458 protein-coding genes, 2 tRNA genes, 1 other RNA gene, 2 pseudogenes and 2 riboswitches (1 of these 465 running past the window's edge) are annotated in these 442819 nt (G+C 63.7%); of the genes and pseudogenes, 203 read left to right on the top strand and 260 right to left on the bottom strand.

Annotated elements, in window-relative coordinates; all coding sequences use genetic code 11:
• Positions 1-189 precede the first annotated feature (189 nt).
• A complete protein-coding gene (locus IB277_RS08700; RefSeq protein ID WP_051659129.1) occupies positions 190-927 on the top strand; it encodes a Crp/Fnr family transcriptional regulator in 738 nt (245 codons plus the stop codon).
• 232 nt (positions 928-1159) lie between these two features.
• Here the strand turns inward: IB277_RS08700 and IB277_RS08705 are convergent, their stop codons facing one another.
• From IB277_RS08705 to IB277_RS08730, 6 genes are all read right to left on the bottom strand, one after another.
• Positions 1160-1588: a L,D-transpeptidase gene (locus IB277_RS08705; RefSeq protein WP_192370944.1), complete on the bottom strand. Its 429-nt coding sequence runs from the start codon at positions 1586-1588 to the stop codon at positions 1160-1162.
• A gap of 129 nt (positions 1589-1717) precedes the next feature.
• A complete protein-coding gene (gene cbiB / locus IB277_RS08710; RefSeq protein ID WP_090293989.1) occupies positions 1718-2689 on the bottom strand; it encodes an adenosylcobinamide-phosphate synthase CbiB in 972 nt (323 codons plus the stop codon).
• Between the two features lies 1 nt (position 2690).
• The gene (cobD, locus tag IB277_RS08715) at positions 2691-3692 is read right to left on the bottom strand and encodes a threonine-phosphate decarboxylase CobD (protein ID WP_090293991.1); all 1002 of its coding nucleotides are present in this window, start codon (positions 3690-3692) and stop codon (positions 2691-2693) included.
• Positions 3689-4993 (bottom strand): cobyrinate a,c-diamide synthase, encoded by a 1305-nt coding sequence (locus IB277_RS08720; RefSeq protein ID WP_110818608.1) that lies wholly within the window; start codon positions 4991-4993, stop codon positions 3689-3691. The genes cobD and IB277_RS08720 overlap by 4 nt, the downstream gene beginning before the upstream one ends.
• A complete protein-coding gene (gene cobA, locus IB277_RS08725; RefSeq protein ID WP_176960267.1) occupies positions 4990-5829 on the bottom strand; it encodes a uroporphyrinogen-III C-methyltransferase in 840 nt (279 codons plus the stop codon). Before cobA ends, IB277_RS08720 begins: the two co-directional genes overlap by 4 nt.
• A 130-nt stretch (positions 5830-5959) precedes the next feature.
• Positions 5960-6424 carry a cobalamin biosynthesis protein gene (locus tag IB277_RS08730; RefSeq protein ID WP_090293995.1) on the bottom strand — a complete coding sequence of 155 codons (465 nt, stop codon included), beginning with the start codon at positions 6422-6424 and terminating at the stop codon, positions 5960-5962.
• Positions 6425-6878: 454 nt separating this feature from the next.
• On the opposite strand from IB277_RS08730, the gene IB277_RS08735 reads away from it, so the two are divergent.
• The 3 genes from IB277_RS08735 (at position 6879) to IB277_RS08745 (ending at position 8797) form a co-directional block, all read left to right on the top strand.
• Entirely contained in the window at positions 6879-7664 is a 786-nt protein-coding gene (locus IB277_RS08735; RefSeq protein ID WP_110818609.1) for a TSUP family transporter, read from the top strand.
• A gap of 225 nt (positions 7665-7889) precedes the next feature.
• Positions 7890-8114, top strand: coding sequence for a hypothetical protein (locus IB277_RS08740; protein ID WP_110818610.1), 225 nt, complete (start codon positions 7890-7892; stop codon positions 8112-8114).
• A gap of 329 nt (positions 8115-8443) precedes the next feature.
• Entirely contained in the window at positions 8444-8797 is a 354-nt protein-coding gene (locus IB277_RS08745; protein ID WP_090293998.1) for a hypothetical protein, read from the top strand.
• An 800-nt stretch (positions 8798-9597) separates the two neighbouring features.
• Here the strand turns inward: IB277_RS08745 and IB277_RS08750 are convergent.
• The gene (locus IB277_RS08750; RefSeq protein ID WP_090294000.1) at positions 9598-11070 is read right to left on the bottom strand and encodes a hypothetical protein; all 1473 of its coding nucleotides are present in this window, start codon (positions 11068-11070) and stop codon (positions 9598-9600) included.
• A 413-nt stretch (positions 11071-11483) separates the two neighbouring features.
• On the opposite strand from IB277_RS08750, the gene IB277_RS08755 reads away from it, so the two are divergent.
• The gene (locus IB277_RS08755) at positions 11484-12077 is read left to right on the top strand and encodes an isoprenylcysteine carboxylmethyltransferase family protein (protein WP_090294002.1); all 594 of its coding nucleotides are present in this window, start codon (positions 11484-11486) and stop codon (positions 12075-12077) included.
• 198 nt (positions 12078-12275) lie between these two features.
• Here IB277_RS08755 and IB277_RS08760 read toward each other — a convergent pair whose 3' ends face one another.
• From IB277_RS08760 to cobU, 5 genes are all read right to left on the bottom strand, one after another.
• Positions 12276-12701 (bottom strand): EamA family transporter, encoded by a 426-nt coding sequence (locus tag IB277_RS08760; protein ID WP_090294004.1) that lies wholly within the window; start codon positions 12699-12701, stop codon positions 12276-12278.
• Positions 12701-13345 carry a cob(I)yrinic acid a,c-diamide adenosyltransferase gene (cobO, locus tag IB277_RS08765; RefSeq protein WP_043617391.1) on the bottom strand — a complete coding sequence of 215 codons (645 nt, stop codon included), beginning with the start codon at positions 13343-13345 and terminating at the stop codon, positions 12701-12703. Before cobO ends, IB277_RS08760 begins: the two co-directional genes overlap by 1 nt.
• A gap of 146 nt (positions 13346-13491) precedes the next feature.
• Positions 13492-17322 carry a cobaltochelatase subunit CobN gene (gene cobN, locus IB277_RS08770; protein ID WP_090294005.1) on the bottom strand — a complete coding sequence of 1277 codons (3831 nt, stop codon included), beginning with the start codon at positions 17320-17322 and terminating at the stop codon, positions 13492-13494.
• 103 nt (positions 17323-17425) lie between these two features.
• On the bottom strand, positions 17426-18490 hold the full coding sequence (cobW, locus tag IB277_RS08775) for a cobalamin biosynthesis protein CobW (protein WP_192370945.1): 1065 nt from the start codon (positions 18488-18490) through the stop codon (positions 17426-17428).
• A gap of 3 nt (positions 18491-18493) precedes the next feature.
• A complete protein-coding gene (gene cobU, locus IB277_RS08780) occupies positions 18494-19018 on the bottom strand; it encodes a bifunctional adenosylcobinamide kinase/adenosylcobinamide-phosphate guanylyltransferase (RefSeq protein ID WP_034788264.1) in 525 nt (174 codons plus the stop codon).
• A gap of 134 nt (positions 19019-19152) precedes the next feature.
• Positions 19153-19611, bottom strand: a riboswitch (cobalamin riboswitch).
• Between the two features lie 202 nt (positions 19612-19813).
• Here cobU and IB277_RS08785 point away from each other — a divergent pair.
• On the top strand, positions 19814-20395 hold the full coding sequence (locus IB277_RS08785) for a cation transporter (protein WP_090294006.1): 582 nt from the start codon (positions 19814-19816) through the stop codon (positions 20393-20395).
• Positions 20396-20433: 38 nt separating this feature from the next.
• Here the strand turns inward: IB277_RS08785 and IB277_RS08790 are convergent, their stop codons facing one another.
• Positions 20434-21891 carry a cobyric acid synthase gene (locus IB277_RS08790; protein ID WP_090294426.1) on the bottom strand — a complete coding sequence of 486 codons (1458 nt, stop codon included), beginning with the start codon at positions 21889-21891 and terminating at the stop codon, positions 20434-20436.
• A gap of 250 nt (positions 21892-22141) precedes the next feature.
• Between IB277_RS08790 and IB277_RS08795 the strand changes: the two genes are divergently transcribed.
• From IB277_RS08795 to IB277_RS08810, 4 genes are all read left to right on the top strand, one after another.
• Positions 22142-22285 (top strand): hypothetical protein, encoded by a 144-nt coding sequence (locus IB277_RS08795; RefSeq protein WP_089044242.1) that lies wholly within the window; start codon positions 22142-22144, stop codon positions 22283-22285.
• A 783-nt stretch (positions 22286-23068) separates the two neighbouring features.
• Positions 23069-24067, top strand: coding sequence for an ABC transporter substrate-binding protein (locus IB277_RS08800; RefSeq protein WP_034788254.1), 999 nt, complete (start codon positions 23069-23071; stop codon positions 24065-24067).
• A 292-nt stretch (positions 24068-24359) separates the two neighbouring features.
• Positions 24360-25271, top strand: a complete 912-nt coding sequence (locus tag IB277_RS08805) for a proline/glycine betaine ABC transporter permease (RefSeq protein WP_034788251.1) — start codon at positions 24360-24362, stop codon at positions 25269-25271.
• Positions 25264-26310 carry a glycine betaine/L-proline ABC transporter ATP-binding protein gene (locus tag IB277_RS08810; protein ID WP_060520608.1) on the top strand — a complete coding sequence of 349 codons (1047 nt, stop codon included), beginning with the start codon at positions 25264-25266 and terminating at the stop codon, positions 26308-26310. Before IB277_RS08805 ends, IB277_RS08810 begins: the two co-directional genes overlap by 8 nt.
• 292 nt (positions 26311-26602) lie before the next feature.
• On the opposite strand, the gene IB277_RS08815 is transcribed toward IB277_RS08810, so the two are convergent.
• Positions 26603-27469, bottom strand: coding sequence for a D-alanyl-D-alanine carboxypeptidase family protein (locus IB277_RS08815; protein WP_089044198.1), 867 nt, complete (start codon positions 27467-27469; stop codon positions 26603-26605).
• 365 nt (positions 27470-27834) lie between these two features.
• Between IB277_RS08815 and IB277_RS08820 the strand changes: the two genes are divergently transcribed.
• Positions 27835-29193: an O-antigen ligase gene (locus IB277_RS08820; RefSeq protein ID WP_192370946.1), complete on the top strand. Its 1359-nt coding sequence runs from the start codon at positions 27835-27837 to the stop codon at positions 29191-29193.
• 65 nt (positions 29194-29258) lie between these two features.
• Entirely contained in the window at positions 29259-30275 is a 1017-nt protein-coding gene (gene bmt, locus IB277_RS08825; RefSeq protein ID WP_192370947.1) for a betaine--homocysteine S-methyltransferase, read from the top strand.
• An 88-nt stretch (positions 30276-30363) separates the two neighbouring features.
• Here bmt and IB277_RS08830 read toward each other — a convergent pair whose 3' ends face one another.
• The 3 genes from IB277_RS08830 to IB277_RS08840 all read right to left on the bottom strand — a co-directional run bounded on the left by IB277_RS08830 (position 30364) and on the right by IB277_RS08840 (position 34370).
• Positions 30364-32331: an acyltransferase family protein gene (locus IB277_RS08830; RefSeq protein WP_192370948.1), complete on the bottom strand. Its 1968-nt coding sequence runs from the start codon at positions 32329-32331 to the stop codon at positions 30364-30366.
• A gap of 168 nt (positions 32332-32499) precedes the next feature.
• Positions 32500-33630, bottom strand: coding sequence for an aminotransferase class I/II-fold pyridoxal phosphate-dependent enzyme (locus tag IB277_RS08835; RefSeq protein ID WP_090294014.1), 1131 nt, complete (start codon positions 33628-33630; stop codon positions 32500-32502).
• A gap of 104 nt (positions 33631-33734) precedes the next feature.
• Positions 33735-34370 (bottom strand): transcriptional regulator, encoded by a 636-nt coding sequence (locus IB277_RS08840; protein ID WP_090294015.1) that lies wholly within the window; start codon positions 34368-34370, stop codon positions 33735-33737.
• A 205-nt stretch (positions 34371-34575) separates the two neighbouring features.
• Here IB277_RS08840 and IB277_RS08845 point away from each other — a divergent pair, with 205 nt between their 5' ends.
• Positions 34576-34923, top strand: a complete 348-nt coding sequence (locus IB277_RS08845; protein ID WP_110818615.1) for a hypothetical protein — start codon at positions 34576-34578, stop codon at positions 34921-34923.
• A gap of 257 nt (positions 34924-35180) precedes the next feature.
• Here IB277_RS08845 and IB277_RS08850 read toward each other — a convergent pair whose 3' ends face one another.
• From IB277_RS08850 to IB277_RS08875, 6 genes are all read right to left on the bottom strand, one after another.
• Entirely contained in the window at positions 35181-37223 is a 2043-nt protein-coding gene (locus IB277_RS08850) for a VWA domain-containing protein (RefSeq protein WP_210339593.1), read from the bottom strand.
• 2 nt (positions 37224-37225) lie between these two features.
• Positions 37226-37753, bottom strand: coding sequence for an RNA polymerase sigma factor (locus tag IB277_RS08855; RefSeq protein ID WP_192370950.1), 528 nt, complete (start codon positions 37751-37753; stop codon positions 37226-37228).
• A gap of 134 nt (positions 37754-37887) precedes the next feature.
• Entirely contained in the window at positions 37888-38637 is a 750-nt protein-coding gene (locus IB277_RS08860; RefSeq protein ID WP_112976525.1) for a phosphodiester glycosidase family protein, read from the bottom strand.
• Between the two features lie 90 nt (positions 38638-38727).
• Positions 38728-39279: a hypothetical protein gene (locus IB277_RS08865; protein ID WP_134886575.1), complete on the bottom strand. Its 552-nt coding sequence runs from the start codon at positions 39277-39279 to the stop codon at positions 38728-38730.
• 129 nt (positions 39280-39408) lie between these two features.
• A complete protein-coding gene (locus IB277_RS08870; protein ID WP_134886576.1) occupies positions 39409-40113 on the bottom strand; it encodes a 4Fe-4S dicluster domain-containing protein in 705 nt (234 codons plus the stop codon).
• A gap of 107 nt (positions 40114-40220) precedes the next feature.
• A complete protein-coding gene (locus IB277_RS08875) occupies positions 40221-41795 on the bottom strand; it encodes a trimethylamine methyltransferase family protein (RefSeq protein WP_034788211.1) in 1575 nt (524 codons plus the stop codon).
• 334 nt (positions 41796-42129) lie between these two features.
• Here IB277_RS08875 and IB277_RS08880 point away from each other — a divergent pair, with 334 nt between their 5' ends.
• Entirely contained in the window at positions 42130-42825 is a 696-nt protein-coding gene (locus tag IB277_RS08880) for a B12-binding domain-containing protein (protein ID WP_034788208.1), read from the top strand.
• A gap of 96 nt (positions 42826-42921) precedes the next feature.
• On the opposite strand, the gene IB277_RS08885 is transcribed toward IB277_RS08880, so the two are convergent.
• Positions 42922-43080: a hypothetical protein gene (locus IB277_RS08885; RefSeq protein WP_034788206.1), complete on the bottom strand. Its 159-nt coding sequence runs from the start codon at positions 43078-43080 to the stop codon at positions 42922-42924.
• Positions 43081-43119: 39 nt separating this feature from the next.
• Here IB277_RS08885 and IB277_RS08890 point away from each other — a divergent pair, with 39 nt between their 5' ends.
• The 5 genes from IB277_RS08890 (at position 43120) to IB277_RS08910 (ending at position 46155) form a co-directional block, all read left to right on the top strand.
• Positions 43120-43740, top strand: a complete 621-nt coding sequence (locus IB277_RS08890; protein WP_060520597.1) for a DUF1638 domain-containing protein — start codon at positions 43120-43122, stop codon at positions 43738-43740.
• Between the two features lie 99 nt (positions 43741-43839).
• Complete coding sequence (gene dmeF, locus IB277_RS08895; protein ID WP_192370951.1) at positions 43840-44829, top strand: CDF family Co(II)/Ni(II) efflux transporter DmeF; 990 nt, start codon at positions 43840-43842, stop codon at positions 44827-44829.
• A gap of 27 nt (positions 44830-44856) precedes the next feature.
• Positions 44857-45132, top strand: coding sequence for a metal/formaldehyde-sensitive transcriptional repressor (locus IB277_RS08900; RefSeq protein ID WP_034788200.1), 276 nt, complete (start codon positions 44857-44859; stop codon positions 45130-45132).
• A 370-nt stretch (positions 45133-45502) separates the two neighbouring features.
• On the top strand, positions 45503-45736 hold the full coding sequence (locus IB277_RS08905) for a hypothetical protein (RefSeq protein ID WP_060520596.1): 234 nt from the start codon (positions 45503-45505) through the stop codon (positions 45734-45736).
• 116 nt (positions 45737-45852) lie between these two features.
• Positions 45853-46155, top strand: a complete 303-nt coding sequence (locus IB277_RS08910) for a hypothetical protein (protein WP_060520595.1) — start codon at positions 45853-45855, stop codon at positions 46153-46155.
• Between the two features lie 30 nt (positions 46156-46185).
• Here IB277_RS08910 and IB277_RS08915 read toward each other — a convergent pair whose 3' ends face one another.
• From IB277_RS08915 to IB277_RS08925, 3 genes are read right to left on the bottom strand one after another with little or no spacing between them, the layout of a single operon-like run.
• Entirely contained in the window at positions 46186-46401 is a 216-nt protein-coding gene (locus IB277_RS08915) for a hypothetical protein (protein WP_034788194.1), read from the bottom strand.
• On the bottom strand, positions 46401-46559 hold the full coding sequence (locus IB277_RS08920) for a hypothetical protein (RefSeq protein WP_156400735.1): 159 nt from the start codon (positions 46557-46559) through the stop codon (positions 46401-46403). Before IB277_RS08920 ends, IB277_RS08915 begins: the two co-directional genes overlap by 1 nt.
• Positions 46560-46603: 44 nt before the next feature.
• Positions 46604-46777 carry a hypothetical protein gene (locus tag IB277_RS08925; RefSeq protein ID WP_156400734.1) on the bottom strand — a complete coding sequence of 58 codons (174 nt, stop codon included), beginning with the start codon at positions 46775-46777 and terminating at the stop codon, positions 46604-46606.
• Positions 46778-47191: 414 nt separating this feature from the next.
• On the opposite strand from IB277_RS08925, the gene IB277_RS08930 reads away from it, so the two are divergent.
• The 15 genes from IB277_RS08930 (at position 47192) to IB277_RS08995 (ending at position 57500) form a co-directional block, all read left to right on the top strand.
• On the top strand, positions 47192-47497 hold the full coding sequence (locus IB277_RS08930; RefSeq protein ID WP_060520594.1) for a hypothetical protein: 306 nt from the start codon (positions 47192-47194) through the stop codon (positions 47495-47497).
• 42 nt (positions 47498-47539) lie between these two features.
• Positions 47540-47662 (top strand): hypothetical protein, encoded by a 123-nt coding sequence (locus IB277_RS38625; RefSeq protein ID WP_034788190.1) that lies wholly within the window; start codon positions 47540-47542, stop codon positions 47660-47662.
• Between the two features lie 47 nt (positions 47663-47709).
• Entirely contained in the window at positions 47710-47973 is a 264-nt protein-coding gene (locus tag IB277_RS08935; RefSeq protein WP_034788542.1) for a DUF1488 domain-containing protein, read from the top strand.
• Positions 47974-48248: 275 nt separating this feature from the next.
• Complete coding sequence (locus IB277_RS08940; RefSeq protein WP_192370952.1) at positions 48249-49022, top strand: pyrroline-5-carboxylate reductase; 774 nt, start codon at positions 48249-48251, stop codon at positions 49020-49022.
• A gap of 362 nt (positions 49023-49384) precedes the next feature.
• Positions 49385-49564: a hypothetical protein gene (locus IB277_RS08945; protein WP_034788185.1), complete on the top strand. Its 180-nt coding sequence runs from the start codon at positions 49385-49387 to the stop codon at positions 49562-49564.
• Positions 49565-49609: 45 nt separating this feature from the next.
• On the top strand, positions 49610-50413 hold the full coding sequence (locus tag IB277_RS08950) for a formyl transferase (RefSeq protein ID WP_089044214.1): 804 nt from the start codon (positions 49610-49612) through the stop codon (positions 50411-50413).
• A gap of 237 nt (positions 50414-50650) precedes the next feature.
• Positions 50651-50953, top strand: coding sequence for a virulence factor (locus IB277_RS08955; protein WP_060520592.1), 303 nt, complete (start codon positions 50651-50653; stop codon positions 50951-50953).
• Positions 50946-51548 (top strand): methylenetetrahydrofolate reductase C-terminal domain-containing protein, encoded by a 603-nt coding sequence (locus IB277_RS08960; RefSeq protein WP_110818619.1) that lies wholly within the window; start codon positions 50946-50948, stop codon positions 51546-51548. Before IB277_RS08955 ends, IB277_RS08960 begins: the two co-directional genes overlap by 8 nt.
• Positions 51545-52636 (top strand): methylenetetrahydrofolate reductase, encoded by a 1092-nt coding sequence (locus IB277_RS08965; protein WP_034788174.1) that lies wholly within the window; start codon positions 51545-51547, stop codon positions 52634-52636. The genes IB277_RS08960 and IB277_RS08965 overlap by 4 nt, the downstream gene beginning before the upstream one ends.
• 89 nt (positions 52637-52725) lie before the next feature.
• A complete protein-coding gene (locus tag IB277_RS08970) occupies positions 52726-53691 on the top strand; it encodes a methyltetrahydrofolate cobalamin methyltransferase (protein ID WP_034788171.1) in 966 nt (321 codons plus the stop codon).
• A gap of 39 nt (positions 53692-53730) precedes the next feature.
• On the top strand, positions 53731-54033 hold the full coding sequence (locus IB277_RS08975; RefSeq protein WP_034788169.1) for a hypothetical protein: 303 nt from the start codon (positions 53731-53733) through the stop codon (positions 54031-54033).
• 47 nt (positions 54034-54080) lie between these two features.
• Positions 54081-54413, top strand: coding sequence for a hypothetical protein (locus tag IB277_RS08980; protein WP_060520591.1), 333 nt, complete (start codon positions 54081-54083; stop codon positions 54411-54413).
• Between the two features lie 157 nt (positions 54414-54570).
• Positions 54571-56643, top strand: a complete 2073-nt coding sequence (locus IB277_RS08985) for an ASKHA domain-containing protein (protein ID WP_051659127.1) — start codon at positions 54571-54573, stop codon at positions 56641-56643.
• A 136-nt stretch (positions 56644-56779) separates the two neighbouring features.
• The gene (locus tag IB277_RS08990) at positions 56780-56983 is read left to right on the top strand and encodes a hypothetical protein (protein ID WP_060601072.1); all 204 of its coding nucleotides are present in this window, start codon (positions 56780-56782) and stop codon (positions 56981-56983) included.
• A gap of 199 nt (positions 56984-57182) precedes the next feature.
• Positions 57183-57500 carry a hypothetical protein gene (locus IB277_RS08995; protein ID WP_034788160.1) on the top strand — a complete coding sequence of 106 codons (318 nt, stop codon included), beginning with the start codon at positions 57183-57185 and terminating at the stop codon, positions 57498-57500.
• Between the two features lie 74 nt (positions 57501-57574).
• On the opposite strand, the gene IB277_RS38630 is transcribed toward IB277_RS08995, so the two are convergent.
• Both IB277_RS38630 and IB277_RS09000 read right to left on the bottom strand, forming a co-directional pair.
• Positions 57575-57700 carry a hypothetical protein gene (locus tag IB277_RS38630; RefSeq protein ID WP_255380900.1) on the bottom strand — a complete coding sequence of 42 codons (126 nt, stop codon included), beginning with the start codon at positions 57698-57700 and terminating at the stop codon, positions 57575-57577.
• 36 nt (positions 57701-57736) lie between these two features.
• Positions 57737-58183 (bottom strand): MarR family transcriptional regulator, encoded by a 447-nt coding sequence (locus tag IB277_RS09000; RefSeq protein ID WP_210187425.1) that lies wholly within the window; start codon positions 58181-58183, stop codon positions 57737-57739.
• A gap of 127 nt (positions 58184-58310) precedes the next feature.
• On the opposite strand from IB277_RS09000, the gene IB277_RS09005 reads away from it, so the two are divergent.
• Positions 58311-58565 carry an acyl carrier protein gene (locus tag IB277_RS09005; protein ID WP_034788158.1) on the top strand — a complete coding sequence of 85 codons (255 nt, stop codon included), beginning with the start codon at positions 58311-58313 and terminating at the stop codon, positions 58563-58565.
• Between the two features lie 336 nt (positions 58566-58901).
• Here the strand turns inward: IB277_RS09005 and IB277_RS09010 are convergent, their stop codons facing one another.
• The 5 genes from IB277_RS09010 to IB277_RS09030 all read right to left on the bottom strand — a co-directional run bounded on the left by IB277_RS09010 (position 58902) and on the right by IB277_RS09030 (position 63502).
• The gene (locus IB277_RS09010) at positions 58902-59759 is read right to left on the bottom strand and encodes a transporter substrate-binding domain-containing protein (protein WP_034788156.1); all 858 of its coding nucleotides are present in this window, start codon (positions 59757-59759) and stop codon (positions 58902-58904) included.
• Between the two features lie 64 nt (positions 59760-59823).
• Positions 59824-60600 carry an ABC transporter ATP-binding protein gene (locus IB277_RS09015; protein ID WP_090294039.1) on the bottom strand — a complete coding sequence of 259 codons (777 nt, stop codon included), beginning with the start codon at positions 60598-60600 and terminating at the stop codon, positions 59824-59826.
• Positions 60601-60602: 2 nt separating this feature from the next.
• On the bottom strand, positions 60603-61325 hold the full coding sequence (locus IB277_RS09020; RefSeq protein WP_060528781.1) for an ABC transporter permease: 723 nt from the start codon (positions 61323-61325) through the stop codon (positions 60603-60605).
• Positions 61325-62044: an ABC transporter permease gene (locus IB277_RS09025; protein ID WP_089044217.1), complete on the bottom strand. Its 720-nt coding sequence runs from the start codon at positions 62042-62044 to the stop codon at positions 61325-61327. Before IB277_RS09025 ends, IB277_RS09020 begins: the two co-directional genes overlap by 1 nt.
• A gap of 33 nt (positions 62045-62077) precedes the next feature.
• A complete protein-coding gene (locus IB277_RS09030) occupies positions 62078-63502 on the bottom strand; it encodes a M20 family metallopeptidase (RefSeq protein ID WP_060601087.1) in 1425 nt (474 codons plus the stop codon).
• Between the two features lie 293 nt (positions 63503-63795).
• On the opposite strand from IB277_RS09030, the gene IB277_RS09035 reads away from it, so the two are divergent.
• Positions 63796-64452 carry a GntR family transcriptional regulator gene (locus tag IB277_RS09035; RefSeq protein WP_034788143.1) on the top strand — a complete coding sequence of 219 codons (657 nt, stop codon included), beginning with the start codon at positions 63796-63798 and terminating at the stop codon, positions 64450-64452.
• A gap of 28 nt (positions 64453-64480) precedes the next feature.
• Here IB277_RS09035 and IB277_RS09040 read toward each other — a convergent pair whose 3' ends face one another.
• Positions 64481-65125 (bottom strand): VIT1/CCC1 transporter family protein, encoded by a 645-nt coding sequence (locus IB277_RS09040; RefSeq protein WP_060601091.1) that lies wholly within the window; start codon positions 65123-65125, stop codon positions 64481-64483.
• 83 nt (positions 65126-65208) lie between these two features.
• Entirely contained in the window at positions 65209-66099 is an 891-nt protein-coding gene (locus IB277_RS09045) for a LysR substrate-binding domain-containing protein (protein ID WP_110818620.1), read from the bottom strand.
• Positions 66100-66211: 112 nt separating this feature from the next.
• Here IB277_RS09045 and IB277_RS09050 point away from each other — a divergent pair, with 112 nt between their 5' ends.
• The 4 genes from IB277_RS09050 (at position 66212) to IB277_RS09065 (ending at position 69341) form a co-directional block, all read left to right on the top strand.
• The gene (locus IB277_RS09050; protein ID WP_051659126.1) at positions 66212-66490 is read left to right on the top strand and encodes a hypothetical protein; all 279 of its coding nucleotides are present in this window, start codon (positions 66212-66214) and stop codon (positions 66488-66490) included.
• Positions 66491-66589: 99 nt separating this feature from the next.
• Positions 66590-66793 (top strand): DUF1127 domain-containing protein, encoded by a 204-nt coding sequence (locus tag IB277_RS09055; protein WP_034788135.1) that lies wholly within the window; start codon positions 66590-66592, stop codon positions 66791-66793.
• A gap of 793 nt (positions 66794-67586) precedes the next feature.
• Positions 67587-68591: a GlxA family transcriptional regulator gene (locus IB277_RS09060; protein WP_034788530.1), complete on the top strand. Its 1005-nt coding sequence runs from the start codon at positions 67587-67589 to the stop codon at positions 68589-68591.
• Positions 68592-68741: 150 nt separating this feature from the next.
• Positions 68742-69341 carry a YdeI family protein gene (locus tag IB277_RS09065; protein ID WP_090294043.1) on the top strand — a complete coding sequence of 200 codons (600 nt, stop codon included), beginning with the start codon at positions 68742-68744 and terminating at the stop codon, positions 69339-69341.
• A 275-nt stretch (positions 69342-69616) separates the two neighbouring features.
• Here the strand turns inward: IB277_RS09065 and IB277_RS09070 are convergent, their stop codons facing one another.
• The 6 genes and pseudogenes from IB277_RS09070 to IB277_RS09095 all read right to left on the bottom strand — a co-directional run bounded on the left by IB277_RS09070 (position 69617) and on the right by IB277_RS09095 (position 75081).
• Complete coding sequence (locus IB277_RS09070) at positions 69617-70063, bottom strand: DUF805 domain-containing protein (RefSeq protein ID WP_143034191.1); 447 nt, start codon at positions 70061-70063, stop codon at positions 69617-69619.
• A 200-nt stretch (positions 70064-70263) separates the two neighbouring features.
• Positions 70264-70740, bottom strand: coding sequence for a VOC family protein (locus IB277_RS09075; RefSeq protein ID WP_034788525.1), 477 nt, complete (start codon positions 70738-70740; stop codon positions 70264-70266).
• A gap of 123 nt (positions 70741-70863) precedes the next feature.
• Positions 70864-72156, bottom strand: coding sequence for a diguanylate cyclase (locus IB277_RS09080; protein WP_371813577.1), 1293 nt, complete (start codon positions 72154-72156; stop codon positions 70864-70866).
• A 292-nt stretch (positions 72157-72448) separates the two neighbouring features.
• Positions 72449-73282: a response regulator gene (locus IB277_RS09085; protein ID WP_034788121.1), complete on the bottom strand. Its 834-nt coding sequence runs from the start codon at positions 73280-73282 to the stop codon at positions 72449-72451.
• A 185-nt stretch (positions 73283-73467) separates the two neighbouring features.
• Positions 73468-74541, bottom strand: a complete 1074-nt coding sequence (locus IB277_RS09090; protein ID WP_110818622.1) for a cyclic nucleotide-gated ion channel — start codon at positions 74539-74541, stop codon at positions 73468-73470.
• A 130-nt stretch (positions 74542-74671) separates the two neighbouring features.
• Positions 74672-75081: pseudogene (locus tag IB277_RS09095) on the bottom strand (GFA family protein).
• A 181-nt stretch (positions 75082-75262) separates the two neighbouring features.
• Here IB277_RS09095 and IB277_RS09100 point away from each other — a divergent pair.
• Together IB277_RS09100 and IB277_RS09105 are read left to right on the top strand one after the other, a co-directional pair.
• Positions 75263-75679, top strand: coding sequence for a nuclear transport factor 2 family protein (locus IB277_RS09100; RefSeq protein WP_034788108.1), 417 nt, complete (start codon positions 75263-75265; stop codon positions 75677-75679).
• Positions 75680-75799: 120 nt separating this feature from the next.
• Entirely contained in the window at positions 75800-77209 is a 1410-nt protein-coding gene (locus tag IB277_RS09105; RefSeq protein WP_034788105.1) for an adenylate/guanylate cyclase domain-containing protein, read from the top strand.
• Positions 77210-77250: 41 nt separating this feature from the next.
• Here IB277_RS09105 and IB277_RS09110 read toward each other — a convergent pair whose 3' ends face one another.
• The 11 genes from IB277_RS09110 to IB277_RS09160 all read right to left on the bottom strand — a co-directional run bounded on the left by IB277_RS09110 (position 77251) and on the right by IB277_RS09160 (position 90240).
• A complete protein-coding gene (locus tag IB277_RS09110) occupies positions 77251-79008 on the bottom strand; it encodes an adenylate/guanylate cyclase domain-containing protein (RefSeq protein WP_110818624.1) in 1758 nt (585 codons plus the stop codon).
• Positions 79009-79180: 172 nt separating this feature from the next.
• Positions 79181-79942: an MBL fold metallo-hydrolase gene (locus IB277_RS09115; RefSeq protein WP_192370953.1), complete on the bottom strand. Its 762-nt coding sequence runs from the start codon at positions 79940-79942 to the stop codon at positions 79181-79183.
• Positions 79943-80098: 156 nt separating this feature from the next.
• Entirely contained in the window at positions 80099-81655 is a 1557-nt protein-coding gene (locus IB277_RS09120) for a caspase domain-containing protein (protein WP_090294049.1), read from the bottom strand.
• 314 nt (positions 81656-81969) lie between these two features.
• The gene (locus tag IB277_RS09125; RefSeq protein WP_034788099.1) at positions 81970-82248 is read right to left on the bottom strand and encodes a hypothetical protein; all 279 of its coding nucleotides are present in this window, start codon (positions 82246-82248) and stop codon (positions 81970-81972) included.
• 168 nt (positions 82249-82416) lie between these two features.
• Positions 82417-85224 (bottom strand): mechanosensitive ion channel family protein, encoded by a 2808-nt coding sequence (locus tag IB277_RS09130; RefSeq protein ID WP_176960255.1) that lies wholly within the window; start codon positions 85222-85224, stop codon positions 82417-82419.
• Between the two features lie 126 nt (positions 85225-85350).
• The gene (locus IB277_RS09135; protein WP_060601111.1) at positions 85351-85911 is read right to left on the bottom strand and encodes a DUF924 family protein; all 561 of its coding nucleotides are present in this window, start codon (positions 85909-85911) and stop codon (positions 85351-85353) included.
• A gap of 93 nt (positions 85912-86004) precedes the next feature.
• A complete protein-coding gene (locus tag IB277_RS09140; protein ID WP_060520775.1) occupies positions 86005-86988 on the bottom strand; it encodes an iron ABC transporter permease in 984 nt (327 codons plus the stop codon).
• 87 nt (positions 86989-87075) lie between these two features.
• Complete coding sequence (locus IB277_RS09145; RefSeq protein ID WP_034788092.1) at positions 87076-88029, bottom strand: ABC transporter substrate-binding protein; 954 nt, start codon at positions 88027-88029, stop codon at positions 87076-87078.
• Positions 88026-88829, bottom strand: coding sequence for an ABC transporter ATP-binding protein (locus tag IB277_RS09150; RefSeq protein ID WP_110818625.1), 804 nt, complete (start codon positions 88827-88829; stop codon positions 88026-88028). Before IB277_RS09150 ends, IB277_RS09145 begins: the two co-directional genes overlap by 4 nt.
• A gap of 22 nt (positions 88830-88851) precedes the next feature.
• The gene (locus IB277_RS09155; protein ID WP_034788085.1) at positions 88852-89265 is read right to left on the bottom strand and encodes a DUF1636 domain-containing protein; all 414 of its coding nucleotides are present in this window, start codon (positions 89263-89265) and stop codon (positions 88852-88854) included.
• Between the two features lie 104 nt (positions 89266-89369).
• Positions 89370-89586, bottom strand: a riboswitch (cobalamin riboswitch).
• A 177-nt stretch (positions 89587-89763) separates the two neighbouring features.
• Positions 89764-90240: a RidA family protein gene (locus IB277_RS09160; RefSeq protein ID WP_210207566.1), complete on the bottom strand. Its 477-nt coding sequence runs from the start codon at positions 90238-90240 to the stop codon at positions 89764-89766.
• Between the two features lie 481 nt (positions 90241-90721).
• Here IB277_RS09160 and aspT point away from each other — a divergent pair, with 481 nt between their 5' ends.
• The 3 genes from aspT to IB277_RS09175 all read left to right on the top strand — a co-directional run bounded on the left by aspT (position 90722) and on the right by IB277_RS09175 (position 95980).
• On the top strand, positions 90722-92410 hold the full coding sequence (gene aspT / locus IB277_RS09165; RefSeq protein ID WP_226020693.1) for an aspartate-alanine antiporter: 1689 nt from the start codon (positions 90722-90724) through the stop codon (positions 92408-92410).
• A gap of 58 nt (positions 92411-92468) precedes the next feature.
• Complete coding sequence (locus tag IB277_RS09170) at positions 92469-94121, top strand: bifunctional aspartate transaminase/aspartate 4-decarboxylase (protein WP_192370954.1); 1653 nt, start codon at positions 92469-92471, stop codon at positions 94119-94121.
• A 179-nt stretch (positions 94122-94300) separates the two neighbouring features.
• Positions 94301-95980: an aspartate:alanine exchanger family transporter gene (locus IB277_RS09175; RefSeq protein WP_110818626.1), complete on the top strand. Its 1680-nt coding sequence runs from the start codon at positions 94301-94303 to the stop codon at positions 95978-95980.
• A gap of 177 nt (positions 95981-96157) precedes the next feature.
• Here the strand turns inward: IB277_RS09175 and IB277_RS09180 are convergent, their stop codons facing one another.
• The 3 genes from IB277_RS09180 to IB277_RS09190 all read right to left on the bottom strand — a co-directional run bounded on the left by IB277_RS09180 (position 96158) and on the right by IB277_RS09190 (position 98897).
• On the bottom strand, positions 96158-96637 hold the full coding sequence (locus IB277_RS09180) for an SRPBCC family protein (RefSeq protein WP_060584836.1): 480 nt from the start codon (positions 96635-96637) through the stop codon (positions 96158-96160).
• Between the two features lie 120 nt (positions 96638-96757).
• Entirely contained in the window at positions 96758-98533 is a 1776-nt protein-coding gene (locus IB277_RS09185) for an SLC13 family permease (RefSeq protein ID WP_090294054.1), read from the bottom strand.
• Positions 98534-98741: 208 nt separating this feature from the next.
• Positions 98742-98897: a hypothetical protein gene (locus tag IB277_RS09190; protein WP_156400733.1), complete on the bottom strand. Its 156-nt coding sequence runs from the start codon at positions 98895-98897 to the stop codon at positions 98742-98744.
• Positions 98898-99755: 858 nt separating this feature from the next.
• Between IB277_RS09190 and IB277_RS09195 the strand changes: the two genes are divergently transcribed.
• Entirely contained in the window at positions 99756-100055 is a 300-nt protein-coding gene (locus tag IB277_RS09195) for a hypothetical protein (RefSeq protein WP_034788071.1), read from the top strand.
• A gap of 18 nt (positions 100056-100073) precedes the next feature.
• Here IB277_RS09195 and IB277_RS09200 read toward each other — a convergent pair whose 3' ends face one another.
• Positions 100074-100967, bottom strand: a complete 894-nt coding sequence (locus IB277_RS09200; protein WP_034788068.1) for a LysR substrate-binding domain-containing protein — start codon at positions 100965-100967, stop codon at positions 100074-100076.
• A gap of 142 nt (positions 100968-101109) precedes the next feature.
• Here IB277_RS09200 and IB277_RS09205 point away from each other — a divergent pair, with 142 nt between their 5' ends.
• Together IB277_RS09205 and IB277_RS09210 are read left to right on the top strand one after the other, a co-directional pair.
• Positions 101110-101502, top strand: a complete 393-nt coding sequence (locus IB277_RS09205) for a RidA family protein (RefSeq protein ID WP_060584830.1) — start codon at positions 101110-101112, stop codon at positions 101500-101502.
• A 1-nt stretch (position 101503) separates the two neighbouring features.
• Entirely contained in the window at positions 101504-102616 is a 1113-nt protein-coding gene (locus tag IB277_RS09210) for an NADH:flavin oxidoreductase (protein WP_090294058.1), read from the top strand.
• A gap of 72 nt (positions 102617-102688) precedes the next feature.
• Here IB277_RS09210 and IB277_RS09215 read toward each other — a convergent pair whose 3' ends face one another.
• Positions 102689-103654 carry an MBL fold metallo-hydrolase gene (locus tag IB277_RS09215; protein WP_090294060.1) on the bottom strand — a complete coding sequence of 322 codons (966 nt, stop codon included), beginning with the start codon at positions 103652-103654 and terminating at the stop codon, positions 102689-102691.
• A gap of 74 nt (positions 103655-103728) precedes the next feature.
• Positions 103729-104745: an alpha/beta fold hydrolase gene (locus IB277_RS09220; protein ID WP_110818627.1), complete on the bottom strand. Its 1017-nt coding sequence runs from the start codon at positions 104743-104745 to the stop codon at positions 103729-103731.
• A 119-nt stretch (positions 104746-104864) separates the two neighbouring features.
• Between IB277_RS09220 and IB277_RS09225 the strand changes: the two genes are divergently transcribed.
• On the top strand, positions 104865-105893 hold the full coding sequence (locus tag IB277_RS09225; RefSeq protein WP_234824412.1) for a GlxA family transcriptional regulator: 1029 nt from the start codon (positions 104865-104867) through the stop codon (positions 105891-105893).
• Positions 105894-105913: 20 nt separating this feature from the next.
• Here the strand turns inward: IB277_RS09225 and IB277_RS09230 are convergent, their stop codons facing one another.
• The 6 genes from IB277_RS09230 to IB277_RS09250 all read right to left on the bottom strand — a co-directional run bounded on the left by IB277_RS09230 (position 105914) and on the right by IB277_RS09250 (position 109089).
• Positions 105914-106303, bottom strand: a complete 390-nt coding sequence (locus tag IB277_RS09230) for a hypothetical protein (protein ID WP_090294065.1) — start codon at positions 106301-106303, stop codon at positions 105914-105916.
• A complete protein-coding gene (locus IB277_RS09235) occupies positions 106300-106623 on the bottom strand; it encodes a hypothetical protein (protein ID WP_090294067.1) in 324 nt (107 codons plus the stop codon). The genes IB277_RS09230 and IB277_RS09235 overlap by 4 nt, the downstream gene beginning before the upstream one ends.
• A 3-nt stretch (positions 106624-106626) precedes the next feature.
• Entirely contained in the window at positions 106627-106794 is a 168-nt protein-coding gene (locus IB277_RS09240; RefSeq protein ID WP_176960256.1) for a hypothetical protein, read from the bottom strand.
• A gap of 323 nt (positions 106795-107117) precedes the next feature.
• Complete coding sequence (locus IB277_RS09245; protein WP_244546690.1) at positions 107118-107657, bottom strand: hypothetical protein; 540 nt, start codon at positions 107655-107657, stop codon at positions 107118-107120.
• 39 nt (positions 107658-107696) lie between these two features.
• The gene (locus IB277_RS38635) at positions 107697-107822 is read right to left on the bottom strand and encodes a hypothetical protein (protein ID WP_255380904.1); all 126 of its coding nucleotides are present in this window, start codon (positions 107820-107822) and stop codon (positions 107697-107699) included.
• A 643-nt stretch (positions 107823-108465) separates the two neighbouring features.
• Positions 108466-109089, bottom strand: a complete 624-nt coding sequence (locus IB277_RS09250) for a hypothetical protein (RefSeq protein ID WP_192370955.1) — start codon at positions 109087-109089, stop codon at positions 108466-108468.
• Positions 109090-109638: 549 nt separating this feature from the next.
• Between IB277_RS09250 and IB277_RS09255 the strand changes: the two genes are divergently transcribed.
• From IB277_RS09255 to IB277_RS09265, 4 genes are all read left to right on the top strand, one after another.
• Positions 109639-110007, top strand: coding sequence for a tetratricopeptide repeat protein (locus IB277_RS09255; protein WP_051659282.1), 369 nt, complete (start codon positions 109639-109641; stop codon positions 110005-110007).
• 617 nt (positions 110008-110624) lie between these two features.
• Entirely contained in the window at positions 110625-110795 is a 171-nt protein-coding gene (locus IB277_RS09260; RefSeq protein ID WP_156400691.1) for a hypothetical protein, read from the top strand.
• Positions 110796-111028: 233 nt separating this feature from the next.
• The gene (locus IB277_RS38640; RefSeq protein ID WP_255380915.1) at positions 111029-111160 is read left to right on the top strand and encodes a hypothetical protein; all 132 of its coding nucleotides are present in this window, start codon (positions 111029-111031) and stop codon (positions 111158-111160) included.
• A 376-nt stretch (positions 111161-111536) separates the two neighbouring features.
• Complete coding sequence (locus IB277_RS09265; protein WP_090294073.1) at positions 111537-111836, top strand: hypothetical protein; 300 nt, start codon at positions 111537-111539, stop codon at positions 111834-111836.
• A 113-nt stretch (positions 111837-111949) separates the two neighbouring features.
• On the opposite strand, the gene IB277_RS09270 is transcribed toward IB277_RS09265, so the two are convergent.
• The gene (locus IB277_RS09270) at positions 111950-112498 is read right to left on the bottom strand and encodes a BA14K family protein (protein WP_090294075.1); all 549 of its coding nucleotides are present in this window, start codon (positions 112496-112498) and stop codon (positions 111950-111952) included.
• Positions 112499-112689: 191 nt separating this feature from the next.
• Entirely contained in the window at positions 112690-113772 is a 1083-nt protein-coding gene (locus IB277_RS09275) for a D-alanine--D-alanine ligase family protein (RefSeq protein ID WP_034793469.1), read from the bottom strand.
• 186 nt (positions 113773-113958) lie between these two features.
• Here IB277_RS09275 and IB277_RS09280 point away from each other — a divergent pair, with 186 nt between their 5' ends.
• Positions 113959-114540 carry a dienelactone hydrolase family protein gene (locus tag IB277_RS09280; RefSeq protein ID WP_090294077.1) on the top strand — a complete coding sequence of 194 codons (582 nt, stop codon included), beginning with the start codon at positions 113959-113961 and terminating at the stop codon, positions 114538-114540.
• A gap of 71 nt (positions 114541-114611) precedes the next feature.
• On the opposite strand, the gene IB277_RS09285 is transcribed toward IB277_RS09280, so the two are convergent.
• Complete coding sequence (locus IB277_RS09285) at positions 114612-116264, bottom strand: arylsulfatase (RefSeq protein WP_051659281.1); 1653 nt, start codon at positions 116262-116264, stop codon at positions 114612-114614.
• Positions 116265-116776: 512 nt separating this feature from the next.
• Here IB277_RS09285 and IB277_RS09290 point away from each other — a divergent pair.
• Positions 116777-117733 (top strand): hypothetical protein, encoded by a 957-nt coding sequence (locus tag IB277_RS09290; protein WP_090294080.1) that lies wholly within the window; start codon positions 116777-116779, stop codon positions 117731-117733.
• A gap of 34 nt (positions 117734-117767) precedes the next feature.
• Here the strand turns inward: IB277_RS09290 and IB277_RS09295 are convergent, their stop codons facing one another.
• The 8 genes from IB277_RS09295 to IB277_RS09330 form a co-directional block, all read right to left on the bottom strand.
• A complete protein-coding gene (locus IB277_RS09295; RefSeq protein ID WP_034793461.1) occupies positions 117768-117974 on the bottom strand; it encodes a hypothetical protein in 207 nt (68 codons plus the stop codon).
• 499 nt (positions 117975-118473) lie between these two features.
• Positions 118474-118692: a hypothetical protein gene (locus IB277_RS09300; RefSeq protein WP_090294081.1), complete on the bottom strand. Its 219-nt coding sequence runs from the start codon at positions 118690-118692 to the stop codon at positions 118474-118476.
• Between the two features lie 10 nt (positions 118693-118702).
• Positions 118703-118984 carry a hypothetical protein gene (locus IB277_RS09305; RefSeq protein WP_034793452.1) on the bottom strand — a complete coding sequence of 94 codons (282 nt, stop codon included), beginning with the start codon at positions 118982-118984 and terminating at the stop codon, positions 118703-118705.
• Positions 118985-119538: 554 nt separating this feature from the next.
• Entirely contained in the window at positions 119539-119712 is a 174-nt protein-coding gene (locus tag IB277_RS09310; protein WP_156400690.1) for a hypothetical protein, read from the bottom strand.
• Positions 119709-120314: a hypothetical protein gene (locus IB277_RS09315; RefSeq protein ID WP_060583349.1), complete on the bottom strand. Its 606-nt coding sequence runs from the start codon at positions 120312-120314 to the stop codon at positions 119709-119711. The genes IB277_RS09310 and IB277_RS09315 overlap by 4 nt, the downstream gene beginning before the upstream one ends.
• Before the next feature lie 86 nt (positions 120315-120400).
• The gene (locus IB277_RS09320; RefSeq protein ID WP_176960258.1) at positions 120401-120994 is read right to left on the bottom strand and encodes a helix-turn-helix domain-containing protein; all 594 of its coding nucleotides are present in this window, start codon (positions 120992-120994) and stop codon (positions 120401-120403) included.
• Positions 120984-121496 carry a hypothetical protein gene (locus IB277_RS09325; RefSeq protein WP_176960259.1) on the bottom strand — a complete coding sequence of 171 codons (513 nt, stop codon included), beginning with the start codon at positions 121494-121496 and terminating at the stop codon, positions 120984-120986. The genes IB277_RS09320 and IB277_RS09325 overlap by 11 nt, the downstream gene beginning before the upstream one ends.
• Before the next feature lie 44 nt (positions 121497-121540).
• Complete coding sequence (locus IB277_RS09330; protein ID WP_090294083.1) at positions 121541-122275, bottom strand: hypothetical protein; 735 nt, start codon at positions 122273-122275, stop codon at positions 121541-121543.
• A 778-nt stretch (positions 122276-123053) separates the two neighbouring features.
• Here IB277_RS09330 and IB277_RS09335 point away from each other — a divergent pair.
• Positions 123054-123740 carry a S24 family peptidase gene (locus IB277_RS09335; protein WP_244546691.1) on the top strand — a complete coding sequence of 229 codons (687 nt, stop codon included), beginning with the start codon at positions 123054-123056 and terminating at the stop codon, positions 123738-123740.
• 177 nt (positions 123741-123917) lie between these two features.
• Here IB277_RS09335 and IB277_RS09340 read toward each other — a convergent pair whose 3' ends face one another.
• Together IB277_RS09340 and IB277_RS09345 are read right to left on the bottom strand one after the other, a co-directional pair.
• Positions 123918-124295 (bottom strand): hypothetical protein, encoded by a 378-nt coding sequence (locus IB277_RS09340; protein WP_162744913.1) that lies wholly within the window; start codon positions 124293-124295, stop codon positions 123918-123920.
• A gap of 151 nt (positions 124296-124446) precedes the next feature.
• The gene (locus IB277_RS09345) at positions 124447-124695 is read right to left on the bottom strand and encodes a hypothetical protein (protein ID WP_034793442.1); all 249 of its coding nucleotides are present in this window, start codon (positions 124693-124695) and stop codon (positions 124447-124449) included.
• 241 nt (positions 124696-124936) lie between these two features.
• Between IB277_RS09345 and IB277_RS09350 the strand changes: the two genes are divergently transcribed.
• From IB277_RS09350 to IB277_RS09360, 3 genes are all read left to right on the top strand, one after another.
• Entirely contained in the window at positions 124937-125368 is a 432-nt protein-coding gene (locus IB277_RS09350; RefSeq protein WP_060516136.1) for a hypothetical protein, read from the top strand.
• The gene (locus IB277_RS09355; protein WP_060516135.1) at positions 125365-125556 is read left to right on the top strand and encodes a hypothetical protein; all 192 of its coding nucleotides are present in this window, start codon (positions 125365-125367) and stop codon (positions 125554-125556) included. Before IB277_RS09350 ends, IB277_RS09355 begins: the two co-directional genes overlap by 4 nt.
• A 101-nt stretch (positions 125557-125657) precedes the next feature.
• Entirely contained in the window at positions 125658-126062 is a 405-nt protein-coding gene (locus IB277_RS09360; RefSeq protein WP_060601179.1) for a hypothetical protein, read from the top strand.
• Between the two features lie 35 nt (positions 126063-126097).
• On the opposite strand, the gene IB277_RS09365 is transcribed toward IB277_RS09360, so the two are convergent.
• The 3 genes from IB277_RS09365 to IB277_RS09375 all read right to left on the bottom strand — a co-directional run bounded on the left by IB277_RS09365 (position 126098) and on the right by IB277_RS09375 (position 127655).
• Positions 126098-126250, bottom strand: a complete 153-nt coding sequence (locus tag IB277_RS09365; RefSeq protein WP_060601181.1) for a hypothetical protein — start codon at positions 126248-126250, stop codon at positions 126098-126100.
• 323 nt (positions 126251-126573) lie between these two features.
• Positions 126574-126987 (bottom strand): hypothetical protein, encoded by a 414-nt coding sequence (locus IB277_RS09370; RefSeq protein WP_090294087.1) that lies wholly within the window; start codon positions 126985-126987, stop codon positions 126574-126576.
• Between the two features lie 137 nt (positions 126988-127124).
• Positions 127125-127655, bottom strand: coding sequence for a hypothetical protein (locus IB277_RS09375; RefSeq protein ID WP_244546692.1), 531 nt, complete (start codon positions 127653-127655; stop codon positions 127125-127127).
• 203 nt (positions 127656-127858) lie between these two features.
• Between IB277_RS09375 and IB277_RS09380 the strand changes: the two genes are divergently transcribed.
• Both IB277_RS09380 and IB277_RS09385 read left to right on the top strand, forming a co-directional pair.
• Positions 127859-128845: a glycosyltransferase family 2 protein gene (locus IB277_RS09380; protein WP_162731833.1), complete on the top strand. Its 987-nt coding sequence runs from the start codon at positions 127859-127861 to the stop codon at positions 128843-128845.
• A 223-nt stretch (positions 128846-129068) separates the two neighbouring features.
• Positions 129069-129311, top strand: a complete 243-nt coding sequence (locus tag IB277_RS09385) for a hypothetical protein (protein ID WP_090294089.1) — start codon at positions 129069-129071, stop codon at positions 129309-129311.
• Positions 129312-129422: 111 nt separating this feature from the next.
• On the opposite strand, the gene IB277_RS09390 is transcribed toward IB277_RS09385, so the two are convergent.
• The 5 genes from IB277_RS09390 to IB277_RS09410 form a co-directional block, all read right to left on the bottom strand.
• Complete coding sequence (locus IB277_RS09390; RefSeq protein ID WP_162731827.1) at positions 129423-130304, bottom strand: FkbM family methyltransferase; 882 nt, start codon at positions 130302-130304, stop codon at positions 129423-129425.
• Positions 130232-130963, bottom strand: a complete 732-nt coding sequence (locus tag IB277_RS09395) for a class I SAM-dependent methyltransferase (RefSeq protein ID WP_051659275.1) — start codon at positions 130961-130963, stop codon at positions 130232-130234. Before IB277_RS09395 ends, IB277_RS09390 begins: the two co-directional genes overlap by 73 nt.
• A complete protein-coding gene (locus IB277_RS09400) occupies positions 130960-132531 on the bottom strand; it encodes a GMC oxidoreductase (RefSeq protein ID WP_162731828.1) in 1572 nt (523 codons plus the stop codon). Before IB277_RS09400 ends, IB277_RS09395 begins: the two co-directional genes overlap by 4 nt.
• Positions 132532-132705: 174 nt before the next feature.
• Complete coding sequence (locus IB277_RS09405) at positions 132706-133074, bottom strand: Imm8 family immunity protein (protein WP_090294094.1); 369 nt, start codon at positions 133072-133074, stop codon at positions 132706-132708.
• A gap of 6 nt (positions 133075-133080) precedes the next feature.
• A complete protein-coding gene (locus tag IB277_RS09410; RefSeq protein ID WP_143034192.1) occupies positions 133081-133620 on the bottom strand; it encodes a hypothetical protein in 540 nt (179 codons plus the stop codon).
• Positions 133621-133689: 69 nt separating this feature from the next.
• Between IB277_RS09410 and IB277_RS09415 the strand changes: the two genes are divergently transcribed.
• The gene (locus IB277_RS09415) at positions 133690-133890 is read left to right on the top strand and encodes a hypothetical protein (protein ID WP_060516129.1); all 201 of its coding nucleotides are present in this window, start codon (positions 133690-133692) and stop codon (positions 133888-133890) included.
• Positions 133891-133963: 73 nt separating this feature from the next.
• On the opposite strand, the gene IB277_RS09420 is transcribed toward IB277_RS09415, so the two are convergent.
• On the bottom strand, positions 133964-134230 hold the full coding sequence (locus tag IB277_RS09420; protein WP_034793390.1) for a DUF1127 domain-containing protein: 267 nt from the start codon (positions 134228-134230) through the stop codon (positions 133964-133966).
• 614 nt (positions 134231-134844) lie between these two features.
• On the opposite strand from IB277_RS09420, the gene IB277_RS09425 reads away from it, so the two are divergent.
• Positions 134845-135276, top strand: coding sequence for a GFA family protein (locus IB277_RS09425; RefSeq protein WP_060516128.1), 432 nt, complete (start codon positions 134845-134847; stop codon positions 135274-135276).
• A gap of 284 nt (positions 135277-135560) precedes the next feature.
• On the opposite strand, the gene IB277_RS09430 is transcribed toward IB277_RS09425, so the two are convergent.
• Both IB277_RS09430 and IB277_RS37855 read right to left on the bottom strand, forming a co-directional pair.
• A tRNA-Lys gene (locus tag IB277_RS09430) sits at positions 135561-135636 on the bottom strand.
• A gap of 134 nt (positions 135637-135770) precedes the next feature.
• Positions 135771-136340, bottom strand: coding sequence for a hypothetical protein (locus tag IB277_RS37855; protein WP_210187426.1), 570 nt, complete (start codon positions 136338-136340; stop codon positions 135771-135773).
• Between the two features lie 296 nt (positions 136341-136636).
• Here IB277_RS37855 and IB277_RS09440 point away from each other — a divergent pair.
• A tRNA-Lys gene (locus IB277_RS09440) sits at positions 136637-136712 on the top strand.
• 55 nt (positions 136713-136767) lie between these two features.
• Here the strand turns inward: IB277_RS09440 and IB277_RS09445 are convergent.
• The 3 genes from IB277_RS09445 to IB277_RS09455 form a co-directional block, all read right to left on the bottom strand.
• Positions 136768-137685, bottom strand: coding sequence for a PhzF family phenazine biosynthesis protein (locus tag IB277_RS09445; RefSeq protein ID WP_110818631.1), 918 nt, complete (start codon positions 137683-137685; stop codon positions 136768-136770).
• Positions 137686-137936: 251 nt separating this feature from the next.
• Positions 137937-138677 (bottom strand): NUDIX hydrolase, encoded by a 741-nt coding sequence (locus IB277_RS09450; protein ID WP_090294099.1) that lies wholly within the window; start codon positions 138675-138677, stop codon positions 137937-137939.
• A 2-nt stretch (positions 138678-138679) separates the two neighbouring features.
• On the bottom strand, positions 138680-139786 hold the full coding sequence (locus IB277_RS09455; RefSeq protein WP_034793373.1) for an endonuclease/exonuclease/phosphatase family protein: 1107 nt from the start codon (positions 139784-139786) through the stop codon (positions 138680-138682).
• Between IB277_RS09455 and IB277_RS09460 the strand changes: the two genes are divergently transcribed.
• Positions 139758-140153: a hypothetical protein gene (locus IB277_RS09460; RefSeq protein ID WP_176960260.1), complete on the top strand. Its 396-nt coding sequence runs from the start codon at positions 139758-139760 to the stop codon at positions 140151-140153. The two genes, IB277_RS09455 and IB277_RS09460, sit on opposite strands and share 29 nt — an antisense overlap.
• Before the next feature lie 143 nt (positions 140154-140296).
• Positions 140297-141754, top strand: a complete 1458-nt coding sequence (locus IB277_RS09465) for a CYTH and CHAD domain-containing protein (protein ID WP_226020699.1) — start codon at positions 140297-140299, stop codon at positions 141752-141754.
• 48 nt (positions 141755-141802) lie between these two features.
• On the opposite strand, the gene IB277_RS09470 is transcribed toward IB277_RS09465, so the two are convergent.
• The 6 genes from IB277_RS09470 to IB277_RS09495 form a co-directional block, all read right to left on the bottom strand.
• The gene (locus tag IB277_RS09470) at positions 141803-143350 is read right to left on the bottom strand and encodes a DUF1254 domain-containing protein (protein WP_082566244.1); all 1548 of its coding nucleotides are present in this window, start codon (positions 143348-143350) and stop codon (positions 141803-141805) included.
• A 376-nt stretch (positions 143351-143726) separates the two neighbouring features.
• Positions 143727-144644, bottom strand: coding sequence for a 4-hydroxy-tetrahydrodipicolinate synthase (gene dapA, locus IB277_RS09475; protein ID WP_089043591.1), 918 nt, complete (start codon positions 144642-144644; stop codon positions 143727-143729).
• Positions 144645-145107: 463 nt separating this feature from the next.
• Positions 145108-145749 carry an Isoquinoline 1-oxidoreductase subunit gene (locus IB277_RS09480; RefSeq protein ID WP_192370956.1) on the bottom strand — a complete coding sequence of 214 codons (642 nt, stop codon included), beginning with the start codon at positions 145747-145749 and terminating at the stop codon, positions 145108-145110.
• Between the two features lie 2 nt (positions 145750-145751).
• Entirely contained in the window at positions 145752-147905 is a 2154-nt protein-coding gene (locus IB277_RS09485; protein ID WP_060516123.1) for a molybdopterin cofactor-binding domain-containing protein, read from the bottom strand.
• 4 nt (positions 147906-147909) lie between these two features.
• A complete protein-coding gene (locus tag IB277_RS09490; RefSeq protein ID WP_034793355.1) occupies positions 147910-148365 on the bottom strand; it encodes a (2Fe-2S)-binding protein in 456 nt (151 codons plus the stop codon).
• A 240-nt stretch (positions 148366-148605) separates the two neighbouring features.
• A complete protein-coding gene (locus IB277_RS09495; RefSeq protein ID WP_034793353.1) occupies positions 148606-149001 on the bottom strand; it encodes an Ohr family peroxiredoxin in 396 nt (131 codons plus the stop codon).
• 150 nt (positions 149002-149151) lie between these two features.
• Between IB277_RS09495 and IB277_RS09500 the strand changes: the two genes are divergently transcribed.
• Positions 149152-149637 carry a MarR family winged helix-turn-helix transcriptional regulator gene (locus tag IB277_RS09500; protein ID WP_113294333.1) on the top strand — a complete coding sequence of 162 codons (486 nt, stop codon included), beginning with the start codon at positions 149152-149154 and terminating at the stop codon, positions 149635-149637.
• Positions 149638-149764: 127 nt separating this feature from the next.
• Here the strand turns inward: IB277_RS09500 and IB277_RS09505 are convergent, their stop codons facing one another.
• The 3 genes from IB277_RS09505 to IB277_RS09515 all read right to left on the bottom strand — a co-directional run bounded on the left by IB277_RS09505 (position 149765) and on the right by IB277_RS09515 (position 153022).
• Positions 149765-150796 (bottom strand): DUF3095 family protein, encoded by a 1032-nt coding sequence (locus IB277_RS09505; RefSeq protein ID WP_192370957.1) that lies wholly within the window; start codon positions 150794-150796, stop codon positions 149765-149767.
• Positions 150797-150995: 199 nt separating this feature from the next.
• Positions 150996-151478: a transcription elongation factor GreA gene (greA, locus tag IB277_RS09510; protein WP_060583309.1), complete on the bottom strand. Its 483-nt coding sequence runs from the start codon at positions 151476-151478 to the stop codon at positions 150996-150998.
• A gap of 167 nt (positions 151479-151645) precedes the next feature.
• Positions 151646-153022 carry a phenylacetate--CoA ligase family protein gene (locus IB277_RS09515; RefSeq protein ID WP_246812719.1) on the bottom strand — a complete coding sequence of 459 codons (1377 nt, stop codon included), beginning with the start codon at positions 153020-153022 and terminating at the stop codon, positions 151646-151648.
• A 323-nt stretch (positions 153023-153345) separates the two neighbouring features.
• Between IB277_RS09515 and IB277_RS09520 the strand changes: the two genes are divergently transcribed.
• On the top strand, positions 153346-153999 hold the full coding sequence (locus tag IB277_RS09520) for a glutathione S-transferase family protein (protein ID WP_192370958.1): 654 nt from the start codon (positions 153346-153348) through the stop codon (positions 153997-153999).
• 63 nt (positions 154000-154062) lie between these two features.
• Here IB277_RS09520 and IB277_RS09525 read toward each other — a convergent pair whose 3' ends face one another.
• Positions 154063-155220 (bottom strand): M20 aminoacylase family protein, encoded by a 1158-nt coding sequence (locus IB277_RS09525; protein WP_110818633.1) that lies wholly within the window; start codon positions 155218-155220, stop codon positions 154063-154065.
• Positions 155221-155377: 157 nt separating this feature from the next.
• Here IB277_RS09525 and IB277_RS09530 point away from each other — a divergent pair, with 157 nt between their 5' ends.
• Positions 155378-155911: a putative immunity protein gene (locus IB277_RS09530; RefSeq protein ID WP_110818634.1), complete on the top strand. Its 534-nt coding sequence runs from the start codon at positions 155378-155380 to the stop codon at positions 155909-155911.
• A 7-nt stretch (positions 155912-155918) separates the two neighbouring features.
• On the opposite strand, the gene gcvA is transcribed toward IB277_RS09530, so the two are convergent.
• Complete coding sequence (gcvA, locus tag IB277_RS09535) at positions 155919-156863, bottom strand: transcriptional regulator GcvA (protein WP_110818635.1); 945 nt, start codon at positions 156861-156863, stop codon at positions 155919-155921.
• A gap of 124 nt (positions 156864-156987) precedes the next feature.
• Between gcvA and IB277_RS09540 the strand changes: the two genes are divergently transcribed.
• Complete coding sequence (locus tag IB277_RS09540; RefSeq protein WP_034793321.1) at positions 156988-157692, top strand: SDR family oxidoreductase; 705 nt, start codon at positions 156988-156990, stop codon at positions 157690-157692.
• Positions 157693-157762: 70 nt separating this feature from the next.
• On the opposite strand, the gene IB277_RS09545 is transcribed toward IB277_RS09540, so the two are convergent.
• Positions 157763-158965 carry a sensor histidine kinase gene (locus tag IB277_RS09545; RefSeq protein WP_110818636.1) on the bottom strand — a complete coding sequence of 401 codons (1203 nt, stop codon included), beginning with the start codon at positions 158963-158965 and terminating at the stop codon, positions 157763-157765.
• Between the two features lie 249 nt (positions 158966-159214).
• Between IB277_RS09545 and IB277_RS09550 the strand changes: the two genes are divergently transcribed.
• The 3 genes from IB277_RS09550 (at position 159215) to IB277_RS09560 (ending at position 160813) form a co-directional block, all read left to right on the top strand.
• Positions 159215-159358 (top strand): hypothetical protein, encoded by a 144-nt coding sequence (locus IB277_RS09550; RefSeq protein WP_034793319.1) that lies wholly within the window; start codon positions 159215-159217, stop codon positions 159356-159358.
• Between the two features lie 294 nt (positions 159359-159652).
• Positions 159653-160150, top strand: coding sequence for a GNAT family N-acetyltransferase (locus IB277_RS09555; protein WP_192371012.1), 498 nt, complete (start codon positions 159653-159655; stop codon positions 160148-160150).
• A gap of 246 nt (positions 160151-160396) precedes the next feature.
• On the top strand, positions 160397-160813 hold the full coding sequence (locus IB277_RS09560; protein WP_246812720.1) for a hypothetical protein: 417 nt from the start codon (positions 160397-160399) through the stop codon (positions 160811-160813).
• A gap of 38 nt (positions 160814-160851) precedes the next feature.
• On the opposite strand, the gene IB277_RS09565 is transcribed toward IB277_RS09560, so the two are convergent.
• The gene (locus tag IB277_RS09565) at positions 160852-161754 is read right to left on the bottom strand and encodes a LysR family transcriptional regulator (RefSeq protein ID WP_060601308.1); all 903 of its coding nucleotides are present in this window, start codon (positions 161752-161754) and stop codon (positions 160852-160854) included.
• A gap of 298 nt (positions 161755-162052) precedes the next feature.
• Between IB277_RS09565 and IB277_RS09570 the strand changes: the two genes are divergently transcribed.
• From IB277_RS09570 to IB277_RS09580, 5 genes are all read left to right on the top strand, one after another.
• A complete protein-coding gene (locus IB277_RS09570) occupies positions 162053-162826 on the top strand; it encodes an SDR family oxidoreductase (protein WP_034793314.1) in 774 nt (257 codons plus the stop codon).
• A gap of 227 nt (positions 162827-163053) precedes the next feature.
• Entirely contained in the window at positions 163054-165351 is a 2298-nt protein-coding gene (locus tag IB277_RS09575) for a mechanosensitive ion channel family protein (protein WP_143034193.1), read from the top strand.
• 240 nt (positions 165352-165591) lie between these two features.
• The gene (locus IB277_RS38645; protein WP_255380500.1) at positions 165592-165723 is read left to right on the top strand and encodes a hypothetical protein; all 132 of its coding nucleotides are present in this window, start codon (positions 165592-165594) and stop codon (positions 165721-165723) included.
• 416 nt (positions 165724-166139) lie between these two features.
• The gene (locus IB277_RS38650) at positions 166140-166262 is read left to right on the top strand and encodes a hypothetical protein (RefSeq protein WP_255380501.1); all 123 of its coding nucleotides are present in this window, start codon (positions 166140-166142) and stop codon (positions 166260-166262) included.
• 482 nt (positions 166263-166744) lie between these two features.
• Positions 166745-167137 carry a hypothetical protein gene (locus IB277_RS09580; protein WP_192370959.1) on the top strand — a complete coding sequence of 131 codons (393 nt, stop codon included), beginning with the start codon at positions 166745-166747 and terminating at the stop codon, positions 167135-167137.
• Positions 167138-167312: 175 nt separating this feature from the next.
• Here IB277_RS09580 and IB277_RS09585 read toward each other — a convergent pair whose 3' ends face one another.
• The 4 genes from IB277_RS09585 to IB277_RS09600 all read right to left on the bottom strand — a co-directional run bounded on the left by IB277_RS09585 (position 167313) and on the right by IB277_RS09600 (position 171270).
• On the bottom strand, positions 167313-168113 hold the full coding sequence (locus tag IB277_RS09585; protein ID WP_309139225.1) for a nucleotidyltransferase domain-containing protein: 801 nt from the start codon (positions 168111-168113) through the stop codon (positions 167313-167315).
• 82 nt (positions 168114-168195) lie between these two features.
• Positions 168196-169236, bottom strand: a complete 1041-nt coding sequence (ftsZ, locus tag IB277_RS09590; protein WP_034793296.1) for a cell division protein FtsZ — start codon at positions 169234-169236, stop codon at positions 168196-168198.
• Positions 169237-169696: 460 nt separating this feature from the next.
• Positions 169697-170305, bottom strand: a complete 609-nt coding sequence (locus IB277_RS09595; protein ID WP_034793282.1) for a glutathione S-transferase family protein — start codon at positions 170303-170305, stop codon at positions 169697-169699.
• Positions 170306-170472: 167 nt separating this feature from the next.
• Positions 170473-171270, bottom strand: coding sequence for an aminoglycoside phosphotransferase family protein (locus IB277_RS09600; RefSeq protein ID WP_090294127.1), 798 nt, complete (start codon positions 171268-171270; stop codon positions 170473-170475).
• 151 nt (positions 171271-171421) lie between these two features.
• Between IB277_RS09600 and IB277_RS09605 the strand changes: the two genes are divergently transcribed.
• On the top strand, positions 171422-171718 hold the full coding sequence (locus IB277_RS09605; protein ID WP_063891143.1) for a hypothetical protein: 297 nt from the start codon (positions 171422-171424) through the stop codon (positions 171716-171718).
• A gap of 12 nt (positions 171719-171730) precedes the next feature.
• Here IB277_RS09605 and IB277_RS09610 read toward each other — a convergent pair whose 3' ends face one another.
• From IB277_RS09610 to IB277_RS09625, 4 genes are all read right to left on the bottom strand, one after another.
• On the bottom strand, positions 171731-172771 hold the full coding sequence (locus IB277_RS09610) for an ABC transporter ATP-binding protein (protein ID WP_110818637.1): 1041 nt from the start codon (positions 172769-172771) through the stop codon (positions 171731-171733).
• A complete protein-coding gene (locus IB277_RS09615) occupies positions 172759-174465 on the bottom strand; it encodes an iron ABC transporter permease (protein WP_090294441.1) in 1707 nt (568 codons plus the stop codon). Before IB277_RS09615 ends, IB277_RS09610 begins: the two co-directional genes overlap by 13 nt.
• A 74-nt stretch (positions 174466-174539) precedes the next feature.
• Positions 174540-175520, bottom strand: a complete 981-nt coding sequence (locus IB277_RS09620; RefSeq protein WP_110818638.1) for an ABC transporter substrate-binding protein — start codon at positions 175518-175520, stop codon at positions 174540-174542.
• 157 nt (positions 175521-175677) lie between these two features.
• The gene (locus IB277_RS09625; RefSeq protein WP_034793270.1) at positions 175678-176604 is read right to left on the bottom strand and encodes a peptidoglycan-binding domain-containing protein; all 927 of its coding nucleotides are present in this window, start codon (positions 176602-176604) and stop codon (positions 175678-175680) included.
• 233 nt (positions 176605-176837) lie between these two features.
• Between IB277_RS09625 and IB277_RS09630 the strand changes: the two genes are divergently transcribed.
• Positions 176838-177308, top strand: a complete 471-nt coding sequence (locus tag IB277_RS09630; RefSeq protein WP_034793267.1) for a carboxymuconolactone decarboxylase family protein — start codon at positions 176838-176840, stop codon at positions 177306-177308.
• Positions 177308-178165, top strand: a complete 858-nt coding sequence (locus tag IB277_RS09635; protein WP_134887850.1) for a sigma-70 family RNA polymerase sigma factor — start codon at positions 177308-177310, stop codon at positions 178163-178165. Before IB277_RS09630 ends, IB277_RS09635 begins: the two co-directional genes overlap by 1 nt.
• Positions 178166-178192: 27 nt before the next feature.
• On the opposite strand, the gene IB277_RS09640 is transcribed toward IB277_RS09635, so the two are convergent.
• Complete coding sequence (locus IB277_RS09640; protein WP_034793253.1) at positions 178193-178600, bottom strand: RidA family protein; 408 nt, start codon at positions 178598-178600, stop codon at positions 178193-178195.
• 170 nt (positions 178601-178770) lie between these two features.
• Here IB277_RS09640 and IB277_RS09645 point away from each other — a divergent pair, with 170 nt between their 5' ends.
• Positions 178771-179367, top strand: a complete 597-nt coding sequence (locus IB277_RS09645; RefSeq protein WP_034793250.1) for a TetR/AcrR family transcriptional regulator — start codon at positions 178771-178773, stop codon at positions 179365-179367.
• Between the two features lie 35 nt (positions 179368-179402).
• Here IB277_RS09645 and IB277_RS09650 read toward each other — a convergent pair whose 3' ends face one another.
• The 7 genes from IB277_RS09650 to IB277_RS09680 form a co-directional block, all read right to left on the bottom strand.
• Entirely contained in the window at positions 179403-181307 is a 1905-nt protein-coding gene (locus IB277_RS09650) for an adenylate/guanylate cyclase domain-containing protein (RefSeq protein WP_127889128.1), read from the bottom strand.
• A gap of 145 nt (positions 181308-181452) precedes the next feature.
• Entirely contained in the window at positions 181453-182058 is a 606-nt protein-coding gene (locus IB277_RS09655; protein WP_034793244.1) for a deaminase, read from the bottom strand.
• Positions 182059-182303: 245 nt separating this feature from the next.
• Positions 182304-183803: a nucleobase:cation symporter-2 family protein gene (locus IB277_RS09660; protein ID WP_370689558.1), complete on the bottom strand. Its 1500-nt coding sequence runs from the start codon at positions 183801-183803 to the stop codon at positions 182304-182306.
• A 389-nt stretch (positions 183804-184192) separates the two neighbouring features.
• Positions 184193-184531, bottom strand: a complete 339-nt coding sequence (locus IB277_RS09665; RefSeq protein ID WP_113189652.1) for a hypothetical protein — start codon at positions 184529-184531, stop codon at positions 184193-184195.
• A gap of 159 nt (positions 184532-184690) precedes the next feature.
• Positions 184691-185329 (bottom strand): glutathione S-transferase family protein, encoded by a 639-nt coding sequence (locus tag IB277_RS09670; protein WP_192370960.1) that lies wholly within the window; start codon positions 185327-185329, stop codon positions 184691-184693.
• A gap of 85 nt (positions 185330-185414) precedes the next feature.
• Entirely contained in the window at positions 185415-185762 is a 348-nt protein-coding gene (locus tag IB277_RS09675) for a hypothetical protein (protein ID WP_192370961.1), read from the bottom strand.
• Between the two features lie 92 nt (positions 185763-185854).
• On the bottom strand, positions 185855-188290 hold the full coding sequence (locus IB277_RS09680; RefSeq protein WP_192370962.1) for an arylsulfatase: 2436 nt from the start codon (positions 188288-188290) through the stop codon (positions 185855-185857).
• A 309-nt stretch (positions 188291-188599) separates the two neighbouring features.
• Here IB277_RS09680 and IB277_RS09685 point away from each other — a divergent pair, with 309 nt between their 5' ends.
• Positions 188600-189613: an aldo/keto reductase gene (locus IB277_RS09685; RefSeq protein WP_090294139.1), complete on the top strand. Its 1014-nt coding sequence runs from the start codon at positions 188600-188602 to the stop codon at positions 189611-189613.
• A gap of 285 nt (positions 189614-189898) precedes the next feature.
• On the opposite strand, the gene IB277_RS09690 is transcribed toward IB277_RS09685, so the two are convergent.
• The 4 genes from IB277_RS09690 to IB277_RS09705 all read right to left on the bottom strand — a co-directional run bounded on the left by IB277_RS09690 (position 189899) and on the right by IB277_RS09705 (position 193845).
• Complete coding sequence (locus IB277_RS09690) at positions 189899-190840, bottom strand: HlyD family secretion protein (protein WP_089043567.1); 942 nt, start codon at positions 190838-190840, stop codon at positions 189899-189901.
• Complete coding sequence (locus tag IB277_RS09695; RefSeq protein WP_090294142.1) at positions 190837-191124, bottom strand: DUF3302 domain-containing protein; 288 nt, start codon at positions 191122-191124, stop codon at positions 190837-190839. The genes IB277_RS09690 and IB277_RS09695 overlap by 4 nt, the downstream gene beginning before the upstream one ends.
• 138 nt (positions 191125-191262) lie before the next feature.
• Positions 191263-192765: a M81 family metallopeptidase gene (locus IB277_RS09700; RefSeq protein ID WP_034793222.1), complete on the bottom strand. Its 1503-nt coding sequence runs from the start codon at positions 192763-192765 to the stop codon at positions 191263-191265.
• Between the two features lie 291 nt (positions 192766-193056).
• Complete coding sequence (locus tag IB277_RS09705) at positions 193057-193845, bottom strand: transporter substrate-binding domain-containing protein (protein ID WP_244546695.1); 789 nt, start codon at positions 193843-193845, stop codon at positions 193057-193059.
• Between the two features lie 243 nt (positions 193846-194088).
• Between IB277_RS09705 and IB277_RS09710 the strand changes: the two genes are divergently transcribed.
• A complete protein-coding gene (locus IB277_RS09710; protein ID WP_051659269.1) occupies positions 194089-195000 on the top strand; it encodes a LysR substrate-binding domain-containing protein in 912 nt (303 codons plus the stop codon).
• Positions 195001-195085: 85 nt separating this feature from the next.
• Here IB277_RS09710 and IB277_RS09715 read toward each other — a convergent pair whose 3' ends face one another.
• Positions 195086-196069, bottom strand: a complete 984-nt coding sequence (locus IB277_RS09715) for an aldo/keto reductase (protein ID WP_089043644.1) — start codon at positions 196067-196069, stop codon at positions 195086-195088.
• A gap of 71 nt (positions 196070-196140) precedes the next feature.
• Between IB277_RS09715 and IB277_RS09720 the strand changes: the two genes are divergently transcribed.
• Positions 196141-196536: a MerR family transcriptional regulator gene (locus tag IB277_RS09720; protein WP_089043565.1), complete on the top strand. Its 396-nt coding sequence runs from the start codon at positions 196141-196143 to the stop codon at positions 196534-196536.
• Here the strand turns inward: IB277_RS09720 and IB277_RS09725 are convergent.
• The 3 genes from IB277_RS09725 to IB277_RS09735 form a co-directional block, all read right to left on the bottom strand.
• On the bottom strand, positions 196484-197554 hold the full coding sequence (locus IB277_RS09725; protein ID WP_090294145.1) for an NAD(P)-dependent oxidoreductase: 1071 nt from the start codon (positions 197552-197554) through the stop codon (positions 196484-196486). The genes IB277_RS09720 and IB277_RS09725 overlap by 53 nt on opposite strands.
• A 27-nt stretch (positions 197555-197581) precedes the next feature.
• Positions 197582-198160, bottom strand: coding sequence for a TetR/AcrR family transcriptional regulator (locus tag IB277_RS09730; RefSeq protein WP_034793213.1), 579 nt, complete (start codon positions 198158-198160; stop codon positions 197582-197584).
• A gap of 502 nt (positions 198161-198662) precedes the next feature.
• Entirely contained in the window at positions 198663-200621 is a 1959-nt protein-coding gene (locus IB277_RS09735; RefSeq protein WP_192370963.1) for an elongation factor G, read from the bottom strand.
• A gap of 353 nt (positions 200622-200974) precedes the next feature.
• Here IB277_RS09735 and IB277_RS09740 point away from each other — a divergent pair, with 353 nt between their 5' ends.
• Positions 200975-201655 (top strand): glutathione S-transferase family protein, encoded by a 681-nt coding sequence (locus tag IB277_RS09740; RefSeq protein WP_089043562.1) that lies wholly within the window; start codon positions 200975-200977, stop codon positions 201653-201655.
• Between the two features lie 82 nt (positions 201656-201737).
• Here IB277_RS09740 and IB277_RS09745 read toward each other — a convergent pair whose 3' ends face one another.
• Positions 201738-201983 (bottom strand): hypothetical protein, encoded by a 246-nt coding sequence (locus IB277_RS09745; protein ID WP_034793196.1) that lies wholly within the window; start codon positions 201981-201983, stop codon positions 201738-201740.
• Positions 201984-202458: 475 nt separating this feature from the next.
• Positions 202459-203031 (bottom strand): transporter, encoded by a 573-nt coding sequence (locus IB277_RS09750; RefSeq protein ID WP_246812721.1) that lies wholly within the window; start codon positions 203029-203031, stop codon positions 202459-202461.
• 239 nt (positions 203032-203270) lie between these two features.
• On the opposite strand from IB277_RS09750, the gene IB277_RS09755 reads away from it, so the two are divergent.
• The gene (locus IB277_RS09755) at positions 203271-204320 is read left to right on the top strand and encodes an aldo/keto reductase (protein ID WP_192370965.1); all 1050 of its coding nucleotides are present in this window, start codon (positions 203271-203273) and stop codon (positions 204318-204320) included.
• 200 nt (positions 204321-204520) lie between these two features.
• Positions 204521-204817 (top strand): tol-pal system YbgF family protein, encoded by a 297-nt coding sequence (locus tag IB277_RS09760; protein WP_244496818.1) that lies wholly within the window; start codon positions 204521-204523, stop codon positions 204815-204817.
• 54 nt (positions 204818-204871) lie between these two features.
• On the opposite strand, the gene IB277_RS09765 is transcribed toward IB277_RS09760, so the two are convergent.
• On the bottom strand, positions 204872-205495 hold the full coding sequence (locus tag IB277_RS09765) for a hypothetical protein (protein WP_060516083.1): 624 nt from the start codon (positions 205493-205495) through the stop codon (positions 204872-204874).
• A gap of 507 nt (positions 205496-206002) precedes the next feature.
• On the opposite strand from IB277_RS09765, the gene IB277_RS38000 reads away from it, so the two are divergent.
• The 6 genes from IB277_RS38000 (at position 206003) to IB277_RS09795 (ending at position 210012) form a co-directional block, all read left to right on the top strand.
• Positions 206003-206395: an antitoxin Xre-like helix-turn-helix domain-containing protein gene (locus IB277_RS38000; protein WP_034793180.1), complete on the top strand. Its 393-nt coding sequence runs from the start codon at positions 206003-206005 to the stop codon at positions 206393-206395.
• A complete protein-coding gene (locus IB277_RS09775) occupies positions 206392-207087 on the top strand; it encodes an RES family NAD+ phosphorylase (RefSeq protein WP_090294156.1) in 696 nt (231 codons plus the stop codon). Before IB277_RS38000 ends, IB277_RS09775 begins: the two co-directional genes overlap by 4 nt.
• 431 nt (positions 207088-207518) lie before the next feature.
• A complete protein-coding gene (locus tag IB277_RS09780; protein WP_060516081.1) occupies positions 207519-207959 on the top strand; it encodes a GNAT family N-acetyltransferase in 441 nt (146 codons plus the stop codon).
• 112 nt (positions 207960-208071) lie between these two features.
• A complete protein-coding gene (locus IB277_RS09785) occupies positions 208072-208581 on the top strand; it encodes a GrpB family protein (protein ID WP_090294159.1) in 510 nt (169 codons plus the stop codon).
• Positions 208582-208653: 72 nt separating this feature from the next.
• Complete coding sequence (locus IB277_RS09790) at positions 208654-209055, top strand: GFA family protein (RefSeq protein WP_090294160.1); 402 nt, start codon at positions 208654-208656, stop codon at positions 209053-209055.
• 90 nt (positions 209056-209145) lie between these two features.
• Positions 209146-210012: a DUF3883 domain-containing protein gene (locus tag IB277_RS09795; RefSeq protein ID WP_244546697.1), complete on the top strand. Its 867-nt coding sequence runs from the start codon at positions 209146-209148 to the stop codon at positions 210010-210012.
• A gap of 56 nt (positions 210013-210068) precedes the next feature.
• Here the strand turns inward: IB277_RS09795 and IB277_RS09800 are convergent, their stop codons facing one another.
• Together IB277_RS09800 and IB277_RS09805 are read right to left on the bottom strand one after the other, a co-directional pair.
• Positions 210069-210836, bottom strand: a complete 768-nt coding sequence (locus tag IB277_RS09800) for an adenylate/guanylate cyclase domain-containing protein (RefSeq protein ID WP_090294443.1) — start codon at positions 210834-210836, stop codon at positions 210069-210071.
• 116 nt (positions 210837-210952) lie between these two features.
• The gene (locus IB277_RS09805; RefSeq protein WP_060583237.1) at positions 210953-211840 is read right to left on the bottom strand and encodes a LysR family transcriptional regulator; all 888 of its coding nucleotides are present in this window, start codon (positions 211838-211840) and stop codon (positions 210953-210955) included.
• A 125-nt stretch (positions 211841-211965) separates the two neighbouring features.
• Here IB277_RS09805 and IB277_RS09810 point away from each other — a divergent pair, with 125 nt between their 5' ends.
• Complete coding sequence (locus IB277_RS09810) at positions 211966-212310, top strand: antibiotic biosynthesis monooxygenase (protein WP_034793159.1); 345 nt, start codon at positions 211966-211968, stop codon at positions 212308-212310.
• Between the two features lie 63 nt (positions 212311-212373).
• On the opposite strand, the gene IB277_RS09815 is transcribed toward IB277_RS09810, so the two are convergent.
• Positions 212374-213813 carry a DUF1254 domain-containing protein gene (locus IB277_RS09815; protein WP_090294165.1) on the bottom strand — a complete coding sequence of 480 codons (1440 nt, stop codon included), beginning with the start codon at positions 213811-213813 and terminating at the stop codon, positions 212374-212376.
• A 327-nt stretch (positions 213814-214140) separates the two neighbouring features.
• On the opposite strand from IB277_RS09815, the gene IB277_RS09820 reads away from it, so the two are divergent.
• Positions 214141-216078, top strand: coding sequence for a translation factor GTPase family protein (locus IB277_RS09820; protein ID WP_090294166.1), 1938 nt, complete (start codon positions 214141-214143; stop codon positions 216076-216078).
• A gap of 106 nt (positions 216079-216184) precedes the next feature.
• Here the strand turns inward: IB277_RS09820 and IB277_RS09825 are convergent, their stop codons facing one another.
• The 8 genes from IB277_RS09825 to napE all read right to left on the bottom strand — a co-directional run bounded on the left by IB277_RS09825 (position 216185) and on the right by napE (position 223264).
• A complete protein-coding gene (locus tag IB277_RS09825) occupies positions 216185-217033 on the bottom strand; it encodes a hypothetical protein (protein WP_034793150.1) in 849 nt (282 codons plus the stop codon).
• Between the two features lie 530 nt (positions 217034-217563).
• Positions 217564-217986: a YciI family protein gene (locus tag IB277_RS09830; protein WP_060516071.1), complete on the bottom strand. Its 423-nt coding sequence runs from the start codon at positions 217984-217986 to the stop codon at positions 217564-217566.
• A 595-nt stretch (positions 217987-218581) separates the two neighbouring features.
• Entirely contained in the window at positions 218582-219280 is a 699-nt protein-coding gene (locus tag IB277_RS09835) for a NapC/NirT family cytochrome c (protein ID WP_034793141.1), read from the bottom strand.
• Between the two features lie 4 nt (positions 219281-219284).
• Complete coding sequence (locus IB277_RS09840) at positions 219285-219740, bottom strand: nitrate reductase cytochrome c-type subunit (RefSeq protein ID WP_089043553.1); 456 nt, start codon at positions 219738-219740, stop codon at positions 219285-219287.
• 44 nt (positions 219741-219784) lie between these two features.
• Positions 219785-222292, bottom strand: a complete 2508-nt coding sequence (gene napA / locus IB277_RS09845) for a periplasmic nitrate reductase subunit alpha (protein WP_060516070.1) — start codon at positions 222290-222292, stop codon at positions 219785-219787.
• Positions 222289-222573, bottom strand: coding sequence for a chaperone NapD (locus tag IB277_RS09850; protein ID WP_192370966.1), 285 nt, complete (start codon positions 222571-222573; stop codon positions 222289-222291). The genes napA and IB277_RS09850 overlap by 4 nt, the downstream gene beginning before the upstream one ends.
• Positions 222566-223066: a ferredoxin-type protein NapF gene (napF, locus tag IB277_RS09855; RefSeq protein ID WP_034793131.1), complete on the bottom strand. Its 501-nt coding sequence runs from the start codon at positions 223064-223066 to the stop codon at positions 222566-222568. The genes IB277_RS09850 and napF overlap by 8 nt, the downstream gene beginning before the upstream one ends.
• Positions 223067-223075: 9 nt before the next feature.
• Positions 223076-223264 carry a periplasmic nitrate reductase, NapE protein gene (napE, locus tag IB277_RS09860; RefSeq protein ID WP_034793129.1) on the bottom strand — a complete coding sequence of 63 codons (189 nt, stop codon included), beginning with the start codon at positions 223262-223264 and terminating at the stop codon, positions 223076-223078.
• Positions 223265-223653: 389 nt separating this feature from the next.
• Here napE and IB277_RS09865 point away from each other — a divergent pair, with 389 nt between their 5' ends.
• Together IB277_RS09865 and IB277_RS09870 are read left to right on the top strand one after the other, a co-directional pair.
• Positions 223654-224028 carry a DUF4180 domain-containing protein gene (locus IB277_RS09865; protein ID WP_034793127.1) on the top strand — a complete coding sequence of 125 codons (375 nt, stop codon included), beginning with the start codon at positions 223654-223656 and terminating at the stop codon, positions 224026-224028.
• A gap of 50 nt (positions 224029-224078) precedes the next feature.
• Positions 224079-224660 (top strand): GNAT family N-acetyltransferase, encoded by a 582-nt coding sequence (locus IB277_RS09870; protein WP_192370967.1) that lies wholly within the window; start codon positions 224079-224081, stop codon positions 224658-224660.
• A 39-nt stretch (positions 224661-224699) separates the two neighbouring features.
• On the opposite strand, the gene IB277_RS09875 is transcribed toward IB277_RS09870, so the two are convergent.
• Positions 224700-226145, bottom strand: a complete 1446-nt coding sequence (locus IB277_RS09875; RefSeq protein WP_246812722.1) for an MFS transporter — start codon at positions 226143-226145, stop codon at positions 224700-224702.
• Between the two features lie 282 nt (positions 226146-226427).
• Between IB277_RS09875 and IB277_RS09880 the strand changes: the two genes are divergently transcribed.
• Together IB277_RS09880 and IB277_RS09885 are read left to right on the top strand one after the other, a co-directional pair.
• The gene (locus IB277_RS09880) at positions 226428-227318 is read left to right on the top strand and encodes a LysR family transcriptional regulator (RefSeq protein WP_192370969.1); all 891 of its coding nucleotides are present in this window, start codon (positions 226428-226430) and stop codon (positions 227316-227318) included.
• Positions 227319-227474: 156 nt separating this feature from the next.
• Positions 227475-227843 (top strand): VOC family protein, encoded by a 369-nt coding sequence (locus tag IB277_RS09885; protein WP_060583226.1) that lies wholly within the window; start codon positions 227475-227477, stop codon positions 227841-227843.
• Positions 227844-228538: 695 nt separating this feature from the next.
• Here the strand turns inward: IB277_RS09885 and IB277_RS09890 are convergent.
• Entirely contained in the window at positions 228539-230848 is a 2310-nt protein-coding gene (locus tag IB277_RS09890; protein WP_192370970.1) for a rhodanese-like domain-containing protein, read from the bottom strand.
• Positions 230849-230972: 124 nt separating this feature from the next.
• Positions 230973-232709, bottom strand: coding sequence for an adenylate/guanylate cyclase domain-containing protein (locus tag IB277_RS09895; RefSeq protein WP_192370971.1), 1737 nt, complete (start codon positions 232707-232709; stop codon positions 230973-230975).
• A gap of 246 nt (positions 232710-232955) precedes the next feature.
• Between IB277_RS09895 and IB277_RS09900 the strand changes: the two genes are divergently transcribed.
• The 3 genes from IB277_RS09900 (at position 232956) to IB277_RS38865 (ending at position 234485) form a co-directional block, all read left to right on the top strand.
• The gene (locus tag IB277_RS09900) at positions 232956-233879 is read left to right on the top strand and encodes a bifunctional helix-turn-helix transcriptional regulator/GNAT family N-acetyltransferase (RefSeq protein WP_112771008.1); all 924 of its coding nucleotides are present in this window, start codon (positions 232956-232958) and stop codon (positions 233877-233879) included.
• A gap of 249 nt (positions 233880-234128) precedes the next feature.
• Entirely contained in the window at positions 234129-234260 is a 132-nt protein-coding gene (locus IB277_RS38860) for a hypothetical protein (protein ID WP_371813580.1), read from the top strand.
• Between the two features lie 15 nt (positions 234261-234275).
• Positions 234276-234485, top strand: coding sequence for a hypothetical protein (locus tag IB277_RS38865; protein WP_371813581.1), 210 nt, complete (start codon positions 234276-234278; stop codon positions 234483-234485).
• Positions 234486-234604: 119 nt separating this feature from the next.
• Here the strand turns inward: IB277_RS38865 and IB277_RS09910 are convergent, their stop codons facing one another.
• The 3 genes from IB277_RS09910 to IB277_RS09920 form a co-directional block, all read right to left on the bottom strand.
• Positions 234605-235213 (bottom strand): histidine phosphatase family protein, encoded by a 609-nt coding sequence (locus IB277_RS09910; RefSeq protein WP_113189632.1) that lies wholly within the window; start codon positions 235211-235213, stop codon positions 234605-234607.
• Between the two features lie 652 nt (positions 235214-235865).
• Positions 235866-236561 (bottom strand): SOS response-associated peptidase, encoded by a 696-nt coding sequence (locus tag IB277_RS09915; RefSeq protein WP_089043543.1) that lies wholly within the window; start codon positions 236559-236561, stop codon positions 235866-235868.
• A 92-nt stretch (positions 236562-236653) separates the two neighbouring features.
• On the bottom strand, positions 236654-238057 hold the full coding sequence (locus IB277_RS09920) for a DUF1254 domain-containing protein (RefSeq protein ID WP_192370972.1): 1404 nt from the start codon (positions 238055-238057) through the stop codon (positions 236654-236656).
• Positions 238058-238345: 288 nt separating this feature from the next.
• On the opposite strand from IB277_RS09920, the gene IB277_RS09925 reads away from it, so the two are divergent.
• The 11 genes from IB277_RS09925 (at position 238346) to IB277_RS09975 (ending at position 247250) form a co-directional block, all read left to right on the top strand.
• Positions 238346-238921 carry a TetR/AcrR family transcriptional regulator gene (locus tag IB277_RS09925; protein WP_060516055.1) on the top strand — a complete coding sequence of 192 codons (576 nt, stop codon included), beginning with the start codon at positions 238346-238348 and terminating at the stop codon, positions 238919-238921.
• Entirely contained in the window at positions 238918-239883 is a 966-nt protein-coding gene (locus IB277_RS09930) for a DMT family transporter (protein WP_110818652.1), read from the top strand. The genes IB277_RS09925 and IB277_RS09930 overlap by 4 nt, the downstream gene beginning before the upstream one ends.
• Before the next feature lie 16 nt (positions 239884-239899).
• Positions 239900-240841 carry a DMT family transporter gene (locus tag IB277_RS09935; protein ID WP_192370973.1) on the top strand — a complete coding sequence of 314 codons (942 nt, stop codon included), beginning with the start codon at positions 239900-239902 and terminating at the stop codon, positions 240839-240841.
• 78 nt (positions 240842-240919) lie between these two features.
• Positions 240920-241651, top strand: coding sequence for a hypothetical protein (locus tag IB277_RS09940; RefSeq protein WP_146242990.1), 732 nt, complete (start codon positions 240920-240922; stop codon positions 241649-241651).
• Between the two features lie 441 nt (positions 241652-242092).
• Positions 242093-242527, top strand: coding sequence for an Rrf2 family transcriptional regulator (locus tag IB277_RS09945; RefSeq protein ID WP_034793085.1), 435 nt, complete (start codon positions 242093-242095; stop codon positions 242525-242527).
• A gap of 164 nt (positions 242528-242691) precedes the next feature.
• On the top strand, positions 242692-243576 hold the full coding sequence (locus tag IB277_RS09950) for an NAD(P)/FAD-dependent oxidoreductase (protein WP_090294184.1): 885 nt from the start codon (positions 242692-242694) through the stop codon (positions 243574-243576).
• A 138-nt stretch (positions 243577-243714) separates the two neighbouring features.
• Positions 243715-244533: an arginase family protein gene (locus tag IB277_RS09955; RefSeq protein ID WP_090294186.1), complete on the top strand. Its 819-nt coding sequence runs from the start codon at positions 243715-243717 to the stop codon at positions 244531-244533.
• Positions 244534-244670: 137 nt separating this feature from the next.
• Positions 244671-245465, top strand: coding sequence for a DUF1194 domain-containing protein (locus tag IB277_RS09960; protein ID WP_089043536.1), 795 nt, complete (start codon positions 244671-244673; stop codon positions 245463-245465).
• 79 nt (positions 245466-245544) lie between these two features.
• Positions 245545-246069 (top strand): MarR family winged helix-turn-helix transcriptional regulator, encoded by a 525-nt coding sequence (locus IB277_RS09965; RefSeq protein ID WP_090294187.1) that lies wholly within the window; start codon positions 245545-245547, stop codon positions 246067-246069.
• Complete coding sequence (locus IB277_RS09970) at positions 246066-246860, top strand: DNA alkylation repair protein (protein ID WP_110818656.1); 795 nt, start codon at positions 246066-246068, stop codon at positions 246858-246860. Before IB277_RS09965 ends, IB277_RS09970 begins: the two co-directional genes overlap by 4 nt.
• Before the next feature lie 48 nt (positions 246861-246908).
• A complete protein-coding gene (locus tag IB277_RS09975; RefSeq protein ID WP_034793040.1) occupies positions 246909-247250 on the top strand; it encodes a DUF6616 family protein in 342 nt (113 codons plus the stop codon).
• A 26-nt stretch (positions 247251-247276) separates the two neighbouring features.
• Here IB277_RS09975 and IB277_RS09980 read toward each other — a convergent pair whose 3' ends face one another.
• The 3 genes from IB277_RS09980 to IB277_RS09990 all read right to left on the bottom strand — a co-directional run bounded on the left by IB277_RS09980 (position 247277) and on the right by IB277_RS09990 (position 251309).
• Positions 247277-247702, bottom strand: coding sequence for a GNAT family N-acetyltransferase (locus IB277_RS09980; protein ID WP_090294191.1), 426 nt, complete (start codon positions 247700-247702; stop codon positions 247277-247279).
• Positions 247703-247900: 198 nt separating this feature from the next.
• On the bottom strand, positions 247901-249493 hold the full coding sequence (locus IB277_RS09985; RefSeq protein WP_090294193.1) for an arylsulfatase: 1593 nt from the start codon (positions 249491-249493) through the stop codon (positions 247901-247903).
• 151 nt (positions 249494-249644) lie between these two features.
• Positions 249645-251309, bottom strand: coding sequence for an arylsulfatase (locus IB277_RS09990; RefSeq protein ID WP_162727320.1), 1665 nt, complete (start codon positions 251307-251309; stop codon positions 249645-249647).
• A gap of 331 nt (positions 251310-251640) precedes the next feature.
• Here IB277_RS09990 and IB277_RS09995 point away from each other — a divergent pair, with 331 nt between their 5' ends.
• Positions 251641-252111, top strand: coding sequence for a group III truncated hemoglobin (locus IB277_RS09995; RefSeq protein WP_192370974.1), 471 nt, complete (start codon positions 251641-251643; stop codon positions 252109-252111).
• Here IB277_RS09995 and IB277_RS10000 read toward each other — a convergent pair.
• From IB277_RS10000 to IB277_RS10015, 4 genes are all read right to left on the bottom strand, one after another.
• Positions 252069-252332, bottom strand: a complete 264-nt coding sequence (locus tag IB277_RS10000) for an EamA family transporter (RefSeq protein WP_060583206.1) — start codon at positions 252330-252332, stop codon at positions 252069-252071. The two genes, IB277_RS09995 and IB277_RS10000, sit on opposite strands and share 43 nt — an antisense overlap.
• Positions 252333-252359: 27 nt before the next feature.
• The gene (recX, locus tag IB277_RS10005) at positions 252360-252947 is read right to left on the bottom strand and encodes a recombination regulator RecX (protein ID WP_060516044.1); all 588 of its coding nucleotides are present in this window, start codon (positions 252945-252947) and stop codon (positions 252360-252362) included.
• Between the two features lie 260 nt (positions 252948-253207).
• The gene (locus IB277_RS10010; protein WP_192370975.1) at positions 253208-253978 is read right to left on the bottom strand and encodes a siderophore-interacting protein; all 771 of its coding nucleotides are present in this window, start codon (positions 253976-253978) and stop codon (positions 253208-253210) included.
• 271 nt (positions 253979-254249) lie between these two features.
• A complete protein-coding gene (locus IB277_RS10015; protein ID WP_034792987.1) occupies positions 254250-255479 on the bottom strand; it encodes a PLP-dependent aminotransferase family protein in 1230 nt (409 codons plus the stop codon).
• A 497-nt stretch (positions 255480-255976) separates the two neighbouring features.
• Here IB277_RS10015 and IB277_RS10020 point away from each other — a divergent pair, with 497 nt between their 5' ends.
• Positions 255977-256426: a hypothetical protein gene (locus IB277_RS10020; protein WP_060516042.1), complete on the top strand. Its 450-nt coding sequence runs from the start codon at positions 255977-255979 to the stop codon at positions 256424-256426.
• Between the two features lie 122 nt (positions 256427-256548).
• On the opposite strand, the gene IB277_RS10025 is transcribed toward IB277_RS10020, so the two are convergent.
• Positions 256549-257211, bottom strand: a complete 663-nt coding sequence (locus tag IB277_RS10025) for a LysE family translocator (protein WP_090294197.1) — start codon at positions 257209-257211, stop codon at positions 256549-256551.
• A 240-nt stretch (positions 257212-257451) separates the two neighbouring features.
• Here IB277_RS10025 and IB277_RS10030 point away from each other — a divergent pair, with 240 nt between their 5' ends.
• The gene (locus tag IB277_RS10030) at positions 257452-258051 is read left to right on the top strand and encodes a bifunctional 2-polyprenyl-6-hydroxyphenol methylase/3-demethylubiquinol 3-O-methyltransferase UbiG (RefSeq protein WP_090294452.1); all 600 of its coding nucleotides are present in this window, start codon (positions 257452-257454) and stop codon (positions 258049-258051) included.
• A gap of 593 nt (positions 258052-258644) precedes the next feature.
• Positions 258645-260165, top strand: coding sequence for an arylsulfatase (locus IB277_RS10035; protein WP_090294199.1), 1521 nt, complete (start codon positions 258645-258647; stop codon positions 260163-260165).
• Between the two features lie 33 nt (positions 260166-260198).
• Here the strand turns inward: IB277_RS10035 and IB277_RS10040 are convergent, their stop codons facing one another.
• The 12 genes from IB277_RS10040 to IB277_RS10095 form a co-directional block, all read right to left on the bottom strand.
• A complete protein-coding gene (locus IB277_RS10040; protein ID WP_226020593.1) occupies positions 260199-260492 on the bottom strand; it encodes a hypothetical protein in 294 nt (97 codons plus the stop codon).
• Between the two features lie 170 nt (positions 260493-260662).
• Entirely contained in the window at positions 260663-261370 is a 708-nt protein-coding gene (locus tag IB277_RS10045) for a L,D-transpeptidase (RefSeq protein ID WP_051659263.1), read from the bottom strand.
• Complete coding sequence (locus IB277_RS10050; RefSeq protein WP_110818713.1) at positions 261367-262281, bottom strand: glycine betaine ABC transporter substrate-binding protein; 915 nt, start codon at positions 262279-262281, stop codon at positions 261367-261369. Before IB277_RS10050 ends, IB277_RS10045 begins: the two co-directional genes overlap by 4 nt.
• A gap of 544 nt (positions 262282-262825) precedes the next feature.
• A complete protein-coding gene (locus IB277_RS10055; RefSeq protein WP_192370976.1) occupies positions 262826-264559 on the bottom strand; it encodes a PAS domain-containing methyl-accepting chemotaxis protein in 1734 nt (577 codons plus the stop codon).
• Between the two features lie 118 nt (positions 264560-264677).
• The gene (locus IB277_RS10060) at positions 264678-265193 is read right to left on the bottom strand and encodes a metal-dependent hydrolase (RefSeq protein WP_060582795.1); all 516 of its coding nucleotides are present in this window, start codon (positions 265191-265193) and stop codon (positions 264678-264680) included.
• Positions 265194-265322: 129 nt separating this feature from the next.
• The gene (locus IB277_RS10065; RefSeq protein WP_034792977.1) at positions 265323-265538 is read right to left on the bottom strand and encodes a hypothetical protein; all 216 of its coding nucleotides are present in this window, start codon (positions 265536-265538) and stop codon (positions 265323-265325) included.
• 139 nt (positions 265539-265677) lie between these two features.
• On the bottom strand, positions 265678-266592 hold the full coding sequence (gene ubiA / locus IB277_RS10070; RefSeq protein WP_090294206.1) for a 4-hydroxybenzoate octaprenyltransferase: 915 nt from the start codon (positions 266590-266592) through the stop codon (positions 265678-265680).
• A 407-nt stretch (positions 266593-266999) separates the two neighbouring features.
• A complete protein-coding gene (locus IB277_RS10075) occupies positions 267000-267662 on the bottom strand; it encodes a peroxiredoxin (RefSeq protein ID WP_034793680.1) in 663 nt (220 codons plus the stop codon).
• A gap of 360 nt (positions 267663-268022) precedes the next feature.
• Positions 268023-268580 (bottom strand): thioredoxin, encoded by a 558-nt coding sequence (locus IB277_RS10080; RefSeq protein ID WP_192370977.1) that lies wholly within the window; start codon positions 268578-268580, stop codon positions 268023-268025.
• A gap of 115 nt (positions 268581-268695) precedes the next feature.
• Positions 268696-269685 (bottom strand): threo-3-hydroxy-L-aspartate ammonia-lyase, encoded by a 990-nt coding sequence (locus IB277_RS10085; RefSeq protein ID WP_090294208.1) that lies wholly within the window; start codon positions 269683-269685, stop codon positions 268696-268698.
• Positions 269686-269748: 63 nt separating this feature from the next.
• Positions 269749-270336, bottom strand: coding sequence for a hypothetical protein (locus tag IB277_RS10090; protein ID WP_110818659.1), 588 nt, complete (start codon positions 270334-270336; stop codon positions 269749-269751).
• Positions 270337-270464: 128 nt separating this feature from the next.
• Entirely contained in the window at positions 270465-271976 is a 1512-nt protein-coding gene (locus IB277_RS10095) for a PLP-dependent aminotransferase family protein (RefSeq protein ID WP_090294455.1), read from the bottom strand.
• 93 nt (positions 271977-272069) lie between these two features.
• On the opposite strand from IB277_RS10095, the gene IB277_RS10100 reads away from it, so the two are divergent.
• The 12 genes from IB277_RS10100 (at position 272070) to IB277_RS10150 (ending at position 279844) form a co-directional block, all read left to right on the top strand.
• Positions 272070-272693: an FMN-binding negative transcriptional regulator gene (locus tag IB277_RS10100; protein WP_089043521.1), complete on the top strand. Its 624-nt coding sequence runs from the start codon at positions 272070-272072 to the stop codon at positions 272691-272693.
• A gap of 131 nt (positions 272694-272824) precedes the next feature.
• On the top strand, positions 272825-273457 hold the full coding sequence (locus IB277_RS10105; protein WP_060516033.1) for a LysE family translocator: 633 nt from the start codon (positions 272825-272827) through the stop codon (positions 273455-273457).
• Positions 273458-273596: 139 nt separating this feature from the next.
• Entirely contained in the window at positions 273597-275183 is a 1587-nt protein-coding gene (locus tag IB277_RS10110; protein ID WP_192370978.1) for an acetolactate synthase large subunit, read from the top strand.
• Positions 275184-275467: 284 nt separating this feature from the next.
• Positions 275468-275704, top strand: a complete 237-nt coding sequence (locus tag IB277_RS10115) for a helix-turn-helix domain-containing protein (protein WP_034792964.1) — start codon at positions 275468-275470, stop codon at positions 275702-275704.
• A gap of 546 nt (positions 275705-276250) precedes the next feature.
• Positions 276251-276460, top strand: a complete 210-nt coding sequence (locus tag IB277_RS10120) for a cold-shock protein (RefSeq protein ID WP_034792962.1) — start codon at positions 276251-276253, stop codon at positions 276458-276460.
• A gap of 126 nt (positions 276461-276586) precedes the next feature.
• A complete protein-coding gene (locus IB277_RS10125) occupies positions 276587-276862 on the top strand; it encodes a cold-shock protein (RefSeq protein ID WP_192370979.1) in 276 nt (91 codons plus the stop codon).
• Positions 276863-276909: 47 nt separating this feature from the next.
• Positions 276910-277146 (top strand): 30S ribosomal protein S21, encoded by a 237-nt coding sequence (gene rpsU, locus IB277_RS10130; RefSeq protein ID WP_034792958.1) that lies wholly within the window; start codon positions 276910-276912, stop codon positions 277144-277146.
• A 43-nt stretch (positions 277147-277189) separates the two neighbouring features.
• Positions 277190-277411 carry a hypothetical protein gene (locus IB277_RS10135; protein ID WP_060516031.1) on the top strand — a complete coding sequence of 74 codons (222 nt, stop codon included), beginning with the start codon at positions 277190-277192 and terminating at the stop codon, positions 277409-277411.
• A gap of 176 nt (positions 277412-277587) precedes the next feature.
• Positions 277588-277971 carry a hypothetical protein gene (locus IB277_RS10140; protein ID WP_192370980.1) on the top strand — a complete coding sequence of 128 codons (384 nt, stop codon included), beginning with the start codon at positions 277588-277590 and terminating at the stop codon, positions 277969-277971.
• A 304-nt stretch (positions 277972-278275) separates the two neighbouring features.
• Positions 278276-278398: a hypothetical protein gene (locus IB277_RS38655; protein ID WP_255380515.1), complete on the top strand. Its 123-nt coding sequence runs from the start codon at positions 278276-278278 to the stop codon at positions 278396-278398.
• 170 nt (positions 278399-278568) lie between these two features.
• Positions 278569-279483: a pyridoxal-phosphate dependent enzyme gene (locus IB277_RS10145; RefSeq protein WP_192370981.1), complete on the top strand. Its 915-nt coding sequence runs from the start codon at positions 278569-278571 to the stop codon at positions 279481-279483.
• 169 nt (positions 279484-279652) lie between these two features.
• Positions 279653-279844 carry a hypothetical protein gene (locus tag IB277_RS10150; RefSeq protein WP_192370982.1) on the top strand — a complete coding sequence of 64 codons (192 nt, stop codon included), beginning with the start codon at positions 279653-279655 and terminating at the stop codon, positions 279842-279844.
• A 106-nt stretch (positions 279845-279950) separates the two neighbouring features.
• Here the strand turns inward: IB277_RS10150 and ilvC are convergent, their stop codons facing one another.
• The gene (gene ilvC / locus IB277_RS10155; RefSeq protein ID WP_034792899.1) at positions 279951-280970 is read right to left on the bottom strand and encodes a ketol-acid reductoisomerase; all 1020 of its coding nucleotides are present in this window, start codon (positions 280968-280970) and stop codon (positions 279951-279953) included.
• A gap of 126 nt (positions 280971-281096) precedes the next feature.
• Positions 281097-281744: a TetR/AcrR family transcriptional regulator C-terminal domain-containing protein gene (locus IB277_RS10160; RefSeq protein WP_034792897.1), complete on the bottom strand. Its 648-nt coding sequence runs from the start codon at positions 281742-281744 to the stop codon at positions 281097-281099.
• 230 nt (positions 281745-281974) lie between these two features.
• Here IB277_RS10160 and IB277_RS10165 point away from each other — a divergent pair, with 230 nt between their 5' ends.
• Entirely contained in the window at positions 281975-282553 is a 579-nt protein-coding gene (locus IB277_RS10165; protein WP_192370983.1) for an AAA family ATPase, read from the top strand.
• Between the two features lie 24 nt (positions 282554-282577).
• Here the strand turns inward: IB277_RS10165 and argS are convergent, their stop codons facing one another.
• Together argS and IB277_RS10175 are read right to left on the bottom strand one after the other, a co-directional pair.
• Positions 282578-284281 (bottom strand): arginine--tRNA ligase, encoded by a 1704-nt coding sequence (gene argS / locus IB277_RS10170; protein ID WP_192370984.1) that lies wholly within the window; start codon positions 284279-284281, stop codon positions 282578-282580.
• A 386-nt stretch (positions 284282-284667) separates the two neighbouring features.
• Positions 284668-285516, bottom strand: coding sequence for a LysR family transcriptional regulator (locus tag IB277_RS10175; RefSeq protein WP_192370985.1), 849 nt, complete (start codon positions 285514-285516; stop codon positions 284668-284670).
• A gap of 179 nt (positions 285517-285695) precedes the next feature.
• Between IB277_RS10175 and IB277_RS10180 the strand changes: the two genes are divergently transcribed.
• From IB277_RS10180 to IB277_RS10215, 8 genes are all read left to right on the top strand, one after another.
• The gene (locus IB277_RS10180; protein WP_060516024.1) at positions 285696-286304 is read left to right on the top strand and encodes a cysteine hydrolase family protein; all 609 of its coding nucleotides are present in this window, start codon (positions 285696-285698) and stop codon (positions 286302-286304) included.
• Between the two features lie 176 nt (positions 286305-286480).
• Positions 286481-287818, top strand: coding sequence for an efflux RND transporter periplasmic adaptor subunit (locus IB277_RS10185; RefSeq protein WP_192370986.1), 1338 nt, complete (start codon positions 286481-286483; stop codon positions 287816-287818).
• A 19-nt stretch (positions 287819-287837) separates the two neighbouring features.
• The gene (locus IB277_RS10190; protein ID WP_090294223.1) at positions 287838-289781 is read left to right on the top strand and encodes a MacB family efflux pump subunit; all 1944 of its coding nucleotides are present in this window, start codon (positions 287838-287840) and stop codon (positions 289779-289781) included.
• Positions 289782-289872: 91 nt separating this feature from the next.
• The gene (locus IB277_RS10195) at positions 289873-290295 is read left to right on the top strand and encodes a hypothetical protein (RefSeq protein WP_090294225.1); all 423 of its coding nucleotides are present in this window, start codon (positions 289873-289875) and stop codon (positions 290293-290295) included.
• A 105-nt stretch (positions 290296-290400) separates the two neighbouring features.
• A complete protein-coding gene (locus IB277_RS10200; RefSeq protein WP_090294226.1) occupies positions 290401-290826 on the top strand; it encodes a hypothetical protein in 426 nt (141 codons plus the stop codon).
• 166 nt (positions 290827-290992) lie between these two features.
• The gene (locus IB277_RS10205) at positions 290993-291391 is read left to right on the top strand and encodes a hypothetical protein (protein WP_034792862.1); all 399 of its coding nucleotides are present in this window, start codon (positions 290993-290995) and stop codon (positions 291389-291391) included.
• 44 nt (positions 291392-291435) lie between these two features.
• Positions 291436-292134 carry a Type 1 glutamine amidotransferase-like domain-containing protein gene (locus IB277_RS10210; RefSeq protein WP_060582755.1) on the top strand — a complete coding sequence of 233 codons (699 nt, stop codon included), beginning with the start codon at positions 291436-291438 and terminating at the stop codon, positions 292132-292134.
• Positions 292134-292706, top strand: coding sequence for a nucleotidyltransferase family protein (locus tag IB277_RS10215; protein ID WP_060605356.1), 573 nt, complete (start codon positions 292134-292136; stop codon positions 292704-292706). The genes IB277_RS10210 and IB277_RS10215 overlap by 1 nt, the downstream gene beginning before the upstream one ends.
• Before the next feature lie 65 nt (positions 292707-292771).
• Here IB277_RS10215 and IB277_RS10220 read toward each other — a convergent pair whose 3' ends face one another.
• Entirely contained in the window at positions 292772-292996 is a 225-nt protein-coding gene (locus IB277_RS10220) for a DUF1127 domain-containing protein (RefSeq protein WP_060582753.1), read from the bottom strand.
• 113 nt (positions 292997-293109) lie between these two features.
• Between IB277_RS10220 and IB277_RS10225 the strand changes: the two genes are divergently transcribed.
• Entirely contained in the window at positions 293110-294027 is a 918-nt protein-coding gene (locus IB277_RS10225; protein WP_110818664.1) for a LysR family transcriptional regulator, read from the top strand.
• A gap of 126 nt (positions 294028-294153) precedes the next feature.
• On the top strand, positions 294154-294345 hold the full coding sequence (locus IB277_RS10230) for a hypothetical protein (protein ID WP_060582751.1): 192 nt from the start codon (positions 294154-294156) through the stop codon (positions 294343-294345).
• Here the strand turns inward: IB277_RS10230 and IB277_RS10235 are convergent.
• The gene (locus tag IB277_RS10235; protein ID WP_060582750.1) at positions 294342-294617 is read right to left on the bottom strand and encodes a hypothetical protein; all 276 of its coding nucleotides are present in this window, start codon (positions 294615-294617) and stop codon (positions 294342-294344) included. The genes IB277_RS10230 and IB277_RS10235 overlap by 4 nt on opposite strands.
• A 251-nt stretch (positions 294618-294868) precedes the next feature.
• Here IB277_RS10235 and IB277_RS10240 point away from each other — a divergent pair, with 251 nt between their 5' ends.
• Positions 294869-295618: an SDR family oxidoreductase gene (locus IB277_RS10240; RefSeq protein WP_034792821.1), complete on the top strand. Its 750-nt coding sequence runs from the start codon at positions 294869-294871 to the stop codon at positions 295616-295618.
• Positions 295619-295852: 234 nt separating this feature from the next.
• On the top strand, positions 295853-296272 hold the full coding sequence (locus IB277_RS10245) for an NUDIX domain-containing protein (protein ID WP_034792818.1): 420 nt from the start codon (positions 295853-295855) through the stop codon (positions 296270-296272).
• A gap of 73 nt (positions 296273-296345) precedes the next feature.
• Here the strand turns inward: IB277_RS10245 and IB277_RS10250 are convergent, their stop codons facing one another.
• Complete coding sequence (locus IB277_RS10250; protein ID WP_034792802.1) at positions 296346-296798, bottom strand: Lrp/AsnC family transcriptional regulator; 453 nt, start codon at positions 296796-296798, stop codon at positions 296346-296348.
• Positions 296799-296917: 119 nt separating this feature from the next.
• Here IB277_RS10250 and IB277_RS10255 point away from each other — a divergent pair, with 119 nt between their 5' ends.
• Both IB277_RS10255 and IB277_RS10260 read left to right on the top strand, forming a co-directional pair.
• Positions 296918-297913, top strand: a complete 996-nt coding sequence (locus tag IB277_RS10255; RefSeq protein ID WP_090294229.1) for a nucleoside recognition domain-containing protein — start codon at positions 296918-296920, stop codon at positions 297911-297913.
• Positions 297914-298284: 371 nt separating this feature from the next.
• Positions 298285-299907, top strand: coding sequence for an arylsulfatase (locus tag IB277_RS10260; protein ID WP_034792797.1), 1623 nt, complete (start codon positions 298285-298287; stop codon positions 299905-299907).
• A gap of 100 nt (positions 299908-300007) precedes the next feature.
• On the opposite strand, the gene ftrA is transcribed toward IB277_RS10260, so the two are convergent.
• Complete coding sequence (gene ftrA, locus IB277_RS10265) at positions 300008-301045, bottom strand: transcriptional regulator FtrA (RefSeq protein ID WP_113080969.1); 1038 nt, start codon at positions 301043-301045, stop codon at positions 300008-300010.
• A gap of 86 nt (positions 301046-301131) precedes the next feature.
• Between ftrA and IB277_RS10270 the strand changes: the two genes are divergently transcribed.
• Both IB277_RS10270 and IB277_RS10275 read left to right on the top strand, forming a co-directional pair.
• A complete protein-coding gene (locus IB277_RS10270; protein ID WP_060582746.1) occupies positions 301132-301563 on the top strand; it encodes a rhodanese-like domain-containing protein in 432 nt (143 codons plus the stop codon).
• A 188-nt stretch (positions 301564-301751) separates the two neighbouring features.
• Positions 301752-302228, top strand: a complete 477-nt coding sequence (locus IB277_RS10275) for a GNAT family N-acetyltransferase (protein ID WP_110818667.1) — start codon at positions 301752-301754, stop codon at positions 302226-302228.
• Positions 302229-302960: 732 nt separating this feature from the next.
• Here the strand turns inward: IB277_RS10275 and IB277_RS10280 are convergent.
• On the bottom strand, positions 302961-304193 hold the full coding sequence (locus IB277_RS10280; protein WP_034792791.1) for an HlyD family secretion protein: 1233 nt from the start codon (positions 304191-304193) through the stop codon (positions 302961-302963).
• A gap of 3 nt (positions 304194-304196) precedes the next feature.
• Positions 304197-304670 (bottom strand): hypothetical protein, encoded by a 474-nt coding sequence (locus IB277_RS10285; protein WP_051659258.1) that lies wholly within the window; start codon positions 304668-304670, stop codon positions 304197-304199.
• A gap of 287 nt (positions 304671-304957) precedes the next feature.
• On the opposite strand from IB277_RS10285, the gene IB277_RS10290 reads away from it, so the two are divergent.
• Complete coding sequence (locus IB277_RS10290) at positions 304958-305683, top strand: bifunctional 2-polyprenyl-6-hydroxyphenol methylase/3-demethylubiquinol 3-O-methyltransferase UbiG (protein ID WP_110818668.1); 726 nt, start codon at positions 304958-304960, stop codon at positions 305681-305683.
• A 38-nt stretch (positions 305684-305721) separates the two neighbouring features.
• Here the strand turns inward: IB277_RS10290 and IB277_RS10295 are convergent, their stop codons facing one another.
• Both IB277_RS10295 and IB277_RS10300 read right to left on the bottom strand, forming a co-directional pair.
• A complete protein-coding gene (locus IB277_RS10295) occupies positions 305722-306990 on the bottom strand; it encodes an NAD(P)/FAD-dependent oxidoreductase (protein WP_060516011.1) in 1269 nt (422 codons plus the stop codon).
• Positions 306991-307118: 128 nt separating this feature from the next.
• A complete protein-coding gene (locus tag IB277_RS10300; protein ID WP_060516178.1) occupies positions 307119-307433 on the bottom strand; it encodes a DUF1272 domain-containing protein in 315 nt (104 codons plus the stop codon).
• A 70-nt stretch (positions 307434-307503) separates the two neighbouring features.
• On the opposite strand from IB277_RS10300, the gene IB277_RS10305 reads away from it, so the two are divergent.
• Positions 307504-308490 carry a GlxA family transcriptional regulator gene (locus tag IB277_RS10305; RefSeq protein WP_110818669.1) on the top strand — a complete coding sequence of 329 codons (987 nt, stop codon included), beginning with the start codon at positions 307504-307506 and terminating at the stop codon, positions 308488-308490.
• Positions 308491-308509: 19 nt separating this feature from the next.
• On the opposite strand, the gene IB277_RS10310 is transcribed toward IB277_RS10305, so the two are convergent.
• Together IB277_RS10310 and IB277_RS10315 are read right to left on the bottom strand one after the other, a co-directional pair.
• Entirely contained in the window at positions 308510-309103 is a 594-nt protein-coding gene (locus IB277_RS10310) for an isochorismatase family protein (protein WP_090294239.1), read from the bottom strand.
• Positions 309104-309109: 6 nt separating this feature from the next.
• Entirely contained in the window at positions 309110-309574 is a 465-nt protein-coding gene (locus IB277_RS10315; protein WP_043622517.1) for an Lrp/AsnC family transcriptional regulator, read from the bottom strand.
• Between the two features lie 189 nt (positions 309575-309763).
• On the opposite strand from IB277_RS10315, the gene IB277_RS10320 reads away from it, so the two are divergent.
• Positions 309764-310483 (top strand): aspartate/glutamate racemase family protein, encoded by a 720-nt coding sequence (locus tag IB277_RS10320; protein WP_090294241.1) that lies wholly within the window; start codon positions 309764-309766, stop codon positions 310481-310483.
• A 62-nt stretch (positions 310484-310545) separates the two neighbouring features.
• On the opposite strand, the gene IB277_RS38870 is transcribed toward IB277_RS10320, so the two are convergent.
• The 4 genes from IB277_RS38870 to IB277_RS10340 form a co-directional block, all read right to left on the bottom strand.
• Positions 310546-311436 (bottom strand): GrpB family protein, encoded by an 891-nt coding sequence (locus IB277_RS38870; RefSeq protein WP_090294243.1) that lies wholly within the window; start codon positions 311434-311436, stop codon positions 310546-310548.
• On the bottom strand, positions 311437-311829 hold the full coding sequence (locus IB277_RS10330) for a glyoxalase/bleomycin resistance/dioxygenase family protein (RefSeq protein WP_090294244.1): 393 nt from the start codon (positions 311827-311829) through the stop codon (positions 311437-311439).
• A 52-nt stretch (positions 311830-311881) separates the two neighbouring features.
• Positions 311882-313162 carry an NAD(P)/FAD-dependent oxidoreductase gene (locus IB277_RS10335; protein ID WP_090294246.1) on the bottom strand — a complete coding sequence of 427 codons (1281 nt, stop codon included), beginning with the start codon at positions 313160-313162 and terminating at the stop codon, positions 311882-311884.
• A 431-nt stretch (positions 313163-313593) separates the two neighbouring features.
• On the bottom strand, positions 313594-313998 hold the full coding sequence (locus IB277_RS10340; protein ID WP_060605391.1) for a helix-turn-helix domain-containing protein: 405 nt from the start codon (positions 313996-313998) through the stop codon (positions 313594-313596).
• A 200-nt stretch (positions 313999-314198) separates the two neighbouring features.
• On the opposite strand from IB277_RS10340, the gene IB277_RS10345 reads away from it, so the two are divergent.
• Both IB277_RS10345 and IB277_RS10350 read left to right on the top strand, forming a co-directional pair.
• A complete protein-coding gene (locus IB277_RS10345) occupies positions 314199-315083 on the top strand; it encodes an SDR family oxidoreductase (protein ID WP_060516005.1) in 885 nt (294 codons plus the stop codon).
• 207 nt (positions 315084-315290) lie between these two features.
• A complete protein-coding gene (locus IB277_RS10350) occupies positions 315291-315674 on the top strand; it encodes a VOC family protein (RefSeq protein ID WP_034792755.1) in 384 nt (127 codons plus the stop codon).
• A 108-nt stretch (positions 315675-315782) separates the two neighbouring features.
• Here the strand turns inward: IB277_RS10350 and IB277_RS10355 are convergent, their stop codons facing one another.
• The 3 genes from IB277_RS10355 to IB277_RS10365 all read right to left on the bottom strand — a co-directional run bounded on the left by IB277_RS10355 (position 315783) and on the right by IB277_RS10365 (position 318471).
• Positions 315783-316997, bottom strand: coding sequence for a multidrug effflux MFS transporter (locus tag IB277_RS10355; protein WP_090294248.1), 1215 nt, complete (start codon positions 316995-316997; stop codon positions 315783-315785).
• 166 nt (positions 316998-317163) lie between these two features.
• Positions 317164-317706, bottom strand: coding sequence for a histidine phosphatase family protein (locus IB277_RS10360; RefSeq protein ID WP_246812723.1), 543 nt, complete (start codon positions 317704-317706; stop codon positions 317164-317166).
• Between the two features lie 12 nt (positions 317707-317718).
• Positions 317719-318471, bottom strand: a complete 753-nt coding sequence (locus IB277_RS10365) for a pyridoxine 5'-phosphate synthase (RefSeq protein WP_060516002.1) — start codon at positions 318469-318471, stop codon at positions 317719-317721.
• A gap of 473 nt (positions 318472-318944) precedes the next feature.
• Here IB277_RS10365 and IB277_RS10370 point away from each other — a divergent pair, with 473 nt between their 5' ends.
• From IB277_RS10370 to IB277_RS10380, 3 genes are all read left to right on the top strand, one after another.
• A complete protein-coding gene (locus IB277_RS10370; RefSeq protein ID WP_034792748.1) occupies positions 318945-320057 on the top strand; it encodes a hypothetical protein in 1113 nt (370 codons plus the stop codon).
• Positions 320058-320454: 397 nt separating this feature from the next.
• On the top strand, positions 320455-321129 hold the full coding sequence (locus tag IB277_RS10375; protein ID WP_034792747.1) for a MerR family transcriptional regulator: 675 nt from the start codon (positions 320455-320457) through the stop codon (positions 321127-321129).
• A gap of 253 nt (positions 321130-321382) precedes the next feature.
• Positions 321383-322057, top strand: coding sequence for a hypothetical protein (locus tag IB277_RS10380; protein WP_060605403.1), 675 nt, complete (start codon positions 321383-321385; stop codon positions 322055-322057).
• A 20-nt stretch (positions 322058-322077) separates the two neighbouring features.
• Here the strand turns inward: IB277_RS10380 and IB277_RS10385 are convergent, their stop codons facing one another.
• Positions 322078-322437, bottom strand: coding sequence for a VOC family protein (locus tag IB277_RS10385; protein WP_090294251.1), 360 nt, complete (start codon positions 322435-322437; stop codon positions 322078-322080).
• A gap of 38 nt (positions 322438-322475) precedes the next feature.
• Positions 322476-323603: an ATP-dependent RecD-like DNA helicase gene (locus tag IB277_RS10390; RefSeq protein WP_060515998.1), complete on the bottom strand. Its 1128-nt coding sequence runs from the start codon at positions 323601-323603 to the stop codon at positions 322476-322478.
• A 451-nt stretch (positions 323604-324054) separates the two neighbouring features.
• Between IB277_RS10390 and IB277_RS10395 the strand changes: the two genes are divergently transcribed.
• Entirely contained in the window at positions 324055-325095 is a 1041-nt protein-coding gene (locus IB277_RS10395) for an AbrB family transcriptional regulator (RefSeq protein WP_371273166.1), read from the top strand.
• A 46-nt stretch (positions 325096-325141) separates the two neighbouring features.
• Positions 325142-325564, top strand: a complete 423-nt coding sequence (locus tag IB277_RS10400) for a hypothetical protein (protein WP_090294255.1) — start codon at positions 325142-325144, stop codon at positions 325562-325564.
• 38 nt (positions 325565-325602) lie between these two features.
• Here the strand turns inward: IB277_RS10400 and IB277_RS10405 are convergent, their stop codons facing one another.
• Positions 325603-326493: a LysR family transcriptional regulator gene (locus IB277_RS10405; protein WP_090294257.1), complete on the bottom strand. Its 891-nt coding sequence runs from the start codon at positions 326491-326493 to the stop codon at positions 325603-325605.
• 97 nt (positions 326494-326590) lie between these two features.
• Between IB277_RS10405 and IB277_RS10410 the strand changes: the two genes are divergently transcribed.
• The 4 genes from IB277_RS10410 to IB277_RS10425 all read left to right on the top strand — a co-directional run bounded on the left by IB277_RS10410 (position 326591) and on the right by IB277_RS10425 (position 329573).
• Positions 326591-327574, top strand: coding sequence for a quinone oxidoreductase (locus IB277_RS10410; protein WP_090294258.1), 984 nt, complete (start codon positions 326591-326593; stop codon positions 327572-327574).
• 256 nt (positions 327575-327830) lie between these two features.
• Positions 327831-328208, top strand: coding sequence for a lipoprotein (locus IB277_RS10415; protein ID WP_034792736.1), 378 nt, complete (start codon positions 327831-327833; stop codon positions 328206-328208).
• Positions 328192-328743 carry an RNA polymerase sigma factor gene (locus tag IB277_RS10420; protein ID WP_090294260.1) on the top strand — a complete coding sequence of 184 codons (552 nt, stop codon included), beginning with the start codon at positions 328192-328194 and terminating at the stop codon, positions 328741-328743. Before IB277_RS10415 ends, IB277_RS10420 begins: the two co-directional genes overlap by 17 nt.
• The gene (locus IB277_RS10425) at positions 328740-329573 is read left to right on the top strand and encodes an anti-sigma factor (protein ID WP_090294262.1); all 834 of its coding nucleotides are present in this window, start codon (positions 328740-328742) and stop codon (positions 329571-329573) included. Before IB277_RS10420 ends, IB277_RS10425 begins: the two co-directional genes overlap by 4 nt.
• A 145-nt stretch (positions 329574-329718) precedes the next feature.
• Here IB277_RS10425 and IB277_RS10430 read toward each other — a convergent pair whose 3' ends face one another.
• Positions 329719-330354, bottom strand: coding sequence for a TetR family transcriptional regulator (locus tag IB277_RS10430; protein WP_060515992.1), 636 nt, complete (start codon positions 330352-330354; stop codon positions 329719-329721).
• Positions 330355-330444: 90 nt separating this feature from the next.
• Here IB277_RS10430 and IB277_RS10435 point away from each other — a divergent pair, with 90 nt between their 5' ends.
• The 3 genes from IB277_RS10435 to IB277_RS10445 all read left to right on the top strand — a co-directional run bounded on the left by IB277_RS10435 (position 330445) and on the right by IB277_RS10445 (position 333733).
• The gene (locus IB277_RS10435) at positions 330445-331098 is read left to right on the top strand and encodes an O-methyltransferase (protein WP_060515991.1); all 654 of its coding nucleotides are present in this window, start codon (positions 330445-330447) and stop codon (positions 331096-331098) included.
• Positions 331099-331169: 71 nt separating this feature from the next.
• Positions 331170-332063 (top strand): SDR family oxidoreductase, encoded by an 894-nt coding sequence (locus tag IB277_RS10440; RefSeq protein ID WP_090294264.1) that lies wholly within the window; start codon positions 331170-331172, stop codon positions 332061-332063.
• A gap of 200 nt (positions 332064-332263) precedes the next feature.
• Positions 332264-333733, top strand: a complete 1470-nt coding sequence (locus IB277_RS10445; protein ID WP_192370987.1) for a lytic transglycosylase F — start codon at positions 332264-332266, stop codon at positions 333731-333733.
• A 54-nt stretch (positions 333734-333787) separates the two neighbouring features.
• Here IB277_RS10445 and IB277_RS10450 read toward each other — a convergent pair whose 3' ends face one another.
• The 3 genes from IB277_RS10450 to nthA are packed head-to-tail and all read right to left on the bottom strand — an operon-like array spanning position 333788 to position 335440.
• Entirely contained in the window at positions 333788-334177 is a 390-nt protein-coding gene (locus IB277_RS10450; protein ID WP_090294265.1) for a nitrile hydratase accessory protein, read from the bottom strand.
• Positions 334146-334805 (bottom strand): nitrile hydratase subunit beta, encoded by a 660-nt coding sequence (gene nthB / locus IB277_RS10455; RefSeq protein WP_090294267.1) that lies wholly within the window; start codon positions 334803-334805, stop codon positions 334146-334148. Before nthB ends, IB277_RS10450 begins: the two co-directional genes overlap by 32 nt.
• Entirely contained in the window at positions 334802-335440 is a 639-nt protein-coding gene (nthA, locus tag IB277_RS10460; protein ID WP_090294269.1) for a nitrile hydratase subunit alpha, read from the bottom strand. Before nthA ends, nthB begins: the two co-directional genes overlap by 4 nt.
• 236 nt (positions 335441-335676) lie before the next feature.
• On the opposite strand from nthA, the pseudogene IB277_RS10465 reads away from it, so the two are divergent.
• Together IB277_RS10465 and IB277_RS10470 are read left to right on the top strand one after the other, a co-directional pair.
• Positions 335677-335823, top strand: a pseudogene (locus IB277_RS10465) (DoxX-like family protein); the annotation flags it as partial.
• 2 nt (positions 335824-335825) lie between these two features.
• A complete protein-coding gene (locus tag IB277_RS10470; RefSeq protein WP_090294456.1) occupies positions 335826-336302 on the top strand; it encodes a DUF2269 domain-containing protein in 477 nt (158 codons plus the stop codon).
• On the opposite strand, the gene IB277_RS10475 is transcribed toward IB277_RS10470, so the two are convergent.
• Positions 336294-336887 carry a LysE family translocator gene (locus IB277_RS10475; protein ID WP_090294271.1) on the bottom strand — a complete coding sequence of 198 codons (594 nt, stop codon included), beginning with the start codon at positions 336885-336887 and terminating at the stop codon, positions 336294-336296. The genes IB277_RS10470 and IB277_RS10475 overlap by 9 nt on opposite strands.
• Before the next feature lie 545 nt (positions 336888-337432).
• Between IB277_RS10475 and IB277_RS10480 the strand changes: the two genes are divergently transcribed.
• Positions 337433-337672, top strand: coding sequence for a hypothetical protein (locus IB277_RS10480; protein ID WP_127889203.1), 240 nt, complete (start codon positions 337433-337435; stop codon positions 337670-337672).
• A gap of 87 nt (positions 337673-337759) precedes the next feature.
• Here IB277_RS10480 and IB277_RS10485 read toward each other — a convergent pair whose 3' ends face one another.
• Positions 337760-338662, bottom strand: a complete 903-nt coding sequence (locus tag IB277_RS10485) for an MBL fold metallo-hydrolase (protein WP_210187430.1) — start codon at positions 338660-338662, stop codon at positions 337760-337762.
• A 122-nt stretch (positions 338663-338784) separates the two neighbouring features.
• Between IB277_RS10485 and IB277_RS10490 the strand changes: the two genes are divergently transcribed.
• Together IB277_RS10490 and IB277_RS10495 are read left to right on the top strand one after the other, a co-directional pair.
• Positions 338785-339693 (top strand): LysR family transcriptional regulator, encoded by a 909-nt coding sequence (locus IB277_RS10490; RefSeq protein WP_090294273.1) that lies wholly within the window; start codon positions 338785-338787, stop codon positions 339691-339693.
• Positions 339694-339864: 171 nt separating this feature from the next.
• Positions 339865-340710, top strand: a complete 846-nt coding sequence (locus tag IB277_RS10495; RefSeq protein WP_090294459.1) for an aldo/keto reductase — start codon at positions 339865-339867, stop codon at positions 340708-340710.
• Positions 340711-340843: 133 nt separating this feature from the next.
• Here the strand turns inward: IB277_RS10495 and IB277_RS10500 are convergent, their stop codons facing one another.
• The gene (locus tag IB277_RS10500; RefSeq protein ID WP_090294274.1) at positions 340844-341593 is read right to left on the bottom strand and encodes a glucose 1-dehydrogenase; all 750 of its coding nucleotides are present in this window, start codon (positions 341591-341593) and stop codon (positions 340844-340846) included.
• 94 nt (positions 341594-341687) lie between these two features.
• Between IB277_RS10500 and IB277_RS10505 the strand changes: the two genes are divergently transcribed.
• Positions 341688-342584: a LysR family transcriptional regulator gene (locus IB277_RS10505; RefSeq protein WP_090294276.1), complete on the top strand. Its 897-nt coding sequence runs from the start codon at positions 341688-341690 to the stop codon at positions 342582-342584.
• Positions 342585-342743: 159 nt separating this feature from the next.
• On the opposite strand, the gene IB277_RS10510 is transcribed toward IB277_RS10505, so the two are convergent.
• The 3 genes from IB277_RS10510 to IB277_RS10520 form a co-directional block, all read right to left on the bottom strand.
• Positions 342744-343775 carry an NADP-dependent oxidoreductase gene (locus IB277_RS10510; RefSeq protein ID WP_244546699.1) on the bottom strand — a complete coding sequence of 344 codons (1032 nt, stop codon included), beginning with the start codon at positions 343773-343775 and terminating at the stop codon, positions 342744-342746.
• A 449-nt stretch (positions 343776-344224) separates the two neighbouring features.
• Positions 344225-344797 carry an acetolactate synthase small subunit gene (gene ilvN, locus IB277_RS10515; RefSeq protein ID WP_034792687.1) on the bottom strand — a complete coding sequence of 191 codons (573 nt, stop codon included), beginning with the start codon at positions 344795-344797 and terminating at the stop codon, positions 344225-344227.
• 22 nt (positions 344798-344819) lie between these two features.
• Positions 344820-346598, bottom strand: a complete 1779-nt coding sequence (locus tag IB277_RS10520) for an acetolactate synthase 3 large subunit (protein ID WP_034792684.1) — start codon at positions 346596-346598, stop codon at positions 344820-344822.
• A 524-nt stretch (positions 346599-347122) separates the two neighbouring features.
• Here IB277_RS10520 and IB277_RS10525 point away from each other — a divergent pair.
• Positions 347123-348496, top strand: coding sequence for an MATE family efflux transporter (locus tag IB277_RS10525; protein WP_210207567.1), 1374 nt, complete (start codon positions 347123-347125; stop codon positions 348494-348496).
• Positions 348497-348542: 46 nt separating this feature from the next.
• On the opposite strand, the gene IB277_RS10530 is transcribed toward IB277_RS10525, so the two are convergent.
• Both IB277_RS10530 and IB277_RS10535 read right to left on the bottom strand, forming a co-directional pair.
• A complete protein-coding gene (locus tag IB277_RS10530) occupies positions 348543-348911 on the bottom strand; it encodes a hypothetical protein (protein ID WP_090294279.1) in 369 nt (122 codons plus the stop codon).
• A gap of 398 nt (positions 348912-349309) precedes the next feature.
• Positions 349310-349936, bottom strand: coding sequence for a TetR/AcrR family transcriptional regulator (locus IB277_RS10535; protein WP_090294281.1), 627 nt, complete (start codon positions 349934-349936; stop codon positions 349310-349312).
• A gap of 116 nt (positions 349937-350052) precedes the next feature.
• On the opposite strand from IB277_RS10535, the gene IB277_RS10540 reads away from it, so the two are divergent.
• Both IB277_RS10540 and IB277_RS10545 read left to right on the top strand, forming a co-directional pair.
• Complete coding sequence (locus IB277_RS10540) at positions 350053-350664, top strand: class I SAM-dependent methyltransferase (protein WP_090294282.1); 612 nt, start codon at positions 350053-350055, stop codon at positions 350662-350664.
• A 24-nt stretch (positions 350665-350688) separates the two neighbouring features.
• On the top strand, positions 350689-351699 hold the full coding sequence (locus IB277_RS10545) for an NAD-dependent epimerase/dehydratase family protein (protein ID WP_110818672.1): 1011 nt from the start codon (positions 350689-350691) through the stop codon (positions 351697-351699).
• Positions 351700-351717: 18 nt separating this feature from the next.
• On the opposite strand, the gene cax is transcribed toward IB277_RS10545, so the two are convergent.
• Together cax and IB277_RS10555 are read right to left on the bottom strand one after the other, a co-directional pair.
• The gene (gene cax, locus IB277_RS10550; protein ID WP_034792668.1) at positions 351718-352812 is read right to left on the bottom strand and encodes a calcium/proton exchanger; all 1095 of its coding nucleotides are present in this window, start codon (positions 352810-352812) and stop codon (positions 351718-351720) included.
• Positions 352813-352976: 164 nt separating this feature from the next.
• A complete protein-coding gene (locus tag IB277_RS10555) occupies positions 352977-353444 on the bottom strand; it encodes an Lrp/AsnC family transcriptional regulator (RefSeq protein WP_090294285.1) in 468 nt (155 codons plus the stop codon).
• A 107-nt stretch (positions 353445-353551) separates the two neighbouring features.
• On the opposite strand from IB277_RS10555, the gene IB277_RS10560 reads away from it, so the two are divergent.
• The 4 genes from IB277_RS10560 (at position 353552) to IB277_RS10575 (ending at position 357956) form a co-directional block, all read left to right on the top strand.
• A complete protein-coding gene (locus tag IB277_RS10560; RefSeq protein WP_090294286.1) occupies positions 353552-354100 on the top strand; it encodes an alpha/beta hydrolase in 549 nt (182 codons plus the stop codon).
• 126 nt (positions 354101-354226) lie between these two features.
• Positions 354227-354745, top strand: coding sequence for an ABZJ_00895 family protein (locus tag IB277_RS10565; protein WP_034792648.1), 519 nt, complete (start codon positions 354227-354229; stop codon positions 354743-354745).
• A gap of 135 nt (positions 354746-354880) precedes the next feature.
• Positions 354881-356908, top strand: a complete 2028-nt coding sequence (locus IB277_RS10570; protein ID WP_089043633.1) for an ATP-binding protein — start codon at positions 354881-354883, stop codon at positions 356906-356908.
• Positions 356909-357260: 352 nt separating this feature from the next.
• Entirely contained in the window at positions 357261-357956 is a 696-nt protein-coding gene (locus tag IB277_RS10575) for a class I SAM-dependent methyltransferase (protein ID WP_090294288.1), read from the top strand.
• A gap of 45 nt (positions 357957-358001) precedes the next feature.
• Here IB277_RS10575 and IB277_RS10580 read toward each other — a convergent pair whose 3' ends face one another.
• Positions 358002-358415, bottom strand: a complete 414-nt coding sequence (locus IB277_RS10580) for a helix-turn-helix domain-containing protein (RefSeq protein WP_244546700.1) — start codon at positions 358413-358415, stop codon at positions 358002-358004.
• A 157-nt stretch (positions 358416-358572) separates the two neighbouring features.
• Between IB277_RS10580 and IB277_RS10585 the strand changes: the two genes are divergently transcribed.
• Positions 358573-358974 (top strand): MAPEG family protein, encoded by a 402-nt coding sequence (locus tag IB277_RS10585; RefSeq protein ID WP_090294289.1) that lies wholly within the window; start codon positions 358573-358575, stop codon positions 358972-358974.
• Between the two features lie 30 nt (positions 358975-359004).
• Here IB277_RS10585 and IB277_RS10590 read toward each other — a convergent pair whose 3' ends face one another.
• The gene (locus IB277_RS10590; RefSeq protein WP_090294291.1) at positions 359005-359292 is read right to left on the bottom strand and encodes a hypothetical protein; all 288 of its coding nucleotides are present in this window, start codon (positions 359290-359292) and stop codon (positions 359005-359007) included.
• 173 nt (positions 359293-359465) lie between these two features.
• Here IB277_RS10590 and IB277_RS10595 point away from each other — a divergent pair, with 173 nt between their 5' ends.
• Positions 359466-359867 carry a VOC family protein gene (locus IB277_RS10595; protein ID WP_060515969.1) on the top strand — a complete coding sequence of 134 codons (402 nt, stop codon included), beginning with the start codon at positions 359466-359468 and terminating at the stop codon, positions 359865-359867.
• Positions 359868-359886: 19 nt separating this feature from the next.
• Here IB277_RS10595 and miaA read toward each other — a convergent pair whose 3' ends face one another.
• Entirely contained in the window at positions 359887-360798 is a 912-nt protein-coding gene (gene miaA / locus IB277_RS10600) for a tRNA (adenosine(37)-N6)-dimethylallyltransferase MiaA (protein WP_034792634.1), read from the bottom strand.
• On the opposite strand from miaA, the gene serB reads away from it, so the two are divergent.
• Positions 360797-361684, top strand: coding sequence for a phosphoserine phosphatase SerB (serB, locus tag IB277_RS10605; RefSeq protein WP_110818673.1), 888 nt, complete (start codon positions 360797-360799; stop codon positions 361682-361684). The two genes, miaA and serB, sit on opposite strands and share 2 nt — an antisense overlap.
• Positions 361681-362256, top strand: coding sequence for a GNAT family N-acetyltransferase (locus tag IB277_RS10610; RefSeq protein WP_060515966.1), 576 nt, complete (start codon positions 361681-361683; stop codon positions 362254-362256). Before serB ends, IB277_RS10610 begins: the two co-directional genes overlap by 4 nt.
• Before the next feature lie 204 nt (positions 362257-362460).
• Here IB277_RS10610 and IB277_RS10615 read toward each other — a convergent pair whose 3' ends face one another.
• The 10 genes from IB277_RS10615 to IB277_RS10660 all read right to left on the bottom strand — a co-directional run bounded on the left by IB277_RS10615 (position 362461) and on the right by IB277_RS10660 (position 370926).
• The gene (locus tag IB277_RS10615) at positions 362461-363363 is read right to left on the bottom strand and encodes a LysR substrate-binding domain-containing protein (protein ID WP_090294296.1); all 903 of its coding nucleotides are present in this window, start codon (positions 363361-363363) and stop codon (positions 362461-362463) included.
• A gap of 488 nt (positions 363364-363851) precedes the next feature.
• Entirely contained in the window at positions 363852-365372 is a 1521-nt protein-coding gene (locus tag IB277_RS10620) for a DegQ family serine endoprotease (protein ID WP_051659253.1), read from the bottom strand.
• Between the two features lie 271 nt (positions 365373-365643).
• Complete coding sequence (locus IB277_RS10625) at positions 365644-366030, bottom strand: ACT domain-containing protein (protein ID WP_034792627.1); 387 nt, start codon at positions 366028-366030, stop codon at positions 365644-365646.
• Between the two features lie 6 nt (positions 366031-366036).
• Positions 366037-366222, bottom strand: a complete 186-nt coding sequence (locus tag IB277_RS10630; protein WP_034792618.1) for a DUF2065 domain-containing protein — start codon at positions 366220-366222, stop codon at positions 366037-366039.
• 7 nt (positions 366223-366229) lie between these two features.
• Complete coding sequence (gene hflC, locus IB277_RS10635) at positions 366230-367150, bottom strand: protease modulator HflC (RefSeq protein WP_060515963.1); 921 nt, start codon at positions 367148-367150, stop codon at positions 366230-366232.
• Positions 367147-368265, bottom strand: coding sequence for an FtsH protease activity modulator HflK (gene hflK / locus IB277_RS10640; protein ID WP_034792611.1), 1119 nt, complete (start codon positions 368263-368265; stop codon positions 367147-367149). The genes hflC and hflK overlap by 4 nt, the downstream gene beginning before the upstream one ends.
• Before the next feature lie 156 nt (positions 368266-368421).
• The gene (locus IB277_RS10645) at positions 368422-368958 is read right to left on the bottom strand and encodes a dihydrofolate reductase (RefSeq protein ID WP_034792608.1); all 537 of its coding nucleotides are present in this window, start codon (positions 368956-368958) and stop codon (positions 368422-368424) included.
• Entirely contained in the window at positions 368951-369556 is a 606-nt protein-coding gene (locus IB277_RS10650; RefSeq protein WP_060515961.1) for a glutathione S-transferase, read from the bottom strand. Before IB277_RS10650 ends, IB277_RS10645 begins: the two co-directional genes overlap by 8 nt.
• A 167-nt stretch (positions 369557-369723) precedes the next feature.
• Complete coding sequence (locus tag IB277_RS10655; RefSeq protein WP_060515960.1) at positions 369724-370518, bottom strand: thymidylate synthase; 795 nt, start codon at positions 370516-370518, stop codon at positions 369724-369726.
• Between the two features lie 99 nt (positions 370519-370617).
• Entirely contained in the window at positions 370618-370926 is a 309-nt protein-coding gene (locus IB277_RS10660; RefSeq protein WP_192370988.1) for a DUF2853 family protein, read from the bottom strand.
• 146 nt (positions 370927-371072) lie between these two features.
• On the opposite strand from IB277_RS10660, the gene ssrA reads away from it, so the two are divergent.
• From ssrA to IB277_RS10685, 5 genes are all read left to right on the top strand, one after another.
• Positions 371073-371431, top strand: a transfer-messenger RNA (tmRNA) gene (ssrA, locus tag IB277_RS10665).
• Between the two features lie 138 nt (positions 371432-371569).
• Positions 371570-372082, top strand: a complete 513-nt coding sequence (locus IB277_RS10670; RefSeq protein ID WP_090294299.1) for an SspB family protein — start codon at positions 371570-371572, stop codon at positions 372080-372082.
• An 18-nt stretch (positions 372083-372100) separates the two neighbouring features.
• Positions 372101-372307 carry a DUF4169 family protein gene (locus IB277_RS10675; protein ID WP_034792596.1) on the top strand — a complete coding sequence of 69 codons (207 nt, stop codon included), beginning with the start codon at positions 372101-372103 and terminating at the stop codon, positions 372305-372307.
• Between the two features lie 88 nt (positions 372308-372395).
• Entirely contained in the window at positions 372396-372632 is a 237-nt protein-coding gene (locus IB277_RS10680) for a ribbon-helix-helix domain-containing protein (RefSeq protein WP_034792594.1), read from the top strand.
• 375 nt (positions 372633-373007) lie between these two features.
• Positions 373008-373796 carry a hypothetical protein gene (locus tag IB277_RS10685; RefSeq protein WP_034792592.1) on the top strand — a complete coding sequence of 263 codons (789 nt, stop codon included), beginning with the start codon at positions 373008-373010 and terminating at the stop codon, positions 373794-373796.
• 74 nt (positions 373797-373870) lie between these two features.
• On the opposite strand, the gene IB277_RS10690 is transcribed toward IB277_RS10685, so the two are convergent.
• From IB277_RS10690 to IB277_RS10700, 3 genes are all read right to left on the bottom strand, one after another.
• Positions 373871-375205: a TadE/TadG family type IV pilus assembly protein gene (locus IB277_RS10690; protein ID WP_060515958.1), complete on the bottom strand. Its 1335-nt coding sequence runs from the start codon at positions 375203-375205 to the stop codon at positions 373871-373873.
• A 460-nt stretch (positions 375206-375665) separates the two neighbouring features.
• Positions 375666-379382: an AsmA-like C-terminal region-containing protein gene (locus IB277_RS10695; protein ID WP_371813590.1), complete on the bottom strand. Its 3717-nt coding sequence runs from the start codon at positions 379380-379382 to the stop codon at positions 375666-375668.
• A 254-nt stretch (positions 379383-379636) separates the two neighbouring features.
• Positions 379637-381043, bottom strand: coding sequence for an FAD-linked oxidase C-terminal domain-containing protein (locus IB277_RS10700; RefSeq protein WP_192370989.1), 1407 nt, complete (start codon positions 381041-381043; stop codon positions 379637-379639).
• Between the two features lie 315 nt (positions 381044-381358).
• Here IB277_RS10700 and IB277_RS10705 point away from each other — a divergent pair, with 315 nt between their 5' ends.
• Together IB277_RS10705 and IB277_RS10710 are read left to right on the top strand one after the other, a co-directional pair.
• Positions 381359-381619, top strand: coding sequence for a hypothetical protein (locus IB277_RS10705; protein WP_060515956.1), 261 nt, complete (start codon positions 381359-381361; stop codon positions 381617-381619).
• A 186-nt stretch (positions 381620-381805) separates the two neighbouring features.
• Entirely contained in the window at positions 381806-382237 is a 432-nt protein-coding gene (locus IB277_RS10710) for a DUF1772 domain-containing protein (protein WP_034792578.1), read from the top strand.
• Between the two features lie 27 nt (positions 382238-382264).
• On the opposite strand, the gene IB277_RS10715 is transcribed toward IB277_RS10710, so the two are convergent.
• Both IB277_RS10715 and IB277_RS10720 read right to left on the bottom strand, forming a co-directional pair.
• Positions 382265-385375: an efflux RND transporter permease subunit gene (locus tag IB277_RS10715; protein WP_060516170.1), complete on the bottom strand. Its 3111-nt coding sequence runs from the start codon at positions 385373-385375 to the stop codon at positions 382265-382267.
• A gap of 59 nt (positions 385376-385434) precedes the next feature.
• Positions 385435-386616: an efflux RND transporter periplasmic adaptor subunit gene (locus IB277_RS10720; protein ID WP_034792575.1), complete on the bottom strand. Its 1182-nt coding sequence runs from the start codon at positions 386614-386616 to the stop codon at positions 385435-385437.
• A 317-nt stretch (positions 386617-386933) separates the two neighbouring features.
• Between IB277_RS10720 and IB277_RS10725 the strand changes: the two genes are divergently transcribed.
• Positions 386934-387755 (top strand): cyclase family protein, encoded by an 822-nt coding sequence (locus tag IB277_RS10725; RefSeq protein ID WP_034792573.1) that lies wholly within the window; start codon positions 386934-386936, stop codon positions 387753-387755.
• A gap of 151 nt (positions 387756-387906) precedes the next feature.
• On the opposite strand, the gene IB277_RS10730 is transcribed toward IB277_RS10725, so the two are convergent.
• Complete coding sequence (locus IB277_RS10730) at positions 387907-388221, bottom strand: EthD family reductase (RefSeq protein WP_034792570.1); 315 nt, start codon at positions 388219-388221, stop codon at positions 387907-387909.
• Between the two features lie 345 nt (positions 388222-388566).
• Here IB277_RS10730 and IB277_RS10735 point away from each other — a divergent pair, with 345 nt between their 5' ends.
• From IB277_RS10735 to IB277_RS10750, 4 genes are all read left to right on the top strand, one after another.
• Entirely contained in the window at positions 388567-389211 is a 645-nt protein-coding gene (locus IB277_RS10735) for a hypothetical protein (protein ID WP_090294305.1), read from the top strand.
• A 124-nt stretch (positions 389212-389335) separates the two neighbouring features.
• Positions 389336-389743: a carboxymuconolactone decarboxylase family protein gene (locus IB277_RS10740; RefSeq protein ID WP_034792561.1), complete on the top strand. Its 408-nt coding sequence runs from the start codon at positions 389336-389338 to the stop codon at positions 389741-389743.
• Between the two features lie 133 nt (positions 389744-389876).
• Positions 389877-392342 carry an ATP-dependent helicase gene (locus IB277_RS10745; RefSeq protein WP_034792560.1) on the top strand — a complete coding sequence of 822 codons (2466 nt, stop codon included), beginning with the start codon at positions 389877-389879 and terminating at the stop codon, positions 392340-392342.
• A 155-nt stretch (positions 392343-392497) separates the two neighbouring features.
• On the top strand, positions 392498-393748 hold the full coding sequence (locus IB277_RS10750; RefSeq protein ID WP_090294306.1) for an adenylate/guanylate cyclase domain-containing protein: 1251 nt from the start codon (positions 392498-392500) through the stop codon (positions 393746-393748).
• A 19-nt stretch (positions 393749-393767) separates the two neighbouring features.
• On the opposite strand, the gene IB277_RS10755 is transcribed toward IB277_RS10750, so the two are convergent.
• The 3 genes from IB277_RS10755 to IB277_RS10765 all read right to left on the bottom strand — a co-directional run bounded on the left by IB277_RS10755 (position 393768) and on the right by IB277_RS10765 (position 395749).
• Complete coding sequence (locus tag IB277_RS10755) at positions 393768-394229, bottom strand: GNAT family N-acetyltransferase (protein ID WP_192370990.1); 462 nt, start codon at positions 394227-394229, stop codon at positions 393768-393770.
• Positions 394230-394272: 43 nt separating this feature from the next.
• The gene (locus IB277_RS10760; RefSeq protein WP_089043453.1) at positions 394273-394908 is read right to left on the bottom strand and encodes a cysteine hydrolase family protein; all 636 of its coding nucleotides are present in this window, start codon (positions 394906-394908) and stop codon (positions 394273-394275) included.
• Between the two features lie 169 nt (positions 394909-395077).
• Positions 395078-395749, bottom strand: coding sequence for a phosphoribosyltransferase (locus IB277_RS10765; protein WP_090294307.1), 672 nt, complete (start codon positions 395747-395749; stop codon positions 395078-395080).
• Positions 395750-396082: 333 nt separating this feature from the next.
• Here IB277_RS10765 and IB277_RS10770 point away from each other — a divergent pair, with 333 nt between their 5' ends.
• Positions 396083-397327: a diguanylate cyclase gene (locus tag IB277_RS10770; protein ID WP_162731973.1), complete on the top strand. Its 1245-nt coding sequence runs from the start codon at positions 396083-396085 to the stop codon at positions 397325-397327.
• A 153-nt stretch (positions 397328-397480) separates the two neighbouring features.
• On the top strand, positions 397481-397975 hold the full coding sequence (locus tag IB277_RS10775; protein ID WP_034792543.1) for a CreA family protein: 495 nt from the start codon (positions 397481-397483) through the stop codon (positions 397973-397975).
• 243 nt (positions 397976-398218) lie between these two features.
• On the opposite strand, the gene IB277_RS10780 is transcribed toward IB277_RS10775, so the two are convergent.
• The 3 genes from IB277_RS10780 to IB277_RS10790 form a co-directional block, all read right to left on the bottom strand.
• Positions 398219-398527: a hypothetical protein gene (locus IB277_RS10780; protein WP_034792540.1), complete on the bottom strand. Its 309-nt coding sequence runs from the start codon at positions 398525-398527 to the stop codon at positions 398219-398221.
• A gap of 260 nt (positions 398528-398787) precedes the next feature.
• Positions 398788-399252, bottom strand: coding sequence for a chemotaxis protein CheW (locus IB277_RS10785; protein ID WP_034792537.1), 465 nt, complete (start codon positions 399250-399252; stop codon positions 398788-398790).
• A gap of 2 nt (positions 399253-399254) precedes the next feature.
• Entirely contained in the window at positions 399255-401354 is a 2100-nt protein-coding gene (locus IB277_RS10790; protein WP_246812724.1) for a methyl-accepting chemotaxis protein, read from the bottom strand.
• Positions 401355-401724: 370 nt separating this feature from the next.
• Here IB277_RS10790 and IB277_RS10795 point away from each other — a divergent pair, with 370 nt between their 5' ends.
• From IB277_RS10795 to IB277_RS10805, 3 genes are all read left to right on the top strand, one after another.
• Positions 401725-401883, top strand: a complete 159-nt coding sequence (locus tag IB277_RS10795) for a hypothetical protein (RefSeq protein WP_034792531.1) — start codon at positions 401725-401727, stop codon at positions 401881-401883.
• Positions 401884-402221: 338 nt separating this feature from the next.
• On the top strand, positions 402222-402821 hold the full coding sequence (locus IB277_RS10800; protein WP_110818678.1) for an SCO family protein: 600 nt from the start codon (positions 402222-402224) through the stop codon (positions 402819-402821).
• Positions 402822-402982: 161 nt separating this feature from the next.
• A complete protein-coding gene (locus tag IB277_RS10805; RefSeq protein ID WP_034792526.1) occupies positions 402983-403858 on the top strand; it encodes a 50S ribosomal protein L11 methyltransferase in 876 nt (291 codons plus the stop codon).
• 71 nt (positions 403859-403929) lie between these two features.
• Here the strand turns inward: IB277_RS10805 and IB277_RS10810 are convergent, their stop codons facing one another.
• A complete protein-coding gene (locus IB277_RS10810; RefSeq protein WP_110818679.1) occupies positions 403930-405687 on the bottom strand; it encodes an adenylate/guanylate cyclase domain-containing protein in 1758 nt (585 codons plus the stop codon).
• Between the two features lie 620 nt (positions 405688-406307).
• On the opposite strand from IB277_RS10810, the gene IB277_RS10815 reads away from it, so the two are divergent.
• Positions 406308-408143 (top strand): aminopeptidase P family protein, encoded by a 1836-nt coding sequence (locus tag IB277_RS10815; protein WP_110818680.1) that lies wholly within the window; start codon positions 406308-406310, stop codon positions 408141-408143.
• Positions 408144-408263: 120 nt separating this feature from the next.
• Here IB277_RS10815 and IB277_RS10820 read toward each other — a convergent pair whose 3' ends face one another.
• From IB277_RS10820 to panC, 5 genes are all read right to left on the bottom strand, one after another.
• A complete protein-coding gene (locus IB277_RS10820; RefSeq protein ID WP_034792522.1) occupies positions 408264-408503 on the bottom strand; it encodes a hypothetical protein in 240 nt (79 codons plus the stop codon).
• A gap of 182 nt (positions 408504-408685) precedes the next feature.
• Positions 408686-409000, bottom strand: a complete 315-nt coding sequence (locus IB277_RS10825) for an AzlD family protein (RefSeq protein WP_034792520.1) — start codon at positions 408998-409000, stop codon at positions 408686-408688.
• 2 nt (positions 409001-409002) lie between these two features.
• Positions 409003-409719 (bottom strand): AzlC family ABC transporter permease, encoded by a 717-nt coding sequence (locus IB277_RS10830; protein ID WP_034792518.1) that lies wholly within the window; start codon positions 409717-409719, stop codon positions 409003-409005.
• A 210-nt stretch (positions 409720-409929) separates the two neighbouring features.
• Complete coding sequence (gene panB, locus IB277_RS10835) at positions 409930-410751, bottom strand: 3-methyl-2-oxobutanoate hydroxymethyltransferase (protein WP_034792516.1); 822 nt, start codon at positions 410749-410751, stop codon at positions 409930-409932.
• A 1-nt stretch (position 410752) separates the two neighbouring features.
• On the bottom strand, positions 410753-411628 hold the full coding sequence (panC, locus tag IB277_RS10840) for a pantoate--beta-alanine ligase (protein ID WP_089043446.1): 876 nt from the start codon (positions 411626-411628) through the stop codon (positions 410753-410755).
• 249 nt (positions 411629-411877) lie between these two features.
• Between panC and IB277_RS10845 the strand changes: the two genes are divergently transcribed.
• From IB277_RS10845 to IB277_RS10855, 3 genes are all read left to right on the top strand, one after another.
• On the top strand, positions 411878-412177 hold the full coding sequence (locus tag IB277_RS10845) for a hypothetical protein (RefSeq protein ID WP_060515939.1): 300 nt from the start codon (positions 411878-411880) through the stop codon (positions 412175-412177).
• A 320-nt stretch (positions 412178-412497) separates the two neighbouring features.
• Positions 412498-412908: a VOC family protein gene (locus tag IB277_RS10850; protein WP_060515938.1), complete on the top strand. Its 411-nt coding sequence runs from the start codon at positions 412498-412500 to the stop codon at positions 412906-412908.
• A 203-nt stretch (positions 412909-413111) separates the two neighbouring features.
• The gene (locus IB277_RS10855) at positions 413112-413765 is read left to right on the top strand and encodes a CatB-related O-acetyltransferase (RefSeq protein WP_110818681.1); all 654 of its coding nucleotides are present in this window, start codon (positions 413112-413114) and stop codon (positions 413763-413765) included.
• 34 nt (positions 413766-413799) lie between these two features.
• Here IB277_RS10855 and ligA read toward each other — a convergent pair whose 3' ends face one another.
• From ligA to aqpZ, 10 genes are all read right to left on the bottom strand, one after another.
• Entirely contained in the window at positions 413800-415956 is a 2157-nt protein-coding gene (gene ligA, locus IB277_RS10860) for an NAD-dependent DNA ligase LigA (protein ID WP_110818682.1), read from the bottom strand.
• A gap of 75 nt (positions 415957-416031) precedes the next feature.
• Positions 416032-417021: a hypothetical protein gene (locus IB277_RS10865; RefSeq protein WP_146242992.1), complete on the bottom strand. Its 990-nt coding sequence runs from the start codon at positions 417019-417021 to the stop codon at positions 416032-416034.
• A 157-nt stretch (positions 417022-417178) separates the two neighbouring features.
• Entirely contained in the window at positions 417179-418852 is a 1674-nt protein-coding gene (recN, locus tag IB277_RS10870; RefSeq protein WP_060515935.1) for a DNA repair protein RecN, read from the bottom strand.
• Positions 418853-418889: 37 nt separating this feature from the next.
• A complete protein-coding gene (locus tag IB277_RS10875; RefSeq protein WP_034792504.1) occupies positions 418890-419756 on the bottom strand; it encodes an outer membrane protein assembly factor BamD in 867 nt (288 codons plus the stop codon).
• 173 nt (positions 419757-419929) lie between these two features.
• Entirely contained in the window at positions 419930-420883 is a 954-nt protein-coding gene (gene lpxC, locus IB277_RS10880; RefSeq protein WP_034792502.1) for a UDP-3-O-acyl-N-acetylglucosamine deacetylase, read from the bottom strand.
• Between the two features lie 334 nt (positions 420884-421217).
• The gene (ftsZ, locus tag IB277_RS10885; protein ID WP_110818684.1) at positions 421218-423005 is read right to left on the bottom strand and encodes a cell division protein FtsZ; all 1788 of its coding nucleotides are present in this window, start codon (positions 423003-423005) and stop codon (positions 421218-421220) included.
• A 105-nt stretch (positions 423006-423110) separates the two neighbouring features.
• On the bottom strand, positions 423111-424442 hold the full coding sequence (ftsA, locus tag IB277_RS10890; RefSeq protein ID WP_034792498.1) for a cell division protein FtsA: 1332 nt from the start codon (positions 424440-424442) through the stop codon (positions 423111-423113).
• Positions 424439-425389: a cell division protein FtsQ gene (ftsQ, locus tag IB277_RS10895; protein WP_060605507.1), complete on the bottom strand. Its 951-nt coding sequence runs from the start codon at positions 425387-425389 to the stop codon at positions 424439-424441. The genes ftsA and ftsQ overlap by 4 nt, the downstream gene beginning before the upstream one ends.
• Positions 425377-426303: a D-alanine--D-alanine ligase gene (locus IB277_RS10900; protein WP_090294311.1), complete on the bottom strand. Its 927-nt coding sequence runs from the start codon at positions 426301-426303 to the stop codon at positions 425377-425379. Before IB277_RS10900 ends, ftsQ begins: the two co-directional genes overlap by 13 nt.
• 310 nt (positions 426304-426613) lie before the next feature.
• On the bottom strand, positions 426614-427300 hold the full coding sequence (gene aqpZ, locus IB277_RS10905; protein ID WP_034792491.1) for an aquaporin Z: 687 nt from the start codon (positions 427298-427300) through the stop codon (positions 426614-426616).
• A gap of 320 nt (positions 427301-427620) precedes the next feature.
• On the opposite strand from aqpZ, the gene IB277_RS10910 reads away from it, so the two are divergent.
• Complete coding sequence (locus tag IB277_RS10910; RefSeq protein ID WP_060515931.1) at positions 427621-428931, top strand: MFS transporter; 1311 nt, start codon at positions 427621-427623, stop codon at positions 428929-428931.
• Between the two features lie 167 nt (positions 428932-429098).
• On the opposite strand, the gene IB277_RS10915 is transcribed toward IB277_RS10910, so the two are convergent.
• The 12 genes from IB277_RS10915 to rsmH all read right to left on the bottom strand — a co-directional run.
• Positions 429099-429662 carry a hypothetical protein gene (locus IB277_RS10915; protein WP_134887991.1) on the bottom strand — a complete coding sequence of 188 codons (564 nt, stop codon included), beginning with the start codon at positions 429660-429662 and terminating at the stop codon, positions 429099-429101.
• Positions 429663-429811: 149 nt separating this feature from the next.
• Positions 429812-430786: a UDP-N-acetylmuramate dehydrogenase gene (gene murB / locus IB277_RS10920; RefSeq protein ID WP_192370991.1), complete on the bottom strand. Its 975-nt coding sequence runs from the start codon at positions 430784-430786 to the stop codon at positions 429812-429814.
• A 2-nt stretch (positions 430787-430788) separates the two neighbouring features.
• Positions 430789-432198 (bottom strand): UDP-N-acetylmuramate--L-alanine ligase, encoded by a 1410-nt coding sequence (murC, locus tag IB277_RS10925; protein WP_090294314.1) that lies wholly within the window; start codon positions 432196-432198, stop codon positions 430789-430791.
• A complete protein-coding gene (gene murG / locus IB277_RS10930; RefSeq protein ID WP_089043442.1) occupies positions 432195-433319 on the bottom strand; it encodes an undecaprenyldiphospho-muramoylpentapeptide beta-N-acetylglucosaminyltransferase in 1125 nt (374 codons plus the stop codon). The genes murC and murG overlap by 4 nt, the downstream gene beginning before the upstream one ends.
• A gap of 3 nt (positions 433320-433322) precedes the next feature.
• Entirely contained in the window at positions 433323-434477 is a 1155-nt protein-coding gene (gene ftsW, locus IB277_RS10935) for a putative lipid II flippase FtsW (RefSeq protein WP_034792447.1), read from the bottom strand.
• Positions 434478-434573: 96 nt separating this feature from the next.
• Entirely contained in the window at positions 434574-435965 is a 1392-nt protein-coding gene (gene murD, locus IB277_RS10940; protein WP_192370992.1) for a UDP-N-acetylmuramoyl-L-alanine--D-glutamate ligase, read from the bottom strand.
• Between the two features lie 7 nt (positions 435966-435972).
• Positions 435973-437073 carry a phospho-N-acetylmuramoyl-pentapeptide-transferase gene (mraY, locus tag IB277_RS10945; protein ID WP_034792441.1) on the bottom strand — a complete coding sequence of 367 codons (1101 nt, stop codon included), beginning with the start codon at positions 437071-437073 and terminating at the stop codon, positions 435973-435975.
• Between the two features lie 231 nt (positions 437074-437304).
• On the bottom strand, positions 437305-438759 hold the full coding sequence (locus IB277_RS10950; protein ID WP_034792439.1) for a UDP-N-acetylmuramoylalanyl-D-glutamyl-2,6-diaminopimelate--D-alanyl-D-alanine ligase: 1455 nt from the start codon (positions 438757-438759) through the stop codon (positions 437305-437307).
• 1 nt (position 438760) lies between these two features.
• Complete coding sequence (locus tag IB277_RS10955; RefSeq protein ID WP_090294468.1) at positions 438761-440224, bottom strand: UDP-N-acetylmuramoyl-L-alanyl-D-glutamate--2,6-diaminopimelate ligase; 1464 nt, start codon at positions 440222-440224, stop codon at positions 438761-438763.
• 66 nt (positions 440225-440290) lie between these two features.
• The gene (locus IB277_RS10960; protein ID WP_060582686.1) at positions 440291-442039 is read right to left on the bottom strand and encodes a penicillin-binding protein 2; all 1749 of its coding nucleotides are present in this window, start codon (positions 442037-442039) and stop codon (positions 440291-440293) included.
• Positions 442039-442422, bottom strand: coding sequence for a hypothetical protein (locus IB277_RS10965; protein ID WP_034792423.1), 384 nt, complete (start codon positions 442420-442422; stop codon positions 442039-442041). The genes IB277_RS10960 and IB277_RS10965 overlap by 1 nt, the downstream gene beginning before the upstream one ends.
• A gap of 6 nt (positions 442423-442428) precedes the next feature.
• Positions 442429-442819, bottom strand: the 3' end of a protein-coding gene (gene rsmH / locus IB277_RS10970; protein ID WP_060515925.1) for a 16S rRNA (cytosine(1402)-N(4))-methyltransferase RsmH. 635 nt of this gene lie beyond the right edge of the window; 391 of the gene's 1026 nt are visible here — the last part of the coding sequence; its start codon lies off the right edge, out of view — the gene reads right to left on this strand; its stop codon occupies positions 442429-442431.

The raw sequence follows: 442819 nt of genomic DNA on the forward strand, positions 1-442819 counted from the left end.
TTAGGACGGATCGGCAATGAGGCCTTTGATTTTGATCAAGTCGGCGAATTAACACGTTAAAATTGACAATGCGCAAGCCAGCATGAGACATTGTTTCGCGCTTTCGGAATTAGCACCTGTCAACTCTTGATTTAACGACCCGCATCCTCTTTGGTCATCCAGGGAGCAATGGAATGCAGGTAGAAAGAATTGCAGATCGTGAACGAACATCGCCGCAAGGATATCCATAATTCGGACGTTCCAGCCGTCTGCTCCGCCTGCGAGGCGCGCCATGGCGGCGTTTGCGGTACGCTCTCTCCGGATCAGCTTCTCGACCTCAGCCGTCACTCCACCCGCCGCAGCATCGAGCCCGGCCGCGAGGTCATCGGCCAGGGAGAAACCACCGACAGCTACGCAAATATCATCTCCGGCGTCGTCAAGCTCAGCAAGGTGCTGGCCGATGGCCGCCAGCAGATCGTCGGCCTGCAGTTCGCCCCTGATTTCATGGGCCGGCCCTTCACCCGCGAAAGCGCGCTGACGGCGGAAGCGGCGGTCGACACCGACATCTGTTGTTTCCCGCGCAACGTCATCGAGCGGCTGGTCTCCGAGGCTCCCGGGCTGGAACACCGGCTGCACGAGCAGGCGCTGAAGGAACTGGACGAAGCGCGCGACTGGATGCTCACCCTTGGCCGCAAGACCGCGCAGGAGAAGGTCGCAAGCTTCCTCTACATCATCGCGACTCACATCGACCCGGAAAACGGCACCTCGAACGTGTTCGACCTGCCGCTGTCGCGCGCCGACATCGCCGACTATCTCGGCCTCACCATCGAGACCGTCAGCCGCCAGATCACCAAGCTCCGCAAGGAGAACGTCATCCGCATCGAAAACAGCCGCCACGTCACCGTGCCGAGCCTCGACCGGCTGATGCATGTGGCAGGCATCGACTGACGGTCGCCAGCGGCTCTTAGCGGCCTCATCAAGTGCCCGACAGAATTGCCCTCTCCTCGGGTTTACCCCGAGGAAAGCCAAGCAGTCACGTTAAAGATGGGGACGCGCATTCTACCGTTCACTTCTTACGAAACGGTCGAAGATGAAGCGGAAACGGTGCCTCGGATCCCTTCTCCTCTTCAAAACAGAGAGAAGGTCCCGGCAGGGGGATGAGGGGCTGGCTAGGCAGGCGTCACCGCGTAATTACGATCCGCGTGTTCTTCAGCCCATGTTCCCGCGTCAGCCCAAAAAACTCCGCCGCGTTGTTTGGATGCAGCCGCACGCAGCCGTGCGATGCCGGGCGGCCGAGGCGTTTGATGTCATAGGTGGCGTGGATGGCGTAGCCGCCGTTGAAGAACACGGCATATGGCATCGGCGCGTCGTCGTATTTGCGTGAACGGTGATTGCGAGAGAGCCATTTGGCGCTCCAGCTGCCGCGTGGCGTCACATAGCCCTTGCGCGCCGTCGACACCTTCCAGCGATACATGACGACGCCGTATTGTCGCACGGTCATCGTCTGCGACGACAGGCTGATATCGGCAATGAGATTGGCGGCGTTCGCGGGTTGAACGGCAAACTGCAGCAGAGCGGCAATCAGCGCAGTCAGAAAGCTTTTGCGCATGCTTCTCTCTCCGGGAAGACGAACACGTACCGGTGGAACCAAACGTTCCAGGAGAATAACTGATCGAATATGATACGATCTTAATACATATGGAAAGCAGAGTCTTAATGCGAAGGTCAACTTCCGCGATCAAATCATTGCGATTGCAAGAACAAACCCGGCCATGACCGTGCAGGCGCCATAAAATACAGCAATACCGGCGTCGATGTCTTCGCTTGTTGCAACCGCTCGGCCCGGACCGTTGATCATCGGTTCGCTGACCTTGACCCCGCCATAGATCCGCGGACCGGCAAGCTGCAGATCGAGCGCGCCGGCCATGGCCGCTTCCGGCCAGCCGGAGTTCGGCGAGCGGTGCAGGCCATGGTCGCGAAGGGCCACGGTCAGCGCATCCTTGGCGGCGCTTACGCCACGATGGATCAGCGCACCGGCTGAGATCAAAAGGATCGAGAGCCTCGCTGCCGGCAGGTTGGCGAGATCGTCGAGTCGGGCCGAGGCCCAGCCGAAGTGCAGATATTTCGGCGACTTGTGGCCGATCATCGAATCGGCGGTGTTCAGCATCTTGTAGGCAAGAAGCCCCGGCAGGCCGGCAACCGCGTACCAGAAGGCCGGCGCCACGACGCCGTCGGAGAAATTCTCGGCAAGGCTTTCGATCGCGGCACGGCAGACCGCCGGCTCGTCGAGCGTCTTTGGATCGCGACCAACGATCATCGACACGGCGGCACGTCCGCCTTCCAGCCCGTTCTGTCGCAAGCCCCCGGCCACGCGACGCACGTGATCGGCGAGGCTCTTCTGTGCCAGGAAGACCGCGACCACAACCGCCTCGAGCAGAAAGCCGAGCGGTCCGAAGACGGCGAACAGGCGATGCAGCAGATGGCCGAACCAGGCGCTGATGCCAAGCAACAGCAGGATCGCGACGACGCCACGAAACTTGCGGGCACCATCCTCGAGGTCCTCCCGGTTCAGCCGGGCGTCGAAGAAGCCGATGGCCTTGCCGAAAAACACGACCGGATGCGGCATGCGCGCCCAGAGCCAGTCCGGATCGCCGACAACGCGGTCGATCACCAGCGCCAGCGCGAGAATGAGCAGGATCGTCTCCGACACCTCAGAGCTCCATGCGGGCAAGCGCGTCCGCCAGCCGTCGGTCACCGGCCGCGTCAGGCGCAAGACCGATCCTGAGCCAGGTCGGGGCATAGTCGAACTTGCGCGTGAGAATATGGGCCTCGCAGAGCCGTTCCTGCAGCAGAGCCGCCCTGGGATGCTCGACCAGCACAAATAGCCCCGTGCCGCCGATACGGTTGAGCCCTGCCCCATCGAGAGCCGCGTCGAGGCCGGCGCGACGCTCGAGGATGCCCGCCGCGATCGCCTTCGTATCGCCCTGCATCAGCGCTTTCGAGATCGTCAACGCCGGGCCGGAGACAGCCCAGGGACCGAGCCAATCGGCAAAGGACGCAAGCACTGGCTCGGTCGCAACGACGAAGCCGAGGCGCAGGCCCGCAAGGCCGAAGAACTTGCCGAAGGAGCGGAAGACGATGAGGTTGCCCTGCCCTGGCACGTGACCAGCGACACTCAGTTGCGGCTCAAGATCGCCGAAGGCCTCATCGACCAGCAGCAGTCCGCCGCTCGCTTTCTGCCTTGCGGCGATCGCCAGAAGCTCCGCCGGCGCCAAGGCGCGGCCGGTCGGGTTGTTGGGGTTGACGACGATGACAAGCCCATGTTCGGCCGTGAGCGCGTCGGCATCCGCGACGCGATCGACAGCAAAGCCGGCCGCTTCAAGCACGCGGGCATACTCGCCATAGGTCGGCCCGAAGATCGCGACTTGCCTGTTGGCCGGAGCAAGACGTGGCAGGAGCTGGATCACCGACTGGGTGCCCGGCACCGGCAAAGGCAGCACGCCGTTGGTGCGGTAGTAGTCGGCAGCGGCGCTCCGCGCATCATCCACCGTCTGCCGATCCGGCAGCCGGTGCCAGGCGCGCTCAGGGACCGCGGGCAAGGCCACGGGGCATGGATTGATGCCGGTCGACAGATCGAGCCAGTCTTCGAGCCGGCCGCCATAGCGCGTTGCGGCCTCGGTGATGCCGCCACCATGAACGATCGGTGCGCTCATGCAGCACCTGCGACGTCGATCAGATGCATGAAGGAACCGGCGACAGGGCCGCGCCGGAGGCCCGCCTGGCCGAGATCCTCGCCGGCGGCGTCGCTGACCGCAAACAGCCGATCGGCCGCCCCTTCGGCGACGATAGTCGCATAGTGGAATTCGTGCGCCGTCATGGGTCCATCGAAGAAGGCGTTGTCGACAGGCACGACGCGGCGATAGCCGAGGTGCCGCCTGCGCTCGGCAAAACTGGTTACGAGCGGCAGCAGGCCGAGCATGTCGTAGCGTGCGCCATCGGCAGCGACAAGCCCTTCACCGAGCACCATATAGCCGCCGCATTCGCCGAAGATGCGGGCGCCGCGTTCCGCCGCGAAATGCATGCCGGAACGGAATCGGGCGGCGGCGCTCAGCTGCCCCGCATGCAGCTCCGGATAGCCCCCCGGAAGATAGACGGCATCCGCTGCCGCATCCGGCGCCTCGTCGGCGAGCGGCGAGAAGAAGGAAATCTCCGCGCCGCCTTGCCGCCAGCCGTAAAGCAGGTGCTCGTAGCAGAAGGCAAAGGCGATATCGCGCGCGACCGCGATGCGCTGACCGAGCGGCCGCAAACGCTCGGCATCGGCCGCCGCGGGCACCTGCGGGAAAATCGTCGCGATCAGGCGGATGGCGTCGAGATCGCAGGCAGCCTCGACCCGCGCGGCCGCCGCCCCGATGAAGCCCTCAAGCGCTGAGTGTTCGCCCGCCTGCACGAGCCCGAGATGGCGCTCCGGCAGTTGCAATGCGCTGTCCTGCCGGAGCACGCCGAAGACAGGCATGCGCACCTTGCCGAGCGCATCGCGCAACATCATTTCATGCCGGTCGCTGCCGACCTTGTTGAGGATGACGCCGACCACCCGGATATCGTCGCGATGATCCGCATAGCCGCGCACGAGGGCGGCAACCGACTGGGACATGCGGGCGCAATCGACCACCAGAATGACCGCAAGGTTCAGCGTCGCGGCGAGGTCCGCTGGCGTTCCCGAGCCGTCGGCAGCACCGTCATGCAGTCCCATCATCGCCTCGACGATCAATGTGCGCCCGCCGGAGGCGGCATGCGACGCATTGGCAAGCAGCAGTTCCGGGCGCATCGCCCAGGGGTCGTAGTTGAAGCAGGGCTCGCCGGTCGCTGCCGCGTGGAAAGCGGGATCGATATAGTCCGGCCCCGCCTTGCCGGGCGCGATCGCCACGCCGCGCCTCTTCAGGGCGCGCATCAGCCCGAGCGTCACCGTCGTCTTGCCGGAGCCGGACGCGGGTGCGGCAATCAGCAATCCGCTCATGCCGGGTTCCTGAGAATTCGATTGGCGAACGGGTCGGCGGCAAGCTTGCGCCCGTCCAGCGCGCCGATCCAGTCGAGCGCTGCGCGCAGCCTCACCACCTCGCCGACGACGACGATCGCCGGCGGCTCCAGCCCTGCCGCCGCAACATCGGCCTCTGCACGCGCAAGCGTCGTTTCCAGCACCGCCTGCTGCGGCGTCGCGGCGTTGCAGACGAAGGCGACCGGTTCGTCCGGCGAGCGGCCGCCGGCAATGAGGTTGGCGGTGATCGCGCCGATATGTTTCATCGCCATGTACATGACGATGACAGGCGAGCCGCTGGCGATGCCCTGCCAGTTGATGCGATCCGGCACCAGGCCGGAGGAATCATGGCCAGTCAGGAAAGTGACCGCGTGGTTGACCTCGCGATGGGTCACGGGAATGCCGGCATAGGCAAGCCCGCCGATACCGGCGGTGATGCCGGGCACGATTCGGAACGGCACCTGGTGCTCGACCAGCGTCAGCGCCTCCTCGCCACCGCGACCGAAGACGAAGGGATCGCCGCCTTTGAGGCGCAGCACCCGGTTGCCGGCGCGCGCGAGTTCGACGAGGCGAAGCGAGATGTCGCGCTGCTTCGGCGACGGCTTGCCGCCACGCTTGCCCGCAAACTCCAGCACGGCGCCCGGCCGCGCCAGCTTCAGGCAATCCTCGTTGACCAGCGCATCATGCACGATCACATCCGCCTGGCGCAGCGCATTGGCCGCATGCAGCGTCAACAGGCCGGGATCGCCGGGGCCGGCGCCGACCAGCCAGACCGAACCTTTTTCGAGCGCCGGCAATCCGGCAAAGAGGTCGTCGATCATGCGTGCTGTCCCACCTGTATTTCGGCGCCACCCAAAGGCACGCCTGACGCGCTCTCTAAAGAACCGGATTCCACTTGAGAGAAACCCCGGGCAAAAGATTGATTCAATTCAACAACACAAGAACGCATCAGACAGCCTCCGCCGCCTGGATGCGCTTTTCGGCGCGCAAGGTCGCCGGCCCGGCAAGTGCGGCCGTCGCATGGGCGGAGACGATCTTCTGCACAATCAGCACGGCTTCGCGACCGGCACCGACCAGCGCTGCGCCCTCGGCAACGCCATGACAACCCGTGTAGGCAAAGACGACCTCGGAGGGGTTGGCGAGCCGGGAAGCTTCGGCTTCGAGCGTGGCGGCATCGTAGAACGCGGCCGGAACCGAGAAATGCTGAGCGGCCGCCAGGATCGCCGGCTCCTCGGCGCGAGCATCGAGCGAGGCGACCAGCCGCAGATCGCCGGGCGCAGCACCGGCATCGGCAAGCGCACGCTCGGCAAGGGCGATCACCTCTTCGGCCGGCGTGCAACGCTCGCAGCCGAGCCCGAGCACCAGCCCGGCTCCTGCTTTCGTCGTCTGTGCAGAGTGTTGGCCCGATGGCATCGGCGGCCGGCTCCCTTCGTTGTTCTCCTTAACGAAGCGCCGGCTGGGACGATCCGTCCCGGCCGATCTGGACAGCACCGGCTGATGGCCCCCTGGCTGGGTCGGCCGCACCGGACGCTCTTTCAGTCCGCCGAAGCGGACGCCGTCGCATGTCTGTCAATTTTAGCCAAGCGGCGACAACCGGTCAAACCGGATTGCGTCATCCCGATGTCGCGATTGGGGAAGATTGTCGTCACCGCGAACGGTCGAGCAGGACGGCGACGGCGACCGTTTGCGCGAGGCGAGCCTCCCATCCGAAATTCCAGCGAGTCGGCGCAACCGACTGATCTTGCTTACGATTGCGGCCATGGCGCTGGTGGCGGTCGCCACGCCCTTACGGAAGGCTTTGCTTTTCGTCGCGGGCTCTGACACAAGGCGCAGAACTCCCTCAGGTCTCCCTCTCACGAGTCTCGTCTTGCAAGATCTTGCCTTCCACCTGCTCGCCTTTCTGTTCGTTGCCGCCTTCATCGCCGGCTTTATCGATTCGATCGCCGGCGGCGGCGGCATGATCACCATTCCGGCGATGCTGATTGCCGGTATCCCGCCGCTGCAGACGCTTGGCACCAACAAGCTGCAGGGGCTCTTCGGCTCCGGCTCGGCGACGCTTTCCTACGCCCGCAAGGGCCATGTGAACCTGAAAGAGCAATTGCCGATGGCGCTGATGTCGGCGGCCGGCGCCGTGCTCGGCGCGCTGCTCGCGACGATCGTGCCCGGTGACGTGCTGAAAGCGATCCTGCCGTTCCTGCTGATCGCGATCGCGCTCTATTTCGGCCTGAAGCCGAACATGGGCGATGTCGACCAGCACCGCCGTATCACGCCCTTCGTCTTCACACTGACGCTGGTGCCGCTGATCGGTTTTTACGACGGTGTCTTCGGCCCTGGCACCGGCTCCTTCTTCATGCTCGGCTTCGTGACGCTCGCCGGTTTCGGCGTCCTGAAGGCGACGGCGCACACCAAGTTCCTGAACTTCGGCTCCAACATCGGCGCCTTCGGCGTCTTCCTGTTCTTTGGCGCCATCTTGTGGAAGGTCGGCCTGCTGATGGGCGTCGGCCAGTTCCTCGGCGCCCAACTCGGCTCGCGCTACGCCATGGCCAAGGGCGCCAAGATCATCAAGCCACTGCTCGTCGTCGTCTCGATCGCCCTTGCCATCAAGCTCTTGGCGGATCCAACGCATCCGCTCCGGATTTGGCTCGAGCTTTGAAGCAAGGCGCGCCTTTAACCAGGTGATCGCACAGTAGCGACATCGTCCGCGCGGCGAGGAACGATGCCGGCTGGCGCGCCTTCCGGCGAGCGACGTCGGCGTACCCCCTTGCCGCCTATTCCTTTTTGACTGCTGCCGCTACCTCCGAAGAGCTATCGAAACTTGGCCGGGACCGCCCGATGTAGGTTTCAGAACCTCGCCATAGCTCTCTCCAAGCCCGGCCAAATGACCTCAGAAAACACAGCAGCCCACAGGAAATACGCCGTCCGCTATCCGAGCGGCCTGACTGCCGAAGAAGCGATTGCTCTGCTGGCGCAGACATGCGCGGACATTGCACCCCATCTCACGCTCCGCGATAAAGGAGACGGCGCCACGATCGAAGGCGAGCCATGGCACGTCCTGTCGGTCTGCCTCGCCCTCCCGCTCTTCGAGATGAACGAGGTCGGTTAGGGAGATCTGTCGACCTCCGGCTTGCGGCTCGCAGCATTGTCCGTTGCGCGGGTATCGATGACGCTGGCGCAAGCAGCGGCCGGTCGACTTGCCCCTCGATATCAAGCCCCACGGCCGGTTCGCTGTCCGGGCAAACGCACGTCACGTAGATCGAACAACATCCCCGAAGCGTTTTTATGCCGGCCGGGGCGTAGTATCATCGCCCAGGCGAAACACTGCGGTTCCCTGGTCCAGGGCACGGCCCGGTCATCGGGGAGTGACAACTGGTTTCGCCCGTTCGCAAGCAACCTGTCGGCGTTTCTCGAAGGCTGCCTCCAAGGAGGTGCGCAATGACGTTCGCCCTGTCAATCTTGCCCCTGATCACGCTTGCCTCCATCTCGCTCGGCGTGGTGGGGTCTGCCGCGCACCAGGCGACCACCGGCTGGACCTATCCTCCGGCGTGCTGCAAGGCGCGTCACGTCGGTGGAGATTGTGAAGCCATCCCCACTCCGGACGTAACCCGCGGGGGCCAAGGCTTTTCCGTCCGCTTGCGCGCGGGCGATCACCACCTCGCGACAAGACCACACCTGTTCTGGATCCCATATGGAGATGAGATCCCGTCGGGCGACGGGCAATATCATCTCTGCCTCCACCCGACGGAAGATCATGTGAACTGCTTCTTTGCCCCGCCCGACAGCAGTTGAAGCGGCGACGCGCACCCTCGCCCGCGGATGCCGCGAACATCGATGGCAGTCTCAGGGTTGTCGACGTTCAGATTCGGGGCCAGACGCGTTCCTCTGGCACCACAACGCAGTCAGGGTCTCGCAGTCAGGCCAGCATCAGGCGCACCGGACTTCGACCAGCACGAACACGGCTCCCCCACGGGGCCCGCGCCATAGCTGCACTGTGCGTTGCGGGTCTCGCAGATCCGCGGGCGGCGAGCCTCGGCGAGAGCCTTTGCCTTGGCTTCATCCGCCGCCTTCTGCTTCCGACTGGGCTTGGGCTTCGGCTTGGCCTTCGCCGTGGAAACGTGGGCCTTGGACACGGCCGTTTTCGTTGTCTGTGAAAAACCCACGTCACCGGACGCCGCAAACAGCAAAACCGACGCGGCAGCAACCGCAACTCTGAAAGCGATCTTCAAGGCTCACCCGCTATCTCGACCATGATGAAACGTTAAATGGAGGCTTTTACGACGTCCATCAAGGATGTTCGGTCAAGGTTCAAACAAGATTTGCCGAAGAACAAGGCAACGCTGCCGTCTTACCCCGCACGACGCGCCATCACCTCGCCGCTGAACGTCCGGTCACCACGACCTAAGTCGCGCGTTCGGCAGACCACCATCTGGACCGGCACGTGTCGCCCGATCATGTCGCGCGCTGGCGATCCGGCGCGCCGGTTGCAAACTGCAGCACCCGGCGGTCGCGGCCGATCGTTCCTGTCCGCTTGACGCCGGATTCCATCGCCAGTTCCGATTACACCAGATCCGATTTCGCCAGTTCCGATTTTACTGGGCAGCGAATGCGGTGGCAGCCGGGCCGCGCGATGAGCCGCGACGGCTCAGGTAGACGGCGGAAAGCCCGGCAAAAAGCCCCGGCAGGCCAAACTCGATGAAGGACGCGATCGAGATCGGCATCGGTCTCGACATGACGTAGTCGTCGAGACAATGGCCCATGCTGCCGGCAAACAGAAACGCAAACGCGGGAATGACAACGAAAGCAACGGCGCGCCGGACGCCGCTGGACGGCAGGAAATGGTCAAGTGCCAGCGTCTGCAGGGCGACGACCGCCCAGATCCGGTAGGCAATCGCCCACATCTCGGGATCGAAGCTTCGCAATCGGCCAATGAGGGTGTCATCCGCCGACGCCGCGGCTTCTTGCGCGACGGTGACGAAAAGAGCGTAGGCAAGGGCAGCGGTGAGCGGCGCGACGAGCCCGGCAATCGAGAAGGTGCGCACCATCCACCATCCGCTCAGCGTCGAAACGCTGCTGCCGTTTCCAAGGAGCGGTGCCGGCCGAGCTGGAAACCAGATCGCCGCGCATGCGGCTGCAGACAACGCGCCGAGGATGCCGCCAACAGCCAGCAGATCCTGCTGGCTTTCGGCGTGCCCCTCTGCCGGTGCAAACAGCAACAGGAAGATCGCGCCGGCATGAAGGCCGACGCAAAGAGCCACCGGCCATGCCGCCGCCCGGGACCGGCCGGACATCAGCACAAGCATCAAGGCTGCGGCGACGGCGGCCGCGAACGTGCCGCCAGAATAGAGCCTGAGCACGAACCACAGGAATTCAAGAGACCCTCTGCCATTGGAACCCGGAATAAAGGCACTGAGGATCACCGCCACCGTCGCCGCGACGATCACAGGACCGAACACGGTCGTAGACCAGAAGTAGCGCGCGTCGGCATTGGTATCTGCAGCCAGCGCGCTGGCGCCGGCCGGTACGGACGGAGAGGCAGAATGCGATTCTTCGAGGCTCGACGTCTCTCCGGCGCCGTGCTCCTGGTGTTCGCGATAAAGCCAGAGCGCCCCGCTGATGCCGGCCATCAATGCGCCACCTGCCGCAGGCAGCAGCACGTGGGTAGCCGCCTTGTGCAAAAGCGCGATGACGGCCGCACGCTCGTGGAGCGGCCAGGAAAAGGCAGGCTCGTAGGCGCTCGGATTCCAGTGCGCCACCGCCAGGGACAGCGCGTAAAGCATGGCAAACCCGGCGACCGTTACGAAACCACAGGCCGCCGAAAGCGGAAGAAGCTGCCACGCATTGCTGGCAAAGCGCCTGAAAGCGACCGTCAGCCGAGCGCTGATCATCGCTGGCAGGGCGCAGGCGAAAGGAACCAGGACCAGGAGAACCTGCAACGCGCCCGTTTCAGACATGGCAACGCTAAAAACAACGGTGCCTGCCGCGACCAGCGCCATCGAGACCCAGGTCGCAAAGGGAAAAAACGTGCTTTCAAGGCGACCGCGCCATTCGTCTTTTGCCTGCATGTCGCCCTCCGCCCACACACAACCACCTAGTGTATCCTGATTAAGGTTTCATTGAGACGAACATTTCAAGAACGTCAACGGGCAAAATATCGCAAACTCACTTTGGCGCGGCCTTCTGCTTGGGCGTACGCCTGCGGACCGATCGCGCGGCGGCGGCAACGACGCTGCAACCATGAACATCGCACGGGCTCACGGCGGTCACCGGACACAGCGATCGCCGGCACGGGCCCCGAGGCTTTGGGCACCGAGCTCAGGGCTCAGGGCATCGAAAAATATTCGGTCACCCCCTTGCACCTCTAGTAACTAGAGATTTCACATTTGCAGGCGTGCAACCAGAGGGGATTTACAGTCATATCCGCTGCCCCTTTTCGGTCGCTCGTATTCCGCTTTCCCGCTCGTTTCCAGAGGTTTAGATGTCCACCACCCTTCCCGCCATCCTGATGCTCGTCGTGGGATTGTCCACGCTCGCGCTGGCGATCCTCCGCCGTGTGCAATCCGGCCGCTCGCCGGTCGTGCTAACCTATGGCGACGACGCGGAGGGGTTTGCGGGCAGGCTTTTCCGCCTGATCGTCGCAGCGCTGGTGATCCACCTGCTGGCGGTCGCCATGCTCCCGGCCTCCGTCGATGCTGCCCTCGGCCGGATCCCGGCGCTCGACACGCCCATCCTTCACGCCGTCGGCCTGGCGCTGATGACGCTCGGCGGCGGGCTGACGATGCTGTCGCAATGGGCGATGCGTCATTCCTGGAAGATCGGCATCCCTGAAAAGCAGGACGCGCCGCTTGTGACCTCAGGCCTCTATGCCTTCTCGCGCAACCCGATCTATGTCGGCATGGTGACCGCGCTGATCGGCACGGTGCTGGCGGTGCCCAACGTCATCGCGGTGGCGCTGGCGCTCTCCGCCTGGATCTCGATTTCCTACCAGATCCGCATGGAGGAAACCCACCTCGCCAAGGTCTTCGGCGACGCCTACGGTGCCTATTGCAGGCGTGTCCGCCGGTGGGTCTGATGCAGGGCTCCCCCTCAGGCTGCGACGCTTCCAGCGTCTGCCGAACTGCGCGACTTGGCCCGACGGATCAGGAAGGCGCTCGCGCCAATTGCCGTCGACCTGCATGCCGTCCTCCCGCTCGTCACAACCACTGCATGTGTCGGGATTACGGATTGATTGAGGCGAGCATTCAGTGAACAGGCACCAGAGCAGGCGCGCTCAAAACACCGCCAGCAACAGCGCCCCGGCGGCAATGAAGCCGACGCCGAGCCAGTTCATCAGGTTGAGCTTTTCACCGAGGAAGAGCACGCCGAAGATTGCGACCATGATGATCGAAAGCTTGTCGATCGGCGCCACGCGGGCGGCGTCGCCGAGCTTGAGCGCGCGGAAATAGGCAAGCCAGGAGGCGCCGGTGGCAAGACCGGACAGCGCGAGAAACAGCCAGGTGCGTCCGGAGATTTCCGATGGCTTCTGCCACTGCCCTGTCGCCGCCACGATGGCGGCGATCACGCAGAGGATGACGACGGTGCGGATCAGCGTTGCGAAGTCGGAGTTGATCTGCGCAACCCCGACCTTGGCAAACACCGCCGTGAGCGCAGCGAAGGCGGCCGAAAGCAGCGCCCAGAACTGCCAGCTCTGGCTCATCAAAACTCCACGCCCTGCTGCGCCTTGATGCCGGAACGGAACGGATGCTTGATCAGCTCCATCTCAGTGACGAGATCGGCGATTTCGATCAGGTCTTCTTTCGCGTTGCGGCCGGTGAGCACCACATGCGTCATGTGCGGCTTTTCTTCCTTCAGGAAGCGCACCACTTCGGCGACGTCGATGTAGTCGTAGCGCAGAGCAATGTTGATCTCGTCGAGCAGCACCATCGAGTTGCGCTCGTCACGGATCAGTTCCTTCGCCTTCTCCCAGGCCTTTTCAGCCATCGCAACATCGCGGGCGCGATCCTGCGTTTCCCAGGTGAAGCCCTCGCCGAGCGTATAGAACTGGCAGACATCGCCGAAATGCTTCTCGATCAACTCGCGCTCGCCGGTTGCCATCGCACCCTTGATGAACTGCACGACGGCGCAGGGCATGCCGTGGGCGATATGGCGGAAGATCATGCCGAAGCCGGCGGTCGACTTGCCCTTGCCCTTGCCGGTGTTGACGATGATCAGACCCTTCTCGTCGGTCTTCGTCGCCATGATCTTTTCGCGCGCTGCCTTCTTCTTCGCCATCTTCATGGCGTGGCGGGCATCGTCCTTCTCGGCCGGGGCTTCGCCGCCTACTGTCGTCTCGTCGCTCATGATCACTCCCTCAGTTCTCAAGTTCGGGATGGGCAGACGCCCTCGTCCCGCTTCGGTTCCTTTTCGCACTTCACTGAGCAGCGAAACGGAACCAGGTCCTTGTTTGCAAGCAATTCCGGACGGATTACCGCCAGCCCGGAACCGCTCTATTCATTGCCGGCACGAAGCCGGGTTGCTGCCGTGCCGATGCCGGCAAGTTCAAACCGCGCCGAATTCGAGCGCGGCGTCCAGAGATTGCGGTCGATTGCTTCAAGCAGGCGTTCGGCAAGCTCGGCAAAGGCGGCCGGGTTCTTGTCGCGCATGAAGTCAGCCACGCGCTCGTCGACGATGAACGCCTGATAGGCGGCCTCGAAATGATGGTCGCGCACCGCACCCGTGGTCGCGGCAAAGGCGAACATGTAGTCGACCGTGGCAGCGATCTCGAAGGCGCCCTTGTATCCGTGGCGCATGACGCCATCGATCCACTTGGGATTGACGACGCGGGCCCGGACCACGCGGCCGATCTCTTCTTCGAGCGACCGGATCACAGGTTTTTCCGGACGGGAATGGTCGTTGTGGTAGATCGCCGGACGGTGACCGCCGAGCTGTTCGGCGGCAGCGCTCATGCCGCCTTCGAACTGGTAGTAGTCGTCGCTGTCGAGCAGATCGTGCTCGCGGTTGTCCTGGTTCTGCACCACCGCCTCTATCGTGCGCAGGCGCTCCTCGAAAAGATCGCGCTCGGCCTTGCCCTCCTCGCCGGCGCCATAGGCATAGGCGCCCCAGGTAAGATAGGCCTCGGCGAGATCGGCTTTGGTTTCCCAGCCCTTCTCGTCGATCAGCGCCTGCAGGCCGGCGCCATAGGCACCGGGCTTTGCGCCGAAGACGCGGTAGGAGGCGCGACGCGCGGCCTCGGCAGCCTCGACACCTTCCGCTTCCAACCGTCGGCTTTCCGCCCGCATGCGTGCGGCGATCATGTTGTCGGCATCGTCTTCCTCCAGCGCGCCGACGGCGCGGATCGCCTTGTCGAACAGCGCGATCTGGTCCGGGAAGGCATCGCGGAAGAAGCCGGAAATGCGCAAGGTCACGTCGACGCGTGGGCGGCCGAGGACTGCGAGCGGCACGATCTCGTAGCCCATCACCCGGCGAGAGACCATGTCCCAGGTGGGCTTGGCGCCGATCAGCGCCAGGGCCTGGGCGATGTCGTCGCCGCCGGTGCGCATGTTCGCCGTACCCCAGGCGGTCAGGCCAAAGGAGGACGGCCATTCGCCGTGGTCCTGCAGGTAGCGGCGGATCAGAAGCTCGGCCGATTTCTTGCCGAGCTCATAGGCAGCCGGCGTCGGCACCGCGCGGCTATCCACGGAGTAGAAATTGCGCCCCGTCGGCAACACATCCGGCCGGCCGCGCGTCGGCGCGCCCGATGGACCGGGGGCGACGAAGCGGCCGCTGAGACCGGTGAGGAAGCCGGTCATCTCGGCGGCACCCGAGTTTGAAATCGACGGCTTCAGGCGCGTTTCGATTTCGCCGAGCACGGCGCGGGTGTTGGCCCAGTGGTCCGGGCAAGCCAGTTCACCCGACACGAGATTTGCGGCAAGCAACTCGATGCGCTCGACCGTATCGCCGGCGGTGCGCCAGGGGGCGTCCGAGAGGTCAGCGAGGATGGACGGTTTCGGGCCTGTCCAGGTGTCGGACATGACGCAGTCGAGCGGGTCGAAGGGTTGGGCGTCGCGTGCGGGGCTACCCCCCGCGGAGGTGGGAATAGCGAACCCACGCAGCCCCGCATCCGCTGCGATCGCCCGCTGCAGGCTCTGGTCGCCGCCCTCGCCGAGACCGCGGGGCACGCGCGCCAGCGCTACGGTGAGGTCCGTCAACAACCGCCCTTCCGGCGCGACGCCGAAGATGTGCAGGCCGTCGCGGATCTGCATTTCCTTGAGGTCGCAGAGATAGGCGTCGAGCTTTTCCAGCGCCTTGTCGTCGCTGTCGCCCCTGTCGATGCCTGCGTCGCTGTCGAGGCCGATGTCGCGCACGAGATCGAGGATCTGGCGGCTGAGCAGCCTGAGGCGGCGCGGATCACCGCCGGCGGCGTCGTAATATTCGTCGACGAGCGCTTCCAGATCCTTGAGCGGGCCGTAGGATTCGGCGCGCGTCAAGGGCGGGGTCAGGTGGTCGATGATGACGGCGCTGGTGCGGCGCTTGGCCTGCGTACCTTCGCCCGGATCGTTGACGATGAAGGGATAGATGTGCGGCAGCGGCCCGAAGATCGCTTCGGGATAGCAGGTTTCCGACAGCGCCAGGGCCTTGCCCGGCAGCCATTCGAGGTTGCCATGCTTGCCCATGTGCACGATCGCCTGCGCGCCGAACTGCTGGCGCAGGAAGGCGTAGAAGGCGAGATAGCCATGCGGCGGCACGAGGTCCGGCGAATGGTAGCTTTCCTTCGGATCGATGTTGTAGCCGCGCGCCGGTTGGATGCCGACGATCACCTCGCCGAAGCGGGCGAGCGGCAGCGCGAAGGCGCCATCGAGGAAGAAGGGATCGGCCTCCGGCACGCCCCAGCGACCGGCAACTTCATCCTTTATCTGTTTCGGAAGCGAATCGAAGAACGTCTTGTAATCGTTCAGCGAAATACGCTCGCGAATTTCGCGGTCATGGCTCGCCGCATTGGTCGGCCCGGCCATCAGATAGCGGATCAGCGCGTCGCCATCGGCGGGAACCTCACCGACCACATAGCCTTTCCGCGCCATGGCGCTAAGCACCTCGACGGTACCGGCCGGCGTGTCGAGCCCAACACCGTTGCCGAGGCGACCGTCGCGGTTCGGATAGTTGGCCATGACGATGGCAATGCGGCGCTCGGCGGGCTCTGCCCAGCGCAGCTTCGCCCAGTTGACGGCAAGATCAGCGGCAAAGCGCACCCGGTCTTCGAGCGGCTCATGGCCGACGATATTGGCCTCCACCTTGGCGTCATAGATCGACGCCGCCTTGAAGGAGACGGCGCGCGCAAGGATGCGGCCATCGACTTCGGGTAGTGCCACGTTCATGGCGAGGTCGCGCGCCATCAGCCCCTGCGGCGACGTTTCCCATTGCGCCCGCGACGAGCCGGAGAAAATCACCTGCAGCACCGGCGCACCGGTCGATTCCAGCACCGTCGGCTGACGGTCGGCACCGGGCGACGAGACCGCAAAGCCAGTGGCGTTCATCACCACGTCGGGTGCGGCCTCGGAAAAAATCGCCTGCAGCGTGCCGACGGAAACGGCATCCTTGAGGCTTGAGACGAACACCGGCAGTGCCCGCACACCTTCAGCCTCCAGCGCATCGATCAGCGCCTCCACCGGCCGTGTCTCGCCACTCTGCACGAGCGCGCGGTAAAAGCAGATCCCAACCGTCGGGGGTTCGAATCCCTCCCTCGCTACCATCCGTCCCTGAACAAGGGACTGCCATTCGCTGACGCCGATCACGCCAGCACCCGGCCACCAGATGCCGGCCTTCAACAGGGGCTTTGCCGGCTGCGGCTTCTCCGCACCCGTGACCAGTGCGGCCGCATAGTCGAGAAACAGCCCGGCATTGTCCGAGCCGCCTTCGGTGAAGTAAGCCCAAAGGCGCTGGCGGTCGTCGGCTGCGACGGTGGAGAAAGGCTCCAGCCCCGGATCCGGCTTGTCGTCACCCGGCAGAACCGCGATCTCGAAACGATGGGTGACGGCAGCCGCATGCAGGGCTTCCAGCAGATAACGGAAATAGCTGGCGCCACCGAGCGGCCGGACGACGATCAGCTTGGCGTGACGCGCCGTGCGCTCGACGTAAGTGTCGACCGACATCGGGTGCATCAGGCTCATCAGGCTGGCGATGCGCAGGCTCAAGCCTCCGTCGCGTCGGCCGTGAGCCGCGGCGATCGAGGAGAGCTCGGTGTCGGCGGCCGATAGGAAAAGGATATCGGCCGGCGTTTGCCCAAGGTCGATCGCCTCGTTGCCGTCGGCGATCGTTCCTTTCTGGGCGAGAAGCAGATGCATTCGTCTTGTCCGTTGGGGCAATTCCGAACGAAAACGCTAAAAGCGTTCTCCATCCGGAACTGCATCATTTCAATGCGTTAGATCATTTCATTCAAAGAACGATCTACACGAGCGCGGTGATCGCAGCGCGCACCGCCGCCTCGTCCATGTCGTGCAGGCCGATGACGACGAGGCGCGTACCGCGCTTTTCGCCAGCGCCCCAGGCGCGGTCGTAATATTGGTCGATGCGGGCGCCGACCGCCTGGATCAGGAGGCGCATCGGCTTGCCGGGCACGTCTGCAAAACCCTTGAGGCGCAGAACGTCGTGCTCCGCGATTACGCCCTTCAGGCGATCGATGAAGGCGGCCGGATCGGCGATCGAACCGAGCTCGACGACGAAGCTGTCGAACTCGTCGTGATCGTGCTCCTCACCTGCCTCGTGCTCCATCTCGTGATGCGACTTGCGGTTGGCGATATCGCTTTCCGTGCCGACACCGAGGCCAAGCAGGATGGCAGCGGCGACTTCGCCGTTCTTCGCCTCGATCATCGTCGGCTTGCGGCTGGTGCGCGAAGACACCTCGTCGCGCACGGCCTTGAGGCCGGAGGCATCGATCAGATCGGTCTTGTTGAGAACGATGAGATCGGCAGCCGTCAGTTGATCCTCGAACAGCTCCTCGATCGGGCTTTCGTGATCGAGATTGTCGTCCTCGACGCGCAGCGCATCGACCTTGTCGTGGTCGTCGGCAAAGCGGCCAGCGGCAACGGCGGCGCTGTCGACCACGGTGACGACGCCATCGACGGTCACTTCGCTGCGGATATCCGGCCAGTTGAAAGCGGCGATCAGCGGCTGCGGCAGGGCAAGGCCCGAGGTTTCGACGATGATGTGGTCAGGGCGGTTTTCACGCTCGAGCAGCTTCGTCATGGTCGGGATGAAATCGTCAGCCACGGTGCAGCAGATGCAGCCATTGGTAAGCTCGATGATGTCGTCCTCGGTGCAGGCCTCGGCACCGCAGCCCTTCAAGACATCGCCGTCGACGCCGAGATCGCCGAACTCGTTGATGATCAGCGCGATGCGCTTGCCGTCGGCGTTCTGCAGCAGGTTGCGGATCATCGTCGTCTTGCCGGCGCCGAGGAAGCCGGTGATGACGGTCGCCGGGATCTTGCCCTGGTTGGCTCTCGCAGTGGTCATGGATCAACCCTTCATTTTCAGCGGCAAACCGGCCGCGACAAAGTAAACTTCAGCGGATTTCTCCGCAACGATCTGGTGAAGCCGGCCGGCATGGTCGCGAAACTCGCGGGCCATGCGGTTCTCGGGCACGATGCCGAGGCCGACCTCATTGGAAACAAAGACGAGGCGCGCCCGCGCCTCAGGCAGATACGCAACAAGGGCGGCGAACTCCGCCGTCATGTCGCGCTCTTCCAGCATGAGATTGGTTACCCATAGCGTCAGGCAGTCGATCAGGACCACATGGCTGGGATCATCGATGCGTCTGAGGATGCCGACGAGATCGAGCGGCTCCTCATGCGTCGTCCAGCCCTCGCCGCGGCGCGTCCGGTGATGGTCGATGCGCTCGCGCATTTCGTCGTCCCAGGCGCGGCCCGTGGCGACATAATGCATGGTGAAGCCGGACGCTTCGACGAGCCTCTCGGAAAAGCTGGACTTGCCGGAACGGGCGCCGCCAAGGACCAGCACGGGCCCGGCGCTGAGACTGCTCATCGTGGCTGCCTCAACATTCCCAAATCAGCCGTCGGTGGCAAAAGCCATCGGACGCGCCACGGGCGCGTTCTTGAAAACATCTGCGAGCCAAAACAACCTCCGTGATGGCGTTGGAGACAAAAGTCCCCTCGGGCGGAATGCCCATGCCGGATGGCAGGTCTCCTGGCTCACGGCGTCACGGGCCGAACATCGCCTCGCCCTTAAAGGGCAAGGTTCCGATGTCAGGGCCCGAGCGGCCCGCCTCACCTTCCCGGCGTCTTTCCGGTGCCACAGCGAACCTTTGCGCGTCGTCTCCGACGCATGGGTGCTGTGAGGGACATCGTGAAAGGCGGACGATTCGTAGAAGAAGAGGCGTCCAAACCCGGCTGATCACGATGCCACGCCAGTGGCTTTTCCGGCTTGATCCCCGACCTGCCCCGATTGCCCGTGCAACCGGCCGACAGCCCGGCACCAAACCCGATGGCGAACCCTGACCGTTCTACAGTCGCGGGGTCGGCTGCGATAAGGATGCCCGATTTGGGTCCATCCGTCACATTCCCAATTATCCCCCCAGATCGCCACGACAAGGGGGAACCATCCAACACCTGATGATTAGGAAGCGGGCAGCCCAAAGTCAATCGACGCATGCGACGCCTCCCCGGCCGAGTTGCGCCACGCGACGATTTGTCGGGCGTCAGGCACGACGGCGGTGTGAGCGGAACCGATGTCGAAACCTAATGCTATGGATAGCAACCTGCTGCTAACACGTGTGTCAAAGTGCCGGGGGCGAATCTCGCCAGAAAAGGAACTTTTCGAGTGGATACCGACCTGCGCCGCGTCGTCCTCATCGTCTCCCTGTTGAACCTCGGCTATTTCGGGGTCGAACTCCTTGTCGCGCTTTCCATCGGCTCGGCGTCCCTCATGGCCGACAGCGTCGACTTGCTCGAAGACGCCTCCGTCAACATGCTGATTTTCTTTGCTCTGGCCTGGACGACGCGAACCCGCGCGCGAGTCGGCCTGGCGATGGCGTTCATTCTGCTGGTACCGGCGCTGGCCTTCCTTTGGACGGCCTGGGCGAAGTTCATGGATCCGGTCCCGCCAGAGCCCTTTGCCCTGTCCCTGACCGGACTTGGGGCGCTGGTGGTCAACCTCTTCTGCGCCTATCTGCTCGTCGCCTACCGTCACACGAGCGGCAGCCTCACGCTGGCAGCATTTCTCTCGGCCCGCAACGATGCCTTCGCCAATGTGGCCATCATCGCCGCGGGTCTGGCGACAGCCTACCTGTGGCAGTCGGCCTGGCCGGACCTGATTGTCGGCTTGGGGATTGCCCTGATGAACCTGGATGCCGCGCGGGAAGTCTGGGAAGCCGCAAGCGAGGAGCACGATGTCGCAGCGTAGTTCCCCCGGGGACCTGCTGGCTGACCCTTGCCGCGTCCCTAGTGCCTGAGCAACTCGTCCAGCCAGCGACGATCGAGCACAGCCTCCAGCTCGTTCGCGACATCGTCGAGCGCCGCATCGACCGATTGGCGGTAGTTGTTGGCGCCGCCTTCGATGCCGAAACTCTTGAGCAGCGCGCCGCGATAGGCGTCGCTGGTGAAGAGCCCATGCAGGTAGGTGCCCATCACGCGGCCATCGGCCGAAAGGGCGCCGTCGGCGCGATTGTCGATGCGCACCGACGGCCGGCCACAGTCCGCACCTTGCGTCTTGCCAAGATGGATTTCGTAGCCTTCGAGCGCCACATCATGCTCCAGCGACCAGGCGCGGCTGTTGCGCACCGTCTTTTCCGGCGCCATCTCGGTCTCGACCTCGAGCAGCCCGAGACCCTCGACCGCACGTTCGCCGCCCTCGATGCCGAGCGGATCGGTGACGCGCCGGCCGAGCATCTGGTAGCCGCCGCAGATGCCGATGACCCGGCCGCCCCGGCGCACATGACGTTCGAGGTCACGGTCCCACCCTTGCGCACGGAAATCGATGAGGTCGCCGATGGTCGACTTCGACCCGGGAATGACGACGAGGCCAGCGTCTGCCGGAATGGGACTGCCAGGCCGCACGAAGACGAGATCAATCTCCGGTTCGGCGGCGAGCGGATCGAGGTCGTCGAAATTGGCGATGCGCGACAGCACCGGGACGGCAACCTTCAGCGCCCGCCCCTCGCCGCGCGTCAGCTTCTCCAGTACGACGGAATCTTCGGCAGGCAGGCGTGCCGCCGCCTTCAACCACGGCACGACGCCGAAGCAGGGCCAGCCGGTGTAGCCGCCGATGGCGGCAATGCCGTCGTCGAACAGCGTGACGTCGCCGCGGAACTTGTTGATGAGATAGCCGGTCACCATGCGCCGGTCTTCCTCGGGCAGGATCGCATGCGTGCCGACCAGCGAGGCGATCACCCCGCCGCGGTCGATGTCGCCGACCAGCACGACCGGCACGTCGGCCCGTGTCGCAAAGCCCATATTGGCGATGTCGCCGGGCCTGAGGTTGATTTCGGCCGGCGAGCCGGCGCCTTCGACCACCACGAGATCGGCACCGGCCGATATTTGTTCGAAACTCTCCATGACGGCGCCCAGCAGCTTGGGCTTGAGCGCCTGATATTCCCGCCCCCTAGCCTGCCCGGCGACCTTGCCCTGAACGACGATCTGGCTGCCCACGTCCGACTGCGGCTTCAGGAGCACCGGGTTCATGTGCACCGACGACGACACGCGCGCGGCCAGCGCCTGCAGCCATTGCGCGCGGCCGATCTCGCCGCCGTCGTCGGAAACGGCGGCGTTGTTCGACATGTTCTGCGGCTTGAACGGCCGGACCTTCAGGCCCTGATTGGCGGCAAGCCGGCAGAGCCCCGCCACCAATACCGATTTTCCGACATCCGAGCCGGTTCCCTGCAACATGATCCTGCGTGTCATGCGGCCATCGGTAACACTGAAACGGGCAGCGGCAAAGGTCTGTTTCGACACGATTTCGCCGCAATTGACAAAGCCCTTTCACGCATTGTTTCGCGCTTTCGCAAGGCTTGTCGAAAATGTCGCGGCCGATAGCCAGAATGCGACATGGCGTGGCGAGTTTGGCATTCAATTTTTTGCAGCGCACTCCTATATCAGCGGCATAGCAACACGCCCCGGAGGATAGGCCTCCGGCCTCTCAAGGTTCATGTCCATGCTGTATATTTTCAGCAAGCCCAATTTCGTTCAGATCGCCTGGAACTCGAAGGTTCCGTCCAGCCAGTCGCGCGTACGCAACCTCGTCGTCGACGCGCCCTTCGGCCCGCTCGGCGTCATCCGCACGTCGAACGTCGGCTAACGCCAGCGATCGGGGCGGAAGCCCCTTCGAGCTCTCCTCCCAGAGCCTCCTCCACCGCCCCTCCGGGGCGGTTTTTTTATGTCCGGCATTGGCCCTGAAATGCGAAGGCCGCATCAACCTCTTCAAGAGGGATGCGGCCGCCAAAAAACGCCTGGTCACTTCGGAAAAACACACCGAAGGTTCGCTCAAAGTCCGGGACGCACAAACCTGATCCGGACCGGCGGCAGTCCCCCGCCGCGAGAAGAACAATTAGCTGGACATCGTTACCGGATGGTTAGTGAGGATTTAACCAAAGATGAATTCCGGACTTTTTTGTAAATTTTTCGCGACATGCGCGCCATTTGGCGTGACGCAATCACGACAGGAAACGTCAGGATCTCGACAGGGTTCTGAGGTCCGTGGCGCCCAGCGCCATTTTTTGCGGCAAGAATTGTCGCTATTGCTTAAATTCGGGGTCTCTCACGCACAAAATACGCGCTTCGGCGATGTCGCAGACAGAACGCACGAGACCCCGTCCTTCCCGGTCAACCGATTGAAGAGGTTGATTTCTCAGCGAGAAACCTTAGGCTTGGTTTGCGGTATAAGAGGAGATTGGCTGGCGACAGGGTTCCGCGGCCAGGGCTGAATACGAACTCCCGCACCGTCCGCAGCAAGGGTGAACCTTGGCTTGTTTGATGCCGAACCCCCGGCTGCATCGTTGTTTCGGGTGACGGAGGATGTCGCGTCCGCCGTGGATTCCCGTTTGGATCTTGGCTGCAAAATAAGACTGGGAGGTCTTGCAACATGAAGAAACTCCTCGCTTCCACCATTCTCGCCGCTGGCCTCTATGCCATGGCGGGTTCCGCGCAGGCCGCGGAATGCGGTGAAGTCAGCATTGCCGAAATGAACTGGGCTTCTGCCGGCGTCGCCGCCCAGGTGGACAAGTTCATTCTGGAGAACGGCTACGGCTGCACGGTGACGCTGGTCACCGGCGACACCATGCCGACCTTCGCTTCCATGAACGAAAAGGCGCAGCCCGACATGGCGCCGGAACTCTGGGTCAACGCCGTGCGCACGCCGCTCGACGCTGCGATCAAGGAAGGCCGTCTCATCGAAGCCGCCAAGATCCTGAGCGAAGGCGGCGTCGAAGGATGGTGGATCCCGAAATTCCTCGCCGACGCGCACCCGGACATCAAGACGGTGCAGGACGCGCTGAAGCACCCGGAACTCTTCCCGGCACCGGAAGACTCGTCGAAGGCCGCCGTTCACAATTGCCCGTCCGGCTGGAACTGCCAGGTCTCGACCGCCAATCTCTATCGCGCGCTGAACGCGGAGAAGGACGGCTTCCTGCTGGTTGATACCGGCTCGGCTGCCGGCCTCGACGGCTCGATCGCCAACGCGTTCGAAAAGAAGACCGGCTGGCTCGGCTACTACTGGGCACCGACCGCCATCCTCGGCAAATACGAGATGACCCGCCTCTCCTTCGGCGTCGATCACGACAAGGCCGATTGGGACGCCTGCACCGCCGTGCCGGATTGCCCGAGCCCGAAAGTCAATTCCTACCCGGTTTCCGACGTTTACACCGTCGTGACCAAGTCCTTCGCCGACAAGGCGAGCGTCGCCATGGACTACGTCAAGGCGCGCAAGTGGGACAATGGCACCGTCAACAAGGTTCTCGCCTGGATGGACCAGAACCAGGGCACCAACGAGGACGGCGCCAAGCACTTCCTCGCCGAGTTCCCGGATATGTGGACACAGTGGGTGAGCCCGGAAGTGGCCGAAAAGGTCAAGGCAGCGCTCTGACCGAAAATGACGGCAGGCGGACCGTGGAATCGGCCGCCTGCCCGTTCCGGTTTTGATGCCGGGACAGGGAACGATGGGGCGTCCTTGCGGGTTTCGTTTGAACGTTCATCGTCTCAGAGGCGGCGAACCGGGAGCCTTCGCGTCGCTATCAGGTAAGCGGATGACACATTTCGCTGCCACAGTTTAAGTGCCGGGACCCAAAGAGGTCACCCAAGTGTGCGCCGTCATCGAGCCTTTCGATGCCGAGACGCGGCCGGCTTAAAAAAAACTTCCGGCCAAGAAGGGGAAACAAATGGCCTCCATCTGCAGTGTCTTGCCAGCGTTGCTCTGCAAGTTCCCTGCCATTGACGAGAGCACGATCCGGCTCGCCCGCAAGGCTGTCGATGATAGCTTCAAGGGCTTCGTGCGATCCTATGGTAACGCCATCGACACGGTGGTCCAGCCGCTTCAATGGTTCCTGAACTACCTCGAAAGCCTGTTCGTCGGCTCCCCCTGGATTGTGATCCTGGCGGCGATGACCGCGATCGTCTATTTCGGCAGCCGCAACATCAACGTCACCATCGGCACCGCGCTGTCGATGATCGCCATCGGTCTTGTCGGGCTTTGGAATGACACCATGGTCACGCTCGCCATGGTCACCGTCTGCACACTGATCTCCATCCTCATCGGCATTCCGATCGGTATCCTGATGGCGCGCTCGGACCGGGTGCAGTCCTTCGTCAATCCGATCCTCGACGTCATGCAGACGATGCCGAGCTTCGTCTACCTGATCCCGGTCGTCATGATCTTCGGCATCGGCAAGGTGCCGGGGCTGATCGCCGTCGTCATCTACGCGGTGCCGCCGATGATCAGGCTCACCAATCTCGGCATCCGCCTCGTCGACAAGGAAGTGCTGGAAGCGGCCGACGCCTTCGGCTCCTCGACCTGGCAGAAGCTGAAAAACGTGCAGATGCCGCTGGCGTTGCCGACCATCATGGCCGGCATCAACCAGACGATCATGATGTCGCTGGCGATGGTCGTCGTCGCATCGATGATCGGCGTCGGCGGCCTCGGCAAGAACGTGCTGCAGGCGATCGCCAACCAGTTCTTCACCGTCGGCTTCCTCAACGGCTTTGCCCTTGTCGGTATCGCCATCATTTTCGACCGTACCAGCCAGGCCTTCGGCAAGCGGCTGCAAAAGCACTCGGAGGTTATCCATGGCTAGTCACGCGATCGAGGTGAAGAACCTCTACAAGATCTTCGGCCCCCGCGGCGTCGACTTCGTCGATGCCGTCAAGAAAGGCATGGGCAAGGCCGAGCTCAACGAGCAGCACGGCCACGTGCTCGGCCTGCAGGACATCAACATTTCCATGCCCGCCGGCAGCGTCATGGTGGTCATGGGTCTCTCGGGCTCCGGCAAGTCGACGCTGATCCGCCACATCAACCGGCTGATCGACCCGACCGCCGGCGAAGTGCTCTATGACGGCGTCGACGTCTGCAAGATGAACGACAACGATCTGCGCGAATTCCGCCGCCACAAGACGGCGATGGTGTTCCAGAAGTTCGCGCTGCTGCCGCACCGCACCGTGCTCGACAACACGGTCTACGGTCTCGAAATCCAGGGTGTGGAACGCAAGGAGAGCGAGAAGCGCGCCCGCGGCTGGATCGAGCGCGTCGGTCTCAAGGGCTTCGAGAACCATTACCCGAACCAGCTGTCGGGCGGCATGCAGCAGCGCGTCGGTCTCGCCCGCGCGCTGACCAACGATGCCGACATTCTCTTGATGGACGAAGCCTATTCGGCGCTCGACCCGCTGATCCGCGTCGACATGCAGACGGTGCTGCTCGACCTGCAGAAGGAACTGAAGAAGACCGTCGTCTTCATCACCCACGACCTCGACGAGGCGCTGCGCCTCGGCGACAAGATCGCGATCCTGCGCGATGGCCGCGTGGTGCAGCAGGGCACCGGCCAGGAAATCGTGCTGTCGCCGGCCGACGACTACATCACCGCCTTCGTCAAGGAAGTGAACCGCGGCCGGGTGATCAATGTCGAGACGATCATGCGGCCGATCTCCGGCAATGCCGAAGGCGTGCCGCTTGCAACCGGCACGGTACTGGAATCGGCGGCGCGCACGATGACCGCTGCCCGTGTGGGAACCGCCCACGTGGTCGATGAAAACGGCCGCCCGATCGGCGCCCTCGACCTTTCGACGGTCATCGCCGCGATGGTCACGCCGGTCAGCCACGAGGATCGCGCTGCGGCTTGAGACAAGCGATGATTGGGGCAGCGACCGACGCGGCCCCTCATCCGCCAGCCGGCACCTTCTCCCTCCCCGTCATGACGGAGAGAAGGGATTTGCGGCGATGCCGCGCTCCCAATCTCTGACAGGCTGCCCGGCGGTCAGTGCCCGACGACATCCTATCGTTTTCCCGACCTCATCATGGCCGCCTCTGGCGGCGGCCAAGCGACGGACGGCGAACGTCAGCCCTCGTCCCCTCGCCCCGCCTGCGGGGAGAGGGTTAGGGTGAGGGGCAAACCTCAGAAAGTGGTCGGAGAGATCAGTTCGTGGTGGTCGTCGCCGCTGCAGCAGCCGGTTCAGTGACGCTGGCAGCGCTTGCGTCTTCCTTCGGCGGCAGGAACTTGTCGAGCAGCGCGATCATGTCGTCGTCGCGCGACTGCGCCGTCTTGCCGCCCATGACGACGGCGACGAGGCGGGTGTCGCCGCGCTTGGCCGAGGTCACGAGATTGTAGCCGGAGGCGTCGGTGTAGCCGGTCTTGATGCCGTCGACGCCTTCGTAGCGCTTCATCACGCCGTTGTGACCGCGCAGCTTCATGCCACGAAACTCGATCGTCTTGTTGGCGAAGAGCTGGAATTCCTGCGGAAAGTCGCGCATCAGCGCGAGGCCGAGCGTCGCCATGTCGCGCGCCGTCGTCACCTGGGCCGGGTCCGGCAGGCCGTTGGCGTTCTTGAAGACGGTGCTGGTCATGCCGAGCGTCTTGGCCTTGCGGGTCATCATCTGGCCAAAAGCGGTCTCGTTGCCGGCGAGCGTCTCACCGATAACGACGGCTGCGTCATTGGCCGAAAGCACGACCATGCCCATGACCGCTTCGCGCACGGTGATCTGGCGACCGGCGCCGACGGCAAGCTTGAACGGCTCCAGGCTGTTTGCGTGCTCGGAAACCGTCAGCTTCTGGTCCCATTGCAGGGTGCCGCTGCGCAGCGCTTCGAAGGCGAGATAGATCGTCATCATCTTCGTCAGCGACGCCGGGAAGTTCAGCTCGTCGGCATTGTCGGCCTCAAGGATCGAGCCAGTGTCGGCGTTGACGACAAAATGGGCCTGCCCGGCGGCGGCAAAGGATGCGCTGCCAAGCAGCAGGCTTACGGAGACCGCCGCGGACGCGACCATACGGATAAGGGACTGCATATCGTGTTTTCTCGTTTCGACGCTATCGAACGACCTCGGAACGAAAATCGAGATCGAATTATGGAAGACGGACCGCGAAATACGGCAAGGGCCGCGTTTTCCACACGGCCAATATACCCTAGCCTTTTAAGGGCATGGCGACCGGGCGGCAAGCACCTGCGGCAATCGGCGCGCAAATATCGGGACCGGTAATGCCGCGCCTGCCGATCCCGCCCGGGCGGCTCGTCCACCGTTTCACCGAGGTTTAACCTGATTGCGCCAAGGTGCGGATCTCCCAAGGCCGGCCCTGTCCGAACGACAGGACCGCCCGGGGTCATGATCACCGATGCCGAACCGCGTCCCAGTCATTCGTTTTTTAAGCCGCCATGCACCCGAACACAGCCACGGCAGACACCTCCACCGCGCGCCAGCGCGTGCCGGAGGCGTTCGATGCCGGGCTGGCGGAACTCGTCAACGGCCTTGCCGCGCTGCTTTCGGGCCTTGGTCTGTTCCTCATCGTCTTCACGCTGATCCCGTTTCAGGGCGCGGTGACGACGGATCCGAACGCGGCGAACGAAGGCAACATCATCAACCAGGTCGGCTACCTGGTGCTCGGCGCGGTCTATCTCTTCGCCATGCTGCTCACCGTCGACCGCCGGGTGCTCGCCCGCCTCGTCTCTCCGGCCTGGATCGCGATCTTCGCCATCGCCTACCTCTCCTGCCTGCAGTCCTATGACCCGGCCGCCTCCGCCCGCGGCCTGACGCTGAGCCTCGTCGCCATGATCATGGTGGCGGGCGTGCTGGTGCTGCCGAAGAGCGAGCGCGATTTCGTCAACGCCGGCGCCAATGCGATCCTGCTTCTGATCCTGATCGACTACGCCGCTCTCTTCGTGGCACCCGACCGCGCCATCCATTCGGTCTTCGGCGACGAGCCCTGGCATGCCGGTTTCTGGCGCGGCCACCTCCTGCACAAGAACGTCTCGGCGCCGGTCTTTTCCATCCACTGCATGTTCGGCATTTATTGCCTGCGCGCCGGCGCGCCGCTTCGCGGCTGGGCGATCACGCTGCTGGCGGCCAATTTCGTGCTGCACACCGGATCGAAGACGACGATCGGATTCCTGCCGATCGCGATCGGCCTCGTCTTTGCCGGCCGCGCGGTGCGCAGCCCCGGGCTGATGATCCTTGCCCATCTCGCCATGTCAGTGCTGGTCTTCGGCCTGACGCTCGGTACCATCTATTCCGACACGCTGCTTTCGATCACCAAGGGGCTGATCGACGATGCGACCTTCACCGGCCGCGACGACATCTGGAAATTCGCGAGCGCCAGCATCGCCGAGCGCCCCTGGCTCGGCCAGGGTTATGCGAGTTTCTGGCTGTCGCCCGTGATCATGGGCATGGAGGCGAATTTCGAGGCGAGCTGGGACGTGCGCGGCATCGTCACCGGCCACAACAGCTATCTCGACGCGGTGCTGATGTTCGGCCTGCCCGGCGGCATCCTCATGACCACCCTGCTTTTCGTCAAACCGCTCTTCGACTACGCACGGGCCTATCGCCGACCGCAGGGCCGCATCTTCGCCGATTTCTGCGTCATGGTGGTGATCTTCATGACCTACAACGCCATGCTCGAAAGCTTCTTCCTCAATCGCGCCGATCCGATGTGGCTGCTGACGGCACTTGCCGTCTTCGGCCTTGGGCTCGCCGGCCGCATGAGCATGCGCGCCGAACCGGAAGCCTCCCGTCGCTGAACGCTTGCCAAGACATAAAGATATCTTTATATCTTGTTGCAATCTATTCTAGCCGGGAAAAACCGATGACCGCAGCCTCCAATGCCCTCTCCGCTCTCATCGCCGAAAGAGGCGTTCTTCTCGCCGACGGCGCCACCGGCACATCGCTCTTTGCCATGGGCCTCGAAGCAGGCGAAGCGCCGGAACTCTGGAACGAAACGAAGCCGGAGAACATCACCAAGCTGCACCAGGATTTCGTCGACGCCGGCGCCGACATCATCCTCACCAACACCTTTGGCGGCACCCGTCACCGGCTGAAACTGCACCAGGCCGACGACCGCGTGCATGCGCTGAACAAGCGCGCCGCCGAGATCGCCCGTGCGGTTGCCGACAAGGCATCGCGCAAGGTCATCACCGCCGGCTCCGTCGGCCCGACCGGCGAACTCTTGATCCCGCTCGGCGCGCTTTCCTATGAAGATGCGGTTGCCGCCTTCGTCGAGCAGATCGAAGGCCTGAAGGCTGGCGGCGCCGAAGTCGCCTGGATCGAGACCATGTCCTCGCCGGACGAGATCCGTGCGGCCGCCGAAGCGGCCGCCAAGGTCGGCCTTCCCTACGTCTATACCGGCTCGTTCGATACCGCCGGCAAGACGATGATGGGGCTGCATCCGAAGGACATCCATGGCGTTGCCACCGAGTTCGGCGACGGCCCGGTCGCCGTTGGCGCCAATTGCGGCGTCGGTGCTTCCGACATTCTCTCCTCGCTGCTCGACATGACGGAGGCAGCACCCGAGGCGACCGTGATCGTCAAGGGCAATTGCGGCATTCCGGAATTCCGCGGCTCCGAGATCCACTATTCCGGCACGCCGCCGCTGATGGCCGAATATGTGCGCCTTGCGGCCGATGCCGGCGCCAAGATCATCGGCGGCTGCTGCGGCACCACCTGCGGCCACCTCGCCGCCATGCGCGTCGCACTCGACGAACACGTGCGCCGCGAACGCCCGACGCTCGACCTGATCATCGAAAAGATCGGCCCGCTGCGCAACAAGACCGCCAACGAAACGGCGGCCGCGCCTGCCCGCGAGCGCCGCAGCCGCCGCGCCTGATCAAGCCAGGCAAGGCAAATCGACAAGCAAACGCCCCGGCATCGAAAGATCCGGGGCGTTTTGTTTATGCGTCGATGTGGCGGCTGTCTTAAAGCGCGGCGTTGTCGAAGGCCTTGGCGTCCGTTGCCCGCTCAGCCACGGGCCTGCCCTTCGCCGCCTCGATGAAAGCTCGGTAGAAATCGAAGGCGCGTCCCATCTGGCGGGACCCTTCCTTGGAGAAGTGCCCGAAGTCCTCGAAGAGCGCGACGCCCTTGTCCTCGATTTTGCAGCTGTCGTCGTCGCAGAGATAGTCCATGAAGCTGACGACGGGATACTCGTCGGCGATATCCGCAACCACGTTCAGGACATCGCGGTCATATTCGCGAACGGTCTTTAGCACCGGCTCGCAGTGCCGGTCCGACAGGCTGAGCAGACGCGCTCTTGCAACGCAGAGCCCGGTATCGCGGCCGTCATGCGGCGTCGGCGCGACGAAGACGGGTTCGAAGCCGTTCGAGCGCAGCCAGGCAAAGGTTGCCCGCAGGCCGTCGATGAGAAGCTTCGTCTCGGTCGTCACCTCGCTGCGGCCATCGACCAGCACCTTCTCCTCCTTCAGGTACTGGCTGAGCTGCGAGGACAGAACGACGTAGCGGATCGACCGGTTGGCAAGCAGGAAACGGCGGACCTCTTCGTTGTAGCGGGCGCAATCGTCGGACCAGTCGCGACCGAGCCGCGGCATGATCGGCGACAGGTTCAAAAACGGCCCGCAATTATTCTTGGCAAGCTGCACTAGTCGCACGTCCGGCTTCGACGCGATAATGCCGTCGACGAGGTGCCGGGCGAAGGAATCCCCCCAGACCGCGACCTCGGGTTTCGGGTTAGAGGCGCAGCGCAGGTCGGCGACGGCATCGCATTTCTTGCCGAGGCCGACGCTCGGCTCCGAAAGCTGCGCAAGTTCGCGGTTCCGGGCGGCGAGACCGTCCGAACCGTCGAGCGTGAAGCCGAAGGCGATCGCCGCCGATCCGGCCGCAAGCGTGGCGCCAAAAACCGCGCGACGGCTGAAGCGGCCCGGCTTGCGGAAGGGCTGCTCGACGAGACGCCAGCTGAGATAGGCAAGTACGAAGCAGAGCGCGATCAGGAGCGCGTAGCCTTCGGCCGGAATGTCCTCGATCGACCGCAAGCGCGCGAAGGCAAAGACCGGCTGATGCCAGAGATAGAGGCTGTAGCTGATGAGCCCGATCGCGACCAGCGGCTTCAGCGACAGCAGCCGGCCGACGACGGTATCGCTGCGGCCGAAGGCGAGAACCAGCGCGGTCCCCAGCACCACCGGCACGGTCGTCCAGCCGGGATAGAAGGCCGATTCCACCACGAACAAATAACTCGCGACGATCGCCAGCAGACCGAGGGCTGACAGAAGCTCGCGGCTGCCTTTCGAAAGATCGAGCTTTTCGACGCCGACGAGCGCAAGCAGCGCACCGACGCCGAGTTCCCAGAACCGGCTTGGCAGCAGGTAGAAATTCGCAGCCGGGTCCAGGTTCGCAAAGACCTGGGTCGCCGCAAAACTCAGGAGCACGAGTGCCGCCACCACCTTCAACAGCGTTGCCCGCGAGAAGCGGTGAAGCAGCAAAAGCAGAAGCGGGAAGACCAGATAGAACTGTTCTTCGACCGCCAGCGACCAGGTGTGCAGCAGCGGCAGCAGCGCCGTGCTCGGCGCGAAATAGCCGGTCTGGTCCCAGAAGAAGAAATTCGAGGCGAACAGGTTCACCGCATAGAGGCTCTTGCCGAAGCTGTTGAGTTCCTCCGGCAGCATCCACATCAGCGCGAAGGGAATAGAGACGGCGCAGACCAGGAGCAGCGCCGGTGCAAGGCGACGGGCACGCCGCTCGTAGAAGCGCGCGATGCTGAAGTTCCCGTCGCTGATCTCGCGGCGGATGATCGCGGTAATGAGATAGCCGCTGATGACGAAGAAGACATCGACGCCGGCAAAGCCGCCAGAGACAAGGCCGAAATCGGCATGGAACAGGAGGACCGGGACGACGGCAAGCGCGCGCAGTCCATCGATTTCGGGTCTGTATTGCATCAGCAGAGGAAACACTCGGTGGCGGGGGCCGCTCGTTAACACAATCTTGACAATGGAACCATTGTCGCGCGGTCCGTATCCACATGCGTGCGTTCCAAGGCTCCCGGGGCATACGCCCGGGAGCGGGACCTGCGGGTAACTAGCAGGCCGAAGATGGCGACACTGGGGCTATCGCCGAATATGCCGGCGCCAGGCATCGAGCCCGACCTCGATATCCTTGCGGCCGAAACCGACGCGGAAGCGATCGGCGGCGACCGGCAGCAGATCGGATACGAAGAGGCTCGACGGCAAGAGCAGCACGCCAGCCTCCTCCACCAGCCCCCGGCAATGGCTCTCGACGCCATCGGCGCCGAGATAGCGGGCAAAGCCGACGCAGCCCCCGTCAGGTGCCCGCCACTCATAGAGATGCGGGAATTCCGCAAAGAAGGCGCCGAGCCTCTCGAGATTGGCGGCAACGAGCGCCCGGTTGCGATCGAGGATAACGGCACGCCCCTTGAGCGCGATTGTCGCCAGCACTTCCGACGGCCGCGAATTGCAGATCGACAGATAGTGCTTCATCTTCTCCATGCGTTCGAGAAGCGCATGGTCGCGGCAGGCGATCCAGCCGATCCTCAGCCCCGGCAGGCCATAGGCCTTGGACATGACATTCAGCGAGATTCCACGGTCAAAAAGTTCGGCCGCCTGCGGCAGGCGCAGCGAGGCGTCACGCTCCAGCCCGCGATAGACCTCGTCGCTGAAGAGATGAATGCCGCGCTCCGCGCAGAGCTTGGCGAGCGCCGCGAAGGTTTCCTGGTCGGCAATGGCGCCGGTCGGATTGTTGGGGAAATTCACACAGATCAGCTTCGTGTTGGGTTTCAACGCCGCACGCACGTCGGCGATATCGAGCCGCCAATTGTTCTCTGGGCGAAGCGGCACGCCGGTCACCGCGCCGGCGATCGTCACCGGAAGGGTCTCCATCGACTGGTAGTTCGGCACCGTCACGATCGCGTGGTCGGCCGGCCCGAGCAGCGCCAGCATGGCGCAATAAAGCCCCTCCTCCGCGCCGGCAAAGCAGAGGATATCGGCAGCCGTCAGCCCTTCATAGGTCGCAGCGATCGCTGCCCTCAGCGCCGGTGCGCCATAGGTCTCGGTATAGCCGAGCGTGATGTTGTCCCAGGCGGCGCGGTCCTCCGCGTCGGCAAGCGCCAGAAGATCGCTCATGCTGGTCGTCTGGCTGTCGCTCGCGGTCATATGGTGGCGGGCGCTGAACTCCCAGCGGGAGAAATGGGTTTCGAGCCGGAAATCGGGCAAGGTCGTCATGGATATTTCCTCCTCTCGCGGCTGAGGAGCACGCGAACGGTTATGGGTCAGGCAAATCCGAAGAGCCGCGAAGCGGTCTCTGTCCGAAATATTGCGCGCAGCAATCAGGGCGCCTCGCCGCGGGCCGCAGCGAGATAGTTGTAGATCGACGCGCGCGAGGCGCCGATGAGGCTGGCAAGGTGATCGACCGCGTTGCGCGTCTGGAAGAGGCCGCGTTCGTCGAGCGCTGCCACCAGCGCCACGCGATCGCCGCGCTTGAGCGCCGAGAGCGCCAGCCCCCGCTCCTTCAGCCAGCCATGCAGGGTCGCGTTGATCTCCTCGCGCCAGTCGCGCGAAAACAGCGCCTGCGGCTTCGGCTGCTCGGCGCCGGCGAAAGCCGAGAGCAGCTTCACCGCCTGATCGATCATCGACATGTCGAGATTGATGCAAAGCAGGCCGACCGCGTCGCCCGTCCCGTCGCGCAGAACGGCTGAGATCGACTTGAAGCGCCGGCCATCCCCGCCGGTCTTCTCATAGGGACCAAGCACTGCGTCAGTGCTGCCGAGGGCTGAAAATTCCTCTTCGATCAGCGAGTCTTCGCCGACCGCGCGACCGGAGAAACAGTTCCAGATCCCCGCGATCGTACCGGTTCGGAGATCGTGCAGCACAACCTCCCCATGCGGATAAAGAAGCGCGCTGATCGCAGCCGCCGTCGGCGCGTGCGTTGCAAGGATCGAGTTGAAGGCGGGTGCTATGGTCATGGCTCGCATATGCCCACACTTGGACCATTTGTCAATATTAGACTATATGTTCAACACCTGCATATTCGCCACCGCTTGCGCACCCGTGACCGCTGGCCTATCCCCAATGAAAGAGAGATTCGCTGCTTGCAGCGGTTCAACGTGCCACACCGCGCCCTTGCGTCCCGCAGAACGCACCGCGCGGCCGCAGACGGGAGACAGTGACATGAACGCCGGCCCAGCCTCCATTCCCGACCGGGACACCGTCGCCGAAAAGTTCGGGAGTTTCAGCGAAGCCGACCAGTCCTTCCTGCGCCTGCTGATGGAAAACCCCGAGCAGGACGAGCGCCTAATGGACGGCCTCTACCGCCACCTCGACATCGCCTCGGAGGCGAAGTTCCTGAATTCGCTGAAACTCGAAAAGCTCGGCCAGTGGCTCGGCAGCCATGCACCGGCGCGGCTGCAGATGCGCCTGATGGAAGCCGGACGCTCCAGCCAGCATGCGGCCTACCAGGCGTTCAAGGCGGGCCTGTCGAAAGCCGGTGGGCTGGAACGCGCCTTTCCGAAGGCTTGAGGCGACAGGGGATCGACGCTCGCGCGTGACGGGTGCCCCTCACTGTCCTGCCGGACATCTCTCCCCGCAGGCGGGGAGAGAGCCGCTAGGCGCACCCTCCGGTGCCAGGCCTCAACGTCAGCGACAATCTCAGCCTTCACGATGGGCGAAACGGTTGCCACTTGTTCCCCTCTCCCCGTCATAACGGAGAGAAGGTGCCGGCAGGCGGATGAGGGGCAAACCCTGACCACGCGGTTGAGGGCTGCCCCCACCCGACATCACTTGCCGGAACCGCCGAGCCCCTTGGAGAGCCGCACCAGATTGACGAATTCGCTGCGATAGCCGAACGGATCGGCGCCCTTGGCGGCTGCGGCGAGATCGATGACTGCGTCATAGGAATAGTCAGCGAGCGCCGTCACGCCTGCAAGCTTCTGCCCGAAGGCCGCCACTGCCACCGAGAAGCGCACGTCATTGGACGCCTCGGCGAGCGACGGCACCGCATTCGCCTCGGTCACCGGCGTGGTGATCAGCTCGCTCTTGTCGCCGTCCGGCTTCTTGTAGCGGATTTTCAGGAAAGCAAGTTCGCCGCTGTTCGGGCTTACCTCTGCCACCGACTTTTCCGCCTCTGCATAGCGCAGGTCGTCGTTGAGCACCGCTGGGCTGCCCTTCGGCGTCACCTCGTAGATCGCCGTCACGCTGTGACCGGAACCGATGTCGCCGGCGTCCACCTTGTCGTTGTTGAAGTCCTCGCGCTTCAAGGCGCGTGTCTCGTAGCCGATCAGCCGGTATTCGGCGATCGCGGCCGGATTGAACTCCACCTGCAGCTTGACGTCCTTGGCGATCGGGAAGAGCGAGGACCCCGCCTCCTCCACCAGCATCTTCTGCGCCTCGGCCAGCGTATCGATATAGGCGGCCGTGCCGTTGCCGTTCTGGGCGATCGTCTGCATCAGCGCGTCGTTATAATTGCCGCGGCCGAAGCCGAGCACGGAGAGGAAGATGCCGCTTTTGCGCTTCTCCTCGATCAGCCGCTTCAGGTCCTCGTCGCTCGACGGGCCGACATTGAAGTCACCATCCGTCGCCAGCATGATGCGGTTGACCCCGCCCTTGACGAAGGCCTTCTCGGCAAGCCCGTAGGCCGCGTCGATGCCTTCCGCACCGGCGGTCGAGCCGCCGGGCTGCAAGGTATCGATCGCAGCGAGGATCTTTGCCTTGTCCTTGACCGCCGTCGGCTCCAGCACGGTTCCGGCGTTGCCTGCGTAGGTGACGATCGATACCGTATCCTCGGGCTTCAGCTTCTCGACCAGCAGCCGGAAAGCGCCTTTCAAGAGCGGCAGCTTGTCGGGCTCGTCCATCGAGCCCGATACGTCGATCAGGAAGACGAGGTTCGCCTTCGGCGCTTCCGCCGGCACGACGTCGTAACCCTTGATCGCCACATGCATCAGCCGCGTGCCGCCATTCCACGGCGTCGGCGTCAGCGTCACCGTCGCCTTGAAGGGTTCGGCAGCGCTTGCCGGCCTCGGCCAGTCATAGGGAAAGTAGTTGACCATCTCCTCGACCCGCACGGCGTCGCGCTCGGGCATCTGCCCTTCCATCAACGAACGGCGCACGAAAGCATAGGATGCCGTGTCGACGTCGACCGAGAAGGTCGAGACCGGATCGGTCGCAACGCTCTTCACCGGATTGGCGTCGGCCTTGCCGAAGCGCTCGCGGTTTTCCACGGGTGCCGGCTGCATCTCATCCTGAACCGTGGGCGCCGGCAGGTATGTCATCTGCGGCTGGGCACCGCCGACGGCCGAGAGCGGAGCGACGCTGTCGCGCGCAACACTGTTGGCCATCGCATCGGCCTGCGCGGCAGGGGCCGCAACCTCGCTCTCGGCCTCGACGGTCGCGGGCGCCTCCACGGTTTTCGCTTCCTGCTGGCGCGCGCGTTCGTCGGCGGCCGCCTTCCTGGCGGCGACCTGGGGCTCCGGCTTTTGCCGCGCCTCTTCCTTGGTGAGTTCACCCTTCAGCGCGATCTCCTGCGCAGGCTCGCCGAAGGGCGCACCGTCACGCGTGAATTCGAACGTCAGGAAAGCGGCGGCGGGCACGACGAGAAGGGTTGCCAGTGCCGATCCTGCAAGCAGTTTCCGGTTCATGATGGGGCTCCATATCCGGTTGAAGATGGAGCTTTGACGAACCGGGCGAACCGATCCTTGGGTGGCATTCGAATTTTCTTGCGGCTCGTCGAAGGCCTGCATGGCCAAGGCGAGCGCACGGGCGCGCGCTTCCGCAGAAGCCTTCGGCGGGCTCATCCGGCCAAGCTTTTCGAAATCGTCGCTCATGGTCACACTGCCTCCTTGCCGAGCAATGTCTTCAGGCGCTTGCGCGCTTCATGCACATGCCAGGATATGGTTGCCTCCGAACAGCCAAGCACGTCGGCGGCCGCCGCATGGCTCAAGCCTTCGGCATAAACGAGCAGCACCGCATCGCACTGCTTTTCCGGCAGTTCCCGGACCGCGGCCCAGAGCGCCTCGCGCTGCTCTTCGTCGGGATCCTGAGGGGGCGCTGCCGTCGCCTGCTCGCTGGCATAGGCCTGCATGCGGCTGTGATCGCGCACCTGCCGTCGCCTATGGTCGCGCGCGGCGTTCAGCGTCAGCGTATAGAGCCAGGTGCGAAACCGGCTGGTGCCGCGAAAGCCGCGAATGGCGGCACCCAGCCGCAGGCAGACATCCTGGGCGATGTCCTCTGCGTCAGAGACGTTGCCGGACCATCGCCAGGCGACCGCATGGACAAAATCATAGTGTCGCTCGACCAGCTGGCCGAAAGCCTGTCGGTCTCCAGTTACCGCCTTTTCGACGAGTTCAGCGTCCAAATCCGTGCCCGCCCTCACCTCATTTGAACCTTAGACGTTGCAGGCTGCCCGTTCCTTGGGTGGGCGGCACATTTTTTTTCGCGGGAGGAGGAAAAGTGTGCGGTTTTCTGCCCGCATCCCGCGCCCAAGGAAAGTCAGCGTGGAAATTTTCCGACGACAGCGATGATCGGCCCCATCGGAAACAGCCGATCGTGGCGGTTGATATCAGGCGCATAGACGCTCGAAATCGTGCCGTCGAGGAAGAGCGCATTGGGGCAATCCAATGTATCGCGAAACAGCGTCGCGAAATCGTGGAACCGCACCGGGCGCTTCGAGACGACGAAAACCACCTCGCCCTCGGCCGTCACGCCGACGCCGTTGCGGGTCTTGTAGCTGGTGCTGTCGGGCAGAAAGCGCGGATGCAGCTTGCCGTCGATGACCAGCATCGGCCCGGATTGCGTGGCAAATCGCGGCGTGAGCCTGGCGTCGCGATAGGCGTCCGCCGCAATTACCCCCGCTTTGCCGTCGTCGACATAAAACACCCCGTTCGGCAAAAGGTGGAAATTGCCCCAGCCGGAATTGGTGTTGAGCGGCGCCTGCTCGCGCCCCTCCTCGATATGCAGGCCGACCGGCGACAGATCGTCGTGATACATGCCGCCGTTCATGGCGAAGCTCATATATTCTTCGCGATGGCGCAGTTCGAGCGACAGCGCCCGGAAGGAGCGGAAGGGCACGCCCGCCTGATCCTTGTTGTAGAGGCGGATATCGGTTGTCGCCGGATCGAAGCTGCAGGCGACATAGTCCTGGCCAAGGTGGCTGACATCGCGGCAGGCGCCGAGCGCAGGCCCGGCAAGACCGGCCGAAAGAACGGCACCGACGAGAAAGGGTTTTGGAAAAAGCGGCATGGCGAAAGGTCCAATCGAATCAGCCGCCAAGCATGCCTGAGATTGCGGCTTATTCTGGCGCGGGCACAGGCGAAATCATACGCTTGGCGACTAGCCGCCGACGATCGCCGCCATGGTGGTGACGAGACCGGCGATGCCGGCGAGACTTGCAAGGCCGAAGATCGCGCAAAGGCAGGCAAAGCCCCCGACGCCTGCAAGCAGATAGGATTTGGGATCGCGGTTCAGCACATCCTGCGACAGCGACAAAAGCAGCCGCTTTTCTCTGAGCGTCGTTGCCACCTTCACCGCATGGCGCCTCGCTTCTTTCTGGACCTCGCCGTAATTGTTGCCGATCGCCCAGAACGTGAGGAACAGGCCGAGCGCGCTGACGGTAAGCGCAAATTTCCTGAGGATGTCGATGGCATCGGGCAGAAGATCGCCGGTGAGAACCGAGCGGTCCACCAGCGCATCGAAGCCGGCAATGCAGGCGGTGATGACGGCCGCATGGCCGGCGCCGATCGCCAGCAGACGCTTGAAAGCGTCCCCCAAAACCTGGCTGTTGGCCGCGTGAATACTGTCAAGCCGAGATATCTGCGCTTGCACGTCCTCGCGCGACAGGTGCGGAGGATAGTTGCTCACGGATACGACTGGGCTACCTCTCATACGATGGACTCCAACGCCACGCCGTCCAGATCGTTATAAATTCGATAATATTACCTTTCCACGACACCTCCAATTTTAGTCATTTTGGAGATTTGCACCATCTTTGCGCGCCAGAGTGGAGACCGGCGCTCACACTTCAAGCGCAGACATATGGAAGCGCAACTGCTCGGGCGGGTAGCGATATTGGCTCCCGATGGGACAGGCAGCGCGCGACAGACAGCCATTCGCAAGGCAGCCGGCCCTGCCCGCGTCCGTGCGCAGATGGCCACGACAACGCCCGACATCGAAGCGTTCCCCTGCAAGCGCCGACGCCGGACAGCCTGAGATGCACGGCTTTTCGAGACAGTGGTCGCAAGGGTGGCTGGCGCTCGCTTCACCCGTCTCGCCAAGCGGGATACCGAAAGCAAGTGCGCCGCGGTAGCCGTGCCACAGGCCGAAACGCGAATGGATGAGAATGCCCAGCGGAGACGGTTTCAGGCCTTCGGCCCTCATCGCCCACTGCTGGAACGGCTGCCACGGGGGATCCGACGGAAAGAAGGGGGTCGCCCCCTGCTCGCCGGCGACCGGATTGATGACGGCCTTCGACCAATTGTCGAGCGGATCGGCGCCGCCGCCATCCGACCGGGCTTGCCGCCACGCGCTGAACGGTTGCCACAGCGAACCGCCGATATTGCCAATCAGCACCACGCTTGCCGCAAGGCGGCCATCGACGAGCAGCGGTGCGACCTCACCGGAGGCGAAATTCACGGTTCCGCGCAAAAAAAGACCGTGCGGCGCCAGCGCCGCACGGATCGTTTCGATTGTCTTGTCCGCTGTCGCGGAAGGCGCCGTCATTTCGGTTTCGGCCCCTGGTGTTCGTAATGCGGGCGCCAGACCTCCTTCTGGATCATGTCGGCCACCTGCGCCGCGCCGCCTTGCTCCCTGGCTCGCTCGGGACCCTTTCAGGTGAAAGCGTCCGGCATCGAGTCCTTGCGGCTGGCGATGAACGCCTTCAGCTTTTCGTCGATCTCGGGATCGAGGTAAGGCGCCTCGTAATGCTCCAGCCAACTGCGGCAAAGGGCATTGGCGCGTTGCTCGATGCGCTTTTCGCCTTCCACTTCCCACTGTTCGAAGGAATTGTTGTCGGCGAGCGGCGAACGGTAGAACGCCGTCTGGAAGTTGGCCTGGGTATGCGCGCAGCCGAGATAGTGGCTGCCCGGACCGACTTCGCGGATCGCGTCCAGCGCCTGGGCGTTTTCCGAGAGGTCCACGCCTTCGGCCATCTTCTGCATCATGCCGAGCTGGTCCTGGTCGATCATGAACTTCTCGTAGGACGAGATCAGACCGCCTTCGAGCCAGCCGGCAGCGTGCAGCACGAAGTTGGTGCCGGCAAGAAGCGTCATGTTCAGCGTGTTGGCCGATTCGTGCGCTGCCTGCGCGTCCGGAACCTTGGAGCCGCAGAGCGAACCACCGGTACGGAACGGAAGCTTCAGGCGACGCGCGAGCTGGGCTGCGCCATAGGAGACGAGCGACGGCTCCGGCGTGCCGAAGGTCGGCGCGCCCGACTGCATCGAGATCGAGGCGGCAAACGTGCCGAAGAGCACCGGCGCGCCCTTGCGGATGAGCTGGGTGAAGGAGGCGCCAGCGAGAACCTCTGCAAGGATCTGCGTCAGCGTGCCGGCAACCGTCACCGGACTCATGGCGCCCGACAGGATGAACGGCGACAGCACGCAGGCCTGGTTATGGCGGGCGTAAACCTTGAGCGCGCCCACCATGGTCTCGTCGAAGACCATCGGCGAGTTGGCGTTGATAAGGTTCAGCGTAACGCAGTTGTTTTCGACGAAGTCGTCGCCGAAGACGATCTTCGCCATGGCAATCGTGTCTTCCGCCCGCTCCGGCGCCGTCACCGAGCCCATGAAGGGTTTGTCGGAATATTTGATATGGCTGTAGACCATATCGAGGTGGCGCTTGTTGACGGGGATGTCGACCGGCTCGCAGACCGTGCCGCCGGACGAGTGCATCGACGGCGCCATATAGGCGAGCTTCACGAAGTTGCGGAAATCCTCGATCGTCGCATAGCGGCGATTGCCTTCCAGATCGCGCACGAAGGGCGGGCCGTAGACCGGCGCGAAGATCGTCGCCTTGCCGCCGACCTGGGCGCTGCGCTCCGGATTGCGGGCATGCCAGGTGAATTCGGACGGTGCCGTTTTCAGAAGCTCGCGGCAGAGACCCTTGGGGAAATGCACGCGCTGGCCGCGCACGTCGGCGCCGGCCTGCTTCCAGAGTTCGAGCGCCTCGGCGTCGTCACGGAACTCGATGCCGATTTCCTCGAGGATCGTATCGGCATTGCGCTCGATCAGTTGCAGGCCTTCCTCGTCCAGCACCTCATATTCGCGAATCTTGCGCTGGATATAGGGCAAAGACGGCCCCGGGCCGCCGCCGGTGCGCGATGCGCGCCTTGCTGCTGCTCCCCGTCCCTCGCCGCGTGCGCGGCGACCGCCGCCTTCAACCGCGCCCTGATCTGTCACGTCGCTCATTCGCTTTTCCTCTCCCGCGCATCACTTTTTGCGCCTTCAAGCATCATTTGACCTTAATGCTACCAAGCATCGGGGGCCTTGCGGGTCTCAATGCGCCAAGGCGTGGCGCAACTCGAACACTGCCGAGCGGCGACAAGAGGGCGCAAAAACCGCGTGGCGCGAATATATTGTTTTTGTTAAGAATATACAGGCGGCAAAAGAAGCCGCCCTCCCGTCGCTTTTTGTCATATGCGACGTCGCTTTCGAAAACAGATTTTTAGACATCGACCGCTATGGATTGATGGACGCGTCCGAAAATTTCGCGCGACCGTGCCAGGAACCGAGGAACCCCAATATGGCAGACGATGAAATCATTCTCGAGGACCTTTCCGACGAAGAACTCGTGCAGCAGATGCACGACGACCTCTATGACGGCCTGAAGGAGGAAATCGAGGACGGGACCAACATCCTGCTCAAGCGCGGCTGGACGCCTTACGACGTCCTGACCCAGGCGCTGGTCGAAGGCATGCGCATCGTCGGCATCGACTTCCGCGATGGCATCCTGTTCGTGCCGGAAGTGCTGCTCTCGGCCAACGCCATGAAGGCCGGCATGACCATCCTGCGCCCGCTTCTCGCCGAAACCGGCGCGCCGAAGCTCGGCAAGATGGTGATCGGCACCGTCAAGGGCGACATTCACGACATCGGCAAGAACCTCGTCGGCATGATGATGGAAGGTGCGGGCTTCGACGTCGTCGACCTCGGCATCAACAACCCGGTCGAAAACTATCTCGAAGCGATCGAGCGCGAGCAGCCGGATATTCTCGGCATGTCCGCGCTTCTGACCACCACCATGCCCTACATGAAGGTCGTCATCGACACGCTCAAGGAAAAGGGCCTGCGCGACGACTACGTCGTTCTCGTCGGCGGTGCGCCGCTCAACGAGGAATTCGGCAAGGCCGTCGGTGCCGATGCCTATTGCCGCGATGCGGCGATTGCGGTCGAAACCGCCAAGGACTTCATGAAGCGCAAGCACAACCGCCTGGCCGGCTGAGCTTCGGACAATCCGAAATGACAAAGCCGGCCGCGTGGGTGAAATCCGCGGCCGGCTTTCCTATGTCTGGCGAGCGTGCCTGGCAGGTTTGCCGGGTTAGTTGACGGAGTTTGCCACCTTCTTGCCGGCCGACTGTGTCGCGTTGACCGTGTTTGCGGTATCCTGTCCGATGCCGCGGATGGTGTTGCCGCAGGCGGTAAGCGTCGAAAGGGCGACGAGAACGGCGCCGACGGTTGCAAGGGTCTTTACTGTCATGGTCAGGGTCCTTCCCGCTGATAGCCACATGGAATCAAGATGGAAAAAGTATCGCCCGCAATAGAACGTGCACAACCGGAAAAAGTTCACGTGATCGGTTGCGGCGCCATCGCCCGCGAAATCCTGGCGATCTGCGAGGCGAACGGGCTTGGCCATATCGACCTCAACTGTCTGCCCGCCATCTGGCACAACACGCCCGACAAGATCACCCCGGGCATTCGCGACGCCATTGCCAAGGCCCGCGCCGAAGGCTTCGAGCGCATCTTCGTCGCCTATGCCGACTGCGGCACCGGCGGCCAGCTCGACCGACTTCTGGAGGAGGAAAAGGTCGAGCGTATCCCCGGTCCGCACTGTTACTCCTTCTTTGCCGGCAACGATGATTTCGCCCGCCGTTGGGACGACGACCTCACCGCCTTCTTCCTCACCGACTTTCTCGCCCGCCAGTTCGAGGCCTTCGTCATCGAACCGCTCGGCCTCAACCGGCACCCGGAGCTCCGGGACATGTATTTCGGCCACTACCGCAAGCTCGTCTATCTCTCGCAGCAGGAGGATGAAGGCTTGCAGGAGAAGGCGAGGAAGGCCGCCGAGCGGCTCGGGCTCGAATACGAATATCGGTTTACCGGTTACGGCGATCTGACGACGTCGCTGCTGACGGCGTGAATTAGCGACATCATCAAGCTGAAATCGCAGACCCGAAACAGAGACTTTACGTCGAATCCAATATAGGGTACCCCCCTATATAATATTGGAGGCATCGACATGGGCAATCACGACCGCGACCATCATCACCACCACGGACACCACGGGCATTCGCATGACGACGCGCGCGTGCTCGCGGCCAGCCATGATCACGTCTTCCTCGGCGGCAATCACGAGCGTAACGAGCGGCGGACCTGGATTGTCATCGCGGTGACCGCAACGATGATGGTGATCGAGATCGCAGCAGGTCAGATCTTCGGCTCGATGGCGCTGGTTGCCGATGGCTGGCACATGTCGACCCATGCGGCCGCGATGCTGATCGCAGCGCTTGCCTATCTCTATGCACGCAAGCATTCGAACAATCGCCGCTTTACCTTCGGCACGGGAAAGCTCGGGGACCTCGCCGGCTTTTCGAGCGCCATCGTGCTGGCCCTGATCGCGCTTCTGATCGGCTGGGAGAGCCTGCGCCGCCTCAACGCTCCGGTGACGATCGATTTCAGCGAGGCGATCCTCGTCGCTGTTGCCGGCCTCATCGTCAATCTCGTCTGCGCCTGGCTCTTGAAGGACGATCACGACCATCATCACCACGATCATCACGGCCACCACCATGGGCACCATGGTGGGCAGGATCGCAACCTGCGCGCCGCCTATCTGCACGTCCTTGCCGACGCGCTGACCTCGGTGCTCGCCATCGTCGCCCTTGGTCTCGGCGCAATCTATGGCTGGCTGTGGCTCGATCCCGCCATGGGCGTCGTCGGCGCACTTGTCATTGCGCGCTGGTCCTTCGGCCTCATTCGCGATACCGGCGCGACATTGCTCGACTATATCCCCGATGGCGAAGACCTGCCGGACGAGATCGGCGAGATCGTCGCCAGGGAAGACGCCGAGATCGTCGATCTGCACGTCTGGCAACTCGGGCCTGGCCACCACGGTGCAATCGTCTCGCTCGTCGCCGACAACCCGCGGGCACCGTCCTATTATCGCGAAAAGCTTGCCGCCATTCACGATTTGTCGCATGTGACCGTGGAGGTGGAACCACGGGCCGCATAGCGGCGGCGCCCGAAACCGGAGTTTGCGATGACCCATACCATCCGCGAGAAACAGAAGCTCATCAACAGGGTCCGGCGCCTGCGCGGCCAGATGGAGGCGGTCGAGCGGATGCTGGAGGAGGAGAAGGGCTGCGCCGAGGTCATGCAGGTGATCGCCGGCATCCGCGGCGCGGTCAACGGGCTGATGGCGGAAGTGGTCGAAGACCATATCCACATGCATGTCGCCGCAGCCGAGCTGTCGCAGAAGGACCGGGAGGAAGCGGCGGCCGAACTGGTGGATGTGGTGCGCGCCTACCTGAAATAGCGTCGCTGCCGCGCACTTTGCCAAGGTCACCGTTGCCGCCGAGAACCATGCTGTGCTCGGCGATGGCGACCGGTCATGCTTTCTGCCAGCTCACAGACTGACCGCGAAGTCCTGCCGGCCGCAACAGCACGTCGTCCGCCTGATCGCCGGTGATCACGTTCCGTCAGAGGCCGACGATCCGGCTTCCGCCCGGGCCCCCTCATTGCCGGGCCCCTTGCCAGGTCCCCTTCTTCGCCGTCTGAACTCTTAATTTGAAACCATGTTCGCGCCAGCCCGTTTAGCTGGCGTAACTCATCCCTGACGCTTCCTCAGCCGCCTGACAATTGGCCGTCTTTGCGCCAAGCACGGAGCCAGAACGCGGGAGCGTCCCATGACCAAGAATTTCACGAACGACAAAAAGAGACTGCTTCACGGCTGGGATGCGGTCTACGATCTCGAAGAGTTCATTCTGGCCTATCACTTGGCACCGCTGGCAGCGCGTGACATCTTCGCAAAAGTCGGCCCGCGCAGGCTCGATCTGGCGAATGCGATGGATGCGCGCAGCACAGCGACGGGCGACGAAGCGAAACGCGCGCTCGGCCAAAACATACCTCCCGGTGCTTGAGTGAAGTTCGTTGCGCTGGCGCGACAACGCGTGCAGGGTGCTTCATCGACGGCGATTGAAGCGGGCGCCGTCGCCTACGGGCCTTCGTGCCTAGGCCCCAACCAAAGGAGGACGCAATGTCTTCCAGCAATCCAGAACATTATCTTCACTCCGACGACCTCAGCCTTCTGGTCGAGGTACTCGCCGCTGCCGGCTACTACGGAACGACCGCGACGGCAGACCCGGGCGGACGGCTTGCCGCCACGCGCTTCCTGATTGCGGCACTTGAAAGCGGCGTCGACAGCCACGCCACTCCGGAGGCGGCGCTGGCCGAGCCGGGCACTGCCGCGGAGTTTCCGAGGGCCCCTTCCCGTCCGGCGCCTTATGAGCAATTCAGACAGGCTGCAGTTGATCGAAAGACCGGCAGCGTGCCCCGCTGAGCCACCATCGTGGGTTTCCAGCCCACCCATCTAACCCCTATCTTCCGGCGGCCGGGGCGGAAGCTGGATCGTGCCCCTGCGTATGCGGTCTTTGAGATTGAGAATATCGAGAAGATCATCCGCTTCGTCGCGCGGCAAGTTGGACATCAGATAACCGTCAACAACAACCGGTTGCCCGGTGAAGACATCGACAACCGCCCAAACATTGTTGGCTTCGACCTTGAGACCGTACCTTAGTGTTGTCATCAGCCCAGTCCGTAATCGGGGTTTACCGCCTGCCCTTGCTCAGCCACATGCGGCATGGCGGGGCGATCGCTCGCATTGCCCTGAGGTGGCCTGAAGGCCCAGACAAGAAAAACCGACAGGGCGACCAGAAACAGTGAGAAGACCAAACGGGAGGACATCGCGCCTCTCCTTCATCGAATGAGGCCATCGCGGCTGGGGGGTGTCACGCGGCTGGGGAAAGAAAGCGCGCAATAACCTTCTGCAGGGTCTCGGCAGCCACTCGGTTCAGCGCGACCTCGATCTGGCCGTCGTCGCATTCCAGGCAGAGAGTGCCGATCAGCGGCGCCTTGTGCAGGGTGATGATTTCGCTCTGGTAGAGTTTGTTCGGCTCGGACATGACAGTCTCCAGTTCCAAGCGACGAGCTTAACACATCCTCGATCGGCACGTGGCTTTTATCACGCGAGCAGCGAGAAACTCGGGAGAAACACCGGCGTCGCGCCAAAAACACTTTAAATCTGCGCCGGCCGACACACGCGCCTCAATTGAAACTCAATCGACGCGCAATAGTATATCCAAGTAAATTTGGCCGATGTGGCTTTCGCGGTATCAGAATTTCTAACCGCACCTATTCTCCTAAATTTTCGAACGACACGCAAGCTTCGGATCCAGTGCTTGGTCCATGCTTCGCCTCGAAGCACATCGCGCATTGTAACGTCTGTTCGTTCCCCGAACCTTGGTTGATCGGTCGATAACCGGCTCATCGCAGCCGACCGACCGTGCCTGCCCACACCTAAAAGGACTGAGACCACTATGAACGCTTTATCTTTTACGAAACGCATCATCCGCGGCCCCCGCGACCAGTCGCCGGTTCACCGCTTCCAGGTCGGCCAGCTTGTTCGCTCGAAGGGAGCGCTGACCAGAGAGTCGATCATCGGGGACACCTACCGCATAACCGCCACGCTCCCCATCCGCGACAATGCGCTCCAGTACCGCATACGCAGCAGCGACGAATGCCATGAGCGCGTGACCGATGAAGGCAATCTCGAACTGATTCGTCCCGCCGATGAGCGAATGGCCCTGGCCGAACGGGCCTTCAAGTCCAGACACGCCCTTTAGATCCAAACCATCTTCCTAACAGATCAGCTGCAGGAGGCGATCATGAAGTACCACATACCGGCTCAGATCTATCTATTCGACTACCGCGGCCTGCTTGCCTGGATCGCCCTTTCGCTGGCGGTCGCCGTCGTCGTGACCACGATCCTTTTCGGGCGGATCTTGTGACGGCCCGTCTCTGGCCGGCCTGGCTTACCGCCAAAAGGATTACGACCATGCCGCTGACCTTTCCGAACCCATGCCGAAGCTTCGATGAAGCGCGCAAGGCCGTACGTTTCCTTGGCCACGATGGCATGTTCGAAGTGCCCTTCTATGTTGAGGCGGCCGCCCTCTCCCGTGGCGCGCCCACCCGGACGACCGAAGCAGCCTGCTTGCTGGCCTTCGATGCCGCGCGCAACGCAATCCACGAGGCCGCGACGGCAGCCTATGCCAAGGGGCGCCGGACGATCTATGTCCTCACCGCCGATGACTTTCGCTAGGTCCCGGGCCAAAACGCAGCAGCCTTTCGACCAACACCCCTTGGCCTAGCAGGGGTCTCCGCCTTATGCGGCAACGCCCCGCAGCGGCCGAAAGGGCGTGGCAATCTCAACCGCACTGTTGAAATGCGTCCTGCTCTCCTGTGGGCGACGCCATGGCGAGCGCTTGTCGCCGGCGCCTTTGCTATTATTATCCCGCGAATTCCAAACCCGTACCCGTGCATGCCACACCCGGCAGTTTCACGGACCTTCTGAAATCACCAGGCGACAGAACTTTCATGAAACTTGGATTCATCGGCACCGGCGCACTCTCCTCGGCGATCGTCACCGGCCTCAAGACGCTTCCCGGCGAGATCACCACCGTCGTCCTTTCGCCGCGCAACGAAGAGATCGCTGCGGGCCCTGCCGCCCGCTTTCCTGACGTGACTGTCGCTGCCGACAATCAGGCGGTGCTCGACGCCTCAGACACGGTCATGCTCGGCGTCCGGCCGCAAATCGCCCGCGACGTGCTGCCGACCTTGCGCTTTCGCCCGGATCACCATGTCGTCAGCCTGATCGCGACCTTCTCCTGCGCCGAGATCGCCGCCATGGTCGGCCAAGTGAAGCGGGTGACCAAGGCCTTGCCGATGCCGATGATCGCGATCCGCCAGGGCCCGACGATCATCTTCCCGCCGGATCCGGATATGGCGGCGTTTTTCGGCCGGCTCGGCACGGCGATCGAAGTAACAAGCGAGAGCGAATTCGATGCGCTAAGTGTGGCGACCGCCACCTATGCCAGCTACTTCAAGTACCTGGAAACGATCCATAGCTGGCTAAAGGACAACGGCGTCGACGAAGCCAAGGGCCGCGCCTATATCGCCAGCCTGTTTGGCGCGCTCGGCCAGGCGCCGGAAACGACCCCGGACGCGAGCTTCGCGCATCTGGCGCAGGACTACGCGACACGCGGCGGCATCAATGAGCAGGTGCTGCGGGAGTTGACGGAGCACGGCACCTTCGAAAAATTCAGGGAAAGTCTCGGCGGCATCCACCGGCGGATTACCGCAGCGTCGTGAGAAAAGCCCCTCATCCGGCCTGCCGGCCACCTTTCTCCCCGCAAGCGGGGCGGAGGAAATTCGCGGCACCACTCCGCCAACAATAAACACCACGATTTCCGCCTCGCTGCGGCTCCGCTCGGCGAAACTAAGATCGGGCCACGTCCCCTCTCCCCGCCTGCGTGGAGAGGGTTAGGGTGAGGGGCAATCCGGTTTGCAAGGACTCCGGCTAGCCTCGTCCACCGACGCTGACCGAAGCGCAGCGGCTTACGTGAGCGCTCGCTCCTGCAACGAAAAAATAAGCTCTTCCTAATCCCTATATCTGCGCTACCCTGCGTTACATCTCAGTGCGCGACGGCTGCGTCTTGGGACGGGAGGCGCCAGTGAAAATCCTCGACTATCTGCCCTACGCCATCGGCTGCGCCGCCGGGCTGCTGCTGTCGCTGGTCGTCGGCGCGGTCTGCAGCCTCTCGGATGACGTGAAGATGGTCGAATCCGTCGCCCTCGTCGTGCTCGGTGGCGGTGTCGCCGAATGGTACTGGAACCAGTTAAGCCGGCGGTAACGGGCAAGCCTTCATAACTCGGCCCTGTTCATCCGCGGGGCCGCCATGACCGACATCGCCAGCCAAAATCAAGCCGCAGGCGGACGCCCCGGCCGCGTCGTCGTGGTGACCGCGGGCGGCGAGAACCCCTGGATCATGATCAACGCGTTCTCCGCGCATTTCGCCGACGTTGCAGTCGTCGAGGAGCAGCCGGAATCGAAGGGCCTGTTCCTGCGCCGCCGCGCACGCAAGCTCGGCTGGCTGACGGCGCTGGGGCAGCTTGCGACCATGATCGCCTCGCGCTTCGGCAAGCGTTTTACCCGCAAGCGCGCGGACGAGATCTTCGCGACCTACAAAGTCTCGGGAAAACCCGATCCGTCGATCCCGGTAAAGTCCATCGCCTCCATCAACGACACGGACGCCATCGCCCAAGTGCGCGCGCTCAAACCCGATGTCGTCTTCCTCATCAGCTGCCGCATGCTGAAGGCCGAAACGCTGGCCGCCATCCCCTGCCCGGCCCTCAACTTCCACGCCGGCATCAACCCGGCCTATCGCGGCCTGATGGGCGGTTACTGGGCGCGGGCCAACAACGACCTCGAAAACTTCGGAGCGACCGTGCATCTGGTCGATGCGGGCGTCGATACCGGCGGCGTGCTCTACCAGTCGCGCCAGAAGCCTGCCCCTCACGATACGATGCACACCTATCCGCTGCTGCAGACGGCGGCTTCCACGGATATTGCGATTGCCGCCGTCGGCGATGCGCTCGCCGGAAAGCTGCAGGTCATCGATGTCGCAGGCCCGTCACGGCAATGGTATCATCCGCCGATCTGGACCTGGATATGGAACGGCCTGAAGCGCGGCATCTGGTAGGCTGACAAGCCGCCCTTACCTCCTTCCGACATCGGCTAAAAGCCTGAAACTGCGGGTAATCCTTGCCGATGGTTCCTGGCTGCAAGAAGCGCCTCAACTGCGACTTGCGCATCACCGCCAAGACGTCTGATATGGCATCCGCGCCAGCGTCGTTTTTGGACATATCCGACGTCGTGGCGAGATGAGCCCGGACGCCGGTACATGCGCATTGTCGCAGAACGAGGAGAACAACACCCCATGGCAGATCGCATTATCGTCTACTGGCGCGACATTCCGGCCCAGGTCATCATCAAGAAGGGCCGCACGACGGCGAAGCGCGAGCTGTCGCTGCGCTTCACCGAAGCGATCGACATGTGCGCCATGCGCACCGGTGCGGCTGAAACCGACGACTACCTCGCCGAATGGCGCAAGGCCGATCCGGTGCCGGTCTCCGACGATCTGGAAACGGAAGCCGACCAGGCCGCCGCCGAGCTCGAAGCCGCCTATGACCGCGAACGCCTCGTCGCCCTCGTCAAAGCCGGAGGCCGCGACAATGGCTGACGCCAAACCGCCGAGCGAGCCGAAGGTCATGAAGGGCAACGCCGCCCCGGCCGCCAAGGCCGCAACCGGCGCGTTTACGCCGTCTGGCGTTTCGCCGAGCCGCCGCTCGCGCCACAAATATACGGTCCGCCTCTGGGCGGTCCGCAACTCCCGCTTCCTCGAATGGTTCTACCACCGCTTCGCCGATCTGTTCCTGCTGCTTCACCCGCTGTGGAACGCCCTCGGCTATGGCCGGGTGGAGCGGCCCATCACCTTCGTCGAACGCCACGTGAAAGGCTTCCTCTTCGACTGTCGCATGTGCGGCCAGTGCGCGCTGTCCTCGACCGGCATGTCCTGCCCGATGAACTGTCCGAAGCAGCTGCGCAACGGCCCCTGCGGCGGCGTGCGCGCCAACGGCAATTGCGAGGTCGAGCCGGACATGCCCTGCGTCTGGGTGCAGGCCTGGAAGGGCTCGCAGAACATGGAGAAGGGCAACGCCATCATGAACGTGCAGAAGCCGGTCAACCAGTCGCTGCGCGAAACCTCGTCCTGGCTGCGCGTGACGGCGGAAGCCGCAGCGCGCCGTGAAGCGGCATCCAAGGAAGGCCAGGCATGAGCCCCGACATCAATCCCTTCGATCCCGGCGCGCCGCTCGAGCCCCTGCCCGGCCATTCCTCCCGCGGCCGTCTTGAGCGGGTTTTGCGCCGCGGCGAGTTCGCCGTCACCGCCGAACTCAACCCGCCTGACAGTGCAAACCCGCAGGACGTCTACGAGCGCGCCGCGATCTTCGACGGCTGGGTCGACGGCATCAACGCGGTCGATGCCTCCGGCGCCAACTGCCACATGTCCTCGGTCGGCATCTGCGCGCTTTTGACCCGCATGGGCTACGCCCCGATTATGCAGATCGCCTGCCGCGACAAGAACCGCATCGCCATCCAGGGCGACGTGCTCGGCGCCTCTGCCATGGGCGTTCAGAACATCATGTGCCTGACCGGCGACGGCGTGCAGGCCGGCGACCAGCCAGGCGCCAAGCCCGTCTTCGACCTCGACTGCATGTCGCTGCTCGAAACCGTCCGCATCATGCGTGACAACTCGAAGTTCCTTTCCGGCCGCAAGCTGACGACGCCGCCGCAGGTGTTCCTCGGCGCCGCGATCAACCCCTTTGCCCCGCCTTACGATTTCCGCCCCTATCGTCTGGCCAAGAAGATCGAGGCCGGCGCCCAGTTCGTGCAGAGCCAGTACTGCTTCGACGTGCCGATGTTCCGCGAATACATGAAGAAGGTGCGCGACCTCGGTCTGCACGAGAAGTGCTATATCCTTGTCGGCGTCGGGCCGATGGCATCGGCCAAGACCGCCCGCTGGATCCGCTCCAACGTGCCGGGCATCCATATTCCGGACAGCGTGATTACCCGCCTTGAGGGCGCGCAGGACCAGAAGAAGGAAGGCAAGCAGCTCTGCATCGACATCATCAACGAGGTGAAGGAGATCGAAGGCGTCTCCGGCATTCACGTCATGGCCTACCGCCAGGAAGAATATGTCGCAGAAATCGTGCATGAATCGGGCGTCCTGAAGGGCCGCCGCCCCTGGAAGCACGAGACGCTGCCGGAGGATGCGATGGTTGCCGAGCGCCTGGAGCACATTCGCGAGGGCAAGGAAGAAAACCAGCAACAGATGGCCGAAGCCGCGGCCCATCACCCGCACTGACCGCAGACAAAACTGGCGCCGGCCACAAGGCGCCTATCATCGACTTCACGGGCGTGATTACATAGACGCCAAATGACAAAGGACCCTGCATGACCCGGACCATCGTCGCTTCCGCCACCCGCGAGATCATCATCGGCTTCGACCAGCCGTTCTGCGTCATCGGCGAACGCATCAACCCGACCGGCCGCAAGAAGCTGGCCGCCGAAATGATCGAGGGCAACTTCGATACCGTCATCAAGGACGCGCTGGAGCAGGTTGCCGCCGGGGCGACGATGCTCGACGTCAACGCCGGCGTGACCGCCGTCAACCCGAACGAGACCGAGCCGCCGCTCTTGGTCAAGACACTCGAAATCGTCCAGGGCCTCGTCGACGTGCCGCTGTCGATCGACAGTTCGGTGACGGCCGCGATCGAGGCGGCACTGCGCGTCGCCAAGGGCCGCCCGCTGGTCAACTCCGTGACCGGCGAAGAGGAAAAGCTCGAAGCGATCCTGCCGCTCTGCAAGAAGTATGACGTTCCGGTCGTTGCCATCTCCAACGACGAAACCGGCATTTCCGAAGATCCGGATGTGCGTTTTGCCGTCGCCAAGAAGATCGTCGAGCGCGCCGCCGACTTCGGCATCAAGCCGCACGACATCGTCGTCGACCCGCTGGTCATGCCGATCGGCGCCATGGGCACCGCCGGCCAGCAGGTCTTCGCACTTCTGCGGCGTCTGCGCGAAGAGTTGAAGGTCAACACCACCTGCGGCCTGTCCAACATCTCCTTCGGCCTGCCGCACCGCCACGGCATCAATGCCGGCTTCATTCCGATGGTCATCGGCGCCGGCATGACGTCGGCAATCATGAACCCCTGCCGCCCGCAGGAAATGGAAGCCGTGCGTGCGGCAAACGTGCTAAACGGCACCGACCCGAACTGCACCCACTGGATCAAGACCTACCGCGACCACAAGCCGGCCGAAGGTGGCCACGTGGTTGCGGCAGCACCAGTGGCAGCCGCCGGTGGCGGACGTCGCGGTGGCCGCGCGGCCCGCACGGGTGGTGCGGCTGCCAGCGAGTAGTTCCTGGATCGGCGCTGATGCGCTCGAGGGAGAAGGACGATGAGAAGCCAGTTGCGCCTCCTTGCCGTCGTTCTCCCTCTGGTCGTTATCGCCAGGTACACACTGTTTGACGATGCGGCCGAGTTTCAGCGGTTCTACGCCGCGCTCCGCACCTATGGTGCGCCCGTGATCATCGTGACGGCTGCCGTACTTGGAACAATAATGATCGCCACCGTCACCAGGAAGGTCTATCTCGGTCCGCAGGAGCAGGTGATCAAGGCTTGCCTCTGGGGCAGCTCGGCCGTGCTGGCCGCGACTCTTGCCTATACATTCGCAGTCGTAAAACTTGCCGGGGCGCCGTAGCAACGCACGTCGGTTCATCCATCCGCCAACGCAAAGTGGAGATCACCATGACACGCAGCCTACGCCTGGATGCCGCCACCCTCTGGTTCGAGGCCCCCTTCGTCATCGCCGTCCGACTGCAGGAGATGCAACTGGCGGCGCTCACCGGCAAGACCCAGGACGTGACCGAGCTTCATCGCATGGTCTCCGAGAAGATCGCCGCCACGGCCGAGAGCGTCATGGCCGTGAACATGGCCCTTTGGAAGGCCGCTTTCGACAACACCTTGCGCCTGATGACCGGCGGCACGGCGTCTGGCCACGGAACGGCGATTGCGTCCGCAGCCCTCAGGCCCTATGGCAAGCGCGTGCGCAGCAACGCCCGGCGGCTGTCGCGCAAGTAAGCCTGACGCGCCACCGTGCCCCACGCCTAACTGTTTGAAACAGAAGCTTCCATGTCGGGATTGGACAACTATCGGGCGCCGTTCCGGTGCAGTCTGAAACCGTTTACCCGTGCTTCGCCTGACCCATTGAAGCGGACCTGACGAAAGACCACAGAGCATGCGCATTGAAGGTACCTCCGAGATCGAGACCAACATGACCGAAGCCGCGCAAAAGGACCCTCTCGTGCTGTTCATGCCTTCGGGCAAGCGCGGCCGCTTCCCGGTCGGCACGCCGGTTCTCGATGCGGCGCGCAAGCTCGGCGTCTATGTCGAAAGCGTGTGCGGCGGGCGCGCCACCTGCGGACGCTGTCAGATCGTGGTGCAGGAAGGCAACTTCGCCAAGCACAAGATCGTCTCGTCCAACGACCACATTTCTGAAAAGGGCGCCAAGGAAGATCGCTACGAGAAGATCCGCGGCCTGCCCGACGGCCGCCGCCTCTCCTGTTCCGCCCAGATCCTCGGCGATCTCGTCATCGACGTGCCGCAGGATACCGTCATCAACGCCCAGGTCGTGCGCAAGGCCGCAACCGATCGGGTGATCGAGCGCAATGCCGCCGTTCAGCTCTGCTATGTCGAGGTGGACGAGCCCGACATGCACAAGCCGCTCGGCGATCTCGACCGGCTGAAGGTGATGCTGGAGAAGGACTGGGGCTGGAAGGATCTGCTGATTGCACCGCACCTGATCCCGCAGGTTCAAGGCATCCTGCGCAAGGGCAACTGGGCCGTCACCGCCGCCATCCACCGCGACATGGATAGTTCGCGCCCCTTCATCGTCGGCCTGTGGCCGGGCCTCAAGAACGAGGCATATGGCGTTGCCTGCGACATCGGCTCGACGACGATCGCCATGCATCTCGTGTCACTGCTCTCGGGTCGCATCGCCGCCTCGTCCGGCGCCTCCAACCCGCAGATCCGCTTCGGCGAAGACCTGATGAGCCGCGTCTCCTATGTGATGATGAATCCTGATGGCCGCGAGGCGATGACCAAGGCCGTGCGCGAGGCGGTCAATGGTCTCATCGGCAAGGTCTGCGCCGAGGGTGAAGTCGACCGCCACGACATTCTCGACATGGTCTTCGTCGCGAACCCGATCATGCACCACCTCTTCCTCGGCATCGACCCGACGGAACTCGGCCAGGCGCCGTTCGCGCTCGCCGTGTCAGGCGCGCTGCAATATTGGGCGCATGAGATCGATATCGACGTCAATCGCGGCGCGCGCCTCTACATGCTGCCCTGCATCGCCGGCCATGTGGGCGCCGATGCGGCGGGCGCAACCCTCGCCGAAGGGCCCTATCGCCAGGACAAGATGATGCTGCTCGTCGATGTCGGCACCAATGCCGAAATCGTGCTCGGCAACAAGGACCGCGTCGTCGCCGCTTCCTCGCCCACGGGCCCGGCCTTCGAAGGTGCGGAAATTTCGTCGGGCCAGCGCGCCGCCCCCGGCGCGATCGAGCGCGTGCGCATCGATCCCGTAACGCTGGAGCCGCGCTTCCGCGTCATCGGCGTCGAAAAGTGGTCGGACGAGGAAGGCTTTGCCGAGGCGGCCGCATCAGTCGGCGTCACCGGCATCTGCGGCTCGGCGATCATCGAGATCGTCGCCGAGATGTATCTTTCCGGCATCATCTCCGAGGACGGTGTCGTCGATGGTGCCATGGCGGCAAAAAGCCCGCGCATCATCCCGAACGGCCGCACCTTCTCCTACCTCCTGCACGAGGGTGAGCAGCGCATCACCGTGACGCAGAACGACATCCGCGCCATCCAGCTCGCCAAGGCAGCGCTCTATGCCGGCATCAAGCTGCTCATGGAAAAGCAGGGCGTCGACCACGTCGACACCATCCGCTTTGCCGGCGCCTTCGGCTCCTTCATCGATCCCAAATATGCGATGGTGCTGGGCCTCATCCCGGACTGCGATCTCGACGACGTAAAGGCCGTCGGCAACGCCGCCGGTACCGGCGCGCTGATGGCGCTCTTGAACCGCGGCCACCGCCGCGAGATCGAGCAAACTGTCAGCAAAATCGAGAAGATAGAGACGGCGCTTGAATCAAAATTTCAGGAGCATTTCGTCAACGCCATGGCGATGCCGAACAAGGTCGACAGCTTCCCGAAGCTTTCGACCGTGGTCACCTTGCCGGAGCGCAAGGTGAGTAGCGATGACGGTGAAGGCGGCGGAAGGCGGCGGAGGAGGAGCCGGGAGTAGTCCGGTAACCATTCCGAGTTTTCGCAAGTCTCTGCCGTGTCGAAATACGACAACCGCCGTATGTCTTCGTTCTCACAGCAGGTCTACGCCGAGGTTGGCGCGCTTTTGCGCGTGCTTTTGAACCAAGGAGAGACCAATGAAAATCATCATCGCAGTCGCGGCATCGCTTGCATTTGCCGGCTCCGCCTTCGCAGCGAGTTCGCTGGGGGCCTCTGAAAATCAGCCGGCTGCCAAAGCCATTGAAGCAATCGAGTTGGCGGGCGGTAGCGGGAAACCCAACACGACGCCGGGCACGGGCAGGTCCAACCTCACGCGCGGCAAAACATCGTACTTTGGTTGACGCAAACGAAGGGCGGCACCAGCCGCCCTCTCGCCATGAACGTGGCGGCCGACCGCACAAGCGAAAGTCCTCGTTTGGTCGCGCATCGGGCTATTATGCTGTTTGGTGAATGTGGACACTGGAGATTTCAGCTTGCCTTAATTCCGGCGGCGGGCGACGGTCTGATGAAACCTATTCCTTAAACTGGCATCCAGAACCCATGAACGACAAAATTCTCGATACCCTGACCGGCATGTACTTCACAGTCGACGATCCCGATGGCACCTATGGCACCGGTCAGATCATCCGGCTTGCCGCCGAGGGGATCTACTTCATTCGCTACGACGGCAACGAGGTGGAATTGCCGATGGAGCTCGTTTCGATCGGCGAAATGCTGCAGACCACCGAAGAAGACTACAAGCTCTGGCGGTTCTTCGACACGACCGAGGAACGGGACAAGTGGATCGAGTGGCTGGACGCCCCCTCGAAGCCGCGCGTCGTCTCGCTGGTGCGGCCGACGCCTGCTCCGACGAAATAGGGCATCGTTGGAAGGTGACCGGGGCGGCTTTGCCGCGCCGGATTGGGCTTGGCGCGGTGGCTGCCGCGCCTCCCTCAAGGCTGGATCGAGGAAGGCTTTTCCTTAAGCCGTTCCATGAACCGACCATAGTCCGGCCGGAACAGGGCATAGGCGGTGGCTGCGGCATCGAACCAGTTTCTGGTCCCGACTTCAGCGGCCACCGGAAGCCTCCTTCTCCTGACGATGGGGGGCGGCCTTCAGGCGGCTCGCGAACCCTTCCCGCTCCAGCGCCGCCCCGAGCGCCTGTAGCACCTCAAGAACCGGATATCCGATTCCAGCTCGAGGCACCGGATCGCCAGGAATGTCATCTGCCGGTGCGGCTCCAGAGTTGTCAGGAGGGCGACGCCCTTTTTCGTCAACCGCAGGCCGGTCTTTCTGCCGTCGTCGAGGCCGCGCCGGGCAAGGAGCCCGCCCTTCAGCATCAGGCTGACCGTCTGGCTGATCGCGCCCTGGGTGAGACTGCTGTTGCTGGTGATCTCGGTGACGGTCTCGGCGCCGGCGGCAAGCGCGCGCAACAGGGGCGTATAGCGCGGCCTGTAGTCGATCTTCAGGGTTTCATATCGCTCGGCGGCACCCTGATCGACGCGTTCGCCGATATATCGCAGGAGTTCGCCGAGGTGCCGAGGTCTGGCACTGGCAAACACCCAGGGGCTCTCCCTCACCGAAATGGCCTAACCCATTTGGATCATGACGAAATCAGCGAATGATCCTATAGGCCTAGACGGCCGTTCACCGCCCTTTGTGTTATGCTTTAAGGGAGGGAGTAGATCCATGGCACCCACACGATCCGATGTTTCCGAACGCGTAAAGGCGATCCTCGTCGAGCTGCTCGGCGTGAAGGCTTCCGAAGTGAAAGACGATGCCGAGATCGAAGAGGATCTGGGCGCCGACTCGCTCGAAGTGTCTCAATTGGCGATGTTGGTGGAGGAAGAGTTCGAGATCTATCTGACCGACGACTCTGTCGAAAAGCTCGTCACGGTCGGCGACCTGATCGACTTTGTGCTCGCGTCGAAAACGCTGAAGTGATCATCCGGCAATAAAAAAGGCCGGGGCGAAACCGCACCGACCTTCCTCATCATCGCTCTTACACCAGTGCCAGTACATCCGTGGTCAAAAGTCTAAAGCGACGCGACAGTTGCGAGCGGCGAACACATTCAGCGCTCATAAGCAAATGTCGACAGATGGGCTTATACGAAGCGATTGTGTTCGAAAGATGTCCACACGCGCTGCGCGTCGCTATTAAATAAACAGCCCTGGCGCCTTGCAAGCGCGCGAGGAAGCGCCGGGCATTCCAGTCACAGAAAACACCGCGCGTTCGACGGAACGCGCGGTGCTTTGGTTGAGAGGGCGAACCGACCCGGATTACTGCGGCGTCAGGTCGAAGCCGAACCACTTCTCCGACAGGCGCTTGATGGTACCATCGGCCTTGGCAGCGGCAATTGCGTCGTCGAACAGCGCCTTCAATTCGGGGTCGCTCTTGCGCAGGCCGACGGAGCTGCCGGCGCCGAGGAAGCCGCCCTGGAAGCGGGGGCCGGTGATGACCATGTCGCTGTTGGCGGGCTTTTCGACGGTCGTCTTCAGGTAGCCCATGGACGCCATGACGAAATCGACGCGGCCGGCGACGAGATCGAGATCGTGCTGCTCGGTCGTCTTGTATTCGCGCACCTCGACGACGTCCTTCAGATATTCGTCGATGAAGCGCGCCGCGATCGAGGCGGTCTGGACGCCGATGGTCTTGCCTTCGATCAGCGGCTTCAGCTCGTCGACCGCCTTGCGCGCGCCGGCCTCGTTGGAGGCAAGCGAGAAGAGCTCGCCCTTCATCGGCAGGGTTTCGAGATCACCGCCCTTCAGCGTCGCGAAGGCCTGGCCGGTGCTACCGTAGGACATCGAGAAGTCGATGACTTCCTTGCGCTTCTCGGTGGCCGACATGCCGGCCATGATCGCGTCGAACTTGCCGGCGTTGAGCGCTGGGATCATGCCATCGAAGGACTGCGCGATGACGGTGCATTCGACCTTCATGTGGTCGCAGAGGATCTTGCTGAGCTCGATCTCGTAGCCGTCGAGCGTGCCGTCCGCCTTGGTCAGGTTATAGGGCGGAAAGGCACCTTCGGTGGCGATCGTCACCTTCGTCCACTTCTTGTCTTCGGCCTGCGCCGGCATGGACATCAGCCCCGCGGCAACGGCAAGCGCCGATGCCATGATTGCGGTGGTCTTTTTCATTGCAGCATTCCCCTTTTGTGGATGTTGATTGCCTTGTTTTTCGGCCCGCCGATCACGACAGGCGTCAACTCTTGATGAACTGGCGGAAGCGTTCGGACTTCGAATGGGTGAAGACCTCGTGCGGCGGCCCCTCCTCCTCGATCGTGCCCTTGTGCACGAAGACGACGCGGCTCGAGACGTCGCGGGCAAAGCCCATCTCGTGGGTGACGACCAGCATGGTGCGCCCCTCCTCCGCCAGGCCGCGCATGACGCGCAGCACCTCGCCGACCAGTTCCGGGTCGAGCGCCGAGGTCGGTTCGTCGAAGAGCATCGCCTTCGGGCGCATGGCAAGCGCACGGGCGATCGCGGCGCGCTGCTGCTGGCCGCCGGAGAGATGCGAGGGATAATGGTTGCGCTTGTCGGCGATGCCGACCTTGGCAAGCAGGGCTTCGGCCTCCTCGATCGCCTCGACGCGCGGGCGCTTCAGCACATGCACCGGCGCCTCGATGACGTTTTCAAGCACGGTCTTGTGGGACCAGAGATTGAAGCTCTGAAACACCATGCCGAGTTCGGAGCGGATGCGGTCCACCTGTTTCGGGTCGGCCGGGCGGCTGCGCCCATCGTTCGATGTCTTCAGCCGGATCGCCTCGCCGGCGACCTCGATCGTGCCCGAATTCGGAACCTCCAGCATGTTGATGCAGCGAAGCAGCGTCGACTTGCCGGAGCCGGAGGATCCGAGGATGGAAATCACCTCACCCTCGCGCGCGTCGAGCGAGACGCCTTTCAGCACCTCGACCGGGCCGAAACTCTTGTGAAGGTCGTGCACGCGGATCGCGACCGGTGCGGTGACGGCGGCGGACATGTTCAATGGGCTTCTCCCTTGAGTTCGGCGGAGATCGGCAATGGCGCGCGCAGCTGCGGGTTAAACCGGTGTTCGGCAAACGCAACGAGCCGGGTCAGCGCGAAGTTTATGGCGAGATAGATGAGACCGGCGACGACGAAGACCTCGATCACCCGGTAGCTCTCCGAGATCAGCTTGGCGGCGACGCCGGTGATTTCCATCAGCGTGATGATCGAGGCGAGCGAGGTCGCCTTGACCATGGAGATCATCTCGTTGCCGTAACCGGGTAGCGCCTGGCGCAGCGCCTGCGGCATGACGATGCGGCGAAAGATCATGACGCGCCCCATGCCGCAGGCCCGCGCTGCCTCGACCTGGCCGTGCGGAACCGAAAGGAGGCCGCCGCGGATGATTTCGCTCGCATAGGCGGCCGTGTTCAGCATCAGCGCCAGCACGGCGCACCAGTAGGGTTCGCGCAGAAGCGGCCAGAAGATGCTGTGGCGGACGGCGGGAAACTGGCTGAGGCCGTAATAGATCAGGAAGATCTGCACGAGCAGCGGCGTTCCGCGAAACAGGAACACGTAAGTGCGGGCAAAGAGATCGAGCGCAAGAATGCCCGACAGACGGGAGAGCGCCAGCCCAAGAGCCAGCACCGAACCAAGCGCGATCGATGTCGCGGCAAGCTCCAGCGTCAGCGGCAGCGCCGTCGCCAAGCTCCAGAAGGTTTCGAGGGCAAATTTGATATCCATCAGCCCCTCCTGACGCCGCGCGAGAACCGGCGCTCGGTAACCTGAAGAACGAGGCCCGACACGGTCGAAATCGCGAGATAGATCATGGCTGCGATGAAGAAGAAGTCGAAGGGACGGCTGGTCGATCCGGCGCCGATCTGCGCCTGACGCAAGAGTTCGACTACACCCGTGACCGACACCAGTGCGGACTCCTTCAACACCACCTGCCAGACATTGCCGAGACCGGGCAGCGCATAACGCAGCGTCAAGGGTGCAATGATGCGGCGAAACTTGAGGAGCCGGCCCATGCCGCAGGCGGTTGCCGCCTCCAACTCGCCCGGATGCACGGCGCGGAAGGCGCCGCGATAGACCTCGGTCTGCTGGGCGCCTGAGGTGATGCCGACCGCAAGTGCACCGGCGATGAAACCGGGGAAGCTGACGAAACCCTCCGCACCGAACAATTGGCCGACGGCCGTCACCACGGCGCTGCCGCCGAAATAAAAGAGATAGATGACCAGGAGGTCGGGAATGCCGCGAAGGACCGTCGTGTAGGCCTCGGCGCATCCACGGACGACCGGGCCGCCGGAGATCTTCGCCCAGGCGCCGAAGGTGCCGATGAGGCCGCCGATCGCAAAACCGGCAATCGCGATCAGGATCGTCATCCAGGCGCCGGCGGCAAGCGCCGGCCCCCAGCCGTCCGGCCCGAAGCTGATGATGTCGAGGAAACCGGGCTCAGTCATCGCAGCGCCTCCCTTCGCTTGTCGATCGATGACTTAACCATGGCTCACCCCGGGGATCGGCGGGTCGACATCGTCAGGAATGGGATTGACGAAGGGCGTGCCCTCGAGCCGCGAGGCATGGTCGGCCTTGGCGGCGGCAATGAGCGCGGGATCGAGGATGAGCTCCACCGCCGTGCTCGCCATCACCTTGGCCGCGTGCTCCATGCCCTTGTGGGCAGCCGGCAGCTTGCCTTGCGCGACCAGCTGCCAGGAATGGCCGGGCGTGCCGATCGCGTAGGTCGCGCCGCGCATCTGCACAGTCGGCACCACCCAGCTCACCGTTCCGACATCGGTGGAGCCGACAAGCGTGCCGGCGCCGTTTTCCGGCGGAAAGATCGTGTCGCAGAGCGAAACGCCCCGTCGCAGCTTGAGCCCGAAACGCTCGAAGGCAGAGGCGATATCCTCGCCGGTAAAGGTCTCCTGGAACTTTGCCGCCGTCCGCCGATCATCCTCGTCGAACTGCGGCGGTCCCAGATGCTCAAGCTGGCGGTGCATCAGCGCTTCGAGCGGGGTGTTTCCGACGAGGTTGGCGTCGCCGCTGACGATCTCGTCCGTGACCGTGGTGCCCGTCATCAGCGCCGCGCCCTTGGCAACGCTGCGGACACGTTCCACGAGATCGAGCAGTTCCGGCAGGCTGCGGGCGCGCACGAGATAGCGCGCCTTGGCGCGGGCCTGCACCACGTTCGGCGCGTTGCCGCCGGTGTCCGTCACCGCATAGTGGATGCGCGCCGACGATGGCATGTGTTCGCGAAGATAGTTGACGCCGACATTCATCAGTTCGAGCGCATCGAGCGCGCTGCGGCCGAGATGGGGAGCAGCCGATGCATGGGATGCCCGGCCGCTGAAGCGGAAGTCGAGCTCGTTGCAGGCAAGCGAAATGGGGTTGTTGACGCCGGCAAAGGGTGCGGGGTGCCAGGAAATCGCGATATCGACATCGTCGAACACGCCAGCGCGCACCATGAAGCCCTTGGACGAGCCGCCCTCTTCCGCCGGGCACCCGTAATAGCGCACCCGCCCCTTGATGCCGCTGGCCGTGAGGTAATCCTTGACGGCGGTCGCCGCCATCATCGCGCCGGCGCCGAGCAGATTGTGGCCGCAGCCATGGCCATTGCCGCCGTCGACCAGAGGCCGCTCCTCGGCAATGCCGGCCTCCTGGCTGAGGCCCGGCAGCGCATCGAACTCGCCGAGAATGGCGATAACCGGTCCGCCCTCGCCCGCCTCGCCCATCACCGCCGTCGGCATGCCGGCGATACCGCGCGATACGCGAAAGCCCTCGGCCTCCAGCAGTGCGGCGTGTTCGGCCGACGAGGAAAACTCCTCGTAGTTGGTTTCCGGCGTATCCCAGACCCGGTCGCTGAGCACGAAGAACCGTTCGCGCTTGGCTTCGAGGAGTTCCCAGACGGCATCGGCATTTTTCATCGTTTCTTGACTTCCGCAACAATAGTAACCAGAATTGGCGCCAATTTATGATAACATTTTTGGATACACAAGAGGGTCCTGAAACATTTCGAGCGATGTGCACAACGGCGAGAGGCAGGCAGGCAACGCCGCTGTCCCGCATTGAATTGTTCAGGACGGCATCATAGTTTCTCCAAAAATGGAGCCAATTCCGCTGCGGCGGGCGACGCGAGGCACGCGCCGGGGACCTGGGACATGCACCAGCAACGTGCGTCAGAGGCCGGTGACAGGCGGAAAGAGAGTGTAAGGCAGGAATGAGCGACGATCTGACGGAAATGCTGGCGCCCGAGGAAAAGCCCGAGGACAAGAAGGACGTTACCGACCTCCTGCTGCACGACATCCTGACCGGGACCCTGCCGGCCGGCGCCTGGCTGAAGCAGATCGACCTGGAGCGCCGCTACGACTGCACGCGGCCGGAGGTGCGCCGGGCGCTCGACCGGCTGTCGCAGCGCAGGCTGGTGCAGCACAATCCCAACCGCGGCTACCAGGTCTATGAACTCGACGACCAGCGCACGCAGGAAATCAGCGATATCCGCGTGATTCTCGAAACCGGCGTCGCCGACCGCATGGTTGCCAATGCAACGCCCGCCACCATCGCCGAACTGAGGCAACTCGCCCGGCAGTTCGACGAGATGTCGTTTCGCGGCTCCATCATGGAGCACTATGACGCCAACCTCGCCTTCCACCGCGCCCTTCTCATGCTCTCGGGCAATTCCGAACTCGTCGACGTCGTTGCCGAAATCCGCCAGCGCACCGTATCGGCCCCGGTATCGCAATGGCGCACCCGCGCCCGCATCGAGCAATCGGCCCGCGAGCACCACCTGATGGTCGACGCGCTGGAAGCCCGGGATCTGCCCGAACTGAAACGGCTGATCGAAATCCACATCCGCCAGGCACCGATCAAGGTGTGAGCGAACCCTCGTCGCTCAAGGGCGAAAGTTATCCGCCAAAGAGGATCGTCACCGCCACCAGAACCGCGCCGATCGCAGCCATCGCAAGGGCCATCGGCCAGGGGCTTCGGCCCATGTAGCGGCCGAGGCGCGCGCCGATGACGAAGAGCATGACGAGCGCAATGGCGTTGGAGGCGCGCATGGCGAGCGCGACATTGTCCGTCAGCAGGAAGGGAATGCTTGGCGGCAACGTCGAGGCGACGACCAGCAGAAAGATCGCGACGGCTGCCTTAAGGTCGTGTGCGGTCACAACCCGGTGCCGGGGGTCGGCGGAGAGCGCCCTCACCCGGACAAGCAGCGCTTCCGTTTCCTTGGGCGAAGAGACGCGGCGCACATCGTCCGGCAGGCTTTCGAGAAACAGTTCGCGGGCGCGATCGAGCCGCTCAGACCTGAGCCTGTCGAGAAAACCGCGCCGTCGCACACGCTCCACCACCGTCGTCAGCACATACATGACGCCGTCGACGATGCCCCAGGCGATGTTGCAGCCGAGGGCGGCGACGAGCACGGCATTGACGCCGCCCTCGCCGGCCGTGACCGTGCTCATGGTTCCCGTGAAGGACAGCGCCATCAAGAGGCCGAAGATGATCTCCGACAGGCGGTCGATCGGATCGAGGACGCGCGACCGTTCACTCATGGCCGGGCACCCGACGAAAGTGGCCAGGACGACAGGAAGGCGGCGGGCAGCGACCGGGAAGAGCGCAACCGCGATATCTCCCCTTACTGGACCTGCAGATCGGCGAAGGCGTCGCGCACATGGTCGGCGACCGCCAGTACAGGCGCCGGCGCATCGCTGATCACCTGCAGGCCGATATTGTAGTGGCCGAGATCCGGCAGGCCGTCGCGCTCGCCGAGTTGCACCATTTCCCCCTGGACGAGGTAACGCGGCAGCGGCGCGATCGCGAGACCGGCACGCACGGCGGCGCGCTGCCCGGTGGTATAGGCGCTGAGGAACGCAATGCGGAACTTGCGGCCGGCGCGCGCGAGTTTTTCTACCGCATCCGCCCGCCAGACGCAGCCGTCCTCCCACATCGACACCGGCAGCGGATCCTTCAGATGCGCGCTGCCGCACTTTGCGCCGGCCCAGACCAGCTTTTCCTGCATCAGAATTTCGCCATTGCGGGGCGTTCCCTCGGTCAGGCTGTTGAAGATGGCGATATCGAGCCGGTGCTCGTCCACCTTCTTGCGCATGGCGTTGCTCATGCCGATCGACACATCGACCGTGACGTTCGGATAGGATTCGGCGAAACGCTTCAGCACCTCAGGCAGGATGCGCTCGCCAACGTCCTCAGGCGCGCCGACGCGCACTACGCCGTTCATATCCGGCAAGAGAAAGCGGGAAACCGTTTCGTTGTTGAGCGACAGCAGGCGGCGGGCAAAGCCGAGCAGCAACTCGCCCTTCGGCGTCAAGGTGACCGAGCGGGCGTCTCGCAGGAACAGCGTACAGCCGAGCATCTCCTCGAGCTTCTTGATCTGCATCGAGACAGCCGACGGCGTGCGGTACACGGTTTCGGCGGCGGTGGTGAAGTTGCCGGTCTCGGCAATCGCGATGAAAGTCTTCAGCACGTCCATTTCGAGAAGCGGAAGCGCATGGCGCATCAGCATGTTCATGGCGTCAACCTCATTCAAAAAAACTGAAAGATAGCTTCACTTCATTTCGTTTGATTGAACATCAGCAATGGCCGATAGTCAAGCTCAAGGACGACGAAGGAAGGAGAAACGCATGTCCACCGCAGCCCTTGTTATCGCCGCTTCGAAGAGTTCCCTCCGTAACAGCCGCCTGCCGCAGGCAGTGGTAAAAAAAGAGCATAGCAGGAGCAACGACATGGTCCTCAACGCCCTCAATCAAATGATTGCCGTCCTCGACGGTGTTGCAAGGCAACGACGCGAAAAACAGATCGCGCGGAATCGGGTGGAAGCCCGGCGCGAACTCGCCAAACTGCCACAGAGAGTCCGTGACGACGTGATGTTTGCGGACCCGCTAATCAATCACCATGTTTGATGAAAGGCATCAAACATATTCGTTGGAATGATAAGTCAGGTTAGGCCATAAATACCATCATGGTCGCGACCGGCTGAGACACTCAGAAGGAGCCATGAAATGTCCAACACTCAGTTTTCATCGGCCTCGGAACGGGCATCCTCCCACTCGTCCCTTCCGGGTCTCTTCAATCTGCAGGTTCGTGCCTGGGCAGTATGGAAGCGTTATCGCCAGGAACGGGCCCTCGAGAACCTGTCCTATGACACGCTGAAGGACATCGGCTTCCCGTCGGTGGACGATGCGGTGCATAAGACCGAACAATGAATGACGGCGTGATCTGTCCCTTCTGAGGGCGTCACAATCCGGATCAATCGAAGGGCATCGCCGACAAGGCGGTGCCCTTTTCCTTTGCGTTCGAACGTGTCGTCGCGCAATCCGAAACGCAATGCGGCCTAGGTCAGCAATCTGCGAGAAGCGACGGCCGACTGAGGAAACAGCCGGCGACAAGCCCCACGAACCCGAGCGCCAACGACCCCACGATGCCGTGGCCCAACCATCCGGCGTGGGCACCGATGGCGGTTGTCGCGACGATGACCGAAACAGTCCAAAGGGCCTTCAGCAGCGAAACGGCGCGCCTCAGAGTTGTCGGCTGATTCCGCCCCACGCAACGTACCCTTCCAAAGAGACCGCCGCATCGCAGGTAGTGTCGAAAGCACGCGCCGCCAATGGCGTGTGATCATCGGCCGATTTGGCTCGTACCGCTACTCGCGGTGCCGTTAATCAGGCTAGCGAGCGATCGCACGAGGTCCACTTGTCTTTTACCGACACCCGCGCCAGCCGTGTGAAGCGTCGCAATCGGCAAACACAACCTTGGAGAGCGCTTTGCGAATGTTGCGTATCTCTAGCAGTTCTTGTCCGATAGCGTCAACAGCGCTGTAAAAACTGTCGCTTTCCTTACAAAAGCCTGAAAGCGGGGCCGAGCCGCCTTTCACCGCGCGATGTCGCAATGCGAAATCTCTTTGCGGTCGCTGCTATCCATGCGAATGTCGCAAACAGACAAGCCGAAGAGTATCTTCCAAGCGACGAATATACCGCATCGCCAAGCATGGGAAGCCTCATGAACAAGCCACTGACCAAAAAGCGTTCTCTCGTCTTCTTCCTGGTGCCGAACTTTTCCATGCTGCCCTTTTCGGCGGCGATCGAAACGCTCCGCATCGCCAACCGCATGCTCGGCTACGAGGCCTATTCCTGGCGCCTCGCATCGTCCGACGGCGAAAAGGTCCTGTCGTCGAGCGGTATCGCGCTCGAGGTCAACTCGTCGCTTGCAGACGAGCGCAAGTTTCTCGGCGGCGAAAACCGCCCCTCGATGGTGCTGGTCTGTTCCGGCATCTATGTCGAGGACTTCAACAACAAGTCGGTCAATGCCTGGCTGCGCGAGGTCTATAACCGCGGCGTCGCCGTCGGCAGCCTCTGTACCGGCGCCCATGTGCTGGCGTCGGCCGGTCTTCTGACCGGCAAGCGCTGCGCCATCCACTGGGAAAACCTGCCGGGCTTTTCCGAAAGCTTCCCGCAGGTCGACGTCTATGCCGACCTCTACGAAATCGACAGCAACATCTACACCTGCGCCGGCGGCACCGCCTCGCTCGACATGATGCTGAACCTGATCGACCAGGATTTCGGCGAGAGCCTCGTCAACCGCGTCTGCGAACAGGCGCTGACCGATCGCGTGCGCGGGCCCCATGACCGCCAGCGCCTGCCGCTGCGCGCCCGTCTCGGCGTGCAGAACGCCAAGGTGCTGTCCATCATCGAACTGATGGAGGCAAACCTCGCCGAGCCGCTTTCGCTGCTCGAAATCGCTGAGGGCGCCGATCTCTCCCGCCGCCAGATCGAGCGTCTCTTCCGCCAGGAAATGGGCCGCTCGCCTGCGCGCTACTATCTCGAAATCCGCCTCGATCGCGCAAGGCACCTCTTGATCCAGTCGTCGATGCCGGTGGTCGAAGTGGCCGTAGCCTGCGGCTTCGTCTCCGCCTCGCACTTCTCCAAGTGTTATCGCGAACTCTACAACCGCTCGCCGCAGCAGGAGCGCGCCGACCGCAAGCTGACGCTGCAGATGGCGCGATAAGCGGCAGATCAGACGGACCAGACAAGGGCGGAGCTTCTCCGCCCTTTTTCGTTGGTGACACTTTCCGCTTGTGCCGTCATGGCGCTTGCACGCGCCGCTTTTTTGGATTGAATGGTCGGCGTTTCAGGAGAGCGAGGAGCACAACGAACGATGGCCCCCGTGGAGATCGATCCCGCCAAGGTTCACGAATTCAAGGACTTCCAGAGCTTCTACGACTGGCTCGCCGCTCACCACCAGAGCGAAACCGAAGTGTGGATCAAGACCCACAAGGTCAGCTCCGGCCTCGCCTCGGTCACGCCCAAGGAGGCGATCGACGCCGTGCTCTGCTGGGGTTGGATCGACGGCGTGCGCAAGGGGCACGACGACAGGAGTTTCCTCCAGCGCTATTCGCCGCGCGGCAAGAAGAGCATCTGGAGCCAGATCAATGTCGACAATGTCGCGCGCCTGATTGCCGAGGGCCGTATGACCGAGCACGGGCTCAAACAGGTCGATGCCGCCAAGGCCGACGGCCGCTGGGACCGCGCCTATGCCAGCGGCAAGGACATGCAGATCCCCGACGACCTGCAGGCGGCGATCGACGCTGAGCCCGAAGCCCGCGAAATGCTTGGCAAGCTCAGCGCACAGAACCGCTTCGCGCTCGCCTTCCGCACCCACAACATGAAGACCGAAGCCGGGCGCAAAAAGAAGATCGAGACCTTCGTCGAGATGCTGAAGCGCGGCGAAACGATCTATCCGCAGAAGAGCAAGTAAAGCGATTGCGGGGCACGACCGAAAGGTCGGCCTTCGTCCTGGCGGACCGGCATAGCCCGAGACCGATCCGGCACCGGCAAGGCTCGACGCCCGACGGTCGGGGGCCCAAAGCTGTTTGCACGCTCAATCTTGGCAATATTCGGCTTGATCATGCCCGGCATCGCCACCGGCACGCGCTTGGCACGTGCAGGGGCGAAAAATGAACGCCGAAGGCGACACGCGTTCTGTCGGACGCACACAAACGTCGCCGTAGCCCTTTGACTTACAGCCCGGCGTCACTGACCGGCGCGGCCGAAGCACGCGGCACCGCCTCCGACGAAGCGTAGGACCGGCGGACCAAAGCGGTTGTCACCCTCCTCGCCCGCGAGGAAGCCCAACATGACGAGGCCCAAGAGCGGCCCGACGACCGGGACGAACAGCGCAAGGTTCCACCACCCGGAACGGCCATGGTCGTGCCAGCGCTTGGTGTTGACCGTGAAGCCGAAATAGAAACTCGCGGTGATGATGAAGATGACAAGCATATGCATAAGGCTGAAGCCCGCGGCATAATTTTCCACGCCCGAAAGCGCCAACAACGCCCCGCCGGCGAACATCGCGGCTATCGCCGCAATGCAAATAACGATCTGCGTCAACCACCAGGCCTGACGTCCGATACGGCCATCAACACTCGTAAACATCTGTAAATTCACGTCGTCTCCCCCCAACAGCCAGTGCGCTTCCAAGTGCCCCCGCGCCGGCCAGCCTTGTCATCCTATAAAAGGTTCCCTCATAAACGGGTAGATGTCTTCGCGCCAAAAAGCGCCCCATGGTTGCACAGGCAGGCGGCCTTGTGCCTGGCATCTCGAGCGTCGCTGGAGGCGGGGCATGGCCCGCCTGCCGCTTCCATAACTTGCGGGTCCTGCACCCACGAGACAACCGGCTTCTAGCCGTGAAACGCCCGCTCCAGTTCGGCGATATCGAGCTTGATCATACCGAGCATCGCCTCCGTGACGCGCTTGGCGCGCGCACGGTCGGAATGGGCGACCATGTCGCCGAGCACCCTTGGCACGATCTGCCAGCACAACCCCCAGCGGTCGCGGATCCAGCCGCATTGTTCGATCTGTCCACCGTTTTCGCTGATCGCGTTCCAAATCCGGTCGATCTCCTCCTGGGTATCGCACTGGATCATGATCGAGAAGGAATGGTTGAACGGATCGAGGGGCCCGGCTTCGAGCGCCAGGAATTCCTGGTTGCCGAGCGTGAACTCGATGGTCGTCACGCTGCCGGGCGGTCCGCTCGGGCTTTCCGCCGGCAAGGTGGTGACGCGGATGATTGCCGAATTGGGAACGAGCGAAACATAGAAGTCGACGGCCTGGCGCGCCTCCTTCGCAAACCAGAGATTGGAAACGACATTGGTCATGATTTGGTCCTCCTCGTGCCGCCTGCTCATGTGCGGTAACCGAAGGACGATCGACTTCGTTCCAAGCCGACAGGTGACGGATCATTATTTCCGAGGGTGGGCCTGCCGGTCTGGCCCGGCAGTTTACGAGGCCAGCGCGTCGAGCAGCGCCAACTCGGAAATCACGCGGTTCCGGCCGGCATGCTTGGCCATGTAGAGAAACTGGTCGGCGGCGTGCAGGTAGTTCTCGAAGGCCTCCGAGGTCTCGATCGTGGCAAGCCCGATCGACACGGTAATCGTCAGCTCCTCGTCGTCGGCGACGATGCGGGATTTTGCGAGTTCCAGGCGCAGCGCGTCGCAAAAGGCGAAGGCGCGCCGCACGTCGCAGCCGTTGAAGAGGATGCCGAACTCCTCGCCGCCGAGGCGGGCGAGCAGATGGTCCTCGCCAACGAGCACGGAGAGGCGCTTGGCCACATGCTTCAGCACGATGTCGCCGATCTCGTGGCCATATGTGTCGTTGAGGCGCTTGAAATGATCGATATCAAGCACGGCGATCGCCGTCGGCTCGCCGCGCCTGAGGCACTGCTCGACCAGCCGCGGCCCCGCCACGAAGAAGTGACGGCGGTTGTAGAGGTCGGTGAGGTAGTCGCTGGCCGCCTGCCGCTGCAGCGTCTGCAGCCGCTTCTGCACACCGGCCGCCTGCGCAATGCGCCCATTGAACTCCGCTTCGAGGAAGGGCTTCTGAATGAAATCCGTACCGCCCGCTTCGAGGAAGCGGGCACCGGCACGCCGGTCGCCGCTGTCGGAGAGACCGATGACCGGCACCGCGCCGTCGCCCCGCCGCCGTTCCACCTCGGCAAGCAGCGCTGCGCCGGACATGTCGGAGAGATCAAGGTCGGTGACGACGAGATCGACGGCCTCGCCGCTGTCAAGCACCTGCAGCGCATCGGCGGCAGATGCGACCTCGCAGACGGAAATCCGCTTGCGCCTCAAGATGCCGGCCAGTTCGCTGCGCGAGGCGGCATCGGAATCAGCAAGCAACACTGTCGTCTTGCCGTTGGTCAGCGCCCGATCGACGGCGCCAATCAAGAGATTGATCGATTCCGGCTGGTGCTTGATGACACAATCGAGCGCGCCGCGCCTGAGGATCTCCTCGCGCGTATGGTCGTTGAAGGCCGCGGTGAAGACGACGGCCGGCACCTGGTTGTCGAGGATGAATTCGAGCGCCTCGCAATTGGGCGCATCCGGCAGGTTGAGATCGAGAACGGCGAGCGAGAAGCTCTCCGGCGACTGCTCCAGCGCTTCCTTCAGCGCCGCCAGCGAGTTGCAATGGGTAACGCGAATGCCGTGGACGGACTCAAGCCCGTACTTCAGCGCCGTCGCAAACATCCGGGAATCTTCGACAAGCAGCATGCGCTTGTCACTGTGCTTCTGCACAGAATTCACCCGGCCTGGCGTGCGGCGCAATCTCACGTCCCTGCAACCCCTCTCGAGCCACAGGCGTGCTTCCCTCAAGGGGTGACGCTGGCTCCCGAAATCTTCAACCCGGCCACTTGCCGCGCCTGACCTTTCGGCCGGCGTGATCCGTGTGACCGGGTTCCCCGCTCCTGCTGCGGCGGATTGAAGACCGTTCGGATTGCAATTTCGTTAATACGGCAACCTGTGCGCGGCGTTTTTGATGCACTCACCCAATAATTCTTAGGGGTTTTTACCCATCCTGCTTTGATGGTTAAGCAGGAACCCTAACTTTTTCACTGAGTGTGCGGATCTTGGTCAGCGTATCCAGGTTCTGGTTGACGCGGCAGTAGAATTCCTCGTTGACGAAGGGACGAACGACGAAGTCGTTGCCGCCGGCCTTGAGGAAGCGCGCCGACAGAAGGCGGTTGGTCGACGACGAAACACCGATGATGCGCAGCTGGTGCGGCCCGTAGGAACTGCGAATGCGCCGCGTCAGCTCGAAGCCGTCGATATCAGGCATGTTGTAGTCGGTGATGACGAGGCCGATATCCGGATTGTTCTTGAGGAGCTCCAGCGCCATCGCGCCGTTTTCGGCCGAGCTGGTGCGGAAGTTGTAGCGCTTGAGCTGCGTCGTCAGCAGCGCGCGTGCGGTCGGGCTGTCGTCGACGATCAGCACATGGTGCTTGTGGTTGGTGAGGAACCGGCAGACCGATTCTGCCAGCATGTCGACAGCAAAGACGCTGTCCTTGATGACGTAGTCGACGATCTCCTTGGCCAGGATCTTCTCGCGCGTTGATTCCTGGAACGAGCCGGTGAAGACGACGGTCGGCACGCTCATCTCGATCAGGTAGTTGAGCGCCTCGCCGTTTTCCGCCCCCGGCAGGTTGATGTTGGAGATGGCGAGCGAGGCCGGGAATGTCGCGTTTTCGACGGCGAACTGCAGATCGTCATAGTCGCGGCAGACGATGACATCGATGTCGAACAGCTCTTTCAGCCGCTTCGAGACCATCGAGGAAAAGAGGTTGGAGTCCTCGGCAAGCACGATGCGGTGCTCGGCAAGGGATTCACCGGAATAATACATTCCGGAAACGCCAAAAAATGACATTGAACGCCTATGTGAAAGAGTGTCCCCCTACAGCTCCGCGCGTTCTTCATGCCCGCCTAGTCGCTGTAACTTGCAGGCGCCATGCTAGAGGAGAAAGGCTTTCTTCGGTGTTAATAAGCGGCCGGCGAATTAACGAGACCGGCGTGCCGGCTTGAGACGTCCGGCCGCCGTGCCGCCGGCTTTTCTCATGCCTCCGGGGGTCGGCCACGCCGCGTCTCGGCGGTCCGGCGGATGACCTCGGCGATCTCCGGATTGCTGCTCGACAGCATCTGGAAATCCTCCGAATAGAGCGACAGCAAAGAGACCTCTGTGGCAGCCGTGACGGTCGCAGAGCGCGGCTCACCCGATATCAGCGCCATCTCGCCGAAGAAACTGCCGGGGCCGAGCTCGACCGGCGTCGGTGACGGCGTTGCAATCGTCACGCGCCCCTCGACGATGAAGTACATCTGGTCGCCCGGCTCGCCCTTGCGGCAGATGATGCTACCTGCCGGCACCGCCCGCGGCCGCAATGCCCTGACGATCTCGACGAAGGCGGCCGAGCCGAGCTTTTCGAACAGCGGCACCGCCGCGACCAGCTGCCAGTTGCGCACGAAATCCTGGCGGCGCACTTCTTCGAAAAACCCGGTGGCGAGAATGCCCGCCCAGAGCGCAAAGATGCCGATACCGCTCATCATCACCAGACCGGCAAGCACCCGGCCGGCCAGTGTCTGCGGGATCTCGTCGCCATAGCCGGTGGTCGACAGCGTCACCACCGCCCACCACATGGCCTGCGGAATGCTGCCGAACTTGTCCGGCTGGATGTCGCGCTCGATCAGATAGGCGACCAGCGATGCGCCGAAGAGCACGATGCCGAAGAGCGAGGTGACGCCGACGAGATTGGGCGCGGCGCGCGCCACCACCCGGCCGAGCAGCCGGAAGAAGGTGGAATGGCGCAAGGGCTTCAAGAGCCAGACTCCGCAATAAAGGCTCTGGTCGCGCGGATCGGCGAACAGGAAGGCGGCCAGCGGAACGACGACGGCCACCATATCGATCACGAGATGCGGCATCAGCGCGCGACGATCCGCCGTGGGCCAGGCGGCGAGCGTATCGGCCAGCTGCAGCACATAGAAAAGCCAGAGGCCGCCAAGCACCACCTCCAGCGACAACCGCGCCGTCGCGCCGAAATTGCGCGTGGTCAGCGCCGCGACGGCGGCAAGGCCGAGCGCTGCCAGCAGTCCGTTGAGCGGCGTGGAAATTCGTAAGGAAGGCCGTGCCGACATTCACTCCCCCAGCGTCCGCTCGCCGACGACGCCTCGGCCGGACGGGGGCGGCAACGCTTTGATCTAAAGCACAATTCACTGCATGAATCGATGCTCATTTAAGGGGATTCGAATTTGTAGCGAAACGGGCCTAGTAGCGGGTGTCGGCCGGCCCCTCGTCGCCAGTGCGTTCGCGATCTTCCTGGTACTGCACGGCACCCTCCACTGGCCGCAGCCAAGGCTCCCGGCGCTTGACCCAGAGTTCGTAGCTCGGCTTCAGCGGCGTCGGCGCCTGGGACAGGATGCCGAGCTTACCTCCGCCTCGCGCGCGTCGACCGAAAAGACGCGCGAGCCGCAATGCGAACAGAAGCACCGGCCCTGGAAATCCGAAATTTCGCCGGAATATTCAAACTGTTCCGCGGGCCAGATGCCATAGAAGGTGAAGGCGGATCCGCTCTCCTTGCGGCAGTCCATGCAATGGCAGATGCCGACCCGGATCGGTTCGCCGCGCACCGAGAGCGCGACCCGACCGCAAAGGCATTTTCCCGATAGCGCCGTCATGTTCCTACCCCCTGTCGCAACCACTGATGCCAGACCAGGGAAACGACGTGGTCGGTTGTTCGGTTCCCGCGCTTGTTGCCGGCATCAAGATGCGCTCTGAGATCGCCTGAACCCGACTGTCTTGGCGGAACCTTTCGCCGTTTGACGTCTTCTGCCGGTATGCCAAACGGAGGTACGAACCATGGCACATGCCGACGAACAGGAGATTATCGACCTCGAACAGGAATTCTGGCGAACCATTCTGGAGAAGGACACCGAGGCATCCGTGGCCATGCTGCCCGAACGCTCGATCGTCGTCGGCGCGCAAGGCGCAGCGGTGCTCACGCCGGACGACTATCGCAGAATGGCAGAACAGGCCGAGCGTTCCTGGAAGCTCAAATCGTTCCGCCTCGACGACGTCAGCGTGGTCTTTCCGCGCGAGGACGTCGCCGTCATCGCCTATACGGTAACGGAAGAGATGGATGTGGACGGGCAGCCTTTGACACTGAAAGCCGCCGACGCCACCACCTGGATACGCGAGAACAGCGGTTGGCAGGCCTGCCTGCACACGGAGTCAGTGCTTGGCGATCCCTTCGGTCGCGACCGCAAGGTAGCCTGAGGAGTGCTGGCGAGGTGGAGCGTAGCGAATGACGGGAAGGCGGTCGGCCGCTTTCCCCTCGACCAATCCTCACCGATAAACCGTCTGCCCCGGCGCCCGTTTTCGGTGTAGGATGCCGGCATGAGTGAAGCCCAGCCTCTGTTCGATATGCTGCGCCAGACCGTGCAGCCTGAAATCGCCGGCGTATTGGAGCGATTTGTCCGGGAAGCGCCGGACCGCAAACTCGGCCGCATCAACGCACTCGCCTTTGCCGCCGAGCACGGCCTCGACGAGGAGAAGGCGATCGCCGCCTTCCTGCATGCTTCCCGCCTCGGCCTTTTCGAGCTTTCCTGGAATGTGCTTTGCCCCGGCTGCGGCGGCGTACTCGATGCCAACACATCGCTGAAAACCGTGCAGAGCGACACCTATACCTGCTCGCTCTGTGCCGCCGGCTATGAGCCGACGCTGGACGAGATGGTGGAGGTGACCTTCACCGTGAACCCGCGCATACGCCACATCGAGGCCCACAGCCCGCACGAACTGACGCCGCTCGAATATTTCCGGCAGATCTACTGGGGCTCCGGCATCGAGCTGCCCGAGGAGGGCTACGAGGCCCAGGTCGACGATTTCATGATCGAGGCGCTGGAATTGCCGCCCGGCGAAAAGGCGGTGATCTCGCTGCAGATGCCGGCGGAATTCATCATCATCTTCGAGCCGGTGACCCATGCCGCGCAGTTCATCGACGTCAAGGGCGAGCCGACCAAGGAGCGGCGCACGCTGTCGCTCGTCTTCGACCGCGGCCATCGCCACGACGAAGCGCTGACCATGCAGCCCGGTCCCTTGCGCATCCAAGTGGAAAACCACACGGATGTCCGCACCCTGCCCTCGGTCTGCATCGCCAACGACGCGCTGCACGATATCCTCGGCCGCCGCCGGCCGTTCCTGACCGCCAAGCGGCTGCTCTCCAACCAGACCTTCCGCGACATCTACCGCACCGACACGATCGACGTAGACCAGCGGCTGAAGATCACCAGCCTCACCTTTCTCTTCTCCGACCTGCGCGGCTCGACCGAGCTTTACGAGCGGGTCGGCGACCTCGCCGCCTTCGATCTGGTGAAGACCCATTTCAGCGTCGTCAACGAGATCGTTGCGGCGGAAGCCGGCGCGGTGGTCAAGACGATCGGCGACGCCGTCATGGCCACCTTCCCGACGCCGGACCGGGCGGTTGCGGCCGCCATGCGCATGCGCGACGCCATGCGACAGCTGAACGAGGACCGCGGCTCGGAAGACCTGCTGCTGAAAATCGGCATTCACGAGGGACCGTGCATCGCCGTCAGCCTCAACGAGCGGCAGGACTATTTCGGCCAGACGGTCAACATCGCCTCTCGGGTCCAACACCTCGCCAGCTCGCGCGAAATCTTTGCGACCGGTTCGGTGCTCGACGATCCGCGCGCCTCGAGCCTGCTCAGCGATCGCGGCCTCAACCCGCAATCGCACAATGTCGCGCTCAGAGGCATCACGAACGAGATCAGCATTTTCTCGATCCCGTGAGGCTGGCCGGGAACGGAACGCCCATATCCCGCGAGCGGCGATCAGCGTTCGGGCAAGCCGGCTTGCCGTAGCGCCTCGGCCATCTGATGCTGCCACTGCGGTATCCTCTCAAACCAGGGCAGTGCCCGATAACGTTCGATCGTGAACCCCGGCTCTGCTGCCAGCAGCTTCTGCGCCGCCCATCGGGCGGTCTCCATGTCCCCGGTCATCGCCGACCAGGCCGCGAGGTGGCGATAGGACCAGGTCACGTCAGGATAGTTGTTGACGACGTCCTGGGCGATCGCGATGGCTTCGGAGAGAGCCCCTTGCATGGCCATGGAAAAAGCCATCCCCAGTTTCATGTTGAATGCGAGCGGGTCTCTCGGGCTCAGCGTCATCCCACGCCGGAACCGCTCCGTTGCGCGTGCGGGATCGTCCGTGAAGATCGCGATCCAGCCGAGCCGAGCCCATGCCCAGGCATTGTTCGGATCAAGCGCCAGCGCCTTTTCGATAAAGGTGGCGGCGCGATCCTGATCGCCGCAGATGCTCATTGCCGCGCCAGCCGCAGTCAAAGCGGTCGGATCGTCGCTGATCGAGCCTGCACCTTCGATCGCTGAACGCGCCTGATCCAGTTCCTGCTCCGGCCGGTCGGTCCAGAGGTAGGAGGCGCTCGAGGCATGGCACCACGCCAGAAGCGCATGCGCGCGGCCGTAGCCGGGATCGACCAGGATCGCCTGCCGAAGCAGTTCGATCGCCTGGTTGTTGCTATCCCTGCGGCGCCCCCAGAGTTTGGGGAAGGCGCGCATGACGAAATCATAGGCGCGCAGACTGGCCGGCGGCTTGCGCTTGGCAAGCTCGATCTCGGCATCGCGGATGGCCGGATGAATGGCGCCTGCCACCTGCGCGGCGATCCGATCCTGGAACTCGAAAATATCCTCGATTGCGCCCTCGTAGCGATCCGACCAGGATTGGGTCCGCGTCTCGGCGTCGACCAGTTGCACGGAAATGCGCAGCCGGTCGCCACCGCGGCGCACGGTGCCTTCAACCACATAGGTGACACGGAGCTCCCTGCCGACGTCACGCACGTCGACGAAGCGCCCCTTGTAGGTGAAGGCGGACTGGCGCGCGATGACGAAGAAATCCCGGACGCGCGAGAGCGCCGCAGTGATCTCCTCCACGACACCGTCGACGAAGTACTCGTCGCCTGGACCGCTCAGATTGTCGAAGGGCATGACGACGAGCGACGGCTGGTCCTTGCTGCGACCGGCCAGCGGCGCCCCGTCGAGGACGCCACCTCCGACAGCGATCTCGTCTTGCCAGTCGACCCGGAAAACCAGAATGGGCCGGGGGATGTTCTTCAAGGTCCGCTCGCCGAGGCTGGTCAGCGCGAAGGGCACCTTGCCGTCGAGATGTTCGCGCACCGCCCCGGAAATACAGATGCCCGACGGGACGGCGATCTCCTGCAGGCGCGCGGCGATATTGACTCCGTCGCCAAGCAGATCGTCTCCCGACACGACGATGTCGCCGAGATTGACACCGATGCGAAACTGCAGGTGGCGTTCGGGGGGCAGTTCCTGCGCATCGAGAAGACCGCGCTGGATTTCCACCGCGCAGCGGACGGCCTGAACAGCGCTTGGAAACTCGGCGACGAGACCATCGCCGGCACTGCCGAAGATGCGGCCGCCATGGTCATCCACCAATTCGGCAATCCGCCCCCGGCAAAGGTCGAGCGCGCGAAGCGTGTTCTCTTCGTCGAGCGCTGCGAGGCGACTGAAGCCGGCGACATCGGCCGCCAGGATGGCTGCGAGCTTTCGATCCACAACGGTGACCGCTCCTGCGGCGGAGGATTTCGTTGTGTTTAATATGCGCGAATTTTCGAATATTCACAGATACCTGTGGCAAGCGAGAGCGGATCAAGACCGCAGCCGGTCAAGAAGGCGCCCCCGGCAGCCGTGCCGCACAACAGCTTGCCTGCTGCGACCTGTCGGCCGCCTAGACCACGGGCGGTATCAGGGTCAACACGTCGCCATCATCCGGAATGAGCAGCCTGGGCAAGGCGATGCCGTGGGCGCTGGCAGCGGCGCGGAGATCACCTCGGCTGACCGGCGCATGGTCGAGCGCCTCCATGTGCGTTGCAACCACGATGCTCTTCTTGGAGGCCTCGCAGACCGCGATCGTCTGCGCCGCATCCATCACGATCAGGGCGCCGTCCCAGCGTGCGCCGCAGGAATGGGTGACGATCACATCCGGCTTCGTATCGTGGATGGTCTTTTCGATGGCCGGATAGAGCACCGTGTCGCCGGCCCAGTAAACCGTCGGCTCGCCCTTGGCCTCAAGGCTGAAACCCATGACCGGCCCCATGTCCTGAACGACAGGACCAAGGCCGTGGCTGCCGTCACGTCGGGTGAGCTTCAGGCCCTGCCACTGCGCCTTGCCGAGAAGGGGCGTGACGTCGCGAAAACCAGCGCCACGGATCGCCTCCTCGTCGCCCGGCTGGCAGAAGATCGGCAGCCCCTTCGGCAAGCGATGCTTGGCGGTGTCGTCGAAGTGGTCCTCGTGCAGATGCGAGATAATGACGAGTTCGACCCCGGCAAGAATGGTATCGGTGTCGAACGGCAGCCCGACCAGCGGATTGGGCGCCCGCCCCGCAAAGGACGGCAGGCTGTCCTTCGGCCCGAGAAAGGGATCGATCAGCACCGTGTGACCGGCATAGTCGAGCTTGAGTGTCGCATTGCGGATAAGCTGGAGCTTCATGGGGTGTCCTCCCTTGCCGGAACCGGCCTTGACCATCGCGGCGATCCTTGCGCATGCGGCAGCGAAATCAAGCCCTGAAATGACGCGCGAGGGTTGAGAAACGCCGCCGCCCTTCACGCCAACCCCGTTCGATGGCGCCAGCATGCGCTGTCCGCTTCACCGCCAGCCGCAATCCCACGGCTGGCCCCTTGCGGTGCGATGACAGGCAAAGGCCCGGCCGCAGGAATGGGTGGCGGAAATCGTCATGCGGCCCCGGCCCGAGCCGCGGGCAAACATCTGCCGGAACGCGACATCGGCATTTGCGGGGCAATTGGCAAAGCTCTTTTTCTGCAGTTCGGCCGGTGGGCTGATCGCACGGGTGCCGGTGTTTTTCTGCGGTGCCTTGATCGTGCCTTGCGTCTCGCCTGGTTGCGGCAGCTTCGCCTCGCGCCGGATTGTGACGCAGCGCCCATCCTTCGCCTCTTCGTTACGGCCGCAAGCAAGCGGGCAGATCCGCACCTTCTCCGACTTCAGGCGACCGAGCACGTCGCTGGAGGGTTCGAGCGTCGCAAGGTCGACCTTTGCGAACTTGCCGAAGGCTTCGAGCGCCTTGCGGCTGCCGGCACCCCAGACGCCATCCTCGCTGCCGGCGCGACAGCCCAGCCGGTTGAGCTCCACCTGTACGGAACGGGCCAATGTCGTGTCGTCGGCATTGGGCGCGGCCAGCGCCGGATCGATGGCCGCCACGGCCTGGCCACCCGATCCGCCGGGCACGCCTTCGGATGTAGGCACTGAAGCCCGCTCGATGATCTTGATCTTTGCCTTGGCGAGCGATGCGAACGCACCGTCGGGATATTGCTGCAGATAGGCGTCGAAGAGGTCGCGGTCGGTCGCATCCTTGATCGTTTCCCAATAGGCAAGCTCGGCGGCCTGACCCGTCGCAGGCGCCTCGGCCGGCGCCGGCTTGCCGTCAACGGCGGGCTTCAGCACCACTTCGCCGGTCAGCGAGGAATTGTCCCAGGGCACCTGCTTGCCGCCGGTTGCCGCCAGCACGTCGCGGCGCACGTCGATCAGTTCGCGGGTAATGTCGCGCCCCGGCCGGCCGAGATGTTTCAAGAGCGCCGATGTGAACGGCGAATTGCGCCCCGATCCGTCGAGGGCAACATTGCCGGGCTGGGTGGAGAAAGCGATCAGCGTGCCGATGCCGGTGCCGACCTTGGCAAGGCCGCGGCCGACCGAGGCGGAGCGCGTGCCCATCGAGCGGGCGAGATTGACCGCTAGCGGATTGTCGCGGCAGGCGTCGAGCAGGATGATATTGACCCGTGTACTGCGCTCCATCGCCGACAGGATCAGGTTCATCGGCACCGCCTCGAATTCGAGATCGACAGAGGAAGCGAGCGTGGCATCGACGGGGGCGAGATAGTTTTCGCCGTTCACCTGCAGGCCGTGGCCGGCATAGAAGAACAACGCGAGGTCGGCGCCGTCGAGCCGGCCGACGAAGTCCCGCACCGCACGGCGCACACCCGAAAGGTCGAGATCAGCGCCCGTCACCACCTCGAAGCCCAGCCCTTCGAGCTTTGCCGCCATGTCGTGCGCGTCATTGCCGGGATTGGGCAAGGTGGCCACATGCTGATAGGCGGAATTGCCGATGACCAGCGCCACCCGCTTTTCGGCCAGCGCCTCCGATGCGAAAAGCACCAGCAGAACGGACAAGGCGATGCGAAGGAATGGCATGGCTCCCCCCGGCAATGCGCGGATGATCGCGACCACGCGCGTCACCCCAACGCCCAAGCGTGCTACCGGCAATGCAGCCTGTCAATGCAAGGAGAGTGTCCGGCAGGCCCGACGCGGGCTTGCCCGCCCGAACGAATGAGAGCTTCGGCGCCCTCGCCCATCCCTTGGGATTAGGCTTCGAGCGAAGAGAGCACCGCGACCGCTACTAAAGGGGCTGCCGGCGCCATCAGCGACGGCACCTGCCGACCTATCGAGCGAATGGAGTGCCGCCCGACAGCGGCGCGCCTGCCGCACCGCTGTCGCGGAATGAAAGGTTACTTGACGACGACGTTGCCGTTGACGATCTCGACGTTCTCATCGCCCTGCAGGCCGATGCGGTCACCGCTCGGCGCGGTGACGAAACAGCCGCTGGGGCAGATCATTTCGGTCGCTCCGGATGCGATCGCCACTTCCACACGGCTTTCACCCTCGACGACGATCAGAACGGCGGTCTCGCTGTCCTTGTTCGTGACAGTCGCGGCACTGGCAGCACCGGCCATCGGCGCGCCGGCCATCAGCAAACCGGAAAGCAAAGCAATCACAAATTTCTTCATCGCCCATCGACGCCAGACGCGCCGCCCTCTTGCCGAGCCGGCCGCCCCGTCGGTTACGCGACGCTGCGCCGGCCACCTCTTCAGCCGATGACCAGCGTAGTCGGTCACCAGAAGAATTGCATGCTTTTTATGGCAGGCCGGCTGAATAGTGGCTGAACGGTCCGTTTATCAGCGGTTTGGGTTTGCCCGGCGGCTGGCGCTCCGGCGGCTGCTTGCCCCCTCCACTTCGCGCTCCTCGTCGAGCGGCGCCGCAGCGGCAGTTTTCTTGTCCGAAGCGGCAGACTTGGCTGCGGCCCTTTCCTCGGCGGAGGTGGCGCCCTTCGGCTCGCCGACCTCTTCCGGGTGGTGGCTTTCGATGCCGGTCTGGTCCTCGACCGGCACGTCCTCGATCTTGACCGGGAACGGCGCGCCGATGCCCTCGTCGCGGAAGCGTTCGTAGATCGAGACACGCAGGTCGTTGCGCACGCCGCCGCCGGTCAGGACGTCGGCCACGTAGATGCGCAATTCGAAGGTCATGCGGTCATCGCCAAAGGCGGTGAAGCCAACGCTCGGCGACGGGTTCTTCAAGACCATGGGATGGGCGGCCGCGATCTCGGCGAGCAGCTCCATGATCCGGCGCGGCTCGCTGGCATAGGTGACGGTGATGGCGATTTCGGAGCGGCCGAGCTTGTTGCGGTGCGTCCAGTTGCCGACCGAGGCGTTGATGAGCAGCGAGTTCGGCATCATGATCGACTGGTGCTGGAAGGTCTCGATCTCGGTCGCGCGGACAGAGATGCGCTTGACGAAACCTTCCGTCGTGCCGCTGACGATCCAGTCCCCCACCTTGAACGGGCGCTCGACGAGCAGGATGAGCCCCGAAACGAAGTTCGAGACAATGTTCTGCAGGCCGAAACCGACACCGAGCGAGAGAGCACCGGCAACGAGCGCGAGGTTGGAGAGGTCGATGCCGGCCGCCGACAGGCCGATCAGCCCCGCAAGCCCGACGCCGGTATAGCCGATGCCGGTGCGGATCGAATTGCGCACGCCCGCATCGACCCGGCTGCGTGCCATGATGTTGCCGTCGATCCAGCGCTGCACGAAACGGGTGACGGCGTAGCCGAGCGCGAAGAACAGGATGCCGGCGAGGATGCCAACCAGCGAAATCGTGATCGAGCCGATCTTGATCTCGGTCACCATCCGGTAGGCCCAGGACTCGATGTCGGCGACCTGGAAGCCCCACTGCAAGAGGATCAGCGGGATGAAGAACATCACGACCAGCGCGTAGATGCTGAGGCCCGCGGCAAGGCCGATCTGGTCGAGCGCCACCTGTTCGAGATTATAGCGCCGCTCGAGATAACGCCCGGCGGCGGTCTCGGCAAAGGCGCCCTGCTTGGCAACCGCCCGGCCGGTGAGGATGCCGATATACATCGTGACGAGGATCGCGCCCGTAATGATGATCTGCGTGGCGATGAAGCGGGCAAGACCGACATAGCCCGACACAGCGGCAATGATGAGCAAGGCGCCGGTCGCGAGCAGCGCGAAAGACACCACCCGCGGCCAGGCGCGGCCATGGGCGTCGAAGGATTCATCCTTCCTGAGCGTCGGCTTGATCCAGGCCGAAGCCATGATGATCAGGCCGATGACGATGGAGGCAATGTAGCTCTTGACGACGGTCAGGACGACAGGCGAACCGAGCGCCTCGCTGACGCCGCCGAAGAGGTAGTCGAGGCCGTTGACCAGCGCCATGGCGAAGATCGCGATCATCAGCATCCGCGCGCCGCGATCGGAAACCCGGACGAGCCGCCAGCGCGAATCGCGCGGCGACAACACGGCCTGAGCGAGCCTCGTCACGAAGAAGACGACGACGGCGACCCCGAGCGTGATTGCAATGATCGGTGCGATATCGGAACGCAGCACGTTGAAGCCGCGCAGGAACAGGAAGCTCGAGACCGCGAAGGCTGCCGACGCGATGGTCGGGATCAGTGTCGACCAGAATGCGACGGAGAGCCGCCGGAAGTAGCTCGGCTCCTCATCGGTAATGTCATGCTCGATCAGCGGGCGAAAGAGCCTGCGGCTGCCGGAAAGGAACACGAGCGCCGCCAGCAGCGACAGGAACAGCGCCGTCAGGAGCGGCACGCGCTTGTAGTTCCAGGCAAAGCTCAGCCAGCTCCCGACGCTGCGCGACAGCACCCGGGTCTCGTCCGCCGTCGCCGTCAGCGCGTCGTCGAACATTCCGGTCGACACTTCGGTGTTCTTCAGGAGCGTATTGGAAAACAGCGCGCGCCTTGTCGCGGTAATGGCGTTGGACAGCTTCGTCGCCTGCACCGACAGGCCTTCCGCCTCGCCGGTCAGCGCATTGATGGCACCACGTTCGGCCATCAGCCGCTTGCGCTCGGCCGTCACAATGTCGGCTTCGGGCGGTTGCCCCTCGGCCGGCGGATCGCCAAGTTCGGTCAGCCGCGCCTTGATTTCGTCGAGGCGCGGGCGGGTCGAAACCGAAACGCCGATGATCTGTTTGGCGAGCGCGTCGACCTGAACCTTGAGGTCGGCAAGCACGATGTCGTCGTCCTTGGCTTTCTCGACCCGTTCGGTCAGTCCCTTCAGTTCCTCGTCGGCCTTGGTCAGCTGCTCGGCCGCCTGGCTCTGGGCCGGCGGCGTCGCATCCGCCGGCAAGGCATCGGCCGCCGGCTGGGCATTCTGGGCAGGCTGTGTGGTTGTCGCCGCAGGTTCCGTGGCACCGGGGGTCGCCCCGTTCTCCGCTGGCTGCGCCTCCTGCGCCGGCTTGCCGGCAGCAGGCTGGGCGGCGGTCTGGGACGATTGTGCCCCTTGCGGCGATTGCGCCGGCTGTGTCGATTTCTGGCCCGCCTGCCCGTTTGCCTGTGCGGTTTGTTGCGCTGTCGGCTGCGCCGCCTTCTGGGCCATGACCGGGCCGCCCACGGCAAGCGCCAGCAGGCAGACGAGAATGGCGGGCAGTTTTCCGACAGAACGCAATTTCATGATCCTTGCAGATTGAGACCGTGGTCCGGAATCGCTCCGGCCGTCTTCACGTTTCGATGTGAATACGAAAGACGGCGGAAAGATGCAAAGAACGGCGATAAATCCCCGTCAGCGCCCGCTTTCCCGTTAAAAACCGGCGCCGGGCTGCGCCAGATAGGCAAGTTCGGCCTCCGTCGAGGGCCGCGCCAGGAAGGCGTTGCGATGCGGGAAACGACCGAACTGCTCGATCACCTCGCGGTGCCGGATGGCATAGTCGAGATAATCGGCATCGCCGAGCTCGGTAAAGAGCTTCACCGACATGGTCTGGTCGGTAAGGTTTTCCGAATGCTCGAAGGGCAGATAGACGAAGGCGCGCCATTCCGGCTTGATCGCCATGTCGGCACCGGCGCCAACGGCGAGCTTGGCCTCGTGCAGTGCCAGGCAATCGGTGGCAAAGGCGAGCGGCGTGCCGCGAAACATGTTGCGCGGCATCTGGTCCAAAAGCACGATCGCCGCCAGCCGGTTTTCCGGGCTCGCGCGCCAGATCTCGTCGACACCACGGGCCAGCGCCAGGTGCGACGCCTGGAAGCGGCTGATACAGGCCTGGTCGAGTTCGTGGCTCGTCCCGAACCAGTCGTCATAGGTGAGTTCGCCAAACCAGAAATTCAGAACGTCCTGCGGCGTGCAGATGTCAGCTTCGTTCGCCATATGCTCCTCACATGCGGGCCAATCGCCGATCCCTCGGCTGCGCTAACACATAGGCCGGAACCGGCCCTTGTCCATAACGTGTTCCTACCCGCCTTACGCGCGTCGCTTCAGGATGGCAATGAAGGCGATGCCGCCGACGAGCCCGGTGACGACGCCGATCGGCATGTCCTCCGGCGCCATGATGACGCGGGCCGCCAGATCCGCAAGGATGAGCGTCAGCGCCCCGAAGAAGGCCGAGAGCGGAATGACCCGCACGTTGTCGCTGCCGGCCAGAAGCCGCACGAAATGCGGCACCATCAGCCCGACGAAACCGATCGCGCCGGAAAAGGCGACCATCACCCCGGTCAGAAGTGCGGTGACGACGAACAGCGTCAGCCGGAAGCGGCGCACGGGAATGCCGAGCGTCATCGCGGTTTCGTCGCCCATGGCGAGCGCATTGATTTCGCGCGCCCGGATCATCAGCCAGCCGAGGGAGGCGAAAAGCACCACGCCGGGATAGACGAGCTGCGACCATTGCGCCAGGCCAAGACCGCCGAGCATCCAGAAGATGACCGTATGGGTCGCCCTCGGGTCCCCAAGGAAAATCATGAGGTTGCCGACGGATGTCAAGACGAAGGCGACCGCGACGCCGGCCAGCACGAGACGGTCGGCGCTGCTCCCGAGCACGCGGGAGACGAAGGCGACGAGCACGGTTGCGAGCAGCGCGCCGGCAAAGGCAAAGAGCGGCACCGTGGCAAGACCGAGGATCATGCCGGTGTGCAGCAGCGCCACGATCGCGCCGAGCGCGCCGCCGGAGGAAACGCCGAGCAGATGCGGATCGGCAAGTGGATTGCGCGTGACCGCCTGCAGCACGGCGCCAGTCAGCCCCAGCCCGGCGCCGACGAGGCCCGCCAGCATGACGCGCGGCAGGCGCACGTCCCAGACGATGCTCTCGCGCCCCGCCGACCAGAAAGCCTCGACGCTGCCCGGAGAAATCTTGCTGGCGATGATCGACCAGACGGTCGCAACCGGGATCGGCGCCGAGCCGAGCGATACGCCGGCCGTGACGGTCAAGGCCAGCAGCAAAAGCGCCGTCATGAGACCGGCACCCGCCTTCAGCGCCCGTGCCGGCGCTAGGCGTGAAACGGCGACGGGACCAGGCGACGCATCCTCAGCCAGCATCGCTTACAGGCCCTCGCCCTGAAAGGCCTTGGCAAGCCTGGCAATGGCGTCGATGTTGCGCGGGCCTGGCGTCGCTTCGACATAATCGAGCACGACGAAGCGATCGTTCTTGACGGCATCGACATTCTTGAAGGCTGCATTGTTCTTCATGAAGGCGATCTTGTCCTCGGCCTTCACCTCGCCGTAGTTGACGATGACCACCACTTCCGGGTTGCGCTCGATCACCGGTTCCCAGGAGATTTCCACCCAGCTCTTTTCCACGTCGTCCATGATGTTGGCGCCGCCGGCGGCCTCGATCATCGCCGTCGGAATGCCGAAGCGGCCGGAAGTAAACGGCTTCTCTTCGCCGGAATCATAGACGAAGACCCGCGTCGGGTTAGCCTTGCCGGCGTTCGCCTTGGTGATCTCGGCAAGCTGGCGGCGATAGCCGTCAACCAGCGTCTCGGCGCGATCCTCGACGCCGAAGATGCGGCCGAGATTGAGAAGATCGACGAACATGTCGTTCATATCAGGCTTCTGCTTGGCCATCACGTGGATGCAGGATTCGGTCAGCTCGTAGACGCCGATCTTGAAGGGCGCCAATGTCTCGGGCGTGACCTCGCCGCCGACCTTCATGCCGTAGTTCCAGCCGGCAAAGAGGAAATCGGCATCGGCGTTGAGCAGCACTTCCTTGGTCGGATATTTCTCCGAAAGCTCCGGCAGTTCCTTGACGCCTTCGCGCAGCTTCTCGTCCAGCGTCTTCCAGCCGGAAACGCCGGTATAGCCGACCATGCGGTCCTGGAGCCTCAGCGCCAGCATCATCTCCACCAGGTTGACGTCGTTGGCGATCGCCCGCTTCGGCGCCGCGTCGAAGGTCACCTCGCGGTTGCAGCTCTTGACGGTGACCGGATAGGCGAGCGCCGGCGTGGCGGCGGCAAGCACGAAAAGAAGGGAAAATGGGGCAATATTGATCTTCATGAAATCGATCCCTGTCGAGGAAGTGAAAAGGAAAAGCGGGCGCCGCCGGCAGCGGCATTGTGAACGGTGGCGGTGACGCCGAAGGCGGCCGAAAGCTCGCCGGGGCTGAGCACCTCTTCGGGCGGGCCGAAGGCCGTCAGCCGCCCGGCGGTCAAGATCGCGACATCTGTCGCAAACTCGGCGGCGAGATTGATGTCGTGCAGCGTCGAGACGATCGTCAGCTTCAGCGTCTGCAAGAGCTCGAGGATTTCGAGCTGGTGGCGGATGTCGAGATGGTTCGTCGGCTCGTCGAGGATGATGATGCGCGGTTCCTGTGCCAGCGCGCGGGCGATCAGCACCCGCTGCTTCTCACCGCCCGAAAGTGTGGCGAACTGGCGGCCGGCAAGATGGGCGAGATCGAGATGCGCGAGCGCATGCTGCACCCGCTCGCGGTCGAAATCGTTCCAGCCGCTCAAGCCCTCCCGCCGCGGAATGCGTCCCATCATCACGACGTCGCGCACGCTGAAGGGAAAATCGCCGGGCATCTCCTGCAAGACGACGGCGATTGTCCTTGCCGCCTCGCGCGCCGAGATCGACCAGAGATCGACGCCATCGACCGAAACACGGCCGGCATTCGGCTGCACCGCCCGGTAGAGGCAGCGCAGAAGCGAGGTCTTGCCGGCGCCATTCGGCCCGAGGATCGCAAGCCGGCTGCCGGCCGCGATCGCAAAGCCGATGTCGTTGACCAGCGTCAGGCCCGAACGCGGCCCCCAGCGAAGGCCCTCGACCGTGAGGGCTGCACCCGTTGCGTTGCAGCTCATGGGTTCGTTCCTCTGCGCGACCTCATTGGAAGTGCCCGCCGAGATCTTCGGAGACGAGCATCGCCGCGGGAATGCGGGCAAGCGTCTTGCCTTTCAGCCCGCGCGGCCGTTCCGCCGCCCGCGTCATGCCATCGCCACGCTCGGCATAGGTTGTGGCAAAGCGCACGAGATCGTCGATGTCCTCTTCCGGCGAGACGTCGCCGAAGAGATAGGTCGCCTTCCCCGTCGCCTGGAAGGCGATGGTGCAGGGCCGCGTGCAGGCCGCCATGCAGACCGTGCCGGCGATCGAGAAGTCGCGATCGAGCGGTGCGCCGAGCGCTGCGATGCTCAGGTTGAGCCGCTTGATCAGCTCGGCACCGGGCACGCATGGGCCGCCGGTGAAGCGGCAATCGGTGCAGACCGTTATCTTGTGCTGTCGGAAATTCGGCTCAGCCATTCCTGCCCTCCGCCGGACTGACGGCAAGAGATGGCGAAACGGCAAGAGGACGGAAAACCGTCGTATGAAAGCCAGTTCTTTTCCATCGGAACACCCCGTCCGTTGTGGTTGATCGGTTCGATGGCAGGTCTCCTGGCTCGCGGGTCGTGGCGCATCCACGTCTTCCCGGTCTTCGACCAGTGACATGGTGTGAATGCGCTTTCCGCTCACAGTTGCGGGGGCAGCCACGGTCTCGGCCCCATCAGGGTCGTCCGTTCCGTGTTCCCTTTTCAGCCGCTTCCGCATTGTCGCGGACGCAGCACCATCAACGCCTTCCTCGCATGAATCGGCGGATGAGACAACCGCACGACACAGGCGGGAGGGATCTATCAACATGCGGCGTTTCGTCATGCGAGGTTTGTTATAAAATAACATTACGTAGCGCAAGTCGAAAATTGGGCGCCGGACACAATCCGACGCCCGCGATAGCGACCACGCTAAAAGACGTGCCGTGCTGCCTCAGAACTCCGGCGGCAAGAGTTCGGCCGTCAGCGTCACCGCGACAGAGGCGTTGCCCGGCAGGTTGCGCACGCCGCAGACGGAGCGAACATGGCCGGCCCTTTCGCCAAAGGCGGCCGCCAGAAGCTCGGAAGCACCGTCGAGTACCTTCGGGTGCTCCAGGAAATCCTCAGTGCAGGCGACATATCCCTCCAGCCGGACGATCTGGCGAATACGCTCGAAACGGCCGAGATGCTCATGGATCTGCGCCAGCGCGTTGAGCACTGCCAACTCTGCGGCCTTGCGCCCCTCGTCGATGGTCACATCGCGCCCGAGCAGCCCCGTATGCACGAAGCGCCCGTCCAGCAATGGCCCCTGCATCGAAACATGAAGCATCTCACCCGCCTCGATCACCGCGCGGTAGGCGCCGAGCGGCCTCGGCGGCGTCGGGAGCTGAACGCCAAGTGCGCCGAGCCTTCGGATAACCTCGTCCATCATTGCTTCCCCTCCTCGTCACCTTACGAACCGGCCGCCTTGCGGAGACGACACCGCTTTTTTCTCAAGCCCTCGAAGTTCTGCCGCCCCTATCGCAAGCAGCAAGACGCGCCGTTCCGTGCCCAGCAACTTTTCCAAGCATAACCAAGAGAAAACGCCTCATGCCTCACGTTGGGAGATAACGTTACGAATTACAACACCAGAGTTGAAGTGCCATCGCGATCCGGGCCAGTGCCGCGGTCTTGCGATCGAATGCGACCGACACATCGCGGCGGCCTCGATCCCCAACCCCAAGTAAAAACGCTGAAATGTAACATACGTTACGCTCACGTAACCCTATGCCCGTTGAGAATTTCGACGACCGAAGCGACAATTGCCGGGATTAAGATTGGGCATCGACAAGCCTCGGAAACAAGCTCAACTTAGCCGCGCAGATCCCGAAATGAAGTGACGGCAACTCAACTTTCTGAAGGGAATAGCATCAGTGAATCCCATTGATTTCTTCGTCGACACGCTTCGGACCTATCCGCCTGTCGCCGTCTTCCTCGCCCTCGGCATCGGCTTCCTCATCGGTCCGATCAAGGTCGCGGGGTTCAACCTTGGAAATGTCACCGCCACGCTGCTTGCGGGCGTTCTCATCGGACAGCTGGGTATCCAGGTTTCCGGCGACCTGAAATCCACCCTGTTTTTGATTTTCCTCTTCGCCGTCGGCTACGGCGTCGGGCCGCAATTCGTGCGGGGCTTGAGCACCGATGGACCGAAACAGATCGCCTTTGCGCTCTCCGTGCTGGTGCTGTGCCTCGTCGTTCCCTATCTCTGCGCGCTGATTGCCGGGCTGCCGCTCGGCTATGGCGCCGGCATGTATGCCGGCTCGCAGACGATCTCGGCTGCAATCGGGGTTGCGACCGACCAGATCAATTCGCTCGGGCTGACGCCGGAGCAGGCCAAGACCTTTGCCGACCAGATCCCGATCGCCTATGCGGTGACCTATATCTGGGGCACGATCGGCTCGGCGATCATCCTCGCCCAGCTCGGTCCCAAGCTTCTCGGCATCGACCTTCCGGCGGCCTGCCGCGAATACGAGGCCAAGCTCGGCGGTGGCAGCGAAAGTAGCGAGCCCGGCATTACCCGCGCCTATCACGACTTCGGCCTCCGCGCCTATCGCGTCGACGCGGCAAGCGGGCTCACCGGAAAACCGGTCAAGGACATCCTTCCCGGGATCCGCGTCTTCGTCGAGCGCCTGCGGCGCGGCGACCAGATCATCGAGGCCGATGGCAACACCGTGCTGCAGCCGGGCGACGTCGTCGCCTTTTCGGGCCGGCGTTCGCTGCTCGTCGAAAACCTCGACAACAAGCTGCTCGAGGTCGAGGACAAGGAGCTGCTCAACGCGGAAGCCGAAGTCCTCGATGTCTACGTGACCAGCAAGGCGCTCGCCGGCAAGACGCTGGCGGAAGTCAGCACCATGGATTGGGCGCGCGGCGTCTATGCCCGCAAGATCATCCGCTCGCTGGTCGAGATCCCGGTGCTGCCCGGGACGACGGTCGAGCGCGGCGACATCGTCACCATCGGTGGCGCGAAACGCCATGTCGAAGCGGCGATCAAGGCGCTCGGCTTTGCCGACCGGCCTGTCGAGACGACCGACATCGCCTTTCTCGGCTGGGGGCTTTTCATCGGCGCGATGATCGGTGCGCTGACGATCACGATCGGCGGTATCCCGATCGGCCTTTCGACCTCCGGCGGCGCGCTTCTGGCCGGCCTCGTGCTCGGCTGGCTGCGCACCACCTACCCCGCCTTCGGCCGCATCCCGTCACCGGCGCTGTGGCTGATGAACACGCTCGGCCTCAACATCTTCATCGCCGTCGTCGGGATCGGCGCCGGCCCGGGCTTTGTCGCGGGCCTGCAGGAGGTCGGCATTTCGCTGTTCATCTGGGGCGTGGTCGCCACGTCGATCCCGATGATCGCCTCGGTGCTCCTCGGCCACTATGTCTTCAAGTTCCACCCGGCGATCCTGTTTGGCGCCTGCGCCGGTGTGCGAACGACGACGGCAGCGCTCGGCATGATCCAGGAGGCGGCCAAGAGCAAGGTGCCGGCGCTCGGCTACGGCATGCCCTACGCCATCGGAAACACGCTGCTGACCATCTTCGGCCTCGTCATCGTCATCATGCTCGCCTGAGGCGAACGGGCGAAGCCGACCATCGTTCAAAATGCATAGATCACAGGGAGTGTGGACCATGTTGGACAGAAATTTCTACGACAGCCTTTCCGATCTCAGCCCGTTCGAAATCAAGGACGAACTGATCAAGCTCGCCAAGTCGAGCTCACAGAAATCCGCCAAGGCTTTCCTCAATGCCGGCCGCGGCAACCCGAACTGGACGGCGACACGCGCTCGCGAGGCCTTCTTCCTGCTCGGCCAGTTTGCGCTGACGGAAGCCAAGCGCGCCTATTACGACCCGAAGGCCGGCGTGGCCGGCATGCCGCCGAAGGACGGCGCCCACGCGCGGTTCGAAAAGTGGACGAAGAAGCTGCTGCAAAACACGGCCGACTGGGACGAAGAGGATGAAGGCATCCCGCCGGCAAAGACGCTTTCCGACGCCGTCAACTACACCATCACCACCTTCCGCTTCGATGCGGACGCCTTCGTGCACGAGCTCACGGACTCGATCATCGGCGACAACTATCCGGTTCCCGATCGGGCGCTGCACCACAACGAGATCATCACCCACGAATACCTGATGTGGGCAATGTGCGCCGGCCACCGACCGAAGGCAAAGTTCGACCTTTACCCGGTCGAAGGCGGCACCGCCGCCATGTGCTACATCTTCAAGGCACTGAAGAACGCCCGCCTGCTTAACGCCGGCGACACGATCGCGCTCGGAACGCCGATCTTCACGCCCTATCTCGAAATGCCGGAGCTGGAGGACTACGATCTCAAGACCATCAACGTCAGCGCCGAGCAGGAGGACCGGTTCCAGTTCACCGACGAAGACATCAAGGCGCTGGAGAACCCCAAGGTGAAGGCGTTGTTCCTGGTCAACCCCGGCAACCCGTCCGCCGTGGCGATGGATCCGGATTCGATCAAGCGCCTTGTCGATCTCGTCAACAAGAAGCGCCCCGACCTGATCGTGCTGACGGACGACGTCTACGGCACCTTCGTTCCGGGCTTCCAGTCGCTGCTTGGGCATCTGCCGCGCAACACGATCGGCGTCTACTCCTATTCGAAGTACTTCGGCTGCACCGGCTGGCGCCTCGGCGTCATTGCCGTCGCCGAGGACAACATCTTCGACGAGAAGATCAAGGCCCATGGCGAACCGATCCAGAAGCTCCTTGAAAAACGCTACAAGGCGATGACGCCGAAGCCGCGCGAGGTGAAGTTCATCGACCGCATCGTCGCCGACAGCCGCGACGTGGCCCTGAACCACACCGCCGGCCTGTCGCTGCCCCAGCAGGTGATGATGACGCTCTTCGGCCTGGTCGAGCTGATGGACGTCGAGAAGGCTTACCAGAAGGCCTGCATCGCCATCTGCACCAAGCGCTTCTGGAACCTGATCGAGGGCATGGGGGTCGAGTCCAATCCGGGCATCTATTTCGACCACTATTACGGTATCATCGACTTCGAGTTCTGGCTGCGCAAATATGTCGGCGAGGATGTCGTCACCTGGGTGAAGGACAACATCCACCCGCTCGACATTCCCTTCCGGCTTGCCGAGGACCACGGCATCGTGCTGCTCAACGGCTCGGGTTTCGATGCGCCGAGCTGGTCGGCACGCGTCTCCTTCGCCAACCTCAATGACGAAGCCTATTCGCAGATCGGCCGCGCCGTGCGCTCGGTGGCGCGCGGTTACGTCCAGACCTACCAGGCCGCCAAAGGCCTGAAGATCAGCTAGCCGATCGGGCGGCCGGCAGCCATGCCGGCCGCCCTTCCCCAACGCCTGGCCAGTGTTTCCCTCGGCCGACAAGCATCCCCGCATCTCCGGCTGGCGACTTTCTTTCCGCCGGCTCAGCGACCAGCGCATCATCCAGCTGAAGCGGCTTTCTTCGGCTTGGCACCGGGAGGAACCGCCGCGTGATCGACCACCTGTTCAGCATCCTGCGGGCGCATCCGGAGCTTGCCCTGTTCCTCGCGCTCGGCATCGGCTACGCGGTCGGCAAGATCACCATCTTCGGCGTCACCATCGGCGCCGTCACCGGCTGCCTGCTGGCGGGCGTGCTGATCGGCCAGACCGGTGCTGTGCTCTCCAACGACGTCAAGCAGGCGTTCTTCCTGCTCTTCCTCTTTGCCATCGGCTACCGCACCGGCCCGCAATTCTTCCAGAGCCTCAACGCCGACGCGCTGCCGCAGATCGCCGTCACCGTCACGCTCTGCGTCGTCGCGCTTGCCGTTGCGATCGTGCTGTCGATGCTCTTCGGCTTCGATCTTGGAACGGCAGCCGGGGTGCTCGCCGGCGGCGCGACGGAATCGGCGACCGTCGGCGTGGCGATCGACGCCTTCCGCAAGACGGCACCGACGCCGGAAGCGGCGAGCCAGTTCGAATCCGCCGTGGCGACCGGCTTTGCCGTCGCCTATCTCGTCGGTGTCGTGACCGCCATCCTCGTCCAGTCGCAACTGGCGCCGCGGATGTTTGGCCGCAGCCTCAAGGAGGCCTGCGCCGAGCTAGAAGCCGAACTGAAGATCGCGCCGCAGACGAGCGGCGACACCGCACGGCGCGAAATCGAGGCGCGCGCCTTCGTCATCGCCGACGCCCTCGTGGGGCTGACGGTCGCGGAAGCCGAAGCGCGCGTTCCCGAAAACCAGAAGGCCTATATCGAGCAGATCCGCCGGGGCGAGGAGATCATCACCCCAACGCCCAAGGAGCGCCTGCAGGCTGGAGACATCATCGCCGTTGCCGGTCTTCGCGGCTTCCTCGTCGAATATTCCAGTCGGATCGGCACCGAGATCGACGACCGCACGCTGCTCGATATCCCGGTTGAAGTGCTCGATATCGTGGTGACGAACAAGGAGGTTGCGGGAAAACGCCTGTGGCAGCTGAGGCAGCAGCCGGAAGCGCGCTCGGTGTTCCTGCGCGGCATCCTGCGCGCCGGCCAGCCGATCCCGATCTTTCCTGGCCTCACCGTCCGCCGTGGCGACGTGATGTCGATTGCCGGCGCCAGACGCCATGTCGAGGAGGTGGCGAAGCTGCTCGGCTATGCCGACCGTGAGACCACCGCAACCGACATGGTCTTTGTCGGCGTCTTCATCTTTCTCGGCGGCCTCATCGGCATCCCTGCCCTGAAACTCGGCGCGCTCGAAATCGGCCTCGGCGTCGCCGTCGGCGTGCTGATCGCGGGCCTTTGCGCCGGCTGGCTGCGCTCGGTCCGGCGCACCTTCGGTTTCGTGCCGGAGGCAACCCTCTGGTTCTTCGACAGCGTCGGGCTGTGCGCCTTCATCGCCTGCGTCGGAATCTCGGCCGGCCCGAGCTTTGTCGCCGGCCTCGTCCAGTCCGGCCCGGCGCTGGTCATCGCCAGCCTGCTGATCTGCCTGATCTCGCATCTGGCCGCACTTGCGCTCGGCCGCTGGGTCTTCGGCATGAACGAAGGCGTGCTCGCCGGCACCTGCTGTGGCGCCGGAACCTCAGCCCCGGCGCTTGCCGCCGTGCAGGAGGCGGCCGGAAGCAAGGTCCCGACACTCGGCTACGGTCTCGGCTACGCGATCGGCAACGTGCTGCTGGCGCTCTGGGGCGCGGTTCTCGTCACCGTTCTGGCGTAGCGCAGCGAGGCTCCGCTCGGTGTCGAACTGCGAGAAGGTGCGGTTGCGAGGGGGCCAGCCGACCGGACAACCCCGCCGCGGCGCGCCCTCTCGTTACGACACAAGAACGCGGGGCCCAAAGCTGCAGCGCCCGCAAATTGTGTCGAACGCGCCCGTCCGACTGCCGACCTCCAGGGGCTAGACGCCTTCCAGAAAGTGCGCTTTCTGCGCCGGATAATAGTCCGAAAATGACGGCAAAGCCTTGCCGGCGCGCGCGGCGACCAGCATATCGAGGTAATATTCCCAGCCCGGCCCGACGTCGCCTGCGAGTTTCGGGTCGCTCAAATGTTGAACCAGGCGCAGCTCCGTCGTGCCCCCCGTCTGCGTAAACGTCAACGCGATGCGCCACTCGCCGGCGTCATCCTTCATCACCACGACCAGGCGGTGCGGCGCGGCGCACTCCTCGATCAGGACATCCGTCCATGGCTGGCTTTTCTCATGGAGCAGTTGCAGCCGCACGGTCTTGCCGGGCCCCGCTTCGCCTTCCCAGCGGCCGAACCAGAGCGCGGTGCTCTCGGACTTTGTCACGCTCGTCCAAACGTCGGCGATGGGTGCATGAAACGTGCGCGTCAGGATCAGGTCATTGCCACTGACGTGGCCGGTGGGCTTGGGGCTCATGCCATCTTCTCCCTGCACGGATAGGCAAATCTGCGGCGGGCGCTACCGCGCGTCTACCTGTACACGGTAGCGGCTATTTATGCGAGCATCCCTGCCGGCGAGGCGCCAGTCGCACCACACCTAGCGCAGCGGCCACACCAGCATCAGTGTCGGGATGCTGACGATCACGATCACCACCGACAGCGGAAGGCCGAGGCGCGGATAGTCGCTGAACTTGTAGCCGCCCGGCCCCATGACCAGCGTGTTGCACTGGTGGCCGATGGGGGTGAGGAAATCGCAGCCGGCGCCGATGGCAACTGCCATCAGGAAGGCTTCCGGCTTGTAGCCGAGCGCGCCGGCGAAACTCGCGGCGATTGGCGCCATAACGAGCACGGTGGCGGCATTGTTGAGGAAAGGCGTCACCGCCATGGCGGCGAGCAGGATGATCGTCAGCGCGCCGGCCGGCGGCAGGCCTGCGGCAACCGTGCCGAGCCAGGCCGCAATGACATCGGTGCCCCCGGTCGTGCGCAAGGAATCGCTCACCGGGATCAGCGCCGCCAGCATCACCAGGATCGGCCCATCGACCGAGCGATAAAAATCGCGCAAGGGGATGATGCGGAAGACGACCATGGCGAGGGCTGCCGCGAAAAAGGCGATCGGCACCGGCACAAGTCCAACTGCCGTTGAGCCCATCGCGGCCGCCAGAACCAGAAGCGGCAGCGGTGCCTTTCGCGTCGTGCCAAGCAGGATCTCGCGCTGCGCCAGCGGCAGGCAGCCGAACTCCTGCAGGAAGAGCGTCAGTTCGCGCCGCGCGCCCTGCAGCACGATGATGTCGCCTGCCCTCAAGCGAATGCTGCCGAGTCGCTGCTTCAGCCTCTCGCCCTGGCGGCTGACGGCGAGCAGGTTGATGTTGTGGGTGTTGAACAGCGCCAGGCGCTGTGCCGACATGCCCTCGAGCGGCGAACCGCTGCCGACGACAGCTTCGATCGCCTCGATCTCGTCCCCGGCCTTTTCCCGCCCATGCGGCGCGCGGTCGCCGGCAATCTTCAGCTTGCCTTGCGAGACGATGCGATCGAGCGCTCCCGGACCGCCTTCAAAAATCAGGATGTCCTCGGCTTCGAGGGTAACGTCGGGAAGCGGCGCCAGATGCAGGCCGCGGCGAAAGATGGCGATGACGACAGCGCCGCCGTCGCCCAGTTTCACCAGATTGCTGAGCGCCTTGCCGATCGCCGGCGAACCGGCGGCAACAACCGCCTCGGACGTATAATCGGTGATCTCGATCGCCGAATGGACGGAGACATGGCTGCTGGAGCGCTGCGGCACCAGCTTGTAGGCAAAGAGCAGGAAGATGCAGCCGACCAGCGCCAGCGTCGCGCCGACGGGCGTGAAGTCGAACATCGTGAAGCTCTCGCCGGTCAGCTCCTGGCGCACGCGTGAGACGACGATGTTCGGCGACGTGCCGACCTGGGTCATCAGCCCACCGATCAGCGAGCCGAAGGCCATCGGCATCAGGAAAACCGAAGGCTGGACATTCGACCGCCGGGCAAACTGGAAGGCGACCGGCAGCATGATTGCCAGCGCCCCGATGTTCTTGATGAAGGCGGAAAGCACTGTCACCGTGATGACCAGCAGTGCGAGCTGGGCCCGGACCGATGAGATGTTCGGCAGGAACCGCTGGATGGCGGCGTCGACGATCCCCGAGCGCGCCACCCCGGCGCTGACGATCAGGGCGCTGCCGACGATGATGACGATGTCGTCGCTGAAACCATCGAAGGCATGATCGTAAGGCACGATGCCGACGGCGACCGCCAGCATCAGCGCCGAACAGGCGATCACGTCGTATCGAAACCGCCCCCAGATAAAGAAGACCATCATGGCGCCGATGACGAGAAACGCGAGAGACTGTTCGGCGGTCATGCAATATCCGGGTTCAGCGAAGAGACTGGGCGGGACGGAACGTGCGGCCGACACAAGCCGAAACGCGCAATCCGCGCAGAAGTTCACACAAGACGTAACCCATGTTTCGGCAAATCGGAATTCATCTCAGCGACAAATCTGGGCATGAGTGCGAAGCGCATGGACCGCCGGCCGCGCCCGGCGGCGAGGCGACAGCCCCTGCCGCCCGCTACTCGATGGTCCCGAATACGGCCGTCTCCAGCGTATCGATCGCCTCGTCCCGCTTCTTGCCCTTCATCAGAAATCTAACCATCCGCCAGGCGTCTCGCCCGCGCAGCGCAATGGTTATCTCGGCGGTGGCGTCCGGTTCCTTGAGCGACTTCATCGCCAGGCGCCCCTTGGCCGTTGATCATAACCGGCGTCCAGTCCGCGCTCGCCTCGTATCTCGCCCTCGCCTGCAGTTCGGCGAGCACCTCGGCATATGGCCGTTCGTTCATCGTTGCCGGGACCTGCTCGTGCCCGCCGCTTGCTTGGTCCGCGCTGATCGCGAAGAGCATGTTGTCGCGCCCGGGATCCTCGACGTGCCAGGCGGCCTCGAACGTCGTCTGCCAGCTTATCACCGGTTTGACGAAGGTCTGCATCGGGGGCGGCGGGCCACCAAGGCAGCCGGTATGTAAAGCAGCAGCATGTCGAAAATGCGCGCCAGAAAACGGGGCCATGGCCGGGCAAGCGGATATCCGGGCACTGGCGGCGGCACGTCGGCGGACGGTCCGGGTCCTGGCGTCGCGCGGCGGAGGCCGCTTTGATTTAGGCCATGTCGCAGGCCGGGATCCGCTCCCCGTGTCCCTGCCGCCAAACCAGCAGGTGAAAGCTCGTCCCGCGCGATCATCACCAGCAAAATGTTGTCGCTCACGGGCCCGTGTCGCTCGACCCGATCACATAGTGCCACGCTGCCATTTCGCCCCCAAAGGCGCGTCCAAAAAAGCTCGGAACGCACCCGAACGCTAGGTTGCGCGCAAGCCCGCCGCAGCTGTCGCGATCAGGCACTCCACAACTGGGACAAGCCGTGAACATTTGCAAGCATTGCTTGCTGGAATTCGCATGACAGAACTTGGAAATTTCCGTTTAAGCGCTACACTTTAGAAGAGAGTGCTGGACCGCACCGGCAACGATCGTCCAAGGCGTTTCCGCCTGACGCTTGACGCCGTGTGGGCCAGGCTCAGCCATTCTGAGGATCGCCGACATGAAACACGCTTTTGCCGCCCTCTCCGTCGTGCTGCTTCTCAGTGGCTGCACGGCGACCACCGGCCCCGACATCAGCTACGGTTACTCGCCGAACATGCAACCGATTCCTGGCAGCATCACCTATGGCGGGCAACCGCGTACCAAGCTGAAGAAGGCACCCGTCGGCAGCATCGTCCCGCACCAGTTCATCGATTCCTACGGCCGCAAGGTCTACGAGACCTATATCATCGAGCCCGACCGTTCGTTGCGCCTCACCAGTCGCCGTTGGGCGCCGGACTTCCTCGGCTTCGACGACTGAACGAGATCATCTCACGGATCAGGCATCGCCGCTGAACTGCGCGTGCACCCAATCGCGAAGCACGCGGGTCGCTGGCCGGTCCGCCATGCGCGGACTGTAGACCAAGTCGTATCGGTCGCTTTCCAGCGTCAGGTCGAACGGCTGGACGAGAATGCCGGAGGCAAGCTCCTCGGCGACCAGCGTGAGGCTCAAGAGGGCAATGCCCTGCCCGGCGATGGCCGACTGCACGGCATGGATCTCGTCGGTAAAGGAAAGCCCCGCGCCGGCCTCGACATCGGTGGCGCCAGCCCGTTCCAGCCATTGCCGCCAGACCGGCGCGCGCGCATCGTGGCGGCGCAGCGTGCCCCAATCGTAGTGGATGAGCGTCGCGTGCTTGAGGTCCGCGGCACTGGCCGGCGCCAGTCGCGGCACGCAAACCGGGGCGAAACGATCGGCGAACAGCGGTTCGGTGACGAGGCCCGGATAATCACCGCCGCCAAGGCGGATCGCTGCATCCGCATCCACCTCCAGATCGACCATCCGGTGGGAGGCGTCCAGCCTCAGCGTCCACTCGGGATAGGCTTCGCGGAAGGAACCGGCAAGCGGCGCCAGGCGCTTGGCGACGAAGGCGACGGTGGACGTCAACCGCGCCACCTTGCTCGCCTCCTGCCGGCGCATGTCGGCGATCGCCTGCTCGAAACGGTCGAGGCCATCACGCAGCACCGGAAAGAGCACCTGTCCCGCAGTGGTCAGCCGGACCTGCCGCGTCCCTCGTTCGAAGAGCTTGGTCTCCAGCATCTCCTCCAGCTGGCGGATCTGGTGGCTGACGGCAGTGGCCGAGACGTTCAGTTCCTCGGCCGCCAGCTTGAAGCTCATCCGCCGGGCGGCCGCTTCAAAGACCCTGAGTGCGCCGAGCGGCGGCAACTTCCTCATGATTTCCTCAATGGATGAACTCAGCTCATCTGTCGGCTGAGAAATCACTCTTTGTCAGCCGCCGAATGCCCCAGCATATTAGGATCAACAGCCAAGGCAACAGCGCCAAGATGAGAAAATCTCAAGCATGAAAGGACATCTTATGTCTCTCGAACAGGTCGTCACCCAGCCGGATCCCTACGCGCCCTTCCTGCTTTCCCAGGCGATCAAGGCCAATGGCTTCGTCTTCGTCTCCGGTCAGGCGGCAATCGGCGACGACGGCAAGCTCGTCGGCGTCGGCGACTTCGACCGCCAGGCCGAACAGGCGTTCCGCAATCTCGACCGGGCGCTCAAGGCGGCGGACTCTGGGTTAGACAAGATCGTCAAGGTCACGATCTTCCTGCGCTCCATGGAGAATTTCGCCAAGATCATCGAGCTGCGCCGCACGTGGTTTTCCGCCCCCTATCCCGCCGACAGCATCATCGAGGTCTCCTCGCTCTATTCACCGGACGCGCTGATCGAGATCGAAGCGATCGCGCTCGATGGAGGCAAGTGACATGAACGCACCGTTTGGCATCGCGTCCCCCGCCTTCACCGGCACCCGTCTCAAGCGGCTTGATTTCGCCAATCGCCTGTCCGTGGCGCCGATGACCCGCATCAGCGCCACGGCAGCCGGCGCGCCCAGCGAGCGCATGCAGCACTATTACCAGCGCTTCGCCCGCGGCGGCTTCAGCCTGATCACGACCGAGGGCATCTACACCGACAAGGCCTATTCCCAAACCTACAAGGACCAGCCAGGCCTGACCGACCGGGAACAGGCTCTCGCCTGGCGGCCGATCGTCGAGACGGTCCATGCGGAGGGCGGGCGAATCTTCGCACAACTGATGCACGGCGGCGCGCTGGCGCAGGGCAACCCGCACAGGCCCGAGACGGTAGGCCCCTCCGCCGTCCGGCCGAAGGGCAGCCAGTTGACCGGTTATCACGGCGACGGCCCCTATGCCCTGCCGCGCGAGATCAGCGATTCCGAAATCGCCGAGGCGATCGAAGGCTTCGCCAGTGCCGCCCGGTTTGCAATCGAGGTTGCCGGTTTCGACGGCATCGAGATCCACGGCGCCAACGGCTATCTGCTCGATCAGTTCTTCACCGACTTTTCGAACCGGCGGGCGGATCGTTGGGGTGGAGATATCGTTGAGCGGCTGGGCCTGTCGCTCGAAGTGCTGAAGGCAGTGCGCGTGGCGATCGGCCCCGACGTCCCGCTGGGGCTGCGGCTCTCCCAGGGTAAGGTCAACGACTTCAGGCACAAATGGGCAGAACGCGAACAAGGTGCAGCCCGCGTGTTCGAGGCGCTCGCCGAAAGCCCGGCAGACTTCGTGCACGTGACCGAGTTCGAAGCCTGGAAGCCGGCCTTCGAGGGCGGCGACGCCTCGCTCGTTTCCCTCGCCCGCCGCCACGCGCCGCGCCTGTTCATCATCGCCAACGGCAGCCTGCACGATCTCGCCCGCGCCGAGGAGGTGATGGAAGCCGGTGCCGACATGATCGCGCTTGGCCGCGGCGCGCTCGTCAATCCCGACTGGCCACAGCTCACCGCGAAACGCACCGCTCTGCGTCCGTTCGACCTGCCGTTCCTTGCGCCGATCAGCGATATCAAGGACAGCGAACTGGCTCTCTGAATGTAGAGAAACGGGCGCGCCCCGCAGGAGGCGCGCCCGTCAACTGTCCTAGTGATTGCCGGCTCCAGGCGGTCACCCCGCCGCCACGAAGCGATAGGCCGCCCCGTTGCGCTCCGCCCGCCCGATCCCCGGATAGGCCCAATGATAGCCAAGCAGCGCCAGCCGCTCCGACGCGGCCCGGTCGATCAGGGCCTTGCGATTCTTCAAGGCCAGCTCCGCATCTGTGTCGAAGCCGAAATGCCAGTCGGGGTGCTCAAAGAAGACGATGTTGCTGGTGACCGCATCGCCCGTGATCACCAAGCCCTCATGTCCGGCGCCGTCACCGCCGGAAAGCTGAAGCGAGATATGACCGGGTGTGTGGCCCCGCGTGTCGAGCACCTGCATGCCGCTGACGATTTCGTCGCCGGGCTTCACCAGGGTCAGCCGGTCCTTGACCGCAAAGAGATCGCGCTGCGCACCCTTGGCAAAGCCATGAAGCACCTGCGGCATGGTCTTTTCGAAGTTGGGATCGGTCCAGAACCGCCATTCCCCCTCCGAAACGAAGTACTGCGCATTCGGAAAGGCGAGCGTGCCGTCGGCGCCAACGGTGCCGCCCGCATGGTCAGGATGGGCATGCGTCAGCACCACCTTCGTCACCGCACTCGGGTCGATGCCGGCCGCAAGCAGATTGGCGTGAAGCTTGCCGGCGCTCTCCTGGAAACGTGTGCCCGAGCCGTCGTCGACCACGATCAGATCGTCGCCAGTGCGAATGACCGGAATATTGGTGTGAAACGGCGCCTTTTCGGGAGTGCCGCCAAGCCGGCGCATGATCTCCGGCCGCTCTTCCGCCGTTGCATCCGGCAGCACGATGCTGACCGGCAGCATGATGAAGCCGTCGCTGACGACGGAAATATCGAAGCCGCCATGCCGGAAACGTTTGATATCTGCGGCATGGGCACCTTTCAGCAGCAGGGCGGAGGCTGCAAGCGCACCGGTGCCTGCAAGGAATTCACGACGGCCGGGGCCGGAGACGTCGGTGGGATTGTGGGAAGAGGTCATGGCTCTGATCCTTGGCTGAAGCGTTTGACATAGGGTGCCGGCGCCACCTGCGAGGCGGCGCCGGCGAACAACCATCAGGCCTTGGCGAAGGCGAGCAGGTCGGCGTTGAGCTGGTCCTTGTGGGTGTCGGTGATGCCGTGCGGTGCGCCGACATAGACCTTGAGGTCCGCATGCGGCACCAGCGTCTTCGAGGCCCGTGCCGCCGCATCGATCGGCACGATCTGGTCGTCGTCGCCATGGATGATCAGCGTCGGCACGTCGAACTTCTTCAGGTCCTCGGTAAAGTCGGTCTGCGAGAAGGCGACGATCGAGTCATAGGTGTTCTTGTGTCCCCCCATCATGCCCTGCAGCCAGAAGCTGTCGATCATGCCCTGAGAGGCGACCGCGCCCGGGCGGTTGAAGCCGAAGAACGGACCGGACGCGATGTCGCGGTAGAGCTTCGAGCGATCCTTCAGGCTTGCCGCCTGCAGGCCGTCGAAGACTTCCTTCGGCAGGCCGCCGGGGTTCCTGTCGGTCTTGACCATCAGCGGCGGCACGGCCGAGATCAAACCGGCCCTGGCGATCCGGCTGGTGCCGTGGCGGCCGATATAGCGGCTGATTTCGCCGCCGCCGGTCGAAAACCCGGCAAGGAAGACACCCTTGAGATCGAGCGCGTTGATCAGATCCGCGAGGTCGTCGGCATAGTGGTCCATGTCGTTGCCGTCCCAGGGCTGCGACGAGCGGCCGTGGCCGCGGCGGTCATGGGTGACGACGCGGAAGCCGTTGGCGGCAAGGTGGAAGGCCTGCGCCTCCCAGCTGTCGGACGACAGCGGCCAGCCGTGGCTGAGCACGACGACCGGGCCATCCTTCGGACCCCAGTCCTTGTAATAGATCTCGACGCCATCGCGGGTGATGATGCGGCTGCCCATGGTGTTTGCTCCCTTAGTGCCGGACGCGCCGGCGGTTGTTGCGGTGGTGGATGCGGCCTTGGCCGACGTGTTCATGGCATTGACCGCGGCTGCCGTCGCGGCAGCGCCAAAGGCGGCCGAGAGAATGCTGCGGCGGGAGATGCCGTTGGAAACGCTTGCGGAAACTGCTTTTGCCTGTGTCATTGTCCTCACCTCTTTGATCTCTGTTGCTCGGGCTTCCATTCGGCGGAAGCGATGGTTGAATTGATAAATCGGTGGGCCTAACCTCTCGACCGGCAAAGCTGACAACGATGGGGGCAGAAGTGACAAAACGACCCGAAAACGAGCCGGCGGAGATCGGCATCGTCGTCTATCCCCGCGCCCTGATGTCGGCGATCCATGGGCTGACCGACATGTTCCAGGTGGCGAGCATGCAGTCGGTCGAGCAAAGCGGCAGAGACGCGCCGCAAATCCGCATCAGCCACTGGAAACTTCAGGAAGATGGCTCGGTATCGAAATCGCGCGACACCCACGAAGGCCCCTCCTCGGGCCTTGTGGCCCTGATCCTGCCGCCGACGCTCTCCGATCTGCCGGTCGGCGATCGCATCGGTGCCCTGCCCGCCTTCGTGCGCGAACAGCATCAACGCGGCGCGACGATCTGCTCCGTCTGCGGCGGCGCCTATCTGCTGGCAGAGTCCGGCCTCGCCGCCGGCCGCACCATCACCACCCACTGGTCGCATCAGGACCTGATCTCCAACCGCTACAGCGACATCCGCGTCGACACCGACAGGCTGCTGATCGACGAAGGCGACATCATCACCGCCGGCGGCATGATGGCCTGGATCGACCTCGGCCTGAAACTCGTCGACCGGTTCCTCGGAACCGACGTCATGCTGGCAACCGCACGCTACATGATCATCGACCCCGGCGCGCGCGAGCAGAGCTATTACAGCGTCTTCGCCCCGAAGCTCGATCACGGCGACACGATCATCCTGAAGATCCAGCACTGGCTGCACGGCGCCAACACCAAGGGCGTGACGCTGCAGATGATGGCCGACCGCGCCGGTCTCGGCGACCGCACCTTCCTGCGCCGTTTCCAGAAGGCGACCGGCTTCAATCCGACCGAATATTGCCAGCGGCTACGGATCGCCAAATCCCGCGATCTGCTGGAGCGCTCACATCTCTCGATCGAGCAGGTTGCCTGGCAAAGCGGCTATGACGACACCAACGCCTATCGCAAGATCTTCCGCAAGATCCTGGGTCTCTCACCGAAGGAGTATCGTCTTCGCTTCTCGGTTTCGGAGAGCGTCCGCACTTTGGGCGCTCCGGCAAATCCGATACCGGCCGTGTGATCATCGACGGGCGAAACCCTTTAGAGCACAATTCGGGTGTAATAGGTCAGCGTCAAGCCGTAGCTGCCGGGCGGAAACGCTCTGATCCGGTTGCCAACAACCGCGTAACCGAGCGGCGCGCTGGCGCCGGCGGGGACGCTCGCAGCGAGCTGCTGCAATGCCATGGCGCGGATCGGCCGGCCGCTTGCGGTCAAAACCTGCCGCGCCTCAAGGAAATCCGCAGGCAGCGGCGCATCGCCCTCGACGGCAGAGATCGCCGTCGTCGCCTCCATGTCGCTGACGCGCAGCATCCGGTTGAGCTTCAGTTCCGCAAGGCCGACAAACCGTGGAAACAGATGGGCGATATCGTTGCGCCCGCTGTACTCACCCGCGTCGATCAGCAATGCGGCGTAGTCGGCAATGCTGCTCATAGCCAGCCCTCCTTGGTGCGCCAGGCGCGGTTGTCGCCATCGTTGAGGAAGCGTTTGACGAAGCGGTCGTCGCCTTCCGAATGGGCCTTCACCAGGCCCGAGGCATGCGCGACGTTAAGCGGAACCGAGGCGACGCGATGCCAGTCGCCCCGCCAGGCCCTTTCGGCGCTGTTGCGCACATCCCGGTTCTCGCTCAAGAGATTGTCGACGGGATAATCGACGCGGTAGACGTCCTTCTCCCCGTCGAAATGGTGCCAGACCGAGCGACCCGTCATCCGGTCATGATCGTAGAGCGTCCAGGCGCCGTCGCGGATCACCATGGCTCACTCCCCCGGCAGCGGGTCGGCCCGCTCGGCCTTGCCAGCGGCGATCAACGCCTTGGCTTCCTCCAGGCTCACGCATACGATCGCACCGGCGGCCGTGCGTTCCCCTTCCTGGAACCAGACGTCGTAGACGAGACGGACCGGAACGGGTTTCTTTGCTTCGGACATAAAAATCTCCATGAAAAAAGGCGGCTCCGGAGAGCCGCCTTGGCAAGGGTTGTTCTTCAGGAAGAGGATCGGGCGCGGGTCAGGCGCCCGCATCGGGGGTCTGGTGTCATCCATCAATATTGGCAGCGCCCCCGCCGGGCCCTGACGTGCTCAGGTGCACGGGCAGCAACCAGATACCGCCGTTCAGCTGGGAGGTCCTGCTCCCAGTGCCGACGCAACATTGCCGCCGCCCCGCGCAGCAGGTCGCCAAAACTGATCTAAACAACTACGGCTAAGGTGACGACATGACCACGCATGCCTCGACGATCGTCGACAGGCGCCTTCTATCGCCCAAAATCCGAGACGGTCTTCATCGCAGACGCAACGAAGAGATCGAACTTGTCGGAGAGTGCCGTACTGATGTCTCGAGACAGGAACAGGTCGTAAATCGAAGGCAAGTCCTCAACGCCGGAAGCGCCTGCAACACGGCAACCAAGCCGTGTTCCGGGGAAATCGGGGCTGTCGGACGCCGTTATCGCGAACGCGCCGTCACGTGGGTTCGCTCCCAACGTGTCGCTGCGGGCCGTTTCCAGCGCGCGCCCGACTTCGTCAGGCTGTTCCGACGCATAAAACCCCCAAGCGTAGTCGCTCTTTCCCGGCACGGCCTGTTGCGCGTAACCGGTGAGGTGAAGTCCGTACGCCTCGACGGGCTCAGAGAACGGGACGACGGAAGTCCGCGGCTCGCCCGTATCGAGAAGGTTATATGGGTGCGCCACGATGTTCGCCCTCTTGAAAACAGCCTTCTCCTCGTCGAGGGTTTTGAAGAATTGGGCGTCGCAAGCGAACAACGCAGCCAGCACCTTCTCGGCGCTCTCCGGCGGCATTGCGCATTCCGGCGCTACATCACCGCTCCTCTCGCAGATTCAGCCGCGGCTCATGTCTTCAAACGAATATGGATCGATTGTCGCCAACACCAGCCCGACCAGCACGACGAACAGCCCGAAGAGAGTGACAACAGTGTAGACCATTACCTTTAGCCACTTCTTCATACCGCCTCCTCACTTGCAGAGATTACTTCGACGTCAGTCCAGTTAGAACATTTCATGAACACGCGCAAGGTTGAGATCGCACTCATTCTACAGCTTATGCGGAAGGTTATTCACTCCACGACCTCAACATTTGCTTGAGCGTACCGCGACCGGGAAACAGCCCGTTCCAGAACCCTTCTTCCTGTAGCGGGGGCTTCGACTGCCAGTTGTCTGCATTGGTCTGCATTCTTTGCAGGTCCCGCTTTTCGTGCAGTGCCTCCAAAGCTGGCAAGTCGCGCGGGGGTGGTCCGGACCAGGACGGACGCTCGGACGACTCCGAATAGCTCTGGAGACGTGGGTCAGGCACTTTGTCGCTGATCGAACGGATCAAGTCCCCGTTCCGCCGGGCATAATCCACCAGCCCCATAACATCCGCTTCGCCAAGATCGCGCTCCTTGGCGTAGCGTCCTATCTGCCGTCCGACGTCATTGTTCCACTCATCACGCAGGTGGTCCTTGCTTGGTGAAGGGGCGCTGTGTGCCGTCGGTCGGCGCCACGGTCAGGCCCGTCGTCGGATTGTAGCCGCCATTGGCGCTACCTGACCCGCGCGAGACGCGCAATGCGTTGGCCGAAGAGCCTATTGCCGTTCTTCGCCCCCCGTGTCTTATTTCAAAAAGAGGTCACCGGATTTCGGCGGTTCCACGCCTGATGCGAGCAGCGTCGTGCAGCCCAAGAATCCCTCATCAAACTCGAGATCCGGAGATGGTGTGTAGCCGGTTTCGTCGGTCTCCAAGTCGAGTAACCACCCTTTGCCGGACACACGAACGCTTCCTGTGCGCCCCTCGGCAGTGCTTTCGATCCTGCTCGCATTGACCGGTGTTTGAAAACCCCATCTCAGTTTGATGTCGCCTGCAACATTGACTCGCCGCTGAATGTATCCGGTCAGCGTGAAGCCCGAGGCATAGACCGGCTTTTCGAACGCCACACGCATTGGCGCGCGCTCTGCGTCTCCATCCGTCATCTCGCCCATCTGGTTTGGATTGATGGTCACGTCCTTCGGCATCAGCGCCGCTATCGTCTTCAGGAAGTCGTTTGGGTTCTTCTCGATCAGCGCGTGGATCGCGGCCGCCCCTCGGCTCTCCCAGGCCGAAAGCATGTCTTCGAGAAAGAGTTCGCCGAGCTTGGTGCGGACCGCCTTGCGCGTGCGCGCCCGGGGGGCGGCCCCACCCCCTCCGGCGCGCGACAGAAAGCGCCCGGTCTTCGGGTCCTTTTCGGGTTTCACTGTCATGGGATTTGCTCCGGGGCACGAGGCGATTGCTCCTCCTGCGCACGTAGGATCGGCCGCCGCTTGACCAAAAGTTGCATTCTGCCATCAAAACCGACCGATAGCGGCGGGATTTGGAGGCGATCGCAGGTGATCCGGCGTTTGTGGACGAAACTGCTTGGCATGTTCGCGAGGCCGGCTCCGGCCCTGGCCGAAGTCGACGAGCCGACATCTCCGAAGGTCTCGGCGCCCAAGCTGGGAACGCCAATGCCTGCGGGAGACACCATCGTGTCGCCGCGGCTGTTCAAGCTAGCAAGCGTGACAGCCGGTCACAGAAAAATGCGTGTGTCACGCCGGATGTCACGCTTGCAACCTTGACTTCAGGTTGCATTCGGTCATCAATACCGCTCACCGGGTTGCCCCACATCGGGTGCTTCTGGCGCAATGCATCGCAAGCGCTCCTGCTCTACCGGCAGTGGCCAGGGAAAAGTCAAATTAGTTCAAGATTTTAAGCAGTTTTTCAGCCTAGCAGTCCAGCCGCGGGAACCATGCAATGAATGCAACAGGTGCCAGATGATCCGCAACACGTTCAGCAAGTTGAAGACCATTTTCACCCCGCGGCCGTCCGCAACGAATATCTCGCCCAGGTTGCTTGAACTGGCGACGTCAGGAAATGTCGATGCCCAGGCGAAACTCGCCGAAATCTATTTCAACGATGGCGGCGCAGAACACTATGCCGCCTCGCTTCATTGGAACCGCCAGGCCGCCCGCCAGGGTCATCCGGCTGCCCAGGCCCGCCTCGTGACCATCTATCAGAGAGGCCTCGGCGTCGAGCGCGATCCGAAGGAAGCCTCGCGCTGGCTGCGCAGCATCGGGCAGCCCCGCCCGCGACATGAGACCGGCGCCTCTGTCACCGGCAAGATCGCCAAGCAGGAAGCCTAAGGCTTTTCGCGTAAAAGTGGGCAGCGGTATTGCCGCAACGACATGCATAAAAACAAGATCTTAAAGCCTGTCGCGTGAGCCCTTTCCACGCGACCAGCTTTAGGGCTTTCGCACCGGAACATGCAGCGATCTTGCGACAGCAGCATGCGGGCGCCGAGGACGTGAAGCCCAAGTGCGGATCCGAAAAATCGCGAAGCGCCGTGACGCCGTAGCGGCCGTCGTCACCCGCTTCTCAGCGGTCGCAGCCGGCGCCGGCGCGGATTTGAGTTTTTTGGATATCGGCATCAGCGCCCAGGCAAGGCCGCGCCAATCCGCCGGAATCAAAAAGGCCGCTTCAATGACGAAACGGCCAGCTTGTAATATCCTTAGCCCGCTTCCGGTCACTTGGCAAGCCCCTTTGCCAAAATTTGTTTCCGTTTTGTTCGTTTTTTTCCTTTACCCCCCGCCCCGCCTCTTTGCCAGCCCATTTGCGCGATCGGTGGTACAATCGCGTGCGTCATGCAAGGCCGCTGGCGCCATGTCTCCTTCCTCAACGGATCCGGGGCCGGCGGCGGCATGGTTGATCCGTTTCGATGCGGAAGCGGTTGATGCCGCTCCCACGACCACGGGAGGTACCCATGACACGACAATACCTGATCGCCGCTCTTTGCGCGGCGCTTCTTGCGGCTGCCGGCTGCACCACCGACCAGGCGAGCCGCACCAGCACTCCTGCTCCGAGCCCCAGTTACCAGGGCATGCAAGGCGTCCAGGGCATGAGTCAGGGCGGCGGCGGTGCTGGCGGTTATTGAGGTCGCTGATGCTTCGTAGACGGCGAAGCTGGCGGGGCTCGACGTTGGTCCAGATCGCCCGCCCGCAGTGTCGCTCCCGTGCAAAGCCTCGGCCGAACGCACCGCGCACCGAAGCCAATCGGATTGAACATCTTGGGCCGACATGCGTTGAGTAACCATGACGCGCATTCTCGCTGCCGCGCCATTTGTTTGCGCGCATTCTGTGTTAAGCTTCCCCTCGGGAGGAAAATGCCATGGAGAATTTCTTCGCACTCGCCGCCATCGTCGTCGGCTCCGCAATTCTGGGGCTCGCGCTCGCCTACGGGTTTCGTCGCAAGGACGCGCACCGCCCTCCCGAACATGACGACGCCCGGTTGAAGTTCTAGAAGACGTTGAAGTTCTAGAAGACCGGGCTTTTCCGACCTCGCCGGTCCGCGGCCGCTCCGCTTGTCTGCCTCTTCGCGGGGTTGCCGCAATGAGCGATTCCTAGCAGACGCCTCCCCTGCAAACGCGCGACGCGGCAGAGTTCGCCCCGATATCATCGACAGGATGTCTGGCTCGATAGCGCGTGCTTGGGATGCCGATTGCATCGCGGACCAAGACTTGGAAAACGACAAGAGCCGGATGCGATGTCCCCCAATCCGCACGGCCACGCCCCCTCATTGATCCACCTTCAATCTTGAGATCTTGAACGCCCAGACCAGAACCTTTTCCGCTCGCCTCGGCTTATTCCTGGCAAACCGCCAGCAAGGAGATGCGACGATGAACAAGGCAAACCCGAAATCCCGCGACCGAGAGACATCGGAAGACGTGCCCCCATCTGGCGAAACACGCGCAGTGCCGATCGGTAAGATCCCGCCGCTCCCCGTCGATCAGCTTCCCGCGGGAGACGATCCGACGCCGGTCGACCAGGGTCGCGTGCCGCCCGTTCCGAGCCGCGACGAAGCCAATGTCGATCCGGACGATGCACTGCCTGACGACCGCGAAGAGAAGATCCTCGAGGATGATCCGGGGCGCGAGAAAATCCGCTTCGACGAGGAGATGCCGCGCAGCAGTCGATAGAGGCTGCGTTCCCACCCATGCCGGGCCGCTTTCCCTCAGCGCATGTGAATGCCAGAAAACAAAAAGAGGCCCGCCGGTCAGCGACCGGCGGGCCTCCTTAAAACACGCTCGCCTCAGAAGTAGGGCGAATAGCACTGCTGGCGCGGGCCACCATAGGGCTGGAACGAGTTGTCCCAGGCACGGTAGGAGCGATAGCGCGCATAGCACCAGTCGGCATGGCGCGGGTTGACGCCAGTCTCGTAGCGACGCGCCGGCGGAGCGGCAATCGCGCCGCCGATGATGACTCCGGTGCCGAAGGCCGCCAGCGGATACCACCAGCCGTCATTGTGGCGGCGATAGCCGTAGCGCTCGTAACGATAGCCGCGGTGGCCGTTATAGTAGCCATAGCGGTAGCCGCCGTCCCAACCCGGACGCGGACGATAGCCGCCATGCCAGCCTGGCCGCGGGCGGTAACCGCCATCCCAGCCGGGGCGCGGGCGATAGTCGCCGTGCCAGCCCGGCGGACGCCGGCGATGGTGACCGCCGTTCCATTCCCGGTGCTGCACCAGTTGAACGTCGCTCTTCTGCACCCGCTCGATGGCAACAGCCGGCAGGGCGTTTGCCGGCGTGATGCCCGAAAGAGCCGTTATCGCCGCAAGCACGACGATGCCAATCTTCTTCATTTCATCACCTGTCCGTTTGTAACAGGTGCGAGTTTTGGCCGGGGCGACGTGAACCCACAATGAATGCGACAATCCTAATATGGACCGCAACTCATAGGTAGCATCGCAATACTCCAGGGTGACACTGCCGCCCGGCAAGCCCGCCATCCCCGGCGATGGCCTGCCATACCCGGGTTGCCCCTGTCATCCCCTCAGGTGCGCGCGCCCGCCTTGCCGCGCAGCTTCAGCGCATGGGCGATCAGCGTCTCCACCACCTGGCCGTAGGCGATGCCGTCGGCTGCCAGCGCCTTGGCATACATGCTGATATTGGTGAAGCCGGGAATGGTGTTGATTTCGTTGATCATGAGGCTTCCATCGGCGCGCAGGAAGAAGTCCACCCGCGCCATCCCCGCGCAGTCAAGCGCCCGGAATGCCCGCGCGGCCATGTCCTTGGCCTCGGCGATCACCTCTTCGGAGAGTTTGGCGGGCGCCTCGACGACTGCGCCGCCGGCATCGACATATTTGGCGTCGTAGCTGTAGAAACCGTGGCTCGCAGCCGGAATGATTTCGCCCGGTCGCGAGACGGTGAGCTGTCCCTTCGCATCCTCCAGCACCGAGCACTCGATCTCGCGGGCCTGGACGAACTCCTCGATCAGCACCTTGTCGTCGTGCCGGAACGCCTCGTTAAGCGCCGCCTGAAGCGCGTCCAGACTGTCGACGCGGCTGACGCCGACGGAAGATCCCTGCCGCGCCGGCTTGACGAAAACCGGCAGTCCCAGGCTTTCGAGGATGGTCTCGCTTGAATAGGCGTCGCCCGCATGAAGGCCGATCGCCCGCGCAACGGCAATGCCTTCGGCCACCAGCAGGCGCTTGGCGAGCGCCTTGTCCATGGCGACTGCCGAAGCCGCGACACCGCAGCCGACATAGGCGACATCGGCAGTTTCCGCATAGCCTTGCACCGTCCCGTCTTCGCCGAAGGGACCATGCAAAACCGGAAAGATCAGGTCGATCGCCGGCAGCAACCCTTGGCGGCCGTCGGCCGCGATGGTGACCGCCCGCCCCCGTCCGCCGGGGATTAGCGCCACCTGCGTTCCCGACACGGGGATCGCCTTCGGCAGTTCCCCGTCTTCGAGATCGACCAGCATCCAGCGGCCATCCCTGGCGATCCCGATCGGCACGATCTCGTAGCGCGTCCGATCGAGCGCCGCGACGGCGTTGCGCGCCGACATCAGCGAAACCTCATGCTCCGCCGACCGGCCACCGAACAGCACGGCAATGCGCAACTTACCTGTCATGATCCTTTTCCCTCCAGAATCGTGGTGCATCGTGCGCAACCAAGCGAGCGAAGATGGCAAGAAAAGGTCGAGAGACGCGGCATCAGCGCGGGAGGAATATTTTCCTTAAGGGCAGCCTTGCCGCTTGAATTCCACCGAACGAAATACAATTGATGCGCGAACACTGGTTTGAAGGAGAAGCTGCCGATGGCCGAGGTCCTCGTATTCCACCATGCCCAGGGGCTGACACCCGGCATGCACGCCTTTGCCGACGACCTGCGCGCGGCCGGGCACGTCGTCCACCTGCCCGATCTCTTCGAAGGACGTACATTCGCGAGCATCGAGGAGGGCGTTGCCCATATCGAGGCGGTCGGCTTTGAAGAGATGCGCGAGCGCGGCGTGCGCCTCGCCGATGCCCTCCCCGAAAACCTCGTCTATGCCGGCTTCTCCTTCGGTGTCCTGCCGGCTCAGAAACTCGCCCAGACCCGCCCCGGCGCCCGCGGCGCCCTGCTCTTTTACTCCTGCATCCCGATCAGTGGCCAGTGGTCCTTCGGGCCCTGGCCGGCCGGCGTACCCGTTCAAATCCACGGCATGGACAACGACCCGATCTTCGTCGGCGAAGGCGATGTCGACGCCGCCCGCGAGATCGTCGAGAAGGCAGAGGACGCCGAACTGTTCCTCTATCCGGGCGACCAGCACTACTTCGCCGACAGCTCGCTGCCCTCCTATGACGCGGCGGCAACTGCGCTGGCGATGAAACGGGTACTTGCCTTCCTCGAGCGGATCTGACCGGCGCCTCGAAAGCCCGACGATCGAGCGGCGCTGCCATGATCAGACAGCGCCGCTTCTCATTTTCCGGTTCAGTTGCCGGTCGGCATCGGCAGACTGAAGCCTTCCTTGCCGAGCTCATCGCGCAGCCACTGGAACTGCTGATACTTCGAGATTTCGATCGGACCGGTATAGGTCCCGCTTTGAAGCTTGCGCGGTGGATATTTCACGTAGGTCATCATCAATTGCTTGATGGAGTCGCTGATGGTCACCATCGTCCAGGTGCGCTCGGTGTAGTTGTTCATGAAGATGTCGTAGCGCTCCTGCGGGTCCTGCCAGAGGTCGAAGATCTGCGGCACCGTCGCCACATATTTGTTCGGACCCTTCCAGCCCTGATTGCTGTCGACGGCAAGGCCGCCGGTCGCCTGTCCATTGTCGCCACGCAGGTTGAACACCGCCTTGTAGTTGCCGACGCGGGCAGCGCCGGGAGACAGTTCGTTCTCGGTGAAATAGAACCATGAGTTCCGTTCCGACTTGCCGGTTCCAAGCAGGACCGGCGACATGTCGAAGCTGTCGAAGATGATCGGCTGGCCCTCGCGGTCCTTGTCCGGCAGAGCGACACCGGCAACCGAAGCAAATGTCGCCATCAGGTCGAGGCCGCCGACGATGTCATGGTTCTTGGAGCCGGCCTTGATCTTGCCCGGCCAGACGGCGATGGCGGGAACGCGGTTGCCACCCTCGCGCACCGTGCCCTTGGTGCCACGAAACGGCGTATAGCCGGCGTCGGGATAGACATCCTGCCAGGCGCCATTGTCGGTCGTGTAGAAGACCAGCGTATTCTTGTCGAGGCCGGTCTCGCGCAGCTTGTCCATGATGCGGCCGATGCGGGTGTCCAGCTCGACGATGCTGTCGGCATATTTCGACTTCGACAGCGATTTATGCTCGAACTCGGGCGCCGGCATGTTCGGCTGGTGCACCTTCATGAAGTTGACGTCGATGAAGAACGGCTTGTCGGATTTCGCCGCGTCGTCGAGAAACTCGATGGCCGCCTTTTCGACGTAGCTGTCGAAATAGGGGATGCCGACGACCCCTGCCGCGCCATTGACCGTGGGCGTGTCGATATACTGGCCGTTGATCTTGAAGTCCTCGACCGCCGTTTCGCCGGCCTTACCGGAGAGCGCGCCCTTGGTGACCTTCTGGAACATGGCCCTGAGCTTGGGGTCCATATCCGGGAACCAGGTCGGGTCGGCGTAGGTGTAGGCGTTGAGGTGGTAAAGGCCGCAATACTTCATGACGTCGAAGCCATGGGCGTTCGGCAAGGCATAGTCCGCCTCGCCCAAATGCCATTTGCCGGTGAAATAGGTCTGGTACCCGCCGAGCTTCAACACGGAGGCGAGCGTCCATTCGGCCGCCGGAAGACCGCCGCCTTCCCCCTGGAATGCAACCGTCGTCATGCCGCTGCGGTTGGGAATACGCCCGGTGATCATGGCGGCGCGACCCGGCGTGCAGCTCGGCTGGGCATAGAAATCATAAAACAGCATGCCCTGTTCGGCCAGCTTGTCGATGTTGGGTGTCGGCATGCCTCGTCCTTCACCGCCGCCATAGGGGCCGAGGTCTCCGTAGCCGGTGTCATCGGAAACGATCAGAAGGATGTTGGGTTTTGGTGTTGCTTGCTGCGCACGCGCCGGGGTTGACAGGCCAGCGACAATGCTCAGCCCTGCCACGCACGACGCCAGAAGTTTCATCGGAAAAGTCCTCGACACGCAGCGGGACGAATTTGAATGATCAGATGCCTTTATCATTGTCAGGTTCCTTCCTGCGATGAGCCATCGCGCGAAAAACTGATCTGGGAAGAAGCACGTCTCCATTGAGGTTCGACGCGCAAAGCCATGCCTGAATTTTCAAACAAATTTCGGCTGCCAAAACGGCAACTCACGACCGATTGCGAAAGGCCGTTGCCGTCTGCGCGGGCATGCTGCTCCTTTCGCGCGGGCAATCAAGTACGTAACTGTAACGAACGCCATAAACGTGGGCGCTCAACCGGTGGCGCAGTGACCGCATCGGGCCGAAATCGACCGGAAACGAGCCTCCCTTGAGCCGCGAATGGACCTCATTCTTGGATTTGCCTTGCAGAAAGATCCAGGCACTGGAAATCTGATACAAATACGCAATACTGAAGAAATCCGAGGTGACCGCAAATCATTCTCGAACTTTCAAATAATATTGCTGCAAGAATTGAAATTGTTTTGGAGTAACCGTGCTGATCTACTCGGACGAAAATCTTGAAGTCATCCATCGACCGGGTTCATCCCCCTATCTGCTGGTGACCTTCAACGAGATGGAGATCCAGGCAAACGGCAGCCGCTACTGGGGCCAGCGCTTTTGCGAGAAGGCCGACATCTCAGCCCTCGGCTTCATCAGTAGGCGGCCCAACTGGTTTCCGGCGGCAAGCGTGGTCAAGGCGGTCGAAGCCGCAGCACCCATTCTGAATGCAGCTCCCGAGCGCATTCTGTACGGCCATTCGCAGGGTGGTTATGCGGCGCTTCGCTATCGCCGGCGCTTCAATGCCACCGCGGCCATCGCCTTTTGCCCGCAGGTCTCGATCGACCCGAAATCCGTCCCCTACGACAATCGCTTCCTCCGGCATTTTTCGCCCGATCTGCACGCCAATATGGGCATTTCGGCCGATCAGGCCGCCGGCCGCGCCTTCATTTTTTATGATCCCTTCCACGCGATAGATCGCCGCCACGCCGAGCGCATCGCAGCACTTCAGGCCGAAACGCATCTCGTGCGCGTTCACATGACCGGCCACGGCACCGTCCGTGTCTTTACCGGCACCGAGCGTGCCCTTTCGCTGATCGCCGCCTGCAGAACCCATGACGTTTCGCGCCTACGGGGTCTTGCCCGCGCCGCCCGGGTCGATGCGCCCATGCGTCCCTATCAGGTCGCCGTCGCCGCCATGGCCCGGCATCCCGCCTGGTCCGACGCGCTCGACGCCCGCTTCGGCGACCGTTTTGCGCCAACGGAGCGGGTCAACTTCCTTTATCACCGCGCCAATCGCCACATCGGCGACGGCGATCTCGTCACCGCACGCAATATGCTGGCGAAGGCTCTCGCCCTCCTGCCCGGCGATCCCGCCCTCACGCACCGGCTGAAGGAACTCGACGCTCGCATCCTGCGCGAACGGAAGGTTGCGAGGAGCCTCGTAGGGTAGGATAGGCGATGTTATTCGGCCGGCTGCGCGTTGCTTAGCTTTCCTCGTGGGGCGGAGCGCGTCGGAGATAGACCTCATCGACGGCTGCCAGGAGAGAGCTTTCGGTTGAGGTAGACAAATTGAACTCGAACATAAGAAACCGGGCAAGATGTTCGGCGCAGCTTCCCTCCCGCGGTATCTGGTGCTCCGCGCAGGTCGCCTCGAACACACACCGCAGCAGCTCGATTTCCGCGACGCTCATCAAGACATTTCCATTCGCGTCAGACACGGGCGTTTACCTCGTCTTCTTCAGGCCCGCTGTGGTGCGTTGAGAAGCACAGCGGAGGCCAAATTGCTGGTCGAGGCCGGCCATAGTCCAGGAGCCGATATACAACCGCGCTCCCGTCCAGGACCCGTCACGTTCCACACGCCTGCCATATTGATCGAGTTCGCCCGTGTTGCCGGTTGCCCCACCGTTTCGCAGCCAAAGCGTAAGGCCAATCTGATGTGTGCGATGGAGCGGTTTCATTGGCGTCTATCTCCTTGTCTTGACGCAGATCAGTTGCTCTACAAAAGCCGGTGGCGCTCCTGCGTATCCCGGCTGCGCTTCAATATGCCGGAGCTGTCATGACGCTCCTGTGGCCTGTCGCGTGCCTTTTGACTGGCCGGCTTTGCGACTGTCAGTACAAGACCACGGTGACGGATTTCAGGTTTAACCCGGAATAGTCGCTTCAATGTTTCGACATAGCGCATGGCATTCCTCAGTGGCTGCGGGTCATTCCCCAGTCGATCGGTTCCAGATTGCTTTCAGCGCTGACCCGCTCCTGTCCGAGTTCATCGTTGCGAATTCGATATTGAGGGGCGTTGTCGCGTGGCGGCATCTTTGCGGTGATGCGATAGGTTTCGGCGGTTCTCGGTGAGAGATGATGACGGTCTCGCAGGCGAACGGACAGTCCGACGGGATAGCGATGTTGGGACATGGTTTTATCCTCACTGTCCGGGCGCATCTGATATCTCGGCGCCGCTGAGCGCGACCAAACGCGCCAACTCGTCGGGTTCGATTTGTATCAACCGCATGCGGTAGTGGTTCTCGACTGTCGCGGGCAACTTGATGAAGGTGGCAACACGGCGGTAGGCGAGCCAGGAAAGCCCTTCGATCGGCACCTCGTCGTCATCGATTTCGTAGGCGCCGGCGACGATCGTCTCATCGACGCCCGGCAATCTGAACGGTCGGTCGAAATGGATTGTCCGGTGAATCGTTCGGTCGAACATGACATCTCCTCCCGATACCGGCAGCCGCCGGCACGCGATCTCGTTTGATACCGCTGCGTGCGGCAGCGCTACGACGCGGCGATCTAAGGGGGAAATGGCGGGTCGAGGTTCTGACGCCGCGAGAAGCCAAGCAGGCTTAAATCGATTTAATCAGGGTGCGCGTCAATTGAGGTCTATTCAAGGCCAAGATGAGGCAGACCCTTCGTGGCCTGGATACCCGGGCGCAGGCGGCTGGCGACCGCTGACAAAGCAATCGGCCGCATCAATGACGCGAAAGTCTCGCATGCGGTCAACAAAAAAGCCCGGGGCGAAATCGCACCGAGCTTCCTCATCATCGCTCTTACACCAGTGCCAGTACATTCGTGGTCAAAAGTGTAACGCGACACGGCAATTGCGAACGGCGAAACGTTCAGCGCTCACCTGCATGATGTTTTCCGACGAACCGGAGGTGGCCACCACGACCGAGGGAAGAGCCTTCCGGGGATAATCGTTACCGTGCCTGAGAGACCGGCGCGCGCCCCATCCACACGGTTCCGGTCGCGTCCGCCGCCCCCTCAGGCCGGTTCGAGCGTCGCGTGTTCAGCCGAACATGCGACGCTCGTCGCGGTGCGCAGCCGCGCTGACGCGAGGGCATTCGAACCCGCCATCGCGGCAAGCGGCGCGGCGAAGCGCGAGCCGGGCTTGAAACCGCGCCACTGGCAGCGGCCGATCCTCGCGCTCGCTTTCACGCCCCTTCCTTCTCCCGCGAAAGCCCCAGCTGCCAGTGCAGCTCCATCAGTCCGCGCTTCAGCCAGGCGAGCTGCGGTTCCGGCATGGTGCGCAGCATCTCGTAGTCCATGATGCAGACGTTGAAGACAGTGGTCTTCACCTGCGGCCCGTCCGGCAGTTTCAAGAGCACGCCTTCCAGCTCCATCATCCGGTTCGCCGCCTGGCGGGCGCCGCGGGCGCGCTCGGCGCTCGTCTCGCCGGCAAAACCCTTCACGTCGAACAGCGATTGGGCCCGCACGCTCGGGAAAGGAATGCCGGTGAGGCTGTAGTAGCGCGCCATCTGCCGGCTGTATTCGTCGCCCGCCTCGCGCTCATGCGCCGTCAGCTTGCCGTCGAGGAACATGCGACCGAGCGTGTAGCCGGCAAAGGGGCTGGCAACATCGGCATCGCGCCTGCCGGAAAAATGCATGCGCCGGCGCGCGTCCAGCGCCACGGAGCAGACCTCGCGCTCGCTTTCGCCATGCTTGATCTGCCCGCCCGGATAGCGCGCCACATTGGCCTTGCGCGGCCGGCCCGCCCGGCTGGCGCGCTTGATGCGGATGCGCTCTGCCTTGGATGTCATGGTCTCTTCTCCTTTTGCAATCTGCATGTGCCCTCGCCCGCTGCATGTGTCTGCGGCCGCGGGCGGGACTGAAATTCGTCGGAAAATCAAAATGCCGGCGCGCCGATCCCGTCGGCACCGGCATTCGCGGGCAAGCGGCCCGGCTGCTGGGTCCGTCCGCGCCGCCGCGCATTGCCGGGCTCGCGCTTGTTGACGGCGTGCAGCACCGAGGTGTGGTCGCGCCGAAAGATCCGCCCGAGCGCCGGCAGCGATAGATCCGGGCGCTCGTCGTAAACGGCGGTCATGCAGCGGTGCCGCGGCTCGACCAGCCGTCGCTCGCGGCCAACCCCGATGATGTCCTCGAAGCTGATCCCAGGATAGGCGCCAAGCGCCTCCTCGATGATCGCCCGCACCGGCCGGCGGTTGAACAAATCGCTGTTTGCCGCGGCCGTGGCACCGCAGATCAGCCGCGCCTGCGAGAGGATGCGCGCCTCGGCATCGGCGAGCGCCAGTTCCAACTCCTGGATCCGGCTCGCCTGCGCCCGCACCTGAACGGCGACGATGCCGACGAGATCGTCGAGCGTCGCCGGTTTTGCAGCGGCGCTCCCCGCTTCGTCCCCCGAGAGCATCCTTTCCGCCGACCCTGCCGCTGCGTGGCCCGGTGCCTGTCCTGTCGTCAATTCAGTGCCTTCAGACCGCATGGAAAGCCTCCCTCGAAACGGCTGGATTGAGATTTGCACGCTCGACGCCGGACACGAGCCAGTCGCGAAACGCATTCCGCGCCGCCGGATTTTGCGGGGCCGTATCATCCGGCTGCCTATCAGCTGCGCTTTCGGTCGGGACGTTCGCGCCTTGCGCCCGCCCGTCGGAGGAAACTGCATCCCGCCCGGCCTTCGCTGCCGCATGCGCCTGACGGAAGCTTTCGACCATCGCCCGCACCCGGCTGCGGCTTGCCGGCGATCGCCGATCGTCGGCCGGGCGCGGCGTCAGCGCCGCAACCATCTCGCGTTTGCGGGCAAGATCCGCCCTGAGACCCAGCGCCTCCGCCTTGGCGAGCGCTGCCAGCACCGGCGGCTTGGGTATCGTGCCGAGAAGCACGTTGGGATTGGCGGCATAGTCGCCGCGGATCAGTTTCTGCGTCGCCGCCGAAAGCCCCGAGGCCGGCACGCCCGAAAGCGCGTAGTCCGGCCGTCTGCATCGCATCGAGGCTGCGCAGCACCGCCGCCTCGTTGACGCAGGCCAGCCGCTCAGTGAGCGCGGTAATCTCCCGGCCCAAGGTCGAAAGCCGGGCCTCCGCCGGCGAAATCATCATCTCTGAATAGGTCATTGTTCTCGTTTCCGTTCAGTTGGTTTTCGATTGTCTGCCTGCATTCCCGCTGATGGCGGGCAAAGGCGGTCTCGTGTGGCGGCGCCTGGGGGTGATGGCCGCGACGGGCCTGTCCGCCACCGCGCAACCCGCGGCCGCCGGCATTGCGCATCCAGTTTCGCCAGGCGGCGGCCCAGTCGAGCTTGGTCGCATCGCGTCCGGATTTGGCGCGCCAGTAGTCGCGGAACTTGTCGAACTCGACGCCGGCCTCGGCCCGGCCGAAGCCGAGGCCGGCGGCGAAGCCCCAGTCGGGCTCGAAATCTTCAGGCAGCCGCATCGCCCGGCCGCTCCCGTTGCGCCGCGAGCCTGCCGCATCCGGAACGGCTGCAGCCGGAACCGGCCGGTCGGCGTCCCCACCCGGATTCGGGTCGGGAGAGTTAGTTTCTTTAGGGGGTGTGGGGGAGCTTTCTTTATCAGAGAGGGCACCGTCGGCCGTCACCGTGACATCGCGTGACGTCACGCGGGCCCGACGGCGCTGCTGCCTTTCGCGGTCGCCCGCCCGGCGGCGCTCGATCTCGGATACGTGCCCCGCCTCGGCAGCGCGCACGGCAGAAAGGATCATCTCGGGCGACGCGCCCGATTGAACCAGGGCTTCGACGATTGCGGTAATGCGCATGCGCTCAAGCCCTCGCCGGCCGGCGGAAAGGAGGGCGCACCACCTGGCGGGAGAAGACGCCCGCCACCCGGCTTGGACGACGAAGCCCGGCCTTGGAACCGACGTCCCCGGTCGCCAGCCGCCCCGGAGTTTCACACGTCGGCAAAACCCCGCGCCCTCCCGGCGCCTTCCCTGTCAAATCATTGTCAGCCATGCCGCTTCCCATGCTTTCCCCTTTGGCCGTGCCCATTGGCACGGCCATTCGTCGCGCCTGCCGCGCGCCCGCTTCCGATTGTTCTTCCCGTCACCGGCCGGTCGCCTTGCCGCCCACCGTCAGGCAAGCAGCCGATCGCCTTCGCTGTCCCCTCCCGGTGTCAGGGGGGCCACGCCTCCGCCGAAGGAGGCACTGCAACGGCCGAAACCCGTGACCTTGGCGCCGCCGGCACGCACTGGCTGCGCGCCGGCTGCTCTCCACCGACGTGGCGCACGTCACCGACCACGGACCGTCATCGGCCCGCGTGGCAACCATGCGCCGGCGCGCCGGCATCGATTGGAAAAGCGAGAGGTCGCCGGGGAGGAAACGACGGCCTCTCACCTGGACCACCGCACAAGATGCGGCGATCGATGCTGAATGCGCCCCCTGGTCGGCATCGGCTGAAACGGATCGATCATCCGCATCCAGTCCGCTTGCTGGCCCACTGGGCGCCGTGACGGTTGCTGCAGCGGTTTCTGCCGCTCATTTCCGTTGACATCCTATTCATAGTAGGATTTCTTATTGCCATCAAGAGGAAAAATCCTATTGGACGACGGAAACGAAATCTGGGATGCCAGTGCCATGGACGAATTGCGCCACCTCATCCGGGAAGCAGTCGACGCGAAGAAGACGACCTACAAGGATCTGTCGATCGCGATCGGGAAGAACCATGCCTATATCCAGCAGTTCGTGGAGCGGGAGACGCCGCGGGAACTGCGCGAGCGCGACGCCCGCGCGATCGTCGAGCTGATCCAGGGCGCTGCCGCCGCCGGCGAAGCCGCGCCCAGACGCGCGCCGGGTTTTGCGCCGCAGATCGTGCCCGGCGAGCAACTCGTCGGCCATCGCGACCTGCCGATCTTTGCGGCCGCGCAAGGCGGCGACGGCCATGTGATCGTCACCTTCGATGCGGTCGAATATGTCAAGCGCCCGTCCGTGCTCGAGGGCGTCAAGGGCGCCTACGGCATCTACCTCACCGGCAGCTCGATGATCCCGGCCTATGAGCCGGGCGACATGGCGCTCGTCCACCCGCACCTGCCACCCACGCGCGACAAGGACGTGGTGCTCTACCACGTCCCCCCCGCCAACGATGCCGAGGCAATCATCAAGCGGCTCGTCTCGTTCAACGACCGCGAATGGACGCTGAGGCAATACAACCCCTCCCTGGAGTTCACCGAAAGCCGGGTCGAATGGTCCTTCTGCCACCGGGTCGTCGGCAAATACAGCGCGCGGTAAACGGGGCGAGCACCACAAACAATCACAGGATTTTAAAGAGATTGAGCGGCAATCCGGTCGGGATCGCCGAGCAGCCGCCGCTTAGGTACGCCGCAATTTTTCAGCCCGCTCGTCGCGCTTTAAGTCTTTGATTTCTCGCCCATCGCCGCCGCAAACAGCACAAATAAGCGAGTTGCCTTAGTCGGAACACCGATCGACCAAGGCCTGAAAAGCAGCGTCAACCGCTGTCCGAGGGCTGTTTGCGACCACCCAGATCGGATCGGCCGCAGCGACGACCCTATCACCGGAACCACCAAGGTCAGCCGCCCGAACCGCCTCGAAAATGGCGCAGGCGCGCTTGCTCCTGCGATTGTACGCAAGCTCGAACATGGCCTCTGGAGGCCCGGCAGGATCGGCAAACACCTGCACGACATAGGCCCGAAATCCGCGCCTGTCGTCGCAAAAATTGATCTGTCGCAGGAGAACGGGGCTCAACTCGGCCTCGTCAACCGGAATGGGCGAAGACCAATATTGACCGGTAGACGGCTCGCCGCTTGCACGACTGTCGACGGACATCATTTCACGCCTCCCAACATTGCGCGACGACATTACCACGGCGCGCCCGGCTCGTAACCAATGAACATTGAGTGGCTCCCAAGCGGTGAGCGCCTTCTTCGACCGCTCACGGATGTGACCGTTACGGGCCACCCCTGCCCGGCGACAGCCGTCACGCCGCCATCGCCTCCTCGATCTCCGTGGGCAGGTCGCCGATCGTAAAGAGCACCCTGGCATCCTCGAACTCACCGGTCGCCAGGTCGCCCGAGCGGCTGAAGGCGATCACCCCCACCTTGGTCGCCGCGAGCCTTTCGGCCAGCCGCTGGGCATGCTCGGGTCCGGTCGCCTGCACCGGATCGTCGGCGAGAAATGCGCCGCGGCTCCCCAGTGTGAAGCTCTGAACGACGAAGTAGGTGATCATCCCATGCTCCTTTTCCGCCACCTGGAATGGCGGCCCCACAGTGGCGCAATCACCCGAACAAAACAAGAACAAACAGTGCGTCATCGACAACTTGAACAAGGCAATTCCTGCCGGCAGTGTTTTTCCTATTGACTGAATGATAGGATTTTTCCTATATCTACATCAGAAACACAGCCGGAGGGGCCGACAGGAAACCCGCGAAGGGTGTTCCAGTGCGCACCTCGAACAGACGAGGTGAACGATGTCGGATGCGATCTCCGTGGGCGCCGCAACGGCGATGAGCGCAGCACCCTTTCTAAAGCGCCGAGAAATCATTCTCGCCATGATGACGCTCGGTGCCGGCACCTTCTGCGACGAGACCGACACGACGGGCACCACCTACCGAACCGCAGCCGACTGGCTCGATGTGCATGACGGCGAGCATGTGGAGCGGCTAATCCGCTTCGATCTCGACGCGCTTCACGGCGAAGATGTTACCGAGACCGTCGCCGATGCCTGGCTGAACGGTTTCGACCAGAGCCCCGAGCAGGAACACAGACTGCCCGCTTTCGTGCGAACGTCGCAGGCATGGGAACGCTGGTGCGCCGATTTCAGCGCGCAGTGCGCGCCTTTCGGCCAAACCGCCCACGGCACCCTCAACCACCGCCAGCAGTTCGGAACCAGCTTGCGATGACCGTCACGCTCGACAGATCCGCCCTCTTTGCAGCCATCGAAGCCTTCTGGGAAACCGAAGGCGGCAACGATCGCGGCATCGAGGCGGCGATTTCGGCTTACCTGCAGCACCAGGGGCTCACCACCTTCGACGGCATGGCGACGCGCAAACGCGCCGCGCTCGCCGCCGCCACCGCCCGGCCCGCCTGACCTTCGCCTGCCCGGACGCCCCCACACGCCCAATATTGGCAATCTCCAATCATTTGCGAACATGCTAATAGACAGCAAAGGCATCGCGGAGGAGACAGTCCATGCCAAGGCTTGCGCAACTCTATTTCAAGACCGCAATCATCTTCCTGATCATCGGCCTCTGCATGGGCCTGCACATGGCGATCAGCCAGGACCATGCAGCAACGCCGGCCCATGCCCATACGAACCTGCTCGGCTGGGTGACGATGGCGATCTTCGGCATCTATTACGCGCTCAACCCGGCCAAGGCCGAGCGGCGGCTCGCACTGATCCAGTATTATGTCTACACGTCAGGCGTCGCGGTGCTCGTGCCCTCGCTCTATCTGATGACGACAGGCAGGCCCGAGATCGAGCCCATCGTTGCCGCCGCGTCTATCGTCGCCTTCCTCGGCGTGCTGCTGTTTGCCGCGGTGATCTTCAGCAGCGCTGAAAGTCCCGCGCGCGCCAGCACCGCCCCATCGCGGTAGGTGGGCCGCTGCAGCCCGGGGCACCTCGTCTCGCGTCACTTCGATGTCGATTTCAGCACGCGATGGGTCGCATCGTCCAGCGCGTGGCCGGTTTCGACACCGTCCTGCCGAAAGCCGCGCGCCGTGTTGGCGCAAGCCGAAAGCATAAGCACCGCCAGGCACAGGAACGTCAGCATCGCCTTTGACATGATCGTCTCCGTCTTTTCCTCCAATCGGAAATGAAGCGCCGACCGACAAAGTCAATCGATAGCCTTGAAAAGCGACCAGTGAAGCGACCACAGGGGCGCGCCTGCCCGCCCGTGCGCGGGCCACTTTATTTTGGCAACCGTACCAGAATCAGCGAATCCGGCCTTTCCCGCTTCGGCGGATGCACGTTAGCTTCCGTACCGCGCAGTACGTTCTTTCTGGACTGCGCTTCCCCGCACCCCGAGCCATTTTGGGTGCCTGCTTGCCCCGCCCTCGTGCGGGGCTCTTTCTTTCTGGGGGCCTGCCGGGTCGTTACCAACCGGTCTCAATCAACCTTGAACACTGCGTCGCCGACGAAGACGATGACATATTGCCCGCCCTCACCCTCGCGCGCCCAGCCCTGCAGCACCGCTGCATAGGGTGCGCGCTTCCATGCGTCCGGATGGTCCGGATCGACGAGAACCGTGACCTGCGGTCCCTGGCGATAGATCATCATATGCGAACGCGCCGGATCCCACGCCTCGCCCAAGGTTTCGTCCGTACGCCAGAGACAGAGAAAGTCACGGCAAAGCTGCGGCCGGTCCTCATAGATCCGGCATCCCGCACCCGTGCAATGCCGACACCAGGCATTGGCCGGCTTCTCCAGCGCATCGATATCCGGCAGGCGGCAGCAGAGCGTACAGGTGCCGCAGGCGCGCTCGGCGAGCGGGGTGGCGCTGAAATCGGAAAGTGCGGTCATGCGGCGAGGTCTATCACCGTGCCCGGCCGCAAGGAAACCCGCAAAACTTCGACGTTACCTGACCGCCGACGCCGAACGATTGCCGGCGCCGGCCTATGTGAGAGAACGATCGCGATCGTCATGCGACCGCCCAGCCGTTATCCGATGCGCGGACAGCCGCTGCGGTTCGCCAGATAGATCCGGGCATATTGGCCGCGCCGGGTTTCGCCTTCAACGACGATCCGGTTGCGGCTCATGGCGGCAATTTCTGGATCGCGCAGCCCGGCGCGATAGGCCCGGCGCAACGCCTGACCGGTGCTGCAGCCGCGCGGGCGAACGTAATCTTCGTCGTCATAGCGCCGCTCGCGACGGAAGTCGTCGCCGTAATAATCCCGGTCCCGGCCGATATAGAGGTCGAGTGATTGCGCCGGCGAGACGGCCGGCATTGCGGTGACCGATCCCGCGGCCACCAGGGCCGCCATCAATAGCTTGCTCATCACGCTTGTCATGTCTGCCTCCTCCACTTCTTGGCGCATCAGCGCGAACGTGGATGAAGGAGAAACAGGATAGCGGCCAAAAAGTTTCGCAGAAAACGCTTTGACGTCAGGCTGCGCACCAGTGCCGGCCCGCTTGAATGCCGCCTTTTGCGATTGAAGGATACCCGCAGAAACTGTAGCAGCCGGGCGCACTCCACGTGTGCGAGCCACTCGACACAGCGATTTTCGCTCCCCATATCCGTGCGATCGTATGGATTGCCACGCCTGTGCTTTTGATTTAGTCCGGGTTCATATTGTTTATGACAAATGTCGGAATGAGCATGACGGATATCGCGTATCCCTTCAAGAATCGATCCGATGCCGAGTCGATCACGGATCGAAGCTTGTTTGATCGCATCGCGACCTGGTACGAGACCACCAAGGTCGAGCGGCGCGAGCGCAGGATGAACCACGCGGTCGATCTGCGCTGCGTCAGCCCCCAGGGGCAGACGTCGCTCTATCCCGATGACCTGCCGCTGATCTTCCTGACCCGCAACGACGCCAAGCTCATGCCGGGCTTCCTCGCCCATTACCGGTCACTCGGGATCACCCGCTTCATCTGCGTCGACGATGCCTCGACCGACGGCACCCGCGAATATCTGCTCTGTCAGCCGGATGTCGACCTGTGGGCATCCTCGGTCCGCTACAAGGATGCGCGGCGCGGACGCGCCTGGAGAGAGTCGCTGTTCGCACTGTATGGTGGCGAACGCTGGTACGTGAACGTCGATTCCGACGAATTCCTGATCTATGACGATTGCGAAAACCGCACGCTCTGGTCGGTCATCCACGCGCTCGAGGGCCTGAAGATCTCGCGCCTCCCGGCACCGATGCTGGACATGTATCCGGTCGATCTCGGGGCCGCCGACATCGACCAGTTGCAGACAAGTGCCCCCTGGGAAGTCGCCGATCATTTCGACAGCCGCGGCTACACGCTGACGACGACGAAGCGGGCGATCACCATCAAGGGCGGCGCTCGCCACCGCGAGTTCGACTCGGACCTGGAAATGATCAAGTACCCGCTGATCTATTGGGACGAAGACTGTCGCTTCGGCCCTAGCATCCACCAGCCGCTCCCCTATCAGCGCAACTTTTCGTCTATTCTTGGCACGCTGCTGCACTTCAAGTTCTTTGCCGACTACCAGAAGGTCATCAACGACGCGGTGGCCGATGGGCAATATTTCGACGGCTCGGCGGCCTACGCGAAGATGACGGATGCACTCTCCAGCACTGGCGCCCTGCAGCTCTTTTCCGAGTCTTCGATGAAGTTCGACGGATCGAAGCAACTGCTGCGGCTCGGCTTCATTACCGCGGTCCCGAAGGCTGCCGACGAAGGCACCCGCTAAGGCGGGTTTGTCGGTTCGCGCTTTCGCTTAGCCGGCTGTCGATGGGGAAAACCACCCGGCTCATGTTTATACTTCAGGGACAGCCGCACACGTCGGGCGGTCGCAGCCGCCCCACGCCACGTTTGGCATGTGTTTTTCAACCGACCCGCGAACCGGCCCGTTGATAATTCGACCAACCGCTCCATTTACAGCTTCAAGGCACTTAACCTGAGGAGAAGCCTTGATGAATCGAAACACCATCATCGGTATCGTGGTTGTGGTCGTGCTCATTGTACTTGCTGTGATGTTCCTGAAACCGGGGGCGAACCAGCAGGCAACCGAGACAGCGCCGACAACGACGACGACACAGCCGGCAACGACCGAGCAGCCAGCGACGACCCAGCAGCCCGCAACGACAGACCAGTCGGCTACGCCGCCAGCAACAACCACGCAGCCGACCACCACGCAGCCCGCGACGACCCCGTAAAGCCCGCGAGCACCCGGCGCCAAAAACGCAATCACCCACGGGCGTCGCCCGTGGGTGATTGTTTTATAGCGCTTTTTGTCCTGCCGAACGTGTAACGGTCGCGGCAAGCGCTCAGGGTACTAGGAGGATATTGCGCCGGCGTGGGCTGTCGCTGAAATCATAGGGGACAAAGGACAGCTTGCGGTGAGTGAAGGGGCTCGTCTTTGTCGTCTCCGGCTCGAAGGCCTGGTAGCCGAGCGAGAAGAAGTAGTCCTTCATCTCCTTGCCAACGGCCGCGCCGTGGCGCTCGAAATCCAGCTCCAGAAGCACAAAGGGTCGGTGGCGCTCGACAGTCTTGCGGCCGCCGCGAAGCACATTCATTTCAAAGCCTTCGACGTCAATCTTCATGAAGTCGACCGAGCGCAGATTGCGATTTTCCACGTAGCTGTCGAGCAACGTGACCACGACCTCGACCTCATCGTAGTTTTCGGCGCCTAGCTGCTTGTAGGTGTCGTTCTGCAACAGCGAACTCACCCCGCCGCGGATGTGGCCCTGCTTAATCTGAAACATTGTCATATTGGTTTCGGCGTCACCGAGGGCGAAGTCGTTGACGTTGAGGCCCGAATGACCGTTGAGCTTGGCGTTGGCGAGCAACTTGTGGCGGATATGCCTGACCGGCTCGAACGCATGCACATTGCTTGCATCGCCGGAAAGATGCGCAAACACGTTCGAATAGACGCCAATATTGGCTCCGATGTCGAGACAGATATGGCCGAGCGCAACCAAGCGTTTAACGACGGCGAAATTGGTAAAGTCGTAGTGGTACTCGCCGAAGAAATTGCGTCCCTTCTTCAACTCGCGCTCGATCTTGTTGTTGTCCCCACAAAAGAAACGGCAGCCGTCAAACTCTTGTATTGAAAGCGAATCCAGAGACATCGGTGCTATTTCCTCACCACGGCTTGAATGTTGGAAGGCATCATCGAATCGATCTTGTGATCGTCGGTGTATTTCCACGTCGTATCGTACTGCTGGGTAATGAAGACGTCGAAGAACCGGGCCGAGCGCGCCATGAGTTCGATGAACGGGCGCGCCAGCGGAAACACGTCGCACTGCAGCAGAATGCGCTGCATCAGAATGCCGATCGTTTCGAACGGCATGCTCGAGCCGCGCAGGTCCTCGATCTCGCTCCAGTCCTTGAACAGCATCTTGAAGGAGAAGGGCGTGAAGTGGAAATAGTTCTCGGGCCCCTCGTGGAAGGAGAACACCGCCGAGGCGGAGATGATCAGCTTGCCGTTCGGCTTCAGGATGCGGCGCATGTCGTCGATCAGCCGCTGCGGATCGGGAACATGTTCGAGCAGGCCGGTGCAGAGCACGATGTCGTAGCTTTCGCTTTCGATGGCATCGAGATGGTAATGCGTGTCGACGACGAGATCGGCCTTCTTGCGATCGGACTTCGAGACCAGGAACGAGTTCGGGAAAAACTCAGTATAGTCAACGTCTTCGGTGTGAACGATGATCGTGCGCTTGTTGGAAGCATTTTCCTGGCATAGCCGGACCAGGTTCTTCGTCGAAAGCTTGCCCCCGAAGTAGTTCTTTCGCGAGAGCTTTTGCCAGCGCGTGCGTTTCGCCCGCTGTTCCTTGCCGCTAAGTTCCGGGGAAGTCATTTCCGTCATGGATTACCCGCCTTTGTTTTGTGGCGCTGGCATATCTTATCGGCGGTAAGCATTGCAAGCGCCATGACTGTCAGTACTGGATTGGCGTAGCCGTAGGAGGTGAAGACCGACGCGCCTGCCGCATAGAGATTGTCGACCCCGTGCACCCGGCCATCGCGATCGATGACGGACATGTCGGCCGAGCGGCCCATACGCGTCGTGCCCATGAAATGGGAATGGATGCCGGTGATGTCCCAGGGCTTGCCTGCCGGCGGCAGCGTCGAGATCAGCTTGCCGATATTGTGGCGCAGCAGCAGCCCGGAAAGCTCGTCCAGAAACTCGCGGATCGACGCCTGGTCATCTTCTGTCAGCGACCAGCGCACGACGCCCTTCGGCAGCCCATGGGGATCGCGCGCCTCGCTCAACTCGACCCTGTGCTCGGCATTGGGATGTTGGTCGAAGAAGCCGCGCACCACGAGGATCGAGCCGCCCGGCCCGAGCAACCCCATCTTGCCGATGACGTTGAAGGCGACCTGGCCGACAACCGCCAGAGCCGAGGTCAGGCGACGACGCAAGGTCGATTGCGGGCGATCGCCGCCCTCGCCGGCAGCCACCACGTGCTGCGCATGTTCGAGAAGCTTGAGCCCGATCGATTCAAAGCGCGGCGAAAACTGAACATAATGGTTCAGCTGGTCTCTCTTCTGACCCTTGCGCACGCCGACACCGAAGCGCAGCGAGCTGCTGCCGCTCTTGTGATCGCTGAACAGCGGCCCTGCCGTCTTCACCGTCTTGAACAGGTGAATGCGCCCGACATTCGCCTTCGGATGGGTGGAAAAGAAGCGGCCGATATTGTCGTTTGCCAAAAACCCGCCTTGGCGGCTGTTCAGCATGATGCGCGGGTTTTCGAGCCCGCCGGCGCAAAGCACGAATTCCGGGGCGGAAAGCTCCACGGTTCGCCCCTCGCCGATCGCCGCCCGCACCGCGCCGACGCGATCGCTGGCGGCGGTCGGGATCACCTGCAGCACGCGGCAATTATAGACGATGGTGAGATCAGGGTTCTTGCCCGCAAGCGCCTTCAGATAATCCTGACCGTTGAAGGCCGGACGGCTCCACTGGAACCGCTTGACCGAGACGGCCGGGTCGGAGACGAAATCCCGCCAAGGCGCCGAGCCGCCGTCATAGGCTGGCACCTGGTCGATAGCGCCGATCGGCTTCAGCTGCAGGAGTTCGATCGCCTGCTGGTAATATCCATCGAGTTCAGCGCGCTCCAGCGGCCAGTCGTTGCCGGACGTCAGGTCGACATCTTCCAGCGGCGCGACACGCCCGGACCAAAGATTGGTCGCGCCGCCGATCTGGAACGAAAGCCCGAACGGCTCCTGGTTGGCGATCTCGAAGAAGGGCGAGCTGTCGGAGTTGACGAGGTTGTCGCCGGTTTCAAGCAACGTGACCTTCAAGCCCTCCGCCAAGAGCCGCGTCGCCATGGCGCAGGCCGCAGCCCCCGACCCAACAATCAGCACATCGGAACCGATCGCCTGCAGGGCCTCGTCGCTGCACGCACGCGCGTCAATAATATTCCTGGTGTCCGTCATCGCTACTGCACTTCCACCCGCGGTTTCAAATGCCGGATGTCCCGACCTCGTCACCGTCATAGCTAATTGAGCAAACCGGGCAAGCGCGCTCGTCGATATAATCAGGGAAAACCGGCCCGTGCGGCCGGCGAGAGGCGGCGTTCACCAGTCGACCACCCAGAAGTCCGGGCGAGATCAGGTACTTTCCCACTCCCAGAAAAACCGCTTGCGCAGTTCCAAGAGGCTTTCTTCCCAACTGTCGCGCTGACTGGCGGCGAGCGCCTTGACCAAGTGCCCCTTGAGAACCGCGTGGCTGTAGCGTGGCAACGCCAGAAATCGCGTGTGCGGGGTCCGGCCGGGCCTGGTGTTGGGGGTGACCACCAGAACGGAAAAACTCTCCGCCCAGCTTTCCTCCTTCGTGCCGATCTCCAGCTCCAGCGTGAACTTCACGTCGTCTGGCGAAGTCGCCTCGGGTCCTTCATCGCAATCGAAGTCGAACTCCGTCCAGGCGCCCGGTAGCAGGCCGAAGGCGATGGCCGACTTCAGGTCGATCGCGCGAAACATCGGAAGTCAGCCCACCGAATCTGGCTGATCTTGCGCAGGCACGCGACCAGCAGTCGTCGGGCTTAGAAACAAAAACAACGCCAGCGCCACAGGGGCGACTGCTCCCCAGGCGCCAAGTGCCCTGCCAAGTCCGCCGGCTGCGACCGAATATGCATAGAGAAACAGGAAGGCGAGCCCTGAATTGGCAACGCCGAGATCGACCAGTCGTCGCAACGTCAGGAAAACCGCATAGCCGCAGCCGAAAATCAACGCCGATTTCGCTGGCCACCCTACTTCGTCAGCCGCCGCGAACGGAAACAGGGCTGCCACGAGCAAGGCGCACAGCGCGATGCCAAGCAGATAGTCCAATCGAGCAAGCGGGACCGTGGAGAGCAATATTCTTCTGACCCTTGCAAATCGCATCCGCCACGCCCGCACTAATTGAATGCCGGCGATATACACATCGCAGCCGCAAGGTTCTACTTCGATGTCCCACCGAGCTCGGAAACGCCGGGGGACGCGGCGCACCGATCGACAATTCCAAAGCCGCTCGACCTTTTCGGCCAAGCCATTGCCGTCTGTTCCCCTATCGCCCGCCAATGCTATCAATTCGGAACCCACCCACGGAGCCCCTGAATGCGCGTCGTCTTCCTCTCTTCGCTGCTGCTTCTGTCCTCCTGCATACCGCACATCCCGGAGGACGTTCTCGACGCCGGCTGGTGCAGGGAGATGGCGGCGGCAAGGGCGAAGGCGACCGGCAAGGGGCGGGAAAACCTTGCCGCGGCGATGATCAAGCATGACTGCGCGGCCAAGCTCGCCGCGCCAGTCCCCCAGTGAGCCGATTGCCCTCTGAGCCGTTGTTCATCGGCCACCGGTTGCTGCGGGAAAAGAGGCCCGCTTGACGCGGGCCTCAGTTGTGTCTCGTCACCGGATAGCCGACCGGCATCTGCCAGAGCGAGATGTCGGCGATCTCCGGCTTCTTCACGCCCTCTCCCGTCTCTGCGCCGATATCGCGCAGCATACGGTCGGAGAGGTGGCTGAGCTGGTTGAGCGTCCGCTGACGCCTCCAGGCAGCAAGCAGGAAAGCGCCGACCGTGCGGCGGAAGCCGAACGTTCGAAAAAGGTCGTCCATGATCGCCGGCAAGGCGCCAGCGGTGGTCAGTTGCAATTCGCGCATGATTTTTCCCGCCGCGCAAAGCGGTCGGGTCCTCTAGATTATGGATGCGCGCGGATACGGAACTACGTTCCGGAAGCCGGTCACATCAAGTCAAAATGGAAGATACGAAAAGGCGGAACTCAGGACGCAGTTATGCGCCGAAGTAATACACAGGATTACGGCACACTCGTCGTGACGGGTGAACCATTCCACCAGAGGCGCGCATCTGAACAAAATTGATATTCATCGTATGCCTCCTCTAGTTTGAGCTCCGATTTGGCGAAAATTACACAGGATTACTTTGTCGGCAAGAGGACAATCTGCAGACGCAGGATTGAAGATGCGCCTGTTGCATGACTGCAACACCAGCAATGCTGCGGGCTTTGTGAGCCTTTCGACCGCCCCTGGTTCGGGCGTGACCGTCATCAACGGAAACGATCCCAATTGCACCGCCAATTGAACGGAGCCTGCTGATCTCGAAAACATAGGGGCGACCGACGCCGAACGGTGCCGGCGGCACAACTGGCCGAGGGTCGGTCGCGCCGGCCGCGACGCCGGTGGCCCGCACTTGAGGATCCGTGATCCAGCCCTTATGGAACAGACATCAATTCGGCTCAGACCAGACGGATGTTTCCATGAATTTCGACGTTCAGGACCTAAACGGCGCCTGCCACTGCAAAACGGTTCGCTTCAATGTTCGGCTGAAGAATGGTCTTCATACGGCCCGCCGCTGCACCTGCTCATACTGCCAGCTGAAGGGCGCGGTTGCCGTCTCGGCGGCCAAAGACGGCGTGACTGTGCTTTCGGGCGGCGAGGCGCTGACCAAGTATCAGTTCAACACAAATGCAGCAGAGCACTTCTTTTGCTCGAAATGCGGCATCTACACCTTTCACAAGCCGCGCTCCAACCCCGATTTCTACGGCGTTAACGCAGCCTGCCTGGAGGGCGTGAGCCCCTTTGATTTTGAAGAATTGCCGGTCAACGACGGCATCAATCATCCGATGGACACCAAGGGCTCAACCGGCCCCCGGCTCGCCGGAACCCTGCGATATTTTCCGGCCAAGTGATTCACGAGCCCTGCAAGACACGGCGCGACGGCGGCCCGGCCGTCGCGCGTGCTTGGCGACTGATTGCCGGAAGACCAATTACGCTGGCCCAGCTCTGTCTTTGCGATCCTCATCCGCCGCCCGTCCCACGGGTCAGCGGAATGCGCGCCGCCCACTGGGGGCGCAACATCGAATCGGTATATTTTGCAACGGAAACGGGCCGTGACTTTTGCCCAGAAGCCCGGACACATGCGATCGGCCTAAGTATAGGAATTGTAATCTAATCAGCGCTTTAGAAGAAGTTTTGGTGGGTGATCACGGGCTCGAACCGTGGACCCGCTGATTAAGAGTCAGCTGCTCTACCAACTGAGCTAATCACCCATCCGTGGCGTCGCTTTAGCGCACGACCTCATCACACTCAAGAGGGTATTTGCATCTCGCAATGATAAACTCACAGCCGTTTCCGCCGGAGCGGTCGGAGACGGCTAGATTCTTGCCTTCAATCATCCCCGTCGTCAGCGCACGTCGATGAAGTTGCCCCTGAGGTCGAAGCGGCAGTTGAAGAAGGTGACGCCGCGGCCGCCATCGTAGTTGCCCTGCACCCAATAGTAGCGGCCGCTTCGGAAGGCCATATTGACGGTGATCCGGTTGGGACGCACGCCGAAGGCGGCAGACGCTTCGCCCTGGCAGAAGCGCGGCATCATCCTTGCGTCGACACGATCCGGCTGCTGCGTGTCGTCGTATTGCGGCGGGCGTTCCGGGCGTGGCCGTGTGTTGCCGCCGGCAGACGTGACACGGCAGACGCCGTTGCCGACGCCCCGGCGCGTATAGCTGATTGAAGGCGAACCATCGCGGTTGACGCTGATCGAGATCGTGGTTCGTCCTTGGCTCGCCTCGTAATAATCGCTGCTGAACCGCTTCAGACGGGCCTGGCTGCCATTGATGAAGACGGGACCGCCCTGATCGGCGTGGACCTCGATACGGCCGGGGCAGGTGGCGTTGAAGAACGGCACTTCGGCCTTCGCCTCGGTGGCGAAGCCGGCAAGGATACCGACGAGCATTCCTGCGGCGATCGTGCTGCGCATGGGGATACCTCTCCAATCATCGCTCGTTTCGTGTGCCCGGCTCGCTGCAGTATGCCGACCATGCGCCTCGCGTCAAACGGGTCTTTTGTCGCGTTTCCCCTGTGGCCTGTATCCGCAGGGATGCGCGAGGGGTGGCCGGAACGCGCCCGGTTGATAGCGGGCGAGTTCTCCACAGGGGTTGCTCTAGCCTCACGAGATTTTTCAAAAGATTTTCACAAAGGCGCTGGACAACCAAACCGAACGCCTTTATACGCCCCCTCACGACAGCAGCGGGACACACCGCAGCGGTCGCGGATGGGTGATTAGCTCAGTTGGTAGAGCAGCTGACTCTTAATCAGCGGGTCCACGGTTCGAGCCCGTGATCACCCACCAAAACTTCTCTTAAGACGCTGATTAAGCTGAATTTTCCAAGTCTTATGCCGACGCCTCAGACGTAGAGTTCGCCGGCCGCAATCTTCACCGCATGGCCGCCGATGCGGGCGTTGCTGATCTCGCCGCCCGAGATGTCGAGATGCAGATGGATGAAGGACGGCCGTCCCATTTCCATGCCCTGCTCGACCAGCACCGGATGATGGCCGTCGACGAACTGGTCGAAATAGTGGATCGCGCCGGAAAGGGCGGCAACGGCCGAGCCGGTTGCCGGATCCTCCAGATTGCCGGCACCAGGGCCGAACTTGCGGGCGTGAAAGCGCGCCGTGTGGTTCACGCCGCCGCGACAATAGACGTAAGCCGCGGCCAGCCGTCCCTCGGCCATCGGCGTCAGTTGCTCCCAGCGCAGCGAATCGAACTCGATCGACGAAGCCGCCGCCACATCATGCACCGGCACCATGACGAAGGGTGCGCCCGCGCTCCAGAACGACGGAACGTGATTCTCGAAACCGATCTGCGAGAGTTTCAGGCTTAGCGCATCGGCGATCGCCTGCCGGTCGAAGCGTGCGTCGAGCCTGACCGATTTTCGCGGCAGGTCGAATTCGGCAAAGCTCGCCTGCCCGGGCTTGAGCCGCACGGCGCAGCGCACCGGCCCTACCTTCTCCTCCAGCACCTGCACGAGGTCGAAACCTTCCTCGATCGCGCCACGCTGGGCCTCGGCGATCGCAATTGCCGCACCGACGGTCGGATGGCCGGCAAAGGGCAGTTCCTGGGCAGGCGTGAAGATCCGGAGCTTCGCCGTGTGCGCCGCACCGCCGGGCCTGCGGATAAACACCGTCTCCGACAGGTTGAATTCCTGCGCGATCGCCTGCATCGCTTCATCGTCGAGCCAGTCGGCACCGAAGACCACGGCCAGCGGATTGCCTTCCAGTCGCCTGTCGGTGAAGACGTCGTAGATCGCGTAGCTGAGCGCCATTCATGTCCCCTTGCGAATATGCGCGAACTTTGCAGCGTCGGGACGCGGGCGGCAAGGCTTAAAAGCGCCGGTACACAGCTCGGCGCGGATCACGTTTTCTTTAGCTCCGGCTCCGGCAGCACGCTACGCCGCTCACGCGGCCAAAAACCCTCCCGGCCGCAACCGGCGCGCATCCGCCGCCGCGCGGCCGCGTGGCGACCCCCGCTAAAACGCACAAATACAAGGAGATGCGACGTCCCGTTGATTCGAAATCAGAGCGGCTTCTCGCGCCGAAACAGCCAGTCGAGGATCGGCGGTATGAAGGGCGGATAGTTGTGCGCCACGGGATCCGGGCCGAAAACCGCGATCGCCTCGTCAATCTCCGGCTCCGGGTCCGCGGCAATGTGCTCCGCCACGCGCGCAACCAGCGCTGCCGCCGTCTCCGGATAGCGATAGACGCGGATGAGCGTCACGGCGCGGCCCATATGCAGCAGGTGATAGCCGGGCTCCACGGTCGCGAGCGAAAGGTCGATGCCGGTTTCTTCCATCGCCTCGCGGCGGATATTGCCGTCGATGTCGCAGCCGCCATCGACGATATCCTCGGGCTCGAGCGAACCGGAGGGGCTGTAGACCCGGCCCGGATTGGCGGTGTGCCCGCCCATGCGCACGAGGATCAGCGCACCATCGGAAGAAAGGATCGCCGGCATGGCAAAGAGATGAAAGGCACTCTTTGCCCGCGTCTTCCGCCACCAGAGAAAGGTCGAATAGGGCACCACATGCCCCTCGCCTCGCAGCCGGCCGTCCGCGATGCGAAGCGCCCTGAGCAACACCATCCGCCCGTCGAAGAGGTGCGGGTTGGCGGCAATCTCCCGTTGCCAGTTTTCCTGCGCGCGCTCCACCTCCTCCTGGTGAAACGGATGCGCCGCGCCGGTAACGCGGACATCCACCGCATCGATCGGGATGATGACGCCTTCATCCGGCCAGGCGTCCGTGTTACTTTCAAGCGCGCTCATGCTCACACATCCAGGGTGATGGCCACGGGGCAATGGTCGGACGCCTTCGGCCGGTCCCAGCCGGTGCGCGGATAGCGCTCCACCTCCAGATCAGGCGGAAAGATCGTGCGGAACGGCTGGCCGCCGCGAATGACCTCGGGCACCTGGTGCGCGTTGCGCTTGGCAAGCGCCGGCGAAAGCCAGATATAGTCGAGCTGGCAGAGATGCCGCTCCTGCGGCCCGCGGCTGTGGAACAGCGTCCAGCGATCCATCACCGGACGGCGCAGCATCGGGTTCTCGACAAAGCCGTCGCGGGTAAAGACGTCGAGCGAACTCGTCTCCTCCTCATGCGGCACGAACTGGTAGCCGGTGCGCCGGTCGCCGAGGATGTTCACCTTCTCCTGGTAATCGTTCATGTCGCCGCAGATCGCGAACATCTTATCGGCCGTCTTCCCGCGGCCGAAGCGGCTTTCGATGATGTGGCGCACGGCCGAGGCTTCGGCCACGCGCAGCGGCATCGTCGCCTGCCGGCCGTCGAGCCCTTCGCGCGCCGGCCCCATCGACTTGAAATGCACCACGTAGAGCGTCAGCGGCCGCCCGCCGATCCTTAAGTCCAGCTCCAGGCAGTCGCGCTTGAAGATCCGGTCGGCCGGACGGTTGGTAAGCGCTATTCTGTCGTTGAAGAGGTCGAGGTCCTCATAGGTCAGCCCCGCATGGCTCTTCACGTCGAGGCATTCGATCGGCTGGCCGTCGCGCGTCTCCTCGCGCATCAGCACGGCGACGTCGATCCCGCGCGAATCATTGCCCTCTATCAGGTACTTCTGGCGATAGCCGTTGCCGACCATGCGAAAAAGGTAGTTGTATTCGAAGGCCTGCAGCGAGGCCATGTTGTCGGCTTCCTGCAGGCAGAGGATATCGGCATCGCAATCGGCAATCGCGAGCGCCGACATCTGCCGCGTATCGTCCGTATGCGCAATCGTGCGCGCCTCCTCCAGCCGCTGGTACTCGGCTTCCGTCTTCACGTCGAAGAGCCGGAGCACGCGGTCCTGTTTCAGCTGGTTGCGAAAGCCGGAAAAATCGAAGCGGCTCAAAAGGTTTTCGATGTTGAAGGTGGCAAGGCGAAGCGACATTTATCAATTCCGTGGCATGAAATGCGGGGAGCTTAAGCAATTCCAGGAAAAGTGTGAAACGGTTTTCCGTTCGGAATTGCGTCATCTCAAAAAGCAATTCCAGGAAAAGTGCGAAGCGGTTTTCCGTCCGGAATCGCGCCATCTCAAAAAGCAATTCCAGGAAAAGTGCGAAGCGGTTTTCCGTCCGGAATCGCGCCATCTCAAAAAGCAATTCCAGGAAAAGTGTGAAGCGCTTGTCCGTTCGGAATTGCGTCGCCTCAAAAGCAATTCCAGGAAAAGTGTGAAGCGCTTGTCCGTTCGGAATTGCGTCGCCTCAAAAGCAATTCGAGGAAAAGTGCGAAGCGGTTTTCCGTCCGGAATCCATTGAAATCCCGTACACACCGGCGGCCTCCAGCTTCGAGCGCGACCTATCGCGTGGGACCGCCGCCGCAAATATGATCCATGTCATCCAGAACACGAACCAATGTGCTCATATGGCATTATCGCGTTGTCTCTTGCACTTGTTGGAGGATGGGGTTGAACACGGAAATCGAAATCAAGCTCGAGCTTCTCCCTGAAGATCTCGATCGCTTCGCCGCATCCGGGCTTCTGGGTGAGCCGGCGCGCGTCGAAAGCCAGCGGTCCGTCTATTTCGATACGCGCGCCCGCGACCTGTTCCAGTCGGGTTTCACGCTGCGCATCCGCACGGTCGGTTCTGCCCGCACCCAGACGATCAAGGCGACGGGAGCGAGCGCCTCGGTTTTCGCCCGGCCGGAATGGGAGCAGCCGCTGGACAGCGACGAGCCGGTGGTCGACCACACCACGCCGCTTGCCGCCCAGTTCGACCTCGAGCCAGGCGATCTGCAGGCGCATTTTGCCGTCGATGTCGAGCGCACCACCTGGAAAGTGAAACAGGATGGCGCCGACGTCGAGGTCGTGCTCGACCGCGGCCTGATCACCGCGGGCACCCGCCAGACCGCGATCGGCGAGATCGAACTTGAGCTCAAGGACGGCGCGCCCGAGGCGCTCTTCACGCTCGCCCGCCGTATCGAGGCGATCGTTCCCATCCGCTTCGGCGTCATGTCCAAGGCGGAGCGCGGCTTCCGTCTCATCGATGCCGAGCAGATGGTCTTCAAGGCCGAGCCGGTCGAACTCGACCGCGAGATGCGGGTGGCAAAGAGCTTCCGCACGGTCGCCCTTGCCTGTCTTCGCCACCACCGCCTGAACGAAGACGTGCTGCGCGTGCGCCAGAACCCGGAGGCCCTGCACCAGGCTCGCGTTGCCCTTCGGCGCCTGCGATCGGCCTTCTCGCTCTACAGGGATTTGCTTCAGGACGACGAAAGTACGCGCCTGAAAGGCGAGCTGAAGTGGCTGGCGGGCGTCTTCGGCAAGGCCCGCGACGTCGACGTTCTCCTGGCCCGCGCATCCCAGCCGGAACTTGTCGAGTGGCTGAAGACGGCCCGCGCCGCCCGCTATCGGGAGGTGTTCGCGGCGCTCGATGACGGACGCGGCCGCGCCCTCATGCTCGATCTCCACCAGTGGCTGCACTGCGGCGCCTATCTTTCATCGCCGCCCGCCGAACTTCACGATCGGCCCGTGACCGATTTTGCCGAGGCCGTGCTCGACCGCGAGCGCCGGAAGCTGAAGAAGCACGGCCGCGCGCTCGCCAAGATCAACGACGAGGAGCGGCACGAGGCCCGCAAGGACGCCAAGAAGCTGCGCTATGCCGCCGAATTCTTTGCGACACTGTTCGACGACAAGCGTGGCGCCAGGCGCCACAAGCGCTTCACGGCCGCAATGGCCGCACTGCAGGATGAACTCGGCACGCTCAACGATCTGGTTTCGGCGCCGAATGTGCTCGGCGAGATCGGCCTCGAAGATCACCCGGACGCCGGAACGCTCGTCGTTCAGGCCAACAAGGACAAGCTCATCGACCGCGCGCAGGCTGCGCTCGACGACGTGATCGACGTCAAGCGCTTCTGGCGTTGAGCATGCCGGGCAAACCGACGTCGGTTTATCCCGGCACCTTGGCCACCCTCATGCCGCAACCGTGATCTTCGGCGGCTGCCAGGTGCCGTCGAGGATCGCGTCCTTGCCCCAATAGGCGCGAATGTAGAGCGAGAAGATTCCGTGCGGCGCCGGCAGCCAGTTGCTGTCCTTCTCCCCGCCGGGGCGCTCGGCGCTCACATAAAGCGTCAGCGAGCCGTCGGCATTGCGCTTCAGCCTGTCGCTCTTGGTGCCCAGCGAATAGCGCTTGAAGTCGTTGGTGTGGAAGAGGTGCTTGTCGTCATAAAGGGTCAGCGACCAGAAGCCGTTGACCGGCGGTTCCTGGCCGGGCGCAAAGGTGATCTCGTAGAGTTTCACGCCGGTCAGCTGGTCGCCGGCGCCGTCGAAGTCGGTATAGAAATACTGCGTCTCGCTCGGCCGGTTGTTGAACATGTTCGACTTGGCGGTGCCGGTCCGGTTGAAGTAGTCGATCCCCCATTGCGCATTGTTGACCGAGCGGTTCCAGCCATTGCCGGCCGGCAGCCCGTTGCGCTGCCATTCCAAGAAGGGGTGGATGACCTTGTTCTCGGTCTCGATCGCGGTGTCGACGAGCATGCCCCGAAGCTCGGGATCCCGCTCGGCCGCGTCGAGCAACAGGCGGAACTGGGCAAAAAGCGCCTCCTCCCCCGGCAGCGGATCGACCGCGGCGATGGCGTCGCCGAACTGGTCGAAGAACGTCTCCGGCGTCACCCATTTGGTTTCGGCGTCGGTCGCGCCGCCGTTTAAGGGCGGAGCCGGAATGTCGGTCAGCTTTGCCCATTCGATCGTCTTCGCCTCGCCGGTAAACTCTTTCAGCGGATAGAAAACCACCTGGTTGATCAGCGGCTGGACCGCCTGGTTGTCGTCGCTCACATCGGTCTGGAAGATGCGGGGAATGGCGCTCGCAAGCGATGTCGGGGAGCGGATGATGTCGGTGATGCCGGCGGGCTTCAGCCCGTCCCAGTCGGGGCCGACAAGAAGATAGAAGCCGGGCCGCGTGCCATAGGGCTTGCCGAGCTGGCCGAACTGATCGGTGCGGGCATCGTAGAGCGAATAGAGCCAGAAGCGGTCGCCGAAGTCGGGCACCTGCGCGACGACGGGCTCATCGTCGAGCTCGAAGAAACCGAGGCCATAGACGACGTCCTGGTTGGGGCATGTGACGAAGGTTTCCGACGGCTCGATATAGTCGTGCAGCATGCCCACCTGGCCGCGCGGGGCCACCGGCGAAAGGCCACCGAGCAGACCCGCATAGGGCGCCTGGGTGACCTTGGCCCTGCGGTTCAGCATGTTGACGATCGGCCAGCCCCAGATATAGGCCATCTGCCCGATCGTACGGGCATAGCCTGGATGCATGGCAACGCCGGTCACCGGCAGCGTCGGCGCTCCCGGCCCGAGCGCTTGCTGCGCCTCGGCGGGCGTGGCCGAGGTAACGACCGAGGCGGCGGTCAAAGCCGCCGGAACGGCCGCGCCGGCACCGATCGCGGCAAGCGAGGCTGCTCCGATCCCGCCTTTCATCATGTCGCGTCGAGTGATTTCAAGATTGCTGCCGGATGTTTTCATCATCGTCTCCAGGCGTCCTGATCAATCAGCTTTCGAAAGGCACCCGCACAGGCGCCCCGTTTTTGGCACACCGTCCATCTCGCCCGGCTTCGTCCTCGCGCCGGAAAACCGGCCTTTCGCCCTCACCCGTGACGGTTCAGGACACGGATCGCTCGCAAGAATGGTTCTCTGTTTTTTTTCCTCAACTGCGGCATTTCAATGCCCAGCAGCACGGGTCCGCACAGGGCCGTCGGACACCGCGCGTGAGGACCGCTATCCTGCCGAAACAAGCCGTTCGGCGAAAGTACGTAACTGTTAAAATACGATGCAAACGACCACGCAAAGCAGGGCGATCTTCCTTTCACCGATCGCCCCGCCTTGAGGAACCGTCGCAGGCTCAGCGGCGGCCGTCCTGCGCCGCCATCGCCCTTTCGATCCTCAGCGCCAGGTCATCACTCACCGGCACCATCGGTAGGCGCATCTCCGGGCTGTCGATCAGCCCCGCGCGCCACAGCCAGTGCTTGATCGGTCCGGGGCTCGGCTCGGCAAAGAGCAGCCGCGGCAGGTCGGCAAGGCGCTGCCATGCGGAAAGCGCCCCCGCCTGGTCGCCGGCAAGCAGCCTGTTGCGAACATCGGCGAAGGCTGCCGTCTGCACATGGGCGGACGCCGTGATCCCGCCTTCGGCCCCTTGCGTCAGCGCCGTGTAGAACAACGGGTCCTCGCCGGTCAGTACGGCGAAATCGCGCGGCTTGTGGCGCAGCAGATCGAAGGATTGCGTCGCATCCGCCGAACAATCCTTGACGCCGACGATGTTTCTCCGTTCCGCCAGTTGCAGCATCGTCTCGTTGCCGAGGTTGACGCCCGTCCGGTAGGGAATGTTGTAGATCAGGATCGGCCGGTCCGTGGCATCAGCAAGGGCCGAGAAATGCGCAAACAGCCCCCGCTGCGACGGCCGCGTGTAATAGGGGCAGGCAATCAGATAGCCATCGACGCCCCAAGCGGCCATCCGCTCCAGCGCCTTCACCGACTTCCGCGTATCGCTGCCGGAAAGCCCGAAATAGACCGGAATGCGCCGGCCGGATCCAGCCAGGGCCTGATTGGTGATCGCAACCACCCGCTCGCACTCCGCCTCGTCGAGCGCCATGCCCTCGCCCGTGGTCGCGCCGAGAATGAAGCCATCGATCGGCTCGGCCGCATAGTGGACGACCAGCCGTCGGAGTGAGCGCTCGTCCAGTTCACCATCGCGAAAGGGCGTGATCAGCGGCAGCCAGAGGCCGCCAAGGCCCGGCGATTGCGTTGAAGCTGTGCTTTCCATGAAATTCCATCTCCTTGAAAAAACCGGAGACGGGGAGCGCAAGCGAAAACCCCGTCCGAACCGGCGGGGTCGATCTGGTCCTTGTGCTTGCTATGCTCTGCGCGCAACGACCGACAGCCCCGGGTGCGGGGCTTTTTTCGCAGTCGTCAGTTTGGCGAGGCGGCAGGTCATGGGCGCGAAGGTCGAACAGTCCGGCTGCATTGTCAAGGAGGACCCGCTCCTAGCGACGACGTGCCTGCGCTCCCCGATCGTCGCAGCAACGCCTCGATCTTGCAATTTTCAGTTGTTTACAGTTACTTGGCCGCATCAAATCCAATCTTGCAGCAGGCCTGGCGAAGGCTGCTGAAGATTGCATGACGCCGTGCGCGGCACGCGCTTCGACAGGCTGATACAGCGCTCGCCGGCAATCCAACCCGCTTAGCCCAAACTTGAGCTTCCGCTCAGTCCGGACGTGAGCTTCCGCTCAGTCCGGACATTCCGCGCCGGTCTCCACCCAGGCCGTGATCAGCGCGGCGAACTCCGGTTGCGAACCGGGCGGCGCGCTGCGGCCCTCACCCGGATGCCAGGCCCAGCCGACCAGGTGATCCTCGCCCATGTGCTTGATGAGATCGGCATGGGAGCGGTTGCCGTTACGCTCGGTGTCCTTCACCTGTTCGCAGATCTCGCGAACGGTGAGGCCCTGCCAGGCCATGCTTTCGGGCGCCAGCTGCCAATGGGCGTTGCCGGGGATGGATTTCAGCCGGCTGCCGACGATCGCCCGGTTCTCCGCGCCGTGGCAGGTGCTGCAGGCAAGGCCGGCCGGCCCCATCGAACTGTCGGCGGCGATCATCAGTGGCACATGCGGGTGCATGTCCTCGCCCTGCGTCGGGCTGCGCGTTGCCGGGTGACAGTTGATGCAGCGCGGATGGGTGAGCACCCGGCTCGCCTCGGCAAAGATCGCCTTCGAGCGGTGGCGCGCGTCGGTGATCGAGGCAAAGTCGGCCGCGCCTTTCAAGGCGCCGCCGCTGGCGGTTTCGGCAAAACCGTTGACCGGCTCGAAAGTGGCGATGAGACCTGCGGCCACGAGCGCGGATGCAAGCGAGAGAGCAAGAGCGGGCCTGTTCATGGTCACACCCTCCTCAGGTCGCCCTGGTCGATCGGCAGGGTTCTGAGCCGCTTGCCGGTCGCCATGAAGATCGCGTTCAGAAGCGCCGGCGCCACGCCGGGCGTGCCCACCTCGCCGATGCCGCCGGGCGCCTCGGCGCTCGGCACGATATGCACCTCGATCGGCGGCGTCTCGTGAATGCGCAGGACAGGCGCATCGTCGAAATTACCTTCGACCACCGCGCCGTTTTCGACGGTGATGCGCCCGTAAAGTGCCGCACTCAGGCCGTAGACGACGCCGCTCTGGATCTGCGCTTCGACCGTGTCCGGGTTGATCACCTGGCCGCAATCGACCGCGCAGACGATACGCTCGGTCTTGAACCTGCCGTTCCCGTCCAGGCTGACTTCGGCGACCATCGCCGCGAAGCTGCCGAAATCCTCGGCAACCGCGATACCCCGCCCCCTGCCCTTGGCAAGCGGGGTCGACCAGCCGGCCTTCTCGGCTGCAAGGTCGAGCGCGCCGAGCAGCCGCGGCTTGTGCTGCAGCAGCCGCCGCCGGTATTCGAGCGGATCGATGCCCGCCAGTTCCGCCAGTTCGTCGATTCCGCATTCGACCGGGGGAATGTTGCGGGTGGCGCCGACACCACGCCAGTTACCGGTGAGCATGCCATCCGGCGCCTCCTGGCGGGCAAAATCGGTCTGCCTGTTTTCGATCGCATAGGGCGTTTCGGCCCCCGCCATCTGGTCGAGGTCGACACCGTCCTTGGTAAAGCCCGGGAACCAGCGCGCCATGACCGACGGGCCGATGACCCGGTGCCGCCAGGAGACCGGCATGCCGTCGGCCCCGAGCGTCGCCGTCACCTTGCTGTAGTTGAGGTAACGATAGCAGTCGTGACGGATGTCCTCCTCCCGGCTCCAGGTCACTTTCACCGGGCCCTTCACCTGCTTGGCGATCTTCGTCGCGAGGATCACGCCGTCGACATCGAGCCTGCGGCCAAAGCCGCCGCCGAGCAAGTGGTTGTGCACCACCACCTTTTCGACCGGCAGGCCGGTAACGTCGGCCGCCGCCTGCCGTGCCCGGCTCATGATCTGCGTCCCCACCCAGACCTCGCAGCCATCGGGGCGCACATGCACGGTGCAATTCATCGGCTCCATGGCGGAATGGGTCAGGATCGGCATGCGGTAGACGAATTCGTGCACCGGCCCATGCTCGGCCTCGGCCTTGGCGACATCGCCTTCGCTGACATGCGGCAGGGCCTTGCCGTCGATCGCCGCATCCATGAGGTGCTCGAGTTCGGCTTGCGAAACCGAGGCGCTCGGCCCCGGATCCCATTCGATCGAAAGGGCCGCGAGCCCCTTCCGCGCAGCGCCGGTATTGTTGGCGACGACCGCGACGGCCTCCTCGATGCGGACCACCTGACTGACGCCCTTGATCGCCATGGCCGGGGCCTCGTCGACTGAGCGCAGCTTGCCGTTGAAGTGCGGACAGATCGCGATCGCCGCATAGGAGACGCCATCCGGGCGGGCATCGATGCCGAATTTCGCCGTGCCGTTCACCTTCTCCGGGCTGTCGAGACGATGCACCGGCTTGCCGATCACCCGGTAGCTGGACGCCGGCTTCAGCGGCACCTCCTGCGGCACGACTTCAGAGGCCGCAGCCGCAATCAGGCTGCCATAGGCGGCGCGCCGGCTGCCGGCGGTCTCGACCACATGTCCCGCCTCGGCCTTGCAGGCGTCGGGCGAAACGCCCCAGTCGCGCGCCGCAGCACCGATGAGCATGATGCGGGCCGCCGCACCCGCCTTGCGCATCTGCTCGTAGACACCGCGGATCGCAAAGGAACCGCCGGTGATCTGGTCGCCCAGCAGCGGATTGGCATATTGCTTGGGGTCGGCCGGCGCATGTTCCAGCACCACCTGGTCGAGCCCGACCTCCAGCTCTTCGGCAAGCATCATCGCGACCGCCGTATAGATGCCCTGCCCCATTTCCACCGAGGGCATGACGAAGGTGATCTTGCCTTCCTGGGGAATGCGGATGAAGGCGTTCGGCGAAAAGGGCTCGCCCGCTGCGACGGCCGCCTGCGGCCTGAACCCGATCACCAGCCCCGCGCCGGTCAGCGATGCGCCGATCAGAAGCTGGCGGCGCGATAAGGAAAGGTTCGTTCTGTCGAAGATGGACATGGCATCACCCCCGCGCCGCAAGCTTGATGGCTGCACGAATGCGCGGATAGGTGCCGCAACGACAGATGTTTCCGGCCATGACGGCATCGATGTCGTCGTCGGTCGGCGTGGGATTGGCGGCAATGAGCGCGGTCGCCGACATGATCTGCCCGGATTGACAGTAGCCGCACTGCACCACGTCGATGTCGAGCCAGGCCTGCTGCACCCGTTTGCCCTCGGGCGTGTCGCCGATGGCCTCGATCGTGGTGATCGGTTTCTCCGCCGCCTCGGACACCGGCATCACGCAGGAGCGCGCCGCCTGCCCGTCGACATGCACCGTGCAGGCGCCGCACATGGCGATGCCGCAGCCGAATTTGGTTCCGGTAAGCCCTATCGTGTCGCGCAGGACCCAGAGCAGAGGGATATCGCCGTCCACATCGACGGCATAGCTCTTTCCATTGACCGTGAGGTTGTAAGGCATGCGACCATCGGCCCCTCAGGGCCGCTCCCCTGTACATGCGAAGGCGCGAAAATACCAACAAGGCGGACGATCGGCCAAATTACATTCTTGTGAGGTCCCGTCGGGAAAATCCCTCCGCCACCGCCGCCGGACGCCATGCGTAGAGGAACGAGCGCTGCTGAAACGAAATCGGGATGCGCCGCGGCTGGTGACCAGCTCAGGCACATCCCGATGATATCAATAGGTTTTTTTAAGCGGAAATCAGAGGAGATTGGTCTCGACGTCGATGTTGCCGCGCACTGCCTTGGAGTAAGGGCAGATATCATGGGCGGCGTGGATGATGTCGTGCGCAACGTCGCGGTCGAGACCATCCAGGCGAACGTTCAGGCGGGCACGCAGGAAATAGGAGCCGTCGTTGACGTTGAGATCGATCTCGGTATCGACCTGCGGCCCGGCCGGGAGCTTCACCTTGCGCTGCAGCGCTGCGAGCTCGATCGCGCCCAGGTAACAGGCCGACCAGGCGGCGCCGAACAGGTTTTCCGCGGCCGGATGCGGCTGGGTGAGCTTGAGTTCCAAAGTGCCGTCTTGGCTGATGGTGCCGCCGTCGCGGCCGCTGGTGTTGTGGGTCTTGCCGGTGAAAAGAAGCTTCTCGGTCATGTCATTTCCTCTCTGTTTGATTTTTTATCGGATCCGCTTTAATCGGATGCGATGTTTATAGATGAAGCGTGAGGCATCGTCAACACCATTGCGATTTAATCGGATACGATTTATATTAAGTGCAGACAACGAAAAGGAAAAAAGATTCCCATGTCCACGTCCAAGACTGCCAAGGACCCTGGCACTGCATCGGCCAAGGGCGGCAAGAAGCTTTCGAACTTCCTGTGCTTTGCGATCTACTCGGCAAATCTTGCCTTCGGCCGCGCCTACAAGCCCCTGCTCGACAAGCTGGGCCTCACCTATACCCAATACGTGACTCTCGTGGCGCTGTCGGAAGAGGACGACCAGACGGTGAGCACGCTTGGTGAAAAGCTCTTTCTGGAATCGAACACGCTGACGCCGATCCTGAAGAAGCTCGAGGCTGACGGTTACCTTCAGCGTCGCCGCGATCCCGCAGACGAACGCCAGGTGCGGCTGACGCTGACGCCGGCCGGCCAGGCGGTGGTGGATGCCGAGCCGGGTGCTGCGCTGACCGACGTGATCGGCCTCGGTGACGACTTTGAGACGGTGCAGCGGTCGGTGGCAAAGCTGCGCGACAACCTGCTAGGCGCTGGTCTGCCCGGAAACCGGAAATAGTGAAGGTCGCTGAAACGCCCGCCTGCCGCTGCCGCGACTATCGCTCGCGCAAAGGCCGGCACGGCGATTGGAGGGGCCAGCATCACGCGCAAGGGCGGCTCTCCGCCGTCCTTGCCGCTTGGCCGGATCAGGCACTCAAGCGCTCACGCGGCACCATCATTTCCGCCGCTTTGGCGTAACCGCCGTCCATGCCGTCGAGAAAATGTAAGTGCGCATCCGGTCGCGCCGACGGCACAAGGCAGGTCATCAGCGCGTGGCTCTGCCGATGCAGCCCGAAGATCACCTCGCCCCGCGCCTTGGCGGCCGCAAGGATCGCCTCGATGCGGTCGATCTGCTCCGTCGTGCAATCCACCGTCAGGCGCAGGCCGTCGTCATATTTGCGAAAATCGGAACTGGCGGCCACTCCCGCCCAGCGCTCGGGCGCAACCCGCACCCGCGCGTCCTTCGGCACACCCATTTCCTCCGGCAGAGGATGCGACTGCCGCGGCCCTTGATCGAAGACAGCGATCACCGCGCGCGCCACGGCGGCAAAGCGCTCGGGCGTCACGTCGTCGGCGGGTTCGGCCAGCAGCGACAGGATCTGCCCCTGCCGGCTTGGAAACGGCCGCCATTCGCAGGCAAGGCCGGTCAGATCCGGTTCGGCACCATGGCTTTCCGGCGAAAGCAGGTAGCGCCCCTCTTTCAACTGCCGCTCCGCCCATTTAAGCCCACCGCCGGCAAACATCGCATAGGTCGCGTTTTCCGATGCGGCATAGCGGGCGATGCGCACATCCTGGCCATGGTCCCTGATATCCCGGACCGTCAGCAGGCCAACGCGCAAATCGAGACCAAACCGGTCCCTTGCGAAGGCGGCGAGCTGCCGCAGCGCCGAAGCTGCCATTGCCGCGCCACCGGGCGCCAGCGCAATGGCCGCGCCATCGCCGCGAAACACGAAGGGAAAATCGAAATCGCCGCGCGCATTGCCGATGGCGGCAATCGCCGAAGCGCCGACATAGTTGACGTCCTCGTAGCGCCCGGCCCGGATCGCGCCGGTGGAACTCACGACGTCGGTGATGCCGATCAGCCAGTCGTCCGGCAGCGGCTCGTAGACATCGGGATCGAGCACGCGGGAAAACTCGCGATAGGCGCGAACGGGCGTAGCGTCACCAGTGTTGTGCATGTCCATTCTCCGTACCGACGAACCGAGCAAACCTCTTGGCCGCCTGCCTCCGGCAAGCGCCTCCGATCATCCGGCACCCCCAAATTAGATCGGACGCGATATAAATACCGAGCAACAGCGGAATGTCAAGATGGCACAATTAAATCGGATACGATAATAATGCCCACGAATCCACGCGATCAAGCCGATACGCTAAAGGTCAGGAAATCGCCACGACCTCGAGCTCCTGGTCGCCGACCGTGACGAGGTCGCCCACTGCCTTGCCCATGAGGATGCGTGCCACCGGCGAGACATAGGAGATCGATCCCGCCTTGGGGTCTGCCTCGTCCTCGCCGACGATCCGGTATTTTTGTACCCGCCCGTCGTCCCGGCTGAAGGTCACCGTGCTGCCAAAGGCGACGATCTCGTTGGAGGCAGGTTCGGGCATCAGCTGTGCGGTGCGCAGCCGTTCGGAGAGATAGCGCACGTCCCGCAAGGGTCCCGCCTGCTGCCGCCGCTTTTCGTTCACGTCGTCGATCGTGGCTGCCGCTTCATAGGCGACCCGCGCCTCCTGCATCTGCGCCTCCAGCGCCGTCAGCCCCGCCTTTGTCACCAGGTTCGGATGCGGCGAAACCGCCCGGTCCGGCAGCAATGTCTCGGCGGCGGTTTCGGCACTTTCTTCCTTGGTGAAGGCAACGCTCAATCTTCAAAACTCCGTATCGCGGGCAAGAGGCCGGCTTCATATCGGCCCCGGACCGGCCTATCAACACTATAAGCCGCTTGCCCGCCCGCCGGCCACCGGAATGTCCATCTCCTGCCGCGTGGCCGAAGCCGGGCCGCGATTGCACCACGCGTACATCCTGCCCTCTCCTAGTCGCCGCCGGAGACCACCAGCTTTTGCTTGGCGCCGCCGCCCGAACGCGCAATCGCGTCCACCACCCGCACACGGAACTCCGCGGGTTCAGCTTCCACCGCCTCGAGTGCCGCACGCACGCCCAGTTCGACGGCAGCGTGGACGGCGGCCGCATCGGCGCCTTCAAACACGGCGATCGCGATTTCCAGACCATCCGGCAGTTGCACGAACTGGAATTGCCGCACCCCGGCCGCACCCGTCAGCGGCGAGCGAAGCCGGTGGGCGTGCACATTGACCATTCCGCCACCGCGCCTGGGCAGCCGCAGCGTCTCTTCTCTTCGTCCGGCAATCGACCCGATCCGCCAGAACGGCAGGCCGCAGCGGCACGGCTCGGTCGCCATCGCCACGATGTCGGAGATCTCGTAGCGCACCAGCGGCAGCGCGCGATTGGCAAGGGTCGTCACCAGCAGCTTCGCGCCCTCCACGCCGTCGGGTACCGGGCGGTCGTCTCCGTCCACCACCTCGAAGACGAAGCTGTCTTCGGCGAGATGCAGCCCGTCGCCAAGCAAGCATTCGTGGCCCATGGGTCCCGCCTCGGTGCAGACATAGCTGTCGGCGATGGCCGCCTGCCAGGTCTCGGCCGCAAGGTCGCGCACCTCCTCCGTCAGCGTCTCGGCGCTGGTTCGCAAAAGCCGCGGCCTGATCCTCAGCCGCCCCGCCTGCTGCTCGCCCACCAGGACACGCACGAAGGACGGATAGGTCGAGATCACCTCGGGCTGGTTCAGGTTGAGGCCCTCCACGATCTCCTCGATCGGCATCAGCACGTTGAACCGGGGCGCCGGCGGCCTCAACGCCCGAAGCTCCACGCCGATATGGTAGGAAATATGGACCGGCGACGAGGCGAATATGGCAACACTGCGCGTCGTCTCGTCGATGCCGACGATCGCCTGGAAACGCACCATGTTGGCGATGGCCGATAGCCAGGCTGCGGGATCGAAGACCGCGACCCCACGCTCGCCGGTCGTGCCGCCCGTGGCAACGGCTCTGTATTCACCAAGCAGAAGCGAGCCGGAAGACTGTCCGCCGAGATGCCCCTCGACCAGTTGCCGGCTCAGCCTCGGGTCGGTAACGATCCGGTCGAAATTCTCCATAAGCGCCCGCTTCGTCAGCACGGGCAGATCCTTGAGTGCGGCCCCCTGCGCCAAGCGGTCGCCAATGGTTTCGCGATAGTAGGGTGACGCACTGACCGCATGCTTCAGGGCGGATTGCAGCGCGCCGCCTTGAAACGATCGCAACAGCTCCCGCGACCATTCCGAGCGCAGCAGACGCTCCTGTGCCGCCTTCAGCAGAAGGTCGCGATCGAGCGTCGGAGACGCGACGGTGACTGGCGACATCGGATCAATCCTCGTGTCCTGCTTCAGCCTGGAACCGCGCCAACTGCAAACCGGGCACGGTCAAAACGTTGGCATGCGGACGAACCGTCGCTCCGGCAGATGGAACCGGAGCCCCTTGCCGCGGAAAGCGGAAACGGCCCGCCTGCCCGCTGCAACCGAGATTTGCGGCGAAACGTCCAATTGCACCTCAGGGCCTTGATTGTATCGCGAAAGCGGGGATCTATGCGGCTGCAACGCGAAAAAGCCGCCCCGCCCCAGTCTCGACGCAGGGCGACCAGGCTTCGGCCGGATTCGTCGCGGCACGATCAGGAGGAGAAAAACAGTTGGCCGAGCCGTTTGTCGTCTACGGAGCCGCAGGCTCAGGATCGGTTCCGATCGAGGCGGTTTTGAGCCTCATCGGCGTGCCCTACCGCGTCGAGGAACACGCCCCCTGGGAAGGAAAGCAGGAGGCGGACAGGCTGGCGCGCATCAATCCCCTGCGCCAGGTTCCGGCCCTCGCACTCCCGACCGGCGAACTGATGACCGAAAGTGCCGCGATCCTGCTCTGGCTTGCCGACGCACACCCTCAGAGCCGTCTGGCCCCGGCGATAACCGACCCAAAACGGCCGGCGTTTCTCCGATGGATGACCTTCGTATCCGCCGCCATCTACGCGCTCTATTGGATCACCGACAACCCGTCCCGCATCGCCGAACGGGAAGAGGACCACGCAACCGTCAAGGCCCGCGTGTTCGACCGCGTCGCCCATTGCTGGCAGCGAATGGGCGCGGAACTGCAACCGGGCAAATACCTTCTCGGCGATGAACTGTCGGTCCTCGACCTCTACGTCGCCACTGCCTCGCGCTGGTCACCCGGCCGCCGCCGCTTCTACGAGGTCGCCCCGACCCTTGCCGACATCGTCCGCCGCGTCGATACCGATCCGAAGCTCGCGACGCTCTGGGCGGAACGCTTTCCGTTTACCGAGGGCTGGGAGCGTTGAGGGCAGGAAACCTCGTTGATGTCGTCGCTGCAGCCGCAGCGCGATGGACATCCGGCCGACCGCTCAGAGCGGCATTCTGCCCTCCACGATGGCCCTGAAATAGGCCACGCCGAAAGGAATGGCATCGTCATTGAAATCGAACCGCGCATCATGCACCGACGCGCTGTCGCCATTGCCGATCAGCATGATGTTGCCTGGGCGCGCTTCGAGCATGAAGGCAAAGTCCTCCGAGCCCATCAGCGGCTCCAGAGCGTCGTTGACGTGCGCGTCTCCGACCAGGGATCGCGCCACGCTGACGGCAAAGGCGGTCTCGCTGCCATGGTTCACGGTCGGCGGAAACATGCGTTTGTAGGTGACCGTGGCGCTGGCTCCGTAGGCCTCGGCAATCCGTTGCGCGATGGAGGTAACGCGCGCCTCTATCAGGTCTCTCGTGCCGGGATCGTAGGTCCTGGCCGTCCCGCCCATCTCGGCCGATTGGGGGATGACGTTGCCGGCCTTGCCTCCTGCCATCCAGCCGACCGTGACCACGGCACACTGACGCGGATGGACGTTGCGGGAAACGATCGTCTGCAAGGCCAGAAGTATGTTGGCGCCGACCACCAGCGGATCGACGCTGACGTGCGGGGAAGCGCCATGTGCGCCCTTGCCGTCGATCCTGATCCTGAAGCCATCGGCCGAAGCGGCCAGAGGTCCACAAGCGGTGGCAAACTGCCCGATCGGCAAACCGGGCTCCGTGTGCATGGCATAGATCTCGTTGATTCCGAAACGCTCCATAAGGCCATCGTCGATCATGGCCTTGCCACCGCCGCCGCCCTCTTCGGCCGGCTGAAAGACGACCACGGCCGTGCCGTCAAATGCTCGCGCCTCGGCCAATTCCCGCGCGGCCCCCAGCAACATCGCCGTGTGGCCGTCATGACCGCAGGCGTGCATGACGCCCGTTGTCCTTGACGACCAGGCGGCCCCTGTCGCCTCCTCGATTGGCAAGGCATCCATATCCGCCCGCTGGCCAATCACCCTGCCGCTCGACCGCTTCTGGCCGTGGATAACGCCCACGACGCCCGTCCGACCGATGCCGGTCACGACCTCGTCGCATCCGAACGCGGCGAGTTTGGAACGCACGAGCTCCGCCGTCCTGTGGACGTCGAACTGCAACTCCGGATGGGCATGAATGTCGCGCCGCCAGGCAACGACATCGCCATAATCGGAACCGACGGCCGGCATGGAGCCTCCCTTTTCCTGAGCTTGCGGCTGCAAATGGCTCGGCGGTGAAAGATATGGCGTTTGTGAAGGGATGCAACCTGCGCCCTCCATACAACCGGTCGGCTTGTCACGTGGCGACCGCATGATATGCATTCGGCCTGTTCACCATGAGCACCCCATGACCGACGAAGCCCCACCACCGCTCCTGACCGAAGACGACCTGCGCCACATCACCCGCTGGGCGATCCTCTGCGCCGCCCGCGCCCTGCCGGTCTTCGAGGCGGCGGTACCGGGCGATACCCGGCCGCGCGAGGCGATCGCCGCGGCTGTCGCCTTTGCCGAGGGCGGTCCGCGCACGGCCGTCTTGCGCAAAGCCGCCTGGGGCGCCCAGGCAGCGGCGCGCGCGGTTGACGATCCCGCTGCCAAGGCTGCCGCCCGCGCGGCCATTGCTGCGGCCGGTGCGCCCTACACCCACCCGATCGAGACGCCGCACCAGATCAACCATGTGCTCGGCCCCGCCGCCTACGCCATCCAGGCGCTGTCGATCGGAACAGCCGACGAGGCAGCCGCCACCGAAACGGAACTCCGGCAGCTGATCGCGCTCGCATCGACGGAAATCCGAGGCATCGTCGGCAAGTTGCCGGGACGAAAGCCCAGCAAAGGCGCCTTTCACGCCCTGCTCTACCGGCTCGACACGGCGCTGCGTCGCTGATCGCGGATCAGGAACCCTCGCTCCGCCACCCATTTGCAGGATCCCGATCCGTCGGGCCTCCCCGCTCCTTTTTCGCCTCGTCACTGAGCCAGGCGATCACGGTTTGAAGGCTGGGCGACTTTCGGTAGCGCGGCCAGACCAGATAGAAGTCCGAGGGCCCGGTCATCGAGCCCTCGAACAGCCGGATGAGCCGCCCTTCGGCGAGATCGCGCGCGACGAAATCGCGGTTGGCAAGAACGATCCCCTGGCCTGCCGTCGCCGCCTCGATCGCGTGCGAGGTCTGGTTGAAGCTGATGCCCTTGAACGAGGCCTGCCGGCTGCCACCGAAATGCCGCTCGATGAACTCCGGCCAGAAATTATGGGCGTCGTGCAGCAGCGTGTAGCCGGCCAGTTCCTCGGCGGTTTTCGGCGCCGGCCGCCCGGCAAGCAGCATCGGGCTGCAGACCGCGACGATCTCCTGCTCGAAAAGCAGTTCCACCGCAAGCCCCGGCCCGAAGGGTGGCCGCCCATAGCGCACGGCGAGATCAACGCCATCGGCCTGGAAGCTCGACATGCGGTCGGTCGCCAGAATATGCAGGTCGAGATCCGGATGCCGCGCGGTGAAATCGGGCAGGCGCGGGATCAGCCATCGCGACGCGAAGGACGGGGTGGTGCTGATCGTCAGCCGCACCGGCTGGGGCTTCAGCCCGTCGGTCGCCCGCGCGATGATCTCCAGCGCCCGCCTGACATCGGCGATATAGGCGCGTCCCTCGCCGGTCAGCGCCAGCGCGCGCGGCAACCGCTCGAAGAGTTTGACCCCAAGCTCGGCCTCGAGCCCGCGGATCTGCTGGGCGACGGCCCCTTGCGTCACGCCCAGCTCCTCGGCTGCGAGGCGAAAGTTCAGGTGACGCGCGGCCACCTCGAACACTTTCACCCCATTCAGCGAAGGGAGCTTTCCCGGTGCATCACTCATCGGATAGTTTTTCTACTGCCATATGAAAGCGAAATTGCTTCGTCGTCGCATGGAGGAGATGGTATTTCAATGGCAGCACCCGCGAAAGCGGCATTCCACGAATATGGATGAGGAGATTGGTAAAATGGCAGTAGAAAAAGTGGCCGTAATCACCGCCGGCGGCTCAGGCATGGGTGCCGAGAGCGCCAGGCGTCTGGCAGCCGATGGCTACAAGGTTGCGATCCTCTCCTCCTCCGGCAAGGGCGAGGCGCTCGCCGCCGAGCTCGGCGGCATCGGTATCACCGGCTCCAACCAGTCGAACGACGACCTGAAGCGTCTTGTCGATGCGGCCATGGAAAAATGGGGCCGGATCGACGTGCTGGTCAACAGCGCCGGCCATGGCCCGCGCGCCCAGATCCTCGAAATCACCGACGAGCAGTGGCACACCGGCCTCGACGTCTACCTGATGAACGTCATCCGCCCGGTCCGCCTCGTCACGCCGATCATGCAGAAGCAGAAGGCGGGCGCGATCATCAACATCTCCACCGCCTGGGCCTTCGAGCCCTCGCCGATGTTCCCGACCTCCGCCGTCTTCCGCGCCGGTCTTGCCTCCTACACCAAGATCTTCGCCGACACCTATGCGGCCGACAATGTGCGCATGAACAACGTTTTGCCCGGCTGGATCGACAGCCTGCCGGCGACCGAAGAGCGCCGCGATGCAGTGCCGATGAAGCGCTACGGCACCAGCGCCGAGATCGCCGCCACCGTCGCCTTTCTCGCCTCTGATGGTGCCGCCTACATCACCGGCCAGAACCTGAAGGTGGATGGCGGCCTGACGCGTTCGGTCTGAACGCGAGCCACCCCTTTTACTCCCGTCGCGCGCCTCTCAGGGGCGCGCGCCAGCCATTGTCGTACCCCGCTCAGGCCGTCACGGCCGGCGCGGCGTTGATGGCAGCATCGGCAAGCCGATCGGCGGCGGGTGCCCTCAACGGCAACGTCAGGGTCACGCGGAAATGGGCCGGGGAGACCGGTCCGGCGATGAGCGAACCGCCCTCGGGGAAGCGCGCCTTGACACGCTCTTCGACATTCGCAAGCCCCACACCGAGCCCGGATCGCTTGACCATCGGCAGGACTTCGCCGGCATCGGACACGTTGTCGACCGAAAGCTGCAGCCGGTCCTCCTCCTGCGACGCGCTGATCGTGATCTTCAGATCGCCGGACGAGCGCCCGAGCCCATGCTTCACGGCATTCTCGACGAGCGGCTGCAGGATCAGGCTCGGCACCAGCGCCGTTCTCAGCTCCTGCGGAATGTCGAGCGTGACGCTGATGCGATCGGAGAACCGCTCTTTCTCGATCGCCAGATATTCCGATTGCAGCGCCAGTTCCTCCGAAAGCGCCAGATCCCGCAGAGGATCCATCTCCAGCGTCTTTCGCAGAAACGACGACAGCGAAAGCACCACGCGGCTCGCCTGAGAGGAGGCGCCCTCCTCGATCAGACCGACGATCGAGTTCAGCGTGTTGAACAGGAAGTGCGGATTGATCTGGTAGTAGAGCGCCTGCATCTTCGCGGTCAGCGCCTCTTCGCGCGAGATCGCCAGCCGGCGCTCCTGCGCCCGGACCTTCAGATTGTACATGTAGGCGATGAAGAAGCAGGACCAGCCGAAGAACAGCGAGACGCCGTAAAACAGCGTGTAGCAGAAGTTCTCGATCGTATAGTCGACACCGACTGCGGGCTTCACATAGGTGAACAGGTGATAGTCGATGGTGGTTGCAACCGTCGACGCCAGAATGGACAGGACGGCCGACACGAAAACCTGGGCTGCGATGTTCCGCGCGCGCATCATCGCCACGATGTGCGAAATCATCAGCGTGATCAGCACGCAAACCAGCGACACCACGAGCTTGATCGGCGCGTAGTCGACCGGATTGACGCCCAGCACCACCCAGAGCCCGCCGGTCATGAAGAACTCGGCCGCCCAGAAGGAGAGCACGAGCTTGATCACGCGTGAGAAGAACGCCGCGGCGCTCGTGTCCGAATGGTCCATGTCGAAGGTTTTTCGGTAGAAACTTCCAAGCACCATTGTTCCGGCCACCATCCGCATTCGGTCATTCGCGTCGTTCAATCTATTTGCCTCAATTAGCGAAAATCAACCAATGCAGGCAAATCAACCTTTGTACGCCACAGGAATAGAAGGCGCTGCGGGCGCGCTGAGGTTCCCCTGCGCGGCCACACAGACGCCAGCATAGTGGTCAAGTCGGCCCCCTCAGTCGCTTCGCCGGGCCACCCTCTGTGCGCATGTTCGTCGCTATCCCGTTGTCTTTCCTTGAGAAGCTCCTATTTCCCTGACGAAACCGCGAAAAAGGAGTTCCGCATGAACCGAAACGGCCTCTATCTCGTCATCGCCCTGCTTGCCGTCGCCGTCGTCGGCCTCGGCATCTATGTCTACCAGGAAGAGACGAAGCCGGGCGTCGAGATCAAGATCGGCCAGGACGGCGTTTCGGTTCAGGAAAACTAAGGACGCAGGCAACAGACGCGAACGACGAAGCGGGAACGGACCTCAACCGGCCGCCGCGTGAACGCGTTGCGCTGCCAGAGCCGCCTGTTGACCATGGCAAAGGCCTCGCCCTATACCGAACCTGCTCGCCTGAACTGAGCAGAGGAATTGTCGATGCTGGAGCTTGTTCTCACCCACTGAGCGTCTCGACCGGTCGAGACGCGAAACCGCGCCACCGGCGAACGATACCCGTCGTTCGCGGTCGACAGCGCGCGACTGAAGGGTTTCAAGAACAGGTTTTTGACAATGACCACCATCGACATACGCTCCGAACGAGCGACTGACATCGCAACCATCCGGCAGATCACCAAGGCCGCTTTTGCGCCGATGGCCTATAGCAGCCAGACGGAGGCCGAAATCATCGACGCGCTGCGCAACGCCGGCGCCTTGACGATCTCGCTGGTCGCCCTCGACCAGGGCGAAATCATCGGTCACGTCGCCTTCTCCCCGGTCACGATCGACGGGGAGGACAAGGGCTGGTTCGGTCTCGGCCCCGTCTCCGTCAGGCCCGACCACCAGAAGAGCGGTACCGGCGGCAGGCTGATCCGCGAAGGCCTTGCGCGCCTTGCAAAGACCGGCGCCAAGGGCTGCGTCGTTCTCGGCGAGCCCGACTACTACAAACGCTTCGGCTTCGAGAACCACGCCGGCCTGCGCCTTGAAGGCGTACCGGCCGAATACTTCATGGCAAAGGCGTTCGAAGGTCCGGTACCGTCAGGGCGCGTCAGCTTCCACGCGGGCTTTGATGCAAGCTGATTGACCTGACGACATGCCTCGGAGCGCGATGTGGAAGCACATCGCGCTCCGATACTCGCCTGCTTCCTCGTCGCCGAGAAGGGACGCCTGTTCGGCGACGCCAGCGTCAGCACCGCGCCGGCGCTGGACGCATGAGCATCTTGATTTTGCATCCCGAATGACTGTCCATGGCGACAACCGTCGCGACTCGCTGCTGCCAGGCGATCACGAGAGACCGCGACATCCCGAAACGCCAAAGGTGCCGCGTTGACTGCAAGCCTTTCCTTCACCGCCGCGCTGCTGCTTGCGGCCGCATCCGCCTCTGCGGCGATGGCAGGCGAGACGAGCACCGCGCCCTCGGGCACCTATTGCGGCCAGCTTTCCTCCGCCGGCGTGCTCTCGGACGCCGAGACGCATTTCGAAACCGCTGCCGATGGCACGGTCGTCGGCAAATACGTGTTCTCCGATCAGGGCCAGTCCGTCGACGGTGAACTCGCCGAAACCGGCGACGATGGCGACGGCAGCGATCTCACCCGAAGCTTCATGTGGCGCGACAAATACGGCTACGGCCAGTTGATCGTCACCTTCACGCCGGATTTCTCCGAATTCGACGGCAGGTGGAATGCCGGCGGATCCGAGTTCCTGCCGTGGAACGGCCGGCGGTGTCATCAGACGATCAGCTAGAGCGCGCCAACAAAGCGAGCCCAAACCGCATCGCCGCCTCACGCCGCAATCACCGCCCGCATCAGCCCCTCCAGCCAGTCGGCAAACACCTTGAGCCGGCGCGACAGATGCTGGCGGTGCGGGTAGAGCAAAGCCATCGGCATCGGCGCGGCGACGTGATGCGGCATCACCTCGACCAGCTGGCCCGCTCTGATGTGATCGATCACGTCATAGGCCGGGATCTGGATAAGGCCGAGGCCGGCGAGGCAGCAGGCGATGCTGCCTTCGGCGCTGTTGACGCTGACCCGGCCGGCAACCGAAACCGTGCGCGCCTCGCCGTTCTCCATCCATTCCCAGTCCTCCACCCGGCCGCTCGAGGGTGAAGCGTAGTTGACCGCGACGTGGGCGCTGAGATCGTTGGGCGTCTCCGGCGTGCCGTGGCGCTCGAGATAGTCGGGGCTTGCGACATTGATCAGCCTGAGTGTGCCGAACGGCCGGGCAATCAGGCTCGAATCCTCGCGCGGTCCGACACGCAGCGCGCAGTCGACGCTTTCCTCGATCAGGTGCACCGCCCGGTCGGTCATGCCGAGATCGATGTCGATGCCGGGGTACCGCGCCAGGAACTCCGGCAGCGCCGGCGCCACGATCAGCCGGCCGATGCGGCTCGGCAGGTCGACCCGCAACCGTCCGGTCGGGCCGGAGGTGTCGCGGCGAAACAGGTTCTCCGCCTCGTCCATATCGGAAATCAGCCGCAGGCAGCGCTCGTAGAAGGCTGCCCCATCCTGCGTCGGCGCAACCTTGCGCGTGGTACGATGGAGAAGTCGCGTGCCGAGCCGTGTTTCGAGCGTCTGCACCGCCGCCGAAACCGAGGAGCGCGGCAGGCCCAGCGTGTCGGCCGCGCGGGTAAAACTCGCGCTTTCGACGACACGGGTGAAGATGCGGAAAAGCTCGATCCTGTCCATGCCGGCGCGCGACGCCTCACCCCCATTGTTCGTCATTCCTGACAAGTCATGTCACGTTCGGGGACTTTATGCCAGCAGCGCCGACGATATTCTCCTGGTCGCGATGCCGGTCGCATCACCGACCGCTCACGTCGGCGGCGATAAGGCCCGCACCCCATGAAGCAAGAGACACGACGTCCGCAACGAGCGGCGGTCGCACAGGCGGCCCGTACCGGAGAGCGGGGCGATTTCGGGCAAATGCGTAGCCCCGCCCGCCGAACGAAAGCATCCGCCATCAGGCGCACAACAGGAGAAACCCATGGCAGACCACAGCATCAACGGCAAAACCGCCCTCATCGCCGGCGGCGCGAAGAACCTCGGCGGCCTGCTCGCACGCGATCTTGCCGCACACGGCGCCCGTGGCGTCGCGATCCATTACAACAGCGCGGCGACGAAGGCGGCAGCCGATGAAACCGTGGCGGCGATCAAGGCGACCGGTGCCGCGGCCCACGCCTTCTCCGGCGATCTCACCAGCGCCGCCAATGTCGAAAAGCTCTTTGCCGACGCCAAGGCGGCGCTCGGCAGCATCGACATCGCCGTCAACACCGTCGGCAAGGTGCTGAAAAAGCCCTTCGTCGAGATCACCGAGGCCGAATACGACGAGATGAGCGCGGTCAATTCGAAGTCCGCATTCTTCTTCCTGCGCGAGGCCGGCAGGCACGTCAGCGACAACGGCAAGGTCTGCACGCTGGTCACCTCGCTGCTCGGCGCCTTCACGCCCTTCTATGCGGCCTATGCCGGCACCAAGGCGCCGGTGGAGCACTTCACCCGGGCAGCAGCCAAGGAGTTCGGCGCGCGCGGCATCTCCGTGACCGCGATTGGACCCGGCCCGATGGATACGCCCTTCTTCTACCCGGCCGAAGGCGCCGACGCCGTCGCCTATCACAAAACCGCATCGGCCCTTTCGGCCTTCTCCAGGACCGGCCTCACCGACATCGAGGACATCGTCCCCTACATCCGCTTCCTCGTCTCCGACGGCTGGTGGATGACCGGCCAGACGATCCTGGTGAATGGCGGCTACACGACGAAGTAGGCCGGAGGACCTGGCACCGGAGCGTCCGCCCAGCGTCTCTCTCCCCGCTTGGCGGGGAGAGATGTCCGGCAAGACAGTGAGGGGGCAGCTTCGGCGCAGGGCAACCCTTGGTGAGCGGCGGCCCTGTCCCCATCCCGCCCCACAAAATTCGATTGGAATTTTAGAACGTTATGTAATGTGATGGGCAAGGCCGCAGGGCGGACAACCGATTTTGATGGATGAATTTCATGCTGCGTTTCCACCTCCTCTGCCGCCATCTGCTGGCGGGCCTCGTTCTCGTCCTGACCCTCGCCCTGCCTGCACTCGCCGAGACGACGCCTCCGCCGGTCACCGTGATCCTCACACCCGGCCAGAGTGCTGCCGAGATCGAGGAGACCTTGCGCGCCGCCGCCAAGGCCGGCGGGTCGGTGACCGTCGAGTGGCGCGACGCTGCGGCGCAGGCCTCGGGCGAAACGCCGACGCCCGCTGGCGCTGGCGTCGCGGCACCGGCGCCCGCGTCGGGGGGTGCGGCCACGCATCAGGCTGCACCCGCAACCACGACGCCTGAACCAACGTCCTCGCCCGATCAGCCGGACACGCTCGACACGCTTTCCGCTCGTTTTGTCAATGGCTTGCAGATGGGCGTTGCCGGTATGTCCGGCATCGCCGGGGTGATGGCTGACGTTGCGGCAGGCATCCGCGCCGAGGGCTGGTCGGTGGTTTCGGTAACAGCCGTGGCCCTGCTCGCCGTCGCAGCCGGCCTTGCCGCCGCCTTTGCCAGCCGGCTCCTCATCCACCGGCTGTTCGGCGCCTCGTTCGAAGTGGTCGATCTGCTCCACCGCATGCGCGCCTCGCTGATCCGGCTTGGCTTCGACATCGCCTATCTGGCGATCTTCGCCGTGGCCGCTCATGCCGTTGCCCGCCTGTTCCTGACGCCGGCCACTGCCTCTGCCGAACTCGCCCACGCCCTCATCACCATCGCCCTCGCCTCCGTGGTGTATGCGGTCGGCGCCCGCTTCCTGTTTGCGCCGACGCGGCCCGAGATCCGCCTGCTCGATATCGCCCACCCGCGCTTCCACGCCAACATGCTGACCGCCTATGGGGCGATCGGCGCCATCCTCGGCGCCAGCCTGCGCTTTGCCCACCAGCGCGGACTGGAGAACGCTGCGACCGATGGCTGGCTGTTGATCGGCGTGACCCTGTTGACGCTGTTGAAACTCTATTGGTTCATCGCCGGCGCCGGCGATATCCGCACGGTGTTTGCCGGTGAAAACCCAGGCCCGGTGCGCCGCGCCATCGCCTTCGGCGTGCCCGAATTCTATGCGGCAAGCGCCATCGTGCTCTGGCTGATGAGCGTCATCGTTGCCGGCAGCCCGAACAGCGCCGCCTGGAGCTTTGCCGGCGGCACGACACAGATCATTCTGCTCGCGCTTCCGATCCTTGCCTTCGGCATCCATTCGCTGGCGGGGGCTGCCGCCGAGCGCCGGCGCACGCCGGCCTCCCACGCGCTGCACGCGGCGATTTCGGGCAGCGTCCAGACGGCGCTTGCCGGCGCCATCTGGCTGATCGGCCTGCATCTGATCATCACGCTCTGGCGCCCGGTGCTCGTCCAGCATGATACGGCCGGTGCCATCGGCTGGATCGTCATCCTCGAGCGCATCAGCCTTGCGGTGGTCGCGAGCTGGGTGATCTGCAGTTTCCTCTGGAAGAGCTTCGAGGCCTTCGCGCCCACCGCCCGCCTCGCTTTGCCCGGCGACAGCGAGGACGATACGGTGGTCCACCAGCAAAGCCGGATTTCGACCATCCTGCCGCTCGTCCGCAACCTCATCTTCGGCGGTATCTTCGCCGTCACCAGCCTTGTCATCCTTTCCGCACTCGGCATCAATATTGCGCCGCTGATCGCCGGCTTCGGCGTGCTGGGTCTCGCCCTTTCCTTCGGCTCGCAGACGCTGGTGAAGGACGTCGTCTCCGGCATCTTCTTCATCGCCGACGATGCCTTCCGCGTCGGCGAATATGTCGATACCGGCAAGCTCAAGGGCACGGTCGAGCGCATCTCGCTGCGCTCGCTCCGGCTGCGCCACCAGAACGGCCAGATCCACACGATCCCCTATGGCCAGCTTCAGGCGGTCACCAATTTCAGCCGCGACTGGAGCACGGTGAAGTTCGAGTTGAAATTCGAGCGCGATGCCGACCCCGAGAAAATCCGCAAGACCATCAAGAAGGTCGGCCTTGCCATGCTGGAGGATCCCGAGATCGGCGGCGAATTCCTGGTGCCCTTGAAGATGCAAGGCATCCAGGACGTCACCGAAAACTCGCTCGTCGTGCGCCTCAAGTTCACCGCCCGCCCCGGCAACCCCAGCATCCTGCAGCGCGAGTCGATGAAGCGCCTGCTGCCGGCGCTGCGCGAAGCCGGCCTCGACCTCGCCTCCAACGCCGTCACCGTGCGCTCCGGCGCTGCCGGTGCAGCCGAGGCGGAAGCGGCCGCCGCCAACCTGGCGCTGGCGAAAAAGCCGGCAGCGGCCGAAACGGCGGAGGCGGAGGGATAAGCAGGCAGTCGATGGCGACAGCGGCATGGACATGCCGTAGCTGCCGCGAGACGCAACCTGCCCCACCCTGTCCTTGAGCAACCGAGCTGGGACGTGACAACGTCCGCCAACGGCACGCGTCCTCCACCGATCTCGGTCCGGCGGCGAAGACACGCAATCATTCCACGCGCCGCGACGACCTTTGCGTGTATGGTGGGTCGCGCGGGCGCGGCAGCAGCGCCTTTCGATGGAGCGTCAGGAATGGATAACGATCACCTCTGGTACTGTCTCGTCGGCACGAAGGATACCAACACCGGCATGGCCCGCTTCCTGCTGGCCGTCGGCGCATTCATCGTGCTGTTCGGCGTCGTCTTCTGGATCCTCGGCCTGTAGAGCCGTTCGGCGGCCATCTCTTCAAATCGACATCGAAGGTCCAGAAGCCCGAGGAGATGCGAAGCGCTCCTCACGCGTCCGAATTCACACGGCTGCGCCGCTTCAGCCGCCCGTTGAACTTCTCGGTGGCCGGCCGCAACTCCGATCCGTCGTTCTCGCGCTACCGCTTCAACACGGCGTGTAGCTCCCCGGGGAAATCTCCGGCCCAGGACGGGCTGGAGCACACCGAAAAGCTGCATGCCTCCGCGATTTCCCGCTGTCCCCACGGGAACAATAGTCGGCCCCGCCCATTTGCTAGAACAGGTTCAACAAAAGGCCGGAAGGCCTTTGACCGGAAAGCACAGGGCTTCCGGATCGATCACCGCCCGGCGCAACGAAGGATCAAGGCCAGGCAAGAAGGAAGTCGGAGCAACGCCATGCGCATCATCCTGGTAGCCCTTGTCGCCTCAGTCATGAGCATCCTGGTGTTCAAATATGCCGATCATTCGCTTGGCAACACGCAGATCGTTGCAACAGCCGAACAGCTGGCCGCCCTTTAAGAACCTCCCGCTGATCGCGCTGCCGGTAGCAGAACGATGCTCCGGCCCGGCGCGACACCTCTCCATTCTCCCCATCTCTGGCTGAAGACGGCACTCGCGCTCGAAGCGCCACCACAGGGATTGCCTTTGTCCAGTCGGCGCGAAGGACATCGGTCGTGACCCGCCGACCGTTACCGTTTCCATCCCAGGCGTCTCTGGCAGCTGCCCCGCAGGCGCAGCGACATAGCCCCGCCACCGATCGTGCCCTGCCCGCCCGTCCCCGCTCCGGCCGAGGGCGCAATTGGGAGCGCCCAATTTCGCAACCTCTAATAGACACCGAACGATGGGAGAACGGTCCAAGCACGAAAGTGGTTTTCCCGTAGCCTCCTCCCCCAAATGGGGGAGGAACATTTCGTGAAACCACTCGACGCGTAAGCGCGCCTCTTGCTAACCGCTAAAGTTGTCTTACATAGGCATGGGCAACAATTTATACGATTGAATAGATGGACTTTCGTCTCGTCGCCGGCGGCATGTTTGTCGCTCTGCTGTGCGCAATCGCCATCGTCCTGTTCGCGCCGCGAACCGAGCAATATATGAGCTATTCCAAATATGAGTGGACGATCTCCGCGTTGCGCAAGCGCCCGGGCGCGCAGCGGCAATATGTAGAGGCATGCGTATCGGAGTACCTGCCCGACCTGAAGGACAATGCGCTTGAGGGAACGCCCTATTCCAGCCGGAAAGAAATGGCGGAGGACGTCTGCCGGCGCTACTTCAAAGTGTTCATCGATGGCAGGCTAACCTGCGCCGAATTCAACCGCTCGATGTACGAGGAGCTTCCATTCTCCGTGGTCGAGGAGGCTGAGCGCCGGGAGCCACGCCCTCCGCGCAGCAAGTGAAGGCCAAAGGCCTCGCCTCTGCACTCGCCGTAGCTGTTGGCTCACCCAGAACTTGGCCGTCAGCCCTGCGGGCGCCGGCGCTCGTGTTGAAGCGTCCCGGCGGTTCCTCGCAAACAGATCATGTCCCCATCCGCGCCCAAGGCATCGGAGGCGGCCATCCCACGAGCCGGCGCATTCACTGCGCGAGAAGACCCGAACGCCGGGCATCCGGCGGCGCGGTTCGGCGGTCGCCGGCAAACAACGGCCCGCCATGCGGCGCCAGTTCCAGTTCGGCAAGCCGGATCAGCTCTGCTGCCTGTCCTGCGCCCGCGTGGCGCAATGCCGTGTCGAAGCGTTCGGCAAGCGACGCGTCCGCCCGGACGAGCAACCGCGGCAGCCATTTGCCGCGCCCAGACCATCGCCCGCGGCCAAGCAGCATCAGATCGGCGAGCGGCTTCGTCAGTTCGGCGGCAATGGCGCGGATCTCGGCGGCCGGGCGTGCATCGCGCAGATCATCCACCAGATCGGTGATCTGGTAGCGTAGTCCGTCGCGTATCTCAGGCGTCAGCGGCGCCGGCCCTCGTTCCAGGCGCTGTTGCGCCCCGGCCTGAAGCGCTTCGGCACGCGCCCGCTCAGGCCCGATAGCAACGCCGCCCGCCACCATGTCCGCAAGCACCGGGCAACCGCCCGCCATATCCTGGTCGACAAACCAGTTGAGCGTCTCGAAGTCGTGCACGAAGGCCTCGATCGGAAAATCGTCGAAATGGAAGCTTTCCCGCCAGGCGGCCGGCAGGGCCTCGTGCAGCACCACCAGGTCGATATCCGAGGTCTGCGTACCCTCGCCGCGCAGGATCGAGCCCGCGACGATCGCAAAGATCGCCTGCGGAAAGCGTTCCGCGAGCACCGCCTCAGCCGCCATCACCGCTCTCGCCGCACGGCCTGGTGCCGCTGGCGCGTGCTTTGCCGCCTCATCGGCGGGCACACCCTCGTCGCTCATTCGAGCCTCCAAACGCAAGGACCCTCCCGATATGGCGTCATCACATCGGGAGGGTCCTTGAAGCAGGCGATGGATGCGTATGCTATTGCAGCGTGCGGGTCGGTGCAGGTTCTGCCGCCGGCTGGCCGACGGCGGCACCGGCCGGGTTGGCGGATGAGCGCGCGCCGTCGAGGCCGGTCGCAACGACGGACACGCGGAAGGTACCGTCGAGCGTACGGTCGAAGATCGAACCGACGACGATGTCGGCTTCGTCATAGACCTCTTCGCGGATGCGGGTCGCGGCTTCGTCCACCTCGAACAGCGTCATGTCCATGCCGCCGGAGATCGAGATCAGCACGCCGCGGGCGCCGCGCATCGACACTTCGTCGAGCAGCGGGTTGGCGATCGCAGCTTCGGCCGCCTTCAGCGCGCGGCCCTCGCCGGTCGCCTCGCCGGTGCCCATCATCGCCCGGCCCATGCCCTTCATGACAGATTTCACGTCGGCGAAGTCGAGGTTGATCAGGCCTTCCTTGACGATCAGGTCGGTGATGCAGCCAACGCCCGAATAGAGCACCCGGTCGGCGATCACGAAGGCATCGGCAAAGGTGGTCTTGGCGTCAGCGATGCGGAAGAGGTTCTGGTTGGGGATGACAATGACGGTATCGGCCGCCTCGCGCAGCCGCTCGATGCCCTGCTCGGCCGTTTCCATGCGGCGCTTGCCTTCGAAGCTGAAGGGCTTGGTGACGACGCCGACCGTAAGGATGCCGGCCTTGCGTGCCGCCGCCGCAATTACTGGGGCCGCGCCCGTGCCGGTACCGCCGCCCATGCCGGCGGTGACGAAGCACATATGCGTGCCGCCGAGGTGATCCATGATCTCGTCGATCGATTCTTCCGCCGCCGCCCGGCCGACATCCGGCAGGGAGCCCGCGCCGAGGCCTTCGGTCACGGCGGCGCCGAGCTGGATGATGCGCGACGACTTCGACATGGCGAGCGCCTGCGCGTCGGTGTTGGCGACCACGAAATCGACGCCCTGAAGCCCTTCGTTGATCATGTTGTTGATGGCGTTGCCGCCACCGCCGCCGACCCCGATCACGGTGATCTTCGGGCGCATTTCGGTGATCGTGGGCTTCTTGAAATCGGTCATGGCTTGTCTCCTAGAGCCAGCGCCTTGCAGGCGCCCGGCAGCGGCGAATCGGGCAGCTTGTATTTTAGGAATTGAAAAAAGCCATGGAGAAGGCAAGCAAAAAGGGCGACGCGCCTATCCACATATGAATTTTAGCGGGGGCGCAGAGGCGAGAATCCGGCCGTTGGGTTTCGTCGGCAGAATGGAGAAATCTACAAAATAATCAATGCTATAGCGCATGCCATCCCCTCACCCTGACCCTCTCCCCGCCTGCGGGGAGAGGGAACGCGGATGACGGCTGGCCCCCACGTCGAGACCTGCCGACGCTCAACGCGGCTGCCACATTGGCCGAAGGAACGAGCGGGCGCCACGTCCCACCTTCTCCCCGCGACAACGGGGAGAAGGTGGCCGGCAGGCCGCATGAGGGGCCGATCTCGCCACCCTAAGACTGCGCGAAACCGCCCCTGCCACAGGCTGTCCCTTAGGCCTCAAAACTCGGCCGCGAACGTACCCGCTCCAGCCAGCGCTGGACGTTTTTTGCGGAAGCCGGGATTTCCATGCCGAAGACCTCGCAGAGCCAGGCGGTGACCCCTGCGGTGATGTCGGCGATCGAGAATTCGTCGCCTGCCAGGAACGGCCTTCCATCCGAGAGCTCATCGTCGAGCCAGCCCCATTTCTGCGGCACCGCCGCCCGCTCGGTCTCGGCAAAGGCCGGAAACTGCGTCAGCCGCTCGGCAAAGAACGCGTCCGAATGCAGCGCCACATTGCCGACGGTGCCGAGGATCACCAGTTCGGCGCGCCGGTTCCACATCTCCACCTTGGCGCGGCTGACGGCGTCATGGCCGAAGAGCTGCGGCTCGCGCGTGGTCTCCTCGAGATAGCGGCAGATCGCGACGCTCTCGGTGATAACAGTGCCGTCGTCGAGTTCCAGCACCGGGATCTGACCGAGCGAATTGACCGCGAGAAACTCCGGCGCCTTGTGCTCGCCCTTGGCGAAATCGACATCCACCATCGGCAGCGAGATCCCCTTCTCCGCCATGAAGATGCGCACGCGATACGAATTCGGTCCCATGCCCTGATAAAGCTTCATCTTATCCTCCTGTCGATGAGGCGACCGCCCCGTTCCTCCTCAACCGCATAAAAGCGGAACACCGGTTGTTTATAACAACCAGTTTCATTTAACTCAATGGTTTATTTCGGTAGGCAAGAATTCTTTTTCGCGAGCGCTATCGGCTTGCCCTGCCGCTTCGCCGGTCGTCAGACAAGGTTTCGGGACAATAGTGTCCTATAGCGCTCGAAGGCGTCCCGCTCTCGCCGCCAGTGATCGAGATGCCCGTCCCGTTTCAGCCGCTCGGTCGCGGCCGCGCCGATCATTGCCAGCATCGCCGCCTCGTCGCCCATATGCCCGAGCACATCGGCGACCATCCCAAGCAACGCATCGTCCGAGGCAAGACCGTAGGTCGCGCACAGCCGTTTCAGCCGCCGGCTGCCATCATCGAGATCCGCCAGCGCCGCGGCCTTCAAGTCATCGGAATGGAAGGAAAGCGGCACGGTCCAATAGGCGAGATAGGCAAGGTCTCGCAGCCGCGGCCCGGGACCGGCGAGATCGAAGTCGATGATCCCCACCGGTTCGCCGGCCCGAAAAACGAGATTGTACGGCGCAAAATCATTGTGGCAAATGACCTCCCATCGACGCCGATCCGGATATCTAAAGGCCCAGCGATCCGCCGCGCCGAAGCCGAATTCGGCCGTCGCGTCATGATAGGCGCGAAGCAGCCGCCCTGCGGCAATCAGCGCATCCTCGCAAAGCCAGATGTCGGAAGAGACACCGGCATCGCCTTCAATAAAGCTCAGCATCTCTCGCCCCTGGCCGTCGAGGCCCAGGAACCGAGGCGATCCCGCAAAGCCCTTTGCCTCGAGACGGAGGAGCAGCCGGTGAACGGTCGCGCTCTCAGGGCGCGTGGCGCGGCGCACCGTATCGCCCACGCGCACGACGCCGGCATTGACGTTCCCGCCCGCAAGCGGCGTTTCCTGTATCGGCGTTTCGGATGTCATCGGACCGTTCGAGAGGCTGGAGGCGAAGCTGGCCGAGGATCGTCTTCGGATCACCCCCTGTCAACGAACCGTTCCCATCGACGGCCCGGCCGATCGCTGTCCTTGAATCTGCCGGGCGATCATGCTTGCCTCTTCCAAACAGGAGCTTGCCATGTTCGCCCGATCCGCCGTCGCCTGCCTCGTCCTCGTCCTTGCCACTGGTCAGGCCAATGCCGCCCTTGCGCCGAATTTTCAGCGTGCCCGCGAACTGAACGCGGTCATCAACGCGGTCGCCGTCGCCGTTCCCAAACACCCGATCGACAAGGTCATCAGCCAGGGCCGCGACCGTTATGCCGTCGTCGCCGGCAAATGCACGGTGATCGCAAGGATCGTCGGTCTGCCGGCAAAGCCTGGCGTTGTCGGCCCGCGCCAGTTCGAGGTCGAACTCGACAAACCCGATTGCGACTGACGCCAACCCGGCCTAGAGCCGCCACCCCTGGCTCATCACGAAGCGCGCCGTGTCTCCCGGCATGATCGCCCTGTCGCCATAGGCCTTCAATGACTGACCGTCCGGCAAAGCCAAGGTCAGGGCAAAACGCTCGCCTTCGAACACGCAGGAGACGACGCGGAGCGCCATGCCCTCGCCGTCGTGGCGCACATGTTCCGGGCGCACGAGGACGTCGCGCACGGCGCCATCGCCTGCGCCTTCCATGCCGACGCCGGCAAGCGCTGACCGCAGCGTTGGCCAATCCATCGCCCGCGGCATGCCCTCCGGCACGGCGAGCTTGAGCACCGAGCCACGGCCGATCAGGCCGCCGACGACGGCGCCTTCGGGTCTTGCGTAGATCTCGGCCGGCTGCGCCATCTGCATCAGCCGCCCCTCGTGCATGACGGCGACATCGGTTGCGAGCGCCATGGCTTCCGCCTGGTCGTGCGTCACATAGATCATCGTCGCGCCCGAGCGCTCGTGGAAGATGCGGAAGGTCTCCTCCATCGACTTGCGTAAGTGCTGGTCGAGATTGGCGAGCGGCTCGTCGAGCAGCACGACATCCGGTGAGGTCACCAGGCAGCGGGCGAGCGCCACGCGCTGGCGCTGGCCGCCGGAAAGGGCTGCCGGCCGGCGGTCGGCATAGTCGGTGAGCTTTACCAACGCCAGAGCATCGGCGACGCTCCTTTGCCACGCCGAGCCTGAAATGCCGCGGACCTTCAGCGGATAGCCGACATTTTCGGCCACCGTCATATGCGGCCAGAGCGCATAGGACTGGAACACCATCGCCATGTTGCGTCGCTCCGGCGGCAGCGCCCGTGCAGCATCCGAAAGCCGTCTTTCGCCAAAATCGATCGATCCATCGCTGGGCTGCTCGAAGCCGGCGATCATGCGCAGCACCGTCGTCTTGCCGCAGCCGGAAGGCCCGAGCAGCGCCAGGAAGCCGCCTTCCCGCACGGTCAGCGACACATCGGAAACCGCCGGCCGGCCGCCGCCGAAATGCTTGGTGACGTGATTGAGGATCAGTTGCGCCACGGCAGCACGCCTTCCGGGAGATAGTTTGCGAGAGCCTCGAGCGCGGCCATCAGCATGACGACCATGACGACCACGAGCACGGAAAGGGCTGCGGCCAGGTCCGACGAGCCGCTGTCGTCGAGATTGAAGATGGCGACACCGAGTGTCTGGGTGCCGGCCGACCAGAGCAGCGCCGAGACCGTCAGCTCATTGGCGGCAATCAGGAAGACGAGGATGATCGCCGCACCCGCGGCCGGCGCTACCAAGGGCAGGATCACGTCGGACATCCGCCTGAAGAAGCCAGCACCGGCGAGACGCGCCGCCTCTTCCAGCGATGGGTCCATCTGCAGGAAAGCACTCATCACCGGCTTGAGGCTGACGGCGAGGAACGAGGAGAAGTAGGCAACCAGGATGATCCAGATGGTGCCATAGAGCGAGACCTTGAGGATCGGCAGAGGTGCGGCAAAGGTAAGGATGAAGGCGACGGCCAACACGATGCCCGGCAGCGCATAGGGGATCTCGATGAGGATGCCGAGCGTATTGGCAAGCCACCCCTTGCGCCGCGTCATGAGATAGGCCGCGGGCACCGAGACGGCGAGCAGGCCGAATGCGGCCGTTGCTGCAAGGAACATCGAATTGCCAAGCGCCTTCAGCGTCATCGACTGGCGGAAGAGAATTTCTTCGTAAGCGCGCAGCGACACCGTCTGAAGGTTGAGCGGCACGCCATAGGCCGGCACCAGCGAGCTCGCGACAAGAGCGGCGAGCGGTGCGACCAGCACGAGAAGCAGGATCGCCACGAGGACCAGCTCGACGACCGGGCGGAAGCGGCCGAGCGAAAAGGCGGCATTCGACCCGGAAAGGCCGATGATGCGGTAATCCCTGCCGACAAGCGCCTTCTGCTGCAGGATCAGCCCGGCAGCCGCGATCATGGCGATGAGGCTGGAGAGCAGCGCGATCTCGCCGAAGGTGCCGGCGCCGAAGCTGGCGAGCCGCGTATAGATCAGGGTCGGCAGCACCTCGATGCCCGCGGGAATGCCGAGGATCGCCGGAATGCCAAAATTGCCGACGCCGGAGACGAAGGCGATCGCCGCACCGGCAATCAGTCCCGGCAGCGACAGCGGCGCGACGATGTCGCGAAAGACACGGAATGGCGTGGCCCCGGCAAGCCGTGCCGCCTCCACCCCGTCGCGCGGCGTGGCGGAAAGCCCGGCTTTCAGCGCCAGGAAAACCAGCGGCGCATGCTGGACGCCGAGAAGCAGCGAAATGCCTGCCAGCGAATAGAGCGGCTGCGGGCTGCCGAGCGGCGGCGCAATCCCGAGCGTCTTTAACAGCGGGCTCGCCGGCCCGGTCATCTCCACCCAGGCAAGCGCCGTCACCTGCGGCGGGATCATCATCGGCAGCATGAAGGCAAAGCTGAGCGCAAGCTTGCCGCGCACATCCGTCAGCGCCACCGAGAAGGCGAAGAGCGCGCCGATGACAACGGAGACGACCATGCCGCCGGTCGCGGTTATCAGCGTGTTGCGGATGGCGGCAAAGGTTGCAGGTTCCGTGAGCACGCCAATCGACCGGCCCGAAATAAGCCCGGCAAAGCCGGCCTTCGCCAGGCTGAAGAGCGGCAGCAGGCAGAGGAGAAACAGGCAGCCGAGAACGAAGGGCACCAGCCAGCGCGGCTCGGCGGCGGGGCTCGCCCCTGCCCGCACCTTGGGCGCGCCCATCGTCCGGCCGTGAAAGGAAAGGCGCAGCCAGCGGGGCCGGCTGCGCGCATCGTTGCGTTCAAGCATTCCCGGGATCAGTTCGTACCGAAGATGCCGGAGAAGGTTTTGAGATCCGCGTCGGAGTTCTTCACGGCCTCGGCCGCATTGACCGGCAGCACCTTGATCGTCTCGCGGGCCGGATAGCCCGCAGGCAGCGCCACGCCGTTGCGGGCCGGGATATAGCCCATCTTCACCGCCGTCTTCTGGCCTTCCTCGGACAGCAGGAAGTCGACGAACTTCTTCGCCGCCTCGACGTTCTTGGCGGTCTTCAGGATGCCGACGGGCTCGGTCACGGCAGACACGCCCTCGGCCGGGAAGACGAATTCCACCGGCGCGCCCTTGGCCTTCTCGCGGATCGCCATGAAATCGACGAGCATGCCATAGGCCTTCTCGCCGGTCGCAACCGCCTTCAAGACGCCGCCATTGCCGCCGGCAGCCGTAGCACCGTTCTCGGCGAGCGCCTTGTAATAGTCCCAGCCGAGGCCATCAATGCCGGTCAGGGTCTGAGCGTGAATGAGAGCCGCACCCGAGGTCAGCGGGCTCGGCATGGTGACGAGGCCCTTGGCCTCCGGCTTGCTGAGATCCTGCCAGCCTTCAGGCTTCATGGCGGCGGAGGTGTTATAGACGATGCCGGTCGTGATCATCTTGGTGGAGTAATAGGCGCCGTCCGCATCATAGAGTGCCGCGTCGTAGTTTGCCGCTTCAGGCGACTTGTAGTCGGCGAGATGGCCTGCTTCCTTCAGCCGCTGCATGGTCACGGTGTCGGCGATGAGCAGCACGTCGGCCACCGGATTGCCGGCCTCGATCTCTGCCATCAGCTTGGCCATGATCTTGGTCGTGCCCTCGCGCACCCATTCCACCTCGATGCCGGGATTGGCGGCCTGGAACGCGTCGACCGTCGCCTGCGCATCCTCGTTCGGCTGGCTGGTATAGAGCACCAGGCTCTCGGCATAGGCCGCGGTCGAAAGCAGGCCTGCGACAACAGCGCCGGCAAGGACGGAGACAAACGATTTCATGGATACACCCTCGTGTTGAAACTGGCGCCGAGGGATAGGGCCACCCTTTTACAGGGGTATGACAGAACCGGGGGACGCGCGATCTGTGGCCCCCGATGCAGGTCGCGCAAATGTGTGCAACGGTTTTGCGGCGACGACGTGCTTCACGCGATGAGCTTTAGCGCGCGCCCGTCGACATCTGGCTGCGGTGGAGCACATAGGCATTGGCCAGTGTGTAGAGGAACTCGCGGTCACTGTAGTGCGCATAGTGGTCCAGCCTGTAGACGCGCGCGAAATTTCGGGCAGCGACCTCGAACTCCGGTCCGAGCGCATTGTCGACATCGCCAAAATAGAAGCCGATGGCCTTCAGGTATTTCTGAATGAGGCGAAGGTCGCCCTCCGCCGACTGGATGGTCAGCTTGTTGAATTCGTTGGTGGTGAAGATCGACAGGTCGTCATTGGTGTTGCGGTGCTCGAAGGTCATGACATAGCCGAGGTTCTCCGCAGCGATGAAGGCGTGCATCGTCTTCAGGATGACGTTGTACTCGACCGGCCGGCCGCTCAAGGGCGCCATGCCACGGTTGAAGAGCAGCATCATCGAGGCGATCCTCGACGTCATGGAAAAGGGACTGCTCGGCGAATAGCCGAGCACCTCGAAGACGCAGCCGGCGGCCTGATAGTCCTCGGCCGGATCGAGCACCCGGCGCAGATACTCGTTGTCCACACCGATAATCCGGTTGTCCTTGCCATAGTGAAGCCGGCCCTTGATGGGAGCGCCCTCTTGGGTCGCGGCCTGGCCCGCCTCGACGGCCAGCTCGCGAATGGCCATGCCGAGTCGGCCCATCAGCATTGTCGCGATTACCGCCTCGACAGCGGCCTTTTCCATGCCGTTTCGGGGAATGACCGCGCTGCCGTGGCCGACATAGGCATCGAGCGCGCCGAAGCTTGCTGCGAATTCTCCCTGGAGCTGGCCATACCAGTTAGGCAAAAGCGCCTTCAGCGCAAAGCTTCGCCTCTCCAGCTTCCGCCACAGCGCCGCAAAGTCGTTAATGGTGATCTCGAAGACATACGGAATATCGAGTGCGGCATTGAATTCGTCTGCCATTGAGTACCTCCCGAAGCACTCGGCACCACCACCTGCAATAAAGGATCCCCCAGGCTACACTCACATATCGGCCGAATGCGGCATAGTCATCCAAACGGGTTAGTGCGGCGCGGCATGCGCCGGCTCCGCACAAAACAATCCACACTGGAGTTTTCAAAAAAAATTCGCGGCCATGTCACACCGGCCGTCGCTCGCTCGTCATGGTATCGGAACCAACGAAAGGAAACGGAACCATGACTGCCAAGATCGACCTTTTCGCCGCTGCCCCGCAACTGATGAAGAGCTGGACCAGTGTCTCGATGGCCGTTGCCGCGAGCCTTGACGCCACTATTATCGAACTCGTGAAAATCCGCGCCTCGCAGATCAACGGCTGCGCCAACTGCATCAACATGCACACCCAGGAAGCCCGCGAAAAGGGCGAGACGGAACAGCGCATCTACCTGCTTTCCGCCTGGCGCGAAGCGCCCTGCTATTCCGATCGCGAGCGCGCCGCGCTAGGCTGGACAGAATCGCTGACGCGGCTTTCGGAAGGCCACGGCCATGAAGCGGCCTATCAGGCGCTGAAGGACCATTTCACCGAGGAGGAACAGGTGAAGCTCACGCTGATGATCAACGTCATCAACGGCTGGAACCGTCTGGCCGTCGGCTTCGGCCTCTGGGTCGATCCGGCCGCCGCCAAGGCCGCCGCCCAGGCTGCCGCCTGATGGTGGACAGCGCCTATGAGGACGCAGCGGCGGTTTTCGACCCGCTGCGTCCGAAGCTCGTCCGGGTCGCCTACCGCATGCTCGGCTCGGTCGCCGATGCGGAGGACATGGTGCAGGAGGCCTTCATCCGCTGGATGGGGGCCGACCGCACATCCGTGCGCGAGCCGGAGGCGTTCCTGCGTCGCACCGTCACGCGGCTCTGCCTCGACCAATTGAAATCCGCGCGGCTGAAGCGCGAGACCTATGTCGGCCCCTGGCTTCCCGATCCGGTCGTCGAGGAGGAGCCGGAGGACGACGTCACCCTGCCCCTGATGCTGGCGCTCGAGCGGCTGTCGCCGCTTGAGCGTGCCGCCTTCCTGCTGCACGACGTCTTCGGCCAGAGCTTCGATGAGGTAGCGGCAACGATCGAGCGCGACGCCGCCGCTTGCCGCCAGCTTGCGGCCCGGGCCCGCACCCATGTGCGCGAGGAACGCCCCCGCTTCCAGATCGAGCAGCAGCGCGGCCTGGAACTCGCCAACGCCTTCTTTGCCGCCTCCCGCCACGGCGATATGAAAACGCTTGGCTCCATGCTCGCAGCCGATGTCAGCGTACATTCCGACGGCGGCGGCAAGCGCCCGGCCGCCCTGCAGCCGATCCTCGGCTTCGACGCTGTGATGAAGGTGCACGCGCAACTGGCCGCCCTCTTTGCCAAGTACGGCTCGACGCTCGTGCGCGCCGGCTTCATCAACGGCCTGCCCGGCTTTGTCACCCGGGAGGCCGATGGCGAACTGCAGACGACTGCGCTGGAGATCGAGAACGGCAAGGTCGTGGCGATCTACGTCGTGCGCAACCCGGACAAGCTGGTGCATTTGCACTAGAACCCGGGTTGCCACGTTCCCAATGACCTACGCGGCCAGTTGGCCGGCCGGAATCCGCGCGATCACCTTGATCTCGAAATCGAAACCGGCGAGCCAGTTGACGCCGATGGCGGTCCAGTTGGGATAGGGCTTTTCGCTGAAGATCCGGTTCTTGACGGCCATGATCGTCTCGAACTGGTGTTCGGGGTCGGTGTGGAAGGTCGTCACATCGACGATGTCGTCGAAGCTGCAGCCGGCTGCCGCGAGCGTCGCTTCGAGATTGTCGAAGGCGCGTTCGACCTGGCGTTCGAAATCCGGCTCCGGGGTGCCATCCTCACGGCTCCCCACCTGCCCCGAGACGAACAGCAGGTCCTGTGACCGGATGGCCGCGGAGTAGCCGTGCGCCTCGTAGAGCGCATGACGATTTGCCGGAAAGATTGCGTTGCGTTTGGTCATCGGTCTGATCCTTCTCGTAAATTGAGGGCGCGCAAACGGGCGCGCGCTGCCGTTTCAGGCAGAACTTCACAAAACCCGCTTCATTTGATATACGGAACGTATCTGAAATAGCGAAATACGACGCGTATGTCAAATCCATATACGCGCCGTATCTGAATTTGAGGTCAATGATGGCCAGAAGCCGCCAGGAAACGATGGAGGAAAACCGCGCGAAGCTGATTTCGGCCGGCCGAAAGGCCTTTGCCGAAAAGGGCTATGCGGCGGCCTCGATGGATGAGTTGACCGCCGATGTCGGGCTGACGCGCGGCGCGCTCTATCACAATTTCGGCGACAAGCGCGGGCTCCTGGCCGCGGTCGTAACGCAGATCGACGGCGAGATGGCCGCCCGCGCCAAGGCGATCGGGGCAGATGCGGCAGCCGGTGACCACTGGCAGGCGATGCTTGCCGAAGGGGCGGCCTATATCGAGATGGCGCTCGATCCCGAAGTCCAGCGCATCGTTCTGCTCGATGGCCCGGCCGTGCTCGGCGACCCCTCGAAATGGCCGAGCCAGAACAGTTGCCTGCTGGCGACGAAGCGATCGGTAGAGCAACTGCTGGACAAGGGCGTGCTGAAGCCGGTCGATCCGGAAGCGGCCGCGCGGCTCTTGAGCGGTGCCGCCCTCAACGCTGCCCTCTGGGTCGCCGCCAGCGACGAGCCGAAAGCGGTCTTGCCGAAGGCGATCGACGCCTTCCGCGCCATGGCCACCGGCCTGCTGGCGGAGCGCTGATCCGCCCCGTTGGGCGGTCGTCGCGGCGGCAAGGACTAACGGGCGTTCGCGCCCACCAACTCCCAGAGGTCGATGCCTCCCGAGCGCCCCTTCACGTGCACCATCCCCATCGCGCGGAAGTCGAAGAGGTCGGCAACCGCAGACTGCACCGCCCCGCTCACCAGGATCGACGTGTTGAACTCCTTGTTCAGCCCCTCGAGCCGCGAGGCGACGTTGATCGTGTCGCCCATGGCCGTGTATTGCTGCCGCGCGATCGCGCCGAAGCTGCCGACGACCGCCGGCCCCGTATGCACGCCAAAGCGCGTGAACAGCTCCGGCCGGCCGCCTTTGCGGTTGGTCTCGTTCAGGCGATCGACCGCCGCCTTCATCGCCAGCGCGCAATGACAGCCATTCTCGATGTGCTGCGGATCGGCAACCGGCGCGTTCCAGATGACGAAGATGCTGTCGCCCAGATACTGGATCACGGTCCCGTGGTACTGCTCGGCCACCGTGTTCAGCATCTCGAAATAGGCCGAGAGGATATCGACGACTTCTTCCGGCGAATGCTGTTCGGAGATGGTGGTGAAGTCGCGCACGTCGGTGAAAAGCGCCGTCACCTCCTGCCGCCTGCCCCGGACCGCCGCCCCGCCTTCGGGGTCAATGATCCGGCGCACCACCTCGCGCGGAACATAGAGCGCAAACTGGACGATAGCGCGCCGGCTGGCGGAAAGCGCGCCGCCAAGCGTATTGATCTCGGTGATCCAGGAATGCGGGGCGTCCGTGCCGGCAAAGTTCAGGTCACCGATCCGCCGCGCCTCGTCGGCGAGGTGATAGAGCTTGCGGCTGATCACGCGGGACAGCATGAGCGAGCCGACCACGCCGGCCACCAGCACGGCTGCGGCAATCATGAGGTTGCGCACCAGGAGCCGGTTTGCCTGCACCACCAGATCCTGCAGCGGCACGACGATCGCGACCGAGCTGCCCTTGAAGAGGCCGGATACGCTGACGGGTGCCATCTGGACCAGATAGCGCTCGCCGGCAAAATCGGCTTCGGCAAGACCACCGCCCGCATAGGCGGGATCCTTGCGCAGCCCGGCGACGACGTCGAGGCTGGGATCCAGGCTGCGCATGCCGGCGCCGCCACCACCCGACCAGGCGCCGAGGATTGTGCTCATGACCGCGGGATCGGAATGGGCGACGAGGTTGTTGTCGCTGCCGATGACATAGGACCGGGCCCGCGGTGAGATCTCGCGCGCATCGAGAAGGCGGCTGATGGTCTGAAGGTGGATGTTGGTGCCGACCACGATCCCCTCCTTGCCCTTCAGCGGAACGGCGAGCGCCAGCGTCGGAACCTTCAGCGTTCCGGTGACATAGGGCCCGACGGAAACCGGACCGCCGGCTCGCAACGCCGTCTGATACCAGGGGCTCTGCCGCGGGTCGAAATTGGTGCGCTCGAACGGACGCTCCCCGATCGTCTGCGCCGCAGCGTCGAGGAACCGAAGGGTCGAGACGGTGCCCGCGTCCTTGGCATGCGCAAGCAATCGAACGGCAAAGGCGGTGCCTGCCGGTGCCGCCAGACTTTGGCGAACATAGTCCCGCCCCGTGTTGATCACCTGCAGGTAGGATCCATCAGGATAGCCGGCGTAGACGCTCGTCGCGTTGGAAACGCTTCTGAGCACCTCCAGGAAGAACTGCTCCTTCGGCTGCAGGTCGCCCGGCGGCGCGACGGCCAACTGCGGCACGGTGGACGCAAGCGCGACCGCCTCGTGGCCGCCCTCGAGCGCATTCCTGTAGCCCTCGATCAGCCTCAGGCTCATCTCGCGCATGTGCTTTTCGCCGGCAAGGATCGCCGCCTGCCGCCCCTGGCTGAACGCCATCCAGATGATCGGCGTCGCCGTTAAGATGAGCAGCGCCACGACGAGCACGCTGAGATGCACCCTGAGAGGCCTGGACCAGTTCACGCAATTCCCCCGAAACGCGACTGTATGGAGGCGACCCTAGCACCTGCCCTGGCGAGGAGGAATGCATATTCTTTCAAAGAAATAGGCCATTTCAATCTCTGATGAGAGAATGAAATGGCCCGGTACAGGTGACGGTTTTCGAGCGTCAGTTCAGCGGAATGGCGTTGCCGTCCTTGCTGTCCTGATAGACGGAGGAGAGATCGTCGTATTTCGCCCGGATCGCCTCGGCGCGGGCCTTGAGTTCCTGGCGTTGCGGCTCGGGCAGAGCGTCGATCAGCGCGTGGATCGACTGGCCCTTCCAGAAGGCATTGGTGCGGTTGTAGCCGCCCGGCTCCAGCGTGAAGACCTCCTTCAGGATCTTCAGGTCATGCGGAATGGAGAAACTGTCGCGGGAATCCTCGTGGCTGAAGAAGTAGAAGAAATTATCGAAACCCGCCCAGGTGATCGCCGAAAGGCACATCGAGCACGGCTCATGCGTCGAGAGGAAGATGAGGTCGCGGCTGTCCGGCCGCTTCTCGCCCTCGATCTCGTAGAACCGCTTCAGCGTGTGCACTTCGCCGTGCCAGAGCGGGTTTTCCGTCTCGTTGTTGGTTTCGACAAGCACGGTCGAAAGATCGGATTTGCGCATCAGCGCCGCGCCGAAGATCTTGTTGCCGGCGGCAACGCCCGCTTCCGTTGCCGGAATGATGCCCTTCTCCATCGTGTGAAGCAGTGCATCGAGCAGCGCGTAATTGTCGGTCTCACGTGTCATTCCCAATGTCCTTTTGTTGGGTTTTTCAATCAACGCCAGGAAAAACAGGAAGCGGCTTCCTGCCCGGAATGGCGGGTTTCACAAGCAACTCCAGAAAAAGTGCGAAGCGGTTTTTCGTCCGGAGTTGCGTGTCTCAAAACAATCCCAGAAAAAGTGCGAAGCGGTTTTTCGTCCGGGATTGCGTAATTCAAAGCAACCCCAGGGAAAGCAGTCTGGGATTGCATCATTTCAGGGAGCTTGCCGGTTCAGTGCGCCTCCGCCGCAATCAGCGGCACCTCGGTGCCCTTGGCATCGTAGAGCTTGCCGTTGAGGAAGTAGTCGCCGTCGTGCAGCCTTGCGATGTCCTGGTAGCGGATCGTGCGTTCGGTTGCAGCCACGAAGACCGACTGCTGGTCGGAATTGCCTGCGGTGAAGTGATTGAACAGGAGGTTGAGCAGGATCGCCATGACGGCCGCCGACGAGATGCCCGAATGGAAGATCGTGGCGACCCAGGCCGGGAAATGCTCGTAGAAGCCGGGTGCCGCAATCGGGATCATGCCGAAGCCGATCGAGGTCGCAACGATCACCAGGTTCATGTTGTTGTTGTACTCGACCTTGGACAGCGTGCGGATGCCGCTTGCCGCAACCGTGCCGAAGAGCACGATGCCGGCGCCACCAAGCACCGAGGTCGGCACCGAGGCGACGACGCGACCCATGATCGGCAAGAGGCCGAGCGTTACCAGGAACAGGCCGCCCGTTGCCACCACGTAACGGCTCTTCACGCCCGTCACCGCCACGAGGCCGACATTCTGGGCAAAGGCGCTCTGGGTGAAGGAGCCGACGACCGGCGCGAGAATGCTCGACAGCATGTCGGCACGAAGGCCGTCACCAAGCCGGCGCGAATCCACCTTGGTTTCGACGATCTCACCGACGGCGAGAATGTCGGCCGAGGTCTCGACCAGCGTCACCATGATGACGATCAGCATCGAGATAACAGCCGCAAGCTCGAAGGTCGGATAGCCGAAATGGAAGATCCTCGGCAATGCGAAGACCGGGCCGTTTGCAACTTGCGAGAAATCGGTCATGCCGGCGACATAGGCAATGCCGGTACCGATAACGATCGACAGCAGGATCGAAAGCCTGGAGATCGAAGCGTTGCCGAGTTTGCTCAAGAGCAGCACGATGATGAGCGTGACCGCCGCAAGCTGGATATTGGCGGTACTGCCGAAGTCCGGCGCCGCCTTGTTGCCGCCCATCGCCCAGAATGCCGCAACCGGCATCAGCGTCAGGCCGATGGTGGTAATGACGATGCCGGTGACGAGCGGCGGGAAGAAGCGGGTGATGCGCGAAAACACCGGCGTGATCAGAAGGCCGATCAATGAGGCCGCGATGACCGCACCAAGGATCGCCGGAATGCCGCCATTGCCGGAAATGGCGATCATCGTGGCGACACCCGAGAACGAGACGCCCTGCACCAGCGGCAGGCGGCTGCCGAAGAACGGCACGCCGATCGTCTGCAGGATAGTGGCGAGGCCACCGGCGAAAAGCGAGGCGGTGACGAGCAGGCCGACATCGCTGGAATTCAAGCCCGCCGCCTGGCCGAGGATCAGCGGAACGGCGACGATGCCGCCATACATGGTCAAGACGTGCTGCAGGCCATAGGCCAGATTGGCACCAATGCTCAGCCGTTCGTCTTCCGGATTTTGCGCCGGATTCTGGGTATGCGTAGTGTCCTCTGAAATGCTTGCCAAGGGTATCTCCTCCATACCTTCGCGATATGTCCCGTCTCCAGCGGGACAACCAAAAGGGTACTGAAGGTAGGCAAATCTCGCTTTCCTAAAAAAGGCGAAACACCTTTCGGGTTTTGGGCGGGAATGGTTGGGGCGGGAATATCTGCCGCAATCGGCCTTTTTTAAGCGGTTTCCGACGCTTTCAACCGCAAAATCCGATCGCCAGGGGCAATCTGCTCCACCGATAGGCCATTCAAAGGAGAGCAGAGATCATCGCATTGCGCAATGGTCGCGGCGCTCTCGTACCGCTTTCCCCGCCGATCGAAGGGGCACAATGAAGCCGAGGCGGCCGCCGGCACCGCCCGTGTCACCGTTGCCTTCACTGCGAAAGTTCCAGCCCGGCACCCGTTGGACGCGACGGCCCCCTAGAGGCTGCAGCCCGGATGCTTGTAGAGATCGGCCTGCGACAGATCCGGCGGGCATGGCGAGCTCTTGCCGCTCCCTTGGCCGCAAGCCGAGGGCTTGATCTGCGAGATCGCCGAGTAGTGTCCCTGGGAAACATGCACCCGGACGCAGGTCTTGGTGCCGGCATTCCACCAGGTATTGTTGCCGCCGACGTCGACATAGCCCCTGGACTGCATCTCGCTCTCGGCGCCAGGCGCGCGTGCGCCGACGAGATCGGCGATATCGGCCGGCGATTTGGCAAGGGTTGGTGTCGGAAGGGACATCAATGCTGCTGCTGCGATTGCGACTGTGAAACGCATCGGACGAATTCCTTCTGAGCAAGAAGAGGCTGTTCGCATGCTAGCGCGACTGTATTAGCAGAGGAGAAAATGGATGGCGAGAACAATCACGCAACCTGCGAATGCGCGGCGACAACCACCGGCCGTCGCCGCCGCTCGACGGCAGGCAAAGGCCGCCGCTCAGCCTGATATCGGAGGCAACGCGGGCGCATCAAGCCCGCGGAACGGATCGCGCCAGGCGTCGATCGCCTCGAGCTGCCCGGCCCAGCGCGCAAGTGCCGGATAGTCCGCGAGCGGCAGCCTTGCCACATCATTGTAGGGCAGGAATGTCGCCATGCGAAAATCGGCGTAGGAGACCGCCTCGCCGACCAGCCAGGCGTGACCGGAGAGTTCGGCATCGAGCAGCCGGGCCGCCTTGTGGAACGCCTTCATCCCCTCCTCCACCATGGCCTCGTCACAAGTGCCGATGCCGTAGCGCAGCTTGGTGCCGCGCTCCCAATGCACCATGTCACAGGCCTTCACGAAGTTCTCCTTGCTCCAGCTGATCCAGCGGACCATCTCCGGCTCGTCGTCATCCCTTCGCCAGAGGTTGGAGCCGACCTGGCGAGAGAGAAAGCAGGCGATCGCATCCGCCTCCCACAGCGCCCGGCCGGGACGCTCCAGGATCGGCAAAAGCAGGTTGGGATTGAGCGGCCGATAGCGGTCCGCCTGCCCCGGCGCCAGCGGCTCGGCATATTCGAACGCGACCTCTGCCTTCAGAAATCGGGCCGTGGCGACCGCCAGGCGCGGATTGGGGTTGCGGCTGAAATAAAGCTTCATGCGGCTTGGTCCTCCGTGTGCACATCCTGAAGACGCACGAATGCTGCGTTTGCCGACAGAGACCGAGACAAAATCGACCGCGACTCTAGCCGGTGCCGGGCGTGTGACGTCCGCGCCAGAGCAAGACCGACAGCACCGCATGAACTGCGATCGCAGGCCACAGAAGGACGCCGGTGGAGCCGTCCGTCAGTCCGAACCAGGCCAGATAGAGCGTGACGGCCGCACTGTAGATCAGCATGCCGATGAGGCTTGAGTTCTTCCAGCAGGCAACGCCCAGGGCGATCAGGGCAATTCCCGCCACCCGGGCCGTCGGGATCGCAGGCCCGGTGAGTAGCTCGCCAAGCAGCACCTGCCCCACGAGCGAAGGCGCCACCACCAGTGCGAGCCCTGTTGCCATCTCCCCGAAGGCGGCGAGATCAAGCACGCGTATCATCGGAACGCACCTCTGCCAGTCGTTTGTGTCCGGGCCTTGCGATGCAAGGTCGCCAGAGCGTCCCATGTGCGTTCACGTGAACGCACGGCGCTCTAGGGCGTTGCGTTTGGCTTCAATTCGAAAGTCAGTTTGTCGATCTTGCCCGTAAAGCGGAAGGGCGTGTCGTAGCGGTGTTCCAAAAGGGCGACGCCGGTGCGCGTGTCGAGACCGACGTCGAAGGTCTCATCCTCGGGGAAAGTGACCGGGATGCCATGATCGATGCTGTTCCTGGCGACCTCCTTGCCGTCCACCGACAGAACGCCGGTGCCCCCGGCGCCAAGTCCCTTTCCATCCGACTTGAAGTCGAAGACGATCCTGTGTTTGCCGGGTTCGAGTTCCGGTCCTTCCCACAGGGTGCGCTTGAGGTCGAGGAGATTGTAGAGGAACACGACCTTCCCACTGCCGACACCGAAGTCGCCCTGGCTGAGGAAGAGGCCGTAACCGCCAAAGCGGCCACCCTCGGTGACGATCATGCCTTGCGCACCGCCGTCGGGTATCTCGACATCGGCCGTAATCGTATAGGACTTGTTCAAGGTGCTCGGCGCAGCGCTGGCCGGCACACCACTCAGTTCGCCGCGATAGGTGAATTCCGTACGGCCGGCCGTCAGGTTCGGCCGCGGGGCATTCCAGCGTGCGAGCGTCGAATTGTCGAGCGGCAGCACGTTGTACTTCTTCGCCTCGGCATAGAAGAGGTCCTGCAATTCCTTGAGTTTGTCAGGCATTTTGGCGGCAAGATCGGTGAATTGCGTCGGGTCTTCATCGACGTTGTAGAGTTCCCAGTTGTAGCCGGTGATCACGTCGGGCGGCGTCTTGGTGCTGAGTTCCCACGGCAATGTCGCGGGCGTCGTCGCGGCGACCCATCCGTCGTGGTAGATCGCGCGGTTTCCCAGCATCTCGAAGTACTGGGTCTTGTGTTCGGTCGGCGCAGCGGCATTCGCCTTGTCCCATGTGTAGGCCATGCTGACGCCTTCGATCGGCTCCTGTTTGATGCCGTTGATCGTCTCCGGTTGCGGGATGCCTGTCGCCTCCAGGATCGTCGGCACGATGTCGATGAAGTGGTGAAACTGCGCGCGGACACCGCCAGCGTCGTTGATATGGCCGGGCCACGACATGACCATGCCCTGCGCCGTCCCGCCGAAGTGCGATGGCACCTGCTTGACCCACTTGAACGGTGTCCCCATCGCCCAGGCCCAGCCGGCTGCGAAATGCGGGAATGTCCGCTCCGAACCCCAGAACGGATACCAGAGAAACTGGTCCTTCACCGGAACGTCGACGCCGTTGAATGTGGTGAACTCATTCGGCGTGCCGTTGAGCATGCCCTCGGCGCTCGCGCCGTTGTCGCCGCCGATGTAGATGATCAGGGTGTTGTCGAGCTCGCCGATATCTTCCACCGCCTGGATGACGCGCCCGATCTCGTTGTCGGCATAGGCAAGGTAGGCGGCGTACACATCGGCCTGCCTGATGAACAGTTTCTTCGCCTCCAAACTGAGGGAATCCCATTGCGGCAACCCCTCCGGCCACGGCGTGAGCTTCGCGTTCTCAGGCATGATGCCGAGCCGCTTCTGATTGGCGAAGATCGTCTCGCGCACCTTGTTCCAGCCCTCGTCGAAGAGGTGCATGTCGCTGATCTTCTTGATCCATTCGGGCGTCGGGTGGTGCGGTGCATGGGTGGCACCGGGCACGTAATAGACGAGCCAGGGCTTGCCCGGGGCGATCTCGCTCAACTGCCTGATGTGCTGGATCGCTTCGTCGGCCATGGCCGTTTCCAGGTTCCACTTGGGATTGCCTTCAAACGGATAGATGGCCGTGGTGTTGCGGAACAGGTTCGGCTGCCACTGGCTCGCATCGCCGCCGACGAAGCCATAGAAATAATCGAAGCCCATGCCCGTCGGCCACTGGTTGAAGGGCCCCGCCTGGCTTGATTGATAGGACGGCGTGTTGTGGTTCTTGCCGAACCACGCGGTGGCGTAGCCATTTTCCTTGAGGATCGTGCCGATCGTTCCTTTCTCGATCGGGATGATCGAATCGTAGCCCGGATATCCGGTCGCGATCTCCCCGACGACCCCGTAGCCAACCGAATGGTGATTGCGCCCGGTGATCAGCGCCGCACGAGACGGCGAGCAGAGCGATGTCGAGTGGAAGTTCGTGAAGCGCAACCCCTCCTTGGCGATGCGGTCCATGGCCGGTGTCGGAATGACGCCGCCAAAGGTGCTGGGCGCACCGAAGCCTTGATCGTCCGTCATGATCAGCAGCACATTGGGCGCGCCTTTCGGCGGCACGACCCGCGGAGCCCACCAGGGCGTCGATTCCGAGGCCTTTTCCTTGATTACACCGCCAAAAGCCGGACTTGGTGACGGAAGCTGCTTACCCGTAATTGTTGTCGTCGCTCCCGGGGCGCCGAGCGTCCCTGAAACCTGCTGTGCCCATGCGGACGTAAAACCAAGCGCGAAGAAGGCTGCACCCGCAAGCATGCTCTGGCCAATGGTCATGGCGAACACCCCTATTGCAGATCGTTGAATCTCCACCGATTTAGGCTAGTCTAATATACGCAAACCAGACCCGAGACGCGAGAAGTTTACGACCGGTGTTCTCCATCCGATCCGTCGCAGACGGTCTGCCCGATGGCTTCCCCGGAACACTTCACCAGTTATCCGGCTCCGAACATCGCATCTGTGAATTCGTTTCCCATATCCTGCGAAGCGTACCCCGCTACCGGGACTCCGCTCCCTGACCTATTTTTCCAAACAACGGCGATGCACCGCATCACCTGCCCCATCGATCAGCAAAGGACAGGACACATGACACTCAAGGATATTCTGCCCGGCAAGCTCGGTTTCGGCGCGGCCCCGCTCGGCAACATGTTCCGCGAAATACCCGAAAAAGAAGCGCTTGCCACCGTCGAGGCCGCCTGGAACGACGGCATCCGCTATTTCGACAACGCCCCGTTCTACGGCGCCGGCCTTGCCGAGATCCGCATGGGCGAAGCGCTCGGCGGTCGCCCGCGTGACGAATACGTCATCAGCACCAAGGTCGGCCGGGTCATCCTCGACGAGATCGAGGACGTCAGCGCCCGCGACCTTGGGGAAAAGGGCGACGTCTTCCGCTATGGCCGCCCCAACAAGATCGTCAACGACTACTCCCATGACGCCACCCTGCGGTCGATCGAGGACAGCCTCAAGCGCCTGAAGACCGACCGGATCGAGATCGCCTTCGTTCACGACGTTGCCCAGGATTTCTACGGCGACGAATGGCTCGACGTTTTCGAGACGGCGCGCAAGGGCGCCTTCAGCGCGCTCGACCGGCTGCGCGACGAAGGCGTGATCAAGGCCTGGGGGCTCGGCGTCAACCGGGTGGAGCCGATCGAACTGCTGCTCGCGCTCGAGGGTCCGCGTCCCGATGGCTTCCTGCTTGCCGGCCGCTATACCCTGCTTGACCATGACCGCGCACTCCAGCGCGTCATGCCCGAGGTCACCAAGCGCGGCCTCGGCATTGTCGTCGGCGGCCCCTATAGCTCCGGCGCGCTCGTCGGTGGCCCGAACTTCGAGTATGCCCCGGCCACGCCGGCAATTCTCGACAAGGTCGCGCGTATCAAGGCGATCGCCGACCGTCACGGCATCTCGATGAAGGCGGCCGGCCTGCAGTTCTCGCTCGCCAACCCCGCGGTTGCCGCCGTCATCCCCGGCGCCAGCCAGCCGAGCCGCATCGCCGAAGACCGTGCCGCCCTGAACGAGGCCGTGCCGGCCGACTTCTGGCGGGACTTGAGGGCAGCCGGTCTCGTCAACCCGGAGGCGCCGCTACCGATTGCCGGCTAAGCAATTCCAGGAAAAGTGTGCGGCGGTTTTCCGTCCGGAATTGCGTCGTTTGGCCAAGCAATTCCAGGAAAAGTGCGCAGCGGTTTTTCGTCCGGAATTGCGTCGTTTGGCCAAGCAATCCCAGGAAAAGTGTGAAACGGTTTTCCGCTAGGACTTGCGACATTTGGCCAAGCAATTCCAGGACAAGTGCGCAGCGGTTTTCCGTCCGGAATTGCGAGAAACCGTCCTATCCTCGCCCGTCTTCCAGCGGGCGGGGCAGCCGGTGGCACCCCGCCGCGCAGCCGATCAGAACGGATTGACGTAGTTGGTGATCGCGATCTGGCGCAAAAGCACCCGGCGGATCACATGCGCCACCTTCACCCGGTCGGTGAAGATGGCCGCGTCCCCCGTGGCGCCGGCCGGCAGCCGTGCGGCGAAAGCCTGGTCGTCGAGTTTCACCCGCACGATGAAGGGCGCGGCGGAGACTGCCTCCGGGGTCACCGCCGTGCCGGACACCCGGGCTTGCCCGGAGGCGATCGCCTGCAGCACGCCCTCGACCTCACCGGTATAGGTCTCGCCGGGCGCAAACTTGAAGGTCGCCTCCACCATCTGGCCGGGCTCTATATAGCGCGCATCGATCTGGTTGATCTCGACCCCGATGATCGTCTCGGAGGTGTCGATAAAGGCCATGGCCGGCGACAGCGGCAGCGTCGTCACGCGCGCGCCCTTGCGCAGCGCAAGGTTGGTCACGTAGCCATCGGCCGGCGCCCGCACCGTCGTCTTGCCGAGTTCCCACTCGGCATTGCTGATCTGGGCTCTCAGATTGTCGACGTCCGCCTGGCGTTGCTGCACGTCGAATTCGGTTGCCGCATCGCGCGACTGCAGCTTCGTCATCTGCGCAAGCCGCAGCTCCTGCAGCGAAAGCTGCGCCTGCAGCGCGTCCACCTTCGCCTGGTAGGGCACGGGGTCGATGCGGAAGAGCACGTCGCCGGCTTTCAGCGGGCTGTTGGAGGCGACCGGCACCTCCGTGACCTCGCCGGCGACATCGGGCACGATCGCCACCGAATTGCGCACCACCAGCGCCTTGCCCTGCGGCGCGCCCCAGTTCATCGGGATGAACAGACCGACGAGAAGCAGCAGGAACACGATCGCCGGCGAAATCTTCCAGAACAGGTTGAAAGGCACGATCCTGAATTTCACCAGGCAGAAGAGGATCGCCAGATAGACATTGAAGAGAAAGACGATCATGGCTGGCCCGCCTCGCTCGGATGAACCTCGCCTGCAGGGGTCGCCGCCGGATGCGCGCCGCTCGGGCGCGGCACGTCGACATAGGCCCAGATGAGCGCGATCGGCCACAGCGCGAAGCCGAAGAACAGCGTCACCCAGCCCGCCACATTGACCGCCTCGCTCCAGGGATGATTGCGCCTTTTTGCGATCGACCCCGGCAGCATGGCGAGAAAGATCAGCACGGCGACCGTGCTCACCACGAGCACGATCAGCACGATCCAGGCGAAGAGATCGATAAAACTCATGAAGTTGCGCTCCCCTTCACGACGGGGACGCTAGACCCAAAGCCGGGCACTGCGGAAGTACGTAACGGTTACCGCGCCATACGGCTGCCCCTTTAGAGGGCGCAGGCATGAACCTTGGCCCGCGAACGGCAGCCCGCCTCAGCCGAGTTCGCCGTGATCCAGCGGATAGACCGGCCGCCGCACCCGCTGGAACTTGCGCGCGCCGATATTGGCACTGCTGAGGCCCGTGCCGTCGATCTCGACGATCTCGGACGCGATCGGACCGAAGGCGGCGCGGAAGTGCTGCTGCGACTTGACGACGACGATCTGATAGTCGGACGGCTCGATGCCGACGGCGCGGAAGAGGTTGCGATCGAGCATCTGCTGGCGTTCGCTGCAAATGAGGATGTCGATGCCTTCGACATGAAAGCGCACGCTCGGCCCCATCGTCGCCGGCAGCCCTTGAAACATCGGCCCCTCGAAGACGATCCTGCCGTCCGAAATCGCCTCCACCCTGCCCTTGATCGTGATCGGCCCGCCGCCGACTTCAGGGTCGATCTTGCAGCCGAGCGTAACCTCGCGTGTCGCACCGATGCCGGCAGCGATCAACTCGGCCACGACTTCCGGATCGCAGAGCGCGCCGAAAGCCGCGTTTCGGACGCCGGTATCGAGCAGCCTGGCGAGCACGCAGGTGGAATCGCTATAGGCACCGCAGCCGGGATTGTCGGAGAAGTCGGCAATGACCAGCGGCCCGGCCCCATCTTTCGCAAGATGCGCCGCGACGATGCCGGGCAGCGCGTCGAGCGGCAGCTGCACATCCTGGTGCTCGCGCCGGTCCCAGATCTCGCGGCAGAGACGCTCGGCCTCGGCTTCCGCGTCTTCGGCCGCCACCCGGTTGCGGTCGTAGCAGATAACCGCCGATGGGCCGGTATTGAAGATATCGGCATCGTAGAAGCCGGCATTGATCGAGGTCGCCAGCATGCCGTCGCGCGCCGCGATCCCGTCGGCAATTTCGAGCAGCTCGGTCATGGCGCAGGCATGGGTCGTGCGCCCGTCGTTGCAGCCGTTCAGCATCGGCGGCTGGCGGATGGCGAGCGCCGGCCGGATTTCGCCGCGCATGGCGCGCTCGAGCAGCGCGCCCGCCTTGTGGGCGCATTCGGCCATGTCCACATGCGGATAGGTGCGGAACGAGACGGCAATATCGAGCAGGCCGGCCATTTCGGGCGCCGAATTGGCGTGCAGGTCGAAGGTCGCGGCGATGGGAAGTTCCGAACCGACGATGCCACGCACCACCTCCAGAAGCTGGATCTGCGCATCGTCAGCCGTTTCCGTGCACATAGCCCCATGGAAGACGATAAACACGCCGTCGAGCCTTTCGCCGTCGAGCGCGCTTTGGAGATCCGCGACGAAGCGCTGCCGCATCGCTTCCTCGATCCTGCCGCCGGGTTCGGCCCGCGCCGCCACGGTATAGACCGGCTGCCAGCCGTACGTGTCGCAACAATCGATGAAGCCGCCGATCTCCGAATTGGTGCCGCGGCAATGGGTTTCTATCTCGGCGCCAACGAAATAGTGGCAGGCCTCGAAGTCCCTGAACCCGGTCTTGAGCTTCGAAAACGTGTTGGTTTCCTGGTTGAATTCGAGAACGGCGACCCGGAAGCTCATCCTATGCACTTTCATTTTGCTGACTGGAAAAATCGAGAAGACGGGCGCCGGGGAAAACGCGAAACCCCGACGCCGCGCCTGTTCTCCTGCCGCGCGATGCGTTGAACGCAGGGCGCGACAGGCGAATTCTGGATGGTTGGAGTTGAACCTTGGATCCGCGGCGGCCCCTCTCGGCAGCTTAGAAGAGACGCCCTCGCGCATCTTCCGAGGAGTTGCCCCTCACCCTAACCTTCTCCCCGCAGGCGGGGAGAAGGTGGCCGGCGGGCCGGATGAGGGATAGAGCCACAAACCTCAGCGGAAATACTCGCTCGTGGTCTTCGGCTTTGCCATGATGTCGAAATCGAAATACTGCTTGCGGATCTTGTCGTAGGTGCCGTTTTCCATGATCGTCTTCAGGCCGGCATTGAGCTTGGAGAGCAGCGCCTCGTCGCCCTTGCGTACCGCCATGGCGTTGCCCTCGGCCGTGTCGAGCACGAAGCTCTCGCCGACAAAGGCGCAGCAGCCGCTTTCTTCCTTGGCCAGCCACTCCGTAAAGGCCATCTGCCCTTCGAGGATCAGGTCCAGCCGGCCGTTTTCCATGTCGAGAAACACTTCGCTCATCGTCGGATAGAGCTTCACTTCGCTATCGGGAAAAAACTCCTGCAGCGCCTCGACCGCGACTGAGCCGGACTGCGTGCCGATCACCTTGCCCTTCAGCGCCTCGGGCGAGATGTCCTTGAGGCCGAGATCCTTGCGGGCGACGAAGCGCATGGCGTTGAAATAGTAAGGGGTTGTGAAGTCGACCTGCGTCTTGCGATCCGGATTGATCGCCATCGAGGCGATCATCACGTCGAACTTCTTGGCCTGCAGGGCCGGGATGATGCCCGCCCACTCATTGGTGCTCCAGACACAGTCTACCTTGATTTCGGCGCAGACCGCCTGGCCGATATCGTAGTCGAAGCCTTTGATTTCGCCGGCTGCGGTCACATAGTTGAATGGCGCGTAATCGCCCTCGGTGCCGATCGCCAGCGTCTCGGCATTGGCGGTGCCGGCCGCAAACAGCGCGGCGATGACCGATGCGGTCATGAACTTCCTTTTCATCTCGTTCCCTCTGTCCTTCCTGTCGGCCACCCACGAAGTTCCGGTCGCAAGCGTGACCATTGGCCTGACCAAAGGAGCAACTTGCTTGAAACTATCTGGATTTTCGGCCGATTTCAGTTTTCGTTTTGCTTTATTATGCTTCGACAATGCGGGAGGTCTCCAGCCTTCGCAATGTGAAAGAAATCATTCCAGCTATCGAAAAAATTCATGTAGGCTGCAACCGATCCAGACCCGGAGCAACGGATGCGTGACCTGCCGAGCCTCAAATCCTTGCGCGCCTTCGAGGCGGCCGCGCGCAACGGCAGCCTGACGGCCGCCGCCGACGAGCTCTGCATCGGCCAGGGTGCGATCAGCCACCAGATCCGGAATCTGGAACTCAATCTCGGCCTTCGGGTCTTCGTCAGAAAACAGCACGGTGTCGAACTGACGCCGGAGGGCGGGCTGCTCTATGCCTCCTGCCAGCGCGCCTTCGACGATCTCGAAGGCGTGGTCCAGCACATCCGCCCACGCACGAGCGACAAGATCCTGCGCGTCCGGGTCGGCCCGTTCTTTTCGATGAAAGTGATCGCGCCGCGCATCTCCGAGTTTCTCGCCGCCAATCCCGGCGTGCAGATCCACCTCTCCCACCTCGAAACGATCACCGCCGGCACCGGCCCGGCCGACGTCACGATCGCCTATTGCCTGCAGCCGCCACCCGGACGCTTCACCCGCAAGCTCTTGCGCGAGCGCCTGGTGCCCGTCTGCGGCCGCGACCTCTGGCAGGGCGACAGGCAGGCACTGCTTTCCGGCAACCGGCTGCACTATCGCGGCCTTCAGGAGTGGCAAAGCTGGATCGCCTCCTCCGGCCTCGCCCTTCCGCGCAGCCGCCAGGACCTGATCTTCGACGACCAGCACATCATTCTCGAAGCGGTGAGAGAAGGCCAGGGCGTGGCGTTGATCGACCGCACCATGGTCGAACACGAACTCAAATCCGGTCAGATTCGCCTGGCCCACGACCATTTCTACGAGCCGCCCGAAACCTACCAGTTCGTCTGCCAGGAAGACCTCCTGCGCACCAAGCCGGTAACAAAGGCCTTTCTCAACTGGCTGATCGCCGAGATCGAGGAGCGCGAGCGGCAGAGCGCAGAGGCAGTGCAAACATCTGGCACAAGCTAGCCGTCGGCGGCCGGCGAGCGTCCCTCCTCCCCACCCAACACAAGAACCGGCCGCCGCACGCCCGTCGCGCACGGCGGTCGCACCCTTAGACGGCAGCTCCTTGCACAGCCCCGGCGAGCGGATCGAGCATGGCCGTTACATCATCGGGGAGGATGATGGACGCCGCCGCGACGTTCTCCTCAAGGCGGCTGCGCCTGCGTGTTCCGGGGATTGGCACCACCTTCGCATTCAACTTGCGGCCCTGCATGTGCAGCCAGGCTAGTGCCAGCTGGGCCGAGGTAATGCCGAGGCCACGCGCGGCTTCCTCGACCTTTGCCACCACCTGCATGTTCGCCTGGTGGTGCTGCGATGCAAAGCGCGGGAAATTCCTGCGTGCATCTCCCTCCGTCAGGGATTGGGCAAAGGCCTGGCCGGTCAGCATGCCACGTCCGAGCGGAGAGTAAGGCACGAGCGTCACGCCGAGTTCGAATGCAGCGGGAACGACATCTTCCTCGATCTCACGCGTGAAAACAGACCATTCCGACTGCAGCGCTGCAATCGGATGGATGGCATGCGCGGCCCGCAGCTCCGCCGCGGTCACCGCCGAGAGGCCGAGCCAACGGACCTTTCCGGCCGCGACCAGATCGGCCATCGCGCCAATGGATTCTTCGAGTGGTACGGCATCGGTGCGGCGATGCATGTAATAGAGGTCGATGACATCGACACCCAGGCGCTTCAGAGAGCGGTCAGCGGCAGCACGAATGAACTCGGGCCGGTTGTCTATGCTCCAGTCCTCTGGGCTTTGCGGCGTGCGCGCATAGCCGAACTTGGTGGCGATCAGGACCGCTTCACGATGCGTCCTGACGAAGGACGCAAGAAAGGCCTCGTTGGCGCCGATACCGTACATGTCCGCCGTGTCGAACAGGGTGACGCCGAGTTCGAGCGCCCGTTCCAGAGTGGCGCGAGATTCGGCCTCGTCCGTCGTGCCGTAGAACTCGCTCATGCCCATGCAGCCGAGGCCCTGGGCTCCGATCAGCGGGCCATCCGAGCCGAGTTGGACGCGGTGTAGAATCTTTTCCTTGCTTGTCATCATGGGTCTCCAATTCCAGACAAGCAGCTCTTATAAGTATTGACCATACTCTATGGTCAAGGGTTTGCTGCATGCTGATTTCGGAATTTGCGAAGGCCACGGAACTGCCGGTCGATACGATCCGCTTTTACATTTCCAAGGGGCTGCTGAAGCCGGAGCGCAGCGCCAAGGGCGGCTCTAATCCCTATCAGCTGTTCAGCCAGGAAGACGTTACCGCCGCGCGGATGATCCGGCTGCAACAGACGCTGGGTTACTCGCTGCGGGAGATTCAGGCCCTCAATGACGCCTATCGCGCCGGCGAAAGTTCGCCCGCACGAACGGTCGAGATCCTGCAAACGCAGATCGCGCGACTAGAAGAGCGGAAGGCCGCGCTGGACGCGGCTCTCTCGTTCCTGCGCGGCAAGGTGGACTGGATCAAGGCAGGCAAGCCGGACACGGCGCCGCAACTGGAGGACTACCGGTGCTGACGGTCCGAAGCTCGTCCAGCCCCTGCTCCCGCGAGATGACAGGAACATAGCCCAGCGCCCGCTTTGCCTTGCCGATATCAAGCGAGATCTCGACGGCCGACGTCGCATAGGCCTGTGATGTCAGCGGAACGCTGATCCTCCCCCTGGAGAGGGCAGCGAGCACATCGCCGCCCCAGGCAACGGCTCTGACGACGGCGCGGGGAACGGATTTTTCCGGCGGGACGATCCCTTGCGTTTCCAGAAGCTGCGAGACGAACGTCCTGAACGGCACGGCATCGCCATCGGTGATGAAATAGACCTCCCCGCCCCGCCCGTTTGCAAGCGCAAGCGCCACGGCCTGGCACAGGTTGGCGATATGCGTGGTCGAGGTCAGGTAGGTGCCTCCCGCGATCCAGGCGAGCTTGCCGGAGCGGGCAGCCTCGACCAGTGCCGGCAACGCCGTGGTATCGTCACGCCCCCAGACGAAGCGCGGCCGAAGGGCAACGACCGGGAAAGCCGGACTGCTGGCCGCAAGGGCTACACGCTCGGCCGCCGCCTTGCTGCGCGAATAGCTGCCGGCCGGGCGGCGCGGAAACGGCGCCGTCTCGTCCACCTGCACCAGCGGGTGCCCATCGGCAAGCACGGATTCGGTGCTGATATGGATCGCTTTGCGGATACCGGCGGCGCGGGCCGCCTCCATGACGATCCGTGTGCCATCCTCGTTCACCCGGCGCTGCTGCGGCGTGCCTGGTCCATGATCGGTATCGGCCGCCGCATGGACAAGCGCGTCGCAGCCCGCCATTCCCGCGGCGATGTCTGGACTGAGCAGGTCGCCCATAAAGGCCGTCGCACCGAGTTGGCGGACGCGGTCGGCCGCCTTCTGGCTGCGCGCCAGAGCGACAACAGAAACGCCCGTCGTGACGAAATGGCGGATGAGGTTGCGGCCGACATAGCCGCTGCCACCGGTGATGAAGATGCGCCGGAACGGGGCGCGTTCGCCCGTGGCCACGGCGGATGTGGCATCGCATGCTTGGTTCATTTCACTGCACCTATGAGGTTTGGACGCTTAGCGCTCGTCCGGAAGATCGGCTGCCTGCGGGGTTGCAGTCACGAGCCAGTTGATTTCGCGCAGCACCTCGTCGCGGTCCGCACGCGCAAAATGGTGAAAGTCGAGATATTCGAGGAACTTGAGACCCTCGAGCGCGAGATAGGCAAGCAACGCCCCGCGCGGCGACTGGGAGTTCTGAAGAATTCTCGCGATCGTCGTATCCTGGCTTGCCTGCATCTTCCGGCGCAAACCGGCATCGAGCGTAAGCGCCGCGCTCAGGTTCAGTGCCACCGCCCGGAATTCCTCGGGCGGCGGTTCGGCCGCAGCAACGATGCGCCCCCTGACCGCTCGATCCTGAATGTCTCCGATCTTCTGCTCGACCTGCGCATGGTGTGCGTTGTCGCGCTCAAACGCCCGGTCGACGACGGCCTCGATCAGCGCCTGCTTGGACTTATAGTCATAAAGCACACTCGCCTTGCTGACGCCGGCTTCCCTGGCGACGGCATCGACAGTCAGGTTGGCAGCGCCATCACGACCGACGACCCGTTCGGCGGCATCCAGCACCTGCTGTTGATCAATTGCGCGTTTCCGGCCCATGGCTCCATCCGATTTATTTCCGACCGGATGGTTATAAATAATCTATCGGCGCCTTTGTCAAGCGCGTCGGATCCCTTAGAAAGCTCTGGATCGCCTCCTCCGGCCCCGCCCTTGCGCGCAGCGCCAGGACCTGATCTTCGATGACCAGCACATCATTCTCGAAGCTGTGAAAACGCAGCCGAACCCCAGCCCGATCATTGGTTGCTCGCGGACTACCGCGCCGATCCGCCTCTACACGAAGTCGAGAGAGCGTGATGTCGGAGACTGTATCCGCAGAACGGCGATGCCGGGTTGGGGCCTTGAAAGCAACCTCACGGAAGGCGACCCGCGCACTTGACCTTGCCCGTCGGCGGTCCGGGGAATCGGCGAGACCTATCGCGACAACAAATACTCTCCGTGATTGCGCGGCAATGAATTCGCCACCGAAGAGACGTTGATGCGCGACTAAAATTGCTCGGCGCGGTCATGGTGTATCGCGCCAAGCCGCTGCTCTCATAGACGATCACCCCGCCTGCTGCGTCCCATGCGCGTGGATTACCGCATCCGCCTCCTTGCCGTAGAGCTCCTCGAAATGGTCGAAGCTCTTGGAGAAGTAACCGATGCCTTGCGTCGCGGCCCTTAGTGTCCGGGCGAGATCGTCGAGCGCCGATCCCGGCACCAGGGCGCGAAAGATGTCCCAGCCCTTGGCCGTCTCGTCACGGTCGAAGCCGAGCACCTGGCCCTTGTAGGTGGAGACGATCGGCACCAGGCTGCCGGAATAGATCGAGGGGATGTGGATCTCGACGCGGATGACCGGCTGCATCAGAACCGCCGAGGCCTGCGACAGCGCCTGGCGCACGCCCATCTTGGCGGCCGCGCGGAAGGCGAAGTCGTTGCTGTCGACCGCATGGTGCTGACCGTCCGTCAGGGTCACGCCGACATCGATCACCTGAAAGCCGAGCGGCCCCTTCTCCATCGCTTCGCGCGCGCCGGCCTCGATCGCCGGGATGAAGTTGCGCGGCACCGCCCCGCCCTTCACCGTCTCGGCGAAAGAGAAGCCGGCGCCGCGCTCGTTCGGGTGCACGCTGAGCTTGACGTCGGCGAACTGCCCGGCACCGCCCGTCTGCTTGCGGTGGCGGTAGTGCACGTCGGAGGGTTTCAGCACGGTCTCGCGATAGGTTGGGCTCGGCGGCCTGTCGGTGACGCCGACATGGAAGACGTCGGCCAGCGTCTTGCAGAGATCGCGCAGGTGCATCGGCCCCTGCACGCAGACGAGCTGCGCGCCGCTGCCTTCCTCCTGCATGACCGCGAGCCCGCGGTCGGTCTCGGCGAGCTTGGCAAGCGTGCCCGAGAGCTTGGTCTCGTCGCGCTCGCTGTCGGGCACCAATATGCGCACCAGCATCGGCGTCGGCGGCAGCGTCCAGTCCGGCGCCTCGGCGGTGCTGCTGGCGGCGAGCAGCGCCGGCACCGGTAGATGGTCGGCCTTGACAGCGGCAAAGATCGCGCCCGCCTCCGGCGTGGCATTCGGCAGCGGCTTGCCGGTCGCCGGGTCCTGCAGCGAGCCGAGGCTGCCGCCGCCGAGTGTCGCGCCCTGCTTGATACCGGATGTCAGCGCCCTGACCAGCACGGTCTTGCCGACATTCGCCTTGTGATAGGCGTGGAAGCTGACGGCCGAAAGCGCCGTCTCGGCGATCGGTCCGGCCTCAGCCAGTCTCTTTCGAAGCGCGTCGACCTGAGGCGCCTCGTGGCGCAGCGCCTTCATCAGCCGCAGAATGCCGTTGGCGTGGCTTGCAGCGCCCACCAGCACCGGGATGATGCGGTTTTCCTTCAAGAGCCGCGTGGAGATCGCATAGATCGTGTCGTTGGCCGGCGCCCGGTCCTCGATCAGCTCTTCGAGCAGCCAGTCGTCGAATTCCGAGAAATGCTCGAGTAGCTCGGCCCGCGCCTCCTTTTCCCGATCCATCACCGTGTCGGGGATTTCGATCAGCGCCGAGGTCTGTCCCTCGCGGTAGCGCCAGGCGCGCTCGGAGATCAGGTCGCAGGTGCCGACGATCTTGTCGCCTTCGCGGATCGGCACCTGGCGCAGGAGCAGCATGTGGCCGGAATAGTCCTGAAGCGCGGCGATCACGTCGCGCAGCCGCCCCTGCGGCTCGTCCATGCGGTTGATGAAGAGAATGCAGGGCGTGCCCGACGCCTCGATCGCCTTCAGATAGGGCGCGGCCAGCACCGCCTCCTCCGGCACCGGCGAAACGCAGAGCACGCAGGCGTCGCTGGCGATCAGCGCGTGCTGGGCGTGGCCCAGCGCCTCGGTGCCGCCGGGTGCGTCGAGCGCGCACCAGGCTTCGCCGCCAAATTCGAATTCCGTGAGGTTCAATCCGTAGGGTGAAGCAGCTTTTCTGGAGGCCCCCTCCAGACCGGCCAGCTTGTCTGCCAGCGTGGTCTTTCCGGTCTGCGAGGGCCCAAGTACCGTGAAGCAGCGCATCGGCAATCCTCCCCTGTCGCGATGACGACGGGCGCCGAGCGTTGCGACGCCCTTGTTCTATTAATTCTAGGGCAGCTTTTGCGCTTTCAATGGTAGCCGGGCACGATGGCGGCAAGTCTTTACGCGTGCGCGTCCTTTTCCGGCGCTAACCGCTTGGAATCGATCAGCATGGCGTCCCCAAAAAATCGGCGCGTATCCGGCGCGGCTGCCGCCGTTCTGCGCCACGGGCCCCGATCTTTTGGCCCTGAACCCCGAAAACCGATTGCGAAACAGGACCGGTTTTGCGATAAACGGGCACGTAAAGACCTGACGACCGATCCGCAAGCGTCCCTTCCGCACTGGAGAATACGCGCATGTCCCTCACGCTTTACCAGCATCCACTCGCTTCCTTCTGCCACAAGGTGCTCATCGCGCTTTACGAAAACGAGACCCCGTTCAAAAGCAGCCTAGTCGACCTGCTCGACCCGGAAGAAGCGGCCCGCTTCGCGGCGCTGTGGCCGGTCGGCAAGATGCCGGTCTTGACGGACAGCGCTCGCGACGTGGTGATGCCGGAGACGTCGATCATCATCGAATATCTCGACCGCCATTATCCCGGACGCCAGCGGCTGATCCCCGATGACCCCGACATGGCTCTGAAAGCCCGGCTCTGGGATCGCTTCTTCGACAACTACATCCACGTGCCGATGCAGAAGATCGTCACTGACACGCTGCGGGCGCCAGGTGAAAGCGACCACCGCGGCGTTGCCGATGCCCGCGCCGCGCTTGGCTTGGCCTATGGCATGGCCGACGCGCACTTCGCCACGCATGAATTTGCCGCGGGCGATACGTTCAGCCTTGCCGATTGCGCCGCCACTCCGGCTCTCTTTTATGGCGGCATCGTCGAGCCCTTCGATGAGACCCATCCGCATCTTGCGGTCTATTTCGAACGGCTGCTCGAACGCGCGTCCGTCCGCCGGGTGCTCGCCGAGGCGCGTCCGTATTTCCATATGTTCCCCTACCGGAACCTGATGCCGGAGCGGTTCTTCGAGATGTAGAGAATGTCGCGCAAAAGGGCGCAGCGGGTTGCGATAGACAGCTCAATCTGAAAATCGCGATGTGCTTCAGGCGCCGCCGGCGTCAATTGTCGGCGCGATGCCGCGTTGAACCACCCTGCTGCTCCAGCCACATGGCGTTTTCGAAGAGCACGCGCTCGTCGGCAATGCCCCTGCGGAACTGGCCCGTGATGTGGCGGGCCAGCCGGTCGGCACGTTTGCCGTAACGCGGGATGTCGCACCAGATGCAGACCCGGTCGAAGGTGCGTTGCAGCATATCAAGATCGTCGGGGCCGATCGGGCCGTCCGGTTCGCGTGCAAACTCCTGCATTGAAACCTCCTGGCTGCCAAGGGCCGGCGCGCCGCTATCCGCGTACGCCGCCAACCGCGGGTCGAAACCAATTGTGCCTTTCAGGGCGGACGCTCTTACGAATGCCCGCCGGCTGCGGCGGAAGTGACGCGTGGCACTTGCTTCCGCCCAATCGCCGTTGCACGGACACCCGATCTCGGCGAAGGCCTGATCGATCCGGTCCATGGCGTGCAGGAGAAGCGCCTGTGGCCTGGCCGTCCGAGACATTCCGCGACCGCCCGTATCGGGTCGAAAACGCGAACGATCTTACAGCCGCCGGAGCCGCATCCTGCCCAGCGAAGGCGGCAGTATGCGCCGATCGGGAGATAAAGCAACGTCGCCGCACGCGAACCCTGCCGCGATCGGTCGTTTCCAGACCGGCACGAAGGTCACGCGTCATCCATGCCTCCGCCGGTCGAAAACGGCGCCGGCGGGGCATGCGAGGCTTGGCTCAAGCCTACTTCACCTGGGCCGGCGGCGTGCCGATCGGGAAGGCGATGGTGACGAAACCGGCCGTGCCTTCCGGCCGGTTCTTGGCGCCAAATTCCTGGAAGACCTTGAGCGTCAGCGATACCGGCGTCTCGGCCATCTTGAAATTGTAGCCCATGGTGCCGCCGATCGCGGCAATACGGCCCTTGAACGGGCCGAGCCTTGCGCCGGCGCCACTGTCGCCGGTCACCTGCTGGTAGAAGTAGCCTGCAACGCCGGCGGAGAACTCCTGCCCGAAGTGCTTGGTAACGGCCCATTCCGCGTGGAATTCCGTACCTGTGCGGTAGTCCGTCGCCGGGTTCTCGCCGTTGAAGGTGAAGCCCGCGGCGCCCGAGATGTCGAAGCCCGTTTCCGGGTTGAACCAAGTGCCGGCGAGCGTGAAGTCGCCAGCCCAGCGGTTGAACGAGAGATTGGCGAGCTGCCCCTTCTGGTAGTCGCCGATCGGCACGTTGACCGAGGCGTTCGCCGTCAAGGGCGCCGCAACGCACCACAGACCCGCAACGGTTGCCGATGCGGACAACAGACGCTTTACAACGCTCATCGAGTGATTCCCCTTAATCTCTCGACGAAACGATAGCATTTTGCCGTGTTCAAGCCAGCCCTAAGAAACCGGAGCTGCAACCACCGCAACATCCGATTGCAGAGTGTTGCAGGCCTACACACTGGGCCCGCGCCGCGGACGCGGCCTCTTTGACCGCCACTTGACCGCCGCTGTCGCCTTCGGCTTTCATCCGGTGGAGCTTGCGTTCCCGTTTCCCCACCAGCAAAGGACCAGAGACCATGGAATACCGGCTGCTCGGCCGTTCCGGCCTGAAAATCTCTGTCATCACCATGGGCACAATGACGATCGGCGGCCGCGGCAAGTTCGCCGAGGTCGGCAATGTCGGGCTGAAGGAGGCGCGCCGCTATGTCGACCTCTGCCTCGATGCCGGCGTCAACCTGATCGACACGGCCGACATCTATTCGACCGGCCATTGCGAGGAGATCATCGGCGAGGTCCTCGGCGGCCAGCGCAAAGCCGGTGTGCTCGTCGCCACCAAGGCGCGCTTTTCGATGGGGCCGGGGCCGAACGACGGCGGGCTCTCGCGCCAGCACCTGATTGCCGCTTGCGAGGCGAGCCTGAAGCGGCTGAACACCGACGTCATAGATCTCTACCAGGTGCATGAATGGGACGGCCTAACACCGCTCGAAGAAACGATGGAGGCGCTCGACAGCCTCGTTCGCAGCGGCAAGGTCCGCTATATCGGCTGCTCCAACTATTCCGGCTGGCACATCATGAAGGCGCTCGGCGTCAGCGCGCTTGAAGGCCGCCAGCGCTTCATCAGCCAGCAAATCCACTACACGCTCGAGGCCCGCGAGGCTGAATACGAGCTGATGCCGATCGCCATCGACCAGGGGCTCGGCGTGCTCGTCTGGAGCCCGCTTGCCGGCGGACTTCTCTCCGGCAGGCACCGGCGAAACGAGACACCGGAAGGCACCCGCCAGCTTGCCGGCTGGAAGGAGCCGCCGATCCGCGACGAGGAGCGGCTCTGGAAGATCGTCGACATGCTCGTTGCCATCGCCGCCGAGCGCGGCGTGTCGCCGGCGCAAGTTGCGCTCGCCTGGCTGATCGGCCGCAAGGGCGTCACATCCGTCATCATCGGCGGCCGCACCGAGGCGCAGTTCAGCGACAATCTCGCTGCCGCAAACCTGAAGCTCACCGATGAGGAGAAGGAACTGCTCGACGCCGTCAGCCTGCCGCCGGTGATCTACCCTTACTGGCATCAGCTCTGGACCGCCAAGGACCGGCTCGGCGAGGCCGACCTGTCGCTGCTCGGGCCGCATGTCTGACGCACGTGGGAACGGACCTGCGACCCGGGCCGAGTGTCCGGGCCGTTAGGATGAAACCAAGGCGTGTCCCTTGCGCGTTACGATAAGCTGAAAGCGCCCTAGGCCGTGTTGACAGAGTGGCTTCGCAAACCGGCTCGGGCATGTTTCAACAGTGCTTTTTAGGAAAACCGCACCCAAGTTGCGTTGCTGGAGACAAAGTCGTGTATGACTTCAATCATTTAGAGCGCCGAGCAAAAGAATTGATCGCAAGCGGGAATGCAGCGGACGCCATCAAGATTTATCTTTTCATGGCAGATGGCGACCAGTCGCTGGATGCCGGATATCTCGGCGAGCGACTGGGGGAGTGCTACGAGAACCTTGGCGACCTGCATGCCGCAAAATATTGGTATGGAAGAGCGGTAGAAGAAAATCCCGACGTCAGGCAGGCCTCTGTGGAAGCGCGTAAAAGGCTCCACCAAGTCAGCATCGATCCTTTTCTGGGGGACGCAGAAAAGTAGTCGTAGCTCGCCAACCGCGCGACCACGGGCCGAAAACTACTTTTTCAACACGACCTATTTCGCAGCGAAGCAATAGAACAGCCCCTCGCCGCCGGTGCCCTTGAAGGCCTCGACGGTGCAGCCGCCCCGCGTTGCGTGCGAAGAGTTCCAGGATTTGGCCTCGGCGGAATCGTTCAATCCCGTGCGGTCGCTGTGGCCGACGATCGCCGCGCCGTCGGCGCCGCCCATCGTCCAGTTGCCGCAGGTGTCCGGTGCCGCCGTGCCATCGGCTTTCGAGCCCGTCAGAATGTCGTGGCGGTTGGGCGTATCGCCGCGCCCGTTGATCACCTCGCCCTTTTCATTGAGCGCCGTCTGCTTCGTCAGGTTGTTCTTGTCGCTGTGGAGCGATGCGACATCATCGGCGATCTTCTCGCCCTTGGCGTTGTACCAGGGGCCTGCGCCGATCCGGTCCTTGGCGTTCTCAGCGTCGGTGGAAAGATAGGCCTTCCAGCTCTTGCCCGTCGCCCCCGCTGCCTTGGCGAGCGTATCGCAATAGGCGTCCGCCCCGGTGAGGCCGCCCAGATCGCCGCCCTTTCCGGGGTTCACGCTGGTGACGAAGAAACTCATGCTGGTGTCCTGCGCATAGGCCGCGCCGGAACAGGCCAAGGCGAATGCGATTGCTGCTAATGCGCGCTTCATGGCTCTCTCTCCCATCAACTGTGCCGAAAAGCCTATCGGCCGCCGCCAACCGAGTAAAATCGAATTGCCGTGATGGAGACCGCGCCATCTCAACGGATGGCGACGCAACGCGCGCGGCGACCTCTGCGCCACGTCAGGTGAAGGGCGATCCAAGCGCCGAGAGCCTCGACAGGTTTGAGGATGGCCCTTTTGCAGCAGAAGCGCTGCCCCTCACCCCCTGCCGGGACCTTCTCCCCGTCACGACGGCGAGAAGGAGACGTGGTCACCCGCTCCCCCCACAGAAACCTGGCCTACCTTAGGTTTGTGAGATCAGCCGCCGAGTGACGGTGCCCCCGTCGTCCATGTCCCCTCTCCCCGCGTGGCGGGCAGAGCGTTAGGGTGAGGGGCAGAGCCGGGCGCGTTCGCTCGGCAGTGCAAACAGGCATCAGCCGGCTAACCCTTGACTTTCCGCCCAACATCGCCATTTCATATCATATGATACACTCAGTCACCGCATAGGAGACATTCATGGCGCTGGCGCAACCGGCTTTCGCACCCGCTCGGCAGGAAGAAGCTGTGATCGTAAAGGCGGTGGTGAAAGCCTGCGACCTCTGGAACCTCACCAATAGGGAGGCGGCCCAGCTCTTCGACGTGCCGATCGCCACCTGGAACCGCATGAAGGCCGGCGACTTCAAAGGCAGGCTCGACCAGGACAAGCGCATGCGCGCGAGCCTGATCGTCGGCATCTTCAAGGGCCTGCGGCTGTTCTTCAACGGGCCGCTTACCTATCAATGGCCGAAGGCGGTCAACACCGGCCCGCTGTTTTCCGGCCGCTCGCCGGTCGACCTGATGATCGAGGGCGGCATTCCCGTGATGATGAAGGTCAGGCGCTATCTCGACGGGTTGCGCGGCGGCCTATGATCGCGCTGCCGGAAATCGACTTCAACGAGCCGGCAACCGTCCGGCTGATCTCGACCGCCTATATCGACGAGCCCGCGGTCAAGCCGCTCGCCGACGATGACGACGAGATCGAGATCCTCAACCGGCTGGAGGCGATGACCTCGGCGCGGCTGAGCCCGCTCGCTCTGCCCATCGGCGTCGATCCTGCCGAACTCCTGAACGAGACCTTCGGCTACGGCTGGTCGCTGATCAATGCCGCCTTCTGCCATGCCCGGCCTCCAGGCAACCGCTTCAACGGCGAGGAGCGCGGCGCCTGGTATTGTGCCTTCGGCCCGCGCGCACTCCAGACCTGCCAGGCGGAAATCGTCTATCACCGCACCCGGGCGCTTCGCGAGGCCGGCAGCTTTCACGACATCGGTCGCTACCGCGAACTGATCGCCGGCTTCACCTGCCGCTTCCATGACGTGCGCGGCGAAGTGGACGCCGCCTATCTCTCCCCCGACACCGCCGTCGCCTACCCCGCCGGTCAGGCGCTCGCCGCCACCATTCTTGCAGAAGGCGGCAACGGCCTGATCTATCCGTCGGCCCGTGATCCCGAGGGCACGTGCCTCGCCGTCTTCCGCCCCTCGGTCATCCAGAACGTCCGCCAGGGCCACACCATCACCTTTGAATGGACGGGCAAAGCAGAGCCACGCATCGTCGAGGAAACCTGAGCGGCTGGCGCGAAGGCCGTTTCTTTCTTGCCATCGCAATGTTGCGGTAATGCGCCCGTTGGAGAAGGGCTCGCTTTCCGGATTTCGGCGCCTCGAGCGGCCCGGCCGGCACGGCAGAAACTGAAAACGTATAAATCAGATTGTTATTGACGCTTTGCCAGGCTGGACGCGTGTCCCCGTCCCTCCGGTTCCTTGCCCCCAACTCCCTCGCCCGCTGATCGGGAAAGGGAACGGCAGCGGCCCGGCTCCGCCTACCCTTCGGCTCCCCTGCCCGCCCCGCAGAGGGAACCGCTCGCGCCCAGGCGCAGGATGTGGACGCCGAGAGCGCTGCAAGGTCCCTTCTCCCCGCTCGCCCCGCGGGGAGAAGGTGACCGCAGAAGGGATTAGACAGAGACTGCCTCCCAGGCCACAGCGTCGACCACGAGGACCGAATGACGATTACACTCCTGCCCGTCGATACCGTCGATGCCGATGTCATCCGAAGGCTCGACGTTCACGAAAACCAGATGGATTTCATCGCCAGCAACGACGAATCTCTCGAAGAACTCGGCGAACGCCCCGAATGCGTCGGTTTTGCCGTGATGGCCGAAGGGGCGCCGGTGGGTTTCGCCATGTATGCGCTCGACCCCGATGACGGCAACCACTGGATCTACCGACTGATGATCGATGCCCGCCACCAGGGCAAGGGCTATGGCGCCAAGGCGCTCGCAGCCCTCCTGGACCACATGGCCAAGATCCCTGAATGCGGCGACATCTATCTCGGCGTCTACCCGGAAAACACCCGCGCCCACGCCCTCTACCACCGCTTCGGTTTCCGCGAGACCGGCATGGTCCTCGGCGATGAAAAGGTCATGCGGCTCGACCGCAACTAGGCGGTGGCACGATCCGACCAAACAACCTTCCTCCGTCCAGGCGGGGGAAGGTCCATGAATTCGTTCCGGGTGCTACCATGACACCACCGTCAAGAACCCGGAGCAAGCCGCCGTGCCGCTGACCAGCCAGATTTCAGTCTATGATCCGCGATGGCCCGATCTGTTTCTCTCCGAGCAGCAGCGCATCCGCAGCGTATTCGCAAATGCGCTCGTCACGATCCACCATGTCGGCAGCACCGCCGTCCCCGGTCTCGCCGCGAAGCCGGAAATCGACCTTCTGGGCGAGGTGTCCGAGCATCGCGACGTGGGCGATGTGACGGAGCGTATGAAATCGCTTGGATATGTTCGCGGCACGGACCTTTCGCAGGACCACCACTTCTATCGGCGCGACGTCAATGGCGTTCGAACCCACAAGGTCCATGTGTGCCGGTCAGGACATTGGCAGATTGAAAGAATGCTGCGGTTTCGCGATCTTCTGCGGCAGGATCCGGACCTCAGCGCCCGCTATCAGGCGCTGAAGCTGCACCTCGAAGCCACGAACCAGCATGGCATCGGCGAGTACCTCGCCTCGAAGGCTCCCTTCATCGACGCTGTCTTGGCGCACAAGCGCGAGCGAGATTGATATCCGGCCCCGATTGCGGACATCCCGCCATCGGGGCACTATGCCGCCTCGGTACAATAGCGGGAGCGGCTCATGCTTGACGGCTCATGTCACTGCGGCAATGCGAAGTGGACGCTCAAAGGCGACCCCGGCCCGATCACCGCCTGCAACTGCACGCTCTGCCATCGCTACGGCACGCTCTGGGCCTATGACTACGAAGGCGAGCGCATCGCAGTCAGCGGCGAACTCACCGCCTATACCCGCGCCGACGAGAAGGACCCGACGCTCGAAATCCTCTTCTGCCCGACCTGCGCCGGCGTCGTCGCCTGGCGCAGCCTCAACCTCGACGCACAGGGCCGCCGGCGCATCGCCGTCAATGTCAGACTGGCCGCGCTGGACCGGGTCGCCCATCTCCCGATCGACCATTTCGACGGCTTCGATACCTTCGAGGACCTGGCACCGGACGGCCGCTGCGTGCGCGATCTGTGGGCGTGACCAGTGAACACAAGCATCGGTTGAGGCGAACTGATACTCAATATCCGGGGATGAGGGTATACGAAGCATGGCGAGGCGCTGCTTTTCCGGATGACTTATTCCGGTGTGCTGCGTAGCCTGGAGAGCATGGGCTTGGGGAATTGGACAGATACGGAAAATGACGCGATCGTCGCGGCCTATTTTTCCATGCTTCGCGACGAACTTTCTGGTCAATCCTACAACAAGGCCTTGCACAACCGGGTTCTGCAAGAAGCGCTCGGAAGAAGTCGCGGCTCGATAGAATTCAAACATTGCAACATTTCGGCTGCTGCGAGAGGGTTTGGTCTTCCCACCCTCAGCGGTTACCAGCCGCGGTTCAATTTTCAGATGTCCTTGGCCGAGGCAATATCCCGTTGGTTAGCGCAGCATCCGCAATGGGACAGTGTCCTTGGTTCCGGTCCGGCATTCGGCATGGCCGAGCCACTGGCGCTCTTCATCGGTGTCCCGCCCACTCTCCACAATGCCCCACCCCCCGACGAATTGACACAGATGCAGACGGTCGCACGGCGTTTCGATGTGGCCGGGCGGGACGAACGCAACCGTGCACTCGGCCGCGCTGGAGAAGAGCGCGTACTCCAGCACGAACGCGCGCAGCTACTACAGAGCGGTCGTCAGGATCTGGCCCGCCAGATTCGGTGGGTGGCGCAGGAAGATGGCGATGGCGCGGGCTATGACATAGCAAGCTTCACGCCGGATGGGCGCGTGCGTTTGATCGAGGTAAAGACCACCAACGGTTGGGAACGAACGCCATTCCATATTTCGCGCAACGAACTTGAGGTGGCCCAGACGCGACGCGAGGAGTGGTGCCTCCTCCGTCTCTATGATTTCTCACGCCATCCACAGGCCTTCGAACTGCGACCGCCTCTTGACGCTCATGTCTCGCTCATCGCGACCAGCTATCAGGCAAGTTTCCACTGAGTAAGCTGAAGCGGCTCACCTCGACACTAGGGAAATCAGCAAACGCTTCACGTCGATCAATGTGTCGCGAGCACCCTCGCCTCGACCGGCTGGTCGATGCCTTTCAGGACCAGCAGCCGGGTGCCGGCGCCCGCCGTCAGCGTTTCCGCCTGAGCGGCCGTCTCCGGGGAAAGCAGAATCTCGCCCGCCTCGGCCTGGGATTCGAGCCTCGAGGCCAGGTTGACCGTGCCGCCGATCGCGGTGAAATCGCTGCGGAATGTCGAGAACTCGCCGATCTCGACCTCGCCCGAATGAATGCCGACGCCCACGCCGAGCGGCCGTTCGCCGAGGTCGTCGAGGTCGAGGCGGCCGAGTGCATCGGCGCAGAGACGCTGGATATCGCGTGCTGCCATGATCGCCGCTTGCGCATGGTCTTTCCGGATGATCGGAAAGTTGAAGATCGCCATCAGCCCGTCGCCCATCTGCTTGTTGACGATGCCGTCATGCGCCCAGATCGCCTGGGCGCAGCGATCCTGGAACAGGCTGACGATCTGGCTCAAGCGCACCCGCTCGATCCGCTCCGAAAGATGCGTGAATCCGCGGATGTCGGCAAACAGGATTGTGGCGCTTGCCGCAACGTGACTCTGCTTCTTCACGTAACGGAAGGAGCGCTCGCAGATCGTACAGATGTTCGGGTTCATCTTGCTGCGGGTAATACCGAAGGCACGGAACGGCAGCGCCAAGGGCCCGCGGATCGGGATCGGCACATGCATCTGGTCCCAGCATCCCCGGCAGATGCGGGCGTCATGGCTGGCGGCAGGCTGAATGGAAGAGGCGTCTGTCATGGTGCGCATCTGCTCCGGCTCGCATGACCCGATGGCGTCAGCGAAGCTTCGGACATTTGCAGCACTTTAGCAACGGCTGGATCGACGCCGGGGGAACGTTCCGTGCCGCCCGGCCGTCACGCGGCAAACAGGTTCTCCGCCATGAAATCGACGAAGGCACGCACCTTTGGCGAAAGATAGCGATTGGTCGGCCAAAGCACGCGGAACGTGCCGGTTTCGCGAAGGTAATCTTCCAGCAGCGAGACCAGCTTGCCTTCCGCCAGTTCAGGCGACACGGCAAAGGGCGGCAGGCAGGTGATGCCGAAGGAACGCTCCGCAAGAAAGATCAAGGGGTCGAGCGTACTCGCCACCGTGGTCACAGGCAGGTCCAGCTTCACCTCACGCCCGTCACGAACGAGCGGCCAGGGTTCGAGGCGGCCGGAATTGGCGTAGCGGTGATGAAGGCAGCGGTGCCCAAGCAGGTCCTCCGGCACCTCCGGCCGCCCATGAGCCGCGAGATATTCCGGCGAAGCGACGATCCGGTGCCGGAACGTCCCGAGCTTGCGGCTCATCAGGCGTGTATCCTTCACGTCGCCGGTGCGGATGACCGCATCGAAGCCCTCCTCGATCACATCGACCAGCCGATCGGTGAAATCGAGATCAAGATTGATCAGCGGATAGGCGCGCATGAAGTCCGATATGGTCGGCATCAGCAGCATGCCGGCGAGCGGCAGGCTGACGCGCAATTGCCCGCGCGGCGTCGCATGCGAGCGTGACAGTTGCGCCTGGGCCGTTTCGAATTCGGACTGGATGCGGCGGCAGGTGTCGAGAAAGAAGCTGCCGTCCTCGGTCAGCGCCATGCTTCTCGTCGACCGGTTGAAGAGGCGCACGCCCATCTCGTCTTCGAGCCGCGCGATCGCCTTGCCGACGGCCGAACCTGAAAGCCCTAGGCGATGCCCGGCGGCCACGAAGCTGCCCGCCTCTGCCACCTGAATGAAAATGCTGAGCGTTCCGAGCTTGTCCATCGCGCACCGATTACGGAATGTTTTTCCGAAGTGATGAGAATACGCGCTCGTTTATCCGCTATTTCTCTCCCGATATCCAGATGCCGTCGCGGTCGATACGCCGCGGCGTTTAAATGGAGAGAAGCATGACAACGATCCCTACCCCCACTTTCTCGGCGTCCCCCGTTCCGACGACCTTCGTCGTCAACGTCATCCACGCCCATCCGGGCAAGCAGGAAGAAGCCTTCGCCGTCATCCAGGACGTCGTGCACTACGTTGCCGAACGGAAGGAAGGTTTTCTGTGGAGCACGCTGTCGAAGAGCACCGACGGCGAGACCGTCGTCAATGTCGAGGCGATCCAGGGCACCGGAAATGTCGATGAGTTCTTCTCCGATCCGGTGTTCGCGGAGAAGTTCCGCAAGCTGGACGAAGTCTCCCGCAGCGAGTTTCACATCTATACGGTCGGCGATCTCGTGCTGCCTAAGCGCTGAGCCGCCGCCTGATCGCCACGCCCTGCGCCTTCACGCGAAGACGCAGGGACTCTTTCGCCTCTGTCATCCTGCCTTCTTCACCGGCGGGATGAGCCACGACCCGTCGAGAATGGAAGGCGGGCTGTCGTCGGGCCAATAGAGCCGCATCATCAGGATGAACTTGCCCTTCGGCGCCGGCAACCAGTTGTTTTCCTTGTCCTTGCCGGGTGATTCATTCTGGATGTAGATCTCCGTCGAACCGTCGGCATTGGCCTTGGGGCTGACGCGCGCGCTGATCGAATAGCGGTTGAGCGGATTGTCGACGAAGAAATAGTTCTCGTCGTACATGGTGATCGACCAGAAGCCCCGCACCGGCGGCAATTGCCCCTTGGGGAAGGTGACGACGTATTTGTTGGAGCCGTGATAGGCGCGGGAAACCAGACCGTCCCTGGACTTCAGCGACGTCGGATAGATCGCATCCTGCGGACGATTGGCGCCAAGCCCGATCGCCGTGATCAGCGCCCGCTGCAGATAGTTGGTGCCGTAGATGCCGGTCTTGGTGGTGAAGCCCCAGCCGTTGACGTTCTGGATGTCACCATCGCTGAACTTGAAGTGCAGCATGATGCGATGGAACGCCATGACGGGGATGCGCGACACGAAGGCGGCATCGAGCTTGCTCTTGTCGAAGTCCTGGCCCGGCACGATGCCGATTTCGGCAAATTTGGCGATCGCCTCGCCATCCGCCGCCGTCGGCGGATTGGTCTTCATCAACTCGCAAAGAAGCGTGAAATATTCGACCGCATCCATGCGATTGACCTGCTCGCGCACCGCCGTCTTCATGTCGATCGACGGATCGACCTTGCCGACCGGCGGCGTCCAGTCCTTTCCATAGGCGCTGAGCGGACAAAGCTTGCACTCGTCCTGAAGTGCATGCACCGCCGCATAGTCCTCCGGCGTGCCATCGCAATAGATGCGCCCGAGGATCCAGACGATGCCGGTTGACGATTTGTATTCGGTCACGCCGTCGGGAAGGCTTCCCTGCCAGCCCGGCCCGGTAATGGCATAGGCCTGCGCCCCGCCGCCGGTCGTGCGCTTGCCCGGCACCTGAAACACCGTCGTCCAGCCGTCGAGCATCGGAAACAGGAAGAAGCGATCCTTCATGTCGGGGATCGACAGCACCCACGGCTCCTTGCCCACATCGACGAAGGCTGTCGTGTACAGCGTATCGGCATTCGGCGCGGTGACATCCTTGAAGGATGCGTTCGGATATTCACGCAGCTTGATGACGTGGCCCATCGGCCCCTTGCTGCCTTCGGGCTTGGCCACATTGGTCACCACCCGGCGGGTCATTTCCGTCGTCACCAGTGGGTAGCCGTAGATATAGGCTTCCACCGCCAGCCAGAAATCATCGGCAGCCTCGACCGGATCGAAAAGCGGCGATTCCAGCGCGTTCGCAGGTAAGAACGATGCTGATGCAAGCAGGCCGGCGCCGCCCAAAGCGACGACGCGACGGGTCATGTCCATGTTTGCCTCCCCCTTTTTCTTTGGCGGGAGGAAGTTAGCATATACTAATAAGTACGACCAGACATTGTGTTCGGCCTGTCCTCGCGTAACCGCCTGAAGGGAGCATCGCCATTTTTCGATGGCCCCGACCACACCAGCAAATCTGCAACACCGCGTCGGAGTTGTCAGGCGGCGCTTGACGCCCTTCCTTTGGCGTCCTTAGATTTCACGAGCACCCTCGCCTGCCGTGGGTTGCGCGATCCGCAAGAAGCTCAAGTCTGGAGGCCCCGATGCGCCGAGTCACTTCTCAAGAAACCCAGATCCGAATTTTTGAGCAGCTGATGGGATATGCGCACATTGAATCTGGGCATCCTCGCCCACGTGGATGCAGGCAAGACTAGCCTTACGGAAAGACTCCTTTTTGACACCGGTGCGATCGACAGGCTCGGCAGCGTCGATAGCGGCAATACCCAGACCGACAGCCTTGAACTCGAACGGCAGCGTGGCATCACCATTGCCGCCTCCGTCGTGTCGTTCAGGCTTGGCGATCTGGTCGTAAACCTCATCGACACCCCCGGGCATCCGGACTTCATCGCCGAGGTCGAGCGCGTGCTGCAATCGCTCGATGCCGCCGTCGTGGTCGTCTCGGCGGTGGAAGGCGTGCAGGCGCAGACCCGCGTGCTGGTGCGCGCCTTGCGCCGCCTCGGCGTCCCCTTCCTGTTCTTCGTCAACAAGATCGATCGCCTCGGGGCGCGTCCCGCCGAAGTGGTCGAAGAGATCGCCAGCCAACTCTCGGTACGCCCCGTCATCATGTCGGCGGCGGTCGAGGTCGGCAGCCGACACGCGAGAACCGAGCCGATCGACTTTGCGCAGGAACCGCATTTTTCGGCACTTTCGGAGGCGCTTGCCGCCAATGATGAAGCCTTGCTCGACGATTATGTGCTGGCACCGGAGCGTCTGACTGTCGAGCGGCTGCGGAAGGCCTTGGCGACGCAGCTTGCCGAAGGCCTTCTGCACCCGGTCTATTGCGGCATCGCCATGACCGGCGTCGGCGTGCCGGGCCTGATCACCGCGATCGAGACGCTGTTGCCGGCGAAGGCGCCCGCCCCGGATGCACCGGTCGAAGGCCGGATCTTCAAGATCGAGCGCGGCTGGGGCGGTGAAAAGCTCGCCTTTCTCAACCTGACGTCCGGCACTGTCGCCACGCGCGACTATCTCGTCCTTTCCGGCGGCGCGGCGAAGGTGACCAGCATCCAGCTCTTCGACCAGGGTCGGCTGGAAAAGGTGGACCGGGTGACAGCCGGCCGCATCGCCAAGGTGGGCGGGCTTGCCCATGCCCGCATCGGTGATTGGGTCGGCGTCGACGGAACGCGTGCCGGAGCGTTTCATTTCGCCCCGCCGACGCTCGAAACCCTCGTGCGGCCGAGGCGCCCTTCGGACAACACGGCGCTGTGGCTTGCCCTTCAGCAACTGGCCGAACAGGACCCGTTCATCAACCTGCGCACCAGCGACGATGCCAGCGAGATGTTCGTTTCGCTCTATGGTGAGGTGCAGAAGGAGGTGATCGAGGCCACCCTGTCGGCCGATTTCGGGCTGGAGGCGCATTTCGAGGAAAGCACGGTCATCTGCGTCGAACGGCCCCTTGGCACCGGAACCGGCATCGAGATCATCTTCCGCGAGCCGAACCCCTTCCTTGCGACCGTCGGCCTCAGGATCGAACCGCGGCCGGCGGCAGCGGGCAACAGTTTTGCCCTCGAAGTGGATGTCGGCCAGATGCCTGCGAGCTTTTACCGGGCGGTCGAAGAGGCCGTTGCCGAAACGCTGAAGGCCGGGCTCTTCGGCTGGCAGGTGATCGATTGCCACGTCGCCATGACAGCGGCGCGCCAGACCTCGCCGGCCAGCACCGCCGTCGATTTTCGCCGGCTGACGCCGCTGGTGCTCGCCGAGGCGTTGTCTTCGGCCGGAACGGTCGTCTGCGAGCCGATCGACAGCTTCCGCCTTGAAGCGCCCGCGTCCGTCCTGACGGCCATTCACACGCTGCTCGCCAAGTCAGGCGCGTCGACGACGGATTCGATCATCGAAGGCGGCGTCGCCCGGCTTGCCGGAACGATCGCATCGGCCAACGTCCAGGGCGTCCAGCGGCAGTTGCCGGGGCTCACCAGCGGCGCCGGCGTGCTCGAAAACAGCTTCGATCACTACGCGCCGATCGCAGGCACGCAGCCTTCCCGGCCCCGGTTGGGCGCGAACCCGTTCGATCGGGCCAATTATCTCCGGAGCCTGCGATAACATAAGAACACCGCGCGCCTCTTCAGACGCGCGGTGCCACCATGCTCTTGCTTGATGATTGTACCTGGCTGGCAGCGGCGCAAAATGCTGCCGCCTGCCAAGCCGATCAGAACGCCAGGCGATTGCTGGACCAGACCGGGCCGAGGCGCTCTTCTTCCTTGAGCGTCGTCGAACCGTAGGAGAAGCGCAGGCCGCCGAAGAGGGTGCTGGTGTCGCCGGAAACCGAAGCGCTCAGCCCTGAAAGCTCTTCGTTGGTGTATTTGTAGCCGGCAAAGAGCGTGACGGGGAAAGCGTCCAGCCGGTAGTTGGCCGTCAGCTTTACGCTGCGCAGGTCGTAATCCAGGTCGTTTTCGCTCATGCGATGCAGCGAGCCGTCGACGTCGAAGCGCAGGTTGTCGGTCGCGTAGATGCGCGCGCCGAGCGAGCCCATGTAATGATCGGCATCGATGTCGTCGAAGTCTTCCACACTCGCCTGGCCGTAGCCGATCGCGCCATGCAGCGTCCAGGTATCAAGGAAGTAGGCCGCTTCGACGCCACCCATGTAATCGTTGAGGTCGAGGCCGATGCCCGGGTCGAGGCGTGCGCCTTGCACGAAGACGCCTGCCGCAAAGAGATCATTACGGTAGTAGCCGTGCAGCGCGCCGTCATAGCTGTTCGTGTCGATATCCTCAAAGGAGGCGCGCGTGTAGCCGAGATCGACCTGCAGGTTGAAGCCGGCGCCGGCGTCGAAGTTCACCGCACCGCGCAGGTCCCATGCATCCGCATCGATATCGCCGGGCGAGTCCACGGCCGCGCCGTAGGACGTCTCGACGTAGCCGACGATGCCGCCCGACGCCTGCTCCACCGGCACCTCATAGGCGTCCTGCGGCCCCACCAACGGACCATCGATATCGGCAGCCGCCGCGATCGAAACACTTGAAAGAAGAAAAATGACGAAACTGCTCGTCCTGACCATTGCCCCACTCCGGTTCAAACCCCGGAAATAAGGTAAACGAACACGGTTAATACAATCTCTACGGGAAGCAGAGCAGACGTCCTGCCAACATCGACACGATCCGGACACCGTGGCAGCCGTTCATCCCGCGAACGGCCTTCGTCCCGCTCGCCGCACAACACCTTGTCACCGCGCAAAACCGGCGGCTGCCCCTCATCCCGCGGTGAGGACTTACTCCTCATCCGCCCGGTGAGGACTAACTCCTCATCCGCCCGGTGACGACTTGCCCCTCATCCTGCCGGCACCTTCTCCCCGCTTGGCGGGGAGAAGGACATGCGTGGCACTCACTCCCTCGGCGACAAGCACCGCAATCCGGCCCCCCGACCAAACACATTTGACCGTGACGGCGCTGCGTTCGAAATCACCGAGAACCGGGCTCGTACCCTCTCCCCGCCTGCGGGGAGAGGGTTAGGGTGAGGGGCAAGCAGAGTTGCTCCCGGGTTAAACCTGGGGAGATGGGCAAGGCCACCCCAAGGTTCGGCTAACAGCCCTTACTGGTTGGCGATCTTCTCGCGCAGGCGCTCGTCCTGGGCGGCGATCTCCGGCGTCACCAAGTCGCCGAAATCTTCCATCTCGAAGACCGGGCGGATTTCGATTTCGCTCGGGCCCGGCATCGGGTTCGGGCAGCGCTTCACCCAGGCGATTGCCTCGGCCATGTCCTTGACGGTCCAGATCCAGAAGCCCGCGACCAGTTCCTTGGTCTCGGCAAAGGGGCCATCGATGACCATGCGGTCGGCGCCGTCGAAGGCGACGCGGGCGCCACGCGACGAGGGATGCAGCCCCTCGCCCGCCTGCATGATGCCGGCATTGACCAGTTCCTCGTTGTACTTGCCCATGGCTTCCAGCAGCTCGGTCGAGGGCATGTTGCCCGCTTCGCTGTCCTTGGTCGCCTTTACGAAAACCACTACGCGCATTGTCCATTCTCCTCTGTCACGCCAGTCCCGGTCCTCGTGACCTCTGGGGGTGCCGGCGTGGTGAAACCCAAATAGTGAGAGCAGGCTGCGGGCGAAAGACCCGCGCGGATTTTTTTCCTATCCCGCTCCGGTGGAGGAAGCCAGATTGCCTCCCTGCCTAAATGACGAACGGGAAATGGCGGCGCCGACAGCGGTGTCGTTTTTTTTCCGAAATAAGATTGGCGGGGGGAAATGAAGAGAGAAAAGCGCTGCTCGACAAGTCCATCGCCGCAGATCCGAACGTGCGCCGTTGGCTCAAGAACCCCCAAGCCACTCCCCTCATCTGGCGGCTTGGCACGAGGCCGGCCCCCACCCACCCTCATCTCTGTGCTCGTCACAGAGATCCAGCAGCCGTGCGTCGGCACGGTGGGAAGTACGGTCTTGGCACGACGCCTCTTGGGAACCAGGTCCCTCGCGCCGCCGACGCGACGCGGCTGAATTCCTGTGACAAGCACAGGAATGAAGGACGCACTGCCCAAGAACCGTAAAAAAGAGGGCCACACCGCACCGGCATGGCCCTGGAGAATTCAATGCGGCTCAGGTGGGCCGGCGCGTCTTACTGCGCCTGCATATGCAGATCCGCCATCGCCTGCCTCAGATCATCGATCGGCGTCTGATTGGCCATCTTCTTGCCCTCCAGTTCCGGCGGCATCTTCCAGCCTGGATCGATGCCTTCCATGTTGGGCAGCTCGTGGGCGATGCCCTTATGGCAATCGATGCAGGTGGCCTTGCCCGAGAGCAGATAGCGGGTGTGGATCTCGGCCGCCCGCTGCGTCTGCTTCTGCAGGTCCATGGCGACGGAGGAATGGCAGTTGCGGCATTCCAGGCTGTCATTGGCCTTCATGCGCGCCCATTCGTGCTGCGCCAGTTCCAGCCGCTTCTCGAGGAATTTCGGCCTGGTATTGATCGTGCCAAAGATCTTGCCCCAGACTTCCTTCGAAGCCTGCATCTTGCGGGCGATCTTGTCGGTCCATTCATGCGGCACGTGGCAGTCCGGGCAACTGGCGCGCACGCCCGAGCGGTTGGAGAAGTGGATGGTGCGCGTCAGCTCCTGATAGACGTTGTCGTGCATCTCATGGCACGAGGTGCAGAACTTTTCGGTGTTGGTGAGTTCCAGCGCCGTGTTGAATGCACCCCAGAACATGACGCCGCCGATGAAGCCGCCGAGCGTGAGGAAGCCAAGGCCGAGCGTGCCGGCCGGCGTCTTCATGATGCCCCAGGCCCAAAGGATGATTTTCCTGATCCATGCGATCATGTCGTCACTCGCTTCCGGCCGGCTTGAAGCCCAGTTCGCTCATGTCCTTGAAATTGCTCGGCACCAGCGGGCTGGTATCGGCCTGCGGCACGTGGCAGGCGGTGCAGAAGTAACGCCGGGGCGAAACGTCGGCGATCATCTGCCCGTCGCGCGTCATGTAGTGGGTGACGCTGATCATCGGCGCACCCGAATCCTGCGTGAACTCGCGCTTGTGACAGGACAGGCACCGGTTGGCATTGACCGAAAGCTCGTAGCCCTCGATCGAATGCGGAATGACCGGCGGCTGATCGGGATAGGCGCGCATCTTGCGCTTGTCGTCGACCACCCATTTCGGCAGCGGTGCCGCCGCTTCCGTCGCCATCTGCGGCGTCGGCCCTTCGAGCTGCGGCACCAGTTTTTCCGCCACTTGGGCGACGGCCGCCGTCGTGACGAACATCAGAAGGCCAGCCGCAAGGGCCATCCATGCGGGCCGTTTGGCAACGGCCCGAACCAGCCGTGACCACCCTAGAGGGTGACGGGAAGAATCTTGACCGCGCATTTTTTGAAATCCGTCTGTTTGGAGATGGGATCGGTGGCGTCGAGGGTAACCTTGTTGATCAGCTGGCTGGCGTCGAACCAGGGAACGAAGACGACGCCGGGCGGCATGCGGTTGCGGCCGCGGATGTCGACGCGTGAGCGGATCTCGCCGCGGCGCGAGACGATGCGCACTTCCATGCCCTGGTTGATGCCGCGCTTGCGGGCATCCTCCGCGTTCATGAAGACGCGCGCGCCCGGAAACGCCTTGTAGAGTTCCGGCACCCGCATGGTCATCGAGCCCGAGTGCCAGTGTTCCAGCACGCGGCCGGTCACCAGCCAGGTATCGTATTCGTCGTCGGGAGATTCGGCCGGCGGCTCGTAGGGCACCGCAAGGATGATCGCCTTGCCGTCCTTGTTGCCATAGAACTTCACGCCCTCGCCCGGCTTCACATAGGGGTCGAAGCCCTCGCGGTAGCGCCAGCGCGTCTCCTGGCCGTTGACCACAGGCCAGCGCAGCCCGCGCACCTCGTGATAGGTGTCGTAGGGCGCCAGATCATGACCATGGCCGCGTCCGAAAGTGGCATATTCCTCGAACAGCCCCTTCTGGATGTAGAAGCCGAAATCCTTGGCTTCGTTGTTGTCGTATTCGGCGCTGACATCGGTCAGCGGGAAACGATCGACTTCGCCGTTCTTGAACAGAACCTCGAACAGCGTCTTGCCGCGATATTCGGGGCTGGCGTCGAGGATCTCCTTCGGCCACACCTCGTCGGTGGTGAAGCGCTTGGAAAACTCCACCATCTGCCAGAGGTCCGAGCGCGCTTCGCCGCCCGCTTGCACCAGCTGGTGCCAGACATGGGTGCGCCGCTCGGCATTGCCGTAGGCCCCTTCCTTCTCCACCCACATGGCGGCGGGCAGGATCAGGTCGGCGCTCATCGCCGTGATCGTCGGATAGGCATCGGAAACGACGATGAAATTGTCCGGGTTGCGATAGCCCTGCCAGGTCTCGTTGGCGGTGTTCGGCCCCGCCTGGACGTTGTTGTTGACCTGCACCCAGTAGAAATTGAGCTTGCCGTCCTTCAGCATCCGGTCCTGCTGCACGGCGTGGTAGCCGGGCTTTTCCGGAATGATACCGTGCGGAATGCGCCAGATTTCTTCGGCGTGCTTCCGGTGCTCGGGATTGGTCACCACCATGTCGGCAGGCAGGCGATGGGCGAAGGTGCCGACCTCGCGCGCCGTGCCGCAGGCAGACGGCTGTCCGGTCAGCGAGAACGGGCTGTTGCCGGGCTCGGAGATCTTTCCGGTCAGAAGATGCAGATTGTAGACCATCTGGTTGGCCCACACACCGCGCACATGCTGGTTGAAGCCCATGGTCCAGAGCGACATGACCTTGCGGCTCGGGTCGGCATAAAGCTCGGCCAGCTGCTCCAGGAACTCCGGATCGACGCCGGTCATCTCGGCGGTCTTCTTCAGCGTATATTCGGAAACGAACTCCTTGAACGCCTCGAAATCCATCGGCTCGGTCTTGCCGGGGTCCTTGGAGTTTGCGGCATTCACCTCGACCGGATTGTCGGGCCGGAGACCATAGCCGATGTCGGTGACCCCGCGAGCAAACTTCGTGTGCTTGTTGACGAAGTCCTCGTTGACCTTGCCGGTCGTGATGATGTGGTTGGCGATGTAGTTGAGGATGACGAGGTCGGTGCCTGGCTTGAAGACGATCGGGATATCGGCCAGGTCCATGCTGCGATGGGTGAAGGTCGAAAGCACCGCGACGCGCACATGCGGCTGGCCGAGACGCCGGTCGGCGACACGGGTCCAGAGGATCGGGTGCATCTCCGCCATGTTCGAGCCCCAGAGCACGAAGGCATCGGCGTTCTCGAAGTCGTCGTAGCAGCCCATCGGCTCGTCCATGCCGAAGGTGCGCATGAAGGCGACGGCGGCGGACGCCATGCAGTGGCGGGCATTGGGATCGAGATTGTTGGAGCGGAAACCCGCCCGCATCAGCTTGGTCGCCGCATAACCCTCGAAGATCGTCCATTGACCGGAGCCGAACATGCCGACGGCCGTCGGGCCTTTCTCCTTCAGCACCTTCTTTGCCTGCTCGGCCATGACGTTGAAGGCCTCGTCCCAGCTGACGGGCTCGAACTCGCCGTCCTTGGCGTAAGTGCCGCCGCGCTTCCTTAAGAGCGGCGTCGTCAGGCGGTCGTTGCCGTACATGATCTTGGAAAGGAAATAGCCCTTGATGCAGTTGAGGCCGCGGTTGACCTCGGCCTGCATGTCGCCGTGGGTGGCGACAACCTGGCCTTCCTTCACGCCCACCATCACGCCGCAGCCCGTGCCGCAGAAGCGACACGGCGCCTTGGACCACTTGATTTCCAGCGCGTTGACGCCGCCCGGCACCGGCTGTGCGGCGGCAGGCAGCGCAATGCCGGCCGTGGCGGCGGCGATGCCGGCCGCATGGGCCTTCAGAATGTCACGCCGCGTCAGTTCTCCGCTCATGGCTCCTGCCCTTCCTCTTCCATTTCCACATGCTCGAAAACCATGTTGGCCGAGATCACCCCGTCGAGCAGCGAGATCTGAGTCAGCCGTTCGCCGAGCGCGCCCGTGCTTCTGCCTTCGATGACGACGACGATCTTGCCGCCGCCATGGCCATGGATTTCGACGTTTTCCACTCCCGCGAGCGTCGCCAGGATCGCTTCGGTGCTCTGCGGCATCGTGGCGACCACGGCGCTCGAAATGTGATAGGGCGTACCCGCCTTTGCCGCTGCGGCCTCAGACATGCGCCACCTCCACTTCCAATGCCTTCACTGCAATCGCACTCACCGGGCAGCCACTGAGGCAGGCGCCGCAGCCGGTGCATCGGTCTTCGTTGATCTCAGGCAGAAACGGCCCGCCGATACGCGGGCGAAAACGGATCGCCTGCTCCGGACAGCTTTCGCCGCAGGACTGGCAGGCAATGTATCGGCGCGCGAGACAGGTATCGGTGACCGCGGCGACATGCGGGAAACGGCGCACGGCCTTCTCGGTGAATACCGGCTCGGGACAGGCTTCCTCGCAGGCACCACAGAAGGTGCATTCGCCGCCCGAAAAGTCGACGAAGGGAAGACCGTCAGAAAGACGGATTATGGCGGTGGGACATCGCTCCGCACAGGCGCCGCAACCGGTGCAGGCGGCAAGGCTGAGCTCCGAAACGCCCGGCGGGCGGATGCGGACGGGCTTTGCGGCAGCGCGGCCGGTAAAAAATTCACGGCGTGAGAGAGGTTCGACCTTCATGGCTCGACCTCAATGCCCGGGCGGGCCCGGCGGGCCAAAGATGATCTGCAGCATCCAGACGAGGAAACCATAGCCGCCGACAATGCCGACGGCGACGATCGGCCAGATGCCGAAGGCGAGCACGAAGAAGGTAATCAGCTCCGCGCGTCGCGAGCGCGGCGGCTTTTCGATCGGCTGTGCCTGAACGACTTCCGGCATTCCTGCGTCCCCCAACACAATCCAAGGTAAGATGCGCCACCGGAAATAAAAATCAATCCCGTGACCGGCCGATGACAGCTTTTCACCGTGCCTCAGAGTAAATGCCGAACAGAAGGGGTCATTGATCTGTGTCAAATTGACAGAAAACTGGCACCGGAATTCCCGAGAAATTCTCACGCGTCGTTCCGGCATAACTTGCGGACGCCAATCAGTTTTTGCGAATATCGATATATTTCTAGAAATACATCGCCTCATGCCCGCTCGGCCGAACCGACCGGACATGCGGATACGGGACCAATCCTGCCGGCGGCGAGCGCAACCTGCCCCGACGGCAGAACCCGAGGCAACAGCCCTTGCAACCCTGGGCTTTGCAGCCTACTTCTTGGCGCATGACACAGCTGATCGAAATCGGAACCGCGCGCGTGCTGCAATGCGCTGTCGATGGCCCTCTGCTTGCGGCACCGGGCGACGCCAATGATTTTCTCGGCGACGGCTGGGCGCATGAGGCCGACTTGCTGGCAGTCCCGGTCGAACGGCTGGGTCCCCATTTCCTCGATCTTTCGACCCGCGTCGCCGGCGAGGTGTTCCAGAAATTCGTCAACTACCGCATGCGGCTCGCCATCGTCGGCGATATCAGCACCAGGCTCGAAGCCAGCAAGGCGCTGACCGATTTCGTGCGCGAAACGAACAAGGGTGATTCGATCTGGTTCGTGCCGGATTTCGAAACGCTTCGCGCCCGGCTCGAGCGTTTGCCGACCGCCTGAACGCGGTAGTGTCTGACGATCAGTGCGGATCGATGGGGAGACCCGTGACAATGCGCCCATCCGCAGCGAACACTGGAAATCGCCCCGCGGTCACGCTGACGACCGATCGACTCGCGCTGCGCCCGACAACGCCCGCCGATGCGCAGCGCGCCTTTGAGATCCAGTCGGATTGGGACGTCACGCGCATGCTACGCATGGCGCAGTTTCCACCCGATCCCGACGACATGACCGTCTGGTTCGGTGTGCACCGGCAGGAATGGATCGCCGGCACGGCCTTTCGATTTGCCATCGAGCGCAAAGGCCACATGATCGGCCTGGTCGATCTCGACGAGATCGACGGCGAAGAAGGCGAACTCGGCTACTGGCTGGAGAAGCCAAGCTGGGGCCAGGGCTATGCCTTCGAGGCAGCGCAGGCAGTGGTGTCCTTCGCCTTCGAGCAGCTCGGGCTCGCGAGGCTGAAATCAGGCCACGCGGCCGACAATCCGGCCTCCGGCAAGGTCCTGCTCAAGCTCGGCTTTCGCCCTGAGAAAACCATGCGGAAGGCCTCCCGCTCGAGGGGCGAAGAGATCCTCCACCAGAGCTACAGCCTCGCGTCAGAGGCGTGGCGCAATCGGTCGGGTGCCGATCGCTGAGCGGCGGCGTGTCGGTGCGGTCCGTCTTTTGCGGGATCATCACTCTCCAGCTGGCTCCGCGGCGACGGCCCGTTGTGCGCGCCTGAACGCCCTGCCCGCAACGGCAATCGCCAGCGCGGTCACGGTCAACAGCCCAGCCACAGCAAAGGTCACCTGCATGCCCCTGGCGACCAAGGCTGGCGCCGCCCCGGCCATGTCGCTTGCCACCACGGCTGAGGCAAAGACCGCGCCCATGACCGATGCGCCGGTGACGAGGCCGAGATTGCGCGAAAGGTAGAGCAGGCCGGAAACGACGCCGCGCCGGTCCGCGCTCACATCCGCCATGACCGCCGTATTGTTGGCCGCCTGGAACAGCTGGTAGCCGGGCGTCAAAAGCGCGATCGCCGCGACATAACCGGCAACGCCAAAAAGCCCGGGCAGCAGCACAAGCGCCGCGCAGCCCGCAACCATCGCGGCAAGACCGATCGTGACTACGAAGCCCGCGCCCAGGCGATCGACGATACGGCCGGCGACCACGCCACCGAAGGCCGAGATGACGGGACCGACCGACAGGACGAGCCCGACCATCGCCGCATCGAGCCCCAGCCCGCGCGACAGATAAAACGGCCCGACCACCAGCGTCGCCATCATCACGGTCGAGACCAGCGCATTGGTCGAAAGCCCGCGGCTGAAAACCGGATCACGCAACATCGCCGGCCGGATCAGCGGCGAGGCTACCTTGGTCTCGACCCGCAGGAACAGTGCAAGACCCAAAACGGCGGCCGAAAGCAGCGCGACATTGAGCATGCCGAAACTGCCGCGGCCCACCGTCATCGCCAATGCATAGGCGCCCAGCGAAAGCGCAAGCAGCAAGGTGCCGGCGACGTCGAAGCGTGGGCGTTCCCTGCCCTCATACCCCTTGTCCGCCGGCAGATACCGATGGGCGAGCACGAGCGCCAGAAGCCCCAACGGCACGTTGACGAGAAAGATCGCCCGCCAACCGGGCCCGGCAATCAGCGCGCCGCCGAGCGACGGCCCGAGCGCTGTGCCGATGGCCGACATGGTGCCGAGCAAGCCCATGGCGCTGCCGGTCTTCTCCTTCGCCACCGTCTCGCCGACAAAAGCCATGGTCAGCGCCATCATGATCGCAGCCCCGATGCCCTGCATCGCTCGCGCCGCGACGAGCAGCGGGAAAGCGGGCGTCAGGCCGCAAAGCACCGAGGCTGCGATAAAGAGCGCGATGCCGGCAAGCAGCAGCCGCCGCCGGCCGACGATATCGCCAAGCCGCCCGACGCTGACGATCAGCGTGGTGATGGCAAGCAGATAGGCAAGCACCACCCATTGCACCGCCTGGAACGAGACACCAAAAGCGTCCGCCAGCGCCGGAAGCGCCACATTGGCGCTGCTGGTGCCAAGCGAAGAGAGCAGCATCGACAGCGACAGGCTGGTGAGCACGCAGCGAACCGAGGCGGAGGCGGGAGCGTTTGCAGTCTTCGTCGCGCTCATCGGCCACATGCTGCACGCGAGGTTTCGCGCCGATCATTTGCGGCGCGGGAAATCGCGGGAAAACAAGGCGGTAGCGCGCCTTCATGATTCAAAATATGCGGCAACGACTTCCGATCAGACAGGGAGGGGGCGGGCATTAGTGGGCATGAGATCATCGAAAAACCCTCCAAGGTCAGTTCTCCGAAAAAATAGACCTCGGCTTCATGTGGCGGAAGACGCAGCATTTGCACTTTATTCGTGCGTTTGACGCCACATCATGAGCCAACTGTGTTATGGATGGGCATGACCAGACCGGATCTCAACCTGCTCGTGACCCTCGACGTGCTGCTTGCGGAAGGCAGCGTCGCCCGCGCCGCCAGGCGCCTGCGGCTCAGCCCCTCGGCCATGAGCCGGGCGCTGGCAAGGCTGCGCGAGGCGACCGGCGATCCGCTGCTGGTGCGCGCCGGCCGCGGCCTCGTTCCGACGCCGAGGGCGCTGGAACTGCGCGATCGCATCGGCCCCATCGTCGATGCGGCCGAAGCCTGCCTTCGCCCGGCCGAGAGCCTGGACCTGAAGACGCTTTCCCGCACCTTCACGCTCAGGAACCGCGAGGGTTTCGTCGAAAACTTCGGCGCTGCACTGATTGCCCGTGTCGAGCGAGAGGCGCCCGGCGTGCGTCTGCGCTTCGTGCAGAAGCTCGACCGGGAAAGCAGCCCGCTTCGCGAAGGAACCGTCGATCTCGAAACTGCCGTTGTCGGCGACATGACGGGCCCGGAGCTTCGCGCCCAGGCCCTCTTCCACGACCGTTTCGTCGCCGTGGTCCGCCCGGGCCATCCGCTGACATCAGGCGAAGTGACGCCCGCCCGCTACGCCGAAGGCCACCACATCCATGTCTCGCGCCGCGGCAACGACGTCGGCCCGATCGACACTGCCCTCCAGGCCCTCGGCCTTAGCCGCAAGATCACCGCTTCCGTCGGCAGCTTCTCCGAGGCCCTGGCGCTTGTCCGCGCCACCGACCTCGTCGCCAGCGTGCCCGAGCGCTACACCGGAAGCCTGCGCGAAAACCTCGTCACCTTCCCCCTGCCCGTCAGCCTGCCCGAAATCACCATTTCGTTGCTCTGGCACCCCCGCCTCGACGCCGATCCGGCGCACAGGTGGCTAAGGGGATGCGTGCGGGAGGTCTGCGCCGTGTGACGCGCCGCGCGGCAAGAGGCCAGGCCCCGAGCGCATACCGATGCGCCCCCAAGGACCTACGGTTGCCTGCAACAGGCCATCGGGGTATCAGCCCAATCCCGGCCGCAAATGCGCCGCCTCGCCAGCGCACCTCAAACCCGCACACAGGAGAACGCGATGTTCGACCACGTCAAATTCGGTGTCCGCGACTATGCGGCAAGCCTCGACTTCTACCTGAAGACGCTCGAACCGCTCGGCGTTTCGGTGGTCGATCATGGCGCGCATGGCGTGGAGATGAGTACGGACGGCAAGTCGTCGCTGTGCCTCTACCAGACCGAGGAATCGCCGGCGCACCTTCACCTCGCCTTCATGGCCACGACCCGTGAGCAGGTCGACGCCTTCTACAGCGCAGCCCTTGCGGCCGGCGGCAGGGACAACGGCGCGCCGGGCCTGCGCCCGCGCTACCACGCCAACTATTACGCCGCCTTCGTTTTCGATCCGGATGGCCACAACATCGAGGCTGTCTGCCACGAGCCTGAGGCCTGATCCGACCAAGATCGCGGCAAGGAGCCGCCATCGATGCCCGGCAAACGAGTTGGGCCTTGATGGCGACAGGCTGAAGTCTACGTCGCGTTGCGCCCCCGCTTCAGGGCGGACGGCGCGACGCTCAAAACCAATAGCGTCTCATCCGCGCCAGGAATTCGACCGTCGTCACGGGAAAGCCTGAGCCACTGCCGATGACGGAATCGATGCCGCAACGGGGACAGATCGCCGTTGTGTCATCGTCGATCCATTCGTTTATCTCGGCCGCCGGAAAGATCTCGCAACAATAGAAGCATCCGCAGGACGGGCTCGCTTCGATTTCCGCTCGATGGTTGGCGCAATGCTTGTGCGCCTGAATGATTGTCTCGTCCATACCGCAATCATTGGCGCGCGCATAACCGGTTGTCCAGTGACCGCTGCACGCAACGCACGGGCGTGTAGGCCGCCTTGGTGACCTTTGGCAGCGAATGACGTGACGGCGCAGCCAACGCCTGGCGGAATGACAGAGGCGCTTCGAGCTACGTCCTCTTGAGGTTAAGCTGCCCCGCAGCGATCTTTAAATTGCTGCCTGTCTTTGTCCTAAAGTCGAGCGCGATTTGAGGAGACGGGCAGTCGGCTTCGATCGAACGGGGACCGGACAGGCACTGTCGGCTGATGGACGCAACGGTGCTCAAGGCGCCCGAGGGTTCGGCCGCTTGCTACTTGCCGACCTCGATCACGAGCGGGTAGCCCTCGTCATCCCACTCCAGAAATCCGCCGGCGAAATAGTAGACGCGGGTGTAGCCCCAGGCGATCGCCTTGGCCGACGCATAGGCGGCATGGGTGCAGTTTCGGCCCTGACAATAGAAAGCGACCTCGTCTGCCTTTCCCACCACCTTGGCGAGGCTTTCCTTCGATAGCGCGGTCAGCAGCGACAGATTGACCGCCTTGGGGAGATGGCCAATGTCATAGGTGAGCGGCGCCCGCACATCGATGAAGGCGACGCCGCGCGCAAGCAGCGCTTTCACTTCCGCAACGTCGACCTTTATCGTTCGCTCGACGCTGAGCTCGGCCTTCGTCAGCGAAATGAACTTGGCATAGTCGTCGAAGGCAAGGTCCGTGCCGGCCCCTTCCGGCAATCCGGCCTTGCGAAGTCCCTCCTGCAGCCGCGCGATATAGGGCCTGTGGTAGCTGAAGGCGCTGCCATACCAGTCATAGGCGCTTTCCTGGACGGTGAGCGGATCTCCCAGCGAGGACGCCGCCAGCTTGTTGTACTGGTCGACCAGCCTCTGAATGTCGCCCGTGCGGCCGAGATGTCCATAGCTCGAAGTCAGCGTGGCGTAATCCCCCAAGAGTTCGGAGCTTTTCTCGAGCACCCGCTCGTAAGTGGCGGCGGCCTCGTCGTATTTGCCTTGAGAAAACAGCGAGACGGCGAGCATGCGCAGCGTTGCCCGCGTCGGGTGAGGATCGAACCGCATCGCCAGGCGCGCCTCCTGTTCCGCCTCCGTCGCGCGTCCCGTCGCGTTGAGGATCCGCGCCATGCCGACATGGTTGTCGGGATCGTTGGGTGCTAGCATCATCGCTCGGTCGATGGCGGCGAAGGCTTCGTCGTAACGCCCCTGCTGCGCAAGCACCTGCGCCGAGACGGCATAGGCAAGCGGCGTCGGCCTCTCCATCGCCTTTGCGAGATTTCTGGCGAGGTTCCTGGACGCGGCCTCCCTACGGGAATAATCCCAGGAGAGGATGCTCGCCCGCCAGTTTGCCGCCGCCAGCGACGCGTAGGCGCGGCTATAGTGCGGGTCGAGCACGATCGCCTTCTGGAAAAATGCGGAAGCTGCGACCGTTTCCGCTTCGCTGTCGCGGCGAAGATGCTCCCAGCCGCGCAACAGGGTATCGTAGGCCTTCGGGTTCGTCGTTTCCGGCACCGCCGCCACGTTCTTTTCGGCACTCGTCAGCTTCACGGAGAGCGTCGAGACGATCTGTCCTATCACCTTGTCCTGCAGCCCGAACACGCCGCTCATTTCCCCATCATAGCGCTCGGCCCACAGGTGGTGCCCGTCGATCGCGTCGATCAATTGGGCATTGACCCGAACCTGGTTTCCCTCCCGACGGACGCTGCCCTCAAGGATATAGTGGACGCCCAGTTCCGCCCCCACCTGCTGCGCCTTGGTGGGCTTGCCCTTGTAGGCAAAGGTCGAGTTGCGCGCGATGACGAAGATGCCCGACAGTTTCGACAGTTCGGTGATCAGGTCGTCGGTCATGCCGTCGGCGAAGTAGCTTTGCGCTGAATCGGAGCTGAGATTTTCGAAAGGCAGCACCGCGATCGAGGGCGTCTGCGGCAGCGGCAAGGCGCTCCGCGCAACGGACGCGGGCTCGACGCTCGCGCGCCTCTGCACCAGCCACGTCGCGGCAAGGCCGGTCGCAACGATCACGGCCAGCGCAGCGGCAATGCGCCAGCCGCGAAGGGTCTCGAAGGTGAAGCGCCGACTCTTGAGATCTCCGTCGAACTGCACCCGGTAGACGCGGACGGGCCGCTGGATGTTCTTCACGTGATGCTCGCCAATGAACTCCAGCGGCAGTTCGAACTTGCCCTGCAGGTGGTCGAAGGCGGTGCCGGAGACGAACAGGCCCCCTGGCTCGCACATCTGCTCGAGGCGGGCTGCGACGTTGACGCCGTCGCCGAGCAGATCATCCCCCTCGACGACGACATCGCCGAGGTTGATGCCCATGCGCAGCAGCAGCCGATGCTCGCGCGGGATATCCGCCTGGCGCGCCGCAACCCTGTTTTGCGACGCGACCGCACAGGCGACGGCATCGACGACGGAGCCGAATTCGACGATCGCACCGTCGCCCATCAGTTTGACGATGCGGCCGTGGTAGTCCTGCATGAGGGGATCGAAGATGTCGCAACGCCACGCCTTGATGGCTGCGAGCGTACGGGCCTCGTCGGCCTCCATCAGCCGCGAGTAGCCGACAACGTCGACGGCAAGAATGGCCACCAGCCGCCGTTCTGCGCGAACTGCTTCCATAGCCACCTCTCCCGACGGTGCAGCAGGCTCCGCAATTGCGTTGTCAGGGGCGGAAACGCATCCTCCTCGCCTCCGGATCCGTGCTCGCGTCCACGCGCAGGCCTTGAGCGCGCGGGCCCGCTTTTCACCCCGCCCCCGCCTTCACCAGCCCCTCGCGCAGATGCTGCAGGTCCTCCTCCTGCGCATAGTGCATGGTCGCCAGAAAGGTCTCGATCTCGAAGCTCGGCGCCAGCGCCTTGACCTTGCCGATATGCGCGCCCGCCGCAATCGCGTCACCGCGCCAGCCGTGGCAGGCGGCGACGAAGGCGTGCTGGGTCTCGTCCATCGAGGTCAGGTGCATGAAGGCCTCGATCGCCTCGCCATATCGGCGCGCGGCGAAATGCGCCTTGCCGAGGTGGCTCCAGAAGCGTTCCGGGTGGTGCGGGTTGAGGCGCATCGCCTTCAGGATCCATTCCGCTCCCTCCTCCGGCCGGCCGAGCCAGGTCAAGAGTTCGCCCTGCTGCACCACGACGAGGTCGTAATTGGGGTTGAGGAACAGCGCCCGCTCCTGGTGATAGCGCGCCGTCGTCAGTTCGTTGGTGTTGACGTTGACGGCGGCAAGGATGCGATGCACGTCGGCGTCGTTGTCGTCGAGCGCAAGCGCCCGTTCGAGCTCGGCATTGACCTCGGCCCAGGTCGCCTCCTTGTCGGCACACCAGCCGTAGACCCAGGATTGCCCGAGGATGCAGGCCCGCCAGGCATGCGCGTGGGCATAGCCGGGATCGAGCGAAACGGCACGGTCGATCAACGCCTGCGCCTGCCTGTTGTCGTCGGCACTGCTGCGGTGATGCAGCACCTTGGCGGCAAGCGCACATTCGTAGGCCGCCATGTTGGCCGGCTTGGTGCGCGAAAGCTGGTCGCGCTGGGCTGCCTCCAGCCGACCGGGCACGGTCGCGGCGATCGCCGCCGTCACCTCGTCCTGAATGGCGAAGATGTCATCGAGCTGCCGGTCGTATTTGTCGGCCCAGATTTGTGCGTCGTTGACCGCGTCGATCAACTGGACGGTGACGCGCACCCGCTCGCCGATCTTGCGCACGCTGCCTTCCACCAGATATTGCGCCCCGAGGCTGGCGGCCACCTCGCGCACGTTGACCGACTGGTTCTTGTAGACAAAGGAGGAGTTGCGCGAGATGACGAAGAGCTCATGCCTTCGCGAAAGCTCGGTAATGATGTCCTCGGTCAGCCCGTCGGCGAAGAACTCCTGGTCGGGATCGCCGCTCATATTGTCGAAGGGCAAGACAACGATCGTCGGTTTGCAGACGCCCTTTTTCGCTTCGCCCCCCCCCGTCGAGGCCGGAAGGTCCAGACCCTCGAGACCGACGCGGTAGAGGCGCACCGGCCGGCTGATGTTCTTCAGCGTCTTCTCTCCGAGATCTTCGATCGGCAATTCCAGCCGGTCAGCCACTTGTGTCGCCACTGCTGCTGTCACGCAGATGCCGCCGACTTCGGCCAGCTGCTCGGCGCGCGCGGCAATGTTGACGCCGTCGCCGAAGATGTCGTCGTCCTCGAAGATGATGTCGCCAAGATTGATGCCGATGCGGAATTCGATCCGCCGGTCCTCCGGCACATCGGAGTTCCGCCTCTTCATGCGCTGCTGGATCTCGACCGCGCATTTGACCGCATCGGTCACGCTCTGGAATTCCACCAGCAGCCCGTCGCCGGTGGTCTTGATCAGCCGCCCCTTGTTCTTGGCGATCGCGGGATCGATGAGCTCGATGCGGTGGGTGCGGAGCCGCGCAAGCGTGCCCGCTTCGTCGGCCTCCATCAGCCTGGAGTAGCCGGCCATATCGGCCGCCAGCACTGCGGCTAATCTCTGCTCCATGGGCTTGCCAAACACGTTGAAAAGCGGCCCGTTCCGGATTTCCGGACCTAAGAGATATCCGATCCGATATTATCGCAGCCTGAAACGATCTCCTACCTAAATTAGCAAATGCAAAAACCAAAAGGGGACGCACATGCGCCGGCGCTCGGCAACGGGCGGTCCCGCGGGCCTTGGCGCATTCCTGCTTGACAATACTTGCCTTAGGCAACTAATTATCTGATCAAGGCAAATTCATAAAGGCATCCCATGTCTCCGCAGCAAATCGATGACCGCGCCCAGACGGTGCGGCGCTTCAACCGCTTTTACACCCGACTGATGGGCCTGCTGCACGAGCATCTGCTCGCCAGCGCCTTCTCGCTGACCGAAGTCCGCATTCTCTATGAGTTGGCGCATCGCTCCGGTCTGACGGCGAGCGACCTCTGCCGCGAACTCGGCCTCGATGCGGGATATCTCAGCCGCGTCATTACCGGCTTCGAGAAGAAGGGGCTGATCGAAAAGACCCGTTCGCCGGCCGACGGCCGGGTCACGCAACTCGAGCTGACGGACGCGGGGCGCGCGATCTTCCAGCCCCTGGAGGATGCGTCACAGCGCGAAGTCGTCGCCATGCTGGAAAAGCTTTCGGTGCCGGAACAGAAGCAGCTGGTGGGCGCCATGGGCGAGATCGAAAGCCTGCTTGCCGAGGAGCGCACGCCGGGCTTCATCCTGCGCGATCCGCAGCCGGGCGACATGGGCTGGGTGATCCACCGGCAGGGCGCGCTCTATGCGCAGGAATATGGCTGGACCACCGCGTTCGAAGCGCTGGTCGCCGAGATCGTCGTCAAATACATGCACGACTACGATCCGAAGTCGGATCGCTGCTGGATCGCCGAAAAAGACGGCAAGGTCGTCGGCTCGGTATTTCTCGTCCGCCACGATGAAACGACGGCGAAGCTGCGCCTGCTCTATGTCGAGCCCAGCGCCCGGGGCCTCGGCATCGGCCGTCGGCTGGTCGAGGAATGCATGCGCCACGCCCGCCTTCTGGGCTACCACCGCATGATCCTGTGGACCAATGCCGGCCTCGACGCCGCCCGCCACATCTATGAGAAGGCCGGCTTCGCGCTGATCGAGGAAGAACAACACCACAGCTTCGGCAAGGATCTCACCGGCCAGATTTTCGCGCGGGATCTGTAGGAACGGCAGGCACGCCATCCGCTGGAAGATCGAGAAGGCCTTTAAGGGGCGTCTTCCGCTGGCCTCGCAGGAAAGCGGCGGTCCGTCGGTCACGCCCCCCGACCACGTCGGGTTTCGGCACCAGGCTTATCGAATTCTCCGTGAGAAGCGAATTGGGCGCGCGCGTGGAACTGAACTATGCACCAAAGGGTTTGGCAGTAGAGATCGCTACGCCCCTGTCACCGGTCTCCAAAGACAGAGACTGGTTTCATGTCCAAGTCCGTGCTTCTCGTCGAGGATGAGTTCCTGATCGCCATGGACCTCGAGCTGCTGCTGGAAAGGCACGGCTGGCATGTCTTGGGACCCGCCGCGACGGTAAAGCAAGCCCTGCAGCTCTTGTGAAGCGCCGAGCCGGCGGTGGCCATTCTGGACGTTACCCTGAAAGACGGCACCGTGACGCCGGTGGCGGAGGCGCTTCGGGCGCAGAGCGTGCCCTTCGTGCTTGCCAGCGCCTATGAAAAGCCGGAGCAGGTCGGCGGAGAGGTTCTGGCGGGGGTAGTCAATGTCGGCAAGCCGGCGGATACGCGGGCGTTGCTGAGCGCTCTGGAGCAGGTGATGCAAACGTGATGCTTGCGCAGTCCGCGCCTGCCTTTGGCCGATAGCCCTCCAACCGCGAAGAAACGTCGATCCACCGCGGCGGCCACTGGAAAAGCCCGGGAGCCGACCGAGGTGCCGCGCTGGTGCTTTCACTCGGTAGCGGACGCCAGTTGTCGGCCGGTCGATATACCGGTGACGAGGCTGAACGTCCCTTCGCCGAGACGATAAAATCCATCCTGCGGCACCGGCAGCTCCAGCATTTCCCGCCTGGAGAGGCCGGCATAGACGCCGCGCAGCAACCGGCCGAACAGCCCATGGGAAATCGCGACCGTCGGCCGCCGGATATCCGCAAGCCAGCTTTCCGCCCGCGCACAGGCGGCATCGAAACTCTCCCCATCCGGCGAACGGAAATACCAGTCGAAGACATCGGAACCATCGAGTTTGCCCGGATACTCCATGTCGATCTCGAACTTGGTCATGCCATCCCAGCAGCCGACCGAAACCTCCATCAACCGCGCATCCTCGCGGCTCGCAAGCGGCAGCACCCGCTGCACCCTTTCGGCGGTTTCGCGGGTCCGTCCGAGCGGGCTGACATGCATCTCGAACGACGGCACCTCATCACCAATCTCGGCGCGAAGGAGGTTGGCGACAGCATCTGCCTGCTCGACGCCAAGCCTCGTCAGCGGCGAATCCAGCTGCCCCTGGAACCGACCGAGCGTGTTCCAGACGGTTTCGCCATGGCGGAGAAGATAGATCAAGAGCTGGCCTTTCCATGAGCCTGTGGCTGGCGCAGGCAGCTAGATCAGGTCGCCAAGACAATGTCGAGCACTGAGCTTGCGCTCCCGTCAGGCGATACGACGCTTTTCCAGGCCACCCCTCTCGCACAACACAAAGGATCGTGTTCAGTTTCAGCCGCAATCAAGGAAGGCATCGATGTCGCAACGGTACATATGGACGTTAGCTGCTCACATTGGGCGCAAGCTCCAGCGTGCCTCTTCCGGCGTCCGCTGAGCCGGAAATAGCGGCGAACTGTGCGCTTCTCCGCCATGAAGACGTCGCGGGTATCGCTGCTACGGTCTATCGATATGAGCGACAGATCCAAAAGGACTATAATGTCCGTGTCGAAATGTGGATTTCCAAGGAAACCGGGTTGCCGCTAAAATCCCATTTCAGGGCGCTGCCTCTCGATAACATCTCTGAGCGCCGTCTGACCTACACCTACGGCGATGACGTAAAGGCACCGATTTGAGACGGCAAAGCTGCAGCGGGAGGATCGTGAAGGTTGCCAAAACAATCGTTCACGATATCGCCTTTATCATCATCGCGTACATCGTGTTTCAGGTGGTTATGGCACTTGCGATCGTGCCGTCATTGCTTTGGGCTCAATGGACAAAGTGAAGCGCTTCCCCTTCAATCCACCGGATCCAAGATATCCGGCGTATCGTTCTTCGGCGAGCCGACCTTGCTGCCGATCTTCCACATCGTCATGAGCTCAGGCGGAAACGGCTTCATCAGGTCAGGGGCTTCCGGCTCCGGCGAAAGCCAGCGCTCGTAATCGTCGGGATGCAGGATGACAGGCATGCGGTCGTGGATGTCGGCCATCATCGCGTTGGCGTCGGTGGTGACGATCGCAAAGGTGCGGATATCCTCGTCGGTATCGGGGTTCCGCCAGCTCTCCCAGATGCCGGCAAGGCAGAACGGCTCGCCCGTTTTCATGGCGATTGCATAGGGCTGCTTGTCCTTGCCGGTCCCGTGAATGTCCTTCCATTCGAAGAAACCGTCGATCGGCACCAGGCAGCGCCGGCGCTGATAGGACGAGCGGAACTTGCTGGCGATCGTGTCGGAACGCACGTTGACGAGCGGCCTGCCCGCTTTCGGGTCCTTGGTCCAGCTCGGGATCAGGCCCCAGCGGGCCGAGACGAAGACCGGACCGAAGAGATCGGGATCGCGGATCACGTCGCGGATGATGATCGGATAGGTGAGCGTCGGCGCACCGTTATAGCGCGGAAACTGGTTGGCGATCGTCTCGACGCCGCCACGCTCGGCAAAGCCGAAGGCGCGCAGCAACCCCTCCAGATTGGTCTTCAGATAGACGCGTCCGCACATGGTGGCTCCTTCCGCCCGCGGCTGCATGCATAGCTATGGCTCCGCCGGAATGCGTCAACACCGTCACTTTGCAAGTACGGCATTTGCAAGCGCTACGGCATCTTCTCCACGTCGGGCAGCTTCCAGCTTTTCTCGAACAGCGGCTTTTCCGGGCCGTAGAGCCTGAAAAGCAGTTCGAACTTGCGGGCGGGGTCGACGGGCACGAAGTTCGCCTCCTTGCCCGCAGGCGCCTTGGCGCCGAAATAGACGTCGACCGAGCCGTCGGCATTTTTCTTCACCCCCTCGCCGATCGAGGCGACGCTCGCCTTGTCCATGTTGCGGATCAGCGCATGGGTCTCGCGGTCGTAGGCGGTCACCGACCAGTACTGCTCGACCGGCGCATCCTTCGGCACGACGAGGCGGTAGTTAGCGCCGCCGTTGAAGGAATTGCCGTCCTTGTCCTTGTTGGCCATCAGGTAGAACTGCGCCGTGCCCAGCCGCTTGATGCCGGTGAAGCCGAGCGTATAGGTCACGCCTCGGGCATCGACCGGATAGAGACCGGGATCGGCATAGGCCTCCGAGGCGGCCTTCACCATGTCCGGCAGCCCGGCGGGGAACCAGCGGATGCCCTCGTTGATGACAGGAAAGCCGGCGTCATAGCGCGCCGAAAGCTCGGCTCTGGCTTCGGCCGCCGCCTTGTCGAGCAGCGCCTTGGTTTCGGCGCTTGGCTGGAAGGGCTTGCCCTTCTCGATGCCGAGCGTCTTCAGCTGGTCGATCATCACCCGGTCGCGCTCAAGCCACGGCTCGGTCTGGACGACCCGGTTCAGATTGTCGAAGAAGCTGGCGTCGAAGCGGATGGTGCTGTCGAACAGCACGTCATAGGCGTCGGTAAAGACGGTTTCCGGCGGCTTGTCGGTCACCGGCATCGGGTAGATCTTGATCTTCTTGCCATAGGCCACCGATTTTTCGATATCGGCGTCGGCATGGCTCTTCAGGTTGGAACGCAGCAGCGCAAATCCGGTAAAGGTGTCCGAGCGAAGCGGAATGAAGCCCTCCGGCACCTCGCCCATGTAATCCGGCGGCAGGATCAGGTACTTGCCGCCCTTGCCCTCGTCGGCGCCATGCGGGCCGGCATCTTCGAGCGGCATCTGCCAGGCGTTGACGATGTTGCCGGCGATCGATCCGCCCTCGGCCGGTGGGATCTCGATGACGATGGGCCCGTCCTTCACGTTCCAGAAGGACATGAAATAGATCGAATCCGGGTTCGGCGTCAGCGTCTGGTTCTTCCAGTTGACCGGGCGAGACCAGTAGACGACTTCGTTGACCCTGGCCTTCGTCGTCGAAAGCATCGTCTGCAGCATCAGGTCGGCATTGACCGCCGGCATGCCCCAGATCACCGCCTCCGTCGCCCGGCGGGCGATCGCGCGGTCCCGGAGTTCGGCCGGCAACATATCCTGCGCCGCGACGTTCGTCGCGCCGGCCAGAAGCACCACGCCTGTGAGTATAAATCGCAGCATGCCGAATCTCCCTCATACGCCGCGGCCGGCGGCCTTGAAATCTCTCGACCGCCGCTGCCTCGCAAACTCCATTGCGGGCCACCAATGCGAAATTTAGTGCGAATGCATGCCGAGCAGTAGACCCGTTGCGTGCGACGCGCGGAAGTACGTTACGGTTACAGCCGCAAACACAAACGGCGGCGATCGGCCGGCGCATCACCGCATCCTCATCCCCTTCGAAAAACACCGCGTCACTTGACATCGGACCAAAATAGGTAGATCGGTCTACCTAATAGATTGGAGAAAGCGATGAGCGACAAGGCGCCGGCGCGCGAGCGGCTTTTGAAGGCGGCAGCCGAACTGTTCTACCGGGATGGGGTCGGCGCCACGGGCATCGATGCGATCACCGCGCATGCGGGCGTCGCCAAGATGAGCCTCTACAACAACTTCTCGTCCAAGACCGATCTGGTGAACGCCTATATCGAGGCGCGCCACCGGGAATGGCAGGAGCTTTACCGCGAGCGCCTGGCCCATGCGGCAACGCCGAGAGACCGTGTACTGGCGATATTCGACAGCTATGTCGACCACGCTGAAATGGCCTATTCCTGGGGCTTCCGCGGCTGCGGGCTCCTGAATGCCGCAGCCGAGCTTTCGGTCGGCGATCCCGCCCGCGACATCGTCGCCTCGCAGAAGGACGAGGTGGAAACGCTCTTCAAGCAATATCTCGCCGAGATGAAGCCCGACGCGGGTGCCGCCATCGACGAGACGGCGGAGCACCTCTCCTTCCTGCTCGAGGGCGCGATGTCGCGTGCCGGGCTCGACGGACATGACGCACGGCTGAAGACCGCGCGCCGGATCGCCATCTCGATCATGGACCAGCTATGACCTCCCGAAATTCCGCTTCTCTCGTCGGCTTTGCCTGCGTGCTCACCGCCTCCGCGCTCTGGGGCACGACCGGCACCACCGCCACCTTTGCTTCAGGGGTCAGCCCGCTTGGCATCGGCGCCGTCGCCATGGGCCTCGGCGGCCTGCTCCTGGCGCTGACGGCGCTGCATTCGATCGTCAAAAGCAGGGCGAAGATCGCCGCGCAGTGGCCGATGCTGATCCTCGGCTCGCTCTCGGTCGCGATCTATCCGCTCGCCTTCTACTCTTCCATGCATCTCGCCGGCGTCGCCATTGGCACCGTCATCTCCATCGGCTCGGCGCCACTCGCCGCTTCGCTGATCGAGCGCATCTTCGACGGTCAGAAGCTCACCACTCGCTGGTTGCTGGGTGCCGCCGCCGGCCTTGGCGGCGCCGTGCTTCTCACCTTTTCGGAAAGCCACGGCAGCGCCGGTGCTGCCGACGCGACGGCCGTCCTCTACGGCATCCTGCTCGGCCTCGTCTCCGGCCTGCTCTACGCGCTCTATTCCTGGGTCGCGCGGCGGCTGATGCAGGCGGGCATTCCGCCACGCGCCGCCATGGGCTCGATCTTCGGTGTCGGCGGCACTCTGCTGTTGCCGGTGCTCGCCTTCACCGGCGCGCCGCTTTTAGCGTCGTGGACCAATGTCGCCGTCGGTATCTACATGGCGCTGGTGCCGGTGCTGGTCGCTTACGTGCTCTTCGCCTATGGCCTCGCGCGCGTGTCGGCCACCATGGCGACCACGCTGTCGCTGCTTGAACCGGTCATCGCCGCCGTGCTGGCCGTCGTCATCGTCGGCGAGCGCCTGCCGGCCGAGGGCTGGGCGGGCATCGGGCTGATCGTCGGCTCGCTCTTCATCCTTACCCTGCCGATGCCGGGCCGGCGCCGCCGCGCCGAACGCCCGCGATCCGCCGCCGCCATCGACGCGGCCCTCCCCAGCCGCTAGAGCCGGAACCCTTGATATGAGCGACGTCGCTGCGCTGCCTTCCCGCCAGCCAAACCGGATGTGGGCCGTCGTCATCCTGATCCTGCTCGAGGCCGCGCTGGTGATCTCCTGGAGCGCCGGCTTCGTCGGCATCCGCTTCGCCATCGATCACGCGCCGCTCTTCCTGATCCTCTTCTGGCGCAGCCTCGTCTCCGGTCTCATACTGCTGCCCTTCGCCCTGACGGTCGGGCCAAAGATCCGGTTGCAGGACGCCGTGCCGCAGATGCTCTTCGGCGCGCTTGCCATGTCCGGCTATCTCGCGGGCTTTGCGCTGGCGATCTCCTATGGCGTGCCCACTGGCCTCGTGGCGCTGATCACCGACATGCTGCCGCTTGCCGTCGCCATCCTCTCCTGGCCGGTCCTCGGCCAGGCCTTGACCGCCCGCCAATGGCTCGGCTCCTTAATCGGGCTGACCGGTGTCTTGATCGCCTCCGGCTGGTCGCTCGATATCGGCAACGTTCCGCTCTGGGCCTATGGCCTGCCGGTTCTCGGCACCCTGTCGCTGGCGCTGGCGACCCTGCTGCAGAAGCGCAGCCCGGCGGGCGCCATGCCGGTGCATCAAAGCCTCTCGATCCAGTGCCTGTCGGCGGCAGCGATCTTCGCGCTCTTTGCCTGGCATGAGGGCAGCGTTCTGCCGGTGCTCGATCCGGGCTTTGTCGGCGGTATCCTCTGGCTCGTTTTCGTCGCCACCTTCGGCGCCTGGAGCCTCTATTATCTGGCGCTGAAAAAATCCTCGCCCGCCCGCGTCACCGTCATCCTCTATTTGAGCCCGCCCGTGACGATGATCTGGGCCTTTATCATGTTCGGCGAGCCCCTCTCCTGGGCCATGGCCGCCGGCCTCGTCGTCTCGCTCATCGGCATCGTCATCGTCGCGAGGGCACGGCAGCCGGCCCGGGGGCAAAGTCCGGAGCACGTCTAGGAAAGCCATCCACTGACCGCTTGCATCTTGTGGTGGTGTCTGCGACAGCTTCGCCCAAACCACCGGGGGACAGCGACCATGAGCTTTTCCGAAGTCAAACCACGTCACGTGCTCTGCCTGCTCGGCGGAGAACGCCCCTTCTCCATGCTTTGCGAGATGATCCAGTCGGCGATCGAGAGTCTCGCGCCAGGCTTCGAGATCGACGACACCTTTTCCGAGGACGCCCCGGACGACCGAATGCCGATGTCCTTCGAGGTCTGCCGGGATCGCGTCAAGAAGGGTGCCTGGACCGAAGCCGACGAAGAGGCCGTCAGCGACCATCGCTCGGTCATCTATGTGCTCGGCCCGCCGATGACGGCAGACGATGCGGTCAAACATTCAGCCATCGCACTTCGGCTGGTCGCCCACACCCTCGATAACGGCATCGTCGCCGCCAAGGGCGAGAGCGCCGGCGTCGCCCACGGCGTTGAGAGGTGGAAAGAGCTTGCTCGCGACGCCGAAGGCCAAACAGGCGCTGCACTTGCCCGCCCCTGCCGCCTCGCCTTTGCCAAGCGGCCGATCGGCACCGACGAACATCTCTACAGCATCGGCTTCCATCTGGTCGGGATACCCGAAGTCTACGCGCCGAAAACCCTCTCCGACGACGAACTGGCCTTGAGCGCGTTGATCGACACCGTTGCCGACGAAGTCTTCAGCGACGGCGTCGAGACGGTGCTGAAGCACCGCGGCGCCCAATTGCTGCCCGTCGACGCCTATGACGAGGACGAGTTCAAGTACAATCCCTTTGGGGCCATCCATCTGGCGTCATAGATTCGAACCGCCCCAGCAATGAAGGTACTTATGCCAGCGTCAGATCGCGAGAAACGACTGCTCCTCAGCGTGCAACGCGCCATGCTCGGAACAGTCCCGCCGACGATATCGGCCGTAACGTGCGGCTGGAACAACGACAATATCGTCCTCGAGTTCTTAGTAGCTTTTGACGATGAAGATCGAGAACGTTGTGAAGTTGTTGCAACTGAGGTGGTCGCGGATTTCAGCTATGAAACGATAACGTCTGTCTTCACGGTACAAGCTCCCGGCGGACCGAAGACCCCAGTCGAAGAGCGGTGGTGGGCATACCGGCGATCTTAGCCGAATGCGCTGACAACAGGAGTGGCACCTCGTCAGGCAAGCCTCTGTCGCTTGGCACTTTTAGGCGTGAGCTAGAGGTACCGCTTGCATCGTACTTCGATTCGTAATAATTGAAGTTACATGAAAAAAGACAGCCGCCTTTCCTCCGTCCTGCACGCGCTCCTGCACATGGCCGAGCGCGGCGAGCCCTTGACCTCGGACGAGCTTGCCATGTGCATGCGCACCAATCCGGTGGTCGTACGCCGCACCATGGGTTTCCTGCGCGATGCCGGCATCGTTTCCTCCGCCCGCGGCCATGCGGGCGGCTGGGCGATCACTGCCGATCTCAAGACCGTGACGCTCAGGCAGTTGCACGAAACACTCGGCGAACCCGCGATCTTTGCCATCGGCAACCGGCAGGAAATGCCGGAATGCCTCGTCGAACAGGCGGTCAACGCCGCCCTCGATACCGCCTTTGCGGAGGCCGAGGCGCTGCTGCTCGACCGCTTCGCCCACGTGACCCTTGCCGACCTAGCCGAGGACTTTGCCCGGCGGCACCGGCTCCGATCGCACTGACAGCAGCCAATCGATCCGTCCTGACGTGATCGATCCCGACACATCCGATTACACCGGGACCGCATAAGCGGTTTCCGGCCGGAACCCTATTGCCCAAAGCCCGGGTCGAGACACTGGTTCAAGAAACCGGTGGGCTGGCCTGCGCCCAACCGAAAGGAAGACCCATGCAACAGGACGTCATCATCATCGGCGGCAGTTATGCCGGCATGGCCGCCGCCCTCCAGCTCCTGCGCGCCCGCCGGCGCGTGACGATCATCGACGAGGGCATTCGCCGCAACCGTTTTGCCAGCCATTCCCATGGCTTCCTCGGTCAGGACGGCATCGACCCGTCAGAGATTGCCGCAACCGCGCGGGCGCAGCTCTCCAAATACCCCACGCTCACCTGGATCGACGGCCGTGCCGAGAAAGCCAGCGGCAAGCAGGATGCCTTCGTCGTTACCCCCGCTGACGGCGCCTCCTTCGAAGGCCGGCGCCTGCTCTTTGCAACCGGCGTCAAGGACGGCCTGCCGCAGATCGAGGGGCTGACCGAGCGCTGGGGCAAGAGCGCCTTCCATTGCCCCTATTGCCACGGCTACGAGCTGAACCAGGGCGAGATCGCCGTAATCGCGGCAAGCCCCATGTCGATCCACCAGGCGCAGCTCATTCCGGAATGGGGCAAGGTGACCTTCTTCACCAATGGCGCCATCACCCTCGACGCCGAAGGCCGTGCCGATCTCGTCAGGCGCGGCGTAACCATCGACGAAACCCCGGTCGCACGGCTCGAAGGCCATGCCGACGTGGTGCTGACGGATGGCCGCCGCCTGCCCTTCGCAGGCCTTTTCGTCGCCACCCGCACCACGCCCTCATGCGACATCGCCGAGCGCTTCGGCTGCGAGATCGAGGAGACCCCGATGGGCCTGCAGATCCGGGCGACGGCCGCCAAGGAAACCACCATTCCCGGCGCCTATGCCTGCGGCGACGTCGGCCGCGTTCCCCACTCCGTCTCGCTTGCCGTCGGCGACGGCGCCTGGGCCGGCGCGCAACTGCACCGCTCGCTGGTGTTCGGATAGAAGGCACACCGAGCAAGGACGCTGGCATGAAGGAATACCGGACGGACGCAACCGCTTTGCGCCGTTCGGCTTCCAGCCTTGCCAAATCGACGGCCTCTGTGCTTCGTTCGCTGCAAACGCGAGTTGGAGCCGCCATCGATGCCCATTGCCCTCACCTGCTTTCAGGGTCGCGCCGGCGATCACAACGACCTCGGCATTCCCGGCGCGAAGTCCGTTGCCGCCCATCTCGCCCGAAAACTCGGCCTCGAAACGGTCACGGTCGGAGATCCGGAACCGGCGCTGAACGGCCACTGGACGGTCGAGCTCGAAGCCGCGACGCCGGCTCTGAAGCGCATGCGAGATCGCTTCGATGTGATCTACGCCGAGGGATCGTTTTCGCTGGCAGCGACCAGCCGCTGTGCCGTCTCGCTCGCAACCCTGCCTGCCCTTGCGAGGCACCACGGCAATGCGGTCGTCGTCTGGTTCGACGCCCATGGCGACCTCAATACGCCCGAGGCCAGCAGCACCGGCTATCTCGGCGGGCTGGCGCTGTCCGGGCCCTGCGGCCTCTGGCAGTCCGGTCTGGGCGGCGGGCTTTCCATCGAAAATATCGTGCTCGTCGGCCAGCGGGACCTCGATCCCTTCGAGGCCGAACTCATCGAGGCGAAGCGCATTCCGCATATTCGTCCCGGTGCCAATCTCCCGCAAAGGCTGGCCGAAGCCGTCGCCGGCCGTCCGGTCTATATCCACCTCGACTGCGACGTGCTGAACCCCGGCATCGTGCCCACCGACTACCAGCATGAAAACGGGCTGTCGCTCGATGACCTGCGTGCAGCCTGTGCGGTCCTTGCCAGGAGCGAAGTCGTCGGGCTTGAAATCGCCGAGTTTCAGAATGTTTGGGAGGAAGGCGGCGATCCGGTTTCGCCCGAACCGCTGATCGAGGCGCTGGAACCGCTTTTGCAGAAGCTGCGCCGCTGACCTGACCAGAGCCTGCCGGCAGGTTTGCCTAACCGCAGGGGGCTCAGCCGGCCAATCCATCGGCGGCGGACCCCGCATTGCGCTAGGTCGGTTTGGGCGTAGCATGGATATCCCGCTCGCCTTCGGTATCGGCTGCCATGAAGCTCGGATCGATCCTTCTTGCCTACGTCTGCCTTTTCTGCGGGAGTGCTTCCGCCGAACCGCTCCGGGTCGATCTCGAACTGGTGCTCGCCGTCGACGTTTCCTATTCCATGGAACTCGACGAGCAGCGGCTGCAGCGGCAGGGCTATGTCGCGGCCTTCCTGGAGCCCGCCCTCATCGAGGCGATCGAGAATGGTCCCGTCGGCCGCATCGCCGTCACCTATGTCGAATGGGGCGGCTCGGCGGTGCAGGTCACGCCCTGGACGCTGATCGACGGCCGCGGCACGGCCTCGCAATATTCCGAGCTGCTGCGGCGGCAGCCGATCCGGCGGATCGCCTTCACCTCGATCTCCAACACGCTGGCCTTCACCCGACGGCTGTTCGACTACAGCCCCTTTGAGGGCAGCCGCCGCGTCATCGACATCTCGGGCGACGGTCCCAACAATTCCGGCGTCCCCGCCCCTGTCGCCCGCAATTCCACCGTTGCCCGCGGCATCACCATCGACGGCCTGCCGATCATGCTGAAGACCCACGTCGCCTGGGACTCCGCCGCGATCCCCGATCTCGACGCCTATTACCGCGAATGCGTGATCGGCGGCGACGGCGCCTTTCTGGTGAAGGTGACGGACAGCGGCGAGTTCGCCCGCGCCATCCTGCGCAAGCTGATCATCGAAATCTCCGGCCTGGAGATAAGCCGCCTGTCGCCCGAAACGGTGCGCGCAGCCCGGTTCGGTGAGGGCTACAATTGCTTCATCGGCGAAGAAATGCAGGAGCGGATGATCGGGCGGTAGGGCAGGTCTGCCGCCCCATCCACAGCCGACAACGAAGAAGCCGTTGACTCTAATTAGGCGCCTTATTATCTGTCGCCTTATGACAATGCTGGAACAAAAACACCGGGCCATGTTGCAGGAAGCCGAGCGTCGTGCGGTCGCCGAGACCGGCAACATGCGCGCCTGCTTCGAACTGCTGGCGCTGTCAGGCGCGATCGACCGGGATTGCGCCGCAAGACTGGCGCCCCACCGGCTGTCGGAAGGCAAGTTCGTTATCCTCTTCCTGCTCAACGATCAACCCGAGGGCCTGTCGCCGCATGAGCTTGCCGATCGCGCGGGCGTGACGCGCGCCACCATCACCGGGCTCCTCGACGGCCTGGAGCGCGATCGCTTCGTCGAGCGCCGCTCGGGCCTTAATGACCGGCGCAAGATCGCGGTAATGCTCACCGAAACCGGCCGCAGGACTGCCCGCGATCTGCTGGGCGAACACAGCGCCTGGATCGCCTCGCTGTTTGCCGGTTTCAGCGCCGATGAACACCAGACGTTCCACCGGCTGCTCAAGCGCATCTGGCAAAATCTGGAGACTGGCGCCACGCCCAAGAACACGCCGGAAACACAGGCGTGAGCGAGAGCAAGACCAAGAAACGCGGCGCCAGCGGCATTGGCGCCGAGCGCCTGGCGCAGCTGAACGCCGGAGCGCAAGCCATCACCTTGACCGAATGCCTCGCGGTCGACTTCGCAGCGCTGATGGGCAACATCGTGCCCGGCATCGACGACGATGCCCTTGCCGAGATGACATCGGCCGCGTCGGCCGGCATCTCCCGGCGCATGCCGCTTGCCGCCCGGCTGATCGGAGAGCGCCTCGGCCCCTCGACTTTCGAGACGCTCAAGCAGCATTCCTCGGACACGGTGCGCGGCTGGGCCTGTTTCGTGGTGGCGGCCGGAGAAAACATGACCCTCGCCGAGCGGCTGGCCGCGATCCGGCCGCTGGCCGACGATAGCCATTTCGGTGTTCGCGAATGGGCCTGGATCGCCGTTCGCCCGCATCTCGCGGCCGATCTGGATCAAGCGATCGCCCTGCTGGCGGCCGAGTGGACATCAGATCCATCCGAACGCATCCGCCGTTTCGCCTCGGAATCCATCCGCCCGCGCGGCGTCTGGTGCGCCCACATCACCGCGCTCAAGCAGGAGCCCGAACGCGCGCTGCCCGTGCTCGAGCCGTTGCGCGCCGATCCCTCACCTTACGTGCAGGATTCGGTCGGCAACTGGCTGAACGATGCGGCCAAGGATCGGCCCGAGTGGGTCCAGGCGCTGGCGGCACGCTGGTCCGCCGAAAGCTCAGGACCCGCGACATCGCGCATCTGTCGCCGCGCGCTTCGATCCATCCCCACCAGATCCAGTTCCGGAAACGCTTGAGAGCGCCCGGAATGGCATAACCTCAGACTGACAACAAGAAAGCAGACTATGCCTCACTACCTGACCGAACTTTACAGCGCCAAGCCGGCGTGGCTCGCCCTTCCCCGTCAGGGGCGCCAGCAGTTCCTGGCCGCGATCGGCTCCGCCATGCCGGGCCTGTCGGCGCTCGGCGTCGAGCTCATCACCTTCGGCAAGGTCGACCAGTCGAAGCTGCATGCGGCATCGCAGACCTTCTTCGCCGTCTGGCGCTGCCCGGACGCGACAGCACTCGAAGCCCTCGTCGCCGGCATCGCCCAATCCGGCTGGCACGAATATTTCGACACGATCAACGCCGCCGGTCGGGGCACCGACCTCGCCGGCCACCTCGCCGAGCTCGGCGCGGCCGCCTGAGCCCCACGCTATCCGGCCCCCTCAGGTCACGCTCGGCTTGGGGGGCTGTAGAACACGATCTCCGGATCGTTCTCGTCGAGATTGTCGATGTAGCCGCTCGGCCGGAACCCGGCCTTGACCAACAGGTCCTGCATCGGACGGTTCGACATGTTGGTCGAGCTGAAGAGTTTCGCGCCCGACGACATGGATTGAAAGTGAGCGATCAGCGTCCCAGCCAGACCACGCCGGCGCCAGGACGTCCCCACCATCAGCATTTCGATGAAGGCCTGGCCAAAGAAGTGGTGGGTCAGCACGCCATAGGCGGCAGCCTCCCCCTCGATCTCGATGAGATGGCAGCAGCCCTGCTGGATCCAGTCGGCAATGTCGGCGCGTCGCTTCAGATCGTCGGCCGCAACGCTGTCGATCGCGCAAAGCGCCGGATGGTCGTCCTTGACCGCAGGTCGAATTCGCATGGTTCAGCTCCCGGCAGATTTGGCGGGAAACTAGGATGTGGTGTCGCTGGGCGCAATCGCGAAAGCGCTATCTCAACTGCCCCTCTCACGGCGGCAAGACGAAGTTGCCACCGGACCTCAAGGCGACGGCGCGGTGTCTGAAAATCCCCGCCGCGTCCACTGAAAATCCACGACGTCCCCTGTTATGTACCGGATCGCTCACTGCCCGAGCCCGATGTTCTTCGGCGGATATTTTTTGAAGGTGGCGGCATGCGCCTTCATCTCGGCCAGCATCGAGGCGAGGAAGGCGTTCATCCGGTGGCCGACGGGATATTCCTCCTTCGGATCGATGTAGAGATTGAACAGCCAGGGCGCGAGGCCGACGTCGCTCACCGTCGTCATGTCGATGTTCAGCCACTGGGCCTTGGTTTCCACCACCTTCACGTGGATCTTGTACTCGTACATGCGCATCGCCATCAGGTTCTGCTCGTTCCAGACGAACACCTTCTCGCGGTTCGAACGGCCGTCGTCGGCAAGCAGGAACGAGGTCTGGTCGATGCCGTCGATGTAGCGGTCGACCGGCACGTTGTCTCTGATGCCGCCAAGGCTCAGCGACGTGTTGAAGAGGTCCATCAGGTCGAAGAGCTCGTCGCTTTCGCGGCCGGGCTTGATCATGCCCTTCCAGTAGGCGATCGCCGGGATGCGGATGCCGCCCTCCCAGGCCGATCCCTTGGCGCCGCGAAACGGCGTATAGCCGCTGTCCGGCCAGCTATCGAGCTGCGGGCCGTTGTCGGAGGTGACGAAGATGAAGGTATTGTCCAGGACGCCGGCCTGATCGAGCGCGTCGACGATCTCGCCGATATAGGCATCCACCTCCACCACGTCGTCCTTGTAGGGGTACTTGCTGCCGCTCTTGCCTTCGAAGGCCTTGGAGGCGAAATTGTCGGCGTGCACTTTCATGAAGCAGTGTTCGAGGAAGAACGGCGCCGTTCCCGACGCAAGCTCCTTGATCTTCTTCACCGTGAATTCCTTGAGCATCCGATCGCCTTCGGCCATCTTCTCGATGCTGTCGATCTCTTCGACTTGGCTGACTGGCCCGCCCTTTACCGCCTGTACCAGCGCCGTGCTCGATCCGGTCTTCCTCAGCATCGCCAGCCGCTCGGGGTTCAGCACCAGATCGGGGTAACGCCGCTTGTCGACCCCTTGGGTGATTTCCTTCTCGGCCTCGTAGAAGCCGTAGAATTCATCAAACCCGACCTCGTGCGGCCGCATGCCTTCGCTTTCGCCCACATGCCACTTGCCCGAGAGCACGGTCTTGTACCCTGCCCCACCAAGCAGCGTCGGCAGGGAAATCTCGTCGGCCCAGGGGTTCTTGGTGATCTTGTCGCCGGCAAGGATCGGCCGCGTCAGGCCGGTGCGAACCGGCAACCGGCCCGTCAGGATCGCCGAGCGCGTCGGGGTGCAGGTGGGTTGCGAATAGGCCGAGGTGAGCCTCAGGCCCTCGCGCGCCAACCTGTCCATGTTAGGTGTCGCAGCGCCGATCGCAGCACCTCCGCCATAGGCGCCGGGATCGCCATAGCCCATGTCATCAACCACGAGCCAGACGATGTTCGGCCTCTTGCCCAGCCTGGCATAAAGCGTATCGAGCTTCTGTTGCGCCGCGGACTGCTGGTCGGCATGGATCAGCGCTGGCTCCTGCGCCTCGCTCGTGCGTATGGCCTGAGTCAGCACCGATTGTGCCGGCGCCACTGTCGGCAACGCCACCAGGATCGCCGTGTGTAGGGCAAGGGCACGCAGACTCCGCAGGCACATCGCACGCTCCTTTTTGCGATCGAACGCAAGGAATTACGCAAGGGATGCCGCCGGACCTTGACCCGCGGCAAGAGGTGGCGGCCTTTTTACAAGCCGCCGGCGCTTTGCGTCCCGCCGCCAGCGGTCGCCGGCGGCGGAGTCTTTCCGCTCTTTACCGCGGCGCCAGGCTTTCCAGTTCGCCCAGCCGCTTCATCGCTGCCTGCTGCGCAAGCCAGCCATAGTTGATGCCGCTGGCGTTCAGCGTGCTGCCGGCCTGGTACGGATAATCGTTGAAGTCGGCGAAGAACTCCTTGATCTTGCCCTGGATCGGCACCAGCAGCCACATGTTGCGGGCGAGGAACTCGATCGCCCCGCCGCCGTCTTCCATGCCGCGCTCGTAGGGGTCCATGCGCAGGTTGGCGATTACGGCCCAGCTCGGCACCTCACGGGTGGCGGTGGCGATGTTGCCGTGGCTCGCCTGGGCGAAGCTCAGCTTCCAGTCGTTCCAGCGGATAGCGTTGAGGTTGCCGCCCTGGTCGAAGTAGTAGACCGAGTCACGCGGCGGCTCCTTCGCCTCGCCCTTCAACAGCCCCGTCAGGTCGTAGCCGTCGAGATGCACCTTGAAGGTCTTCGACGTGCCCTTGAAGCCCTTCTTCATCTCTTCCTTGACGTCGGCGATGCCGGCGGCGGTCGCAAAGGTCGGCAGCCAGTCCATCAGCGTCACCGGGTCGTTGATCTGCGTGCCCGGCTTTACCACGCCCGGCCAACGCACCATCATCGGAATGCGGAAACCGCCTTCCCAGGTCGTGCCTTTCTCGCCGTGGAACATCGTCTGCGCGCCGTCCGGCCACAGCGCCAGTTCCGCGCCGTTGTCGGTGGTGTAGAGCACGATGGTGTTGTCGGCGATGCCGAGATCGTCGAGCTGTTTCAGGAGCTGGCCGACGTGACCGTCATGCTCCACCATGCCGTCGGCATGGATGCCCTTGCCGGTCTTGCCGAGCGAGTCCGGCTTCAGGTGGGTGAAGACATGCATGCGGGTCGAGTTGAACCAGCAGAAGAACGGTTTGTCGGCCTTCACCTGCCGGTCGATGTAATCCTTGGCAGCCGTCAGGAATTCCTCGTCGATCGTTTCCATGCGCTTGGTGTTGAGCGCGCCGGTGTCCTCGATCTTGCCGTCGGCGCTCGACTTGATGACGCCGCGCGGGCCGAACTTCTTCTTGAACTCCGGGTCCTTCGGATAGAAGTAGCCTTCCGGCTCTTCCTCGGCGTTGAGGTGGTAGAGGTTGCCGAAGAACTCGTCGAAGCCGTGTTTGGTCGGCAGATGCTCGTCGCGGTCGCCGAGGTGGTTCTTGCCGAACTGGCCGGTCGAATAGCCCTTGGTCTTCAACACGTCGGCGATTGTCGGCATCCAGTCCTGGATGCCGTGCGGGTCGCCCGGCATGCCGATCGTCAAGAGCCCGGTGCGGAAAGGCTCCTGGCCGAGGATGAAGGAGGCGCGGCCCGCCGTACAACTGTTCTGGCCGTAGCTGTCGGTAAAGATCGCGCCTTCGGCGGCGATACGGTCGATGTTGGGCGTGCGATAGCCCATCAGCCCCATCGTGTAGGCGCTGATCTGCGGAATGCCGATATCGTCGCCGAAGATGACGAGGATGTTCGGCGGCTTGCCGCTCGCGGAAGAAGAGGATTGCGCCTTGGCCGGGCTTACCGAAGCAGCGCCTGCCACCAGCGACGCGGCTGCAAAAATTGTTCCACTGAGAAGGAGATCGCGGCGGCTGACATCCGTTACCCCATTCTCGGCCATCGCTGGCGCAGCCTTGTTATCGTCATGCATGCTCATCGTACTCTCCTAGTTAAGGCGATCGGAAATGCACTGCTGTCGAGGACCGGGCGGATGATGCGCGTGCGGGGGTGGGTGTCCAAGTACGTAACAGTTACGATGTGCCGGCTCGCAACCGTTACTGCGACGCGCGACGCGGGCAATCCGTTGCAAGGCCGGGTAGAACAGCACTGGCAAAACTCACCCAGCGTAACCTCTGACAGATTGACGCAATCGCCCCTTTGGCCTCTGGCGCGACGCCCCCGCATGCCTATATGCAAGACGCCAAAGATAAGGGCCTGGGCCTGAGACATGGGCATCGAGACATGGGCATTGAGACAGGGACATCGGGATGGACGACAACGACTTGCAGGGCCGCGCCGCTCATGTCGCAGCAATCCGCGAACGAGCGGAAGCCGAGATGAAGGCGATCGGCATCGATGCGGCCTTCATCGATCGTCTCGTCGAGACCTTCTACGCCCGCGTGCTCGCCCATCCCGAACTCGGCCCCGCCTTCGACGCCAGGCTTTCCAGCCGCTGGCCGGAGCACATGGACAAGATGAAGAGCTTCTGGTCGGCCGTCGCCTTCCGCAACGGCGCCTATGGCGGCAAGCCGGTGCAGGCGCATGTCGGCGTCGCCAACATGACGCCGGATCTCTTTCCGAAATGGCTTGATCTCTTTTCCACGACGCTCGACGACATCGCCCCGAACGGCGAGGCCAAGGCCTGGTTCATGGCCACGGCCGAACGCATCGCCCGCAGCCTGACGCTTTCGCTGTTCTACAATCCGGCGATGGACGATCCGGCGCTGAAGCGCGGGTAATTGCCGCGGCCTTTACGCCCGATGCCGAAGACGGGCGTCAGGGTCAGGAACAGCGCAGCCGTGCTCGCCGGCAGGCGCTTGAGGCCGATCAGGTAGAGCCAGAAGGCAAGCGCGTACTGGACGATGCCGGAGATCAGGGCGAGCGCCAGCATGCCCGCCCCCGCGGCGGCAAGGTCCTTGCCGATCGCCTGAGGCGTGACCCAGGCGAACAGGAAGAGCAATCAGACAACACGACCTGCCCCCTTGGGTCAGAGCGAGCGGCCTGCAAACAAAATCTCCTCGGCCTCGTCGACCGACATCGCAAAGACCCGCTTGCCCAGTTCGAAGCTGAAACCGCCCCGGGCAAAGGCGGAGAGCTCCTTGGCCGTACGCTTCTCGTCGAGCGCCGCCTTGCGGAACGGCCCGAAGGCGCGCTTTCGCGCCAAGACGACGGCCGCATAGAGATCGTCGGCTTCCGCCACCGCCGCAGCGACGGCGTCCCGCGCGACGCCCTTTTCCGACAGCTTCTGGGCGATCGCCCGCTTCGACTTGCCGCCGCGCATGGCCGAGCGGGTCTTGATCTCGGCATAAGCTTTGTCGTTGAGCGCGCCATTGTCATAGGCAAAGGTCACGGCCGCAGCCGCCAGCAGCTCCACCTGGTTCACGCTGATATCCTCGAACTTCTCCCGCGCCTTGCGCGAGATGGCGTCGAAGAGCTGCTTTTCCGTCAGCATCTGCCGCGCCAGCCGATAGGCCGCTGAATTGCGCGCCCAGGCATACATGCGCGGCGTCGGTTGATCGGATTGCGCTTGATCGTCGATGAGGTCCAAGCCTGCCCTGCCCTCGAATTGAACCATTGATGGCACCAGTCGATCCGCGTGATCGGATCGACGTCGCCCAAAGATGCGAAATGACCTGACTCTCCACGACAAGGCAATTGCGCACCCGAGCCCACGACGTGTTTTCCCGGCCTTGTTCCGCCGGCATGAGGGCGGCGGGCGCCCCTCAAGAGAGGCGCGCCTGAGGTAACCGCAGCAGGGCCTGCGCGGATCTTTTGATCCGCCGGCCGAGCGTTCCCGTCGTGATGCCCGAGCAAAGGCACCGGAAAGCGTGATGTCTATTCGAACTTCTCGGTGCTGTCGGCCTTGCCCTTCACCCAGTAGCCGGAGGCTTTCAGCCAGCTGAGCGGCAAGCCGCGCTCCTCGACGAGATGGGTGCGGATCGCCCGGGTGACTGCGGCTTCGGCCGCGATCCAGACGAAGGTGCCGGGCTCGAGCGCCACTTGACGCACGACGGCAAGCAGCGCTGACGGATCGTGCGCTTGATCGAGCGGGCGATAGGCCCAATGGGTGGTGAGCGCCGCCTTGGTGCGGAATTTCTGCCGCTCGTCCAGCCCGGTGACCGCGGCGACGCTGCTGATCTGATGCCCCGCCGGCGTCTCCTCGATCCGCCGCCCGATCGCCGGCAGCGCCGTCTCGTCGCCGATCAGCAGCCATCGCGTGAAATCTCCAGACACGACCGCCGAACCACGCGGCCCGCCGATCTCGAGCTTGTCCCCCACGGAGGCCGCCATTGCCCAGGCGGTCACGGGGCCCGCCTCGTGCAACGCGAAATCGAGCGCCAGAACGCGCGCGTCTGTGTCGTAGCGCCGTGGCGTATAGTCCCGGCGCTCTTCGGTGCCGTTTGCGCCGGGAACGAAGATCTTGATGTGGTCATCCGCCCCGAGGCTGACGAAGTCGGCGAGATCCTCACCGGAAAGCGTGATCCGGAGCATGCCCGGCGTCACCCGCTCGATGCCGGAAACGACGAGCGAGCGGCGCTTCAGCTCATGGCGAACACGCTCGATGCGCGGCGTCGGGAGATGGGAATAGTTGGGAGAATTGTCCATTTGCATCCTTTGGAGGGCCTCGAAAAGCTCGATCCGCAGGACACAGTCGCGCAGATCGAAGCCGCTTCTGGCCGTTCGATCATACGCGTTGAGTGACGTTAACGCTTACGTGGCCGGGGGTGGCCCGGTCATGTCACGTTCTAACTATCGGAAGGCCCCGCTTCGATCAATGCGTCATCTTGACTAAAACACGAAGGTTTTACCAGCCAAAAGAAAAACGCGCCCGCAGGAGCAAGCGCGTTTCTCAAAATGAAGAAGGTCTGACGAAGCCTTAAGCCGCCAGAGCCGCAACTTCGCCACGGATGAGGTCGCCGAGCCGGCGGATGCCCTCGTCGATCATTTGATCGTTGGCGCAGGAGAAGGAAACGCGCAGGGTGTTTTCGCCCGAGCCATCGGCAAAGAAGGCGCGACCGGGAACGAAGGCGACCTTGGCGGTCTCGATCGATTTTGCAAGCAGTGCGGCGCCGTCCATGCCCTTTGGCAGCGTCACCCAGACGAACATCCCGCCTTCCGGCTTCGTCCAGGACACGCCCTCGGGCATGTACTTTTCAAGCGCTGCGAGCATGGCGTTGCGGCGCTGCTTGTAGACCCGGTGGATCTTCGCCACCTGCTCATCGAAGCCGCGCTCGGCAACGGTGCAGATCGCCATCTGGTTGATGGTCGAGGAATGCAGATCGGCTGCCTGCTTCAAGAGCACGAGCTTGCGGATCACCTTTTCCGAGGCGCAGACCCAGCCGACGCGAAGGCCGGGAGCGAGCGTCTTCGAGAACGAGCCGCAATAGATCGTGCGGGTATTGTTGATGTCGCCCTTCTTGGCGATTTCGAGCGCCAGGATCGGCGGCACCGGCTCGCCGTCATAGCGCAGCGACTGGTAGGCCGCGTCTTCGATGACGGCAATGTCGAGCTCTTCGGCAAGCGTCAGCACGCGCTCGCGGCCGGCCCGGTCGACGGTCTCGCCGGTCGGGTTGGCGAAGTCGGCCGAGAGATAGGCAAACTTGACGCGGCCGCCCGCCTCGCCCGCCGCCTGACGGTAGGCTTCCGGCGTGCGGTTGCCGTTGGGGTTCAGCTGGTCGTAGGTCGGCTCATAGGCGTTGAAGGCCTGCAACGCGCCGAGATAGGTCGGCCAGGTGACAAGTGCGGTATCGTTCGGCGACAGGAACAGCTTGCCGAGATAGTCGAGGCCCTGCTGCGAACCGGACGTGATGAAGATGTTGTCGGCGCCGGCGGGAATGCCGAGATCGGCCATCTGCTTGGCAAGCCATTCGCGCAGCGGCTTGTAGCCTTCGCTGACCGAATACTGCAGTGCGGCACTCACGGCCGGGCCGGAAAAGATCTCCGCATAGGCGTCCTTGAATTCCGCATCCGGAAACAGCGCGGGATCGGGAATGCCGCCGGCAAACGAGATGATGTCGGGGCGATCGAGCAGCTTCAACAGTTCGCGGATTTCCGAAGCGCGCATCCGGTTCGAGCGCGTCGCGAAGATATGTTCCCAATCCAGCATGGGGTGTTTCCTCAGAGATTATAAGCGGAAAGCGGTTCTCCGCTTCCTCCCGCGTCATTCTAGAGCGCCGTGCGTTCGCATGAACGCACAAAGCACGCTCTGGTTTTTTGTTTAGAGCATCTTTCCGCTTCGGGCGATCCCCCTGGAAGGAAGGATGCTCTGGACGGTGAAGCGACAGGACCATGACGACCAATTTATGTCAATATTATTGACCTAATTCCGTGCGCTTTTCGGGCTTTTGGGGCTCCGCGCACGCAACGTCCAGGACCTGACGTTACGTCAACTTGAGCCGAATGCCACGCGCCATGAGGTAAAGCAAGCCATCCGCTCAACCGCTACGCTCGCGCCGCTTGGCCCCAATCGCACAGACGCCCGTCGTCCGCTTGTCCTTGCGCCGGCAGCGGCACCCGGCGCCTGATAACCCAAAGTGGCAAATTGCCGGAGAAGGAGGCGAAGCGTAAAATTTCTCCCCTCAATTCGACCGGAGGGACTAGGCCATGAGCAGACTGTTTATCCTGTCGGCTGGCGCCGCCCTGGCGCTGGCACAAGCGGCGTCGGCGGCACCCGCAGCGCCGGAGACGCACCCCCTCAAGATCGCCAAGGAGTGCAGCCAGTTCACCGGCGACACCCCGAGCTTCTGCACCATTACGGAATCGAACCTCGAAGCGATCCCGGCTGGCAGCAAAATCCTCTACTATGGACCGGTGGTCGCCAATCCCCTCTTCTCCAGCAGCACCGCCGTCATCGCTGTCGGAAACGGCGACTCGGCGCTCGGATACTGCGTCGTCTACGATACGGCCAAGCCGCCGCTCGGCACCTGTGCGTTCCACGCCGGCAGCGGCACGCTCGCGGGCTTCCAGGCGATCGTGAAGGTCACGGTTGACGACAAGCAGATCTGGCACTGGGACGGAGACTACGTGCTCGGCACGACCCAGGCGGCCAAGTGAGACGGTAGGCATTGCCGGCTCCAGACCCGGCCAATCGACACGACGCGGCAGATGACCTAGGCCCTCTGCCATCAAGCAACGTCTTTCAAGTGCTGTCCCCGCCCAGCGGGGACAGCACCGCCTCACGTTTTGACCGCCGGCGCGCTGGCGTTGCCTGCAAACAGGAGCCGGAAGCCAAGCCCCAGCATGACGGCGCCGGTAAAACGCTGCTGCCAGACGAGCAGCCGCGGAAAACGATAAAGCGCCTGCCCGACCGTTCCCGAGGCAAGCGCTACCGAACCGAGCGAAAGGATGCCGGCAAGCTTCTGCACGGTGCCGAGCACGGCAAGCTGCAGCCAAACGGGGCCGGCGGTCGGGTCCACGAACTGCGGCAGGAAGGCGAACATGAAGAGCAGCGACTTCGGGTTCGTCAGGCTGTTGATCGTTCCCTCGCGGACCGCGCGCCAGTCGGACACCTCGGTCGCCGCCAGCCGCTTGCTTTCAGCCGCATCGCCGAAACTCGACCAGACCATGCGCGCGCCGAGATAGAGCATGTAGGCGGCCCCCACCCACTGCAGAAAAATGAGACCGGCGGGATAGGCCTTCAGCAGCGAGGCGACGCCGAGGACCAGCAGGCCTACCTGCACGACGCCGGCGACGAAGATCATGCCGACCACCGTCAGCAGCGCCACCCGGCGCCCCTGCCCGATCCCGCGGGCGAGCACCAGCATCATGTCCGGACCGGGCGTGATCTCCAGAACGAAGAGTGCAGCAACGAAGGTCAGGAAAATGGGAAGATCGACCATTGAAGGTTCCGGCTGAGGACAACTGCCACATGCTTATCCGGAAGCGTCAGGCCTGTCGATCAGCCCGCTTTACCCGCAGCATGCCGATATTTTTTGCTCCGCCTGCCGCCATCTTCGTCTAGTCTGCTCTCGGGCTTCGAACGGAGAAAAACGATCCATGACGAAACGCTGACGGAACGGATTTTCGCAGCCCAAGGCAATCGCCCTTCCCACGCCGGCGCCAACGCCCAGAAAGCATCGATGACAAAACCCGACGACGACACCCTCGCCTTCTATCGCGACAACGCCGCCACCTATGCGGCGCGCGAACGCAAGCCGCCGGCAACCCGTCTCGCGGCCTTCATGGCCCGTCTCGCCCCCGGCGCCTCGGTGCTCGATCTCGGCTGCGGCGGCGGGCATGACAGCCTTGTTCTGCTGGACCATGGCTTCGACGTCAGCGCCTGCGACGGTTCGGCGGAACTGGCGCGGGAAGCCGAAGTGCGCATCGGCCGCAAGGTCGAGGTCATCACGTTTCAGGAGATCGTTTGGGAAGGACGGTTCGACGGCATCTGGGCCGAGGCCTCGCTTCTGCATGTGCCGCGCACGGAGCTTGCCGACGTGCTCACACGCATTCGCCGGACGCTGAAGCCGGGCGGTCTTCTGCAGGCGAGTTTCAAGGCCGGCGAGACGGAAGGCCACGACCGCTTCGGCCGCTACTTCAACTACCCCTCAGCCGACTGGCTGCGCGCCTGCTTCGAAGACGCCGGCTGGCCCGAGCCTGACATCAGCGAGGCCGATGGAAGCGGCTATGACGGCGAACCGACCCGCTGGCTGCATGTCTCGGCAAGGCGCACGGCTTGAACCGGTTCAGCGCTACGACCGTAAAGCCATGCAGATCGAAGTGCACGACGCCACGTGTTGTCGCGGTTCAGCGACGGCAAGCTTGAAGCGCCCGCGCGCCATTGCGGAACCCCTCCGGGTCGTCCACGGACCCCGTTTTGCTTCCCCGCGCCCTCAGGCCTCGCGGCTGAAGTAACTCAGGATCAGAAGCGTGCAGATTGCCGCAACGATCAAGGCGTCGAAAAGCGCAAAGTGCTCGAAGAACGAGAGCATGGCATGTCCTCCTTCCAACTAAACCTATGAGAGCATAGATTTTCCAAACTTGGAAGAAGTTCTGGAAAATATACTGACCAAACAACGCAATTCTCCAAAATACTATCTGCACTGCAGCATTATTTATTTGCACTGCACAAAGCTTAATTCCATGAAAATTATCGGTGACAGTGCCGCGATAGCTCAACGATACAGCCGTCGATAGGCGGTCAACGACGCGCCATTTCGCCCCTTTGCCACCACGACAATGTTAATTGACGGCGCTACCGGACGGTGCAGATATTAGAAATATCGAATAAAAGATCCGCCGTCCGGTCGGGTCGCATTTCCAGGGGGTGCGCATGTCTGAACTGCAAGCGAACAACGCCCGTGCAAACGCATGCGGCGGCAAGACGGCTGGGGCGGATCCGGAAGCCGGCCTGACCCGGCGCGACATTCTCATGAGCAGTGCGGCGATCGCCGTTGCCGCCGGGCTGCCGGCGAGCCTTGCGGCTCTTGCCCCGAATGCGGCGCAAGCAGCCGGCGCGACGGCGCCGAACATCGTCTACATCATCGCCGACGATCTCGGTTGGGGCGATGTCGGCTTCCGCGGCTCGGACATCAGCACACCCAATCTCGACAGGCTGGCGGCGACCGGCGTAACCTTCGACCAGTTCTACACCCAGCCGATGTGCACGCCGACGCGCGCAGCCTTCCTCACCGGCCGCTACCCGCTGCGCTATGGCCTGCAGACGGGCGTGATCCCCTCGTCCGGCTCCTACGGGCTGGCGCTCGACGAATACCTGCTTTCCCAGGTCATGAAGGATGCCGGCTACAGAACCGCGCTGGTCGGCAAGTGGCATCTCGGCCATGCCAAGCCGGAATATTGGCCCAAGCAGCGCGGCTTCGACACCTTCTATGGCGCGCTGGTCGGCGAGATCGACCACTTCAAGCACGCCTCCCATGGGGTGAAGGACTGGTACCGTGGCAACAGGCCGCTCGAGGAGACCGGCTTCGACAACACGCTGATCGGCGACGAGGCAGCCCGGGTGGTCGAAAGCCACGATCCCGCAAGCCCGCTCTTCCTCTACCTCGCCTTCACGGCGCCGCACACGCCCTTCCAGGCGCCCGATGACTATCTCGAGCGCTACAAGCACATCGCCGACAAGAACCGCCGTGCCTATGCGGCGATGATCTCCGTGCTCGACGACGGCATCGGCAAGCTGCTGGCGTCGCTTGAAAAACGCGGCATGCGCGACAACACGATGATCGTCTTTCACAGCGACAATGGCGGTGTGACGAGTTCGCTCTTTGCCGGCGACAGCAAGGTGAGCGGCGGGCTGCCGGCCGACAACGGCCCCTATCGCGACGGCAAGGGCACACTCTACGAGGGCGGCACCCGCGTGGTCGCGCTTGCCAACTGGCCGAAGAAGATCAAGCCCGGCAAGGTCGCAGGCATGGTCCATGTGGTCGACATGTATCCGACGCTGGCAGCGATCGTCGGCGCGACGCTCGACAAGAACCAGCCGCTCGACGGCATCAACCTCTGGCCCTCTTTGAGCGAGGGCAAGCCGACGCCGCGCACCGAGGTTGTCTACAACGTCGACCCCATGGGCGGCGCCGTGCGCCGGGACAACTGGAAGCTCGTCTGGAAGGCGACGCTGCCGCAAAAGGTCGAACTCTTCGATCTTGGCGCCGACCCGTCCGAGGCACACGATGTTTCGGCCGATTACGCCGACCGCGTGCGCGACTTCCAGGACTGGATCACCAGCCTTGCGGTCGAGATGGACCAGCCGCTGCTGCTGATGGACGCGGCGCGCCTGACCTTCTACGCAGCGCCCGTCGTTGCCGATCCTTCGACGCTGTTCAATATTGGTGATTGACGGCCGGCAGCATGGCCGCGGCCGGGTTGTCTGCTAGACCGGCGTGACCGACTTCACGCTGCCGGCGGTGTCGACGATGCAGGTGAACTTGCGGCCGGCGGCGTCGAGGTCGACGCTGTAGGAGGCGGCATCGAGCGCCCGCGAACTGGTCGGCAAGACCTTGGCGCTGTCGACCTGGGCAGCACCGGCGGCCGCATGGGCACACAGGAGCTGCAGATCAGCCGGCGCCGTCTGCAGGCTGGTGCGCGCCATATCCTCGGGCTTGGGCGCGGACTGGCAACCGCTGATCGCGGCCGTGGCCGCCAGCGCCAGAACAAGGCCTTTCATACGCAATATCCCCTCGCTCACCACGTATCCTCCCCTTCGCATCTTCTGTCCCTGTTTCTTCGCGCGATCGACCACCCGTGTCCCCGGCGGCCGATCGGTTCTTTCCTGGCGCCCGCAAGGTGCCTGCGCCGACGCGCCGCTCTCAAGCGACCCGTCTTGCCTATACTGCCTCAAACGCCCTTGTAGAGCGCTGCCCCCTGCATCAGCACGATCACCTTGGCGCCGATCTCGATGCGCGAATGCAGGTCGATGACGTCGTCATTGTTCATGCGGATGCAGCCGGAGGAAACGTCGAGCCCAATCGTCCAGGGCTCCACCGTGCCGTGGATGCGGTAGATCGTGTCCTGGTCGCCCTCGTAGAGATAGAGCGCGCGGGCGCCGAGCGGATTGTCCGGCCCGCCGGGCATGCCGGCCGCCCATTTCGCCGCATTCGGGTCGCGCGCCACCATCTCGGCCGGCGGCGTCCAGGTCGGCCATTCGGCCGTACGCCCGACGCGCACGATGCCGGCCCAGCCGAAGCCCTCCCGCCCGACGCCGATGCCGTAGCGGATCGCCTGGCCGCCGGGTTGCACCAGGTAGAGGAAGTGCTGGTTGCCGTCGATGATGATCGTGCCCGGCTGTTCCGCCGTTCGGAAGGTCACCACCTGGCGGCGGAACGCCTCTGGCAGCTGATTGTTGCGGGCGAAATACTGCCGCGCTTTCTTCTTGTCGTAGTTCACCCATTTCTTGGTGCGGGCATCGTAGATCTGGGTCTGCGCCCAGGCGGCGAGCGGCCCGAGCGTAAGGGCGGCGGCAAGCACCGCGACACCGAGCCTGCGCCGCGTCCACAGGGGCCGGTCCGTGCCGGCAAGGCGATTGTCGTCAGAACGTCCGCTCATGGCTTGGCCCACCCGTCGATGCGCGCCGCGTTGTCCTCGGCCCATTTCTTCGCGTAATCGGCCGGCGCCTGCCGCTCGACCTCCAGCGCGTAGCTCATCTTCGTCACTTCCTCCGGCGAGAAATCCACCTTCTCCAGGAACTTCGCGACATCGGGGTGTTTCTTGCCGAAGGCAGTGGCATAGGCAATCTGGAAATGTGCCGCTTCCCAGGCGGTCGAGGCGCTGGATTTCGACACCCAGAGCGGGTCGCTCGGCGGCAGGATCTTCCACTTGGCGGCATCGTGCGGCGGCTCTTCGAGCCGTGCGATCGGGTGCAGCTCGAACACGTGATGCGGCGCGTAGCAGTAGAACACCATCGGCCTCTCGGTCGCGACGGCCGCATCGACGGCAGCCATCGCCACCTCCTCTTCCGCCTCGAACAGCGTCAGCGTCTTGTCGTAGCCGTAGCCGGCCGCCCGCGCCCGCTCGATGCCGGTCGAAAGCCAGGTGGCGGCGCCGATCCACATCTCGCCCTTGCCGTCGCCGTCGGTGTCGAGGACCTTGGTCTTTTCGGGGTCGCTGAGATCGGCGGCGGACTTGATCGTCTTGGCCGCTTCCGGCGTGGCGCAAAGGCCCTGCCAGGCCGGCACGCTGCGTTCGGTCAGCTGTCCGACCCCCTTTTCGGTCACGTATTTGCGCACGACGTCTTCGAAGTTCGGTCGCCAGACCTCAGGCTGAATGTCGACCGTGCCCGCCTCGAAACCGACGAAGGCATTGAGCGTACCGAGTTCCTTGACCTCGGCATCGAGCCCGAATTTCTTGGCGATGCCCACTTTCAGGATATTGGCCGTCGCCTGGCCCGACGGCCAGTTCGGCATGGCGATCACCAGATCGGCGGCAGTGGCAGGCAGCGCCACGGATGCGGCCAGCATGGCAGCCAGCACCGCTGGCAGAAACCTCGACTTTTCCTTCACAATCCCCTCCGGCCTCGAGCAATCGATGCGAATGACGTCGTGAATGCGTATGTCGTGCTCAAGCGACGCCAAAGCGCGTCGCAACTCTGCAGGTTTCCCTTGATCGCGAGACCCTGCAGCTCTTCAGAATGCCATGGCGACCTGGCGAGACGCACGGGCGCCGTTGGCGAATGCGAAGCTTATCAATGCCTTGGGCCTTTGGCCCTGCTCTTCCCGTGCCGTATCCGGCATCTTCGTTCGTTGGCCGGCAGAATGCATAGAACCGTGGGCTTCGTCAACGTATCAGCGATACCACACGTTGCACGGACACGTCTGCCGATCGTCTATCACGCGCCAATGCCACGGGAGACCTCGGAGACGGTGCGGTCACAATTTCGTTGCTGCGGTAAGGCTCTCCAACGCACGAAGGTTGCCTTGGAGGGGATGAGGCGGGCCGCACCCCCGGCCCGCCCGCCCGCGGAACGGCAGGGCATGATCGCCCCGCACGTCCCGCTTTGTTCCCTCAGGCGGCCCGCGCGTCGGCCGCGCGGCGACGGTCACCCATGCCGCCCGTTGCCGCTGCCGTGCCCGCCTCGCGCCGCTCGGCACGGCGGTTGAGCTGGAAGCGGTTGACCAGTTCCGTCAGCCGCTGCGCGCCTTCGGCCAGCCGGACGCTGACGTCGGCGGTGCGCTCCACCATGCCCGCATTCTTCTGCGTCATGACGTCGATGTCGTTGACCGCAGCATTGATTTCGCCGAGGCCCGCCGTCTGCTCGGTCGCAGCCGTCGCGATCGCCGCGATCCGCGTGTCGATCGCCGCGACGAAGTCCTCGATTTCCTTCAGCGCGCTGCCGGTATCGCCGACGAGGCGCACGCCTTCGGCGACTTCGGCGACCGAATTCTGGATCAGCGCCTTGATCTCCTTGGCGGCCTTGGCCGAGCGCTGGGCGAGCTCGCGCACCTCCGAGGCAACGACCGCAAAGCCCTTGCCGGCATCGCCGGCGCGCGCCGCCTCGACCCCGGCGTTGAGCGCCAAAAGGTTGGTCTGGAAAGCGATCTCGTCGATCACGCCGATGATCTGGCTGATCTCCTCGGAGGCCGCCTTGATGCGTTGCATCGCCGTCACCGCATCGCGCACGACGCCGGAAGAGCTGTGCGCCGATTGCCGCGCATTTTGCACCAGTGCGCGGGTCTGCTGGGTGTTCTCGGTTGAGGTGCGCACCGTCGCCGTCGCCTGTTCCAGCGCCGCCGAGGTCTGCTCCAGGGCTGCCGCCTGCTGGCGCGTGCGGTCGGCAAGATGCTCGGCGGCATCCTTCATCTCGTGGCTGTTGCTGTTGAGGTCGCGGGTCTGGCTGAGCACGGCCGACAGCGTTTCCTGGAACATGCCGATCGAGGTGTTGAAGTCGCGCCGTAGGATTTCGAGCTCACCGACGAAGGGCTCGTCCAGCGTCATGCGGATGTTGCACTCGGCTAGGCGGCCGAGCCCGGCGCCGATCTCCTGGACCGCAAGCACGCGGTCGGAAACGTCGACGGCGAATTTCACCACCTTCGACACGCGACCGGCATCGTCGAGGATCGGATTGTAGGACGCCTGGATGAAGACCGTCTTGCCACCCTTGCCGATACGCTTGAACTGGTCGGTGACGAAGCGCCCGGCCGCAAGGTCGCGCCAGAAGCCGGCATAGGCGGGCGAATGGACATCGTCCGGCTCGCAGAACATGGAATGGTGCCGGCCGACGATCTCGGGAAGCGCGTAGCCCATCGCCGAAAGGAAGTTTTCGTTGGCGGTGATGATCTCGCCCGAAGGCGTGAATTCGATGATCGCCTGGGCCCGCGACAGGGCGTCGATCTTGCCCTGATCGTCGGTGCTCTTTGCCTTCGACGCGGTGATGTCCGTCGCGAACTTCACCACCTTGTAGGGCTTGCGGCCGCGAAACACCGGATTATAGGAAGCCTCGATCCAGATCTCCCGCCCGCCCTTACCGATGCGCCGGTACTGCTGGCTGTCATATTCGCCGCGGGCAAGGCGTGCCCAAAAGTCGGCATAGGCAGCGGACGCCGCCTCCTCCGGCTGCACGAACATGCGGTGATGCCGGCCGACAATCTCGTGGAGATCGTAACCCATCGCGCGGCAGAAATTCCCGTTGGCGGTCAGGATCGTGCCGGAAAGATCGAATTCGATGATCGCCTGCGACCGGTTGATCGCATCGAGCATGGCTTTGGCATCGGACGAAAAAAGAAACGGCAGGCCAGTCATGAGGGCGGGACCTATAGCTAACAAATCGAAAAGGGATACATGCGAATTGTAGCTATTCGTATGATAAATTTCTTAAGCGATTCTTTTCGCGCCCCCTAGAATTGCCCTGCTTTTGCTCTCATGCGGCCTCGGTCCCGATCGTGCGCCGCGCTCTCAAATCGTGCAAAGCGAAATGGCCGGCAAGCAGCCAGATCAAAACTTCGAGCGCAAAGGTCCAGTGCAAGAGGAAGTTCAGGTACCAGGGTTTGTAGACCGCCTGCACATGCACAAGGTTCACCCTGAGATCCACAAAAGGAAAGAACCAGCGGATATCAGCCGCGACAGAATCCATCACCAGATGCAGGAGCACGCTCGAAAGCCCGACACCGACAAGGACGAGCTGTTTGCGCCGCCCGGTGGCGATGAGAACAAGCGCAACCGTCGCCGCCAGCACCAGCCAGAAGATCGGCGTGTGCACCCAGTAGTCGTGATGCGGCGTGCGGCGCTGGTCGATCAGGTAGAAATAGGCGAGATCGAAATCCGGCAGGACGGAACAGACAAGCCCGACACCGAAGATGGCGCGGGCCTGCGACGGGTTGCGGCGCGCAAACGGGCGGCACAGCAGATACCCGGCCGGCAGATGTGCAATGAACAAGCAGGTTTCCTCCCGAAGCGCGGCGAAACCCGCGCCCAACAGGCGCAGTCTTGACGCGAACGCCGAGGATTTGCAACCGAACTTGTCGCTTTGATGGCTTCCACCCACAGGCATCGCTGCCAGCGGACGTTACCAGTTGCCCGGATCTGCCGTGTGGTCGACGCTCGCGAATTCGTCCGCCTTGTCGCGCTCGAGCGTCAGCCTGGTAATGTTCTTCGCCTCGTCGGTGACGGCGTAGGAAAGCGGCGCCGGCTCGCGGGTCAGATACTGGTACATCAAAAGGGCCGCCTCCTCGGCGCTATCGGCCTCGAATTCCTTGGCGACGCTGACGAAGAACCTTTGCATGGCCTGCCCCTGCCCGTTTGACTGCGCTGAACGCCTGGATATGACATCTGGATATGACATGGAGCGCTCGCGCCGGGCGTCAATGCGTCGCCCGCCTGTCGGCCGTATTCCAGGCGGCAGGCCGGACGTTCGGCGTCCCTCAAAAACTTCCGGCGAGAGCGGCGGCAGCCAGCAGCACGCCGGTCAGGATATTCGTCAGAAACAGTCGATAGCTGATTTCGGGGCGATCGAGGTCGAAGCGCCGGGCCTGCCACGCGAGATGGGCCGCGATCACCACCATGCCGATGGCATACAGGCTCGACATGCCGAGCATCCAGCCGCCGACAGACCAGGCGGCCAGCGTCAGGCCGTAGAACAGGGCGATGCAGGCCTTGCCGCGGGAGCCGAACAGGATCGCCGTCGACTTGAGACCGAGACGCGTGTCGTCTCGCACATCGACATAGGCGTAGGCCGTATCATAGCCGATCTGCCACGCAACGGCGCCGGCCCACATCAGCACAGCGCCCGCCGGAACATGTCCGGCAACCTGCGACCAGGCCATCAGCATGCCCCAGTTGAAGGCAGCGCCCAAGACCGCTTGCGGCCAATGGGTGAACCTCTTGCAGAAGGGGTAGAGGAACACGAGCGGCACGACGCACACCGCAAGCACACGGGTCGCGGGGCTCAAGAATACAAGGAGCGAAGCGGCGAGCGCAAGTTGCGCAATCAGGAAGACAACGGCCCGGGACATACCGATCTCACCATTTGCAAGCGGACGAAACCGCGTGCGCTCGACATGCCCGTCGAAATTGCGGTCGGCCATGTCATTGATGGTGGAGCCGGCACTGCGCATCAGAAATGCGCCGAGCGTGAAAACCAGAATATCCCGGATCTCGGGAAGGCCATGCGCCGCCTGGAAAAGCGCCGCCCAACAGGGAAAGAGCGTCAGCCAGATACCGACCGGCCTGTCGAGCCGCGCAAGACGGGTATAGGGCCGCACCGCCCGCGGCAACCGGCGATCCACCCAGTCGCCGCGGTGAATGTCTGTCAGGTCGGGGCGGCTTGCTGCGGTCATGGGGCGGGTCATCCAGTCAGCGTGCGGCGCGCTCCGGCGGCGGTCGCAAACAGCGGCACTATAGGCGCGGGCGTGCTCAGATAAAGGAGGGATTCTGTCGCAGAGGAAGCAGGCTTCCGGCGCGGGGTTCGCCGCTCCGGCAACCATGGGTCGTGGGAATGGAAGCTAAACGGCCTATCCGCCGCCCCCCCAGAGGCGGGGAAAAGGAAACGCGGAAGGCACGCCAACGTCCCTTCTCCCCGCATGCGGGGAGAAGGCGCCGGCAGGCGGGTGAGGGTCAGCTCCCTCACCGCAAGATGAGGGGCAGCCCCCTCGTCGCGGAATGCGGATAAACCCTCACCCCCAGCAACGAAGGACGAACCCGTAACGCGGGCGCTTCCGCGCCCTGGCGAAATGTCAGCCCCGCCTCAGCCCTTCGGCTGCGGCACGATGCGGATATAGGGCTTCGGCGCGCGCCAGCCCTCCGGATAGACCTTGCGGGCATCCTCATCCGTGACGGAGCCGGCGATGATCACGTCGTCGCCCTGCTGCCAGTTCACCGGCGTTGCCACCTTGTGCTTGGCCGTCAGTTGCAGCGAGTCGATGACGCGCAGCACCTCGTCGAAGTTGCGGCCTGTCGTCATCGGATAGATGAGAATCAGCTTGATCTTCTTGTCCGGGCCGACGACGAAGACGTTGCGCACCGTCTGGTTGTCAGCGGGCGTGCGCTTGGTCGGATCGCCGGAAACCGGCGCCGGCAGCATGCCGTAGAGCTTCGAGACGGTGTAGTCGACATCGGCGATCATCGGGAAGTTCGGCGCATGGCCCTGTGTCTCCTCGATATCGGCGGCCCAGCCGGCATGGCGGTCGAGCGGATCGACCGAAAGGCCGATGATCTTGACGCCGCGCCGGTCGAATTCCGGCTTGATGCGCGCCATGTAGCCGAGCTCGGTGGTGCAGACGGGCGTAAAGTCCTTCGGGTGCGAAAACAGCACCGCCCAGGAGTCGCCGATCCAGTCGTGAAACCGGATCGTGCCGTCGGTTGTCCCGACCTCGAAGTCCGGTGCGAGGTCATTGATTGCAAGCGTCACGATACCCTCCAGTTGTGTATGCACCGCGCCCATCCGGAGCGGTGGCAGCGCTTAGATTTTTGGCAACGCGGCGTCCGAAAAGGCGCTCAAAAAGCCCGCTGTATTCCTCTGGCTTTTTCCAACACGTGTTTTCCGACGGAAATCGGCCGGAGAGAAATCCTTTAGAAAAACAAAATATTACAGTGGCCTCCGCCCTGTCATTCAGACGCTTGGCGCCGTCGCGCGAGGCTCAGTGTGCCACTTTTGCCGGTTAAGGCAACTGGAAAGACGGGCGTCGCCAACGGCCCGGTCGAGCCCCGGGAAAATGCCCGCAACGGGGGCCTGGCCGCTGCCCGCCGGAAGCGTCCCTTGCAACCTTCGTCAGGCGAGCAACTTCGCCGCCCAGGCCGAAACATCATCGCCGCTGCTCACGTCCGGCCGCACGATCCCGTCGATCATGAAGGTCGGGGAGACGTGGATGCCGTTCTGGCGGGCGTACCGGCAATGCCATTTGATCTCCCGATCGAGATCGGGGATCGCAAAGGCCGCCTTCAGTTGCACGCCGCTATAACCTTCCAGTCGCTCGATGATCGTGTTGGGGGTCACGTCCATGTTGGGCCCACCGGCGTGGTGGGTGAACTCGAACTCCTCCCGATGCGCAGCGACGGCCGCGATGACGGTCTTTGCGGTCTCCTTGCCGCCCGCCAGCGTCGAGGCCGCAAGAATACAGCGAACGACGACGCCGGAATACATGTGCCAGGGCTGCGACTGCAGCCGGATCTTGATGGTGATCCTGTCCGCGCCGGCGCGGGCGAGAAGGGCATCGAGCTTGCCGAATGCCTTGGCCGAGTAAGGATCCGTCGGTTCCAGAAAGACCTCGAAGAGGTGCGGACCGGTGCCCCAGGTAAGTGGATCGGCCTGCCAAGGTGCGTCTGTCATGTGATGTCCCCTTCTTCAAGCCGCCTGATCTGTTCGATGAACGTCGAGAGCCATGCGCCCGGTCTGCAAGGCTTCGACGAAATGGCGGGCACCAGGACGGCGGTCCGGTTAAAGTTCACGTCGCCTGCAGCAGCGCGCCGTAGGTCGCCAGATCGGCATTGCCGCCGCTCAGGACGATGCCGACGCGCTTGCCGGCGCAGGCAAGCACCCCCTCGAGCACGGCGGCCGCCGCAAGGCAGCCGGTCGGCTCGACCACGATCTTCATGCGCTCGCCGAAGAAACGCATGGTTTCGACCAGCTGTGCGTCGCTCACCGTGACGATGTCGGCGACCGCGCGCTGGATGATCGGAAAATTGTGGGCGCCGATGCTGGGGGTGAGCGCGCCGTCGGCGATCGACTTCGGGATGGCGATTTCGACGATCCGGCCCTGGCGCAGCGACTGCTGGCCGTCATTGCCGGCCTCGGGCTCGACGCCGACGATGGTCGCGCCGGGCGAGCGCTCCCTGGCGGCGAGCGCGGTGCCGCCAAGCAGCCCGCCGCCGCCGAGCGGCGTGACGATCAGGTCGAGCTCACCCACCTCCTCGATCAGCTCAAGAATTGCCGTCCCCTGGCCCGCGATCACGTCCGCATGGTCGAAGGGAGGGATCAGCACGGCGCCGCGCTCGGCCGCCAACCGGGCGCTGATTGCCGAGCGGTCTTCCTTGTAGCGGTCGTAGAACACGACGTCGGCGCCATAGCCGCGCGTTGCCGCCACCTTCATGTCGGGCGCATCGGCGGGCATGACGATCGTCGCTGCGACGCCCTGCAGGCGCGCGGCATAGGCGATCGCCTGGGCATGATTGCCGGAGGAAAAGGCGACCACGCCCTGCCTCGATCCCTTTTCCCTGAGCGCGGCGATGGCGTTATAGGCGCCGCGGAACTTGAAGGCGCCGCCGCGCTGGAAGTTTTCCGCCTTGAAGAACAGCCGGGCGCCGGTGGCGGCATCGGCCGTGCGCGAGGTCAGGACCGGCGTTCGGTGCGCGATCCCGGCGATCCGGTTTCGGGCCATCTGCACGTCGTCGAATGTCGGAATGCGCAATGCCTCGTCCGCCGCTGAAACTGCCATCGAGTCTCTCCCCTGAGCCTGCTTTCCGGAGGCTAGTAAAGACCGCCATGCAAGGCAAGGACGTCAGCCGTGTCCCCCATTTTTGGACGCCTGCCCATCTTGGGGCGGGACCGTGCGGTAATGGTCGACGGCGAAGCTGAAGAGCACCTTGAGCATGAAGAGGCCTGAGACCGCCATCATCGCCGGCGTCAGACCGGGCAGAAGCGGCAGGCCGGCAAGGCCAATCGCTGTGAGCAGCCCGCCGACGAAGGTCTGCGCCTCCCGCCCCGCCAGCCGGTTGACGAGCGCGGCCGCTGCGATCGTATAGGCCCAGACGACAACCGCGGCCGCGATCCCGCTGCCAAGAAGCAGCGCGACTAGGACGATGTGGAAATGGATGGCGATGAAGATCCAGCGGTTGCACGGCCGGGCTGCGTAGAAATCATTGGTCGACGGCGTGAAATTGGCGACGCAGCCCGCGGCGATGTCGAGCACGAGAACAAGCGCCAGCGCCGTCCGCCACCAGGCAAGATCGGCAAGCATCGACCCCGCAGGCAGCGCGAAGACGACGGCAACGCCGGCTCCGAACAGGAGTATGGCGGCGAGATAGGCGAGTGGTTGCTCTTCACCGAAAACGTCGTGCAGGTGGGGATGGATGCGAAGAGATCTCATGGAGGTCGCCTGGGCAAACGCGGAATGGCCGCCACTATGAAGGGACGTTGGCCGGGCGCAAGCGGCTAACCGTAACGTGCCGCCGGGATGCCCAGCCGCGCACGGGCTCCGCTCCGCCCGCTCCCGACCTAAGACGGCTTCGCCTCCGCCTTCTCGTCGCCCCAGGACCGCAACACCTGCGCAAGTGCTGCCACGCCCTTGCCGATCTCGGCCGCCTCGAGGCTCGCATAGCCCATGACGATGCCGGCCCGGTCCGGCCGATGGCCGGCATCACCTGCCGCATAGAGCGGCGAAACCGGATAGAGGCCGACGCCAGCCGCCCGCGCTCGCGCGATCAGCGCGTCTTCCTGCGCCTTTTCCAACTGCTCGAACCAGACGACCACATGCAGGCCGGCATCGGCGCCGGATATGGTCACCGCGTCGCCGAGCTCCGCCTTGAGCGCCGTCAACAGGGCCTCCCGCCGGCGGCCATTGTTGCGCCGGCTGCGGCGGATGTGGCGCTCATAGGCGCCGCTTGCAATCATCGCCGCCAGTGCTTCCTGCTCGAGGCTCGGCGAATGGCGGTCGATCAGTTGTTTGGCGGCGGCAAAGGCCGGGACAAGCGGCGGCGGCACGACGAGATAGCCGAGCCGGAGCATCGGCGAGAGGCTCTTGGAAATCGTGCCGAGATAAAGCACGTTTTCCGCCTGCCCCATGGTCTGGAGCGGCGGGATCGGCCGGATGTCGTATCGATATTCGCCGTCGTAATCATCTTCGAGCACATAGGCCCCGGTTCGCCTGGACCAGGCCAGAAGCTCCTGCCGCCGCCGGGCCGAAAGCACGCTGCCGAGCGGGAACTGATGCGAGGGCGTGACATAGGCGAGCCTGGCATCCTCCAATTGTTCGAGGATGTCGGTCCTCAGCCCTTCCGCGTCGACCGCGAGGGGAACCACCGCGGCGCCGGCGGCGGCAAAGACCCGGCGCGCCATCACATAGCCCGGATCCTCCATCGCCACCCGGTCGCCAGCATCGACGAGCACGCGCGCCGCAAGGTCCAGCCCCTGCTGCGAGCCGTTGACGACGACGATCTGATCCGGATCGCAACTGAGCCCCCGCGCGCGCCAGAGATAGGCCTGCAGGGCCATGCGCAGGGCAGACGAACCGGCGGGGTGATCATAGGCAAGCCGCGACCTTCGCCGGCGGAGCGCCGCGTTGACCGACTGCCGCCACGCCTCCTCCGGAAAATCCGCGGCCGACAGGTCGCCGTAACGAAAGTCGGCAATCAGCCGAGCAGAAACCGGCGGCGTCCAGATCGGCCCGTCGCAAAGGGCAGCCCCCAGGCGTGACAGGCGAACCGCCGCCGCACCCTTGTCCCGATGCTTCTGGCTCGCTGGACGCCCGGGCGCGGCCACCGAGCCGGGACCCTGCCGGGCCGCAAGCAACGCGACCCGCGAGCGCGCGCCCTGCCGGCTTTCCAGATACCCCTCGGACAGAAGCTGCTCATAGGCGGCCGTCACCGTCGTGCGCGAAACGCCAAGCTCGGCGGCGAGCGCCCGCGTCGACGGCAGCAGCGCCTCGGCGCCATAGGTGCCGTCAAGGACCTGTGCCTTCAGCGCCTCATAGATCCGCCGGGCGGTCCCGACCGTCGACTCTTCTTTCATCGTCACAAACTGGCCCACGCATTTATACGGAAACTGGATATTCTTGGCCGTCCAGTTTGCCTCTATGACGGGACGAGCACAAGGAGCGAGATCATGTACACACCGCCTGCCTTCAAGGAAGAAACGCTGAGCGTGTTGCACGACATCATCGAGGCGGCTTCGCTTTCGACCCTCGTCACCGCCACGGCCGATGGTCTGCTTGCGACCCCGCTGCCGCTGCTGCTTGATCGCAACGAGGGGCCGAACGGCACGCTCTACGGCCACGTCGCCCGCGCCAACCCGCAAGGAACGACACCGGTCATCGGCGCGGCTATGGCGACCTTCATGGGGCCGGACGCCTATGTCACGCCCTCCTGGTATGCCTCCAAGCGCGAACACGGCAAGGTCGTGCCGACCTGGAACTATGTCGCCGTGCACGCCTATGGCGCGGCCGAATTCTTCACCGACGAGGACCGGCTGCTCGACATCGTCACGCGGCTGACCAACCGGCATGAGGCCGGACGAGCCGAGCCCTGGCAGGTCAGCGACGCGCCCGCCGCCTTCGTCAAGGCGCAGCTTCGCGGCATCATCGGCCTCAGGCTGCCGATCGAGCGTCTCGACGGCAAGCGCAAGATGAGCCAGAACCGCAGTGCCGAGGACCGCACCGGCGTCGCGGCAGGGCTTGCCGCCAGCGCCCGCCGCGAGGATCGCCTCGTCGCTGAGGAAATACCGGTCTGACCACGGACGAACGGACCGCCGGCGGCTGACCCGCCGGCCCGAGCACTTGTGATTTTCCTTCAACTTTCCCGCGCAAGCCCTTACAACGACTCCCGCAAGAGCCCACGCAGCAGCAGACGAGGTATAACCGCATGCCATCGCTCGACATTCTCCTCACCTTCTTCGTCACCACGGCGATCTTCGCCTATATCCCGGGCCCGGCCATGCTCTACGCCGCCGCCCAAACCGTGGCGCGCGGCCGCTCTGCCGGAATGATGGCCTCGCTCGGCATTCATCTCGGCTGTTACGTGCACGTCATTGCGGCGGCTGCCGGCCTTTCGATCCTGTTTCATGCGGTGCCGACGCTGTATCTGGCAGTGAAGCTTGCCGGGGCCGCCTATCTCGTCTGGCTCGGCTTCACGCTGATGCGCACCAAGGCGACGGGCGACGGCAGCCTGCCCCTGACCGAGGCGAAATCGGCGCGCCGCGCCTTCTTCGAGAGCATCACTGTCGAAGTACTGAACCCGAAGACCGCGATCTTTTTCGTCGCCTTCCTTCCGCAGTTCACCGATGCGTCTGCCGCCTTCCCGATCTGGGTGCAGTTCCTGCTGCTCGGCGCCCTCGCCAACCTGATGTTCTCCTCGGCCGATATCGTCTGCGTGTTCCTCGCCGGCGCCGTCGTCTCACGGATGCGCCGCTCCGGCAGGGCGCAGCGCCTGATGCAGCGCGCCGGCGGCACAGTGCTGATCGGGCTTGGCGCCCACCTCGCCTGGCAGCGGACCTGATGCCCGACCGATGAGCCGGCGCAGCGCCAGCCGATTGGCGCTGGCCGACTGGTGCTGCGACGGGTGGCTCGCCATGCCCCGGTTGCACCGGCGCAAGTTGCCGCTATCATGCCCTTGAGGGCCATCGAGGGATACGCGCATGGGAGAAGGCGGCCAGGGATTTCGCACCACCGGCGCGGATGTGCTTGTCGATACGCTGCTTGCAAACGGCGTCGACGTCTGTTTCGCCAATCCCGGCACCTCGGAAATGCACTTCGTCGCGGCACTCGACCGCAAGCCGGAGCTGCGCTGCATCCTCGGCCTCAGCGAAGGCCTCGTGACCGGCGCCGCCGATGGCTATGCGCGCATGACCGGGCGCCCGGCAGCGACCCTTCTGCACACCGGCCCTGGCCTTTCCAACGGCCTTGCCAACCTGCACAACGCCCGCCGCGCCCGGGCGGCTGTCGTCAACATCGTTGGCGACCACGCCTCCCATCACCTCCCGCTCGACGCACCGCTGACGACCGACATAGAGAGCTTGGCCGCGCCGATGTCGAACTGGGTCCGGCGCGTGAAGGATCCGGCTGACGTCGGCCCCACCGTTGCCGCCGCCGTTCAGGCCGCGCTGACGCCGCCGGGTGTCGCCACCATGATCCTGCCCGCCGACGCCGCCTGGGGAACGCTTGCCCTTGCCACCGCGCCACAAAAGGCGCCCATCGAAGCGCCGCGGCCGGCCAGCGCCGAGACGGTGGGCGAAGTGGCCCGCCTGATACGTTCGAATCCTCAAGGGGTCGCCATGGTCGTCAGCGGCGCTGCGGCGCAGGCCGATGGCCTTGCCGTTGCCGGGCGGATCGCGGCTGCGTGCGGCATCCAGCTTTTCAACGAGGTTCTGGTCGCCCACACCCAGCGCGGCCGCGGACGGGTCGCGCCGGCGCGCATCCCCTACCCGATCGACATGGCGCTCGCCACGCTCAAGGACGTCCGCGTTCTCATCCTTGTCGGCGCGCCCGAGCCGGTCGCCTTCTTCGCCTATCCCGGCATGCCGGGCCGGCTGGTGCCGGAGGGCTGCACGGTCGCAACCCTTGCCCGCCATGGCGAAGACCTGAAGGCGACGCTGGAGGCGCTTGGCGACGAACTCGGCGTCAGCCCGACCGGGCCGCTGCCAACGGCAGGCACCCCCACCGACACCGGCGAGCCCTCGGGCCCGCTCACCGAAGACGCGATCGCCGTCATCGTCGCGCACAAGGTGCCGGAGGACGCAATCGTCTGCGACGAAGGGGTCACCTCGGCGCGGCGCTTCTTTGCCCTGTCCGCCTTCTCCGCACCGCACGACCTCATCATGCAAACCGGCGGCGCGATCGGCGACGGTATCCCGCTTGCGACCGGCGCGGCCATCGCCTGCCCCGATCGGAAAGTGATCTGCCTGCAGGCCGACGGCAGCGCAATGTACAACATTCAAGGCTTGTGGACCCAGGCGCGCGAAAACCTCGACATCGTCACCGTCATCTTCTCCAACCGCACCTATGCCATCCTGCATGCCGAGATGCGCAATGTCGGCGTCGGGGAGATCGGCACCAATGCGCGGCAGATGCTGAACCTCGACAACCCCGCGCTCGACTGGGTGTCGCTTGCCCGCGGCCTTGGCGTCGAAGCTGCCGTTGCCACTTCCTGCGAGGCCTTCGCCGCGCTCTTTTCCGCAGCGCTGTCGCGGCGCGGACCGTTCCTGATCGAGGCGCGCCTGGCGTGAGTTTCGGCGCCGTTTTCGCAGTCCTTGGGACGGCGATTGGCGAGCAGCCGCGGTACCCCGGATCGCCTGGAAAAGGACCGTCCAGCACCCGATAATCACAGGGTAAGATATTGATATAAATATGATTTTTACAAAGATTCGGGCGCAAACTTGCGCCTGCGGACTTCTCGCTTATATTAGCGACGCCCTAGGTTCGCACTCATCTGCCTTGAGTCGCATTTCAGTTTTGGGCCCCCTTCAACCGGCAGCGTTCTTTGCCGGTGGACCAACGAAGGAGACACTTCATGTCCTTTAAGAAAGACCTAACCAAGGCTCCAGGCGCATCTCTGTCCCGCGTCAAAATCGGAGCCGCCATCAAGCGTTCGCGTGAAACCGCCGGTTATTCGGTTGACGATCTGTCGGTCACGACAGGCCTGACGGAAATTGAAATATCCAAGATCGAGCTCGGCGCCGATACCGATCCCGCCAAGCTGCAGCGCATCGCCGCCGCACTGCAGGTCTCGCCGCAGACCTTCACCTGAAAAGCGGGGGCGGTGCGCGACAGATACGCGTACCGCCGCCTGACCTCCCCTGCCACCGCTGTCCGGCGTGTTTCCTTTACCCCGTAGCCGATTAAAGGACAAAAGCATGCAGGATTTCAAAGTTCTGCAGCGACCTTCGCCCGTCTGACAAGACGCCCGGCGCTGTCGGGCGCGATGCGGAAGGCCAAGCCAGACTTCTCCCGACAGCAATCACACAAATGCACCGCCTCCAAAGCGGTCGCGCTGTCGGCTGACCCATGCGCCATATTCAGTCTCCATTGGCAGGGACCGAGCGTTCAATAGAAAGAAAAATAGCGGCACGAAAACCCGCATTTTCAGGCCTTTGACAAGGCTTATACAAGGACGGGAAAATAGATAATTTAATATTTTCATTGAGTTTCAAAAAGTATCGTCTATATATCAACTCATCGAATATTGCTTGTGACCTTTGACACAGCGCTTATGCGCGGCCAGATCTCCTCTCAAATATCGATCACCGCCAGAGAAATATTTTCTGGCAAACTCCACGATTGAAAGGAAATCGTCATGGCTTCGGGCACTGTAAAGTGGTTCAACAGCACCAAGGGCTTCGGCTTTATTCAACCGGATGACGGCAGCACCGACGTGTTTGTCCATATCTCCGCAGTAGAACGCGCTGGTCTGCGCTCGCTCGCCGACGGTCAGAAGGTGACCTTCGACGTCGTCGCCGACCGCAAGTCGGGCAAGAGCTCGGCCGACAATCTGCGCGCCGAATAATTTGTCATTCGCCCTTCTCTGACCACGGATGTACTGGCAGGAAAGGCTTGAATGACGGGAAGAGGTCGGGGAACAACCCGGCCTTTTTGCATCTTTGGCCCCTTCACTTCCGATATGGAGCTCGTCATGAGCCGCACGGCCTGCGAGATCGGCGACAGGGTCAAACTGAGGGCATCCGCCACACAGTCGGCCTTGGTCAGCCCCTTCGGCGTCATCGTCGGCCTTTTGCCCACGGAAGATCGCGGCGAGCACCGCTTTCGCGTACGGGTCGACGGTGAGACATTTGAACGCTCGGTCCTTGCGACCGACATCGAACACGCCGAGACCGCCACACCGGACCCCGCTCAGGCGGAAGCTACCGGCCCCTGGCTCAAGAAACTGAGCGCCAAGCGCGGCAGATAGGCGCATGCGCCTCGCCCGCGCTGCAATCGACAACAGGAGAACATGTTTTGCAGGTACTCGTTAGAGACAACAACATCGACCAGGCTTTGCGCATTCTGAAGAAGAAGATGCAGCGCGAAGGGCTTTTCCGCGAGTTCAAGGCCCGCAGCAGCTATGAAAAGCCGTCGGAAAAGCGCGTGCGGGAAAAGGCGGAAGCCGTCCGACGCCAGCGCAAGCTGGCGCGCAAGAAGCTGCAGCGCGAAGGCCTGCTGCCCAGCCCCAAGAAGGCGGCGCGCACGCGCTGACCCCTCTGGGTCGGCAGCACCCGCCCGTTTCAGGAGACAGGTCATGACGCCCAACGCTAACGCAGCATTCAAGCCGGCCAAGACCTCCGCGAGCGACAAGGCGGCCGCAACCGATCATACGGCGAGAGCCATCGTTGCGGCTGAAAAGATCGCCCGCGACAAGAAGACCGAAAAGCTCAAGGCGCAACGCCTTGAGCGCGCCGCCGCCGAACCGGCCGCGGAGGTGTCCGCAAGCAAGCCGACCCGGAAATCGCGCCGGTCCTGACTGACACAGAAACCACACCCTCCTGGCCGCCGGCAACGGGCGTCACCCTGAGGTCACCCCAGCACGGTCCACCCGAGACGGAAAAACGCTCCGGGGGTAGAGTTCCTGGAAGAGCGCCTTGCGCGCTCGCACGCATGCGCCACGCAAACGACAGTTCCCATCAACAGGAGGGGCCTATGTCATCCGCAGAGCAGCATCCACTGATTCCCTCGGACCTTGCCATGCTCGACGGCGTGCTGCGGCGCGCGGGCTTTCACCAACATGTCGACCTTGATGACCAGGAAAGCCTCCGTCTTGCCGCCGTCTTTCTGATCGGCAGGTTCCAGGCGGGCGTTATCACCGCCGATGCCCTGCTTTGCGAGCTTCAGGGCCGGAGCGGGCAGCGCACTCCGCGTCAGATTGAAACCGCAAATCTCGAACAGTGGGAGAACGATGGCGGCGCGCCGCAGAGGCGCAGCGCCGTTACCCGCTACACCGGCGCCCGACGCCTCCCCTGGCCGGAGGCCGTGCCGCCCCGGGACCTTGCCTCGGTTGCTCGCAAAGGCCCCAAATCGGGATGAGGCTTGTGTGCTGGAACGCAAAAGGGTGCCGCCAAGGGGATCTTCCTTGTGCCGGACACTTTTGAGGCGCATGGTTTGACGATCGACACGGGCCGACTTGGCTTATCGCGGTGTGAGGGGCTCTCGAGCCGCCATATCCTCCTTTATCGACAGCAGCGCATGCGCGCGTTCGCGCCAAGGCGAGCCGCCGTCTGGCCAATTTCGCGGGCTGGGTAGCCATTGTCGTCACTGCCGAATTGCGGGCACGGCATTTCGCTCGAACGAACGGCGACGAGCCACCGCTTACTCACGATTGGACGAACCCATGTTCCACACGCTGACACACAGACTTCGCCGATACGACTATACCCTGGCGGCAATCAAGGCGTCGCTCGTCCTGTCCCTGCTCTTCGTCGCGTTCGTGACGCTGAGCGGCCTCTTGTGGTGACGGCCGCCGCAAATCCATGATGTTCCGTGAGATGACACGCAGCCATCCGCGGCGGAGTGCTTCCCCATATTGCGCCGACGTGGCGATCGGGGGCAAATTGCCTCACGATTCTCCCTGAGCTCCGTCACACCGGGGCACCCATCGGCATCGCGCCCGCAACGGAACATCTCATGCCACTTCACCTCGAAACTCCGCTGATCGAATCCCTGCCGCTGGGGCTTGCCTCGGGCCGCTCAATCTTTCTGAAGATGGACGCGCTGCAGCCACCGGGTTCGTTCAAGATCCGCGGCGTCGGCGCTGCCTGCGAGCACCACGCGCGCGCCGGCAAGCGGCGCTTCGTCTCCTCCTCCGGCGGCAATGCCGGCATGGCGGTCGCCTATGCCGGGCGCATGCTTTCGATCCCTGTATCCGTCTTCGTTCCCGAAACGACGACCGAGCGCGCGAAGGGCCTGATCCGCCAGCAGGGCGCCGACGTCATCGTGCACGGCGCCGCCTGGGATGAGGCGAATGCCGCCGCCCTCGCCTCCCTCGATGCCGACACCGCCTTCATCCATCCCTTCGACGACCCGCTGCTGTGGACCGGTCACGCGACGATGATCGACGAGGTCGCGCGATCCGGCCTCGCCTTCGATGCCGTGGTGCTGTCGGTCGGCGGCGGCGGACTGTTTGCAGGCGTTGCCGAGGGGCTCGCGCGCAACGGGCTTGACCACGTGCCGATCCTTGCCGTCGAGACCGAAGGCACCGCTTCGCTGGCCGCCTCGATGGACGCGGGCTCGCTGACGGAACTCCCCTCCGTCAGCGGCATCGCAACGTCGCTCGCCGCCCGCAAGGTCAGCGAGCGCGCCTTCGAGCTGAGCCAGACGCGCCCGGTCGAGAGCGTCGTCGTCAGCGACACGGACGCCGCGCAAGCCTGCATCCGCTTCCTCGACGACCACCGCGTGCTGGTCGAGCCCGCCTGCGGCGCCGCCCTCGCCGTCGCCTACGCCCACGCCGACCGGCTGGCGCGCTTCGAGCGCATCCTGATGATCGTCTGCGGCGGCGCGACGACCACAGTCGAGCGGCTGCAGGCCTGGCAGGAGTTTTGAACCAAGCGCCCGGGCTCCCGGCCATTGATATCAGGTCGATCTGGAAATCACCTCTGCGCGAACTTATGTCCGGTACGTAACCACAGCGTGTTCCGGCTCGCGGCAGGGAAGGCAGACGCTTGATACGTTCATTCGCCATGCGACGACCACCCTCCGGGTTCTCTGGTGGATGACGATCGTCGGCACGGCGACCACTTTCGGCACCCTTTACGGCTGGCAGGGTTACGGCTTGGACGGCGCAATCGGCTTCGGTCTGGTTGGTTTCACCGCTGGCGCGGCCTTTGCCGCCCTGTTCCCCGAAATATGTCTTGAGCTGTTCGGAAGGGTCTTTCTGGGCGTCTTTCGGCTTCTCTGGGATTAGTCTGACCCAATTCCAGGAAAAGCGTGAAGCTATCCGGGAGATGTATGCCAAACGAAAAAAGCCGGAGCATGCGCCCCGGCTTTCTCATTCAACCGTTCGATAAGGCTTAGTTCTTCGCCTTGTCGACCAGCTTGTTCTTGCCGATCCAGGGCATCATGCCGCGGAGCTTGGCGCCGACTTCTTCGATCTGGTGGCTGTCGTTGACGCGGCGGATGCCCTTGAAGCGAGCCGCACCCGACTTGTATTCCTGCATCCACTCGGAGGTGAACTTGCCGGTCTGGATGTCCTTGAGGACGCGCTTCATCTCGGCCTTGGTTTCTTCGGTGATGATGCGCGGACCCGTGACGTATTCGCCCCACTCGGCCGTGTTCGAGATCGAGTAGTTCATGTTGGCGATGCCGCCTTCATAGATCAGGTCGACGATCAGCTTTACTTCGTGCAGGCACTCGAAATAGGCCATTTCCGGGGCGTAGCCGCCTTCGACCAGCGTTTCGAAGCCGGCGCGGATGAGCTCGACGAGACCACCGCACAGAACGACCTGTTCGCCGAAGAGGTCGGTTTCGCACTCTTCCTTGAAGTTGGTCTCGATGATGCCCGAACGGCCGCCGCCGACGCCGCAGGCGTAGGAGAGAGCGAGGTCAAGGGCGTTGCCCGAAGCGTCCTGGTGAACGGCAACGAGGCAGGGAACGCCGCCGCCCTTCTGGTATTCGCCGCGAACCGTGTGGCCCGGGCCCTTCGGCGCGATCATGACGACGTCGAGCGAAGCCTTCGGCTCGATCAGGCCGAAGTGAACGTTGAGGCCGTGGGCGAAAGCGATCGCAGCGCCGTCACGGATGTTGCCGGCGATTTCGGCCTTGTAGATTTCGGCCTGGAGTTCGTCCGGGGTCGCCATCATGATGAGGTCGGCCCACTTGGCGGCTTCTGCTACCGAGAGAACCTGGAGACCGTCGGCCTCGACCTTGGCAGCCGTTGCCGAACCCGGCTTCAGAGCGATGCGGATTTCCTTGGCGCCGGAATCCTTGAGGTTCAGCGCATGGGCGCGGCCCTGGCTGCCGTAGCCGACGATGGCGACCTTCTTCGACTTGATCAGGTTGATATCGGCATCACGATCGTAATAGACGCGCATTGTTGTGGTCCTTCCCGTTGTTTGTCAGTTGCTTCCGCTGCATTACCCGGGAGCTCCGGGCCCTGCAGCAATTCCTGGTGCCGCAGCGACCTTTGCGCTTCTTTCGAAGCGCGGCGCTGCGGGCCGTTACCTTTTCGTGCCGTAAAGCGAAAGGAAGGCGGATACCGCCTGCTCCGCCTTGCGGCCAAAACTTTGTCTCATCTCGCCGGCCTCTTCGCCGAGCAGCATCTTCAGATGCCAGTCGGAGACGATCAGCCCATAAAGCGCGCCATAGGCCTCGTCGGCATCGTCGAACGTCAAGAGGCCTGCCTTGCGGCCGGCTTCGAGCAGCGCTGCGGCCCGGCGGCCGATCTGCCGACGCCCGCGTTCCTGCAGCATGTGGCCGAGCTTGGAGCCGTCGCGGCTCGCCTGGCCGATCGCCAGCCGATTGAGCGCCAGCGACACGTCACCGGCGAGAACCTCAAGCAGATCCTTGGCAAAAACGATCAGATGCCGCTGCAGGCTCTCGGCATCGAGCGCGCGGGCGGCAACGTCCTGCGTGCGCACCTTGCTCGCCTGGAAGCCGATCATCGCCGAAATCAGCCCGTCACGATCGCCGAACCACTTGTAGAGGCTTTCCTTGGAGCAATTGGCAGCACGCGCGATGCCGGCCGTCGTCAGCGCCTTTTCGCCGCCGTCGACGAGAAGTCGCAATGCCTGCTCGAGAACGGCGCCCTGACGTTCCGTCAGCCCTTCCCCGGCATTCGCCTCTCTCATCGCCACAGTCATCTGCACGCTGCCTCGCCCTCGATCAGTACCGTACGGTACGGTTCGCATTCTTCTAGTGAAGCCTCTCCAGAGCGTCAAGACGATTCTTGCAAAGGGGCGAAATTTCGACGGTGACGGCGCAGAAGCAGCGCCATAGGGTGCGAACCGACGGAATGGAGGTCGACCTGCCCTCGTCAGACGTAGGTGTTTGATCGTGGCGCGGTCGATCACGCGATCGATGGAATGGAGTCCAACGCATGCAGCAGCCGGCCCTCGGGATCCTGATTGGAGGAAGCTCGCATGTCGGGAAGTCGACACTCGCCAGGGCTCTCGCAAGTTCGCTCGGGCGGGAGCTGATCTCGACGGACGATCTGGGCCGCCATCCCGGCAGGCCCTGGCCGTCGGTCCGTCCTCAGGTCGCCGAGTACTATGCAAGCCTGACCGACGAGACCATCCATTGGTTCCTGAAGGTGCACCACGAAAACATGTGGCCGCGCATCCGCCAGATCATCGAAAGCCGCCTAAAACACGCTCAACCCTTCGTGCTTGAAGGTGCCGCGCTCCGGCCGGAGTATATGGCTCAATTCGAACAAGAGGACATCCTCCCCCTGTTTCTCTACGCGGATGACGCTTTCCTGCGCCGGCGCATGCTGGAAGAATCTCGGCGCGCAGATGTGGACGGGACGAAGGCCGCGATCATCGACAAGTTCATCGAGCGCTCGATCCGCGAAAACAGAGAGATGCTGGAGGCTGCCGGAGCCGCCGACATCCGGTGTATCGATGGCGCGGCGCCCGGGGCGATCGACGCCTTGGTGAAAGAGTTTTCGGCGGCCTGATCACCGAGGTCGGCCAACCGAACGTTACATACGCCGCACCGGCTCCATTCCAAGAAGCTCGAGGCACTTCCCGATGACCCTTGCGACCAGCCTGCATGTGGCAAGCCGACCCGACGGATCGTCTGCCTTCAGCACCGGGCAATCCGCGTAGAAGCGGCTGAACGCATCTGCCACCTGGTAGGCCCGGTCGGCGATCTCGAAGGATTCGAGCTGTTGCGCCGCCTGCGAAAGCGCATGCGGATACCAGAGGCATTCCATCAGCACGGCCCGCTCGGACGGATGGCTGATGGAGACCATCTCGGCTGGCACCATGCCCGCCTCCTCGGCCTTGTCCAGGATCGATGAGATCCGGGCGTAGGCATATTGAAGATACGGACCCGTCCGCCCCTCGAAGGAGGTCATCCTGTCGATGTCAAAAACATAACCTGTGTTTCGCGGCGTGGAGAGGTCGGTAAACTTCAGGGCGCCGAGACCGACGGCCGTGGCCGCCTCGCCTTCAGTCACCTTTTCCGACGACTTGGCAAGCGCCAGATTGATCATGTCGCCGAGCGAGGCGGCCGACCCGTCGCGGGTCTTGAAGGGCTTGCCGTCGCTGCCACGAACGGTGCCGAAGGTCGCGTGCCGCAGTTCGACGCCATCGGCATAACCTGCCGTCCGCGCCGCCGAAAACACGCTGGCAATATGCAGCGCCTGCCGGTCGTCGGTGCAATAGACGATCTGCTCTGCACCGAGATCGCGCACCCGCTGGCGCAGCGTCGCGAGATCCGTCGTGCCGTAAAGCGCAGCGCCGTCGCTCTTCTGAAGAAGCAGAGGTGGTGCATTGTCTGGAAGTCCGTCACCGGCGACATCGATGACAAGAGCACCGTCGCTCTCCCGAGCGAGCTTGCGGGCAACGAGGTCGGCAAGCATGGGCACGACTTCTGCATGCGCATCGCTTTCCCCTTTGAACAGGTCGAAATGCGCCCCTAGCACTTGTGCTGTAGCCGAGATCGCGACCAGGGAAATGGCCCGCATGCGCCCCCAGGCCGCGGTCAGGAGTGGATCTCCGTCCTGCAGTCTCGTGGTCAGCATCCGCGCCCGCGCAAGCGACGTCTCGTCCTCGCAGGCCGCATTGCCCGACCTGTAGAGAAGGCCAAGTTCATCGACGGTCATGGCATCGAATGCGCGGGGATCGATGAAGGGCGCGGGGTCGCCGGCTTTCCATCCGGCGGCCAGGGCCGCACCTAACAGAAGCTTGCCCATCTGCAGGCCCCAGTCGCCGAGATGGATATCGGACAGCACGTCGTGGCCGATCTCAAGCAGGATGCGCCGCAGGCTTTCGCCGATGACGAAGGAACGCAGGTGCCCGACATGCAACGCCTTGGCGACGTTGGGTCCGCCGAAATCGATGATGGTGCGCAGCGGCTGCACCTTCTCGGCGGCAAGCGATCCATCGGCCAGCATCGCCGTCGCCTCCGCGGCAACCGCCGCATCCGTCAGCCGGACGTTGATGAAACCCGGACCGGCGACGGACACTTCCGCGAATTCTTCGCCGCGCGCCGCCTCGGCAACGTCAGCGGCAAGTTCGCGCGGATTCCGGCCGGCGGATTTTGCCAGCCGCATCATGTCGTTGCATTGGAGATCGCCGAACTCGGGCCGTGTCGACCGGGCGATGGAGGGTTCGGCTTTAAGGCCGTTCAGTTCATAGGCGCGAGCAAGGGCTGCGAGTGCTGCCGATTTGACGGACATGGATCATTTCCTGAAATTGCATGAAAAGGAGCGCAAAAGCGTTGAGAGCTTCAGCGTCGTCGTTCTGCAATTTTCGGAACCATGTTCATGGCAAACCTCGAGATTGGAGCCCTTCAATAGTCCGTTCGGTGACCGCTGGCAATGTTATGATCGCCTGCGCCGTCACTACGATGGTGTGGCTCAGAAGGGGCCCTTCTTCCGCCTGGCGGCACCCACTCGCCCAACAAGGCCCGCCCGATTTCCCGCTAATCGCGGACCCCGTTCGCGGTGCCGGCAGCATGGCACGTCCCCTATCCCCGCCCGCGGGGAGATGGTTATTCCTCGGGTTAAACCCGATGAGCGGGGCAATGCCTCTGGACACGCGAACACCGCGCCTCAACCAACACCTACTTCCACCCCCGAACCGCCTCTTCGATGAAAGCCGCGACCGCCGCCACGCTCGGCACGCGCGCCCGTTCCGGGTGCATCATCAGATAGACCGGGCGCTCGGCGGCCGCCCCCGGTTCGTCCACCGCCTCGAAACGCGGATCGCGTGAGGCCGAAACCTCCGGCAGCATCAGTTCGGCGCCGAGCGAAAGGGCCGCCTCCATCAGGATCTCCAGCTTGTCGGCCGTCAGCGCCACGCGGGCATCCGGTCTGAGCCGGTCAAGCGCCTGCATCTCCGGCACATGGGCGAGTGCCGGGCCGTAGCGCACGACCGGGCATGGGCCTTCTCCCTGCCCCCTCGGCCGGAACAGGCGGAAACGCAGCGTGCCGAGGCTCTTCACCCGCACACTGTCTTCGCCGGTGCGGGCCATGCGGATGGCGATGTCGGCCTCGCGCCGCTCGATGCTCAGCATCTGGTTGTCGGCAACGAGATCGAGGGTGAGGCCCGGATGGCGCTGTTCGAGGCGGGAAAGCGCCGGCGCCAGGATGGCGCTCAAGACGAAGTCGATGCTGGTCACCCGTACCTGGCCCTGCAGTTCCGCCGTGCGCCGCAGCAGCGTCGCCAGCGACAGCGACGCCTCCTCCGAGATCGTCCGAAGCCGCTCGACGACGGGGGAAAGCACCGGCGTCGGCGTCAGCCGGCCGTCGATGCGGTCGAAGAGCGCCGCCCCCACCCGCCGCTCCAGCGCCGCAAGCCGGCGCGACACCGTGGTCTGGTCGACACCAAGCGAGCGCGCCGCCTGGCTGAGCGTCGCACCGCGCACCAGATGATCGAGCAGTTCGAGATCCGCCCATCCCCCTGCATTCATGCAGATAGTCCTCCGAAAAATTCGGATCACTCTGCGTCAACGCAGCCGCTAAGATCAAGCCCATAGACCGACCGCTTCGACGAACCAACGCCAGGGCTACGGCCCCGAAACCACCGCCCGGCCAGGGCTGCCTTCCACCGCCCCCCCCTGCGCCGTCCGCACAAACAAGGAGCCTTCCCATGTCCGATTCCGCGCCCGCAGCAACCCTTTTCACACTTGCCGGCGTCACGCTCGCCCCGCCGCCGCTTGGCGAAGCGACGCTGGTGCTGATCGACTACCAGAACGAATATCTGGCCGGCCCCGTGCGCCTGGTCGAGCCGGAAGCGGCGATCGAAAAGGCGCGGCAGTTGCTGGTCGCCGCTCGCGCCGCCGGCGCGAAGATCATCCACGTCGCTCATAAGGGGGCCGCCGGCGGCATGTTCGACCGGGGGGCGCACCGCGGCGCGATCGTCGATGCGCTGACGCCAATCGCCGGCGAAGCGGTGGTCGAGAAGATCCGGCCCAACGGCTTTTCGGACACCAACCTTGCCGAAATCATTGGGCCGGCCGGCACGCCGGTGATCTTCGCCGGCTTCATGACCCACAATTGCGTGTCGTCGACGGCCCGCGCCGCCAAGGATCTCGGCTACGGCATCACCATCGCAGCCGATGCCTGCACCACACGCGACCTGCCATCGGCAAGCGGCACCATCTCCGCCCGTGCCCTGCATGAGGCCGAACTTGCCGGCCTTGCCGACCACCACGGCGCGGTCGTCAATGTCGCCGCGCTGATTGCGGCACGCAGCTGAGAGACCCGTCGTTCCCTTCGAAAACGGGCGTCCGCAGCCGCGGGCGCCTTTCTCTTGCCATGCAGATGGCGAAGATTACGAAAATATAATGATCTCAATGCTTTTCGCCGGGTCCATTCGCTTCTATTTTTGAACCTATCCATTTTGGCATCGGCGATGCCGGTTAGGCGCAAGCGATGAACAAGACAGCCAAGACGGCGCGAGCCGACACCACGCCCCGCGACGATGCGGCGCCCAACGTCACCTTCATTCCCGGTGCGGTGAAGACGGTGAAGCGCAGGCGCCGCTCGCGAGCCTGGCTGTGGCTGCCCGTCATCCTCGCCGTCGCCGGCGCCGGGTATTACGGCTGGACGCGCTATGGAGAGAACCCGGCCTCGACCGCAATGGTGACCGAGGTGGTGACCCGCGGCGACATCGAAAACAGCGTGACCGCCGTCGGTACGCTCGACGCGGTCAATTCCGTCGATGCCGGCGCCCAGGTCTCCGGCCAGTTGAAGGCGCTGCATGTGGCGATCGGCGACACGGTTACGCAAGACCAGCTCGTCGCCGAAATCGATCCGGCCACCATCGAGAACCGCATCGAGATCGACCAGGCGGAGCTTGCCAACCTTCAGGCCCAGCTCATTTCCAAGAGGGCGCAGCTGGTTCTCAAGCAGGCCAATATCGACCGCCAGCGCAATCTCGTCGAAACCCGGAGCGTGGCGCAATCGACGCTCGACCAGGCGATTGCCGATCTCGCCGCCGCCGAGGCCGACGTCAACGCCATCGAGGCGCAGATCCGCAAGCAGCAGGCGACCCTTGCCGGCGACAAGGTCGATCTCGGCTACACCAAGATATACGCTCCGATCTCGGGCACCATCGTCGCCAACCCGGCCAAGGCCGGCCAGACGCTGAACGCCAACCAGACGACGCCGACCATCGTCACCATCGCTGACCTCTCGACCATGACCGTCAAGGCGCAGGTGTCGGAAGCAGACGTCACCCGGCTGAAGGTCGGCATGGATGCCTATTTCACCCTGCTCGGCCAGCCCGGCAAACATTTTGCCGGCAAGCTTCGCCAGATCCAGCCGATGCCGGACACGGCCAACAACGTCGTGCTCTATTACGCACTGTTCGACGTGCCCAATCCCGAAGGCGAACTGATGATGTCGATGAGCGCCCAGGTGTTCTTCGTGCAAGCCGCCGCCAAGAATGTACTGATCGTGCCGAGCGGCGCCTTGAGCCATCCGGGTAAGGGCAGCGGCGATGCCGCCGGCCAAGGTAACGGCCGGCGTGACGGCCAGAGAAACGGAACCGGAAGCGAGCCCCACAAGGCGCAGGTGACCGTGGTTGCGGCTTCCGGCGCGCTCGAAACCCGCGACGTCGAAGTCGGCATTCGCAACCGCGTCAGCGCCGAGATCAGAAGCGGCCTCCAGGAGGGCGAGAAGGTGGTCGTCAGCACCGGATCGACAGCGAGCGGCAACGCCCGCGACAACCGAAACCAGCGCGGCATGCGCATGCCGCCGATGTTCTGATCCAAGCTCGATAGTGGCCATGACCCCGCTTCTCTCACTCAGGCACGTCAGCAAGACCTATTTCAACGGCGACCTCGCCGTCGAGGTCCTGCACGGCCTGTCGCTCGATATCGAGGCGGGCGAGTTCGTGGCGATCGTCGGCCAGTCGGGTTCCGGCAAGTCGACGCTGATGAACATACTCGGCTGCCTCGACCAGCCGACCGGCGGCGACTACCTGATCGATGGCGAGAGCGTCGCTACCCTCGACAGTGACGAGCTCGCGGCCCTTCGCCGCCGCACCTTCGGCTTCGTCTTCCAAAGCTACAACCTCATCCCGACAGCAAGCGCCAAAGAAAATGTCGAGGTACCGGCCGTCTACGCCGGCATGTCCGCCCGCGACCGGCACGACCGCGCCGAGGCGCTGCTTGAAGCGCTGAAGCTCGGCGAGCGCCTCGACCACCGGCCGGGCCAGCTGTCGGGCGGCCAGCAGCAACGCGTCTCCATCGCCCGCGCGCTGATGAACGGCGGCCGGGTGATCCTGGCCGACGAGCCGACCGGCGCGCTCGACAGCCAGAGCGGCTCCGACGTGATGGCGCTGTTGCGCGACATGAACGAGCAGGGCCACACGGTCATCGTCATCACCCACTCGCGCGAGGTCGCCGAACAGGCCGACCGGCTGATCGAGATCCATGACGGCCGCATCGTCGCCGACCGCGCCAAGAAAGCCCGCGTCAACGCCGAAGGGGCGGCCGCGCTCGCCCGCCATGTCAGCGAAGGCTCGGCCGCGATCGCCGACGTCACCGAAGCGGTGAAGATGGCGTTCCGGGCGCTGAAGGCCAATCTGTTCCGCACCATCCTGACCCTGCTCGGCATCGTCATCGGCGTCGGCTCGGTGGTCGCGATGCTCGCGATCGGTACCGGCGCGCAGGATTCCGTTTTGAGCCGCATCTCGTCGATGGGCTCGGATCTGCTGGTGGTGCGGCCGAGCATGGCGAATTTCCGCGGCAGCGCCGGCGGCAGCAACGTGACGCTGGTGCCCGCGGATGCCGACGCAATCCTCGACGTTCCGAACGTCGCCTTCGCCGTGCCGGAGATGACGAGCTCCGTCACGCTTCGCCGCGGCAATGTCGACTATCAGACCACCGCCAACGGCACCGTACCGCAGTTTACCACCGCCAAATCCTGGAAGATGGCAAAGGGCGAGTTCATCAACCAGAACGACATGGACACCTACGCACCTGTGGCCGTACTCGGCCAGACGGTCGTGAAAACGCTCTTTCCCGACGGCGACAACCCGATCGGGCAATACGTGCTGGTCAACAAGATCCCCTTCCAGGTGATCGGCGTGATGGCGGAAATGGGCGCTACCTCCTTCGGCAACGACCAGGACGACGTGGTGCTGGTGCCGCTTTCGACCGGCAGCATCCGCCTCTTCGGCCAGCGCAACATCCGAACCATCACCGTTCAGGTGAAGGACGGTTCGGCGATCGACATCACGCAGCAGACGATCCAGGCGCTGCTCGACCAGCGCCACAAGCGCCAGGACACGCAGATCACCAACATGTCCTCCGTGCGCGAGGCCTTCACCGAGACCTCGAACACGCTGAAACTGTTCCTCGCCTCGGTCGCCGCGATCTCGCTGCTCGTTGGCGGCATCGGGGTCATGAACATCATGCTGGTTTCTGTCAGCGAGCGTACCCGCGAAATCGGCGTGCGCATGGCGACCGGCGCCCGCCAGCGCGATATCCTGTTGCAGTTCATCATCGAGGCGCTGGTCGTCTCGGCGATCGGCGGCACGCTCGGTGTGGCGCTCGGGCTTGGCACCGGCGCGCTTGCCGGCCAGTTCGGCATGCCCGTTTCCTTCACCCTCGGCCCGGTGGCGCTCGCCTTTGCCTGCGCCTTCCTGACCGGCCTCGTCTTCGGCTTCCTGCCCGCCCGCAACGCCTCGCGCCTGCAGCCGGCGGTGGCGCTGAGCGCGGATTAGGCAAAAGCCACGCTCCTGCCCGCCAGACGATGACAAGTGTCGCGACACGACCCAAGATGGCAGGCATTGCATGCTTGGGGGATGATTTGCGATGTGGAAGGCGTTTGCTGTTTTTTACTGCCTGTTGGCGACGTTCGGCGTCCTGCTTGGCGGCTACATCATGGCGGGCCGGTCAGTGCCGATGTCGACTATCGGCCTTGGCCTGGCTTCCGTGGCCTTCGTGATGGCGTTGTTGACCGCCGTCGGGCTCGTCGCCTACGCCTTCAACCTGAATGCCCCACCCTATGGGCTCTGGCGGCCGCTGGGCTGGCTCATCGGCGTCTATCAGTTGCTGGTGTCGCTGCTCAGCGTCGTGCGGTTCGCACAGATGTTCGCCACCATCCCGGCCGGAAGCGACGTGGGCGTCACGAACCTCATCTGGCTGGTGCTCGGCCTGGCTCTCAACTATTTCAGCTGGCTCGGCGTCTGGCGCTATGGACGGCGCATGGCACAGCAACCGGCGCAAGCGCGGTAGAGGCAAGCGTTGCAGGATCTATTCCAGGCTGGTGCGGATCCTGCGGCAAAACCCCGTTTCTTCTGAGGACGGACGAAGCATTCTGGTTGGGAGATAGGCGTCGCGATGTGGAAGGCGTTTGCAGTTCTCTATGGGCTGCTTTTCATTTTCATGCTGTCATCGGCTTTCGTCACGCTACCCCCTGAAATCGCGGTGCAGCTGTCGTCCGCCGACCGAGCCCTGTTCTATGCGGGCCTGGCCGTGGAATTTGCTGCCATGATAGGCGTCTTTGCCTATGCCTTCGGCCTGAGGGTCCCGCCCTTGTCATTTTGGCGGCCATTCAGCTGGGTTCTCGCCTGCTGGTGTCTCTACACGTTGATGGCCGATGCCTGGGATCTCGTCACGCTCATTTCCAGCCCCCAGCCCGGAGACGAAGGCCTGCTGTCGGCCTCCCTCGGTTTGCTGTTCCTGCTCCTTCTCAGCTATTTCGGCTGGCTCGGCGTCTGGCGCTATGGCCGCCGCATAGAGCAGCAGCCGGCCGCCATGGGCTGACAGCGGAACGTCAGCGCGCCAAGCACTCCGGTGAAAGAATGAGAGAGCGGGCGGCATGCAGGCCGTTTGAGGCGCAAGGCCTTGCGACAACCTCGCCCGCCGAACGATAGACAAGGCGCCCATCACCGCCGAAGCTGCCACCAACGCAGATACAGGATGATTCGCGATGTGGAAGGCATTTGCAATTTTCTACGTGCTCAGCCTTGCTTTCGGCCTGGTCATAGGCGCGACGCTGCTCCTGAGCTTTTGGGACGAGATGGCATACGGGATCAAGATCCTCGGCGGCGTCAGCCTGGTCATGGCGCTGGCAACGGCGATCGGTCTCGTCGCTTACGCCTTTAACCTGCAGGTCCCGCCGTTCGGGTTCTGGCGGCCCTACAGCTGGCTGCTCGGCATCCTTCTCGGCGGCCTGTCGCTGATCAGCGTCGTGCGATTTGCCGGTCAGTTCGAAGGCGGTGACGACCTCACCACTCTGCTCTGGCTTTGCCTGTCGCTTCTCGTCAACTATTTCAGCTGGCTCGGGATCTGGCGTTACGGCCGCCGGGTGAAGGCGATCGCGGGCTAGCCCGAGCGAACCGGGCTATAGCCCTTCGTCACGACAGGAAAGACATGCTCAACCTCGTCCTCTACAGCGACCAGATCGTCTCCGCCTGCTCGGCGATCGACCTCAGGCTTGTGGAGATGTTGGCGGCAGGCGGCGCTGGAAAACGCATCGCCTATGTCGCCTCCGGTCCGGAACGGGACCGCGGCTTCTTCCTTGCCGGGCAGGCCTATTACGGCAGGCTGGGTCTCGATCTCGCGCTGTTCTTCGATCTCGACGAACCGCATTCGGCAGACGACATTGCAGCGCTCTTCGCCTCAGACGCCATTCACCTTGCAGGCGGTCACACCGGCGGCTTTCTCGAACGGCTGAAGCGAAGCGGCATGCTCGGGCCGCTTCGCGACTGGGCACAGTCCGGCGGCATCCTCATCGGCGTCAGCGCCGGCGCCATTCTCATGGCGCCGACGATCGCGACCGATGCGCTCTTCATCGGGCTGGAGCCGGAGGAAATCACCGACGGCGATGCGCTTGATCTCGTGCCCTTCGAGTTCTTCCCGCACCTGAGCGACGACAAGAGCTACCTGCCCGCTCTCTTGCGCTACAGCCTGTCGACGCCGCGACCGATCCTTGCCTGCAACGACGGCGACGGCATCGTCGTTGCAGACGGGCGGATCGAGTGTCTTGGAGATCCTCTATGGATCTCGGCGGGAGCCGCGCGAGCACCGGCGGAAAGCATGCTTCAAGGCTTCATGCCGATGCAGATTTGATGACGGACCTGCAGACTAACATCCTGAAGAGCCCGCTCTTGGCTCCGATCCTCGATCGCTGGGACCGGATTGCCCTGCCCGATGGCTGGCTGGCGGCCGGCGCGATAGCGCAGACCGTCTGGAACCATGCCTTCGCCCTGCCGCCGACGCACGGCATCAGCGATATCGACATCGTCTATTTCGACGGTGACGACCTCTCGCAAGAGGCGGAGGCCACGCATGCGAAGCGGATCGAAGGCCTGTTTGCGGATCTGCCCGTGCGGATCGACGTCAAGAACGAGGCACGCGTTCACCTCTGGTACGAGGAAAAATTCGGCACGCCGATCAGGCCCTATCTATCGGCGGAAGAGGCGATCGCGACATTTCCGACGACAGCGACCGCTATCGGCCTTCGCCCGTCCCAGGGCGGACTGGAGATCTGCGCCCCTTTCGGCCTTGAGGACCTGCTCGCACCGATCGTTCGGGCCAACAAGAGCCAGATCACCCGCGCCATCTACGAGCGCAAAGTGGAACGGTGGCGCGCCCTTTGGCCGGGCCTTGCGATCGAAAGGTGGGACGTGAGGCCGGCTTGAGACGAGACGCCCCTGTCACTGCGGCCCCACCAGTTGTGGTCGGGAACGGCACGCGCGCCGAAACATCACATCGCGCCCGCCCGTGCGGCCTCCGCATGCCGAACGACGACGGCCCCTTCGCGCGCCGGAACCGGCGCAACCTTGCGCCTTCCAAGCTGAGCTTCCGCCTCCGTCAGGCCGATATCCGCCAGATGCTCAGCATCCAGTTCGCGCAGTTGCTGCAATTGCCAGTACCGCGAGCGCGGCGAAGCGACGAGATAAAGACCGAGTTCCCGGATCATGTCGAACATCCATGTTTCTTTTCCAACCATGGACACAGTCTGCGCCTCGACATCTCCTAAAAGAAGCTTAGCATTCCTATTCCACGCATAAGAGAAACTTTGGAAATAAGAGAAACCTGGGCATGAGTGCGCTTGACCTCGATTATCTCAAAACCTTCGCGCTTGTCGCCGAACTCGGCAGCTTCTCGGCCGCCGCCGAGCGCTTGGGCCTGACCCAGCCGGCGGTCAGCCTGCAGGTGCGGGTGCTGGAGAAGCAGCTCGGCGTGCGCCTCGTCGAGCGGGTCGGCCGCAGAGCGCGGCCGAGTGCGGCCGGCGAGGAGCTGCTGGCCCATGCCGGCAGCATCGAGGCTGCCACCAGCCGGGCGATCGAGGCCGTCGCCCGCCACGCCAAAGGCGTTCTCGGGCGCGTCCGGCTCGGCACCGGCGCCACCCCGTGTGCCTTCCTGCTGCCGCCGCTTCTGGCCGATCTCAAGCGCCGCTTTCCCGATCTAGACATCACCGTGACAACCGGCAACAGCGCCGACATCGTCCGCGCGGTCGACGAGAACCTCATCGACATCGGCCTCGTCAGCCTGCCCGTTTCAGGCCGCATCTTCGAAATCACGCCGCTCTTCGACGAGCGCTTCGTGGCGATTGCGCCGCTCGGAACTGCCCTGCCCGATACCGTCACGCCCGCGATCCTGGCTGAACGGCCGCTGATCCTCTACGAGCCCGGCGCCAACACGCGAAGGATCACCGACGAATGGCTGGCCACCACAGGCACGACCGTCAAGCCGGTGATGGCGCTCGGCAGCGTCGACGCGATCAAGGAGATGGTCGCCGTCGGCCTCGGCTCAGCCCTCGTTCCGGAAATCGCCCTTCGCCCCGGCGACCGGGAGCGGCTGGTGGTGCGGCCCGTCACCCCAACGCTCTTCCGCCGCTTCGCCCTGGTGCTTCGAAGCGACAAGCGACTGGACCGGGCGCTGCGCGAAACGCTCGCCGCGCTGAAGACAACGGCGACTGGACCAGATACGCCCGAGGGCCGGACGCAGGGCCGCTAAAGGCGCCGCAGCGACGACGGGCGGGCTGTCGAACCATGCCAGAGCCTTTACGATGTAGGTCTTGACCTCATCGCTTAGTTTTGGTTTGGCCATTGATCTGTCAAAGTGCAGTCAAAGGAGCAAGCAGTGACGAAGTACGATCCCGACAGATTGAAACTCCGCATCCAGGGACGCGGCCTGAACACATGGAACTGGCAGCTACTGCTTGATGGCAAGCAGCTCATAAAATCCGGAACCATCTCGGGCTCAAGACGCAATGCCGAAGTCGCGGCTGAGGCAGTCTTGCGCGATATGTCAACTGCGCCGGATAAAGACTAAGCGAATAGAAGCTGGCAGGTGCCGCAGGCATGGGCGATCTGCACTCTGGCGATCTCGGGTTTCTGGTTGGCTGTATCGACCATAGCCCGGACGCCGGCAGCATCTGCACCATTATGTCTGACCACGCCGGCGAACGCCTCGGACGTCGTGTGCACGGATGACGAAGACTGGGCGGCCGGGTCGCGGCCGCGATAGTCGGTCAGTGCCGCCTCCGCGGAGATCAGCCGGAAGGCGTCAGGCTTCGCCACCATCGACCAGAGCCGCCTCTTCATGCAGGCCGTGCCGTTGCATTCTCCGTGCCGACGCTGAAGTCGAGGTCCGTCTCGATCCGCGCCGCGCCGCAATGGCGGCTGCCGCCATAGGTCCTCAGCATCCCTTCTTCCCTGCCCTCGTTGTCGGCCCGGACTATGCCATCGGGGCGATTGAGAATCTGCGCCGTCACAATCACCGATCGGAAATCGGGTGGGCGCTGATGCCCGCCGGCAGTAGTCAGGGCGCATCAATCAAGAGAAGGGAAAAGTCCATGACCATGCTGCAAGACAAGATCGTGATCGTCACCGGCGCCTCCTCCGGCATCGGCCGTGCGGTCGCCAGGCTCTTTGCCGCCGAGGGTGCGAAGATCGTCGCCAACGCCCGCGGCGAAGAGCAGCTTGACGCCGTCGTCGAAGCGATCCGCGAGGACGGCGGCGAAGCGATCGCGGTTGGCGGCGACGTCACCGCGGAAGAAACCCATATCCGGCTGGTGGAAGCGGCGCTCAAGCATTTCGGCGGCCTCGACATCGCCGTCAACAATGCCGGCGCGGTCAACGTCATGAAGCCGGTCGCCGAGATCACGTTCAAGGAATGGCAGCAATCGCTTGCCACCAACCTCACCTCCGCCTTCCTCGGCGCCCGCCACCAGATCCCGGCAATGCTCGCGCGTGACGGCGGCTCGCTGGTCTTCACGTCCACCTTCGTCGGCACCAGCGTCGGTATTCCCGGCATGGCCGCCTATGGCGCGGCAAAGGCCGGCCTGATGGGCCTCGTCAAGGGCATCACTGCCGACTATGGCGCAAAGGGCATTCGCGCCAATGCGCTCCTGCCCGGCGGCGTCGACACGCCGGCGGCCGGCAGCAAGGAAAACAAGGAATGGGCGGCCGGCCTGCACGCCATGAAGCGCATCGCCCAGCCGGAAGAAATCGCCCAGGCCGCCCTCTTCCTCTCAGGCCCGATGGCAAGCTTCGTCTCCGGTGCGGCGCTCTTTGCCGATGGAGGGAACGCTGCGGTGAAGTAACGGCAGCTCAAGCGCCGGGGGCAGATTTCCAGTCATGCTCCCGGTCAACCGGCCTTTTCGGTCCAGATAAGACGACGCCTGTCAGAATGGTATAGCCGGAAAACGCCGGGTTGTGTCACACCAGAAACAATCATTGCGAGCGTTGCCAAATTGCAAGATCTTCGGCTTTGCAAAAAATCGGGATTCATCGAAGACGAGAGTTGAGCTTCGCTCAGCAAGCGCAGGGTTTCGCAAATGGCCTTCATCCCCTTCAAGGGTGCAAAAATCGCATTGCTCTTTCAGGGGCTTTTGATTGCCTACCAGCGTGATCAGAAGCCGGAAATCCCCTTCCCCGGCATGTGGGATCTTCCGGGGGGCGGACGAGAGGATGATGAGAGCCCGGTCGAGTGCGCAATCAGGGAGACCCGCGAGGAGTTCGATATCGCGGTCGATCCGGCGTGGATCGTGTGGACGCGGTATTATCCGGCGCAGAATACGATCGCCCCTGGAAGTTACTTCCTTGTTGGCAAGCTCGAAGAGGGTTTCGGGCCTGTAAGGTTTGGCGACGAGGGCCAGCAGTGGGCAATGATGTCGATCGCTGACTTCCTGAAACACCCTGAAGTCGTCGAGAGTTTGAAGAGTAGATTGCGCGATTATCTCGTCGAAAACACTTGATCGGGATCCCGTCGGGACCGCCGGCCCGCCAGCGCCTGTCGTTTCGGGTCGTCCCCCGTGGTTCGGTGTCTTCTCACACCGGTATCTCCGTCGTCTCCTTGCCGGTACGGATCACGAAGGCGGTGTAGTAGCGCGCGACATTGGTTTCCTCGCGAAACAGCCGCTCGGTCAGCGCGTCGAGCTCGTCCATGTCTTTCAGCCGCAGCATCAAAATGGCGTCGGTCTCGCCGCTGACGCTGTAGGCCTGGATCACTGCCGGCTCCTTTTCCGCCATGTCGAGGAAGCGGCGGATATATTGCTCGCCGTGGCGCTCGAGCTCGACTGTGATGATCGCCTTCATGGTGCGACCAGCCTTTGCCGGATTAAGCACCGCGACGATCCGGTCGATGACGCCGGTCTCGTGTAGCCGCCTGATGCGACGCAGGCAACTCGATGGCGAAAGGCCAACCTCTTCCGCAAGCTCGGCATTGGTGCGAGAGGCATCCACCTGCAAGAGCCTCAAGAGCTTGCTGTCGATCTTGTCCATCCCCGTCCGTCCCCCTGTTGCGGTCATTTGCAATTTTATTGCACAAAGGTGCATATTTTGACCACAACTGCGAACGGCCTGGCGTTAGTCCTTGGACAACATCCCAAGGAGAGACAGCCATGACCGTCCTGATCATCCTCTACCGCAAGACCCTTGCTACCCTCGAAGTCTACTTCGATCTGGTGCGCATCATCGTGCCCGTCACCATCGTCACCCATGTGCTGCAGGAACTCGGCGTGATCCGCGCGGTCGCACCCGCCTTCGAGCCGGTAATGACGGTGATCGGCCTGCCGCCCGAGTTTGCCTTCGCGTGGCTCACCGGCCTGCTCGTCGGCATCTGGGGCGCCGTCGTTGTGGTCTTCGCGCTGGTGCCGGTCTCGGAACTGACGACTGCCGACATGACGGTGTTTTCGGCGCTGATGCTGGTGGCCCATGCCATCCCGATCGAACAGCGCATCATCCAGAAGGCGGGCCCAAACTTCCTCGTCACCGCCGCGATAAGGATCGGCGGCGGCCTCATCTTCGCAGCCCTCCTGCATCAGCTCTTCGCCGTCACCGGATGGCTTGCAACCCCGCTCGCCCCCACCTGGATCCCGGCCAACGAGGGCTCCGGCTGGGTCGCCTTCACCTTCGGCACGCTGAAGACGCTTCTGACCATGCTCGTCGTGCTGCTCGTGCTCAGTTGGACGATCGAGATCCTCAAGCTCGTCGGCATCCTCGCATGGCTGAACCGGGGCATGGCGCCGCTCTTTCGCCTTGCGGGCGTCAAGACCGAGACCGTGCCCTTTGCCGCCGTGGGCGTGCTGCTTGGCATTTCCTATGGTGGCGCGCTTCTGATCCGCGAGGCGCGCGAGGCCAAGGTCGAGCCGCGCCAGGTGTTCCTCGCCTGCGTCTTCATGGGCTTTGGCCATAGCCTCATCGAGGACACGCTGGTGGTCGTGGCGCTGGGGGCGGATTTCACCAGCGTCTTCTTCGGCCGGCTGGTCTTTGCCATCGTCGCCACGGCCATCGTCGCCCGGATTGTCGCCTCCGCGCCCGACGCCGTGTTCTTCCGGTCGTTCTTCCGCAAGGACGACTTCAACCTTGCGTCCCCTCAGGCCGAGCTCAACGGATGACCGTGTGACAGGGCGGCGAACGCCGCCCTGTCACATTGAAGCCCTGGTTCACCCGACGAAATTGGGCGTGCGCTACCGGGCGCACGCCTTGGGGCGAGCACCCATCGTTCTAGCATGCCCCTGGATTTTTTACCTGTTACGTACTTACGGGCTTGCCGCTTTTCTGTCTTGCTCCGGCACGCACAACGCAGTGTCGGAAATGCAGTTCGGCCATGCCTGAAACCAGAGCCGCCAAGTCCGGTCGCAAGGACCGGCAGGTGCGCACCAGTTCGGCCATTGCTTTCAGGACTGCACGTGGCTGGAGCCAGAGACGGATCCAGACCGACTGAAAGATCATCGACAATCCCATATCCCAATGAGGAGTACGATTGATGAAGGCCTTCAACTATCTTCTCTCTTGTTCCCTTGCAGCTTCGTTCACGTTGCTCGCCACCACGTCGCACGCCCAGGAGGCAAAGGGGTGGGACCGTACGGTCAGAACCGCGGACTATCTGGAGCCGGCCATTCCGCGCCCCGCTCAGGAGCAGACGGCCGCGGACCGGCTTCGCGAGTTTGAGACGAGGACCGGTCGCAAACCCAACATCCTGATCCTGCTCGTCGATGACCTTGGATATGGCGACCTGGGTGCGTTCGGCGGCGGCGCGATGCTCGGGGCTCCGACACCGAACATCGACAAGCTGGCAACCGAGGGCCTGAAGCTGACATCGGCCTATGCGACGCCGGTGTGCACGCCCTCGCGCGCGGCCCTGATGACGGGTCGTATTCCGGCGCGAAGCGGCCTTACGCGTCCCCTGCTTGCGAGCGACCACCCCACCAAGAACCCCTGGGCCGACGAGGTCTCGGCGGCAAAGCTCCTGAGCGACAACGGCTATGTCACCGGCCTCTCGGGCAAGTGGCACATCGGCGAAGCCAAGGGCATGCAGCCCCAGGACGTCGGCTATGACGAATTCCATGGTTTCCTGTCGGTCGTCAGCGAATACACGCAGTACATGGACAGCCGGAAATATTCGCAGCTGATGCTCGATCCGCAGCGGCTGGAGACGTTCAAGAGCCTCAGCGAGTATAACGGCGTGGTCGAAGGCAAGAAGGGCGGCGACCTGAAGATCGTCTATCCGCTGGAGACGCAGAAGCAGATGGGAAATGTCGACCAGGATTTTGCCAACTGGTCGGTGGATTTCATCAAGCGCGCGGCCAAGGACAACAAGCCGTTCTACCTGATCCACGCCTTTGCCAAGGTCCATTTCGACAACTATGCCGCTGATGGCTACGAGGGGCGCAGCCCCGCCAAGCTGCCCTACCGCGACGCCGTGGTCGAGGTCGACGACATCGTCGGGCGGCTGACGAAGACCCTTCAAGACGCCGGCCAGGCCGACAACACCTTCGTGTTCTTCACCTCCGACAACGGCCCGGAGGAAGACAGCTACCCGGACTCCGGCTTCACCCCGTTCCGCTCCGGCAAGGGCACGACCTGGGAAGGTGGCGTGCGCGTGCCGGGCATCGCCTACTGGCCCGGCATGATCAAGGCGGGGCGCATCAGCGACGGCCTGTTTGATCTCATGGACCTGTTCAACACGTCGCTGGCGCTTGCCGGCATCAAGGACAAGATCCCGACCGAGCGCTATATCGACGGTGTCGACCAGAGCAGCTTCCTGCTGGCCGACGACGGTCAGACGTCCCGCCAGGCGGTCTTCTCCTATAACCAGGCCGAGTTCTCGGCCATCCGCTGGGAAAACTTCAAGGGCTATTTCAAGGTCATGCAGTACGACCAGCCGTTTTCCAACATCAGCATGTCGACATTCTCGCCGGTCGGCGTCGCCCCCTGGATCTTCGATATCTATCGTGATCCCAAGGAGCGCATCACCCGCAGCAATGGCGACTATGAATGGCTCTACGGCCCCATCCTGCAGCTGCAGACCCAGCACGCAGCGACCTTCGTCAAATATCCGAAGAAGGACATCGGCCTCGGGATCGGCGGCGGCGGCGATCCCAAGTAGGCTAGCATACCCGGCTGACATTCTAGACCGTGACTGGCGGCCCCCATCGAAATCGGTGGGGGCCGTTGTTTGAGGTGGGATGCGGCACCGACGATGCGGCCTATTCCGCAGCGACCCGCCCAAGCCCGCCTTCAGAAATCGCCATCCGTCCGAAGGCGGCACGGTAGGCGGCGGGTGTCGTCGAAAGCTGCTGGCGGAAGTGATGACGCAGCGTCTGGGTGGAGCCGAAGCCGGAGGCTTCCGCCACCTGCTCCATGCCGAGCGCGGTCTCCTCCAGCAATTGCCGGGCGCGCGACAGCCGCTCGGACAAAAGCCAGCGCGCCGGCGTCGTGCCGGTCGCCGCCTCGAAGCGGCGCAGGAAGGTGCGCTCGCTCATGCCCGCAGCCTTTGCCAGCGCCGCAATCGAAAAGTCCTCACCGAGCCGTTCGCGCATACGGTCAAGCAGCGGCCCGAGCCGGGCGCTCTCATGCACGTCGGGCACCGCCCGCTCGATGAACTGCGCCTGGCCGCCATCGCGATGCGGCGGCACGACGAGACGGCGGGCGACGCGGTTGGCCGCCTCGCTGCCGAAATCGCGGCGGATCAGGTGCAGGCAGAGATCGATGCCGGCCGCACTGCCAGCCGAGGTCAGAACCTCGCCGCCATCGACATAGAGCACATCCGGCACCACCTCGATGTCTGGATAAAGCGCTTTCAGCTTGTCGGTATAGCGCCAGTGGGTCGTCGCCCGCCGGCCCGATAGCAGCCCGGCAGCCGCCAGCACGAAGACGCCGGAGCAGATGGAAAGCACGCGCGCGCCCCGCGCGCAGGCGTCCCTCAGCGCCTGGCACACCGCCTCGGGCACGGGCTGATCGGCGCCGCGCCAGCCGGGCACGATGATCGTGCCGGCCTGGCCCAAAAGCTCGATGCCGCCGTCGGCGACAAAGCGAACGCCGCCGGTCGCCCTAAGCTCACCCGGATCGACCGAGGCGACGGCAAAACGGTACCAGCCCTCGCCCATTTCCGGCCGCGGCAGGCCGAACATCTCGACGGCGACGCCGAACTCGAAGGTACAGAGCCCGTCATAGGCGAGCGCCACGACGAGCGGGTTTGTGAGTGGTGCGGCAACGGAAAACGACTTTGGCATGATCTTGAGCATATATGGCAATGTTGCCAACTGCCAGCCCTGATCCAGCGCTGCTACACATATCCTCGTCAACGCGCACCGAGCCAAGGAGAACCCCGATGAGCACCGTCACCGAAATTCCCGCCGCATCGCCTGAGATCGCCATTGCCCATTTTGCCGGGCGGCTCAGTGTCGAGACCGATTGCTCCGACGTCGCCCAGGCGCTGAAGAGCGGCGAGCAGGACTTCGTGCTTCTGCACGTCGTCGGCTCGGATGCGGCCTATGCGCGCCGCCACGTGCCGGGCGCGATCCACCTGCCCCACCGGCAGATCACTGCGGAGCGTTTGGCCGAGTGGCCGGCCGATACCCTCTTCGTCGCCTATTGCGCCGGCCCCCATTGCAACGGCGCCGACCAGGCCGCACTCAAGCTCGCCAGGCTCGGCCGGCCGGTGAAGATCATGATCGGCGGCATCACCGGCTGGGAAGACGAAGGCCTCGCCTTTGCGACCGGCGCTACCCCCGGCGAAGCGCAGGCTCTGCTCGCCGCTTAAGCCGGCGCCAAACGCCCTTTGCAGCGCCGCACGCCTTGCCGGATGCGCGGCACTGCAGCATTTTGGATCGCGATCGATTTCAGCCTGAAATCGATCGCGATTGCGGCAAATGATGCCGCAAGTTCGGCCTTCCACCGGCCCTCGGTAACCCGCCCCGGCCAGCTAACCCCTTTGCACGAGATATCGCGATGCCCGCGTCACCCGTTATCGTCCGCCCATTTAAACGAGATGACGTCGCCTGCGTGCTGCGGCTGATGCGCGGCCTTGCAGTCTTCGAAGCTTATACTGACGCGTTCCGCGTGACCGAGAGCGATCTGATCGAGCATGGGCTTGGCGACAACCCACGCTTTGGCGTGCTGGTCGCGGAGTTTGGCGGCCGTGTCATCGGCATCGCTGTGCATTACGTCATCCCCTGGACCTACGATCTGAAGCCGACGCTGGTGCTGAAGGAACTTTTCGTCGATGAAACAGCACGTTCCCTGGGGGCCGGCGCGGCGCTGATCGACGCCTTGAAACGTCATGCCGCAGCGATCGGGGCGCCGCGCATCGAATGGTCGGTGCTTGCGAGCAACGAAAATGCCAAGCGCTTCTACCTGCGCCAGGGCGCGATACACGATGCGATATGGGAGCCCTGGACGCTGCCGATCGGGACCGACGAGACCTAAAAGGGAGTGTGGGGGATTTGTCTTTGTCCATGCGGGCTACCGTCAGGAAAATCCTGACCCGATTGGGTGAAAAAGCTGGGGATTTTCCCGTAACCCAAATTGACTATTAAAATCCCCTTAAAATCCATTGCTTTCAGATCACGCTTTTGCCACACTGTACTTGCGATTGCGCCCCGGAAGTATGCAATCCCCGGAAGAGTATGCATGCTTGTGGTTATATTGCAGTGCAGTTGCTTTATTAATTTTATTGCGCGCTTGAGCCTCCGTCCCCACGGGGGCTCAATCATTTTTGGACACCCCTTTTCCCTCCGTGACGGCCCGGCGCTCTCGGGGCCTTCCAGAGAAGGAGGCAAGGCATCGACGCAACGGAAGATAGCGCCGCATAGATCGATCCCGCAAACATTGCGGCCTTTCAGGTGGGAAGCTGTCCGTTGAATTCCACGCCCTTGAAACCATCGATCCCGGCAAGATCGAAGATGCAGCCGAGGCGATCTTGCCGGGCGAAGATGCGCTGTCTCGCATCGCAATTCGACGGCACACGCGACCGCTTCAACCGCGAGGACCCCGCGCGGGCTTTGGCGCTGGAAGATGGGACCCGCCTGCAAGGAGGGCGTTCAACGTTTGCAGGCCGATCGGACGAGGCTGAAGGAAGCGGTGGCCCGCCTGAAGGGGAATATCTGCAGGCGGCAGGCGCCGGCCGGGATCGGAAACCCCGGCCGCGTGTCTTCGTGCTTAATGCCCGCCGAGCACCAGCGTCTGCACCGGCAGCATCAGCGCCTGAATGCGCAGGATCGCCGCATGCACGAGGCCAACGGCATCGACACCGTGCAGATAGGCCCACTGCAGCGTGCTGATCCCCGGCTTGTCCAGTTCGTCGTGGTTGCTGGTGTAGGCATTGGCGATGCAACTGCTGCCGGGCGGAACGTCGTCGAGCACGCCGGGATAAAGCGGCTCCATGACCACGGTCAGCGTGCCGGGTTGCGAGATCTGCGTAACGTCGATCAGCTGGTCGCTGGCGCGCACCTGGCCGGAGGCAATCACGTCCTGCACCTCTGTGACGACGAGCGGAATGATGGTGAACGGCTTGCCGACGCAGGTCGCCTCGCCGATCATGCCGGGCTTCATCACCTGAGCCTCGATCTGCCCGAAGCCGGCCACCAGCCGGGCCCGGCCCGCGTCTTCCGGCACGAGCACGCCCGCTGGCCTCAGCAGCGGGTTGACGATTTCGCCGACCCGAAGCGTGAACTGCTGCAGCGTGCCGGACACGCCGGCGCGCACGGTGGTCTTGGTAATATCGACCTCCGCCTGCTTCAGCGCCGCTTCGGCGCTGGCCTTCTGCGACGGCAGCAGCGATTGCAGCTTCGTCTCCAGCGTCTGCTTGTTGGAAAGCACAGCGGTCAGCGCGCCCTTGCGCCCTTCGAGAAGCACCTGCTTGCGCTCGATTTCGCGGCGGGCAACGACGTTCGGGTTGAGCCGGTTAAGCTCCACCTGTGTGTTGTATTCGTCCTCGGCCTGCTTCACGTCGGCCTGTGCCTGGACGATCGCGCCATCAGCGGCAACAAGCTCGGTGCGACCGACAGCCAATTCGGCGTCAACCTCGGCGATCTGGCGGCGGGCGACTTCGGCGGCCGCTTCCTCCTCCGAACTGTCGAGCTTGAACAGCGGCTGGCCGGCCTTCACCTTCTCAAAGCGCGTGGCATAGATCTCGGTGACGCGCCCGTTGGTCTCCGGCAGCACGGCGACCGTACGGAAAGCCGCGGTTACGTTCTTCGTCGACGGGTGGAAGTAGAAAATCAGCGTGATCAGGGAGATGGTCAGAACGATGCAGGCGGTAATACCCCAGCGCAGCTCGAACCAGACCGAATAGATAGTGATCTCGCGCCCGATGCGTTTTCCCTGGCCGTAACGGCGGAAGAGATAGTCGGGCAGGATGGTCAGCATCGAGCAAAGGATAAACTCGAACATGGCTTATGCCTTCCCTTCCGTCGATGGCTGAGCGGGCGATGCGTGGCCGTGGCCGGGCAACGCGTGCGGCTGTGGGTGGCTTGCTGCAGGCTCGGCCTCCACGTCCCTCGCCTCCGGCACGGTCGGCTGGTCCACCTTGCCGGCAATCCGCTCCAGCGAACCGGCGATCGATGAAAGCGGCGAGGAGAAATCGGGAAGGTCGATCAAGGCCAAAAGCAGAGCTGCGCCCCACAGGAGGTTGTTATGGGTGAGCAGCGACAGGAGCGCCAGGACCGCCACCAGCTCCAGCTGGATCTTGTTGGTCTTGTGCGCCATGACCTCCGGCAGCGAATGCAGCCTGAGATAGAGTGTTCCGAGCGCGAAAATCGCCACGATCAGAAAAACGGCAACCGCATTCAAAAGCCAGTCGGACTGGCCCGGGGCTGTAATAAAGCCCGGCAGGTGATGGATGGCTGCAGGATGGATGGCTTCGGACATTACGCCTCCGCAAATCGGACTGGACCACGAGAATCGAACATTAGCACCCCTCAAAAAAAACGAAATAGAAGCTTGCACTTCAGCCGCAACTTGACCTTGCGGCAACACGCGCCCTATCAATCGACGCGCCGGCACTTCGAAGCGCCGCCGGTTTCGAGCAGGATCGAAAGGCACATGCTGTTCCCGCGGTAACGGCACCGGATGCCCACTCGCCCTAACGCGCGCAGACGCCCGCGCCCCTTTCGCGGCGCGTGCCGGCACAAGTAGAGCCAGAAGGAGAGACCGCCATGGCCCAGAACATCTATGATCGTCAGGAGTTTTTCGAGGGCTACAGCCAGCTCGGGCGCTCGGTGCATGGTCTTGCCGGGGCCGCGGAATGGCCGGCGATTCGCGCGCTCCTACCGGATCTTTCCGGAAGCCGCGTCGTCGATCTCGGCTGCGGCTATGGCTGGTTTTCGCGCTACGCCCGCGAGGCCGGTGCCGCCCATGTGCTCGGACTCGATCTCTCCGAGAAGATGATCGCCCGCGCCAAGGCCGACACATCAGATCCAGCAATCGACTACAAGATTGCCGATCTCGACCAGCTCGACCTGCCCGAAACGAGCTTCGACTTCGCCTACAGCTCGCTTGCCTTCCACTATGTCGAGGATTTCGGCCGGCTGGTCGCGACCATCCACAAGGCGCTGGTACCCGGCGCCCATTTCGTCTTCACCATCGAGCACCCGATCTACATGGCCTCGCACAATCCCGGCTGGCGCATCACCGATGGCGAGCGCACCTGGCCCGTTGATCACTACTCCGCCGAAGGCCCGCGCACGACGAACTGGCTGGCCAAGGGCGTGATCAAGCACCACCGCACCATCGGCACGACGCTGAACACGCTGATTGGCGCAGGCTTCGCCATCCGCCACGTCGAGGAGTGGCGGCCGACGCAAGAGCAGATCGCCGAGCTCCCGGCACTGGCCGAAGAGATGGACCGGCCGATGATCCTGATCGTGAAGGTGCAGAAGTAAGCGACGACGGCGGCCGTTACATTGGCCGCCTCTCGCCCTTACCCCTTCTCCTTCAGCGTCTCCTTCTGGGTGATCAGCCGGGCACTGTGCTGTCCGCTCAGATAGGTCCAGAACCAGCTCCAGGCGACGGCGAAGCGGCTGCGCGTGCCGATCAGGAAGTAGATGTGGGCGATGCCCCAGATCCACCAGGCAAGCGCGCCCTTGAGCTTGAAGCGGCCGAAATCGATGATCGCCGCGCGCCGACCGATGGTGGCAAGGCTGCCCTGGTGGCGATAGCGGAAGTCTCCGGGCGGCTTGTCGCCTGAAAGCCGCGCGCGGATGACGTCGGCCACATAGGCGCCCTGCTGCTTGGCGGCGGGCGCAATGCCCGGCACCGGCTTGCCGCCGTCATAGGTGACGGCAGCCGTGTCGCCGATGACGAAAACGTCGGGATGGCCGGGAGCCGTGAGGTCAGCGCCGACGATCGCCCGGCCGGCGCGGTCGGCCGGGATATCCAGCCAGCGGGCAGCGGGCGAGGCCTGCACACCGGCGGCCCAGACGAGCGTACGGCTGCCGACGAACTGGTCGCCGATGACAACGCCCTCTTCCGTGCAGGATGTCACGGGTGTACCGGTGCGAACCTCGACGCCGAGCCGCTCCAGCTCCTTGACCGCATAGGCCGAAAGATCCTCGCTGAAGGCGGCGAGAATGCGCGGCCCCGCTTCCACCAGGATCACACGGGCCTGCCGCGTGTCGATGCGGCGAAATTCGTCGGGAAGCGTGCGGTGCGCCATCTCGGCGATGATGCCGGCAAGCTCGACGCCGGTCGGGCCGGCACCGATGACGGTGAAGGTCAGGAGGGCGGCACGGAGATCAGGATCCTCTTCGAGCTCGGCGCGCTCGAAGGCCAGCAGCACCCGCCGCCGGATCGTCGTCGCGTCTTCCAGCGTCTTCAAGCCGGGGGCAAAGGGCTCCCATTCGTCATGGCCGAAATAGGCATGCGTCGCCCCGGTCGCCAGCACCAGCGTGTCGTAGCCGATCCGCTTGCCGTCCCTGAGCACCACGGCCTTTCCGGCTTCGTCGACATCGCTCACCTCGCCAAGCAGCGTCGTCACCTCCGGCCGGTCGCGCCAGAGGCTGCGGATCGGCCAGGCGATTTCAGAGGTCGCGATCAGCGTTGTTGCCACCTGGTAGAGCAAGGGCTGGAAGAGATGATGGTTGCGCCGGTCGATGAGGGTGATCCTCACCGGCGCGCCGGCAAGCCCCTTGACGAGTTGCAATCCGCCAAACCCGCCGCCGACAACGACCACGTGATGCCTGTCCTGCATGTTCTTTCCAGTCGGCTTTGCGACCGGCCTTCCGTTGGACATGCCACAACATTGGGGTTGTGACCGCCAAGGACAAGCGCAACCACCTCATGTCACCCTTGCAAAAAGTCAAGAACAGCCCGCAACCGTCAGCGCTCGTTCGGCGCGAGATGCCGGATCCGCGCTACATGCGCCGCAATATCCTTAGCCGTAAACGGTGAATGGCGACGTACGTCGCTGGCGGGATCAAAGCCGAGACCCAACCGCTTTTCCGGGCGAAAGGACTGCTGGGGCCGGATCGGCCTTGGCGCAAATCCGCCGCCGCAGGTCGGGCAGACATTGTGAAGCACCGTTTCCACGCAGCTTGCGCAATAGGTGCATTCGTAAGAGCAGATGCGCGCGTCCGCGGACGCCGGCGGCAGGTCGCGGTCGCACAGTTCGCAGTTCGGTCTGAGTTCAAGCATGGTCGGCTCCATCGGTTGCGGATGATGTCCCCGCTTGCTCCCATGAAAAGCCTTTGGCATAAATGACAATATGCCCTCGTTTTATGCCAACCCCGAGAATGCCGCGCGAACCGTCGCGATCGTGCTCTTCGATCGCACCAAGCTGATCGATGTGACCGGCCCGCTGCAGGTCTTCAACGACACCCGCACCGCGTCGGGCTCCCGGGCCTATTCCATCGCGCTGGTCTCTGAGTTCGGCGGCCCGGTCGCAACGGACACAGGCGTTGCGCTCGATACCCGTCCGTTCTCCGATTGCACCGCGCCCGACACCCTGCTCGTCTCGGGCGGGCAAAGCGCGCTCGAAGCGGCGAATTCGGAAGGGCTGCAAGCATTCCTGGCGGCCATGGCCGGCCGATGTCGGCGCCTCGGCTCCATCTGCCTCGGCGCCTTCATTCTCGCGCGCGGCGGCCATCTTGATGGGCGGCGCGCAACGACCCATTGGGAAGATTGCGCCCAGCTGCAGCAGGATTTCCCAGATATCGACGTGCGCGAGGATTCGATCTACGAGCAGGATCGCGGCATCTGGACCTCCGCCGGCGTGACCGCCGGCATCGACATGGCGCTTGCGATGGTCGAAGAGGACCTCGGCCGCAGCGAGGCCCTGCGGCTCGCGCGCTCCCTGGTGCTCTACGTCAAGCGCACGGGCGGCCAGCGCCAGTTCAGCGCCGCCCTGCACCAGCAGATGACGAGCCGAGGCGACCGCTTCGATGCGCTGGTGGCCGAGATCCGCTCCGATCTGGCAGCCGACCTCTCCGTGCCGCGGCTTGCGGACATGGCGCGCATGAGCGAGCGGAATTTCTCCCGCCTGTTTACGCAGGAGGTGGGCGCAAGCCCGGCGCAATTCGTCGAGGAACTGCGGGTCGATGCGGCCTGCGAGGCGCTCCAGCGCGGGGACGTGCCCGTCTCGCAAGCGCCGTTTCTCTTCGGCTTCGGCAACGCCGAGCGCATGCGCCGCGCCTTTCAGCGCCGCAAGGGCATCGCGCCCTCGGACTATGCGGCACGCTTCGGCCCGCCCTGACGGACGCCCCCGGAAGAGCTTACGAGGACGACGCGGCCGCGAAGGCGATGTCTTCCACCGCATCCGTGAGCACGATCTCGTCACCGAGCGACCATTCGGCCGCGCGTGCGGCGAGACGCGCAGGCACCATCGGCGAGCGGCCAGGACCGGGCGGCACGTCATAGGTGGCGTGTGCGTCATTGGCGAGGATCACGGTGAAGTCCTTAGCCATGGCCGTGCGGGCTGTCGCCGCCAGGCACATTTCCGAAAGCATGCCGCAGATCGCGATCGTCTCGACCTTGCGCGCCCGGAGCTGGTCTTCGAGATCGGTGCCGTCGAAGCCGTCGTCGTGCCGTTTGCGCACGACCACCTCGCCTGACTTGGCGGCAAAGAACAACTGCCAGCCATCGGTCTCCGGTTCGTCGACAGCGCCCTTGGGCCCATCGTTCTGCAGGAAGATCACCGGCACGCCGGCCGAACGCGCCTTCTGCAGAAGCAGGCCAACGGCCCGTTGCAGATCGACATGGCCGGGCACGGCTTCAGGCCCGGAAATAAAGGCCCGCTGCACATCGACAATCACCAGCGCATCGGCAACGTCGCCACCGACCGCCTTGCTCACAGCGTCATTCGTCATTTCGCCTCACACCGCATAATCGACCGGCACCGCCGTGCCGCTCTTCAGGATTTCCATCGAGATCGAGGCGGAGACGTCGAAGAGTTCGACCTTGCGCACGATCTGCTTGTAGACCACGTCGTAGTGCTCGACACGCGGCAGCACGACCTTGACGATATAGTCATGATTTCCCGTCAGACGATGGGCCTCGACGATTTCGGGGATGTCGCTGATCGCCCGGCGGAAGGTTTCGATCCATTCGTCCGAGTGGTGCGCCGTCTTGATCAAGGCAAACACGGTCGTCGGCACGCCCATGCGCTCGCGGTCGAGCACGACGATGCGCCTGGCGATGTAACCCGCCTCCTCCAGCCGCTGGATGCGGCGCGAACAGGCCGAAAGCGACAGGTTCACCCGCTCCGCCAATTCGCCGACGGCCACACTCGCATCCTGCTGCAGCAGCGCCAGCAGCTTCCTGTCTCTATCGTCGAGCACGCCGATCCCTCCCATGATCAGAAATTCATACGCTACATAATTGCACATTCACTCCAACATGCGCAAACCATTCGCGCGCATGGCCGCTTTTGCTCCCATCAAAGCGAACCATTGCCGCCGACCCTGCGGCATAGTTCAGCCCATCAAACGACGGTCGCCACGGACGGCGGCGGTAGCGGACAGAGAGGAATGGTTATGCGCAAGATCGGTCTTATCGGCGGCATGAGCTTCGAAAGCTCGGCGGTCTACTATCGCATGGTCAACGAGGCCGTTCGCGACCACCTGGGCGGGCTGCATTCGGCCGAGGTGCTTTTGCATTCCGTCGACTTCCAGTCGATCGTCGACCTGCAGAAGGCCGGCCGCTGGGAAGACGCTGCCAAGCGGCTTGCCGATGTCGCCCAGGGCCTCGAAGCGGCCGGTGCGGACTGCGTGCTGATCTGCACCAACACCATGCACCTGATCGCCGATCAGGTTCAGGCAGCAATCGACATCCCCCTCATCAACATCATCGACGAGACGGCAGCGCGCCTGAAGGCCGCAGGCAGCCGCCGGCCGCTGCTGCTTGCCACCCGCTACACCATGGAGCACGGCTTTTATGCCGAGCGCATGAGAAGCCACGGCATCGACATCCTGGTGCCGGATGCGGACGGCCGCACCCTCGTGCACGATGTCATCTTCGACGAGCTTTGCGCCGGCAAGGTGCTGCGCTCGTCCCGCCGGGCGCTGATCGAATTGATCGACAAGGCCGAAGCGGAAGGCGCGGACGCCGTCATCCTCGGCTGCACCGAAATCTGTCTGACCCTCGACCCGAGAGCCTTGCCGCTGCCGGGCTTCGATTCCACCGCGATCCACGCGGAAGCTGCCGTCGAATTCGCACTGGATGGGGTTTGCCTCAAGCGGGCCGCGTAGCTAGCCGAGGGCTAGGCTAGGCTGCCCAATCGCGCCACATCGATCAGCCGCCACAAAGACGGCTATCGGCGGCGCGCAAGCGGCTGCAGGAAGACGCGCTCATAGCTCACGAACGGCGGATCGTCGGCGTAAAGCGCGTTCGCTGCCATCCCATCGGGATCCGCGGCCACATCGCTGCGATAGCGCAGATACGCCGCCTCGTCCGCAAAGGTGAAGAGCGCGACGGCGATGTCGCCGGCTCCGTCTTCGCCCACCCCCGGAAAACTGGCGCCGACGCCCTCAGGTTTTTCGCGCGGCACGAAATAGCCGTGATGCGTCCCGCCGTGCCGCTCGATCAGCGTCATCCAGGTTTGCGCATAGGCCTCGAATTCCGCCAGGCGGCCCGGTTTCAGCCGGTAACGGATCTCGCAAGTGACTGTTGCTTGCACCATGGCGGACCGATCTCCTGTCATCCGGTCTTCGCGGTCGACGATCGCGTTGATGAAGCGCGTCTTCTCAGCGGTGTAGCGATCGCCGTCATATCGATAGGCCTCGGCGAGGCGTGCCTTCAGCGCCGCGTAGGCCAAGGCGGTGTCCGCATGGCTGCGCAGATGGTCGCGGAAGACAAGACGCCGTCGATGGGTCTCGTTGTCCGGCGGGCAGAGATAGACGCGCCGCTTCGACTCGACCCCCTGCAGCATAAAGGCCCAGACATCGTCGTCGTACCGGTTGCCGCGCGCCTGGTAGCCGGCCGCAACGAGAAGCGCGCTGGCAGCCGCAATGTCGGGCAGCCCCCTCAAGGTCACATCGATATCGATGACGGCCTTTGCCGCCATGCCGGGAACGGCCGTGCTGCCGATATGATCGACGGCGATGACCAGCGCATCCAGGATGCGCCTGAGATCCTGCGCGATCTCCCGGTAGCGCTGCGGCCAGTTGGGATCATAGGCAACGATTTCCACCCGCGTCGCCATTCAAAGCCCCGCCTCGTTGTCGATGCCGCCCTCTCCCGGACGCGGCCCGCGAAGGCCGATACAATTGCCCCAGGGGTCGCGCACCTGGCACATCCACAGCCCCTCCTGGATCGCCATCGGCCCGCGATAGAGATGCGCGCCGAGCGCCTCGAAATGGGCGAGCGCCCGATCGACGTCCGCGACCGCCCAGTAGACGACGGAACCGGCAGCACCGCTCGCCACCTTCTCGTCGGCCTGGACGATCTCGAGATCGATGGTGCCGATCCGCAGATAGGAAAAATCAAAGGCGGCAAGAAACCGATGTTCAGCGTCAGGAAATGCGCGCTGATACCAGGCAAGACCCGCCTGCGTATCGGCCACATGCACCAGAATGGCCGCCACGCCGTCCGCCATCACCCCCTCCATCCGCCATCCGGATCGCCTTGATACAGGATTCGCGGCCGTCTCAGGTGGAAATCGCCGGAGCGGCCGCTTGGCCGCGCCCGTCCGCGCCGCCCCGCACCGCCTGCCAATCGCATTCGGCAAGCCCCGCCGGCTTGAACGGGTCAATCAGCGTGCCCGAGACGATCGAGGCGAGCAGCCCCTGCATCGGCGGGGTGCGCGCAACTGTGGCTACCAGCCTGTCGCGCAGCCAGGCGAGAGCCGTCGAGTCCGACTGGTAGAAGGGCGTGAAGAGAAGCGACAGCAACTGGAACAGCGCGACGTGGTTGCGGCGTGCGGCGGCATAGGCGGCAAGTGCGGCATCGAGATCGCCAGCCGTCTCCAGCGCATGCGAAAGTGCTGCGACGTCGAGCAGCGCCATATTCGCCCCCTGCCCGAGCTGCGGGCTCGTCGAATGGGCGCTGTCGCCGACAAAGGCGATGCGGCCGGCGACCGGCGGGCGCATGGTGCGGTGCGCATAGCGCGCCAGCGTCAGTTGCTCCCAGTCACTGATCTGATCCAGCAACGGCGCACAATCCGGCCAGTAATCGAGAATGCGCGCCTTCCAGCGATCGAGCCCGGCCTGCCGTATCACGTCTGCGTCCGCTACCTTGAGGCTCCAGAAGAAGGCGACGCGGTCGCGCTCGCCCATCCGCGCGCGGCCCGCCGGAAGGATGCCGATCATCACCTTCGCCCGGTCGTAGCGCTGCACCAAAGCGTGCGCATCATGATTGAGGCCGTCGCTGTCGAGCGTCGCCCAGAAGGCGCCATAGGCAAGCTCGCGCACCTTGGGCGCGGCGGTCGAACCGGCTGCCAGCGCCGAGCGTGCGCCGCTTGCATCGATCACCAGATCATAGGCGCCCGCCTCATGCCCTTGCGCGTCCAGCATCACCGCCTTGCCGCCAGCCATGCGAACCTCGGTCAGCGTGACGCCGGTCTTGACCGGCAGCCCGGCCGCGGCCACGGCATCGTGAAGCGTATTGAAGAGGGCCGCGCGCTGCACCGCCAGCCCGAAGCGCCCACCGGCGAGCGCATCATAGCGCACGTCGAGCACGGTGCGCCCGGATCTGGCATCGGCGCCATAGAGCCGATCGATCCGGCTGCCGAGGACCAGCATCGGCTGCAACAGGCCGAGTGTGTTCAGGACCGTCAGCCCCGTCGGCTGCAGCATCAACCCGGAACCGACAGGTGAAGCTGCGTCGAACCGCTCGAGGATCTCCACCCGATGACCGCGCCGCGACAGCATCAGTGCCGCTGCCAGCCCCGCCGGGCCGGCGCCTGCTATGCCGATATGAAGTGTCTTCATGGTTCCCCGAGGTGATGCGGATGATCGGCGAAACTATAGGGAAAATCAAAGTGCTAGGGCAAGGTCACGCTACCGGGACACGACGTCGCGCGTGGCGCATGACGTTGCGTCATGCTGCAAAGGAGTGGCCGCGCCTCATCCGGCCTGCCGGCCATCCTCTCCCCGCAGGCGGGCGAAGTGGCACCCGCTCGTTCCATCGTCGCTCCCGCCAGTTGCGTCACCGTAGGAACGATCGGCGCGCCTTCGGTCTCATCTGACGGCTGCCCCACTCGGCAACGCTCCGACCGGGCGCGTCCCCTCTCCCCGTCTGCGGGGAGAGGGTTAGGGTGAGGGGCAAGCCCCACGAAACGATCACCGGACACGAAAATAGCAGGCGCGCCACAGCGCAACCAACCCGCGACTAAGGGGCATCATCGCCGCTACGAAACGCCCTACCCCTCCGCGTCATACACCTCGCGCGCGGCCCGAATGGCGCCGTGGTTTTCCACAGACCAGTCGACGAAGTGCTTGAGCAGGCCGAGCAGCGAGCGCCCGAGATCGGTCAGCGCATATTCGACGCTCGGCGGCTGTGTGGGGTAGACGGTGCGGTGGATGTAGCCGTCGCGCTGCAGGTCCCGCAGCGTCTGGGTCAACATGCGCTGGGAGATGTCGGGGATCAGCCGGCGGAGCTGCGAGAAGCGCAAGGGGCCGTCGGCGAGCGACAGGATCATCAGCGAGTTCCACTTGCCGCCGATATTGTCCATGACGTCGCGGACCGGGCAGTTTTCCATATCCATCGGCACGCCGCAGACGATCGCCACGCGCTTGCCCTTCATGTCCCCGGTCGGCTTGTTCATCGGCGGTACCCTTTTTGTAACCACAGCAGAAAAAACTGCCTCCTTTACAGCCCTACTGCGATTACGCGATAAGAGCAAGTCTCAAAAAGAGACCATGTGCCGAAGCATCTCCCAGGCAACGGCAGGAGGAGCCGGCGAGGCCTGCGCCGCGGCGTTCTGCGCGCGTTTCCGTCTCGGCCAAAACAGAAAAGGTAAAGACCATGTCCGATACATTGCTCGTCACCGGCGCAACCGGCCAACTCGGCAAGCTCGTGCTCGACCAGTTGCTTGCGTCCGGCATCGCACCGGCCCGGATCATCGCCACCAGCCGCGATACGGCGAAGCTCGCCGATTATATCGCCAGGGGTGTTCAGGCCCGCGTCGCCGATTTCGACGATCCCGCTTCGCTCGACCAGGCCTTTGCCGGCGCCGACCGGATCCTGATTATCTCTACCGACGCGCTGGACCAGCCCGGCAAGCGGCTGAAGCAACATCTGGCCGCCGTTGCGGCTGCGAAGAAGGCCGGCGCCAAGCACATCGTCTACACCTCGATGCCGAGCCCGGAAACCTCGGTCATTCCCTTCGCACCCGATCATCTCGGCACTGAAAACGCCATCAAGGCGACCGGCATTCCCTATACGATCCTGCGCAACGGCTGGTACATGGAGAACCTGTTCATGGCGCTGCCGCATGCTCTTGAGACCGGGCAATGGTATTCTTCTTCGGGCGAAGGCCGCCTCGCCCACATCGCCCGCGGTGATGCCGCCAAGGCCGCAGCCGCAGCCCTTGCCGCCTCCACAAGCGAGAGCCACACCTATACGCTGACGGGCGGCGAGCTGCGCTCGACGGACGAGATCGCAGCCCTCGTCGCCAAGGCGACCGGCAAGTCCCTCAACGTCGTGCACATCTCCGACGAGGCGCTCGCAGGCGGCCTGAAGAGCGCCGGCCTGCCGGACTTCCTGATCCCGATCGTCGTTTCCTTCGACGCCAACACCCGCGGGGGCCACATCGACATGGTGACGGGCGATGTCACCGCGCTGACCGGCGCGACGCCGGTGACGCTCGCCGCCTTTCTCGAAGCGAGCAAGGCGCGACTTGCCAGCTAAGCGGTAAGCCAGGCAGCGGGAGCCCGGCCGTTTGCGTCGGGCTCTCGAAACGACCTTTGCCATGCTGTCGGCACCGGGAGGGCACGAGCTGCCCGCCCTGCCGGCCAGACAATCTTCGCCATGGTCGTCACCGCCATTTGTTCTTGCTTTGTTCACGTTTTCGCTCTATGAATTCTCCTGGCTTCACCGCTTAAAAAAGGGGAAATCATGAGCGTTTATCTGACCGTCGGTGCATTGGATTCCGCCAGGTCCAATGCCTTCTACGATGCCACCCTGGCGACGATCGGCTGGAAGGCGCACACGGACTTTCCGGACTGGCGCGCCTATTCCGAAGGCGGAACCGGCAATGGTCCCGTGCTGTGGGTCTGCAAGCCCTTCAACAATGAACCGGCAAGCGCTGGAAATGGTTCGATGGTCGGCTTCATGGTCCAGTCCCGTCAGGACGTCGATGCCTTCTACCAGGCAGGCATGGCCAATGGCGGAACGGATGAGGGCGCCCCCAATCCGCGGCCGCATTATGGGCCGCACTGGTACGCGGCCTACATGCGCGATCCCTCCGGAAACAAGATTTCCGTCGTCTACAACGGTTAGCCCATCGCTGCCTTGGCGGGACACAGTAGCCGGGCATCCCAAGCACCGCGCTCGTCGGCATGGGAAGGCTGATGCCTGGCACGCGGGCTTGGCAGCTTTTGCCGTCGCCTACCGGAAGGCCTCCACCGGCGAAGCATCGGCCCTCAGCGCAAGCTCGGCCAGAACGAGCGCGCCGACACCGGCGAGAAAGAAGCCGGCCGAAAGGTTAAGTGTCGTGCCATCGTAGAAGGCGCCCACCGCGATCGAAAACACCGTCGCCACGAGGCTGGAGCCGGAGGCGATCAGCGATGCGCCGAGCCCGGCCACCTGCCCGAGCGAACGCATGGCCATGGCGTTGAGATTGCCGAACAGCACGCCGACCGCAAAGAAGGCGGCAAAACCGAGCACCAGCAGCACCGCAAGCGGCGGCCGCCCGCCCCAATAGAGCGATGCCGCAAGCATCGCCAGCCCTGCCGCGGCCAGGCCCACAAAACCCCGGTGCGCCATCGCCTCCGCGCCGAAGCGCTGCACGAGCTTGGCATTGAGGAACGAGGCAAGCCCGATGCCCGTCGCCAGCATGGCAAAATAGAGCGGGAAGGTCTCACCGATCCCGTAGGCGTCGAAGAAGAGGTCGGCCGCCGTGCTCAGATAGAGAAGCTGCGCGCCGAAGACGAGCCCGGTCGCGACGATCAGCAACGTCACCCGCCGATGCGACAGGATGCGCCGCCCGTTCGATACGAGCAGCCCCAGGCGAAAGGGAATGCGTTTGTCGGCCGGCAATGTTTCCGGCTGCCGCATCACCAGCCACAGGCCGAGAACGCCCGCCGCCGCGAGATAGACGGCAAAGATGCTGCGCCAGCCGGCTACAGTGATGATCCCCTGCGCCAGTGTCGGCGCCAGCATCGGCACCAGAATGAACAGCGTGAACATGAACGACATGACGCGGGCCATCGCGTCACCCTCGAACTGGTCGCGGATCATCGCCCTCGTCGCGATCTTCGGCCCGGAGACGCCGACACCCTGAAGAAACCGGCCGAGGATGACCATTTCGAGCGAGTTCGCCACCATGGCGATGACCGTTCCGAGCGCATAGACGCCAAGGCCCAGGACCAGCGCCCTCTTCCGCCCCATCGCATCGGAAAGCGGCCCGAGCAGCAGTTCGCCGAACGCCATGCCGAGAATGAACAGCGAAATCACATGCTGGGTGGAAAGCGGCGGCGCGACGCCGACGTCGGCGCCGATCTGGCGCAGACCCGGCAACAGCGCGTCGATGCTGATCGAGGTCAGCGATGTCAGAAGCGCATAGAGAACGATGCGCTCGCGAAAACTGGTCTGAATGATCATGGGCCGGAGATGGGCGAGAGGACGGGCTTACTCTATAGCAGCCCCCGTTGCAGATTGCATTGCGTTCGCGCCTGCGTTGCCCTGAGTATTTTCAGGATGTTACAGCGTCTCATTTGCCAGATGCGCGGCATCCGCCAGGCGGACGACGGCGCGATTCCTGAAAAAATCATCCTCGCGCAGATGAGTGATGCTTCCGGACGGCGGCCTCGATCGGAACCTTCATCCAGACCGCCATCACCAGCGTCAGCGTGAAGCCGTGGGTAACGATGATCTGCGTCGGACAGGGCCTGGCGACGATCGCCTCGACGCAAGGGTAGACCCGAAGCGCCACGTCGCGGCGGGTTTCCGCGCCGTCGATACCGCAATCATGATCCAGCCGATTGTCGTCCGGCGCCGCGGTATAGCGCGCGTCGAGCCAGGCCTGCGGCCTGCCGCCGGCCACGCCATAGCTGATTTCGCGAAGAGCGGCGGTTTCCGTCACGGGCGCGGCAAGGCGCGCGGCGATCGCCGCCGCCGTTTCAGCGGTGCGCAAAAGGTCGGAGCTGAAGATCTCGACCTGCCTCCCGCCGACAAGGGTCGCAAGACGCTCGGCCGTGGCCGCCGCATCCTTTCGGCCGCGCTCGGTCAGGCCGGTATCGTACCAGCCGCCCACCCTGCCCTCGACATGGTGGACGGACTGCGTGTGGGTGACGACGAAGAGTTCCTTCATGGCGAAGGCGCCTCAGACCTCCTGCCCGCAGGCGCGACGGAAGCGGCGCACGGTCTCGGCCATGCCGTATTCCAGCGCATCGGCGGTCAGGCCGTGGCCGATCGACACTTCGGCAAGGTTCGGAATGTGCCTGGCAAGCAGTGGCAGGTTGGCGACCGTCAGGTCGTGGCCGGCATTGACGTCGAGACCGAGCTCGGCCGCCATCGCCGCCGTGCGGCCAAGCTCGCCGGCGATCTTCTCGGCCTTTTCCGGATCGTCATAGCAGCCGCCATAGGGGCCGGTGTAGAGTTCGATGCGGTCCGCACCCGTTTCCTTGGCGATGCGCAGCGCCTCCATGTCCTCGTCGCCATCGGCAAACAGCGAAACGCGAAAACCCTTCTTCTTCAGCCGGCCGACCACATGGCCGAGCAGATTGTGGTTCTTGCGGAAATCCCAACCGTGGTCGGAGGTCGCCTGCGCCGGATCGTCGGGCACCAGCGTCACCTGTTCCGGCCGGTGCGCTTCGACGAGACCGAGAAACTCCTCGTTCGGGTAGCCTTCCATGTTGAATTCCGTCTCCGGGAATGCGCCGTCGATCAGGTCGCGGATCGGCTGCAGGTCGGAAAAGCGGACATGGCGCTGATCCGGCCGGGGATGCACCGTCAGGCCGGCGGCGCCGGCTTCGAGCGCAATGCGCCCGAGTGCGGTGACGGAGGGCCAGGGTAGATCGCGCCGGTTGCGAAGCATTGCGACGGCATTCAGATTCACGGACAGTTTTGCAGGCATGTCTGAACTTTCCAGAGGCGGGGCCGCTCACGGCCCGATGCGGGCAATGTGGATGCAATGTTCTACTGCATATTTAACGAAAGCAGAAACGGTTTGAGGTCGGGATTATGCAGCAATTCCAAGGAGTACCAATGCAATATCCGCGTCAATGGCGCGCAGTGCGTTTGCCCGCCTTGTCTTGATCAAATCTTGACAATCGATCTCTCTAATATGCAGGAAAGCTCAATCACAGGAACGAGACCTTCGGGCCGCCGGCACGCCGGCACCGGGCGAGCGAGCACCGCTACGATCTGTCACAGGGATTGAGGACGCAATTTTTACGTTTATTTCAGAAAAAACTCAAATTTGGCGTCTATCACCCCTGACAACCACTTCTTTTGGCCTTAAATTTCCGAATCAGATCGAATGGCCCTGGCCTACGCCGCGATCGCCTTCATAGATTTTTAGATCACATGACCCTGGAGCAAGCACCGATGACGACGGTCGAAAGACCCTGCGATGAGACGATACGGCGGACGCTCCGTCGCATCCTCGAAAGCAAGGCTTTCGCGCGCTCCGAGCGCTTGCGGGCGTTCCTCGCCTATGTCGTCGAAAAGGAGATGATCGGCGAAGGCCATCAGCTCAAGGGGTACTCGATCGCCATCGACGTCTTCGACCGGCCACAGGCCTTCAACGCCGACAGCGACCCGCTGGTGCGCGTGCATGCCGGCAAGCTGCGCAAGCTGCTCAAGGCCTTCTACGAGGGCGACGGCGCCGACGAGGATTGGCGCATTGCCATTCCCAAGGGAACCTACGTTCCGGAATACCGCCACGCGCGGACGGAAGTGGCCGAAACTGCCGCCCCCGCGCCGCGTCAACCGAAGCCGGCCAAGCGGCGCTTTGCCGGGCATCGCCCCGCCTGGCCGCCAGCCCCGCTCTCCTCGCCGCTCTCCGTTCTGAGCGTCCTGCCGCTGTTGCTCTTTGCACCGATGCCGTCGCAGGAAATGACGCTGGACCTCGACGCCCAGGCCAAGCTCTTCAACGCCCGCCACGCAACCGAGCGGGTGCTGCCCGCCGTTACCGTGAAGCTCAGCGGCGCCGAAAACAGCGATGCTAAGGCCTTCGCCACGGCGCTGCGGCTTGCCGCCCAGCGTCACAAGACGCTGGCGCGCGCCACCGATGGCGACACCGGCCGCCCCGTTTCGCGCAACTCCGCCCTCTCCTTCACCGTGCAGGTGACCTGGTACGACGCACCGGCCCAGGGCATTCGCGTCACCCTCTCCCATGACGGCGAAAACGTGCCGATGCGCCAGGACTTCATCACCTGGAAGCGGCTCGAGACCGAGCCTGACCTGCTTTTCGAGAGCATGTCGCTCGCCGCCGAACTGTTTTCGCTCGATGGCGAGATCTATAATCACGCCCGCGAAGAGCAGATCGAAAGCCCGCTGATGGGCTGCATGGCCGCCACCCAGCGCTATCGCAAGCACCTCACCCGCGACACCTTCGAGACCGCCTGGTCCTGCCAGCAGAAACTCTCGCCGCTGCGCGGCGACGAGCCGCTGTTCATCCTCAGCGCCAACAGCCCGCTCAAGGTCATCGGACACTGAGCCTGCCCGGCGGGGCGGGCAAAGGCCGGTCCGCATGAAGCGGCTGCGACCCCCGGTCCGCCACATTCGCCTGCCATACTGGGACTGGTCATATTAGCGATTCGCGTATACGGTACACGCATGCGTTGGGAATGGGTGCCTGGGTGCTCGTCAGGCAAGCATCGCTGTCCTGAGTAAACCGTGCCTTGCGCGCGGAGGTGCCCCAACCGAGCAGCAGGTATTGTCGTTGACGATCAACGAGTGCCTCACCGCGCGGATCCGTCCGCACCTTTGAGACCCGGCGATCGCCACCGCTTCCGGACGCGGATTGCGCGCGCCCCTGGGTCGGTCTCGATTCAGGAAATTGCAGAAACAGCGCGTCGAAAGACGCGCAGGCTGTAGACCGGGGACCTTCGACATGCCGCGAGACCACTGGAAATTCGAGGGCGTGCTGGCCGCGCCCGATCGTGTCGGCTTTCTGCCCGACCTGCCGCTTCCCCACCACGACCCCACGACGCCGCTGGCGATCGCCGACATGGCCGACGCTTTCGGCGTCACCCATCGCACGCTGCACTTCTACGAGGAGAAGGGGCTCCTGACCGCCGCCCGCATGGGTCCGATGCGGGTCTACAACGAAGATCACATTCGCCGCATGGCCGTCATCAACGCCTGCCGCGAGATCGACATGCCGATCTCGACCATCCTGGAACTGCTGACCGGACTTGCGGGCACCGAGGAGCAGGCCGAAGCCGACAAGCTGTTTCGCGACGCCCTGCTTGCCCGACGGCGTGAGCTTGCCGCCCAGCAGGCAAACCTGCGCCGGCAGATGCAGCGCATCACCGAGCTGCTCGAAACCACCGACGGAGGCGAAGCCACCGATGAGGACGGCCATGTCCATCTCTCGCCGATCGAAAGCGAGTGCCTGACCTTCATGGCCGACGGCTATCCGGCGGCGCGCATCGCCGGGCTAATGGATATGGACGTGGCGGCAGCGCTTACCCTTGAAGCCGGCATCATCCGCAAGTTCGGCGCCAACAACCGCTTCCAGGCGATCGCCAAGGCGGTGCTTTCAGGCATGATCTCGCCGGAATAGCGAGAACACGGCAGCCGCCCCCGATGCCTTGCCGTCCGCATCCTCGTGCGTGAAGAGGACGAGGTCGCGTTGCGCCTCGCCTAGGTCACGACGCTCTGCTGCAGCCCCTGCCCGCAGGCCTGCCACAGTAAGGCGCGCCGAACAGTTTGCAGGTCCACGCGGCACAATTCTCTTGAACGGCAGACATTGCGGTGTCGCCATTATCCCGCACGTGTTACGAGGGCGCCTGAACAAATACGGACGAGAGACCCCGATGCTTCCCTGGATAGAGCTGGACCGCGCAACCATTCCCGGTGACGGCGACGAGCTGCGCCTGAAGCAGCGCGGGCAGGAATTCTCGATCATGCTCGGCTCGAACGAGCTGATGAACAGCCGGTTGAGCGGCTCGGAAGAAGCGCTGGCGACACTCGCCCATGAGCGCATCGCCGGCGGCAAGAACCTGAGCATGCTGATCGGCGGCCTGGGCATGGGCTTTACCTTGCGCGCGGCCCTTGCCGTGCTGCCAGGCGATGCCCGCGTGACCGTCGCCGAACTGGTTCCGGCCGTCGTCGACTGGGCGCGCGGCCCCATGGCCGATCTGCACAAAGGCACACTCGACGATCCCCGCGTCGATATCCATGTCGGCGATGTCGGCGCGCTGATCCGCTCGAAGAAGGCCGCCTACGACGCCATCCTGCTCGATGTCGACAATGGTCCGGATGGCCTGACGCGTCCCTCCAACGACAGCCTCTACAGCCACACCGGCCTTCGCGCCGCGCAAGCCGCCCTTCGGGTTGGCGGCGTGCTTTCCGTCTGGTCGTCAGCACCCGACAGCGCCTTCACCCGCCGCCTGCGCGAAGTCGGCTTTGCCGCCGACGAGGTGAACGTGCGCGCCAACGGCAAACGCGGCGGCGCCCGCCATATGATTTGGATGGCAACGAAGCGGTAACAGCTCAAGACGGCTGCACCTCAGATCTTGCGGAAGGCGCGGCTCGATATCGAGATCGGATTGCCTGATGGGTCCTTCGCATTGGCGAACTGATAGCCATCGGCCTGATGGATGGCCCCGAATACCAGCCCTTCCTGAGCGCACCCTCGGCTGAAGGCTTCGACATCCTTGACATCGAATACCAGCTTGATGAGGGATTGGCCTTTCCGCGCGCCCTTGGCGGTCGGATGGACCATCAGGCTGGCGCCACCGTCTTGCGGGATCAGCTCGACGATCCGGTCGCCCGCCTCGCGCGATGCCTGAAAGCCGAAGTGTTTTTCGTAGAAGCGAACGGTCGCTTCCACGTCATGCGCGTAAAGGATGATCCTGTTGATCGGCAACGACGTCCCTTCCCTCAGGTCGCGCCCGGCTCAATCACTCAACGAACGATGGTCAGCCGCTCCGCAGCGCGAGTAATCGCGGTATAGAGCCAGCGCTCGCGGGTATCGCGGAAGGCCCAGCTTTCGTCGAACAGCACGACATTGTTCCACTGCGAGCCCTGCGCCTTGTGCACCGTCAGCGCGTAGCCGTAGTCGAACTCGTCGTAGCGCTTGCGCGTCGTCCAGGGGATCTCGCCCTCGACATCCTCGAAGGCCGCCTTCAACAGCTTGATCTTGGCGGCACCGCGATCCATGTCGTCGTCTTCGGGCCGGATCATCAGGTTGATGCCCGGCTTCACCGTTTCCTTCGACGAGCTCATCACCTGCCACAGCGAGCCGTTGAGCAGGCCCTTGGCCGGGTCGTTCCGGAGGCACACGAGCTTGTCGCCCGATTGCGGATACTCGCTGGTGAACCCTTTCAGTTCGCGCAGGCGCTGGTTGTAGCGCCGGCGGGTCTTGTTGGTGCCGACCAGCACCTGGTCGGCTTCGAGCACCAGTTCCTGGTTCACCTGGGAGCGACCGATCACATGCGTGGTGCCATAGTCGCCATGCATGATTTCCTTGCCTTCGCGCACCTGCATGGCGAGCTGGATGATCGGATTGTCGCGTGCCTGGCGGTGAATGTCCGTCAGCAGGTAGTCCGGCTCCTGATTGGTGAAATAGCCGCCGCCCGTAACCGGCGGCAGCTGGCCGGGGTCTCCCAGCACCAGGATCGGCGTGCCGAAGCTCATCAGGTCCTTGCCGAGTGCCTCGTCCACCATCGAGCATTCGTCGACGATGATCAGCGCCGCCTTGGCGACCGGGCTCTGGCGGTTGATCGCAAACATCGGCGCGATCGAGGTCTTGCCGGTTTCCTCGTCAGAAACCTCCTCTTCGCCGCGCGGCCGGTAGATCAGCGAGTGAATGGTCTTGGCGTTGCTCGCGCCCTTGGAGCGCAGCACCTGCGCCGCCTTGCCGGTAAAGGCGGCAAACAGCACGTCGCCCTCGACATGCTCGGCAAAATGCCGGGCCAGCGTCGTCTTGCCGGTACCGGCATAGCCGAACAGCCTAAAGAGCGGCGAGCGGCCCTCTTTCAGCCATTGCGAAACGGCCTTCAGGGCCTCGTCCTGTTGCGGTGCGAATTGCATGAGGCTGAGTGTCAGGATTCGGGCCGCACACGCAAGCCCGGAATTGCGGCCCCACCGGAGGACCAGGAGCCGCCAGCTTCTCGAGCGTCACCGCCGCGCGCAAAATTACCCCGTAAAATCAAGGCCGCGCCTCGTGACGGTTCCTTCCGGCGCGGCTTACGCCCGGTGGAATTTGTTCACGTTTTTTTCTCATTTCGCCTCCTGCCCGCACGGTGCTCGCATTGCCCGCTGTCGATCCTGTGGCACTTTCTTGCTCTGCCCCTTGAATGCAACGCCGCATTGTTGCTAACGAGCGTGACGTGATGGCGCCCGCGCTTCTGCTGGCGAAGACCATCGCTCGAAGCCCGTCAAGGCCGGCCCCGGTGGCCGTTCCCGCCTTTCCGGGCCATGCCGGAGAGTGCCCGTGAAAACCGACAAGCCAGCTGCGCCGCCCGCCCCGGACAAGGTCGGCATCGGACGGTTCGCGCCCTGGCTGCAATGGAGCCTGCTGCTTGCGGTCTCCATCGTCCTTGCCTCGTTTTTCGAATTCATCGGCCTTCCGGCCGGGCTGCTCATGGGCCCGATGCTGGCCGCCGTGCTCGTCGGCATGAATGGTGGCACGATACGCCTGCCGCGCCAGCTGTTCTTCTGCGTGCAGTTCATCCTGGCAATGATGATTGCCGGTGCCATGACGCCGGGCATGCTCGCCACCTTCTCCGGCAACTGGCCGCTGTTTCTCGCCGTCATCCTCTCGGTCATCGCCGTCAGCACGCTCTGCGGCTGGGTCATCACCCGCATGCGCATCCTGCCGGGCACAACCGCGATCTGGGGATCGTCGGCAGGCGCCGCCTCGACCATGCTGCTGATGGCTGACGCCTATGGGGCCGATGCACGCCTCGTCGCCTTCATGCAGTATCTGCGCGTGATCTTCGTCGCCAGCACCGCGACCGTGGTCGCGCATATGTGGGTCACCGGCGCCGAAGCCGAGCAGACCACCCACTGGTTCGCACCGATCGACGGCCTGCTTTTCCTCGAGACAATCGCCGTCGGGCTTGGCGCAGCGCTCGCCGGCCGCTTCCTGCGCGTGCCCGCCGGTGCCTTCCTGCTGCCCTTCCTTCTCGGCGCCGTGCTGAACGTCTCAGGCGTCATGACCACCGCGCTGCCGCAATGGCTGCTGGCGATCTGTTTTGCCATGCTCGGCTGGAACATCGGCCTCGGCTTCACCCGCCAGATCCTCATCCATGCCCGCCGCGCGCTGGTGCCGACGATCATCTCGATCGTCGTGCTGATCTCGTTCTCCGGCCTGCTTGCCCTGCTTTTGATCAAGGTGGTCGGCATCGATCCGCTGACCGCCTATCTCGCCACCAGCCCCGGCGGCCTCGACTCGATCGCCGTCATTGCCGCCTCGAGCAATGTCGACCTCTCCTTCGTCATGGCCCTGCAGACCGCCCGCCTGCTGATCATCACCATGATCGGGCCGGCGCTCGCCCGCTTCGTCGCCGACCGGGCTTGACGATGTTGGCCCGGCACGTTTCCAATGCGCTGCCGGGAGAACGCTCGTGAAGACGCTCAGAATCTATGGACCTCCGGAAGCCGCGCTTCCCTTCGACCTGCGCGACATCCTGCAGCGCCTCGCACCCCGCACACTGAGAGCGTCGTGGAGAGTTTCCGCCGTCGACGCAGGTTATCAATGGTTCGATGCCACCGGCCCCGGCGGCGACGTTCTGGAGAGTTGGGCCCAGTCCGGGAGCATGATCGAGGGCCGGCACCTGGCCGCCGCTGTGCAAGACGTTCTCCAGATCATCTGGGGAGAGTTTACCGGTTTCCTGCCCGGCACCCCGAACAGCCCCTGGATCGTCATTCGCGCCATCGACAGCACGTTTTACGAAATCACCACGGACGACGAGACGGTTCTCCAACGGGTGGAGACCGGTTTCCAGGGCGCTCGCCGTTCTGATGCCCCGTGGAAACCGGCCGACTAGCACCATCGGCCGCTCCCTCACGAAAGCGTCTGCAATCCTCAGGCGCTTTCCGCCGATCGCGCAGCGAAGCGCGCCATCACGGTGGAGACCGCCTCCTTGGTGAGCCGCACGCGCGGCAGTTCGGCCGATTGTTCATGGACCAGCAACCAGAGATCCGGGGCCAATGGCGGCGCCTCCGGCAGCAGCGGCGTGAATCCTGCCGCCTCGGCCGCAAAGGCAGGAAGCACGGCAAAGCCGAGCCCGTTTTTCACCGCCGCCATCTGCGCGCCGAGCGAGGAGAAGCGCATCGCCGGCTGCAGGCCGGGGCATAGGGTTTCCAGCCAGGCGACCATAATCAGGTAGCTCAGCTCCTCGCTCCAGCCGACCAGCCGGTGGCGGTAGAGGTCGGCAGGTGCGCTCGGCATGCCGTGACGCGCGATGTAGCCAGGCATCGCATAAAGGCCGAAGGCGAGTTGGCCGAGCCTGCGCTGGCGATAGTTGCCCTGCTGCGGCCGCACCAGGCGCAGAACGATGTCGGCCTCTTCGCCGGCAAGCCGCACCGGGCGCACGCTCGAATGCATCTCCAGGCGGATTTCCGGATGCTCCAGCAGGAAACCGACGAGGCCCGGCAACAGGACCTCCTGTCCCAACAGTTCAGGCACGTCGATGCGCACCGGGCCGGCAAGGTCGTTGTCCTTCTCCCGCGCCGTCCGCTCGAAGACCCGCATCTGCGCCTCGGCCCGCTCGGCCGGCGCCAAAAGCGCCTCGCCCGCCGGCGTCAGGTCGTAACCGTCGCGGTGCGGCCGGAAAAGCCTGACCTGCAACGCCGCCTCCAGCACCTCGATCCGGCGTGACACGGTCGATGCGCTGACACCAAGCCTGACGGAGGCCGCAGTCAGCGAGCGCGCATTGGCAACGGCCAGAAAGAATTTGAGATCGTTCCAGTCCATATTGTTTTCCATTTTTGGAAATCAGAATTGCGGAATGGTTTCTCGACCGAAGCCAGGAAATCAAGCAGTTTCTTCTGAAACCCGGAGAGAAACCAGCATGACGCCCAACATCGATACCGTTCGATTTTCCGAATTTGGCGAGCCGTCGGTGCTCGCCTTCAAGGCCGAGACGCTGGGCGAGCCCGGGCGCGGCGAAATCCAGATCCGCCATCTCGCCATCGGCGTGAACTACATCGACATTTATCACCGCCGGGGTTCGGCACCCCTGCCCCTGCCGAGCGGGATCGGCGTCGAAGGCGTCGGCGTGATCACCGCGCTTGGCGAAGGCGTCGAAGGCTTTTCGATTGGCGCACGCGTCGCCTATGTGGGCGGCCCGCCCGGCGCTTATGCCACCCACCGCAACCTGCCCGCCGCCCGGGCGCTGGCGCTGCCGGAGGAACTGGACAGCCGAGAGGTCGCAGCCCTCGTCTTCAAGGGACTGACCGTCGAATACCTGATCCGTCGCTGCATCGAGGTGAAGCCCGGCGACACGGTGCTCTTCCATGCGGCGGCCGGCGGTGTCGGCTCGATTGCCTGCCAGTGGCTGAGCCACATCGGCGCGACTGTCATCGGCACCGTCAGCTCCACAGAGAAAGCCGAAATCGCCCGGGCCAATGGCTGCCATCATGTCATCCTCTACAGCCAGGAGGATTTCCGGGTCCGCGTCGGCGAAATCACCGGCGGCAAGGGTGTCGGCGTCGTCTATGATTCCGTTGGCGCCGACACCTTCGCCAGGTCGCTCGACTGCCTGCGCCCGCGCGGCACGCTGGTTTCCTTCGGCGCCTCCTCCGGTCCGGTTCCCCCGCTCGACGTCGCCTCGCTCTCGGCCAAGGGCTCGCTCTATGTCACTCGTCCCTCGATCGCCCACTACACTGCCGAGCGAGGCGAGTACGAAGCGGCGGCGCGAGAGTTGTTCGGCGCCATGCAGGCAGGTGTCGTTCGTGCCCCAGCCATCACCACCTATCCGCTTCACGACGCCCGCAGGGCTCACGAAGACCTGGAGGCCCGGCGGACGACCGGATCCGTGGTCCTGCTGCCCTGAACGGCTGTCGCCTCCAACTGGTCAGCGCCCTATTCCCCCTCTCGTCGGCCGCGCGATGAACGTCGCGTGGCCGGATGCGTCCTGTGGCCGACCTGCAAGAACCGAACCGAAACTTCCGCCAGTTCTCCGGGAATAAATCCTGTGCTTGCCGTGTCTTACGGTTGGATCTGCACCATGCGGCTCCCGCGGAAACGGGACGAGGAGGCTTTTCGCCCGTTTCCGGACAGGAAAACCATCTTGAGGAAGGACAACTGCCATGAGAACGTTTCCACTGACGATCGCCATGCTGCTTGCGGCCAGCGTTACGGCTTTCGCCGCGCCGCCGGTCAAGGAAGTCGAGACCGCCAAGGGCAAGGTGCTGGCCGGAGAAAACGGCATGACGCTCTACACCTACAAGGACGATCATGGCGGCGTGTCCATGTGCTACGATGATTGCGCCAAGAACTGGCCGCCCTTCTTCGCGGAAGCCAGCGCCAAGGCAGATGGTGCCTATACGGTCGTCGAGCGCAAGGACGGCAAGAAGCAATGGGCCAAGGACGGTATGCCGCTCTACTTCTTCATCAAGGACAAGAAGATGGGTGACATGACCGGCGACGGCATGAAGAAGGGCGAATGGAATGTCGCCAAGCCGTAACGGCGGCAACGAGGATGCGGGGGCACCCCCCGCCTCCGACCGGTTCGAAGAGGATGTGCTGGCCCTGGTGCCGGCACTGCGGCGCTATGCCCGCAGCCTGGTGCGCTCGGACCCGGATAGCGAAGACCTGTTGCAGGATTGCGTGGAGAAGGTGCTTTCGCGCCGCGCGCAGTGGCGCGGCGTGAACCTGCGCGCCTGGGCCTTCACCATCATGACCAATCTCGGCCGCAACCGGCACCGCTATGTGGCGATGCACCCGCAGGTGGCGCTGGACGAGGACCTGGGCCTTGAGGCCGAGACCCACGAGAGCGACCCGCTGGAGCGCTCGCGGCTCGAACGGGCGCTGAACGGGCTTTCCACGGAGAACCGCTCGGTGCTGATGCTCGTGGTGATCGAAGGATACCGCTACCAGGACGTGGCCGAGATGATGGCCATACCGATCGGCACCGTGATGTCGCGCCTGTCGCGCGCGCGGCGCCAGCTTGCAGAAGCCATGAAGGACGACAATGTGATCAGCATGCGGAGACCGAAATGACGGAAGGCCACAACACCGTCTCCGAAGACGACCTGCACGCCTATGTCGACGGCGCCCTTGGCCCGCGCGAGCGGTTGCGGATCGAGCAATGGCTCGAGCAAAACCCCACGCAGGCCGAAGAGGTCCGGCAATGGCGGGCGCAGGCGGTCGAGTTGCGCGCGCTCTTTGCCGGCTATGCCCGCAGCGACGCCGATGACCGGGCTCTGCTTCTGAGCAACGGCAGCGAACGCCCGCAACCGGATCCCGGCAAGGACACCCGATCGTTTGCCAGCATCGCCCGCGCCGTCGCCGCCGGCCTGGTGCTCTTTGCGGCCGGCGGCCTCACCGGCCTTTACGCGCCCTCCTTGCTCGCACCCGAGCAAAGCCCCCGGCCGACGCAGACGGCCGACAGCCTGCCGCGCCAAGCGCAATCGGCCTTCCTGGTCTATGCCAGCGAAGTGCGCCATGCCGTCGAGGTCGGCGCCGACGACCAGACCCATCTCGCGACCTGGCTTGGCAAGCGCCTCGATCATCCGCTCTCGATCCCTGATCTCTCCTCGCTCGGCTTCTCGCTGGTCGGCGGCCGGCTGCTGCCGGTCAACGGCAAGGCAGGCGCGATGTTCATGTATGAGGATGGCACCGGCCGACGGCTGACGGTGCTGCTCGGCCGCAACGACGACAACCGCGAAACCAGCTTCCGCATCGACGAGAACGACGGCGTCGAGACCTTCTACTGGATCGACGGCCCGCTCGGCTACGCCGTCACCGGCGAGGTGCCGCGCGATCTGCTGCAGCAGGTGGCGGATGAATGCTACCGGCAGTTCGAAAAGAGCGAGGCGACGAAGAGCTGAGGGGGAACCCGGTCAACGCCGATCAGGCTTTGTCGGCAAGGTATTTCAAAGAGTTACAGTCGAGCCCGCACATTCGTCTCACCCTGCGTGACCCGAGACGCCCTGCGCTCAAAATCGCCGGGACGCTCACAATTTTCGGGATGCATCAGGTGCCGGCGCCCTTCGCCACGAGATAGGCCGAGAACATGTCGGCCATCGCATCCGCATAGGCCTCGATCTCCGCATCGCTGCGCGCCGTTCCCGAAAAATCCTTCCCCACCGTCGTCATCGTCGTCATGATCAGGTCACCGGCAAGTTCCCTGAGGTCGGTGGGTGCGTTCGGAAGAAGCTCGATCATGAACTGGTCGATGAGCGGATCGTTGGCCTCCTTGGCTTCCCGGGCTTCGGGCGCATCGCGATAAAGGGGTGCCGCGTCGCCCAGGGCAACCCGAACGGCCGCTTCCTCGCATTCCGAGCGCAGGAAGGCGTGAACCAGCGACCGCAGCCGATCGAGCGGCGACCGCGACCCGTCACTGAGGATCGTCGCCAGCAGCCCCGACGTCTGCCGCCATTCGTCGCTTTGCAGGCGGAACAGGATCGCGCCCTTGTTGGGAAAATACTGGTACAGCGACCCGACGCTGACGCCCGCCCGTTCCGCGACGCGGGCAGTGGTAAATCGCTGCGCTCCCTCCTCCTCCAAAACCTGAACAGCAGCCTGGAGAATGGCCTTCACCAGCTCGTTCGAACGCGCCTGCTTGGGCGCTTTTCGTGAAGAAATACGGGCACTTGATCTGTTGGGCATTGGCACCGTCCGCAATGCGATTAGCGAATGCGACGAATTATTCGTATTTTCCTCGTGAACGCAAGCCCATCGAAAACGAAGGAACATCCGATGACCACGCTCACCAGCCAGCCTCTCAAGGGCCTTCTCGACCGCCTGTTCGACGAGGCCGATGCCGCGACCAGCCCCGCAGTCGCGCAACTGCCCGCAAGCGAACGCGAACGATTGCTGCACAGCAAGACCGAATATCTGCAGCTCTACGGGCTCTTGAAGGATCTGTGGCTTCCGGTTTCGCGTGAGACCGGCAACCTCCTCTACATGCTCGCCTGCGCAAGCCGCGCCCGCCGGATCGTCGAGTTCGGAACGTCCTTCGGCATTTCGACGCTCTTTCTCGCAGCGGCGCTGCGCGACAACGGCGGCGGCGAGCTGATCACCAGCGAATTCGAACCGGCGAAGGTGGCGCGGTCCGGACAGAACCTCACGGCAGCCGGTCTCGAGGATCTCGTCGAGATCCGGCAGGGTGACGCGCTGACGACTTTCACCGACCTTCCCGACGCGATCGATCTGGTGCTGCTCGACGGGGCAAAACCGATCTATCTCGACGTCTTCAAGCTGATCGAGCCTCGCCTGCGTCCAGGCGCCCTGATCATCGCCGACGACGCCGACAGTTGCCCGGAATATCTCGACTACATCCGTTCGGCCCCCGGCACCTACCTGTCGACACCGTTTGCCGAGGACATCGAAGTGACGATGCGCCTCGCCTGATCGGCGCCATCGTTTCGGTTGAGCGCCGGCGCTTACGCCCACGCAAGGGCACCACATCAAGGAGAACTGCAATGCATGTATTCGTAACGGGCGCGACCGGCTGGGTCGGGTCGGCCGTGGTCAAAGACCTGATCGCGGCGGGGCACAGGGTGTCCGGCCTGGCGCGCTCCAGGGAAAAGGCCGCAACCCTCGCCGCAACCGGGGCTTCGGTCGTCGAAGGCGGGCTTGAGTCCGCGGCGATCCTGCAGCGGGCCGCAGGGCAAGCCGATGCCGTCATTCACACGGCCTTCAGGCATGACTTCGTCCACGGCCCGCTCGACCAGGACTTTTCCAGTTTCCTGGAAAGTGCGGCCGAGGATCAGCGCGTCATCGCGCTTCTGGGTGAGGGTCTCGCCGGATCGGATCGGCCGCTACTCGTAACCTCGGGTCTCGCCGGGCTGCCGCTCGGTGCCACGGAAACCGATCGGCCCAATGCCGCCGTGCCGCGCAAATCCGAAGCCGCTGCCCGTGCCCTTTCCGAGCGCGGCATTCGGGCGGCAACGGTCCGGCTCGCGCCTTCGGTTCACGGCCTGGGTGATTATGGCTTCGTCCCGATCCTCGTGCGTCTTGCGCGCCAGACGGGCGTTTCGGCGTATCTGGATGATGGCGCCAATTGTTGGTCGGGCGTCTACCGGGATGATGCAGCACGGGTCTATCGGCTTGCGCTCGAAAGCGGCACGAGCGAGGACGTCTACCACGCCGTGGCGGACGAAAAGATCCCGTTCCGACAGATCGCCGAGATCATCGGCCGAAATCTCGGCCTGCCGGTCGAAGCCCGCCCGCCCGCGCATTTCGGCTGGTTTGCCGGCATGGCCGGCGGCAACATGGCCGCGTCCAGCGCCCGGACGCGAGCCTTGCTCGGGTGGAAACCTGTTGGGCCTGACCTGCTCACCGATCTGGATCAGGCAACCTACTACGGCACCTGACAAACACGTCCCTGCCGATGACGTCTCGGCAGTTCCCGCGCCGCGACAGTGTCCGTGCACGACTGCAGCCACCGAATGCCACATATTCCAAACTGCTTGTTTACGGTTGCAGGGAGCGTAATCTCAATTCATCCAGTCTGGGCCAGAGCGTGGCAACTTTGGCTGTGGCCGACTAGAGAGCAACTTTGGGGGTCTGGGCAATGTTCACGCTTCTCGCTGTCGTCGCGCGGGTCGAATTGGCGCGCGCCTTTTTTATCCTTTCCGCCCTAGGTCTTGCAGGCCTTTCGCCCGGCAACTCTCGGGCCCAGGAGCAGACACCCGGCTACCGCGCCTGGACTGGCGATTTCGACGGCATGCAGCAACGCCGCCTGATCCGCATTCTCGTCCCCTTCAGCAAGACGATCTACTTCATCGACCGCGGCGAGCAATTGGGCACAGCGGTGGAGACCGGCAATGCGCTCGCAGAGGAACTCAACAAGGACCAGAAAAAGGAGATCGACAGGATCAAGGTCGTCTATGTGCCAACCAGCCGGGATCTGTTGCTTCCGGCCCTTGTCGAGGGACGCGGCGACATCGTTGCCGCCAACCTGACGATCACGTCCTCGCGCAAGGAGGTCGTCGACTTTACCGATCCGCTGGCAACGGGCGTCAACGAAATACTAGTGACGGGTCCGTCGGCCCAGTCGATCGCAACGCTTGACGACCTCGGCGGAAAGACGGTGTTTGCGCGGCAGAGCAGCAGCTACTTCGAACACCTCGGCGCGCTGAACGCCCGCCTGAAGGCATCCGGCAATACCGGGATCGATATCCGGCCGATCGACGAAAACCTGGAAGACGAGGACCTGATGGAGATGGTCAATGCTGGCCTTCTTCCCTGGTGCGTCGTCGATGATCACAAGGCGCGCATATGGGCAACCGTGTTCGATCGCGTCGTTCTGCATGAGGATATCGCCATTGCTGCGGAAGGCGAGATCGCTTGGGCCATCCGCAGGGACAGCCCGAAGCTCGCGGCCACCTTGAATGCCTTCATCAAGACCCACAAGGTCGGTACCGCCTTCGGCAACGTTCTGAAGAAGCGCTATTACCAGAGCGAGAAGATGGTGCGTGCCGCCTACGAGCGCTCCGAGCTTGAAAAGTATCGCACCCTGCGTGGCTTCTTCGAGACACACGCCACCACCTACGACTTCAACATGCTGCTGCTTGCCGCGCAGGGCTGTCAGGAATCGCAACTCGACCAGAGCAAGCGCAGCCCGCGCGGCGCCGTTGGCATCATGCAATTGCTGCCGACAACGGCCGCCGACAAGTCGGTCGGCATTAACGGCGTAGAAAAGGATCCGAACCGCAACATCGAAGCCGGCGCCAAATACATGCGCTATCTGATCACCACCTATCTCAATGAGCCGGGCCTCGATCCCGTCAACCGGACATTGCTTGCTTTCGCCGCCTACAATGCCGGCCCCGGAAACCTGCGCAAGATCCGCCGTATCACCAATGAAATGGGGCTCGATCCGAACATCTGGTTCGGCAATGTCGAGAACGGGGCGGCGAAGGTGATCGGCCGCGAGACCGTGCAGTATGTCGGCAACATCTACAAATATTATGTCGCCTACTCACTCTTCACCGATCTGGAAGCCCGCAGGGCCGAGAGCGCCGCACAGTCACCGCAATGATGCGATGCCTTTGCAGCGCACCGAGTTGCCATATGATGGAACCGGCAGGCCGCCTCACCGCAGCGGATCGTTCTCGATCACGATCGGTTGCCCATGCGGCGTTGCCTCCGCCGCGCGCTGCCAGCTCAGCGTCAGGTCTTCCAGTTCTCGACCGGAGGCGAGCGAAAGCTCCGTGACGAGGCGCGAGAGTGCGGCCACCCAGCAGTCGTAGTAGTCGCTGGCATCGGCCTTGCGGCCGGGTTTGTAAAGTTCGGCCGAAAGCGCTTCTGCCCATTCGGGCCAGGAGAACACACCCTTTTCGTGCAGGCGCACGGTCATGGCGAAGGCGTTCGCCTGCCAGGGCTCGGCAAAGACCGGATCGCCCTCCGGTGACTTCGGCAGTTCGGCCGAGGCAATCAGCGGCGATGTCACCTTACACGTGCTCAAGATAGCTCTCCCAGGCATCGATCGAGACGGTCAGCGTCGGGTCGGCGCCCTCGCCCCAGATCTCCGGCCCATCGAAAACGACCGTGTAGACCCATTGTGGATTTTCGCCGCGGCCATGGGCGTTGTCGTCAGGAAAGACGAAAGAGCCCTGCACCGCCTCGACCCGGCCGAGCTTGGCACGGGCATAGCGTGGCAGGCGCGTATGGGTCTCCGGATTGAAGTTTTTCGTGCGCACACGGTCGCCGGCGGCAAAGCGTGGGCACCCCTCGACCGGACGATCGCAGGGGCCGCCTTTGGCGAGCACGCCCGCCACCATGTCGGCCTTCAGCACCCGTTTCGGCGCCGCACCCTGTTCCAGCCTGTGGCCGCCGTCGAGTTCGGCCTGGGTTACGAAGCCGTGGCGCTTCAACAGGGTTTCGAGCGCCCGCGTCCAGATCTCGTAATAGCTCGCCGAAAGATAGGTCGCCGGGGCCAAGTTTTCGCGCGCATGCCGGCTTTCGTCGATCGTCCAGGCGCCAAAGGCGCCGCAGGAAAGCGTGACGCCGAGCGCCCGCTTTTCCCACGCCGCATGGAAGTAGGGCTCGTCCTTTTCAGGCGCCACCGGGCCGAGGCCGTGGGCGCCGCCGAGATCGTGTGGACCGTTCATCGAAGCACCTCCGCGGAAAGTGCCAGGCCCGTGCCGATCATCGCGTCGCGGGTGACGAGGGCAGCAAGCTCGTCCTCGCTGAACCCTTCCGTCCCTGCCGGGCGCTCGGGGATCACGAGATAACGCAGTTCCGCCGTCGAATCCCAAACGCGAATGCGCGTCGTCTCGGGAAGCGTCAGGCCGAATTCCTGGAGCACACCGCGCGGATCGATGACGGCGCGCGAACGATAGGGCGGCGCCTTGTACCAGACCGGCGGCAGACCGAGCACCGACCACGGGTAACAGGAACAGAGCGTGCAGACGACGAGGTTATGGGTGTCAGTGATGTTGAATACGGCGCGCATATGCTCGCCCTGCCGGCCGGTGTAACTGAGGCTGGCGATCGCCTCGGTCGCATCCCGCTTCAGCCATTCGGCGAACTCGGGATCCACCCAGGCCTTTGCCACCACGCGCGCGCCGTTGCGCGGCCCGATCTTCGTCTCGTAGGTCTCGACGATGGCATCGATCGCCGCCGGATCGATCAGCCCCTTCTCCGTCAGCACCGTCTCCAGCGCCTTCACCCGCGCTTCCATGTCGGTGAAATGGTTGTCGTGGTGGTGGTCGTGATCGTGGTGATCGTGATGGTGTTCGGACATTGCCTGGCTCCTCGCAACGCCGTGCCATCACAGGCACAAAGATGGCGCTGCCTCCTCATAAAGTCGTAGCGCATAAACCCCGGATTCGAAATCGATTTCAACGCCCGCGGGTACCCGCAATTGTCACCATAACAAGTCTGGCCCGATGCGGTTCGTACCAGGCCACCGAGTAAGCCGGCTACCGCTGCCGGCGATCATTTGCCACGCAGCTCCGAATGTATCACGTCCGCCATCTAGGCATGCTCGCACTGTCGGTCGCCTATCTCGCCTCCGCTACCCTCGTCGAACCCCAACTTTGGGCCGATCCGCTCGGGCCGCTCGTCAAGGTGCTGCCGTCGCTGCTTCTCACGCTGGCGACGCTGACCATACTGGATGAACGCTGATGATGCTCGAAGATCTGCTGCGCCTTGCCCATGTGATCGGTGCCGCGGTGCTCTTCGGCACCGGCGCTGGTATCGCCTTCTTCATGCTGATGGCCAGGCGCACGCGCGATGCCCGGCTGATCGCGCACGTCGCCGCAACGGTGGTCGTCGCCGACACGGTCTTCACCGCGACAGCGGTGCTGCTCCAGCCGATCACCGGTTACCTGCTGGCGACGAGCATCGGCTGGTCGCTGACGGAAGGATGGATCGCGCTGTCGCTGATCCTCTATGTCGTCACCGGCCTCTTCTGGCGGCCGGTCGTTTGGATCCAGTTGCGGCTGCGCGATCTCGCCCGGCTTGCAACGGCCAACGGTGCGCCTCTACCGCCGGAGTTCGACCGGCTCTATGCCATCTGGTTTGCCTGCGGCTTCCCGGCCTTCCTTGCCGTCACCGGTATCTTCTGGCTGATGCTGATGAAACCACAATTCGCACTATTTTAGCATCGGCCAGAGGCTGATGACGAGAAGCACCGCCATGGTGATGTTGAACCATTTCAGCCGCGAGGGTTCCGAGAGCCATTGGCGCAGCGCCGAACCGAAGCCCGCCCAGGTGGAAACGCTCGGCACGTTGACGAGCGCAAAGACGACGCCGACGACGAGCACGCTGAAGAGGTAGCTTTCGCTGCTGGTATAGGTCGCCATCGCTGACACCGCCATGACCCACGCCTTGGGATTGACCCATTGGAAGGCGGCAGCCCCGATGAAGGTCATCGGCTGTGTGCTGGCCTTGCCTTCGGACAGCGAACGCGAGGTGCCGATCTTCCAGGCGATCCAGATGAGATAGGCACCGCCTGCGAACTTCAGCGCCGTGTAAACGACCGGCACGGAATGGAGCAGCGCACCGAGGCCGAAACCGACGGCGATGAGCAGCAGGAAGAAGCCGACGCCGATGCCCAGCATATGCGGGATGGTGCGCACGAAACCGAAATTCACGCCCGACGCGAACAGCATCATGTTGTTCGGCCCCGGCGTGATCGAAGTGGTGAATGCGAACAAAAACAGCGCCAGCAGCGTATCGGCCTGCATGGTTTCCTCCCGGTCAATTGGGTCAGCATAATTGACCTATTAGCCGGCATCAGCCGCGAACTTGTCATGGTGACAAGTTTCCCCTCGGCGATAAATTGCCAAAAAACCGTTATAATACAGCAATTTGGCTTTAACGTTCGTACGACTTTGGACCTAGGGCAGCGCTAGGGTATCCGCCTGGGCCCTGCGTCCCTCAGACCCCGTTATGTCGTGCCGGGCCCCGGTGGGATGGGCCTGGCGGAATCTTACTTGAGGCCATCAGGGTCCCTACACGCCTCTCGGGCTCCGGCTCAACGGTAGATGGTCGGAGCAAGGAAGCGACCAGTCGGGTCGATTGAGCGGCCTGCCGAGAGGCCTCGGTTGATGGGGGGGGGCAATGCGATGACAACGCGCCCAAGCCCGTCGTTGTCCAGCCTCAGCCGTGTGTGTACTCTCGCTGTCATACACGTGGGTAGGAGGCCACAATGAGGAGGACGATTATTGCCGCTCTCGCCACTTTCGTGTTCACGGCCCCAGCCATGGCGCGATCAGAGGAGAGGCAGTCTATGACAACGCCATCCTTCACCGAATGTCAGAAGGTGCAGCAGGAGGTCATGCGCCTCGTCACAGGTGGAAGGGACTGGAAACTGGTGCCGTGGGACGGTGGCGCCGTCGCTCTATTTCTCCAAATCGACGGCACAATCGCCATCACATGCAGCAGCGACGGCACAGCCGAAATCTACGCGACGGGCGTCGCTACCAATGCGTTTCCGGGATTTGTTCGCGCCTTTGAACTCCTAAAGTAACAGTGTCCTTGGTCTTGGTGCGCACCGTTTTCAGCATCCGTACATTCATGTGACCGGTCGCCGCCAGGCCTGTGCAAGAACGCGGCCTCAGCCCCACTTCATCTCGCCCTTGGCGACCTTGGCGCCGAGCTCGAGCGTCGAGACGCCGGGCAGATCCGGATAGCGCTTTGTCATCGCTGCGATCAGCTCGCCGCTGTCCTTGGCGGCGGCCGCCGCTTCGTTGAAGGCTGCGAGATAATCGCGGGCGAAGCGGATGGCCTCGACGCCCTCCGGTCCGCCCGCGCTCTTGTGCGCCGGCACGACGATCGCGGGCTTGCGCGTCGCCATGGCATCGAGCGCCTCGATCCATTTCTGCCGCCCTTCCGCCGTCGCCTCGTCGGCCACCCAGACATGCGAGCCGGAATAGACGAGCACGCCACCGAAAATCGCCTGCAGTTCCGGCACAAAGAGATAGCGCCGGTCCTTCATCCCCTCGATCGTGACGATCTCGATCGTGCTGCCTTCGAGCGTCAACGCGGTGCGGTCGTCGGGCGTTGGCATCACCACATCGGCGAGCGTCTGCGGGCCATTGTCCTTCAACTGCGGCCCCCAGGTTTCAAGCTTTCCTTCAACATTGACCTTGATCGCCTCGACGGTTGCCGAAGCGGCGATGACCTTCGCATCCGGAAAGGCCTCGACGATCGGCTTGAGGCTGAAATAGAAATCCGGATCGTTGCAGCTGACATAGATGGTCGTCAGCCGCTTGCCCGTTGCCTTGATTGCCTCGGCCACCGCCCGGCCGTCGGAAAACGTGAAGCCGCCATCGATCAGGATCGCCTCGCTCTTTCCGGTCAGCAGCACCGGTGTACGGTTGAAGCCGGCATCATCCGCCTGGAAATAGCGCCATTCGAGCACTGCGGCCGCATTGGCAAGACGGCCACCGATCGACTGAATAAGGATGGCGGCGCCGGCCGCCGCTAACGTCTTGAGTGCGGTCCGCCGGGTCTGGATCTGCATGGGGTCTCCTTGGGCTTTTGTCGTGCCCGGCAGGATGAAGGCATGGGCGCTCTTGAAAAAGCCCGGCAGTCCGAACAGACTGTCTGACAACTTCAGACAATCGCGAAGAATTTCGAATGACTGTAAATTTAAATCGCCTCTCGCATTTTGTTGCCGTGGTCGAGTGCGGCTCTTTCACCGCGGCTGCCGAGCGGCTCGGGCTTGCCAAAGCCGCCGTCAGCCATCAGGTCGCCCAGCTCGAAAAGGAGCTGGGCACCACCCTGCTCGTGCGCACCACCCGGCGGCTAAGCCCGACCGCCACCGGCCAGCGCTTCTACGAGCGCTGCGCGCTGATCCTGCGCGACGCGGACGAAGCCGTCGGCGCGGTCTCGGCTGAAACCGAGATCCCGAGCGGCACGCTGACCCTGACGGCACCGCTCGACTATGGCGCCAAGGTCGTAACCAACGCCGTCGCCGCCTATCTCGCGGCCTATCCCGCCATGCGGGTGGAGCTGAACTTCAACGACACGGTTCTCGACATGATCGAGAACCGCCTCGATCTCGCCATTCGCGCCGGCTGGCTGGTGGATTCCAGCGAACGGGCAAAACGCATCGGCACGTTTCAGCAGCACCTCGTCGCAGCGCCCGCCTATGCCGCAAAGCTCGGGGACATCACGCACCCCAATCAATTGATGGAGGCAGACTGGATCGCCAACGGCGCGCTGAAGGCGCCGCTGGAATGGACCTTCACGCATGCTTCCAGCAACGGGGCGGCAATCCACGGCAAGGCGCTGGTGACCGCCGACAGCACCGATTCCGCCCATTGTTGCGCTGTCGCCGGCATCGGGCTTGCCGTGCTGCCGGACTATCAGGTGCGAACCGACATCGCCGAAGGCCGGCTGGTGCGGTTGCTTTCCGACTGGTCGCTGCCCTCGGGTGGTATCCATGTCGTCTATCCCCCCTCCCATTTCCGCCCGGCGCGCGTGCGCGCCTTCGTCGAGATCCTGCAGCGCATGGAAAAGGAGCGCGGGCGGCTTGCCGGATGAAGGCTCGAAAGACCGGCGGGATGCGCTAGATTGCCCGCTACCCGCCGATTTCCTGAAAGCGTTTCCGCTTTTACGGATAGCAACAGGGCGCACGTCAAAGTGCTACAGCGTGAGAGGCGCATCTTGAAAGCTGCGGCCGCTGTGGGCAATTTCGGCCGCGAGGAGAAAAGCATGCACGATCCGATCCCGACGACGACACTTCCCGACGGCCGCTCGATCCCGGTTCTCGGCCAAGGCACCTGGCGCATGGGCGACAGCGCAGCACGCAAGACCGATGAGGTGAAGAGCCTGCAGCTCGGCCTCGATCTCGGCCTGACGCTGATCGACACGGCCGAAATGTATGGCAACGGCGCCTCGGAGCGCGTGGTCGGCGAAGCGGTGCGCGGGCGCCGCGACGAGGCCTTCATCGTCAGCAAGGTGCTGCCGTCCAACGCCAGCCGCATTGGCACCGAGGCCGCCTGCGCGCGCAGCCTGAAGCATCTCGGCGTCGACCATATCGATCTCTACCTCCTGCACTGGCGCGGCGGCTACCCGCTGGCGGAAACGGTTGCCGCCTTCGAGGCGTTGAAGAAATCAGGCAAGATCGGCGCCTGGGGCGTCTCGAACTTCGATGTCGACGACATGGAGGAGCTGCTGGACGTGCCGGATGGCAAAAACGTCGCCGTCAACCAGGTGCTCTACAACCTGTCACGCCGCGGCATCGAATACGACCTTTTGCCCTGGTGCCAGAGCCAAGGCATCGCCATCATGGCCTATTCTCCGCTCGACGAGGGTCGGCTCTTGCGCCACCCCGATCTCATTCACATCGCCAAGGCGCATCAGGCGACGCCCTCCCAGATCGCCCTTGCCTTCCTCAAGACCCGCCCCGGCGTCATCTCGATCCCCAAGACCGGTTCGGCCGACCGCCTCCGCGAAAACCGCGACGCAATGGACATCCACCTGACCGCCGAAGACCTCGCCGCCCTCGACCACGCCTTCCCGCCGCCGAAGCGCAAGCGGTCGCTGGAGATGATTTGAGAGAAGCCTCGCGATAACGTTGACCGCGCCCTCAGCCGCTCGGCGCGACTGCGCGCCGGACGCGCAGTCGGTGCAACATCGATGACGGTTCAATCAAACGCCCTCGCTGCTGTTCGGCGACATCCGCTATCCGTCAGACAAGCAACATTCCGCCGTCGACGTGGAGTTCGATGCCGTTGACGAAGCGACCGGCATCCGAAGCGAGGAAGAGTGCCGCACTGGCAAGCTCCCCGGACGTGCCCAGCCGTCCAGCCGGGATCGTCTCGGCCATGTGCTCGATAAAGGGTCCGCGTTCAGCCTCGGAAATTCCGAGCTTTCCAAGGATCTCCGTGTCCGTCGGCCCCGGGCTGAGAACATTCACGCGAATGCGGCGCGACTTGAACTCGATCGCCCAGTTGCGCGCGAACGCCGCTGCGGCAGCTTTGGAACCGGCATAGACGCTATGGTTCGGGAGAACCTTGGTCGCCGCCAGCGAACTGGTGATGATGATGCTCCCGCCCTCGTTCATGATGGGAGCGATGGCTTGAACGCCGAAGAAGACGCCCTTGGTGTTGATGGAAAAATGCCGGTCATAGGCTTCTTCGGAGATTGCGTCGGTCGGTTTGAGGTCGATCACGCCCGCGTTGGCAAGGTAGATATCGACCGCGCCAAATCGTTCCGCAACTGTGCCCGCGACCGCCCGATGATGGGCGAGATCAGCCACGTCACCCTGGATGCCGATCGCGCCGAAGCCGATTTCCTGAACGGCTTGATCTAGAAGGTCCTGGCGTCGAGCCGTGATGATGACCTGGGCGCCTTCTTCGGCAAAGAGCTTGGCGGTCGCCTTTCCGATGCCGCTGTTGCCGCCAGTAATGACGGCGACCTTTCCTTGAAGTGTCTTCATTTTCGTCTCCATGTTAGGTGTCATGGAGATAGAGATGCCTTGGACGGCGCATTAGCGGGTTCATGAGCACATGACATGTGCCTGCGAGGTGTAGATGCCCAATCTGCTGAACGAGACGCCTGGCTTGATCGCGTTCGTCAGGACCGTGGAGAGCGGTTCGTTCAGCGCTGCGGCCAAGATCCTGAGGACATCGCCGTCTGCCGTCTCGAGGAGCGTCGGAAGGTTGGAGACCTTGGTCAGGGCCCGCCTGTTTCTGAGGTCAACGCGAGCATTGGTTCTAACCTTCGAAGGGCAATCCTTGTTCGACAAGGTTGCTCCTCTCCTGCGCCAGCTTGATACGTCGGACGAGGTCGCCAGCCGTGAGGACACGCTCGCCGGCAGAATTCGGTTCAGCATGCCAAGCGACCTTGCCCGCTACTTCTTGACCCCGATATTTCGAGATTTCGCATCGGCCTTTCCCGCCATCAAGCTGGAGGTGGGGCTCGCAGACCGGCAAGTTGATTTGATCCGGGAGGATTACGACGTGGCCTTCCGCGTGGGCGGCAGTGGCCAAGGCGAACTGCGCGTACGAAAGCTAGCGAATGTCAACATGGTGATCGTCGCGTCTCCGGCTTACCTCGAGAAACACGGCAAGCCGCGTTCAGCAGACGAGGCGTCGGCTCTTCCCTTCGCCCGGTACATCGTGCGTGGTCATCCGAGCCCGATGGTCTTTGCGGGCGGCAAGCAGTTTTCACCGCAGGGCCGCGTGGATTGCGATACCGGGCAGGCACTGCGGGCAGCGGCACTCCACGGTCTGGGGGCGGCACTGCTCATGAAGTGTGTGGTTCAGGACGAGTTGAACGACGGCCGGCTGATCGATATCTCCACTGAACTGGACCTGCCGCCGCAGCCTCTCAACGTGGTGCACGCCTTCGGCTCGATGATACCGCTTCGCGTTCGGCGATTTTGCGATTTCATCGCCGACCAAACCAAGAGCATACCAGGTCTGTGACGGCCTAAGGCCAGCGGACTTGCGGTGAAATGGAAATACGCATTTGCCGTTGGCAACCTGCCCGTCCCTGAGAGAAAGGGAGTGAGGGACCATCCTCACGAAACGTCGGCCTTCTGCACGCTGCGGTTTATCGCAAAGAACCGCCACCGCAAGCGTCGATCACGCAGTGACGCCCGCAATCTCCACCACCACCTTGCCCTTGGCGCGGCCGGATTCCAGATAGGCGAAGGCTTCGGCGACATTGTTCAGTGCAAACACGCGGTCGATCACCGGCCTGACCGTCCCGGCGTCGATGAGGCCTGCGAGTTCGGCAAGCTCGGCACCATCAGGATGCATGAAGAGGTAGCGGTAGGAGACTCCGTGTTTCCGGGCGACGGCGCGTATCTTATAGGACGCAAGCCAGAACAGCGCCCTCAAGAACAGACCGCGGCCGAGATCCTTTCGCGCGGTTTCGGGCTCGGGCATGCCGGCGATGGAAACCACCTTGCCGCCGCGCTTGACGACGCCGAAGGATTTTAGGAGCGTCTCGCCGCCCAGCAGATCGAAGGCGCCGTCCATGTCGCGCAAGCGCTCCTCGAAGCGCTCCTTCGTGTAGTCGATCACCACGTCGGCGCCGAGCGCCTCGACGAGCGCGCGGCCGCGGGGCGATGCGGTCGTCGTGACCTCCGCGCCCAGCCATTTCGCCAGCTGAATGGCGAAAGTGCCGACACCGCCGGCGCCACCGGGGATGAAGATCCGGCTGCCCCGCCCCACATGAAGCTCGTCGCGCAGCGCCTGCAAGGCGGTAAGGCCGGCAAGCGGCACGCCGGCTGCCGTGTTGAAGTCGATCGATGCAGGCATCTTCGCCAGGAATTGTTCGGGCACGACGGCATACTCAGCAAGGCCCCCCATGGTGTCTTTGGGCATGCGCGCAAAGACCCGGTCGCCCGGCGCAAACGACGCGACGCCTTCTCCCAGTTCCTCGACGACGCCTGAGAGTTCGTTGCCCATGACGACAGGCAAGGGATAGCGCTGGACGACTTTCAGCATGCCGTCGCGCGTCTTGTAGTCGACCGGATTGAGGCCGGCGGCATGCACTCGGACAAGCACCTCGCCGCGCGCTGCGCGTGGGCGCCGCACGTCGCGCAACTCCGCGGCATCGGAACCACGATATCTCGTAAGGACCAAGGCCTTCATCTTGGTAGAATTCATCGGGTACCTGCGATCGTGAGAAATCTTCTGAGGGAATACTCGGCGAGAAATGCCGTGCGAAGTCAACCACGCGCGTGACGTCTGGCGGCTTCGGTCGCAAGCGCGTGCACCGATCATCCGGCCGGCCGGGAGGTTTCGGCTGCAACTGCGGCGGCCCCTCATCCTGCCTGCCGGCCACCTTCTCCCCGCAAGCGGGGAGAAGGAAACGTGCAGCGGGCGCCCGGTTCCCTTGAGTCGCGAGCGCTTAGCATCTTCAGCAGAAGCGTGCCTTTGATGGACGGTCATCATGAAGGAGAAAAGAAACGGCTCGCTCGGTGCGAGCGCCCCCTCTCCCGCCTGCGGGGAGAGGGCTGGGGTGAGGGGCAGCCTCCGCACAAAGTACGAGGAGCAATTCCGCTCGGAAAATCTCGCGCGCAAGAATGCACGCGAGCCCCCTCACCTCGGCAAAATCACATGCCCTGCGGGCCGCGGTTCATCGCTGCGATGCCGGTGCGGCAGACCTCGATGAGGCCGAGCGGCTTCATGATGGCGATGAACTGCTCGATCTTCGACGGCTTGCCGGTGATTTCGAAGACGAAGTGATCGATGTTGGCGTCGATGACCGAGGCGCGGAAGGCGTCGGCAAGGCGCAGAGCCTCGACGCGGTGGTCGCCCGAGCCGTGTACCTTGACGAGCGCCAGTTCGCGCTCGATCGGCCGGTCGTGGCCCAGGCTGGCGGCGCGCACGGTCAGGTCGACGACGCGGTGGACCGGAACCAGCCGTTCCAGCTGGTTCTTGATCTGGTCGAGCACGTGCGGCGTGCCGCGCGTCACGATGGTGATGCGCGACAGGTGCGCCTCGTGTTCCGTTTCCGAAACCGTGAGGCTCTCGATGTTGTAGCCGCGGCCGGAGAACAGGCCGATGACGCGGGCAAGGACGCCCGGTTCGTTGTCGACGAGAACCGAAAGCGTGTGGGTTTCGGCGACTTCGGTCTCCTTGGCGATGAAGTAGGCGGAGCCGGTCGGTTGAAGGTGTGCGTTCATGTGAGTGGTTCCTCTACCTATCTCAGACCAGCTGACGGCCCTTGGCGTCGATCGCGTTGGCGACCGCTTCGTCCGTGGCTTCGTCGGGCAACAGCATCTCGTTGTGGGCCTTGCCCGAGGGGATCATCGGGAAGCAGTTGGCGAGGTTGGCGACGCGGCAATCGAAGATAACCGGCGCCGGCGTGTCGATCATCTTGCGGATCGCTGCATCGAGCTCGCTCGGCTTGTCGCAACGGATGCCGACGCCGCCATAGGCTTCCGCCAGCTTGACGAAGTCAGGCATCGCTTCGGTGTAGGAATGCGACAGGCGGTTGCCGTGAAGCAGCTGCTGCCACTGGCGCACCATGCCCATGTACTGGTTGTTGAGGATGAAGATCTTGACCGGCAGGCCGTACTGGACCGCGCAGGACATTTCCTGGATGCACATCTGGATCGAGGCGTCACCGGCGATGTCGACGACGAGGCTGTTCGGATGCGCGACCTGCACGCCGATCGCCGCCGGGAAGCCGTAGCCCATGGTGCCGAGGCCGCCCGAGGTCATCCAGCGGTTCGGCTGTTCAAAGCCGAAGAACTGGGCTGCCCACATCTGATGCTGGCCGACTTCCGTGGTGATGTAGGTGTCGCGGTCCTTGCTCAGCTCATAGAGCCGCTGAATCGCATATTGCGGCATGATGACGTCGTCGTTCGGCGCATAGGCGAGCGAATTGCGGGCGCGCCACTTGGTGATCATCTCCCACCAGTCCGAGAGACGTGCCTTGTCGGTCGACTTGGAAGCGGCGCGCCAGAGGCGAACCATGTCTTCCAGAACCGTGCCGACATCGCCGAGGATCGGCACGTCGACGCGGACGTTCTTGTTGATCGACGACGGGTCGATGTCGATGTGGATCTTCTTGGAGTTCGGCGAGAACGCGTTGAGGCGGCCGGTGATGCGGTCGTCGAAGCGGGCGCCGATGCAGATCATGACGTCGCAGTCATGCATCGCCATGTTGGCCTCATAGGTGCCGTGCATGCCGAGCATGCCGAGCCAGGCCTTGCCGGAGGCCGGATAGGCGCCAAGCCCCATCAGCGTCGAGGTGATCGGGAAACCGGTGAGCTCGACCAATTCGCGCAGCAGATGCGAGGCTTCGGGGCCGGAATTGATGACGCCGCCGCCGGAATAGATGATCGGCTGGCGCGCATTGCGCATCAGTTCGACCGCTTCCTCGATCTTCTTCAGATCGCCCTGCTTCTTCGGCTGGTAGCTCTTCTGGGTCGGGACGGCAGACGGCGGCGTGTAGGTGCCGGTCGCAAACTGGACGTCCTTCGGGATATCGACAACGACAGGACCCGGACGGCCGGACTGAGCGACGCGGAAGGCCTCATGGATGATGCGGGCGAGATCGTTGACGTCGCGAACCAGCCAGTTGTGCTTGGTGCACGGCCGGGTGATGCCGATCGTGTCGCATTCCTGGAATGCGTCGGAGCCGATCAGCGAGGTCGGAACCTGGCCGGAGATGCAGACGAGCGGGATCGAATCCATCAGCGCGTCCTGCAGCGGCGTCACCGCATTGGTAGCACCTGGGCCGGAGGTGACCAGCATGACGCCGACCTTGCCGGTGGAGCGGGCATAGCCTTCGGCCATGTGGCCGGCGCCCTGCTCGTGGCGAACGAGGATGTGCTGGATATCGTCCTGCTGGTGGATTTCGTCGTAGATCGGAAGCACGGCGCCACCGGGATAGCCGAAGATATGCTCGACGCCATTGTCCTTCAGTGCCTGGAGAACGATCTCCGCGCCTGTCATCTGGTTTTCTGTACCGCTCATTGACTTGCTTCCGTCCCTTTTCCCAGTTGGGTGCTTAGCTTGTTTGAAGGCATAAAAAAAGGCCCCGTCAGGAGCCTCGTTCAGCGCATGGGTGGCTACCGCCGGATGGTTACACCATCCTGCCCATGCGCCGTCCCACCACAAGAATAACCGCAAAATTTTTCATGGGCCGAGTTGATAAACACAAATGCCTGAGGCGTCAACGGCTTTTCGTTACACGATCCGGCGCTTTCTCGGAACATTGTTGCGCAAACCGTCCGAGAAAGCTGCGCGAACAGGCCCATAGCGACTACGGCAAGGCACCGCTTGTCTCATGACGCGCAAGGGTCATCGTCCCCCGGCTTGACGGCGATGCGGCTTGGCGCTACCTCCCTTTCCGGGCTTCAGATCCCCGCCGCTCGCAGGCTTCCAGTCTCGGTGAAATCTGACTTCTGACGATATCCTCTCGCCCCGATCGCATTTCGTGTGGCAGGCAATGCGAGCCCCTCCTCTTCCCAATCGAAATGCGAGAACAGGAGTGCGGGATGTCCAAGGACACCTCCAAGCCGAATGCCTACTTGACCGCGCCGCTCGGCGCGATCTTCTTGAAAACGGCGCTGCCGATCATCTTCGTCATGGGCATGAACGGGCTGTTGACGGTGGCCGATGCCATCATGCTCGGCATCTATGTCGGCGCCGAAGCCGTCGGCGCCGTGACCACGGTGTTTCCGATCTTCATTCTCACCGTGGCGCTGGCCACCCTCGTCGTCAGCGGCATGGCGAGCCTGCTTGCCCGCCATCTCGGCGCCGGCCGCTTTGCTGAAGCCCGCGGCGTCTTCGCCGGCGCCCACATGCTGGCGCTGACGATCGCTGTTGCACTGATCGCGCTGTTCGCAGCCTTAGGCGACCGCCTGGTGCTGACGCTCACCAATGGTCCGGGGCCGCTCGCCAGCATGGCCGAGCGCTATATCGCGATCATCATCTTTGGCGCGCCCGTCCAGTTCCTGCTGGCAGTGCAATCGGATGCGCTCCGATGCGAGGGACGCGCCGGGCTGATGGCCGGCCTCAGCCTGCTGGTCTCGCTCGCAAACCTTGCCCTCAATTATGTGCTGATCGCGCTGCTGGACATGGGTGTCGCGGGGTCCGCGACCGGCACCGTGCTGGCGCAACTCCTCGCGCTCGGCCTCATCGCCCTCTTCCGCCTGTTCGGACGCACGGAACTGCGGCTCTCCGCCCTCCTCCGGCATAATCCGCTGACGGGATGGAGCCGCATGATCGCGCTGGGCAGCCCCCAGAGCCTCGGCTTCATCGGCATGGCGCTGGTGTCGGTGACGATCATGGCGGCGCTGCAGAAGACGGCGGCCGAAAACTACGCCACCACGGTCGCCGCCTACGGCATCATCACCCGCATCATGACCTTCGCGCTGCTGCCGCTCTTGGGCCTGAGCCAGGCGATGCAGGCGATCGTCGGCAACAATGTCGGCGCCGGCCTCGCGGACCGGGCAGAAAGGATGCTGCGGCTTGGCATGCTTGTGGCGTTCTTCTACTGCCTCGCCGTCGAGGTGCTGCTCCTCGGCTTTGCCAGGCCGATTGGCGCGACCTTCGTCGACAACGATGCGGTCATCGCCGACGTCGCGCGCATCATGCCGGTGATGGTCGCGATGTACGTCTTCTCCGGACCGCTGATCATGCTCGGCAGCTATTTCCAGGCGATCGGCGATGCGCGCCGGGCGGCGATCCTGGGGCTTGCCAGGCCCTATCTCTTCACCATGCCGCTGGTCGCACTCTACGCGTCGACCTTTGGCGAACCCGGCATCTGGTTCGCCATGCCGACTGCAGACGCGCTGCTTCTCGCGGTCGCGCTGCTGGTGTTGTGGCAGGCCTCGCGGCAACGACCCGCAACGGCTCCGTCAGGCTGATCTGCGCGCGACGCGCCGGCTCTCCGGCGCGTCGCAGTCCGTGTCGCTAGAACCGCGAGAACCCGACAAGCGACGGCATGATGGAACCGCGGCCATCGTTGATGAACGGCGCCAGCCCCGCGGCCACCTCTTTGCTCGGATTGCCATAGACCTCGAGCCGCTCCACCGTGCAGTGGGCGGAGACGTCGTTGATGTGTGCATCCGACATTTGCCAGTGCCGGAGCACGTCCTCAGAATTGCGGTAGAGCTGGATGCTCACCGCCTGCATCTCTTTCTCGTCGATGAACGTCCGCACCATCAACTGCGGCGCATGCTCTTCGACGAAGGCGATCGCGCTGCGCACCGCCTCGCGGAACGGTTCGAGATGGCCGGGAGTAATCCTCATCAGGTTTCGGAAAAGCAGTTGCTCGGTCATGCATCCTCCATGTCGCGTATCGCTGGCTCCTCGGGCCGGATCCGGGCCGAAGATGGCGTTCGGCCCAACGCCGATGGAGAGGTTTGTAAGAGCTCAAGCTTGGTTGAGGTCAAGCGGCAGATACCAGAGCAATTTTGGAGGTCGGCCGCGTCCGCATGCACCGGCCATTAACACTTGACGTGGCAAATTAGCTTGGCTGCATGATGCAGCTTAAAAACAAAGGCAATGAGATGCTTGACCTTTCCGTGCTCACACCTCTCCTCCTCAGTTTCGGCGCGATCTACCTGTTCTTCCGTTGGGTCGTGTTCGATATGAACGCCCCAAAATAGACCCCCGCGCTCCAAGCCTGCCTCCGTGAGAGGCCTGCGATCCCTGCCGGAGCGCACGGAGGCACCCCCCTACTCATCGACAAGCCTGGCGACGAGATCACCGAGCAGGCGCTCGAGCTCGGCGTCATGCCCCTTGTTCAGCGCTTCCAGCCCCACCACCTGGCGCATGATCTGCACGCCGGCGACAAGCGACATCAGCAGCGCCGCGCGCTGACCTGCATCCGCGCCTGAAAGCGCCTCCGTGACGTTCTTCTGGTGGTGGCTTTCGACCACCTGTCGCGCGATATCGACCGCGCGCTCGTTGGAGATTGAGCGGAGCATGATGAGGAAGCCGTCGAGCGCGGTTGCCTCCGGCTCCGTCACCTTCAAAAGCGCGCTTGCGATGCGCGCTGCCCGGTCCGGTGCGCTGAGCGTCTCCGGCGTGGCGATGATCGGCCGTTGGTTGGCGGTCGAAAGCACTTCGGCAAAGAGCCCCTCCTTTGAACCGAAATAGCGGTTGATCAGCATCGCCGTAACCCCGGCCCCTTCAGCGATCTCGCGCACACCGGCGCCTTCATATCCCGAGGCGATGAAGGCGGAGCGTGCGGACTCAAGAATTGCGGCGCGCGTGGCGTTCGCGTCGCGGCGGCGCCCGTCCTTTTCGGCAGGCCGCTTTTCTGCGCCCCCTTTTTCAGCAGCCCCCTTTTTGGCAGGCATGGCCCCTCCTTAGTATACACCTGTAGACATGATCATGAATCGGAAGTATACAGACGTAGACTTGCCGCTGCAACGCGCCTTGCAAGACAGCCTTCATTCCATCCACGGAGCCTCACGTGACCAGCATTTGCGCCTATGGCGACAGCCTGCATTTCTTCCGCTCCTGGCTCGCAGATCCACTGCGCGTCGCCTCGGTCACGCCGTCCTCCCGGTCGCTTGCCCGGTTGATCACGCGCGAGATCGACCCTCGCTATGGCCCGGTGCTCGAACTCGGTCCCGGCACCGGTGTCTTCACGCGCGCGTTGATCGAGCGGGGCGTGCGCGAGGAAGACCTTGTGCTGGTCGAATCCGGCCCTGACTTTGCTGCCGTCCTGAAGGCGCGTTTCCCGGCCTCCACCATTCTTTCGATCGACGCGGCGCGGCTTGCCGATGGTCATTCCGAAATTCCCGCAGGCATCGGCGCTGCGGTCAGCGGCCTGCCGTTGCTCTCCATGCCCACCCGCAAGGTTATGGCAATCCTTTCCGGTATTTTCCTGCACATGCGGCCGGGTGGCCACCTCTACCAGTTCACCTACGGTCCGCGTTGCCCCATCCCGCGGCCGCTGCTCGACCGGCTCGGCCTTCGCGCCCGGCGCATCGGCGGCACCATCAGAAACTTCCCGCCCGCCTCCGTCTACCGGATCAGCCGGCGCAAGCCCTTCGCGGCCATGCACAGGACCTGCGACTGACGCAACGAAAGAAGATGAAAACCGATGAATGAATGTGTTCTTGTCACCGGCGGCACCGGCTTCGTCGCCCGCTGGTGCATCGTCTCTCTGCTCGAAGGCGGATACCACGTTCGCGCCACCTTGCGCGATCTCGCAAAGGCCGACGCCGTCAGGCGCTCGATCGCCGCCGTCAGCGACGCGACAGACCGACTGTCCTTCGCCAGGGCCGATCTGACCGGAGATGACGGCTGGGCCGAGGCGATGGAGGGCTGCACCTATGTCCTGCACGTCGCGTCGCCGCTCGGCGGCATTCCCGGCGGCGGTCGCGACGCCTATGTTACGCCGGCTCGCGAAGGCACGCTGCGGGTGCTTTCCGCCGCCGTCGATGCCGGCGTCCGGCGTGTGGTGATGACTTCGGCGGCCGCCACGACCCGGCCGCCGCTGGACTCAGGCCTTGCTAGCGACGAGACGCGCTGGGCCGACCCCGACGACCCGCAATTCGACAATTACCGGGTCTCCAAGATCCTCGCCGAACGTGCCGCCTGGAAGTTCATGGAGGGCAAGGCAACGGAGTTCGCCACGGTGCTGCCCGGCGCCGTCTTCGGTCCCGTGCTTTCGAGCGAAAATCTCGGCTCGGTGAAGATCATCGGGGACCTCGTTGGCGGCCGGCCGCGGTTCCTGCCGCGCCTCGGTTTCTGGGTGGTGGACGTACGCGATCTCGCCGACCTGCACGTCACCGCCATGACCGCGCCTGAGGCCGCAGGCGAACGCTTTCTCGCCGCCGGCGACTTCCAATGGATGGAGGAGATCGCCGCCACGCTGCGCCTGGGCCTCGGCGTCGATGGCCGCAAGGTGCCGACGCGACGGCTGCCGACCGCGCTCGTGCGGCTGCTGGCCCCGCTCAGCGCCGATTTGAAGCCGCTGGCCCCGCTGCTCGGTCGCAAGTTTGCGCTGTCATCCGACAAAGCCCGGCGCCTGCTTGGCTTTGCGCCGAGGCCGGTGAACGCCACCATCCTCGACTGCGCCCGCAGCCTGATTGCGGCCGGCGGGCGCTGATTTCAGCCGACCGCAGGGCTACACCTGCGGCGGCAGCAGGAACAGCGTCATGGCGAAGATCACGTAGACGGTGAGCGCCAGCACGCCCATGTACCAGGCAGACCGCCCCCCGTTGGAAAGCAGCGTCGCGGCCATGGTCGCGACCAGCATCATCACGATCGCCCCCGGCCAGAACTGCAGGTCCATCGGCTGCGGCCCGAGCACGTAGCTCAGAAGCACCAGCAGCGGAGCGACGAAGAGCGCAATCTGCACGGCGCTGCCGAGCGCTATGCCGACGCTCAGGTCCAGCCGATCCTTGCGCGCAGCGGAGAAAGCCGTCGCCATCTCGGCCGCAGCACCGACGAGCGCGACGACAACGAAGCCGACGAAGGCCGGCGTCATGCCAAGCTCTTCTGCCGCAACCTGCACCGAGCCGACGAAAACTTCGCTGACGAGCGCCACAAGAACGGTCACCACCAGCAGCACGATGATGCCCGTCGCCAGCGGCCAGTGCGGTTCATCACCGCCATGCTCGGAAGTGGCCGAGACGAACAGCTCGCGATGGGTCTTCAGCGAAAACAGCATCCAGAGCCCATAGGTGATGATGAGAAGGACGGAGAGGCCGGCGCTCAGCTGCTGGGTGAAAGCCGTCTGCGGCTGGCCGTCGGCAGCACCGATCAGCGAAGGCACGAGCACGGCGATCGTCGCCATGAACAGGAGGCTCGCCAGAAAGCGCGCATTCACCCGGTTGAACTCCTGCAGGTGAAACTTGAGCCCGCCGAGCAGAAACGAACCACCCAGCATGAACAGCGTGTTGGTGACGATCGCGCCGGCGATCGAGGCCTTGACCAGCAGATACTGGCCGGCAGCAAGTGCCATCAGGGCGATGACGAGCTCGGTCAGGTTGCCGAGCGTTGCATTCAAGAGCGCGCCGACCGTGTCGCCGGTGCGGGCCGCAACCGCCTCCGTCGCCTGGCTCAGGAGCGCCGCCAGCGGCACGATCGCCGCCACCGACAGCAGGAAAAGCAGCGTATGGGCGTCCGGCCAGATGTGCTCGCCGGCGATCGCGATCGGCACGAAGACGATCAGCCAGAGTATGGGTGTCCGACGAAAATAGGCAATTGCATCGCTCATGGCTTCCCCTCGCCCGCTTCCCGCTCGCCCTTCGAGCGTCCGTGGCCGGCAACGCCCCTGACGGTCACCCGAACGGACGTGCCTGGCCTATGGTTGAATTATCCCGCGTCCTCTCGCGTTCTGCATTGACTTTCATCAAGTCGGAGCGTGCCCGGCGCCCAGTCTCAGACCCGCTGGATCAGCGCCCGCCCGATCGGCTTTTCCGGCTCGCCGCTCAAGACAAGCGACGTCGTCACGGCGCCATAGCGCGCGATCGTGTCGACGATCGTTTCAAGCTCGCCCGGCGTCGGCACCAGCACCTTGAGAAGGAAACAGTCCTCGCCGGTCAGCCGCAGCACCTCGATCACCTGCGGCATCTCGGAAAACTGCTTGAGGCATGCACGGATATGTTCGTGCGTCGTCTTCAGGCGGATCACCGCCATCATGCCAAGCCCGAGGCGTGCCGCATCGATGCGTGCGCCATAACCGGAAATGATGCCGCGCTCCTCCAGCCGCTTGACCCGCTCCGAGGTCGCCGGCTGCGACAGACCCATACGCCGCCCGAGCTCCGAGATCGCGATGCGTCCGTCTTCCTGCAATACCTCGATGATCGCGATATCGGTCGGGTCGAGGGCAGAACAGTCAACCGCCATATTTCACCTTCAATCCATCGGCAAACGGCCGCACTTTCCGATGATTGCGCATTCAGATGGTCAAGGGAAGCTGGCAGTCTCCCCCATGTTGAAGATGAGAGGACGACATGAACGATATCATCATCCTGCCCGGCATCGGCGGTTCCGGCGAGGCGCACTGGCAAACCCGATGGGAGTATGCAGACTCTCAGATGCGCCGTTTCCAACCGGGCGATTGGGATCGTCCGCAGCTTGCCGACTGGATCCAGGCGCTCGACAGCGCCATTGCCTCAGCAAGCGAGCCGCCCCTTCTCGTCGCCCACAGCCTTGCCTGTCTGCTCGTCGCCCATTGGCATGCGGTCCGCACCCGTCCGATCGCCGGCGCTTTTCTCGTGGCGGTTCCCGATCCGACGTCTGCGGCCTTCCCGGCGGAGGCTGCCAGCTTCGCCAAGGTCCCGACGGAACGCTTCCGCTTTCCCTCCCTTATCGTCGCGAGTTCCAACGACCCCTTCGGCACCATCGGCTACGCGCAGATGCGGGCGGCGCAATGGGGCAGCCGGTTCGCCGAAGCCGGCGCCGTCGGCCATATCAACGGCAAGAGCGGGTTGAGTGACTGGCCGGAAGGGCGGGCGCTGTTCCGGTCGTTTGCTCAGGGCATCAAACCATCGGAGGGCTGAGGCGTCACACAGTCCGGCCAACGTCGGCGAGCTTTCCCGACAGTTTGCTCAGGGAGAGCGCACAATCTTGCAAGTTATGCGCTAATCATGCCAAGTGGCGCCACAACCGCCCGCCAGGAACCACGCATGACGCCGACCGTGTCGCTGACGCCATATTACCGCTACTTCGCCCTCGTTTGCCTGGCGTTGACAGGAGTCTGCGTGGCCGGGATGTTCGCCTACGAGACCCTTGTTGGCCCGATACCGAAGGGAACTGCATACGGCGTCTGGTTTGCGCAGACATTGTCATCGGCTACCGCCACAGCCAGCCGTTTCGTGCAAAGGCATCGCCGATGCCCGACGGAAGAAGAGAAAGCGAAACTGGCCCGCGTCTCCTTGGGCTTAGCCACGGCAATTAGCATTCTGCCGGGTGTTGCAATTGCTGCTTGGGTCTACGTCATGGCGTTTGTATTTGGCGACCCAGGCTATGAGATCGCCTACTACGTCAACCGGCAGCAGTTCGTCTCCCTGCTGATGTCTCTGGACATGGTTCTCTGTCTCGTGATCGCAGGCGGTATGGCCCTCCTCCTGACCGTCTCGTACTTCATGATGCGCTGGCAGTACGGTAGCTCGGCGAGGAGGATGGCCGGCCGGCTATCGCTCTGACAGGGAACTAAATCGGAGTGCGCAAGTCGCCATGCCGCTGCCCGTGCCCCGCGTGCTCGAGCGTGCAACATCTCGAAACCACTTGTTAAATCCCCTTGGCTAACATGAAGCGCCGTATTGCCGGGGTTTCTCGCGTTGCTGAACAATGAACTTCATTCCTCGATCCGTGCCGGAGAGCAGGATCGCCGTGACGGCCTGAAGCCCGGCAACCGGTTCCTCGGACGGGTGGTTGCCTGCAACGGCGCGCGCGCGACGATCGCTGCGATCGCAGAGAGCGGCGAGACGTCGCTGACCGAACTCTGGTCCGTCGGCCGGCTGATTTCCATTTCCGTCGGCAGGAACCGCGTGGTGGCGCTGGTCTATTCGATGCAAACCGCCTCCAGCGAATGGGGCGAAGAGACCAACAACACCTTCCGCATCGAAGTCGAACTGATGGGCGAGGTCCATAGGGGACCCGACGGTCGTGAAGAGTTTTCCGCCGGTATCAGCCAATATCCCTATCTCGGCGCCATCGCCCACCGCATCCGCGGCGCCGACCTTGCGCGCATCTACGATTCCGGCCGCAACGACAGCTGCATCATCGGCAAGCTGACCCAGGACGAGAGCCTCGACGCAACCATTCACGTGCCCTCGATGCTCGCCAAGCATTTCGCCATCGTCGGCACGACCGGCGTCGGCAAGTCGACCGCCGTCACGCTGCTGCTCAACAAGGCGATCATTGCCGATCCGAAGCTGCGCGTGCTGATCCTCGACCCGCACAACGAATTTGCCGCCGCCTTCCCCGACCTTGCCGTCGTCATCGACACCGATACGCTCGACCTGCCCTTCTGGTTCTTCCGACTGGAGGAGTTCGCAGAGGTGATCTTCCGCGGCCGCCCGGCGCCGCCGGACGAGCTCGACATGCTGCGCGACATCATCCCCGAGGCGAAGAAGGCCTTCCGCGGCGGCGGCGACGCCGGCATCGTGCGGCGCCAGACGGAAAAGAGCTCGATCACCGCCGACACGCCGGTGCCTTACCGCATCGCCGACCTCTTGGCGCTGATCGACGAGCGCATCGGCCGGCTCGAAGGGCGCAACGACAAGCCGCATCTGCGCTCGCTCAAGGTCAAGATCGTCTCGGCGATCAACGATCCGCGCTATCATTTCATGTTCTCGTCGAACACCATCACCGACACGATCCAGGACACGATCGCCCGGGTTTTCCGCATTCCAGGCGACGGCCGGCCGATCGCCACCTTCCAGCTGGCCGGCATCCCCTCGGAAGTCGTTAATTCCGTCGCTTCGGTGCTTTGCCGCATGGCGTTTGAAATCGGGCTCTGGAGCAATGGCGGCATCCATATGCTGGTCGTCTGCGAGGAAGCACACCGCTATGTGCCCGCCGATCCGTCGCTCGGCTTCCTGCCGACCCGCCAGGCCATTGCCCGCATCGCCAAGGAAGGCCGCAAATACGGCGTCTCGCTCGGCATCATCACCCAGCGCCCCGGCGAACTCGACCCGACGATCCTGTCGCAGTGCTCGACGGTCTTTGCCATGCGGCTTGCCAACGACCGTGACCAGGACATCATCCGCTCGGCCATTCCGAACTCGTCGACATCGACGACCAGCTTCATTTCCTCGATCGGCAATGGCGAGGCTATCGCATTCGGCGAGGCGGTGGCCGTGCCGATGCGCATGCGCTTTTCTCGCATCGCCGAGGAGCGCCTGCCGCGCGCCCACGGGATCATCGACCGGATCGACGAGGACCATCCGCCGACCGTTGACCTGCGCGCGATCGTCAGCCGCATGCGCGCCATCAACGGGCCGGATATTTCGAACTTCCAGCAGAGCTACATGGCGGCGCAGACCGTGAGCGAAGAGCAGCGCTGGGAGACCGAACTGGGCGCCACGGCAGAAGCCGAGCCGCAACCGGGCCTCAGCGAGCCGCAGGTCGAGATCGAGCCCTATCGTCCGGACATGCTTCCGCGCGCGCCTGCCCCCGTCAATCCGGAGCTGGAGCGCTTCAATCAGATCCGCCAGCAGCTCTTGAACGAGCCATCCCCGGCCGATCAGGCCCAACGCCGTTCGCAAACGGCTGACCCGGCGTCCGGCGAGCGGCCGCGCCAGGGCTCGCTGCGCGAAAGCCTGTTGAAGCGGCCCCTCGGCAGCATCATCCGCAAGACCTAGGCAGCGAACGCGTGAAACTGCGGGCGCCCCATTTGCCCGATGACAACCAGAGATGTAAAAGCGTTTTGTCCAGACATGCGCTGCGGGCCGCAGTGCGTGAACAACTCTGGAGTGGAATAGCGGCTCGCTGGGTGGTCGCACGCGTCCTTGCGACCGAAGGGCCTCCAGGGGCCGCTCCACGTTAACGCGATTGGCATGCTTCGGCCCGCCCCAATGCGGCCGTGGCTCCGGGCACCCGAACAGAACGGCACAAGCAGCGTTGCCCGATGGCGTCGCAGACCGATAGAATAGAAGTTTCAAGCGCTTCGACATCTGATCGCGCACGCCTTTCGGTGGCAGCGGAGAAAAGACCTTGCCAGAGAACGACTACGATGCCTTTGCGGCAGCCTATGATGCCGACAACGAGAACAACGCCTGGAACGCCTATTACGAGCGGCCGGCGACTTTGGCACTCGCCGGCGACGTCGCCGGGCTTCGGGTGCTCGACGCCGGTTGCGGCGGCGGAGCGCACGCGGCAGCGCTCATCGAGCGCGGCGCCACGGTGACCGGCATCGATCGCAGCGCCGGTCTTCTGGACATCGCCCGTCGACGCCTCGACGGGCGTGCGCAATTGCTGAGGGCCGATCTGGGCGAACCCTTGCCGTTCGACGACGGTGCCTTCGACCTCATCGTGGCATCCCTCGTCATGCACTATCTGGAGGACTGGTCGCTCCCGCTTTCCGAATTCAACCGGGTTCTGCAGAAGGGCGGCCGCCTGGTGTTTTCCACGCACCATCCGTTCATGGATCATTCCCTTTCCGGTCACGACAACTATTTCGAGACCTATCGCTTCGACGATACCTGGGAACGGGGCGGCAGGACCATCCACATGCGCTTCTGGCACCGCCCGCTGCACGCCATGTTCGATGCGCTCAAATCAGCCGGATTTGCCACCGAGACGGTGAGCGAACCGGAGCCCGATCCGCGTGCCCGCACGCTCTTTCCGGACGCCTACAGGAGCCTGACGACCAAACCGCGCTTCCTCTTCTTCTCGGCCGTGAAAGCGTGAGCGCGACAGCCTTCTCGACGTTTTGAAGGGCCGAGCAGGAGGAAGTCATATCCCGAGGATTTGCTCGTGCGCGCCCGTTGCGCCCCAGCGGACGATTTCGGCAAGGATCGGCATCAGCGCCCGCCCATGGTCGGTCAGGCTGTACTCCACCTTGCGCGGCACCACGGGATAGTCCCGGCGACTGATCAGGCCCCGCTCCTCCAGTTCCCGCAGTTCGCGGCTGAGAATACGCGGGGTGATCGGCTTACCGAGCCCGCCACGAAGCAGCGACCGTCCGATTTCGCCATAGCGGTGCGTCCCGCCTTCGAGCACGCAGAGGATGTGCAGCTTGTAGCGCCCGCCGACGATCTGGTTGAAGGCGATGGCGGGGCAGAGCCGGATATGGCTCATGTCGAGACCGGTCAGGCTGGACACTTTCGGCCCGACACCTCGGTCCGATGCCACGGCTTGTTCCGTCATGTCGGCGCCCCCCGTACTATCCTTTTTGTCCGTATTTACGATATCGTACCAGAGAGTTAGCGTGCTTTCAGCAAACAATGCCGGAGGAAAGCACGATGGCTGACATGGCGCAGGCACACGCGACAGTAAAGTTCGAGACGGCTTTCGGAGCGCGGCCATGAGCGTGGAGATGACCGTGCTGGCGCTCGGCTGCATCTTCGGCATCATCCAGGTTTTTGTCGCGGCGCAACTCCAGACGCGCCAGAACGGACTGGCCTGGTCGCTCTCTTCGCGCGAAGCGGCCGGGCCGCCGCCAACGCCCCTCGTCGGACGGCTGAAACGCGCGCAGGCAAACTTCCTCGAGACTTTTCCCTTCGCCGCGTCCGCGCTGCTTGCAGTCGAAGTCACCGGCGCAAACAACACGACGACGGAACTCGGTGCGATCGTCTGGCTTTCGGCACGGCTCGCCTTTTGGCTCGCCTATGCGATCGGCATTCCCGTGCTGCGCTCGGCCCTGTTTGCGACCAGCATCATCGGGATCGGACTGGTGCTGTGGCCGCTGCTGGCGTGGCTGGTGTGAGCCGATCAAGCGTAGGCACAAGCAGGCAAATCACCCCCTGAGGTCAGGGTAATCCCACGATGGCGCCAGACGGCGGCGTGCCGCTTTCACCGCTTCGCCGTAGTCTTCGCGAAAGGGTGCGACCAACTGCTTTTGAAGGTCTGCCAGCACTGCGAGCAGCACCGCGCATTCGGCCGTGCTTTCGAAACAGGAGGCGTCCGGCGTTGGAACTGCGTTCTCCTCGCTCCAACGCGACAGAAGTTCAAAGAGCACCAGGGCTTCATCGGGAGACAGACGGATTTCCGCGCTGTCAGGAGACGTTTTCTGCTCGTCTGTCATGATCGGGACATGGCATGCGCCGCCCGAACCTGCGGGGCCGCCCCGCTCACAGCAAGGCATCAGCGCCTATCCTGCAAGGGAACTTTGCCGCGGGCCGACCGTTGTCGTGGCGACATCCTGGGGTAGGATCAGTCAGCCGGTTTTGTTGACACCGACGACAACGGGAGCGCGCCATGGTCACAAGCATCACGCCCTTTCTGATGTTCCAGGATGGCGTCGCCGACGACGCCATGGCCTTCTACGTCTCGCTGTTCCCGAATGCCGAGGTGCTGGAAGTCGAGCGCTATGGACCGGATGAGCAAGGTCCCGAAGGCAGCGTCAAGGTGGCGCTTTTCCGGCTCGGCGCGCAGCGGGTCAAGTGCATCGACAGCCCGGTCCGGCACGCCTTCGATTTCACCCCGTCGTTCTCGTTCTTCGTGGAATGCCAGAGCGAGGATGAGATCATCACGCTTTATGGCATGCTCGCCGAAGGCGGGGCAGTGCTGATGCCACTCGACAATTACGGCTTCAGCCAGCGCTTCAGCTGGGTCACCGACCGCTTCGGCGTGTCCTGGCAGCTGAACCTCGCCGACTGATCCGCAGCAACGGCGCTCGTCAAAGCACCTCCTCGGCGCTCGAAATGCGCTGCCAGCTGTCGTCGAGCTGGTTACGGAACCAGGTCATCTGCCGCTTGGCATATTGTCGCGTTGCCGCAGCGCCCATCTCGATCACTTCGGCCTCGTCGAGTTCGCCCTTCAAAAGGGCTGCGATCTGGCTGACGCCGATCGCCTTCATGATGGGCATTTCCGACGGCAGCTCGAGCGCAAGCAGCGCCCGCACTTCGTCGATCGCGCCGCCGGCAAGCATCAACTGGAAGCGACGGTTGATGCGGTCGTGCAGGAGCTTTCGCTCCGGCAGCACGACATATTTTGTAGCCCGGTCCGGGTCGACGATCATGGGTCCGGTCTGCTGTTGGAAGAAGCGGATCGGCTTGCCGGTGGCCTCCACCATTTCGAGCGCCCGCACGATCCGCTGGCCGTCACCGGGCTTCAGTGTCACCGCCGTTTCCGGATCCCTGGCTTCGAGGTCGCGATGCAGCGCCTCCGCCCCTTCCGCCTTCAGCCGCTCGCGCAGCCTTTCCCGGATCGCCGCCGGGATCTCCGGCATGTCCGAGAGACCACCGGTCAGCGCCTTGAAATAGAGCCCGGTGCCGCCGACAAAAACCGGCAAGCGTCCCTCGCCCTTGAGCTGAGCGACCAATGCCTGCGCTTCACGCGCCCAGGCACCGGTGGAATAGGCGGATGCCGCCGGCACATGGCCGTAAAGACAGTGCCCTATGCCGCCCATGTCGGCCTCGTCCGGCCGCGCCGTCAACAGCCGCAGCGTGTCATAGACCTGCATGCTGTCGGCATTGACGACCACGCCGCCGTGTCGGCGCGCCAGTTCGACGGCAAGCGCGGACTTGCCGCTGGCGGTCGGCCCGGTTATCAGGATCGCGTCGCTCTCGGTATCAAGGTTGTTGTCCATGGCTCTCGTTGCCACGCTTATCGCCAATCCGTCAAATCCTGTTCTGACGCCAGCACTGGCGGAAGCAGCCGCTGACGCCGTCAAGGCATCCGGCCTCTATTGGCTCGCCGATGGCATCGCCTGCGATATCGCGCTGACCGACGGCACCGATCCGGATGCCGCCGAAACCCTGCTGCGCGGCGTGATCGGCGATGCACCGGTCGATGTCGCCGTGCAAGACGCCGAGAGCCGCCGCAAGAAACTGCTCATCGCCGACATGGACTCGACCATGATCGGCCAGGAATGCATCGACGAACTCGCCGCCGAAGTCGGCCTGAAAGACAAGGTGGCGGCGATCACCGCCCGCGCCATGAACGGCGAGATCGCCTTCGAGCCGGCGCTGATCGAACGCGTAGGACTTCTGAAGGGCCTGCCACTTGGCGTCGTCGACGAGGTCATCGCCAAGCGCATCACGCTGACGCCGGGCGGAAAACAACTGATCGCAACGATGAAGAGCAAGGGCCACTATACCGCGCTCGTCTCCGGGGGTTTCACCGTCTTTACCGGCCCGATCGCCGAGATGCTCGGCTTTGACGAGAACCGCGCCAATACGCTGATCGCCGAAGACGGCATCCTCACTGGCGAAGTCGCCAATCCCATCCTCGGCAAGCAGGCCAAGGTCGATTCGCTGATCGAGATCGCCGACCGCCTCGGCATCTCGACGGACGATGCCCTTGCTGTCGGCGACGGCGCCAACGATCTCGGCATGATCCAGCTTGCCGGCACCGGCGTGGCGCTGCACGCCAAGCCCGTCGTTGCCGAGCAGGCCAAGGTCCGCATCGACCACGGCGACCTCACCGCCCTTCTCTATCTGCAGGGCTATCGCAAGACGGATTTCGCCGGATGATCATTGCCGAGACTGAGCGGCTGCGCATCCGCGCCTGGAAGGAAAGCGATCGCGATCTCTTCTTCGCGATCAACAGCGATCCCAAGGTGATGGAATTCTTTCCCTTCCGCCGCAGCCGCGCGGAATCAGACGCGCTGTTCGATCGCGTCGGCAAGGGCATCGCCGAAACCGGCTTCGGCTTCTTCGCCGTGGCGCTCAAGGCCGACGACAAGCCAATCGGCTTCTGCGGCCTCGCGCTCACGGATTTGGAGCCGCACCTGCCCAAAGGAACGGTCGAAATCGGCTGGCGACTGGCTCCGCCCTACTGGGGCAAGGGCTACGTCACCGAAGCGGCCAACGCCCTGCTGCGCTACGGCTTCGAGGAAAAGGGCTTGAGCGAGGTCGTCTCCTTCGCGGTTCCCGCCAACACCCGCTCGACCGCTGTCATGCAACGGATCGGCATGCACCGCGACCCAAGCCGCGACTTCGACCACCCCCGCGTCCCAACCGATCAGCCGACCCTGGTTCGGCATGTGCTCTATGCGATCAGCGCCGAGGAATGGCGGGCGCATCGTTCAAAGGCCGGGAAATAAGCTGCCGCTTCGTGAGTTGCCCTCTCTGTCTGCCGGACATCTCTCTCCGCAGGCGGGAAGAGAGACGCCAGCCGCACTAGCACTACCCAACCACCTCTGAAGAATGGCGGGCGTTCGCCATATCTTTCCGTCTCCCCGCGTGCGGAGAGACGGTGCCGGCAGGCGGAAGAGGGGCAAGCGCTCGCCCTGAGGATAAGGGCCTCCTCACCGCTTTCGCCCCGCCCCCGGGTAGCTCCGTTCGATCCAGTCGACAAAGGCCCTGGCCGCCTCCGACAGCGCCTCGAAGCGCCGCGCCACGATAAAGAACGCGCCATAGGGCACTGAGGCGTCGAACGGCTGGATCAGCCGGCCGGCGGCGATGTCGTCGCGGGCATGGTCGCGGTCGATGAGGCCGACGCCGCTGCCGCGCAGCGTCGCCTGCAGCACCATCGAGCCATCGGCGAAGATCGCGCCGCGTGCAAGCTTCACCGGCGCGGTGCCGGCCGCCGCAAACCATTGTTCCCAGAGTTGCCGGTTATCCTCATGCAACAATGGATGCTGCAACAGGTCTTCGGGTCGGTCGAGCGGCCGCCCGGCGCCGGCAAGCGCAGGCGTGATCACCGGGACCATCTCCACCTCGGCAAGAGGCCGCGTCTCCACCCGCGACCAGGAGCGCGCGGTCAAGCTGTGGCGGATGGCGATATCGGCCTCGCCGCTTCGAAACTCGGCGAGCCGCGACTCCGCATCGATCACCAGATCGATCTCCGGATGCGCCTCCTGAAATTCCTGCAAATGGGGCACCAGCCAGCAGCCGGCAAAGGATGGCTCGGCGCTGACCTTCAGCGTCTGCGACAACCGCCGCCCCGAGAGCGCGTCGAGGCTTTCGCCCACCATGTCGAAGGCAGACGTCAGCGTGCCGAGCAGCGCCTGACCATCGGCCGTCAACCGCACACTGCGGTGGAGCCTCTCAAACAGCGGCCGGCCGATCAGCTCTTCGAGCTCGCGCACCTGCCGGCTGATGGCCGCCTGCGAGACGAAAAGCTCCGATGCAGCCAGTGTGAAACTCTCCAGTCGCCCGGCCGCCTCGAAACTCCGCAACGCTGTCAGGGGCAGTCGGCCGCGCTTCATGCATAACCTCAAGTTATCCGAAGGAGACTGTAAACTCGTTTGAGGGGTGCCGGCAAGTGGAGTGAAATGCTTGCAAGAAAGGAGGTGCGGCAATGCATACGATTATCGAAATTCTGTTCGAAGCCCTCAGGCTGATGACCTTCCAGCCGGCGCGCAAGCCGTCCCCGCACCCCAGGCAAGCGAGCGACGACTGCTGAAAGAAGTGCACCTCACCACTTCTCGAATGCCCCTCACCCTAACCTTTTCCCCCGCAAGCGGGGAGAAGGTCGCGGCAGCGGGATGAAGGGCCGTGTCTGTGCCCATCATGAGCACGCTGCGGCCCGTCGGCCGGACCGCAGCGTTGAATCAAAACCTGAGCATGTGGATTCAGCCTCTCAGCCCCAGGGGCGATAGCACTGAAAAGATTCAGACAATCGGCGTCGACCGAAAGCGGCGCTGCGGCATCGATCCGATGCCGCAACCGCAACTGCCGGAAGGCGCGATGCGCCCTACTCCACCCGAACGGTGACGAAGCGCAATTCGCCGGACTTGTTGGAGATCAGAAGGGCGGCGTGGCGACGGCCGCTGGATTTCAGCTCCTCGACCCGGTCGGCCACGTCGGCGGGCGTCTCCATCGCCTCCTGACCGACCTCGACGATGACGTCGCCCGCCTCTACGCGCCGCTCTGCCGCGACCGAATTCGGCGCGACCTCGGTGATGACAACGCCGTCCACGTCTTCGGCAATGCCGTATTTCTTGCGCGCCTCTTCGTTGAGCGTCGCAAGCTTCATGCCGAGCACGACGTCGGTCGCTGGAAGCGGCGCAGCCTCCGGCTTGTCAGCCTTCGACCCCTCGTCGCCGGTTGCCGCGTCGGCACTTGCAAGCGCGCCATCCTCGAGGCGTCCGAGGGTCACCTTGACTGTCTGTTCCTTGCCGTCGCGGATCACCACGACATCGACCGCCTTACCGACGGGGCTTTCGGCGACCACGCGCTTCAGGTCGCGCACCTCGCCGACATCATGGCCGTCGAATTTGACGATGACGTCGCCGGCCTTGATCTCGCCGTGCGTGATCGGCCCGCCTTCGATGATGCCAGAGACGAGCGCGCCGCGCGGCGCGTCCATCTTCAGGCTCTCGGCGATATCGTCGTTCACAGGCTGGACGCGCACGCCGAGCCAGCCGCGACGCGTCTCGCCGAAGTCCTTGAGCTGAAGTACCACATTGGCGGCAAGTTCGGTCGGCACGGAGAAGCCAATGCCGATCGAGCCGCCCGTTGGCGAGATGATCGCCGTGTTGATGCCGATCACTTCGCCGGCCATATTGAACAGCGGCCCGCCGGAATTGCCGCGGTTGATCGCAGCGTCCGTCTGGATGAAATTGTCATAGGGGCCGGCGTTGATGTTGCGGCCGCGCGCCGAGATGATGCCGACCGAAACGGAACCGCCAAGGCCGAACGGGTTGCCGATCGCCATCACCCAGTCGCCGATGCGCATCTTGCGCGAATCCCCGAAAGGCACGGCCTTCAGCGGCGCCTTCGGCTCGACCTTCAGCAGCGCGAGATCGGTCTGTGTGTCTTTGCCGACGAGCTTCGCCTTCAGCTTGCTGCCATTGGCGAAGTTGATCTCGATGTCGTCGGCGCCCTCGATCACGTGGTTGTTGGTGACGATGTAGCCAGAGGGATCGATGACGAAGCCGGAGCCGAGCGATTCGACCGTGCGCTGGCGGTTACCGCCCTGATTGCCCTGGCCCTTGAAGAATTCGTCGAAATAGCGCTGGTAGGGCGAGCCCTCCGGCACCTGCGGCGCCGGCGCATCATCGTCGTTCTTGACCTTCTGCGAAGTCGCGATGTTGACGACGGCATCCAGCAGTCCGGCGGCCAGATCGGCGACGGAGGCCGGGCCATTGCTCGGCGGCCGGATCGCCGTGTTCTGGGCGAGCGCGGTGCTGCTGAAGGCGAGCGCGCCTGCGAGCGCCAGAACGCCGAGGGAGGCGCCAAGCGAGTGTACTCGGGATTTTGATCGCGTGGACAATTCGCTTCAGCTCCTCTGGCTGTGTGCGGTGACACCGGCACACCATAGCACTTTGATTCTTCGCATAATTCCGCCTCGACCGAAACCGCCGGCCGGGCTTATGCGGCAGATTTGACAAACGCAAGCCGCAAGACCGCGACGTCCGACTTTCCTCTGAAGATAAGGCGGAATTCGGAAGGGTCCAAACACGATTTCCTGATCCTTGCGCGCAAGGGTGCGAAAGGACGGACGTTCCCTGCCAAGCCTTTACGTCGAGGCCGGGCGTGGCTGATCAGGTGGTGAGCTCGTGACCGTGGTCTTTCAGCGCCTGGACCGCCTTGTCGAGATCGGAGCCGGCAACGAAGATGTAGTCGGTGCTGAAGGTCGAATTGGCAAAGACGCCGACGCCGGCATCCGAAAGCGGCCGGAGCACCGAGGCGAGCACGCCGGGCACGTCAAAGGCAAAATGCTGCTCGACACGGAAGCAGCGCCAGCCGAGCGAACTCTGGACGCTGGACGGCACGCGGGCGGCCCGGCAGACCAGCGTCATCTCCTCGCGCGAGCTCGACACGGTCCAGAAGCCCGGCCCCGGCAGCCATTCCGGCATGCTGGAGCCGATATTAAGGCGGGTGATGGCGTATTCGGCATCGACCAGCCGGATCAGCAGTTTATGTGGCATTTCGCATTATCCTCGAAGCAACCATACAAGTCCGACCCCGGCAGCCACGCAAACGAGCCCCGCCAGTCGAAGCTGATGTTCGGGGACATACGGCAAACGCTTCGCCATTTCCACCAAAACCAAAGGGGCCAGTGCGTACACCAGCCCCTCGATGATCAGGAAGAAAGCGAATCCTGTCAGAAAGTCTGACATCGCCCGCCTAGTTTCCGGTCGCTGCTTGAGGTGCCGCGGCCGGCGGAGTGCCTTCCGAGTTATTGAAGTAACGGAAGAATTCCGAATGCGGCGAAAGCACCAGCGTCGTGTCCGGGCTACCGATCGACTGCGTGTAAGCGGTCATGGAGCGATAGAACTCGAAGAACTTCGGATCGCGCGCAAAGGCGTCAGCAAAGGTCCTTGTGCGTTCGGCTTCGCCTTCACCGCGCAGGATTTCCGAATCGCGCTGGGCTTCGGCCACGATTTCGACGACCTGACGGTCGGCAATCGCGCGGCGGCGCTGGCCCTCTTCGTTACCGCGGGCGCGGATCAGTTCGGCTTCCGCCAGACGCTCGGCCTTCATGCGGTCGTAGGTCTGTTGCGAGACCTCCTGCGTCAGGTCGGTGCGACGGATACGGACGTCCTCGATGTTGAGGCCGAGCGACTCCGCGTCGGTTTTGAGGTCGGCGCGCACTTCGCGCATCATCGACGCACGCTCGTCCGAAAGAGCAGCCTCGAAGCCACGCAGACCGTAGACACGGCGCAGCGACGCGTCGAGACGGGTCCTGAGACGCGATTCCGCCGAGTCGCGATCGCCCGAGACCGTCTCGCGGAAGCGGCGGGGATCGGAGATCTTGTAGACGACGAAGGCATCAACTTCATAGAACTTGCCGCCCGAGACCTGGACACGGATGTTGTCGAGGTCGAAGCGCAGTGCCTGGTCTTCGACGTACTGGACGCGGTCGGCATCCATGAAGGCGAAGGGCAGCTTGAAGTAGAGGCCCGGCTGGCTCTTGACGTCCTTGATCTGACCGAAGCGAACGACGATCGCCTGCTGACGCTCGTTGACGACGAAGACCGAGGAATAGATGCCGACGAAGACGACGGCGAGCAGGATCAGGATAACGGAGGTACGATTATTGATCACTGGCCTGCTCCCGAAACTGCTGCGGCACCCGACGTCGTCGGACGACCGATTTCATTCAGCGGCAGATATGGCAGTACGCCCTGCCCGTTCTTCTCGTCGATGATGACCTTCTTCGACTTGCCGAGAACGCCCTGCATGGTTTCGAGATAGAGACGCTTGCGGGTAACGTCAGGCGCCTTGGAGTACTCGTCATAGACGGAGATGAAGCGCTGCGCCTCACCCTGTGCTTCCTTGACGACACGGTCCTTGTAGGCGGCCGCTTCTTCGCGGATCTGCGCACCCTGACCGCGTGCCTTACCGAGCACCTGGTTGGCATACTGGTTGGCTTCTTCGACGAAGCGATCCTCGTCCTGCTCGGCGCGCTGCACTTCGTCGAACGCATCGGCCACTTCGCGCGGCGGTGCGGCGTCCTCGATGGCGACCGTGTTGACGGAAACGCCGGTGCCGTAGGTGTCCATCGTTGCCTGGATCGTGCTCTTCACGTCCGCGGCGATCGCCTGACGGTTGTCACGGAAGATGTCCTGCGCCGGACGGCGACCAACGACTTCGCGCATCGCGCTTTCGGCCACCTGCTGCAGCGTGTCGGACGGGTTCTCGACGTTGAAGAGGTAAGCCTTCGGATCGGTGACCGAGTAAAGAACCGAGAACTGGACGTTGACGATGTTCTGGTCGCCGGTGAGCATCAGGCCGGAATTCGACTGGCCGCTCGAGCGCCCGCCGATGTTCTGCTGCTGCTCGGTGATCTTGACGAATTCGACGGTCTCGAATGGCCAGAAATGATAGTGCAGGCCAGGCATCGAGATCTCGTCCTTCGGCTTGCCGAAGCGCATCTCGACGCCGCGCTCGTCCGGCTGCACCGTGTAGATCGAATTGATCAGGACAAAACCGACGATCAGCAGGCCGATAATGGCGAAGACGCCACCATTGAAGCCGCCGGGAACGACGTTCTTGAGCTGGTCCTGGCCACGGCGAATGATCTCTTCCAGATCCGGCGGGCCGCCCTTGCCGCCACGCGGCCGGTTTGGCCCCTGGCCCCAGGGACCCCCCTGATTGCCGCCGCCACCGCCGCCGCCCCATGGGCCACCGCCGCCGCCATTCTGATTGCTCCAGGGCATCAAAACCTCTCTTTTGAATACTTCCCACGCTGAACGGCCGCGCCACCGCACGGTCGTTCATGATGTGAAACCGTTATAGGTATCACCCGCACCGCTTTCAACGCGATAGACCCGAGTTCACCGTAAATGGTTCAAAATAGTTGACGATCCGCCGCGTCAGGCTGTCGCACGCCGCTTAAAGGTGACGAAATGCATGGCGTGGCTGTCCTTTTCACCCTGCGGCAGGTCCTCTTCGAAGACCTTCTCGAAAATGCCGGGATCGATATCGGGGAAGCGCGTGTCGCCATCCACGGTCGCCTGCACCTCGGTCACATGCAAGATATCGGCACGCGCGATCGACTGGCGGTAGATCTCGCCGCCACCGATCACGCAGATCTCGTCCACGCCCGCGGCCTCCGCCTCTCGGCCGGCAAGCGCTACCGCCGCATCGAGCGACGGGACGACGCTTGCCCCTTCCGCCACAAAATCCGCGTTGCGGGTGATGACGATGTTGGCGCGGCCGGGAAGCGGACGCCCGAGCGACGCCCAGGTCTTGCGCCCCATGATCACGGGCTTGCCGATCGTCAGCGCCTTGAAGCGCTTGAGATCGGTCGAAAGCCGCCAGGGCAGATCGCCGTCGCGGCCGATGACGCCGTTTGCGGCAACGGCGACGACGATCGATATCTTCGGGTGGGTGGTCTTCGTTTCAGTCATGGAACCCGTTCGGTTTGCTGTCGATTTCTCTGGCGCGGTCATAGGCTGCCCGGTCCGTCACCACGCGGATGTAGCGATCGACGACCGTGCTTTCCGGCAGGATCTTGCGCATCCACTGCAGCGCGCTTGCCAAGAGCAGATCGGCGGCACTCATCGTCTCGCCGAGCAGATAGGTCCGTCGGGTGAGCACGTCGATCACATGGGCGCACATTTCGCTGTAGAGCCGCGCCTGTGCCGGGTTGTTGATGGTGGCGCCGGAGATATGGGCAAGCGCCGTCGGCTCGATCACCCCCGCGTAATAGGCAAGCCAGGAGAGATAGGCGCCACGCTCCTTGTGGCCGGGCGGCCGGCCGAGGCTGCAATCGGGATAGAGGTCGGTGAGATACTGCACGACGGCGGCCGACTCCCAGATCACCGCGCCATTATGGATGAGCGCCGGCACCTGCTTGTGCGGATGCGGGTTGTTGTCGTCGGGCTCACCCGAGCCGTCCCAGCGGCGGATCGAGACGTAGCGGATCTCGTATTCCGCGCCCAGCTCCTCAAGCAGCCAGACGATGCGCGAGGATCGCGACAGCGGCGCATGAACGAGTGTGAGCATCGATACCTCCCTTGGACGACAGCCCTCCCCGGCCGCCCCTCACCTTGGATTGCCGGCCCCTGCGCGTGCGGGCGACGGAAGCTCCTGCCTCGCCCGAAGGGTGGCGCGGCATCGGCATCGAGAAGAATTCAGAAATGCGGACCGGCCACCCGCAGCATCAGGATATGTCAGACGGCGATCGGCGCCTTGATGGATGAATCGGCTTCGTAGCCGACGAGCGTAAAGTCTTCGAAACGGAAGGAAAAGAGATCTTTCACGTCTGGATTGATTTCCATCCGCGGCAGCGCCTTCGGCGTGCGGGTGAGCTGCAGCCGGGCCTGCTCGAAATGGTTGTGGTAGATGTGCGCGTCACCAAGCGTGTGCACGAAATCACCCGGCTTCAGGCCCGTCACCTGCGCCACCATCATCGTCAAGAGCGCATAGGAAGCGATGTTGAAGGGCACGCCGAGGAAGATGTCGGCCGAGCGCTGGTAGAGCTGGCAGGAGAGCTTGCCGTCGGAGACGTAGAACTGGAAAAGGCAATGGCAGGGCGGCAGCGCCATCTCGTCAACGAGCGCCGGGTTCCAGGCCGAGACGATGTGGCGGCGGGAATTCGGGTTGGTCTTCAGGCTCTCGACGAGGCCGGCAATCTGGTCGATATGGCGCCCGTCCGGCGCCGGCCAGGAGCGCCACTGGTAGCCATAGACCGGGCCGAGGTCGCCGTTCTCGTCTGCCCATTCGTCCCAGATGGTGACGCCGTTTTCCTTGAGATAGCGAATATTGGTGTCGCCCTTCAGGAACCACAGCAGTTCATGGATGATGGAGCGCAGGTGCAGCTTCTTGGTCGTCAGCACCGGGAAGCCCTCGGAGAGGTCGAAGCGCATCTGGTGGCCGAAGACCGAGCGCGTGCCCGTTCCCGTCCGGTCGCCGCGGTCGGATCCGTTGGTCATCACATGGTCGAGAAGGTCGAGATATTGCTGCATGATCTGGCGCCGCCGATTCGTACTTTCGCTAAATTTAGGACGAAGCCGGCGGCGAACCAATGACCACGGGACGATTATCCCGGATAATTCGGCGGGGAGCTACAAGGTCTGCAGCTTGCCGAGGTTCTTGGCCACCAGATAATAGAAGGTGACGCGCGATTTCGACCGGTCCGCCGACATCGCCTTGACGGTGGCGTCGATCGCGCTGTCCGCATCGGCGCCGCTGATGCCGAGCTTCTTCTCGCACCATTTCTCCTTGACCCGCTCGAGCTCTTTCGGATCCGACGCCGAAACGAGCGAGGAATCCCGGTTGCGAAGCGCAATGCCAAGGTGACGCACGAGCTTGTTCACGATCGCTTCGTCGGCGCCGCTGTCGTATTTCTGCACATCTGCGAGGTAGTCCGTCATGAGGCCTCCAGCTTGCTTTGCTTTTCGAAACTGCGGCCGGAGATTGCCGGCCGCGTGGCAGCAGCGGGAGTTTTTCATGGATGTCGGTCAAGTCAAGGCGGTTCGGCACCGGGCAGTCCGGGAGAAAGTCATATATCCGACACATCCCCCTTTTCTTGGGGCCCGGAAAGACCTATATGAACTCTGCCGTCTTCTGGCGGCTATGGCAATAAACGGGCGATGAAATAAACCCATTGGACCCGGGGGCGGTACCCGGCGCCTCCACCAAAAACCGATCAGAATCGATCGGCTTTTGATGGGGGCGAAATAGGATCGACAAGGGCGTAAAGATCGACTTTTTGCTCGGCATTGTACCACCGTTATCGGGCTAAACTTATAGTTGCAAACGACAACTATGCTGAAGCACGTCTCGCTGCTTAATCGCGGTGCGACACTTCAAATCAAGTCCTTCCGGGTAGCACCGTAAGGCGGGGTCCGAAGGCACCTGGCAACAGAAGCCTTCACCTTCTCCCCCGCTTCGAAATGGTCTATAGATGCTTGAATAATTGACTCGTCTGCTTCAGACGGGCAATGAAAAGCTGACGGCTTGACCTCCAAGCCGGCAGCAGACAGTAGATTGAGTTCGAGGAAAGACGGGACGCTCATGGGCCAGGACCACATCCGCTACGACATTCTGGCACAGGACGCACTGCGCAGCGTCATCCGAAAGGTCCTGACGGAGGTTGCCACCACCGGTCACTTGCCGGGAGAGCATCACTTCTTCATCACCTTTCTGACCGGCGCGCCGGGCGTGCGCATCTCGCAGCACCTGAAAGCCAAGTATCCCGAACAGATGACCATCGTGGTCCAGCACCAGTTCTGGGAGCTGAAAGTCACCGAAATCGGCTTCGAAATCGGCCTCTCCTTCTCCGACACGCCCGAACGGCTGGTGATCCCGTTCAACGCCATCCGTGGCTTCTACGACCCGTCGGTCAATTTCGAACTGGAGTTCGACGTGGCGGCCGGCGAGGAAGAAGAACAGGAATCGGCGGAGATCACCGCCTATCCCGTTCCGGAAGACAATGCCGAGACCTCGGCCAAGGACGACAAGCCCACCGAGCCGAAGAATGGCGGCGGCTCCGTCGTCTCGCTCGATTCCTTTCGCAAGAAGAACTGATCCGAGGAGCCGCGGCTCATGACCGGAGACGTCGTCAATCTGCGCCAGTTCCGCAAGCGTCGCGAGCGCACGGAAAAGGACAAGCAGGCCGAGCAGAACCGCATCTCCTTCGGCCGCACCAAGGCCGAGAAATCCCTGACGAAAGCGCTGAACGACAAGGCGGAGACCCGCCTTGACCAGGGCCGCATCGAGCGCCCTGCCGAAGGCGACGTCGACAAGGACTGAGCCCGCAAAAGTGATTCCGGAGCAAGGACTTGCGGCAGCTTCCGGACTCGAAATGCCAATTCCTTGAATCAGTCTCTAAGGCCGGGCGATGATCCGTAAGCATTCCGCAACGCTCCACGGCCACCGCACCAGCTTCTCGCTCGAAGACGCCTTCTGGCAGGAACTGAAGACGATCGCCGAAACGCGGGCGGTGCCGCTTGCCCAGCTGATCGCCGAAATCGACGACCAGCGCACGCCTGACAGCAACCTCTCCTCGGCACTGCGCGTCCATGTGCTCGAATGGCTGAAATCGCAACGCTCGACGCTCTTGCCCGACGAGACCTGAGCTCCCGCCGTCGATGGCCAGCACGGCCAGAATTCGCGGCCAGAACTCGCCCAAGGCCTTTCACATCAAAGGGCTAGTCGCGAGACCTTGAGCCCTTGTTCTCACGCCGTTGCCGCACGAGCGCTGTACAGTGTCGGGCGACAGGCATTGGCGGATCCAAGGCAACTGTGTGGCCGATGCAACAGCGCGCGGCATTTGGCATGTCCCGCTTCGCCGTTTCGGGCCAAAACAGTTGTATTCGAATAAACTTATATAACAATACCCACATCGGGAGGCGGCGACTTTCCGCTGCCCTTGTGTTCGAGAGTCTGTAGTGCGCAATTCCAGACGGGCCCGTCTCTCGTTTCAGGGATTGTCTCAAGCGGGAGGCGTTTCATGAGTATCCCTACACGACTGGGCCTCACGGCCTGCCTTGGCCTGTTGTTCGCCCTGCCGACCCACGCGGCCGACATCACGCCGCTGATGGCGCCCGCGGCCCCCGTGGAAGAAACCGAGAGCGGCTGGCAATTCACCTTCGCGCCCTATTTCTGGATGGCGGGCCTCTCCGGCGACACAGCGCAATTCGGGCTCCCGACCGTTCACATCGACTCCAGCTTCAGCGACATCTGGAGCAATCTCGACTTCGCCGCCATGGCCACCGTCGAAGCGCGCAAGGACCGCTTCAGCGTCTTTGGTGACTTGATCTATACGAAGCTCTCCGGCGACGGCAAAGCGCGCGGCGTCTTCACCGATACGGTCGATGTGGAATCGGAGACCTTCGCCGGCCTCATCGGCGTCGGTTACACGGTGTTTGAGGATCAGAACTCGCATCTCGACGTGGTCGGCGGCGCCAGGATCTGGTCGGTCAACACCACCATATCCTTTCAGGGCGGCCCGCTCGACGGTATCAGCCGCGATGACCGCAAGACTTGGGTCGACGGCATGGTGGGCGTGCGCGGCAACTACTTCTTCACCCCGGAGATCTACCTGACCGGCTGGGGCCTGGTCGGCGCCGGCGGCGCCGACATCGACTGGGACGTCGGCCTTGGCCTCGGCTACCGTTTCAACGACACGATCTCGGCGATCGCCGGTTATCGTGCGCTGGGCGTCAACTACGACAATGACGGCTTCATCTTCGACGTGGTCCAGCAAGGTCCAATCCTCGGACTGTCCATCCGCTTCTGAAGGCAAGGCGCGCCTGGACACCGGCAAGCGATCACGCCGCCGGCCCAACGGCCGGAGGCAAGACGCGTCCGTCATTATCGCACCAGCCGGATCGCGCCGGGGTTGTTGATCGTGGTGTTGGCCAGCACCGCCTTGCAATCCAGCTTGAAGCTGCTGTTGCCGATCATGGTGATTTCCTGGGCGACGATGCGCACGCATTCACCGCCGGTCGATCCGTTGCCAGCATACTGGATCTCGCGCGACGCCGGCATGTAGATGATGCCGGCGAGCGACGAGGCGCTGTTGCCGTTGATGGTGGCGCTGGCCGTGTTGTTGCGCCCGGCGACGATCGAGAAGCCGGCCCAGTCGCCGGTCGTCGGCGCGCTGACCTGGAAGGTCGCCCCGCCGTGAATGTCGAGCTGGGCGCCGTTCAGGAGGAAGAAGGTTACCCCTTCGGCGCTCACCACCGACTGGCTGGTGAACTTCAGGCTACCGCCGTCGATGATGTAGTTGCCGGGTCTCAGAAGAACCTTGCCCTTGATTTCGAGATCGCCATAGGTGCCAGGCTTCAGCTCGACGCGGTAGGTGTCGGGCGCGTTGTTCGGCGTCTTGCCGGTGCCGTTGCAGTCGCCGTTGCCGCCACCGCCGCCGACGAAATTCTGCCCGCAGCCAGCAAGGCTCACCCAGCCTGCCGTGGTCGGCATCTTCTTCGACCGGAAGGGGTCGGCAATTGGCGTCACCTCCTCTACCGCCTTGCCACAGGCAAGCTGCAGGTTGGCGAGCGTCGCGGACACCTTGCCGGCGGCGTAGAGACACTCGGCCTTGAGCGTGGCCGAGCCGCTGAGGTAGATCGACTGCGCGTCGGTCGAGTTCGACGTGATCGTACAGCCGGATGTGTCGACGCTCGCCCCGCCGCTGACCTCGAAGGCCCGGCTCGCCGTCGGGTGCAGCGCCAGAATGCAGGCCTCTCTCCCGGGCATGCGCGCGGCAACACTTTCCCGGTCGATCGTATAGGGCTGCAGCCCGAAGAAGAGCGGATTGTATTTCAGCGCGTAGGCCGCGGTCGCCGTGGTCTCGACGCCGGCGGCGCCGAAGGCGATCTGCACCGGCGTGGCCGCCACCGCCACACCGCTCTCCGGGCCGAGCTGATCGACGATCTCCGGCTGGCCGAAATTCGCAAAGAAGACGTTGTTGGCGAGATCCCTGGCACTGGCCTCGGTCTCGCCCTCGCCGTAGGATTTGACCGCCGAGAAGGCAGCGGCATCGAGCGCCGTCTGCATCTTCGCGGCCTCGAGATTGATCCGCGCCAGGTTGATGGCGATCGACGCGGCACTCAACAACGGCACCGCTATCAGCGCGGTCAGAACGGTAAAGTTGCCGCGCTCGTCCGCAAAGATACGGGCGGCTCTCTTCCTCAAATTGTAGCGCATCTCTGATCGTTGCCCCCTCAGCAGACGGCGACGCGCCGCTCGGGTCAATCCGGAGCGATCGACGTCGTCCTTCCCATGCGCCGATTAAAGACGCGGCCCGCAAGCCGCACCCCCTGCCCCATCCAACGCAAATTGCTAATTTAGCGATCAATAGTGGAGGATGTGCTTCAGAATTCGTTAAAACTCTGCCGATCCCGTTCGCGCGCCACGATGCGCCGGAAACCAAGAGAATGCCCACCCGATAAAGGCATGTTCAAAATCTGAAGCCAGAGCATGTCGCGCAAAAGCGCGCAGCGGTCTTGGGATAACGACATGCGAAAAATCAAAAGCGCAGAGAGCGAAGCTGAAAGATCGCGACGCGCTTCAGGGCGCACAAGCCAAGGATGGGATCATGGCCGGATGCGAAGCACATCTCCGGCCCAGAAAGCCAGGGAGCGTCGTGCTCCGGCATAGTCACCGGCTACTGTACGGTAACGTCGGGCAGGACGTCGAAGTTGAGCCTCTGTCCGGGAGGGGTGCCGGTGGCACCGTCCGGTACGGTCTGGGGGGTCGGTCCCGTCTGCGGGATCGGCTGGCCCTGTCCGGCGCTGCGCGCTGCCTCTGCCGCCCGACGCGCGGCTTCCGCCTGTCGTTCCGCTTCGGCCTTGCGTTCGGCCTCTGCTCGCGCATCTGCTTCCGCCTTGAGGCGGGCGGCCTCGGCAGCGCCGGCTGCGCGCCGGCGTTCCTCGGCAACGGCGCGTTTGCGCTCCAGTTCTCTTGCCTCCGCCCGCGCCTTGTAAAGCGCAAGTTCGCGGCGCAGACGCTGCTTCTCCAGCACGTTCGCCTGCAGGATCTCGACCCGCCGGCGCTCGCGCTCGAAGGCGCGAAGCGACAGGAAGTTCGCGAGATCGGCAACGTTGAGATCGACGCCCGGTGCTTCCAGCAGGCCGGCATAGCCGATGCGCACACGCGGCTCGGCACCGGCAAGCGCCTCGTCACCCGGCCGGAAGGTCAGATCGATGCCGGCGTCGATCCGGCCCGCCGCAAGGTCCAGCGAAGCCTCGCCGGTCATCGCGGCATTGCCGTCGCCAGCCGTCACGTTCTGCGCCCGGAGCACCCCGCCGGCGATGCTGAAGGGTGCCTTGACGACGCCGACCAGCGATTGACCCGAGAAGATTGTCGCCTCCGCCGCACTTCTGATCGCGTCCGCCGAGATCTGCGTCTTCAGCGCATCGGCTGCCGCGATCAGCTGCGGCAGAGCTGCGCTGTTGATGCCGGCGAGCGTCATGCCGTTGAAGGTTGTGGTACCCGAACCGCTTGCCGAATGCGCCATCGCCTCGGGCGTCGCACCCGATGCCTCAAGTGCTACCGAAAGATCGAAAGTCCCGGTCGCGACCGGCGTGCCCGCATGGGCCCAGCCCGCCTGGGCCAGGTCGCCGCCCTTGACGTCCAGGCGCGAGCGCAGGAAGCCCGAGCCGTTGGCATTGCCGATCTGCACCCGCCCGGCGAGCTTGCCGCCCAGCCAGTCGCCGGCCGCATCGGTCAGCGCGACCTCGTCGCCCTTCCATTCCATCTTGCCGGCAAAGCTCGTGACCGCGCCATAGACGCCCGGCCAGAATTTCTGCGCCTGCACGTCCAGCGCCACGTTGAGCCCGGTCCAGGCAGGCTGCGCCAGAGCCCCCTTCGAGAAGGCCCCGTTCGTATCCTCGATCGGTCCGAGGACGCCCTCGCCGAGCCAGGCGAGATCGAGCGTGTCGAGCGTCAGCTGTCCGCTGGCCGCCCCCGGTGCCTTGCGGTCGATCGTCAGATTGCCGGTAAAGCCGTTGTGGTCGGCCTTGCCCTCGACAGTGGTCAGCGCAATTGTTTCGGGCGTTGTCGCGATATCGGCAGAGACGGTCAGCGGCAGGCCGCTGCCCATCTGCGGCAAGGCCACGCCCTGGAGCAGAAGATAGGGCTCCAGGTCCTGGGTCTGCAGCGTCACCTTCGCCTGACCTTCGAGGAAATGATCGCGGGAAAGATCGACGCTGCCCTTGGCGGCGAGCGACGTCTTCTCGGTCGTAAAGGTCACCGTGCCGTTCGCCGTCGGTCCGTCGGTGCTTTGCAGCTTGACGGAGAGAATGCCGTTGGCATCCGCATCGAAGGGCAAGGGATCGAAACCCGTCTGGCCGAGCAGAAGCCGCGTCTCCGGATTTTCGAGCGTCGCTTCCAAAAGCATGGCCTTGCCGGTCAGCGCCTGCGCCATGTCGGGCGCCTGGTAGCTGGCGGCGATCTTGGTACCGTTCGCGGTCCCGAAGATGCCGAAGGTCGCGGGCGCGTTGCCTTCCTTGTTGCCGGCCGTCAGCGTCACGTCGAAGGCCGTGTCGCTGTAATAGGGACCGGCCTTGATCAACTGCCGGAGCGCTGGATGATTGACCGCGTGGCGGCCGATCATTTCCAGAAACGGCGTCAGGTTCTTGGCGGCAAGCTTCATCTTGGCCGAGACGACGGGCTTTTCGAGGTCGCCGCTGGCCCGGCCGGAAAAGGCGAGCTGTGCGCCGGCGAGCGAGCCGATCGCCACGCGTTCGGCCTGGAGCTGGCCGTTCTTCAGCGTCAGCACCGCCTGCACGTCCTGCGCTTGCTCGCCGAAGGCGGAAAACTCGTCAGCCGAAAGATCGGCGGCAATCGCATGCTGCAGCAAGGTATCGGTGGAAGCGTCGCCCGCCACGAGCCCGGTCAGCGCCTGCAAGGCTTCGAAGTCGATGCGGTTACCCTTCAGCTGCAGCGAGAGGTTCGGTTGCTGGTCGGCGAAGGACTGTCGCTCCAGCCGCCCCTTGAGGCTCGCCTCGTCGGCCGCCACTTCGAGGTTCTCGAACTGCTGCAATGTATCGGTGAGGTTCACCTTGGCGGAAAAGCCGGCGGTCCTCAGCTTGCGGATCGCCGGATCGACCGAGCCCGCCAGCCAGTTGGCAAGGCCGGAAGGCTGGTTGGAGGCCAGCAGAAGGTCGCCGCGGAAAGTGCGCTGTCCCTTGAGGTTCAGCCGCCCCTTGGCTTCGAGCTGCGTGCGCCCCGGCAGCAGCGCCACGACATTGTCGATCACCCAGCCGGCGCCATCGGGCTGTACGTCGATCCGCACGTCGCGGACCGTCGTATCGCCGACGACGATCGCCGGCAGCTTCAGGCTGGCGCGGCCGGGCACCTGCGGGATGGGAATTTCGGCGGCGATCGCCAGCATGGCTTCGAGCCGCTGGCGCATCGAGATCGCCGGATCGCGGCCGGTCTTGTTGTTGCGGCTCGGGCCGATGCGGCTGACGTCGATCTGCTGGCCGTCGGCGATCAGCAGGAACTTCTGGTCCTTGCCGGTATCGAGCGTTGCCTCGCCGGTGACCACATAGGGATCATCCGACGGGCCGATTTCGAAGCGATATTCCGGGACGCGGATGCTCTCGTTGGTCAGCTGGAAGTTGCCGTTTATGCGCAGCGGCGCCCGCCCATCCGCATCCTTCGTCTCGGCCTGCGGGCGGTTCTCCGTCAGCGTGAAGCGGCCGCTATAGACCGGCCTGAAATCGACGATGCGCAGCGAACCGTCGGTCTCGACGCCGAAGGGACGCTTGTCGGGCGTTACCCGCGCCTTCAGGCTGAGCGTACCCGCCTCGTCCACTTCGTTGCTGGTAAAGGAGAAACTGCCGGCTTCGCCATCGAGCGCGGCGCGCCCCTCAACCTTCCAGGGCCCGGCGAGCGTGCGGGCCGAAATGTCTGCGGCAAGTCCGCTCACGCGGCGGGTGCGGCCGGTCTGCTCGTCGACGAATTCGACCTGGCCATTGGTGATCTCGACGTTTTCAAGCACGACGGTCTTGGCCGGGATCGAGGCCCGGCGGCCCCTCGCCCAGTCGAGCGTACCGTCGGGCAACAGGCGCACCTTGGCCCGCGGACGATCGAGCTTCATGTCGAAGATCAATGCCTCGCCGCTCAGGAACGGCGCAAGCTCGGCGCTCATCGAGAACTGCGCCACCTGGATCAGCGGGTCGCCGTCCTCGGCGGCGCCGACGCGCACGTCGTTGAGCGTCACGGTTGGGAATGGGATCAGCCGCGCATCGACGCTGCCATGTACGACGACGGGCTTGCCCATGATGCGGCTTGCCTCGCGCTCGAACTCCTTGCGGAAACCCGTCCAGTCGATGAACCACGGGGCGATCAGCGCCGCAAAGAGCGCAACGACCACAAGTCCACCGACGGCAAGAAGAATTCGCGAAAGCACCGTGCCTATATTCCCATTCCGTTCATCGGCGCATCCGCGCCGCAAATCGATTTAAGCGCCAGAAACCGGCGCCCGGCTGCAGCGGCGCTGATGGCGCCGTAGCATCCTTGATTTGCCGCATAATTCCCTAGGGGTCGATTCCGACTTTGAGAATTATGCAGTATCACACTTTGTCGCCGGCGCATTGTCCCAAAAAACGGCCCGTCGCGCGTCTCACCTCAAGCGAAAATCTTGCCCGGGTTGAAGATATTGTCCGGATCAAGCGAGCGCTTGATCTGGCGCATCAGATCGAGCGCGTCGCCGAGTTCGGCCTCAAGGAACGGCATCTTGCCCTGGCCGATGCCGTGCTCGCCGGTGCAGGTGCCGTCCATGGCGAGCGCCCGCGCGTTCAGCCGCTCGACAAAGGCCTCGGCGCGCACAACGTCAGCCGGATCCTTGTCGTCAAACAGCAAGCCGACATGAAAGTTTCCGTCGCCGGCATGGCCGACGATCGGCGCCGTCAGCCCGTGGGCGGCGCTATCTTCCTGCGTTGCCGCCACGCATTCCGCCAGCCGCGAGATCGGGACGCAGACATCGGTCGACAGGATCGCCGCGCCCGGGATCAGGCTTTTTTGCGCCCAATAGGCATTGTGCCGCGCCTTCCAGAGCCGCGCCCGCTCCTCCGGATTGGTGGTCCAGAGGAAGTCGCTGGCGCCGAACTCCGAAGCGATCTCGCCAAACTGGCGCGCCTGTAATTCGACACTCTCGGGGCTGCCGTGGAATTCGACGAAGAGCGTCGGCGTCTCCTGATAGGAAAGGCCGGAATAGCCGTTGCAGGCCTTCATCTGCAGCGCATCGAGCAGTTCGATGCGCGCGACCGGAATGCCCGACTGGATGGTGAGGATCACCGCATTGCAGGCGTCCTCGATCGTCGGGAACGGGCAGACGCCGCCGGAAATGACCTCCGGAATACCCTGCAGCCTGAGCGTGATCGAGGTGATGATGCCGAGCGTGCCTTCGGCGCCAACGAAAAGCCGCGTCAGGTCGTAGCCGGCAGAGGACTTGCGCGCCCGATGCGCCGTGCGGATCTCGCGCCCGTCAGCGGTCACCACCGTCAGCGCCAGCACATTGTCTTTCATCGTGCCGTAGCGCACCGCATTGGTGCCCGACGCCCGCGTCGAGGCCATGCCGCCGATCGAGGCGTTGGCGCCGGGATCAATCGGGAAGAACAGGCCGGTGTCGCGCAGGTAGGTGTTGAGCTCCTCGCGGGTGATGCCCGGCTCGACGCGGCAGTCGAGGTCCTCGGCATTGACCTCGAGCACCTTGTTCATACGCGAGAGATCGACCGAGATGCCGCCATGGGGGGCGTTGATATGCCCTTCGAGCGAGGAGCCGGTGCCGAACGGGATCAGCGGCACCTTGTGTCGCGCGGCGATCTGGACGATCGCGCGCACGTCCCCGGCGCTTTCGGCAAACAGCACGCCGTCGGGAAGCTGTGCCGGAATATAGGTGGTGGTGTGAGCATGCTGGGCGCGGATCGCCTCGCCCGTCTGGAACCGGTCGCCGAAGCGGGCGGAAAGGTCCGCCTTCGCCGCCGCAATCCCCGCCTCGTTTCTCGCGCCAGCCCTGATCGCCTTCAATGCCACGGAAAACGCCCTTCCTCTTGCATTCGCCACGCTGCCTTTTCGATGTTCGGGAAGCGCAGTCATTTCAAGGCGCTACTGTGCAAATCGGAATCACTTTGTCCAGACGCTCGCGCACTTCCCGGTCACAGTAGCGCAGGAAAACGCCTGACGTGAGACCGGAGTGTCACAAGACTGTATGACAGCGTGGAAAACACCAACGCTGAAAAGCCGACACGATATGTCCCCGTTTGCCGAAATGTCATCTCCACACCGCGCCGCGCGGTGATCCGCTCGGGAAGTCCTTGCGTATAAATGCCGAGCGGAAGGACGTGTGACGTGCTTGGAGAGATCGGCAGAAAGCGACTGATGATGCGGTTGCCGCACTTGAGGGGCAGCATCGCGTCGGCATCGTCAGATTGCATGATTGAGCTGTTCTGCAGTTATGAACTCGCGGTCAACATGCGGGACGCACTCGTGTTGGGCGGCGGCCGCCCGGATCTCGCTGACGAGTACCGGCAGATCTGCCTCGAACTCGAAGAAGAGGTGGAGGTCGTGCTCTGCGCGACGGCGCTGGCCGTGCGGCGTGACGGCACATAGGGCGGGCCGGTAGACAGAGGGCCTTGCAAACGGCAAGCCGCGTCGCACCACATTTGCTGCTGGCAAAAGTCACGCCTCAGACCGACCAAACTCCGGTACTGCTACGTATGAGAGCGAAACGGCAGAAAACACCTGCCGTTTCGTGAGCCTTGGATTATGATGGAGGCGTGAAGGAAGGAGAGGCAAATGCTGGGTCTAACCGCTTTGCTCACCGCGTCGGTTTTCTTCGGCGCCGCCATCTACATCACCTGGGCAGAACAGCCCGCACGGTTGCATCTCGATGATCGCGCCGCACTCGTGCAGTGGGTGCCGTCCTATCGGCGCGGCTTCGAGATGCAGGCGACGCTCGCGCTCGTCTCGGGCCTGTTCGGCGCCGGTGCCTGGGGACAGACCGGCCATGTGCTGTGGGGGCTGGGGGCCGCGATCATCATCCTGAACTGGCCCTATACGCTGCTCTTCGTGATGCCGGTCAACCGCCAGCTGGAGGCAGTCCGGCCGGACGACGCCGGCCCGGAAAGCCGAGATCTCCTCGGTCTCTGGGGCAGGCTTCACGCCGGGCGCAGCGCGCTCGGCGGGCTGGCGGCAGCGATCTTTCTCGTTGCCGCCGGGCTAGAATAATAAGCCGTCGCGCGACGGCCGTTCCGGCTAGCGCACCTCCAGCGCTGCCGCCGCGTCCATTTCCTCGTGCAGCTTGCGCTCCTCGTCCGCATGCGGCTTGGTGAAGCGCGCGATCACCAGATAGGCGACCGGCGTCAGGTAGAGGGTGACGATCACCGCAAGACCAAGACCGCCGACGAGCACCCAGCCCAGCGCGATGCGCGCCTCGGCGCCCGCGCCGCTGGCAAGCACCAGCGGCACCGCGCCGACGATGGTGGCGATCATCGTCATCATGACAGGGCGCAGGCGGATGTTGGCGGCATTCTCAATCGCCGAGCGCACGTCCTGGCCGCGGTCGCGCAGCTGGTTGGCGAATTCGACGATGAGGATGCCGTTCTTCGCCATGATACCGACAAGCATCACGAGGCCGATCTGGCTGTAGATGTTGAGCGTGTTGCCGGTCATGATCATCGCAAAGACCGCGCAGGCAAGCCCCAGCGGCACCGTCGACATGATGATCAGGCCGCTGACGAAGCTTTCGAACTGGGCCGCCAGCACCAGGAAGATGATGACGAGCGCGAAGCCGAAGGTGACGAAGAGGCCGTTGGCGTTTTCGTTGAGCGTTGCGGCTTCGGCAAGCGGCATGATCCGTGAGCCCGGCGGCAGAAGCGGCTCTGCCATCTGCTCGACCATGGTCAGTGCCTCGCCGAGCGCCAGATCGGACTTGAGGCCGGCCGAAAGCGAAACGGCGCGAAGCTGCGATTCCCGCGACAGCTGCGGCGCCACCGCCATCTCCTCGACGCTGGCGATCGTCGACATCGGCACGATCTTGCCGTCACCGGCCTTGAGGAAAATGTTCTGCAGATCGGTCGGGTCGTTGACCGGGTTGGTCGAGGACAGAAGCTTCACCGGATAGGATTCGCCGTCGACATAGACGTCGACGACGCTGTTGCCGTCGAGCATGGCCTGCAGCGCCCAGGCAAGGCCGCCGATATCGACACCCATGTCGGAGGCGCGCTCGCGGTCGATGGTGATCGAAAGCTGCGCCTGGTTGGCCTCGTAGTTGAGGCGGACGTTTTCGAAGCGGCCGGTGTCTTCCATCTGGCGCACCAGCTTTGCCGCCGCATCACCGAGCTTGTTGTAGTCGTTGCCGACGAGCGCCACCTGCAGGCCGCTGCCGGCGCCGCGAATGCCGAGACTGTTCGGCTGCATCGCAAAGACGCGAACCGAAGGAATGCGCCCGGTCACCTTGTTGATGTCGGTGACGATCTCCTGCTGGGTGCGGTCACGCTTGTCCCAGGGAGCGAGCGTCAGCACCATGAAGCCGCTGTTGACCGAACCGCCCTGCCCGGAGATCGAGAAGATGTTGTCGATCTCGCCGGATTTCACCAACGGCTGCAAACCGTCCTCGATGCGGCGCATCTGTGCCTGGGCGTATTCGAGCGAAACGCCCTGCGGCGCGTTGATGCGCATCATGATCTGCGAGCGGTCCTCCGTCGGCGTCAGCTCCGATTTCAGCGTCAGGAAGCCGGCAGCCCCCATGGCGGTGAAGAAGCCCGCGACGACGAAGACGATCAGCGGCGAGTTGAGGCAGGCGCGCAGCGTCACCCGGTAGAACCCGGCCGCCCGCGCACCGAACCGCGCCATCGGCCCCGGCACCGTATGCGTATCCTTCGTCAGCATGCGCGAGGCGAGCATCGGGCAAAGCGTCAGCGACACGAAGGAGGACAGGAGGATCGCGAAGGCAAGCACGAAGCCGAACTCGCGGAAGAGACCGCCGGTCTGGCCCGGAAGGAACGAGAGCGGCACAAAGACGGCGGCAAGCGTCGCGGTCGTCGCCAGCACCGCGAAGAACACTTCGAGCGTGCCGTGAACGGCCGCCGCGCGTGGTCCAAGCCCCTCGGCGCGCCTTCGCACGATGTTTTCGAGCACCACGATGGCGTCGTCGACGACAAGCCCGGTCGCAAGCACGATCGCGAGCAGCGTCAGGATGTTGATCGAGAAGCCCGCGAGATAGATCGCCGCCACCGTGCCGATCAGCGCGATCGGCATCGAGATCGTCGGGATCAGCGTCGCCCGCCAGTCGAGCAGGAACATGTAGATGACCAGCGTCACAATGAAGACCGCAACGATCAGCGCGATTTCCACCTCGTGGATAGCGCCGTTGATGAAGACGGCGTCATCGCTGGTAATGCGGAGCTGCGTACCCTCGGGCAGGATCTGCGTCTGGATCGTCTCGACGACCTTGCGCACGCCCTCGGAGATATCGACGGTGTTGGACTGCGCCTGGCGCACGATGCCAAGGCCGATGCCCTGGCGGCCGTTGGAGCGCAGCGCCGTCGTGCCGGTGTCGGGACCGAGCGTGACGGTCGCCACATCGCGCAGGCGCACATTGTTGACGAGGATCAGGTTTTCGAACTGCTCCGGCGTCTGCAGGTCGGCGGTGGCGCGTACCGAGATGTCCTGGCTGGCGCTCGTCAGCTTGCCGGCTGGCACGTCATAGGAGGCATTGGCAAGCGCAGTGCGCAGGTTTGCGACCGTCACGCCGCGCCCGGCGAGCTTCGCCTGGTCGAGGTCGATGCGGAAGATCTTCTCCTGGTCGCCATAGACGGCAACGTCGGCCACGCCTTCAACGGCGGCGAGCCGGTCGCTGATCTCGTTTTCGACGAGCAGCGTCATGTCTTCCATCGACATCGTATCGGAGGTCAGCGCCAGCCGCATGATCGGCTGGCTGTCGGCATCGGCTTTCACGATGCTCGGCTCGTCGACATTGTCGGGAAGCTGGTTGCGCACCCGGCCGAGCGCGTCGCGAATGTCGTTGGAAGCCTGGCCGATATCGGTCGTGTCGGAGAACTGCAGCGTCACGCGGCTGCGGCCGAAGGACGAGGTCGAGGAAATGTCGCGGATGCCCTGCACGCGCGACACGGCCCCTTCGACCACCGAGGTCACCTCGCGGTCCATGGTCTCGGGTGCGGCGCCATCGAGCGTTGTCGTCACCGAGATGACCGGCTGGTCGACCTGCGGCAGCTCGCGGATCTCGATGCCGTTCCAGGCCGCAAGGCCGGCAACGACGATCAGCGTATTGACCACCAGCGCGAAGATCGGCCGGCGGATGAAGAGCGCGGTAAAGCCGGTCTTGCCGCGTTCGCGGGCCGACATCTGGCCGCCGGCGCTGCCTTGGCCGGCACCATGGCCGCTTGCCTGACTGTCGCCGCCGCTCACTTGGTTTCCTCCGCAACCTTCTGCGGTTCCTGCTTGTTCTCGCGGCCGGCGATGCGCACGGCGCCGCCGTCGCGCAGGCGCTGCACGCCTTCGGTGACGATCTCGTCGCCTTGCGACAGTGCGGCGTCCACCAGCACCTTGTCCGGGTTGCGCTGAATGATCTTCACCGGCACCTTCTCGCTCTTGTCGCTGGAGACGCGCCAGATATAGGAGCCTTCCGAACTCCACTGGATCGCCAGCGGATCGACCGTCGGATAGGTGTCGCCGTCAAAGGCCACGGTGACCGAGAAGGACATGCCCGCCCTCAGCTTGTCGTCGGGGTTTTCAAGCCGTGCGCGCACGCGCAGCGTCCGGCTCGCCTGATCGAGGCGGTTGTCGATCGCGTGGATCGCACCGTCGAGCTGGTTGCCCGGCTGGGCGATGGCGAAGGCGGTGACGGGCTGGCCGACGAAGATCTTGTTGGCGAAGCGCTCGGGCACCCAGAAATCGACGAGGATTTCCGAGCGGTCGTCGACGACGGCAATCGGCGTCGTGGTCGTGACGTAGTCGCCGACATTGACGGTGATGATGCCGACGACGCCCTTCGACGGCGCCACGATGTCGCGGCGCTTGAGGTCGAGCTCTGCGGTCTTCAGCGCCAGTTCGGCGGTCTGCATGGCGATTTCGGCGTCACGCACGTCCACGGCTGTTACCGCGCGGGCGGTGCTCAGGTTGCGGTAACGCTCGACCTTTTCGCGTGCGCTGTCACGTGTCAGCCTCGCCTGGTCGGCAGCAATCTTCTGGTCGTCGCTGTCGAGCTTGGCAATGACCTGACCCTGCGACACCTTTTCGCCGGAGCGCACGAGGATTTCGGTGAGGTTGCCGGTTGCCGTCGGCGTCACGGTGACGGAATGGATCGCCTCGCCGTTGCCGATCGCGTTCAGCCGGTCGTTGACAACAGACGTGCCCGAAGGCCGGACCATGACGAGAATGGCGTTGTTGCCGCCCTGCCCGCGGCCATTGCCGCGTTCGCCGCCCTCGCCGCCACCGGCGCCGGGCTTGGACAAGGCATCAATCAGCGGATGCGAAACACCAATCGCCGCCAGCGTTTCACCAGCACCAGGCACAAAACGCACCCAGACGGCTGCGCCCACGAGAAGCACAGCGGCGCTCACCGCAAGCTGTTTCCAAACCCGCATTCAAGTCTCCGAATTAAACATAAAACACGCCCCAGCGCGGCGCGGCCGGCGGTTCGTTCCGATTGTGCGCGGAGTATCCCTGTTCGCGCGTGTCGGGGCAACGACAGAATACCATCATTACGCAATTGTAATAAAAGCGAATTTGTTGGCGGGATGATGACGCACGGGGGCTTCGCTCGACGCCTCGCAGCTTTGTCCAGAAATTCACTAGAGAATTACCGTTTACAGCCGCCGACACTGCGCTATCCTGCAACCGCCGGCAGCGTGTTTCGGCCGGCTTTGCGCCTGTCTTCAGGCCTCTTGGGGGAGAGAAGTCGATGTGCGATGCCTGTGTCATGGAAACGGTGAAAGAGCGCATGCTCTCGCGCCGCAGCTTCTTCAAAGCCGCCGCGGTCGGAACCGCGGGTCTTGCCGCCGCAAGCGTGGGCGCGGCCCCGCCGGCGCTGGCGCAGGGGCATTCAAGCGTCACCGACCTGACCCACGAGTTGCACGAAGATTTCCCGACCTTCTTCGGCCAGCAGCAGTTCTTCCGCGAGGAGAAGTTCAACTACGCCAAAGACAAGTTCAACATGTTCGAGCTCCGGGTGAACGAACACACCGGCACCCATGTCGACGCGCCCCTGCACTTCTCCGCCGATGGCCTCTCGGTCGCCGAACTGCCCGTCGACAAGCTGGTGGTGCCGCTGGTGATTGTCGATATCAGAAAGAAGGCTGAGGCCGATGCCGATGCGCAGGTGACGCCCGACGACCTCAAGGCCTGGGTCGCCGCCAATGGCGAGATCCCGGAAAACGCCTGCGTCGCCATGCTGTCGGGCTGGGGCGCGCATCTGGGCACGGACAAGTTCCGCAATGCCGATGGCGGCGGCAAGCTGCATTTCCCCGGCTTCCACGTCGAGGCGGCCAAATATCTGATCGAGGAAAGCAAGGCGGCTGGTATCGCCGTCGATACGCTGTCGCTCGACCATGGCCCCTCGCCCGATTTCGCCACGCATTATGCCTGGCTGCCGGAGGGTCGCTGGGGGCTGGAGGCAGCAGCCAATCTCGACAAGCTGCCGGTCAAGGGCGCAACCCTCATCCTCGGCGCACCGAAGCACCGCGGCGGCACCGGCGGCCCGGCCCGCGTCTTCGCGCTGGCCTAGGCCCCCGGCCTATAGAGCACAACCAGGTTTTGGCTGAAGCGAGCCTGACGAGAGCAAGGTCGTTTACGCTTCGACGGCAACCACATGTTCCCGATCGTCGACCAGTTCCGCACTGGCTGCGTCACCATGGATCATGGTGCGCCAAAGCACCCTACCCTCCAACGACTTCGCTGATCTGCACGATGGGCGCGATGTCCGTATAGTTGGCGACATCCGCGGCAATCTCGGCGCGGTGGGGACCTAACGCCTCCTGGAATGTCTCGAGGCTCGGCGAGTAGACGTGGCACGCCGCGACGAACCCCGGCGCGCTTCCAGGCTCGCGACCCGCAAGGCCCTTATCGATCTCGTAGCGCAGGCAGGCATCGCCGAGCCGTTCCTGGATCAGTGGCATGTGGCGGGTGCGGTAGTAGTCGTGATCGAACTTCGAGCCGCCATCGGCCGGATAGTAGACGCTCATCTTGATCATGGTCGGGCTCCTGCCTGAACGCCGCTCCGAGCGTTCGAGGCTTCTTCTAGGTCACCGACCTATAGAGCACAACCAGGTTTTGGCTGAAGCGAGTTTGACGAGAGCAAGGTCGTTTTCGCTGTGCTTGTCGAAGCCGGTGACGACGGCACGGAAGTGCCTGAGTGCTGACGAAGCGTTCGACGAGGTTGCGATAGCGACAGAGGAAGGTGCTGAAGGACGCGCATCGTTTGTGGACGGCAACGATGCCGCGGGGTTGATCGAGCGCGGCAAAGGAAGGCGCTTGTTTGCGGGCAAAAGTCTTCGGGAGTATCTTGGGCAGCGGTACGGACAATGGCGGGGGTCGTCATGGGGCCGCATGCATTTTGCCTGACATTTGCGCTCGTCTCCATGGGCCTGCTTCTTGCGGGGTGTCAGACCGTGACTGTCCAGGCGGACGACAAGACCGGCCCGACCACGAAACTCGAGATCACCGGCATCCTGGATGACCATGGCAATCCCGACCCGGTCTTCAACGACAGCAGCTGCTGCAACCGCCGCCGAAGTGTTCCCGACCTGGCGCCGCTCACCATCGCGGCTTCGGCCGAAGACCCCGAGAGCGGTGTGCGCGACATTGCCGTCTGGATCTGGGCCATCAAGCGGTGCCGCTACGACGACAGCACGGCAGATTTTCAGATCACGCAATCGACCGTGGCCGCTGCAGGCACGGCTTCGGGCACATACCCACCCGGCAGTTCCGCGCCGCTCAGCCGCAGCTCGACGGCAACCGTTCGCATGGCCGACACGCCCTATGGCGCCTGCAACCCCAAGACCGTCACTGACGCCAGTGGCCAGACGCGCGTGGTTGCCGCGCAGCCGACGGGCTTTTGCGGCCGCAGGGTCTTCATCGTCACGCAGAACGGCAACGCCTATCAGGGCTCGAGCAAGGGCGTGCTGTTTACGACCGGACCCTTCGGCTCGAACAATCAGCCCTGCAACGAAATCCCCAACTGAACGCATCGGCGACGGCTTCCCCAAAACGCAGCGCTGGCAATCGCCGCGACGTCGGCTATCGTCACCGCTTCAGGCGACCGGCCGGCCCGCACACAACCGCCGAGAACAACAGCGAAGGAGCCCCATGAGCACCGTATCCCCGCCTCAGAACCCGGAAGCCGATCCGCGTGTCAAAGCCGTGTTCGACGACATTCGCACCACCCGCAAATCCGACTTCATCAACAATATGTGGCTGTGGCTCGCCTTCGATCCGGAGCTCCTGGAACAGACCTGGCGCGACGTGAAGGCGGTGATGGCAACGCCCTCGGCGCTCGATCCGCTGGTCAAGGAGATGCTCTATATCGCCGTCTCCGTCACCAATGGCTGCGGCTACTGCGCCCATTCCCATACGGCGGCGGCAAGGGCGAAAGGCATGACCGACGCCGAGCATGCGGACCTGCTCAGGGTGATCTCGCTTGCCGCACGCACCAACCAGTTGGCGACGGCGCTGCAGGTGCCTGTGGATACCGCCTTCGACAAGACAAAAGAATAGACCGCGCGACCAAGAATAAGCGGTCTCGAAATCGCCTGTCTTTCCACAGGCTTGGTGCGGCTGGCGCAGAAAACGGAATAAAAGAAGAACATCCTTTCTGGCCTTTCCCCACCGAATCACTACATTGAGCCGCATGATGAGTGGTTTCGACGATATTCCCTTCTTCGACGAGGAGCCGGCGCCGCGCAAGCAGCAGCCCGCCCCCGCAGGTATTCCGGCAACGGGCGGCATCGCCGCGCGCGCCATGGCGGCGCGCGATCGCGCCCAGCCGCGCCCGGACTATCTCTCCGGCCTCAACCCGGAACAGTCCGAAGCGGTCGAGACGCTCGATGGCCCCGTGCTCGTGCTTGCCGGCGCCGGCACCGGCAAGACCCGGGTGCTGACGACCCGCATCGCCCATATCCTTTCGACCAACCGCGCCTTTCCCTCGCAGATCCTGGCGGTGACCTTCACCAACAAGGCGGCACGCGAGATGAAGGAGCGCATCGGCGTGCTCGTCGGCCATGCGGTCGAAGGCATGCCCTGGCTCGGCACCTTCCACTCGATCGGCGTCAAGCTGCTGCGCCGCCACGCCGAGCTCGTCGGCCTGCGTTCCGATTTCACCATTCTCGACACAGATGACGTGGTGCGGCTGATCAAGCAGCTCATCCAGGCCGAAGGCATCGACGACAAGCGCTGGCCGGCCAAGCAGTTTGCCGGCATGATCGACGGCTGGAAGAACAAGGGCCTCGATCCCGCCCAGATCCCCGAGGGAGACGCCCGCGCCTTTGCCAACGGCAAGGGCCGCGAACTCTATGCTGCCTACCAGAACCGGCTCTTGACGCTGAACGCCTGCGACTTCGGCGATCTTCTTTTGCACCCGATCCGCATCTTCCGCATGCATGCGGATGTGCTGAAGGACTATCACGACAAGTTCCGCTACATTCTCGTCGACGAGTACCAGGACACCAACACGGCGCAGTACATGTGGCTGCGGCTGCTTGCCCAGCGCCCCAAGGGCGTACCGCAGAACGTCTGCTGCGTGGGCGACGACGACCAGTCGATCTATGGCTGGCGCGGCGCGGAAGTGGACAATATCCTGCGCTTCGAAAAGGATTTCCCGGGCGCCAAGGTGATCAAGCTTGAGCGCAACTACCGCTCGACCGAGCACATTCTGGGCGCTGCCGGTCACCTGATCGCCCACAACGAGGGCCGCCTCGGCAAGACGCTCTTTACCGACCGCACCGATCCGGATGATGAGAAGGTGCAGGTGCACGCCGCCTGGGATTCCGAAGAGGAAGCCCGCGCCGTCGGCGAAGAGATCGAGCAGTTGCAGCGCAAGAGCCACAAGCTCAACGACATGGCGATCCTTGTGCGCGCCTCGTTCCAGATGCGCGAATTCGAAGACCGCTTCGTCACGCTCGGCCTCAACTACCGCGTCATCGGCGGCCCGCGCTTCTACGAGCGCCTCGAAATCCGCGATGCCATGGCCTATTTCCGCCTCGTCTGCCAGCCGGCCGACGATCTGGCCTTCGAGCGCATCGTCAACACGCCGAAGCGCGGTCTTGGCGACACCACCGTGCGCACGCTGCACGACTATGCCCGCGCCCGCGACATCCCGATGCTGGCGGCGGCCTCCGAGATCATCGAGACCGACGAGCTGAAGCCGAAGGCGCGCAAGGCACTGTTCGACGTCGTCACCGATTTCCGCCGCTGGCAGAGCCTGCTTGAAACGACCGTGCACACCGAGCTTGCCGAGCAGATCCTCGACGAGAGCGGCTATACGGCCATGTGGCAGAACGACAAGACGGCGGAAGCCCCCGGACGGCTGGAAAACCTGAAGGAACTCATCCGCTCGATGGAAGCCTTCGAGAGCCTGCGCGGCTTCCTCGAACACGTCGCTCTGGTCATGGATGCCGAGCAGAACGAGAACCTCGATGCCGTCTCGATCATGACGCTGCACTCGGCCAAGGGCCTGGAGTTCGATACCGTCTTCCTGCCCGGCTGGGAGGAAGGCCTGTTCCCGCACCAGCGCGCGCTTGATGAGGGCGGCCGCTCCGGCCTTGAGGAAGAACGGCGCCTCGCCTATGTCGGCATCACCCGCGCCAAGCATCGCTGCCACATCTGGTTCGTCTCCAACCGCCGCATCCACGGCCTCTGGCAGTCGACCATGCCGTCACGCTTCCTCGAGGAGCTGCCGCTCGCCCATGTGGACGTGGCCGAGAATGAACAATCCTATGGCGGCTATGGTCGTGGCGGCTACGGCCAGTCGCGCTTCGACAAGGCTGATCCCTTCCAGAACAACTACTCCACGCCCGGCTGGAAGCGCGCCCAGCAGCACCGCTCCGACGCCACCCGCGACAACTGGGGCACCCGCTCCGGCCATGCGGTCGAGCGCATCGGCTACGGCGAAAGCGGCCCGCGCGGCCGCACGATCGACGGCGAGCTGGTGGCGAAATCGACGGCCACCGAACCCTCGCGTTTCTCGGTCGGCGACCGCGTCTTCCACATGAAGTTCGGCAACGGCAACATCGCCGCCATCGAAGGCAACAAGCTCACCATCGACTTCGACCGCGCCGGCCAGAAGCGGGTGCTGGATGGATTTGTGGAGAAGGCGTGAGGAGGTCGAAGCCCTCCTCACGTGCACTCCCTATGGACTGCACAACCATCGATCTCATGGCGCCAACCGGCGAAGTGCAATAATATTGCGGGCACAATTCTCGCGTTTGAACGAAACCATGTACCGATCTCCCTCGACGCAAAGTGGGTGGAGACATGTCCTGGACGAGCGCTGTTCGCAGCCTGCTGGAGCTGGGCGCCGCAAATGTTGCGGAGGGTGACCGTGAAGGCATCCTCGTCGCGAATGTCGCGGCCTGTGTGATCGTCGTCACCACCACGAGCTTTGCGCTCATCTACGCACTCTATGGCGAGCCGAGCCTCATCCCCCTCGTCTATGCCAATCTCGCGCTAGCCGTCGCGGCAGCCATGACTCCGCTTTTTCATCGCTTCGGCCGCGTCGCGTCAGGGCTTTGGGAATTCGGTATCTGTGTGGTGGTCCTCGTCTGGATCGCCTCCTATGTCGGCCGGGACTCCGGCGTCCTGCTGACGCTGCTCGGCGTGACGCCGGTCGCCTTCGCGATCCTCGGGTTTCAAAACATCGCACTGGTGACGGTCCTCAGCGCCATGGCTGCAATCACGGTCATCGCCGCATCCATCGCGTTTCCTCAGGCGCGGGCGGGTGTCTATGACGACACCCGTTTCCTGCAACTCCTCCATTCGTCGTCGATCATCACCCTCACGCTCATGTGCTTCGCAACGATCTACTATGCCTTCCAGATGGCGAGAGAGGCGCAGGGGCGGCTCGCCCGCCTGATGACGTCGATCATGCCGGACGAGATCGTGGCGCGCCTGCTGAGGAACGAGCGTGAAACGATCATCGACGAATTCGAGCATGCGACTGTTGTCCTGATCGACATCGTCCAGTTCGTGGCCCTGTCAAACAGCCTGGGGCCGGAACGGACGGTCAACCTGCTCAACGAGCTCTTCAGCGAGTTCGATCGCCTGGCCGCAGCAACCGGTGTCGAAAAGATCAAGACCGTCGGCGATGCCTATCTTGCGGTGGCGGGCGTGCCCGCCCGGCACCCCACGCCCGAGAAGGCGGCGGCAGTGTTCGGCTTCGGCGCCATCGCCGCGGCCCGCGAGATCGGCGAACGCCATGGCGTCGTCCTCAAGCTGCGCGCTGGCATGGCCTCGGGATCGGTAACGGCTGGCGTGCTTGGGCGAGCGAAATACGCCTATGATATCTGGGGTGCACCCGTGAACCTTGCCGCGCGCCTGGAAGCGATCGGCAAGCCCGGCTGCATCACCACCACCGCAGAAATCAGGCAGCGACTAGGCGAGTCTTTCCTGTTCATTTGCTCTGGCCGCGAGGACATCAAGGGCTTCGGCCCGACCGAGATCTGGACCACGCGGATGCCGGATCCCGATGCATGTGTCCCTGGCATCCGCGCGCACACGGCGACGTAAGCAGCCGCAGGGAGAGCCCTCAGACCGCCTTGCGATAAACGAGAAACCCCGACTTCTCCGCCACCTTGTCGTAAAGTGTCATCGCCGTCTCGTTGGTCTCGTGCGTCATCCAGTAGACGCGTGGCGCGCCGACGGCACGTGCCGCATCATAGACGCCCTCAATCAGCGCTCGTCCGACGCCCTTGCCGCGGGCTTCCGCATTGGTGAAGAGGTCCTGCAGGTAGCAGTTCGGCTGGATCATCGTCGTGCTGCGGTGGAAGAGGTAGTGCGTAAGCCCGATCAGCCGCCCTTCGCTCTCCGCCACCAGCGCATGCACCGGCTCGTAGGCGTCGAAAAAGCGCGACCAGGTCATGGCGGTGATCGCCGGGTCCAGCGCGGTTTCGCCGGAGCGGCCGTAGAAGGCGTTGTAGCCGTCCCAGAGCGGCAGCCATTGTTCGTAGTCGGTCCGGGCTATCGGGCGGATGTGAAGCTTGTCGGTCATTTGTCGGTCCTGTGATCGATTGGATGGAGCGGCACTGCGGCCCCTAGTGTTTGGTCATCGCGGCGGTGATTGCCTGAACGTCGGTCATGATCGCATCGCCCATGAAGGCGATGTTTTCCATCGCGCGCTCGCCGGCCTCGTGGTGGCCTGCCCCGCAGGCGTCGCGCACGACGACGGGCACCAGGCCGAGATCGGTCGCATGGCGCACGGTCGGGTCGATGCCGATTTCCGTGGCGATGCCGCAGATGGCGAAGGAAGTAAGCCCGAGGTCGCGCAGGATCATGGCGAGCGGCGTGCCCTCGAAGGCGGAAAACGTGATCTTGTCGAGGATCGCCTCGTCGTCACGGGGCGCAAGTTCTGGCACCAGCTCGAAGCCCGGCGTGCCGCGCAGAAACCAGGGGTGCACCGCATCCGGATCGTCTGTCCGCTGCCAGGCCATCGCCTGGCGTAGCTGGAAGGCGCCCATCAGCGGCCTCGGCATCGACAGATGCCGGAGAAAGATCACCGGAAACCCGCCGGCCCGCGCAGCGTCCAGCACCTTCAGCACCTTGGAAAGCACCGCCGGGCCGTTCTTGACCTGATTGGTAATCCCCACCTGCATGTCGTAGACGATGAGCGCCATCCGCTCCGGCCGGCAGAAATCCTCAAGCGTCTTTCCGATTTCCAGTTTCGCGGCCATGACATCTCCTCCGGGCGCCTCCTCCGGCGCCCTCTCCCGGCAACATCGCGCGCCGGGAATGTGGCGCGGGAGAAGGAGGCTTGCAAGACGGTTTCGGCCGCCTCGCGCAACTATTCGGATGCCTGGCGGAAATCGCGGCAACCGGAGCCCGGCTTGCCCGGAACATGGATCAATTGCGCTCGTTGCGCAGCCGCGCCTTCTCCATCAGCGCCAGCACCTCTTCGTCTGCCGTCTGCTCGAAATTGCGGTAGTACAGGCCGACGGCACGGAAGGCGAAGGGCGTGGCGAGGCAGACGATGCGATCGACCTGGCTGCGCAGTTCGGTAAGTTCGCTTTTCGGCGCCACCGGAACAGCAAGCACGAGGCGCCCCGCCCCCATTCGCCGCAGCGCCTTGATCGCCGCCCGCACGGTGCCGCCGGTGGCGATACCGTCGTCGACGAGGATTACATCACGGGCTCGGGGCGACGCCGGCGCGCGGTCGCCGAAATAGAGCGTGCGGCGGCGCAGGATCTCGGCGCGCTGGCGCTCCGTTTCGGCCTCCAGATAGCCTTTCGGCGGACGGACCAGCCGGATCGCCCGACGGTTGAGCACCAGTTCCGGCTCCTCGCCATCGACCAGAGCGCCCAGACCGAATTCCTCATGCCCAGGCGCGCCGATCTTGCGCACGATCAGGATTTCCAGCGGCGCCGCAATATGGACGGCGATTTCATAGGCGACCGGAACGCCTCCGCGCGGCAGCGCCATGACGAGCGGATCGTCAAGACCCTTGTCTTCGACCGCGCGCGCCAGCTGGCGCCCGGCATCCGCCCTGTCCTCGAAGAGCCACGTTGCCGTGAACATGTCGCCTCTCCCGGTTCGTCCTGCTGCGTGAGTATCGGGCCCTGAAAACAAGGCGCGCGCATGCCTGGCCGGAGGCTCGGATCGCGCCGCCCGAAGGGCCTCACCCCGGGGCTGCGGGCGGTACCGTTCATGCACGCCTCTTCGCCTGCCGGCGTGCCGCCCCACGGTTGATCGGGCGCCGCTGTGAACAACCGTGCCAATCCCGACCAATCGCTAAAATTGCAACGGATTTCGCCGGGTTTCGTTAAGGCGCCATCGCTACCAATTGGCGTCACATATCTGGCTGAGACGCAAGCCGCCTTTGTTGATTTTAGCACGACAGGCCGTTTCGAAATGAGCTTTCTCCCTGCCATATCGATCATCGCTCTTCTGGCGATGCTCCCGGTGCTGATTTCCCTGCGCGCCTCCATGGTCGAGGGGGGCACGGATTTCGCAGCCGCCTGCGCCGTCGCAGCGGCGGCAACGCTGTTTCTGATGCTATCCGAGATCCCGGCGCTGCGGCCGTTGTCGCTGATCGGCATCGTCTTTCTCATTGGCGCCTGTCTTTTCGTGCTCTCGGGCTTTCACCGGGCGCTCGGTGTCCTCCGGCCGATGTCGACGCCGCTGGTCGCTGCCGCCTCGATTTCGGCCGTGGTGGTGCTGATTGCCGCCTTCGGCCCGCACAGCGCGACATTGCACGCACTGTCGGCCGTCGGCATCGCCGCCGCCTTCGTGCTGATCATCGCCGTCTGTTCGCAGCACCGTCGCGCAGCGCCCGGGCCGATCGAGCGCCTCTGCGTCATCGGCTGCGCCGCCATCGGCTGTTCCGCCCTGATTGCGGTCACGATTTTCTCGCCGATCGCCCACGGGACCGCCGAAACCCCGCTTGCGTCAGCCAGCTGGGACTTCGCCTGCGTCGTGCTTAGATATTTCTACCTGCCTGTGCTGTTCCTTGGCGTGATCCTGATGATCCAGAACCGAGTGATCACGGACCTCAAGAGCGCCATTGCCCGCGACGAGCTGACGGGCGCCCTGTCGCGCCGCGCGCTGCTCGACCTCGGACAGCGGGCGCTGGCAGTGGGTTTTGCGCGCCAGAGACCCGTCACCTTCCTGCTGCTCGATCTCGATTATTTCAAGCAGATCAACGACCGCTACGGCCATGCGGTCGGCGACACGGCGCTCGGCCACTTCGCCGGCACGGTCGCCGCCTGTCTCGGCGGGCGCGGCACACTCGGGCGCATCGGCGGCGAAGAGTTCGGCATCGTCCTGCCCAATCACTCGGAAGATGCCGCCTTTGCGGTGGCCGAGGAGATCGGCCGCACGGTGCGCGATACGCCGATCGGCCGCTTCGACCGCCCGATCCGGCTGACAGTGAGCATTGGCCTTGCCGAGGCCGAGCCCGGCGATACGATCAGCGACATCATGATCCGCGCCGACATGGCGCTCTACGACGCCAAAGCCGACGGCCGCGACCGCTGCACCATCGCCGGCCGCTTCCAGCCCGAGGCCAGCGCACGGGCTCTTGCCGCCGCCGCCGCGCAAATGCGCGCTGCCGACCACCGAAACCTCGAGCCGCAGCTTCTTCGCGGTACCGGTTGAGCCGGCACGCCTTGTAAAGCCAATTCCCGAACCTATGTGAACCTGGCTGCCCGAGCGCATGCCTTCCCGGGGATTGCCTCGGCAAAAACATGCGTCAATTCAAAATGCTACGGCGACCTTGCGTGAGACGTCAGGCGCTGCAGGAGGACATCCATGTCGCGTTCGCTTCGTGCGCTCTTTTTTGCCGGCCTTGCCATAGCCGCCACAGCCCTGCCCGCTCGCGCCGAAACAGTCGGCGAAGTCGGGGTCGACTGGCTCGGCAACGACATCATGATCGATGCCGTGAGCGACCCGAAGATCAAGGGTGTGACCTGCCACGTGACCTATTTCGACCGCAGCGTCATCGACCGGCTGAAGAACGGCAACTGGTTCGAGGATCCGTCGAACAATTCGATCGCCTGCCGGCAGACCGGCCCGATCGAAATCGGCGACATCGATCTTTCCAAGGAAGGCGAGGAAGTGTTTCGCGCCGGCTTGTCGCTCGTCTGGAAGAACCTGCTCGTCACACGGATCTACGACAGAAGGAACGATACGCTGATCTATCTGGCGCATTCGCGCGAATTGACGGATGGCTCTGCCAAGATGTCGATCACCACCATTCCGCTCTACGGCCAGACGGTCAATTGGCAGAACGGCAAGCCGCAGTAGGAGCGGTCCCTGCCGCCGGCATCGGCGTGCAAGGCGATCGGTCAAAGGTTGAAAGCGCCCGCCGCTTTGCGGGCGCTTCCGAAACCTCTTCGGTGCGAAACAGGGAGAAGTCTGGGAGCAACCCGTTCCGCTTTTGTAAGCACCTGACGTTCCGTGCGTTCACACGAACCTACGTGAACTCCCTGCGCATTCATGCCAAATCGAATTTCCGCTTTCAACGTTTCCACTTCAACGCGGGATGATCTAGTAGGCCGTCGGCGGAACGATGCCCTGGTAGTAGTCGCCATCACCGCCCTGGTATCCGCCATAGGGGTTGCGATCACGGTAGACCGGCGTCGGCGCCGGCGCCGACATTCTGTTGATGCTGCCCGTCGACATCGTGTCAACCGAAGCGCTCGGCCGCTTCATTGGCGTCATCATCTTGTGTGTGTTCTGCGTTCCGGGAGGATTGTTGACGTCGATGCCCTGGTAATAGCTGTCGGCCAAGGCCGGTCCGGCGATGACCATCGTAACGGAGAGCACGGCGGCGAGTTTCCTGAGAGAGATTGTCATAGGTTCAACTCCTGTTGACGGGACCAGGCACCCGGCCTCCGTTCGGGCACCCGGCAACACCGGTAAAGTAGTACAAGTAACCCGCCCAGCCACTTGACGTTTTGTCACAATGGCATCGCCCAAGCGTGAAGTTCATTGCCGAAGTTTAACTTGACCGTATCGTTCCAGTACGTGCGGAAACGGTCTGAAAACACGCCGAAACGCAAGAAAGCCCCGGCGCCGATGCACCGGGGCTTTCTCAGATAAGGAACAAGCTTGCGTCAGGCGGCCTGGGCCAACTCGTCGGCAATGACGGTATCGAGGTTGAGGAAGCAGACCATGGTCTTTTCCAAAGCGACGATGCCGCGGCAGAAGGCGCGCTGCGCTTCCGGGATGATCTCCGGCGCCGGCTGCAGCGCCTCGCTCTTGATCGTCATCATGTCCGAGACCTGCTCGACCAAGAGGCCAACGAGCTTGCCGGCGATGTCGGTGACGATGATCGCCGAGCGCTCGGACGGCTCGGTCATCTTCATGCCGAGGCGGGCCGCCATGTCGATGACCGGGATCACCGCGCCGCGCAGGTTGATGAGGCCGAGCACGTAGGGCGGCGTATGCGGCATCGGCGTTACCGGCGCCCAGCCGCGGATTTCGCGGATCGCCATGATATCGATGCAAAATTCCTGGTCGCCGAGGTGGAACGACACGATTTCGAGATAGGCGCCGGACTGCTTGATTGCGTTGCTCATGTTCAGAATTCTTCCCAGTTTTCACCGGAGGCCGTCGTCGACGGCACCGAGCCCGGTTTGTTGCCGAATGCGCCCGCAAGCTTGCCCATCAGGGCCTTGGCGGGAGATGGAGTTGGAAACGAGGCCATTTTGGCAGCGCCGATCTTGCGCAGCGGCACCGCTTCGCTGGTGCCCTTGGCTGCCGGCCGCTGAACGGCTGAAACCGCAGGTGTTTTCGTCTGCACCGGCGCAGCGGTCCTCGCCGCGGGCGTCACAGGCGCCGGCGCCGCCGTCGGCATGGCGCGCTGCATCGTGTGCCCTTCGCGGAACTGGCCGACGAGGTCCGTCAGGCGTTCGGCGTCCTGCGCCAGCGTGTGGCTGGAGGCATTGGTCTGTTCGACCATGGCGGCGTTCTGCTGCGTCATCTGGTCGAGTTGGCCGACGGCCGTGCTGATCTCGTTGAGACCCGTCGACTGTTCGCGCGCCGCCATCACGATCGCGGTCATCAGTTCGTTGATGCGCGCGACATCGGTGCCGATCCGCCCGAGCGCCTCGCCGGTCGCCTGCACCAGCTTGACACCGGTGCCGACCTCGCTGCCGGAGCGGCTGACGAGCGCCTTGATGTCCTTGGCGGCACCGGCGGCGCGCTGCGCCAGCTCGCGCACTTCCTGCGCCACGACCGCAAAGCCCTTGCCGGCTTCGCCCGCGCGCGCCGCCTCGACGCCGGCATTGAGCGCCAGAAGGTTGGTCTGGAAGGCGATCTCGTCGATGACGTTGATGATCTTGCCGATTTCGTTCGAGGCACCCTCGATGCGGGCCATGGCGGCGATCGCCTGGCCGACGATGCGGCCGGACTCCTCGGCATTGGTGCGGGTCTGGTCGACCATCTGGCTCGCCTCTTCGGCGCGCTGGGTCGCGGTGCGGACCGTCACGGTGATTTCGTCGAGGGCTGCCGAGGTCTGCTCCAGCGAAGCGGCTTGCCGCTCGGTGCGGCGCGCCAGGTCGTCGGCCGCCGTGCGCATCTGCCGCCCGTTGGATTCGATCGAAAGCGCATTGTCCTTGACGCTCGAAAGCACCACGCGCAGCCGCTCGACCGTCTGGTTGAAGTTCTGCCGGAGCTGGTCAAGATTGCCGTCGAACGGTCGGTCGATGGCAACGGCAAGGTCACCCTCGGCAAGCTGGGTCAGCGCGCGGCCGAGATTGTCGATCGCCGCCTGGATGCGGCGCACCGCCTCCTCGCGCTCCTGCTGCTGCTGTTCGCGTTCCTTCTCGATCTCGCGGCGGCTGTGGGCAGCACTCTGTTCGAGAGACTGCTTTTCGATTGCCGACAGGCGGAAGAGGTCGACGGAGCGCGCCATGGCGCCGATTTCGTCGCCGTGGTCGAGCGCTTCCAGCTTGGTCGAAAGTTCGCCCTTCTGGATCCGCTGCATGCCATCGCGCAGGGAGAGAATGCCGCGCCTGAGCGTGCTGCCATGGAACCAGAGCAGATAAAGCAGCGTCGCCATGGCGATGAGGCCGGAGGCGAGCTGAAGCTGGAACGCCTCGTCGGAGGTGGCGCGCGCCTCGGCAACGCGCGTCTGAACCAGCGTCGTTGCCGCTTCGGAAAGGCCGGCGAGCGCCGTGGCGACCCGTTCGCCGGCACCGTCGATCGCGTCGTCGATCTTGCCGAAGTCGTCAGCCGAAGCCTTGCCTTCGATCAGTGCCTTCAGGTCCGTTCCGATCGCCTGGCGCAGTTCCGCCACATCGGCGTCAAAGGTCGAAAGCGCATCGCTGCCGCCAATGAGGCCGGCAAGCGCCTTGATATCGGTCGATTTCGTCTCAAGCAGTTTCAGGATCTCGGCGATGCTGGCGGCGCGCGCCGGCTGGATCGCGCCCTCCTCGCGGTCGATGATGCTGTCCATCGCATTGAGCACGAGATTGGTGGTCGCAAGCCGGACCTCGTCGACCGTGGTCAGCCCGTTCTGCGCGGCGAGCGCGCCCTGCAGGGCATCGTTCGCCTGCCGGCCCTCGTACCAGGCGACTCCGAGCACGGAGCCAAAACCGACGAAAGCGGCACCGGCAAGCGTTGCCAGCCGCTGGCTTACGGAAAGATTGCGCTTCAATGGGGAAGATGCGGCGGTCATAGACATTCCATGCTCACGGACCCGGCGCGGGCCGGATCCTCCGTTAGGATCGATGCGGAAAACCGGGCTCGATCAAACCGGATGACCTCATGTCATGTCGGAGCACAACGCTCCCCCGCGCTGAAAAAACACTGTCAAACAGACCTTAAACATTCGCTAAGGCGCCTCGCCGATCCCCAGGGAAAGCGCCTTATTTTCGAGATCGCGCATATTTACTGCAAGCGCCGGTTTTCCCGGCATTTGAGGGCACAATCCATCAGCTCGCCGGGTGCCGGTTTTGACACCGATCTCGTGACAGGCCCAGACAGACCCACGGTCCGCCGGCAGCGCGCCCGCTTCCCCTTGCCGCCCGAACTGTTATGATGACGCCATGAACACGAAGACCGAGCGCTCGATCCGCCTTCCTCTCGTCGCAACCCTTGCGGCCGCGATCGCCGTCGTGCTGCTGCTTGCCTTCCGCGGCTGGATGGAAAACGGCGCCGAGATGTTCCTGGCACTCGCCCAGTCCGGCCTTTCCTGGTGTTTTTAGCGCGGACACGCTTCTAAGTTTTGCCCCTTACCCTTACCCTCTCCCTGCTTGCGGGAAGAAGGGACGAAAGCGAGCGAAACGTCGCCGTGCGGTTCTTCTGCGGTGGGTGTTGGCGCACTGAGGCTCATTGTCGGAGCGGGAGGTGGCCGTGCGGTCCCTTCTCCCCGTCACGACGAAGGTCGCGGCAGCGGGATGAGTGGCAGCCGCCCGACAAAATGCTCACCCCGCTGTCACAACCTGCGGCAATTGTCCCATTTGCGCGGGGTCCGTGAAGGCGGTATCAAGGGCCTATCAACCGGACACGGCCGTCTTCGGCCCCAACAAAATCGGTAGCACGCATGAAAACCATCCGCATCGTCCTCTGGGCCGCCGTCGTCGTCATGGCGGGCATCCTGGGCTGGCTGACCTATGAAATGACCCAGTCGAAAGAGCAGGCCGCCTCCGGCCCGTTCGGCGTGCCCTTCACGCTGGTTGCCCAGGACGGCAAGGAAATCACCGAGAAGGCCTTCAACGGCAAGCCGACCGCGCTCTTCTTCGGCTTTACCCATTGCCCCGAGGTCTGCCCGACGACACTGTTCGAACTGAACGGCTGGCTGGAAAAGGTCGACCCCGAAGGCAACAAGCTGCAAGCCTATTTCATCACCGTCGACCCTGAGCGCGACACGCCCGAAATCCTCGGCCAGTACGTCTCCAACGTCTCCAAGCGCATCACCGGCATTTCCGGCCCGGCCGACAAGGTCATGGAGATGGTCAAGGGCTTCCGCGTCTACGCCAAGAAGGTTCCGGTCGACGCCGCAAAGCCCGACGGCGACTACACCATGGACCACACCGCATCGGTGTTCCTGCTCGACGCCAACGGCAAGTTCTCCGGCACCATCGCCTACGAGGAAAACCCGGAGACGGCGGTAAAGAAGCTGGAAAACCTGACCAAGGGCTGAGCCCTTCGATCCTGACCTGAAGATGCAAGCGCCGGCCCCGTCCGGCGCTTTGCCTTTGTAGGGCAATCGTGATAGCGCACAGCACACGATTGCCGACGCTTGAGCGCACCCCTTTCAGGGCTTGGTGCGGGCGGCGGATTTGCCAGCCGAAGGACGGACCCTTGAGCGAGATCAGACTTTTCGTCACCACCACCGAGAAGCAGGCGGAAGCCGTGCTCGACCGCATGAGCGAGGTCTTCGGCGAAGAGGACTATGCCATCGGCACGACGGAAGTCGACGAGAAGCGCGACATCTGGGAAGCCTCGATCTACATGATGATGGTCGACGAGGAGAGCGTGGGCGAACGTCTCACCGAAGCGCTCTCCGAAAACTTCGCTCATCTCCCGATCGAGCGCGAAGTGCTGCCGGATATCGACTGGATCGCCAAGTCACTCGAGGGCCTGGCGCCGGTGCGCGCCGGCCGCTTCGTCGTGCACGGCTCGCATGACCGCGACAAGGTCAAGACCGGCGAAATCGCCATCGAGATCGACGCCGGCCAGGCCTTCGGCACCGGCCATCACGGCACCACCGCCGGCTGCCTCGAAGTGCTGGCGACCGTCGCGCGCACCCGCACGGTGCGCAACGTGCTCGATCTCGGCACCGGCAGCGGCGTGCTGGCGATCGCCGCCTGGAAACTGATGCACGTGCCGGTCCTTGCCACCGACATCGACCCGATCGCCACCCGCGTCGCCGAAGAAAACGCCCGGGTCAACGGCGTCGTTACCGGCATGACCTTTGCGACCGCCCCTGGCTTTCATTCGACGGCCTTCAGCACCAACGGCCCCTTCGATCTAATCATCGCCAACATCCTCGCCCGCCCCTTGATGAAGATGGCGCCGCAGCTCGTCGCCAACCTCGCCCCCGGCGGCTCGGTGATCCTCTCGGGCATCCTTGCCGAACAGCGCTGGAAAGTGCTCGCCCATTACAACGGCCAGCACCTGCGCCACGTGCGCACCATCTGGCGCAACGGCTGGGTGACGATTCATCTGGAGAAGTAAACCGCTCCACACGGAGGTGACACATCGACGGCAGACTTCAATGAGAAGCTGCCGACACCGAGGTGCGCGGCCTACCCCTTTGCCGGACCGGAGGACGGAGCGATAAGCGCTCCTGCTTTGCGGAAGCCACTCAGCCAAAGTTCCGCATCTTCAGGCAAGGCGCACATCTTCGCCGTGTTTCGAGCATAGACTTCCGTGTCAAACGCTTGCGGCATTGCGTGCATTATGGCTGCCGCCTCCTCGGCTCGGCCAAGCTGGGCCAGACACGCCGCCTGGTTCAGCCTGAAGAAGATCGGCGGATCGATAAGGCTTCCGTAGGCTGCCAGCGCCGCATCGAACCGGCGCACCAGATAGTGGCAATCGCCGAGACTGGAGAGGAACGCCGGCGGCAGGAGCGGCTCGAACTTGCAGCCCCGTTCGACAAGAGCCAACCCTTCTTCGTGTAGCCCCGCATAGGAAACGATCATGCCTCGGGCAACGAGACCGTTGATATCGCGCGGGCTCATCGAGATCGCGATGCCCGAGTAGCGCATGGCGTCGTCAACTCTCCCGACCAACAGCAAGCAGGCGGCAACGGTGGAAAGCACGAATGGATCGTTCTTGTCGGCAGCGATTGCTCGCGCTGCGAACTCCTGGCACTCGGCCTCAAGCTTGGCATCCGTCGCCGCGTTCGGCTCGCTGAACCGCCAATAGGCATAAAGCAGCGCCAGCGAGGCGAGTGCGGGCGCATAGGCCGGGTCGAGGACAATCGCCTGCTGCATGTGTTCGCGCGCACCCGGTTCGTCTCCATTGCGCCAGGCGGCCCCTGCCCGCAGCCACGATGTATAGGCAGAGATGTTCGTCTTGGCGCTCCTGGCACGAACGACACCCGCAACCTCTTGCAGATTGAAGAACAGCCGCGCGACGATCGCCTCCACGATTTCATCCTGAACCGCAAAGATGTCGGCCATTTCGCGATCGAACCGCTCGGCAAAGACGTGTGCACCGGTCTGTGCTTCGATCAATTGCACCGAGGCGCGCAGGCGCTGGCCGGCCAGCCGGACACTGCCTTCAAGCACGAAGTCTGCGCCAAGTTCTTGCCCCACGTTCGCCGCGTTTACCGATTGCCCCCTGTAACTCGAGGTGGTGTTTCTGGCGACGACAGAGAGATTTCGGAATCGACTCAACTCGGTGATCATGTCCTCGGTAATGCCGTCGGCGAAGTAGTCCTGGTCCGCATTACCCGACATGTTTGTGAGGGGAAGAACCGCGATGGTGGTAAATTCCTTGCCGCGGGAAGGCGGCACCCCCGCGAGCGGACGTGCCGTTTCCATCCCGAAGGTCCGGACGGGTGCCGCAATGTTCTTGAGCTGCACCAGTCCCAGATCCTTCATCACGACGGGGATTTTGCCTTGAATCTCATTGTGAACCTTTTCCGACATGCAGAGGCCACCGGGCTCGGCCAACGCCTCCAGCCGAGCGGCGATGTTGACGCCCTCGCCATAGATGTCGGAGCCCTCGCCGATCACATCGCCCATGTTGATGCCGATGCGGAGCAAGATCTGGCGAGATTCGGAAACGCCGGCATTCGCCTCCTTCATCTTTCGCTGGAGTTCAATGGCCGCCTCAGCGGCGTCCACCGCGCTGGCGAACTCAACCAGTACACCGTCACCCATCAATTTGACGATGCGTCCTCCGTGCGCCTTAACAACGGGATCGAGCACGTGGTTTCGTCGTTGCTTCAACGTTTCGTACGTTCCGGCCTCGTCGGCTTCCATCATGCGGGAGTAGCCGACCACGTCGGCAACGAGGATCGCAACCAAGCGACGGTGGATGGGCTTCTTGACCACGCTCCCAGCTCTCCTCCGGGTGATGCACCCCGTTCGGAAATCGAACGTCTCCCACAATATCGGATTATGACGTGCAGCTAAATCACCCCGCCGCACGCACGCGAATGCGGCGCGTCAGCCGCAAGGCAAAGTGGGAAAAACGAAAAGGCCGCCTCGTCCATCATGACGGGCGGCCTTTCGAAACTAAGGCGATGCCAGAGGCATCGCCTGCTGGTTGGCTTGTGGCCAACCATGCCCGCGAGCCTGAGGAGGAGGAGTGCTCGAGCGGGCGTCTACCGTTCCGAAGCTGACCACCCTTGAGGGAGGAGGAGAACAGAGTGACCAACTATTCTCGGAACCGCAGCTTTTTGAACCACCGGATGTTCGTCCGTGTTCGTTGAGGCGGCTTATAAACTATTATTCCGATAGAGAAAGAGTTTTCTGAGCATGGGTGCCATGCGCTGAGCGCATATGTATGGTAAATGAGCAATTGCCCTCCTATTAGGGTGCAACCGCAGCGTTGCGCGGACCGGGGATCAGGCCACCATGCAGGATATCGCCTCTTTCCCGGCAAGGGCGATTTCCGCTAACATAGCCCATCTTTTCCCGCGGTTTGCCGCTCAATCTACCGGAATTCCCTCATGTTTCAGTCATTTGAAGTCACCTCCACGCCGCAGTTCGGCAAGGAGCGCACCGAAGCCCTGCGCGCGTCCTTCGCAGCCCTCGGCATCGACGGCTTTCTCGTGCCGCGCGCGGACGAGTTCCAGGGCGAGTATGTGCCGGCCTCCTCCGAGCGCCTGTCCTGGCTCACCGGTTTTACCGGCTCGGCCGGCGTCGCCCTCATCACGCAGCGTGAAGCGGTCGTCTTCGTCGATGGCCGCTACGTCACGCAGTTGAAGGAGCAGGTCGACGGCTCCGTCTTTACCGGCGGCGACCTCATCGGCGAGCCGCCGCATCTCTGGTTGGAAAACCATGGAGCCAAGGGCTTCAAGCTCGGCATCGATCCCTGGGTCCACACCGGCGCCGAAGTGCGCCGGCTGGAAAAGGCGCTCGCTTCCCTCGGCGGTTCGCTCGTCTTCCTCGATCACAACCCGCTCGACAGGATCTGGACGAACCGTCCGGCTGCCCCGCTCGGGAAGGTGACGATCCAGCCGATCGAACATGCGGGCACGCTTGCCAAGGACAAGATCGCGACGATCGCAGCCGGCCTTTCCAAGACGGGCGCCGAAGCCGTCGTGCTGACCGACCCCTCGTCCGTCGCCTGGACATTCAACATACGCGGGTCCGACGTGCCGCACACGCCGCATCCGCTGGCCCGCGCCATCATCCACGCCGACGGCCGCGCCGAACTTTTCCTCGACAAGCGCAAGACCGGCATCGAGCAGGAGGCCTACCTCACCCAGATCGCCGACATCGTCGCACCGTCGACCTTCGACGACCGTCTGCGGGCTCTCGGCACCGCCGGCGCCTCCGTCATGATCGATCCCGATCTCGCCTCCTTCGCCATTTCCGAACTGATCCGCGCCAAGGGCGGCAAGGTCGTCGAAGCGGTCGATCCCGCCCGCCTGCCCCGCGCCCAGAAGAACACGGCCGAGATCGAAGGCTCGAGCCGCGCCCATCTGCAGGATGGTGCGGCCATGGTCGAGTTCCTCGCCTGGCTCGACAGCCAACAGCCCGGCACAGTCACCGAGATCGGTGCCACCAACCAGCTGGAAGCCGCCCGCGCCACCGTCGGCGAGCGCATGCAGAACCCGCTGAAGGACATCTCCTTCGACACGATATCCGGCGCCGGCGCGCACGCGGCGATCATGCACTACCGCGTCACCACGGCCACCGACCAGGCAATCGAAGCGGGCACCATGTTCCTGATCGATTCCGGCGCGCAGTATATCAACGGCACCACCGACATCACCCGCACGGTGGCCGTCGGCGCCGTGCCTGAAGAGCAGAAACGCTTCTTCACCCTGGTGCTGAAGGGCATGATTGCGATCAGCACGGCGCGCTTCCCCAAGGGCTCGCGCGGCGTGGATCTCGACCCCTTGGCGCGCATCGCGCTCTGGAAGGCGGGCGCCGACTATGCCCACGGCACCGGCCACGGCGTCGGCTCCTATCTCTCGGTGCATGAAGGCCCGCAGCGCATCGCCCGTCTTTCGACGCAGGAACTGCTGGCCGGCATGATCCTTTCCAACGAGCCCGGCTACTACCGCCCCGGCGCCTTCGGCATCCGCATCGAGAACCTCATCGTGGTGCAGCCGGCAACGATGGTTGATGGCGGCGACCTGCCGATGCTCGGCTTCGACACGATCACCTACTGCCCGATCGATCGCCGCCTGGTGCTGCCGGCGCTTCTGACCGACGAGGAACTCGCCTGGCTCAACGCCTATCACGCCGAGACGCGCGAAAAGCTGATGCCGCTGCTGGCGAGCGACGAGACGCGCGCCTGGCTGAAGGCCGCAACGGAAGCGCTGTCACGCTGAGTCATGCTCTCTGCTGGGCTCCTGCTGTCGCGGGAGCCCATAAAACGAGCCGTCGCGCAGCCGATAGCGTGCTGCGCCCTCACCCGCCAGACCTTGGCTCCGGACGTCCTGGTCTCTCGTTCAGATGCCCAGAAGCTTCTTCGCTTCGCCAAGCGTTGCCTCCGAGGCGGCGTGATCGCCAGCCTGGTGCTGTGCCTCACCCTTGGTGCGCAATTCCTTGACCTTGGCCATGTCGGCATCGGACAAGGAAGCGGTCTGCATGGCCGCATCGATCGCCTTCATCATGGTCGGGCATTGATTGGCAAAGGCCGTTGCCGGCGCGAGCGCCAGCAAAAGGGCAATAGAGATCCTGGTCAACATGGTCGCTCCTCCACTGCCGGGAGGCTTCATGCTGCGGTGACGTCGTACGCCACCTAACGAGAGGGGATATGTCCTGCCTCTCCGGCAACGGCAGAGATGATAGTCCAGGATGCGCGCGCCGCCAATCGAAACGGGCGCAACACGTCCGTCCACGGCTTCGCACACCACCGCGGACGGGCGTCCTACATCACCAGATGCCGGATCACCATGACCACCACCCAGCCGATGACGAGCATGCGCAGTGTTGAGAGATTCAGCCCAAGCGCGATGGCAAAGGCGACGAACATGGCGATCGTCACGTCGAGCCCGCCATAGACGAAGGCCGGCGCCACCAGCGTCGTCAGAACGGCTGCGGGAACGGCGTTGAGCGCCGCCTCCAGCCGGGGCGGGATCTCTTTCATCTGGGTGATCAGGATATAGCCGCCGACACGCGTCAGGAAGGTCGCAACGGCCGCCGCGATGATCAGGTAGATGAGGTTGAGGTGTTGCGGATCCATGTTCACGCCTCCTTCTCGACACCCGTCGGTGCCACTGCGCGCTCGCTTGGCGGCAGACAGGCGGCAAGAATGATGCCGGCTAGTGCTCCGATGCTGACATGCCATGGCGAGCCGACGAAATGCATGCCGGCGACGGATGCAAGCCCCGAGACGATGACGATCGGCAGGAACCGGTCACGCTTGCGGAAGCCCATGACGAGCCCCATGAAATAGACCGGCAGCAGGACATCAAGGCCGATCGCCTTGGGGTCACCGATCATCTGCCCGAAGATCGCGCCGACCAGCGTGTTGATGATCCACGGGATGTAGATCACGAGACCGAAGCCGAGATACCAGGCAAAGGTGATCGGCAAGCCGCGCTCGCCGCGCTTTTCGGTCTCGGCATATTGCGGATCGACCAGCAGGAAGAAGGCGAGGAACTTCTGCCCGAAGGTGAAGTGCCGGACATATTTGGCGATCGAGGCCGAATAGAGCACGTGGCGGAAGTTGACCGCAAAGACGGAGAGCACCACCAGCCAGGGCTGGACGTGATTGCCGAAGAGCTCGATGCCGACCATCTGGCTAGCGCCGGCATAGACGGTCGCGCTCATGAACACCGCATCGGCAATGGTGAAGCCATTGTCGACCGCAAGCGCCCCGAACAGCGCACCGAAGGGCGATGCTGCCAGCATGATGGGAAAGCCGCCGCGGACCCCTTCCCAGAATTCATCTTTTTTCATGGAAACCTCCGCCGGCCGAGGCGATGACGCGCCATGCGGCCGGTGCCGGACTGATAGGCGCTTGCGCCCCCGGCAACAATTCAAATGCGCTGATACAATGATTGAATTTTATGATGCCTCGGCGAACGAGGCTTGAACAAAAGGCGCACCGATCAGGAAAACGATGCGCTTTATCGCTTGGAATAAGCGCCGGCGCGGGCCAGCCGCCCCTTACTTCTTGACCTGGAACGTATGCTCGATGCCGGGGAACGTGCGCGCCTTCACCTCGTTCGCATACTCCTCGGCAGCCTTCGAGATCGCCGGCGCCAACTCGGCAAAATGCTTGACGAAGCGTGGCTTGAAGTCGTTGAAGAGGCCGAGCATGTCGTCGGAGACGAGGATCTGGCCGTCGCAGGCAGGCGACGCGCCGATGCCGATCGTCGGCGAGCGCAGCTCCGCGGTAATGTCGCGGGCCACCGGCTCGACCGTGCCCTCGATGACGATGCCAAACGCTCCGGCATCGTCGATCGCCTTGGCGTCGCGGCGGATCTTTGCCACTTCCTTGTCGTTGCGGCCGACCGAGCGATAACCGCCGGTCGTGTTGACGAGCTGCGGCATCAAGCCGACATGGCCGAGCACCGGAATGCCGCGGCTGACGAGAAACTCGACCGTCTCGGCCATCTCCGCCCCGCCCTCGAGTTTCACTGCGCTGCAGCCGGTTTCCTTGAGGATACGCGCCGCACTGCGGAACGCCTGCTCCTTCGATTCCTGGTAGGAGCCGAAGGGCATGTCGATGACGACGCAGGCCTGCTGCGAGCCGCGCATGACCGCCTGGCCATGGGCGATCATCATTTCCAGCGTCACGCCGACGGTCGTGTCGAGGCCATAGAGCACCATGCCGACGGAATCGCCGACCAGCAGAAAGTCCACATGCGGATCGAGCAGCCGCGCAATCGGCGTCGTATAGGCCGTGAGGCTGACGATCGGGCGCTCGCCCTTCAGCGCTTCGATGTTGGCGGGGCTGAGCCGGCGCTTGGCGGTCTGAACGCTCATGTCAGGCAACCTTTGCAAATGATGCGGATTTCGGGGCGATCACGCGATTGTCGAGCAGCTTCGTCGTGCCGAAGCGGACGAAGAGCAGAAGCAGCACCGGCCGGTCGCCGATCGTTTCGATCGTCTCCAGCGTCTCGGGATCGCGCACCGCTACGACCTCGGGCTTCGCCAAGGGCTCGCTCGCCAGAAACTCGGTCACGGCCTTTTCGAGTGCGGCGACATCGCTGACGCCGGAGGCGACGAGGTGCTGCGCCTCATCCAACGCCTTCGGCACGATCGCCGCGGCACGCCGCTCTTCGGCCGTCAGGTACACGTTGCGCGACGAGCAGGCGAGCCCGTCGGCCTCGCGCACCGTCGGCACGCCGATCACGGTCACCGGCTGGGCGAGATCGTCCACCATGCGGCGGATGATCTGCAGCTGCTGGAAATCCTTCTCGCCGAAATAGGCGCGATCGGGCCCAACGATGTTGAAGAGCTTGGTGACGACGGTGGCAACACCGGCGAAATGACCGGGACGCACGGAGCCCTCGAGCTCGCTGCCAAGCGTCGGCACGTCGACGACCGTTTCCATCGGTCGCGGATACATGTCGGCAACACCGGGGGCAAAGAGATAGTTGACGCTGCCCGCTTCGAGCATCGCCTGGTCGCGGGCGAGATCGCGCGGATATTTGGAAAGATCCTCGTTGGCGCCGAACTGCAGCGGATTGACGAAGATGCTGGCGACGACGACGTCGTTTTCCTCGCGGGCCCGGCGCATCAGCTCCATATGGCCGACATGCAGGTAGCCCATGGTCGGCACGAAGCCGACCGTCTTGCCGGCGCGTCTATGCTCGGCAAGCGCTGCACGCAGCTCGGCGATGGTGGTGAAAGTCTTCATCTCCGGACCCTCCAATCCGCGCCGGCGCCCTGCCCTTTGGGATGCTGGCGCGCTGCCTTCGCAGATGGCCGCGACCTGCTCCGCGAAAAGGCATTTGCATAAAATTCGGCTGCAATCCTCTATCTTGTGCAGCGCAAAAAAACAATCGGATAGATGACAGCTTGGTGACGCTCAGCCGCGCTTGACTTCCACCGGCAGCCTGTCACGGTTGGCGATCGATGCCACCTGCAACCCACGCTGGAGAGCAAGATGAAACCCTGCCTGCGCCTTCTCGGCGTTCTCGTCCCGACGCTTGCCTTCGCCGCTGCGGCCGAAGCAAAAATCCCGCTGGTCAACGCCACCTGCCCCGGCAAGATCGAGGTCCATGCCGACGAAGGCGGCCCGATCTACATCAACGGCAAGGAAGCCAAGCTCAAGGTGTTCAACGAGAACTACTACGAAGCGCACGGCGCCGGCGTCACCATCTCGCTCAGCATCAATCCCGACGGCTCGCCGAGCGTGTCCTACACCGGCAAGGGCGGCGCCAACGGCGTGTGCACCGTGAAGTGACAATAACATCGAGCAGCGGCGCGCGCCCTTGGGGCCGCTCGCAGCCGCTAGCACCGTCGATCCTATTTGCAGCATCGAAGCAGGTCTCGCTCCGCTTGAAGACCTGTAGTTGCACCCCACATCAGCCCGGCTCAAAAAATCTTTGAGCCGGTGTCGGGATCGTCGACCGGCATTCGTCCTTAGGGCAACTCCAGGAAAAGTGCGACGCAGTTTTCCGTCTGGAGTTGCGTCAATCAAAGAGTTGGATCGCTTCGTGGTTTCGCCGAAACAACGAAGTGATCAGATCCGTAAAACACGAAATCCATTCCAAGGAGCATTTCATGCGCATGATTTTCGTAAACCTGCCGGTCAAGGATCTGAAGGCCTCGCGCGCATTCTTCGCCGCCCTCGGCTTCACCTTCAACGAGCAGTTCTCCGACGACACCGCCGCCTGCACGGTGATCTCGGACAATATTTTCGTCATGCTTCTGACCGAGCCGAAGTTCCGCGACTTCATCACCGGCGAGATCAGCGACGCCCGGAAAGGAACCGAGGTCATTACCGCCCTTTCCGCGTCCAGCCGCGCTGAATGCGACGACATGCTCGCCAAGGCGCTCGCTGCCGGCGCCAAGCCCTGGAAGCCGGCTCTCGACTACGGCTTCATGTACGGCATTTCCTTCCAGGACCTCGACGGTCACGTCTGGGAATTCATGTGGATGGACCAGGAAGCCGCCCAGCAGCAGGCCTCCTGATCTCGCGCAGTGCCCCGAACTTTGCGCCTGCCGCCAAAAGCGGCGGGCCTTTTTGTGTGATGGAATGATCGCAGTGCCTGCCAAAGCTTCCGGTCGGCGCCCGATTTGAGAAGAAAGCGACCGGTGAATCCGATAGTTGGGACGGGATACGAATGGCGAGCGACGCGCAGCTTCGCTTGCAAGCATTGAGAATGAGGAACCCCATGTCCACGAAGGTCGAAGCCAAGCATTGGTCCAAGGTCGAGCTCTTGCATGAGACAGTGCGCAACCCGAACATTCACGTGCGCGGCAGCAACAGCTACTACAGCAACGCCTGGACCGGATCCTTCGAGGAAAGTGTCGTTCGCTACCTCTATGGCGACGACTACAGCCTCAGGGCCTGGGAACCGCAATGGCCAATCGATCAACTGCTGATCGGCGACTATGTCGCGATTGGCGCCGAGGCGGTGATCCTCATGGGCGGCAACCACACCCATCGCACCGATTGGGTGAGCCTCTATCCCTTCCTCGATGTGATCGGCGAAGCCTATGTCGGCAAGGGCGACACCGTCATCGGCGACGGCGCCTGGATCGGCATGCGCGCCATGATCATGCCGGGTGTGACGCTCGGCGAAGGCGCCGTCATCGCGTCGGGTGCCATCGTGACGAAGGACGTTGCGCCCTACACCATCGTTGCGGGGAACCCTGCCCGCCCCGTGCGCCAGCGTTTCCCCGCGACCGATGTTGCGACGCTGATTGCGCTCGGCATCTACCAGTGGGAACGGTCAAAGTTCGACGCGCTGCGCCGTTTCATCTGCGCCGACGATATTGCCGCCCTGAAAGCCGCCTCCGAAGAGTACGACAGCAGGCAGGCGTAACGACGCTCTGCCGATTGCATGCAACCGGCGGGGATTACCCGCCGATCAGCGCCAGCCACTCGTCCTCGTCCATGGTCGCGACGCCGAGTTCGCGGGCCTTGTCGAGCTTGGAGCCGGCACCCGGTCCGGCAACGACGATATCGGTCTTCTTCGACACGGAACCTGCCACCTTGGCGCCGAGGCTCTCGGCCTTGGCCTTGGCTTCATCGCGCGTCATCTTTTCGAGCGAACCGGTGAAGACGACCGTCTTGCCGGCGACCGGGCTGTCGCTCGCGACCGGCGCTTCCGCTGCCTCCGGCGTCACCTCCGACAACAGCCGGGTGACGACTTCGAGGTTGCGCGGCTCCTTGTAGAACTCGACGATGGCACGGGCGACCACCTCGCCGATGCCGTCGATGCTGTTGAGTTCATTCCAGGCGTCGCCCGTAAACGTCGACGCGTCGCGCATCGCTTCGCCGAAGTGCTCGTAGGTGCCATAGGAACGCGCCAGCAGCTTTGCCGTCGTCTCGCCCACATGGCGAATGCCGAGCGCATAGATGAAACGCTGCAGCGCGATCGAACGGCGCGTATTGATGGCGTCGTAAAGCTTGCGCACGCTGACGCGGCCGAAGCCGTCGATGTTTTCGAGCTTGGTGAGCGACGACGCCTCCTGGCGTTTCTCCAGCGTGAAGATATCCGGCGCCGTGCGGATCATCAGCGTCGGGTCTTCGCTTTCGAAGAAGAACTCGATCTGCTTCGAACCGAGGCCCTCGATGTCGTAGGCGTTGCGCGAGACGAAGTGCTTCAGGTGCTCGACGGCCTGCGCGCGGCAGACGAAACCGCCGGTGCAGCGGCGCACCGCATCTACCTTGCCGGTCTTCTCGTTGATGTCGCGCACCGCACGGCTGCCGCAGACCGGGCATGTGGTCGGGAAGCGATAGGGCTCGCTCCCCTCCTTGCGCTCGTCCATGACCACGTCGACGATCTGTGGAATGACGTCGCCGGCGCGCTGGACGATCACCATGTCGCCGATGCGGATGTCGCGGCCCTCGCGGATCGCCTCGCCCGAATTGCCGAGACCCTTGATGTAATCCTCGTTGTGCAGCGTCGCATTGGTGACGACGACGCCACCGACTGTGATCGGCTCAAGGCGTGCCACCGGCGTCAGCGCGCCGGTGCGGCCCACCTGGATGTCGATCGCCGTCAGCCGGGTGAAGGCTTGCTCGGCAGGAAACTTGTGCGCGGTTGCCCAGCGCGGCGAGCGCGAACGGAAGCCGAGGCGGGCCTGCAGGTCGAGCCGGTCGACCTTGTAGACGACGCCGTCGATATCGTAGTCGAGATCCGGCCGTTCGCGCTCGATGTGGTGGTAATGCTCCAGCAGCGCGTCGGCCGAGGAGAGCCGCTGCATCAGCGGGTTGACCGGGAAGCCCCAGCTCTTGAACACCTCGACCATGCCCATCTGCGTGTCGGCGGGCATTTCCGAGATCTCGCCCCAGGCATAGGCAAAGAAACGCAGCTTGCGGCTCGCCGTCACCTTGGCGTCGAGCTGGCGCAGCGAGCCCGAAGCGGTGTTGCGCGGGTTGACATAGAGCGGCTTGCCGAGCGCCGCCATCTCGGCGTTGAGCGCGGCAAAGTCCGATTTCGCCATATAGATTTCGCCGCGTACCTCGACGACATCGGGCGCACCTGCCGGCAGCGTCTGCGGGATCATGCCGATGGTGCGGATATTGGCGGTGACGTTTTCGCCAGTCGTACCGTCGCCGCGGGTCGCGGCCGTCACCAGCCGGCGGTTCTCATAGCGCAGCGACATGGAGAGCCCGTCGATCTTTGGCTCGGCGGTAAAGGCGATGGAGTTGTCCGGCAGTTGGCCGAGGAAACGATAGACCGAGGCGACGAAATCGCGCGCGTCCTCGTCGGAAAACGTGTTGTCGAGCGACAGCATCGGCCGGGCGTGCACGACGGGCTGGAAGGTGACGGAGGGTGCAGCACCCACCTTCTTCGAGGGGCTGTCTTCGCGGATGAGCGCCGGAAAGCGCTGCTCGATCGCGTCGTTGCGCCGCTTCAGCGCGTCATAGTCCGCATCCGAAATCTCCGGCGCGTCCTGGCCATGATAAAGCGCGTCATGGCGCGCAAGCTCGGCCGCGAGAAAGGCAAGCTCTTCGGCCGCTTCCGTTTCGTTGAGATTCTCGACGGGTTTCAATTCTTGGGACATGCGCGACGACTCCGGATTCGAAGTCGTTTTGTAGAGCAACTGATGGGAAAGAAAAGACCGTCCGGCGCCGTCGGCTCACGCGCCAGTGGCATTGACGGCCCCCGGCGCGAGCCCGGCAAGCGACCTGACATCCAGTTCGCACCAGCGTTCATAGCGCCTCTGATAACGGCAGCGGATGGCCTCGAGATCCTTTTTCTGGACACCACGCTTGCAGTAGATCCATTTGCCTTCCGCCTGGCCACGCATCACCCGGCTCACCGGCTGCAGGCCGAACATCTTCAGGATCGCGGCCCCGCCCTTGTCCCAGCCGATGCTGTAGATGTCGATGCCGTCGGGCGGGAACGTGTGGTGTTCGAGGATCGCCGAAACCGTCGCCCAGACGAGAATGCCGTTCTGCCTGCGGCGCTCGGCGCGCATGGAATCGAGCAGGAAGCTCATATTGAGGATGGTCGCGAGATAGACGACCTTCGCCTTTCGCGCCTGCGGATGGGCAAGCAGCCCGCTCGCCAGCAGGTTGCCAAAGGCATAGTGCCCCTGCAGGAACAGTTTGAAGTGGTTCTTCTCGAAGGCGTAGTAGTCGATGAAGCCGAAGATGTTGCCGTCGAGGTCCTGCAGGCAGATCAGGCTGTAGGGGTCGGAATGGAACGCTCTCATATCCTCTTCGGGATCGATCGCGCCGCTGCGAAACACATCCTGTGCCTTGCGGACCACCTCATAGGCAACCGCCGTCGGCGCCGGGACGCGGACAAGATAGGAACGGTCCCCGTGCGCACAGGGCGCCACAAGCGCCAATGGCGTGACTTCGTCCGCGTTCGGCGGCTGAGGATCGGCCTCCTCCTCCGCCAGCCCGACCTGCGAGGCGTGTCGCAGCCTTGCGACGAGAGTTGCTGCAGTCACGGCGATCGCAACGCACGCGAACACCCCGAAGCCGCCCAGTTCCTGGTTCGCTTCCTTTATCGTCAGGATAAGGCCGGCATAGGCGAGCGCGATGAGCAGGATCAGTTCCGGATGCGCACGCATCTGCGCAAACCGGATCTCCAGTCTATGCTCGAGTTTCTCCCACATGCCCGAAGTGCCCCAACCGCAGAGGAAATAGAACACGGGTGCAGCGGCGCAACAATTCAACCAAAAGGCTAGGAAGCCCAAGGCCGTGGGTTCAGATGAACACTCTGAGGACATCGCATCCCTCAGCCGCCGATGTTCCACTTGGCGCCAGGATGATCTAGCCGTTGCCGGAAAGCAGGCGAGCGGCAGCCGCCCTCGCCTCTTCGGTGATCGAGGCGCCGGCAAGCATGCGGGCGATTTCCTCGGTGCGCGCCTTGTCGTCCATGCGGGCGACACGGGTGGAAATCATCTCGGCCTTTTCGGTCGAAGGACCCTTGGAGATCAGAAGATGCGTTGCCGCACGGGCTGCGACCTGCGGCGCGTGGGTGACGGAGAGCACCTGCACCGTTGCCGAGAGCCGCTTCAGCCGCTGGCCGATGGCATCGGCCACCGCACCGCCGACACCGGTGTCGATTTCATCAAAGACGAGCGTCGGCGCCGAGCCGCGATCGGCAAGCGCCACCTTCAGCGCCAGCAGGAAGCGCGAAAGTTCGCCGCCGGAAGCCACCTTCATGATCGGGCCCGGCCGCGTGCCGGGGTTGGTCTGGACGTGGAACTCGACGAGGTCGATACCGTCGACCGTCGGCAGCGACGGATCGCTTTGCACCTCGACCATGAAGCGTGCCCGCTCGAGCTTCAACGCCGGCAGTTCGGCCATGACAGCGTCGGAAAGCGCGGTCGCGGTATGGCGACGCTTTTCGGAGAGCGAGCGCGCCGAAGCGTCGAACGCTACCCGCGCCACGCCGACTTGTGCATCGAGCTGCTTCAGCTTTTCCTCGCCGGCATCGAGATCGGCGAGATCGGAAATCATGCGAACGGCGAGTGCCGGCAGTTCCGTGACCGGAACCGAATATTTGCGGCTGGCGGCGCGCAGCGCGAACAGCCGCTCCTCCACCCGCTCCAGCTCCTTCGGATCGAACTCCGTGTTGCGCAACGCCCGCTCGACCGACATCTGCGCGTCCGAAAGCTGGTTGAGCGCACCGTCGAGCAACTCGACCGTTTCTTCGAGCAGGCCCGGCGCCTCCTGGCTCTTGCGCTCGAGACGGCGCACGAGCGAGGCGATCAGCGGAACCGGCGAAGCGTTGCCGTTCAGAAACTCCGAGGCCTCGTTGATGTCGCCGGCGATGCGCTCGGCCTTCATCATCCGCGCCCGGTTCTCGGCAAGCTCGTCCTCTTCGCCGTCGCGGGGGCTGAGCTTCTCCAGTTCTTCGACCGAAGACCGAAGATAGTCCGCCTCGCGCGCGGCCGCCTCGACCCGCTCGCGGTGCTTCTTCAGGCCGCGCTCGGCATCCTTCCAGGCGCGATAGAGTTCGCTCACATGCGCCGCTTCTTCGGCGGTGCCACCGAAGGCGTCGAGAAGCGTGCGGTGCGCATCGATATCGACGAGCGCGCGGTCGTCGTGCTGTCCGTGAATTTCGACCAGCGTCTGGCCAAGCTGGCGCATCAGCTGGACGCTGATCGGCTGGTCGTTGACATAGGCCTTGGTGCGGCCGTCGGCCGACTGCACGCGACGAAAGATCAGGTCGCCGTCGTCGTCGATGCCGTTTTCCCTGAGCATCAGCCGCGCCGAATGCCCCATCGGCACGTCGAAGACCGCCGTCACCTGCCCCTTGTCGGAACCGTGGCGAACGAGCGAGCCATCGCCGCGCCCGCCAAGGGCGAGCGACAGGCTGTCGAGAAGGATGGACTTGCCGGCCCCGGTTTCACCGGTCAGCACCGAGAGCCCGGCGTCGAAATTGAGATCGAGCCGTTCAATCAGGACGATATCGCGGATCGAAAGCTGGGCAAGCATCCGGGGTTATATCTTCCTTGAAGGGCGCCGATAGATATCAGGCGCCGACGAGTTTCTTGGCGGCGCGCGAAATCCAGGAGTTGCCGCTTTCACGCGGCTCAAGGCCACCCGACTGCAGCAGCTTGAAGCTATCGTTGTACCACTGGCTGTCCGGGTAGTTGTGACCGAGAACGGCGGCAGCGGTCTGCGCCTCCTGGGTCACGCCCATCGCGAAATAGGCTTCCGTCAGGCGCGCCAGCGCTTCTTCAACCTGGTTGGTGTTCGGATACTGCTCGACGACGACGCGGAAACGCGACACGGCGGCAAGGTATTCCTTGCGCTCGAGATAGTAGCGGCCGACCTGCATCTCCTTGCCGGCCAGCTGGTCGCGGGCAAAGCGGATCTTCGACTTGGCGTCGTCGACATATTCGGAGTCCGGGTAGCGGTCTACGACCGCCTGCATGGCTTCGATCGCCTTGAAGGCCGGCTTCTGGTCCTGCGTCACCGCCGGGATCTGCTTGGTATAGGCGAGACCCTGGATGTACTGCGCATAGGCCGCGTCTTCCGACTGCGGATAAAGATTGAGGTAGCGGCCGGTGGCGTTGATTGCCTCCTGGTACTGACCGTTACGGTAAGAAACGAAGGCGTTCATGACCAGCGCCTTGCGGGCATATTCCGAGAACGGATGCTGGCGGTCGAGCGCTTCGAACTTGCGCGCCGCCTCCGTCGTCTTGCCGGCATTGAGGTTGGCGAGGCCCTGATTGTAGAGCACTTCCGGCGGATCGGTTTCGGCCGTCAGCTTGGTGATGTCGATATCGGGATCGTTCTGGCAGGCGGTAATCAGGGCGCTGCCGGCAACGGCCGCGACAATGACGGCGGCGACGCGCGCTGACTTTTTCAAATCCACAGAAACTGCAAGAACCATCGGATATTCCCGTTCCATTCTGCGGGCATGGACCCCGCCAGACATGCGCTTTTAGAGCAAGTTACCTTGAGACCGCAACGTCATGATCGGTGATTCATGCAAATTTGTGGCAGCTCTATCATGAAAATGCCGGCCTTTCGGCCGGCGACTGGAGGAGATGATGACTTTTCTTGTTATGCGGACCAGGGCGCGAAGCCCGGAGCTGCCACTGCAACCATATCGCGCGCGCGGGTACGCTGGCGCGGGGTTGCCGTTTCGACGACTTCGTAGGCCGTCGGGTCGCTGAGAAGTGCCTTCAGCGCGTTGGCGTTCATCTTGTGGCCGCCGCGGTACGAGCGGTAGCAGCCGATGAACGGCGCGCCGGCGAGCGAGAGGTCGCCAACCGCATCGAGCGTCTTGTGGCGCACGAATTCGTCGGTGTAGCGCAGGCCCTCGACGTTGATCACCGTGTTGTCGTCGGAAATGACGACGGAGTTTTCGAGCGAGGAGCCGAGCGCAAAACCAGCCGCCCAGAGGCGTTCGACATCGCGCATGAAGCCGAAGGTGCGGGCACGCGACAGCTCGCGCTTGAAGACCGAAGGCGTCATGTCGCCCTTCCAGGCCTGGCGGCCGATCAGCGGGCAATCGAAATCGATCTCGACCTCGAAGCGCATGCCGTCATAGGGCGTGAACTCCGACCAGGAGGCACCCGATTCGATGCGCACCGGCTTGACGATGCGGATGTAGCGACGCTTGACCGCAAGGGCGCGAACGCCCACCTGCTCGATCGCGTCGATGAAGGGTTCGGAGCTGCCGTCCATGATCGGCATTTCGGCGCCGTGCACTTCGACCGTGAGGTTGTCGAGGCCGAGCGCGTAGATCGCCGCCATCACATGCTCGATCGTGGCGATCGAAGTCGCCGGCGACATCCCGAGAACGGTGCAGAGATCGGTGTTGCCGACCTGCGAGGAAACCGCCTTGTATTCGCTGACCCGGCCGTTGGAGAGAACGCGCTGGAAAACGATGCCCGCATCGGCTTCGGCCGGATGGAAGGTGATCGACACTTCCGCACCGGAATGAACGCCAATTCCCTTGAGCGTTACCGGGCTTGCAATCGTCGTCTGAAACCCGAGCAATTCGATTCCCATTCTCGTCACTTTCAATACCTGTGGCCAATGGCCAAAACCTGCTGGTGGACGCAACGATCTTCAGGGCACAAGAAAGATGCCCGAGAGTCCCGGCTCAACGACCGGTCCTCTGCGTTTCGAACAGACAGCGCTTGATCGAATCGCATGCGTCCCCAATTCCGAGTCTGAAAATAGGAGTTTGGAGGCACCATTCCAAATCACTGTTCGTTTCGCTTTGTTACGCATTTGCGACGGTCCGTAACATCGAATCAAACACCTGAAATAATGAACAAAATGCAAAAATGCCCGGGCAGTTGCCCGGGCATTCGGCAAGGTGAAGGAACGGGCCTTCCAATCAGTTCGATTGACGGCGCAGGAACGCCGGGATTTCGAGCTGATCATCTTCTTGCGGGCGCGCCTGCGGCGAAGCGCGACCGTGATCGTCAAGCTGGCCGCGGCGCGGCGCATAGAGGCTCGCTTCCGGCGAGAGCGGCCGGCGCTGCTGGGAAGCAGCGGTCGGGGCGGAAGCCGTCATGTCGGCGGCTGCCGGGGTCTGTTCGCGGTCACGCAGGCCGAGCGAGCTGGTGATGCGGTTGAGCAGACCCATCGGGCCGCGCTCTTCCTGCATCGGGGCAGCCGGCTGTGCGCGGCGGTCCATCTCTGCCTTTACGACCGGCGGAAAGTCTTCGACCTTCGGCATGCGAACCTGTTCCGGCTGCTGGCGCATGACCGGAGCGACGGGCTCCTGGCGCATGATCGGCTGCGGCTGGGGCTGAACCGGCTGCATCTGCGGCTGCGGCTGGCGCATGACCGGAGCGGCCTCTACCGGTGCAGCACCGGCGAAGAGCTTGCTCTGGGGACGAAAGCTGTCGTCGTGCATCGCCTGCTGAACCGGGGCCTGGGCCTGCACCTGGGCAGCCCGGGTCGCGATGTCGAGCTCGCGCTCCATTTCGGCTTCGCGGATGGCGGCTGCGATCTGGTCGGCGGTTGCCTGCTGCTGCATCGGCTGCTGAACCGGCTGGGCGACCGGCTGCTGCATCACCGGCTGGTGAACCGGGGCCGGCTGGTGCTGGGCAACCGGCTGCGGCTGCTGGGCCGGAACGGCGGCGGACGGGCGGACGACCGGCTTTGCTGCTACCGGACGAAAGTCGGCGGAACGACCCGCCACCTCCGCGGCCGTGCGGTCGATGCCGGTGGCAACGACCGAGACGCGGATGAGGCCTTCGAGGTCTTCGTCGAACGTCGCGCCGAGGATGATGTTGGCATCCGGGTCGACTTCTTCGCGAATACGGGTAGCCGCTTCGTCGAGTTCGAACAGGGTGAGGTCGCGGCCGCCGGTGATCGAGATCAGGAGGCCCTGGGCGCCCTTCATCGAGGTTTCGTCGAGCAGCGGGTTGGCGATCGCGGCTTCGGCGGCGGCCAGTGCGCGGCCTTCGCCCGAAGCTTCGCCGGTGCCCATCATGGCGCGGCCCATTTCGCGCATCACCGAGCGGACGTCGGCGAAGTCGAGGTTGATGAGGCCTTCCTTGACCATGAGGTCGGTGATGCAGGCAACGCCCGAATAGAGAACCTGGTCGGCCATAGCAAACGCGTCCGCAAAGGTCGTGCGGTCGTTGGCGATGCGGAAGAGGTTCTGGTTCGGGATGACGATCAGGGTGTCGACCGACTTCTGCAGTTCGGCGATGCCCTGGTCGGCGAGCCGCATGCGGCGCGCGCCTTCGAAATGGAACGGCTTGGTGACGACGCCGACCGTCAGGATGCCCTTGTTGCGGGCGGCCTGTGCGACGATCGGGGCTGCACCGGTGCCGGTGCCGCCGCCCATGCCGGCGGTGACGAAGCACATGTGGGTGCCGTTGAGGTGATCGATGATCTCATCGATGCACTCTTCGGCGGCCGCGCGGCCGACTTCCGGCTGCGAACCGGCGCCGAGACCTTCGGTGACGGCGACGCCCATCTGGATGATGCGCTCGGCCTTGGTCATGGTGAGTGCCTGGGCATCCGTGTTGGCGACGACGAAATCGACGCCCTGGAGGCCTGCGGTGATCATGTTGTTGACAGCATTGCCGCCGCCGCCACCTACACCAAAGACGGTGATGCGGGGCTTCAGCTCCGTGATATCCGGCTTCTGCAAGTTGATAGTCATAGTCCCGTTCCTTCTGGTTTCTGGCCGCCTTGCCGAGCCGGCCAAATCTTTCAAAGTCCTAGTTTGTCTTCACCCGGCCCCGTCCCTGTCGGAGCCGGCCGTCACTCAAAAGCTCTCTTTCAGCCACTGGCCCATGCGGGCGATGCGGCCGTTGCCGGCGCCGAGCGCCGAGAACATGCCGCCGTGGGAGGCATGGGTCTCGAGGTCGGCGACCTGCGGATAGATCATCAGGCCGACCGCCGTGGAGAAGGCCGGGCCCTTGGCAGCGGCCGGCAGCCCGGAAACTCCGAGCGGACGGCCAATGCGAACATTGCGGGCGAGGATGCGGCGAGCCGCTTCCGGCAGGCCGGTCAGCTGGCTGGCGCCGCCCGTCAGAACGATTCGCTTGCCGACGATCGGGCTGAAGCCCGAGCGCTGGATGCGATCGCGGATGAGTTCCAGCGTCTCTTCGATGCGGGCGCGCACGATGCGCGACACAAGTGCGCGCGGCACATGCGTCGGCTGATCGCGGTCGTCCTCGCCGATCGGCGGCACCGATACGATGTCGCGTTCGTCGGCGCTGTTGGGCAGAGCCGACCCGTGCACGACCTTCAGCCGTTCGGCATCCTCGATGCGGGTCGAAAGACCGCGCGCCAGATCCGTCGTCACGTGATGGCCGCCGAGGCTGACAGCGTCAGCGTGAACCAGCTTGCCTTCGGCAAAGACCGAGATCGTCGTCGTGCCGCCACCCATGTCGATCGCCGCACAGCCGAGCTCAACCTCGTCGTCGACGAGAGCGGCAAGACCGCTGGCATAGGGGGTCGCCACCATGCCCTCGACCGAAAGGTGGGCGCGATTGACGCAGAGTTCGAGGTTCTTGAGCGCTGCCCGTTCGGCCGTCAGCACATGCATGTCGACGCCGAGAACGTCGCCGAACATGGCGAGCGGATCGCGGATGCCGCGCTCGCCGTCGAGCGAGAAGCCCGTCGGCAGCGAGTGCAGGATGGCGCGGTCGGAGCGCAGCGACTGCTGGCCGGCGGCGGAGAGAACCTTGCGCAGATCATTGGCGTCGACTTCCTGGCCGCCGAGATCGATCGTCGCGGTATAGACGTCGCTCTGCAGCCGGCCGGCCGAAACGTTGACAATCAGGCTGTCTATGGTGAGGCCGGCCATGCGCTCGGCCGCATCGACGGCGAGCCGGACGACGCTCTCGACCGCATCGAGGTCGGCGACGACGCCGTTCTTGACGCCGCGGGACTTCTGGTGGCCGATGCCGATGATTTCGACGCTATGCGTACGGTTGGGCAGGATCTGGCTTTCGGCGCGCGGCGTCAGCCGGCCGATCATGCAGACCACCTTGGTCGAACCGATATCCAGCACCGAGACGACATGAGACCGCTTCGAGGAAAGCGGCTTCAGGCGCGGCAGGCCAAAGCTGGAGGAACCGAATAGACTCATATGCGGCCTTCTTTCTTCTTTTCGGTCTCCTGCGCCTTCAGCATCTTGTCCCTCGCCTTCAAGGCAACTTCGCGCCGGGTCACTGCGTCCGGCGTCAACTGAACTGTTGTTCTGTCTTCGAGCCTCAGATCCACGGCAGCGATATCGCGCTCGAGGAGCTGGTGCTGGCTTTCCATGTCGGAGAGCACCTTCATCGCCCGGGCGACGTCGTGCTCCGGCAGCTTGACGACGATGCCGTTGTCGAGGCGCAGGTCCCAGCGGCGGCCGGCCACGCGCACGAAGGCCTTCACGCGCGAGCGGATCTCCGGCCAGCGGGAGAACTCGTCGTAGAAATCGGCAGCCGCCGTTTCGGCGTCACGGCCGACGAAGAGCGGCAGAGCGGCAAACTTGTTGTCGCGCAAGGGCGCGATCACGCTGCCGCTGCGCTCGATCAGCGAAAGGTCCGATCCGTGCTGCCAGATGCCGAAGGCCTTGCGCTCGGTGAGGCTAACCTCGATCGTGCCGGGATAGATCTTGCGAACGGTGACGCCCTGCACCCAGGGCATTTCCGCAATCAGCTTGCGCGCTTCGGCGATATCGAGCGCCACCAGCGACGTCGTGCCGTCGAGGCCGAGCTGCTGGAGAATGTCGATTTCCGAGGTCTGGTCGTTGCCGGAAACCTTGACGTCTTCGATCGCGAAGCCTGCGGCCGTGGTCGAGGCCTGCGCGAAATTCTGCGTATGGCCGCCGAGCGACATGCCGTAAAAGCCGGTGGCGGCGAAAAAGGCGATCGCCGACAGCGTGCCGGTATAGGCGGGAAAGCGGATGCGGCCAGCGCCGAGGCTGACGAAGAAGCGCACGACGCGACGAAGCGGACGCGGCAGTACGCGCGCGCCATCCACATCGACGGCGGCGGCGCCATCGAGGTGACGAACCCTCTTGCCCCTTTTGCCCCTCAACGCAAACACGACGCGTCCTCCACCATCCAACTCAAAAACTCACCGAAGCTGTAGCCGGCATGCGCGGCCATCTCGGGCACCAGGGAGGTCGGTGTCATGCCGGGCTGGGTGTTGATCTCCAGCCAGATCAGCTCGCCCTCGGCGGAGGAACTGTCATCGAAACGAAAGTCGGATCGGCTGACGCCCCGGCAACCGATTGCCTGATGCGCCTTCAGAGCGAGTGTTTGTATTTTTTGGTAAATATTTGGTGAAATCTGTGCCGGAATGACGTGACGCGAACCACCTTTTACGTATTTGGAATCATAATCGTAGAAGGCATGGCCCTGCGGGATGATTTCGGTGACGCCGAGCGCCTTGTCGCCCATGACACCACAGGTCAGTTCGCGGCCGGCGACATAACGCTCGACCATGATTCGGTCGCCGTAACGCCATTCGCTCGACGTCACCACCTGCGGCGGATGCGACTGATCTTCCTGGACGATGACGACACCGAAGCTGGAGCCTTCGGAAACCGGCTTGACCACGTAAGGCGGCTTCATCGGGTGCTTCGGACCAAAGGCATGGCGATCCATGACCTGCGCATCGGCAACTGGAATACCCGAAGCAGCCGCAACGTGCTTGGCCTGCGCCTTGTCCATGGCGAGCGCCGAGGCAAGTACGCCGGAATGGGTGTAGGGGATCTCAAGATATTCGAGGATGCCCTGGATCGTGCCGTCCTCGCCGAACGGTCCATGAAGGGCGTTGAAGGCAACGTCGGGTCGCAGCGCGGCCAGCGTCTCTGCGACATTGCGATCGACGTCGATCCGGGTGACGCGATAGCCGGCAGCCTCCAGGGCATCCGCACAGGCAGCCCCGGACGACAGGCTAACCGGTCGCTCCGAAGAAAATCCGCCCATCAGGACAGCCACATGCTTGCCGTTCATTCAAACCCCCAGACAATACGCCACTATCGCAAGGCTTCCTTGCGTCTGGCTGGCTCCCGCCCTCGCGAGTCAGCTGCGCCATTGGGGTCACTAGAACGTCATTAAGGTTAACGAACCGTTTACTTTCGTTAACCCCGGTCAGGAAATGAAACGCCGGCTGCAGGCGCAAGCGCATGTGGAACAAGGCATTTTAGCGAGAGATCAAAGGGTTGCGGAGTAATCTTGAATCTAATGCATAAACAGAAGAAAAAATGAAAAAACCCGCCGCAGCCAGGGCGGCGGGTCTATGCCTGACGGCATCCGAATTGGATCAGTCGTCATCACCGACGATCTTCCAGACGATGCCGGCGATCGCCGCGCCGACGATCGGCGCCACCCAGAACAGCCACAATTGCGCGACCGCCCAATCGCCGACGAAGAGCGCCTGCCCCGTCGAGCGGGCCGGATTGACCGACGTGTTCGTCACCGGAATCGAGACCAGATGGATCAGTGTCAGCGCCAGGCCGATGGCGATCGGCGCAAAGCCCGCGGGCACTCGGCCATGGGTGGAGCCGAGAATGATGAACAGGAAGAAGGCGGTCAGCACCACCTCGGCAACCAGCGCCGCCGTCAGCGAGTAGCCGCCCGGCGAATGCGCGCCGTAACCGTTGGCAGCGAAGCCACCGAGCTGGAAATCCCCCTTGCCGCTGGCGATCAGATAGATAACCGCCGCCGCGGCGATGGCACCCAGCACCTGGGCGATGACATAGCCGACAAGTTTGTGCGCCGGGAACTTGCCCGCAACCAGCAACCCCACCGAGACGGCCGGATTGAAATGCCCGCCGGAAATGCCGCCGACCGCATAGGCCATGGTCAGCACCGTCAGGCCAAAAGCAAAGGAGACGCCGAGATAGCCAATACCGACCTCAGGCAGGGCAGCCGCCAGCACGGCGCTGCCGCAACCGCCGAAAACGAGCCAGAATGTACCGAGAAATTCCGCAGAAAGCCTTTTGAACATGCATTCGCTCCTGAAAAACGAAGCCGATCGCTTCGCCGTCGAGAGTTTGCCACAATTTGATTCTCGTCAATCCGGGTTGTCCCGCCAAGCGAAGCTCCCGCAAAACGTGAAAATCTGCCTACGGCAAAGCAGTTGAGGCGCAAGCGAAAAGGCCGTCCCGCGCCGCGGCCCCAGAGCGGAGCGCCGACAGAATAATGATGCGCATGACGTCGATATCGTTCGCACTTCTTACGATATCAGGGTTTCGTCATGTCGAAACTTGCGTTAAGACGCCCGCACCCGCCTCCCAAGACGGTCTTACATCCATAGGAACAATGATAATGACAGACGCGACAACCTCCCTGTCGCCGAAGGACAATGCGTCAAAGCACGCGGCAGTGAACTCCCCTGCCCGGGTGCTGTTCGCAAGCCTCGTCGGCACGACCATCGAATTCTTCGACTTCTACGTTTACGCCACCGCCGCCGTTCTGGTGTTCCCGCACCTGTTCTTCCCGGGCTCGGACCCGACCTCGGCAATGCTGCAATCCTTCGCGACCTTCTCGATCGCTTTTTTCGCCCGCCCCTTCGGCGCCGTGATCTTCGGCCATTTCGGCGACAAGGTCGGCCGCAAGGCGACGCTGGTGGCGGCGCTGATGACCATGGGCATCTCCACGGTCGTCATCGGCCTTCTGCCGACCTATGCCACGATCGGCGTCGCAGCTCCGCTGCTGCTCGCGCTTTGCCGTTTCGGCCAGGGTCTCGGCCTTGGCGGTGAATGGGGCGGCGCAGTGCTGCTTGCCACCGAGAATGCGCCTGAGGGCAAGCGCAGCTGGTACGCCATGTTCCCGCAGCTCGGCGCGCCGATCGGCTTCATCCTGTCGGCCGGCACCTTCCTGATCCTCGGCGAAGTGATGAGCAACGAAGCCTTCCTCGCCTGGGGCTGGCGCGTGCCGTTCATCGCCAGCATCCTGCTCGTCGCCGTCGGCCTTTATGTCCGCCTGAAGATCACCGAAACGCCAGAGTTCCAGAAGGCCGTCGACAAGCACGAGCGCGTGCAGGTGCCGATCGCCGAGATCTTCCGTTTCCACAAGCGCAGCCTGGTGCTCGGCACTTTCGTGGCGCTTGCGACCTTCGTGCTGTTCTACCTGATGACCGTCTTCTCGCTCTCCTGGGGCACGGCGAAGCTCGGCTATTCGCGTGAGCAGTTCCTGGTCGTGCAGATGACCGGCGTCGTCTTCTTCGGCCTGATGATCCCGGTTGCCGGTATCCTCTCGGACCGCTACGGCCGTCGCCTGATCTTGATCATCACCACCATCGGCATCGGCGTCTTCGGCCTGTTCATGGCCCCGCTTCTTGCCGGCGGCCTTGGCGGCGCCTTCCTGTTCTCGATCATCGGCCTCGGCCTCATGGGCCTCACCTACGGCCCGATCGGCGCAGCGCTGGCAGCCCCCTTCCCGACCTCGGTGCGCTACACCGGCGCGTCCATGACCTTCAACCTCGCCGGCATCTTCGGCGCGTCGCTGGCGCCGTACATCGCCACCTGGCTCGCCACCAACTACAGCCTCGATTACGTCGGCTACTACCTGCTGGCCGCCGCCGCCATCACGCTTCTGTGCCTGGTGCTGTCGACGGAAGACGAGGTTTCGGCCTGATCACGACTGGCCCCGCCTAGCGCGGCCGATCACAACCAAGAAGGGCCGCAGCGGCAACGCTGCGGCCCTTTCGTTTGGCGCCCTCTGTTCGCGAAGCCTCCGAAGCCAATCCGATGACGATCGCAGCACGCGGCGGGCCAGCGCCAGCAAAGCGCTGGCTGCTCGACTCACTGCTGCTCCATGAGGTCCGGATCGTCGGCGCAGTCGCCGGTCATGGCGCAGCTAGAGCCGACCTGCCGCGTGGACTTGGGAAGACGCGCAATCAACTCGCAGCGATGCATCGATTCCGCGAAAATATTGTCGACCTCCGTGCCGTCGATCATGACAACGCCGTTTCGGATGGCTGGGTGAGTGCCGTTCGCGATCTTCATCGCGACGATGCGGATGGCAGCGTTGGCGTAGTGGCATGGCCCCATTGAGAGTGCGATCTGCTGCCAACCGGGCGTCGCGTTCGCTTGCTCCGGCTGCTCATAGAACTTTGCCAGAATGTCGAGGAAATCGCCGTCTTTCATCCGGATCTGTTCGGCCAGCTTCGCAAGCTCGATCTGGTCGCCTGATTTTACGAGATCGGCAACCCTGGCTTCGAGACGCTGGGCGTCAGCACCGTCACCGAGCGAGGCGACGGCAGCTTGCAGACGCACCTCATCCATAGCCTTGACGGGCGCAAAGAACGCAAGATTGGCCAATAGGGCTGAAACGGCGAGCAACCTCGCATACGACAGTCTTTGCAAGCAACGCACTCGAGCTTCTCCTCGACCGTGATTGAGTAGGGACCCCGGCATTCTGCAAAGGCGCTGGCAGCCGCTTGCCGCCCGCCGGAAAAACAAGAGGCCGCAGCGCTTCCGCCACGGCCTTTCAGATCACGTCTCGCAACCGAGCCTTACGCGATGCCGCGGCCGAGGAACTCCTTGATCTCGTAGCCCGGCATGAAGTTGCCGATGCGCTTGATCTCCCATTCGAGCCGGACGCCGGAATGTTCGAGCACGCGCTGGCGCACGGTTTCACCGAGATATTCGAGCTCGTAGCCGGTCGCCTGGCCGGTGTTGATCATGAAGTTGCAGTGCAGCGGCGACATCTGCGCGCTGCCGATCATCATGCCGCGGCAGCCAGCCTCGTCGATCAGCTTCCAGGCCGAGTGGCCCTCCGGGTTCTTGAAGGTCGAGCCACCGGTCTTTTCGCGGATCGGCTGCACCGTTTCGCGATGCTGGCGCACGGCATCCATGTCGGTGCGGATCTTGTTCTTGTCCTCGGCGTAGCCTTCGAACACCGCGTGGGTGAAGATGAGGCCCTTCGCCGCCGCCGAATGGCGGTAGGCATAGCCCATGTCGGCATTCGACAGCACATGCTGGTTGCCCTGACGGTCGACCGCGTGCACCTCGACGACCCGTTCGCGGGTCTCGGCACCATTGGCGCCGGCGTTCATGCGCAGCGCGCCGCCGAGCGAGCCGGGAATGCCGTAGTAGAAGTAGAAGCCGCCAATGCCGTGATCGAGCGCCATGGCGGCGATGTTCTTGTCCGGGCAGATCGCGCCGGCCTTGATGCGGTTTTCGCCGACCAGTTCCAGATCGCCAAAACCCTTGGCCGACAGCCGGATGACGACACCGGGAATGCCGCCGTCGCGCACCAGCAGGTTCGAGCCGACGCCGACAACCGTGACCGGCACTTCAGCCGGGACCAGCTTCAGGAAGGTGATGAGATCGTCGGTGTCGTGCGGCTGGAACATCAACTCGGCAAGACCGCCGGCGCGGAACCAGGTGACACGATCCATCGGCGCATCCGGCGTGATACGGCCGCGCACAGCGCTTACGCCGCTTCCGAGCGATTCCAGTAGTTTCTGACCGTTGACCTGTTTCATGCTCAATTTCCTGAAATATCCGCGAGTTCCTTAGGCAGGGCAGCCGCCCAGTAGGTGATGCTGCCAGCCCCCAAGAGAACCACAAAATCGCCGGGCTGTGCAATCTTGCTGACAACCGGCGCGATTGCCTCCGGACCGGAGACGTAACGGGCGTCGCGATGGCCACCCGCCTTGATGCGATCGACCAGTTCCTCGGCCGTTGCGCCCGGAATGAGGTCTTCGCCGGCCGCATAGACAGGCGCGATCAGGATCGTGTCGGCATCGTTGAAGCAGGCCGAGAAATCTTCAAACAGGCTCGAAAGGCGCGAGTAGCGGTGCGGCTGGTGCACGGCGATGATTCGGCCCTGGCAGGCCTCGCGTGCGGCGCGCAACACCGCCTTGATCTCGACCGGATGGTGGCCGTAGTCGTCATAGACGCGCACGCCGTTCGTCTCGCCGGTCAGCGTGAAACGGCGCTTGACGCCGCTGAAGGAGGCAAGCCCCTTGGCGATCGCTTCCGGGCTGACGCCGAGGCGCTGCGCAACGGCGATCGCCGCGGTCGCATTGGACACGTTGTGGCGGCCGGGCATCGGCAGGCGCAGGTCCTTCATCGGGATCACCTGGCCGGTGCGCCGGCGGCGGATCTCGATGTCGAAGACGGAGGTGGCGCCGTCCATGCGGATGTTGTGGAAGCGCACGTCGGCCTGCGGGTTCTCGCCGTAGGTCACGACCTTGCGGTCCTCGATCTTGCCGACCATGGTCTGCACTTCCGGATGGTCGAGGCAGAGCACGCCGAAACCGTAGAAGGGCACGTTCTCGACGAACTGGCGGAACGCGGCGCGCACGGCATCGAAATTGCCGTAGTGGTCGAGATGTTCCGGGTCGATATTGGTGACGATGGCAACATCGGCCGGCAGCTTCAGGAAGGTGCCGTCGGATTCGTCGGCCTCAACCACCATCCACTCGCCCTCGCCCATGCGGGCGTTGGTGCCATAGGCATTGATGATGCCGCCGTTGATGACGGTCGGGTCGAGCCCGCCGGCCTCGAGCAGCGCTGCGACCATCGAGGTCGTGGTCGTCTTGCCATGCGTGCCGCCGATCGCGATCGCATTGCGGAAGCGCATGAGCTCGGCCAGCATCTCGGCGCGGCGCACGACGGGAAGGAACTTCTCGCGCGCGGCGATCAGTTCCGGATTGTTCTTCTTGATCGCGGTCGAAACGACGATCACCTCGGCTTCGCCGAGGTTTTCCGCCTTGTGGCCGACGAAGACCTCGATGCCCTTGGCGCGCAGGCGCTGCACATTGGCACTGTCGGACTGGTCGGAACCCTGGACCTTGTGTCCGAGATTGTGCAGCACCTCGGCGATGCCGCTCATGCCGATGCCGCCGATACCGATGAAATGGACCAGCCCGATGGTTTTCGGCATTTTCATGAGCGTGTTTCCCTGAATTTCTCGACTGTCAAACCGCTGGCAATAGCCTCTACGAGGGATGCAAGCAAGCTTGCTGCGTCTGGCTTGCCGGTTTCCCGGGCATTTGCCGCCATCTCCGCGAGCGATTGCGGCTTGCCGATCGCATCATTGAGGATGCCGGCGAGACGGTCGGCGGTGAGTTCGGCCTGCGCGATCACGCGTGCGCCACCCTTGGCGGCAAGGGCGGCCGCATTGGCCGCCTGGTCGTGATCGAGCGCATAGGGATAGGGCACGAGGATCGCCGGCCGGCCGATGACCGCAAGCTCCGATACCGTCGAGGCGCCGGAGCGGCAAATGACGAGCTGAGCGCCGGCGATGCGCTCGGCCATATCGGTGAAGAACGGCGAGACCTCGGCGGGCACACCGAGCTTCTCATAGGTGGCGATCACGCCGTCCCTGTCTTCAGGCCGGGCCTGCTGCGTGACCTTGAATCGCTGGCGAACCTCGTCGTCCAGACGGCAGATCGCCTGCGGTACTGCCTTGGAAAAATACTGTGCGCCCTGGCTGCCGCCGAAGACGACGAGATGGAATGGCGCGTCGCCGACAGCCGACACATAGGGCGTGTTGGCGGCGGCTAGCACCGCCGGGCGAACGGGGTTGCCCGTCGTCACGGTTTTCGCGGCAAAGGCGCCCGTGCCCTCCGGAAGAAAGCCACCGGCGATCGCCTTGACGCGCGAGGCCAGCGCCTTGTTGGCGCGGCCCATGACGGCGTTCTGCTCGTGGATGATCGACGGCACACCCATGCCGGTTGCCGCCAAGAGCGGCGGCACGGTCGGGTAGCCACCGAAGCCGACGACGGCCTTGGGCTTCAGCCGGGCAATCAGCTTTCGCGCCGCGCGCATGCCGCTCCACAGCGTCCAGAGCGATTTGACGACGCTGACCGGGTTCTTCGAGCCGATTGTCGCCGAAGGCACGACATGAACCTCGTCGGCGGGGAACTTGCCGGCATAACGTTCGGCGCGGCTATCGGTGACCAGATGCACCGAATAGCCCATGGCCTTCAGCTCGTGGGCCAGCGCTTCTGCCGGAAAGAGATGGCCGCCGGTACCGCCGGCGGCAAGCAGGATGATGCCTTTAGTCATATTTTACTCCGCCGGCACGCCAATGCCGGACCGAAACAGGCTGCGCTCCACGGCGCGCTTCTCCGGGCGGTGACGGGTCAAGGCCAGGATGAAGCCGGCAGTGACGCAGATCGCCACCATGGACGAGCCACCATAGGAGATCAGCGGCAGGGTCATGCCCTTGGCCGGAAGCAGTTCGAGGTTCACGCCGATGTTGATCATCGACTGGATGCCGATCTGAAGCACCAAGCCGGCAACGGCGAACCGGTTGAAGTCGTTGCGTTCGCGGAAGGCATGGTTGAGGCCGCGCATCACCAGGAAGGCGAAGATCAGCACGATGACCATGCAGAAGACGATGCCGAATTCCTCGGCGGCAACGGAAAAGACGAAGTCGGTATGGCTGTCCGGGATGATGCGCTTGACGATGCCTTCGCCCGGGCCCCGGCCGAACCAGTCGCCGCGGATGATCGCCTCGCGGGCGGTATCCATCTGGAAGGTGTCGCCTTCGCCCGTCAGGAACTTGTCGATACGCGCGGCCACGTGCGGCAGCAACGTATAGGCGACGAAGAAGCCGCCGAGGGCCGCACCGCCAAGCAGGATGATCCAGAGCCAGGGCATGCCGGCCATGAAGAACATGCCGCCCCAGACGGCGGTGGTCAGGATCGTCTGGCCGAGGTCGGGCTGGGCGACAAGCAGGGCCGCGACGATGCCGAAGAGCAGGATGGCAAAGAGATTACCGGGGATTTCCGGCTGGCGCGCATGTTCGGAAAACAGCCAGGCACAGACGACGACGAAGGCCGGTTTCATGAACTCCGACGGCTGGATCGAAATCCCACCGAGCGAAATCCAGCGCATCGAGCCCTTCACCTCTTCGCCGATGAAGAGCACCAGCACCATCATGCCGAGCGAACCGGCAAGAAGCAGAATCGCCGCGCGCCGGACCTGGCGCGGCGAGAGGAAGGAAATCCCCACCATCACCACCAGCGACGGCAGAAGGAAGAGTGCGTGGCGCCGGACGAAGTGGAAGCTGTCGAGGCCGATGCGCTCGGCGACGGCAGGGCTTGCGGCGAAGGACAGCATGAAGCCGACGCCCATCAACAGGATGAAGGTCGCCAGAAAGAACCTGTCGATCGTCCAGAACCAGTCGGCCACGGGGCCACGTTCGGCTCGGCTTACCATCTTGTCAGTCCCCTTCTCCGGCGCCCACCGCGCCCACGTCCGAAATCCCGCACCACCTTCCGCATCGACCGGCACGCATGCGCGCCGGCCGAGGGATCAAATCAGCATCGTCACGCCTTCGATCGCGCGCACATGTCCGACGAAGGCATCACCGCGTACCTCGAAGTTCTTATACTGGTCGAAGCTTGCGCAAGCCGGTGAGAGCATCACCGCCGAGCCGCCCGTCTCGTCCCTGCCGGCATCGGCCGCGGCATGCGCTACCGCCTGCTCCAGCGTGCCCGAGATCTCATAGGGAACCGCTTCGCCAAGCGTCGCGGCGAAAGCCGGTGCGGCCTCGCCGATCAGATAGGCCTTGGCGATCTTCGGGAAGAAGGGTGCAAGCGTCGTGATGCCCCCTTCCTTCGGCAGACCGCCGGCGATCCAGTAGATGCGGTCATAGCTCGAAAGCGCCGGCGCCGCCGCATCCGCATTGGTCGCCTTGCTGTCATTGACGAAGACCACCGTACCCTTGCGGCCGACCGGCTGCATGCGGTGCTTGAGACCGGGGAAGCTCTTCAGGCCGGCGTGGATTTCCGCCGCGCTGACGCCGACCGCAAGGCAGGCCGCGATGGCCGCGGCTGCGTTCTGGGCGTTGTGACCGCCGCGCAGCGTCTGGATGCCGTCGAGATCGACGAACAGGCTGGAAGTGCCGCCTTCAGCCTTCAGGATGCGCGGGCCCTCGGCATAGAGGCCGCTTGCCAGCACATGGCGACGGGAGATCCGCACGGTACTGGTGCCGGCGCGCTCGACGCGATCGGCGATCAGCGCCGAGAAACTGTCATCGACACCGACGATTGCCGTGCCGCTACCGGCGACCAGCCGTTCCTTGATGTCGGCGTAATGCTGCATCGTGCCGTGGCGATCGAGATGATCGGGTGTCAGGTTGAGCAGAATGCCTGCCGTCGGGTTCAGCGTCGGCGCCAGATCGATCTGGTAGGACGAGCACTCGACCACGTAGAAGCGCCCGGCCTTCGGAGGATCAAGCGTCAGCACCGCGGTGCCGATATTGCCGCCGAGCTGCGTGTCTCGGCCGCTTTCTTTGAGGATATGTGCGATCAGCGCCGTCGTCGTCGATTTGCCGTTGGTGCCGGTTATCGCGATGAAGGCGCAATCGGGCGCATGCGCCCGGCGTTCGCGCACGAAAAGTTCGACGTCGCCGATGATCTCGACGCCGGAAGCATGGGCAAGATCCACGGTCCAGTGCGGCTTGGGATGCGTAAGCGGCACGCCGGGCGAAAGCACGAAGGCGGCAAAGGCCGCCCAGTCGACGGTGCGCAGGTCTGCCGTCGGCACGCCTGCCGCCGAAGCCTTGGCGACGCTATCCGGGTTGTCGTCCCATGCGGTAACCTCGGCACCACCGGCGACGAGCGCCTGCGCGGTCGCAAGGCCCGAACCGCCGAGACCGAAGAGAGCGACTTTCCTGCCCTTGAAGGAAGTGACCGGGATCATCGTCCGCTCACCGCAGCTTGAGGGTGGAGAGGCCAACCATCGCCAGGATGACGGCGATGATCCAGAATCGGATCACGACCTGGCTCTCGGTCCAGCCCTTCTTTTCGAAGTGGTGGTGGATCGGCGCCATCAGGAAGACGCGGCGGCCGGTGCGCTTGAACCAGAAGACCTGGATGATGACCGACAGCGTCTCCATGACGAAGAGGCCGCCGATGATGATCATGACAATCTCATGCTTGACGGCAACGGCTACGGTGCCAATCAGGCCGCCAAGCGCCAGCGACCCGGTGTCGCCCATGAAGATGGCGGCCGGCGGCGCGTTGAACCAGAGGAAGCCGAGGCCGGCGCCGATGACGGCGCCGAGGATGACGGCAAGCTCGCCCGTGCCGGGCACGAAATGGATCTGCAGATAGTTGGCGAAAACGGCGTTACCCGCGAGATAGGCAATCAGGCCGAAGGCGGCAGCGGCGATCATCACAGGCACGATCGCAAGACCGTCGAGACCGTCGGTCAGATTCACGGCATTGCCGGCGCCGACGATGACGAAGCCACCGAACAGCACGAAGAAATAGCCGAGATTGACGATCAGGTCCTTGAAGAAGGGGAAAGTGACGGAGGAGCCGAAAGTGGAGCCGGACGGACCGCCCGAAAGCGAGGCCTGCATCATGAAAAACACGGCGATCGCCGCGATCACGAATTCGATGCCGAGGCGTGCCTTGCCGGAAAAACCCTTGTCCGACTGCTTCGTAACCTTGAGGTAATCATCGTAGAAGCCAATGGCGCCGAAGCCGAGCGTGACGAGCAGCGTCGAGACGACGTAGACGCTCGACAGATCGGCCCAGAGCAGCGACGAGACGACGATGCCGGCCAGGATCATCAGGCCGCCCATGGTCGGCGTGCCGGCCTTCTTGAAATGCGTCTGCGGCCCGTCGGCGCGGATCGGCTGGCCCTTGCCCTGGCGGATGCGCAGCGAGGCGATCATCGCGGGCCCGAAGAGGAAGACGATCATGGCCGACGTGAAGAGCGCCGCGCCGGTGCGGAACGTGATGTAGCGAAAAAGATTGAAAAACTGAAAGTGGTCCGCCAGTTCCACAAGCCAAATGAGCATAAGGGACCTTTCCCCAAAGGTTTCCTGCACAATGATGCAGCAGTTTAAAGTGTTACAGCGAAGCTTTCCCGCCCCGGGAGACGCGGCGCCGTAGTATTTCGAAACACGTCCAACAGAATCATCTGAAAAACGATACGCGCTTGCATGCGAAAGTGTTAGGGCGCGCCGCCTAACCTCAAACTGTATCCACCGCGCCATCATGGGCGGTTCCGCCGGCTTTTATTACGCCGGCTACCCCTCGGCTTCGGTTCCCTCGGCCCCGTATTCCTCGGCTTGCGTCTCCGGATAGCTCTCGATCAGCGCCTGCACGATCTTGGCGCAGCCGGTTCCCTTGGACGACTTGACCATGACAACGTCGCCCGGCGCGACAGCGGCCAGCGCATAGGCTTTGAGATCCTCAACGCTCTCGCGATAGATCACCGAAACTTCGGGCGGAAGCGCGTCGCGCAGGTGCGCCATCAGCGGTCCGGCGAGCCAGACATCGGTAATTCCGGCTTCGATGAGCGGACGGGCAAGGGCCGCATGCACCTCGGCCGCGTGTTCGCCCATTTCGAGCATGTCGCCGAGCACGGCGACACGACGGCCGCCGACCGGCGGCTCGCTGTCGCGCAGCAGCGAAATCGCCGCCCGCATCGAGCTCGGATTGGCGTTGTAACTCTCGTCGATCAGCTTCAGCGTACCGCCGCCGATCGAAAGCGTGTGGCGCCGGCCCCTGCCCGTTTCGGCCTGCATGGTTGCGAGCGCCGAAGCCGCATAGTCGAGATCGCCGCCAGCAAGCTTCACCGCTGCGAGAACCGCAACGGCATTCTCGGCGATGTGACGCCCGGGGGCACCGATCGCGACTTCCAACGTGCGACCGCCGATGCCGGCCCAGAGAATGGAACCCTCCGCACCGCCGCTGAATTCAACCAGCCGGAATTCGGCCTTCGGGTTGGCGCCGAAGGAATGGATGTGGCTGACGCCGGCCGCTGCCGCGGCGTCTTCAAGCAGCTTGTACTGCGGGCTGTCGTGAATGATCAGCGCGTGGCCGCCATTGACAACGCCTTCGAAGATCTCGGCCTTGGCTTCGGCGATCTGGTCGAGGCTCTCGAAATTGCCAAGATGGGCGGCAGCGATGCTGGTGACGATGGCCACATGCGGGCGCACCATGGCGGTCAGCGGCCGGATCTCGCCCGGATGGTTCATGCCGATTTCGAAGACGCCGAAATCGGTTGCCTCGGGCATGCGCGCAAGCGTCAGCGGCACACCCCAGTGATTGTTGAAGGAGGCGACCGACGCATGTACGCGGCCCTGCGGCTGAAGCACGTGGCGCAACATCTCCTTGGTGGTCGTCTTGCCGACCGAACCGGTGACGGCGATGATCTTGGCGGCACTGCGGTCGCGCGCCGCACAGCCGAGCCGGATCATCGCTTCGAGCACGTCGTCGACGACGATCATCGGCGCATTCAGCCGTCCGAGCGCCGGCAGCTTGCCTTCGCTGACGACCAGCACCGCGGCGCCATTGGCGAGCGCGATACCCGCATAGTCGTGGCCATCCACGCGATCACCCTTGATCGCGAAGAAGGCTTCGCCCTTGCCGATCGAGCGGCTGTCGATGGAGATCCCCGAGATGCCTTCAGGCAGATTGCCGACCGGCCGGCCATTCATGGCGGCCAGGAGATCGCTGCTTGTCCAGAGCCAGTTCAAATCACAAGCCTCCCAATGCCTTGCGGACCTCCGCGTGATCCGAGAAGGGCAACGTGACGGAGCCGATCGTCTGCCCCTCCTCGTGCCCCTTGCCGGCGACGATCAGCGTGTCGCCGGTCTTCAGCATGCCGACCGCCGTGCGGATCGCCGTGGCGCGGTCGCCGATTTCGATGGCGCCCCTGGCCGCCGCCATGATTTCGGCGCGGATCACATCGGGCACTTCCGAGCGCGGATTGTCGTCGGTCACGATCGTCACGTCGGCAAGCCGGGTGGCGATCTCGCCCATGATCGGGCGCTTACCCTTGTCGCGGTCGCCGCCGCAGCCGAAAACCACGACGACGCGGCCGGTCGTGAACGGCCGCACCGAGGCGAGCACGTTTTCCAGCGCATCCGGCTTGTGGGCGTAATCGACATAGGCGAGCGCGCCGTCCCTGGTCTGGCCGACCAGTTCAAGACGACCGGAGGCCCCCTGCAGCTTTTCAAGCGCGGAGAAGGCCGCCTTGGCACTGATGCCGGTGGACATGGCAAGGCCGGCCGCCACGAGCGCATTGGCCACCTGGAAGTCGCCGGCAAGCGGAATGTGGATTTCGAAGATGTCGTCGCCGACATGCACTTCGGCCGACTGCTTGTGGCGGAAGTGCTCGACCCGCTTCAGCGAAATGTAATCGCCCTTGCGGCCGACCGTGCGCACGTCGAGCTTGGCCTTGCGGGCAGCGGCGATCGCCTGGTCCGACCATTGGTCGTCGGCAAAAATCACTGCGGGCGCGCCCTTCGGCAACAGCGCCTCGAACAGCCGCATCTTGGAGGCCATGTAGTGCTCCACCGTCGGGTGGTAGTCCATGTGATCGCGGCCGAGATTGGTGAAGGCGGCAGCCGACAGGCGCACGCCGTCGAGCCGGCTCTGGTCGAGGCCGTGGCTGGAGGCCTCCATCGCCGCATGGGTGACGCCGGCATCGGCAAGTTCGGCGAGCAGCTTGTGCAGCGACACCGGATCGGGCGTCGTCAGCGAGCCGTAATCGTTACGCCCGGGTGCGACGACGCCGGTCGTGCCGATCATCGCGGCTGCAAGACCGGAATGCGCCCAGACCTGGCGGGTGAAGGAGGCGACCGAGGTCTTGCCAGCGGTGCCGGTGACGGCGACCATGGTTTCCGGCTGGCGGCCATAGAAGGCAGCGGCAGCGCGGGCGAGAAAGGCGCGAGGTTCGGAAAGCTTCAGGACCGGCGCTGCCGAAGAGTCGACGTCTGAGCCAGCTTCGGTGACGACGGCGACCGCGCCGCGCTTCAGGGCATCGGCGACATAGGCGCTGCCATTGGCCTTGCTGCCGGAAACGGCGACGAAGAGATCCCCTGGCTGAACCTGCCGGCTATCGGCCGTCAGTCCGGCAACGTCGATATCGGCGGCAGCGCCGCTCAGTTGCGCCGAAAGTTCCGGGAAGCTCGATCCCGCCAGGTCTTTGATCTTCATGAACGCACGTCTCGCATCGATTTCGATCCGCAAGAATCGCGAATCGTCCGCTTTCTCATTTCATGTCTAATAAGACACAAGCAAGGCAGAACCGTCTTCTCCAAACTTTGGTTCGACACCGAGCAGCGGCGCAGAGCGGCTGATGATGTCGCGAACCATGGGAGCCGCGTTCGAGCCTGCGGTGCGCCCGCCACCCTCGCCGGTCTTCGGCGCGTCGATGAAGGTCAGCACGATGTATTTCGGGTTGTCGATCGGGAAGGCCGCGAGGAAGGCGTTGAAGTTCTGGTCGCTGGCATAGCGGCCGTTGACCACCTTGTCGGCCGTGCCGGTCTTGCCGCCGACGTTGAAGCCCGGCACCAGTGCGCGCTTGCCGGAGCCCGCAATGCCGTTCCAGCGAAGCAGGAAGCGCATGTCGTCGCTGGTGCTCTTCTTGACCACCGGTGTGGAGACGGCGTCGGCCTGCTCCTCGGTGCGCGGCAGGAAGGTCGGTTCGATCAGCTTGCCGCCGTTGACGAGTGCAGCACCCGCGACCGCCGTCTGCAGCGGCGTCGTCGAGACGCCGTGACCGAAGGAGATGGTGACCGAGTTGATCTTCTTCCATTCGCGCGGCTGCGTCGGGGATTTCACTTCCGGCAGTTCGGTCGGCAGCTTCGAAAGCAGGCCGAGGCGCGTCAGGAATTCCTTGTGGCCGGGAATGCCGACGAGATCGGCAATCTTCGCGGTGCCGATGTTCGACGAATACTGGAAGATTTCCGGGACAGTCAGCACGCGGCGCTTGCCGTGGAAGTCCTTGATGGTGAAGCCGCCGATACGGATCGGCGCCGAGGCGTCAAAGCTGTCGTTGAGCGTCACCTTGCCGGAATCGAGGCCCATGGCGATGGTGAAGGTCTTGAAGGTGGAGCCCATTTCGAACGTGCCGTTCGACATGCGGTTCATCCAGCCCTCTTCCGCCCCTTCGGCCGGTTTGTTCGGGTCGTAGTCGGGAACGGACGCCATTGCCAGCACTTCGCCGGTATGCACGTCGAGCACGACGGCGCCGGCGGCGAGCGCCTGGTAGTTCTTCATGCCGGCGTCGATGACGTCGCGCACGATGTTCTGCACGCGCACGTCGATCGAAAGCTTCACCGGCTCGAGCTTGGCGTCGCTGGTCATGCCGATCGCGGCAAGGTCGGCCAGCCCCTGGCTGTCGATGTAGCGCTCCATGCCGGCAACGCCGCGGTTGTCGATGTTGACGTGGCCGAGGATATGCGCGGCGGTGTGGCCGCCGGGATAGAAGCGGCGTTTTTCCGGGCGGAAGCCGACGCCGGGAATGCCGAGCGCCAGGATCTCCGACTGCTGCTTCGGGGTCAGCTGCCGGCGCAGCCACTGGAAGCGCGATTTCGACTTCAGCTTGTTGTAGATTTCGCGGGCGTTGATGTCGGGCAGCACCGTCGACAGCCGCTCGACCGCTTCGTCGGCATCGACGATCTTGTGCGGCTCGGCATAGAGCGAGACGGTGCGGATGTCGGTCGCGAGGATCTCGCCGTTGCGGTCGAGAATGTCGGGGCGCGACGCCATCAGGTTGTCGGCCCGGCCGATGCTGGAAACGGTTTCGGGTGCCGCCATGCCGTATTGCACCAGGCGGCCGCCAATGACGGCATAGACGATGCCGAAGCTGGCGATCACGATGGCGACGCGGTTCTTCGCCTGGTTCGTGGTCTTCTTGCGCGTCCCCTGAAAGGTGACGTTGACGCCGCTTTCAGCCGGTCGGTTGTTGCCGCCCGCCGAGAAGTGCGCCTTGCTTTTCAACACCATGATGCGGGAGAGAAACGACATCAGCGCGCCACCGAGCCAGTTGCGATCTTATCGGTCTTTTCGATGATGGCGGCGATGCCATCCTTGGCCGACTTGTCCTCGGGCACGGGCAGATCGGCCTTCAGCATCGGCAGTTCCTGCGGCTGGGCGAGCTGTGTCGAGGGGGTCGGCACGAGTTGCAGGTCGGCTCCGAAGGCACCGACGAGGCGCTCCAGGCGGTTCGGTTGGGTCAGAAGCGCCCAGTCGGCCCGCAGCAGGTCGATCGTGTCTTCCTCGAGCTTGATCGCCACGTCGAGCTTGCGGACTTCCTCAAGCTTGTTTTCGGCGCGGTGCTTGATCGTATAGGTCACCGTGGCCGCGGCCGTCATGACGACGATCAGAACGATATCGAACGTTCGAAGCATGTCTTGTCAGCCCCCCAGCCGTGCAAGGCTTGCCAGTTCCGGCAGATTGAAAATGGACAGATCGTTTCCCGGCGACGCGGCTTGCGTGCGGATACCGGCGCGAAGCTTGGCAGAGCGGGCGCGCGGATTGAGGGACGCTTCTTCCTCGCTGGCTGCCACCATAGGCTTGCCAACTGGCGTGAAGGTTGCGGCACGCGCGGACACCATCGGCAGGTGACGCGAGCCGCTGGCCTTGCCGGAGCGGTCCTGGAAGAAGGCCTTGACGATGCGGTCTTCGAGCGAATGGAAGGTGACGACGACAAGACGGCCGCCGGGCTTCAGCGCTCGCTCGGCCGCAAACAGCGCCTCTGCCAGTTCGCCGAGCTCGTCGTTGACGAAGATGCGCAGCGCCTGGAAG

Origin of the sequence: Ensifer sp. ENS07, from assembly GCF_014852185.1 — a bacterium.
Classification (GTDB): Bacteria; Pseudomonadota; Alphaproteobacteria; order Rhizobiales; family Rhizobiaceae; genus Ensifer; species Ensifer adhaerens.

Excerpts from the sequence above, each read along its gene's own strand:
- IB277_RS08705 (WP_192370944.1), bottom strand. The coding sequence starts at position 1,588 with ATGCGCAAAAGCTTTCTGACTGCGCTGATTGCCGCTCTGCTGCAGTTT.
- cobD (WP_090293991.1), bottom strand. The coding sequence starts at position 3,692 with ATGAGCGCACCGATCGTTCATGGTGGCGGCATCACCGAGGCCGCAACG.
- IB277_RS08720 (WP_110818608.1), bottom strand. The coding sequence starts at position 4,993 with ATGAGCGGATTGCTGATTGCCGCACCCGCGTCCGGCTCCGGCAAGACG.
- IB277_RS08730 (WP_090293995.1), bottom strand. The coding sequence starts at position 6,424 with ATGCCATCGGGCCAACACTCTGCACAGACGACGAAAGCAGGAGCCGGG.
- IB277_RS08740 (WP_110818610.1), top strand. The coding sequence starts at position 7,890 with ATGACCTCAGAAAACACAGCAGCCCACAGGAAATACGCCGTCCGCTAT.
- IB277_RS08745 (WP_090293998.1), top strand. The coding sequence starts at position 8,444 with ATGACGTTCGCCCTGTCAATCTTGCCCCTGATCACGCTTGCCTCCATC.
- IB277_RS08750 (WP_090294000.1), bottom strand. The coding sequence starts at position 11,070 with ATGCAGGCAAAAGACGAATGGCGCGGTCGCCTTGAAAGCACGTTTTTT.
- IB277_RS08755 (WP_090294002.1), top strand. The coding sequence starts at position 11,484 with ATGTCCACCACCCTTCCCGCCATCCTGATGCTCGTCGTGGGATTGTCC.
- IB277_RS08760 (WP_090294004.1), bottom strand. The coding sequence starts at position 12,701 with ATGAGCCAGAGCTGGCAGTTCTGGGCGCTGCTTTCGGCCGCCTTCGCT.
- cobO (WP_043617391.1), bottom strand. The coding sequence starts at position 13,345 with ATGAGCGACGAGACGACAGTAGGCGGCGAAGCCCCGGCCGAGAAGGAC.
- cobN (WP_090294005.1), bottom strand. The coding sequence starts at position 17,322 with ATGCATCTGCTTCTCGCCCAGAAAGGAACGATCGCCGACGGCAACGAG.
- cobW (WP_192370945.1), bottom strand. The coding sequence starts at position 18,490 with ATGACCACTGCGAGAGCCAACCAGGGCAAGATCCCGGCGACCGTCATC.
- cobU (WP_034788264.1), bottom strand. The coding sequence starts at position 19,018 with ATGAGCAGTCTCAGCGCCGGGCCCGTGCTGGTCCTTGGCGGCGCCCGT.
- IB277_RS08790 (WP_090294426.1), bottom strand. The coding sequence starts at position 21,891 with ATGACACGCAGGATCATGTTGCAGGGAACCGGCTCGGATGTCGGAAAA.
- IB277_RS08795 (WP_089044242.1), top strand. The coding sequence starts at position 22,142 with ATGCTGTATATTTTCAGCAAGCCCAATTTCGTTCAGATCGCCTGGAAC.
- IB277_RS08800 (WP_034788254.1), top strand. The coding sequence starts at position 23,069 with ATGAAGAAACTCCTCGCTTCCACCATTCTCGCCGCTGGCCTCTATGCC.
- IB277_RS08805 (WP_034788251.1), top strand. The coding sequence starts at position 24,360 with ATGGCCTCCATCTGCAGTGTCTTGCCAGCGTTGCTCTGCAAGTTCCCT.
- IB277_RS08810 (WP_060520608.1), top strand. The coding sequence starts at position 25,264 with ATGGCTAGTCACGCGATCGAGGTGAAGAACCTCTACAAGATCTTCGGC.
- IB277_RS08815 (WP_089044198.1), bottom strand. The coding sequence starts at position 27,469 with ATGCAGTCCCTTATCCGTATGGTCGCGTCCGCGGCGGTCTCCGTAAGC.
- IB277_RS08820 (WP_192370946.1), top strand. The coding sequence starts at position 27,835 with ATGCACCCGAACACAGCCACGGCAGACACCTCCACCGCGCGCCAGCGC.
- bmt (WP_192370947.1), top strand. The coding sequence starts at position 29,259 with ATGACCGCAGCCTCCAATGCCCTCTCCGCTCTCATCGCCGAAAGAGGC.
- IB277_RS08830 (WP_192370948.1), bottom strand. The coding sequence starts at position 32,331 with ATGCAATACAGACCCGAAATCGATGGACTGCGCGCGCTTGCCGTCGTC.
- IB277_RS08835 (WP_090294014.1), bottom strand. The coding sequence starts at position 33,630 with ATGACGACCTTGCCCGATTTCCGGCTCGAAACCCATTTCTCCCGCTGG.
- IB277_RS08840 (WP_090294015.1), bottom strand. The coding sequence starts at position 34,370 with ATGACCATAGCACCCGCCTTCAACTCGATCCTTGCAACGCACGCGCCG.
- IB277_RS08845 (WP_110818615.1), top strand. The coding sequence starts at position 34,576 with ATGAACGCCGGCCCAGCCTCCATTCCCGACCGGGACACCGTCGCCGAA.
- IB277_RS08850 (WP_210339593.1), bottom strand. The coding sequence starts at position 37,223 with ATGAGCGACGATTTCGAAAAGCTTGGCCGGATGAGCCCGCCGAAGGCT.
- IB277_RS08860 (WP_112976525.1), bottom strand. The coding sequence starts at position 38,637 with ATGCCGCTTTTTCCAAAACCCTTTCTCGTCGGTGCCGTTCTTTCGGCC.
- IB277_RS08865 (WP_134886575.1), bottom strand. The coding sequence starts at position 39,279 with ATGAGAGGTAGCCCAGTCGTATCCGTGAGCAACTATCCTCCGCACCTG.
- IB277_RS08870 (WP_134886576.1), bottom strand. The coding sequence starts at position 40,113 with ATGACGGCGCCTTCCGCGACAGCGGACAAGACAATCGAAACGATCCGT.
- IB277_RS08875 (WP_034788211.1), bottom strand. The coding sequence starts at position 41,795 with ATGAGCGACGTGACAGATCAGGGCGCGGTTGAAGGCGGCGGTCGCCGC.
- IB277_RS08880 (WP_034788208.1), top strand. The coding sequence starts at position 42,130 with ATGGCAGACGATGAAATCATTCTCGAGGACCTTTCCGACGAAGAACTC.
- IB277_RS08885 (WP_034788206.1), bottom strand. The coding sequence starts at position 43,080 with ATGACAGTAAAGACCCTTGCAACCGTCGGCGCCGTTCTCGTCGCCCTT.
- IB277_RS08890 (WP_060520597.1), top strand. The coding sequence starts at position 43,120 with ATGGAAAAAGTATCGCCCGCAATAGAACGTGCACAACCGGAAAAAGTT.
- dmeF (WP_192370951.1), top strand. The coding sequence starts at position 43,840 with ATGGGCAATCACGACCGCGACCATCATCACCACCACGGACACCACGGG.
- IB277_RS08900 (WP_034788200.1), top strand. The coding sequence starts at position 44,857 with ATGACCCATACCATCCGCGAGAAACAGAAGCTCATCAACAGGGTCCGG.
- IB277_RS08905 (WP_060520596.1), top strand. The coding sequence starts at position 45,503 with ATGACCAAGAATTTCACGAACGACAAAAAGAGACTGCTTCACGGCTGG.
- IB277_RS08910 (WP_060520595.1), top strand. The coding sequence starts at position 45,853 with ATGTCTTCCAGCAATCCAGAACATTATCTTCACTCCGACGACCTCAGC.
- IB277_RS08915 (WP_034788194.1), bottom strand. The coding sequence starts at position 46,401 with ATGACAACACTAAGGTACGGTCTCAAGGTCGAAGCCAACAATGTTTGG.
- IB277_RS08920 (WP_156400735.1), bottom strand. The coding sequence starts at position 46,559 with ATGTCCTCCCGTTTGGTCTTCTCACTGTTTCTGGTCGCCCTGTCGGTT.
- IB277_RS08925 (WP_156400734.1), bottom strand. The coding sequence starts at position 46,777 with ATGTCCGAGCCGAACAAACTCTACCAGAGCGAAATCATCACCCTGCAC.
- IB277_RS08930 (WP_060520594.1), top strand. The coding sequence starts at position 47,192 with ATGAACGCTTTATCTTTTACGAAACGCATCATCCGCGGCCCCCGCGAC.
- IB277_RS38625 (WP_034788190.1), top strand. The coding sequence starts at position 47,540 with ATGAAGTACCACATACCGGCTCAGATCTATCTATTCGACTACCGCGGC.
- IB277_RS08935 (WP_034788542.1), top strand. The coding sequence starts at position 47,710 with ATGCCGCTGACCTTTCCGAACCCATGCCGAAGCTTCGATGAAGCGCGC.
- IB277_RS08940 (WP_192370952.1), top strand. The coding sequence starts at position 48,249 with ATGAAACTTGGATTCATCGGCACCGGCGCACTCTCCTCGGCGATCGTC.
- IB277_RS08950 (WP_089044214.1), top strand. The coding sequence starts at position 49,610 with ATGACCGACATCGCCAGCCAAAATCAAGCCGCAGGCGGACGCCCCGGC.
- IB277_RS08955 (WP_060520592.1), top strand. The coding sequence starts at position 50,651 with ATGGCAGATCGCATTATCGTCTACTGGCGCGACATTCCGGCCCAGGTC.
- IB277_RS08960 (WP_110818619.1), top strand. The coding sequence starts at position 50,946 with ATGGCTGACGCCAAACCGCCGAGCGAGCCGAAGGTCATGAAGGGCAAC.
- IB277_RS08965 (WP_034788174.1), top strand. The coding sequence starts at position 51,545 with ATGAGCCCCGACATCAATCCCTTCGATCCCGGCGCGCCGCTCGAGCCC.
- IB277_RS08970 (WP_034788171.1), top strand. The coding sequence starts at position 52,726 with ATGACCCGGACCATCGTCGCTTCCGCCACCCGCGAGATCATCATCGGC.
- IB277_RS08975 (WP_034788169.1), top strand. The coding sequence starts at position 53,731 with ATGAGAAGCCAGTTGCGCCTCCTTGCCGTCGTTCTCCCTCTGGTCGTT.
- IB277_RS08980 (WP_060520591.1), top strand. The coding sequence starts at position 54,081 with ATGACACGCAGCCTACGCCTGGATGCCGCCACCCTCTGGTTCGAGGCC.
- IB277_RS08985 (WP_051659127.1), top strand. The coding sequence starts at position 54,571 with ATGCGCATTGAAGGTACCTCCGAGATCGAGACCAACATGACCGAAGCC.
- IB277_RS08990 (WP_060601072.1), top strand. The coding sequence starts at position 56,780 with ATGAAAATCATCATCGCAGTCGCGGCATCGCTTGCATTTGCCGGCTCC.
- IB277_RS08995 (WP_034788160.1), top strand. The coding sequence starts at position 57,183 with ATGAACGACAAAATTCTCGATACCCTGACCGGCATGTACTTCACAGTC.
- IB277_RS09005 (WP_034788158.1), top strand. The coding sequence starts at position 58,311 with ATGGCACCCACACGATCCGATGTTTCCGAACGCGTAAAGGCGATCCTC.
- IB277_RS09010 (WP_034788156.1), bottom strand. The coding sequence starts at position 59,759 with ATGAAAAAGACCACCGCAATCATGGCATCGGCGCTTGCCGTTGCCGCG.
- IB277_RS09015 (WP_090294039.1), bottom strand. The coding sequence starts at position 60,600 with ATGTCCGCCGCCGTCACCGCACCGGTCGCGATCCGCGTGCACGACCTT.
- IB277_RS09020 (WP_060528781.1), bottom strand. The coding sequence starts at position 61,325 with ATGGATATCAAATTTGCCCTCGAAACCTTCTGGAGCTTGGCGACGGCG.
- IB277_RS09025 (WP_089044217.1), bottom strand. The coding sequence starts at position 62,044 with ATGACTGAGCCCGGTTTCCTCGACATCATCAGCTTCGGGCCGGACGGC.
- IB277_RS09030 (WP_060601087.1), bottom strand. The coding sequence starts at position 63,502 with ATGAAAAATGCCGATGCCGTCTGGGAACTCCTCGAAGCCAAGCGCGAA.
- IB277_RS09035 (WP_034788143.1), top strand. The coding sequence starts at position 63,796 with ATGAGCGACGATCTGACGGAAATGCTGGCGCCCGAGGAAAAGCCCGAG.
- IB277_RS09040 (WP_060601091.1), bottom strand. The coding sequence starts at position 65,125 with ATGAGTGAACGGTCGCGCGTCCTCGATCCGATCGACCGCCTGTCGGAG.
- IB277_RS09045 (WP_110818620.1), bottom strand. The coding sequence starts at position 66,099 with ATGAACATGCTGATGCGCCATGCGCTTCCGCTTCTCGAAATGGACGTG.
- IB277_RS09050 (WP_051659126.1), top strand. The coding sequence starts at position 66,212 with ATGTCCACCGCAGCCCTTGTTATCGCCGCTTCGAAGAGTTCCCTCCGT.
- IB277_RS09055 (WP_034788135.1), top strand. The coding sequence starts at position 66,590 with ATGTCCAACACTCAGTTTTCATCGGCCTCGGAACGGGCATCCTCCCAC.
- IB277_RS09060 (WP_034788530.1), top strand. The coding sequence starts at position 67,587 with ATGAACAAGCCACTGACCAAAAAGCGTTCTCTCGTCTTCTTCCTGGTG.
- IB277_RS09065 (WP_090294043.1), top strand. The coding sequence starts at position 68,742 with ATGGCCCCCGTGGAGATCGATCCCGCCAAGGTTCACGAATTCAAGGAC.
- IB277_RS09075 (WP_034788525.1), bottom strand. The coding sequence starts at position 70,740 with ATGACCAATGTCGTTTCCAATCTCTGGTTTGCGAAGGAGGCGCGCCAG.
- IB277_RS09085 (WP_034788121.1), bottom strand. The coding sequence starts at position 73,282 with ATGTCATTTTTTGGCGTTTCCGGAATGTATTATTCCGGTGAATCCCTT.
- IB277_RS09090 (WP_110818622.1), bottom strand. The coding sequence starts at position 74,541 with ATGTCGGCACGGCCTTCCTTACGAATTTCCACGCCGCTCAACGGACTG.
- IB277_RS09100 (WP_034788108.1), top strand. The coding sequence starts at position 75,263 with ATGGCACATGCCGACGAACAGGAGATTATCGACCTCGAACAGGAATTC.
- IB277_RS09105 (WP_034788105.1), top strand. The coding sequence starts at position 75,800 with ATGAGTGAAGCCCAGCCTCTGTTCGATATGCTGCGCCAGACCGTGCAG.
- IB277_RS09115 (WP_192370953.1), bottom strand. The coding sequence starts at position 79,942 with ATGAAGCTCCAGCTTATCCGCAATGCGACACTCAAGCTCGACTATGCC.
- IB277_RS09120 (WP_090294049.1), bottom strand. The coding sequence starts at position 81,655 with ATGCCATTCCTTCGCATCGCCTTGTCCGTTCTGCTGGTGCTTTTCGCA.
- IB277_RS09125 (WP_034788099.1), bottom strand. The coding sequence starts at position 82,248 with ATGAAGAAATTTGTGATTGCTTTGCTTTCCGGTTTGCTGATGGCCGGC.
- IB277_RS09130 (WP_176960255.1), bottom strand. The coding sequence starts at position 85,224 with ATGAAATTGCGTTCTGTCGGAAAACTGCCCGCCATTCTCGTCTGCCTG.
- IB277_RS09135 (WP_060601111.1), bottom strand. The coding sequence starts at position 85,911 with ATGGCGAACGAAGCTGACATCTGCACGCCGCAGGACGTTCTGAATTTC.
- IB277_RS09140 (WP_060520775.1), bottom strand. The coding sequence starts at position 86,988 with ATGACGGCGCTTTTGCTGCTGGCCTTGACCGTCACGGCCGGCGTATCG.
- IB277_RS09145 (WP_034788092.1), bottom strand. The coding sequence starts at position 88,029 with ATGAAGATCAATATTGCCCCATTTTCCCTTCTTTTCGTGCTTGCCGCC.
- IB277_RS09150 (WP_110818625.1), bottom strand. The coding sequence starts at position 88,829 with ATGAGCTGCAACGCAACGGGTGCAGCCCTCACGGTCGAGGGCCTTCGC.
- IB277_RS09155 (WP_034788085.1), bottom strand. The coding sequence starts at position 89,265 with ATGGCTGAGCCGAATTTCCGACAGCACAAGATAACGGTCTGCACCGAT.
- IB277_RS09160 (WP_210207566.1), bottom strand. The coding sequence starts at position 90,240 with ATGATGGACGAGGTTATCCGAAGGCTCGGCGCACTTGGCGTTCAGCTC.
- IB277_RS09170 (WP_192370954.1), top strand. The coding sequence starts at position 92,469 with ATGTTGGACAGAAATTTCTACGACAGCCTTTCCGATCTCAGCCCGTTC.
- IB277_RS09180 (WP_060584836.1), bottom strand. The coding sequence starts at position 96,637 with ATGAGCCCCAAGCCCACCGGCCACGTCAGTGGCAATGACCTGATCCTG.
- IB277_RS09185 (WP_090294054.1), bottom strand. The coding sequence starts at position 98,533 with ATGACCGCCGAACAGTCTCTCGCGTTTCTCGTCATCGGCGCCATGATG.
- IB277_RS09190 (WP_156400733.1), bottom strand. The coding sequence starts at position 98,897 with ATGAAGTCGCTCAAGGAACCGGACGCCACCGCCGAGATAACCATTGCG.
- IB277_RS09195 (WP_034788071.1), top strand. The coding sequence starts at position 99,756 with ATGAAACACGCTTTTGCCGCCCTCTCCGTCGTGCTGCTTCTCAGTGGC.
- IB277_RS09200 (WP_034788068.1), bottom strand. The coding sequence starts at position 100,967 with ATGAGGAAGTTGCCGCCGCTCGGCGCACTCAGGGTCTTTGAAGCGGCC.
- IB277_RS09205 (WP_060584830.1), top strand. The coding sequence starts at position 101,110 with ATGTCTCTCGAACAGGTCGTCACCCAGCCGGATCCCTACGCGCCCTTC.
- IB277_RS09210 (WP_090294058.1), top strand. The coding sequence starts at position 101,504 with ATGAACGCACCGTTTGGCATCGCGTCCCCCGCCTTCACCGGCACCCGT.
- IB277_RS09215 (WP_090294060.1), bottom strand. The coding sequence starts at position 103,654 with ATGACCTCTTCCCACAATCCCACCGACGTCTCCGGCCCCGGCCGTCGT.
- IB277_RS09220 (WP_110818627.1), bottom strand. The coding sequence starts at position 104,745 with ATGACACAGGCAAAAGCAGTTTCCGCAAGCGTTTCCAACGGCATCTCC.
- IB277_RS09230 (WP_090294065.1), bottom strand. The coding sequence starts at position 106,303 with ATGAGCAGCATTGCCGACTACGCCGCATTGCTGATCGACGCGGGTGAG.
- IB277_RS09235 (WP_090294067.1), bottom strand. The coding sequence starts at position 106,623 with ATGGTGATCCGCGACGGCGCCTGGACGCTCTACGATCATGACCGGATG.
- IB277_RS09240 (WP_176960256.1), bottom strand. The coding sequence starts at position 106,794 with ATGTCCGAAGCAAAGAAACCCGTTCCGGTCCGTCTCGTCTACGACGTC.
- IB277_RS09245 (WP_244546690.1), bottom strand. The coding sequence starts at position 107,657 with ATGCCGCCGGAGAGCGCCGAGAAGGTGCTGGCTGCGTTGTTCGCTTGC.
- IB277_RS38635 (WP_255380904.1), bottom strand. The coding sequence starts at position 107,822 with ATGAAGAAGTGGCTAAAGGTAATGGTCTACACTGTTGTCACTCTCTTC.
- IB277_RS09250 (WP_192370955.1), bottom strand. The coding sequence starts at position 109,089 with ATGACAGTGAAACCCGAAAAGGACCCGAAGACCGGGCGCTTTCTGTCG.
- IB277_RS09255 (WP_051659282.1), top strand. The coding sequence starts at position 109,639 with ATGATCCGCAACACGTTCAGCAAGTTGAAGACCATTTTCACCCCGCGG.
- IB277_RS09260 (WP_156400691.1), top strand. The coding sequence starts at position 110,625 with ATGACACGACAATACCTGATCGCCGCTCTTTGCGCGGCGCTTCTTGCG.
- IB277_RS38640 (WP_255380915.1), top strand. The coding sequence starts at position 111,029 with ATGGAGAATTTCTTCGCACTCGCCGCCATCGTCGTCGGCTCCGCAATT.
- IB277_RS09265 (WP_090294073.1), top strand. The coding sequence starts at position 111,537 with ATGAACAAGGCAAACCCGAAATCCCGCGACCGAGAGACATCGGAAGAC.
- IB277_RS09270 (WP_090294075.1), bottom strand. The coding sequence starts at position 112,498 with ATGAAGAAGATTGGCATCGTCGTGCTTGCGGCGATAACGGCTCTTTCG.
- IB277_RS09275 (WP_034793469.1), bottom strand. The coding sequence starts at position 113,772 with ATGACAGGTAAGTTGCGCATTGCCGTGCTGTTCGGTGGCCGGTCGGCG.
- IB277_RS09280 (WP_090294077.1), top strand. The coding sequence starts at position 113,959 with ATGGCCGAGGTCCTCGTATTCCACCATGCCCAGGGGCTGACACCCGGC.
- IB277_RS09285 (WP_051659281.1), bottom strand. The coding sequence starts at position 116,264 with ATGAAACTTCTGGCGTCGTGCGTGGCAGGGCTGAGCATTGTCGCTGGC.
- IB277_RS09295 (WP_034793461.1), bottom strand. The coding sequence starts at position 117,974 with ATGAGCGTCGCGGAAATCGAGCTGCTGCGGTGTGTGTTCGAGGCGACC.
- IB277_RS09300 (WP_090294081.1), bottom strand. The coding sequence starts at position 118,692 with ATGTCCCAACATCGCTATCCCGTCGGACTGTCCGTTCGCCTGCGAGAC.
- IB277_RS09305 (WP_034793452.1), bottom strand. The coding sequence starts at position 118,984 with ATGTTCGACCGAACGATTCACCGGACAATCCATTTCGACCGACCGTTC.
- IB277_RS09315 (WP_060583349.1), bottom strand. The coding sequence starts at position 120,314 with ATGACATCCAAGGCAGAGCGCATCCGCATCAAGCGCGCCAGCCGGGCG.
- IB277_RS09320 (WP_176960258.1), bottom strand. The coding sequence starts at position 120,994 with ATGCGGTCTGAAGGCACTGAATTGACGACAGGACAGGCACCGGGCCAC.
- IB277_RS09325 (WP_176960259.1), bottom strand. The coding sequence starts at position 121,496 with ATGCGATGCAGACGGCCGGACTACGCGCTTTCGGGCGTGCCGGCCTCG.
- IB277_RS09330 (WP_090294083.1), bottom strand. The coding sequence starts at position 122,275 with ATGCGCATTACCGCAATCGTCGAAGCCCTGGTTCAATCGGGCGCGTCG.
- IB277_RS09340 (WP_162744913.1), bottom strand. The coding sequence starts at position 124,295 with ATGTCCGTCGACAGTCGTGCAAGCGGCGAGCCGTCTACCGGTCAATAT.
- IB277_RS09345 (WP_034793442.1), bottom strand. The coding sequence starts at position 124,695 with ATGATCACCTACTTCGTCGTTCAGAGCTTCACACTGGGGAGCCGCGGC.
- IB277_RS09350 (WP_060516136.1), top strand. The coding sequence starts at position 124,937 with ATGTCGGATGCGATCTCCGTGGGCGCCGCAACGGCGATGAGCGCAGCA.
- IB277_RS09355 (WP_060516135.1), top strand. The coding sequence starts at position 125,365 with ATGACCGTCACGCTCGACAGATCCGCCCTCTTTGCAGCCATCGAAGCC.
- IB277_RS09360 (WP_060601179.1), top strand. The coding sequence starts at position 125,658 with ATGCCAAGGCTTGCGCAACTCTATTTCAAGACCGCAATCATCTTCCTG.
- IB277_RS09365 (WP_060601181.1), bottom strand. The coding sequence starts at position 126,250 with ATGTCAAAGGCGATGCTGACGTTCCTGTGCCTGGCGGTGCTTATGCTT.
- IB277_RS09370 (WP_090294087.1), bottom strand. The coding sequence starts at position 126,987 with ATGACCGCACTTTCCGATTTCAGCGCCACCCCGCTCGCCGAGCGCGCC.
- IB277_RS09385 (WP_090294089.1), top strand. The coding sequence starts at position 129,069 with ATGAATCGAAACACCATCATCGGTATCGTGGTTGTGGTCGTGCTCATT.
- IB277_RS09395 (WP_051659275.1), bottom strand. The coding sequence starts at position 130,963 with ATGACGGAAATGACTTCCCCGGAACTTAGCGGCAAGGAACAGCGGGCG.
- IB277_RS09400 (WP_162731828.1), bottom strand. The coding sequence starts at position 132,531 with ATGACGGACACCAGGAATATTATTGACGCGCGTGCGTGCAGCGACGAG.
- IB277_RS09405 (WP_090294094.1), bottom strand. The coding sequence starts at position 133,074 with ATGTTTCGCGCGATCGACCTGAAGTCGGCCATCGCCTTCGGCCTGCTA.
- IB277_RS09415 (WP_060516129.1), top strand. The coding sequence starts at position 133,690 with ATGCGCGTCGTCTTCCTCTCTTCGCTGCTGCTTCTGTCCTCCTGCATA.
- IB277_RS09420 (WP_034793390.1), bottom strand. The coding sequence starts at position 134,230 with ATGCGCGAATTGCAACTGACCACCGCTGGCGCCTTGCCGGCGATCATG.
- IB277_RS09425 (WP_060516128.1), top strand. The coding sequence starts at position 134,845 with ATGAATTTCGACGTTCAGGACCTAAACGGCGCCTGCCACTGCAAAACG.
- IB277_RS37855 (WP_210187426.1), bottom strand. The coding sequence starts at position 136,340 with ATGCGCAGCACGATCGCCGCAGGAATGCTCGTCGGTATCCTTGCCGGC.
- IB277_RS09445 (WP_110818631.1), bottom strand. The coding sequence starts at position 137,685 with ATGGCGCTCAGCTACGCGATCTACGACGTCTTCACCGACAGGCGACTG.
- IB277_RS09450 (WP_090294099.1), bottom strand. The coding sequence starts at position 138,677 with ATGAGCGCGCTTGAAAGTAACACGGACGCCTGGCCGGATGAAGGCGTC.
- IB277_RS09460 (WP_176960260.1), top strand. The coding sequence starts at position 139,758 with ATGTTGAAGGTGGCAAGGCGAAGCGACATTTATCAATTCCGTGGCATG.
- IB277_RS09455 (WP_034793373.1), bottom strand. The coding sequence starts at position 139,786 with ATGTCGCTTCGCCTTGCCACCTTCAACATCGAAAACCTTTTGAGCCGC.
- IB277_RS09465 (WP_226020699.1), top strand. The coding sequence starts at position 140,297 with ATGGGGTTGAACACGGAAATCGAAATCAAGCTCGAGCTTCTCCCTGAA.
- IB277_RS09470 (WP_082566244.1), bottom strand. The coding sequence starts at position 143,350 with ATGAAAACATCCGGCAGCAATCTTGAAATCACTCGACGCGACATGATG.
- dapA (WP_089043591.1), bottom strand. The coding sequence starts at position 144,644 with ATGGAAAGCACAGCTTCAACGCAATCGCCGGGCCTTGGCGGCCTCTGG.
- IB277_RS09480 (WP_192370956.1), bottom strand. The coding sequence starts at position 145,749 with ATGAACAGGCCCGCTCTTGCTCTCTCGCTTGCATCCGCGCTCGTGGCC.
- IB277_RS09485 (WP_060516123.1), bottom strand. The coding sequence starts at position 147,905 with ATGTCCATCTTCGACAGAACGAACCTTTCCTTATCGCGCCGCCAGCTT.
- IB277_RS09490 (WP_034793355.1), bottom strand. The coding sequence starts at position 148,365 with ATGCCTTACAACCTCACGGTCAATGGAAAGAGCTATGCCGTCGATGTG.
- IB277_RS09495 (WP_034793353.1), bottom strand. The coding sequence starts at position 149,001 with ATGACCGAGAAGCTTCTTTTCACCGGCAAGACCCACAACACCAGCGGC.
- IB277_RS09500 (WP_113294333.1), top strand. The coding sequence starts at position 149,152 with ATGTCCACGTCCAAGACTGCCAAGGACCCTGGCACTGCATCGGCCAAG.
- IB277_RS09505 (WP_192370957.1), bottom strand. The coding sequence starts at position 150,796 with ATGCACAACACTGGTGACGCTACGCCCGTTCGCGCCTATCGCGAGTTT.
- IB277_RS09515 (WP_246812719.1), bottom strand. The coding sequence starts at position 153,022 with ATGTCGCCAGTCACCGTCGCGTCTCCGACGCTCGATCGCGACCTTCTG.
- IB277_RS09525 (WP_110818633.1), bottom strand. The coding sequence starts at position 155,220 with ATGCCGGCCGTCGGTTCCGATTATGGCGATGTCGTTGCCTGGCGGCGC.
- IB277_RS09530 (WP_110818634.1), top strand. The coding sequence starts at position 155,378 with ATGACCGACGAAGCCCCACCACCGCTCCTGACCGAAGACGACCTGCGC.
- gcvA (WP_110818635.1), bottom strand. The coding sequence starts at position 156,863 with ATGAGTGATGCACCGGGAAAGCTCCCTTCGCTGAATGGGGTGAAAGTG.
- IB277_RS09540 (WP_034793321.1), top strand. The coding sequence starts at position 156,988 with ATGGCAGTAGAAAAAGTGGCCGTAATCACCGCCGGCGGCTCAGGCATG.
- IB277_RS09550 (WP_034793319.1), top strand. The coding sequence starts at position 159,215 with ATGAACCGAAACGGCCTCTATCTCGTCATCGCCCTGCTTGCCGTCGCC.
- IB277_RS09565 (WP_060601308.1), bottom strand. The coding sequence starts at position 161,754 with ATGGACAGGATCGAGCTTTTCCGCATCTTCACCCGTGTCGTCGAAAGC.
- IB277_RS09570 (WP_034793314.1), top strand. The coding sequence starts at position 162,053 with ATGGCAGACCACAGCATCAACGGCAAAACCGCCCTCATCGCCGGCGGC.
- IB277_RS09575 (WP_143034193.1), top strand. The coding sequence starts at position 163,054 with ATGCTGCGTTTCCACCTCCTCTGCCGCCATCTGCTGGCGGGCCTCGTT.
- IB277_RS38645 (WP_255380500.1), top strand. The coding sequence starts at position 165,592 with ATGGATAACGATCACCTCTGGTACTGTCTCGTCGGCACGAAGGATACC.
- IB277_RS38650 (WP_255380501.1), top strand. The coding sequence starts at position 166,140 with ATGCGCATCATCCTGGTAGCCCTTGTCGCCTCAGTCATGAGCATCCTG.
- IB277_RS09580 (WP_192370959.1), top strand. The coding sequence starts at position 166,745 with ATGGACTTTCGTCTCGTCGCCGGCGGCATGTTTGTCGCTCTGCTGTGC.
- IB277_RS09585 (WP_309139225.1), bottom strand. The coding sequence starts at position 168,113 with ATGAGCGACGAGGGTGTGCCCGCCGATGAGGCGGCAAAGCACGCGCCA.
- ftsZ (WP_034793296.1), bottom strand. The coding sequence starts at position 169,236 with ATGACCGATTTCAAGAAGCCCACGATCACCGAAATGCGCCCGAAGATC.
- IB277_RS09595 (WP_034793282.1), bottom strand. The coding sequence starts at position 170,305 with ATGAAGCTTTATCAGGGCATGGGACCGAATTCGTATCGCGTGCGCATC.
- IB277_RS09600 (WP_090294127.1), bottom strand. The coding sequence starts at position 171,270 with ATGACATCCGAAACGCCGATACAGGAAACGCCGCTTGCGGGCGGGAAC.
- IB277_RS09605 (WP_063891143.1), top strand. The coding sequence starts at position 171,422 with ATGTTCGCCCGATCCGCCGTCGCCTGCCTCGTCCTCGTCCTTGCCACT.
- IB277_RS09615 (WP_090294441.1), bottom strand. The coding sequence starts at position 174,465 with ATGGGCGCGCCCAAGGTGCGGGCAGGGGCGAGCCCCGCCGCCGAGCCG.
- IB277_RS09620 (WP_110818638.1), bottom strand. The coding sequence starts at position 175,520 with ATGAAATCGTTTGTCTCCGTCCTTGCCGGCGCTGTTGTCGCAGGCCTG.
- IB277_RS09625 (WP_034793270.1), bottom strand. The coding sequence starts at position 176,604 with ATGGCAGACGAATTCAATGCCGCACTCGATATTCCGTATGTCTTCGAG.
- IB277_RS09630 (WP_034793267.1), top strand. The coding sequence starts at position 176,838 with ATGACTGCCAAGATCGACCTTTTCGCCGCTGCCCCGCAACTGATGAAG.
- IB277_RS09635 (WP_134887850.1), top strand. The coding sequence starts at position 177,308 with ATGGTGGACAGCGCCTATGAGGACGCAGCGGCGGTTTTCGACCCGCTG.
- IB277_RS09640 (WP_034793253.1), bottom strand. The coding sequence starts at position 178,600 with ATGACCAAACGCAACGCAATCTTTCCGGCAAATCGTCATGCGCTCTAC.
- IB277_RS09645 (WP_034793250.1), top strand. The coding sequence starts at position 178,771 with ATGGCCAGAAGCCGCCAGGAAACGATGGAGGAAAACCGCGCGAAGCTG.
- IB277_RS09655 (WP_034793244.1), bottom strand. The coding sequence starts at position 182,058 with ATGACACGTGAGACCGACAATTACGCGCTGCTCGATGCACTGCTTCAC.
- IB277_RS09660 (WP_370689558.1), bottom strand. The coding sequence starts at position 183,803 with ATGGAGGAGATACCCTTGGCAAGCATTTCAGAGGACACTACGCATACC.
- IB277_RS09665 (WP_113189652.1), bottom strand. The coding sequence starts at position 184,531 with ATGCGTTTCACAGTCGCAATCGCAGCAGCAGCATTGATGTCCCTTCCG.
- IB277_RS09670 (WP_192370960.1), bottom strand. The coding sequence starts at position 185,329 with ATGAAGCTTTATTTCAGCCGCAACCCCAATCCGCGCCTGGCGGTCGCC.
- IB277_RS09675 (WP_192370961.1), bottom strand. The coding sequence starts at position 185,762 with ATGATACGCGTGCTTGATCTCGCCGCCTTCGGGGAGATGGCAACAGGG.
- IB277_RS09680 (WP_192370962.1), bottom strand. The coding sequence starts at position 188,290 with ATGACCATTGGCCAGAGCATGCTTGCGGGTGCAGCCTTCTTCGCGCTT.
- IB277_RS09685 (WP_090294139.1), top strand. The coding sequence starts at position 188,600 with ATGACACTCAAGGATATTCTGCCCGGCAAGCTCGGTTTCGGCGCGGCC.
- IB277_RS09690 (WP_089043567.1), bottom strand. The coding sequence starts at position 190,840 with ATGATCGTCTTTCTCTTCAATGTCTATCTGGCGATCCTCTTCTGCCTG.
- IB277_RS09695 (WP_090294142.1), bottom strand. The coding sequence starts at position 191,124 with ATGAGTTTTATCGATCTCTTCGCCTGGATCGTGCTGATCGTGCTCGTG.
- IB277_RS09700 (WP_034793222.1), bottom strand. The coding sequence starts at position 192,765 with ATGAGCTTCCGGGTCGCCGTTCTCGAATTCAACCAGGAAACCAACACG.
- IB277_RS09705 (WP_244546695.1), bottom strand. The coding sequence starts at position 193,845 with ATGAAAAGGAAGTTCATGACCGCATCGGTCATCGCCGCGCTGTTTGCG.
- IB277_RS09710 (WP_051659269.1), top strand. The coding sequence starts at position 194,089 with ATGCGTGACCTGCCGAGCCTCAAATCCTTGCGCGCCTTCGAGGCGGCC.
- IB277_RS09715 (WP_089043644.1), bottom strand. The coding sequence starts at position 196,069 with ATGACAAGCAAGGAAAAGATTCTACACCGCGTCCAACTCGGCTCGGAT.
- IB277_RS09720 (WP_089043565.1), top strand. The coding sequence starts at position 196,141 with ATGCTGATTTCGGAATTTGCGAAGGCCACGGAACTGCCGGTCGATACG.
- IB277_RS09725 (WP_090294145.1), bottom strand. The coding sequence starts at position 197,554 with ATGAACCAAGCATGCGATGCCACATCCGCCGTGGCCACGGGCGAACGC.
- IB277_RS09730 (WP_034793213.1), bottom strand. The coding sequence starts at position 198,160 with ATGGGCCGGAAACGCGCAATTGATCAACAGCAGGTGCTGGATGCCGCC.
- IB277_RS09735 (WP_192370963.1), bottom strand. The coding sequence starts at position 200,621 with ATGCGCTGCTTCACGGTACTTGGGCCCTCGCAGACCGGAAAGACCACG.
- IB277_RS09740 (WP_089043562.1), top strand. The coding sequence starts at position 200,975 with ATGTCCCTCACGCTTTACCAGCATCCACTCGCTTCCTTCTGCCACAAG.
- IB277_RS09745 (WP_034793196.1), bottom strand. The coding sequence starts at position 201,983 with ATGCAGGAGTTTGCACGCGAACCGGACGGCCCGATCGGCCCCGACGAT.
- IB277_RS09750 (WP_246812721.1), bottom strand. The coding sequence starts at position 203,031 with ATGAGCGTTGTAAAGCGTCTGTTGTCCGCATCGGCAACCGTTGCGGGT.
- IB277_RS09755 (WP_192370965.1), top strand. The coding sequence starts at position 203,271 with ATGGAATACCGGCTGCTCGGCCGTTCCGGCCTGAAAATCTCTGTCATC.
- IB277_RS09765 (WP_060516083.1), bottom strand. The coding sequence starts at position 205,495 with ATGAAGCGCGCATTAGCAGCAATCGCATTCGCCTTGGCCTGTTCCGGC.
- IB277_RS38000 (WP_034793180.1), top strand. The coding sequence starts at position 206,003 with ATGGCGCTGGCGCAACCGGCTTTCGCACCCGCTCGGCAGGAAGAAGCT.
- IB277_RS09775 (WP_090294156.1), top strand. The coding sequence starts at position 206,392 with ATGATCGCGCTGCCGGAAATCGACTTCAACGAGCCGGCAACCGTCCGG.
- IB277_RS09780 (WP_060516081.1), top strand. The coding sequence starts at position 207,519 with ATGACGATTACACTCCTGCCCGTCGATACCGTCGATGCCGATGTCATC.
- IB277_RS09790 (WP_090294160.1), top strand. The coding sequence starts at position 208,654 with ATGCTTGACGGCTCATGTCACTGCGGCAATGCGAAGTGGACGCTCAAA.
- IB277_RS09795 (WP_244546697.1), top strand. The coding sequence starts at position 209,146 with ATGACTTATTCCGGTGTGCTGCGTAGCCTGGAGAGCATGGGCTTGGGG.
- IB277_RS09800 (WP_090294443.1), bottom strand. The coding sequence starts at position 210,836 with ATGACAGACGCCTCTTCCATTCAGCCTGCCGCCAGCCATGACGCCCGC.
- IB277_RS09805 (WP_060583237.1), bottom strand. The coding sequence starts at position 211,840 with ATGGACAAGCTCGGAACGCTCAGCATTTTCATTCAGGTGGCAGAGGCG.
- IB277_RS09810 (WP_034793159.1), top strand. The coding sequence starts at position 211,966 with ATGACAACGATCCCTACCCCCACTTTCTCGGCGTCCCCCGTTCCGACG.
- IB277_RS09815 (WP_090294165.1), bottom strand. The coding sequence starts at position 213,813 with ATGGACATGACCCGTCGCGTCGTCGCTTTGGGCGGCGCCGGCCTGCTT.
- IB277_RS09820 (WP_090294166.1), top strand. The coding sequence starts at position 214,141 with ATGCGCACATTGAATCTGGGCATCCTCGCCCACGTGGATGCAGGCAAG.
- IB277_RS09825 (WP_034793150.1), bottom strand. The coding sequence starts at position 217,033 with ATGGTCAGGACGAGCAGTTTCGTCATTTTTCTTCTTTCAAGTGTTTCG.
- IB277_RS09830 (WP_060516071.1), bottom strand. The coding sequence starts at position 217,986 with ATGCGCGTAGTGGTTTTCGTAAAGGCGACCAAGGACAGCGAAGCGGGC.
- IB277_RS09835 (WP_034793141.1), bottom strand. The coding sequence starts at position 219,280 with ATGATCGCATGGATCAGGAAAATCATCCTTTGGGCCTGGGGCATCATG.
- IB277_RS09840 (WP_089043553.1), bottom strand. The coding sequence starts at position 219,740 with ATGGCCCTTGCGGCTGGCCTTCTGATGTTCGTCACGACGGCGGCCGTC.
- napA (WP_060516070.1), bottom strand. The coding sequence starts at position 222,292 with ATGAGCGGAGAACTGACGCGGCGTGACATTCTGAAGGCCCATGCGGCC.
- IB277_RS09850 (WP_192370966.1), bottom strand. The coding sequence starts at position 222,573 with ATGTCTGAGGCCGCAGCGGCAAAGGCGGGTACGCCCTATCACATTTCG.
- napF (WP_034793131.1), bottom strand. The coding sequence starts at position 223,066 with ATGAAGGTCGAACCTCTCTCACGCCGTGAATTTTTTACCGGCCGCGCT.
- napE (WP_034793129.1), bottom strand. The coding sequence starts at position 223,264 with ATGCCGGAAGTCGTTCAGGCACAGCCGATCGAAAAGCCGCCGCGCTCG.
- IB277_RS09865 (WP_034793127.1), top strand. The coding sequence starts at position 223,654 with ATGACACAGCTGATCGAAATCGGAACCGCGCGCGTGCTGCAATGCGCT.
- IB277_RS09870 (WP_192370967.1), top strand. The coding sequence starts at position 224,079 with ATGCGCCCATCCGCAGCGAACACTGGAAATCGCCCCGCGGTCACGCTG.
- IB277_RS09875 (WP_246812722.1), bottom strand. The coding sequence starts at position 226,145 with ATGAGCGCGACGAAGACTGCAAACGCTCCCGCCTCCGCCTCGGTTCGC.
- IB277_RS09880 (WP_192370969.1), top strand. The coding sequence starts at position 226,428 with ATGACCAGACCGGATCTCAACCTGCTCGTGACCCTCGACGTGCTGCTT.
- IB277_RS09885 (WP_060583226.1), top strand. The coding sequence starts at position 227,475 with ATGTTCGACCACGTCAAATTCGGTGTCCGCGACTATGCGGCAAGCCTC.
- IB277_RS09890 (WP_192370970.1), bottom strand. The coding sequence starts at position 230,848 with ATGGAAGCAGTTCGCGCAGAACGGCGGCTGGTGGCCATTCTTGCCGTC.
- IB277_RS09895 (WP_192370971.1), bottom strand. The coding sequence starts at position 232,709 with ATGGAGCAGAGATTAGCCGCAGTGCTGGCGGCCGATATGGCCGGCTAC.
- IB277_RS09900 (WP_112771008.1), top strand. The coding sequence starts at position 232,956 with ATGTCTCCGCAGCAAATCGATGACCGCGCCCAGACGGTGCGGCGCTTC.
- IB277_RS38860 (WP_371813580.1), top strand. The coding sequence starts at position 234,129 with ATGTCCAAGTCCGTGCTTCTCGTCGAGGATGAGTTCCTGATCGCCATG.
- IB277_RS09915 (WP_089043543.1), bottom strand. The coding sequence starts at position 236,561 with ATGTGCGGACGCGTCTATCTGAAGACCAATCTGGAGGGGTTGCTGCGC.
- IB277_RS09920 (WP_192370972.1), bottom strand. The coding sequence starts at position 238,057 with ATGCTGCGATTTATACTCACAGGCGTGGTGCTTCTGGCCGGCGCGACG.
- IB277_RS09925 (WP_060516055.1), top strand. The coding sequence starts at position 238,346 with ATGAGCGACAAGGCGCCGGCGCGCGAGCGGCTTTTGAAGGCGGCAGCC.
- IB277_RS09930 (WP_110818652.1), top strand. The coding sequence starts at position 238,918 with ATGACCTCCCGAAATTCCGCTTCTCTCGTCGGCTTTGCCTGCGTGCTC.
- IB277_RS09935 (WP_192370973.1), top strand. The coding sequence starts at position 239,900 with ATGAGCGACGTCGCTGCGCTGCCTTCCCGCCAGCCAAACCGGATGTGG.
- IB277_RS09940 (WP_146242990.1), top strand. The coding sequence starts at position 240,920 with ATGAGCTTTTCCGAAGTCAAACCACGTCACGTGCTCTGCCTGCTCGGC.
- IB277_RS09945 (WP_034793085.1), top strand. The coding sequence starts at position 242,093 with ATGAAAAAAGACAGCCGCCTTTCCTCCGTCCTGCACGCGCTCCTGCAC.
- IB277_RS09950 (WP_090294184.1), top strand. The coding sequence starts at position 242,692 with ATGCAACAGGACGTCATCATCATCGGCGGCAGTTATGCCGGCATGGCC.
- IB277_RS09955 (WP_090294186.1), top strand. The coding sequence starts at position 243,715 with ATGCCCATTGCCCTCACCTGCTTTCAGGGTCGCGCCGGCGATCACAAC.
- IB277_RS09960 (WP_089043536.1), top strand. The coding sequence starts at position 244,671 with ATGAAGCTCGGATCGATCCTTCTTGCCTACGTCTGCCTTTTCTGCGGG.
- IB277_RS09965 (WP_090294187.1), top strand. The coding sequence starts at position 245,545 with ATGACAATGCTGGAACAAAAACACCGGGCCATGTTGCAGGAAGCCGAG.
- IB277_RS09975 (WP_034793040.1), top strand. The coding sequence starts at position 246,909 with ATGCCTCACTACCTGACCGAACTTTACAGCGCCAAGCCGGCGTGGCTC.
- IB277_RS09980 (WP_090294191.1), bottom strand. The coding sequence starts at position 247,702 with ATGCGAATTCGACCTGCGGTCAAGGACGACCATCCGGCGCTTTGCGCG.
- IB277_RS09985 (WP_090294193.1), bottom strand. The coding sequence starts at position 249,493 with ATGTGCCTGCGGAGTCTGCGTGCCCTTGCCCTACACACGGCGATCCTG.
- IB277_RS09990 (WP_162727320.1), bottom strand. The coding sequence starts at position 251,309 with ATGAGCATGCATGACGATAACAAGGCTGCGCCAGCGATGGCCGAGAAT.
- IB277_RS09995 (WP_192370974.1), top strand. The coding sequence starts at position 251,641 with ATGGACGACAACGACTTGCAGGGCCGCGCCGCTCATGTCGCAGCAATC.
- recX (WP_060516044.1), bottom strand. The coding sequence starts at position 252,947 with ATGGTTCAATTCGAGGGCAGGGCAGGCTTGGACCTCATCGACGATCAA.
- IB277_RS10010 (WP_192370975.1), bottom strand. The coding sequence starts at position 253,978 with ATGGACAATTCTCCCAACTATTCCCATCTCCCGACGCCGCGCATCGAG.
- IB277_RS10015 (WP_034792987.1), bottom strand. The coding sequence starts at position 255,479 with ATGCTGGATTGGGAACATATCTTCGCGACGCGCTCGAACCGGATGCGC.
- IB277_RS10020 (WP_060516042.1), top strand. The coding sequence starts at position 255,977 with ATGAGCAGACTGTTTATCCTGTCGGCTGGCGCCGCCCTGGCGCTGGCA.
- IB277_RS10025 (WP_090294197.1), bottom strand. The coding sequence starts at position 257,211 with ATGGTCGATCTTCCCATTTTCCTGACCTTCGTTGCTGCACTCTTCGTT.
- IB277_RS10030 (WP_090294452.1), top strand. The coding sequence starts at position 257,452 with ATGACAAAACCCGACGACGACACCCTCGCCTTCTATCGCGACAACGCC.
- IB277_RS10035 (WP_090294199.1), top strand. The coding sequence starts at position 258,645 with ATGTCTGAACTGCAAGCGAACAACGCCCGTGCAAACGCATGCGGCGGC.
- IB277_RS10040 (WP_226020593.1), bottom strand. The coding sequence starts at position 260,492 with ATGAAAGGCCTTGTTCTGGCGCTGGCGGCCACGGCCGCGATCAGCGGT.
- IB277_RS10045 (WP_051659263.1), bottom strand. The coding sequence starts at position 261,370 with ATGAGCGGACGTTCTGACGACAATCGCCTTGCCGGCACGGACCGGCCC.
- IB277_RS10050 (WP_110818713.1), bottom strand. The coding sequence starts at position 262,281 with ATGCTGGCCGCATCCGTGGCGCTGCCTGCCACTGCCGCCGATCTGGTG.
- IB277_RS10055 (WP_192370976.1), bottom strand. The coding sequence starts at position 264,559 with ATGACTGGCCTGCCGTTTCTTTTTTCGTCCGATGCCAAAGCCATGCTC.
- IB277_RS10065 (WP_034792977.1), bottom strand. The coding sequence starts at position 265,538 with ATGCAAAGGTTCTTCGTCAGCGTCGCCAAGGAATTCGAGGCCGATAGC.
- ubiA (WP_090294206.1), bottom strand. The coding sequence starts at position 266,592 with ATGACCGCAGCAAGCCGCCCCGACCTGACAGACATTCACCGCGGCGAC.
- IB277_RS10080 (WP_192370977.1), bottom strand. The coding sequence starts at position 268,580 with ATGACAGACGCACCTTGGCAGGCCGATCCACTTACCTGGGGCACCGGT.
- IB277_RS10085 (WP_090294208.1), bottom strand. The coding sequence starts at position 269,685 with ATGGCAGTTTCAGCGGCGGACGAGGCATTGCGCATTCCGACATTCGAC.
- IB277_RS10090 (WP_110818659.1), bottom strand. The coding sequence starts at position 270,336 with ATGAGATCTCTTCGCATCCATCCCCACCTGCACGACGTTTTCGGTGAA.
- IB277_RS10095 (WP_090294455.1), bottom strand. The coding sequence starts at position 271,976 with ATGAAAGAAGAGTCGACGGTCGGGACCGCCCGGCGGATCTATGAGGCG.
- IB277_RS10100 (WP_089043521.1), top strand. The coding sequence starts at position 272,070 with ATGTACACACCGCCTGCCTTCAAGGAAGAAACGCTGAGCGTGTTGCAC.
- IB277_RS10105 (WP_060516033.1), top strand. The coding sequence starts at position 272,825 with ATGCCATCGCTCGACATTCTCCTCACCTTCTTCGTCACCACGGCGATC.
- IB277_RS10110 (WP_192370978.1), top strand. The coding sequence starts at position 273,597 with ATGGGAGAAGGCGGCCAGGGATTTCGCACCACCGGCGCGGATGTGCTT.
- IB277_RS10115 (WP_034792964.1), top strand. The coding sequence starts at position 275,468 with ATGTCCTTTAAGAAAGACCTAACCAAGGCTCCAGGCGCATCTCTGTCC.
- IB277_RS10120 (WP_034792962.1), top strand. The coding sequence starts at position 276,251 with ATGGCTTCGGGCACTGTAAAGTGGTTCAACAGCACCAAGGGCTTCGGC.
- IB277_RS10125 (WP_192370979.1), top strand. The coding sequence starts at position 276,587 with ATGAGCCGCACGGCCTGCGAGATCGGCGACAGGGTCAAACTGAGGGCA.
- IB277_RS10135 (WP_060516031.1), top strand. The coding sequence starts at position 277,190 with ATGACGCCCAACGCTAACGCAGCATTCAAGCCGGCCAAGACCTCCGCG.
- IB277_RS10140 (WP_192370980.1), top strand. The coding sequence starts at position 277,588 with ATGTCATCCGCAGAGCAGCATCCACTGATTCCCTCGGACCTTGCCATG.
- IB277_RS38655 (WP_255380515.1), top strand. The coding sequence starts at position 278,276 with ATGTTCCACACGCTGACACACAGACTTCGCCGATACGACTATACCCTG.
- IB277_RS10145 (WP_192370981.1), top strand. The coding sequence starts at position 278,569 with ATGCCACTTCACCTCGAAACTCCGCTGATCGAATCCCTGCCGCTGGGG.
- IB277_RS10150 (WP_192370982.1), top strand. The coding sequence starts at position 279,653 with ATGACGATCGTCGGCACGGCGACCACTTTCGGCACCCTTTACGGCTGG.
- ilvC (WP_034792899.1), bottom strand. The coding sequence starts at position 280,970 with ATGCGCGTCTATTACGATCGTGATGCCGATATCAACCTGATCAAGTCG.
- IB277_RS10165 (WP_192370983.1), top strand. The coding sequence starts at position 281,975 with ATGCAGCAGCCGGCCCTCGGGATCCTGATTGGAGGAAGCTCGCATGTC.
- argS (WP_192370984.1), bottom strand. The coding sequence starts at position 284,281 with ATGTCCGTCAAATCGGCAGCACTCGCAGCCCTTGCTCGCGCCTATGAA.
- IB277_RS10175 (WP_192370985.1), bottom strand. The coding sequence starts at position 285,516 with ATGAATGCAGGGGGATGGGCGGATCTCGAACTGCTCGATCATCTGGTG.
- IB277_RS10180 (WP_060516024.1), top strand. The coding sequence starts at position 285,696 with ATGTCCGATTCCGCGCCCGCAGCAACCCTTTTCACACTTGCCGGCGTC.
- IB277_RS10185 (WP_192370986.1), top strand. The coding sequence starts at position 286,481 with ATGAACAAGACAGCCAAGACGGCGCGAGCCGACACCACGCCCCGCGAC.
- IB277_RS10190 (WP_090294223.1), top strand. The coding sequence starts at position 287,838 with ATGACCCCGCTTCTCTCACTCAGGCACGTCAGCAAGACCTATTTCAAC.
- IB277_RS10195 (WP_090294225.1), top strand. The coding sequence starts at position 289,873 with ATGTGGAAGGCGTTTGCTGTTTTTTACTGCCTGTTGGCGACGTTCGGC.
- IB277_RS10200 (WP_090294226.1), top strand. The coding sequence starts at position 290,401 with ATGTGGAAGGCGTTTGCAGTTCTCTATGGGCTGCTTTTCATTTTCATG.
- IB277_RS10205 (WP_034792862.1), top strand. The coding sequence starts at position 290,993 with ATGTGGAAGGCATTTGCAATTTTCTACGTGCTCAGCCTTGCTTTCGGC.
- IB277_RS10210 (WP_060582755.1), top strand. The coding sequence starts at position 291,436 with ATGCTCAACCTCGTCCTCTACAGCGACCAGATCGTCTCCGCCTGCTCG.
- IB277_RS10215 (WP_060605356.1), top strand. The coding sequence starts at position 292,134 with ATGACGGACCTGCAGACTAACATCCTGAAGAGCCCGCTCTTGGCTCCG.
- IB277_RS10220 (WP_060582753.1), bottom strand. The coding sequence starts at position 292,996 with ATGTTCGACATGATCCGGGAACTCGGTCTTTATCTCGTCGCTTCGCCG.
- IB277_RS10225 (WP_110818664.1), top strand. The coding sequence starts at position 293,110 with ATGAGTGCGCTTGACCTCGATTATCTCAAAACCTTCGCGCTTGTCGCC.
- IB277_RS10235 (WP_060582750.1), bottom strand. The coding sequence starts at position 294,617 with ATGAAGAGGCGGCTCTGGTCGATGGTGGCGAAGCCTGACGCCTTCCGG.
- IB277_RS10240 (WP_034792821.1), top strand. The coding sequence starts at position 294,869 with ATGACCATGCTGCAAGACAAGATCGTGATCGTCACCGGCGCCTCCTCC.
- IB277_RS10245 (WP_034792818.1), top strand. The coding sequence starts at position 295,853 with ATGGCCTTCATCCCCTTCAAGGGTGCAAAAATCGCATTGCTCTTTCAG.
- IB277_RS10250 (WP_034792802.1), bottom strand. The coding sequence starts at position 296,798 with ATGGACAAGATCGACAGCAAGCTCTTGAGGCTCTTGCAGGTGGATGCC.
- IB277_RS10255 (WP_090294229.1), top strand. The coding sequence starts at position 296,918 with ATGACCGTCCTGATCATCCTCTACCGCAAGACCCTTGCTACCCTCGAA.
- IB277_RS10260 (WP_034792797.1), top strand. The coding sequence starts at position 298,285 with ATGAAGGCCTTCAACTATCTTCTCTCTTGTTCCCTTGCAGCTTCGTTC.
- ftrA (WP_113080969.1), bottom strand. The coding sequence starts at position 301,045 with ATGCTCAAGATCATGCCAAAGTCGTTTTCCGTTGCCGCACCACTCACA.
- IB277_RS10270 (WP_060582746.1), top strand. The coding sequence starts at position 301,132 with ATGAGCACCGTCACCGAAATTCCCGCCGCATCGCCTGAGATCGCCATT.
- IB277_RS10275 (WP_110818667.1), top strand. The coding sequence starts at position 301,752 with ATGCCCGCGTCACCCGTTATCGTCCGCCCATTTAAACGAGATGACGTC.
- IB277_RS10280 (WP_034792791.1), bottom strand. The coding sequence starts at position 304,193 with ATGTTCGAGTTTATCCTTTGCTCGATGCTGACCATCCTGCCCGACTAT.
- IB277_RS10285 (WP_051659258.1), bottom strand. The coding sequence starts at position 304,670 with ATGTCCGAAGCCATCCATCCTGCAGCCATCCATCACCTGCCGGGCTTT.
- IB277_RS10290 (WP_110818668.1), top strand. The coding sequence starts at position 304,958 with ATGGCCCAGAACATCTATGATCGTCAGGAGTTTTTCGAGGGCTACAGC.
- IB277_RS10295 (WP_060516011.1), bottom strand. The coding sequence starts at position 306,990 with ATGCAGGACAGGCATCACGTGGTCGTTGTCGGCGGCGGGTTTGGCGGA.
- IB277_RS10300 (WP_060516178.1), bottom strand. The coding sequence starts at position 307,433 with ATGCTTGAACTCAGACCGAACTGCGAACTGTGCGACCGCGACCTGCCG.
- IB277_RS10305 (WP_110818669.1), top strand. The coding sequence starts at position 307,504 with ATGCCCTCGTTTTATGCCAACCCCGAGAATGCCGCGCGAACCGTCGCG.
- IB277_RS10310 (WP_090294239.1), bottom strand. The coding sequence starts at position 309,103 with ATGACGAATGACGCTGTGAGCAAGGCGGTCGGTGGCGACGTTGCCGAT.
- IB277_RS10320 (WP_090294241.1), top strand. The coding sequence starts at position 309,764 with ATGGTTATGCGCAAGATCGGTCTTATCGGCGGCATGAGCTTCGAAAGC.
- IB277_RS38870 (WP_090294243.1), bottom strand. The coding sequence starts at position 311,436 with ATGGCGACGCGGGTGGAAATCGTTGCCTATGATCCCAACTGGCCGCAG.
- IB277_RS10330 (WP_090294244.1), bottom strand. The coding sequence starts at position 311,829 with ATGGCGGACGGCGTGGCGGCCATTCTGGTGCATGTGGCCGATACGCAG.
- IB277_RS10335 (WP_090294246.1), bottom strand. The coding sequence starts at position 313,162 with ATGAAGACACTTCATATCGGCATAGCAGGCGCCGGCCCGGCGGGGCTG.
- IB277_RS10340 (WP_060605391.1), bottom strand. The coding sequence starts at position 313,998 with ATGAACAAGCCGACCGGGGACATGAAGGGCAAGCGCGTGGCGATCGTC.
- IB277_RS10345 (WP_060516005.1), top strand. The coding sequence starts at position 314,199 with ATGTCCGATACATTGCTCGTCACCGGCGCAACCGGCCAACTCGGCAAG.
- IB277_RS10350 (WP_034792755.1), top strand. The coding sequence starts at position 315,291 with ATGAGCGTTTATCTGACCGTCGGTGCATTGGATTCCGCCAGGTCCAAT.
- IB277_RS10355 (WP_090294248.1), bottom strand. The coding sequence starts at position 316,997 with ATGATCATTCAGACCAGTTTTCGCGAGCGCATCGTTCTCTATGCGCTT.
- IB277_RS10360 (WP_246812723.1), bottom strand. The coding sequence starts at position 317,706 with ATGAAGGAACTCTTCGTCGTCACCCACACGCAGTCCGTCCACCATGTC.
- IB277_RS10365 (WP_060516002.1), bottom strand. The coding sequence starts at position 318,471 with ATGCCTGCAAAACTGTCCGTGAATCTGAATGCCGTCGCAATGCTTCGC.
- IB277_RS10370 (WP_034792748.1), top strand. The coding sequence starts at position 318,945 with ATGACGACGGTCGAAAGACCCTGCGATGAGACGATACGGCGGACGCTC.
- IB277_RS10375 (WP_034792747.1), top strand. The coding sequence starts at position 320,455 with ATGCCGCGAGACCACTGGAAATTCGAGGGCGTGCTGGCCGCGCCCGAT.
- IB277_RS10380 (WP_060605403.1), top strand. The coding sequence starts at position 321,383 with ATGCTTCCCTGGATAGAGCTGGACCGCGCAACCATTCCCGGTGACGGC.
- IB277_RS10390 (WP_060515998.1), bottom strand. The coding sequence starts at position 323,603 with ATGCAATTCGCACCGCAACAGGACGAGGCCCTGAAGGCCGTTTCGCAA.
- IB277_RS10405 (WP_090294257.1), bottom strand. The coding sequence starts at position 326,493 with ATGGACTGGAACGATCTCAAATTCTTTCTGGCCGTTGCCAATGCGCGC.
- IB277_RS10410 (WP_090294258.1), top strand. The coding sequence starts at position 326,591 with ATGACGCCCAACATCGATACCGTTCGATTTTCCGAATTTGGCGAGCCG.
- IB277_RS10415 (WP_034792736.1), top strand. The coding sequence starts at position 327,831 with ATGAGAACGTTTCCACTGACGATCGCCATGCTGCTTGCGGCCAGCGTT.
- IB277_RS10420 (WP_090294260.1), top strand. The coding sequence starts at position 328,192 with ATGTCGCCAAGCCGTAACGGCGGCAACGAGGATGCGGGGGCACCCCCC.
- IB277_RS10425 (WP_090294262.1), top strand. The coding sequence starts at position 328,740 with ATGACGGAAGGCCACAACACCGTCTCCGAAGACGACCTGCACGCCTAT.
- IB277_RS10430 (WP_060515992.1), bottom strand. The coding sequence starts at position 330,354 with ATGCCCAACAGATCAAGTGCCCGTATTTCTTCACGAAAAGCGCCCAAG.
- IB277_RS10435 (WP_060515991.1), top strand. The coding sequence starts at position 330,445 with ATGACCACGCTCACCAGCCAGCCTCTCAAGGGCCTTCTCGACCGCCTG.
- IB277_RS10440 (WP_090294264.1), top strand. The coding sequence starts at position 331,170 with ATGCATGTATTCGTAACGGGCGCGACCGGCTGGGTCGGGTCGGCCGTG.
- IB277_RS10445 (WP_192370987.1), top strand. The coding sequence starts at position 332,264 with ATGTTCACGCTTCTCGCTGTCGTCGCGCGGGTCGAATTGGCGCGCGCC.
- IB277_RS10450 (WP_090294265.1), bottom strand. The coding sequence starts at position 334,177 with ATGCCTGGGAGAGCTATCTTGAGCACGTGTAAGGTGACATCGCCGCTG.
- nthB (WP_090294267.1), bottom strand. The coding sequence starts at position 334,805 with ATGAACGGTCCACACGATCTCGGCGGCGCCCACGGCCTCGGCCCGGTG.
- nthA (WP_090294269.1), bottom strand. The coding sequence starts at position 335,440 with ATGTCCGAACACCATCACGATCACCACGATCACGACCACCACCACGAC.
- IB277_RS10470 (WP_090294456.1), top strand. The coding sequence starts at position 335,826 with ATGCTCGAAGATCTGCTGCGCCTTGCCCATGTGATCGGTGCCGCGGTG.
- IB277_RS10475 (WP_090294271.1), bottom strand. The coding sequence starts at position 336,887 with ATGCAGGCCGATACGCTGCTGGCGCTGTTTTTGTTCGCATTCACCACT.
- IB277_RS10480 (WP_127889203.1), top strand. The coding sequence starts at position 337,433 with ATGACAACGCCATCCTTCACCGAATGTCAGAAGGTGCAGCAGGAGGTC.
- IB277_RS10490 (WP_090294273.1), top strand. The coding sequence starts at position 338,785 with ATGACTGTAAATTTAAATCGCCTCTCGCATTTTGTTGCCGTGGTCGAG.
- IB277_RS10495 (WP_090294459.1), top strand. The coding sequence starts at position 339,865 with ATGCACGATCCGATCCCGACGACGACACTTCCCGACGGCCGCTCGATC.
- IB277_RS10500 (WP_090294274.1), bottom strand. The coding sequence starts at position 341,593 with ATGAAGACACTTCAAGGAAAGGTCGCCGTCATTACTGGCGGCAACAGC.
- IB277_RS10505 (WP_090294276.1), top strand. The coding sequence starts at position 341,688 with ATGCCCAATCTGCTGAACGAGACGCCTGGCTTGATCGCGTTCGTCAGG.
- IB277_RS10510 (WP_244546699.1), bottom strand. The coding sequence starts at position 343,775 with ATGAATTCTACCAAGATGAAGGCCTTGGTCCTTACGAGATATCGTGGT.
- ilvN (WP_034792687.1), bottom strand. The coding sequence starts at position 344,797 with ATGAACGCACACCTTCAACCGACCGGCTCCGCCTACTTCATCGCCAAG.
- IB277_RS10520 (WP_034792684.1), bottom strand. The coding sequence starts at position 346,598 with ATGAGCGGTACAGAAAACCAGATGACAGGCGCGGAGATCGTTCTCCAG.
- IB277_RS10525 (WP_210207567.1), top strand. The coding sequence starts at position 347,123 with ATGTCCAAGGACACCTCCAAGCCGAATGCCTACTTGACCGCGCCGCTC.
- IB277_RS10530 (WP_090294279.1), bottom strand. The coding sequence starts at position 348,911 with ATGACCGAGCAACTGCTTTTCCGAAACCTGATGAGGATTACTCCCGGC.
- IB277_RS10535 (WP_090294281.1), bottom strand. The coding sequence starts at position 349,936 with ATGCCTGCCAAAAAGGGGGCTGCTGAAAAAGGGGGCGCAGAAAAGCGG.
- IB277_RS10545 (WP_110818672.1), top strand. The coding sequence starts at position 350,689 with ATGAATGAATGTGTTCTTGTCACCGGCGGCACCGGCTTCGTCGCCCGC.
- cax (WP_034792668.1), bottom strand. The coding sequence starts at position 352,812 with ATGAGCGATGCAATTGCCTATTTTCGTCGGACACCCATACTCTGGCTG.
- IB277_RS10555 (WP_090294285.1), bottom strand. The coding sequence starts at position 353,444 with ATGGCGGTTGACTGTTCTGCCCTCGACCCGACCGATATCGCGATCATC.
- IB277_RS10560 (WP_090294286.1), top strand. The coding sequence starts at position 353,552 with ATGAACGATATCATCATCCTGCCCGGCATCGGCGGTTCCGGCGAGGCG.
- IB277_RS10565 (WP_034792648.1), top strand. The coding sequence starts at position 354,227 with ATGACGCCGACCGTGTCGCTGACGCCATATTACCGCTACTTCGCCCTC.
- IB277_RS10580 (WP_244546700.1), bottom strand. The coding sequence starts at position 358,415 with ATGACGGAACAAGCCGTGGCATCGGACCGAGGTGTCGGGCCGAAAGTG.
- IB277_RS10585 (WP_090294289.1), top strand. The coding sequence starts at position 358,573 with ATGAGCGTGGAGATGACCGTGCTGGCGCTCGGCTGCATCTTCGGCATC.
- IB277_RS10590 (WP_090294291.1), bottom strand. The coding sequence starts at position 359,292 with ATGACAGACGAGCAGAAAACGTCTCCTGACAGCGCGGAAATCCGTCTG.
- IB277_RS10595 (WP_060515969.1), top strand. The coding sequence starts at position 359,466 with ATGGTCACAAGCATCACGCCCTTTCTGATGTTCCAGGATGGCGTCGCC.
- serB (WP_110818673.1), top strand. The coding sequence starts at position 360,797 with ATGGCTCTCGTTGCCACGCTTATCGCCAATCCGTCAAATCCTGTTCTG.
- miaA (WP_034792634.1), bottom strand. The coding sequence starts at position 360,798 with ATGGACAACAACCTTGATACCGAGAGCGACGCGATCCTGATAACCGGG.
- IB277_RS10610 (WP_060515966.1), top strand. The coding sequence starts at position 361,681 with ATGATCATTGCCGAGACTGAGCGGCTGCGCATCCGCGCCTGGAAGGAA.
- IB277_RS10615 (WP_090294296.1), bottom strand. The coding sequence starts at position 363,363 with ATGAAGCGCGGCCGACTGCCCCTGACAGCGTTGCGGAGTTTCGAGGCG.
- IB277_RS10625 (WP_034792627.1), bottom strand. The coding sequence starts at position 366,030 with ATGCCACATAAACTGCTGATCCGGCTGGTCGATGCCGAATACGCCATC.
- IB277_RS10630 (WP_034792618.1), bottom strand. The coding sequence starts at position 366,222 with ATGTCAGACTTTCTGACAGGATTCGCTTTCTTCCTGATCATCGAGGGG.
- hflK (WP_034792611.1), bottom strand. The coding sequence starts at position 368,265 with ATGCCCTGGAGCAATCAGAATGGCGGCGGCGGTGGCCCATGGGGCGGC.
- IB277_RS10645 (WP_034792608.1), bottom strand. The coding sequence starts at position 368,958 with ATGACTGAAACGAAGACCACCCACCCGAAGATATCGATCGTCGTCGCC.
- IB277_RS10650 (WP_060515961.1), bottom strand. The coding sequence starts at position 369,556 with ATGCTCACACTCGTTCATGCGCCGCTGTCGCGATCCTCGCGCATCGTC.
- IB277_RS10655 (WP_060515960.1), bottom strand. The coding sequence starts at position 370,518 with ATGCAGCAATATCTCGACCTTCTCGACCATGTGATGACCAACGGATCC.
- IB277_RS10660 (WP_192370988.1), bottom strand. The coding sequence starts at position 370,926 with ATGACGGACTACCTCGCAGATGTGCAGAAATACGACAGCGGCGCCGAC.
- IB277_RS10670 (WP_090294299.1), top strand. The coding sequence starts at position 371,570 with ATGGGCCAGGACCACATCCGCTACGACATTCTGGCACAGGACGCACTG.
- IB277_RS10675 (WP_034792596.1), top strand. The coding sequence starts at position 372,101 with ATGACCGGAGACGTCGTCAATCTGCGCCAGTTCCGCAAGCGTCGCGAG.
- IB277_RS10680 (WP_034792594.1), top strand. The coding sequence starts at position 372,396 with ATGATCCGTAAGCATTCCGCAACGCTCCACGGCCACCGCACCAGCTTC.
- IB277_RS10685 (WP_034792592.1), top strand. The coding sequence starts at position 373,008 with ATGAGTATCCCTACACGACTGGGCCTCACGGCCTGCCTTGGCCTGTTG.
- IB277_RS10690 (WP_060515958.1), bottom strand. The coding sequence starts at position 375,205 with ATGCGCTACAATTTGAGGAAGAGAGCCGCCCGTATCTTTGCGGACGAG.
- IB277_RS10710 (WP_034792578.1), top strand. The coding sequence starts at position 381,806 with ATGCTGGGTCTAACCGCTTTGCTCACCGCGTCGGTTTTCTTCGGCGCC.
- IB277_RS10715 (WP_060516170.1), bottom strand. The coding sequence starts at position 385,375 with ATGTCGGCCCGCGAACGCGGCAAGACCGGCTTTACCGCGCTCTTCATC.
- IB277_RS10720 (WP_034792575.1), bottom strand. The coding sequence starts at position 386,616 with ATGCGGGTTTGGAAACAGCTTGCGGTGAGCGCCGCTGTGCTTCTCGTG.
- IB277_RS10725 (WP_034792573.1), top strand. The coding sequence starts at position 386,934 with ATGTGCGATGCCTGTGTCATGGAAACGGTGAAAGAGCGCATGCTCTCG.
- IB277_RS10730 (WP_034792570.1), bottom strand. The coding sequence starts at position 388,221 with ATGATCAAGATGAGCGTCTACTATCCGGCCGATGGCGGCTCGAAGTTC.
- IB277_RS10735 (WP_090294305.1), top strand. The coding sequence starts at position 388,567 with ATGGGGCCGCATGCATTTTGCCTGACATTTGCGCTCGTCTCCATGGGC.
- IB277_RS10740 (WP_034792561.1), top strand. The coding sequence starts at position 389,336 with ATGAGCACCGTATCCCCGCCTCAGAACCCGGAAGCCGATCCGCGTGTC.
- IB277_RS10745 (WP_034792560.1), top strand. The coding sequence starts at position 389,877 with ATGATGAGTGGTTTCGACGATATTCCCTTCTTCGACGAGGAGCCGGCG.
- IB277_RS10750 (WP_090294306.1), top strand. The coding sequence starts at position 392,498 with ATGTCCTGGACGAGCGCTGTTCGCAGCCTGCTGGAGCTGGGCGCCGCA.
- IB277_RS10755 (WP_192370990.1), bottom strand. The coding sequence starts at position 394,229 with ATGACCGACAAGCTTCACATCCGCCCGATAGCCCGGACCGACTACGAA.
- IB277_RS10760 (WP_089043453.1), bottom strand. The coding sequence starts at position 394,908 with ATGGCCGCGAAACTGGAAATCGGAAAGACGCTTGAGGATTTCTGCCGG.
- IB277_RS10765 (WP_090294307.1), bottom strand. The coding sequence starts at position 395,749 with ATGTTCACGGCAACGTGGCTCTTCGAGGACAGGGCGGATGCCGGGCGC.
- IB277_RS10770 (WP_162731973.1), top strand. The coding sequence starts at position 396,083 with ATGAGCTTTCTCCCTGCCATATCGATCATCGCTCTTCTGGCGATGCTC.
- IB277_RS10775 (WP_034792543.1), top strand. The coding sequence starts at position 397,481 with ATGTCGCGTTCGCTTCGTGCGCTCTTTTTTGCCGGCCTTGCCATAGCC.
- IB277_RS10780 (WP_034792540.1), bottom strand. The coding sequence starts at position 398,527 with ATGACAATCTCTCTCAGGAAACTCGCCGCCGTGCTCTCCGTTACGATG.
- IB277_RS10785 (WP_034792537.1), bottom strand. The coding sequence starts at position 399,252 with ATGAGCAACGCAATCAAGCAGTCCGGCGCCTATCTCGAAATCGTGTCG.
- IB277_RS10790 (WP_246812724.1), bottom strand. The coding sequence starts at position 401,354 with ATGACCGCCGCATCTTCCCCATTGAAGCGCAATCTTTCCGTAAGCCAG.
- IB277_RS10795 (WP_034792531.1), top strand. The coding sequence starts at position 401,725 with ATGAACACGAAGACCGAGCGCTCGATCCGCCTTCCTCTCGTCGCAACC.
- IB277_RS10800 (WP_110818678.1), top strand. The coding sequence starts at position 402,222 with ATGAAAACCATCCGCATCGTCCTCTGGGCCGCCGTCGTCGTCATGGCG.
- IB277_RS10815 (WP_110818680.1), top strand. The coding sequence starts at position 406,308 with ATGTTTCAGTCATTTGAAGTCACCTCCACGCCGCAGTTCGGCAAGGAG.
- IB277_RS10820 (WP_034792522.1), bottom strand. The coding sequence starts at position 408,503 with ATGTTGACCAGGATCTCTATTGCCCTTTTGCTGGCGCTCGCGCCGGCA.
- IB277_RS10825 (WP_034792520.1), bottom strand. The coding sequence starts at position 409,000 with ATGGATCCGCAACACCTCAACCTCATCTACCTGATCATCGCGGCGGCC.
- IB277_RS10830 (WP_034792518.1), bottom strand. The coding sequence starts at position 409,719 with ATGAAAAAAGATGAATTCTGGGAAGGGGTCCGCGGCGGCTTTCCCATC.
- panB (WP_034792516.1), bottom strand. The coding sequence starts at position 410,751 with ATGAGCGTTCAGACCGCCAAGCGCCGGCTCAGCCCCGCCAACATCGAA.
- panC (WP_089043446.1), bottom strand. The coding sequence starts at position 411,628 with ATGAAGACTTTCACCACCATCGCCGAGCTGCGTGCAGCGCTTGCCGAG.
- IB277_RS10845 (WP_060515939.1), top strand. The coding sequence starts at position 411,878 with ATGAAACCCTGCCTGCGCCTTCTCGGCGTTCTCGTCCCGACGCTTGCC.
- IB277_RS10850 (WP_060515938.1), top strand. The coding sequence starts at position 412,498 with ATGCGCATGATTTTCGTAAACCTGCCGGTCAAGGATCTGAAGGCCTCG.
- IB277_RS10855 (WP_110818681.1), top strand. The coding sequence starts at position 413,112 with ATGTCCACGAAGGTCGAAGCCAAGCATTGGTCCAAGGTCGAGCTCTTG.
- ligA (WP_110818682.1), bottom strand. The coding sequence starts at position 415,956 with ATGTCCCAAGAATTGAAACCCGTCGAGAATCTCAACGAAACGGAAGCG.
- IB277_RS10865 (WP_146242992.1), bottom strand. The coding sequence starts at position 417,021 with ATGTGGGAGAAACTCGAGCATAGACTGGAGATCCGGTTTGCGCAGATG.
- recN (WP_060515935.1), bottom strand. The coding sequence starts at position 418,852 with ATGCTTGCCCAGCTTTCGATCCGCGATATCGTCCTGATTGAACGGCTC.
- IB277_RS10875 (WP_034792504.1), bottom strand. The coding sequence starts at position 419,756 with ATGGTTCTTGCAGTTTCTGTGGATTTGAAAAAGTCAGCGCGCGTCGCC.
- lpxC (WP_034792502.1), bottom strand. The coding sequence starts at position 420,883 with ATGGGAATCGAATTGCTCGGGTTTCAGACGACGATTGCAAGCCCGGTA.
- ftsZ (WP_110818684.1), bottom strand. The coding sequence starts at position 423,005 with ATGACTATCAACTTGCAGAAGCCGGATATCACGGAGCTGAAGCCCCGC.
- ftsA (WP_034792498.1), bottom strand. The coding sequence starts at position 424,442 with ATGAGTCTATTCGGTTCCTCCAGCTTTGGCCTGCCGCGCCTGAAGCCG.
- IB277_RS10900 (WP_090294311.1), bottom strand. The coding sequence starts at position 426,303 with ATGAACGGCAAGCATGTGGCTGTCCTGATGGGCGGATTTTCTTCGGAG.
- aqpZ (WP_034792491.1), bottom strand. The coding sequence starts at position 427,300 with ATGTTCAAAAGGCTTTCTGCGGAATTTCTCGGTACATTCTGGCTCGTT.
- IB277_RS10910 (WP_060515931.1), top strand. The coding sequence starts at position 427,621 with ATGACAGACGCGACAACCTCCCTGTCGCCGAAGGACAATGCGTCAAAG.
- murB (WP_192370991.1), bottom strand. The coding sequence starts at position 430,786 with ATGAAACAGGTCAACGGTCAGAAACTACTGGAATCGCTCGGAAGCGGC.
- murC (WP_090294314.1), bottom strand. The coding sequence starts at position 432,198 with ATGAAAATGCCGAAAACCATCGGGCTGGTCCATTTCATCGGTATCGGC.
- murG (WP_089043442.1), bottom strand. The coding sequence starts at position 433,319 with ATGACTAAAGGCATCATCCTGCTTGCCGCCGGCGGTACCGGCGGCCAT.
- ftsW (WP_034792447.1), bottom strand. The coding sequence starts at position 434,477 with ATGGTAAGCCGAGCCGAACGTGGCCCCGTGGCCGACTGGTTCTGGACG.
- murD (WP_192370992.1), bottom strand. The coding sequence starts at position 435,965 with ATGATCCCGGTCACTTCCTTCAAGGGCAGGAAAGTCGCTCTCTTCGGT.
- mraY (WP_034792441.1), bottom strand. The coding sequence starts at position 437,073 with ATGCTCATTTGGCTTGTGGAACTGGCGGACCACTTTCAGTTTTTCAAT.
- IB277_RS10955 (WP_090294468.1), bottom strand. The coding sequence starts at position 440,224 with ATGAAGATCAAAGACCTGGCGGGATCGAGCTTCCCGGAACTTTCGGCG.
- IB277_RS10960 (WP_060582686.1), bottom strand. The coding sequence starts at position 442,039 with ATGTCGTTTCTCTCCCGCATCATGGTGTTGAAAAGCAAGGCGCACTTC.
- IB277_RS10965 (WP_034792423.1), bottom strand. The coding sequence starts at position 442,422 with ATGCTTCGAACGTTCGATATCGTTCTGATCGTCGTCATGACGGCCGCG.